The sequence below is a fragment of the Mesorhizobium sp. WSM4898 genome, from assembly GCF_029625845.1.
Classification (GTDB): domain Bacteria; phylum Pseudomonadota; class Alphaproteobacteria; order Rhizobiales; family Rhizobiaceae; genus Mesorhizobium.
Genome location: NZ_JARTVQ010000001.1, coordinates 388,645 through 842,884, shown reverse-complemented (window position 1 = coordinate 842,884; position 454,240 = coordinate 388,645). Strand labels below are relative to the sequence as shown.

Sequence of the window (454,240 nt, the reverse complement as noted above, 5' to 3'; positions counted from 1 at the left end):
TAAAGGCCGGGCTCGGGACGGTCGCCATACCAGGCGAGGCCAAAACCGTCGCCATTGGTCGGCGACTTGGCCTCCTGGGCGCAGTGGCTCTGGGCAATCAGCGAGTGGCAGGGCGCGGTGACGATGTCTTCGAGGAAGACCGCTTCACCGAGATAAGCCGCCCACCGGCACATCGCATTCCACCATTTATCAGGCGCGATCCATCAGAGCCTGAGGCTCCTTCACCGCGTGTGAGCCTCTGTTGTTCGTGCGCTCATAGAGCTCACGGACGATTCGGCTGGCGGTAGTCTCGAACAGAAATGGCAAGAAAGCGTGAACGAGGGCGGCGCCCGCGGCCATCGACAGGCGGGAGCAGAACCAGGCGGCGAAGGCCATGTGGCCGAAATAGGTTTCGCCAACCTTGGCCGGATGAGACGTAAAGAGCGCCGAAAACCGCGTCGTCATGGTGATCCCTCCTGCCGGGATGAGCCCCGATATTGAGTATCCTGCCACGAGTTGAAGGTTCATCGATCCCAAATTGTCCTTGTGTCTAGCCCTATTTTGGGACATTTATCCCAAGAATGGCATATGATATCGACGAAACTGATCGGAGATTGCTGGCCGAACTGCAGCGCGACGGCACGCTTTCCGTCGACCAGTTGTCGGAGCGCGTGGCCTTGTCCCGCAACGCCTGCTGGCGGCGCGTGAAGCGGCTGGAGGAGGAGGGCGTCATTACCGGGCGCGTGGCGCTGGTCGATGCCGACAAGCTTGGACTCGGGCTTTCGGTGTTCATCCTGATCCGCACGTCGAACCACGACCCGGACTGGCTGCAAAAGTTCCGGGCGGCGGTGACGGGCTTTGCCGAGATCACCGGCGTCTACCGCATGTCGGGCGACCTCGACTATGTGCTGAGAGCCCGCGTCGCCGACGTGAAAGCCTATGACAGGCTCTATCAGCGGCTGATCGCCAAGGTGCCGCTGTCGGACGTCTCCGCTTCCTTCGTCATGGAGGAGATCAAGGAGACGACCGTCGTTCCGGTGGAGTTGCGCTGACGCGGAACCGCATTGAAAGAAAGGCGTTGATAGCGTCGCGGCCGGGTTGACCGAATCGGCAGCCGCGCCGATAGGAATGGGCTCATGCGCACGGCTGTCTATCCTTCCTCCGTCATCGGCCCCACCGTCGGTTTCGTCAGGCTTCCGCATGGCGATGGCTTGCCGCTGCCGACCTATGAAAGCGCGGGCGCGGCCGGGATGGACGTGCGAGCCGCGGTGCCGGAAGACCGGCCGCTGCTTATCCTGCCCGGAAAACGCGCGCTGGTGCCGACCGGGCTGATCGTGGAAATCCCGGAAGGCATGGAAGGCCAGGTGCGGCCGCGCTCCGGCCTCGCCTTCAAACATGGGCTGACCGTGCTCAACACGCCCGGCACCATCGACAGCGATTACCGGGGCGAGGTGAAAGTGCTGCTCGTCAATCTTGGCGATGAGGACTTCGCGGTGACGCGCGGCATGCGGATCGCGCAGATCGTGTTTGCGGCAGTCACGCAGGTGGCCAGCGAAGAACGGGCGCTCGCCGGCGGCACGGCGCGCGGCGCCGGCGGTTTCGGATCGACCGGCACCGCATAAATGCACGTCCCAAAACTGGTCATCTTCGATTGCGACGGGGTTCTGGTCGACACCGAGAACCTTGCCAATCGGCGCCTCGCCGACTGGCTTTGTGAAGCGGGCTTTCAAACCACATTCGAATATTGCCGCAAGATCTTCTCGGGCCGCAGCATGGCCTCGGTGCAGAAAGAGATCGAAGAGGCGACCGAGGCCCGGCTCGGCGCCGACTTCGTCGAACGCTGGAACGCCGGCCTGCCGGATCTATTCGCGCATGGCGTCGAGGCGATCCCTCACGTGCGCGATTTCATCGAAAAGGTGCGCGCCGCCGGTATTGCCTATTGCGTCGCCTCGTCGGCGCGGGTTTCGAAGATGCATATCACGCTCGGGCAGACCGGCTTGTTGCCGCTGTTCGAGCACGCCATGTTTTCCTCGACCATGGTCGGGCGCGGCAAGCCGTTCCCGGACCTCTTCCTGCATGCGGCAAAGACGATGGGCTTCGCGCCGGTCGACTGCATCGTCATCGAGGACAGCGTCGCCGGCACCCAGGCCGGCATTGCCGCCGGCATGCGCGTGTTTTCCTATCACGCCGATCCATTCTCGGACCGCGACGGGCTGGCGGGCGCCGGCGGGATCCTGTTCGACGACATGCGGGACCTCGCAGGACTGGTGCCGATCCTTTGATCGGACACTGGAGCGGTTCCGCTTTCGTCGAATTGCCGACCCGCTCTATGATTTAGTTTACGCAATTCCGGACGGAAAACTGGTTCACATTCTTCCTGGAATTGCTCCGGGCTGTGCGGCGAAATCTTCCGTGCTAGCGTGCAGCCGTCAAACAGCCGGCGGCTCCCACCCCATGAAATTCACCCTGCTTCGCCTCGCCCTCGCTCTTGTGCTTCTGTTATGGTTTTGGGGCCCGGCGAGCGCGGAAAATGTCAGCTTTCCGGACTTTGCCAGCGCCATCCCGGGCCACAAGGACGTCACCTATCTCGATCTGGCCAGGATGGTCATCCCCGATCTGGCGTTGAACGCCGATGGCTTCTACCACGGCGGCTTGCCGATCGAAATGCGCCATGTCGCCGGTCCGGACAGCGGTGGCTCGCCGCCTGAGACATCAAGCCTGCCCAATGCTGCGGTGCTGGCCATCAAGGCCGGCGGCAAGGACCGGCTGACCATGTTGTTCGATCTCGGCGACTCTCCCGACAGCGCCGAGGGCTATGCGATGCTGGCGCTCTACGATCTGACCGGCGGCAAGCCGGCGCTGCTCGACGCGGTCAATGTCGCCGTCGATCGCAGCACCTATTTTCGCGAACCGAACAAACTGTCGGTCGGCGCCGGTGACGATATCCTCATCACCATGAGCACGCATTTCAATTCGAGCCAGGGCTATGTGATCACGCCGTTGATCATGGTGCGCAACGACAAGTTCGAACTGATCGACATGATCTACACGTTCGATGAAAGGCTATGCACCTACAGCCGCAAGCAGGACATCGCTTTTAAGGCCGTTGCCGACGGCCGGCCGCATGCAGCCGTCAAGGTGACGGTGACCGACGCCACGATACCAAGCGGCGAAAGCTGCGACGATGAGGCGCCCGAGGCGTCCTCGAAGGACATTTCAGCCATCTATCATTGGGATAAGAAAACGTCGCGCTACGTGGCGGGTTCAGACGCCCTCAAACGGTTGTCAGCAGAGAACGAGAAACGCTTCTGAGCCGAGCGCATTCGTTTGCCCGAGCGGGGCGACCGCGATAAATTCCCGGCACGACCCATGATTGAGGACCCGCCATGGACAAGGGCAAGATTTTTCGCGATCTGCACGCCTCGACCTTCGTCATGCCCAATCCCTGGGATGTCGGCACGACCAAGCTTTTGGCTTCCTTCGGCTTCAAGGCGCTGGCCACGACCAGCGCCGGCTTCGCCTTCTCGCGCGGCCTGCCCGACGGCGCCGTGACGTTCGAGGCCATGATCCACCATTGCCGCGAAGTGACGGCGGCAACCGACCTGCCGGTTTCGGCCGATCTCGAGCGCGGCAAGGGCGACAGCGCTGAGCAGGCCGCAGAAACCATCTTCGCGGCGGAAGCCGCGGGCCTTGCCGGCTGCTCGATCGAGGACCATACGGGCGATCTAGAGTATCCAATCTACGAGTTCTCGCATGCAGTCGAACGCGTCGCCGCGGCCGCCGAGGCGGCGCGCGCCTTGAAGCACGATTTCGTCTTCACCGCGCGAGCCGAGAATTTCCTTTGGGGCAAGACCGATCTCGACGACACGATCAAGCGTCTGCAGGCTTTCGAGAAAGCCGGCGCCGACGTGCTCTATGCGCCGGGCCTGAGCGACATCGACACGGTGCGGACGGTCTGCTCCGCGGTCAGCAAGCCGGTCAATGTCATGGCGCGGCCCGGCTTCACCGTGGCCGACCTTGCCGTGGCCGGCGTCAAACGCGTCTCGCTCGGGCCATGGCTGACGAATTTCGCCTTTGGCATGCTGGAAACCGCTGCGCGGGAAATCCAGCAGGACGGCACCTTCGGCTTCACCCGTTCGGCGATGCCGTTCGGCAAGCTGCAGGCGCTGTTCCGCGGGGGCGGTACCGAGCAAGATTAGGGCGTTCAGCGTTTCACGGAAACGCCGAACCGCTCTATCCCCTTGTTGCGCATTTCCGGACGGAAAACCGCTACGCACTTTTCCTGGAATTGCGCTGGACCGGGTCCCGCGCCGAAACCGCCTTGTGCAGATGCACCATCATGGCGGCGGCAAAGAGCGGGGTCAAAAGGTTGAGCAGCGGCACGGCAAGGTAGACCGCGATCAGCAGTCCGGCCAGGAATACCGTGCCCGCATACTTCCGGCGCAGCGCCTTGGCTTCGGCCTCGGGGCGGAAGCGCATGGCGGCGAACTCGAAGAATTCGCGGCCCAGCAAATAGCCGTTGACGATGAAGAAGGCGGCGAGGTTGATGCCCGGCACGAGGAGCAGCAGCAGGGCGACGATGTTGCCGAGGATCACGACGCCAAAGAATTTTATCGCCAGCGCCAGCGACTGCAGCACCGGCACGGCGCGGCCGGGCGGATCGCCGGGATAGTCGGTGCGCTCGACCACCTCGGCGATATCGTCGAGGAACAACCCGGCGACGATCGCCGTTACGGGTGCCACGAGCAGCGCCATGCCCATTGCCAACAGGATGCCGGCGATGATGCCGCTCAGCCATCCTGCCCAGGACGGCAGGCCGGGCACAAATGTCTGCAGCCACGGCCATGCCAGCCATTCGAGCAGGCTCTCGATGCCGAACCACAGCGCCACCAAGGCGAGCAGCGTCAGGCCCAGCGTCTTCAGGAAGACCGAGCGGAATTCAGGTGAGAACAGCCGGCTGGCGGCAGCGCGTGCGGCGTCGAGGATCACGGCAGGTCCAAGCCCTTACAGAGGAGCAACGATCCCGAGATAGGCGGGCTTGCTAAGCGGCGCAACTAAGCGCGTCGCGTCGACGCGCCTTAGGTTTGTCTCGATGCATGTCGTCCTCCCAAAACCGCCATGCACTTTTGGGCGACATGCATTATTGCGCAAGCCTGGCCAGTCTGGCCGGGATGGTCATGGCCGCGACGCCAACGACGACGAAGCCCATGCCGAACCAGGCGCTCGGCCCGAGGCTTTCGCCCAGAAAGACGGCGCCGATGCCGACGCCGATCGGCACGCGCAGATAGGCCTGCGAGGTAGTGCCGACAGAGCCCAGCGTGTGGATGAGCCGGAAGAAGATCGAAAAGGCGAGCGCGGTGGAGAAGACCGAAAGCCCGAAGAGCGCCAGAATCGACGCCGTCGACGGCGTCAACGTCCAGGGCCGGTCGAAGACGAGGCTCAAGGGAATCAGGATCACGGCGCCGCAGATCATCGAGCCGGCGGCCGGCACCATCGGGTCGAGCCCTCTGAAATTGCGGCCGAAAATGGCGGCGCCGGCATAGCAGACGGTGGCGGCGACGACCGCAAGCTGCGCCCAGAGCTGATGGCCGATGCCGCCCAGCGCCTCGGTGCCGACGATGAGGCAAATGCCGGCGATGCCGGCGCCGACGCCGACCAGCTTGCGCAATGTCACCGGCTCGTGGCGGGTGATCAGCGCCGTCAGCAGAAAGGTGAAGATCGGCGACGTCGCGTTGAGGATCGTGACAAGGCCGGCGTCGATCGAACGTTCGGCGGCGGCGATCAGCGTGAACGGGATGACGCTGTTGAGGCAGGCCTGGAACATGAAGCGGCGCCACATGACCACCTCCCGCGGCATGACAAGGCCGCGCCAGCGGATGAGGCCAAGCAGAATGCCGCCGGCGATCAGCGTGCGCCCGGCGATGAAGGTCACCGGCGGGATCGTCTCGACGCCGATCTTGATGAAGGTGTAGGAGGCACCCCACAACACCGCCAGCAGGCCAAGCAGCGCCAGCTCGGTCGTCATCTCGGTCTTATCGGACATGGGATTTCGCGCCTTCAGCCTGTTTCGACGGTCCGTTCTAGCTCACACCGCGGCTTAGATGTTTCGATGACGCTCCAACCATAGCCGCCGTCGCCTCTAACGATATGGTCCAGTTCGGCGCGACGGCTGCCGCAGCAACCGGCCGGAAGTCGGCGAAGCGGAAACCGGTGCCGATTTTCGGGGTAGGCAAAGCGGCTGCGAGCCGCTAGACCCGCGCGCGGCCGGCGTGGCACAAAGCCGGACAGTCGTTGGCGGAGACATTGATGCCGGAATATGACGTGCTTTGCATCGGCAATGCCATTGTCGACATCATCGCGCAATGCGACGAGGCCTTTCTGGAAACCAACGGCATCATCAAGGGCGCGATGAACCTCATCGACACCAGGCGCGCCGAGCTCCTCTACAGCCGCATGGGACCGGCGATCGAAGCTTCAGGCGGTAGCGCCGGCAACACGGCGGCGGGCGTGGCGAGCTTCGGCGGCCGCGCCGCCTTTTTCGGCAAGGTGTCGAACGATGCGCTCGGCGACATCTACAGCCATGATATCCGCGCCCAGGGCGTGGCCTTCGACACCAGGCCACTGCAAGGCGAGCCGCCGACGGCTCGCTCGATGATCTTCGTCACGCCGGACGGCGAGCGCTCGATGAACACCTATCTCGGCGCCTGCGTCGAGCTGGGGCCGGAGGACGTCGAGGCCGACAAGGCGGCCGGCGCCAAGGTCACCTATTTCGAGGGTTATCTGTGGGATCCGCCGCGCGCCAAGGAAGCGATCCGGCAGACCGCGAGGCTGGCGCATGCGGCGGGGCGCGAAGTGTCGATGACGCTGTCGGATTCTTTCTGCGTCGACCGCTACCGCGACGAGTTCCTCGATCTGATGCGCTCCGGCACGGTCGACATCGTCTTCGCCAACAGCCACGAGATCAAGTCGCTCTACCAGACCGCTTCCTTCGAGGACGCGCTGGCGGCGATACGCAAAGATTGCAAGATCGCCGCCGTTACTCGCTCGGAAAAGGGCTCGGTGATCGTGCGCGGCGACGAGACCGTCACTATTCATGCGACCACGATCAAGGAACTGGTCGACACGACCGGCGCGGGCGACCTTTATGCCGCCGGTTTCCTCTATGGATACACGACCGGACGCAGCCTCCAGGACTGCGGCGACCTCGGCTCACTGGCGGCCGGGCTGGTGATCCAGCAGATCGGCCCGCGACCGCGCCAGAATCTGCGCCGCGAAGCGGAACAGGCGGGCCTGCTTTAGTTCCGCCGCGTCATCCCGGTCGGGCGCCAAATGAACCCGGCTGTCGCGCCGCTGTCATAGATCGCTCCTAGAGGCACATTGGGCGTTCCGCGACTGACATTTCGGGCGCCCGCAGCAGTTGGGGTGTCAAAAATGCAAGACAGCAACCTTCACGGTCGCTGCGTCCGTCACCATTGCGATAGCCGCTTTCCGCTGTAGCCGTTCAACGACGGCCCAGTTTGGGAGAAGCGCGGCCCCGCAAGACAGATGCATGACCAGATTTCAGAATCCGCCTGAAGGAACTTCGCAAGACGCCTTGGCCGGAGTTGTGGCCGAGGCTGTGCGACAGGCTTTGATGCAGCATGGCGTCCTAAAGGACGCGGAGGCGCTGATCTGCGCCACCGCGATGGCCGGCGGTGTTGCCGCCGCCCTTCCGTTCCTGCCGCAGGCGCAGCGGCTTGCCATCACCTCCTTCAAGGGCAGCTGGACCGGGCTCGCCTCCGAATTCTTCCGCGCGATGGCGGAGAAGATCGCGCGCGCCGAGCCGCGCGACGCAGGCAGCAGGGACGAAAATCCGAAGATCGGGGCCGGCAAGCCCATCCCGCGGCCCTTTGCCGAGCGGGTCTCCGAGCTGCAGTCGATGCTGATCGAAGACTGGGCCGGCGAGGTCGCCGGGTCGACCTATCTGGAAGAGAAGTTCCGTATACCTCGCTCGACGCTGCACCGCTGGCAAAGGCGCGCTGAGGTCGTCGCGCTGCGCAAAGGCGGCCGCAAGCATGTCTTCCCGCTCGCCCAGTTCATCGACGGCAGGCCGGCCCCCGGCATAAGCGAGGTGTTGGCGGCCATCACCAATCCGAGATTGGCCTGGTTCTGGCTCGCTCATCCCTGCCCCGAACTGGATGGCCGCGTCCCCATCGAAATGCTGCGCGAGAGCTCGGCACGTTGAAGACCTACACCGAAACGCGCTTCAACTTCGGTGACAAGAACCTGGTCACCTCCAACGGTGAGGTTGACACCAACCCCGCTGCCAACAAGGCGCCCGACCTGCATTTCGCCTGGATCCAGCTCGGCGGCCTGCGCGTCGGTAAGGACGAAACGCCTTATGACCAGTTCATCGGTTACGCGGGCAATGTCATCCAGGACACGATCATTCCGTACGGCGTCAAGGACACCAACGTCGTCAGCTACTACTTCGATGTGGACGGCGGCTTCTCGGGCGTCATCTCGCTCGAAGGGGGCTCCGGCGTGACCGGCACGATCGACAGCTACGTTCCTCACGTCGTCGGCGGCTTGAAGTACAAGGGCGACTGGGGTGCGATCACCGGCGTCGTCGCCTATGACAGCAATTACGAGGAAGTCGCCGGCAAGGTTCGCTTGGACGTCAATGTCAGCAAGGAACTGACTTTGTTCGTCGTGGGCGGCTACGGCACCGACGACAACCTCAATGACAATGCCGGCAACGCCATCGATGCCAGCGGTCGCGGCTTCTACAAGCCGTGGGGCGGCAATTGGGCCGTCTGGGGCGGCGGCACCTACAAGTTCAACGACAAGACGGCGTTCAATCTCCAGGCTTCGGCCGACGACGACAAGAACTACGCTTTGGCGGCGAACGTCGCCTACACCATCGTGCCGGGCTACACGATCACGACCGAAGTCGACTGGAACCACTTCGGCCACTTCTACGACGGCACTCCGTTCGGCAACTGGACCAAGGCCGACAAGAAGGACAGCGTCGGCGGCATCGTCCGCTTCCAGCGCAATTTCTGATCGAAAGCTGCGACCCAAACAGAAAGGCCCGCGGCATCGCCACGGGCCTTTTTGCTTTTGAGTTCGGCAAAGGGCGGGGCGCGGCGGCCGCCCGTCAATTCCCCGCCGTATAGGCCGCGATCGCCGCCATGTTGACGATGTCTGAGTCCTTGGCGTTGAGCGAGACGATCTGCACCGGCTTGTTCAGACCGACCAGCAGCGGGCCGATGACGGTCGAGCCGCCGAGTTCCTGCAGCATCTTGGTCGAGATCGAGGCCGAGTGGAAGGCGGGCATGACCAGCACATTGGCCGAACCGGTCAGCCTGATGAACGGGTACTGCGCCATGGCGCGCGGGTTCAGCGCCACGTCGGCGGCCATCTCGCCGTCATATTCGAAGTCGACGCGGCGCTTGTCGAGGATGCGCACCGCCTCCTGCACCCGCTCGGAGCGCTCGCCCTGCGGATGACCGAAGGTGGAGTAGGCGAGCATCGCAATCCTCGGCTCGTAGCCCATGCGGCGGGCAAAGCCGGCCGCCTCCTCGGCGATGTCGGCGATCTGCTCGGCATTCGGCATGTCGTGCACGGCGGTGTCGGCAACCAGCACGGTGCGGCCCCTTGCCAGCACGATCGAAACGCCGATCACGCGGTGGCCCGGCTTGGCGTCGATGACGCGGCGCACGTCGTCGAGCGCGGTGGAATAGTTGCGGGTCACGCCGGTGACGATGCCGTCGGCGTCGCCCAGCGCCACCATGCAGGCGGCGAAATGGTTGCGGTCGTTGTTGATCAGGCGCTGACAGTCGCGGAAGAGGAAGCCCTTGCGCTGCATACGTTCGTAGAGATAGTCGGTGTAGATCCCATTGCGGCGCGACAGCCTGGCATTGATGATCTCGAGGCCTTGCTTGTTGAGCTCGATGCCGGCGTTGCGGGCATTCTCCTTGATGACGTCGTCGCGGCCGAGCAGGATCGCCGTGCCCAGCCTCTGGTTCACATAGGAGACGGCGGCGCGCATCACCTGCTCCTCCTCGCCTTCGGCGAAGACGATGCGCTTGGGCTGGCGGCGGACGCGGTCGTAGATGCGCTGCAAGGTCGAGGCGATCGGATCGCGGCGGGCGGAGAGCTCATGCGCGTAGCGGTCGAGATCGAGGATCGGCTTGCGGGCGACGCCGGACTCCATCGCGGCCTTGGCCACGGCAAGCGGGATCGCCGAGATCAGGCGCGGATCGAACGGCACCGGGATGATGTAGTTGGGGCCGAATTTCGGCCGGTTGCCCTGATAGGCGGCGGCGACGTCGTCGGGCACGTCCTGGCGCGCCAGCTCGGCCAGGGCGCGTGCGGCGGCGATCTTCATCTCGTCATTGATGGTGGTCGCCCTAACATCCAGCGCGCCGCGGAAGATGTAAGGGAAACCCAGCACATTGTTGACCTGGTTCGGGTAATCCGAGCGGCCGGTGGCCATGATGGCGTCGGTGCGAATCTCGCCCACTTCCTCGGGCGTGATCTCCGGATCCGGATTGGCCATCGCGAAGATGATCGGGTTCTTGGCCATCGACTGCACCATGGCGGGGGTCAGCGCGCCCTTGGCGGAGAGCCCGAGAAAGACGTCGCAGCCGTCCAGCGCCTCGGCGAGCGAGCGCGCCTCGGTCTTAACCGCATGCGCCGACTTCCACTGGTTCATGCCTTCGGTGCGGCCCTGGAAGACCACGCCCTTGGTATCGCACAGGATGATATTTTCCGGCGAGAAACCCATCGCCTTCATCAATTCGATACAGGCGATGCCCGCTGCGCCCGCGCCGTTGCAGACCATTTTCGTGGTCTTCATGTCTCGGCCGGTGATCTCCAGCGCGTTGATCAGCCCGGCGGCCGAGATGATGGCGGTGCCGTGCTGGTCGTCGTGGAAGACGGGGATGTCCATCAACTCGCGGAGCCGCTGCTCGATGATGAAGCATTCCGGCGCCTTGATGTCCTCGAGATTGATGCCGCCGAAGGAAGGTCCGAGGAAGCGCACGCAGTTGATGAATTCGTCGGCGTCCTCGGTGGCCACCTCGAGGTCGATCGAATCGACATCGGCGAAGCGCTTGAACAGCACCGACTTGCCTTCCATGACCGGCTTCGAAGCCAGGGCGCCGAGATTGCCAAGACCGAGGATTGCGGTGCCATTGGAGATGACGGCGACCATGTTGCCGCGCGTCGTATAGTCGAAGGCGCGGCTTGGATCCTCCGCGATTGCGCGCACAGGAACGGCGACGCCCGGCGAATAGGCGAGGCTCAGATCGCGTTGCGTCGCCATCGGCTTGGTGGCGACGATCTCCAGCTTGCCCGGCCGACCCATGGCGTGGAATTCGAGCGCCTCCTGCGCGCTGACGGAGGGCCCGCTGCTTTCGGTTTTCCTGGCCATGATGCTTTTGATTTCCTCGCCTGTGCGGCACCGCTTGGGACGGCTGCTTGCTTATGGTTCCCACCGATTAAGGCTACACGCGGCGACTGTAAACCGACAAGCCGGGCGAAGCTGCTTCAGCACAGAAGGCCGGCAATGCGGCGGACCGATTGACGGCGAGCTGGCAGCATGGCTCGCGCTTTCCCCTGCTTTTCGAGCCTCCGGCATTAAACCGCCCTGCCACATCTGCTAGCGTTCGGGCATGAACATGCACATGCCGACCGATACCGACGCCCAGGAAACGACGACGCCGGCGCCCACCATGGGCGGCGTCACGCCGATGATGGAGCAGTATATCGAGATCAAGGCGGCGAACCCGGATTCGCTTCTGTTCTACCGCATGGGCGATTTCTACGAGCTGTTCTTCGACGACGCCGAAAAGGCGAGCCAGGCGCTCGGCATCGTGCTCACCCGGCGCGGCAAGCACCAGGGCCACGACATCCCGATGTGCGGCGTGCCGGTGCATGCGGCGGACGATTATCTGCAGAAGCTGATCGCGCAGGGCTTCCGCGTTGCCGTGTGCGAGCAGATCGAGGACCCGGCGGAAGCCAAGAAGCGTGGCTCGAAATCGGTGGTGCGCCGCGACGTGGTGCGGCTGGTCACGCCGGGCACCATCACCGAGGACAAGCTGCTTGCACCCTCGGAGTCGAGCTTCCTGATGGCGCTGGGGCGAGTGAAGGGTGGCAATGCAGCCAGCCAAGGCAGTTTCGCGCTTGCCTGGATCGACATCTCGACGGGCGCGTTTCGGGTGGCTGAAACCTCGGCCGAACGGCTGCTTGCCGACATTTTCCGCGTCGATCCGCGCGAGCTGATCGTCGCCGAGCCGGTATTCCATGACGCGGAGCTGCGGCCGGTCTTCGACGTGCTCGGCCGGATCGCCAACCCGCAGCCGCCATCTTTGTTCGATTCGGCATCGGCCACGGGCCGCATAGCCCGCTTCTTCGAGGTGGCGACCCCGGACAGTTTCGGCACTTTTTCGCGTGCCGAGCTGTCGGCGATCTCGGGCGCCATCGCCTATGTCGAGAAGACGCAGAAGGCCGAACGGCCGCCGCTGTCGCGGCCCGAGCGCGAGGAGAACGGCTCGACGCTTTTCATCGACCCGGCGACGCGCGCCAATCTGGAACTCCTGCGCACGCTATCCGGCAGCCGCGAAGGCTCGCTGTTCAAGGCGATCGACCGAACCGTGACCGGGGGCGGGGCGAGACTGCTCGCCGACCGGCTGATGGCGCCGCTGACCGACCCGGCATTGATTTCCGCTAGGCTGGATTCGGTGTCGTTCTTTCGCGCCGAAGCGCGGCTTTGCCAAGGATTGCGAACGAGCCTGAAAAGTGTCGCCGACATGCCGAGGGCACTCTCCAGGCTGGCGCTCAACCGCGGCGGCCCGCGCGACCTTGGCGCGCTCAGCGCCGGCTTCGAGGCCGCGGGCGCGATCGCCGCACTGTTTGCGACGACGGCGCTCCCCGCCGAACTCGCCGCGGCGCTCTCGGCGATCCATGGCTTGCCTGAGGCGCTCGCCCGCCATCTCGGCGAGGCGCTCGACGACGAGTTGCCGCTCATCAGGCGCGACGGCGGCTTCGTGCGGTCAGGCTACAATGCCGAACTCGACGAGATGCGGGCGCTGCGCGATGAGTCGCGAAAGGTGATCGCCGGGCTGGAGCGCTCATTGATCGAAGAGACCGGCATCCGCTCGCTGAAGATCCGGCACAACAATGTGCTCGGCTACTATATCGAGGTGACGGCCAACCATCATGCGATCATGACCGGCAGCGACGCTGCGAAGGCGCGCTTCATGCATCGCCAGACCATGGCCAACGCCATGCGCTTCACCACGACGGAACTGGCGGAGCTGGAATCGAAGATCGCCAATGCCGCCGATAAGGCGCTGAGCATCGAGCTTGCCACCTTCGACCGGCTGACGGCGGAAGTGGTGAGAGAGGCCGACAGAATCCGCGCCGGGGCCGAGGCACTTGCAGTCCTCGACGTGTCGTCGGCCTTGGCGCTGCTGTCCGAAAGCGAGGGCTGGTGCCGGCCGGTCGTGGATTCCAGCCTCGCCTTCGAGATTGCCGGCGGCCGCCACCCGGTGGTCGAACAGGCGCTCAGGCGATCAGGCGAAGGCCCGTTCGTCGCCAATGACTGCAATCTTTCGCCTGAAAACGGAGCAAAGGCCGGCGCCATCTGGCTGCTCACCGGGCCCAACATGGGCGGCAAATCGACCTTCCTGAGGCAGAACGCGCTGATCGCCATCCTTGCCCAGACCGGCTCCTTCGTGCCGGCCGAAAGCGCCCATATCGGCGTCGTCGACCGGCTGTTCTCGCGCGTCGGCGCCTCGGACGATTTGGCGCGCGGCCGCTCGACCTTCATGGTCGAGATGGTCGAGACCGCGGCGATCCTGAACCAGGCCGGGGAGCGGGCGCTGGTCATCCTTGACGAGATCGGCCGCGGCACCGCGACCTTCGACGGTCTGTCGATCGCCTGGGCGGCGGTCGAATATCTGCATGAAAAAAACCGTTGTCGTGCGATCTTCGCCACACATTTCCACGAGATGACGGCGCTGGCCGGCAAGCTTTCGCGGCTCTCCAACGTCACCATGCGGGTTAAGGAATGGGAAGGCGACGTCGTGTTCCTGCACGAGGTCGGCAAGGGTGCCGCCGACCGTTCCTACGGCGTGCAAGTGGCACGGCTCGCCGGACTGCCGGAAGCGGTGGTGGCGCGCGCCAAGGAAGTGCTGCACCAGCTCGAGGAAGGCGAAGTTTCCGGCAAGACCAACCGGCTGGTCGACGATCTGCCGCTGTTTTCGGTGGCGGTGAAGCGCGAAGCGCCGAAGCCGGCGAAGAACGATGTCCTGGGCGAAGCACTGGGGGTGATCAATCCGGACGAGATGACGCCAAGGGAGGCGCTGGAGGCGCTCTACAGGCTGAAGGGGCTGGCGGCGAAATAAGGCTTTCCAGCGTCATTGCGAGCGCGCCTAGATCATCTCCAGCCCGCGCTTGCGCGTCGGTGGCGGGAAGGCGCGGTCAAGTTCGGCAAGGTCTTCCGCCGTCAGGACGACGTCGAGCGCCGCAGCATTCTGGCGGACGTGCTCCTGCCGGCTGGCCTTCGGGATGGCAACGACGCCTTTCTGCGTCATTACCCAGGCAAGCGCGATCTGCGCGGCGGTGGCGTTGTGGCGGGCGGCAACGGCGTCGAGTCTGGCGTTGCGCGCCAGCGCGCCCTGCTCGACCGGCGAATAGGCCATCAGCGGGATGCCGCGCTCAAGGCTCCAGGGCGCGAGGTCGAATTCCGGACCGCGCCGAGAGAGATTGTAGAGGACTTGGTTGGTCTGGACGTTGGCGCCGGAGGGTAGGCCGACCAATTCCTCCATCTCGTCGGTATCGAAATTGCTGACGCCCCAATGGCGGATCTTGCCGGCCGTCTTCAAGGCCTCGAAGGCTTCGATCGTTTCCGACAGCGGCACGCTGCCCGGCCAGTGCAGCAGATAGAGGTCGATGCGGTCGGTGGCGAGCCGTTTCAGACTGTTCTCGCAGGCCCGCTTGACGCCGGCGCGCGAGGCGTTGGACGGCAGCACCTTGGAAACCAGAAAAGTCTCGTCGCGGCGCCCGGCGATGGCTTCCGCCACCACCTCCTCGGCGCCGCCGCCGGCATACATTTCCGCCGTATCGATAAGGGTGATGCCGAGATCCAGCCCAAGCCTTAGCGCCGCGACCTCATCGGCGCGGCGCCGGCCGTCCTCACCCATCTTCCACGTGCCTTGACCCAGCACCGGAACGGCTTCGCCTGACGGCAGGAAAGTGGTTCTGATTTTAGAAGACATGGCCTGCTCCGCGTGAGGCTGGATCGCAGCACAAGCATGGCCGAAAATCCAGGCCGAAGTCCTCGCCTTCGTCCGGATTTCCGGCGCGGGAAACTAGTTCACCGGATGCTTGGCAAGCCAATCCTGCATTTTTTTGATCTCGGCTTCCTGCGCCTTGACGACGTTCTCGGCGAGCTTGCGGATTTCCGGGTCCTTGCCGTTGGCGATCACCACCTTGGCCATGTCTATGGCTCCCTGGTGATGCGGGATCATGCCGCGGAGGAAATCGACATCGGCATTGCCGGTGTAGTTGAGCATCATGTCCTTGTGCATCTTGTCCATGGCCGCCTTGTAGCCAGCGGTTGCGGGGCTGTCCGCGCCCATGGCCATCCCGGACATGTCGTGCTTCATTTCGTCCGATTGCGCGGGCACGCTTTCGAGGAACACCGCGATCAGCATTCCCGCCGCCATCAGCAGCAGCACAATCTTCTTGGCCAAGGTCATCCAATATCTCCTGTTGAATGGAATGTCGTATTTGGGGGCGTCGCTCAGAGTTTCAACGTTCTCAGCCGCAGCGCGTTGCCGATCACCGAGACCGACGACAGGCTCATCGCCGCCGCTGCGATCATCGGCGACAGAAGCATACCGGTGAGCGGGTAGAGCACTCCGGCGGCGACCGGCACGCCGAGCACGTTGTAGAGGAAGGCGAAGAACAGGTTCTGGCGAATGTTGCGGATCGTCGCCTGGGCCAGTGTGCGGGCTCTGACGATGCCGTTGAGATCGCCCTTGACCAGCGTGATGCCGGCACTTTCGACCGCGACGTCCGCGCCGGTGCCCATGGCGATGCCGACATCGGCTCCGGCAAGCGCCGGCGCATCGTTGACGCCGTCGCCGGCCATGGCGATGCCGGCGCCCCTGGCGCGCAGTTCGTCGACAAGTGCCGCCTTCTGATCCGGCAGCAGCCCGGCGCGGACCTCGTCGATGCCGAGCCTGCCCGCGATCGCTTTTGCCGTGCGCTCGTTGTCGCCGGTCGCCATGATGATCCTCAAGCCCTTGTCGTGCAGCGCCTTGATCGCCTCGGCCGTGGTTGCCTTGACCGGATCGGCGACGGCAACCAGGCCGGCAAGCTCGCCGCCGACGGCAACGAACATCGCCGTCTTGCCTTCGGCCTGCAGCGCCTCCGCGCTGGCGGAAACGGGCGCGGTGTCGACGCCGAGGTCGGCCATCATCGCCGCATTGCCGAGCGCAACCTTCCTGCCGGACACGTTACCGGCAACGCCCTTGCCGGTTATCGCCTCGAAGTCCTCGGCACCTGCAAGCTTGGCGCCGCGTTCGGCGGCACCCTCGACGATCGCCTCGGCGAGCGGGTGTTCCGAGCCCTTTTCGAGCGTCGCGGCGAGCGCCAGCAATTCATTCTCCGCAATGCCTTCGGCGGCGACGACATCGGTCAGCCGCGGCCGGCCCTCGGTCAAGGTGCCGGTCTTGTCGACGATCAGTGTGTCGACGGAGGCGAAGCGCTCCAACGCCGCCGCTTCCTTGATCAGCACGCCGGCATGCGCGCCGCGGCCGGTCGCGGTCATGATCGACATCGGCGTGGCCAAGCCGAGCGCGCAGGGACAGGCGATGATCAGCACCGACACCGCCGACACGATGGCGAAGGCCAGGCTGGGCTCGGGGCCGAAGAGCGACCATACAATGAAGGCGATGATCGCCACCAGCACGACAGCCGGCACGAAGTAAAAGGAAACTCGATCTGCCAGCCCCTGGATCGGCGCGCGCGAGCGCTGCGCCTTGGCGACCATTTCGACGATGCGCGAAAGCGTGGTCTCGGCGCCGACCTTTTCGGCACGCATGATGAGGGAGCCGTTCTTGTTGAGCGTCCCGCCGGTGAGCGAATCGCCCTCCGACTTCTCGATCGGCAGCGGCTCGCCGGTGATCATCGATTCGTCGATGGCCGAGCGCCCCTCGTGCACGATGCCGTCGACCGGCACGGCGTCACCAGGGCGGATACGGAGCCTGTCCCCGGTCTTGACGCTGTCGAGCGGCACGTCCTTTTCGGTCCCGTCAGCGCCGATCAGGCGCGCCGTCTTCGGCGCGAGGTCGAGCAAGGCGCGAATGGCCGAGCCCGTGCGCTCGCGGGCTCTGAGTTCCAGCACCTGGCCGAGGAACACCAGCGCGACGATGACCGCGGCCGCCTCGAAATAAACCGGCACGCTGCCGTCATGGCCGCGAAATTGGTGCGGGAAGACATCCGGGAACAGCGTCGCGACAAGGCTGAAGAGATAGGCAGCGCCGACGCCGAGCGAAATCAGCGTCCACATATTGGGACTGCGGTTGAGCAGCGATTCCCAGCCACGATGGAAGAACGGAAACGCCGCCCACAGCACCACCGGACTCGCCAGCGCCAGTTCTGCCCATGTCTTCGTGCGGCCGTCGACGAAACTTTCGAAGCTGACGCCGAGCATCGGCGCCATTGCGATGATCAGAAGCGGCAGCGAAAGCACGGCGCTGACCCGGAAGCGGCGGGTGAAATCGACAAGCTCCGGATTCGGGCCTTCGTCGCCGGAGGGCACGCCCATCGGCTCCAGCGCCATGCCGCAGATCGGGCAGGAGCCGGGCCTGTCGCGGATGATCTCGGGATGCATCGGACAGGTGTATTGCGTGCCCTTAGGCATCGGCTGCGGCGCAGGCCGGCCGGCAAGGTACTTTGCCGGCTCGGCTTCGAACTCGTCCTTGCATCCGGCCGAACAGAAATAGAAACCCTGCCCCTCGTGTCGGACAAAATGCCTGGCGCTCGCGCGGTCGACATTCATGCCGCAGACGGGATCGGTGGCCGTCAGATATTTGTCCGGCTCGGCCTGGAACTTCGTGCGGCAGCGCTCGCTGCAGAAATGAAAGGTCCTGCCGCCATGCTCGGCCGCCGGCTTGCCGGCCGCCGGATCGACCGCCATGCCGCAGACGGGGTCGCGAATCACCGCTTCGGTCGCAGGCCGAGCATTCTTCCCCGAACAGCAGGATGCGCCGTGCGCATGATGATGGTTATGGTCGGAATGGGTCATCAGCAAATGCCTCGGAACTCTCGGATTGAGGCGGAGGTAGTCCTTCCAGTAACTGGAAGGTCAAGGGTCAATTTCGATTTTTTAGTCTATAAAGTTGATCGGCTGAGCGTCGAACGCACCTTCCGCGTGATGGAATTCGGCCTGTCGCACGCCCCATACACAGCGCGAAGAAAACGCGCTATAGACGCCGCCGAATGGCCAAGATCTCCCTCAAACTCGACGAAATCATCGATGGCGACGCTTTGCGCCGCGACATGACGGCGCTGACGGCGCCGAGCGCAGGCGACGGCTCCGGCAAGGCTGCCCGCACAGCGGTTCTCCAACTGCTCAAGGGCAAGCTCGCGGAAGGGCGAACGATCGCCGAGGCGATGCTGAAGCAGGATGGCGGCGGCCATGCCTGCGCCGAGCGGCTGTCGCATCTGATGGACGAGCTGATCCGGGCGCTTTACGATTTCGCGGCCACCCACGTCTACCAGGTCAAGAACCGCTCCGCCGCCGAGCGCATGGCGGTCGTCGCGGTCGGCGGCTACGGCCGCGGCACGCTGGCGCCGGGCTCCGACATCGACCTGTTGTTCCTGCTCCCTTACAAGCAGACGCCGTGGGGCGAGCAGATCGTCGAATACATGCTCTACATGCTGTGGGACATGGGGCTGAAGGTCGGCCACGCCACCCGCAACATCGAAGAGTGTCTGAGGCTCTCGCGCACCGACATCACTATCCGCACCTCGATCCTGGAAGCGCGCTTCCTGTGGGGCGAACGCAAGCTCTACGACGAACTGCTCACCCGCTTCGACCACGAAGTGGTGCGCACCACCGGACCCGAATATGTGCAGGCCAAGCTCGCCGAACGCGACGAGCGCCACGCCAAGGCGGGCGAGAGCCGATACCTCGTCGAGCCCAATGTCAAGGACGGCAAGGGCGGCTTGCGCGATCTGCAGACGCTGTTCTGGATCGGCAAATACTTCTACCGCGTGCGTACCGGCCAGGAACTGGTCGAGAAAGGCGTCTTCACCGAAGCCGAGTATCGCGAGTTCCAGAAGGCCGAGGACTTCCTATGGGCGGTGCGCTGCCACATGCATTTCCTCACCGGCAAGGCGGAAGAGCGGCTGCATTTCGACATCCAGCGCGAGATCGCCGAGCGGCTGGGCTACACCACCCATCCCGGGCTGTCGGCGGTCGAGCGCTTCATGAAGCACTACTTCCTGGTCGCCAAGGATGTTGGGGATCTCACTCGCATCTTCTGCGCCGCGCTCGAGGAAGAGCAGGCCAAGCATGTGCCCGGCTTCAACCGCATCTTTCTCACCTTCTCGCGGCGCAAGCGCAAGCTTGCCGGCACGTCCGACTTCATTGTCGACAACCACCGCATCAACATTGCCGACGACAGCGTGTTCGAACGCGATCCGGTCAACCTGCTTCGGCTGTTCTGGTTCGCCGACAAGCACGGGCTGGAGTTCCACCCCGACGCGCTGAAGCTGCTGACCCGGTCGCTCGGCCTGGCCAACAAGTCGCTCAGGCGCGACGAGGAGGCCAACCGGTTGTTCCTCGATATCCTGACCTCGGACCGCAATGCCGAGCTCAACCTCAGGCGCATGAACGAGGCGGGGCTGCTCGGCAAGCTGATCCCCGACTTCGGCAAGATCGTCGCCATGATGCAGTTCTCGATGTACCACCATTATACGGTGGACGAGCATCTCATCCGCTGCATTGGCGTGCTGGCCGAGATCGAGCGCGGCGACGGCGCCAAGGTGCATCCGCTGTCGCACTCGCTGATGCCGGGGCTGAAGAAGAGCCGCGAGGCGCTCTATGTCGCGGTGCTCCTGCACGACATCGCCAAGGGCCGGCCGGAGGACCATTCGGAGGCCGGCGCCAGGATCGCGCGACGCATCTGCCCGCATATGGGGCTGTCGGCCGCCGACACGGAGACCGTCGCCTGGCTGGTCGAGAACCATCTCGTGATGTCGATGACCGCGCAGACGCGCGACCTCAACGACCGCAAGACGATCGAGGATTTTGCCTCGATCGTGCAATCGGTGGAGCGGCTGAAGCTGCTTCTGATCTTGACCGTCTGCGACATTCGGGGCGTTGGGCCCGGCGTGTGGAACGGCTGGAAGGGACAATTGCTGCGCACGCTCTATTTCGAGACCGAGCTGCTCTTGACCGGGGGCTTCTCCGAAGTGTCGCGGGCCGAACGCACCTCCGCCGCGCGCGAGCGGCTGGCCGAGGCGCTTTCCGCATGGCCGGCGAAGGAGCGCAAGCGCTATGTCGCCCAGCACTACGAAAACTATCTGCTGACAGTCGACCTGCCCGACCAGTTGCGCCACGCCGAATTCGTCCGCGAGGCGGATGTGGCCGGCAGAAAGCTCGCCACCATGGTGAAGACGCATGAGTTCGAAGCGGTAACCGAGATCACCGTGCTGGCGCCGGACCATCCGCGGCTGCTGTCGGTGATCGCCGGCGCCTGTGCCGCGGCCGGCGGCAACATCGTCGATGCGCAGATCTTCACCACCTCTGACGGGCGGGCGCTGGACACCATTTTGATCTCCAGAGAATTCGATCGCGACGAGGACGAGCGGCGGCGGGCCGAACGCGTCGGCAAGCTGATCGAGGACGTGCTGTCCGGCAAGAGCTGGCTGCCCGAGATGATCGAGAAGCGCGCCAAGCCGAAGCGCGGCGCCAAGGCCTTTCGCATTCCGCCGCGCGCCGAGATCCGCAACACGCTGTCGAACCGTTTTTCCGTGATCGAAATCGAGGGGCTGGACCGGCCCGGCCTGCTCTCAGAGGTCACCGGCGCGCTGTCGGACCTATCGCTCGATATCGCCTCGGCCCACATCACCACCTTCGGCGAAAAGGTCATCGACACCTTCTATGTCACCGACCTTACCGGCCAGAAGATCGACAGCCCGACGCGCACGGCCACGATCCACAAGCGGCTGATCGACACACTCGAAGGCAACGCGCCCGAACGCAACGGCAAGGCCAAGGCGGCGGCCGCCGAGTGATCATCACCATCCATTTGACGCAATTCCGCAGGCAGTCATCCTCCGCATGAGCCTTGTCAAAAAATTCGCCACCGTCGCCTCCGGCACGCTGATGAGCCGCGCGCTGGGTTTCGGCCGCGAGATGCTGATGGCGGCGGCCCTCGGCACCGGACCGGTCGCCGACGCCTTCAACGCCGCCTTCCAGTTTCCCAACACCTTCCGCCGGCTGTTCGCCGAAGGCGCCTTCAACGCCGCCTTCGTGCCGCTGTTCGCCAAGGAGATCGAAACGCACGGCACCGACGGCGCAAAGCGCTTCTCGGAGGAAGTGTTCGGCGTGCTGTTCTCGGCGCTTCTGGCGCTCACCATCGCCATGGAACTGGCGATGCCGCTGATCGTCCGCTACCTGGTGGCGCCGGGCTTTGCCGACATTCCGGGCAAGTTCGAGACGACCGTCCGGCTGGCGACGATCATGTTCCCCTATCTGATCTGCATGTCGCTCGGCGCCATGATGGCCGGCATGCTGAACTCGCTGCGCCGCTATTTCGCCGCAGCGATCGCCCCCGCTTTCCTCAACATCATCCTGATCAGCGTGCTCGCCTATGCCTGGTATCATGGGCTCGACGCGCATGATGTCGGCTTCGGCCTGTCCTGGGGCGTGCTGGCGGCGGGCATCGTGCAGCTCGCCATCGTCTGGGTAGCGGTGCGCCATGCCGGCATCTCGATCGGCTTCCGCCGGCCCAAGATGACGCCGAACGTCAAGCGGCTCCTGATCCTGGCGCTGCCGGCCGCTATTACCGGTGGCATCACCCAAATCAACCAGCTGATCGGCACGGCGATTGCCTCCGGGCAGAACAGCGCCGTGTCATCGCTCGCCTATGCCGATCGCATCTACCAGCTGCCGCTCGGCGTCGTCGGCGTCGCGGTGGCGATCGTGCTGCTGCCGGAGCTGTCGCGGGCTTTGAAATCGGGCAATCTGATCGAGGCGGCCAATTTGCAGAACCGCTCGGTCGAATTCACGCTGTTCATGACCTTGCCGGCGGCCGCGGCGCTTTGGGTGATGTCGGAGCCGATCGTGCGACTGGTCTATGAGCGCGGCGCCTTCGCCGCCAACCATTCGACGCCGATCGTCGCCTCGATCCTGGCGATCTTCGGCCTCGGCCTGCCGGCCTTCGTGCTGATCAAGGCCTTCACGCCCGGCTATTTCGCGCGCGAGGACACGCGCACGCCGATGATCTTCGCCGCCATCTCCGTCGGCGTGAACGTCGCCACCGCGCTGAGCTTGTTTCCTTCGATGGGCGCGCCGGGCATCGCCGTCGCCTCGGCCGTCGCCGGCTGGGTCAACGCGGCTTTGCTGCTCGGCATGTTGATAAAGCGCGGCCACTGGGGTCGTGACATACCGCTCTTGAAGCGCATTCCCCGGCTGGTGCTGTCGGCTGTTGTGATGGCGGTCGCGCTCTATTTCGCCGAGCACTATTTCGCGGCAAGGCTCGGACCCGGCTCGTCGCTGGTGATCAAGGCGACGACGCTGCTCGCGCTTGTCGGCGGGGGTGCGGCGCTCTACTTCATCACCGCCTTCGGCACCGGCGGGGCCGATTTCGGCATGATCCGTCGGAACGTGAAGCGCGGCACGGGGAAATCTGCGCCGCGGAAATCGAACACCGGCTTGGATGAATAACTCGAGCTGGCTTTCAGCAACAGCGGTCTTGATCCCGCATTCGCCTTCGTCCATAAGCCCGCCGTCGCAAGACTTTCGCCGCGCGCGGTTTCCAGCCGCATGATTGGCTCCAAAAAGTCTGCAACTTTTTGGAATCATGCGTATACGGCCCTCCACAAGCCATGAGGAAATCATGTCCGCCTTCAAGCCCCTCGTCTTCTCGGGCGTCCAGCCGACCGGCAATTTGCATCTCGGCAACTATCTCGGCGCCATCAAAAAATTCGTCGCCCTCCAGGAACAGTCCGACTGCATTTATTGCGTCGTCGACCTGCATTCGCTGACGGCGCAGCTCGTGCACCAGGACCTTGGCGACCAGACGCGCTCGATCACCGCCGCCTTCCTGGCATCGGGCATCGACCCCAAGAAGCACATCGTCTTCAACCAATCGCGAGTCATCCAGCACGCCGAGTTGGCCTGGATCTTCAACTGCGTGGCGCGCATCGGCTGGATGTACCGGATGACGCAGTTCAAGGACAAAGCCGGCAAGGACCGCGAGAACGCCTCGCTCGGCCTGCTCGCCTATCCGAGCCTGATGGCCGCCGACATCCTGCTCTACCGCGCCACCCATGTGCCCGTGGGCGAGGACCAGAAGCAGCATCTGGAATTGACCCGCGACATCGCGCAAAAATTCAACAACGACTTCTCGGAAAAGATCGCGGCGCTCGGCGTCGGCGTCGAGATGCAGGTCGGCGAAGAGACGGTGAACGGCTACTTCCCGATCACCGAACCGGTGATCGGCGGTCCTGCGGCGCGCATCATGAGCCTGCGCGACGGCTCGAAGAAGATGTCGAAGTCGGACCCGTCGGACCTGTCGCGCATCAACCTCACCGACGATGCCGACACAATCTCGAAGAAGATCCGCAAGGCCAAGACCGATCCGGAGGCCTTGCCGAGTGAAGTCGACGGGCTGGAAAGCCGGCCGGAAGCCGAAAACCTGGTCGGCATCTATGCCGGCCTCGCCGAAATTTCCAAAGCCGACGTGCTGAAGGAATATGGCGGCCAGCAGTTTTCCGTGTTCAAGCCGGCGCTGGCCGACCTTGCGGTCGAAAAGCTCGCGCCGATCGCCTCGGAGATGCGCCGCATCGAGGGCGACCGCGCCTATGTCGACGCCGTGCTCAAGGACGGCGGCGAGCGCGCCCGCGCGATCGCCGAAGGCACGATGAAGACGGTGCGCGACATCATCGGCCTGTTGCAGGACTGATCGGTCCTCGCTGGTTGACTGGGATCGCCATACCGGCCGGCGGCTTGCCGCCGGTCCGTGGCGGTGGCAGATTGCGGCCGAATTGATACCGAGCGGACAGACATGGTTTCCAAACGCCTCAGCCGTGAAGCCGGACATCGCCGCAAATTCCTGGCGATCATCGACGATACGCCGGAATGCGAGCGCGCGGTCGCCTACGCATCGACGCGCGCACAGAGCACCAGCGGCGTGCTGGTCCTGCTCTACGTGATCGAGCCGGACGATTTCCAGCATTGGCTGGGGGTTGAGAAGATCATGCGCGAGGAAGCCAACGCGACCGCGCGCGCGGCGCTCGACACCTATGCCAGCAAGGTGCGCCAGAAGGTCGGCATCGAGCCGGAACTGGTGGTGCGCGAAGGCAAGCCGACCGAGGAAATCCACAAGCTCATCGAGGAAGACCAGGACATCGCCATCCTGGTGCTGGCGGCCGGCGCCGGCAAGGAAGGTCCGGGGCCACTGGTGAGTGCGGTGGCCGGCCGGGGCGCCGCCTTCCCCATCCCGGTCACCGTGGTGCCGCAGAACCTCTCCGACGAGGAAATCGAGAGCCTGGCCTGAATTGGGAAGGCCCCTCCTGCCCGATTGGAACGTCGCCGATCCGCAGATACACATCGATGTTATCAACCAGCCCATAGCCCTTGGCCCGTGTCGGCGGCGCGCCATTTGGAATGGTCACGGAAACGCCATTCCAAAGGAGCGCCGGTGGACGAATCAACCCGGAAAGCAGGGCGTAGCGGCACGTCAAAGCCGCGAAACGCTGGGACTGGATCACCGGTGCAGCCGCGCTCGCAGGCAGCGCGATCACAGCAAAAAGCCCGGCAGACGCCTGATGCGCAGCAGGAGCGCAGGCACCGCGTGCTCGCCAAGGGGCACCCGGCCATGGTGGACAGCATCGCCGGCGCGATTACGGTCAAGAATCTCGATCTCTACTATATCCTCGCTCCCGACGCTCAGATACCGGTGAAAGGCGAGCACGGCTTCGGGCTCTATTTCCACGACTGCCGTTTCCTCGGCGGCTATGAGATGACGCTGGGCGGTTTGCCGCCGATCGTGTTGGCCTCGACCGCGCAAAGAGGTTACGCCGCGCTTTTCGAACTGGCCAATCCCGACCTGCATTGCGATGGGGGGCGACTGATCCCCAAGGACGAGCTCGGCATCCGCTGGGAGCGCATTCTCGATGCGGAGCAAACATGTGTGCGAGAGGTTCTGACCATCCAGAATTTCGGCAACGAGCCGCATGGCTTTCCGCTGGCCCTGCACTTCTGCGCCGGCTTCGAGGACATTTTCAATGTGCGCGGACTGGTGCCGAAGAACCTCGGCAGGTGCGAGCGGCCTGCCTGGCGCGACGGCAGCCTCCACTTTGTCTATCACGGCGCCGACCACGTTCGCAGAACGGCAACAATCGGTTTCTTGCCGGCACCCGATGCCATGCACAGAACCGCGGCCGAGTTCCAGTTCGATGTTTCGCCAGGAGAAAGGCGCACCATCGCCATCACCATAGAATTGAGGGAACTGTCGGAAGAGCCGGAGGCCGAGCAAATGAGCCAGCACCCGGCGTTTGCTCTCGAGGGCTTTGCCGGGACGGTTCAGGCGGATACTGAAAAATGGCTGGAGCAACACACGAAGTTCGACAGCGACAGCCTGCTGCTCAACAGCATCATGGACCGTTCGCTGCGCGATCTCGCGGTGCTCAGGTCGGATCTTGGCAACAGGGAGTATTTCGCAGCCGGCGTGCCGTGGTACGTCGCGCTGTTTGGACGCGACAGCCTGATCGTCGCGCTCGAGATGCTCGCCTTCCAGCCGGAGATCGCCGCCCAGACGCTGCGCCTTCTAGCCGGCTATCAGGGACGTCGAACGGATCGATGGCGAGAGGAGCAGCCCGGCAAGATACTGCATGAGCTGCGCGTCGGCGAGCTCGCTCGCGCGGGCAATGTCCCACATGCCAGATTCTACTGCACGGTGGACGCGACCCCGCTCTTCCTGCTGCTTCTCGGCCGCTATGCCGCGTGGACAGGCGACGTGGGGCTCTTCCGCGAACTGCGGGAGCCGGTGGAAAAGGCCTTGGGCTGGATCGCCAAGGCCGGAGACGGGCATGGCGAAGGCTATGTCAAATACCGGACCATCTCGGAAAGCGGTCTCGTCAACCAGGGGTGGAAGGATTCGGCCGACGCGATCGTCAGGACCGACGGCAGCATCGCCAGGCCGCCGATCGCGCTGGTCGAGGTGCAGGGCTATGTGTTTGCGGCCAAGCATGCCATCGCCGATCTCTACGAACGCATTGGCGAGCGCAACAGCGCCAGGCAGGTTCGCGGCGAGGCCGAAAAGCTTCGGACACGGTTCAACCGCGACTTCTGGTGCGAGGACCTGGACACTTTCGCGCTGGCGCTCGAGGCGCGCGGCCGCCCGGTCGCGGTCGTTTCCTCCAACCCGGGCCATGCGCTGTGGACCGGTATCGCGGATCGGGGCAAGGGCCGCCGAACCGTGCGGCGGCTGATGCAGGACGACATGTTCAACGGCTGGGGCGTGCGCACGCTCTCGAGCGCGGCGCGGCGCTACAATCCCGTCGGATATCATCTCGGCACCGTCTGGCCGCATGACAATGCGCTGCTGGCGGCCGGCTGCCGGCGGTATGGCGAGGACGGCGCGGCGCTGCGGATCTTCACCGCCATTGTCGAAGCGGCGATGCACTTCCGCCATTACCGGCTGCCGGAGGCGATGGCGGGCTTTCAGCGCAACGATTTCCAGGTGCCGGTGCACTATCCCGTGGCCTGCCACCCGCAGGCATGGGCAGCGGGCGCGGTGCCGTTCCTGGTGACCACCTGCCTCGGCCTGGAGCCCGACGCCTTCGCAAACAAGCTGCGGATCGTGCGGCCGCGACTGCCCGATTTCGTCAGCCGCATCGAGCTTCGCGGGCTGCGGGTCGGCGAGGCAAGCGCCGACCTCGCATTCATGCGCACGGCGGACGGCGCCGAGGTGAACATCCAGAAGACGAGTGGACAACTCAGCGTGGAAGTCGGAGGATAGGCTTGCCGTGGCGAAGCGCTCCGCCGGGGCAAAAACATTCCGCCAGCCAGCCGTTCGGGCGACGCGTTTCGCTTGAATGTCCAGCCGATAGAGCCTATTTAGAATTATTCCAAACTATCGGCCCGGAAGGGCCTGGAGATATCCATGTTCATCCAGACCGAATCGACGCCGAACCCGGCGACGCTGAAATTCCTGCCCGGCAAGGAAGTGCTGCGCGACGGCACCGCCGATTTCCGCGACGCCGAAGGCGCCGCACAGGCTTCGCCGCTGGCCGGCCGGCTGTTCGAGATCCCCGGCGTCACCGGCGTCTTCTTCGGCTACGACTTCATCACCGTGACCAAGGACGGTCCGGACTGGCAGCACCTGAAGCCGGCGATCCTCGGCGCCATCATGGAGCATTTCATGTCCGGGGCGCCGGTCATGGCTTCGGCTGCCCCGGCCAACGATGCCGGCCAGGCCGGCGAGTTCTACGACAAGGCGGATGAGGAGCTGGTGCTGACCATCAAGGAGCTGCTCGACACCCGGGTGCGCCCGGCGGTCGCGCAGGATGGTGGCGACATCACCTTCCGCGGCTTCGAGAACGGCACCGTGTTCCTGCATATGAAGGGTGCCTGTGCCGGTTGCCCGTCATCGACGGCGACGCTGAAGCACGGCATTCAGAACCTGCTTCGGCATTTTGTTCCGGAAGTGCAGCAGGTCGAGCAGGTCGCCTGATAATTCTGCTCCGCCGGCCGCCTGTTGCGGTTTCTGAGCTTCTCGGCGGAGTGAATTTTCTCCAACCGCAAAAACAAAAAACCGGGCCCCAACAGCCCGGTTTTCTGTCTTTGGACGTCTTGTTGTTGCCTAGACGGTCCGCGCACGCAAGCTTTTGTCCGCGGCCATCGTGATCACATCACGATGACCTTGGCGCCGACCGAAGTGCGGTCGTAGAGATCGATAATGTCCTGGTTCATCAGGCGGATGCAGCCCGACGACATCGCCTTGCCGATGGAGAACCACTCCGGGCTGCCATGCAGGCGGTAGCCCATGTCGCCGCCCTTGTTGAACAGATACATGGCGCGCGCGCCGAGCGGGTTCTTCAGGCCCGGCTCCATGCCGCCCGCGAATTTGGCGAGTTCGGGCTGGCGCTTGATCATCGGCGCCGGCGGCGTCCAGGTCGGCCATTCGCGCTTCAGCGCGATATGGGCGGTGCCGTGCCACTCGAAGCCCTCGCGGCCGACGCCGATGCCGTAGCGCATGGCCATGCCGTCACCCTCGACGAAGTAGAGGAACTTGTTCTGGGTGTCGACGATGATGGTGCCGGGCTTCTCGGGAGTGTCGTAGCGCACTTCCTGCCGGCGGAAGCGGGCCGGAACCTTCTCGATCGGGATGCGCGGCAGCTGATAGCCGGCATCGGTCATCGCGCCATAGTTGTTGGTGAAGATTTGCCCGCCAATGGTGCTGCACCCGCTGATCGCGGTCGACAGCGCAAGGACGGCGACGATTGCAAACGACTTCAAGCGCATGAATAGGTCCGACGCCCCGCCTTTTATCAGCGGCACAAGCCGGCCGCTTTCTCACCATCATTCATGCTGGCATTTCTTTTGCTTGCCAAGCGTGCACTGCCTATATGCATGACCTTCCCTGCTGGTAAGTGCCGAACTGCGGCATTTCGGCAACAGGGGTCCCAGGATTGTGAAGTAAAATCAACGGGGCAGCCGGAAAGGCTGCCGGAGACAGGAGAGCGCCATGAATGTCGGTGATGCCGCCGAGCGTTCCGGCCTGCCGGCCAAGACCATCCGCTACTATGAGGAGATCGGCCTGATCCTGCCGGCGCGGGCCGAAAACGGCTACCGCGACTACTCGCGCGACGACGTGCACCGGCTGGCCTTCTTGCGCCGCGCCCGCAACCTCGGCTTTTCAATCGACGATTGCAGGCAGCTGATGGCGCTTTATCAGGACCGCGACCGCGCCAGCCATGACGTGCGCGAAATCGCCAGCGCCCATGTCAGGGCGATCGAGGAAAAGGTGCGCGAACTGCAGTCGATGCGCGCGACGCTGCAGAAGCTGATCCACGCCTGCCACGGCGATGACCGGCCGGACTGCCCGATTTTGGATGACATGGCGGGGGCGGCGTGAAGTCGCCGACCGGAGCTAGACAAGTATCCAATCTCTATCTTAGCTCTTGAGCCAGAAACAAATCCTCGGCAGGAGTGCTCCACCCGTGAAGGGATACTGGCTCATCGTCGGCACCGAGATTTCGGATCAGGAAGCGCAAGCCGAATACGCCAGGCTTTGGAAGCCCATCGGCGAGAAGTATCAGGCGCGCAGCAATCCCTCGAAAGTGCCGCCCCTGCTGGTGGAGGCGCGCGATGCCGGTCGGGTGGTGGTCGTCGAATTCCCGTCATTGGAAGCTGCCAAGGCCTGCTATGACGACCCGGCTTACGAGGAAGCGAAGCGGTTTGCGCTGCAGGCGTCGAACCGCGTGCTGCTCATCTTCGAAGGGGATCTGGGGGAGGCTGGATGAGGCGCTCTACAATGAAGCGTCAATCATCGGCATTACTTGGGCGATCACCGATTGGCCTGTAACGCTGATTGCGTTCGGCTTAGGATTTTTTTGGGGTTCATACTGCGGATGCAGCAGGGTAGCAACACTCTCAAGTGTTGCGGTGGTCTGTGAAATATATAACCGCCCGCGCCTTTCGCCCTCGTTAGGTGGGCGACGGAGTTGCCCGGGTCCGTGTTATCTGGGCCGAAATAGCGCCATTTGATTTCGCCTGTGACGCCATATTTGGTCTTTATCCTGCGCACTTCGTCTGCAATGCCATGCCATTGGGCCTCATGCATGATAAGACCGGCTGTGACAAAATAGGGCCTATTGCCCACGCGGCAGGGTTTGGGCGGGCTACCACTCTCGTCAATAAGGCAAAGGTGCATTCTGCAATGTCAGGCAAACCCGCTGAAAAGAGTCAAGTTGAGAAGTTCCGCGAACTGGCGCGGGAGATTGAAACCGTCGATTCCGAAGAGCCGTTGAACGCGGCGATTAGGAAAGTGGCAAAGTCCCCGCCGCCGCCTAAGCACGACGAGAAAGCGGGAAAGAAGCCTCGCTAGCCCCTTGGTCGTCATCATAAGACTTCCACCAAGTGCCGCGCAGGATGCTGGCGATATCCCGATCCTGTGTGGGGTGACGCATCCGGTGAGGATCGAGCAACGGTTCGGTTTCTATGAGCCGCCGTCGTGAGCGTTCGATATACTCTCTCGATCTGGCGATTAGAATGCTGTCCTGATTGGAATAAAGCGCGCAATGGGGATTGTTGGGAGACATAGCGTGGCTCCGGTCTTATGCAGACGGGAGCGCTAGATCGCTGTCTCTCAGCCGCCGATGTCCGTTGGGTCGTTACCGGCGATAGTGGTCAACATACCGGAACCCAATTCGGTTCCCCAATTAATTGTGCGTCTGGGTCTGTCAAATATACAATCGCCCTTTAATATCGGGTTCAAACCGTGAACAAAATCTGGCATGGTGCTTGCCATGCCTATCGTTTCCGCGATTCCCCTTAACCCGCTGATCGACGGCCGCCAGTCGGAGCGCGCCATGCTGGTGCGGCGCGGCGTGCAGCGCCTGCTCACCCAAATGGGCGCGCATGTGCTGCCGGAGCTATCCCTGGCCACCGGCCGGCGGGCCGATCTTGTCGCGCTGACCCGGCAGGGCGACATCTGGATCATCGAGATCAAATCCTCGATCGAGGATTTTCGCGTCGATCGCAAATGGCCGGACTACCGGCTGCATGCCGACCGCTTCTTCTTCGCCACCCATCCCGGCGTGCCCGCGGAAATCTTTCCGGAAGAATGCGGCTTCATCCTCTCCGACGGCTATGGCGCGGAGATCTTGCGCGAGGCGCCGGAGCACCGCATCGCGGCCGCGACGCGCAAGGCATTGATGCTCAGGATCGCCCGCGCCGGCGCGGCGCGGCTGCTGGCGGCGGAGCTTGCCGGTGTTTCGGTGCCGGTGCTGGACGGCGAAAGCGAGTAGGACGCTATCTCGTCGTCGCTGGCCGCGGGCCGCGCAGCACCGGGCTGCACTGCGCCGGGACCCAAAGCGCAGCCCCTACTCGACATTGACGTCCACGACAATTTTGTACGCGTTCCCATCAAAAGTATGAACCGAGAAGGTCATCTGATCCTGCCCCTTGAACCCGGCAGCCGATTTGTAGACGCCTTTTATTCCGTCGACCTTTCGAGAATTGCATTTAAATCTCTGGTTGGTTTTCGCAAAAGATGTGTAAACCTTCCCTTCAACCAACCTAACTTCCCCATGACTCGGCCCGGAGATAATTTTTACATCGTCCTTGCCGGCAGAAGAGCAGTCCACGTTCAGGCTCGCTCCCTTAAAGACGAGAATCTCTTGGCCCGTCAGTGCCGTTTTTTCATAGCTCGACAGATGTGTGAACGCAGCCGCCGGAGAGAGCCCAAGGCCCAAAACCGCGACCGTTGCTATGACACTTGTTGTGCGGCATACCATTTTTGCTGGCCCCTTAACCGAGTGAATTGCCCCATCGCTGTCTGACGGCACGCTGAAGCACGCTAGCACTCCAGCGATAGCTTCAACTCATCAAATTCAAGTCATCGGAAAGTAGTGGTGCGCCTTACAACGCTTCCATTGATCGGCAAGACCGCGTTCCCCGCTGCCCTACTCCACTTCTTCTTCGGCGCCACCCCGCGCCGGCGCCATCAGCAGCACCGCCGCGCCGACCAGCGCGGCGATCAGCGAGCCGGCGAGGATGCCGACCTTCACCGCGTCCTGAAGGGCCGCGTCATTGGCGAAGGCGAGCAGGCCGATGAACAGGCTCATGGTGAAGCCGATGCCACACAGAAGCGAAATGCCGATCATATGCAGCCAGCCAGCATTGGCCGGCAGGTCGGCGAGGCCGAGCCGGATGGCGAGAACCGAGGCGCCGAAGACGCCGACCAGCTTGCCGACGACGAGGCCGGCGGCGACGCCGAGCGTCAGAGGCTCGACCAGCGCGGCAACGCTCAGGCCGCCGAGCGAGACGCCGGCATTGGCGAAGCCGAAGATCGGGATGACGATGAAGGGCACGAGCTTGTGCAGGCCATGTTCCAGCCGATGCAGCGGCGAGTGTTCGACGTCGTGACCGATGGCGGGCGAACGCTCGAGCGGGATGGTGAGCGCCAGCGCCACGCCGGCAAGCGTCGCATGCACGCCCGACTTCAGCACCAGCACCCAAAGCGCCGCGCCGAGTACGAGATAGGGCAAGAGGTTCATCACCCGCATGCGGTTGAGTACGATCAATACGGCGATGACCGCGAAGGCGGCGCCGAGATAGGCGAGCGACAGGCCGCTGGTGTAGAACAGCGCGATGATGATGACGGCGCCGAGATCGTCGATGATGGCCAAAGCGGTAAGAAACACTTTAAGCGAGGCCGGCACGCGGCTGCCGAGCAGCGACAGCACGCCGAGCGCGAAGGCGATGTCGGTGGCGGTGGGGATCGCCCAGCCGGAAAGCGCCGCCTGGTTGTCGCGGTTGATCAAGACATAGACCAGCGCCGGAAACACCATGCCGCCGGCCGCGGCGATGCCCGGCAGCACGCGGCGCGGCCAGGTTGAGAGCTGGCCGTCCAGCATCTCGCGCTTGATCTCCAGCCCGACCAGCAGGAAGAACACCGCCATAAGCCCGTCATTCACCCAGTGCGAGACGCTGAGCGGACCGAGATAGGCGTGGAGGGCGGCGAAATAGGTTTCGGCGAGCGGCGAGTTTGCGACGATGAGCGCAAGGGCGGCGGCCGCCATCAGGATGATACCGCCGGCCGCCTCGCCGTCGAGGAATTCGCGAAGCATCGATTTCGGCCGCTCGTCGCGCATGCCCCCTCCGTCACATGGCCCGCCGGCCGGTGTCCTTCGCGATGATGCTCAAACGCGCACGACGGGGCAAGCAATGGACCGGTCGGCCACCGTCGCCCCCCTTGCAAGCGCCGGCGCCGCCCCTCACCTGCCTGCCGGCATCCTCTCCCCGTATGACGGGGAGAGGGGCGCTCTCATCGCGGTTTTCGCCAATCGCCAGCGTTGCTAGGCGGCAGCCAGCGCTGCCTTCGACACTCGCCATCGGCAGCACCGTACGCGCGTTTAAGCAGGTTACCGCGGCGCCCGCTTTGCCAGAATCCGCTGCAGGGTGCGCCGGTGCATGTTGAGCCGGCGCGCGGTCTCGGAGACGTTGCGGTCGCACATTTCATAGACGCGCTGGATATGTTCCCAGCGCACGCGGTCGGCCGACATTGGGTTTTCCGGGGGTGCCGCCCGCTCGCCCGCGGTGCGGGTCAGCGCGGCGAAGACGTCGTCGGCATCGGCGGGCTTCGACAGGTAGTCGACAGCGCCGAGCTTCACCGCCGTCACCGCGGTGGCGATGTTGCCGTAGCCGGTCAGGATGATGGTGCGGGAATCGTCGCGCTTCTCGCGGATGGCGGCGACCACGTCGAGGCCGTTGCCGTCGCCGAGCCGCATGTCGACCACCGCATAGGCCGGCGGGCGGGCGCGCGCCTTGGCGACGGCCTCTTCCACGCTTTCCGCCGTCTCGACCGCGAAGCCCCTGGTTTCCATGGCGCGGGCAAGCCGGGTGAGAAATGGCTTGTCGTCGTCGACGATCAGCAGCGAGGTGTCCTCGCCTTCTACCATTGCGCCGGTGGGTTCTTCTGCGCTCATTTGCGTCAGCATCCTACTGCCTTACTTTTACGCAGATACAATTCTGCAACAGCAATGTCCAATTTTTACACCCGGCAACAAAGCTGCCATGCGCCAAATGCATAGGCTCACGCATTGTCGAATGCGGTGCCCGGGGCATGCTCGGGATTGAGGAAGACGCCGCGAGGCCAGGTGATCTGCACCACCGCCCCCTCGCCGAGCCCGCTCGAATTGCGAAAATCGATCGTCGCGCCCGAGCGCTCCAGCAACGTCTTGGCGATGAAAAGCCCGAGCCCGAGGCCGCCGCCGGCCTCTGTCCCCTGGCGCGTCGACATATAGGGCTCGCCGATGCGGTCGATGATTTCCGGCGGGAAGCCCGGCCCGTCGTCAATGATCGAGAAGGAGACCTCCTCACCGTCCCAGTTCCAGCTGACGGTGACCGTGTTCTTGGCGAAGTCGACGGCGTTCTCGACCAGATTGCCGAGCCCGTAGATGACGCCGGGGCTGCGCTGCCCGACCGGCTCCGGGCCGATGCGCTCGCCGGGGCGCAGCCGGATCGAGATGCCGAAGTCGCGGTGCGGCGCCGTCACTTCCTCGACCAGCGAGGTCAGCGGCAGGCGCGAAAGATGCGCCTCGCCTTCCGAGGACAGGCTGGTCAGCCGCTTCAAAATCTCGCGGCAACGCTCGCTTTGCGAGCGCAGCAGCTTCACGTCCTCGCTGAATTTCGGATCTTCTCCCAGCGCCTTTTCCATTTCCTTGGCGACGACGGTGATGGTGGCCAAAGGCGTGCCGAGCTCATGCGCGGCGGCCGCCGCGAGGCCGTCGAGCGCCGAAAGATGCTGCTCGCGCTGCAGCACCAGCTCGGTGGCGGCGAGCGCGTTGGCGAGCAGGCGTGCCTCGGCCGCGACGCGGAAGGCGTAAATCGCGGTGAAGGCGATCGAGGCGAACACCGCCATCCACATGCCGGCGACATAGATGAAGGGCATCGACAGCGGCGCGCCTTCGTACCAGGGCAGCGGCAGATGGAAGAACACAAGCAGCGTGGCCGCCGCGATGACCAGCGCGCCGAGCACCGCGGTGAGGCGCAGCGGCAGTGATGCGGCGGAAATGACGACGGGCACCGAGAGCAGGACCGAAAACGGGTTGGTCAGGCCGCCGGTCATATAGAGCAGGCCGGCGAGCTGCAGGCTGTCGATGGTGAGGATGACGAAGGCCGAGAGCGGGGTCAGCCGATGCGCCGCGGGATAGCGGAAGGTGAGCCAGAGGTTCATCCAGGCCGAGCAGGCGATGAGCGCGAAGCACAGCGAGACCGGAAGCGGGAATTTCAGCCCGTAGCCGACGACGAGCACCGCGATGCTCTGGCCGACAATGGCCAGCCAGCGCAGGCGGATCAGCGTGTTGAGCCGCAGCCGCTGGCTCTGCTGGGAATCGGGCGCGCGCAGAATATTGATCATCGACTTACGATTATAGCCGCAGGAGGGTGAGCGCTAGTAGCGCTGTGACGGCGACTTGACCGGTCAGCGGCCGTTGTTTCGGTTCACCATCATGAGCGCTTGATGATTGGCCTAGGCCCCTCGCGATTTCGTCATCCACCGGCGGAGCGACGCGAAGCGGAGCGCAGGCCCGAGGAGATCCATTCCGTGACTTCGAAGTTTTGCGATGGTTCAGAATTCTGTTCCGCTGCATTTTACGGTCAAGGTAACGGAATGGATCCTCGGGTCTACGCGCGTCGCTTCGCTCCTTGCTCCGCCCGTGGATGACGAAGTGATGCTTTTGCGCCAATCGCCAACGCACGTTGCCCACTAACGCGAATGGCCCGCCGAAAGCGGCACGAACCTATGTCCCGCGCGGCTTGGCGCGGCTGGTGGCGGCCGCCAGCAGCGGGTTTTCCGGCCAGACATGCTTAGGATAGCGACCGCGCATATCGGTGCGCACATCCGCCCACGAGCCGCGCCAGAAGCCGGGCAGATCGCGCGTCGTCTGGATCGGGCGATGCGCCGGCGACAACAGCTCCAGAGTCAGCGGCACCGTACCGCCCGCGACCGAAGGATGGCGATCGAGGCCGAACAGCTCCTGCACGCGGATCGCCAGCACCGGCCATTCGCCGTCATAGCGGATCGGCACATGGCTGCCCGAGGGCGCGTCGAAATGGGTCGGCGCCAGCGCGTCGACCTCGCGCTGCAGGTCGTGCGGGACCAGCGACATCAGCCCCGCCGCAAGCGCCGTCGGCCTGATCGCCGCGAAGGAGGCCTCGCCGGCAAGGAAAGGCAGCAACCAGTCGTCGAGACGGTCGAGAAGCGCCTGGTCCGAGACGTCGGGCCAGGGAGAACCGAGGCCGCGATAGAGCCAGCCGAGCCGCTGGCGCAGCGTTTCCGCCTCCTTGCCCCAGTCGAGCAGCGACAGGCGGTGCTCGCGCAGGGCGTCCAGCATGGCCCGATCGGCCTCGGCACCGGAAGGTGCGGGCAGCATGCGCTCGGAAAGGGTGATGGCGCCAAGGCGAGCGGTCTCGCGCACGCGCACGGCGCGGCGCTCGCGGTCGAAACTCGTCTCGCGCTTCGTCTCGATGCGGTCGGCAAGCGCGGTGCGGATAAGGGCCTCGTCGACGGGCGCGACGGCGGTGATACGGGCATTCTGCGCCTTGCCCTGCAGATCGGCGACGACCAGCCAGCTCTCGCCGGCAAGCGGATCGGCAGCATCGACCATCGCGCCGGAACCGTTGGCGAGCACGAAGCGGCCGCGCTCGCCGCGGGCTCTGGCGACACGATCCGGCCAGGCATGGATCAGCAAGGCGCCGGGCGCGGCTGGCGAGTCTGCCCTTGCCCCGCCTGCCTGCTTGGCCAGGCGTGCGGCAAGTTGCCGGGCGGCACCGGCGCGCGGCGATTTTTCGGCGCGGAAGCGGATCAGCCGCCGTTCCAAATCTGCGCTGTCGCCGCCAAGCCCGCGCTCCGTCAAAAGCACGGCAAGCATCGCCGCTTCCTGCGCCTGCCCGATCTCAGCCGCTTCGGCCACCATGTGCGCGAGCCGCACGGGCAGAGCGAGCTTGCGCATCGCCGCGCCCGCCTCCGTCAAGCGGCCGGCGTCATCGATTGCATGCAGCGCTTTGAGCAACACCCTCGCTTCGTTGAGCGCCGGCGCCGGCGGCGGGTCGAGGAAGGACAGGCTCGACGGATCGGCGACGCCGAAAGCGGCGCAGTCGAGCAACATGCCGGAAAGGTCAGCCTCGAGGATTTCCGGCGGTGTGAAGGCGGGCAGCGCCGCCGTCTGCTCGGCACGCCACAATCGGATGGCGACGCCCGGCTGCGTTCGTCCGGCCCGGCCGGCCCGCTGATCGGCGGAAGCCTTGCTGACGCGCACCGTTTCCAGCCGGGTCAGGCCGCTTGCCGGCTCGTAGCGCGGCAGGCGCGACAGGCCGCAATCGATGACGACGCGCACGCCGTCGATGGTGATCGAGGTCTCGGCGATCGAGGTCGCCAGCACCACTTTACGGCGGCCAGGCGACGCCGGCTTGATCGCGGCATCCTGCGCCCTGTTGTCCAACTGGCCATAGAGCGGAACGATGTCGGTATCGGCACCGAGGCGATCTTCTAGCCGCTCTGCGGTGCGCTCGATCTCGCGCTGTCCGGGCAGGAAAGCGAGCACGCTGCCCTGCTCGGCGGCCAGAGCCGAGCGAACCGCCTTGGCCATCGCGTCCTCGACCGCCATGCCGGCCGGCCGCTCGTCATAGCGGATGTCGACCGGGAAGGCGCGGCCCTCGCTTTCGACCACCGGCGCCCCGGCCAGTAGTTTTGCGACGCGCGCGCCGTCGAGCGTCGCCGACATCACCAGCAGGCGCAGATCCGGCCGCAGCGCGCCCTGAACATCGAGCGCCAGCGCGAGGCCGAAATCGCCGTCGAGCGAACGCTCGTGGAATTCATCGAAGATTACCGCCGCAACGCCGGGCAGTTCGGGATCGTCGAGGATCATGCGCGACAGCACGCCTTCGGTGACGACGAGGATCTTTGTCCGCGCTGAAGTGCGGTTCTCCATGCGCATCGCGTAGCCGACTGTACCACCCGGCTCCTCGCCGACAAGCTCGGCCATGCGACGGGCGGCGGCGCGGGCTGCCAGCCTGCGCGGCTCCAGCAGCACGATCCTGCCTTCGCCGAGCCAGGGCGCGTCGAGCAGCGCCAGCGGCACCAGCGTCGTCTTGCCGGCACCGGGCGGCGCCACCAGCACGGCGCTGTTGCGCCCGGCGAGCGCCTCGCCGAGCACCGGCAGCACGGCGGATACCGGGAGTTCCGGCAAAATTCCTCTGTTCATGGCGTCCGCATATCAGCGGCCACGGTGAGCGCGCAACCTGTCCCGGAATTGCCTAAAGCCTGGTGCGCGTGAACGGGTTCCAGCGCACGGTGCCCAGCCGTACCTCCTCGCGAACCATGGTCAGCAGGCCCGAGGCGCCGAGCACCGCAAGGCCGGCCAGCGTCAGCAGGTCGGGATTTTCCCGGAAGAACAACGAGCCCAGCACCACCGCCCAGACGATCTGTGAATAATGCGTCGGCGCGATCCGGTTGGCGGGCGCGTATTTGGCCGCGAGAAGCTGCAACAGCTGACCGCCGGCGGTGAAGGCGCCGGCCATGACCAGCCAGATCAGCTGATTGCCATCCGGCAAGGTGAACGACGTTGCCGCCACACCGAGGCCATTGAAGAGCAGGCCATAGCCGACAAGCACGCCGAGCATCGTCGTGCGCTTCTCCTGCTGCGCCAGCGACCGCATCAGGATGACGCTGGTGGCGGCAAGAAAGGCGATGGCAAAGGCCGCGAGGTGGCCGAGATGAAGTTCGCGGAAACCCGGCCTGACAACCAGCATGACGCCGGCAAAGCCGGCGACCACGGCGAGCCATCGCCACGGCCCAACCTTCTCCTTCAGGATGAGAGTGGAGAGGATGGTGACGAACAACGGCGCCAGGAAAATCAACGCGTAGACTTCCGCCAGCGGAATGGTGGTGAAGGCATAGACGCTGAGCACGCCCGATGCGATGCCTGCCCAGGCGCGGGCCTGCACGGCCCAGGGCCGGCTGGTGCGCCAGAAGTCGCGCCAGCGCTCATCGGCAGGCCTTGTGAAGAACAGGAAACAGCCGGCAAACAAGGTTACGAAGAAGCCGATCTCGAAGACGGTGAACTGCCCGCCCAGGCTCTTGATGACGGCATCGCTCCACGAATAGCTTGCATAGGCGACGAGGGCGAGCAGGATTCCGTTCGGCACGTTCCATATCCGGGAGAAAAGAAGTGAAGATACTGGCGCTGGGGGCTCATCCCGACGATATCGAGATATTCATGTTCGGTACGCTGGCCGCCTATGCCGCGCTAGGCGCAGAGCTGACTTTTGCGATAGCCACGGACGGAGCCAAGGGCGGCGAGGGCGATCCGAAGTCGCTTGTCAAAACGCGACGCGAGGAAGCGACCGAGGCGGCCGGCCTGCTCGGCGTCACACCGCGTTTCCTCGGTTTCCCCGACGGGGCGCTGGTTGCGGATGCCGCATTGATCGACACACTCAAGGCGCTGATCGGCGAGGTGCAACCGGACCTCGCGATCACGCATGCGCCGAACGACTATCACGGCGACCACCGCGCGCTGTCGGACGGCGTGCGCATCGCGGCGTCCTTCGAGGTACCGGTGCTGCATGCCGACACGCTGGGCGGCACAGGTTTTTCGCCGACGCATTACGTCGACATTTCCAGCCACTGGGACCTCAAGGGGCAGGCGATTCTCGCGCATCGCTCACAGGGGCCCGAGCATTATCTCAACGGTGCACGCATGCAGAACGCGTTCCGCGCCGGCCAATGCAACGGCGCGCCCGGCGCGCTGGCCGAGGCGTTTCGGTTCCAGCCCGTCTTCCCCTTTGCCGACATCCGCGAGCTGCTGCCTCCGGCGCCGCGGATCCGGCCGGTCACGGTGGGCCCGAAGACCGCCAAGTAGCCGGCTGACGCCGAGCCGCCGAGGCAGCCCACAGTTTTCCCAACGATTTCAAGCACCGCTTTCGTCATGCTGCGGCGCAGCAACGAATTCGCTTGCGTTGTTTAGTAAAAAGAGCATCACTAAACAAATTACTAAACATCGGCAGCGCGACGCGCGCCATGTTCAGGCCCTCGGAGGAGCGAGGTTGAGGCTTTTGAAACCGTCATCCGGACGCGTTTCGCAAATGGGAGGTAAGGCATGAAATCGACCTTGAAACTGGCGTTGGGACTGGCCTCGGCGGCACTCGCGTCGACCGCCGTCTCGAACGCGGCGCATACGGAAGATCTGACGCTTTGCTGGGCGGCCTGGGATCCGGCCAACGCGCTCGTGGAATTGTCCAAGGACTTCACCAAGGAAACCGGCATCGGCATGAAGTTCGAATTCGTGCCGTGGACCAACTATGCCGACCGCTTCCTCAATGAGCTCAACTCACACGGCAAGCTCTGCGACCTGATCATCGGCGACAGCCAGTGGATCGGCGGCGCGGCCGAGAACGGTCATTACGTCAAGCTGAACGACTTCTTCGACAAGGAGAAGATCAGCATGGACGACTTCGTGCCGGCGACCGTCGTCGGCTATTCCGAATGGCCGAAGAACACGCCGAACTACTGGGCGCTGCCGGCCATGGGCGACGTGGTCGGCTGGACCTATCGCAAGGACTGGTTCTCGCGGCCGGAACTGCAGAAGGAGTTCAAGGAGAAATATGGCTGGGACCTCGCCCCGCCGACGACCTTCGACCAGCTGAAGCAGATCGCCGAGTTCTTCCAGAAGCGGCAGATCGACGGCAAGACCGTCTATGGCGCCTCGATCTACACCGAGCGAGGCTCCGAAGGCATCACCATGGGCGCCATGGACGTGCTTTACAGCTACGGCTTCCAGTATGAGAACCCGAAGAAGCCCTATGAGATGGACGGCTTCGTCAATTCCGAGAAATCGGTGAAGGGGCTGGAATTCTACAAGGCGCTCTATGATTGCTGCACGCCGCCCGGCGCCTCCAACAGCTACATGGGCGAAGGCGTCGATGCCTTCAAATCCGGCCAGGTGGCAATGCACATGAACTTCGCCTTCACCTGGCCCGGCCTGCAGAAGGACGAGAATGTCGGCGGCGACAAGATCGGTTACTTCGCCAATCCGAAAGGTCCCGACGGCGACCAGTTCGCGCAGCTCGGCGGCCAGGGCATTTCGGTGGTTTCCTACTCCGACAAGCAGGAATCGGCGCTGAAATACATCAAGTGGTTCGCCAACAAGGACGTGCAGGCCAAGTGGTGGTCGCTCGGCGGCTATTCCTGCCTGAATTCCGTCGTCAAGGATCCGAAGTTCCCGTCCAGCCAGCCCTATGCGCAGGCCTTCCTCGACTCCATGGCGATCGTGAAGGACTTCTGGGCAGAGCCGAGCTACGCGCCGCTGCTGCAGGCCTCGCAGAAGCGCTTCCACGACTATGTCGTCGCCGGCCAGGGCTCGGCCAAGGATGCGCTCGACGGCCTCGTCAAGGACTGGACGCAGATCTTCCAGGACGACGGCAAGATGTAAGGCTCCTCCCGAGCAGGTGCGTCCCGTGCCGCCTTGGCACGGGACGCAGTTCAGATAAATTTCATCGCCGAGGCTGACCAGTGACCGATGCAGGACTAACCATGCTCAATCGGACTGCGGACAACGCTGCGCGGGCCACACCCGAGCCGTTGGCCAGGAAGATCCGGGGCATCAGCGACAAGGGCCTCGCCTGGCTGTTCATTTCGCCGACGATCCTTCTGCTTTTAGCCATCAACATCTTCCCGCTGTTCTGGGCGATTTACCTCTCCTTCACCAATTACCGCGCCAACCGCCCGAACGAAGTGGTCAAGAATCTCGGGCTTTCCAACTACAGGCGCATCCTCGGCGACCAGGATATCTGGATCGCAATGCAGACGACGGCGCATTTCGTCTTCTGGACCATCCTGCTGCAGACGGTGCTCGGCTTCACGCTCGCCTGGCTGATCGACCGGAAATTCCGCGGCCACGCCTTCTGGACCACGATCATCCTGGTGCCGATGATGCTGTCGCCGGCGGTGGTCGGCAATTTCTGGCGCTTCCTCTACGAGCCGCAGATCGGACTGTTCGCCTACGCCATCTCATTCCTCACCGGCATCCCGCCGACGAATGTCCAGATGCTGTCCAATGTCGAGCTGGCGCCATGGGCGATCATCATCGTCGACTCCTGGATGTGGACGCCTTACGTGATGCTGATTTGCCTCGCGGGTCTGCGCTCCATCCCAGAATACATTTATGAAGCGGCCGAGGTCGACCGCGCCTCCAACTGGCGGCAGTTCTGGTCGATCACCCTGCCGATGGCGCTGCCCTTCATCATGCTGGCCGTGCTGTTCCGCGGCATCGAGAACTTCAAGATGTTCGACATGGTCAACCTGCTCACCGGCGGCGGACCGGGCTCGACCACCGAGGTCGCCTCGATCACGCTGAAGCGGCAGGCCTTCGAAAGCTGGCGCACCGGCTATTCCTCGGCCTTCGCCATCATCCTGTTCGTCGCGGTGTTCGGCCTTGCCAACATCTACGTCAAGGCACTCAACAAGGTGAAGCAGAGATGAGCCTGACCACCGCCCATTCCGTCGTCGCACCTTCGACGAACTCGAAGCGGATCGCCGGCGTGCTCGTCGTCGGCTACGCGCTGATCTCGATCGTGCCGCTCTTGTGGATCTTCGCCACCAGCTTCAAGACGCCGCCGGATTCGATTGCCTATCCGCCGAAGATCGTCTTCCAGCCTAGCATCGAAGGCTACTGCAACCTGTTCACGACCCGCACCAGGCAGACGCCAGAATACATCAACGCGCTCGGACCGGCGACCGGCTTCTGCGACGAGACGGTGCGCAAGCGCAACATGGTGATCGCCGGCCCGTCGAACTTCCTGCCGCGCTTCGTCAACTCGCTGATCATCGCCTTCGGCTCGACCTTCTGCGCGGTGTTCCTCGGCACGCTCTCGGCCTACGGCTTCTCGCGCTTCAAGGTGCCTTTGGCAGACGACCTCCTGTTCTTCATCCTGTCGACGCGCATGATGCCGCCGATCGCCGTCGCGATCCCGATCTATCTGATGTACCGCGAGCTCGGCCTCTCCGACACCGCGCTCGGCATGATCCTGCTCTACACCGCGGTCAATGTCTCGCTGGCGGTCTGGCTGCTCAAGGGCTTCATCGACGAGATCCCGCGCGAATACGAAGAAGCGGCGATGATCGACGGCTATACGCGGCTGCAGGCCTTCTGGCGCACGGTGCTGCCGCAGGCGACCACCGGCATTGCCGCGACCGCCATCTTCTGCCTGATCTTTGCCTGGAACGAATATGCGTTCGCCGCGCTTCTGACCTCCGGCACGGCGCAGACGGCGCCGCCCTTCATCCCGACCATCATCGGCGAAGGCGGCCAGGACTGGCCGGCAGTGGCCGCCGGCACGACGATCTTCCTGGTCCCCATCCTGGTCTTCACCATCCTGCTCCGCAAGCAATTGCTGCGCGGCATTACCTTCGGCGCGGTGCGCAAATGAGCACGATCCAGCCTGCAAAACGCAAATCGCGTTGGCCCGTCTGGGCAAGACGCGGCCTGATGGAAAACATCGCCACGGCGATCATCGCCATCGGTTTCCTGATGCTGTTCCAGCCTTTCGCGCTGTCGCTCTACAGCTATTCCTTCGTCACCATGCTCGCCGGCACCGCCATGTTCATCGTCGTCTCGAAATTCCCGGAATAGAAATGGCCGAGATCCGTGTTCAGAACCTGAGGAAAGCCTTCGGCGAGTTCGTTGCCGTGCAGGATTCCAATTTCGTTGTCGAGGACGGCGAGTTCTTCGTGATGCTCGGGCCGTCGGGCTGCGGCAAGACGACGACGCTCCGCATGATCGCCGGCCTCGAACTGCCCACCGGCGGCAAGATCCTGCTCGGCGGCGAGGACGTCACCATGCGCCGGGCGCGCGAGCGTGACATCGCCTTCGTCTTCCAGCTCTTCGCGCTCTATCCGCATATGAATGTGCGCAAGAACATCGGCTTCCCGCTCTTGGCGCAAGGCATGGCGTCGGCCGAGATCCGCGCCCGCGTCGAGGAGACCGCGAAGCTGCTGCGCATCGACCACCTGCTCGACAAGTCGGTCTCCGGTCTTGCCGGCGGCGACCGTCAACGCGTCGCGCTCGGCCGCGCCATCGTCAGGCGACCGAAATGTTTCCTGATGGATGAGCCGCTTGGAACCCTCGACACCGAGTTCCGCGATTTGATGGTGCATGAGCTGCGCGAGCTGCACAACCGCATCCACGCCACCACCGTCTATGTCACGCACGACCAGATGGAAGCGATGTCGATGGCCGACAAGATAGCGGTGATGAACCACGGCGTCATCGAGCAGTTCGGCAGCCCGCGCGAGATTTACGACCGGCCGGCCACGATGTTCGTCGCCGATTTCATCGGCTCGCCGCCGATGAACTTCTTGCGCTTCGGCGGTGGGCTCGCGAAGGGTGCGAAGGAGATCGTCGTGCAGGGCGCCAGGGTGACGGTCCCGGAAGTGCGCGAGGATATTGCGCCGGCCGACATGGCGCTTGGCATCCGCCCCGAGCACATCCGCTTCGACGATGCCTCGAAGCTGCGCGGCGCGATCTACGGCACCGAATATCTCGGCACCACGCAGATCGTCGCGGTGGAGACGGCTGACGGCATCATCAAGGCCCGGGTGCCGGCCGGAATCCATCTAAATACGGGCGAACAGGTAGGGCTGGCATTGAGCAGCGCGCGGCTGTCGCTGTTCGAGAAAGGCACTGGACGCGCGGTGAAAACCGTCATGTACGATCAGGCAGTGGAGGCGCGCCATGGCTGACGTGCAGATTCAGGGTGTGACCAAAAGCTTCGGCGAGACAGTCGCGGTCAGCGATCTCGACCTGCAGATCAAGGACGGCGAGTTCGTCGTGCTGCTCGGGCCGACCGGCGCCGGGAAGACGACGACGCTCAGGCTGATCGCAGGGCTCGAGCGGCCGGACAGCGGCACGATCCAGATCGGCGGCCACGATGCGACGGGGCTGTCGCCGGCCGAGCGCGACACGGCCTTCGTCTTCCAGCAATATTCGCTCTACCCGCATCTTTCGGTCTTCGACAACCTCGCCTTCCCGCTGCGCTCGCCGGCGCGGCGTTTTCCGGAGGAAGCAATCCGCCGCCGCGTCGAGGAAGTCGCGCGGATGGTGCGCATCGACCACAAGCTCAACAACCGCTCAACCAGGCTTTCGGGCGGCGAGATGCAACGCGTCGCCATCGGCCGCGCGCTGGTGCGAAAGCCCTCGATCTATCTGATGGACGAGCCGCTGTCCTCGCTCGACGCCAAGCTGCGCGCCGATCTCAGGCTCGAGCTGAAGCGCATCCAGTCCGAGCTCGGCGCCACCATGCTCTACGTCACGCATGACCAGATCGAGGCGATGACCATGGCCGACCGCATCGGCATCCTCTCCGAGGGCGTGCTGGTGCAGATCGGCACGCCGCGTGCGATCTATTCTGAGCCGGCAAACCTTCATGTCGCGGCCCGCCTCGGCCAGCCGGCGATCAACCTTCTGCCGGCAGGGTTGCTGCCCGACGGCGCCGCGCCCACCGGCACGACGACGATCGGCGCGCGCACCGAACATCTCGCGATCGAAAAGGCGGCGAACGGCCATGCCGACGGCGTCGTCGACTGGGTCGAGCATCTCGGCGACCAGAACCATCTGCATGTCACGGTGGGCGCCAAGAAGCTGGTGACGCTGACCGATCCCGACACGCCGCTCGCAAAGGGGGACAGAGTGACGATCCGCTATCGCTCGCCGCTTTATTTTGGGTCGGACGGTCAAAGATTGATGTAGCCGGCGCATCCGCACTTTTTGATGACCCGCAGATACGGACTGGACGAAATCCATGAAGCACTTTTTCAACCGCAAGGACTCGATCGTTACCGAAGCGCTGGACGGTTATCTGGCCACTGCCGGCTCCGGGGCGCTGGCGCGGCTCGACGGCTATCCGGAGATCAAGGTGGTGTTGCGCGCCGACTGGGACAAGGCGAAGGTCAGCGTCGTTTCGGGCGGCGGCGCGGGGCACGAGCCGTCGCATGCGGGCTTCGTCGGCGCCGGCATGCTGACGGCGGCTGTCTCCGGCGAGATCTTTGCTTCGCCGAGCGTCGAGGCGGTGCTGGCGGCGATCCGCGCGACGACCGGGCGGGCCGGCTGCCTGCTGATCGTCAAGAACTACACCGGCGACCGCCTCAACTTCGGCCTCGCCGCAGAAAAGGCCCGCGCCGAGGGCTTCGCGGTCGACATGGTGATCGTCGGCGACGACATCGCGCTGCCCGACATCGCACAGCCGCGCGGCATCGCCGGCACGCTGTTCGTGCACAAGATCGCCGGACATCTTTCCGAATCCGGCCATGACCTAGCCTCGGTCGCGGCGGCAGCGCGGGCGGCGGCGAAGGACATCGTTTCGCTCGGCATCTCGCTCTCCTCCTGCTCGATCCCCGGCCAGACCCACGAGGACCGCTTCGGCGCCGGCGATGGCGAACTCGGTCTCGGCATCCATGGCGAGCCGGGCGTGGAGCGCATAACCCTGCAGAGCGCCAGTGCGCTCGTCGCCATCATGGCCGACCGCCTCGCGGCCCGGCTCGATGCCGGCAGCCGCTATGCCTTGCTGATCAACAATCTCGGATCGGTACCGCCGCTCGAAATGTCGTTGATCGCCAATGCCGTGCTGGCCTCGCCGCTGGCAAAAGCGGTGACGCTGACGATCGGTCCCGGACATCTGATGACCGCGCTCAACATGAACGGGTTTTCGCTGTCGCTGATCAGGCTCGAGGCGGAGCGCGAGGCGGCGCTGCTGGCGCCGGTCGGCCCGCATGCCTGGCTGCCGGCCAGGCCGGTTCGCCCGCCGGTCGTGGTGGCCACAGCCCAGCCGGCAGGTCGCGACATCGCCAAGGCGGCCAGCCGTGACGCCGGCGCCGAGCGGCTCATTGCTGCGGTCTGCGAGAAGCTGATCTCGCTCGAGGAGGCTCTGAATGGCCTCGACGCCGAAGCCGGCGACGGCGACACCGGATCGACGGTGGCGACCGGCGCACGCAGCGTGCTCGACCGCGTCGACACGCTGCCGCTTGCGGACAAGGCCGCAACGCTCGCCACAATCGGCGATACATTGGGAACTTCTATGGGCGGTTCCAGCGGCGTGCTTTTGTCGATCTTCTTCACGGCTGCCGCGCAGTCGCTCAACGGCGGCGCGCCGCTCAGCAAGGCGCTGCTCGCCGGCCTTGACCGCATGACCTTCTACGGCGGCGCGAAGCTCGGCGACCGCACAATGGTCGACGCCCTGGAGCCGGCTCTGAAGGCGCTCGACACGAACGGGCTGGAGGCGGCTGCTTCGGCCGCGCGGAGCGGCGCGCAGGCGACGGCGGCGATGCAGAAGGCGAAGGCCGGTCGCTCGGCCTATATCGGCCGCCAGCTTGACATAGCGGATCCGGGCGCGTTTGCAGTTGCCGAGGCGTTCGCGGCCGTGGTGGCCATGTTCGCCCCGGCGTGAAGGACAGGCGATGGCCGCATCCGATTTCTCACAATTGATCGCGGCAACTGCGGATACGATCGCGGCGCATGCCGACGAGCTGACCGCGCTCGACCAGGCGATCGGCGACGGCGACCATGGGCTGAACATGAAGCGGGGCTTCGAGGCGGTGCGCGCCGAAAAGGCCGCAATCGCGGCAAAACCGCTGCCGGACGCGCTGAAGGCGATCGGCACCAAGCTGGTGATGACCGTCGGTGGAGCCTCCGGGCCCTTGTTCGGTACTCTGTTCATGGCGCTCGGCAAGGAACTGTCCGGCACGCCCGACCGCGCCGCGCTGACAGCGGCGCTGGGTAAGGCGATCGAGGCGGTTTCGGCGCGCGGCAAATCGCAGCCGGGGCAAAAAACGATGCTCGACGTGCTGCAGCCGGTGTATGAGGCACTGGCGCAGGGCAAGACGGCTGGCGCAATCGCAGACGCCGCCGACAAGGCGGCCGAGGCCACCGTGCCGATGAAGGCCTTGCGTGGGCGCGCCTCTTTCCTGGGGGAGCGCTCGATCGGGCATATGGACGCCGGGGCGCGGTCGACCGCGCTCTTGGTGCGCGCAGTCGCTGAAGCAATCGAGGGTTCTTGATGAGCAATGTCGGTATCGTCATCGTCTCGCATTCGCCGCTTGTCGCCGAAGGCACGGCCGACATGGTGCGCCAGATGGTGGGCGACGAAGTGCCGCTTGCATGGTGCGGCGGAAACGGCCATGGCGGGCTCGGCACCAGCGTCGAGGCGATCATGGGCGCGATCGACAAGGCCTGGTCGGAAGCGGGCGTCGCCATCCTGGTCGATCTCGGCGGCGCCGAGACCAACAGCGAGATGGCGGTCGAAATGATCGGCGAGCCGCGATCCCGCAGAATAGTCGTCTGCAATGCGCCGATCGTCGAGGGTGCGGTGATGGCGGCGACGGAATCGTCCGGCGGCGCATCGCTCAAGGAAGTGGTGGCGACGGCGCATGAATTGTCGCCGTCGTGAGTGAACGGGAATCGACTGAATGTCCGCATCCGCCGAAGCCACGGTTCTGATCACCCACGAGGTGGGCCTGCACGCGCGCCCTTCGGTGAAGTTCACCAAGCTCGCCAAGTCGTTCACGGCCGAGGTGGAGGTGGCAGTCGCCGCCAACGGCCCCTGGTTCGATGCCAAGAGCATCGTCAAGGTCATGGCGGCCAAGGCGCCGAAAGGAACCGTGCTGCACATAAGGGCGCGAGGCGACGGCGCAAGCAACGCGGTCGAAGCGCTGGTCGGCCTGGTGCAGCGCGATTTCGACGAGGATGCGGATCATGCCCGCTCCGCTTGAGCCGGGTCTGCCGCCCTCTCAATCCGCAAGGAATGCGGGCCATGCGGATTGAGGGCATCCCTGCCTCTCCCGGCTACGCCGAAGGGCCGCTGTTCAACCTCGACCGTCCACCGGCTGCTTATGTGGCTAAGGCGAGCGAGGCGGAGGAGAAAGCAGCGCTGAAGGCGGCCATCGGCAAGGCGGTGAGCCGGCTGACCTCGCTTGTCGAGACGGCCGATGGCGATGCCGCCGGCATCCTCGAATTCCACATCGCCATGCTGGAGGACGTCGCGCTGAGCGCGCCCGCCTTCGCGGCGCTCGGCTCCGGAGAGCCGGCCGACGCTGCCTGGCGGCAAGCACTGGATGCCGAGATCGCCGGCTATGAGGCGTCCGACCAGGACTATTTCCGGGCACGCGCCTCGGACTTGCGCGACATCCGCGACCAGGTGCTGCGAGCGCTGAGCGAGGATAGCGAGACCGCGGCGCCCCTCGGCGCCATCCTCTATGGCCTGGACATCGCGCCGACGCGTTTCCTCGAAACCGACTGGAGCAGAGGCGGCGGCATTGCGCTCGAGGCCGGCAGCACCGCCAGCCATGTCGCCATGCTGGCACGCTCGCGCGGCGTGCCGATGGTGGTGGGGCTTGGTGCCTTTGCGGACGAGCCCACCGGAAACGCGCTGCTCGACGCCGAGCATGGCGGCATCGTGCTCTCGCCCTCGCCGAAGGAGATCGAGGCGTTCCGGCAATCATCCTCCTCCTTCGCGGCGCGACAAGGCCAGGCGCAGACTTTTCTCGCCCAGCCGGCGGCGACCAAGGCCGGCACGTCGGTGCGGGTGCAGGTAAACATTGCCTACCCTTCCGATGTCGACGGCATCGACATTGCGACCTGTGATGGCGTCGGGCTCATGCGCACCGAATTCCTGTTCGGCAAGGCCCTGCCGGACGAGGAGACACAGTACCAAGCCTACCGAAAGGTGCTGGAATGGGCCGGAGAAAAACCGGTGACCATCCGCACCATCGATGCCGGCGGCGACAAACCGATCCCCGACTTCACCGTCGAGGAGACCAACCCGTTTCTCGGCCTGCGCGGTATCAGGCTGTCGCTGGCGCGGAGCGACATCTTCCGGGTGCAAATCCGGGCATTGCTGCGCGCCGCCGTCCACGGCAATCTGAAGGTGATGTTTCCGATGATCGCCAGGGCCGAAGAGCACAGGCAGGCCGCCGCGTTGTTTGCGGAGGAGGAGGCCGCTCTCGCGTCGCGCGGTGTTGCGCACAAGCTGCCGCCGCTGGGCATCATGGTCGAGGTCCCTTCGGTGGCCATCGCGCCGGAGGCTTTTGCCGACGTTGCCTTCTTCTCGATCGGCTCCAACGACCTGACGCAATATGTGATGGCAGCCGCGCGTGACAACGCCGCCGTTGCACATCTCAACGCTGTCCGCCATCCGGCTGTGATGCGGCTGATCGCTTCGGTCGCGGCCTTCGGGCGCGAGAAAGGAATTCCGGTCAGCCTCTGTGGCGATGCGGGCGGCGATCCGGCCGCCATTCCGGCGCTGATTGAGGCCGGCCTGCGCGACCTATCGGTGTCTCCGGCGCAACTCGCCATGGCCAAGGCGGCCATAGCGGACGTCCCGGTGTAAGCACAGCATGGCCAGGCCAGCCAAGATACAAGAAGCCGGCGCGGAAGACGCGATCCGCGCGTATAAGACCATCCTGTCGCAAGTCATCGACCAGCGGCCTTCCGGCATGCGCCAGCGACTTGCCGATGCGCTCGGCAAGCATCGCAGTTTCGTCACGCAAATCTCCAGCCCGGCCTATTCGATCCCCATCCCGTCGAAGCATTTGCCGGCTATCTTTTCCGTCTGCCATTTCAGCCCGGCCGAGCGCGACCAGTTCCTGGCCGCCTACCACCAGGCGCATCCGGGCAAGCTGCCGGCGGCTTCGGGTCCGCGCAAGACGCGCCACGTCTCGCTCATCGTGCCGGATTTCGGCGACGACAAGCAGAACGCAGCGCTCGACCGAGCGATCAACGAATTCATCCAGAAGATCACCAGCATCGCCGGCAGGGGCAGCGGCTGAGCGATCTCTATTCGGGAGGACTGCCATGAAGAAGTTTCTGAATTCGGTGGACACGGTCCTCACCGAAAGCCTCGATGGCTTCGTCGCCGCGCATTCCGACATCCTCGCGATCGGCGACGAGCACAAATTCGTTCGCCGCAAGACGCTGAAACCGGGCAAGGTAGCGCTGATCTCGGGTGGCGGCTCCGGCCACGAGCCGCTGCATGGCGGGCTGGTTGGCCACGGCATGCTCGACGCCGCCTGCCCCGGCCAGGTCTTCACCTCGCCGACGCCCGACCAGATGCTCGCGGCCGCGCAAGCCGTCGACACCGGCGCCGGCTGCCTGTTTATCGTCAAAAACTATGAAGGCGACGTGATGAATTTCGACATGGCCGCCGAAATATCGGACGGCGTTCTGCAGGTGGTGACCAATGACGACGTCGCGGTCGAGAATTCGTCCTACACCACCGGTCGGCGCGGCGTGGCCGGCACGCTGGTGGTGGAGAAGATCGTCGGCGCCGCGGCCGAGCAAGGCATGCCACTGCCCGAGCTCAAGGCGCTGGGCGACCGCGTCAACGCCGCGACGCGCTCGATGGGCGTGGCGCTGACCAGTTGCACGGTGCCGGCTGCGGGCAGGCCGACCTTCGACATTGGCGACAACGAGATGGAATTCGGCGTCGGCATCCATGGCGAGCCCGGCCGGCGGCGCGATGATCTGAAGAGTGCCGACGCCATCGCCGAGGAGATCTGCACGGCAATCCTCGGCGATCTTGGTGACCGCGCCAGGGGACCGGCGCTTCTTTTCGTCAACGGCTTCGGCGGCACGCCGTCGATGGAGCTTTATTTGATGTACAACAGCGCGCGAAAAATCTTCGAGAAGAGAGGTGTGACGGTGACCCGCTCGCTGGTCGGCTCCTATGTCACCTCGCTCGACATGGCAGGCTGCTCGATCACGCTGACGGTGCTCGAGGATGAGACGACGGCGCTTTGGGACGCTCCGGTGCACACGGCGGCGCTGCGCTGGGGGATGTAGCGTCGCGCGGGCTTTTCTGCGACCATGGTCGCCTGTTGTTCGCGATATTGCCCGGTTGATGCTGCTCCCGCTTTCACCTGCCGAAGAAAAGCTGCTGCTCGAATTTGCCGATCCGGAGGCGCCGTCCGAGCGGGGCGGGGCCCTCTCGGCAAGCAGCCTCATGGCGCTGCTCGCCAATGCCGAGTTCCACGGCGTGCTGCCGATCATGCTGCGCAAGCTTCGGGAAATCGGCGAGGCCGATCTGCCGAACGATGCCGCCCTGCGGCAAAAACTCTCCGGGCTTCGCGATCAGGCTACACTGGCGACCGGGCAGTCGATGCTGCTGCAATATCACGGCGACCGCATCATGAAGGCCTTGGCCGCGAAAGGCGTTGCGGCTCGCATCGTCAAGGGCCCGGTGTTCGCGCGCAAGCTTTATCGCCATGCTGCCGATCGGCCGTTCACCGACATCGACATACTTGTCGATCCGGCCAGCATCGGCGAGGCCAACAACGTGATCGCCGAATGCGGCTTCACGCTTGCCAGTGGCGAGGCCGAATCGCATGAGTTGCAGGAGTTCAAGTGGCTGGAGAAGGAGAACTCCAGCCTGCTGATCGAGCTGCATGGCAATCTGGTGCATGACACCGGCATGCGGCGGCGCCTGTCGCTCGGCTTCCGCGAGTTGCAGATCATTGACGGCGGCGAGGCCGACACGCCGGCGTCGCTGCTCACCATCGCCATCGTTCATGCCGCCGGAGGCCACAAATTCCACCGGCTGCAGCTCTGTATCGACGTGCTGCAAGGTGTGCGCGCGCTGCAATCGCCGGAAGCCGAAGCGCGCCTTCTCGATGCCGCGCGTATGACCGGCATCGAGCTCGAGCTGGCGACCGTGCTCAATGTGACCGGGCGGCTGTTCGACGAGCCGCGCGCGATCGCCCTTGCCAACCGCATCAAGCCCGATCTGTCGATACGGCTCGCCAAATGGCTGATCACCGGCAACGTGCTGCTCAGGGTCAATTCGCGGGACAAGATGCGCTCGCGCCTTAGCCGCGACGCCTTCCGCTGGGTCCAGCGGCTTGCCCGGCCAAGGCCCTATCCGGCCTGAAAGCCCGTTTGGAGATCTACTCCTCCACCGCGCCGCGGATCAGCCCCGCTGCATCGGCCGGGCTTGAGCCGACTTCCAGGGTGAAAGTGGGGACGGCCCTGACCAGTGCCGCGATCGACGCCATCCGTCGTTGCTGCATCGGCAACAGGCCGGTCAGGCCGGTCCTGACATTGTCGGTGGCAAGCGCGACCATCGCATCGGTCCTGGCCAAGCGCGTGAGCCGGGTGTGGCGGTCGGTCGAGCGCGCCAGATGCAGCAGCGCCGAGACCGGCCTGGGACGGACGTCCTCGATGCGAATGATCTCGGCGAGACGCTCCAGCGAGACGGCCTGCTCGCCCTCGGCGTCCCATCTGTCGCCAAGGCAGGGCGAGAGGAATGGCAGCATCGCCGCGGTGTTGCGATGGATCTTCACCTTACGCGGCATGCCCCAGGCTAGGGTGCCTTCAGATGTTGCACCGAGGATCATCACATCGTCCGAGCATAGGCCGAAGCCCTGCGATGCCAGCGCCATTGAAGTTGTCGACTTGCCAGTGCCGCTCGGCGCATGGATTAGCACGAGCGCCCCGCTATCGGGCAGCGTCAGACCGGCGGTATGGAGCATGTACTGCCCGCCGGAATCGAGCGCGGCATCCAGCACCATCATCAGCAGCGTCCATTTGACCTTGCTGTCGGGATGAACGCGGATTTCGGCCGAGCCCTCGTCGGCACGGATCGAGGCCGTCTGGAGGCCGGGAAAGACCAGATGGACGACGTCGTCGGCGTCGATGATGCGGCAATGGCCGTCCAGCGGCACTTCGCCGTCGAAGGCGAGCTTCCCCTCCGGGTTTTCGGGCAGCGCCGACGTTTCGAGGATATCGATGCGAAAGCCGGGTTCGACCGCTTCATTGACGCGCAATGTGCCGAGCATCAGATCGAAGCTCGGCCAGAGCTCGGCGCGCTCTGCCGATATGCCGATGACCTGGCCGTTCAGGTCATAGCAAACGGTGGCTGCGGCGCCGGTCAAGCGGCGCGCGCCTTCACGCTGCCGCCGGGGTGGCGATAGATTTCAACCATGTCGGGAAGGCTGTCGCTGACCACCGGCTTGCCGTCGAGGCAAACCCAGCAATGCGCCGAAAGGCGCGGCTCATGCATCGATTTGGCATCGACACCGAAATGGAGGTCGGGATTGAAACCCGCCATCCGCAGGAAGCGGAAACCGAGCAGCCCTTCCCTCAGGCATCTGCGATCACGCATCACCCAGGGATGCCGAACCGTGCGGTTGACGCGGCTGACGACGTAGCTCCATGGCAGGCCACGATAGGGTGTGCGCAATTGCAGCGGCGCCAATTTCAGCACGCTTTCGAAGTCGCGCCGGACGACCAGTACCGGTATCAGCCGGGCGCTGAGCCACAGATGAGTGCGGAACAGGGCGCGCAGGAACGGTCCGCCGGCCATCACGCGCCCGGGTCGGCAAGGATGCCTTCGGCCACCAGCTCGGCGGCCAGCGCCGTCATGTCGTCGCCGAGCGTCGCCTTGTCGACCTCGAATTCTTCCGACAGCAGATCGACGATGTGGTCGAGGCTGCGGGCGCCGTCGACCTTGTCGAGGAACGCTTCGGTGGTGCCGTTGCAGGTGTAAAGCTGGCCGCTGCGCGCCAGAAGCACCACGGCGCCGTCGCCGACATGCTGCACGGAGGCGTCGTCCGCCATCCGCAGAACCGTTTCAAAGGCGATTTCAGCCATACGCCCCCTCCCTATGCCGAACTGCAATTAGCGCGGCATGCCGTCGCTGTCCATTGCCAAGCGGGCAACGCTGCGTGTCAGACGGCCGGGCCTATCGGGCCACTCGGGCCCGCAACGATGCTCGACAGCTTCCCGCGCCTGACCGGAACCGGTTTTTCGTAAGTTCTTTCCATCAAAACTTCCCCGGAAAGACTATCCAACTCGCGCGAGAATGATGGTGGGCTGGAACCACTATCAAGCCGCCGTTCGCGCCAGGGTTGCCATCTTTCCCATAAGTAAGCTAAGAGTCTGCCGGCTTTTTGGGGAGTGGACAGTATGCGTTACAACTGGGATCGCGCTCCGACGGCATTCGAACGCCATCGGAAGGCATTGGCCGCCGCCATTCTAATAGCCGGCGGTGTCGGGCTGATGCTGGCAGCACTGCCGCTCTAAGCCGAATTCACTTGCTGACGTCATAGCGCGCTCCGATCCGGGAGCGGCTGGATCCGTTTGCCGGCAACGCCGACCAAAATGCGAGGAGACATGGCCGGCCAAAGCGGCTTAGGCTATTGCCATACGACGGAATGTTCCTGGGGAGGAAAAGTCGATGGCCTCACGCTACCACGAAGTCTATGAGGGCTGGAAACGCGACCCCATAGCGTTCTGGGCCGAAGCGGCCAAAGCGATCGACTGGTATTCGCCAGCCGAAAAGGTCTTCGATCCGGCGGCGGGCGTCTATGGCCGCTGGTTCACAGGCGCCACCTGCAACACCTGCTTCAATGCCATCGACCGCCACGTGGCGGGGGGGCGCGCCGACCAGCTGGCGCTGATCCATGACAGCGCGATCACCGGCACGATCCGGAAATTCACCTATGCCGAACTGAAGCGCGAGGTGGTCGCGCTCGCCTCTGTCCTCAAGAACCGTGGCATCGGCAAGGGCGATCGGGTGATTATCTACATGCCGATGGTGGCGGAAGCGGCGATCGCCATGCTAGCCTCGGCCCGCATCGGCGCCGTGCATTCAGTGGTGTTCGGCGGCTTCGCCTCGCATGAGCTCGCGACCCGCATCGACGACGCCAGGCCGAAGCTGATCATCACCGCCTCCTGCGGCCTGGAGCCGGGACGCGTCGTCGCCTACAAGCCGCTGCTCGACAAGGCGATCGAGATGTCGAAGCACAAGCCCGATGCCTGCCTGATCCTTCAGCGCGAGCAATTGCGCTGCGAGATGAAGGACAATTACGACATCGACTATGCCGATGCGGTCGCCCGCGAGCGCGCCGCCGGCGCCAATGTCGACTGCGTGCCGGTCTTGGCCACCGACCCGCTCTACATCATCTACACCTCCGGCACGACCGGGCAGCCGAAGGGCATCGTGCGCGACAATGGCGGTCACATGGTCGCGCTGAAATGGACGATGGACAACGAGTTCGGCGTCAACCCCGGCGAGGTGTTCTGGGCGGCCTCCGACGTCGGCTGGGTGGTCGGCCATTCCTACATCGTCTACGGGCCGCTTCTGCATGGCTGCACCAGCGTGCTCTTCGAAGGCAAGCCGATCGGCACGCCGGACGCCGGCACCTACTGGCGGGTGATCTCGGAACACGGTGTGGTGGCGCTGTTCACGGCGCCGACCGCCTTTCGCGCCATCAAGGGGCAGGATCCGCGCGGCGAGTTCGTGCCGAAATACGATCTGTCGAAATTCCGCACGCTGTTCCTCGCCGGCGAGCGCGCCGACCCCGAGACCATCAAATGGGCAGAGCAGAAGCTCAACCGTCCGGTGATCGACCATTGGTGGCAGACCGAGACCGGCTCGCCAATGACCATCAACCCGGCCGGGCTCGGGCTTTTGCCGGTGAAATACGGCTCGCCGGGCGTGCCGATGCCGGGCTACGATATTCGTATTCTCGACGATGCCGGCCACGAGGTGCCGCGCGGCACGCTCGGCAATGTCGTGGTCAAGCTGCCGCTGCCGGCAGGCTGCCTGCCGACGCTCTGGAACGCCGACGCCCGCTTCCGCCAAGCCTATCTCGAGGAGTTCCCCGGTTTCTACAAGACGGCCGACGCCGGCATGATGGACGAGGACGGCTATCTCTACGTCATGGCCCGCACCGACGACATCATCAACGTCGCCGGGCACCGCCTCTCGACCGGCGCGATGGAGGAGGTGCTGGCCGCGCATCCGGACGTCGCCGAATGCGCCGTGATCGGCATCGCCGACGCGATGAAAGGTCAGGTGCCGCTCGGCTTCGTCGTGCTCAACGCCGGTGTGGCGCGCGACACCGGCGCCATCGAAAGCGAGGTGGTGGGCCTGGTGCGCGAGCGGATCGGCCCGGTCGCAGCCTTCAAGACGGTGGTGACGATCAAGCGGCTGCCGAAGACGCGCTCCGGCAAGATCCTGCGCGGCACGATGCAGAAGATCGCCGACAAGGAGGAATGGACGATGCCGGCGACCATCGACGATCCCGCGATCCTCGACGAGATCACGGCGGCGCTCAAGGGGCGCGGCATCGGGATCTAGCCGCTCGCGGGATCGCAACGCGAGGCAGCCTCACGAATGCATCCTGCGCTGCAATCGACTGTTGTGCAATGCAGCAGCACCCCCTAGAAGTCTGCCCGGGGGGCCGTTCCGAAGGCACGGCATGGCTCAGCACAAGACCACATTCGGCGGCGTCGACATTTTGCGTTTCTTCGCCGCCGTCATGGTGATGTTCTATCACTACGGCTTCTGGGTATGGGCGTTTCCCGACGGCGTGTCGGCGCGCTCGACCGGCGGCATCCCTGCCCATCCCGAAATGGCGTTTGTCGGCTCCGGCTGGGTCGGCGTTCAGGTGTTCTTCGTCATCAGCGGCTTCGTCATCGCATTCAGCGCCGAGAATTCGACCCCGCTGAAGTTCTTCGAAGCTCGTGTCAGACGGCTGGCGCCGGCGGTCTGGGTCTGCGCGCCCATCTCCGCGATCGTGCTGCTGATGGTCGGTCTTTCCTGGCCGACCGATGCCGTGGTGCGACTTGCCCGCACGGCGCTGTTCGTGCCGTTCGAGCCATGGGTCGACAGTGTCTACTGGACGCTCGGCATCGAGATCGCCTTCTACGCCATCGTCTGGACCCTGCTGCGGTTCGGCCGATTCGACCTGATGGAAGCTGTCGCCGTCATCATCGGCCTGCTCAGCACGGTGTTCTGGTGTCTCTATTTCGCCTTCGGCTGGACCGATCTCGCGGAGGCGCGCTGGCTGCAGCTCACCCTGGTGCATCACGGCGCGTTCTTCGCGGTCGGCGTGCTGATCTGGCTGATGCGCTTCAAGGCGGTGACAGCGGCACGGCTCTGCTTCTCGGCGCTGTTTCTCGCCGGAGGGGCGCTGCAGATCGTAAGCTCGGTCGACGTGCACAGCATCAAGGTGGAAGCGGCGATGCCCTATGCGCCGCCGATCATCATCTTCCTGGCCGCGGTAGCGCTGATGGCTTGGTCGCTGCGCCTCAACCTTTCCTGGGGCGGCTGGCGCCGGATCGGGCTGATGACCTATCCGCTCTACCTCATCCACGATGTCGTCGGCGCGGCGCTGCTCGGCGTCCTGATCCGCGCCGGCGTGCCATATCTGGTTTCGATCCCGATCGTCGGCATGGCCATGATCGCGGCAAGCTGGCTGGTGGCGGCCGAGGCCGAGCCGCGCGTCCGCATGCTGCTCGACCGCACGCTTTTCCGCTATCGGCTCAAAGCGGCCTAAAGCGCATCGCGCCGAAACGGTTCAGGCGACGCTTTTCGGGGTATTGACGCACGTCGTTTTGCCAAGACCGCTGCGCCTTTTTGGCGATGTGCATCGAGCAGCCCGGTGTGGAAATGTTTGCATTCGACATGATATCGAGGCTTGGTCCACGCTCCGTGGCATGACCCTAGTTTGAGTACCGAGCCTCAATCCGTGAGCCTGTTCCAACGATCGAGACGACCCCGGCCCTTGCCGCGCGAACGGCTGATGATGGATATGCGCGACACGGTGGTCTACGCGATCGGCGACGTGCATGGCTGCTACGACGAGCTGCGCACGCTGGAGCAGAAGATCGAGGCCGACGCGCTGCAGTTCCGCGGCCGCAAGATCATCATCATGCTGGGCGACTATGTCGACCGCGGGCCCAATTCGCGGCGCGTGGTCGAGCATTTGATGGCACCGCCGCCAGAAGGTTTCATGCGCGTGTGCCTTGCCGGGAACCACGAAGTGGCGATGCTCGCCTATCTCGACGGCCATCTGTCACTGGAGCCGTGGCTCCGCGTCGGCGGACGGGAAACGCTGTTCTCCTACGGTATCGATCCCGACCGCCTGGCCGATCTCTACGGATCGAGCGAAGAGGTAGTCGAGCGTATCCGGGAGGCCATTCCGGCCACCCACGTCGCCTTCATGCGCACGCTGCCGGTGATGATCTGTTCGGAGCGGTTCCTTTTCGTCCATGCCGGCATCCGGCCCGGCATCGCGCTCGAAGCGCAGGACGAGGCCGACCTGCTCAACATACGATCCGAGTTCCTGGCGGCGGCTCACCGCCTCGATCGCTGGGTCGTGCACGGACATACGATCGTGGACGTTCCGACGCTCGACGGGCGCCGGCTCGGCATCGACACCGGCGCCTTCCAGAGCGGCCGGCTGACCGCCCTCAGGATCGTCGGCAAATATGGGCGGCTGCTGTCGACCGGAGAATAACCGCCGCGGCTTTTCGTCGGATGAACTGCTTTAGGCGGCCTGCTTGGCGCGCGATTCCGACTTCTCGAGGTAGTAACTCGAATAGCGGTCGAAGAACTTTTCCGAACCGCCGAGAGAGCCGTATTTCGCCAGCTTCTTCAGCTCGACCTTGTTGAGCACCGCGCCGGTGATCTTTTCGGCGATGTAGGGTTCCGACTCCAGCATCGAGCGCACCATGGCGCGTGGCGTGCGTCCCCACTCGGTGACGAGCACGAAGCCGTCGACCAACGGCGCGAAGGCCTTGGCGTCGACCACCGGGCCGAGCGGCGGCAGGTCGACGATGATGTATTCGAACGTCTCCTTGGCGTTCTCGATGAAACGCCGCATGCCGGCGGAGCCGAGAAGCTCGCTGGTGTGCGAGAACTGGCCGCGCACCACGGCCGGGATGATCGCCAGCTTGGTCTGGCGGTCGACCTTGCCGACCGACTGCCAGGTCTGTCCATTGACCACCGCTTCCATCAGCCCGTGCTCCGACTCCATGCCGAGGCTGCGGCTGAGGCCCGGATTGCGCAGGTCGCCATCGATCAGCAAAGTCTTGGCGCCGTTGGCGGCGAGCAGACCGGCGAGGTTCGCCGCAACCGTCGACTTGCCTTCGCCGGGCAGGACGGAGATGACGCCGATCACTCGGCTGCCCTTGTCTTCCATCACCACGTCGAAAGCGATCTTGGCGTTGCGGAGCGTCTCGGCGAACATCGAGGCCGGCGCATCGAGGCTCACCCGCATGCGCGCCCGTTTCTCGGCGGCCGACAGGCTGGTGACCTTGCCGTCAGCCGGCAAGTCGTCCGGCTTCGACTCCTTGGCCTTGCCGCCACCGATCGTCGGCAGATAGCCGAGGAACTTCAGGCCGACACGGTCGCGAATGTCCTCGCCTGTCCGGAAGAAGCGCTCGTTGAATTCGTTCAGGCCTCCGCAGCCGGCGCCGAGCATGAGGCCAAGCACCAGCGAGAGCGCCAGCACACGCAAGGTGCGCGGAGCCGAGGCGGTGAGAGGCATCGACGCGTCGGAGATGATGCGGACCTTGCCGACCGGGAATGACTGCTGCTGCGACGCTTCCTCGTAACGGCTAAGGAAAGTCTGATAGAGCGTGGTCAGCGCCTGCGCCTGCTGATCGAGCTCCTTCAGCCTGACCTGCGACTGGTTGTCGATCGAGCTCTTGCCTGCCTGGGTGGCGATTTTCTCCCTAAGCGCGGTCTCGCGCGCCTGCGCCACCTGATAGTCGTTTCGGTAGCTTTCGGTGATCTGTTTCAGCTGTCCGAAGATCTGCGCCGAGACGTCGGCCTTCTCCTTGGCCAGCGCAACCGCCTGCGGGTGATCCTTGCCGAAGTTGTTCTCGACGTCCTGCAACCGCTTGGCGATCGCGAGATAGCGGGTTTTCAGCGCGATGATGACCGAGCTGCTCGGCTGATCGGCCGCTATCGCCGAATCGTTGAAGGCGCTTTCGGAGCCGCTGTCGACGATCGCCTTGTACTGCTGGTAGCGGGCGCTGGCGCGGGCTGTATCGGCCTGCGCGACGATGAGCTGGGCGTTCAGGTCGGCGAGTTGCTTGTCGCTGAGCAACTGGCCGTCGCTGTTTGCGGAAAGCCCGTGCTCGGCCCTGAACTTCTCGACCGCCAGCGCAGCTGCCTGCGAGCTTTCGCGCAGTTCGGTCAGCCGGCCCTGCAGCCAAACGGCCGCGCGCTCGGTGGCGTCGAAGCTGGCGTTGAGCTGGTCGGCAAGGTAGGCGTCCGCATAGGCCTTGGTGATGGCCGTGGCCAAAGCCGGATTGGTCGACTGATAGCCGATGCTGATGACATTGCTGCGGCCGTTGCGATCCGCCATCAATCCGGTTTGCAGCACGAGGACCGCGTAGTCATGGGTTGCCGCCTTCATCATGGCTTCGCGCGTTGCGGCATCGACATTCTCGATCCCGGGGATTTGGTTGGCGCCGCCGCTGCGGAAATAGCCGACGATGCCGCGCAAGAATCCGATTCCCTGGGCCAAAGCCGATTGCGGCGGGTTCATGAATTCCTGGTTCTGGTCCAGCTTCAGCTTGTCGACCACCTCCGATGCCAGCCGCGCCGAGTTGAGTATCTCGATCTGGCTGAGGATCGTCGCGTCCGTCTGCTGCGTGGCACTGACAGCCGAAATGTCGTCCACGACCTTGTTCAGGCCGTCGTCAATCAGCACGCTCGCAAGGGAGGTGTATTGCTTGGGCGTCGTCTGGAGATAAATCACACCCAGGAACAGACCGATGACGGCGCAGACCGCCACCACCTTGGCCTGCCGGGCGGCCATGCCAAGCAGACGCTCGATGTCGATGAAGTCTTCACCCTTTTCCGGTTCGGTGCTGGGCAATGGCATCCTCTTGTCGAGAGGAAAGTTGGCATAATTCATCGTCGGTCCAATTCCAGGTTGCAGGCGCTACCGGCCTTCGAAGAGTGTCGTCGTTACCAGAAAAGGCCACGCAACATTCGTGCCACGGAGCGCCCGGCCAAGAAGGCCAAGCGCTTGCGCGGCTGTCGCGCCATCGCGATTTCGCATATGCACCCAAAATTTGGGCATTATGCGGCTACTTCCCGGCGCTCGTGCGACCGGACGAATTGCTGCAGCATTTCGAAGACAGGTCCTTTCATGTCGTCGCGCGCCAGAGCAAAGGCGATGGTGGCCTCGATGAAGCCCTCCTTGGAGCCGCAGTCGAACATGCGGCCGTTGAAGGGCTGGGCATAGAAAGGCTGGCTTTCAGCCAGTCGAACCATGGCGTCGGTGAGTTGGATCTCGTTGCCGGCGCCGCGTTGCTGGGTGCCGAGCAGGGCGAAGATCTCCGGCTGCAGGATATAGCGGCCGTTGATGTAGAAGTTCGACGGCGCGTTGGCGGGGGCCGGCTTCTCGACCATGGCGGTTACTTCGAAGCCCGAGGCCACCTCGGCGCCGCGGCCGACGATGCCGTATTTGCTGGTTTCCGAAGGATCGCAGCGCTCGACGGCGATGACGTTGCCGCCGGTCCGCTGATAGAGGTCGACGGTTTCCGCCAGGCAGCCCGGCGCGCCGAAGGACACCATGTCGGGGAGCAGCAGCGCGAAGGGCTCGTTGCCGATCACGTCGCGTGCGCACCATACGGCATGGCCGAGACCGTGCGGCGACTGCTGGCGGATGAAGGAGGTGGCGCCGGCCACCGGCAGCAAGCTTTCCAGCGATTGGAGCTGCGCCTTCTTGCCAGTCTGCTCGAGGGTCCCGATCAGTTCAGGGTGCAGGTCGAAATAGTCTTCGATGACCGCCTTGTTGCGCCCGGTGACGAAGACGATGTGCTCGATGCCGGCCTCGAAGGCCTCGTCCACGGCATATTGCACGACAGGCTTGTCGACGACGGGCAGCATTTCCTTCGGCATCGACTTGGTCGCCGGCAGGAACCGCGTTCCGAGCCCCGCCACCGGTATGACTGCCTTCCTGACTTTCTGCATCGCTTATTCCTTCTGAGGATATCGCTTTTTTACCTATCGCTGGCTATGAAACCGCATTCCATGCGCCTGCATACTTCACCTCCCCGTGCCCACGGCAAACTGTGCCGCAACCCTTCTCAGCCGAGCCGCGATCGGCATCGACATATGCCGGACCGCGGCCGGATCGCTGAGCGCCGTGCGTATCGCCTTCAGCGGCGCACGCGCCTTGATGTGGTGCACCAATGACAGGAACGAGGCGGCCTTGCGCAGGCTGCGGCCGCGTCTGGCGAAAGCCGCCTTGGCGCCGTCGTCCATGAAATGCGCGGCCGCGAACGCGGCATCGGCCTCGGCCATCGCCTCGACATGATGCAACTCGAGCACGCGCGAGATCGAGCCGGTGCGGATATGGTAGACGTAGCCGACGGTCGGCTCGACCACGCAGCGGCCGCCTTTGGCCAGCGCGCTCGCCAGAAGAATGTAGTCTTCGCCGATGCGCAGCTTTTCGTCGTAGCGCAGTTGATTGTCGTCCAGGAAACGGCGCCGGAAGATCGGCTTCAGATATCCGAGGTTGAAGCGGGACTCGAAAACGATGTTGCCGGCGATATAGTCGGTCAGCGAGATTTCGCCGAGTTCTTCGAGATACCCGGTCGGGAACATCATGTCTTCGGGCGTGCCGTCCTCGCGCACGACTTGGACATTGTCGACCGCGATCTCGGCACCCGCCTTCTCCGCCCTAGCGATCATGGCCGCCAGCCTGCCGGGCAGGACGGCATCGTCGGAATCGAGCACGGCGACCCAGCGGCCGCGGGCCAGATCGAGCCCGGCATTCCTGGTGCCGCCAGGACCGCGGTTGGCGGGAAGCGCGACCACCGTGACGATGTCCTGAGGATAAGCGCGCGCGACATCGCGCGTGCGGTCGTTCGACCGGTCGTCGACGACGATGACTTCGATCGCGACATCGCGCTGGGCCATCGCGCTGGCGATCGCCCGGTCGAGAGTTGCCTCGGCGTTGTAAGCGGCGATGACGAAGCTGACGTCAGGCTGCACGCTTTTCCCCTTCCTGCTGAGTGATGCCGTACTGGCGGATTTCGCGGACTCCGACCAAACCGCTGACGACGCCGAGATGCATAATGCCGCGCAGCATGCTGCGGTTCCGTCGCACCGGGCTGACTGCGGCCAAAAGCGCCATACCGAAGCAGTAGCCCGCCTTCGCCGAGGCGAGACCGATCTGGCAGACGCGGCGCAGGCCGCCGATGTTGCGCCCGATGAGATGGCCGTGCGTCTGCCCGAAGCGGAAGCGGCGGCGGCGCAGCCAGTCGAAGGCGGCCCTCGAGCTCGGCACCACCTCGTCGACGAAGGCCTGGGAGGCAAAGGCGATGCGCCCGCCGGACTTGACCACTGAATCGAAGAATTCGGTGTCCTCGCCGCCGGTCTGGCCACGCGCCAGGCTGAAGCGCCGGTTGCGCAGGCTTTCCTCGGTCATCCTGAGCAGGACGTTGCAGGTGTAGCCGGTGCGGATCTCGCCGCGCACCCAGACGGGCAAGGTCGAGTGGAAATCGCCTTTGCGCATCCAGTCCGGCGCGTCCTGGCGATATATCGCGCGGACCGGCCCGAGCACGGCCGTCGCGCCCGTCGCCTCCGCGGTCGCCAGGAGTTCGACGAGCCAGCCCGGCGAAGCCGTCTCGTCGTCGTCGATGAAGGCGACGAGGCCCGAGACGCTGGCATCGAGGCAGGCGTTGCGAGCGATCGAGATGTTGCGCGCCGGCGCGTGGCGATAGCGGATCGGCAGCTTCAGTTCCTGCGCCAGCGCCTTCACCAGCGGCTGCGCGCTCGGCTCGTCGTCATTGTCGGCAACGACGATGCCGATCTCGAAACCGGCGGGGTTCTCCAGCGCGGCGATGGAGCGCAGCGTGTCGGCAAGCTCCGGCCTGCGGAAAGTGCAGATGCAGATGTCGATGCTGCCGCTCTTCTTCGGAGCCATCACGCCGCCTCACGCGACGGCTGCGGGCCGAAAAGTTGCAGCCAAAAGCCCATGGACCAGCCCAGATGCATGACCATCACCGACACGCCGGCCAACGCGATGGCGGGGTTGCGCTGGCTGATCGCGGTCCGGATGCCGTAACCGAGGCAGACACCCGCCCACACCAGAAACGGCACGGCCGCCAGCACAAAGATCGGAGACAAGAGCGCCATCAGGACCACCGGAAACACCAGCAGCGGGATCATTTGCCGCAACTTGGGCATCATGCGATGCTTGAGCACGTTCCTGGCGCGGCCGCGGCCATAGCCGAGATATTGGAAAAACAGGCTCTTCAAGGTGGAGCGCGGATAATAAACCATCTGCGTCTTGCCGCTCATCCAGATGCGGTAGCCGGCCAGACGGAGGCGGTGATCGAGCTCGGCGTCCTCGTTGTGGCTGAAGCTCTCGTCATAGCCACCCACCGCGCGGAACGCGGCAATGCGCATCAGCGCATGGTGGCCGTGATCGACCCACTCGCCGGCCGACATGTGGCGGTGCTTGGAGCCGCCGGTACCGAGCCTGGAATTCTGCGCCGCCGCCACGGCCTTCTGCACCGCGCCCGTGCCGCTGGTCAGCATCGAGACGACGACCGAATCCGCACCCGTGGCATGCGCTTCCTCGACCAGCCTGTCGCAATAATCGGCCGGATACCCGCCATGCGCATCAATGCGGATAAGATAGTCGGCGTCGTCGCCGAAGGTCGCCACAGCAAGGTTGATGGCCGCGCTCTGGATGCGCTTCGGATTGGCGATCAGGATGACGCGCGGATCCTCGGCAGCGAGTTCTTCGACGATGCCTTGTGTGCCATCGGTGCTGCCGCCGTCGGCCACGACGATGCGAGCGCCGAGCCGCGCCGCGGCCGGCCGCAACCGCTGGAGCAGCCCGCCGATATGAGCGGCCTCGTTGAGGCATGGGATGACGATCAGGCTCGATGCCGTCGTGCGCGTCATCGGGTTTTGTCCATTCTTAGCCATCCTATGCCAGCGCCTCGGTCGCAAAGCTCCCGCGACCGGCGGTCAGGCCGCGCAACTTGTCGACGAAAGCCAGGCAATCGCTGCGGTCGTAGCTCCAGGTCCGCGGATTGCGTGCCAGCACCCGCGACTTCAGCTTGCCGTAGTGTTCCTGACCCATTCGGCCGAGCGCGGTGTCGAGTCCTTCGGACGTCGCCTCGGACAGAAGCACACCGATGTCCTGCTGCTTGAGGAACCGGCCGGTTTCGGTGCTCGCCATCGAGATCGGCACGGCGCCGAAGCGGCAGCCTTCGTAGAGGCGGTTGGGAAGCAGCCATTCGGAATTCTGGCCCTGCTCGAAGAAATCGATCGCCCAGGAGAAATGCACCTCGCGGTAGATCGCCGCCATGTCCTCCGGATTACGATAGGGGCCGCCGAAGGAAAGCCAGGGCTCGGCTTCGACAAAGGCATGAAAATCCGGGAATTCGGAGAGCGCGGGACGCCCCCTGAGCACCACTTCAAAGCGTCCGTCTTGCCGGCGGGTGAACTCGGCCAGGAGTTCCAGCGAGCGCCGGCAGCGCAGCGCGCCGAACCAGCCGATGCGCCAAGGCGGCGCCGCCGGACTGTCGTCCTCGCGGCGATGATCCGCCGGCACGGGCATGGTGTCGAAATATTTGTTCTCGATCAGCTCGACCGGCGCCGCGATTTGCCCGAACGGCTTGAAATAATTGGCGACGAAGGCGGGAGAGCTGGTCACCAGAAGCTTGACGTCGCGGGCCAGATGGCGCTCGGCGCCACGCAGCGTCTTGCCGATCAGGTCGTTGCGCAACACCAGCCGATGGATGTCGAGGCACTCGTAGACGATCGGCACGCCGGCGCCGAAAGCGCGCCTGGCGCGGCTGGCAAGCGCCAGCATCTCGAGATTGCGCGCGATGATCAGGTCGGGTCGCGCCAGGCCCGCGAATTTGGCGCCGATCGACACGGCGGCCTTGGCAACTGCGCCGATGCGCTGGGCGAATCGGCCATCGCGCGTCGGTCCGAGGTCGACGGGCTTGATGCCTTCGATCTCGGCGATCGGATTGGAGGTGCGACGGAAGCCCGCCAGGGTTATCCCGGCGCCGCCTGCCCTGAGCATTTTTATCCTCCGGCGCACCGCCGGGTCGGATATGTCATGCACAAGGTACAAGACATGCAGCATGAAACTCGACCGCTTTTGGGCCCGCCACCCAAGAGGGGATGCTAGTACAGCTTTTGCTGCATCGCAACATTTTTGGTGCAGCGTAGCAATCGACGCACATTTTTTGTTGCGCTGCAAAAACCTCTTGCGGTAGTTTGTGCATGGCGGCGGGCGCCGGTCGCGATGATGACTGGCGCAAAATCAGGAATCCAGAATTTGGAAACCAGTGCATTCGATCCGCCCGAGGGCTCCCTGCGCAGATCGGTCGGGCGCGGCGCCGTCGTCACCGCGATGGCACAGGGCGTGCGGGTCGCCACCCAAATCGTGTCGGTCATCGTGCTGTCGCGGCTTTTGTCGCCGCAGGATTTCGGCGTCGTGGCGATGTGCGCGCCGGTGCTCGCCTTCATCGCGCTCCAGGATTTCGGCCTGACCCAGGCGACGATCCAGAAAACCGGCATCCGGCACGAGGAGGTCAACTACCTCTTCTGGATCAACACGGCGGTGAGCGCGATCCTGGCCTGCGTGCTTGCTGCGGCGGCTCCCCTGGTCGCCGCCTTCTACGGCGAGCCGCGCGTCACCGGGCTGGTTGCCGCCTTCGGCCTGCAGATCATGGCCTATGGTCTCGGCGCCCAGCATCTGGCGTTGCTGACGCGCCGCATGGAATTCAGCCGGCTCGCCGTCATCGACGTCGCCAGCGCCGTTACGGGCCTTGTGGTCTCGATCGGCTGGACCTTCATCGACCGCTCCTATTGGGCGCTTTTTGCCGGCACGCTGACCGGCGCCGTGTTGCCGACGCTTTGCTACTGGGTGTCATCGCGCTGGCGTCCGGGGCTGCCGCGCAAGGTCGAAGGCATCAGCCAGCTGATCAATTTCGGCGCCGGCATCACCGGCTTCAACTTCGCCAATTTCTTCGCCCGCAATCTCGACAATGTGCTGATCGGCAAATATTGGGGCGAGGCGCAGCTCGGCCTCTACGACCGCGCCTACAAGCTGCTGCTTTTCCCGCTCAGCCAGATCACCAACCCGCTGTCGAAGGTGATGGTGCCGGCACTTTCGCGGCTGAAGGACGAGCCGGACCGTTATCGCAGCGCCTATCTGCGCGTCATGCCGCTGATCCTCCTGGTGGCGTTGCCGGGCGTGGCCTTTGCCACCGCCATGTCGGATACGCTCATTCCTTTCGTGCTCGGCCCGCAATGGCGGGAGAGCGCCAACATTTTCCTCGCGCTGGGCTTCGCCGGCCTGCTGCAGCCGCTCAACAATCCGGCCGGATGGCTGTTCGTCAGCCAGGGCCGTTCGGGCGATTTCATGCGCTGGGGCATCATCACCGCCGTCACCTCGGTGCTGGCCTTCGCCATCGGCCTTCCTTATGGCGCGCTCGGCGTCGCGGTCGCCTATGCGGTCAGCGAATATTTGCGGACGCCTTTCCTCTGGCTCTATGTCGGCAAGGCCGGGCCGCTGCGGGCGAGCCATGTGCTGCACGCAGCCGCCCCCTTCGTGCTCGGCGCGCATCTGGCGCTGGCCCTGGTTTGGGTCGCCAAGCCGATGCTGCAGGCGCAGCCCATCATCGCTCTCGCAGGCGGCGCCGTGCTGTCCTATGTCGTCACCATCATCGTCGCGCTCGCCTTCGGCGCCGGCCGCGAGGCGCTTCGGGAGGCCCTGCGGCTGATCCCGGCGCGCGGGTTTTCGCCCGCGCCCAGCGAGGCGAAATGACCTTGCCGGCGCAAACCGCCAGGCATTCCGGCCGCGGCCGGACAGCCCAAAACTGCTGACTTTTGAGGGTTAGGCAACAGCATGAATTACCGATCGATCTCAGACATGAACGACGCGATCGCGCGGAACCTGCACCGGCTGCCGCGCGACATCGACCTGGTGGTCGGCGTGCCGCGAAGCGGCATCCTCGCCGCGACGCTGGTCAGCCTGACGGCGAATATCCCGATGACCGATCTCGACAGCTTTCTCGCCGGCAAGATCTACACCTCGGGGATCACCAAGCGGCGCGCGGCGCTCGATCGGCAGCATTCCGAAATGCGCAAGATCCTGGTGATCGACGACAGCGTTAGCGGCGGCAACGCCATGCGCGACGCGCGCAGCAAAATCGCGGCTGCCGGCATCCCGGGCGATTTCGTCTACGCGGCCGTGTTTGGCCTGCTTTCGCAGCACAACGAAACCGACATCGTCTTCGAGGTCGTGCCGCATCCCAGGATGTTCCAGTGGAACTTCATGCACCACGTCTTCCTCGAGCAATGCTGCGTCGACATAGACGGCGTGCTTTGCCTCGATCCGACGGCGGACGAGAATGACGACGGCCCAGCCTACGAGAAATTCCTCACCGAGGCGCGGCCGCTTCTCGGGCCGACGCGCAAGATCGGCTGGCTGGTGACCAGCCGGCTGGAAAAGTATCGCAAGCTGACTGAAGCCTGGCTGGCCAAGCACGAGATCAAATATGACCATCTCGTCATGCTCGACCTGCCGAGCAAGGCCGAGCGGCAGCGGCTTGGCGCGCATGGCAGCTTCAAGGCCGAGTTCTATCGCAAGTCGGACGCCATCCTGTTCATCGAGAGCGAGCACGAGCAGGCGCTCAAGATCGCCAAGCTATCGGGCAAGCCCGTGCTGTGCGTCGAAACCAACATCGTGAGCTTTCCCGACGCGTTTTCCCTGCCGGCGCTGGAGCAGGCGGCCCGCAACCTGCCGGCACGGCTCAGGCAGATCAATTCGCCCGAAGGGCGCAAGAAGGTCATCAAGACCGCCGCGCGCGCCCTGCTCGGTGAACGCGCCTATGAAATGCTGAAGAGCCGGGTCAAAAGGCCAGCGTAAGCAAAGCCTTACGCGGAACTAAGGTGCCTCGCGCCGAATCGAATTCAGTCGACGCGCTTTTCAGTCGCTGTTTCGATGCCTGTCGCGCCCAGAACCGCTGCATACTTCTGGGCGAAATGCATTAAGCAGCGCGCCGGGCGCGCTGCCGGGCAGCCCTGTCCAGCAAGGCGAAGAAGGTGGCGAATTGGCGCTCGGGATCGAGTTCCGGGCGCTGCGAGAACGTGAGCGCGGCTTCCGAGACCCGCTGATACTCCTCGCGATCGTTCCACAGCCGCCTGAGCGCCGCGACCCAGTCCTCAAGCGGCGCGTCATAGTCCAACACGACGCCGCCGGAGCCGATCGCTTCGGGCAGGCCGCCGCGCCGCGAGCCGACGACGGGAATACCGCTGCAATGGGCCTCCGAGGCAACGCGACCCCACGCCTCTTCCCATTTGCTCGGCGCCAGCAGGATCCTGGTGCGGCCGTAGAGAGTCTTCATGTCGTCGGTGCGGTTTTCGAGCTTGATATTGGAGAACGGCGCGATCGTTTCCGCGATGCGGGCGCGGTGATCGTCATCCAGCTTCCAGCTCTCGACGAACAGGAAAGGGATCTCCCTGCAGGCGGCCGCGATCCGCACCGCCAGCTCGAAACCCTTTTCCTCGTAGGGATTGATAAAGGTGACGTACGCGCCCGTCGTCGGCGTGCTGTAAGAGGCCGGATTGATCGTCGGCGGGATCACCGTGGAATCGATGCCAAACTCGCGCTTGTAAGTGCGCGCCGTGAAATCGGAATTGGCGATGTAAGACGCCGAGTTCAGCTCGCGCAGATCGCCCCCGAGTTCATGGAATTCAACATTCCTGAGATAGACCACCAGCGGGACGCCCTCGGCCTCCAGCGCCTTGCCGAGCGGAACCGATTTGTGACACTGCACCACCGCTACGTCCGGCTGCAGCTTCTTGACGGCAAAGGCGGCCGCTTCCCAGGGGAACCAGGCGCGCACCACCGGATAGCCGGGGAAATTGTCAATGACGGCGCGCTGACCGAGGAGCTTCATCTTGGCGCGCGCCTTGTATCCGAACATGCCCTGCCCGAACAAGGCCGCAAGCACCGATGCCTCATGACCGTGTTCGATCAATTGTTCCGCCAGATGATGGGTGCTCGACTGGACGCCGCCGCTGAATTGCGGCGGATAGCCGTTTCCGCCTGCGAAGAGAACTTTCATGGTTCGGCTCCTTGTCACATTTTTCTTGGCCAGTTTTCCTGGCTTGCCGGCAAATATGCCGGCGGGCAGTGTCAGGCAGTCTGCTGCTCGAGATTGGCGAACGGATTGGTGCATGGATGCCAGCCGGTGAAGCGGATCGGATCATGGGGCGAGCTGCGCCAGGCATAATCGGTCAGCATGTGGAACTCGGCGATGACCCAGCGCTCGAAATTCCCGACATCCTGCTGCTTGCGCCTGGGCAGCAATTCGCGCGCCCTGTCGAGCCTCACGGTCTCCAAAAGCGTCACCGCGTCCGCCAGCTTTTCGCTCGGGAATATCCACGGGTTGCGGTTGCGGAATTCGAGCACGAATTGCTGCAGGTGCTCGATGCGCATGTTGAGCGGGCCGAAGTATTTCTCGAGCGTGATGCGGACCAGATCCTCATCCGAGAAGGACGATACGGCCGCAGCGGCGATGCCGGTCGAAGCAATGCCGCCGGCAACAACGGCCAATGCGGTGCGTCGCGTGATCTTCATCGACCCCTCCTTCATGCCAGCCGGCTCGCCGCCCGCAGCGAAAGCGCCGCGGCGGTCAGGCTTGGGTTGGCGCAGGAACAGCTCGGATAGGTGCTGGTGCCGACGACGACGAGGTTCCGGAGCTGGTGGTGGATCATGTCGCGGTCGACCACCGAGTCGGCGGGGCCGGTGCCCATCCGCAAGGTGCCCTGCACATGCGATTCGGTCGGCCTTATGCCGCGATCGAATATCTGCTCGACCGGAAGAGGCTTGAGCAGCGCCGGCAGCCTCTCGAGCGCCTTGGCCATGCCCTTGGTTGCATAGTCGGAGGCTCCCTTGAAGCTGACGAAGGCGTTCTCGTTCTTGTCGAGGATCACCCGGTTTTCCGGGTCGAGCAGGTTTTCGGTGACAATGACCAGCGGCAGCGCCTGCCGCAGCCGCCCCTTCTCGGCTCGCATGCCGTGCTGCCAGCGGTTCTCGAAATAGACCAGCGCCGCCGCGTGCTCGGCGCGATGCGGGCCGTCATAGAGGCCGAAATTCAAGCCGGTGGTGATGGTGCTGCCGTCGAAATTGTCGACGCCGTCGAGATAGACCTCGTAGTTCCAGCCATAGGATTCGTGCAGGCCGAGCCCGACGAATTCGCCGCCGAGCCCCGAGCGCAACATGATTGCAGGGCTCTGGATGGCGTTGGCGCCAAGGATGACGAGTTCGCCGCTGACCGAATATTCCTTGCCGTCGCGCAGGAAGGCAACCGAACGCACCGAGCCGGCTGAATGGTCGAGCCGCCGCACTTCGGCGCCCAAGCAAACCGACACGTCCGCGTGCTGGAAGACGTGCATCAAACCATTGTTGGCGGTGAACTTGGCGTCGGCCGGACACAGCCAGCATCTGAGGTTGGCGCAGCATGAGTTGCGCTGCGCCGTCGCGACGCGGGCGCGGGCGGTCGGCATGACGAAATGCTGCTCCGGCTGCGCCGCCTTCATCATCCGGTCCGGCGTCGACATGCGGTGCGGCGGCTGCGGAAACGGCCGCGAACGCGGCAGCATCCGGGCCATGTCGGGGTCGCCGGAGATCGACATGACCTCCTCGGCGTCGCAGTAGAACGGCTCCAGCTCGTCATAGCTGATCGGCCAGTCGTTGCCGACGCCGTATGTGCTCTTCAGCCTGAAGTCGTTGGGATGGAAACGCGGCGTCTGCGCGAACCAGCAGTTGGTGCCACCGCCGAGGCCGATCGTGTAGTTCCACGGCTTGTCGGCATTGTCGGTCTTATAAGTGCTCTCGTCGTCTATGTCGGTGTTGGCGTTCTGGTCAAGCTGCCATTCATGCGTGTTGTGGCGGCCCCATTCCAGCACCAAGACCCGGGCTTTGCGCCGCTTCAGGAACTCATGCAGGAAAAAGGCTGAACCGAACCCGGAACCGATGACGACGAGGTCGAAATGCTCGTTGGCGATTTGTTCGGGCTGAACGTCCATCACCATCAGATCGAATCTCCCGAAACGCGCACGATCATTATCGACCCTCCATCATTGTCGGTCCCACTGTCGTTCGCCGGAGCCATGCGGCGGGAAGCTGGCGGCGGACACTGTCATGCCGCCATCCTGCCGATCGAGTGGTATTCGATGCCGTAGCGGGCGATGACCTTCGGGTCGTAGAGGTTGCGGCCGTCGAAGATGACCGGTGTCGTCAGCGCGTCCTTGAGCGCGTCGAAGGAGGGAGCCCTGAAGCTCTTCCATTCGGTACAGATGAGAAGCGCGTCGGCGCCGCGCAGGGCCGCTTCCTTGGTGCCGCACAAGAGAAGGTCCTCGCGCTGGCCGTAGATGGCCTGGCACTCCTGCATGGCCTCCGGATCGTAAGCCTGCACCTTGGCGCCGGCGGCCCAAAGCGCCTCCATCAGCGTGCGCGACGGAGCCTCGCGCATGTCGTCGGTGTTCGGCTTGAAGGCCAGGCCCCACAGCGCAAATGTCTTGCCCTTGAGGGCGCCCTGGAAATAGCGGTTGACCTTGTCGAACAGCACCGATTTCTGCGCGTTGTTGCGCTCTTCGACGGCGCGCAGCAGCTTGGCGTCGAACTTGACGCCCTCGGCGGTCTTGATCAGCGCGCGTACATCCTTGGGGAAGCAGGAGCCGCCATAGCCCAGGCCGGGATAGATGAAATGGTAGCCGATGCGCGGATCGCTGCCGATGCCCTTGCGCACCTCCTCTATGTCGGCGCCCAATTGCTCGGCGAGGTTCGCCATCTCGTTCATGAAGCTGATCTTGGTCGCCAGCATGCAGTTGGCCGCATACTTTGTGAACTCGGCGCTGCGGACATCCATCACAATCATCTTCTCGTGGTTGCGGTTGAACGGCGCGTAAAGCTCGCGCATCACCGCCTCGGTGTCCTCGCTCGACGTCCCGACGATGATGCGGTCCGGCTTCATGCAGTCGGCGACCGCCGAGCCTTCCTTGAGGAATTCCGGATTCGAAGCAACGTCGAAGGTCAGGTCCTCGCGGCCGCGCGCCTTCAGCGTCTGGGCGACCCTTTCCTTGATCTTCTCGCAGGTGCCGACCGGCACGGTGGACTTGCCGACGACAATCTTGGGCGCGTCCATCTCGCGGCCGATGGCCTCGGCGACGGCAAGCACGTATTTCAGGTCGGCCGAGCCATCCTCGCCAGGGGGCGTGCCGACCGCGATCATCTGGATCTGGCCATGCTTGACCGCCGCGGCCGCGTCGGTGGTGAAGCGGATGCGGCCGGCGGCGTGGTTCTCCTTGACGAGAGCTTCCAGTCCGGGCTCGAAAATCGGGATGAAGCCCTGGTTGAGCCGGTCCACCTTCGCTTCGTCGATGTCGACGCACACCACCTCGTGCCCGACTTCCGCAAGCACCGCGGCCTGGACGAGACCGACATAGCCAATTCCAAACACTGTCAAATTCATTTGGTTCTATTCCTGTTTAAGGCCGGGCCGCAAAGACGGCCCGGCCAGTTAAGATGTCCCCCAGGCCCTGTATGAGGCCTAGATATTCGGCATGATCCGCATCCCAAAACCAGTTCCTACTTTGGGGGACATGCCTAGTTGCTGTTGGTTATGGTGCATGCCAGCGACTCCGGGAACTGGCACGGCTGGCCGAGCGCCGTGAAAGCGATGCGCTTGACCTGCATGGTCACCTTGCGGCCGGGATCGGCAAAGGCGCCCATCCAGTTGGTCAGCTTGTCGCTGCCCCACAAGCTGAAGAATATTTTTTGCGGATTGGTCGGCAATTCGTCCGGGTTGGTCACCTCGTTGACCAGCTTGCCGTTGACATACCAGCGCAGCCGGTCCTTCTCCCAGACGAAGCCATAGTCGTTGAACCCCTTATTGGCGCCGCCTTCGACGTCGACCAGCTTGCCGTTCTTCGGCTTGCCTTGGATGTAGCTGTTCACCTGGACTTTGGTCGGATCCTTGGTGAGGACCTCGAAGTCGATCTCGTCCCAGGGCTTTTTGTCCTGCGGTCCGATATAGGTGAAAAAGGCGGCATTGAGGCCGGATCCGGTATCGGTCTTCATCCGCGCCTCATAGACGCCGTAGCCATAGCGCTGCTTGGTCTGGACCTCGGCGCAGGCGAAGTCGCGATCCTTCAGCTTGCGCTTTTCGAAGCTCAGCGACAGCACGCCGTCCGAAAGCCGGACAAGGTCCTTCGACCATGTGCAGTTCTGATGATTGCCGTTGCTCCAGCCGTCGGAGACGAACCAGCGCGAACGGTCGAAATTCGAAAAATTGTCGACGAAGGACGGCGCGCTCTGCATCTCCTCGGCATGCACCGAATGGGGTGGTGCCACAATAGCGGCCGCGGTCGCAAGCAATGCGCCGGCGAGCCAGAGCTTAAGCGTCTTCGACCTGTTCGAATTCGCGCGCGGCATGCTGCAAGCAGCCGCGGTGGAGGTGTCGTTCGGATATGCGTTCATGACAAACTTACCTTTGTGCTGTCCGCCCCAACCCAAAGTCATTCCTGGCCCGCCTCCAGAGAGCCGCTTCTGATCCTCCGCCTCTTACTCCTCTAATGTTTTGCAGCTATGACCGCGCCTGGACGTGCTGTCAGCCTCTGCCCGCAGACCTTGCCTGTGCGCCCTGCGAACCGGGTTGCCCGACACTTTCGTCGACAATCGCGTCGAGCGAATGACGCAGTTCCTTCATCAGACCTTTCTGGCGCGTGAGTTCGGCGATGCGCCGCTCGTAATTCAGGATCGCGCCGGTCATCGTGTTGACATCCGACGACTTGTCTGTCGACGCGGAGCCGTTCTCCATTGCCTCGACCAGGAAAGCGGCGTTGGTCGCCGTCGACCGATAGCGGTTCTCCAGCCCGGTCTTTTCCGCTTCGATCTCGGCAGAGATCTGGTCGAACAGCTTCGCCAGACGGTCGAGCCGCTGGAGATCGGTCTGCCGGTCACGAGCCGGATCCCTGGATCTGAAGCCAAAAATCGAAGCCATTCGATCGGCCTTTCGAAATTGCTGCACCGCAGCATAGCTTGCCATTCTCGGGGCAAGTAGGCAACCTCGTAGTTTCGGAAAGCGGATTTTTTTGGGAACGGCGCCCGCGCTGACCGCCTTTGTCGGATCATTCTGTTGCGGCACTTGTTGCCGGCAACAGGAAGCGCATCGGCGGCACCTGCTGCTTCGCAGCAATGCCGGCGCGGCGGAGCAAGGCGTCCAGCTTGTCGGCCGCCACGCCGCGAACGATCGGGATCAGATTGGACTGGCTGGCCAAGGCATAGGCGGCGGCCGATGCCAGGCCGCGCTCCGCCTTCACGTCAAGGAAATTCCGCAGCCGGTATTTGTCGCGCACATGGCGCTCGTGGCGCCGCAACGCGGCCTTCGAGCCCTCCGGCAGGTTGCCCAGCGCCAGCAAGGCCAGGTCGGCATCGGCAAGCCGCTTCAGATCCTGCGTCCTGTGACGGCCGCTCAGCGAATCGGCGCGAACGATCGCACCATAGCCGCAGGTCTTGATGATCTTGAAACGCGCGCCGCGGGCGACCGCGCGCGCATAGAGCTCGTAGTCCTCGCCGAGCCGCAGCTTTTCATCGTAGCTCAGCCCGTGACGATCGAGGAACGCCCGGCTGATCACCGGCTTGAGGAAGCCCAGTTCGCCGCGCAGCACGCGGCGACGGGAAATGTTGCCTTCGATGAAACGCTCGAAGTCGAGGAATTGCGGTTCTGGCGCGAAGGAGGGAGCCGCGACCTTGGTGGGGTCGGTCGCGGCATCGTCCCTGATCAGCATGATGTTGTCCGCCGCGAAATCCCAGTCGGGGCTGGCAAACAGCCGGCGGAAACGGCCTTCGAGGAAGAAATCGTCGGCGTCGAGGATGCTGATGAAAGGCGAAACGGAGGCTTTGATGGCGGCGTTGCGTGCAAAGGACGGCCCCCGGTTGACGTCGAGACGCATCACCTTGAGCCGGCTGCTGCCGTCATCGGCGGCGCGCGCCACATTCTGTGTGTCGTCGGTGGAGGCGTCGTCGACCACGACGACTTCCGCCACCTCCGGCTCGCGCAGAGCCGAAGCGATGGCGACCGGTATGGTCCGCGCCGCGTTGCGGGCAGCGATGATGACGCAGACCCTTGGGGTCGTCACGGCCATGATTCACCTTTCGATTGCGTGAGTGACAGCCCGCCTATGAATGCAAAACCGATCTTCATGCGTTGCCCCGCACCGGCGCGGCCGCGGCCGGCCGCTCGAAGATCCGCCGGCTGAGATCGGCGGAAGCCGCCCAGCCGGCCTCCGCCAGATAGCGCACCGGCTCGCGACCGCAGAGCTCCCACAGCACCGTCCGCCGCTGCGGCCAGCGCAACGAGGACAGCCAGGGCGCGATCACCATGTGGAAGAGGTCGGCATTGTCGATGCGCGCCAGGATCCGGGTGGCGCGGTCCGAAAGCAGCGTGCCGGTACCGCCAAGCAGAACATCGGCCGCGCGCAAAGCAAGTAGCAGCGTGTCGGCGAGGCCCTGCTCAGCGGCATGGTCGAGCAGTTTCTGCTGCTCGGCTTCGTTCAGCCGGCCGGCCGCGGCTCTGACGTCGCAGACATAGCCGGCGCAGGGCTCGCGGTTGAAGAAGGCTTTGGCGACGCTGATGCAGGACAAGAGCAACGTGTCGGACGCCGATATCAGGGGCATGGAGGCGCCCGCAACCTTGACCTCGCGCTTGCGGCGCAGGAAGCCGTCGATGTCGCGCGGGCTCGGCGAGCCCGGCTGCTGCAGCCGATAATGGAGATCGACCGTTGCGGCCCGCACGCCATCGTCGCGGACCATGTGCTGCTCGCCGAGGAAACGCACCCACCAGACCGACCGGGACTTGCCGGCGACCTCGTAGCCGGCCGAGCGAAGGGCTTCGCGGGCGGCAGCGAAGCCGGACGGGCAAACCAGAATATCGACGTCGCCGGACGGCTTCATGAAATGGTCGCCGTAGAGCAATTGCTGCTGGAGCGGTCCCTTCAGGAAGACGAAGTCGATCTGCCTGTCCTGCAACACCTGATGGATGGCGATCGAATCGCCGATGCAGGCGGCATTCATCGACATGGTACGCCGGCGATAACCATCGAGCCATGCGAGCAATTCGGGAGGCGTCGCGCCGGTGGCCCCATGCGAGAGAGCCTTGAGCATAAAGACGGCGACCTTGTTCAACCTCGCAATGTCGGCAATGTCGGCCACGCAGATTGCCGGAGCCGGCATACCGCCATGGTCGACCGCGCGCGCTGTCGGATTGAAGAACAGCCGCAGACAGGCCTGCACATAGGCGACTTCGTCGGCACTGCCGGTCGCACGCAGCCTGTCGTAAGAAGCATCCTGCACGGTCATGCCCGTTGTCGTCTCTCCGCAAAACCGCCCGCGGCGGCGTTTATACCGCAACTGCGAAGAAAAGCATCGCCAAAAAATCAGGAGCGCCATCCAGCGCCTTCCCAAGCCGCCTCGCGCCTGCAACCTGAGCGTTCATATTCGCTCATGGCCGATCACTTTTGAAGACAAATCCGGTGGCGGCGAGGCGAGCCGGCATTCGCTATTTTCTGAAGTATTTTCTTCGCGATTCCCACATAGCCACTTAAGCTTACGGACTTATCCCAATCAAATCATACGCTTACTTAGACGGCAAAAAGGCGATGTTGAACGTTCGAGCGGTGTTCGCCCGAGATGCAAAAGCCGGCGGCGTCATCACTGACGCGGGCCTGCGCAACCAAGAATTGATTACTGCCTGGTAAATCAGGCTTGACTCATAAATGTTGCCGTGCAGCAATTGCGATGCAGCATAGCAATATGCTGGCGGCATTCCGACGCCGCTTCCAGTCTTAATTGGAGAATAGAATGGAACAGAATGTTGAAAAGCAAGAGTACGAGACCCCAAGCCTGACGGTTCACGGTTCGATCGAAACGATCACGCAGGGTGCCTCCGGGACGACGGCGCTTGACGCGGCATTTCCCGCGCACACACCGGTCGGTGAGCTCACCTTCTCCTGAGCTTGTAGCGCCCGGAGTTGTCACAGTTGGGGCTCCGGGCGTTCCCTTCCTTCGAACACTGAGCCGGGGCCTCCTGCCCGGGCTACCTGGACTCCCTAAGGATCGCAGGCAACCGATCCCGCTCGAGGTCACGCAAGCGTTCAACAATGAGGTTTTAGGATGCACTGGAACCCATCGAACCATGACCGCGTGGTCGCGAGCGGCGATGCCGTGGCTTGTGAATTCGGCAACGGACTGGCGCTGCTCCATCTTAAATCCAACATCTACTACAGCCTGAACGGCGTCGGCGCCTACATTTGGGAGCTGATCCAGGAGCCACGACCGATCCCCGACATAACAAGCGCGGTGCTCGCCCGCTATGATGTCGATACAGAACGCTGCAAGGCCGATGTCGAGGGCTTGCTCAAGGGACTGATCGAAGCCGGGCTTGCGAGGGTCCACCATGAGGAACTGGCCTAGGGTCCTCTCGCTTAGCGGGCCGGAGGCGCTGTTTCTGGCGCGCTGCCTGGCAGTGGTCAGCCTCGTGCGGCTGGGGCTTACGCTTTCGTCCTATAATCGCATGCGCGCTCTGGTGACTCGACTGGAAGCGAGGAATGACGCTGCCATCGCCGATCTGCGGCGCGTTGCATGGGGCGTTGCCGCTGCTGCGCGATACGTGCCGGGCGCCAGCTGCCTTACCCAGGCGCTCGCCGGACAGTATCTGCTTGCCCGCCAGGGCAAGGCCTCCACGATCAGCATCGGCATCGCGCGCGACCCCGGCGCCGATCTCAAGGCGCATGCCTGGCTGATCAGCGGCGACCACATCGTGCTTGGCGGCTCCATCAACGGCTTTGCCCATCTTGTCGATCACGGACACTAGGCGATGAGCGGCGTCGCCGGAATTCTGCTCAGACAGGATGGCAGCCCAGCGGCGGCGGCCGACATCCAGCAGATGCTGGCGCGCATGCGCCACCGGGCGCGCGACGGCAGCTCATGGTGGACGGACAGACACGCAGCACTAGGCCATGCCTGGCTCAACACGACCGGCGAGCAGGGCCCTGGGCCGCTGACAATGGCCGGCGGCAAGCTCGCCATTACGGCCGATTGCCGGCTGGACAACCGCGAGGAGCTTCTGGCGCGGCTCGGTGTGCGCGACCGATCGGCCGCCGACGCCATACTGCTGATGCACGCCTATCTCAAATGGGGCGAGGCCTGTCCGACCTACCTGCAAGGCGATTTCGCCTTCGCGGTCTGGGACGCCGAGCGCCGGGCGCTGTTTTGCGCGCGCGACCATTTCGGCGTCAAACCTTTCTACTACCACTGCGCCGACAGGCGCTTTGCCTTCGCCTCGGAGATCGGCCCACTTCTGGCGCTGGACGGTGTCGGCAGGGCGCTCAGCGAGCATCAGATTTCCGGCTTCCTCGCCGGCCTGCCGGACGATCCGCAATCCACGCTCTATGCGGAGATCTTTCGCTTGCCCGCTCGGCACAGCATGACGGTGACCAACAATCAGGTCGTGCTGAGCCGCTACTGGGAGATTGAGCCGTCACAAAGGCCGCTGCGTTCGGATGCAGCGGACGAGTTCCTGCATCTTTTCGCGCGATCGGTTGAAAACCGGATGCGGGGCAATCCGTCCGTCGGTGCCATGCTGAGTGGTGGGCTCGATTCGTCCTCGATCGCCTGCATGGCCGGACTTCAAGCTGCGGCGACGCAGAAGCCGAAGCTCAAAACTTTCTCGCTGGTCTTCGAGAGGGGGTCTTCGATGGACGAGCGGCCCTTCATCGATGCAGTGCTGGAGCAATATGGGCTCGACGGCACGCTGATCGCGGTCGGCAACTATGCGCCCTTCGCCGAGTTTGATCGCATTCTGGAGGAACAGGAAGGGACCTTCCTGGCGCCCGGTCTGTCCTTGACCCGCAGCGTCTATCGCACCGCGAGCGCTAAGGGCGTCACAGTGCTTCTCGACGGCCACGGCGGTGACGAGGTCGTATCGCAAGGTCATGGGTATCTGCATGAGCTCGCCCATCGCGGCAGGTGGCTGGAGCTGTGGCGCGAGCTGCACAGTGCCGCCAACACCTATGGCGACGGGATGCTGCCTCTGTACTTCAAGTTCCTCGCCGCCTACGGGCCGGCCTGGCGGATTGCCAGGATGAGGGCGAAGGCCAGGCGCCTTCTCGGAAAACTGCGGCGCAGACCCTCCCATGCACCGCGCGCGGCGTGGGCAGGACTGGTCAATCCGGAGCTTGCCAGGCGTACCGATCTCGCCGAACGTTTCCATCGCGCGGCCTATATGCCCGCCAATGTCAGCACCAGCGAAGCGCTCACCCATCGCTGGCTTTTGTCCACCGGGCTGGTGCCCCATGCTTTCGAGGTTCTCGACAAGGCCGCCGCCAATTTCGGCGTCGAACCGCGCTATCCGTTCTGGGACAAGCCGCTGGTCGAATTCTGCCTGGCACTGCCGGGCGAGGAAAAGCTGCGCAACGGCTTCGGCCGCCATGTGCTGCGCCGGGCGATGGAAGGCGTGCTGCCGCCGGCGGTGCAGTGGCGGCGCGACAAGATCGATTTCACCGCCAGCCTGGTCAAAGGCATGATCGTCAACCATCGCGATCTGCTGGACCGGCTGCTGGTGTCGGACAACGACTTGATCGCCCCCTATGTCAATCTGCCCGAGGTGAACGCGGTCTATGCGCTCATGCTGCAGCGGCCCGAGCAGGCGACGCTGCCCGACGTCCAGCATATCTGGCGTTCGGCCTCACTGTCGCTATGGCTGTGGCAGGTCCAACAGCATGGAAGCCCTGCATGAACTCTCCAGCCGCTTCTCTTGCCGCGAGGCCCGGCTCCGCCATCGAAGCGGCCCCTCGAAACGGGCGTGCCCGTCGGTTCTACAAGGCGTACGGCCTGACGATCGGGTCGGAGGTGGCTTTGCCGGAACTGGAACCGACCGCGCCGGCAACATCGGACATCGAGATCGCTGTTGGGCCGATCGATTTTCCGGAGGCTGCATTGCCGAACGCCGCGGCCTTTCGCTTCGAGCCGACACGCCAGTACCTGTCCTGGCAAGCCGTCGGCACCTTCCTAATCAGCGATGCCTCCAGGATCGATGTCGATCCGGCGCCGGGCGTCGATGATCCGCTGCTTGCCTTTCCGCTCCTCGGTCCGGTGCTGGCGCTCACGCTGCATCAGCGCGGTCTGCTCGTCCTGCACGCCAGCGCGATCGCCGTTGGCGGGCAAAGCGTGATCTTCATGGGCGACAAGGGTGCCGGCAAGTCGACGACGGCGGGCGCGATGATCCGCGCCGGTCACCTTCTGCTTACCGACGATGTCGTGGCGCTGGACCTGTCCGCCCCCTCACGGCCGATGATCCTGCCCGGCTTTCCGCAGCTCAAGCTTGCAGCGGATGCCGCGAACGCCATCAGGATCGGCCGAGCGGAGGTGCGGCCGCAGGTACATCCGCAGATCGAGAAGGCGCAGCATCGCCTGCAGGAAGGGTTCTCCGGCGAGGCCGTGCCGGCGGCCCGGATCTATGTGCTGGAGCGCGACGGGCAGGCGGCGATCACGCCGCTAAAGGGCGCCGCCGCCCTGCCGGCGATCATCAAGTTCTCCTATGTCACGCGGTTCGGCCGGCAGGCGCTGGTCGGCGATTTCGCGGCCACCCATCTCCAGCAATGCGCGCAGCTTGCCGGCCGGATCGGCGTCAGCCGGCTCGAAGTGCCGGCAGGCCTGGAGTGGATCGACGAGGCCGTCGCCCTGATCGAGCGCGATCTGGCCCGGGCAAGGTGAGCAGCGGCATGGCCTGGTCCTCGAAACTTCGCCTGACACTTTTGCGGGACGTGGCCGGCTTCGGTGGTGTCATGGCGCATATCGGCGGGCAGCGCACGCTGACGGCGCTTGCTTTCCTGGTCCTCGGGAGTCTGACCGAGGGCCTTTCGATCCTGCTTTTGATCCCGCTCTTGCATCTGATCGGCAGTGCCGACCAGGATTTCGCCGTGCGCGTACCGGGCGCCTTGCGCTGGCTGGTGCCGGGCGGGACGCTCTCGCTGGCGACGGTGCTCTGCCTGCTCGTCGCGCTGGTGGCGCTGCAGGCGATGTTCAACCGCTTCAAGTCGCTCTACATGGCGCGGCTGCTCTACGACTTCGTCAACCGGGTGCGCATGAACCTGTTCGAGAGCATCGGCAAGGCGCGCTGGGGTGTCTTCACCCGCATGCGCAGCTCCGATCTCGACCACGCGCTGACCGGCGACATCGACCGCGTTCAGGCCGCAGCCTTCTCGCTGCTGATGCTCGCCCAGACGGCGCTGCTGCTTGCCGGCTATCTCGTGGTGTCGGTGTTCATCTCGCCGGTGATGACGTGCTTCGCCATCCTGATCGGCGTGCTCTTGTTCATCGCGCTGCAGCCCTTCCGTGCGCGCGCCACCGCCTACGGTCGCGTGCTGACCGGCAGCCGCCAGGACCAATACCGCACGGTCTCGGAGTTCCTCGGCGGCATCAAGGTGGCCAAGAGCCTGAATGTCGAGACGAGCTATTTCGCGCAGCTCCGCGCGACGCTGGACAAGATGAAGACGGACAATGTCGCCTATGTCCGCAACAGCACCATCGGCACCGCGCTGTTCCAGGTCGCGAGCGTGATCGGGCTCAGCCTGTTCATCTATATCGCGCTGGTCCGCTTCCATCTCTCCCTTGCGGAAATCGTCGTGTTGCTCCTGGTCTTCATGCGGGTCGCGCCCCGCTTCATGGACATTCAGGTGCAGGCGCAGCAGATGCTGATCAACCTGCCGGCCTACACCGCCATGCAGGCCCTGCAGGCGCGCTTCGATGCCGAGCGCGAGATGGAGCCCGGCGATGCCGCGCCGAACGCAAGGCTGTCGCTCGACAGGGGCCTGGATATCCGCGACGTCTCGTTCGCCTATGGCGACGGCGATGGAAGGCCGGTGGTGAGCGGCATTAGCTTCGGCCTTCCCGCTGGCGAGGTGACGGCGCTGATCGGCCCGTCCGGTTCGGGCAAGAGCACGATCGCCGACATGCTGCTTGGGCTGCTCGAGCCGAGCCAGGGCGGGATCCTGGCGGACGGTGTCGAGATCACCGCGCAAAACCGCAGGGCCTGGCGCGGCCAGGTGGCCTATGTGCCGCAGGACGTGTTTCTGCTGCACGACACAATCGGCGCCAATCTGCGCCTGGCGGCGCCGCAGGCCGGCGACGAGGAGCTTTGGGCTGCGCTGCGCAAGGCTCATGCGGCCGACTTCGTCGAGCGGCTCGACCGGAGGCTCGAAACGGTGGTGGGCGATCGCGGCGTCAGGCTTTCCGGCGGCGAACGTCAGCGCATCGCGCTGGCACGGGCGCTGCTGCGCGAACCCTCGCTGCTCATCCTCGACGAGGCGACGAGCGCGCTCGACTGGCAGAATCAGTCGCTGATCGCTCAATCGATCGAGGAACTGCGCGGCAAGATGACTATCCTCACCATCGCGCATCGGCCGTCGATGATCGCCTTTGCCGACTGGGTCGTGGCCATCGAGGGCGGCCGCATCGTCGAGGTCGGGCAATATCAGCGGCTGAAAGCAAAGTCGGGCAGCCGGCTGGCCAGGATGCTCTCCGGCGAACGGGCCGAACGGGAAACCGCAACATGGGCCGACAATGCGCCGCCCCCTGCGCCGGCTGAACGATCAGCGGAGGCTGCCGCGCCGCGCGGTTAGCTTTTCGCCATCGGGCACCTTGATGCCACGGTCGGCCTGCCGCGCCTTGTCGGCGGGTATCGGCCCGCTCCTGGCGATCATGGCGAACACCAGAACGAAGTACCCCACCTGAATGACGACAGCGCAAATCACGGCGCGCATGATGATGGTGCCAAGCGATTCGCCGTCGAGCCAGGACCAGCCGACTACAACAGCGAGCGTGAATATCATCCCGACGATGAACTTTGGCAAAGACATGCTCGTCGGCCCGTCAACCGGCACGCGCATGCAAAGGCTGTGGCTTACCCACCCGCGTAACTCCCCGTTCCGCCAGAGAGCTATTTCTGGCTGCCCAATCCGACCGGTTGCTTCCGGCCTTTCCGACCCATCCAGACTATGACAGCAACAGTTTGCCACTCTATTAAGGCGAGACCTTTGCGGCAAGGCCAAATGCACATCAAGTCAAGGGTTTCGCGGCATCGACTCTGCCATGCTGCGGCGCACACCCCTGCATCGCCACCTATTCACTATAGCGAAATCCTCGACAGTAGAACCCGAAACATTAACCAGTATTTAATGCGAAGAACTTACCTGCGCGAGTGATTCCTACGACGTGCAACCGTCGTTCGTCTGCAGCAAAGAATGCATTGCCCAAAATCAGCCTGAAAGCTGTACTACATCTCCCAAAAAACCTCTCACCTTGTCATAAACATGCCACAAAGGCAAAAATTTGGGCAGGGCAGGTTTATTATTTGATCAATTCATGACGGGAACATTTCACGCGAATGGGAAATTGTGTGTTGCGCTGCAGCATTTTTTTGGTATCGTGCCGTAAACCATCCGTTCAACGTATGGAGCTTTTGCATGAGGGACGTCGCCAAGCCGGCTAATGCGGGTTTTTCGCAGGCCGGCATTGATTTTCCACCCCCCATCGGCGGTCTGCTCAAACGCAGTTTCGATATCGTCGGTTCCCTGGCGGGTCTGGTCCTGCTCAGCCCGCTTTTCCTGATGGTCGCCCTGCTGGTCAAGCTTTCCGACCGCGGCCCGATCTTCTACGGCCACAAGCGGATCGGTCGCGGCGGAAGGATTTTTGCCTGCCTCAAATTCCGCACCATGGTGCAGGATGGCGAGAAGGTGCTCGCCGCGCACCTGGCCGCGAATCCGGATGCCGCCGCCGAATGGGCGGCGACGCGCAAGCTGAAGGACGATCCGCGCGTGACGCGTGTCGGCGCGGTGCTGCGGAAGCTCAGCCTCGACGAGCTGCCGCAAATCATCAACATCCTGCAGGGCGACATGAGCCTGGTCGGGCCCCGCCCTGTCGTACGCGACGAGCTCGAGATCTACGGCAGCGCCGCAGTCTATTATCTGAAGTCGCGCCCGGGCCTCACCGGGCTGTGGCAGGTGAGCGGGCGCAACGACGTGTCCTACGACACGCGCGTCGCCTTCGATCGCCACTATGTCGAGAACTGGTCGATGGTCGAGGACATTCGCATCATCGTCAAAACCGTGCCTGCCGTGTGGATGGCGCGCGGCAGCTATTGACCGCCAGGCCTGTCCCGCCAATCTCGGGACAGGCGTCCGGCAGTAATCTCATCGGGCGGATGGGGCTAACGCGGATCGGAAACGTTCATTGAAAAACCACCCCCTCGGACTCCTTTCCAAGGCGCCCAGCCGATTTGCGGCCGTGGCGCTTGCCCTGTCTCTTGCGATTCCCACCATGGCGGTGGCTGGAGACTATCGTCTCGGGCCGCAGGACAAGCTCAACATCCGCATTGCCGAGTGGCAGACGGTCGACGGCACGTTCCGCGACTGGTCATCCATCAACGGCGACTATTCGGTCGGCCCCGCCGGCACGCTCTCGGTACCGTTCGTCGGCGAGATGCAGGCGGCCGGCAAGACGACCTCGGAGATCGCTGCCGCGATCGGTCTCGCGCTGCAGCGCAAGCTGGCACTGCCCGACAAGCCTGAAGCCTCGGTCGAGATGGCGCAGTTCCGGCCATTCTACATTTCGGGCGAAGTGCAGAACCCTGGCCAGTTCCCCTACGTGCCGGACCTTACGGTACTGAAGGCGGTGAGCATCGCCGGCGGCATCCGGCGCAACGCCGATTACGGCCCTCAGCTCGGCAAGGACCTGGTCACCGCCAAGGGCAGTTTCGATATCTATGACGACCAGCGGCTGCGGCTGATCATAAAGCGTGCCCGCATCGACGCAGACCTTGCCGGCAAGACGAGCTTCGAGATTCCGAAGGAGGCTGCGGACGACCCGAGAACGCAGGCCATCGTTGCCGACGAGATGCAGATCCTCACGGCCGACCAGAAGGCGCTGAAGCTGAAGCTGGACGCGCTCGATGACCTGAAAGGCGTGCTCGAAGGCGAGATTGAATCGCTGCAGAAGAAAATCGCCAATCAGCAGCAGCAAGTGGATCTGGCGCAGCAGCAGCTCACCAGCATCGGTCCGCTGGCCCAGAAGGGCCTTGTCGCCAATGCGCGACTGCTCGATTCGAAACAGTCGGTGGCGGACCTGCAGGGCAAGATCCTGGATTATGAGACGGCCATCCTCACCGCCAAGCAGTCGATCAGCAAAGCTGATCAGGACGCCATCGATGCCCGCAACACGCTCAATTCCAACCTGGCCGCGAGCCGGCAGCAGGCCGAGGCCGACCTGAACGAGGCGACGCTGAGGACTGCCATGCAGAAGGGCCTGATCGCCGCGGCCTCGGATCCCGCAATGGCGGCTGCCATAACAGGCGGCCAGGAACCGGCCCTGCTGTATTCGCTGGTGCGTGTTGCCGACGGCAAGACCAGCGAGATCGACGCCAAGGAAGACACGCCGGTGCTGCCGGGCGACGTCATCAAGGTGAAGCTGGCGCCGAGTGCCGGCGGCCCACCCATGGCCAGCCAGTAGCCGGGCGCCCGGGCCTCGCTCAGCGCGGTCCGCGGGAGGAACAAGTCAGGCTCGTTCGCGCCAAGGTGCGGGCGAGCAATCTGTTTGGACCGCTTGAAGGCATAGAATGCAGCCTGCCGCTCCGCGTCACGTCTACCTGAACCTCGACGCCATCCGCGGCGTGGCGGCGATCAGCGTGATGCTCTATCACTTCTCGCCCTTTCTGGCCGACGGCAAAGTGCTGCCGTCGAGCTATCTTGCGGTAGACCTGTTCTTCCTGCTCAGCGGCTTCGTCATCGCCCACGCTTACGACCGCAAGATCGAGAACGGCATGGGCTTCGGCACCTTCCTGGCCATCCGCCTGATACGCCTCTACCCGCTCTACCTCGTCGGCACGTTGCTCGGCTGCTTCTATCTGCTGATCAAGAACAGGCTGATTGCGACGGAATACATGCCGTTGTCGGAGATCGGCACGCAGCTCACAACAGGCATGCTCTTCATTCCGCTGGTCGGCGATGCCTACCATACGATCTTTCCGCTCAATCCCGCTTCGTGGTCGCTGTTCTTCGAGCTGATCGTCAACATCGCCTATGCCGCCGTCTTCTTCCTGCTGTCGAAACGTGTGCTGACGGTGCTGGTGGCTGTCAGCCTGGTGCTGCTGATCGTCGCCTCGGCACTTGCCGGCACGCTCGATTTCGGCATGACCGGCAAGACCATCATCAGCGGGCTGCCGCGCGTCTGGTTCTCCTTCTTCCTCGGCGTGCTGCTCTGCCGGTCGATGGCGCGCTACCAGGATGGCCTCGGCTTTCTGCGGCGCGGCTGGTGGGTCGAGGCCGCGATCCTGCTTACGCTGATCGTCTTCGCCATCGCGCCTGCGGGTGCTGCCGGGCGTGTCGCTTACGACCTCGCCTCTATCGCCGTCGTTTTCCCGCTCATGGTGGTGACCGGCGCGGTGGCGCCGACCGCGCCGCGACTGGCTAGCTTCTATGGCTGGCTGGGGCGGGTCTCCTACCCGATCTACATCATCCACACGCCGCTGCTGATGATCATCGCCGGGGCCGGCAAGGCGGCGTCGGTCGACCCGTTCGCGCATCATCCCTGGTTCGGCATCGTCATGGCCGCTGCGGTTATCGTCATCGCCGACATTGCCACCCGCATCTATGACGAGCCGGTGCGCCGCTTCCTGCAGCGGCAAATGCAGCGCTCGCGAGCCGTGGCCTAAAGCGCGTCGCAATCTTTCAGATTTGCTCCGCGCTCTTTTAGGTTTTTGGTCTTACGCATGTCTTTGACCCGAAATCGGTTCTCGCTTTCGTGGGACATGCTTTACCTCCTCGACGCGACCGAGGCGAAAACCGCGATCAGACCGGCGCCGGCATGTGGCCGTTGGCCGGCTTTTCATCCTGGACAGGAATGGCAACCCGCCGTCGCCGGGCAACCGGCAGCGGGTTCAGCTTGAACAGGCCATAATAGACGATGAAGGAGGCCATGAAATAAGGGCCGAGGATCTCGACCTCGAAGAAGGAGCGGATCAGCATCAGCCCGACGGCGCCGGCGAGCACCACCGAATCGGCGCTCCAGACCCCGAACACCACCTTCGAGATATGGCCGTAGAAGGCGCGCAGGATGATCAGCGCCAGCATGGTGACGCCGACGAAGCCGATCTCGACCAGGGTCTCGATATAGGTGTTGTGGAAATGGAAGCCGGTGCGGGTCGTGATGTAGAACTCCGCCCACAACCGTTCCGGATCGGCGAACCCTTGCACCCAGTAGGCGGCATAGCCGTAGCCGAGCAGCGGGTGCAGCTGCGCCGCCTCCCAGCCCTGCTGCCAGAGATAGGTGCGGCCGGTCAGCGTCGAATCCTTGCCGAAGATGCCGAGCACGACGTCCAGCAGGCCAAGGTTCAGCGCGGCCACCACGCCGGCTACCAACGCGCCGCCGCCGACCACGAACAGCACGCGGCGGTAGCGCCGCGACAGGACCCTGCTCATGGTGAGCAAGATGACGATGCCGAGCACCGCCGGCAGCGAGGCGACGGATGTCGCCGAGTGGGAGATTGCCAGCATGTATGCCGACATCAGGATGATCGGCGCGGTCCAGAAGAAGCTCAGCCAGTTGCGCCGGTAAAACATCAGGAAGACGAAAGACAAAAAGATGCCGAACGACGAGAAGAACCCGACCTGGTTCTTGGAGGCGAAGGCGCCGACGAAATTGAAAGTGCCGTCCATTATGTCCAGCGCGTAAGCGTTGACTTTCAGCGAGTAGAGCAGGACGACGAATATCCCGATCAGCGATCCCAGGACCAGCGTCCGCACGCTGATGGTGCGGGCCGCGATATAGGCACAGACGATATGCGAGGAATATTGCACCGCCGCACGCGCGCTGATGCCGGCGGCCTGCGACCAGAAGACCGACAGGCAGACATAGGTCGCGAAGAGTATCGGCAGCCAAGCGTTTGAGAGCTTCCAGGTGAAACGCCGGTAGTCGACGAAGAACAGCGGCAGCCAGACCGCGTAATAGGCGAGGATCAGGACCTGACCGAAATTGCTGGAATAGGCAAAGGCAAGAACGGAAACCGCGACGGCAAAGGCGCCATAGGCCTTGTTTGCCTCCGGATCGAGCAGAATGGATTTTGGAATCTTCATGCCGGATTTTTCGTCCGTTCAGCCTTGGAGCAATTCCAGGAAAAGTGTGTGACTGTCTTTCGTCGGGAATTGCGTAAACACAGTTAGCGCGGTTCAGTGTCTGATAGCCGGCACGAGCCGACGTTCGGCCCTACCGGGTTCATTGTGCACTGCAGCATAATCTATCGCCCTATCGCCGGTGGCTCAACCGGAAATGTTGCCACGGGCAAAGAGGCGTTATCACAGGCATATTGCACAGCGAAAAGGCCGGAATGGGGCGGCCTGTTGCTCGTTGGGGGATGATCCTTTCCGAAAATCGATTTCGATTATCGGCTCATGCGAGAACAGGTCCCCGAGCACCACCGAGCGCGAGCTCTTCCTGCAGTTCTTCCAGAACCGCGCGGAGGTGTAGCTGGAGGCGCGCCATGGTAATGCGGTCGTTGCAATGAGATAGGACAACCGCCTACGCTGTGAGGAGTCTATTGCGCCGGAGAGAGACGAATGGCCAAACCGCGAATCTTCCTGGGCTCGTCAGGAAAACAGAAGAAGCTGTTGCAGGCGCTGCAGCGTGGCCTTGAAGATATTGCCAATGTCGAACCTTGGACGACATCCTTCAATCCCGGGACGACAACACTGGGGCGTCTCCTCGAGCTGACGCGCGAGGTCGACTTCGCCGCTTTCGTGTTCGCCCAGGACGACTGGACGAGCGCGAGCCAGCCGGAATCGACCACCACTGTTCCCGCCCAGGCTTCTCCGCGAGACAATGTGGTTTTCGAGGCCGGCCTGTTCGGCGGGGTTCTCGGCATGCGCCGGACCTTCATCCTGCATGCGAATGGTGCCAAGCTTCCCAGCGATCTGCTCGGCCTGACGTCGGTACGCTACGGCGAGGCAGCGACCGCCGCGGAGACCAGAGCGATCAATCAAAAACTGCGAAATGCCATCGAAAATGAGGGGCGAGTCGCCCGCATAGAGGGGTTTTGGTGGCAGTTCTCCCTGTCAGAGCGCACAGCAAGGGAGCCTTCCGCGGTCAGTCTGCTGAGGATCTCGCGGGACCGCAACGGCGCGCTGGAGCTGAACGGCCGCTCATGGCAAGAGAATGGCAGCCTGTCGGCCAGATACTGGAGCGAGGCGTCGAAGGAGAAAGGAGAGTCTTCGGGCATCTTCTACTATTGGAACGGGGAACGGCCGTTGGACGCCAACGCGCCGCAGCTGCACGGGACAGGCGAAATCCGGCTGGAATCCGCCGAGCGCGCGTCCGGATATTTCACGACACGTTCGGACACGAATCCGGAGGTGAATGCGCGAACGTCCGGCGTCTATCTGCGCGCCGATCCGCAGGACTTAACCATCCTGGACGGGAACGACAATCAGCGGCGCGTGGAGTTGATCGCAGAACGGCTAAGTCACTGGAAGTCGATCAAGAATGTCTGACGACAGTGCTGGCAGTCGCGGCGAAGGCGCCGGCGCTTGACGAACGGACCGTTCGGCTCAACAGATTGTCGGGAACGTCTCGATCCCGGAACATTGGCGGATGCAGGCTGGGGCACTGACCGATTATACCGTAAGGCTGTTCGAGCGCGGCTATATCTGCCTGCCGCTTCGTGCCGGCGGCAAGCATCTCGACCTCGCGGCCATGGAGTATGATCCGTTGCACCTGCGGACGCTGCGCAAGGACCTGAAGGAACTGGCGTTCACCTCCATCACCTTCCAACTGGCGCAGAAGCCGCCGGGCCGCAGCGACGTCGCGCGCTGGTTTGGCGACTTTGCCGGCAATGTCGGCATATTGGGCGGATTTGGGAACCTGATGATCCTCGATTTCGATGACGACGCCGGCTACCGTGCCTGGCGGTCCGGTCACAAGGCGATTGCGAACGGCACGCCGATAGCAAAATCGCCGAGCGGATTTCATGTCTATCTAAGAACGCGGGAACCGGTGATCTCTTCCAGCCTCCATTTCGGCTTGCGCCGGGTGGGTCACGCGAAGGCGCTGGGCGGTTATGTCGTGGGCTGCCCGTCGGTGCTGAAGGACGGCTCCTCCTACAGCTGGATCGAAGGCCAGTCGCCATTCGACATCGAACCTCAGTTGGTGGGCAATCTTGACAGTCTTTCGCTGCGCCCGGTGTCGATGCTCAAGCATTGCTATGACCGGCTGCTCAAGCGCGGCTTCTTCGAACAGCAATGAGCGGCTCACCTGTGGCGGCTGACATCACCGTGGTTATCCCGGCAAGAAACGCGACTGCAACCATCGTGGCGGCACTCGGCAGTCTGGCCTCCGACAGAGCGGTCATTCGCGAGATTCTCGTGATCGACGACGGGTCGAACGACCAGACAGCTGCGATGGCGAGGCAAAGCGCGCACCGTCACGGCTTGCCGCTGGAGGTGGTGAGCGTTCGACTGGGCCGAGCGGGCGCCGCGCGCAATGTCGGACTCGAGCGGGCAAGCGGCAGATTCATATTCTTTCTCGATGCCGACGACGAGGTGATGCCCGGCAGCCTGTCGCGGCTGAGCGCGGCGCTGGCAGGCCGGCCTTGCGCCGGCCTTGCCGTCGGGGCCAGCATACGGCGGACAAAAAGCCGGCCGGACAAGCTCAGGGCACCGCAAGGCTACGGCGCGGACCGGCGAGAGAATGTGCGGCGCTACCTTCGCAACGAAGTGTGGCCAATCGCGATGGGAAGCGCGTTGGTCGCCGACTGGGCGACCGCAAACCTCCGCTTTCCGGAAACGATCGGCCTCGATGAGGACACCTGCTACTGGACCGCCGTGCTGGCCCGTGCCGACGTGGTTACCGTCGAGACCCCGGTGCTGCTCTACCACCATGACGAGGAACGTATGGCGCGCCGCTTCATCACGGCACCGCGCAGGACCTTCCTTGCCATAGCGCTGGAACTGAACGGGCTGGCTGCCGCCGGCGTCGAACGGGAGGCGGTGCAGTGGCGCAAGGCCTGGATAGCTCAGCGGATCGCCCGACAGCTGATCAGGCACCGCAAGTTCGCCGATGCTGGCGGCATGATGCGCGCGGTCCGAGCGCATAAGGAGTTGGGCCGCAGTTGGAAGGCGATGCGATATCTGGCCAGGATCCGAATCGGGCGACTGACCGAGACTGAGGCTAGGATGTCGCCAATGCCCAATTCAGCGACGTCGCGCCGCACGCTGATCATATGCCACGACCCGCCGTTTCCGCCGAGGTCCGGCGCCGATCTCAGGAATTTCGGCAACGCGACGGCGGCAGCCGCGTTCGGCCCGGTCTGCCTGGCCTCGCTCCTGCCGCGAAGCAGCGACGTCCAACCTGCTGGGCCAGACATTCGCGTGACCGAGCTCATCAACAAGTCCGAACCGCGAGCGCCTTCGCTCGCCCGCTGGAGGGCCAAGGGCGAGAGCCGGATACCGCTCCCGGCGCTGGCGCGGCTCAAGGCGCTCGTGGCGGATTTTCGCCCGGATACTATTGTCGTCGAAGGCGTTGGTCTGTTCAGATTTCTCGCTCCGTTGCGGCCGATGGTCCGGCAACTCGTTCTGGACATGCACAATGTCGAATCGGATCTCGCCGGTCAGTTGCCGCGCAAGAAGCGTTGGCGGCCGTTTTCCTCAGACCTCAGGACGCTCGAGAGAAAGGCGGCAGCCATCGTCGACCGTATCTGGGTGTGCTCGCAACGGGACCGTAAGCGGCTGGAGGCGTTTGTCCGGCCGCAAGTCCCCGTCCACATCGTGCCAAACGGCATCCCGCGAGCGGACGATCTGCCGCGGCTACTGCCGCTGCAACGAGCCGTCTCGGATGCGTTTCCGCTCATCCTTTATGTTGGCCATCTGAGCTATCAGCCGAACGTCGACGCCGCCGAGCGGCTGGGACACACCATCTTGCCCCGCATTCGCCAGACGCTGCCGACCGCGAAGCTCGTTCTTGCCGGGCGTTCGCCCGAGTCGCGCGTTCGCGCCCTGGCAGGACTGGACGGGGTCAGTCTGGTCGAGGATCCGGACGATATCAGACCTCTGTTGTCCGTTGCCCATCTCAGCATCGTCCCGCTTGCCATGGGCGGAGGCACGCGCATCAAGCTCCTCGAAGCAATGGCCTGGGGGGTCCCGGTCATTGCAACGCCGCTGGCAGCCGAGGGTCTCGACCTGATCGAGGGCGACGAGGTGCTTCTGTCGGACACCGACGAGGGATTGGCCGACATGGCGGTCAGACTTTGTTCCGACGATGCGCGCATGGCCAGCCTTCGCGCCCGGGCCCACGACGCCGCATGGTCGCGGTTCGGGCCGCAAGCGATCCGCGAGGCCGTCGGTCAGGGCCTGGGCCTGGATGCCACCCGCGTCGACGCCGACTGTGACCAAGTTCAAGCCGTGAGCCGCGGATGATCCCGAAAATCCTGCACCAGACGTGGAAGACCGACATCGTCCCGGCCCGCTTCCAAGGCTATGTTGAGAGCTGGAAGCGGCATCATCCGGACTGGACGATGATGTTCTGGAACGATCGGACTTTGCTCGAGTTCGTGGCCGCACACTATCCCAGCTTCCTGCCGACCTTTTGCAGCTACGAGTATGGTATCCTGCGCGCCGACGCGGGCCGCTATCTGCTTCTCCACCATTTCGGCGGCGTCTATGCCGATATCGATTGCGAATGCGTGGCGCCGTTCGATCCGATCCTGGGCGAGGATCGGATCGTGTTCTGCACGGAGCCGGACGCCCACGCACGCCTCCAGGCCGACTTTCGCGGATTGCCTTACCTTCTGTTCAACGGGACCATGGCCAGCCCGCCGGGGCACCCGTTCTGGCTTCATTTGCTGTCGTTCCTGCCCGGGCTCGTCCGCGCAAAACAGGCGATCGACGCCACCGGGCCTTGCGTGCTTACCTCCGCGCAACTCGGCTATCCAGACCAGACGGCGTTTGCGATCCATCCGGCCGAGTTGTACTCGCCTCTCGATTCGTCGGGAAAGCGGGCGGGCAGCGGCGGCATGACGTTGTCGATCCACCACTGGGCGGGCACATGGTGGACGCCGGAGAAGCCCGCCCGGTTGCGGCATAGGCTGCGCAAGTTGATCTACCAGGCCCGGCACCGCCTGACGCGCGGGACTGTTTCCGATGAGCAAGCCGCCCGGCAAAGCGTCAGCCAAGCGGCCGTCGCGGCGCCGCCGCCATTGGGATCCAACCTCGCCGTGCTGGTGCCGCTGCGCGATGCGGCCCAACACATAGAGCCATTCCTCGCCGCGTTGCGGCAGCTCGACTTCCCAAAAGACAAGATGAAGCTCGTCTTTTGCGAAGGCGACAGTTCAGATGGCAGCTGGGAGCGGTTGCAAGGCGCCACTGCGGCCCTGGGCAAGGACTATCGCGATGTCGTGCTGCTGCGGAAAAAACTCGGCACCGAGCTTGACCGCGACAAGCGAGCGAACCGGCAGCTGCAACGCTTCAGGCGCAGCGGCATCGCCAAGGTGCGTAACCATCTGATCGATCATGGGCTGAGAGACGAGGACGACTGGGCGCTGTGGATCGACATCGATGTCTGGCGTTTTCCAGCGGACGTCGTGACCCGGCTGATTGCAAGGGGGCACCGCATCGTCGCGCCGCACTGCGTGAAAGTCCCAGGCGGCGACAGCTTCGACCTCAACAGTTTCGTCACGGTGCGGCACAACAGAGATCATAACTACTTCCGCCATGTTCACGACGGTCTCTATCAGCCTCCGCGGCACACCCATGCAAGGCTGCATATGAGCGATGTCCGCCACCTCGACAGCATCGGCCTGGACGGTGTCGGCGGCACCATGCTCTTGGTCGATGCCGCCTTGCATCGCGGCGGCCTTCGCTTTCCGGAGATCCCCTATCGCGACCTGATCGAGACCGAGGGTTTCGGTGCCCTGGCGAACGATCTCGGCATCAGGCCGATCGGACTGCCGCGGCTGGAGATACAGCACGTCCCTTGGTGAGGCCCGTCTTTCCCAGTTTCCTTCCAGAAACGGCCGGCCGCGGAGGGCAGCGTCGCAGGTGCGCGCGGGCAGCGCCGCGCCACCATCAATCGTGCAACTCTCTCGCGATTGGCGGGCCAACGCTGAAGCCCGAGAACATCACCTCGAAGCCTTCGCGCTGCGGCGAGCAGCACATCATGCCGACGTTGACGCTCCGCGAGACCGGGAAATGGGCCAGCCGCACCGGTTTCCAGCGGCCGTCCGCGGCTTCGAGGTACTGAACGCGAATGGCTTCGGCGTGGCGGGTCAGACGAATCCGTACGCCGTCGGGGTCGGTCGGAATGCTGACCAGCGACCAGTCGGAGGCGTCGTTGGTGACGACAACGGAAAAATAGGCGAGGCCGTCCGTGTATTCGATACCGGCCTTGATCCAGTGCGTTTCGCTGAGCCGCAGCATCAGGCCGGCCTGATCGTAGAGCGCCTTGTATTCGCCCTTGACGGTGACCTCGGCGCTGAAGTCGCCCGCCACGGGACGATAGAGGAAATGGCCATTGTCGCGGCGGAAGCCGTAGAAGGTCTCGCGCCAAAAATCCGTCTCCTTGCCGGTGCGGACATGAAGCGTCCCGTCGCCGAACACATGGTGCGGCGGCGGGTTGAGCCAGGCCATTCCGGCGAAGTCGGACGTCATGACGCCTGCCCGTCAGCCGGCGAACGTATAGGCCGTCTTGACAGTGGTGTAGAACTCCACGGCGTAGCGGCCCTGCTCGCGCGGGCCGTAGCTCGAGCCCTTGCGGCCGCCGAACGGCACATGGAAGTCGACGCCCGCCGTCGGCAGGTTGACCATTACCATGCCGGCTTCGGAGTTGCGCTTGAAATGCGTCGCGTGCTTCAGGCTTGTCGTGCAGATGCCGGAGGTCAAGCCGAACGGCGTGTCGTTGGCCACAGTCAGCGCCTCATCATAATCCTTGACGCGGATGACATTGGCGACCGGGCCGAAGATTTCTTCGCGCGAGATGCGCATGGCGTTGGTGGCGCCGGTAAACAGCGCCGGCCTGAGATAGAAGCCGGGAGTCTCGCGCTCCAGCCGCTCGCCGCCGAAGGCGAGCTCGGCGCCTTCCTGGCGGCCGATGGCGATATAGTCCTCATCCTGCTTGAGCTGGGTCTGGTCGACGACCGGGCCGATCTGGGTCTTGGCGTCCAGCGCGTCGCCGATGACCAGCTTGTCCAGGCGCTCCTTCATGGCGTCGACGAAGCGGTCGTGGATGCCTGCGGTGACGATGAGGCGCGAGGACGCGGTGCAACGCTGGCCGGTCGAGAAATAGGCGCCGCTGACGGCGCAATCGACGGCCACCGCAAGGTCCGCATCGTCGAGCACGACGAGCGGGTTCTTGCCGCCCATCTCGAGCTGGAACTTGCGCATATGCTCCACACTCGCCGCGGCGACACGCTTGCCTGTGCCGACCGAGCCGGTGAAGGAGATGGCGTTGACGTCCGGGCTGTCGAGCATTGCCTGGCCGACGACAGAGCCCTTGCCCATGACGAGGTTGAGCACGCCCTTGGGCAGCCCGGCACGATGCAGGATGTCGACGATGGTCCAGGCGCTTTCGGGAACCAGTTCCGCCGGCTTGAAGACGATGGTGTTGCCGTAGGCCAGCGCCGGCGCAATCTTCCAGGCGGGAATGGCGATCGGGAAGTTCCACGGCGTGATGATGCCGACGACGCCCACGCCTTCGCGGGTCATCTCGACGCCGACGCCGGGCCTGACGCTCGGCACCATCTCGCCCGACAGTCGCAGCGTCTCGCCGGCGAAGAAGTCGAAGATCTGCGCGGCGCGGATCGTTTCGCCGACGCCTTCGGCCAGGGTTTTGCCTTCTTCACGGGCGAGAGACCGGCCGATCTCGTCCTTGCGTGCCATGATCTCGTCGGAAGTCTTCTTCAGCACGGCATGGCGTGCCAGGGGGCCGGAGCGCGACCAGCCCGGGAAGGCCGCCTTGGCGGCCGCGATGGCCTGCTTGGCCTCCTCCGGCCCGGCCGAGGCGTATTCGCCGACCACATCGTTGGTGTTCGACGGGTTGATGTTGCGCGAGCCGGCCTCGCCCAGCCACTCGCCGTCGATCAGGTTCTTGCGGAGCACGGTCATCTTCATTCCTTCGAGATTGGCTTGTTTCTTCGAGATTGGCTGGCGTGGCAAAGCGCCGGTCATTTGTCAGACAAATGATATAGCCATGGTCTGCGGAAACGTCTACCCGAGAAGCTTTCGATAAAGGTAGGCGCGCGGCGGTGGAAGTCCACCGGCTTCGTCCGCGCCCCATGTCACGACAAAGGCCTGACGGCCTCCTTCAGACGGAGAACGACCAGAACAGGCAGGCGAGCGTGACCGCGGCGAAGATGACGAAGAACAGGCTTCTGAGCAGGATGTTGCGGCGAAGCTCATTCATGGCGAGATGCGCGCCGACGATCGCCGGGACGAACAGGAATCGCCAGTTGAGAAGGGTCCAAGGCACCTCACGCTGGCCGAGCGCCCATCGGGCGAGAAGCGAACCGACAATGGCGGCGAACAGCACGATCGTTGCCCAGAAGATCGCGTCGGCGGCATGCGTAAGCACAACCCCGGCGGCGCGGATGGGCAGGATCATCATCAACAGCGCGCTGAAGAAATAAATGGCGGCGATGGCCAGGAACGAACCCGCGTCGGCAATGCCGTCGAGGCGCTTAACGCCGAAGGCGCCTTGAGGGTAGCCGTGCTTGGCGACCGCCAGCGACAGCGCCATCAGCAAGGCGCTCAGAACCGTGACCAATGCGAATGCGCCGAGAGCCTTGCTCATGCCGTTCCCTGTCGAGACGAATCACGGGAGTCTAGCAGAGCGCGGCTGCCGAAAACCGCAATTCACCTCGCGGCAGTATCGAAGCGTCAGGGCTCTTGCGAGGCCGAGTGGAGTTCGGCCTTGCGCCGGGCGGTCTCCAGGCCGACGTCGATGAAGCGGCGCGCATGGCGGGCCAATTCCATGTTGTCGGTCCACAATTGCGCCAGATCGCCGTCTTCCTCAAGAGGTTCTCGCCGACGATCTCGGAGGAGAAGGATTCGCGTCGAGCACGACAGCGCAGGCGGGGCCGGTGCAGGCGTGGCGACGACGCTGGTCTTGTCCGGGATATTGGCCGATCTAGGCGACCTGACCGGCCCGATTACACATTGGACGCCTTCCGCCGGCGCTGACCTATCCGATGCGAGCGCCGCTTGCCGGATCGAACAGATGCAGCGCCGCTGGGTCGGCGGCGAGGCGGACCTCGTCGCCCGGTTTGACATTGCTGCGGCCCATGACGAAGACGCAGATCTGCTGGTTGGCCAGCCTGACATAGAATTGCGTCGACAGGCCGAGCGGCTCGACGACCTCGACCTGACCTTTCAGCGGGCCGTCGTCGGCCAGCCGGATGTGTTCCGGCCGCAGCCCGACGGTCAGCGCATCGCCATCCTTCAGCGGCAATCCGTCCGGCAGCCTCAGCTTCTGGCCGTCGGCCAGCACGGCATCGACCTTGCCGCCCTTGGCGACCTTTGCCGGCAAAAAATTCATGCCGGGCGAGCCGATGAACCCGGCGACGAAAGTGTTGGCGGGACGATCGTAGAGCTCCAGCGGATGACCGACCTGCTGCACATAGCCGTCATGCATGACGACGATGCGGTCGGCCATGGTCATCGCCTCGACCTGGTCGTGCGTGACATAGACCGAGGTCGTCTTCAGCTGCTGGTGCAGCGCCTTGATCTCGGCGCGCATGTGGACGCGCAGCTTGGCGTCGAGGTTCGACAGCGGCTCGTCGAACAGGAAGACTTTGGGATCGCGCACGATGGCGCGGCCCATGGCGACGCGCTGGCGCTGACCGCCGGAAAGCTGGCGCGGCAGGCGGCCGAGAAACGTCTCCAGACCGAGGCGCTTGGCGGCGGCGCCCACCCTGCCGTCGATCGTCGTCTTCTCGGCCTTCTTCAGCATCAGGCTGAAGCCCATGTTCGAGGAGACGTCCATATGCGGGTAGAGCGCATAGGACTGAAACACCATGGCGATATCGCGGTCCTTCGGCGCCACATCGTTGACCAGCCGCTCGCCAATGCGGATCTCGCCGCCGGTGACCTCCTCCAGGCCGGCAATCATGCGCAGCAGCGTTGACTTGCCACAGCCGGACGGGCCGACCAGCACGACGAACTCGCCGTCGGCGATCTCGAGATCGACGCCGTGCAGGATGCGCAGCGCTCCATAGTCCTTCTCGACATGTTGCAGCGTGACGGAAGCCATCGATTATCCTTTGACAGCGCCGGCGGTAAGGCCGGTGACGAGATAGCGTTGCAGGAAGGCGAAGAAGATGCAGACCGGGATCAGCGCCAGGATGGAGGCCGCCATCATCTGCCCCCAGTCGACGGCGAACTTGCCGATGAAGGTGAGCAAGCCGACGGCAAAGGTCTTCTGCTCATCGCTGGAGATCAGCATCAGCGCGAACAGCAATTCGCTCCAAGCGGCGGTGAAGACGAAGCCGAGCGTCGCCCCCATGCCGGGCAAGGTGAGCGGCACGATCACCCGGCGCATGGCCTGGGCGCGCGTGCAGCCGTCGATCATCGCCGCCTCCTCCAGATCCTTCGGAATGCTGTCGAAGAAGGACTGCATGAGGAAGGTGGCGAAGGCGGTGTTGAAGGCGGTGTAGATGATGATCAGCCCGGTCAGGCTGTTGGTCAGGCCGAGATCGCCCATGATGCGGTAGATCGGCGGGATGACCATGACCAGCGGGAAAGTCTGGGTCAGCAGAAGCAGGATCGCTAAAGTCGCTTTGCCGCGGAAGGTAAAGCGCGACATCGCATAGCCGGCAAGCGTGGCGATGACGGTGACCAGTGCGGCCGTCGACACCGAGACGATGACGCTGTTCAGAAAGTAGCGCGGGAAGTCGGAAGCCTCCAGCACGGTGTCGAAGTTCTTGAGCGTCATTTCCGATGGCCAGAACGTTATGCCTTCGGAATAGAGCAGCCGCTCCGGCGTCACAGAGATCTTCAGCGTCCAGAAGATCGGGAACAGCGCGAAGACGACATAGGCGGCGATCGCGGCGTAGAGGCCGATGCCGCCGGCGATGCGCGACGAGGTGGAGCGGCCGGCGATCATCAGACATGCCTCACAAGCGTGCGGCGGATGGCGATCAGGCCAACCGCATAGGCAATGAGCAGCACCAGCAGCAGAACCGCGACTGCGGACGCATAGCCTTTGTCCAGCGACTTGAAGGCGCTGACATAGATGTAGACCGGCACCGTGCTGGTCGAGCCTGCCGGTCCGCCCTCGGTCATGACGAAGATCAGGTCGGCGAAGGTCGCGATCCAGATGGTGCGCAGCATGACGGTGATGACGATGGTCGGCGCCAGGAACGGCAGCGTCACCTTGGTGAAGCGCTGCCAGGGCGAGGCGCCGTCGATGGCTGCCGCCTCATGCAGTTCCGACGGGATCGACTTCAACGCCGCAAGCAGAGTGATGGCGAAGAAGGGAATGCCGAACCAGATGTTGGCGACGATCGGCCCCCACATGGCTGTGGCCGGATCGGAAAGCACGTTGGTCGGCTCGGCCTTCAGGCCGAGCGCGAAAAGCCAGTGCGGCAGCGGGCCGATGATCGGGTTGAACAGCCAGGCCCAGGTAAGGCCGGAAAGAAAGGACGGCACCGCCCAGGGCAGGAACACCACGGCCTGCACGACCTTGCGGCCATAAAAGGGCTTGTCGAGCAGCAGCGCCAGACCAAGCCCGAGGAAGAACTGGAAGAACAGGCTGGCGGCCGTCCACCAAAGCGTGTTGACCAGCGCCTGGCCGAGCACCGCGTCGGAGAGCATCGCCTGGTACTGGCCGAGCCCGACATATTCCGATTTGAAGGCGGAGAATTTGCGGAAGGAATAGCTGATGCCGATGATCAGCGGCACCAGGAGCACGACGACCAGCAGGACGATAGCCGGCGAAAGATAGAGCCAGGGCTCGATCGCGGCCTTGCTCAGCCGCTTCTTGCGCGGCCGGCCGGTCGATCGGATTTCGGACACTGCGTAGGTCATTCGGTTTGGCTCTACGGGTGATGGTGAGGCCAGCGTGGCGACAGCGTCCTTCTCCCCATTCACGGGGAGAAGACGCCGGTTCACCCTCCGTAGCTGCAGCGCAGCTGCTGCGGAGGAGGGCAGGCAGATGAGGAGCGGAGCCGACTTTCAGGATTCGGCGCTGCCCCTCATCCGTCCCTTGTCCGTGAATGTCGTTCTCCCAAAACCGCTTCGCACTTTTGGGCGACATTCATCGGGTGACACCTTCTCCCCGCAAGCGGGGAGAAGGAAGAAAGGTCACTTCTTGTTCTTGGCCAGCCAGGCCTGCTGCTCCTTGGTCAGGAACGCCGCCCACTCGTCGGCCACCTGCTTGGCCGGCTTCTGGCCAAGCAGCACTTCCTGGAAGTTCTTGATCGCCACCTGGTCGACGAAGTTGCCGAGGTTTTCCAGATGGGTCGGCGGCGTCACCATTTCATATTTCGAGCTGTCGTTGAGCTCGGTGAACCAGCCCTTGAACTGCTCGGTCTTGAAGTGGGCGTCCTGATCGGCGCCGTTGTGGATCGGGACGACGCCGACTTCCTTGGCCCATTCCAGATTGTCCTTGGGCGACAGCAGCGTCGCCATCAGCTTCCAGGCTTCGTCCTTGTGCTGCGAATTGGCGAACATCGCCCAGCCGGCATAGCCCAGCGTCGGATAGGATTTGCCGCTCGGGCCGACCGGCAGCGGCGCGACCGCAAAGTCGTCGGCGCTCATCTTGTCGGCGATGCCGAGCAGCGCGTCCGGATCCTGGTTGAGCATGGCGCAGGTGCCGGAATAGAAGCCGGTCACCGTCTCGTTGAAGCCCCAGCTCACGGAATCCTTCGGCGCCAGGCCGTTCTTGTACATGTCGGCCAGCATCTGCAGCCCCTTGACCGAGCCCTCGTCATTGATGGTCGAGGTGCCGTCCTCGGTGAAGTAGCCCCCCTTGCCGGCGGCAATGTTCATGAACATGTGCATGCCGTTGAAGGCGCCGGGCCCGCCGCGCAGGCAGTAGCCATATTTGCCGGGGATGGCGGAGATCTTCTTGGAGAACTCGACGAACTCGTCGAGGTTTTCCGGCGGACGGTCAAGACCCGCTTCCTTGAACAGCTTCTTGTTCCAGAACAGCGCGTTCACATAGTAGCCGTAAGGGATCATGAACTGCGTGTTGTTGACTGTCGAGCCGAACTGCTTGGCGCGGTCGCCGAGCGTCTTGGCGTCGTCCCATTTGGCCATGTAGGGGCCGAGATCCTCGAGCTGCCCGTTGTTGGCATAGAGGCCCATCCAGCGCTCCGGCATCTCGACCACGTCGGGCGTGTCGCCGGCCTGAACCATGGTGAGAAACTTCTCGAACGCCTGACCCCAAGGCAGCGAGACGAGCTCGACCTTGATGCCGGGATTGGCCTGCTCGAATTCGGCGATCTGCTTCTTCAGGAATTCGGTGCGCGGCGGGCTGGTGATGACCTCGACCATCTTGATGGTGGTGTCGGCCAGCGCGGCCCCGGCGGAAATCGCGAGGCCGGCAGCGGCGGCAAGCAGGATTGTCAGTCTTTTCATGTTCGGAACTCCCATTTTGAACACCTTATTTTTTTGCCTTGTCGAAGGCCTGGGCGATGTCGGCCCAGAGGTCCTCGACATTCTCCAATCCGACATTGAAGCGGATGGTTCGGGGGCTGACGCCGAAGCGCGCCATCGAATTCAGACCCGGCGTCTGCTCGAGCGAGGCCTTGGCGGGCACGACCAGGCTTTCATGGCCGCCCCAGCTGACGCCGATGCGGAACAGCTTCAGCGCATCGACGAAAGCCGGAATGTCGACATCTTCCGCGACCTCGAAAGAGAACAGCCCGGCATAGCCGGCAAGCGTCTTCTTGCCGGGATGATTGGAGTAGGCGGGATGGTTGACCCGCTCGACCTTGCCATGCGCCTTCAGCCGCTCGGCGAGCGTGAGACCGCTCTTCATATGATGCGGCAACCGCAGCGGCAGCGTGCGCAGGCCGCGCAGCAGAAGCCAGCCCTCGAAAGGCGACAGCTTGCCGCCAAGCGACGAATAGGTCTGCTCGTTGATGTGCTTGATATGCGCGGCCGAGCCCGCCACCACGCCAGCGACGGTGTCGCTGTGGCCGCCGAGATATTTCGAGGCCGAGTGCAGCACCAGATCGACACCATGCGAAATCGGCTTCTGGAAGACGGGCGTCGCCCAGGAATTGTCGATGGTGGTGACGATGCCCTCACTTTTCGCCAGCCGGGTCAGGTGCTCAATGTCCTGCAGCTCGAACATCATCGAGGTGGGGCTTTCGAGGTAGAGCAGCTTGGCGCCCGGAAGCGCCGCCGCCACCGCATCGGGGTCCGAGCCGTCGACATAGTCGACCTTGATTTGCAAGCGCGGGAACAGGCGCTCGAACAGGCGGTAGGCGTCGCCATAGCAGTTACGTACGGCAACGATCCGCTCGCCGGCGCCGACGAAGGCAAGCACGGTGGCGCTGATAGCCGCCATGCCGCTGGAGAAGCCCCGCGCGGCTTCCGCGCCTTCCAAGGCCGCAACACGCGCCTCGAATTCCATCACCGTCGGGTTGTCGCCGCGCGAATAGATCGGCTGCCTTCTCCTGCCGGCAAAGGTGTCGGCCATTTCGGCGTAATTGTCGAAGGTGAAGAGCGATGTCTGGTAGATCGGCGGCACCACAGCGCCGCCGGGGAACGGATCGTCATGCGCGAGAAGAGTCGCCGCCTCGCCGAGATAGTCGCTGGCCAAAGAAGCCGGGTCGAACCCTGTGGGATGCTCGTTCATTTGCGGTCCAAAAGCTTGAGGTTGGCGGCGCCGCGCTTCAAGTCGTTTTCGACAGTAGCGATGAGCTTCAGCGCTTCGGCCCGGGCTCCCTCCGGGTCGTGCGCGGCGATGCAGTCGAAGATGGTGCGGTGATAGGGAAAGCTGGCATGGCCGAAATCGCGCACGCCGAGCGGATGCTCCCAGAAGCGGTGGAACAGCTCGTGCATGGCGCTGATGATCTGCTCGAACAGCGGATTGCCGGAGGCGCGGTAGACCGACTGGTGGAACTCCCAGTCTTCCTCCGACGACATGCCGGCGCGGCTGTGGAAGGCTTCTTCCATGATGTCGAGCTTGCGCTCGATCTCGGCGACCTCAGCCTTGCCGGCGCGGACGGCGCAAAGAGCGGCGGCCTCGGCCTCCAGCGCGCGGCGGATCTCCAGGGTGCGCATCAGGCCGGCAAAGTCGTTGCCGCCGGCAAGGGTCAGCGGCATGTGCAGCATGTCGGGCGAAACCGCCGCCTTGAGGTAAGTGCCGCTGCCCTGGCGCCGCTCTACGAGGCCCAGCCCCTCCCAGCGGGTGAGCGCCTCGCGAACCGTGTTGCGGCTGACCTTGAGGCGCTCGGCCAGGATGCGCTCGGTCGGCAGTTTTTCACCGGGACCCAGCGCCTCCTGCCGCACGAAGCCGGCCAACGCCTTCAGGACCGCATCATCGCGGGCCGTCGTCTGGATCGGCGGGAGAGGGTCGGTCACGCTGGTGAATCAATCCGAAAGTGGTTCAATGGTCCAACCAATTTCTGCATGAACGAAGAGGTGAGTCAACCAGGCCGTAGTGGATTCAGCGATTTCGATCGATTGCCGATGGGTGCGGTGGGCGGCGTCAGCCGGTCACGCGCCGAGCTTCGCTCCAAGCTGCTCGACTTGAAACGGAGCGACCTGCAGCGGTCCTTCGAGGACCCCTTGCGACAGCAAGGCAGCCTGCCCGAGTTCGGTCAGAGCGTAGATGCCGCGCTCGGCCCTGGCGAACCAGCCATAATAGTTGTGCAGCAGGATGCTGGCCGCGCGGGGCGCGACGAGTTTCAAATCGCGCGGCCGCTTCGGGCCGTCGGCCAGGGCGGCGGCGCAGGCAATTGCTTCCTGGCGGTATGCGGTCATGATCGGCTTTTGCCGCGTGCTGCCGCCGATGGAGGGATCGCCCTTGCGGCGGTGATGCTCCTCGACCAGCCGCGAGCGCCGCCTCGGGTCGCGCCGCGGCGGCACGGCGGCCGGGCTGAGCAGCAACTCGACCTTGCCTTTCCCGTCGACCGCGAGCAGGCCGAAGCCGAGCCGGCGGCAGAGGGCGCGAAAACGCCGATCGTGCTCGCGGCCCTTGCCGCGCGCCGACATCCGCGCGGCGAGCCAGACCTCGTCGCAGGCCGCCGCCCGATCGACGCCTTGCAGAACGAGCTCGAGATTGAACTGCAGCTTCAGCTCGCAGATGACGACCACGGGCGGCTCGCCTTCGCGCAACCCGACGATGTCGCAGCCGCCGACCTCGCCTTTGACGGTGAAGTCGAGGCTCTCGAGGAACCGCTTCACCGGTGCATAGAGGGACGTTTCCTGCATGGGAGAGGCATAGCCGATTCGAGCCCGGCCGACACGGCAGAAGGCGACGCGACCGCCCGCCGCTATTGCTTGGCGAACTGGCCCCTATAGGTCTGGCCGGCAAGCGTGTAGGTGCCGGCAAGCGTTCCGTCAGGCTGCATCGTAAACGTGATGTCTGCGCCGTTCGGCAGGCGTCCAAGCTTTAATGTGTTCCCGGCGATCCTGCCGGCGCCGTCGGCGATCCCCGGCTTGTTGTCGGCCATATCGCCCCACGCGTAGCTGACCGTCACCTGCCCGGCCGGTGAAACGGTCAGCACGGCCAGCTTGCCTTCAAAGGTGCCATCCAGCCGTCCCGCCCAAATGCCTGAAAACGCCGCATATCGGGCGGGGACACTCTTGCCCGGAGGCGTGATCGCCACGGTTTGGTCGAGCACCGCAGTGTCCGGGACAGCGGGAGCCGCGACAGCAGCCGGGGCAGGTTGAGGAGGAGGCGGGGCCTCGGATACCGATTCACAAGCGACAAGCGCCAATGCCGCGAAACCGAGCATCACAGAAAGACTGTTTGGTGGAGCCAATCGGAATCGAACCGACGACCTCTTGAATGCCATTCAAGCGCTCTCCCAACTGAGCTATGGCCCCACTCCCGGCAGTCAGCCGGCGCCGTTTCCGGCGAAGAGATCCGGCGCGGTTGGGCACCGCGCCGTCGTTTAGTGCTGGCGGCTTCTAGCGCCGCCTTCGGTCAAGATCAAGCCTTGAAAAGCCGCTTTTTCGTCACAGGTCAAAATGGCCGGCAAACAATCGCGCCGGGGCCGAAATCAGACCTCGTCCTCGTCGTCGCCGACGCCGATCATATCGGAAACGTCGTCGTCCTCTTCTTCCTCGTCGGCAAGGAAGGTGTCATCGTCATCGTCACCGAGATCGACATCATCCTCGTCGTCGCCGAGATCGGGCAGATCGTCGCCGCCGCCCTTGGTCTCCTCGTCCGCATCTTCGAGCGAGACGATTTCGGCGCCTTCTTCCTCCTCGGAGTCGACTTCCTTGTCGGCGACGTCCTCATCGTCCTCGATCGCGGAAATCTTGCCTTCCTCGAAATAGGAGCGCGGATAGCTCTTGCCGGTGTAGGGCGAGACGATCGGGTCCTTGTTCAGATCGTAGAATTTCCGCCCCGTTTCGGGGTCGACACGTTTTGTGCCAAGTTCAGGTTTTGCCACAGCAAGCCTCGTCAAAAAAAGAATGGTCCCCTTAACCGCAGTTTTCCGCGCTGTCAAAGCCAAAAGCCGGCATCGCAAAACCTTGCATTCGAAGGCCCGCGTGAGGGGATGACCATTGCGGCGCGCCGTGATACGAGACCGCCGCAACACGACGAATTGAGCCGGCCCGCCGGCACCCGCATTTGGAAAAGACAATGTCTCACGCTGCCGCCCCGAAGCCGGCTACGGCCCGCAAATCCCCTGCCCTTGCCGGCACGGCGCGGGTGCCGGGCGACAAGTCGATCTCGCACCGCTCCTTCATGTTCGGCGGCCTGGCTTCCGGCGAGACGCGCATCACCGGCCTGCTGGAAGGCGAAGACGTGATGCGCACGGGCGCCGCCATGAAGGCGATGGGCGCGCATATCGAAAAGACGGGCGCCGAATGGGTGATCCGCGGCACCGGCAACGGCGCGCTGCTCGAGCCGGAAGGCCCGCTCGATTTCGGCAATGCGGGCACCGGCTCGCGGCTTACCATGGGCCTGGTCGGCACCTACGACATGGAGACGACCTTTATCGGCGACGCCTCGCTCTCCGGCCGGCCGATGGGCCGGGTGCTGGAGCCGCTGCGCCAGATGGGCGTGCAGGTGCTGAGAGCGGCGCCCGGCGACCGCATGCCGATCACGCTACGCGGCCCCAAGCATGCCGCGCCGATAACCTATCGCGTGCCGATGGCCTCGGCACAGGTGAAGTCGGCGGTGCTGCTTGCCGGGCTCAACACGCCCGGCATCACCACCGTGATCGAGCCGGTGATGACGCGCGATCACACCGAAAAGATGCTGAAAGGCTTCGGCGCCAACCTGACCGTCGAGACCGACGAGCGCGGCGTGCGCCACATCTTCATCGAAGGCCAGGGCAAGCTGACGGGGCAGACCATCGCCGTGCCCGGCGACCCGTCCTCCGCCGGCTTCCCGCTGGTGGCAGCGCTCATCGTGCCGGGTTCCGATATCGTGATCGAGAACGTGCTGATGAACCCGACCCGCACCGGGCTGCTCCTCACATTGCAGGAGATGGGCGGCCGCATCGACATCCTCAACCCCCGCAATGCCGGCGGCGAGGACGTGGCGGACCTGCGCGTGCGCTCCTCCGACCTCAAAGGTGTCGTGGTGCCGCCGGAGCGGGCGCCGTCGATGATCGACGAATATCCGGTGCTGGCGGTTGCCGCTGTTTTCGCCGAAGGCGAGACGCTGATGCAGGGTCTGGAGGAATTGCGCGTCAAGGAATCCGACCGGTTGTCGGCGGTGGCCAACGGGCTGAAGCTCAACGGCGTCGACTGCAGCGAGGGCGAAGCCTCGCTCGCCGTGCGCGGCAAGCCCGGCGGCAAGGGCCTGGGCGCTCATCCCAACGGGCCGGACACGGCGGTGAAGACGCATCTCGACCACCGCATCGCCATGAGTTTCCTGGTGATGGGGCTGGCGACGGAAAAGCCGGTGACCATCGACGACGCCAACATGATCGCGACGAGCTTTCCGGAATTCATGGGGCTGATGAAGGGGCTCGGCGCCGAGATCGAGTGACGGGCGATGGGTTGGAGCCGAACCGAGATGCAGGCGGAACAGCACCCCGCTTTGTCCTGCCGGACATCTCCCCCGCAAGGGGGGAGATTGGCGGCTCCGGCGCTCCGCTCAATCCTGCAACATAGACAATTGGCGCAAGCCGCGATGACGGCTGATCTCCCCCCAAGCGGGGGAGATGTCCGGCAGGACAGAGGGGCGCGCGAAGGATCGCGGCGCTCATCTTGCTCATTGCGCCTATCGTTCGAGGCGAGCCAATGAGCACCCCCTTCACCATCGCAATCGACGGCCCCGCGGGCGCCGGCAAGGGCACACTCGCTCGCCGGCTCGCCGATCATTACCGCCTGAACCTGCTCGATACCGGCCTCACCTATCGCGCCGTCGCCCATAAGCTGCTCGAGCTCGGTCTGCCGCTCGACAATGTCTCGGCGGCGGAAACCGCGGCACGCCAAGTCGATCTTTCGAACCTCGACCGTACGGTGCTTTCGGCGCATGCGGTAGGCGAGGCCGCCTCAAAGGTCGCCGTCATTCCGTCGGTCCGGCGCATCCTGGTCGACAAGCAGCGCGAGTTCGCCAAGGCGCCGCCAGGCGCGGTGCTCGACGGACGCGACATCGGCACGGTCGTGTGTCCCGACGCCGATATCAAGCTCTATGTCACAGCGAGCGCGGAAGTGCGGGCAAGGCGCCGGCTGGCCGAGATCGAAAGCATGGGCGGCAGCGCCGATCTTGCCACGATCCTCGCCGACATCGAGCGCCGCGACGAGCGCGATATGGGCCGTGCCGACTCCCCGCTCAAGCCGGCGGCGGACGCGCACTTGCTCGACACCAGCGACATGGCAATCGAGGCCGCGTTTCTGGCAGCCATGGCAATCGTCGACCGCGCCATGGGTGCGAAAGACCTCGCCTGAGCTTGGCTATCACGACCGGATCGTGCCTTCGATCGCAGGTCTGCCTGACCTGCTCACGACGGCTACGAAAACCGCCGCGGTGACATAGGCAATCAAGGCGTAAAGCGCTGGCGGGATCGCCATTTCGGCATTGTTGAGCAGATATTCGCTAAGCGCCAGGGCTATGACGAACGCGGCGTTGTGGATGGCCGTTGCCATGGTGATGGCGACCGCCTGCCGCCTTTCCAGGCGCAGCAGCGACGGAACGGCGTAGCCGAGCGCCATGCTCACCACGTTGAACGCAAAGGCGGCAAAGCCGACAACAGGTCCCCAGGTCACGATGACCTGCCGCTGATCGACGACGGCAAAAATAACGACCGCCGCAAGAAAAAGCGTCGCCAGTAGCTTGACGGGCCCTTCCAGGCGCTCGGCCAAGGCCGTGTAGCGGTGCCGGACGGCAACTCCGATCGAGACCGGGACAAGCACAACGGCAAAGAACTGCAGGAATTTCTCGATCGGCAGCGGGATGACGTGCCCGGCGCCATAGAAATGCAGCAGCGAAAAATTGGTGATCAATGGCACCGACACCAGCGCCACCATTGAGCTGATCGCCGTCAGCGTCAGGCTGAGCGCCGTATCGCCCTTGGCAAGGTGGGTGAAGAGAACCGCGGACGGGGCGCCGGGACTGGCCGCGAGCAGCATCATGCCGACCGCCATGGCAGGCGGCAAAGCCGAAACCGACACGATGCCGAAGCAAAGGACGGGAAGAACCAGTATCTGCACGATAAGAGCCACCAGGAGGGCCTTCGGTCGCAGCACCACCTGCAAGAAGTCCTGGAGCTTGAGCGACAGGCCAAGCCCCAGCATGATGATGACGAGGGCAACCGGCAGGAAGATGTTGAAAGTGGCGCTTGACTGCATGGTGATGCTCCCCGTGACAATCCATGTCGGCAAAAAAGAACTGCAACCGCGAACGCGTAATCGCAAAAACATTCGGGCGGAGCACGCGCACCGCCGCGACGCGCACTTGCCTGACACCGGCGAAGTGTCTATAGAGACCGCGTTTCTGGCGGCCATGGCTAACCATCAAAGACTGCTGGCCAAGAGAAACAAGGCCTGATGCGGGTTTTCCTCGTGTTTTCCGTTGCCGGAGGCGATGAAAATACCCATATCGGGCACGAACCAGCCTGCCAGCATTCTCTATGCGCCGGACTTGCCGCTTAAGCGGCCGAGGGCTCTTCAGCCCGGAACGCCGGCAGGCTCACACACAACGCTAACCCACGGCGCCCGCTTCGCTTGTTGTGCGAAGCATTCCAGGAGAAACAATGTCAGCTGCAAATCCCACTCGCGATGATTTCGCGAGCATGCTCGAAGAATCATTCACCGCCGGCCATTCCGGCGAGGGCCAGGTTGTCCGGGGCACGATCACCGCGATCGAAAAGGACATGGCCATCATCGATGTCGGCCTCAAGGTCGAAGGCCGCGTGCCGCTGAAGGAATTCGGCGCCAAGGGCAAGGATTCCTCCCTCAAGGTCGGCGACACCGTCGAGGTCTATGTCGAGCGCATCGAGAACGCGCTTGGCGAGGCCATGCTGTCGCGCGAGAAGGCCCGCCGCGAGGAGAGCTGGGTGCGCCTCGAAGAGAAGTTCACCAAGGGTGAGCGCGTCGAAGGCGTCATCTTCAACCAGGTCAAGGGCGGCTTCACCGTCGATCTCGACGGCGCCGTGGCGTTCCTGCCGCGCAGCCAGGTCGACATCCGTCCGATCCGCGACGTCTCGCCGCTGATGCACAACCCGCAGCCCTTCGAGATCCTCAAGATGGATCGCCGCCGCGGCAACATCGTGGTGTCGCGCCGCACCGTGCTCGAGGAGAGCCGCGCCGAACAGCGTTCGGAAATCGTGCAGAACCTCGAGGAGGGCCAGGTTGTCGAGGGCGTGGTCAAGAACATCACCGACTACGGTGCTTTCGTCGACCTCGGCGGCATCGACGGCCTGCTGCATGTCACCGACATGGCATGGCGCCGCGTCAACCATCCGACCGAGATCCTCAACATCGGCCAGACGGTCAAGGTGCAGATCATCCGCATCAACCAGGAAACCCACCGCATCTCGCTCGGCATGAAGCAGCTCGAGAGCGATCCGTGGTCGGATATCGGCACCAAGTTCCCGATCGGCAAGAAGATCAAGGGCACCGTCACCAACATCACCGACTACGGCGCGTTCGTCGAGCTGGAGCCGGGCATCGAGGGCCTCATCCACGTTTCGGAAATGTCGTGGACGAAGAAGAACGTGCATCCCGGCAAGATCCTGTCGACGACGCAGGAAGTCGACGTGGTGGTGCTCGAGGTCGATCCGGCCAAGCGCCGCATCTCGCTCGGTCTCAAGCAAACGCTGGAGAACCCGTGGGAAGCCTTCGCGCGCAACCATCCGGTCGGCAGCCAGGTCGAGGGCGAGGTCAAGAACAAGACCGAGTTCGGCCTGTTCATCGGCCTGGAAGGCGACGTGGACGGCATGGTGCACCTCTCCGATCTCGACTGGACACGTCCGGGCGAGCAGGTGATCGAAGAGTACAATCGCGGCGACATGGTCAAGGCGCAGGTGCTCGACGTCGACATCGAGAAGGAGCGCATCTCGCTCGGCATCAAGCAGCTGGCCCGCGACACGGTCGGCGAGGCGGCGAGCAGCGGCGAGCTGCGCAAGAACGCCGTCGTCACCTGCGAGGTCACGGCGGTGAAGGATGGTGGTCTGGAAGTGCGGCTGGTCGACAGCGGCCTCGATACCTTCATCAAGCGTTCGGACCTTTCCCGTGACCGCGACGAGCAGCGCCCCGAGCGCTTCACCGTGGGCCAGAAGGTCGACGCCCGCGTCATCGCCTTCGACAAGAAGACTCGCAAGCTGCAGGTTTCGATCAAGGCGCTGGAGATCGCCGAGGAGAAGGAAGCGGTCGCCCAGTACGGCTCGACCGACTCCGGCGCCTCGCTGGGAGACATCCTGGGCGCGGCGCTGAAGAAGCAGGGCAACTAAGCTCCTTCCTCTACCGAAAGCAAAAACCCCGCCGGAGCGATCCGGCGGGGTTTTTCATTGCACTTTGATCTGTGAGCTCAGGCTCGCCCGTAGAGCGGCACCAGCGTGCCGCTCATCGCCTGATTGGCGGGCGAGGCGAGATAGGCGATCGCCTCGGCGGCGGCCTCGAGGCTGACCCATTTGGTGAAATCGGCGTCGGGCATGTCGGCGCGGGTGGCGGGCGTGTCGAGCGTCGAGGGCGCGACCGCATTGACCAGGATGCCCTTGTGCTTCAGCTCCTCGGCCATCGCCTGCGTCATCGCGGCGACCGCCGCCTTGCTCGCGGCGTAGGCGACCATTCCGGCGCCGCGCCTGGGATCAAGCCCGGCGCGCGCGCTGACGTTGACGATGCGCCCCGCGGTGCCCGACGTCAGCATCGAGCGCACCGCGGCGCGGCTGCAAAGGAAGGTGGTCCGCGCATTGGTGTCCATCATCTCGGCAAAGGATGCCGTCTCGATCTTTTCGACCGGCGCCATGGTGAAACCGCCGGCAAGATGGATCGAAGCCCAAAGCTCCGGAACCTGATGGTAGAAGGCCTCGACCTTGGCGGAGTCCGACAGGTCGACATTGTGTGCCAGATGGACGCTGGCGTGAGCCGCGTAGGGAAAATGCGGCGGAGCCGCGGCATGCGCATTGGGCACGTGGCAAATCGCGCCCTGCTCCAGCAACCTGCCGACAACCGCGCCGCCGAGCGCCCCGGTGCCGCCCGTCACCACGACATGCCTGCCGTTAAGCGTTTCCGTCATATTTCGACTGCTCCTGTCGTATTCTTATGGTTATGCCGCCCCAGCCTCGAACGTCGCGCCTTTCGCGTCGTCACTCAATTGAAATATCGACATGGCAGGCGTCCCGTCTTTGCATGCGTCGACACGCAGCCGCGTGACGTGACGCGGGCCGCGTCTCGGCCGGATGGGACGATCGCCAGGAGCCTCAATCGACGGTGATTTCTATAACCCGCGGCTTGCCGGCAGTTCGCGCGCGCTTCAGCGCACCGGCCAGGTCACCGACCCCTGTCAGCCGCTCGGCTTCGATGCCGTAGGCCTCGGCGAGCTTGCAGAAATCCGGCGGCGCCGGCGACACGCCGACCGGCTCGACGCCGACATCAAGCATCGAGGTCTCGATCTCGCGATAACCGCGATTGTTCCAGACGACGAAGATCACCGGCGCCTCGGCGTCGAGCGCCGCGCCGAGCTCCGGCAAGGTGAACTGGAAGCCGCCGTCGCCGGTGAGGCACACGACCGGCGCTTCGGGCACGGCAAGGGCGGCACCGATCGCCGCCGGGGGACCGTAGCCCAGCGCGCCGAAACCGGTCGCGGCATTGAACCAGCCAGCCGCACGGTCGTGGTCGTAATAGAGATTGGCGGCGTAGATCGGCTGCGTCGAGTCGCCGACGATGATGGCGCCGGGCAGCGCGCCGCGGATCGTCTCCACCGCGCGCAGTTGCGCCAGATAGTCTGGCCGCAGCTCCGCCAGCGCGGCCTCTCGCCCTGCGGCAGCGCGGGCTTCGCCGTCTTTCGCGGCGACATGAGCGGCGCCGAGTGCAGCCAGCAGGGCAGAAAGCGCCTCGGCACAATCGGCGTGGATGCCAACCGTCACCGGACGGCGCGCGAGCTGGTCGGCGCCGATATCGATGCGGATGAGGCTCGGCGGCAGCACGAAGCCGCCATCGCCGTAGCCGTCATAGTCGGTGGGGCCGAATTCGGTGCCGGCGGCGATCACCAGATCGGCATCCGCCATCAGCGCGCGCACCGCCTTGAGGCTTGGGCTTGCCGGCACCAAGAGCGGGTGCCGATGCAGCAGGCCGCGCGCGTTGGCGGTCTCGACCACCGGCGCGCCGAGCGCTTCGGCGAAGCGTGTCAGCGCCGCGTCCGCTTTCTTGGCACCGCCACCGGCAAGAATCAGCGGACGGCGAGCCGCCTTGATCAACCTCGCAGCCTCGGCAACAGCCGCCGCGTCCGGAGCGGGCGGCGCGGCGTTGCCGAGCACCGGCGCGAGCCCCTCGGCGGGCTTCACCATGACGTTTGTCGGGATCTCGATGTGAACCGGACCCGGCCGCGACGAGGAGAAGACGGCGAAGGCGCGGGCGAGCGCACCCGGCAGTTCCTCGGCCTCGGTGACACGCTCGGAAGACAGCGCCACCTTCTCCATCATGCCGCGCTGGTCCGGCAGTTCGTGCAGGAAGCCCAAACCCTTGCCGAGCGTATCGGTGGCATTGACACCGGAGATCACCAGCATCGGCACCGAATCGGCGCGCGCCTGGCCCATCGCGGTGATGGTGTTGGTGAGGCCGGGTCCGGTGATGACGAAAGTCACGCCCGGCCGGCCGCCGGCGCGGGCGTAGCCGTCGGCCATGAAGCCGGCGCCCTGCTCGTGGCGCGGCGTGATGTGGCGGATCTTCGAACGCGCCAGGCCGCGATAAAGCTCGACCGTATGCACGCCCGGAATGCCGAATACGGTGTCGACCCCATGCGCCTCGAGCAAGGTGATGAGCGCTTCGCCGAGCGTGGTCATTGGTTTTCTCCCTTTGGAGCGGATCACCGTTTAACGGAAACAGTGATTTGCTCTATCTCTTTGTTTGTTACGCAATCCCGGACGGGAAACCGCTTTTCACCTTTTCCTGGAATTGCTCTGGACCGTGATGGCGTTTCGTTGAATTGCCATCCCGATCTAACCTTTGTTGAGCATGATCTTTCTCCGAAAACCGGGTCCTACTTTTCGGGATCATGCTTCAGCGGTGCGAGGCCGAGTTCGGCCTCGACAGCCTTGATGCCAATCGCCGCCAACTCGCCTGGCGAGAACATCTCACCGGCCAGGCAGCCTTCGATCCAAAGCCCGTCGATGATCGCGTTGATGGCGATGGCATGACGGCGCAGCTGACTTGCGTCCGGTTCGCGCTGTTCGGCGGCGAGCACCTCGGCGACGACCGCTTCCACCTCGTTGCGAAAGCCAAGATAGCCTTCGCGGTGAGCGCGGGCGAGCGTCGGATCCGCGCTCGCACGGCCGATGAACGTCGCCCAGAGCGAAAACACCCGTTGGTCGATGATGGGCGCGCTGAGATTGGCGGTGACGAAAGCTGCAAGGCATTGACGAGGCGACGCCTCTTCCATGACCAATGCCGCTTTCGCCTGCTCGGTCATGCGGCCGACCAGCGCCGTATAGGCCCCCTGCAGCAATTCTTCCTTGCCGGGGAAATAGTGCCGGATCAGGCCGGCGGTGACGCCGGCACGCAATGCGATGGTGCGCAAAGTGGCGCCCTGCAGGCCATATTCCGCCACGCAGTCCAGAGTCGCTTCGATCAGATCCTGCCGCCGCCGCTCCTCGCCCTCGCGACGGAACTTGCGGCGCGCAGTCATCGGCGCAGGATCGGCCGTGTCAGGCATGTCGGCCCGCCTTCACAGGCGATACAGAGCGCGTCCGCCTCGAAAATCTCAACCGTGCAGCCGGCGGCCTCCATCGCGGCTTTGGTCTTGGGAAAGCCCGCAACGGCAATGACCTTGTGCGGGCTGGTCGGCAGCACGTTCAGGCTGAGGCCGTTGGAAGCGGCGAATTCTCCGGCGTCGCCTTCGACCAGCCTGATGCCGCGCGCCTTCAGCATCTGATAGAACGGGGCCGGCAAAAGCGGCGAATAGACCAGCGCGAGATCGTCGGCCAGCGGGCTGATCACCGACATCAGATGCAGGCACGCCTCTTCCCCCTGCCACAGCGGCAGATCAAAACCGTAGACGGAAATACCCAGCGGCGTCAGCAGGTTCGAAACCTGCTGGATGCCTTCCTGGTTGGAGCGGACCCCGCGCCCGATCGCCAGCGTGCGGGCATCCACCCATACGCAATCACCGCCTTCGACCTGGCCAGGAGCCTCGACGCGGCCGAGGATCGGAATACCCAGCGCTCTGTAGGTTTCCTCATGCAGGGAGGGCTCCCTGGCGCGCAATGGCTTGCCCATCGAGAGGATCAGCGCACCGTGCTCGGTCATCAGCGATGGGTCGTGCGTGAACACCGAATCCGAAAGGCCGTCCGCCTTGTCCTCGATCCATTCGATTTCGGCGCCGGAAGCGGCTACCAGTTCAGCAAGGGCCGCGTGCTGTGACGCTGCCTTCGCCGGGTTGAACCCCGGGCCATAGTGCCATTGAGCTCTGTCGGCGTTGCGCATGGCGTTCGCCGCCGACCGCATGAGCACGCGCCGCAGCGGCGCCGCCATGGATTGTGATCCGAAAGCGCTCATCAATGCCCTTTTAAGATGAAAAAAACCGAAAAAATTTCATGAAAGGCTATTTATACACTTGCGCAACAAGGTCGCAAGTGCCGTAATGAACGGGATTGACGGGCTCGCGCTGCCGGGTCCATGCTGAAGTGAGGAGCGGGACAGTACAGCGTATGTTGATGAGCCGGATGGACGTTCGACGAACTGCCGTCGCCCCTATTGAGGTTACCCGGTGAGCGCGGTGGAAGCCGCCGCAGTCCCAGCCGGCCAAGCGCAGAGCGGCGCCGCCGAAGCCATCCATGTCGAGAACCTGCACAAGAAGTTCGGCCAGTTGCATGTGCTGAAGGGCGTTTCGCTGTCGGCGCGCGACGGCGAGGTGATCGCCATCATCGGCGGCTCGGGCTCCGGCAAGTCAACGCTGCTGCGCTGCATCAACTGCCTGGAAAACCCGACCAGCGGCATCATCCGTGTCAATGGCGAGGAGATCAAGCTGAAGGCCGACAGCCACGGCCATACGGTTCCTGCCGACCGCAAGCAGATCGAGCGCATCCGCTCGAGACTCGGTATGGTGTTCCAAAACTTCAACCTGTGGAGCCACATGACGCTGATCGAGAACGTCATCGAGGTTCCGGTGCACGTGCTCGGCGTCAAGCGCGACGAGGCGATCGCCCAGGCCGAGAAGCTGCTCGCCCGGGTCGGGCTGGCGGAGAAGCGTGACGTCTACCCGGCATTCCTGTCGGGCGGCCAGCAGCAGCGCGCCGCGATCGCCAGGGCGCTGGCGATCAATCCGCGCGTCATGCTGTTCGACGAGCCGACCTCCGCGCTCGATCCGGAACTGGTCGGCGAGGTGCTGAAGGTGATCGGCGACCTGGCGCGCGAGGGGCGCACCATGGTGCTGGTGACGCATGAAATGAAATTCGCCCGCGAGGTCGCGACCCATGTCGTCTACCTCTACAACGGGCTGGTCGAGGAAGAAGGCCCGCCGGAACAGCTGTTCGGCGCGCCGAAATCCGAAAGGCTCAAGCAATTCCTCCGCAATGTCGGCTAGGGCCGGCGTCAAGCGGAGCGAAAACCGGGAACGACAACAAACTGGGAGTCCTGAAATGAAGACTGTTCTCAAGACCTTCGCCGCGGCGCTGCTGTTCGGCGTCGCCGCGATGGGCGTGGCCAAGGCCGATCAGGTCAAGATCGGCGTCGCCGCCGAGCCCTACCCGCCGTTCACCTCGCCGGATGCGACGGGCAAGTGGGTCGGCTGGGAGATCGATTTCATCGACGCCGTCTGCGCCGAGGAGAAGCTCGACTGCGTCATCACGCCCGTTGCCTGGGACGGCATCATTCCGGCGCTCACCACCAAGAAGATCGACCTCATCGTCTCCTCGATGTCGATCACCGACGAGCGCAAGAAGACGATCGACTTCTCGGATAAGTACTACAACACGCCGACAGCAATCATCGGACCGAAGGATCAGAAGTTCGGCGCCACGCCGGACGATCTTAAAGGCAAGGTGATCGGCGTTCAGGTGTCGACCGTGCATGCCGTCTACGCCAAGAAGCACTTCACCGGCGCGCAGGAGATCAAGGAATACCAGACGCAGGACGAGGCCAACAACGATCTCGCCGCCGGCCGTCTCGATGCGGTGCAGGCCGACTCCATCGCGCTCGGCGAATTCCTCAAGACGGACCAGGGCAAGGCCTGCTGCGATCTGAAGGGCATGGTCGCGCCGGACGACGAGGTGCTGGGACCGGGCGTGGGCGCCGGCGTGCGCAAGGAAGACATCGCGCTCAAGGAAAAGATCAACGCCGGCATCAAGGCCATCCGCGCCAACGGTAAGTACGATGAGATCTCGAAGAAATACTTCGACTTCGACATCTATGGCGGCGCCACGCAGTCGAACTGACGCCTCCTTTTGATGTTGGGGGCATGGCCAGCGCCATGCCCCTTGGCCCAAATCTTGCCACGCATGCCCGCCGCTGAACGCTGCGGTCGGCGGCTGCCAGCAATTCGGGGGCGAAGCTGATCAATGCCTTTCTTCCGGCCTCGGCGGCCGGCATCATCGAGCTCCTGTCGCCCGTGCCGCCCGGCTGGGGCGGCACCCTGCTGGTCGGATTGCTGCATTCGATCGAGATCGCCATCGGCGCCACCTGCCTTGGCCTTTTGATCGGCACCGGCGGCGCCTGGGGCAAGCTTTACGGCGGACCGGTGACGCGCGATCTGCTCGCCGTTTACACCACGGTGGTGCGCGCCGTGCCGGAACTGGTGCTGATCCTGCTGCTCTATTACGCCGGCACCGATCTCATCAATCAGCTGCTGACCGCGATCGGTTACCAGCGCGTCGACATCAGCGGGCTGGCCGCCGGCATTTTTGTCCTTGGGGTCGTGCAGGGCGCCTATTCGACGGAAGTCATCCGCGGCGCCATCCTGTCCATCCCACAAGGCCAGATCGAGGCCGCCCGCGCCTATGGCATGCCGCCCGGCCTGATGTTGAGGCGCATAACATTGCCGGCAATGCTGCCTTTCGCCATTCCCGGCCTTGCCAATCTCTGGCTGATCGCCACCAAGGACACCGCGTTGCTTGCCGTCGTCGGCTTCTTCGAACTGACGCTGGCGACGCGTCAGGCGGCCGGCGTCACCAAGGCCTATCTGGTCTTCTATCTTGCTGCCGGCGCGCTTTATCTGGCGCTGACGCTGTTTTCCAACGTGATCATCGGCCGCGTCGAGGCCTGGTCGCGGCGCGGCATGCCTTCCGTCAAGGAGGCGCGCTGATGTCGGCCGAAGCGACCGCGATCAACATGGCGGCGCGTGCCTCGCTCTGGCTGAAGCCGCACCGCATCGTGCTGATCCTAATCGCGCTGGGATTGGTCCTCTGCGCGGCCTTCTTCATGCGCTGGGACTGGCTGCCGCAATATTGGCAGATGGGGCTGCTCGGCATCTGGCGGTCGCTGTGGATCCTCGTCGTGACCTGCGCGCTGGGCTTTATACTGGCCGTACCGCTTGGGCTGGCGCAGGCCGGTGGGCCGTTCTGGCTCGCCGCACCGGCCAAGATCTTCTGCACCATCATTCGCGGCACGCCGCTGCTGCTGCAGCTCTGGCTGCTCTACTACGGGCTTGGATCGCTTTTTCCGCAATATCCATGGATTCGCGAGTCCTGGATGTGGCCCTATCTCAGGCAAGCCTGGCCCTACGGCGTGTTGGCGTTGACCTTGTCATTTGCCGGCTATGAAGGCGAGGTGATGCGCGGCGCCTTCGCCGGCGTGCCGAAAGGGCAGCTGGAAGCCGCGCGCGCCTTCGGCATGAGCCGCTTCAAGATCTTCCGCCGCATCTGGCTGCCGCAGGCCTTCTTCCGTGCGCTGCCGACACTGACCGGCGAAACCGTGCTGCAGCTCAAGTCGACGCCGCTGGTGGCGACGATCAGCGTCATCGATATCTTCGCCGTCTCGTCCAAGGTGCGGCAGGACACTTATCTCACCTACGAGCCCTTGCTGCTGCTGGCGCTGATCTACATGACCATCACCGGCATCCTGGTTCTCATCTTCAGCCGCATCGAGGCCCGGATTCCGGTCAAGATCGGTTAGTAGGGGAGTAGGGGAATAGGGGAATAGGGGAGTGTTCAGCCACGATCCGCGTTCACATTTCCATCCCCATTCGCTATTTGCTCCACAATCTCCCCCTACTGCCTTATTCCCTTACTCCCTACTTCCTCAGGACGGCTCCGATGCAACTCACTCTCGACCAGGCAACAGGGCTGTGCCGCATGGCGGCGCTCGGCGCCGGCGCCAATGAAGAAGTGACGCAGTCGCTGGTTGCCTCGATCATCGCCGCGCAAGCAGAAGGCCTGTCGGCGGTCGGCCTGTCGCATTTCATCGACTATCTGGAAGCCATCGAGGACGGCCGCATCGACGGCGATGCCGATCCGGTCGTCACCCGGCCGGCGCTGGCCGTCTACCTCTCCGACGCGCGCGGCGGGCTTGCCCATACCGGCTTCGACCGCACTATCGATGACCTCGTCAAGGCGGCGAGGCTGTTCGGCGTCGCCATCTTCTCGCAAAGGAACGCCTATACCTGCGGCGCGCTCGGCTATTTCACCGGACGGCTGGCAGCGCAGGGGCTGGTCTCGTTCGCCGCCACCAACGGACCGGCGGTGCTTGCAGGCTCGGGCTCGGTCAAGCCGGTCTACTGCACCAACCCGATGTCCTTTGCCGCCCCTGCCGCGGAAGGGCCGCCGTTGGTGATCGACCAATCGTCGAGCGCCACCGCCTTCGTCAACATCCGCAAGGCGGCGGAAGACGGAAGGAAGATCCCCGAGGGCTGGGCACTCGATGCCAGCGGCAACCCGACCACCGATCCGGCGGCGGCGATGAAGGGCGCGATGCTCGCCTTCGGCGGCCAGCGCGGCGCCAACATCGCGCTTATGATCGAGGTGCTGGCGGCGGGGATTTCCGGCGCCAACTGGTCGCTCGACGCACCCTGGTTCTCCGGCGGGCCGGACAGCCCCGGAACCGGGCTCTTCGTGCTCGCTATCGAGCCCAAATTGGTCGATCCGGATTTTGAGCAGCGCATGAAGGACCAGCTCGACCGGCTGCGGCGGCGCTACGGCGTGCACATCCCCGGCCGTGCCCGGGCAGAGGCCGCTGAAAAGGCGACGGCGCGCGGTGTCGATATCCCGAAGGCGGTCGTGCAGCGCATTTCCGAATTCGCCGAACGCTACTCGGCCTGATCGAGGCATCGCCCGGCAACAAGGCGCGCATTTGTTTCGCGCCGCTTTGAACCTTTCTTAGCCCGGCAGCGACCCATCAGCGGCACCCCACATCGCAAGCCGCAAAAGGGTGGCTTGGGTCGCGGCTTGCGATTGGCGGCCGTCGCGCCGGGCGTCCAGGGCCGGGGCGGGCGTGCTTGCTTCACGCCGCCTTGATACCGTCTCAGGTCAGGCCGCCTCGTTGGACCCTGTTTCGGTGCGCTCACTGCCCGGAAAACCCCGCCTCGGCGGGGTTTTCTGTTTCTCACTGCGGCAATAAAACATGCGAAAGTTCGTCAGGTTTATTCTATTTGACGGAGTGGACGCCTTTGCGTCCGTCAAATCAGCAAAAAGGAGACCGCATGTTCGCCAGCACCGACACGTCCAGACCAAGGCTTATCGTTCCGGCCCTAGGCGGACTCTATGCGACGCTGAACAATGCGGCCGAAACGCTGCTGCGCGCCGTTGCCGGGGCGTTCCTCGCCATTCATGGCTCGCAGAAGATCGTCAATCCGTTTGGCGCCACGGAAATGGTCGAAGGTCTGGGCTTCTATCCTGGCGTCTTCTGGTCGCCGCTGCTCGCCTGCACCGAATTCTTCGGCGGCATTTTGATTGCCATCGGCCTCGTCACCCGCCCGGCCGCTTTCGCCGGCCTGATCGTGCTTCTGGTCACAGTATGGTTCCACTGGGTCACCATGGGCCAGGGCTTTTCGGGCGCGGAAAAATCGCTGCTCTGGGCGGCAATCCTCGCCTTCTTCGTCATCCGCGGCGGCAACTGGCATTCGGTCGACGCGCGCATCGGCCGGGCGTTCTGAGCGGCTTTTACCCTGACGCAATTCGGCACGGAAAACCGCTCCACACTTTCCTGGAATTACTCAAAAACAAGGCGGCGGCGACCTCCGGTCGCTCTTTGCCTTTGACGCGAAACGGATTAAGAAGCGGCTCAGCCAAGCTTTTGCGCGCGGAGCCAGCCATGACCGAAATCCTGCAGACCCCCAAGCTCGTCGTCGTGTTCGGCGGCTCGGGATTCGTCGGCCGTCATGTCGTTCGCGCGCTCGCCAAGCGCGGCTATCGCATCCGGGTCGCCTGCCGGCGACCCGACCTTGCCGGCCATGTGCAGCCGCTCGGCAATGTCGGCCAGATCCAGCCGGTGCAGGCCAATGTGCGCGTGCGCTGGTCGGTCGACCGCGCCGTTCAGGGCGCCGACCACGTCGTCAACCTCGTCGCCATACTGCATGAGAGCGGCCGGCAGAAATTCGGCTCCGTGCACGAGTTCGGCGCGCGCGCCGTCGCCGAGGCCGCGCGATCGGTCGGCGCCGGCCTCACCCATATATCGGCGCTCGGCGCCGACCTCAACTCGCCGTCGGGATATGCCCGCACCAAGGCTCTCGGCGAGAAAGCAGTGTTCGAGACGGTGCCCGACGCCGTCGTCTTGCGGCCCTCGATCAATTTCGGACCCGAGGACGCCTTCTTCAACCGCTTCGCCAACATGGCGCGCTTCTCGCCCGTGCTGCCGCTGATCGGCGGCGGGGAGACGAAATTCCAGCCGATCTATGTCGGCGACGTTGCCGAGGCGGTGGCACGCTCGGTCGACGGCAAGGTCGAGCGTGGCCAGACCTATGAGCTCGGCGGCCCGCAGGTGTTGACCTTCAAGGAATGCATGCAGGAGCTGCTCGCCGTTATCGACCGCAGACGCCTCCTGGTGCCGGTGCCGTGGTGGGTGGCCAATATCCAAGCCTCGATCCTGCAGCTGTTGCCCAATCCGCTGCTGACCAAGGACCAGGTGCTGCAGCTGCGCGAGCACAACGTCGTCTCCGAAGCCGCCGCCAAGGCGAACAGAACGATCAATGGCCTCGGCATCCAGCCGCAGGCGATCGCCGCGATCCTGCCGAGCTATCTCTGGCGCTTCCGCGCCGCCGGCCAGTTCCAGCAGCGCCGGCCGATCGCCGACCGGTAGACTGTTCCCGATCGGGACCCGTTCCAATCAGGCGCGGCGGGAAATCTGCATCGGCAGGCCGCCCTGCGGCTGCGTGGTCAGCTTCTGCACCGGCCATGGCCGAGTTTGTGACGTTACGTCGAAACGGAAGCGCGACAACAGGATGGCCAAAGCAATGATCGCCTCCTGCATGGCGAAGCTGGCGCCGATGCAGACGCGCGGCCCGGCGCCGAAAGGCAGATACTGGAAGCGGTCGATCCGTTCGCGGTTCTCCGGATGGAAGCGCTCCGGCATGAAGGCGTCCGGCCTGTCCCATAGCTTGCGATGGCGATGCACCACCCAGGGCATCACCAGCACGGCGGCGTATCTCGGGATATAGAGGCCGTTCCAGGTCTCCGGCTCGATCGGCTCGCGATTGATCGAGGGCGCTGGCGGGTAAAGCCTCAGCGCTTCCTCGAAGGCGGCGCGGGTGAGCGGCATGGCGTCCAGCCATCTTGTCGGATCGGGCTCGCGCGCCAGTACCGCATCGATCTCCTGCTCGACCTTGTCGCGCTCCCAGGGCGCTTCGGCGAGACAGTAGATCGTCCAGCCGAGCGCGCGCGCCGTGGTCTCGTGCCCGGCGCCGATGAAGGTGATGATGTTGTCCTCGACTTCGGCGCGGGTCAGGCCGTCCGGCCCCTCGGCTTTCAGGAGAAGTGTCAGGAAATCCTGCGGCACGCCGTCGGGATCGCGCTTCAGCCGCTGCTCGCGCATTTTCACCGTGTTGGCAACGATGTTGCGGAAATAGGCCATGGTCTTGCGGCCGCGGATGCGCGTCAGCCGCGGCAGCCATTGTGGCGCGCGCAACAGGTCGAGCGGATCGACCCGGCCCATGGTCTCGAACAGGCGGTCGATCTCCTTGGCGAAGCTGCCGGGCTCGCCGGCGATCTCGCCCGAAAACAGCGTCTCGGCGAGGATGTCATAGGTGAGCATCGTCATGTCGCGGGCGACGTCGGTCGTACCGCCGGCCTCGTAGCGGGTGGCGAATTCCAGCGTGCGCTTCAGCATCGGCTCGGCGAAACCGAAGATGTGGCGCGGCGTGAACACCGGCGCCATCGCCTTGCGCGAGCGCTTCCACACCTCGCCCTCGGCGGTGAGCAAGCCGTCTCGCAGGATCGGGCGCAGGATCAGCTGGCGCACCGTCGCCATCTTGTAGTTCCTGGCGTTGTCGATCAGCACGTGGCGGATGAGGCCGGGATCGTTGGCGATGACCAGCGGCCCGCCGATACCGGTCACCGAGATCCAGGGCTCGTTGTAGGTATGCTCGCCCCACAGCTCGAGCGGGTTGCGGTAGACGATGCGCATCATCTCCAGCGTCGAGGGCGGCTGGGTGCGCGGCTTCGGCGCAGGCGGCACGAAGGGGGCGGGCTTTGTGTCCATCGGATGCTCCGCTACGGCGGCAAATGTAATGCGCGGCAAAGCGGGCGTCCATGTGACCGAACGGAAAGCCCATGGAGAGACCGCCTCGCCTGAATGTGAACGGCGCCCTTCGATGGCTGCTTGTTGACGGTGACCGGTTCCTTTAGTCGCCAACGGATACCGTCAATCGAGGAGCCACCCGTGAAGCACCAGTTGAGCATCATCATCGGCAGCACGCGACCGGGACGCGCCGGACCGATCTTCGCCGAGTGGCTGGAGGGGTTCGCGCGCGAGCACGGCAAGTTCGAGCCGGCGCTCGCCGACATTGCCGCCTTCAAGCTGCCGCTGCTCGACGAGCCGCATCATCCGCGCCTGCGCAAATACGAGAACGACCACACCAAGGCCTGGTCGACGGCGATGACGCCGCCGACGCCTTCGTCTTCGTGGCGCCGGAATACAATTATTTCGCCGCTCCGGCGATTGTTAACGCCGTCGACTATCTGCTCAAGGAGTGGCGCTACAAGCCCGCCGCCATCTTCAGCTATGGCGGGGTGTCCGGCGGCCTGCGCGCGGCACAGGCGCTGAAGCCGCTGCTGACCTCGGTCGGCGTCATGCCGATCCCGGAAGGCGTGGCGCTGCCTTCCTACAGGACCTTGCTCGACAAGGAGGGCGCGTATCATCCGAGCGAGCAGGTGCTGGGCGGCGCCAAGGCCATGCTGGACGAGTTGTTCCGCTGGAGCGAGGCGCTGAAGGCGCTGCGCGCCGGCCTCCGGGCGGAATAGCAGACGCCCCGATGTGACTGTTGCAAGGCCGCGCTCGGGCGCGGCTTTCGCGCCGGCATAGCCCGCTGCCCGCACCGCGCTTCCCGGTGTATCGCGCCCGGCCTGCCAACGGCCGCTCGCCAAGCCGGCAAAACGCCTGCAAACCTTGGAAAAACGGCCATTTGCGCCTATATCTAGGACATCAAAACGGCGCGATTCGGGACCATTTTTCCGCGCCGGATCAGCGACATCAATCAGACAGGTATTTATGAGCGATCAGACCGAAAGCGCCATTGGCGCGGAAGCCGAGTATGGCGCCGATTCCATCAAGGTTTTGAAGGGGTTGGACGCTGTCCGCAAGCGGCCGGGCATGTATATCGGCGACACCGACGACGGCTCGGGCCTGCATCACATGGTCTATGAGGTGGTGGACAACGCCATCGACGAGGCGCTGGCCGGGCATGCCGACCTCGTCTCGGTGACGCTCAACCCCGACGGCTCGGTGACCGTCATCGACAATGGCCGCGGGATTCCGACCGATATCCATCCCAGCGAGGGCGTCTCGGCGGCCGAAGTGATCATGACCCAGCTGCATGCCGGCGGCAAATTCGACCAGAACTCCTACAAGGTTTCGGGCGGCCTGCACGGCGTCGGCGTCTCGGTGGTCAACGCTCTTTCGGCATGGCTCAAGCTCAAGATCCGTCGCAACGGCGAAATCTTCGAGATGAGCTTCACGCACGGCAATGCCGACGCTCCGCTGAAGGTGACCGGCACCTACGAGCAGGACAAGCGACCGGGGACCTATGAAGGCCGCAGCGGCAGCGAGATCACCTTCTTCCCGTCAGCCGAAACCTTCACCATGGTCGAATTCGACTACAACACGCTCGAGCACCGGCTGCGCGAGCTCGCCTTCCTCAATTCCGGCGTGCGCATCGTGCTGACCGACGCGCGCCATGCCGACCTCGTGCGCCACGAATTGCATTATGACGGCGGCCTAGAGGAATTCGTCAAGTATCTCGACCGGGTGAAGAAGCCGCTGATCGAGAAGCCGATCGCCATTCGCGCCGAGCGCGACGGCATCACCGTCGAGGTGGCGATGTGGTGGAACGACAGCTACCACGAGAACGTGCTGGCCTTCACCAACAACATCCCGCAGCGCGACGGCGGCACGCATCTGGCCGGATTCCGCGCCGCGCTGACCAGGCAGATCACCGGCTATGGCGAGTCCTCCGGCCAGACCAAGAAGGAAAAGGTTTCGCTCACCGGCGACGACTGCCGCGAAGGCCTGACGGCCGTTCTGTCGGTCAAGGTTCCGGATCCGAAATTCTCCTCGCAGACCAAGGACAAGCTGGTCTCCTCGGAAGTCCGGCCGGTGGTGGAAAGCCTGGTCAACGAGGCGCTGGGCACCTGGCTGGAAGAGCATCCAAGCGAAGGCAAGGTGGTGGTGGAGAAGGTGATCCAGGCGGCCGCCGCGCGCGAAGCCGCGCGCAAGGCGCGCGACATAACCCGCAAGAGCACGCTCGGCGTCACCTCGCTGCCCGGCAAGCTTGCCGACTGCCAAGAGCGCGATCCCGCGAAATCGGAAATCTTCATCGTTGAGGGCGACTCGGCCGGCGGCTCGGCCAAGGGCGGGCGCTCGCGCCAGAACCAGGCGATCCTGCCGCTGCGGGGCAAGATCCTGAATGTCGAGCGGGCGCGCTTCGACCGTATGCTCAGCTCCGACATGATCGGCACGCTGATCACGGCGCTCGGCACCTCGATCGGCAAGGACGAGTTCAACGCCGACAAGCTGCGCTACCACAAGATCATCCTGATGACGGACGCCGACGTCGACGGCGCCCATATCCGCACGCTGCTGCTCACCTTCTTCTTTCGGCAGATGCCGGAGCTGATCGAGCGCGGCCATCTCTACATCGCCCAGCCGCCGCTTTACAAAGTGACGCGGGGCAAGAGCTCGCAATATCTCAAGGACGAAAGCGCCTATGAGGAATATCTGATCGAGTCCGGGCTGGAAGAGGCTTCACTGACGCTCGCCTCCGGCGAGGTGCGGACCGGACAGGACCTGCGCGGCGCGGTCGACGACGCCTTGGCGGTGCGGCACCTGATCAACGGGCTGCACACGCGCTACAACCGCAGTGTCGTCGAGCAGGCGGCGATCGCCGGCGCGCTCAACGCCGACGTGCTCGCCGATCTCGGCCGCGCCACCGCCATGGCCGAACACGTCGCCAGGCGGCTCGACATGATCGCCGAGGAGACCGAGCGCGGCTGGAGCGGACGGCTGTCGACCTCCAATGACGGGTCGGGCGGCTATGTCTTCGAACGCACCGTGCGCGGCGTCAAGGACGCGGTCCAGCTCGATGCCGGGCTGATCAATTCGGCCGATGCGCGCCAGCTGGACCGCTATGCAGCGCGCCTGGCGGAAGTCTATGGCGAGCAGCCGGCGCTGCGCCGCAAGGAGACTTCCGAGCTCCTTTCCGGGCCGCTGGCGCTGCTCAACGCGGTGTTCGCGGCTGGCCGCAAGGGACTGACCATGCAGCGCTACAAGGGCCTTGGCGAGATGAACGCCGAACAGCTCTGGGAAACCACGCTGGATCCGAATGTGCGCTCGCTGCTTCAGGTCAAGGTGGCCGACGCGACCGACGCCGACAGCCTGTTCTCAAGGCTGATGGGCGACGAGGTGGAGCCGCGGCGCGAGTTCATCCAGGACAATGCGCTGTCGGTGGCCAATCTGGATATTTGAGGACCGTGCCATCGGGCCTCTCAGCCTGCCGTCGGTCCGCCGTCCGTGGCGGATGAGGTGATCCGACCGGAACAGAAGGTCTCCTGAAACATTGTGACAGATCGATCACAACTTGTTTCAGGAGGTTTCGATGGGCCGCGGTATCTTGCTCTGGTTGCTCGGGGTTCCGATTCCGATCATCATTCTCATCATGCTTTTTGCCCGCTAGGAGGCTTCGATGCAGCCCACCCTATCGGCAACCGATGCTCCCGGTACGCTAGAATCCTCCGCCACCGCCGTCAGTTGGGGGCCGATCATCGCTGGCGCTTTCGCAGCCTCGGCTTTGACTCTCATCCTTACCTTGCTCGGCTCCGGACTCGGGCTGACGATGGTTTCGCCCTGGTCCGCGTCGAATCCTTCGGTCACCACCTTCGCGGCTACCACCGGCGCCTGGTTAATCGTCGTGCAATGGCTGTCGGCGGGCCTAGGCGGTTATCTTGCCGGGCGGTTGCGGACCAAATGGGTTGGCGTCCACACTGACGAGGTCTATTTCCGCGACACCACCCACGGCTTCCTTGCCTGGGCGCTGGCCACGTTGCTTGTCGCCGGTGTTCTCGGCTCGGTCCTGTCGGCTGCAGTTGGGACGGGCGTGCAGGCGGCATCCACTGTCGCGTCGGGCGCCGCGATGGGTGCCTCGGCAGGCGCGTCGGCAAACGCCAACGGCGCCTCGGTCGACAATGCGACATCGTATTTCGTCGACACGCTGTTCCGTCCGGCGGATGCGAGCAAGCTTGCAGCCGCCAATCCGCAAAACGACGCGGCGACCACGGCGCAAGCGTCTCGCATCCTGGTCGCAAGTGCCGCCTCCGGTGAGGTGTCGGCCGACGACAAGACCTACCTGGCGCAGCTTGTGACTGCCCGCACAGGCCTTCCGGAAGCCGACGCAAAGGCCCGTGTCGATGCGGTGCTTGCAAAGGTGGAGGAGGCTAAGACCAAGGCCAAGCAGGCGGCAGACACGGCCAGGAAGGCAACGGCCTCATTTGCCCTGATCGGCGCCTTGGCGTTGGTCATCGGCGCATTCATCGCCAGCGCTGCCGCAGCTCTCGGCGGCAAGCAGCGCGACGAAGACGAGGCGCTTTTCCTGTCCAAAGGCTAGACTGAACCATCCGGTGATTGAAAGACAAAGCCCGGCTCACGGCCGGGCTTTTCGGTCTTTGAGATGGCAAGCCGGATCAGTGATCGAAGGCCTTGACGATTTCCTCGGTCATCTTCTTGGCGTCGCCGAGCAGCATCATGGTGCCGTCCTTATAGAACAGCGTGTTGTCGATGCCGGCATAGCCCGAACCCAGCGAGCGCTTGACGAACAGGCAGGTGCGGGCCTTGTCGACGTCGAGGATCGGCATGCCGTAGATCGGGCTGCTCTTATCATCTCGCGCGGACGGGTTGGTGACGTCGTTGGCGCCGATGACATAGGCGACATCGGCCTGGGCGAATTCGGAGTTGATATCCTCCAACTCGAACACCTCGTCATAGGGCACATTGGCCTCGGCGAGCAGCACGTTCATGTGGCCAGGCATGCGGCCGGCAACCGGATGGATGGCGTATTTTACCTCGACGCCATTGGCCTTGAGCTTGTCGGCCATCTCGCGCAGCGCGTGCTGGGCCTGGGCCACCGCCATGCCATAGCCCGGCACGATGATGACCTTCTGCGCGTTCATCATCAGATAGGCGGCGTCGTCGGCCGAGCCCTGCTTGACGGTGCGCTCGATGCCGTCGTCGGCAGCCGCAGCCGTCTCGCCGCCGAAGCCGCCGAGAATGACGGAGATGAAGGAGCGGTTCATGCCCTTGCACATGATGTAGGACAGGATCGCACCGGAAGAACCGACCAGCGCACCGGTGATGATCAGCGCCAGATTGCCGAGCGTGAAGCCGAGCGCCGCTGCCGCCCAACCGGAATAGGAATTCAGCATCGACACCACGACCGGCATGTCGGCGCCGCCGATCGGGATGATCAGAAGCACGCCGAGCACCAGCGAAGCGGCGACGATCAGCCAGAAGATTAGCTTGGATTCGGTGGTGACGAGCAGCACGATCAGCACCACGAGGGCTACGCCGAGCGCGATGTTGATCAGGTGGCGGCCGCCGATCATGATCGGCTTGCCGGACATGCGGCCGTCGAGCTTGAGGAAGGCGATGACCGAGCCGGTGAAGGTGATGGCACCGATCGCGACGCCGAGGCTCATCTCGATGAGCGCCTGGGCATGGATGTCGCCGGCCGTGCCGATGCCGAAGCTTTCCGGCGCGTAGATGGCGGCCGCCGCCACCATGACGGCGGCGAAACCGACGAGCGAGTGGAAGGCGGCGACCAGCTGCGGCATCGAGGTCATGGCGATGCGGCGCGCCACATAGGCGCCGACGCCGCCGCCGATGGCAAGCCCGAGCACGATCAGGCCGAAGCGGCCAGCCGAGGGCAGCGCCAGCGCCAGCGTGGTGGCGATGGCAATGCCCATGCCGATCATGCCGTAGAGATTGCCCTGGCGGCTGGTGGTCGGATGCGACAGGCCGCGCAGCGCCAGGATGAACAGGATGCCGGAGACCAGATAGAGGAAGGAAGCGAGATTGACGGTCACGTCACTTTTCCTTCTTCTTGTACATGGCGAGCATGCGCTGGGTGACGAGGAAGCCGCCGAAGATGTTGACCGACACCAGCACCAGGGCGATGAAGCCGAAGCCCGCGGCAAGGCCGGAGGCCGCGATGCCGACGGCGAGCAGCGCGCCGACGACGATGACCGAGGAGATGGCGTTGGTGACGGCCATCAGCGGCGTGTGCAGCGCCGGCGTCACCGACCAGACGACATAATAGCCGACGAAGATCGCCAGCACGAAGATGGCGAAGCGGAAGACAAAGGGATCGATGGCGCCGCCCGAGAGCGCGTGCGCGGCGTTGCCGGCAGCCTCGGCGCCGGCGGGCGCATTGGCGAGATCCTGCACCGCGAGGCGTACGGCAGCCGTCGCCTGATCGAGCTGGTCGAGGGCTTTCTGCAGCTGTTCCATCACGCGGTCCCTTCTGGCTTAGGCGAGGGTGACTTGGCTGCGGCCCTCCTCCTGGGCGCCGGTTTCTTGTCGGCGGCATCCGCGACCAGGACCGTGGCCGGGATCGCAGCCGGCTCGGTGCGCGGCTGCCCGGCGGCCTTGGCGAAACTGGGGTGCACGACTTGGCCGGCATCGGTCAGCATCGTCGCCTTGACCAACTCGTCATCGCGCTTGATGGCAAGGGTCTTCGTCGCCTTGTCGACCATCGTCTCGAGGAAGGCGTAGAGGTTCTTGGCGTAGAGCAGCGAAGCGGATGCAGCGACACGACCGGGCACATTGAGATGGCCGACGATCTTGACGCCGTTTTCCGTCGTCACGACCCTGCCGGGTTGAGCGCCTTCGACATTGCCGCCGCGTTCGACCGCAAGGTCGACGATCACCGAGCCCGGCTTCATCGAGGCGACCATGGCGGCCGACACCAGCTTAGGCGCCGGACGTCCAGGGATCAGCGCCGTGGTGATGACGATATCCTGCTTGGCGATGTGCTCTGCGGTCAGGGCCGCCTGCTTGGCCTGATATTCCTTCGACATTTCCTTGGCGTAGCCGCCGGCGGTCTCCGCCGCCTTGAACTCCTCGTCCTCGACCGCCAGGAACTTTGCGCCGAGCGACTGCACCTGCTCCTTCACCGCCGGACGCACGTCGGTGGCGGTGACGACGGCGCCGAGACGGCGCGCTGTGGCGATCGCCTGCAGACCGGCGACGCCGACGCCCATGATGAAGGTTTTTGCTGCCGGCACCGTGCCCGCCGCCGTCATCATCATCGGCAGCGCGCGATCATATTCGGCCGCCGCATCGACCACCGCCTGGTAGCCGGCAAGATTGGCCTGCGAGGAAAGCACGTCCATCACCTGCGCGCGGGTGATGCGCGGCATGAACTCCATCGAGAAGGCGATGATGCCGGCACTGGCCATCGCGGCCAGCGCCGCATCGTTGCCGTAAGGATCCATGATGGCGATGACGGCCGCGCCCGATTTGTAGCCCTTGAGCTCGGCATCGGTCGGCCGGCGCACCTTCAGCACCACATCGGCGTTCTTGGCGTCCCCGGCAGTTCCAATCGTGCCGCCGGCGGCGGCAAATTCCTGATCGGTAATGCGCGAGCCGAGGCCGGCGCCCTTCTCGACGATCACCTCGAAGCCCAGGCCCGCCAGCCGTTTCACCGTCTCGGGCGAGGCCGCGACTCGCGGCTCGTTCGCGTCAAGCTCACGAGGGATGAATACCGTCTGCCCCACCGCATGATCCTTTCGGCTGGAACCTTGCTGCGCAAGGCGTCGGCCGGGACCTCCGGCGGAACGTCGAACGCAATGGCTTGGAGAGTCTACCGCAGAATGAAATAGCCGACGGCCATGATCACGATGAACAGGATGGTCGCCGAGAAGAAGCCGCCCGCGAAGAAGCCGAAGGCCATGGCCAGCAGAATGGCGGCGCAGACGAGCGAGCCGTATTTGGCGAGCGTGAGAAATGCGTTGTAGGTGCGATCGTGCTCGGCATAGTCCATCTGCGCGCCCAGTTCGACAGGACCGGTCGGCGTGTGATCAGCCATAGGAATACCCCTTCGAAAATGCCTTCGAGGCACATAGCGAAAAGCCCGAGCAAGAGCAATGGCGCTATTGCCGCACGGCCGGCGACAACAGCCTCAAACGAAAGTTGAAATGGGCGGAAGCTAAAATTGCGATGGGAGGCCCTCGCCGTGGCGAGGGGCGTCGTAGGCCTTTAAAGCGCGTCGCGCTGAATCGGATTCAGGCGAGACGCTTCAAAGCTCTTCTTGATGGGTGCCGTTGCCCAGAACCGCTGCACGGTTCCGGGCGAGATGCATTAGGCGGCGAGGTGCGGAAACAGGCCGAGCAGGCCGACCACGATCAGATAGAGCGCGACGATGTAGTTGAGCAGGCGCGGCATCACCAGGATCAATATGCCGGCGATCAGCGAGATCAGGGGCGTGAGCGCAAGCGAGTGGATGGTCATAATCGTACTCCTTCCCGTGAAAAACCCGATTTGAGCCGGCGACAAGCCTGGGGCAAGAATGCGGCGCCGTCGATGATCAGTGACGCCGGTACTCGTAACGCGGGAGCCGCGGGGAAGGTTCACGATGCGCGGAAGGACGCCCGTTCAGGCGGCATCGCGATAGTATTTGGCCGTCGGTACGATCGACAGAGGGGTGAGCCGGTTGATGGCCGGATTGGCGAACATCATCCGCTGCTCCACCGGCGTCGACTTGAAGAACGGGAAGCGGTCGAGCGTCTGGCGCAAGTTTTGACCGCAGGGGATCTCGAACAAGGCGATCGGCGCAAGGACACCCGGAAACACCTTGCCTTCTGTCCGCTGCACGGCATGGAAGATGCGGGCGTAGTAAGCGGAATGTTCGACCTTGACCGGCGTCAGCACGCCCGTCTGGCCAAAATAGCTGGAAGCCACCATGCCGAGCCTCAGCGTCAGGAAAGGCAGGACTCCGGGCGCGGGCGCGCTATCCGCGTCGGTTGCGAACCGGGTTCCGTCTATGAAGGTTTCTCCGCGGGCAAGCCGCTCGGCCAAGATTTCCGGATAGGCGTCGACAGAGGGCGAATAGGGGTGCTCGCGGGAAATGTAATGGAGCCGCAGCGTGCTGACCAAGTGGCCATCGAAATAGACGCCGAACCGGTAGGAATTCGGCAGGTTGTCCCAGCGATCCTCGAACATCCCGCTGGCGATCGGGCCGCACATGCCTGAGCGCAGGTAGGACTGATAGCGAAGGCGGTAGATCGCCTCCAGATCCTCGCCCCCCGTGATCAAACGATAATCGACATGCTCCAGCAATTGCATGATCGAACGATTCAGCGCCGAGCCAGCATTTGCGCCGGCGTCAGCCTGCGCATCGTTTCTTGCAGCATCCATCCTCAAGTCCTCGTATCCGCCTGTAAACAGGCTATTCGAGTCAAAATGAGACACAAGCCGAAAATTCGATACTGCTGGTTTACCTTCCGTTAACCTTAACAATGCGCCGGAAAGGGTTGCGCGGAAAAGTCGACCGCACACTCGGACCTTGGCACGCATCCGATGTCAAGGAGTTCAAAGATGCCAGATCTGAAAGGACTTGGCTGCCGCAGCTACCGGTAATATAGGGCATCAAGCCAAAATACTTTGCCGTATTGAATTGCTTAGAGAAAACAAATGTGAGCTTTTGAGCCTGAACAATCGGGTCAAAACCTTCCGATTGGACCTAAATTGCTGCGTAGCCAACGCAACGCGCATTCTTAATCCTGAATGATGAAATTCCCTATCTGGCCGACCGTCTGGGGGCGAGGCGCAGGTCCGCGGCGAATGGCCAGGTGACGTTCGACATCGTCTCGATGCCGGACGCGCTGAGCGCGGCGCCGAACAGGAAGCCTTGCACGAGGTCTGGCTTGACCGAACGCACCAATATCTTCAGCTGCTCGAAAGTCTCCACCCCTTCGATCGTGACGACCAGGCCCAGCGTCCGGGTCAAGCCGACGATACCCTTCAGAAGATCGAGCGACTGGGGGCTCTGGGTCACGTCGATGAGGAAGGAGCGGTCAATCTTGATCTTGTCGAGCGGCAGCTTGTGCAGGTAGCTGAGGCTGGAATAGCCGGTGCCGAAGTCGTCGAGCGCGATGCGGACGCCCAGCGCTTTCAGCTCTTCGATCAGCTCGCGGGTCAGTGATTTGTCGTCGAGCAGGGCAGTCTCCGTCACCTCGATCTCGAGCCGGTGCGGCGCAAGGCCCGACGCCGCCAGCGCATCACGCACCTTCTGCACGACGTCGCGGTTGCGGAAGTCCTTGGCCGACAGGTTGATCGAAACGCTGGTCTGGGCCGGCCATTTGGCGCATTCGGCGCAGGCCGCCTGCAGCACGAAAGAGCTGATCTCGGAGATGATGCCCATCTCCTCGGCCAGCGGAATGAAGACGCCCGGCGAAATCGGGCCGAGATCGGGATGATCCCAGCGGCAGAGCGCCTCGCAGCTGGCGATGCGCATGGTGCTCATCGACACGATCGGCTGGTAGACGACGCGTAACTCCTTGGCTTGCACGGCGCTGCGCAGATCGGCCTTCATCAGCTGGCGATTGCGGAAGGCGGCGTCCATCGATGCCTCGAACAGCCGCCAGCTGTTCTTGCCGAGCTCCTTGGCTTTGTAGAGCGCGAGGTCCGCCTTGACGATCATGCCGTCAACGTCGGTGTCCTTGACCACGGACAACACCGCGCCGCCGCTGGTCTGGATGCGCAGGCCGTGACCGGCGACGTCGACTTCGCCCTGCAGGCCGGCGAAGATCTCGTCGAGCAGGCCAGTGAGATGGCTCTCGTCCTCGATGCGGTCGAAATAGATCATGAATTCGTCGCCGCCGAAGCGGCTGACATTGATGCCCGGCCCGGCAACCGCTGCCAGCCGCTCGGCTACGGCGTAGATCAAACCGTCGCCGACCGGGTGGCCGAGCGTGTCGTTGACGCTCTTGAAATCATCAAGGTCGAGCACCGCCAAGCCGCAGAGCCGGTCGCGGTCGCCGGACGCCATGGCCTCGCCGACCAGCTCGTGGAAATAGGCACGGTTCGGCAGGCCGGTGAGGTTGTCGTAGCGCGCCATGAAACGGATCTTTTCCTCCGCCTCGACGCGGGCCGTGACGTCCTCGAAGGTGATGACGCCGAGTTCCTGGCTGCCTTCGCGCGCGGAGAACTCGTAGTGCTGGCCATTGGCGAGCGACACGAGCACCTTGCGGTCCCGGCCCTCGCGCAAGGCGCGCGTCAGCTGCGCCTCGATGTAGCGGCAATCCTTCGGTGCCAGCATGCCGCCGGCGACGCCGCGCATCAGAAGGCCGTGGATCGAGCGCCCGAGCAGCGCGTCGGCCGATTTCAGCGACATCAGATGGGCGGCCTCGGCATTGGCGACGGCGACGCGCCCGTCGGGGCCGAGCATGACCAGGCCGTGCGACATCGTGTTGAGCGCGCGGTCGAACCTGCGCGTCAGGTTTCTCGCCTGCTTGTGGCCGATAACCGCCGAGAACAGCACGTTGCGGACATGATCGGCGCCGGTGATGGTGATGAACGTCATCGGGATGATCATCAGGCCGAGGACGACGGAGGGCGCGTCCATGCGCAGCAGGAGCGCGAGAGCCGCCGGACCGATGAAGGTCACGGAAAAGATCCGCACCATGCGCGGCGACCCATAGTTGCGGGCGACAACGGTGACCAGGGTCGCCAGCGTGAGCGACATTGCCGCGAGCTCGGCGAACGGTTCGGGATATATGTAGATCGACACGAAACACAGCGCGCCCAATCCGAGACCCTGAAGGCAGCCCTTCAGGATGTAGCTGCGCTCCAACCGCTGCGCGTGTTCGACATCGGCAATCGCGCCGCCTGTCCTCAGGAAGCCGCGAATGCCGAAGTAACGGATAAGGCTGACGGAAAGCAGGGCAAAAGAAAACGCCAGGAACAGGGGATTGTGGGTGCGCAGATAGATCATGAATCCGAGGATCCAGTAGCACGCGCCACCGATCAACAACATGTGCGCGTTGTCGAACAACGACCGCACAAATTGGATATAAACATCCGCGGGGATGCTTTCGGTCTTTGTTTTGCCCATAGGGTCGGCCCAACGCTAAGCCTTGTCATGACACAACCGCCTTAAGAAAGGCTTAGAACAGAACCGCCTTGAGCAGCGGCTTCGGTCTGCCGGCCAAGGGCACAAAGGACCTAACGCATGTCGCCCACAAGTGCGCAGCGGTTTTGGGAGAACGACCTGCATCGAACAAAGGCCTAAAGCGCCTCGCCTGGATCCATTTCGACGCGAGGCACTTTAGGCCGACCGACGAAAACTTCGGGATTGGTCTGGCGCAATCACTCGGCAGCGCTGAGAACGGGCACCGGAGCGGCCTCGGTCAGCCGCTGCAGCAGCCTGGAGCGCTCTTCGGACACCTTGGCGGCGCTGGCCTGCCGGACATGGCCATAGCCGCGGATGAGCGCCGGAACGGAGGCCAGAGCGGCGGCGGCCTCGACCTTGCCCGGCGCAAGTGCTGCGGCGATCAGATCGAGATCGGCCTCGTATTGCGCAAGCAGTTGCCGCTCGGCGCGCCGTTCGGCGGTATGGCCGAACAGGTCGAACGCGGTGCCGCGCAGGCCTCTCATGACAGCAAGCAGGCGAAATGCCTTCATCATCCACGGGCCGAAACTCGACTTCCTCGGCTTGCCGTCATTGCCGCGCCGCCCGAGGATCGGCGGCGCGAGGTGAAATTCCAGCTTTTCGTAGCTTTGGAACTGCCTTGCGAGATCGGCGGCGAAGCTGCCGTCGGTGTAAAGCCGGGCCACCTCATACTCGTCCTTGATCGCCATCAGCTTGAAGAGGTTTTTCGCGGCCGCCTCGGTGACGGCCGTTGAGCCGGGAACCGCTGTCGCCTCGGCTGCGCGCAGCGCCGCGATCCTGTTGGCATAGCGCTTGCCATAGGCGGCGTTCTGGTAGGCGGTGAGGAAAGCCACCCGCCGGGCGACAATGTCGTCGAGCGTTTCCGGTGCCGACGCCGGCTTGCCGGTACGACCGACCAAGCCGCGCACGAAATCCGGCTGGTGCGCGGCGCGACGGCCCCAGCGGAAGGCGGCGATGTTCATCACCACCGCTTCGCCGTTCAATTCTATCGCTTTTTCAACGGCTTCGGCCGAGAGCGGTAGCCCGCCATGCTGGAAGGCGAAGCCGAGCATGAACATGTTGGCGCCGAGCGAATTGCCGAACAGCGCGGTCGCCGTGCGGGTGGCATCGAAGAAGTGGGCCTTGTCGTCGCCGGCGGCGGCACGGATCGCCTTCTTCAGCCGCTCGACCGGCAGCGAAAAATCGGCGGAACGGGTGAATTCGCCGGGCATGATCTCGGCGGTGTTGGCGAGGAACATGGTATGGCCCTCGCGCACCGCGGCGAGCACCTTTTTGGCGCCGGAGACGACGAGGTCGCAGCCAAGCACAAGATCGGCCTTGCCGGCGGAAACGCGGATGGCGTGGATGTCCTCGGGCGTCGGGGCGATGCGGACATGGGTGAAGACCGAGCCGCCCTTCTGGGCAAGGCCCGCCATGTCGATCATGCCGCAGCCCTTCCCCTCGATATGGGCAGCCATGCCCAGCACCGCGCCGATGGTGACGACGCCGGTGCCGCCGACACCGTCGATGATCGCCGCCCAGCCCTGAGATCCGAGTGGAAATTCGGCGGGTGACGGCACGCCTTCGAGCGGATCGCTCTTGCCGGCAATCCCCTCGGCCTTCCTGATCTTGCCGCCATGCACCGTCACGAAAGAGGGGCAGAAGCCGTTGAGGCAGGAAAAATCCTTGTTGCAGCTCGACTGGTCGATCCGGCGCTTGCGGCCGAATTCGGTCTCGACCGGCTGGATCGAGACGCAGTTCGACTGCACGCCGCAATCGCCGCAGCCTTCGCAGACCAGCTCGTTGATGAAGACGCGCTTGTCGGGATCGGGGAAGGTGCCGCGCTTGCGGCGCCGGCGCTTTTCCGCGGCGCAGGTCTGGTCATAGAGAAGCACCGACACCCCCTTGACCTCGCGCAGCTCGCGCTGCACGAGGTCGAGGTCGTCGCGGTGATGGATCGTGGCGCCGGGCGGGAAATCGGCCTTGCCGGCATATTTGGCCGGCTCGTCGGTGACGACGGCGATGCGCTCGACCCCCTCGGCGCGCACCTGTCTGGCGATCATATCGACGGTGAGGCCACCTTCGTGCGGCTGGCCGCCGGTCATGGCGACTGCATCGTTGTAGAGGATCTTGTAGGTGATGTTGGCGCCTGAGGAGAGCGCAAAGCGGATCGCCAGCGCGCCGGAGTGGTTGTAGGTGCCGTCGCCGAGATTCTGGAAGATATGGCCGCGCTTGGAGAACGGCGCCTGGCCGACCCATTGCGCGCCCTCGCCGCCCATGGCGGTGAAGCCGACCGTGTTCCGGTCCATCCACAGCGCCATGAAGTGGCAGCCGATGCCGGCGGCGGCAAGCGAGCCCTCCGGCACCTTGGTCGAGGAATTGTGCGGGCAGCCCGAGCAGAAGAACGGCGTGCGCGAACCGATGTCCGCGGTATCGGCGAGCATCGCCTGGAACTGGCGCAGCTTCGCCACCCGCGCCGCGATCTCCTCCGAGGGGCCGATGGTGCGCAGGATACGCTCGCCGAGCGCGATCGCGATCTCGTTCGGGTCGAGCGCGCCCTTGGCCGGAAACAGCCAGTCCCCGCGCTCGTCCTTCTTGCCGACGATGGCAGGCTGAATAGCGGAGCCGTAGAGGTTCTCGCGCAACTGCACCTCGATCAACGAGCGCTTCTCCTCGACGACGACGATGGTCTCGAGGCCGCGGGCGAAGTCGGCGACATGCTGATAGTCGAGCGGCCAGGGGCAGCCGACCTTGAACAGGCGGATGCCGAAGCGATTGGCGGCCTTTTCGTCGATGCCGATATCCTCCAGCGCCTGGCGGACGTCGAGATAGCTCTTGCCTATGGTGATGATACCGAGCTTCGGCTTGCGGCCGCCCGAATAGACGGTCCGATTGAGCCCGTTGGCCTGGATGAAGGCGGAGGCGGCGGCGCGCTTATGCTCATGCAGGCGCTCCTCCTGGCCGAGCATGTCGATCTCGTGGCGGATATTGAGGCCGCCCGGCGGCATGTCGAAATCAGGAATGACGATGTTCAGCCGCTCGATCGAGGCGTCGACCGAAGCGGTCGATTCGATGTTGTCCTTGACGCATTTGATCGCCGCCCAGGTGCCGGCGAAACGCGACATGGCGAAGCCAAAGAGACCGTAGTCGATGATCTCCTGGACGCCGGCGGGGTTGAGGATCGGCACCATGGTGTCGACGAAAAGGAATTCGGTGGCATGTGCGTTCGTCGAGGATTCGGCCATATGGTCGTCGCCCATCAGGGCGAGAACGCCGCCATTTTTCGACGAGCCGGCGAGATTGGCGTGGCGGAAAACGTCGCCGGAGCGGTCGACGCCCGGCCCCTTGCCGTACCAGACGGCAAAGACGCCGTCATGGGTGCCTTCGCCGAGCAGCTCGGTCTGCTGCGAGCCCCAGCAGGCGGTGGCGGCGAGCTCTTCGTTGAGGCCCGGCTGAAAGACGATGTCGGCCTGCGCAAGCTGCCGCTTCGCCTTCCACAGCTGCATGTCGAGGCCGCCGAGCGGTGAGCCGCGATAGCCGGAGACGAAGCCTGCGGTGTTGAGGCCGGCGCGGCGGTCGCGCTCGCGCTGCATCAAAAGCATGCGCACGACGGCTTGCGCCCCGGACAGGAAAACGCGCTCCTTGGCAAGGTCGAACTTGTCGTCGAGCGCGACGTCATGCAGCGTCATCAGGCATGTCCTCTGCGGAGGCGCGCCGCGGATCGGCGGCCAACGTCGGAGTGAGAGGCCGCAGTCTTTCTTCCCTTGCGGGACAGGTCAAACGAAATCGCAGCGGCCAGAGCGCACGCAACAAACGGTCCCGCTGGAAACGGCCGCCGCATTCAATCGCACGCTAAACGCTTCGCAGCGCACGAAAATTTCAACCAGCCCAGCGGGCCTCACGCCGCTTTCGAGCAATCCGGCTTGGGCGCATCCGGCAGCTTGCCGTCGGGATGGCCGGCAAGGTCCGGGTTGAGCTCGTATTTCGGCCCGATCACCAGCGGCCGGTCCGGCAGCATGGTCTGGTCCGCCGAGGAGGTCATCGTCGTCTCGAGGCTTTGAAGCAACGTGCCGCTCGAATCCTCGATGCGGATCGTGACGGAATAGGGCTTGTCCTTGACCACGCAGGTGAGCGGCGGGCTGGTCAAGGTGATATGCGGGAGCTTCGGCCAGATCTTCTGGTTGACGATGAGCGGGTCGCCGCCGGCCGGATTCTGGAAATTCACCACCGCAATCTGTCCCTCGCCCATCGGCCGCAGCGGTCTCAGCGTGATGACATAGGTGGCGATGCCAAGCCGGTAGTTGAACTCGAACAGCTTGCCGGAAATGGCGAAGAGCTGCTCCTTGCCGGTGTCGCGGCAGGCGCCGAGCGCCGTCGCGGCGATCAGGGCCGCGCCGAGAGCGATCGAACGGAATTTTCTAAGCATTGGTGGCCTCCCTGGCCGCCGTGCGGCGGCGATAATAGCGGTTCGCTTTCTGGCGGTTGCCGCAGACGGCCATGTCGCACCAGAGGCGGCTTGAGTTGCGGCTGCGGTCGACGAAGAGCCAACTGCAGTTCGGACAGATCCTGAGCCTGGCAACGGTGTCGTCGCGCAGCAGCGAAAGCGCCGAGACGGCCAAAGCCGCCTCGAACGCTATCGGCGTCGCCGGATCGCCAAAGGGCCTGCCCGGTGCGCCGATCTCGATGCTGCTGCCGGAGAGGCCGTTGGCGCAGGCGGTCAGGAAATCCGGCAGATGGCCGGCGGCGATCGCGCCTTTCGCTATGGCATGGCGGAACAGGCGGTCCGTCGCCTCGCGTATCGACAGCACGACCGCGGCGATGCCGCCCGGTTCAGGCGCCTCCAGCCGCCGGCCGCCAAGCTCGGCGGCGCGAAAGCCGCTCGCCGCCTCGGCGAAGCGGGCGATCTCGGCCGGATCAGCGAAACGGTCGAAGGTCTTTTCCGGATCGTTGCGCAGGACGACCGTGTTCGCCGTGTCGAGCGCGAGGATGCCGCCGGTGAAGCGGTGCGGGGTCCAGGATACCGTCATGCCGGAAATCTAACCGATAAAACGTATTTGACAAGTTAGATTTCGGATGCAACGCTCCAAACAGGGCCATTTCGCGCGGCCCTAGGGATGCTCCATGCTCTATTTCTATCAGCAGGTGCTGAACGGGCTGCATTCGGGCGCGCTCTATGCGCTGCTCGCCTTCGGCTACGTGCTGACCAACGGCATCCTGCACCGCACCAACCTTGCCTATGGCGCGCTGTTTGCCTTTTGCGGCCACACCATGATCCTGACCGCCGCCTTCGGCTATCAGGCGCTGTGGCTGACGCTGTTTGCCTCGGTCGCGCTAGGTATCGTTGCTGCCCTGCTCTATTCGGTGCTGATCAGCCAGGTGCTGTCGCGCAGCGTGTTCGAGAGGCTGGCGGACCGGTCGCCTAATGCGATCGTGGTGACGACGCTCGGCATCTTGCTGTTCCTGTCGGAAGCAAGCCGCATCGCCGCCGACACCCATGATCTCTGGCTGCCGCCGATGCTCGCCCAGCCCGTCGTCTTCGCGCAGGGTGCCGGCTTCAAGGTGACGCTGACCGTTATCCAGCTCTTGGATTGCGCGGCGGTGATGGCGATGGTGGCGGTGGCCGCGTGGCTGTTTTCGCATTCGCGCTTCGGACGCGCCTGGCGGGCCGTGTCCGACGACCCGAAGGCGGCCGCGATGTGCGGCATCGACGTCACCGCGGTGTTCCGCCGCGCGGTGCTCTATGGCGGCTTCTGCGCGGCTTTTGCCGGCATGCTCGCCGGCATCTACTACGGCAACATCAGCTTCGGCACGGGCCTCGTCTACGGGCTCAAGATCCTGTTCGTGACGGCGGTCGGCGGCTACATGTCGCCGCTCAAGGCTGCTCTCGGTGCCGCGGCCTTCGGCATGGCCGAATCGCTGTGGGCCGGTTATTTCCCGCTCGAATGGCGCGACGGCTGGATATACCTCTTCCTCGTCGCCATGCTGGTGCTGATCGGCGCCGGCCGCGACCAGGCCAAGGTCGCCTGAAATCCATCAGACTTTGGTTGCATGACGCGCCGTGAGGTGACCGGTTTTTACCGTTGCTCGCCGCGTGGATCGCCGGCACGTGCTTTGCCATGTTGACCATCCGGGCCACGCACTGCATACCGTTGGGCCAAGCGGCGCGACACCGGAGGGGGACTCGGGCGCGGCGCCAGCACTTTGAGTTAGGCATCGTGCTTTCCGAAATCGAACGCGATTCTCGGGGCCGGTGCGCGAGGGAGGAAATGCATGGCAGGGCTGCTCGCTCTATCCACGACGATCGACCGCATCAACGAGTTCATCGGCCGCTGGGTCTCGTGGCTGATCCTGCTTGCGATCCTGGTGAGCGCCGGCAACGCCGTCATCCGCAAGGTGTTCGACATCTCCTCCAACGCCTGGCTCGAACTGCAGTGGTATCTGTTCGGCGCCGCCTTCATGCTGGCTGCCGCCTATACGCTGAAACAGAACGACCATATCCGCATCGACATCGTCTACGGCATGTTCCCCCGCCGCGTGCAGCACTGGATCGACCTCCTCGGCCATCTCCTCTTCCTGATGCCGTTCGTGGTGCTGATGGTGATCTACTTCGTGCCTTACGTGTCGCTGTCCTTCCGCAGCGGCGAGATGTCGACCAATGCCGGCGGGCTGATCGTCTGGCCGGCCAAGGCCATCCTGCTCGTCGGCTTCTTGCTGCTGGCCATCCAGGGTGTCTCGGAGATCATCAAGAAGATCGCCATCATGCGCGGCGACATGGAGGATCCCACTCCCTATGTCTCGGCCCACGACCAGGCCAAGCTCGAGGCCGAAGCGCTTGCCGAAGAAGCCAAGGCGCTGTCCGACGAGGTGCGCTCATGATCGAGTTCATCGCGCAGAACATGGCGCCGATCATGTTCGCCTCGCTGATCATCTTCCTTTTGATCGGCTACCCCGTCGCCTTCTCGCTCGCTGCGAACGGCCTGTTGTTCTTCTTCATCGGCGTGCTCTTGTCGCCCTATTCCGGCGGCTCGATCAACCTCGCCTGGCCTCTGCTGCATGCGCTGCCGGATAATTTCTACGGCACAAGGGTGATGTCGAACGACACGCTGCTGGCCATTCCATTCTTCACTTTCATGGGAATCGTGCTGGAGCGATCCGGCATGGCCGAGGACCTGCTCGACACGGTCGGGCAGCTGTTCGGCCCGATCCGCGGCGGGCTTGCCTATGCGGTGATCTTCGTCGGCGCACTGCTTGCCGCAACGACCGGCGTGGTGGCGGCCTCCGTCATCGCCATGGGGCTGATCTCGCTGCCGATCATGCTGCGCTACGGCTACGACCGGCGCCTCGCCTCGGGCGTTATCGCGGCTTCCGGCACACTGGCCCAGATCATCCCCCCCTCGCTGGTGCTGATTGTGCTGGCCGACCAGCTTGGACGCTCGGTGGGCGACATGTATGCGGGCGCGCTGATCCCCGGCCTCGTTTTGACCGGCATCTACATGCTCTACATCCTGATCATGTCGATCGTCCGGCCGAACTCGATGCCGGCATTGCCGCTCGAGGCCCGCACGCTCGGCCACGGCGTGATTTCGCTGATCGTGGCGCTGCTGGTGACCGGCGCGATTTCCTATGCGGCCTATCGTTACCTCGCGCCGACTCATGGCGACAATGCGGACATCCTTGGCGCCACCGTCGGCGTGATCGTCATCTACATCGTGGCGATCGCCGACCAGCGCCTCCACATCAACATGATGTCCAAGCTGGCACAGCAGGTGGTGATCGTGCTGATCCCGCCGCTGGCGCTGATCTTCCTGGTGCTGGGCACCATCTTCCTCGGCATCGCCACCCCAACCGAGGGTGGCGCCATGGGCGCCGTCGGCGCGCTGATCATGGCGGGCTTCAAGGGGCGACTGACGATGGACGTCATCAAGCAGGCGCTGGCCTCGACGACGCGGCTCTCCGCCTTCGTGCTGTTCATCCTGATCGGCGCGCGCGTCTTCTCGCTCACCTTCTACGGCGTCAACGGCCATATCTGGGTCGAGCATCTCTTGACCTCGCTGCCGGGCGGCGAGACCGGCTTCCTGATCGGCGTCAACGTGCTGGTTTTCGTGCTCGCCTTCTTCCTCGACTTCTTCGAGCTCGCCTTCATCATCGTGCCGTTGCTGGCGCCCGCCGCCGACAAGCTCGGCATCGACCTGATCTGGTTCGGCGTGCTGCTTGGCGTGAACATGCAGACCAGCTTCATGCATCCGCCGTTCGGCTTCGCGCTGTTCTACCTGCGTTCGGTCGCGGCGCGCGTGCCCTATCTCGACCGCATCACCGGCAAGCAGATCGCGCCGGTCACCACCGGCCAGATCTACTGGGGCGCGGTGCCGTTCGTCTGTATCCAGGTGATCATGATCGGGCTTACCATCGCCTTCCCGCAAATGGTAATGCGCTACAAGGGCACCGCGGTCGAGCCGAGCACGATCGACCTCAAGCTGCCGGACATGCCGGGACTTGCGCCGCTCGGCACGCCGCCGGGCGACAATGGCGCGGCGCCCGCCAGTGGCGGCTCGGCGCCCGCCGCGCCTGGCACCCCGGACTTGTCACAGCCGCCGAATTTCGGCGATACGGCCCCCGCCAAGCCGGCGACGCCGGCACCCGATCTTTCCAAGCCGCCGAGTTTCAACTGAGGTGACCAAGTCATGAGAGCCGTACGGCTGGAAGCAATCGGCGGCATCGCCCTTCGTGCGGTCGACAAACCTGCGCCGGGGCCGGAGGATGTTCTGGTGCGGATCGAAGCCTGCGGCGTCTGCGGCACGGACCGCCACCTGTTCCATGGCGAATTCCCGTGCACGCCGCCGGTCACGCTTGGCCACGAATTCTGCGGCATCGTCGAGGCGGTCGGCGACGCGGTGTCCGGCATCGCCGTCGGCGATCGGGTCACGGGCGACCCCAACATCGCCTGCGGGCGCTGCAGCCAGTGCCGGGCCGGCCGCGTCAATTTGTGCAGCAATCTCAGGGCCATCGGCATCCACCGGGACGGCGGTTTCGCCGATTATGTCGTGATGCCGCAAGGCCAGGCCTTCCTCCTGCCCGGCAACCTCCAGCCGACGCATGGCGCCTTCTGCGAGCCGCTGGCCTGCTGCCTGCACGGCATCGACCTCGCCGGAATCAGGCCCGGCGACTCGGTGGTGGTGCTCGGCGGCGGCGTCATCGGCCTGCTCACCGTGCAATTGGCGAAGCTTGCCGGTGCCGCGACCATCATCCTATCGACCAGGCAGGCCTCGCGCCGCGCGCTGGCCGAAGAACTCGGCGCGACCGCTACGGTCGATCCAAGCGCCGTCGATCCCATCGAGGCCATCGCCGGAAAAGCCGGGCTTGTGCCGGGCGGCGTCGACGTGGTGCTGGAATGCGCCGGGGTTCGCGACACGGTCGAGCAGTCGATGCGAATTGCCAAGGCCGGAGGCACGGTGGTGATCGTCGGCGTGATGCCGCAGGGGCAGAAGGTGGCTTTCGAGCCTTTCGACGTGCTGTTCCGGGAGTTGAAGGTCCTCGGGTCCTTCATCAATCCCTTCACGCATCGACGCGCCGCGGACCTCATCGCGTCCGGCGCGATCGAGATCGACAAGCTGATTTCCAGGCAGGTGCCACTCGAAGAGGCGCCGCAGGTGATCTCGAACCCAGCCGCCCCCGGCGAGGTCAAGGTGCTGGTCGTGCCGGGCCGGACCTGAAGTCCTGCAACGTTGGCGATTGGCGAAACCGGCGGTGACAGCGCCCTCTCCCCGTCACCATAGGGGAGAGGGCTAATCCCCGGCTACAGCTTGCCGTTACGCTGCTGCACCATCATGAAGGTATCGTAGTTGTATTCGGCGACCTGGGCCCAGAGATAGTGCTCCTTGCGGAAGCCTTTGATGGATTCCCAGATCTTCTTGAACGGCGCGTTGTTGGCCTCCATTTCGGCATAGACTTCGTTGGCCTTTTCGAAGCAGGCAGCCATGATTTCCTGGCTGAAGGGGGCCAGCTTGGCGCCGCTGGCGACCAGCCGCTTCACCGCCGCCGGATTGAGGTAGTCGTATTTCTGCAGCATGTTGGCGTCGGCGGCTTGCGCGGCCGTGTGCACCAGCGACTTGTAGGCGGGCGACAATTCCTCGTATTTGGCCTTGTTGAACATCAGATGCACGGTCGGGCCGCCTTCCCACCAGCCGGGATAGTAGTAGTAGGGCGCGACCTTGTAGAAGCCGAGCTTCTCGTCGTCATAAGGGCCGACCCATTCGGCGGCGTCGATCGTGCCCTTTTCCAGCGCCGGGTAGATGTCGCCGCCGGCGATCTGCTGCGGCACGACGCCGAGCTTCTGCACCACTTTGCCGGCAAAGCCGCCGATGCGCATCTTGAGGCCGGAAAGATCGGCGACCGTGTTGATCTGCTTGCGGAACCAGCCGCCCATCTGCACGCCGGTGTTGCCGCCCGGCAGGCCGAATAGGCCTTGCGTTGCAAGGAATTCGTTGAAGAGGTCAATGCCGCCGCCATGATAGTGCCAAGCGTTCATGCCGCGCGCGTTAAGCGAGAACGGCACTGCGGCACCCAGCGCCCAGGTTGGGTCCTTGCCCCAATAGTAATATGCCACCGTGTGGCATGCCTCGACGGTGCCTGCGGCGGTGGCGTCGGCCGCCTGCAGGCCGGGAACGAGCTCGCCCGAGGCGAAGACCTGAACCTGGAAATTGCCGTCGGTCGCTTCCGACAGCATTTTTGAGAACACTTCCGCACCGCCATAGATCGTGTCGAGCGATTTCGGGAAGGACGATGCCAGCCGCCAGGTCACTTTCGGATTGGACTGGGCTATCGCCGGCGTGGCAAGCGCGGCGGCCGCTGCCGCGACACCAACACCGGATGCACCGGCCTTACGGATGAACGAACGACGATCCATGCATTTTCCTCCCGTTTAGAACCAACAGACCGATATTCGGACATCCGCGGTGCCCTGATCGGCTGCGCGAAACAATACACGGGCAAGATGTCGAGTCCAGCACCGCGGGCAACGTGCAACTATAGTCTAACGTCGACCGTCCTGGCCCATTCGGAGAACCGAAACTTGCCATGGCAAAGTGCCGACTGATCGCCTATTTTGTAGGCAGAATAATTCGTTAGCCCTCGATGGAACCCGTATCCAAAATGCAGCAGCCGCTCGTTGCCGTCTCAACCGATGTCCGCCAGTTCGACAACTACACATGGCATGCCGCGCCCCAGCAATATATCGAGGCGGCGATCGCCGGCGCCGGCGTGTTCCCGCTCCTGGTGCCGTCCTTCGGCGACCGGCTCGATTTCGACGAGCTGCTGTCCTCGGTCGACGGCGTCATGGTGACGGGTTCGAAATCCAATGTGCATCCCTCGCTCTATGGCGGCGATCCCAGCGAGGCCAACGGCCCCTACGACCCGGCGCGCGACTCCACCACGCTGCCGCTGATCCGCAAGGCGATCGAGCGCGGCGTGCCGCTGCTCGCCATCTGCCGCGGCATCCAGGAGCTCAACGTGGCGCTGGGCGGGACGCTCGGCACCGAGATCCAGGAGCGCGAAGGCTCGCTCGATCACCGCGCGCCGGTGAGCGACAATCAGGACGAGCGCTTCGGCATCCACCAGACGATTTCGATCAAGCCTGGAACCTGCCTCGCCGGCGTGTTCGGCGCCGGCGACATCAAGGTCAACTCGCTGCATCGCCAAGCGATCGACCGGCTCGGATCGAAACTGCAGGTCGAGGCTTTGGCGACCGACGGCACGATCGAGGCCGTCTCGGTCAAGGAGGCCCGCGCCTTCGCCGTCGGCGTCCAGTGGCACCCCGAATATTGGGTGAAGTCGGACAGCAACTCGGCAAAGATCTTCCGCGCCTTCGGCGATGCCGTGCGCCTGCATGCGGCGGCGAAGGCCGGTGCACGCGCGGCGGCGGAATAGCCGAACCCGAGCAGCTCAGTCGCTGGTCGTCGCGTTCAGCGCCAAAAGCGGGGCGGCCGGTGCATAGGATTCGTAGCCGTCGCCATCAGCAACACCGAAGGTGACGATCGGATCGATGCCGTTCTCGCTGAACGCGACCGAGCCGTCGGCCTGCTCGCGCCAGAATTTCACACGCTCGATGCCGGGCATCAGCTTGCTGCAGTTCGGAGCAATTGTCAGCAGCGACAGGCCGTCCGAGACCGCGGCGCCGCGCTTGATTGCGCAGGCCGCTTCGTCGCCATTGGCTGTCAGCCGATAGCTGTTGGAGAGGCCGGCTTGCTCGACCGCGCTTTGGCCGTTGCCGTCGAGCAGGGACTGAACGCCCCCGTATAAGGCGACTGACGCAATCAACCCGGCTAACAGCTTCACTCCGCCTCTCCACATCCTGGCTTGCCGTGCCATGCCGGTCTCCAAACCACGCGCCGATTTGGACAACATGCATAACGAAGTATGCAGAATGATGATTAAGCAGGCGTTAATAAATGTGGCCGGCCTTCCGCTCAGGCGCGTGGCTTGACGTTGATCGTCTCCGGCACCGGGGTCAGCGGCCGGTGCTCGCCGAACCAGGAGATGAGATTGTCGACGCACAGATCCGCCATGGCCCGGCGGGTGTGGTCGGACGCAGATCCGACATGCGGCAGAAGGGAGGTGTTGGGCGCATCGAGCAGCGCTTTGGGCACATTCGGTTCGTCGGCAAAGACATCGAGCCCGGCGGCAGCGATGGTGCCATTGGAGAGTGCTGCAGCCAGAGCCGCCTCATCAACCGTGCTGCCGCGGCCGATATTGACGAAGACGCCGTCGGGACCGAGCGCCGCCAGGACCGCCGCGTTGATGGCTTTCTCCGTCGCGGCCCCGCCCGGCGCGATACAAATCAGCGTGTCGACCGCTTCGGCCAGACCCTTAAGCGTCGCATGGTACTCGTAGGACAGGCCATCGACCTGGCGGCGGTTGTGATAGGCGATCGGCAGGCCGAAAGCCTCGAGGCGACGGGCGACGGCGAGGCCGATGCGGCCCATGCCGAAGATGCCGACGCGGCGGCCGCGCAAGGTGAGCCGGCTCAGGCGATAGTCACCCTTCTTCACCCAGTCGCCGTCGCGCAGCCATTTCTCGGCGGCGTACATTTCGCGCACCGTGTTGATCAACAGGCCGATGGTGGTGTCGGCGACCTCCTCGGTCAGCACGTCGGGCGTGTTGGTGACCATGACGCCGCGGGTGGCCGCGTGACGAGCGTCGACGGAGTCATAGCCGACGCCGAAATTGGCGATGATCTCGAGATTGGGCAGCGCGTCGATCATGGCCGCGCTGATGCCGCCGAAGGAGGCGATGCCGCGCACGCTCTCGCGCATCTCGCCGGTGACGAGCGACGGATCGGCGCGCTCGATCCGCACGCGCTTGAACGCTTTGTCGATCCGGCCGATGGCATGGTCGTTGAAACGGCCCGGCACCAGGATGGCGACCGGCGACTTCGCTTCTGTCTGTGTCATTGACGCTCCACCGGCTTGCCGGTGGACTGGCGTACGTGCAGCTCCGGCTTGATCAATTCCTGCGACGGCCGCACGGCCTGCCCGTTCAGCTTGTCGAGCAGCGCGCTGGCGGCGCGGCGGCCGACCTCGCGCTGGCCATTCCAGACCGTGGTCAAGGCCGGCGTTGCTATCGCAGCCTCCTCCAGGTCGTCGTAACCGGTGACGGAGATATCGACGCCCGGCACCAGACCGGCGCGCGCGATGCCGTTCATAAGTCCGATCGCAACCAGATCATTCCAGCAGCAGGCGGCGGTCGGCTTGTCCTTCAGCGCCAAGAACTGTCCTGCAGCCTCGAAACCGGCCTGCTTGGTGCGCGGTCCAGGAATGCGCCAGGACGGCTTCACCTCCAGCCCGGCCGCTTCCATGGCGTTGACGTAGCCCTGGTAGCGGTCGCGGCCGGTCGAGGTCTGGTCCGTGCCGCCGATCATGGCGATGCGTTTGTGGCCGAGCGAGATGAGATGGTTGGTCGCGAGTGCCGTGCCATAGGCATCGTCGCCGCGGAAGACCGGCACGTCGGCGCCGGTAACGGTGCGCGCGATCAGCACCGCCGGGAGGCCGTTTTCCTCGGCCATGATGATGTCCTCGGCCGGCGTGCCTATGGCCGGCGACATGATGACGCCGTCGGCGCCGAGCTGCAGCAGCGTGTCGATGAAGGTGCGCTGCTTTTCCAGCTGGTCATAATGGTTGGACAGGATGAAGGTCTGGCGGCTGCGGTCGAGCTCGCTTTCTATCGAGCGCAGAATCTCGGCGAAGAACGGGTTCATGATGTCGTGCACGACGACGCCGACAATGCCGGAGCGCGAGGTGCGGAGCGACGCGGCCCGTCGGTTGTAGATATAGCCGATGGCGCGCGCGTGCTCCTTGATACGCTCGCGCGTCGAGCCCGCGACCAGCGGGCTGTCGCGCAGCGCCAGCGACACCGTTGCCGTGGATACGCCAAGCGCATCCGCGATCGTCGAAAGCTTGATCTTCTGTGCCAGCCTTGGTCCCCGAGGCCTTTAAACTGTTTAAATGGGCTTATGCCATCGATTGAGGGCAAATCAAAGTTTTTTTGCCAAGCCCTCGGCTTCCGTGTCCAAGGAAGCGGAATTGCGCAGGCGAAGCCTGTGCTCGCGGTGGATGATGTAGAGGCCGCTGGCGACGATGATGGCCGCCCCGAGCAGGGTCCAGCGGTCGGGAAACTGGTGGAAGATCAGCCAGCCGGAGATGATCATCCAAATCATCTGCGAATAAGGGTAAGGCGCGAGCGCCGTCGTCGTCGCCAGGCGATAGGCCTGGACCAGGAGCCAATGGCCGCCGGCGCCGAAGACGCCGAGCATCAAAAGGATCACCCAGTGCCAGCCGTCCTGCGGCAGGGACAATGAGAAGGGCAGCATGGGCAGGAGCAGCACCGCCGGCGCCAGCGCCGAGAACAGGATCAGGCTCTCGGATGTCTCCGTCGACGACATGCGCCGGGTCATGATGACGTAAAAAGAGTTCGACAGCATCGAGCCCAGCGCGAAGAGATGGTCCATGCCGAACACGCCGACGCCGGGCCGGGTGATGATGAGGACGCCGACGAAGCCGGTGAGGATCGCCAGCCAGCGCCGCCAGCCCGCCCATTCGCCGAGCAGCGGGCCGGCCAATGCGGTGATCACCATCGGGCCGAAGAAATAGATCGAGGTGGTCTCGGCGAGCTGCAGCGTCCTGAGCGCCAGGATGTTGAACATGGTCGAGCCGAAAAGCAGGCATCCGCGCAGGATGTGCGCCGGCAGGTTGTTGGCGCGGAAGCGCGACGGCTCGCGCCAGCCGCGCAGGAAAACGCCGACAAGCAGGACATGCACGATGAAGCGGGCCCAGGCGACGATCAGCGCCGAGACGCCGGCGAGCACCAGATATTTGCTTGAGGTGTCGAGAAAGGTGAAGCAGACATAGACGCAGAGCATTAACAGCATCGCCGCGGGCGGCGTCGCGCTGTCGTCGTGATTTTTGGGAACGCTCAAAATCGGGCCGGAGGAGAGGTAGACGCCGTCCTTTTGCGGCAATCGCCGCCGGCCGGCAAGCCAAAAGCGACTGGCCCAACAAGACGTGCCGACAGGCTTAGAGCGCAGTGCCTTGGCGATCAGCAGAACGTTCCTGGTTCGTCATCCCGAGCGGAGCAAGGAGCGACGCGACGCGCGCAGACCCCAGGCTGACGAAGCAGGGAGGTCGCGGCCAATCTCGAACGTGCGCGACGTCGTCCGGACGAATGGTCAATCAGCCACCAAGAGCATCCTCCCCGCCACTCAAGCATGCATGCGGGCGCCCTTGGTAATCTTGTCGACCAGCTTCTTTTCGGCGCGCAGCGCGATGCCGACGATCTTGGCGTCGTCCGGCGCGAATTCGGCGAAGACGGCGCGGTTGGCCAGGTCATGGCCGGTGGAGAACATCTCCTCGACATAGGCCGATATCGTCACGCCGCGCTCCAGGGCCCGGCGGTGGATCGCGGCAAGCGTCGGCTCGTCCGCCGACAGCACGATAACGGGCTGGATCGAGAGCGGATTGAAGAGATTGCCGGCGCGGTCGCGATAGGGCTCGCCGATGATTTGAGGAGCTTGCGCGACGATGCCGCTGGTCAGGAAAGCGGTAACGTTGAGCTTCTGCCAGACGGCGAGGTCTTCCTTGAGCACGATTGCAAATTTCGTATCGAACACCAAAATGTTTCTCCGAGATGTGGATCAGGGACCATGGCGCACGATCTAGGCAATGAGGCGCTGGGAGGTCTTGAACGTTCGTGCGCTGAGGACGACCGGATCGTTTCGGCGCCCGGTGCTTCGGGCCTCGAGCGCATCGAGGCGCGTTTCCACGGCAATGCCTTCGAATTGCACCGCCACGACACCTACGCCATCGGCGTGACGCTGGACGGCGTGCAGCGCTTCCACTATCGCGGCGCGCTTCGGCACAGCGTGCCCGGCCAGGTGATCGTGCTGCATCCCGACGAACTGCATGACGGCGGCGCCGGCACCGAGCACGGCCTACGATACAGGATTCTCTATCTCGAGCCGTCGCTGCTGCTCGACTGCCTTCACGGTTCGCCGCTCCCTTTCGTTAAGGATGCTGTGGTGAGCGACCCTCAGTTGCGCGGCACGCTGCTGTCGGCGCTAACACCGCTCACCGAGGAGCTCGACGACCTGTTCGTGGCGGATTTCATCGCGCAGCTGGCGCAGCAATTGAAACGCCATGCCGGACAGCCGGCAAAATCAGCGGGAAAAATCGCGTGGCGGGCTGCCGCGCTGGCCCGCGACTATCTCGAAGAAAACGCTGAACGGCCGGTGCGCTCCGACGAGCTGGAGGCGGTTACCGGCCTCGACCGCTACGCGCTGTCGCGCCATTTCCGCGCGACCTATTCGACAAGCCCGCATCGCTTCCTGTTGATGCGTCGGCTGCAGCGGGCGCGGCGCATGATCGAAGCGGGAGAGCCGCTTGCCGAAACCGCTGTTGCGGCCGGCTTCAGCGATCAGAGCCATTTCAACCGGCATTTCAAGAAGGCGTTCGGGCTGACGCCGGGACGCTGGGCGACGCTGGTGCGCGACGCGTAGCGTCGTCGCCCTTTCCGCTGAGCTGCCGATGCTTGGGTGGTGCCTGAAGCGACGATGCTGTGCATCGCGCTTGGGTCGATCGAGACGACGCTGCGCGCCGCTCGTTAATCATCCAGCTCGGCGTCGTCGTCGATGAGGATCACGTCCTCGTTCGACAGGTTGGCCTCGATGCGGGCGAGCAGCTTGAACAGCGCCTTCTGGTCTTTCTTGTCGAGACCCCTCAGCGCCTGCTTCTCGGTCTTCTTGACCGATTTCTCGATGGCGCGGATGGTTTCGCGGCCGGAGCCGGTGAGGAAAATATGGGCCTGGCGGGCATCGGCGTTGGAGGCGCGCTTTTCGAGAAAACCCTGCGCCTGCAGCCTGTTGATGGTTTTTGTGATCGTCGGCGGACGTACGCCGAGCTTGTCGGCGAGATTGCCGGGTGTCTGGCCGTCTTCGCGGTCGAGCGCCAGCATGATCTGGTCCTGGCCAGCGTAGAAGCCATGTGCCAGAAGGCGCGCAGCAAGCGCCGTGCGCGCCAGCCGCGCTGCCGAATGCAGCCGGCTCATAGTCGCCGTTCTGTCCGCCTTGGCCATGGTCATTCCCTCTTCGGCCGAACCGGCGCGGGCAGCATAGAGGCTGTCCGGCGGCTGGCAAATGACGATTTAACGAGTCCGGCCTGCAAACACTTTGCCGGCAAGCATTGCGTTGCCCGCGCAGGTGATGCCAGATGTTTATTTCAGTTAGATGACAAACGACTTTTGGCCCGCCGGCATTCACAGCGGAACATCCCGGAGGGGCTCTGATGCCGTGCGGCTGCCCTGTTACTTTAACCCACTGCGGCTGCCCCGATCGGGACCGGCTGGCCCATCGGTTTGGCGCGTGCAAAAGCGCGGCTCACATCCTATATGAGGGCCGACAAATCCTTCGAGCACAGATTTTTCGAGGCAGGCCATGAGCGATGCACAGACGCAGATCCCCGTAACCGTTCTCACCGGCTATCTCGGCGCGGGCAAGACGACGCTGCTCAACCGCATCCTGTCGGAGAACCACGGCAAGCGTTACGCGGTCATCGTCAACGAGTTCGGCGAGATCGGCATCGACAACGATCTGATCGTCGAATCCGACGAGGAAATCTATGAGATGAACAATGGCTGCGTGTGCTGCACGGTGCGCGGCGACCTGATCCGCGTCGTCGAGGGCCTGATGCGGCGGCCCGGCCGTTTCGATGCCATCGTGGTCGAGACCACTGGCCTGGCCGACCCGGTGCCGGTGGCGCAGACCTTCTTCATGGACGACGATGTGCGCTCCAAAACCAAGCTCGACGCGGTGGTGGCGCTGGTTGACGCCAAGCACCTGCCGCTGCGCCTGAAGGACTCGAAGGAGGCCGAGGACCAGATCGCCTTCGCCGATGTGGTGGTGCTGAACAAGACCGATCTCGTCACTCCCGAAGAGCTCGAAAAGGTCGAGGCGACGATCCGCGCCATCAACCCGGCGGCCAGGATCCATCGCACCCAGCGCGCCGGTGTGGCGCTCGGCGAAGTGCTCGACCGCGGCGCCTTCGACCTGTCACGCGCGCTGGAGAACGATCCGCATTTCCTCGAGGCGCACGACCACGATCACGACCATGAATGCGGTCCGGATTGCGATCACGACCACCACCATCATCACGACGGGCACGATCACCATCATCACGACCATCCTTCCGCCATCCACGATGTCACGGTGAAGTCGGTCTCGCTGCGCGGCGGCGAGATGGATCCGAAGAAGTTCTTCCCATGGATCGAGAAGGTGACCCAGATGGAAGGGCCGAACATCCTCAGGCTTAAGGGCATCATCGCGCTGAAGGGCGACGAGGACCGCTATGTGCTGCAAGGCGTGCACATGATCCTCGAAGGCGACCACCAGCGCGCCTGGAAGGACGGCGAGAAGCATGAAAGCCGGCTGGTCTTCATCGGCCGCGATCTCGACGCCGAGCGCCTCAGGAAGAGTTTTGAAGCTTGCCAGGCGGCTTAATTTGGCCGCCCTGACCTTCTCCCCTTGTGGGAGAAGGTGGATCGGCGCGCAGCGCCGAGACGGATGAGGGGTATTGGACGGATCGCCGTCTTTGCCAAGCTGGAACACCCCTCATCCGACCGAGCTTCGCTCGGCCACCTTCTCCCACAGGGGGAGAAGGGAGAGCCGCAACGCTGGCGCCATTCCTCGTTTGCGACGAAGCGGGTTGAGACCCGTAGCTCAACCCCTTAAGGGATGGGCGGAAATCGAATGGATCATCCCCATGCCGACAGTCGCCCCGCTTGATCTCGAAGGCCATTGCGTCGCCGCCGTCTTCCTCGGCGACGTGCCGCATTTCGCTTTGGCCGACGGCGCGATCCATCGGCTCGACAATGGGCACAAGACCGTACAGGCGAATGACGGGCTGCTCGCCGCCTTCCACGATGCGGCGAACGACCGGCTAGTTACCGGCGGCGAAGACGGCAAGGTGTTTGCGGTCAAGGCCGGCGGCGAGGCGAGCGAACTTGCCAGTGCCGGCAGAAAATGGATCACCAGCGTTGCGGCGGGCCCTCAGGGCGCAATCGCCTATGCCTCTGGCAAGACGGCGTTCGTCCGTTTCGCCGACGGCAAGATCAAGGAATTCGCGCATCCGCGCTCGGTGGAAGGGCTCGCCTTCTCGCCCAAGGGCATGCGCTTCGGCGTTGCCCGCTACAATGGCGCGACGCTGCATTTCCCGGCGGCGGAGGGCAAGCCGGTCGATCTGGAATGGGCCGGCGCCCATACCGGGATCAGCTTTTCGCCGGACGGCGCTTTCCTGATTACCACCATGCAGGAAAACGCGTTGCATGGCTGGAAGCTGGCGGACGGCAAGCACATGCGCATGAGCGGCTATCCGGGCAAGGTCAAAAGCCTGTCCTGGAGCGCGAAGGGCAAATGGCTGGCGAGCTCCGGCGCGCCGGCGGCGATCGTGTGGCCTTTCGCCAGCAAGGACGGGCCGATGGGCAAGGCGCCGCTGGAGCTCGGCACGCGCGGCAACACCATGGTGACCTGCGTTGCCTGCCATCCCAGCCAGGAGGTCACCGCGATCGGCTATGAGGACGGCATGGTGATCGCGGCCCGCTTCGCCGACGCCAAGGAAGTGCTCCTGCGTCGTCCCGGCAAAGGCGCCATCACCTCGATGATGTGGGACAAGGAAGAGCGCCGCATCGTCTTCGGCAGCGCGGCCGGCGATTGCGGCGTGATCGACATTACTGCGTAAGGGATTAGGGGAATAGGGCGGCAAGGGAATAGGGAAGGAGAGCCTTCCTCCGCTGTCTTCCCAATGCCCTACTCCCCTACTTCCTTAATCCCTTAATCCCTACTGTCTGAGCCAACGCCCGCCCCCTGCGCGGCCAATTGCGGTTTTGCCGACCGGTTGGCAGAGTGCCGCGCGAGAAAGAGGGGCTTCATGCATTCAATCGACCGGACTTCCATCGGCGGCATCGCCGCCGCCCGCATAGCCGAGCTGCGCGAGGCCGAGGCGGCCGCCTTCCGCAAGGCGCGGCCGAAGTCCGAGGCCAAGGTTGGCAACGGCATGGCCGGCTTCCTCGGCGGCGTGCCGATGCATTGGATGACCGACTGGCCGACACCATTTGCGATCCTGGTCGACAGCGCCAAGGGTGCCACGATTACCGATGTCGACGGCAACAAGCTCGACGATTTCTGCCTGGGCGACACCGGCTCGATGCTCGGCCATTCGCCGCCGCCGGTCGCCCGCGCCATCCGCCGGCAGGCAGCACGTGGCCTGACCTATATGCTGCCCAGCGAGGATGCGCTGGCGATCGGTCCGCTCTTGCAGCAGCGCTTCGGCCTGCCCTATTGGCAGATCGCCACCACCGCCACCGATGCCAACCGCTTCGCCTTGCGGGTCGCCCGCGCGGTGACGGGGCGCGAAAAGATCCTGGTGTTCAACGGCTGCTATCACGGCTCGGTCGACGAGACGATGGTGCGACTGATCGACGGCAAGCCGGTCAACCGGCCTGGGCTGGCAGGCGAGTTCCGCGATCTCACACGGGCAACCAAGGTTATCGAATTCAACGATATTGCAGCATTGGAAGCGGCACTTGGCGACCGCGATATCGCCTGCGTGATCACCGAACCGGTGCTGACCAATTCCTGCATGGTGCTGCCGGAACCCGGCTTCCACGACGCGCTGCGGCGCCTCACCCGCGCCGCCGGCACGCTGCTTTTGATCGACGAGACGCACACCATTTCAACCGGGCCCGGCGGTTACACGCGAACGCACGGGCTGGAGCCGGACCTGTTTGTGCTCGGCAAGCCGGTGGCCGGAGGCGTGCCGGCCAGCATCTGGGGCATGAGCGAGGAGGTCGCGACGCGCTACGGCACCTACAATCGCAGCAAGGAGCCCGGCTATTCCGGCATGGGCACCACGCTGTCGGCCAACCCGCTGCAATTCGCGGCGATGCGGGCGACGCTGGAAGAGGTAATGACGGAGGAGGCCTATGCGCATATGGACCGGCTGGCGCGCCGCCTCGACGCGGGGCTCTCCGCCGTCATCGAGCGACACAAGCTGCCTTGGCATGTCGCGCGCGTCGGCGCCCGCGTCGAGTTCATCTGCGCGCCCGGCCCGCTCAAGAACGGCGGCGAGGCGGAGAAGGCACATACGCCGGAACTCGAAGCCGCCGTCCATGTCGCGCTGGTCAATCGCGGCGTGCTGATCGCACCGTTCCACAATATGATGCTGATCTCGCCGGCGACGACCGCGGAGCAGGTAAGCCGCCTGATCGCGGCTTTCGCCGCGGTTGCCGCCAGGCTTACGGCATGAGACAAGCAGCTATGGACAATCCGAGCACAGTTGCGACCTCCCCTTCGGGCTCGACGCCGGCCGAGGCGAAAGCGTTTCTCGCCGCCCATCCCGACATCGAGGCCTTCGACATCGTGCTCACCGACGCCAACGGCATCGGCCGCGGCAAGATCGTGCGCCGGCACGAGCTGATGAGCATTTTCGAGGGCGGAAGGCATATGCCGATCTCGATCCTCGGCCTCGACATCACCGGTGAGGATGTTCACGAGACCGGGCTGATCTGGGACACCGGCGACGGCGACCTCAGGGCATGGCCGGTTCCAGGCACGCTGGTGCCGCTGCACGGCACCAAGCCGCCGCGCGGCCAGGTGCTGATGGCGATGTATCATCTCGACGGCCAGCCGATGACTTCCGATCCGCGGCTGGTGCTGGCAAGGCAAGTCGAGCTCCTGGCGGCGCGCGGCCTGCATCCGGCCGGCGCCTTCGAGCTGGAATTTTTTCTGCTTGCCAATGAGCGCGACGCCGACGGCAAGGTGCAGGCGGCGCGCGCGGTGCTCGACGGCCGCCGCTCGGGCAAAACGGAAGTCTATTCAGTCGACCACCTGCACGGCATGGAGCCGCTGTTTTCCGACATCTACGCCGCCGCCAGGGCGCAAGGCATTCCGGCCGAGACGGTGATTTCCGAATATGCGCCCGGACAGTACGAGCTGACGCTCAACTACCGCAAGGACGTGATGCGGGCGGCCGACGACCTGGTCATGCTGAAGCGGCTGGTGAGGGCGCAGGCGCGCCGGCACGGCGTCACCGCCTGCTTCATGGCCAAGCCGATCGAGGCCTATGCCGGTTCGGGCATGCATTTCCACGTCTCGCTGCAGGACGATGCCGGCCGCAACGTCTTCACCGAAGCTGCCGGCGAGAAATGGTCGCCAAGCCTGCTCAACTCGCTTGGCGGCCTGATCCACACCATGGCGGAATCCATGCTGGTGTTTGCGCCGCATGCCAATTCATGGCGGCGTTTCGTGGCGCAATCCTATGCGCCGGTGGCGCCGACCTGGGGCGTCAACAACCGCTCCGTGGCGTTGCGCGTGCCGGCGGGCGATGCGATGAACCGGCGTATCGAGCACCGGCCGTCCGGCGTCGACGCCAACCCTTATCTTGTGGCGGCGACGGTGCTGGCGGGCATCGTCAAGGGCCTCGACGAGGCCCTTGACCCCGGACCGGAAACGACCGGCAACGGTTACGAGCAGACAACGGAAGCCTCCACCATGCCGACCGATTGGCGCGCCGCGATCGAGGCCGCACGTGGCTCCGAATTCCTGAAATCGGCGCTCGGTCCCGACCTGCACCGGACCTTCGTGGCGATCAAGCAGGCGGAATATCTGCGCGTCGCACGCACCGTCAGCGAACTCGACTACCACCTCTACCTGCACGAGGTCTGAGGACTTGGCCTCGCAGACGGAGTGATCACGTTTCGCCGCGACACTCAAAAGTTATAGCCAGGCGACTTTCTGGAACATATCATGAACGCATGGCTGTGCTTTCCGTCCGCGAGAAACTGGCGATCCTGTCCGACGCCGCTAAATACGACGCCTCCTGCGCATCGTCCGGTTCGGCGAAACGCGATTCGCTGAAAACAGGCGGCATCGGTTCGACCGAGGGCTCGGGCATCTGCCATTCCTATGCGCCGGACGGGCGCTGCATTTCGCTGCTGAAGATCCTGCTCACCAATTTCTGCATTTACGACTGCAGCTATTGCATCAACCGGTCCTCCTCCAATGTGCGGCGAGCCCGCTTCAGCGTCGACGAGGTGGTGCGGCTCACCATGGATTTTTATCGCCGCAACTACATCGAGGGTCTGTTCCTGTCTTCCGGCGTCATCCGCTCGCCGGACAAGACGATGGGCGAGATGGTCGAGGTGGCGCGACGGCTCAGGATCGAGGAGAAATTCGGCGGCTATATTCACCTCAAGACCATTCCCGAAGCGTCAGCCGAACTGATCGAAAAAGCAGGCCGTTATGCCGATCGCCTGTCGATCAATGTCGAGCTGCCGACCGACGAAGGGGTGAAGAAGCTGGCCCCGGAAAAGAAGCCGGAAACGATCCGGCTTTCCATGGCCAAGCTGCGCTGCAAGATCGAAGAGAAGGCCGAACCAACGTTGCAGAGCCGCAAACGCGAGCGCTTTGCGCCGGGCGGCCAGTCGACGCAGATGATTGTCGGCGCCGACAAAACGTCCGACGACGGCATCCTGCGCGCCAGCGCCCGGCTTTATGGCAGCTATCATCTGCGCCGCATCTATTATTCCGCCTTCAGTCCGATCCCGGATTCGTCTGCGGCGCTGCCGTTGCAGAAGCCGCCCTTGATGCGCGAGCACCGGCTTTACCAGGCGGACTGGCTGATGCGCTTCTACGGCTTCTCGCAGCCTGAAATCCTGGCCGGCAGCAATGACGGCATGCTCGACCTTGCCATCGATCCCAAACTTGCCTGGGCGCTGCGCAACCGCGGCCGGTTCCCGGTCGACGTCAATCGCGCCGATCGGGAGGCGCTGCTGCGTGTGCCGGGGTTGGGCACCAAGGTGGTCGACAGGATTCTGCAGACGCGCCGCCATCGCCGGCTGCGTCTCGAAGATGTCGGACGGCTCTGCCATTTCTTCGCCAAGGTACGCCCCTTCATCACTGCGGAAGGCTGGTCACCAGGCGCGCTCACCGACAAGTCGGGCTTGCGCGAGATCATCACCCGATCTTGCGAGCAGCTTTCGCTGTTTTGACCATGGCACGGACCCAGCTCAGCCTCGCATCTCATCTCGCCCGTCTCGAGAGCGAGACCGATTTCGACGGTTGGCGCGATGCGGCGCGCCGGCTGGCCACGAATGATATTCCGCCGGAAGAGGTGGCTTGGCAGGTTGGCCACGACGATGATGATCGCGGCAACGATTTGCCGGCTTGCCGACAGGATGCGCGCCTTGTCGTCCCGCGCGAGTTCATCGAACGTGCAGAGACGGTCATCTGTCATTCGGACCCCGAGCGTTTCAACTTCCTCTATCGGTTGCTCTGGCGGTTGCGCGTCGAACCGAAGCTGCCCCGTAAGCTCGAGTCCATGGAAAAGGCGGTTTGGCGCGACATTCACAAGATGCGGGCCTTCGTGCGCTTCCGGAAGATCGGCGACGGCGCGGAAGAACGTTATGTCGCCTGGTTCGAACCCGACCATTTCATCGTCGAGCGCAATGCCGATTTCTTTGTGCGCCGCTTCGCCGGCATGCGCTGGACGATTCTCACGCCGCACGCCTCGGCCGAATGGGACGGCAAGCGGCTGGCGATCGGCCCAGGCGCCAGCAAGCGCGACGCGCCGGCGGAAGACGACGCCGAGACGCTGTGGCGGACCTATTTCGAGAATATCTTCAACCCGGCCCGCCTCAAGGTGAAGGCGATGCAGAAGGAGATGCCGAAGAAATATTGGCGGAACCTTCCCGAGGCCTCGCTCATTCCAGACCTGATAGCAGGAGCGGACAGAGCCGCGACAGCCATGATCGCCCGGATGCCAACCTCCCCAGCGCCGCGCCACGCCAAAGTGAAGGCAAAACACTGGCCTTCGCCGGAGCCGGCGGATGTGGTGGAGCCCGAAAGTACGGATATTCCGGCATTGCGCGAAGAGGCGAGCGGTTGCCGGCGTTGCCCGCTCTGGCGCGATGCCACGCAAACCGTGTTCGGCGAGGGACCGGAGAATGCCGACGTGGTGTTTGTCGGAGAGCAGCCCGGCGACCAAGAGGACCTTGCCGGCAAGCCGTTCGTCGGGCCCGCGGGCAAGGTGTTCGACAGCATTTTGGACCAGGCCGAGATCGACCGCCGCAAGGTCTATGTGACCAATGCGGTGAAGCATTTCAAGTTCGAGCCGCGCGGCAAGAGGCGGATCCATTCAAAGCCCAATGCCGGCGAAATTCGTGCCTGCCGCTGGTGGCTCGACAAGGAACTCGACATCATCAAGCCAAATCTTGCGGTGGCGCTCGGCGCGACAGCAGCGCAGTCGCTGCTCGGCAAGGCGGTGCCGATCACTAGGATGCGCGGCGACGTCATCCAGCGCGAGGACGGCTTGCGCGTCTTTGTCACCATCCATCCGTCCTTCATCCTGCGCATCCGCGAGCATGAGGACAAGGAGGCCGAGAGGGAGCGGTTTCTCACCGATATGAGGAAGGTGAAGCAGTTGATGGCTGCTTGACCGATCTGCGAGCCTGAACGGGACCTTGCGCGGACGGATGCTGTTGTACGAGTCGTGCGACTTGGGAGAATTGGGCGAGATGCCCGTCGCCTCGTCATCCACGGGCGAAGCAAGGAGCGGAGCGACGCGCGCAGACCTGAGGATCATTCCGTTACCTGCAGGCGTCGCAACGATGCACAATTCTGCTCCGCTGCATTCCATGCCCGAGGTCACGGAATGGATTCCAGGGTCTCCGCGACGGAGCTTCGCTCCTGCTTCGCCCTGGAATGACGACTTCGGCGTTTATTGCGCTACCGGACGAGTATCGCCCTTAGATCATTGACGTTGGTCCCGGTCGGACCGGGCACGAACAGATCGCCGACCGCGTTGAAGGCGGTCCAGGCATTGTTGCCGGCAAGCATAGCCTTAGCATCGACGCCTGCGGCACGCATGCGCGCCACGGTCGTGCCGTCGGCGAAGGCGCCGGCATTGTCCTCGGAGCCGTCGATGCCGTCGGTGTCAGCGGCTAAAGCATGGATGCCGCTGACCCCATCGATACCGATGGCGAAGGCAAGCAGGAATTCGGAATTCCGGCCGCCCTTGCCCTTCGCCCGCAGCGTTACCGTCGTCTCGCCGCCGGAGAGGATCAGCATCGGCTTCTCGAAAGGCCGGTTACGGGTCGCCACCTCGCGGGCAATCGCGGCATGCACGCCGCCGACCTCGCGCGCCTCGCCCTCGATCGAATCCGACAGGATGACGGCCTCGATGCCTTGCCGCTTCGCTGCGGCGGCCGCGGCTTCCAGCGAGACGCCGGCCGAGGCGATGAGATGCACTTGATTGCCGGCAAAGCGCGGATCGTCGGAGCGTGGCGCATCGGCTGCGGCAGACTGGATATGCGCCATGACCGCATCCGGCAGGCTCATGCCGTAGGCGGCGATCGACGCCAGCGCATCCGCGCGGCTGCCGGTGTCGGGGACGGTCGGCCCCGAGGCCACCAGCGCCGGATTGTCGCCGGGAATGTCGGAGACGACCAGCGATACGACCCGGGCCGGATGAGCGGCGCCGGCCAGCCGGCCGCCCTTTATGGTCGAGATGTGCTTGCGGATGGTGTTCATCGCCGCGATCGGCGCGCCGGAAGCGAGCAGCGCCTCGTTGACGGCGATCTCGTCGGCAAGAGTCAGGCCGGGAGCGGGCGACGGCAGCAGCGCCGAGCCGCCGCCCGAAATCAGCGCCACGACCAGATCGTCCGCGCTCAGTCCCCGCACCTTCTCCAACAGCCGACGCGAGGCTTCGAGGCCGGCGGCGTCCGGCACCGGGTGCGCCGCCTCGATGATCTCGATGCGCTCGCATCTGGCGCCATAGCCGTAGCGGGTCACGATCAGCCCATCGATCGGACCATCCCAGACCTTCTCGAAGGCCGCCGCCATCTGCGCCGAGCCCTTGCCGGCGCCGATAACGATGGTGCGGCCCTTCGGCTTTGCCGGCAAATGATTGCGGATCGTCTTTTCCGGATCGGCAGCGGCGACGGCGGCGTTGAAGATCGACGTAAGGAAAGTTTTTGGATCGGTCATTGCTCTTCCGGCGGCAACTTGAGCTTGCTCGCATCGACTCCGAGATGGGCGCAGAGCGCATCGACAACGACACCGTGGTCTTCTCGTTCGGGCAGACCGGAGACGGCGATGACGCCGATCACGCCTGCGCCCTTCACCGCGACGGGAAAGCCGCCGCCGGCCAGCACATAGTCGGCAATGTCGAGTGCTTCGCCGACCTTGAAGGTGCGGTCGGGTCGCTGCTGCTCCAGCACCATGCGATAGGTGCTTCTGAGATAGCGCTTGACGACATTGATCTTGCGCCGCGCCCAGTCGGGGTTGGAGGCGTTGGAGCCCGGCATAGCGGCATAGAATAGGGGACGGTCGAAGGTCCTAATATCGACGATAATCGGCAGGTTTTCGTTGAGCGCCCGCTCCCTGATCGCCGCGCCTATCTGGAAGGCCACGGCCTCGTCGAAGGCCGGAAAGACCAGCATGGCTTCTTGTTTCTTGATCAGAGCGATGTCGTCGGCGGCAGCCATGGCGTTTCCCCTGTCAATGTCGACGCACGCTTTGGCCGATGGCTGACGCGGGGTCAAGCGACGAGCACGTTTAATCTATGCGACAATCGCGCTCTTGGCCGGCCGACCCGCCACATAGACCTCGCTCACGGCGCGGTCGTCGCCCAGCGTCTGCAGCAGGAAGAGCTCCTCCGCCAGGGTCTCCGCCGTCTCCATCCTCAGCCGCATCGCCGGCGTGGCGTTGGCGTCGAGCACGACAATGTCGGCATCCGTGCCTTCTTCCAGCGTGCCGATTTTTTCGGCGACAGCCAGCGCCTCGGCATTGCCGCGTGTCAGCTGCCAGAAGGACTGGAAGGGGTTGAGCTTCTCGCCATTCAGTGCGATGACTTTGTAGCCCTCATCCATGGTCCGCAGCATCGAATAGTTGGTGCCGCCGCCGACATCGCTGGCGGCAGCGATGCTGAGCGGCTTTTCGCGGCGGCGGTAGCGCTGGTAGTCGAACAGGCCGGAGCCAAGGAAGAGATTGGAGGTCGGGCAGAACACCGCAATCGAACCCGATTGCGACAGCGCATCGGCTTCGCGCTCGGATAGATGGATGCAGTGGCCGAACAGGCTCTTTTTGCCCAGCAGGCCGTAATGCTCATAGACGTCAGTGTAGTCGCGCGACCAGGGGTAGAGCTCCTGGGTGAAGGCGATCTCGGCGTGGTTTTCCGACAGATGCGTCTGCATGTGGAGATCGGGATGCTCACGGCAGAGCGCGCCGGCCATCTCCATCTGCTCGGGCGAGGAGGTGATGGCGAAGCGCGGGGTGATGGCATAGAGCTGGCGGCCCTTGCCGTGCCATTCGGCAATCAGCGCCTTGCTGTCGTCATAGCCGGTCTGCGGTGTGTCCAGCACGCCCTCCGGCGCATTGCGGTCCATCATCACCTTGCCGGCGATGTTGAGCATATTGCGGTCGTGCGATTCGGCGAAGAAGGCTTCGGCCGACGATTTGTGCACCGAGCAATAGGCGACGACCGTCGTCGTGCCCTGGCGCAGCATCTCGTCGAGGAAGAGCCTGGCGATGCGGCGGCCATGCTGCGCGTTCGCGAATTTCGACTCCTCCGGAAAGGTGTATTTGTTCAGCCAGTCGAGCAGCTCGGCGCCGTAGGACGCGATGATCTGCATCTGCGGAACATGCACATGCGCATCAATGAAGCCCGGCAGGATGAGATGCGGGCGATGATCGATCGTCTCGACGCCGGCGCCGGCGCGCTTGGCGATCTCGGCATACGGACCGGCGGCAATGATCTTGCCGTCGTCGATCAGCAGCCCGCCATCCTCCTCGTAGCGCCAGGCGGAATGGTCGTCGATTGCTTCGGGCCAGCGCAGGAAGGAGAGCGTGCGGCCGCGCAGGAGTTTCGAGGTCATGCTTACTTTCCGGCGCCTTCGAACCAGGCCACCAAAAGGGCCCGTTCCTGGTCGGTTATCTGAGTGACGTTGGCGGGCGGCATGGCATGCGCGCGGCCGGCCTGGAGGTAGATCTCCCGGGCATGATCGGCGATGCGCGCGTCGGTGTCGAGCAACACGCCCTTCGGCGCATGGTAGATTCCTTCATAGGCCGGCTCTTCGGTATGGCACATCGAGCAACGGCCGAGCACGGTGTCGCGCACGGCCGGAAAATGCGCCGAGGCAATGTAGACCTGGGCAGCGGCGGATGCGGCGGAGGTCTTGGGCTCCGCTGTCAGCACCTTGGGCACGGTCGACAGCCAGATGACGATCATGAACAGCACGGCGGCACCCAGCCAGGTCCAGGTCGGGTTCCCCTTCCTCGCGTGCACGGTGTTGAAATAGTGCCGGATCAGCACGCCGATGATGAAGACCAGCGAGGCGATGACCCAGTTGAACTGCGTGCCGAAGGCCAGCGGGTAGTGGTTCGACAGCATCAGAAACAGCACCGGCAAGGTCAGGTAGTTGTTGTGCAGCGAGCGCTGCTTGGCAATCTTGCCGTATTTCGGGTCCGGCTTGCGGCCGGCGATCAGGTCGGCGACGACGATCTTCTGGTTGGGGATGATGACCATGAAGACATTGGCCGACATGATCGTGGCGGTGATGGCGCCGAGATGCAGGAAGGCGGCACGGCCGGTGAAGAGGTGGGTCAGCCCCCAGGCGATGAAGACCAGCACGCAGTAGAGTACCAGCATCAGGCCGGTATCGCTTTTGCCGAGCGGCGAGCGGCAGAGCAGGTCGTAGACGATCCAGCCGACGCCGATCGTTGCCAGCGACAAGAGGATGCCGACGGGCACCGAGATGTTGAGCACGTTGGGGTCGATCAGGAAGAGGTCGGCGCCGGCATAGTAGACCACGCAAAGCATGGCGAAGCCCGACAGCCAGGTGGCGTAGGATTCCCATTTGAACCAGGTCAGGTGCTCCGGCATCTCCGCCGGCGCCACCAGATATTTCTGGATGTGGTAGAAGCCGCCGCCATGCACCTGCCACTCCTCGCCGAAGGCGCCGGCGGGCAGGCCGGGACGCTGGCGCAGCCCGAGATCGAGGGCGACGAAATAGAAGGACGAGCCGATCCAGGCGATGCCGGTGATGACATGCAGCCAGCGGACGGCGAAGCTCAGCCAATCCCAGAAAATCGCAAAATCCATCATCGAGTCGCCCCTGGGAAATCGTCCCTGCCGATCAGGCGACTTTACGGTCTGGAGCGCAAACGAAAAGAGGCGGGGCGCGCGATGACTTTCAAAAAAAAATGGAAAATACTAGGGTCGTCCCACGCAGCCATTTGAGAGCCACGACCGTCGCATGGCCTATCTCGACAACATCGCCGTCTTCGTCCGCGTCGTCGAGCTCGGCAATCTGTCGGCAGCCGGGCGCGACATGCGCATCTCACCGGCGGTCGCCTCCAACCGCATCAAGGAGTTGGAGAAGCACCTCGGCGTGCGGCTGTTCAACCGCACCACAAGGCAGCTGATGCCGACCGAGCACGGCACGGTGTTCTACACCGGCGCCAAGCAGGTGCTGGACGCGATCACCGAGGCGGAGGCCGCGGTCGCAGCACTTTCCGGCCAGCCGCGCGGCACGATCAAGGTGACGGCGCCGCTCGGCCTCGGCCGGCGGCTGATCGCCTCGGGCATTCCGGATTTCCACGATAAATACCCCGATATCGAGGTGCGGCTGAGACTCTCCGACCACAATGTCGACATCATGAAGGAAGGCATCGACGTCGCCTTCCGGCTTGGCATCATCGAGGATTCCAGCCTTCGGATGCGCGGCATCATGGAATGCGAGCGCGTGCTGGTGGCGGCGCCGAAATACCTCGAGGCGCGCGGCGAGCCGGTCGAGCCGCAGGAGCTGATCGGCAAGAAGCATGATTGCCTGATGCTGCGCTATTCCGGCACGCGCGAATATGTCTGGACGCTGCAGACGCCGAACGGTCCGCAGAAATTCGAGGTGCATGGACCCTACGATACGGACGATGGCGATGTGCTGACAGGCTGGGCGCTGTCGGGTCGCGGCATCATCAACAAGCCGCGTTTCGAGGTCGAGCCGTTCATCCGCGACCAGCGGCTGAGAGTGATCCTGGCAAAGACGCCGCCGACGCCGGTCCAGTTCGCCGCCGTCTATCCGCACAAGAAGCTGCAGGATCCGAAGGTCCGCCTGCTGCTCGACTTCATGGCCGATCGCTGCCAGCGGCTGATCAAGGACATTCTTGCCGGCAAGTAGGCTGGCGGGCACGCGCCTTCGCGTGGGTGACCACACTCAGTCTTCGTCCATCAGGCGGGCCGTGCCGGATACCCGGATCGAGGTGCCGGGCGTGGGCGGAACATCGGCATGCAGCCGCGAGCGCATGCCCATATCCTCGCCCTGAACAATGTCGATCGCGCCGCCATGCGGCCAGCCAATGTCGCGCAGATAGCCGGCAAAGGCGGCGGCGGCAGCGCCGGTCGCCGGATCCTCATAGACGCCGCCGGAAGCGAAGGGATTGCGCGTGTGGAAGAGACGCGGCGTTTCGGCATAGGCGAGCAGGATCGTCACCAGTTCCTCGCGCCGCATCAGGGCCTGGCCCTGTTTCAGGTCATAGGCCATGGCGGCGAGCGCCCTGCGCGACTTCAGGGCCAGCACCAGATGGTCGGCGCCGCCATGGATCAGCGCGGGCGGAATGGCGGGATCGAGATCGCCCGGCTGATAACCGAACATGGCCAGGGTCTCGCCGGCCAGCTCCGACGGGGCCGGCCGGCTGCGCGTCGGCGGCGACTGCAGGGCGGCGGCAAAGTTGGCGCCGTCGCGAAACCCTTCGACGGTGATGGCGGCCTGGTTCAGGAGCAGCTTGAAAATTCCGTCGCCGAACCTTCTGACCAACGCCGCGCCCAGCGCGATGGTGGCATGGCCGCAGAACGGCACTTCCGATTCGGGCGAAAAGTAGCGGACACGCCAGCCGTCGCCTTCACGTGCGGCAAAGGCGGTCTCGGAAAAGCCGACCTCTGCAGCGACGCGCTGCATGTCTGCGGCGTCGGGCAGAACCTCGCCAATCACCACGCCGGCCGGGTTGCCGCCGCTGTTGCCGTCCGAAAATGCCGCTATGCGCAAGACATCCATGTCGCTCGTCCCGTGTTCGTCATTCGTGTTCGCCAGGCGTGCAGAAAACACGGTTCAATCCGGTTTGGGAAACGAAGAAAGCGACGAGCAGCTGTGAGCATCAGTCATACCTTCGCCAGCTGTGCGCCCCTCGATCCGACGCGGAACGAAACCCGCTCCGTCGCCGTTCTGGCGATTGGCGACTGCACGGCCGCCCTTCGAGACCAGTCCCCAGCTTTCACAGCGACCCAGCGCCACAGGAGCCGACCATGGACGCCATTGTCACCAAGAAGGACCTCAAATCCGACGCCAAGAAGGAATCGATCGATCTTCTCAATGCCAGGCTTGCCGATGCCATCGACCTGGCGCTGGTCACCAAGCAGGCGCACTGGAACGTCAAGGGCCCGCAGTTCATCGCCATCCATGAGATGCTCGACGAGTTCCGCGAGGAGATCGACGGCCATGTCGACATCATCGCAGAACGCGCCGTGCAGCTTGGCGGCACCGCGCACGGCACCTCGCAGGACGTGTCGAGGGCAACGAAGCTCCAGCCCTATCCGACCGACATCCACAAGACCAAGGATCATCTGGCGGCGCTGATCGACCGCTATGCCACCGCTGCCAGGCTGGCGCGTGAGGCGATCGACGAGGCGGACGACGCCGGCGATGCCGACACCGCCGACATTTTTACCGCCTACTCGCGTTCGCTCGACAAATTGCTGTGGTTCCTCGAAGCGCATACGCAGGAAAAGGAATAGCCGGCTAGGCTCCTCCCATGGCCGGCTGAATCAGCCGGCCATCGCCTTGGGCGCGGCCGAGGCCTGGACCGCATGCGACACCAGCGCCGTCATGATCTCGGCGGCGGCGAGCGCGGCGATCACCGGCGGGCGCTTGTCCTTCACGGCATTGCCGCCGATCGGCGAGACGAGACGGTTGAACTGGGCCTCGCTGCCCTCGTCGGACTTCAGGAACCAGTTCTTGAACGTCGCCTTCTTGGTCTTCGAGCCGATCATGCCGACATAGGCGGCGTCGTCGCGCTTCAGCGCCTCGGCGACGATCAGGAAATCCAGCGCATGGTCATGGGTGAGGATGGCGAAGGCCGATCCCGCACGGGCTTCGCGCACCACCGCTTCGGGCATCGGCGTCAGCCGCGTCTCAACCGTTTCCGGCATGCCTTCCAGCGCATCGGCCCGCGTCTCGACGACCTCCACATGAATGGGCAGCAGCGCCAACGACGCGGCCAGCGCCTGGCCGACATGGCCGCCGCCAAAGACATAGACATGCGGCAGATGCGCCTCCTCGGCCTCGGCTTTGGCGATCAGTTCCTGTTCGATCCTAGCGTCAACCAAGCGGATCAGCACCTCGACGCGGCCGCCGCAGCATTGGCCGATTTCAGGACCCAATGGAACATCCAGGGTCGCGCAGGTTTCGTCGACCTCGATGCGGGCTTCCCTCCCCCTCGAGGGTAGGGTGGCGGCGGAGCCGCCAGGTTGGGTCACCGGCGCAGTGCTCGGCGCTGTCGTGGTGCCTTCTGAGCGCACCCCCTCTGGCCGCTTCGCGGCCATCGCCCCCTCAAAGGAGGAGAAAAGCATCTGCCGCGCCTTGTCGATCGCCATGAATTCAAGCTGGCCCCCGCCGATGGTGCCGAAAATCGCCGATGACGAGACGAGCATGAAGGCGCCGGTCTCACGCGGGGTCGACCCCTTTGTGGCCGCGACCTCGACGAGCGCGACCCGGCCGGTCTGGCCGAGAAACGCCTTCAGGCTTTGCACTTTCGAGTTCATCGTCTGCATTTCCACCCAGGAAATATAGCGTTTCGCGCCTCGAATTGCACGTTTTGGCCGGTTCAGGCCGGCTTTGCGGCTTCCCGCTTCAGCCTTTCGATCGCCATCAGCACCCGTTCCGGCGTCGCCGGGGCATCGAGGCGCGGGCAGATCCTGTGATCGGCGACACTCGCCACCGCGTCGGAGAGCGCATGCAGCACCGACATGCCGTGCGGCAGCGGCGGCTCGCCGACCGCCTTGGAGCGATGGATGGTCGGCTCGTAGGCCGACGACCAGTCGGTCAGCTTGACGTTGAAGATTTTTGGCCGGTCGGAAGCGAGCGGGATCTTGTAGGTCGACGGCGCATGCGTGCGCAGCCGGCCGCCGTTGTCCCACCAAAGCTCTTCCGTCGTCAGCCAGCCCATGCCCTGGATGAAGCCGCCCTCGACCTGGCCGAGGTCGATCGCGCTGTTCAGCGAGCGGCCGGCATCGTGCAGGATGTCGGTGCGCTCGACGACATATTCGCCCGTCAGCGTATCGACCGAGACTTCCGAGCAGGCCGCGCCATAGGCGTAGTAGTAGAAGGCATGGCCGCGGCCCTTGCTGCGGTCCCAATGGATCTTCGGCGTTTTGTAGAAGCCAGCCGCCGAGAGCTGGACGCGGTTCATGTAGGCTTGCTTGACCAGATCGTTGAAGGCGATTTCCTGGTTGCCGATGCGCACCCGGTTGGGCAAGAACACGACCTGGTCGAGCGGCACCTGGTATCTTTCGGCCGCGAAATCCGTCAGCCGCTTGCGGATCTGCCGAGCGGCATCCTGCGCCGCCATGCCGTTGAGGTCGGCGCCGGAAGATGCCGCCGTCGGCGAGGTGTTCGGCACCTTGGCTGTGGTGGTGGCGGTGATCTTGACCCGGTCGAGATCGATCTGGAATTCCTCGGCGACGACCTGCGCCACCTTGAGATGCAGGCCCTGGCCCATTTCGGTGCCGCCATGGTTCATATGCACCGAGCCGTCTGCATAGACATGCACCAGGGCGCCGGCCTGGTTGGCCTCGGTCTTTGTGAAGGAAATGCCGAACTTGACCGGCGTCAGCGCCAGGCCGCGCTTGATGAAGCGGCTGTTGTTGTTGAAGGCGCTGATCTCGCGCCGCCGCCGCGCGTAATTGGCGCTTTCCTCCAGCTCAGCGACGATGCGGTGGATGATGTTGTCCTCGACCTTCTGCTGATAGGGCGTGAGGCAGCGTTCGCCGATCGCATCCATCGGGTCATAGAAATTGAGCTTGCGGATTTCGAGCGGATCCTTGCCGACCGCGAAGGCCACTTCGTCGATGACGCGCTCCGCGCCGACCATGCCTTGCGGGCCGCCAAAGCCGCGGAAGGCGGTGTTCGAGACCGTGTTGGTGAAAAGCGGCGCCGATTTCGCGTGCACCGCCGGATAGAAATAGGCGTTGTCGCAATGGAAGAGCGCCCGGTCGCCGACGGGACCGGACAGGTCGGCGGAGAAGCCGCAGCGCAGGGCATAGGTGAAATCGACGCCGAGGATATTGCCCTCGTCGTCGAAGCCGACCTCGTAGTCGATGGCGAAATCATGCCGCTTGCCTGTGGCGGTCATGTCCTCGTCGCGGTCGAGCCTGATCTTCACCGCGCGGTTCAGCTTCTTGGTCGCGATGGCGGCTATGGCCGCGCATTGGTTGGCCTGCGTCTCCTTGCCGCCGAAGCCGCCGCCCATGCGGCGCACCTCCACCGTCACCGCATGGCTCGGCACGCCGAGCGCATGCGCAATCAGATGCTGCGTCTCGCTCGGCCCCTGCGTGGAGCAATAGACGATCACCTCGTCGTCCTCACCGGGGATCGCCAGCGAGACCTGGCCCTCGAGGTAGAAATGGTCCTGGCCGCCAAGCCACATGCGGTTCTTGATGCGGCGGGGCGCCGCCGCAATCGCGGCAGCCGCATCTCCGCGCTTCAGGATCAGCGGCGTGGTGACCTGCTTGTCCCTGACCGGGTCGAGGTCCCAGATGTCGATCACGGCCGGAAGCTCGTCATATTCGATCCTAGCCAGGCGTGCCGCACGGCGCGCCGCCTCGCGTGTCTCAGCTACCACGGCGAAGATCGGCTGGCCGTAGAAGTGCACCTTGTGCTCGGCGAGCACCGGATCGTCATGCATGTTGCTCGGCGAGACGTCGTTGTCGCCGGGCACGTCGGCACAGGTCAGCACATCGACGACGCCTGGCGCTGCGCGCACCGCCGACAGATCAATGCTCTTCAGCGTGCCGTGCGCGACCTTGGCGAGGCCAAGGCCGACATGCAGCGTGCCGGCAGGCTCAGGCATGTCGTCGATATAGACGGCGGCGCCGCTGACATGCTTGTGCGCGGAATCGTGCCGCTGCTCGGTGGCGACGCCGCCGACGATTTTTTCGGCCTTGAGGTTGGGAGTGGCGTGCTTGTCCATCAGGCCGCCTCGTTGCGGGTCACTTGGAACGGCGCCCTGGTGCCGGTGGTTTCGACATAAAAGCGCAGCAAAAGATTCTTCGCCGCCAGCGCCCGATACTCGGCGGTTGCACGCATATCGGTAATTGGCGTGAAGTCGCTGGCGTATTCGGCCATCGCGGACTCGACACTCGCTTCGCTCCAGACTTTGCCGATAAGGGCGGTTTCAACCGCAGTCGCCCGCTTCGGCGTCGGCGCCATGCCGCCATAGGCGATACGGATATCCGCCACGGTGCCGTTCTTGGCCTCGGTCAGATAGAAGGCGCCGAGGGTAGCGGTAATGTCCTCGTCGCGGCGCTTGGTGACCTTGTAGACGGCAAATTTCGTGCCCTCTGCCGGCACGGGCACATGGACGGCCTCGACGAATTCGCCGGGCTGCCGATCCTGCTTGCCATAGGCAATGAAGAAGGTTTCGAGCGGGATCGTGCGTCGGGCATTGCCCTTGCGGAGCATGAGCCGCGCGCCGAGCGCGATCAGCGGCGGCGGCGTGTCGCCGATCGGAGAGCCGTTGGCGATGTTGCCGCCGATGGTGCCCATGTTGCGCACCTGCTCGCCGCCGATGCGGTCGACCAGCGGTCCCAAGGCCGGGATACGCCGGGAAAGCGTTGCGAAGGCTTCGCTGTAAGTCACGCCGGCGCCGATCGTAATCACGCCATCGGTCTCCGAGATCATGCGCAAGCCGTCGAGGCCGCCGATGAAGATAGCCGGCGAGATGTCGCGCATATGCTTGGTGACCCACAGCCCGACATCGGTCGAGCCGGCAACGATGGTGGCGCCAGGCTCCTTCTCGAGCACCATGGCGAAATCGTCGACGTCAGCCGGCACGATCAGCCGCTGCGTACCCGAACCGACCTCGACCCTGGCGCCGTCGCGCAGCGCTCCCAGCCGTGCAGTGATATCCTTGCGCTCCACTGCCAGCGGGTCCTTCGCCGCCTTGCCGTAGCTTGATATGGCGCGCGCGGCGCGCATGATCGCCTCGTAGCCGGTACAGCGGCAGAGATTGCCCTGCAGCGCCTTTTCGATCGCCGCGTCGGACGGATTGGGCGTCTTCATCCAGAGCGCATAGAGTGACATGACGAAACCGGGCGTGCAGAAGCCGCATTGCGAGCCATGGAAATCGACCATCGCCTGCTGCACGGGGTGAAGCTGTTCGCCATTGCCGCGCAGGTGCTCAACGGTGACGACATGCGTGCCGTCGAGCGAGCCCATGAAGCGGATGCAAGCATTGACGCTTTCATAGACCAGGCCCTCGACCGACAGCTTGCCGACCAGCACCGTGCAGGCGCCGCAATCGCCCTCGGCGCAGCCTTCCTTGGTGCCGCGCAGCGAGCGGTTCAACCGCAGCCAGTCGAGCAGGGTCGCGTCGGGGGCGATGTCGTTCAGCGCGACATCGGCGCCGTTCAGGATGAAACGTATCTGGTTGCGGGTCTTGTCGGCCATGTCTCAGCTCCCGCGATAGGTCGAGTAGCCGTAGGGCGAGATCAAGAGCGGCACATGATAATGCCGCTCCTCCGCCATGCCGAAGCGGATCGGCACGGTGTCGAGGAAAGCCGGCTGCGGCAGGCTGGCGCCCTGCCCGCGCAGATAATCGCCGGCAGCGAAGACCAGTTCGTACTCGCCGGTGCGGAAGTCGGCGCCGGCAAGCAGCGGCGCGTCGCAGCGGCCGTCGTCGTTGGTGGTGACGGTCTTCAAATGCGTGCGGGCCTGGCCTTCGAGGCGGAAAAGCCCGATCGAAAGGCCCTTTGCCGGCCTGCCGGTCGCGGTATCGAGGACATGGGTCGTCAGACGCCCGCCATCGGCTTTCGAAGTTTCTGCCACTGGCCGCCTCCCATCCCAAGTAGTCGAACGTTTTCAGGTCAATTGTGCGCCAATTAAAGGCGATGCATAAGCCCCGGTCGAGCGGAGTGCGGCAAAAAGCACTTTCAAAAATTTTCGGGGGAATGCACGAGCACTCCTTTCGATATCTTCATCTCAACATTCGGGCAGGAGCGATCATGCGTTACGAACGGGACATGCGCGGTTACGGAGCCAATCCGCCGGACCCGAAATGGCCCGGCGACGCCTATGTCGCGGTGCAGTTCGTCGTCAATTACGAGGAAGGCGGCGAGAACTGCGTGCTGCACGGCGACAAGGCTTCCGAAGCCTTCCTATCCGAGATTGTCGGCGCCGCCCCCTGGCTCGGCCAGCGCCATTGGAACATGGAATCGATCTATGAATACGGCGCCCGCGCCGGCTTCTGGCGGCTATACCGGCTGTTCACGCAAGCTGAGGTGCCGGTGACCTGCTACGGCGTCGCCACGGCGCTGGCACGCTCCCCCGATCAGGTCGCTGCGATGCAGGAGGCCGGCTGGGAGATCGCCTCGCACGGGCTGAAATGGATCGACTACCGCGACCATAGCGCGGAGGACGAGCGACGCGACCTCGAAGAGACGATCCGTCTGCATTACGAAGTGACTGGCGCGCGGCCGACCGGCTGGTACACCGGCCGCACTTCGGTCAACACGGTGCGACTCGTCGCCGAGGAAGGCGGCTTCGATTACGTCTCCGACACCTATGACGACGAATTGCCCTACTGGTTCGACCGGGATGGTTTGGAGAAGCCGCAGCTCATCATCCCCTATACGCTCGACGCCAACGACATGCGCTTCGCCACGCCGCAGGGCTTCAATTCGGGCGACCAGTTCTTCGCCTATCTGAAGGACAGTTTCGACACGCTCTATGCGGAGGGCAAGGCGGGGCGGCCGCGCATGATGAACATCGGCCTGCATTGCCGGCTGGTTGGCCGTCCGGGCCGCGTGGCGGCGCTGAAGCGCTTCGTCGACTATGTGAAGTCGCATGACAGGGTGTGGCTGACCCGGCGCATCGATATCGCAAAACACTGGCGCGAGACGCACCCCTACCAGGCGCCGGCGCTGCGCCCGTCTCGGATGGAATTCGAGGAATTCGTGCATGCTTTCGGCGGGGTGTTCGAGCATTCGCCGTGGATCGCCGAGCGGGCCTACGAACTGGAGCTCGGCCCGGCCCATGACAGCGCCGGCGGCCTGCACAACGCGCTCTGCCGCGTCTTCCGCGCGGCGACCGAGGCCGAGCGGCTTTCTGTGCTCAACGCCCATCCCGACCTTGCCGGCAAGCTGGCGGCGGCCAAGCGGCTGACGCCGGAATCAGCCAAAGAACAGGCCTCCGCCGGGCTCGACGCGCTGACCGACAAGGAGCGCGAGCTGTTTTCGAAGCTCAACGCCGCCTATGTCACGACCTTCGGCTTTCCCTTCATCATCGCGGTCAAGGGCAAGACGAAGGACCAGATCCTGGCGGAGTTCGAGGCTCGCATCGGCAACAGCCGCAGCAATGAATTCGACACCGCGTGCAAACAAGTCGAGCGCATCGCGCTGCTTCGGCTCAAAGACATGCTTCCAAAATAGGCTTCAACACATGGACAGGATGAACATGGCCGAGCGAACCTATTACGCGCCGCATGGCGGCCATCCCGGTCAGCACGAGCTGTTGACCGGCCGCGCCGTCTTCACCGAAGCCTATGCGGTGATCCCCAAGGGCGTGATGCAGGACATCGTCACCAGCCCGCTGCCGTTCTGGGACAAGACAAGGGCCTGGATCATCGCAAGACCGCTTTCGGGCTTCGCCGAGACCTTTTCGCAGTACATCGTCGAGGTCCTGCCCGGCGGCGGCAGCGACCGGCCTGAGCTCGACCCCGAAGCCGAGGGCGTGCTGTTCGTGGTCGAGGGCGAGCTTACGGTCTCGCTTGCCGGCAAGAACCATGTGCTTCGCCCAGGCGGCTTCGCCTTCCTGCCGCCGGGCAGCGGCTGGACGGTGCGCAATGAGAGCAGCGGTGCGGTCCGCTTCCACTGGGTCCGCAAGGCCTATGAGGCGGTCGACGGCCTCGACGTTCCGGAAGCCTTCTTCAGCAGCGACAAGGAGGTCGAGCCGAGCCCGATGCCCGGCACGGGAGGCCACTGGGCGACGACGCGCTTCGTCGACCCGGCCGACATGCGCCACGATATGCATGTCACCATCGTCACGCTCAAACCCGGCGCGGTCATCCCCTTCGCCGAGACCCATGTCATGGAGCATGGGCTCTATGTGCTCGAAGGCAAGGCAGTCTATCGCCTCAATCAGGACTGGGTCGAGGTCGAGGCCGGCGACTTCATGTGGCTGCGCGCCTTTTGCCCGCAGGCCTGCTACGCCGGCGGTCCCGGGAATTTCCGCTACCTGCTATACAAGGACGTCAACCGGCACGCCAAGCTTGGCGGCGCCCTTGGGGCTCGCGCGCGGTGACCCAAATCGTGGCCCAGCCGCTGACACGCGAAAACTTCGCGCCGTTTGGCGACGTGATCGATATGGGCGGCGAGAACCGCTACCCGATCAATGGCGGCAAGGCGATGCGCTACCACGATCTCGCCACTGCCGAGGCCACCGGGCCGAATGCCAAGGTGCTGATCTCGATGGTGCGCGGCACCCCCTACGAGATGCCTCTGAAACTGACCATGGTCGAGCGCCATCCGCTCGGCAGCCAGGCCTTCATTCCGTTGTCGCCGCGGCCATTCCTGGTTGTCGTCTGCCATGACACTCAGGACGGCCCAGGCGAGCCGCACGCCTTCATCACCGCGCCCGGGCAGGGCATCAACTACCGGCGCAACCTCTGGCACGGCGTGCTGACGCCGATCGGCGAGGAACAGGACTTCCTCATCGTCGACCGCGGCGGCGACGGCGCCAACCTCGAAGAGTGCCATTTCTCGCACCCTTACGAGATCCATCTTCCCTGAAAGCTGCCAGTTTTCCCCGATGACAGACATTTCGCTGATCGACCGCCTGCTCGACGTTATCGAGCACGATATCGTGCCGAAGACCGCTGAAGGCGTTGCCCATGGCAACAAACTCTTCGGCGCCGCCATCCTGCGGAAAGACGACCGCTCGCTGGTGATTGCCGAAACCAACAACGAGATCGAAAATCCGCTCTGGCATGGCGAAATGCACTGCCTGAAGCGATTTTACGAAATGCCAAAAGCCGAGCGCGTCGACACCAGGGATGCACTGTTCCTGGCCACGCACGAGCCCTGCTCGCTGTGCCTGTCGGCGATCACCTGGACCGGCTTCGACAATTTCTACTACCTCTTCAGCCACGAGGACTCGCGCGACAGCTTCGCCATCCCGCATGACCTGAAGATCCTGAAGGAGGTCTTCACACTCGATCCCGGCGGCTACAACGCCGAGAACGCCTATTGGAAGAGCTTTTCCATACGCCGGCTGGTGCGCGCTTTGCCCGAGGCGGAACGCAGGCGGCTGGAGGCGCGCATTGCCAAGATCTCCGCACGCTATGACGCGCTGTCCGGCACATACCAGGCGAGCAAGGCCGACAACGACATTCCGCTGAACTGACGCTTTGAACTGACGCTTATTGACCAGCCGATTTCGCCGGCTGGCCCACGACGCCTCGGCGACGGTTCCATCATGTGCCTTGCATGAAAACCGTCACAGAATTCCCTCGCAAGGTCGTCGAATTTCCCGATATGGGCATCGTCATGCCGGATGGCTGCCGGCTGTCGGCGCGCATATGGATGCCTGAGGATGCCGGCGACAACCCGGTGCCGGCGGTCCTCGAGCATTTGCCCTACCGCAAGCGCGACGGCACCATCTTCCGCGATCAGCTGACGCATCCCTATTTCGCCGGACACGGCTATGCCTCGATCCGCGTCGACATGCGCGGCAACGGTGATTCCGAAGGGCTGATGGACGACGAATATTCCGAGCAGGAATTGCAGGACGCCTGCGACGTCATCGCCTGGGTGGCCGCGCAGCCCTGGTGCAACGGCAATGTCGGCATGATGGGCATATCCTGGGGCGGCTTCAACTGCCTGCAGGTCGCGGCAAAGCAGCCGCCGGCGCTGAAGGCGGTGATCAGCCTGTGCTCGACCGTCGACCGCTATGCCGACGACATTCACTACAAGGGCGGCTGCCTGCTGCTCGAGAATTTCGGCTGGGCCTCGACGATGCTCTCCTACTCGTCGCGGCCGCCGGATCCGGAAATCGCCGGCGGCAACCGCTGGCGCGATCTGTGGCTGAGCCGTCTGGAGAACCAGCCTTTTCTCGCGCCGCTATGGCTCAGCCACCAGCATCGCGATGCCTACTGGAAACGCGGCTCGATCTGCGAGCACTTTTCGGCCGTTAAGGCGGCAGTGCTGTCGATCGGCGGTTGGCATGACGGCTACCGCAACACGATCTCCAATCTCGTCACCAACATCCAGGCGCCGGTGAAGGGCATCGTCGGCCCCTGGATCCACAAATATCCGCATTACGCGGCACCCAATCCGGCCATCGGTTTCCTGCAGGAGGCGCTGCGCTGGTGGGACCGCTGGCTGAAGGGCGCGGCGACCGGCGTCGAGGCCGACCCGGACTACCGCGCCTATGTGATGGATAGCGTGCGTCCGGCCCGCTGGCATCCCGAACGGCCAGGCCGCTGGATTGCGGAACAGCAATGGCCCTCGCCCAACATCAAGATCAAGGCAACCGGGCTCATTCCCGAGGGCGTCGGGCCGGCAATCGTCGCCTCGCCGCAAAGTTGCGGGCTTGCCGGCGGCGAGTATTTTCCCTTCACCTTCGGTCCGGAACTGCCGGGCGACCAGCGCTCCGACGACGCGCTTTCGGTATGCTTCGACCAGGTCGAACTCGAGGAGGCGATCGACATCGTCGGCGCGCCTGAAGTCGAAGTACGGGTTGCCTCGGACCGCCGCCAGGCCAACCTCGCGGTGCGTCTCTGCGACGTGCATCCGGACGGCGCCTCGGAGCTGATCTCCTATGGCGTGCTCAACCTCACCCACCGCAACTCGCACGAGTTCCCGGAAGCGCTGGTGCCAGGCGAGACGGTCTCGGCACGCGTCGTGCTCGACCAGTGCGCCTATCGGGTGGCGGCCGGCCACCGGCTGCGGGTCGCCGTCTCGACCGCCTACTGGCCGATGATCTGGCCGTCGCCGGAGCCGGCGACGCTCGAACTGTCGGCCGCGACGCTCAAGCTGCCGCTGCGCCCGCCGGCGACGGCCGACGAGGTGTCGTTCCTCGAACCGGAAGGGGCTACGCCCTGGGCGACCGAGACGATCAGGCCGACCAATTCCGAGCGGCATATCCACCGCAACGAAAAGACCGGCGTCGTCACGCTTGCCGTAACGGACGATTTCGGCGAGGTGCGCGACCTGGAGCACGGGCTGGTCCACGGCAGCATGGTCCGGGAGACATGGGCGATCCAACCCGACGATCCGCTGTCGGCGACGGGCAGCACGCATTGGACGCAGACATTGTCGCGAAATGAATGGTCGGTGCGGACCGAGACCTTCGCTGAGATGCGCTCGGACGCGCAAGACTTCATCCTCAGCGCCAGAATCGAGGCCTATGAGGGCGAAAAGCTGGTGTTTGAACGCGATTTCAAACAGACGATTCCCCGCGCTCTCGTGTGAGCGCTTACAAGATTGGTCCAAATGCGACGCGCCATTTACGCCACGGCATGTCGCATTCGGTCTTGCTTACAGCTTTCCGTTGCGCTCATTATCCCTCACAAGAACAAGAACCGACCACATGGTCGTACCATCAGAGTGAGGAACCCATAATGACAAACGAACTCGACTATCTCAGCCGGCGCGTCGCTGCCGGAAAGCTCAGCCGCCGCGACTTCCTTGGCCGCGCCGCCGCGCTCGGCGTCACCGCGCCCTTCGCCAACTCGCTGCTTTCGAGCGCTGCCCGGGCTGCCGGCCCCGTCAAGGGCGGCACGTTGAAGGCCGGCCTGGTCGGCGGTGAATCCACCAACAGCCTCGACCCGGCGCTGATGATGACCCAGGTGCCCTTCGCCTTCGGCAAGTGCTGGGGCGAAATGATCGTCGAACTGTCGCCCGACGGCAAGCTCGAGAACCGCATCGCCGAGGAAATCGGCTCTTCCGACGACGCCAAGGTCTGGACGCTCAAGATCCGCGACGGCATCGAATTCCACAACGGCAAGACGGTGACCGCCCAGGACGTGGCCGCCACGCTGGAGCGCCATTCGGACGAGAAGTCGAAGTCCGGCGCGCTCGGCTACATGAAGGGCATCGAGACCATCAAGGTCAACGGCAAGGAAGTGGTGCTGACCCTCAAGGAAGCCAACGCCGACCTTCCCTATCTGCTCAGCGACTATCACCTGATCGTCCAGCCGAATGGCGGCAAGGACAAACCCGACGCCGGCATCAGCGCCGGCCCTTACAAGGTCAAGGTCAACGAGCCCGGCGTGCGCCATGTCGGCGAACGCTTCGCCAACTACTGGCAGGGCGACAAGATGGGCCATGCCGACCAGGTCGAAGTCGTCGTCATCAACGACGCGACGGCGCGCACGGCGGCCCTGCAGGGCGGTCAGGTCAACATGATCAACCGCGTCGAGCCGAAGATCGTCGACCTGATCAAGCGCGTGCGGGGCGTCACCATCCGCAACCACTCCGGTCCCGGCCACTACGTGTTCATCATGCATTGCAACACGGCGCCGTTCGACAACAACGACCTCAGGATGGCGCTGAAGCTGGCGATCAACCGCGAAGAGATGCTGAACAAGGTGCTGCGCGGCTACGGCTCGCTCGGCAACGACTTCCCGATCAACGCCTCCTACCCGCTGTTCACAGAGATCGAGCAGCGCAAATACGATCCCGACAAGGCCAAGTTCCACTACAAGAAGTCGGGTCACGACGGCGCCGTGCTGCTCAGGACGTCGGACGTCGCCTTCCCCGGCGCGGTCGATGCCGCGCAGCTCTATCAGCAGAGCGCGGCCAAGGCCGGCATCAAGCTGGAAATCAAGCGCGAGCCCGGCGACGGCTACTGGAACGAAGTCTGGAACAAGCAGCCCTTCTGCGCTTCCTATTGGGGCGGCCGCTCGACGCAGGACCAAATGTACTCGACCGCCTACCTGTCGAGCGCCGACTGGAACGACACGCGGTTCAAGCGGCCGGACTTCGACAAGATGGTGCTGGCGGCGCGCGCCGAGCTCGACGAGGCCAAGCGCAAGCAGATGTACCATGACATGGCTGTGATGGTGCGTGACGAGGGCGGCTTGATCCTGCCGATGTTCAACCAGTTCATCGACGCAACTGGTCCCAAGGTCGGTGGCTGGGTGGACGATCCGCATCAGGAGCTGATGAACGGCTACGCCTTGGCGAAGTGCTGGATGGAAGCCTAAGGTCCGGCCTTGCGGAGATGTCCTCACCCGTCGTGAAACTGGTGGCCCAGCGCGTTGCGCTGGGCATCCTCCTTCTGCTGGCCGTTTCGGTCCTGATCTTCGCCGGCACGCAGATCCTGCCCGGCGACGTCGCCCAAGCCATCCTCGGACAATCGGCGACGCCGGAGTCGCTCGCCAATCTGCGCGAACAGCTCGGACTCAATCAGCCTGCCTATATCCGCTACTTCCACTGGCTGGGCGGCGTGCTCACCGGCGATCTCGGCACGGCGATGTCGAGCGGCCAGGACATCGCGACATCGATCAAGGAACGGCTGTGGAACACCTTGTTCCTGGCCTTCTGGGCGGCAATCGTGGCCATTCCGCTGGCGATCACGCTTGGCCTGATCGCGGTGCGCTACCGCAATGGCTGGGTCGACAAGATGATCTCCGGCGTGGCGCTCGCCTCGACCTCGTTCCCCGAATTCTTCATCGGCTACCTCCTGGTCTTCTACTTCGCGGTCGAGCATCAATGGTTCCCAGCCATCTCGACCGTCTATGACGGAATGTCGTTAGGCGAGCGGTTGCAGGCGATCGCGCTGCCGGCGGCGGCGCTGACGCTGGTGGTGCTGGCCCACATGATGCGCATGACGCGAGCGGCGATCCTCAACGTCATGCAATCGGCCTATGTCGAGACGGCGGAGCTCAAGGGACTCTCGGCTTTCGCGGTCATCCGCAAGCATGCCTTCCCGAACGCGATCGCGCCGATCATCAATGTCGTCATGCTGAACCTCGCCTATCTCGTGGTCGGCGTCGTCGTGGTCGAGGTGATTTTCGTCTATCCGGGCATGGGGCAATATCTCGTCGACCACGTCACCAAGCGCGACGTTCCCGTCGTCCAGGCGGTCGGCCTGATCTTTGCGGCCGTCTATATCGCCCTCAACATCATCGCGGACATTGCGGCGATCGTCGCCAATCCGCGGCTCAGGCATCCGAAGTAGGGGGCGCCGGTATGCTCGATATCAGACGCACTCCTGTCGCGGCGCTGATCGGCATTGTGCTGACGACGCTGTTCGTGCTGGCGGCGGTCTTGGCGCCATGGATCGCCCCGCACGGCAATGCCGAGATCGTCAGCGACGTCCCTTGGGAACCGATGTCATCGGTGCACCTGTTGGGCACCGACAATCTTGGCCGCGATCTCTTGTCCCGCATGATCTATGGCGCCCGCATCACGCTGTTCATCGCCGTGCTGGCCACCGCGCTGTCCTTTTCGCTCGGCGCCATTCTGGGCTTCTCGGCGGCGGTGTTCGGCGGCTGGTTCGACACGATGCTGTCGCGCCTCGTCGACCTGCTGATGTCGATCCCGACGCTGATCATGGGCCTGGTCGTCCTGTCGGTGCTGCCGTCCAACCTGGTGACGCTGATCCTGGTGATGGGCATCCTCGATTCGACTCGTGTCTACCGCTTGTCGCGCGCGGTGGCAGTCGACATCAACGTCATGGACTATGTCGAGGCCGCGAAACTGCGCGGCGAAGGCAGCGGCTGGATCATTTTCCGCGAGATTCTGCCGAACGCGCTGTCGCCCCTGGTCTCGGAACTCGGCCTGCGCTTCATCTATGCGGTGCTTTTCCTGTCGACGCTCTCCTTCCTCGGCCTCGGCGTGCAGCCGCCGGACGCCGACTGGGGCGGCATGGTGAAGGAGAACAAGGACGGCATCGTCTTCGGCATCCCGGCGGCGCTCATCCCGGCGGCGGCGATCGCGGCTCTGGCGATCTCGGTCAACCTTGTCGCCGACTGGGTGCTCAACCGCACGACCAGCCTGAAGGGAGGGCGCGGGTGATGGCTGACAGCAAAGCAAACTCCGGCCGACTCCTCGACATCCGCAATCTGCGCATCGAGGCGACCGTCTACCCGCCCGGCGAGGCGCCGAAGACCATCACCCTTGTCCATGATGTCTCGCTGACGCTGGAGAAGGGCAAGGTGCTCGGCTTGATCGGCGAATCCGGCGCCGGCAAGTCGACGATCGGCCTGTCCTCCATGGGTTATGGCCGGGGCGGCGTGCGCATTACGGGCGGCGAGGTGATCCTCAACGGCCGCGATATACTGAAGGGCGGCAAGGAGGGCTTGCGCAAGCTGCGCGGCCGCGAAGTGTGCTATGTCGCCCAGTCGGCGGCGGCGGCCTTCAATCCGGCGCACCGGCTGATGGACCAGGTGGTGGAGGCGACGCTTCTGCACGGCACGGCAACCCGGGCCGAGGCCGAAAAGCGAGCCGTCGCGCTGTTCAAGAAGCTCAGCCTGCCCAATCCGGAAACGATCGGTGAGCGCTTCCCGCACCAAGTCTCCGGCGGCCAGTTGCAGCGCGTCATGACGGCGATGGCGCTTTGCTCCGAGCCTGACCTGATCGTCTTCGACGAGCCGACCACGGCGCTCGACGTGACGACGCAGATCGATGTGCTGGCGGCGATCAAGGACGCCATCCGCGATACCCATGTGGCGGCTTTATACATCACCCACGACCTCGCCGTGGTGGCGCAGGTAGCGGACGAGATCATGGTGCTGCGCCATGGCCGGCTGGTCGAATGGGGCGGTACCCGCCAGATCATCAAGGAGCCGCGCCAGGAATACACCAACGCGCTGGTCTCGGTGCATGAGATCGAGCACAACGAACAGCAGCCCGGCACCACACCGATGCTGTCGGTGAAGAACGTGACGGCCGCCTATGGCGGCGGTCTCGTCAAGGTGCTGAAGAACGTCTCGGTCGACATCTACCCGGGCCAGACGCTGGCCGTCGTCGGCGAGAGCGGTTCCGGCAAATCGACGCTGGCGCGCGCCATCACCGGCCTCCTGCCGCCCGAGCAGGGCAGCGTCTTCTTCGACGGCCGCACGCTTGGCAACAGGCTCTCCGATAGGCCGAAGGAGGATCTGCGCCAGTTGCAGATGATCTACCAGATGGCCGATGTCGCGATGAACCCGCGCCAGACCGTGGGAACGATCATCGGCCGGCCGCTCGAGTTCTATTTCGGCATAAGAGGCCGCGAGCGCGACAAGCGCGTCGCCGAGCTGCTCGACCAGATCGAGATGGGAAAGGGCTTCATCGACCGCTATCCGGCCGAGCTTTCGGGCGGCCAGAAGCAGCGCGTCTGCATCGCCCGTTCGCTGGCCGCCAAGCCGAAGCTGATCATCTGCGACGAGGTGACCTCGGCGCTCGATCCGCTGGTCGCCCACGGCATCCTCAAGCTGCTGCTCAACCTGCAGCAGATCGAGAAAGTGGCTTATCTCTTCATCACCCACGACCTCGCGACAGTGAAGTCGATCGCCGATTCGATCGCGGTCATGTATCGCGGCGAGGTCGTCCGCTACGGCTCCAAGAGCAAGGTGCTGGCGCCGCCCTTCGATGCCTATACCGACCTTCTCTTGTCCTCCGTCCCCGAAATGGAGATCGGCTGGCTGGAGAAGGCGATTGCCGGCCGGCGCATGGAAAGCGCCGGCAACTAAGCTGGCTAGCTCTTCGCTGCACTTCTCGGACTTGGCCGGACCGGTCAAGCCCGCCGATCTCTCCCGCCAGACCGCATGGAATTGCCCGTGGCGCTTAAATCCAAATTGCTGCTCATCATCCTTGACGGCGTGCCCTACCGGAACTGGCGCCGGCTCATGGGCAATCTCGAAGGCTGGGTACAGTCTGGTGAGGCGCAAGTGTGGAGAATGCGCTCCGTGCTGCCGTCAACATCGGCCTGCTGCTACGCCTCGATCCATACCGGGGTCACGCCGCAGGTTCATGGCATCCTCTCCAACGAGAACCGGTTCCGGGTCAGGCAGCCCGATATCTTCTCGGAGGTCAGCAAGGCCGGCGGCAGGACCGGGGCGGTGACGCATTCCTACTGGTCGGAATTCTTCCGCTCCTATCCATTCGATCTCGTCGAGGACATGGAATTCGACGAGCCTGGCGGGCCGATCACGCATGGCCGCTTCCACACCATGACCGGCTACAATCTCAAGAACCAGATGACGCCGAGCGATGTCGACCTGTTCGCGACATTGACCATGCTCACCCGCCGCCACGGCATCGACTACGGCGTCCTGCACAGCTGCACGCTGGACTCGATGGGCCATCGCTTCGGCCACGACTGCCACGAGATGGATCATGCCTGCTACGCGATGGACGGTATGCTCGCCGCCTTCCTGCCCGGCTGGCGCGAAGCCGGCTATGAAGTCATCGTCGCCGCCGATCACGGCCAGACGGACCGCGGCCATCACGGCGGGCATGACGACGAGATGCAGGATTTCGCGCTCTACTATTTCGGGCCGGCGAAGGGTCCAGAAGCCGACGCGCTGCTCGACCAGCTGCAGCTCGCGCCGACGGTGCTGAGCCGGCTCGGCGTGGAGGTGCCGGCGACGATGAAGGGGAAGGTGTTTTTGATTTAGCTTCCCCTTCTCCCCTTGTGGGAGAAGGTGTCGCCAAAGGCGACGAATGAGGGGTGTTTCAGTGAACGCCAACGTCTCACTCCGCTGGAACACCCCTCAACCCGTCTCGGCGCTCCGCGCCGATCTACTTTCTCCCACAAGGGGAGAAGGGGGCGCCACCTCTGGCAACGCTCATCTTCTTCGGTTAGCTTCCGAAAATTCCCTGGCGGAGGATGAACCTTTTTGGACCGACCAGCGACAGAGCCACGAGGAGCCAGGCGGCTCGACCGGCCATGAACGCGGCGACCGAAACCGATCGCGCGCTTGTAGACCGGGTCGCGAAGGGCGACCGGGCCGCCGTGCGGCTCCTGTTCATGCGTCACCACGCGCGGATCTACCGTTTCGTGGCGCGCCAGACGGGATCGGAAATGATGGCCGACGATATCACCAACGAGGTCTTTCTCGAGCTGTGGCGCCAAGCGCCGAGCTTCGAAGGCCGCTCCGAAGTCTCGACCTGGCTGCTCGGCATCGCCCGCTTCAAGGCACTGTCCTTGCTGCGCAAGAAGAAGGAAGACTGGATCGACGACGATGACGCGGCGCAGGTTCCCGACAGCGCCGACACGCCGGAAGTGGTCACCATGAAGGAAGACAAGGCCGCCGCCTTGCGCCGCTTTGTCGATGCCTTGCCGGAGGAACACCGCACGGTGATCGACCTTGCCTATTACCATGGCCAGTCGGTGACCGAGATCGGCGAGGTGCTCAACATCCCGGTTGCCACTGTCAAGACCAGGATGTTCTACGCCCGCAAGAAACTCGGTGAGGCCCTCAAGGCGGCCGGTTACGACAGGGGGTGGCCATGAGCGCCGCTGAAAAGATGTCGCGCCGCGACGAGATGGAGACGTTGCTGCCGTTTTACCTCAACGGTTCGCTGGAAGGCGCAGAACTCGAAGCCGTCGAGGAATGGCTGGCCTCCGATCCTGCGGCGATGGCCGCGCTCGGCGAGGCGGAAGCCGAATTCTCCGGCACCGCCGCCGCCAACGAGGCGATCCGACCGCCGGCCGACGCGCTCTCCCGCTTTGCAAGGGCGCTCGACGCCGAGGCCGGTCCGGCGCGCACGCCCCCCGGCCAGTCATGGCTGGCGAAGGTCTTCGGCCGGGTCACGGCAATCCCGTCGGGTGTCGCTTGGGCGGCGGCCGCGGCGCTGCTTGCACTGGTCGTCGCGCAGTCTTTCGAGCGGCCGGGCGGCAAGCGCAACGACTTTGAAATCGCCGGCGCTCAGGATGATCTAGCAAACCTGCCCTTCGCCCTGGTCAAGTTCAAATCGGATGCCAGGATGTCGGATATCGCCGCCTTCCTTGGGCAGAACGGGCTGAAGATCGCCGGCGGGCCGACCGCCGACGATGTGTTTCACGTGACAATCCCGGCCAGCACGGCGGCCGACTACGACAAGCTCGTCGGCCTTATTGCCGCCCAGCCTTTCGCGGAAGCTGTGGTGCAGGGAAGGAAACCGGTCGATGGCGGCTAAGGCGGTCGTTCTTCATGCGGCAATCCTCGCGGCGACATTTGTAGGCGCTCCCGCCGTGGCGCAGACCAACGATCCGAACCTCTCGCAAAAGCAGATCGACTGCCTCAACCGGACGACGGCGGCCGGCGCTGACTGCGACGAGGACGGCGTCAGGAATGGCGGCGGGAAATCCGGCGCGGGCAATGCCGCCGTTGGCGCTGTGTTCCTGCCGGCGCTGATCGTCGACCTGTTCCCGAATCCGCCGGCACGGCCGACGCCTGCGCCAACGCAGCCGGCGCCTCCAAAGAGTCCAACAAGCACAGCGGCGCCCGCTCCGCCGCCAAGCGGCCCCATCACATCGCCTACCGGGCTCAATGTCGTCGCGCCGCCGCGTGCGGTCAGTGGCGAGTTCGTGCCCGACGAGGTGCTGGTGACGGTCGCCGGCGATGCCGGCGCGGTGCAGCAGATCGCCACCACCTTCGGCCTTCAGGTGCGCTCGCAGCGCCAGTCGCGGCTGCTCGGCACAACGCTGGTGCGCTACGGCATTCCGGACGGACGGCCGGTCGGCGTCGTGCTGGCGCAGCTTGCCGCCGACGGGCGCACGCAGCGGCGTGAGCCCAACCACATCTATTCGCTGCAGCAGGCAGCCGGCATCGTGAACTATGCCTTCGAGCGCATCGCGCTCGATTCGAAACAGGCGAGCGGCGAGAACGTGCGCGTCGCCGTCATCGACACCGGCATCGACGATACCAACCCAGCGCTAAAAGGCGTGATCGCCGACCAGTTCGACGCCATGCCGAACGTGCCGATCAAGAGGCGCGACCACGGCACCTCCGTCGACGGGCTGATCGCCGGCGTCGGCGCGCTGGAAGGCATCGCGCCGGGCGCCAGGATCTATCACGCACGAGCCTTCGAAGGCGGCAAGTCGAGTATGGACGTCATCCTGTCGGCGCTCGACTGGGCGGCGGAACAGGACGTGCGCATCATCAATATGAGCTTCGTCGGGCCGAAGAACGACCTGCTCGGCACGGCTTGCCGCAATGCGCGCGCGCTCGGCATGGTGCTGGTCGCAGCGGCCGGCAACAACGGGCCGAAGGCGCCTTACGGCTATCCGGCAGCCTTCGACGGCGTCATCGCGGTCACCGCGACCGACGCCAAGGACGGGCTGATGCCGCAAGCCAATCGCGGCGCCTATGTCTTCCTCTCGGCGCCGGGCGTTGAGATGGTTGCGCCGAGCGGCACCGGCTCGGACGTGGTGACCGGCACCTCCTTCGCCGCCGCGATCGTCTCAGGCGCGATCGCCAACCTGATCCATGCCGCGCCCGACCGCTCGGCCGACGAGATCGAGAAGGCGCTGGCGGCCACGGCCAAGGATCTCGGCCCGAAGGGGCGGGACAATGACTTCGGCTATGGGCTGTTGGATATAAAAGCAGCTGGGGCTGCGAAGAAATAGGCTCCCGAAAATCTGTGGCGCCGGCGGGACAGCACCCCCCTCTGGCCTGCCGGCCATCTCCCCCGCAAGGGGGGAGATCAGCAGTTTCAGCGCCGACCCCGCTCCTCAAAGTCGAGTATTGGCGAATACGGCTGCGACGTCCAATCTCCCCCCTTGCGGGGGAGATGTCCGGCAGGACAGAGGGGGGTGCGACGGAACTCAACGCGTCTCGTCTGTCGGAACACGATCCCTACACCGGCGCGCCGGCCACCGATCCCCGCACGACCAGATCGACCGGCCAGACCTCGCCGCGCGCGCCCTCTTCCAGCCCTGATATGCGCGCCGCCAGCCGCTCGGCAACACGCGCGCCGGCAAGGCGGATCGAGGAGCGGGTGGTCGAGAGCGGCACCGGGAAATTCTCCGGCCGCAGCCAGGGAAAGACGTCGTCATGGGCGACCAGCGACAGATCGCCCGGAATGGTCAGGCCGAGATCGCGCACGGCGCGGACGACACCGAGCGCCATGATGAGACTGGAGCAGACGATCGCCGTCGGGGCTCCGCTTTCTTCGAGCAGGCGGCGGGCGGCGCGATAGCCGTTTTCCTCGGTCATGGTCGTGGAACAGATGTGGCGCTCGCCCAGCGTCAGTCCGCTGGCCGCAAGCGCCCGGCGCACGCCGCGCTCGCGATGGATAGCGAAGGTCTCGCGGTCGTCGCCGTTGATCAGAGCCAGCCGCTTGTGGCCGAGCTGGACGAGAAGCCTGGCCGCTTCGTGGAAGGCGCCCTCGTTGTCGATATCGAGATAGGGATAGTCGAACTCAAAACCCTCGCTGCGGCCATGGACGATGAAGGGGATGCCCAGCGTGTTGACCAGCGCCAGCCGCCGGTCGGCCGGGCGTGGCGAGGAAATGTAGACGGCGTCGACCTGGCGGTTGGCGACGATGCGCCGATAGGTCGTCTCCTGGTCGTCGGCATCGGCCGGCGAGAGCACCAGATCGAGCTCGTGCGAGCGGGCATAGTCGCCGAGACCCGAAAGAAACTCGACGAAATGCGGATCGATGTCGACGGCGTTGCCCGTCGGCAGCACATAGCCGATCATTCCCGATTTGCCGGTGGCCAGCCGCCGCGCGCTGGGGTTCGGCCGGTAGCCGTGGCGCTTAGCGGCATCCATCACGCGACGCCGCGTCTCCTCGCTGACCTCCGGGTAGCCGTTCAGCGCCCGGCTTACCGTCGTCTGCGAAAGCGACAGCATGTGCGAGAGTTGCTTCAGGTTCATCGAGGCCTCCAGCCTCAAAGCGCTTTCAATTTGAAATTCGATGATAGGCACTATCGCCCGGCGTTATGACCTTAGGGGCGGCCACAGGCAGTTTGAAGCCGAAATTGCTGCTGCAGCGCCAAAAAAGCTTGCTGCATTGCACTTTTCCTCTCTCGCGACCCGGATCCTAAATCGATTAGCACGGCCAACCTCTTGACTTCCGCATGATTCAATGGCGAGATCAGATTAGCCAAAGCGCTTTGGAAGACTCTTCGAAAGGTTGCGGTTGCCTTCTCGCTGAGTCACAGTTCCGTGGGCGTCGGCGGACGAGATGGAGGTTTCGTCCGAACTGTCTCAACACTGGGAGGACTGCCATGAAGAAAATGCTTCTCTTGGGTGCTGCGTTCGCTGCGCTCACCCTTGGCCTGCCGGCACATGCCGAACTGAAATTCAAGCCGGGCGAGGATTCGAAGTTTCATTGGGCGAATTACGACGATCTCAAAAAGGTCGACCTCAAGGGCGAAACGCTGACCATCTTCGGTCCGTGGCGCGGCGAGGACGAGACGCTCGTGCGTTCGGTGCTCGACTATTTCTCCGAGGCGACGGGAGCGGAGGTCAAATACTCCTCGTCGGAGAATTATGAGCAGCAGATCGTCATCGACACACAGGCCGGCAGCCCGCCCAACATCGCCATCCTGCCACAGCCGGGACTGATCCAGGATCTCGCTTCCAAGGGTGTGCTGACCCCGCTGGGCGACGACGTCGCCGCCTGGATCAAGGAAAATTATGCCGCCGGCGACTCCTGGGCCAAGCTCGGCACCTATACGGGCAAGGACGGCAAGCCGGGCTTCTATGCCTTTCCCTACAAGATCGACGTGAAAGGTCTGGTCTGGTACTCGCCAGATAATTTCGAGGAGGCCGGCTACAAAGTTCCGAAGACCCAGGAGGAACTGGCCGATCTCGAAAAGAAGATCATTGCCGACGGCGGCAAGCCCTGGTGCATCGGGCTGGGTTCGGGCGGCGCCACCGGCTGGCCGGCAACCGACTGGGTCGAGGACATCATGCTGCGCACCCAGCCGCCGGAAGTCTACGACAAATGGGTGAAGAACGAGATTCCCTTCACCGATCCGGCCGTGGTCAACGCCCTCGACATCTTCGGCAAGATCGCAACCGACGACAAGATGGTCGACGGCGGTGCCAAGGCAGTCGCGGCAACCGACTTCCGCGACAGCCCGAAGGGCCTCTTTACGGTGCCGCCGAAGTGCTACATGCACCATCAGGCATCGTTCATTCCTTCCTTCTTCCCGGAGAATGTGAAGCTCGGCCAGGATGCGGACTTCTTCCCGTACCCGCCCTACGCCTCGAAGCCGGAACTGGGCACGCCGCTGGAAGTGGCCGGAACGCTGGTGATGATCACCAAGGATTCCAAGGCTTCGCGTGAGTTCATCAAGTTCCTCGAGATGCCGCTCGCGCATGAATTGTGGATGGCGCAGAAGAGCTTCGTCACGCCCTTCAAGGGAGCCAACAAGGACGCCTATGGCAGCGACGCGCTGAAGAAGCAGGGCGAGATCCTGGTCGGGGCCACCACGGTGCGTTTCGACGGCTCGGACCTGATGCCCGGCAAGGTCGGCGCAGGCTCCTTCTGGACCGGCATGATCGACCTGGTCGGCGGCAAGTCCGCCCAGGACGTCGCCGCCGATATCCAGAAGAGCTGGGATGCCATCAAGTAGGCCGCCGCGCGCGACCCGAGACTTTTCTCATCCTCCTACTGGATCCGGGCTACGGCCCGGGTCCGACCGGCAGCCCACGCCGGAAGCCTTCGCGTTCCGAATAACTGAAAGTCGGCGCATGCGGCTGCCAGCCTTGGCCGGCCGGTCATGCCCAGGGAGAGGGACCCATGGCGGCTCAGATTTTCTCGGCCATATTCGTCATCATCATCGGCGTCGGCGGCTGTGTCGCGTATTTCTGGGGCGCCAACAAGCTGCTCGATCTCATCTTTCCGTCGCGCGGCGTCTCCGGCAGCGCCGCCGTCGACAATCTGCGCCGGCAAGGGCTGGTGCGGCCATGGCTGTTCGTCGGGCCGGCGATGATCATCCTGACCATCTATCTGATCTATCCAGTGATCGAGACGCTGCGGCTCTCTTTTCTCGACCGCGGCGGCGAGCATTTCGTCGGCCTCGCCAACTACCAATGGGCGTTCAGCGACCAGGATTTCCGCAACTCGATCTTCAACAACATCCTATGGCTGGCGGTGGTGCCGGCGGCCTGCACCTTCCTCGGCCTGATCATCGCCGTGCTCACCGACAAGATCTGGTGGGGGACGATCGCCAAGAGCCTAATCTTCCTGCCGCTGGCGATTTCTTTCGTCGGCGCCAGCGTGATCTGGAAATTCATTTACGAGTATCGCGGCGAGGGCCAGGTGCAGATCGGCCTGCTCAACGCCATCATCCAGTATTTCGGCGGCCAGCCGCAGGTCTGGATATCGCTGCCGTTCTGGAACAATTTCTTCCTGATGGTGATCCTGATCTGGATCCAGACAGGGTTCGCCATGGTGATCCTGTCGTCGGCCTTGCGCGGCATTCCGGAAGAGACGCTGGAGGCGGCCGTCATCGACGGCGCCAACCCGTTCCAGATCTTCTGGAAGATCATGGTGCCGCAGATCTGGGGGACGATCGCAGTTGTCTGGACCACCATCACCATCCTGGTGCTGAAAGTGTTCGACATCGTGCTGACCATGACCAACGGCCAATGGAACAGCCAGGTGCTCGCCAATCTGATGTTCGACTGGATGTTCCGCGGCGGCGGCGATTTCGGCCGCGGTGCCACGATCGCCATCATCATCATGATCGCGGTCATCCCGATCATGGTCTGGAACATTCGCCAGGCCAACAAAGAGACGGGAGGACACTGAGATGGCTGCGACCCGCGGAAAGTCCTTCGTCGGCCGATTCGGCGTTCATCTCGCCGTGCTGGTCTTCGTCGTCATCTGGACCATCCCGACACTCGGCATCCTCGTGTCGTCGCTGCGCGACAAGGACCAGATCATCGCGTCGGGTTGGTGGAACTCCTTCTCAAGCTCCAGCCAGACCGAGGCTGGGCGTCTGCCGGCTGCGTCCGCACAAACCCAGAAGGACGGCAAATACGTCATCGAAGGCAACGTCTTCGGCGACGGCGCCAAGCGTGCGATCAGCGCCTTCGGCACCAAGGCGGCGGCGCCGACACAATACAAGGCCGGCACGGCTGCCGATCTCGGCGATGGGGTGTCGCTGCAGGTCAACGCCGACGGCACGTTCGTGCTGTCTTCGCCGAAGCCCTTCGAAGGCGATCGCGGCCAGCGTGTCTATTATGCCTCCTCGGCGCCGCCGAAATTCACCACGGAAAACTACGAGAACGTGCTTCTGTCGCAAGGTATCGGCCGCTCCTTCATGAACTCGCTGACCGTGACCATTCCGGCGACGGTGATCCCGATCCTGATCGCGGCCTTCGCCGCCTATGCGTTGGCCTGGATGCGCTTTCCCGGAAGGGCGCTGCTGATTGCGGTGATCATCGGCCTGCTCGTGGTGCCGCTGCAGATGTCGCTGATCCCGCTGCTCAAGCTCTACAACGGCGTCGGGACCTTCTTCGGTGTGCCGTCGAAAACCTATCTCGGCATCTGGCTGGCGCATACCGGCTTCGGCCTGCCCTTCGCCATCTACCTGCTTAGAAGCTATATCGCCGGCCTGCCGCGCGAGATCATGGAATCGGCACGGATCGACGGCGCCAGCGATTTCGAGATCTTCGTCAAGATCGTGCTGCCGCTGTCATTCCCTGTGCTTGCCTCCTTCGCCATCTTTCAATTCCTGTGGGTGTGGAACGATCTGTTGGTGGCGATGGTTTTCCTCGGCACGGCGCCCGACCAGATCGTGCTGACGGCGCAACTCAACGCGCTGCTCGGCTCGAGAGGCGGCAATTGGGAAATCCTCACGACATCGGCCTTCATCACCATCATCGTGCCGCTGATCGTGTTCTTCTCACTGCAGCGCTATTTCGTCCGCGGGCTGCTTGCCGGCTCGGTGAAAGGAGGTTGAGACAATGCAATCGGCTTTGAAGACGAGTTCGAGACCGGACCCCGCCGTCGACCGCGACTGGTGGCGGGGCGCGGTGATCTACCAGATCTATCCGCGCTCTTATCAGGACTCGAACGGCGACGGCATCGGCGACCTGCAAGGCATTGTCCGGCGGCTGCCCTACATCGCCTCGCTCGGCGTCGACGCCATCTGGATCTCGCCCTTCTTCAAATCCCCGATGAAGGATTTCGGCTACGACGTGTCGGATTATTGCGACGTCGATCCGATGTTCGGCACGCTGGCCGACTTCGACGCGCTGGTGGCGGAAGCCCATCGTCTGGGCCTTAAGGTGATGATCGACGAGGTGCTGTCGCACACCGCCGACATCCACCCCTGGTTCAATGAAAGCCGCTCCAGCCGGACCAATCCGAAAGCCGACTGGTATGTGTGGGCGGACGCCAAGCCCGACGGCACGCCGCCCAACAACTGGCTGTCGATCTTCGGCGGCTCGGCCTGGCAATGGGATACAAGCCGCCAGCAATATTACATGCATAATTTCCTGGCCGAGCAGCCCGATCTCAACTTCCACAACGCCGAGGTCCAGGACGCGCTACTCAACATCACCCGCTTCTGGCTGGAGCGCGGCGTCGACGGCTTTCGGCTCGACACCATCAATTTCTACTTCCACAGCCTGGGGCTGGAGGACAACCCGCCGCTGCCGCCGGAAGAGCGCAACGACCAGACGGCGCCGGCCGTGAACCCCTACAATTACCAGGACCATATCTACGACAAGAGCCGGCCGGAGAATCTCGGTTTCCTTGAGCGCTTCCGCGCGCTGCTCGACGAATATCCGGCGCAAGCCGCCGTCGGCGAGGTCGGGGATTCGCAGCGCGGGCTGGAGGTGGTGGCCGCCTACACCGCCGACGGCAAGCGCGTTCACATGTGCTATTCCTTCGACTTCCTGGCACCGGAAAAGATCAGCGCCGCCAAGGTGCGGGCGGTACTGGAGGCCTTCGGCCGGGTCGCCAGCGACGGCTGGTCGTGCTGGGCCTTCTCCAATCATGACGTGATGCGCGTGGCCTCGCGCTGGGCCGCCAACGAAGCCGATCCGAGCGCCTATCTCAAGGTGATCTCGGCGCTTTTGATGTCGCTGCGCGGCTCGGTCTGCATCTATCAGGGCGAAGAGCTCGGCCTCGGCGAGGCGGAACTGAAATTCGAGGACCTGCAAGACCCCTACGGCATCCGTTTCTGGCCGGAATTCAAGGGCCGCGACGGCTGCCGCACGCCGATGGTGTGGGATGCAGCGGCCAAGAATGGCGGCTTCTCGACCGCCAAGCCATGGCTGCCGGTGCCGGGCAAGCATCTGGCGCAAGCCGTGAATGTGCAGCAGGGCGATCCGGGCTCGCTGCTCGAGCACTACCGGCGCTTTCTCGCCTTCCGGCGTCAGCATCCGGCGCTGGGCAAGGGCGAAATCGACTTTATCGAAAGCGATGGCGACACCGTCGCCTTCACGCGCCGCGAAGGCAACGAGCGCATCGCCTGCGTCTTCAACCTCGGCAGCAAGCCGGCCGAAGTTGATCTCGGCAAGGGCTCGCTGCAGCCCTTGCCGGGACACGGCTTTTCGGGACAAGGTGGCACCGGGCCCATCCGCCTTGGCGGCTATGGTGCCTGGTTCGGGCGGATCGACTGAGTTGAGAACAGACAATCACTGGAGAGGAAACCATGGCCGATGTCACGCTGAACCAGGTGAAGAAATCATACGGCAACCTCAACATTCTCCACGGCATCGACCTCGACATCAAATCGGGCGAGTTCATCGTGTTCGTCGGGCCGTCGGGCTGCGGCAAGTCGACCTTGCTGAGGTCGATTGCCGGTCTCGAGGAAATCACCTCCGGCGTGCTCCAGATCGACGGCGAAGTTGTGAACGACGTGCCGCCTTCGAAGCGGGGCATCGCCATGGTGTTCCAGTCCTATGCGCTCTATCCGCATATGACCGTTTACGACAACATGGCCTTCTCGATGAAGATCGGTAAGGAAAGCAAGGCCGAGATCGACAAGCGCGTGCGCCAGGCGGCCGAGATCCTGCAGCTCACCAAGTATCTCGACCGCCTGCCCAAGGCGATGTCGGGCGGCCAGCGCCAGCGCGTCGCCATCGGCCGTGCCATTGTGCGCAATCCGAAGGTGTTCCTCTTCGACGAGCCGCTGTCGAATCTCGATGCGGCACTGCGCGTCGCCACCCGCATCGAGATCGCCAAGCTGAAAGAATCGATGCCGAACACGACGATGATCTACGTCACGCACGACCAGGTCGAGGCGATGACGCTGGCGGACCGCATCGTGGTGCTGAAGGAAGGCGTCGTCGAGCAGGTCGGCACGCCGATGGAGCTCTACAAGCGGCCGGGCAATCTCTTCGTCGCGCAGTTCATCGGATCGCCGGCCATGAACATATTGCCGGCGAAGATCGAGAAGGCCGGCAATCCGACCGTGGTCAGCCATGTCGGCGACCGCAAGGCGACGGTGCCGATCACAACGCCCGCTTCGGCGAACGGCGCGGCGGTGAGCTTCGGCGTGCGGCCCGAGGATCTCGCGATCGCGACCGGGACGGATTACCTGTTCGAAGGCAAGGTCGATTATATCGAGCAGCTCGGCGAGGTTCAGCTCGTCTATGTCGACATCGGCCGCGCCGATCTGCCGCTGGTGGCCAAACTGCCGGGAAATGTCGAGGTCAAGCGCGGCGAGACGCTGCGGCTCAATGCCGGCGCCGGGGATCTGCACATCTTCGACGCGGAGGGGCATTCCTTCACGCTGCATCGCGACGAGGCGAAGGCGGCCTGACGCTCGGTGCTGCCGTTTCGGCCATGAGGCACGAGTCGGTCCGGATAAAGAAAGAGCGGCGAGGTTTGGCCTCGCCGCTCCTTTTTCGTCAACTGCTTGCGGCTGTTAGCGGCCGAACAGATTGCGGTCGCTGCCCTGCGGGGCCGACTTGTGCACGTCATTCGACGAGTTCAGCAGCTTATAGACCGGCGAGTCGGTGCCCACCGACGAAGTGCGGGTCGTGTCGACGGCAGGGGCCTGCTGGCTGGCGCCAGCCGAGCCGTAATTGTCGCTGCCTGCGAAAGCTGCGCCGGAGAGGGCCAGAACGGCCGTTGCGGCAAGAACGATCTTCTTCATTTCAATACTCCTGAATTCTTAACCTGATGTCGTTTCCAAAACTGGGGTACACTTTTGGGCGACATGCCTTGGGACGCGGCGGGTGAACCCAGCGTCTGTCTCCTGTCGGCCATGGCCCCTCATGGATCATTGCCAGGTTCGGCAGTTTAGTTGTTGCCGAAGAGGTTGTGGTCCGCGCCCTGGGTGACGGGCTTCTGAGCGGCCGCTTCCGACCTGTGGGTCGAGGCCGTGCGAGAAGTGTCGACCGCGGCGGCCGGCTGATTGGCGGCGTTGGAACCGTAGTTGTCGCTACCAGCGAAGGCGCTGCCGGAAATGGCCAGAAGGGCGGCGGCAGTGAGAACAATCTTTTTCATTTTTGGTACTCCAGTATGTTTTTTTCGTCCGTCTAGCGGCGTGTCTTGGGAGTGAAAATCGCGTCGTTCGGACAGCCCCGATGTGGGTGAGCCGGCTGCCGGATTCCAATCACGAAGTTGTTTCGGCTGGCCCATGAATCCCCATCTTGAAATTGTACCAATCGCCCGCCACGATCGGTTTTTACACTGTTGAATCAGTTGGTTATCGCATTTATCCATTTGGCTCACCAAGTGTATACGCGCGCCGAGTGTTCACCCCGTCCTGCACGCACCGTCAACAGAAACGAACTGTTCGGTTCGATTTTAGAATCTCCTAATAGTCACTTTCCGATACCGCTTAACCATCTTGGACCTGCCGGGTCGATTCGGAAGCCTTGGCGTCCACGGGGTCAAAGGCGTCGGCAACTCTGGGCGCAGCGTCGTCTGAAGACCTTCTCTCCGATCTGGAAGGATCGCGCCGGCCGGGCGCCGAGCCTGCTCGCGCGTCAGCGTCAGCACCAGATCGAAGCCGTCGCGACGATCGTCCGGTTCAATCAACTCGTCGCGGAAGTCGACCTCGTTTGCGGGCAACCGAAATCTTGTCGGCGGAACCTGCCGAAGAGGCCGGCAGGCTCCTTGGAAGTTTTCTCAGCCGGCGGCGAAAGGCACGGCGACGAATATCTGCGCGTCGCCGCGATCGACCAGCAGCAGCACCGACTTCCTGCCGGACTTGCCGGCCTCGGCGATCGCCTGGTTCGCTTGCCTTGCGTTTTTCACCGGCGTGCGGTCGACGGCGACGATGACATCGCCGGGTTCAATGCCGGCCGCGGAGGCCGCCTTGTCCGGGTTGACGCGCTCGACCACGGCGCCGCGCTGGTTGTCGGCCAGGTTGAGCTGCTCCCGGATGTCCGGCGTGAGGTCCGTAAGGCCAAGGCCGAGCGAGGGCACGCGCAGGCCCTGTTCGGCCGATGGCTTGCCTCCTTCGCCGTTCGAGGCGGTCTTCTGGTCTTCGGCATTGCGGCCGACATCGGCCGAGATCTGCATCGCCTTGCCGTTGCGCCAGACATTCAGCGTTTCCTTGCTGCCGGGCGAGACGTCGGCGACGGCGCGCGACAGATCCTTGGGGTCCTTGATCTCCTGGCCGGCGAAGCCGGTGATGACGTCGCCGGTCTCGATGCCGGCCTTGGCCGCCGGCGAGCCCTCGGTGACCGCCGCGACCAGCGCGCCGCCCGGATGGTCGAGGCCGATGGCGCTGGCGACGTCCTGCGTGACCGGCTGGATCTGCACGCCAAGATAGCCGTATTCGATGTCACCGCCCTTCATAAGCTTGTCGACCACTTTTTGCGCCTGGTCCGAAGGAATGGCGAAGCCGACGCCGACGCTGCCGCCATTGGGCGAATAGATCGCCGTGTTGATGCCGACCACATCGCCCTTCACGTCGACAAGCGGGCCGCCGGAATTGCCGTGGTTGATCGGCGCGTCGATCTGGATGAAATCGTCGAACGGCCCGCTGTGCAGGTCGCGGCCGCGCGCCGAGACGATGCCGGCGGTGACCGTGGTGCCGATGCCGAACGGATTGCCGATCGCCAGCACCTGGTCGCCGGTCATCAGCTTGTCGGAATCGCCCCATTTGACGGTCGGCAGCGGCTTGCTCGCCTTGACCTTGAGCACCGCCAGATCGTTCTTTGCGTCGTGGCCGACGAGCTTGGCGGGAAGCTCGGTGCCGTCGTCGAGCGTCACCTTGATCGAGGTCGCGCCGTCGATGACGTGGTTGTTGGTGACGATGGTGCCATCGGACCCGACGATGAAGCCGGAGCCCAAAGCCTCCTGCCGCGGCGCCTGCTGCGGCGGCGTCTTGGGCATCGGGATGCCCTGGTCGCCGAAGAACTGCTGGAAATACTGGTCGAAGGGCGAATTGCCGTCGAAAGGCGAGCCGTCGTCCGTCGCGCCGGGCTGGGCTTTCATCACGGTCGTCACGGTCACGACTGCCGGCTTGGTGGTGGCGACAACCGGCGCGAACGAGCCGTTCGGGGCGGTAATGCCGGCGACCGGCGTCTGTGTCGTCGCGACCACGTTGCTCAGGCCGGCATTGCCGGGATTTTGCGCAAAGGAAACAACGACGGGGGAGATGATCAGCGCAGCGCCCAGCAGGGCCGCGACGCGATGTCTGCGAAGAATGCTAAATGGTGACATGGTCGTTTCTGTCCGGGCGAGAGTTGATCCGGCGCCGTGGACGGCTCTCTCCAAGGACGCGCCCGTCGGCGTGTCGACGGCCGGGATTACCCGTCTCGCCATGCATGGCAGCCGGCCGGATCGACAGCCACGCATTTAGGGCGTGGAATGGTCCGAATTAGGGTTTTGGCGCGACCTTACAAAGATTTAATTCAGACAGCGCTCACGAAGCGCTCTCGGCGGCGTAGGTAGGAAGACGCGATCTCTCCCATCCTCGCGCGGCCGAAACTCGGGCCATGGCCGCCATGGCCGATGCGTATCGGCAGTTCGAGCAACCGCTGCATGGTGCGGCAATAGGCGGCGCGGTCCGAATCCGGCAGGTCGTCGATCAGCATGCCGTCATAGATGGCGTCGCCGGCGAAGAACAGGCCGTCGGCCTCATCGAACAGCGCGATCGAATCCGGCGAATGTCCGGGCAGATGCAGCACGCGGAACTTCCGGTCGCCGAGGTCGACGATGTCGCCCTCGTCGAGCATTCGCGTCAACGGTGCGGAAGGGATGCGATAGTCAGCCGCCTTCCAGCCGGGCGCCGGCAATTTGGATACCGCATCGTCGAGATTGTGGAACATGTTGGCGTAGGTGACGGCATCATCCATGCCATCGAACTCCCCCGCGCTGACCTTCGGCCCCATCCTCAGCGGGAATTCGTGCAGCGAGCCGACATGGTCGAGATGAATGTGGGTGGCGACGACGATCAGCGGCTTGCCGGCCGGGGTGTCGATCTCGGGCGCCAGCGGGCAGATGCCCATGCCGGTGTCGACCAGCAGGTCGGCGTCCCGGCCCTTGAAATGCCAAATATTGGCGCGCACGAAATCGTGCACGAATGGCTCGGTCAGCATCGTCGTTCTGGCATCGACAACGGATTTGCCGAACCAGTCGCCCACCACAAGGTCGCCCATCAGACGAACGGCTTTCCGACCTTGTATTTTTCCGGCACCAGCCGCTTCAGATAGGCCATGCCGGCCTCGGACAACTGGTTGACGTCCGGCTTCATGAAATTGTCCGGCATGTGGCGGGTCTTGCCGGCCACAGCCTCGAGCGGCACCTTCTTCAGCACGGTCTTGGTACCGTCATATTGCAGCGCCACCGAGCCGCCACCCTCCCCGGCGACGGCGACCGCGAACGCGCCGGCTTCGAAGGCTTCCTTGGCGTCCACGGGGCTGATCGCGCCGACATAGCCGCGCGGCATATAGCCCAGGGCATCGACGCGCGCCCGCTTGCCCGGCAGGCCTTCCGCCAAAGCGCGTTCGAGCGCCGCCGGCAGATCGCTGCCCGACAATTTGACGTTGCCGTGCTGGTCGCGCTCGAGCTTTTCCGGAGGCACTAGGCTCTCGACCAACGCCTTGCCGTCGGCGGTGCTGACGCCTTCCGAGACGGCGACGATGCAGCGCTTGTGGCGGTCGAGCGTCCTGCGGACATCATCGATGAAACGTTCGGCGGAGAAGGCGCGCTCCGGTACATAGACCAGATGCGGACCGCTATCCGGATCGAGCTGCCAGGCGGCGGCCGCGGCAGTCAGGAAGCCGGCGTGCCGGCCCATGACGATGCCGACATAAATGCCGGGCAACGCGCGGAAATCCAAATCGACCGACAGGAAAGCGCCGGCGACGAATTCGGCCGCCGAGATGAAGCCCGGCGTATGGTCGTTCTCCTCGAGATCGTTGTCGATGGTTTTCGGCGCATGCGCGAAGGCCATCGCGCCGCCGGCGGCGTCGGTCAGGATCTGCTGGGTGCCCGAAGTGTCGTTGCCGCCGATATAGATGAAGGCATCGGCGCCGGCCTTCTTGAGGCCGTTGAGGATGACCTCGCAATACGCCGCGTCTGGCTTGTCCCGGGTCGAGCCAAGGGCGGCGCTCGGGGTGCCTGCGATCAGCCGCAGCCGATCTTCGGGGATGGCTGAGAGGTCGACATAGTTGCCGTCGCGGATGCCGCGCACGCCATGGATCGAGCCGAGCACCTTGGCGCCGGGATGCCGCTTGCGGATCTCCAGCGTGGCGCCGACGACCGTCTGATTGATGACGGCGGTCGGGCCGCCGCCCTGCGCGATGACAAAGGTTCCGGCCATGATCGTTCTCTCCCGAGGCGAAGCTTTTCAGAGCACCTTCGCCTGTCTTGCGGCATCACGCAACGGGAGAAAGGAGGAGCATGATCCCGAAAAAATAGCGGCCGTGCTGACCGCCGAAAAAATCAGACGACGACGACCGGGTTCTTCTTCGATACCCTGTTGTAGAGGTCGATGATGTCTTGGTTGATCAGCCGCACGCAGCCCGACGACATCGCCTGGCCGATGGTCCACCATTCGGGCGAGCCGTGGATGCGGTAACCGGTGTCCTTGCCGTTCTGGTAGATGTAAAGCGCGCGGGCGCCCAGCGGATTGGTCAGGCCGCCGGGCTGGCCGCCCTGCCATTTCACCAGTTCCGGCTTGCGCTTGACCATCTCCGGCGGCGGCGTCCAGACCGGCCATTCCTTGCCGTACTGGATGTTGGCGCGGCCCGACCAGCGGAAGCCGTCCTTACCGATGCCGACGCCGTAGCGGATGGCGTCGCCGCCGGGCTGGACGAGATAAAGCATGCGCTCCTGCAAATGCACGACGATGGTGCCGGGCGCTTCGCCGGTCTTGTCGACGACGATTTGGCGACGGAACTCCGGCTTAACCTTCCGGTAGGGCACCGCCGGGACCTGGAAGCCGTTGTCGGTCAAGGCAGCATACATCACGTCGGGACCGGTGATGTTCTTGTCGACGCTGATCGCCGGTCGGATCGGCACCGATCCGGTGGTGGTGTCGTCGATCTGCAATTGCGGCAGGTCGAGCATGTCGGTGGTGCTGCAGCCGGCCATGCCGAGCAGCGCCATGGCGCCCATGCCTGAAAGCACGGCGCGGCGGGAAAGCGGAACTTCGGTTTCGACGGTTTCGCCGCTCGAAGGCGGCGTCAGACTTTGCGGCAACTCGCGCATACACCAAACCCTACGCTGTCGGCGGGAAGCACGGTCCGGCCGAATGGCTGCAATTTTCGTCAGTCATGGTTGAAAAAGGGTGAAAGAACTTTGCCCGCACTTAACCCTGACAGGGCGTTGTCCGGGCCAGGTGCCAGGGCAGGCCGGCGCCGAAGATTTTCTCCAACGCCTCTTTACAATCTCGCGTACCCCAGGATTTATCCTGTTCTTTGCGCTCAAGGAGTAGGGAAATGTCCTTCGAAAACTGGGCTGCCTTTGCCGCTGCCTCCGCCATCCTCCTCGTCATCCCGGGCCCGACGATCCTCTTGGTCGTCTCCTATGCGCTCGGCCAGGGCTGGCGTACGGCGCTGCCGATGGCAGTCGGCGTCGCGCTCGGCGATTTCACCGCCATGACGCTTTCGATGCTCGGCATCGGCGCGCTGCTTGCGGCTTCGGCCACTGTGTTCACCGTGCTCAAGGTGATCGGCGCCGGCTACCTCATCTATCTCGGCATAAAACTGTTCCGCGCCGGCGGCGCGCTGAAGGCCGAACCGCGCACCGACGCCGTGTCGGCGGCAAGGATGATGGCGCATGCCTGGCTGGTCACGGCGCTCAACCCGAAGAGCATCACGTTCTTCGTCGCCTTCCTGCCGCAGTTTCTCGACCGGCATGCCGATTTCTGGACGCAGATGCTGATCTTCGAAGCGACCTTCCTGGCGCTCGCATTCAGCAATGCCTTCGGCTATGCGCTGATTGCTTCGCGAGCGCGCGCCATCGTGCGCAACCCAAGGGCGATCCGTATCTTCAACCGCACCGGCGGGACATTGCTTGTCGGCGCCGGCATCGCCACGGTGGCGATGCGTTCGGGGAATTGAGGAGAAGTCCGGTTCGACACAGTCGAAGCCCTCGCCGGTTGGCGGGCCGACGGTCGATGTTCTAGGATCGCATCGGTTCGACCGGACGAATAGGCATTAAAGGACGCGGCATGGCGCTGAAGGACGCATTCGGCCTGACGCATTCAGGCGCGACCGAAGCCGGGCTTTCGTCCTACGCCAGAGCCGTCCGCGAGCTGCAGTGCTTCATCGGCGACCCGGTCGGCTCCATCGATAGCGCGATCGCCGATGAGCCCAGCTTCGTGATGGCGCATGTGTTCAAAGGCTACCTGTTCGGCCTCGCCACCGAGCGGGAGGCGACGGCGGTTGCGCAAACCTGTCATGCGGCGGCGCTGCCGCTCGCCGGCACCGCGCGCGAGCGCGCGCATGTCGCGGCGCTCGGCCATCTTGCCAGCGGCCGCTGGCATGACGCCGCCCGCATCCTCGAGGACGTCGCCATCGACAACCCGCTCGATGCGGTGGCGCTGCAGGTTGGCCACCAGATCGACTTCTTCATCGGCAATGCGCGCATGCTGCGCGATCGCATCGGTCGGGCGTTGCCGGCTTGGGAGAAGGACATGCCGGGCTACCATGCCGTTCTCGGCATGCAGGCTTTCGGGCTGGAGGAAATGGGCGACTATACGCGCGCCGAAGCCTTCGGCCGGCAGGCCATCGAGATCGAGCCGCGCGACGGCTGGGCGCAGCACGCGGTCGCGCATGTCATGGAAATGCAAAGCCGGCAAAGGGAGGGCATCGCCTGGATGCGCGCCAATCCGGAGGCGTGGACGAAGGACAGCTTCCTCAAGATCCATAATTGGTGGCATCTGGCGCTGTTCCACTACGATCTCGGCGAGACAAACGAGGTGCTCCAGCTCTATGACGGGCCGATCTACGGCGACCGCTCGACGCTGGCGCTCAACATGGTCGACGCCTCGGCGATCCTGTGGCGACTTTATCTCCACGGCGTCGATGTCGGCGACCGCTGGGCGGCGCTTGCGGCGAACTGGGCGCCAAAGGCGGCCGCCGGCAATTACGCCTTCAACGATGCGCATGCGATGATGGCCTTTGTCGGCGCCGGGCTGCACGCGCCGGCCCAGACCCTGCTCGAAGCGCAGCGCGAAGCAATGCGCGGCGATGACGATAACGCCGCATTCACGCGCGACGTCGGCCACCCTCTAACCTTGGCGATCAAAGCATTCGGCGAGGGCAACTACGGAGAAGTGGTGCGCCTGATCCGGCCAATCCGCTGGATCGCGCACCGCTTCGGCGGCAGCCATGCACAACGCGACGTGATCGACCTGATGCTGATCGAGGCGGCGCTGCGTGCCGGTGACAGCGCGCTGGCACGGGCGTTGACCGCCGAGCGTCAGCTGGCGCGGCCGGACAGCCCGCTGTCGGCGCTGTTCTCGCGCCGCGCGGCCGATTTGTCAGAGAATTGACCGGAGGCGGATCTTGGCTTAAGAACTGGCCAAGCCAGATTTTTTCGAGACCCGAAAAAATTAAGGCATCGGGAGGAAATCATGTATCTCGGCCTCGACCTGGGCACCTCGGGCGTCAAGGCGCTCCTGATCGATGATCGCCAGACGGTCGTCGGGTCCGGCCACGGCTCGCTGGACGTCTCGCGGCCGCATGCCGGCTGGTCCGAACAGAATCCGGCGCACTGGATCGAAGCCTGCCAGACAGCGATTGCCGAGCTCAAGACTTCCCATCCCAAGGAGCTTGCAGCGGTCAAGGGTATCGGCCTCTCCGGCCAGATGCATGGCGCGACCCTGCTCGACGCCTCGGACAAGGTGCTGCGTCCCTGCATCCTTTGGAACGACACCCGCAGCCATGTCGAGGCAGCGGCGCTCGACGCCGACCCGCGTTTCCGCAAGCTCACCGGCAACATCGTCTTCCCGGGCTTCACGGCGCCGAAGCTGGTGTGGGTGAAGGACAACGAGCCCAGTGTTTTTGCCGCTGTCGCCAAGGTGCTCCTGCCCAAGGACTATCTGCGGCTCTGGCTGACCGGCGAGCATATTTCGGAGATGTCGGATTCGGCGGGCACATCCTGGCTCGACGTCGGCAAGCGGCAGTGGTCCTCTGAACTGCTCGCCGCGACAACGCTCGACGAGAAGCATATGCCGTCGCTGGTCGAAGGCACGGCGAAGGCCGGCGGCTTGCGCGGCGAGCTTGCCTCGAAATGGGGTATTGCTTCAGGCATTCCGGTCGCCGGCGGCGCCGGCGACAATGCGGCCTCGGCCTGCGGCATGGGCACCGTGGGCGCCGGCCACGCCTTCGTGTCGCTCGGCACGTCGGGGGTGCTGTTTGCCGCCAACGCCTCCTATCTGCCCAATCCGGAAAGCGCGGTGCACACCTTCTGCCACGCGCTGCCCAACACCTGGCACCAGATGGGGGTCATCCTGTCGGCCACCGATTCGCTCAACTGGCTGTCGGAGATCACCGGCAAAGGCGCCGGCGACCTGACCGGCGAGCTCGGCGACAAACTCAAGGCGCCGACAGGCATCGCTTTCCTGCCTTATCTCTCCGGCGAGCGCACGCCGCATAATGATGCGGCCATTCGTGGTTCCTTCACCGGCCTCGCGCATCAATCGAGCCGCGCCGTGCTGACCCAGGCCGTGCTCGAAGGCGTGGCATTTGCCTTCCGCGACAGCCTCGAGGCGCTGAAAACGGCGGGCACGACCCTGACCAGGGTGACGGCGATCGGCGGCGGCTCTCGCTCGCGCTACTGGCTGAAGGCGATCGCCACCGCGTTGCAGCTGCCGGTCGACATCCCGGCCGACGGCGATTTCGGCGCCGCCTTCGGCGCGGCGCGTCTCGGGCTGATCGCCGCGACCGGCGCCGATCCGCTTGCCGTTTGCATCGCGCCGGCGACCGATGCGACGATCGAACCGGATGCCGGGCTTGGTGGGGCGTATGCAGATGCTTATCAACGCTATCGTGCGCTCTATCCGGCGATCAGGGCGGTAACCGCGTGAGTATGCGCGAGGCACCCCCCTCTGCCCTGCCGGGCATCTCCCCCTCAAGGGGGGAGATTGGCAGCTTGGGCGCCTCGCTCCCTTTTGCAGCGTTGGAGATTGGCGAAATCCTAGATGAAAGCCGATCTCCCCGCTTGCGGGGGAGATGGCCGGCAGGCCACAGGGGGGTGCCTCGCGCCTCCCTTACCCAGTTAGCGTCACTGCGCCGGCACCTTGTCGAGGAAGCCGGTGACGCTCTTCAGGCGGCCGTTCTCGATGACGCAAATATCGGTGCCTTCGATGACGGATTCAGCGCCTTCGGGGCCCAAATTCCACGAGAAGCGCATGCGGTCGGCAAAACCGTCCGGCTCACCCTTCAGCGAGAAGCGGAAGCCGGCGAACTGCTGCTGCACGCCGTCGATCAGCGCGGCGAGGCCGTCGTGGCCGTCGCCTTGCATGATCGGGTCGCGATAGCTGACGTCGCTGGTGAAGACGGCCTCGAGCAGGGCCTTGCGGCGCGCCGCATCGCTCTCGTTCCAGGCGGTGATGTAGTTGCGGGCGATTGTGTTGAGGTCGGTCATGGTCTTCATCCTTCATTGGATCGTTCGACATGACCCTTTTGGACCCACGGAAGCGCCAAACCAATTACGCCTGAGGTAATCGGCGAAAGCACTTGGAGAGGAAGGAAACCATGAGCAGCGGATTTTTCGGCAACATCAAGACCATCAAGTATGAAGGGCCGGATTCGACCAATCCACTGGCCTACCGATATTACAACCCGGACGAGGTGGTGGGTGGAAAGCGGCTGGAGGACCATCTGCGCTTCGCCGTCGCCTATTGGCATTCCTTCGCCTGGCAGGGCGGCGACCCGTTCGGCGGCCAGACCTTCGACCGACCCTGGTTCGCCAAGCCCGGCGGCATCGACACGATGGAACTCGCGAAACTGAAGGCCGACGTCGCCTTCGAGATGTTCTCGCTGCTCGGCGTGCCCTATTTCTGCTTCCACGACGCCGACGTTCGCCCGGAAGGCAAGGATTTCTCCGAAAGCGCGGCGCGCCTCGACGAAATCGCCGATTATTTTTCGGCCAAGATGAACCAGACCGGCGTCAAGCTGCTCTGGGGCACGGCGAATCTTTTCTCGCATCGGCGCTTCATGGCGGGCGCCGCCACCAATCCCGATCCGGACGTGTTCGCCTATGCGGCGGCGACGGTGAAGAAATGCATCGACGTGACCAAGAAGCTGAAGGGCGAGAACTATGTGCTGTGGGGCGGGCGCGAAGGCTATGAGACGCTGCTCAACACCGATCTCGCGCGAGAGCAGGAGCAGGCCGGCCGCTTCCTCAACCTCGTCGTGGACTACAAACACAAAATAGGTTTCGAGGGCACGATCCTGATCGAGCCGAAACCGCAGGAGCCGACCAAGCACCAATACGACTACGATGTCGCCACCGTCTACGGCTTCCTGAAGCGCTTCGGGCTGGAGAAGGAGGTGAAGGTCAACATCGAGCAGGGCCATGCGATCCTTGCCGGCCACTCCTTCGAGCATGAGCTGGCCTTGGCCAACGCGCTCGGCATCTTCGGTTCGATCGACATGAACCGCAACGACTATCAGTCCGGCTGGGACACCGACCAGTTCCCCAACAATGTGCCGGAGATGGCTTTGGCCTATTACCAGATCCTGCAGGGCGGCGGCTTCAAGACCGGCGGCACCAATTTCGACGCCAAGCTGCGCCGCCAGTCGCTCGACCCGGAGGATCTGCTGATCGGCCATATCGGCGGCATGGACGCCTGCGCGCGCGGGCTCAAGGCGGCGGCCAGGATGATCGGAGACAAGGCGCTGTCGGGCCCGCTCAACGAACGCTATGCCGGCTGGAACACGGCCGAAGGCAAGGCGATGCTTTCCGGCAAGCGTACGCTGGAGGAGATCGCCGAACGCGTGGTGACGGAAAAGATCGAGCCGCAGCCGCACTCCGGCCGGCAGGAGCTGCTCGAAAACATCGTCAACCGCTACGTCTGACGCTTTTCCTGCGGTCGCCCGAATCGAGCGCCGCAGAACTGAAATTGCATCCCACGCGGGGTGAACCTACACGACAAGGTTTTGCCCCGCGCTGCCCCTCAATCGCCGTGCTCTTGCCTTCAAACAGCCGTCACGAATCGCCTATATTGTCGACATGCGGCGGGAAGGAAAGAAGGAGGCGAAACGTATGCAGCACGAACGCGAAATCGACGCCCTGCTCTCTTCCGGCGAGGCTGGTTCGATCATCGATCGGCTGATGGCGCTGCCGCATCCGAAGGATGGTGCCGGCGAAGCAAATGAATGGGATCGCGCGGTCGCCGCGCGGTTGGAAACGGCGCTGGCCAAGAGCATGCGCTCGCGCATTGTGCGCGAAGGCCGCGACGCCGCCTGATTCTTCGGCCCCTGTGTCCGTGGGCCTATTTTCGGCAGTTTGACGAACGGAGACTGTTTCTCCATCCTGCACCGATGATACGCGCGGTGCTGCTCGATCTCGCGGGTGTCGTCTATGATGGCGACACCCCGATCGCAGGCGCTGTGACTGGGGTCGAGCGTTTACGCAAGTCCGGGCTGCCGCTCCGCTTCGTCAGCAACACGACACGTTCGCCGCGCCACAGAATCATCGCGCAGCTCGCCGCAATGGGTGTCGAGGTGAGGGATGAAGAATTGGTGACGCCGGCGCGCGCTGCGCTCGAATGGCTGCGAGGGCATGACCGGCAGCCTCACCTGCTCGTCCATCCCAACCTCGAAGCAGAGTTTACCGGCCTGGAAGGCGGCAAGAGCCGCGCTGTCGTCGTCGGCGACGCCGGCGAGGCCTTCGACTATGCCGGCCTAAACCGAGCGTTCCGCGAACTGGTTGCCGGCGCCGATTTTCTCGCTTTGGCCACCAACCGCACCTTCAAGGACGCAGACGGCCAGCTCAGCCTCGACGCCGGCGCCTTCGTGGCAGCGCTCGAATTCGCCTGCGGGCGAAGCCCTGTCGTGCTCGGCAAGCCGTCGCCCGATTTCTTCCTCTCGGCGCTTGCCGGCTTGAATTGCCCGCAGACCGACGCGGTGATGGTCGGCGACGACGCGGAAAGCGATGTCGCCGGCGCGCTCAGCGCCGGGCTTGGCGCGGGGCTGCTGGTGCGGACCGGCAAGTACTGCCCAGGCGATGAAACGCGCTTCGATCCGCCTCCCACGGCGCTGGTCGACGACCTTGCGGCCGCTACCGACTGGATCCTCAAAGCGCGCCGCACAGAAGCGGATTCAGGCGACGCGCTTTGAATCCCTTGTTTTGATCTATGCCGCTTCCCAAAACCGCTGCGCGCTTTTGGCCGATCTGCATCAGCCGCGCCGCAGCCTGACCGGCGCTTCGCCGAACGCGCGGGAAAACGCCCTGGAAAACGCCGCGGCTGATGAAAAACCCGTACGCCCGGCAATGTCGGCCATGGCGATGCGCGTGTCGACCACCAGACGTCGGGCGGCGGCGAGCCGCAGCCGCAGATAATAGGCACCCGGCGTCTCGCCGATGGACTTGCGGAAGATGCTCTCGAGTGTTCGCGCCGTGACGCCGGCGCGCTTGGCCACGGCATCGATGGTCAGCGGCTCATCGACATGCGCTTCCATCAGCCGGATCGCCTGCGCCAGGCGCGGATCGTAGCCGTCGAGCCGGCCGAGCGAAACCAGCGGCTGAGCGTCGGTCGCCGCGCGCGTCTGATCGTAGATGAAGACGCTCGCCACATCGAGCGCGGCCGCCATGCCGAGCCGGGTGCGGACCAGATGCAGCATCAGGTCGAAGGTGGGCGAGGCACCGCCCGAGGTGAAGACCGGCCCGTCGATGACATAGCGGTCGGGGCGCACATCGACGCCCGGAAAGGCGGCGGAGAAATCCTCCATGTCTTCCCAATGCGTGGTGGCGCTGCGGCCTTCGAGCAGGCCGGCGCGCGCCACCAGCCAGGTGCCGGCCTCGACGCCGCCGCAGGCGCGGGCCGCACGCGCCGCGCGGCGCAACCCGGCAAGCAACGCCGACGTCGCATAGTTCTGCGTGCCGAAGCCGGCGACGACGACCAGCATGTCGGTCGCTTCGGCGGCATCGAAGCAGCCGCCGACGGCGACCGGCAAGCCGCAGGTCGTCACCGGCGCCTCTCCGGTGAGCGAGACCAGCTTGAAGTCGAACAAAGTCTCGCCGGAAATGCGGTTGGCGGCGCGCAGCGGGTCGACCGCCGAGGCCACGCACATGATCGACGAGCCCGAGAACACCAGAAACGTCACCTTGAGGGTTTCCCGCTCGGCCCGAAAGATCGTCGGCTTTTCGCTTTTAGTCATGGCGCCTTCGTAAAACGCAAAACAGTTTCCGGCAAGTCGGTCATGCTTGGCCAGCTTCGGCGCAGGTCGTCATAGCAAAGCCGGTTTCCGGCCTCATCAATGGCTGATCGAATTTGGGAGGAAAGACGATGCCGCTCGCGATGAACCGTGAGGTTTTCATTACCTGTGCCGTGACCGGTTCCGGCGGGACGCAGGACCGCAGCCCGAACGTGCCGCGCTCGCCCAAGCAGATCGCCGATTCGGCGATCGAGGCCGCCAAGGCGGGTGCTGCGATCGTCCATTGCCATGTGCGCGACCCCGAGACCGGCAAGCCGAGGCGCGACGTCCATCTCTACCGCGAGGTCACCGAGCGCATCCGCGAGGCGAACGTGGATGTGGTGCTGAACCTCACCGCCGGCATGGGCGGCGACATGGTGTTCGGCTCGCCGGAAGCGCCGCTGCCGCTCAACGAGAAGGGCACCGACATGGGCGGCGCCACCAACCGCATGGAGCATGTGCGCCAGTGCCTGCCGGAGATCTGCACGCTTGATTGCGGCACGATGAACTTCGCCGAAGCCGACTATGTGATGACCAACACGCCCGGCATGCTGCGCGCCATGGGCGGCATGATGACGGCGCTCGGCGTGAAGCCCGAGATCGAGGCTTTCGATACCGGGCATCTGTGGTTCGCCAAGCAGCTGGTCGAGGAACAGGTGCTGAAGCCGGATGCGCTGGTGCAGCTGTGCATGGGTGTGCCTTGGGGCGCACCGGACGACCTCAACACCTTCATGGCGATGGTCAACAACGTGCCGTCGACCTGGAACTGGTCGGCCTTCTCGATCGGCCGCAACCAAATGGCCTATGTCGCGGCGGCGGTGCTGGCCGGCGGCAATGTCCGTGTCGGGCTGGAAGACAATCTGTGGCTGGACAAGGGCGTGCTGGCGACCAATGCGCAGCTCGTCGAGCGCGCGGTGAGCATCGTCTCCAATCTCGGTGCGCGCGTGCTCGGACCGGAGGAAGTGCGCAAGAAGCTCAACCTCACCAAGCGGGCTCCGATCGCGGCATGAGCATGACCCCGAAAAGTGGGGAACCGGTTTTTGCTTCGCTGACCTGCGGTTCGGAAAAGATCATGCTCAAACAACATTGAAAAGCGGGAGGTCGAGATGGCTATCGTCAAATTCACCGCGATGAAGGACGGCGACAAGGAAGACTATGAATTCCTGACCGCCCACGAGATCGACTATGCCGCCAGGACGGGGGATCGGCTGCTTTCCGCGCTGGTGCAGCTGGACGAAGGTTTGTCCGGCTACAAGATCACCCGGCTCGGCCATTCGCTGCAGGCGGCGACGCGCGCCTGGCGCGACGGCGCCGACACTGACTGGATCATCTCCGCGCTGCTGCACGACATCGGCGACATATACGCGCCCTACAATCATGACGAATATGCCGCCACCATCCTGAAGCCGTTCGTGCGCGAGCAATGCACCTGGGTTGTCGAAAAGCACGGCGACTTCCAGCGCCTCTATTACGCGCATCATTTGGGCGGCAACCAGTATGCCCGCGACCGCTTCGCCGGCCATCTCTATTTCGACGATTGCGACCGGTTCTGCGAGCGCTGGGACCAGTCGAGCTTCGATCCCGACTACGAGACGCTGCCGATCGAGTTCTTCCGGCCCCTCGTGCTCGAAGTCTTCGCGCGCAAAGCTTACGACCCGGCCGTGATCCGCGCCGGCGAGCGCGTGCCGCTTTCCGATCCCGAAACAGCCAAGACCAGAACCGGAGCCTGACCATGAGCATCATCAACAAGGCGGCCGCCATCGGCGGCGGCGTCATCGGCGCCGGCTGGGTGGCGCGCCTGCTCTTGAACGGCATCGATGTTTCGATCTTCGATCCCGATCCCGAGGCGTCGCGCAAAGTCGGCGAGGTGATGAAGGGCGCACGCCGCGCCTACAAGCAGATGCTGCCCGGCGGCCTGCCCAAAGAAGGCAAGCTCACCTTCGCCAAGACGATCGGCGACGCAGTGGCGGATGCCGACTTCATCCAGGAGAGCGTGCCGGAGCGGCTCGACCTCAAGCACAAAGTGCTGGCCGAGATCGACGCCCATGCGCCGGCCAACTCCATAATCGGCTCCTCGACCTCCGGCATCAAGCCGACCGATATGCAGGTGGCGATGAAGAAGCACCCGGAGCGGCTGGTCGTCGGGCACCCGTTCAACCCGGTCTATCTTCTGCCTCTGGTCGAGATCGTCGGCGGCCAGCAGACTTTTCCCGAGGCGATCGAGGTCGCCAAGGAGATCTACGCCTCGATCGGCATGAAGCCGGTGGTGGTGCGCAAGGAAATCGAGGCCTTCGTCGGCGATCGCCTCCTGGAGGCCGCGTGGCGCGAGGCGCTGTGGCTGGTCAAGGACGGCATCTGCACCGTCGAGGAACTCGACGATATCATGCGCTATTCCTTCGGCCTGCGCTGGGCTCAAATGGGCATGTTCCAGGTCTACCGCGTCGCCGGCGGCGAAGCCGGCATGCGCCACTTCATGGCGCAGTTCGGACCTTGCCTGAAATGGCCGTGGACCAAGCTGATGGACGTGCCGGAGTTCAACGACGAGCTGGTCGACCTGATCGCCACGCAGTCGGACGAGCAGGCAAACGGCCTCTCGATCCGCGAGCTTGAAAAGATCCGCGACGACAATCTGGTCGCCATCATGGATGCGCTGTCGAAGCAGAACAAGGGCAAGGGCTGGGGCGCCGGCGCGCTTCACAAGGACTATACCAGGCAGTTGGCCAAGCTGGCGGCGAAGCCGGCCGCCAAGGCAGGCGACAAAGCAAAAGCCGCCAAGCCGGCGAAGAAGATGGCGAAGCCCGCAAAGGCCGAGAAGCCCACGAAGGCCGACAAGGCGAAAACAAGCAAGAAGAAGGGCTGAGGCGATGCATTTCGGTCTTTCGGAAGAACAAAAACTGATCGTCGAGACGACGCGTGCCTTTGTCGAGCACGAGCTTTACCCGCATGAGCGCGAGGTGGAACGCACCGGCGAACTGCGCCGCGAGCTGATCGACGAATTGAAGGCGAAGGCGATCGCGGCCGGGCTCTACGCCGCCAACATGCCGGCCGATGTCGGCGGCGCCGGCCTCGATACGGTGAGCTGGCTGCTCTACGAGAAGGAGCTTGGCCGCGCCAATTACGCGCTGCACTGGACCTGCGTGGCGCGCCCGTCCAACATCCTGCTCGCCGGCACGCCGGAGCAGCGTGAAAAATATCTCTTCCCCTGCATCCGCGGCGAAAAGTGGGACTGCCTGGCGATGACCGAGCCGGGCGCCGGCTCCGACCTGCGCGGCATGAAGGCGACCGCGGTCCAGGACGGCTCGGACTGGGTGCTCAACGGCACCAAGCACTTCATCAGCCACGCCGACATCGCCGACTTTGCCATCGTATTCATGGCTTCGGGCGAAGAGGATTCGCCGCGCGGCAAGCGCAAGAAGATCACCGCCTTCTTCGTCGACAAGGGCACCAAGGGTTTCACGGTGCGCGACGGCTACCGCAACGTCTCGCATCGCGGCTACACCAACTCGATCCTCGAATTCGACGACTGCCGGCTGCCGGCTTCCCAGGTGCTCGGCGAAGTGCACAAGGGCTTCGAGGTGGCGAATTCATGGCTCGGCGCCACGCGCCTGCAGGTCGGCGCCACCTGCCTCGGCCGCGCAGAGCGCGCGCTTTCGCATGCCATCGAATATGCCGCGCAGCGCCAGCAGTTCGGCCAGCAGATCGGCAAGTTCCAGGGTGTGTCGTTCAAGCTCGCCGATATGGCGACGGAGTTGAAGGCCGCTGACCTGATGGTGTTCGAAGCCGGCTGGAAGTACGATCAGGGCACCGTCACCGATCAGGACATGGCGATGGCCAAGCTGAAGGCTACCGAGATGCTGGCTTTCGTCGCCGACGAGGCGATCCAGATCCATGGCGGCATGGGGCTGATGGACGATCTGCCGCTGGAGCGCATCTGGCGCGACGCGCGCGTCGAGCGCATCTGGGAAGGCACTTCGGAGATTCAGCGACATATTATTTCGCGGGCGTTGCTGCGCCCGTTCGGGGCTTAGAGCATGATCCGCCAAAACCGGGATCCGGTTTTGGCAACGATCGTGCTCAAATGAAAAGATGACCATGCATAAACTCGAACGTCTCCTGCGCCCGAAATCGATCGCCGTGTTCGGCGGGGCGCAGGCCGCCGCCGTCGTCGCGCAATCAATCAAGATGGGCTTTGCCGGCGAAATCTGGCCGGTGCACCCGACTAAAGACGAGGTCGCAGGCCGCAAGGCCTACCGTTCCGTCGCCGACTTGCCCGGCGCGCCGGACGCCGCCTTTGTTGGGGTCAACCGGCATCTCACCATCGAAGTGGTCAAGGCATTGGCCGAGCGCGGCGCCGGCGGCGCCGTCTGCTTTGCCGCCGGCTTCCTCGAGACCGAGGCCTATGACGAGGACGGCGAGCGGCTGCAGGCCGAGCTGGTCGCCGCCGCGGGTGAGATGCCGATCATCGGCCCGAACTGCTATGGCCTGATCAACTATGCCGACGGCGCGCTTTTGTGGCCCGATCAGCATGGCGGGATCAGACTGGCCGAGGGCGGCAAGGGCGTCGCCATCATCACTCAATCGTCCAACATCGCCATCAACATGACGATGCAGAAGCGCGGTCTGCCGATCGCGTTCCTGATGACGGCCGGCAACCAGGCGCAGACCGGCCTTTCCGAAATGGCGCTCGGTCTGATCGAGGACGAGCGCGTCACGTCGCTTGGCCTGCATATCGAGGCCTTCGATTCCGTGGCCGGCTTCGAGCGATTGGCGGCGAGAGCCCGCGAGCTGAAGAAGCCGATCATCGCCATGAAGGTCGGCCGCTCGGAACAGGCGCGGCAGGCGACGGTTTCCCATACCGCGTCGCTTGCCGGTTCGGATGCCGCCTCGGGCGCGTTGCTGAAGCGGCTGGGCATCGCGCGCGTCGATTCCATACCGGCCTTCATCGAGGCGTTGAAGCTCTTGCACATCACCGGGCCGCTGCCCGGCTACAGACTGTCGTCGATGAGCTGCTCGGGCGGCGAAGCCTCCGTGATGGCCGACAGCGCGGAAGGACGCTGGGTGCATTTCCCGACGCTAAGCGCCGAGCATCGCGCGCATGTCAAATCGACGCTCGGGCCGCTGGTCGCGGTCGCCAATCCGCTCGACTACCACACCTTCATCTGGAACAACGAGCCGGCGATGACGGCCACCTTCACTGCCATGGTGTCGGGCGGCTTCGACCTCAACATGCTGGTGCTCGACTTCCCGCGCCCCGACCGCTGCTCGGACACCGACTGGTGGGCGACGCTGCGTGCCTTCGAGGCGGCGCTGAAGACCAACAGGGCGCAGGGCGCGATCGTCTCCTCGCTGCCGGAAAACCTGCCGGAGGAATATACCGCCGGGCTGATGGCGCGCGGCATGGTGCCCTTGTTCGGCATTTCGGAAGCGATGGACGCCGCCCAGGCCGCCGCCTTCATCGGCTGGGCCTGGCGCGAGCCGCAGGCGCAGCCGGTCGACACCACGGCGGCGGGCGCTTCCGACGGCGACCACGTCACGCCGGACGAAGCCGAGGCCAAAGCGCGTCTGATCGAGGCCGGGCTGCCGGTGCCGAAGGGCGAGCGAGCCTCGAACGCGGTCGAGGCGGTGATTGCGTCCATGGCGCTTGGTTTCCCGGTGGCGCTGAAGACGCTCGGCGTGACGCACAAGTCGGAGGTCGGCGCCGTGCGGCTGAACCTCAAGGACGCCGAATCCGTCAGCAATGCCGCGCATGACCTGTTGCCGCTTGGCACCGGGCTCTATGCCGAGCGCATGGTGCGCGACGGCGTCGCCGAACTGATCGTCGGCTTCACCCGCGATCCGATGTTCGGCGCGGTGATGACGCTCGGCACCGGCGGCGTGTTGGTCGAGCTGCTGCGCGACAGCGTGACCCTGATGCTGCCAGCGACGCGCGACGACATCGAGGCGGCGCTGCGTGGCCTGAAGCTCTATCCGTTGCTGGAGGGCTATCGCGGCCGGCCCAAGGCCGACGTCCAGGCCGCCATCGACGCCATCGCCGGCATTGCCGACTTCGTGCAGAAGAATGAAGGCGAAATCGAAGAGCTCGACATCAACCCGCTGATCGTCTGCGCCGAAGGCAAGGGCGCCTGGATCGCCGACGCACTGCTGGTGCTTGGAGAAAAGAAGAATGGCTGACGTCATCACCACTCGCCGCGAAGGCACGATCCTGGAAGTCACGCTCGACCGGCCCAAGGCCAATGCCATCGACCTCAAGACCTCACGGCTGATGGGCGAGACGTTCAAGGCGTTCCGCGACGATCCCGGCTTGCGCGTCGCCATCGTCAAGACGGCCGGAGACAAGTTCTTCTGCGCCGGCTGGGACCTGAAGGCGGCTGCGGCCGGCGACGCGGTCGACGGCGACTACGGCGTCGGCGGCTTTGCCGGGCTGCAGGAACTGCGCGACTTGAACAAGCCGGTGATAGCTTGCGTCAACGGCATGGCGGTGGGCGGCGGCTTCGAGCTGGCGCTGTCCTGCGACCTGATCTACGCCTCTGACCATTCTTCCTTCGCGCTGCCCGAGATCCGCGCCGGCACGCTGGCCGACGCCGCGACGATCAAGCTGCCGAAACGCATTCCCTACCATATCGCCATGGACCTTCTCCTCACCGGCCGTTGGATGGATGTGGCGGAAGCGCATCGCTGGGGCGTGGTCAACGAGGTGCTGCCCAAGGAGAAGCTGGAGGACCGCGTCTGGGAAATCGCGCGGCTTTTGGCCAGCGGCCCGCCGCTGGTCTTCGCCGCGATCAAGGAGACGGCGCGCGTGGCCGAGGCGCTGACCTTCCAGGAGGCCATGAACAAGGTGACGCGCAGGCAACTGCCGACGGTCGATATCCTCTACGGCTCGGAGGACAATATGGAAGGCTTCCGCGCCTTTGCGGAGAAGCGCGATCCGGTGTGGAAGGGTAGATAGGCCGCAGACGATGGCGTTCCGTCACACCCCCCTCTGCCCTGCCGGGCATCTCCCCCGCAAGGGGGGAGATCGGATGTCACGGTCGCTTTCGCCAATTGCCAGCGTCGCAGGTGGATCGCCGGCGCCCAAGCTGCCAATCTCTCCCCCTGCGGGGGAGATGTCCGGCAGGACAGAGGGGGGTGCTCAGGCTCGACCTTCGCGATCGGCCCAAGCGCTATGACCGACTACAAGACCCTCATCGACGTCGAGACCTGGGCTTTCATCGAGAAGACCAATTCCTACTACCCGCCCGACACGATCGACTACACGATCGCAGAGCAGCGGGCGATCTACGACCGGATGTGCCGCGAGTTCTTCGCCGGCTATCCGCAAGGCGTGACGGTCGAAACGTCCGCCATCGCCACGCCGACCGCCAGCATCCCGATCCGCATCTATAGCAACGCGGAATCGAACAGCGCCGCAATGGTGCTCTATGTTCATGGCGGCGGATTCATCCTCGGCGGGCTGGACAGCCATGACGATGTCTGCGCCGAGCTGTGCGCCCGCACCGGCTACGAGGTGGTCTCGGTCGATTACCGGCTGGCGCCGGAACATCTGCATCCGGCCGCCTTCGACGACGTGCTAAGCGCCTTTGAATGGGCCGCCAAGACCTATGATTGCCCTGTCCTGCTTTGCGGCGACAGCGCCGGCGGAAACCTCTGCGCCGCCGTTGCCCACGCAACGCGCGGTCACATCAAGAAGCCGGCCGGCCAGGTGCTGATCTATCCCAGCCTCGGGGGCGACCGCTCGCGCGGCTCCTATGTGGCGCATGCTGACGCGCCGATGCTGACCCTGCGCGATATCGAATTCTACCTGAACATTCGCACCGGCGGCGTGGACCGGACCGGCGACATCACGCTGTCGCCGCTCGCCGACGCCGATTTCGCCTATCTCCCGGCGACGGTGCTGATCACTGCCCAATGCGACCCGCTGTCCTCAGACGGCGAGGCCTATCGCGACCGCGTCGTCGCGGCCGGCGGGTATGCCTACTGGTTCGAAGAACAGGGGTTAGTGCACAGCTATTTGAGAGCCCGGCATACGGTCGGTCGTGCTCGCGCGAGCTTCACCCGCATCGTCGAGGCGGTCTCCGTGCTCGGCAGAGGCGAGTGGATCTGGTGATTTTGCCAAAGCGCGTGGCGTCGAGATTCAAGCGCCGCGCTTCGGGGCTGATGCCAAAATCGCTGCTCTCTTTTCGGCGACTTGCATGAGACGGGCAAAGACAGCTCTACCAGCCGGACGCCTAGAGCATTTCACCGTTTCACGGAAACGACGAAATGCTCGGGCTTGTTTGTTCTGACGCAATTCCGGACGGAAAACCGCTCACACTTTTTCTCGAATTGCTCTAGACCGGATTGAACCTTTCCGACTCAGCCTGCGACTGACGGCCAGGCGCCGCATGGCGCGGGCCGGAAAGGGAGCCCGTATGATCAGAAATCCAGAGCCGCGGTGGTCCGAGGAAGCAACAGGAGCTCGGCGCGATCATCGGCTTCGGGATGGAGACGACGCGCTCGGCTTTCGGCTGATTCCGTTGACCCTGCCAGGCACCCGGCGTATCGTGAACAGGCGGAAAACAGACAATTCTATCAGGGACGAACGAGCCGGAACGCTGCGACTTACCTTGTTTTGCGCGGCGAAATCGGAGGGTTCTTCCGACGACTTCGGGGGGAGCTCAATGTCTCGCGACCGCGGCTCGTTCGTGGCTTTTCGCGGCGGCGGTTTGCGCCGCGCGATCGTGACCACCAGCGGAATTCTTGCCCTGGCACTGGCCGCCGGCTTTTGCCTCGGCGGTGCGGCAAAGGCTCAGGAAGCCCAGATCATCTATCCGGGCTCGATGGCGGTGACCGGCTTCCCCGGCACGATCATCCCGGATCTCGGCTCTCCCGATTCCGAAAAGGGCGGCCTGCCGCCCGGCGTCGACCCGGTCGACGAAACCTTCATCGACACTTCGCAGGCCTCGTTGCGCATTTTCAACGTCTCGCAACTCGGCGGCCCAGCTTCGGGCCAGCTCGTCTACACGCCGCCGCCCTTCGAGGTGACAGCCGGCCAGATCGGCGAGGTCTTCGGCCTCACTTATGACGACGGCGTGCGCGATGGCGTGCCGTCGGGCATTCCGAACCTCTATACGGCGGCGACCTCGCTGCACGGCATCGAGATCGTCACGCCGGACGCCGACGAGGACGGGCGGCCTGAGCGACAGCGCCGCGGCGCCGCCGGCGCTGTCTTCATGAACGGCCAGTTCGGCATCGAAAATGGCGGCGGACCGGGCACCATCTGGAAGATCGACGGTATCTCGGGCGCCGTCTCGAAATTCGCCGACGTCGACACCAACAGCGGGCCCGGCATCGGCAACCTCGCCTTCGATCCGACCCATCGTGAGTTCTTCGCTTCGGATCTCGATACCGGGCTCATCCACCGCATCGATATCGAGGGCAATCTGATCGACAGCTTCGACCATGGCGTTGCCGGGCGTCCCGCGCATGGGCTGGCCCCGGTCGCCGACGACGGCGCCGTGATGGACATCCACGATACTGCCTTCGATTCGGAAGACCCCCGAACCTGGGGCTATACGCAGGATGCGCGCCGCGTCTGGGCCGTCGCCTACCATGGCGGGCGGCTCTACTATTCCGTAGGCGAGAAAGCCGAAATCTGGTCGGTCGGCATTGCAAGCGACGGGGGTTTTGGCCGCGATCCGCGCTGGGAACTGACGGTCAAGGCCGACCAAGATTATGCCGTCACCGATATCGCCTTCGACAATCAGGGTTTCATGTATCTTGCCCAGCGCGGCCCGGTCGAGAACCGCTACGATTACAGCCGCTTCGCCGATACCGGCAAAGGCGAGGTGATCCGCTACCAGCGCGAGGATCCGGACGATCCGGCAACGGAATCGGTCTGGGCCGAGGTGCCGCAGGAATATGCGGTCGGCTTCCCGCAGGGCAACCGGCAGTCGGCAGGCGGCGTCGACCTGCAATACCGCTACGACCCCGAAGGCAATCTTGACACCTCGGTCTGCACCGACACGGTCGTGAACACCGGCGACCAATTGCGCGACAATCCGGAGCTTGCCGAGCGCCTCGCCGCCGGCGGGCCGCTTGCCGTGCATGGCGTCCAGCTCACGCCAAGCAAGCTGGTCAAGCCGGTAAACGTGCCGCCCTTCGGCTCCTGGTTCGTCGACTTCGACGGCTATTTCGAAGACCCGGACGTCCAGGGCCATGTCGGCGACGTCCGGGTCTGGCGCCCCTGCGAGGGCCGCGCCGGCTATTATGAGGAAATCCCCGGCGGCTTCCTGCCTCCCGTCTATCCGCCGGACTTCCCGCCGCCCGGCAACCTGCCGCCATGCCTTGATGTCGAGGACGTGCAGTATTTCTGCACGCCCCGCGGCCTCCGGGCCGACCTCTATCTCGATGACCACGCCGGCTTTGGCGGCGATTCGATCAAGGCTTTGTCCAAGACACCGGGCGTCGGGGTGACCTCACCCATGTCGCATGCGCCGGGCAAGCCCTACACGATCGGCATCATCGGCCATAATCCGGGCGACACCGTCAATGTCGGGCTCTGCTTCTACCGGAAGTCCGACCGGGACAAAGGCGGCTACTATCCTTGCTGCAAGGTGACGCTGCCGTTGAGGACGCCGGCCGTCGAGTGCGAAGCGCCGAGGAGGGACAGATGAGCGGTCTCGTCCTTTCCCGCCCTGCCCCGCGCAAAGCCGTCATGGGCACGATCATGAAACCCCTGTCATACGCCAGGCGCGGCGCGCGCTGGCTGATGGCGGCCGGTGTCGCGGTCGCCATGATGCCGGCAGTGCCGGCGCTTGCGCAGGACAAGGCACCGGCCGGCCAGATCGCCAACCCGGAAATCACGGCTGGATCGCGCGGCATCAATCCGGAGCTCGGGCGGATCATACCCTTCTTCACCAAGAAGGGTGGCCTAAGGGGCTGCGATAGTGTCGAATACGTCTTGAGCTTCGGCATCCATGGCGACCCGCAGGACTTCGACCGGCCAAGCGTGGCGGCCCTTCTGAAGGCGACAAGGCTCGACTTCAAGGACCAGTTGCCGCACGGCTTGCAGATCGTGAGCGTCGACCTCGTCGGCGACGGCACGGGCGCTTCCGGCGGACCGCTGCCCGCTGCTTCGATCAGCACATCGGCCGGCCCAAATGATACGGCAAGCGTTTCCAATTTCCGGATCAGCGCTTCGAACCTCGACGGCGTCGGCGCTGCCGACGAACGCGTGATCACTTTCCGGATCACGGCCAAGATAGACCATGCCGCCTTCGCCGCGCCGGCAACGGTCGATAACCAGGGTGAGATGAAGGTGGCCTTCAGGGGCGGCCCGGCAACCACGATCCCCTCGCAGGATCCGGACAAGCCCGACGACGCCGATTTCCTCACCGGCGTGAAGACCTCGATCACGATCGACCTGAGCAAGTGCAACCCGCCGCCTCCGCCTCCCAGCAAGGAATGCCTCAAGGTCGAACGCGGCACGGTCGACTGCGTGCCCGGCGGCGGCGCCTTCATCTATCACATGCCGGTCGGTCCGGAGATGGCCGGCAAATGGGTGCAGCTGTCGACGACGACACCCGGCATCACCATCGCCACCGACACCCAGCAGGTACCTGCCGGCGGCGGCGTGTTGAACTGGAAGATCATCGGCGCCTCGTCGGGCGAGGCCATCCATCTCGTCGTCACCGGCATCGACACCTATGCCGGGCCGAAGGAAGGCTGGGGACTTTGCTGCACGCAGGAGATCGACATCGACATTCCGCGTGATCTCAGGTGCCCGCCCCAAAAGCAGCCCGACCTCAAGGTGGAGAAGTGGGCAGAGGTGCCGCGCTGCACGATGTCCGGCGGCTGCGACTTCACCATCACGGTCACCAATGTCGGCGATGCGCCCTATAACGGCAAGATCGTGCTCGACGAGGTGACATTGCCGGCCGGGTCGGCGCTGTCGTCGGGACCGAACCCACCCTGGGTCTGCGCGCCCGGGACGACGCCGATGACCTGCACCCATCCGGCAACCACGCTCAACCCGGGCGCCTCCGCCGTCCTCAAGCTCGGCTTCAAGCCGGCCGGCGGCTGGCAGGGCAGCGTGCTGCGCAATTGCGCCGCCTATGACTACCAGGCGAGCGGCAAGCCGCTGTTCGGCAGCCAGCAGAACGATCGCGGCTGCGCCTCGATCCCGGTCTGCCGCCGTGGCGATCGCGATCCGCAATGCCAGCCTGCGGTCGAGAAGAAGGTCGACCTGCTGCTGAAGAAGCGCGCCCGCATGCCGGTCTGCACGCCGGACGGCATCTGCAGCTTCGTGATCGATATCATCAACAACGGCACCAGCACCTATCACGGGCCGCTGACCGTGATCGACACCTATCCGGGCGACGCGCCGACCTCCTCGGCCTTCGGGCCCAGCCCGCCATGGACCTGCTTGCCGAACGGCCCCGGCCAGTTCCGCTGCGACAATGCCGGCATCTCGCTGCCGCCGGGCGCCTCGACGCCCATCGTGGTCAAGGCGGTCATGCCGGCAAACTACCGGCCGGACACGGTCGAGAACTGCGCCGAGGTGAAGGCCATTGCCGGCGAGGTCGACCTCGCGAACAACAAGGCGTGCGCGACCGAGCGCATCCGCCGTCCGAATGGCGCCAAGCCCGGCCTGCGCATCACCAAGGCGTGCGAGAGCTCGCTGGCCGGTGCGTCTTCGGTATCCTGCCGCATCACCGTGACCAATGCCGGCACTGCTGCCCCCACCGGTCCGGTGCGGGTCAACGATGCCGCCACGCTGGTGTCGGGCGGCGCGCCGGTCGCTGTCCGGACCCTGACCCCGGACGGCGCCGACTGGAACTGCGGGCCAGTGCCCGCCAACATGCTGTCTTGCCAGATTGCCGGCGCCGTCATGACGCCCGGAACCAGCCGGCACTTCGACGTGACGGTCGGCGGCAATGACGCGTTCGAGAACTGCGCGCGCGGCTCTTTTGGGCCGGCGCCCCGCGACGACATCGTCTATCCGATCGGCCAGGCTTGCGCGAAGGGCGGTGGGGCCTCCATGATCCGCGTCGAGAAGACCGGCGACAGCGAATGCCAGCCAGGCGCGCCCTGCTCGTTCGAGATCACCATCACGAATGGGGGGCCGAATGCCTTCTCCGGTCCGGTCCGCATCGGCGATGCGGTCGGCATCGACGGTCTCGGCAGGCTGGAGGGTGTCAAGATCACCGCGATCGACCCGCCTTTCGGCTGCTCGCCGGAGCCGGCGACGCTGCCGGCGTCCTGCATCGCCAATCTGACGCTGGGCGCCGGCGAAAGCCATACGCATCATGTCACAGTGGTCCTTCCCGACGACGCGCGCCTTGCCACTCTGCGGGGTACGGTCAGCGGACAGAACTGCGTTGGGGTGCTCTCGCCAAACACGCCGGTGCAGGGCGGCGGCGATGTGCTGTCGCGCGCCCCAGCCAACGCGCAAGGCGACCGCGGCAGGGCCTATGCATGCCACCCCTTCACAATCAAGCGTGAGGTCAAGAACCAGTGTTCGGGCGGCATGGTGCTCAACTCGGCCGGCCGCTGCGCCTGCCCGGACGGCACCACATTCCGCAACGGTCAGTGCTCGTCCGGCGGCACCAAGCTTCTGCCGCTGCCAGTGCCGCAGCGCTGCGTCCTACTCAAGGGCCAGATCCGGACCGAGGACGGGCGCTGCGTCTGCCCGCGAGGCGCCGAGCTGGAAAACGGCAGATGCGTTCAGAGCGAGCAGCCGCAGGAGCCGCAGTGCACGCTGCGTCCCGGCCAGTACCGCGACCAGGACGGCAATTGCGTATGCCGGCGCGGCGAGCTGGTGAACGGCGTCTGCCGCGTCGCTCCGCCGAAATGCACTATCCGCGGCGCCGTGCCGACACCGGATGGCTGCGCCTGTCCGAAGGACACGCATGTCGACCGCGCCGCCAAGGCTTGCGTGCCCGACAGGCAGCAGCCGCCCAGCCAGTGCCGCATTCGTGGCCAGGTGCGCAATGCCGATGGCGATTGCGTCTGCCCGAGGGGGACGGCGTTGAAGGGCAAAGCCTGCGTGCCGGTCAGGAAGCCGCAAGCATGCTCCATCCGCGGCCAGTTCCTCAACAAACGCGGCGTCTGCGTGTGTCCACGCGGCACCGAAGTGATCGAAGGTAGATGCGGCAGGTTCGAAGACGCTGTATGCGCGCCGGGCTCGGAGATGATCGATGGCATGTGCCAGCCGATCATCAGGCGGCGCTGCCCGGTCGGAACGGCCGGCCGGTATCCGGATTGCTTCCCGATCCGCAGGCGGCCAGGCGTGGAGATCGATCCGGACCTGCTGCTCAATCCGAATATCCTGCAGCAGTTGGTGCCAAGAAGCCAACCAAGGCTGCAGCGGAACCCGGCGACTGACAACCTTCAGTAAGGCAGCCCATCACTACCGCGCCCGCGAACCCGCCGGAAAAATCCAGCGGGTTCTCTCCTTCCCGCATCGCAGCTCGCGTTTTGCGTGCCCGTCGAGCGAAGCGGAAAACACGCTTCCCCTTGGCCGGACGATGGTCTAGGCAGACCCGCGTGCCAGCGCGCAGCACAGAGCGCCGATGAGGATGCCGGGAGAAGCCTTTCATGAGCAAGAAGACCCTGATCGCACCATCGGTGCTGGCGTCGGACTTTTCGAAGCTCGGCGATGAGGTCGAAGCGGTCGCGGCGGCCGGAGCCGATTGGATCCATCTCGACGTGATGGACGGCCATTTCGTGCCCAACATCACTTTCGGCCCACCGGTGATCAAGGCGATCCGCAACCGGACAAAAACCTTCTTCGACTGCCATCTCATGATCGCGCCTGCCGACCCCTACCTGGCGGCCTTTGCCGAGGCCGGCTGCGACGGCATAACGGTCCATGCCGAGGCCGGCCCGCATCTCGACCGTTCGCTGCAAACCATCAAAGGTCTCGGCAAGAAGGCCGGTGTCTCGCTCAACCCGGCGACGCCGGAAACGGCGATCGAATATGTGCTCGACCGGCTCGACCTCATCCTGATCATGACCGTCAATCCCGGCTTCGGCGGCCAGGCTTTCATCCCGGCGATCGTCGACAAGGTGCGAAAGGTCAAGGCGCTGATCGGCGAGCGCCCGATCCGCATCGAGGTCGACGGCGGCATCTCGCCAGAAACGGCGCCGCTGGTGACGGCCGCCGGCGCCGGCGTGCTGGTGGCCGGCGCGGCCATTTTCAAAGGCGGCACAGTGGAAACCTATCGGGCAAATATCGAAGCGATCCGCTCAGCCGCCGACAAGGCCGTTAAAGACGTCGACAGTGCGTTCCTAGCAAAGCCGCCTCGCTAACTAAGGGCTGTTCAGTATACCGAGTTATGTCAAGTCTCCCACTGACGTCAGCCTTTTTTCAAGTGGATTTTACTTTATTCGATAATTGACCCCGCCTTGTCTTAAAGTACGAATATCGCCATCATACGTTTTTAGGCGGCAGTGCTCGGCTGTAAGATACATCGTATGAAATTGCTTGGCCGAGGGACCCTGCAAAACAGGGGCCGGCAACAGGAGTCAAATTGCCATACGGGAACGCCGATACGGGCGAAGGCAAGGGTGCCAAGAGCACGCTGGCCAGTTCGGTCTACCATCAGCTCCGCGAGGACTTGCTGCGGGGAGCTTTGGAAGCCGAGGGCAAGCTGCGCGTCGAATGGGTCGTTTCCCGGTATGGCGCCGGCGCTTCGCCGGTGCGCGAGGCGCTGAACCGTCTGGCCGCCGAGGGATTGCTCGGCCGCCACGACCAGCGCGGCTTCTTCGTGATGCCGGTCAACGCGGCCGAGCTGGAGGAGCTCACCCGCACGCGGTGCTGGCTGGAAGAACGCGCATTACGCGAATCCATTGCGCACCGAACGGCGGAATGGGAAGAACAGCTGGTGCTCGCCCTGCACCGCCTGGCGCGCGCCGAACGCCGCCGGCCCGATGACCCGGCAACCAACAATCCGGAATGGGAGAAGCTGCACCGCGCCTTTCATCGCGCGCTGATCTGCGCCTGCCGCTCGCATTGGCTGATCGGCTTTTGCGACCAGCTTTCCGACCAGGCCTCCCGCTACCGGCTGATCTCGCAGCGCGGCCCCGGCTCCGAACGCGACGACTTCGGCGAGCACCGGACGATTGCCGAGCGGACCATGGACGGCGACGCCGACGGCGCGGTCGAGGCCTTGCTCAGTCACTACCGCCTGACGGCGGAGATGTGCATGGCGCAGCTCAGCCCAGGCGACGGTCCGCGGGCTCGCGCAGGCAAGGCCGCGCGCGGTCGCAAATAGCTGCCCATCGCTGACAAATCTGATATTCGCTCTGGCCGAGCTTTCGACGCCAGGGGACGACATGACCAATCACCTGTTCGACGCGTTTCGCGCCAGCATGCCGGCGCCTGGCCAAGTGCTGATGGAGACGGGTGACGGGCGTTCGATTTCCTATGCCGACATGCTGGCGTGGTCCGCGCGGTTTGCGCACGCGCTGGTCGCCGCTGGTGTGCTGCCCGGCGATCGCGTCGCGGTGCAGGTGGAGAAGACCCCTGAAGCTTTGCTCCTCTATCTCGCCTGTCTGCGCGCCGGCGCCGTCTTCCTGCCGCTCAACACCGCCTATACGCTGCCGGAGCTCGACTATTTCTTCCGCGACGCGGAGCCGCGGCTGGTCGTGTGCGATCCGGAAAAGGTGAAGGATGTGCAACCGCTTGCCGCATCGGCGGCGGCGGCAACGCTGACGCTAGGCCGCGACGGACAGGGCACGCTTGCGGACCGTGCGGCGCTGCAGCCGGCGGATTTTGCGGATCTGGAGCGCGGCCCCGACGATCTTGCCGCCATCCTTTACACGTCTGGCACGACGGGCCGCTCCAAGGGCGCCATGCTCAGCCACGAGAACCTCGCCTCCAACGCGCGCGTGCTGGTGGATTACTGGCGCTTCAGCGGCGATGATGTGCTCATCCACGCGCTGCCGATCTTCCACACGCACGGCCTGTTCGTCGCGACCAACGTCATCCTGATGGCCGGCGCAAAAATGCTGTTCGAGCGGAAGTTCGACCCGGCCCGTGTGATTTCGCTTCTGCCGCGCGCGACCGCGCTGATGGGCGTGCCGACCTTCTATGTGCGGCTCCTGCAGCAGCAGGGCCTGACGAAGGATGCGGCCAGCCGCATGCGGCTGTTCATCTCTGGTTCGGCGCCGTTGCTTAGCGAGACGCATAATGCCTGGCGCGAGCGCACCGGCCACGCCATCCTCGAACGCTACGGCATGACCGAAACCAACATGAACACCTCCAACCCCTATGACGGCGAACGGCGCGCGGGCACGGTCGGCTTTCCGCTGCCGGGTGTCTCGCTGCGTGTCGCCGACCCCGAAAGCGGCAAGCCGCTAGCCCAGGGCGAGATCGGCATGATCGAGGTGAAGGGCCCGAACGTCTTTGCCGGCTATTGGCGGATGCCAGAGAAAACCAAGGCCGAATTCCGCGACGACGGCTTCTTCATCACCGGCGACCTCGGCCTGATCGATACCGGCGGCTATGTCCACATCGTCGGCCGCGGCAAGGACCTGATCATCTCGGGCGGCTACAACGTCTATCCCAAGGAAATCGAGAGCGAGATCGACGCGCTTGCCGGCGTTGCCGAAAGCGCGGTGATCGGGGTTGCGCATCCCGACTTCGGCGAAGGCGTCACGGCCGTCGTGGTGCGCAAGCCGGGCTCGGCAATCAGCGCAGCCGATATCGCCGACGCCATCGCCGGGCGGCTGGCCAAATACAAGCATCCAAAGCAGGTGATCTTCGTCGACGAATTGCCGCGCAACACGATGGGCAAGGTGCAGAAGAACGTTTTGCGCGAGGCGTTTAAGGATATCTACCAATCCAGGCCGCAGAGCTAGGACCAGTGCAAACGCCCGGTAGCTTCGCCATTTTGGGGCGGAGCAAGGAGCGAAGCGACGCGGGAAGACCCTAGGATCCATGCCTTAACGCCCAACGTTGCAACAATTACAGAATTCTGCACCGTTGCGCCCCACGGCAGAGGTCACGACAAGGATCCTCGGGTCAAGGCCGAGGATGACGAAGGAAGAGGCCTACGCCGCAAACACCTTCTCGCCGCCGATCCAGACATTCTTGACGTCCAGGTCTTCCGACAGCCCGACAATGTCCGCTGCGGTGCCGTTGGCGAAGCGGCCGAGGCGATGCGCCTGGCCGATCGCTTCGGCGGGATAGAGCGAGGCCATGCGGAGCGCCTCGTCGAGATCGAGCCCGACCACGCGATGGACAAAGCGCACGGCGGAAATCATGTCTAGATCGGCGCCGGCCAGCGTGCCGTCGGCAAGCCTGAGACTCCCGTCCTTGCGGTAGATGGTACGGCCGTTGAGGGTGAAGGATGTCATGTCGGTGCCGATCGTCGCCATGGCGTCGGTGACCAAAAGGATCTTGCCCGGGCCTTTCTTGGCATTGAGTGCAAGCGTCATGGTGCCGGGATGGACATGGATACCGTCCGCGATGATGCCAGCGTAGAAGCTGCCGGTGTCGATCGCCGCTCCGGCCAGTCCCGGCTCGCGATTGCCGATCTGGCTCATGGCATTGAAGAGATGGGTGACGACCGTGGCGCCGGCCTCGGCGAAGGCCGTTGCCGTGGCATAGCCGGTGTCGGAGTGGCCGAGGCTGACAACGATGCCGGCCGCGGCCAGCGCCGTGACCCGGGCCGGCTGGACCGATTCCGGTGCGACCGTGGTGAGCAGCACCGGCAAGCCCTGACGCGCCGCGACCAGCGCAGCCTGGTCAGCGTCCGTCATTGGCCGGATAAGAGCCGGATCATGCGCGCCCTTGCGCGCGACGGACAGATGCGGGCCTTCGAGATGCAGCCCAAGAAAAGCCGGCACCTTCTTCCGGGCGGCCTCGGCGCCGGCGTCGACCGCCGCGGCGGTGATCGCCGGCGTGTCGGTGATCAGCGTCGGCAGGAGCGCCGTGGTGCCGAAGGGCGCGTGCGCCCGGCAGATGGTCTCGATCGAGGCGACATCGGGATGGTCGTTGAGCATAACGCCTCCACCGCCATTGACCTGGATGTCGACGAAGCCGGGAACCAAGAGGCCGCCACCGGTCTCGACATGGGAGACGCCTGACGGCACGGCGCCGGCGGGCAGAATGGCCTCGACCACGCCGTCCTTGACGACAAGGGCCGTATCGTCGTGCCAGTCGGCCCCGTCGAAGATACGGGCGCCGGTGAGGGCGAAACGGTCGCTCATACGGTTTCCGTCACCTTGCGCAGATTGCGTGGCGCATCCGGATCGAGACCGCGATGGCGAGCGAAGGCCTCGACGAAGCCATAGAAGGACACGATCAGCGGCAGCGGATCGGTTAACGGATGGCCGGTTGCGACATACGACAGCAGCCCGGCTGCCTTCGCATTATCGGAGGTGACGAAAGCGGCCGCGCCTTTGGCCGTCAAGCTATCGGCGGCCTCGGTCACCGAAGGCTCCGACGCGTCCCGGGCAGCAAGCGCCAGGACCGGGAAGCCCGGCCCGACCAGCGCCAGCGGCCCATGCATGACCTCGGCGGCGCTATAGGCCTCGGCATGCATGGCGCAAGTTTCCTTGAATTTTAGCGCCGCCTCGCTGGCGATCGCGAAGGATGGGCCGCGGCCGAGGATGAACAGCGAGCGCGGCGTCTCGAGCGCCGTGGCGAGCGCCATCCAGTCGCAGGCGATCGCCTTGTCGAAATGCTCCGGCAGGCGGGCGAGCGCAGCAAGCAGCGCCTCATCGCCAGTGCTGTGCGCCATCAGCGCCAGGGCCGCGACGGCCGAATTGACGAAGGTCTTGGTGGCCGCGACGCTGCGCTCCGGGCCGGCGAGAATGTCGATGGCGTAATCCGAGGCGCGCGCCAGTGGCGAGTCGGCGGTGTTGGTGATGGCGACGGTGAGCGCGCCGCCGGTTCTCGCGGTTTCGGCCATAGCGACGATGTCGGGACTCTTGCCCGACTGCGAGATCGCCAGGCAAGCCGAGCCGCGCAGCCTCAGCTTCGCGCCATAGATGGAAGCGATCGACGGGCCGACGGAAGCGACGGCGAGGCCGGCCGTCAGCTCCACGGCATATTTCATGAAGGTGGCGGCATGGTCGGACGAGCCGCGCGCCACGGTGACGACGAAATGCGGATCGCGCTCGCGAAGGCCGCGGCCGGCCTCGGCCAGCACCTTGGCTGAGCCGTCCAGCAGGCGGGCGGTGGCCTGCGGGATCTCCTCGATCTCGCGCCGCATGTGGGTGGCGGTTGCGCTCATGGCCGGCTCTCCTCTCCCGGCCCGGTCAGCCGGAGTTCCGCGACGAAGTCATAGGCGTCGCCCCTGTAGATCGAGCGCGTGAACTCGATCACCTTGCCGCTCGCCAGATAGGAAATACGTTCGATGTGCAGGCCGGCAACCCCCGGCGGCACTTCGAGAAGGCGCGCGTCGCCGTCGCCGAGATTGGCGGCCGAAATGCGCTGCACGGCCCGCATCGGGCGGTTGCCGGTCAGTTCCAGCGCCGCGTAGAGCGAGGAGCCGATCGCTTCGGGCTCGGGAAGCACGCTCGCCGAAATCGCGGCGCGCTCGATCGCCAGCGGCGTGTCGTTGGCGATGCGCAGGCGCGCCACGCGCGCCACCAGCTCGCTCGACGACAGGCCGAGCACCATCATCTCGTCCGGCGAGGGCGCATAGAGGCCGCGGTCGAGCCAGGCCGAGCGCACGACCATGCCGCGGCGCGCCATATCCTCGGTGAAGGAGGTGAGCCGCGACAGCGACTGCTCGACACGTTCCATGCGCGGGGCGACAAAGGTGCCGGAGCCATGGCGCTGGACGAGGATGCCGCCCTTGACGAGATCCTGCACGGCCTTGCGCACAGTGACGCGCGAAATGTCGGCCTTGCTGGCTATATCGCGCTCTGAAGGCAGCGCGTCACCCGGCCCGATCAGGCCGCGATTGACCGCTTCCTCGATGCTTTTTCTCAGCTGCAGGTAAAGCGGCGCTCCGCTTTGCGAGGATTCTTTCAGCATAGCGAAGATCTGGTCGGCGGCGCTCATCGCGGCGCCTCCGGCAGCATGGCGAAGATCCGGTCGACGGCGCTCATCGGGCGCCTCCGGACTTGCCCGCGAAGATGCGCGCGGCCATCTGCACCGCGCCGCCGAGCGCGTCGTCAAGCGGGGCCTTCAGCAGCGCCTGATAGCGCCCCGACAGCCGCGGCGCGTAGAGCGGCGCCAGGCCGCCGAGCAGGCATAGCGGAGCATCGTCGGCGAGTTCGAGCGCGCCCAGCGAAGCCTCGACATCGGCAACCGCCTTATCGAGGATCCAATTGGCGACGAGATCGCCCTTTTCGGCATGCTCGAAGACTTTTGGGGCGAAACCGCCGAAGTCGCCGGGCTTGGCGTTGGTGGTGAACTCGACCACGTCCTCGGGATTGTTGCGGAAGACGGCAAGCATGGCATCCGTCAGCGGCGAGCCGGGGCGGATGCCGTCATAGGCAAGGAGCGTCTGCTCGAGCAGGTCGCGGCCGATACGGGCGCCGCTGCCCTGGTCGCCGACCTGGAAACCCCAGCCGCCGATGGCGCGCGACTTGCCCGCTTTGCGCGCCATATAGGCGGTGCCGGTGCCCAGGATCGCCATGGCGCCGTCGCCGGAGCCGACGGCGCCTTCGAGCGCGATCTCGGCATCGGTCTCGACGCGGCTTTTGCTGAACGGCAGGATCGCTTCCAGCTGCTGCCTGTAGGTGCCGACATTGGCTCCGGCGAGGCCGAGAATGGCAGGCGTCTCGGGGATCAGCTCCGGATCTTCACCGGCGGCCACGAAAGCCTGCCTTGCCGCCTCGACGATGTTTGCGCGCGCACCGGTAAGGTCGGTGCGGATATTGGCCGCGCCGCTCTTGGCGCGGCCAACGACAGCGCCGTCGGCGGTCGCAAGGGCCGCCCTGCAGCTTGTGCCGCCGCCATCGATGCCAAGCACGAATTTCACGCGATTTTCTCCTCGTCGCGGATAATACCAATAAAATTCCAACAGCCAAGCGTTAATTTCGGGCTCAAAAAAGATTAAGGCGTACTTGATTGAAAGGACATGGAAATTTGTTCCCGACGCGCTCCGGAGCATGAAAACGCAATGAGAGATGTGGACAAGTGGTATTTTTTTGGTATTGTTCGATCAGTTGGAGGAAAGCGGATGGCCGAGACGCGCACGGAAGCGCTTCATCAGAACGCCGCGGGGCTGGATGTCCAGGCCCCGGACGCCATCCTTTCGTCCCTCGCCAATGCGCAAATCGAGGCCGCCAGGGCCGTGCACGGCGCCATTCCGGCCATTGCCGAGGCCGCCGAGCTTGTCGCCAGACAATTGAAGGGTGGAGGCAGGCTCGCCTACGCGGCAGCCGGCAGTTCCGGCCTCATGGCTGTCGCCGATGCGCTGGAACTTCCCGGCACATTCGGTATAGCGCGGGACCGCATCGCCATCCTGATCGCCGGCGGCGACGAGGCGTTCCGCACGCTTGCCGGCGGACCGGAAGACGATACCGAGGAAGCCGCGGCAGCCGTCGCGAATGCCAATATCGGCAAGGGCGACTGCCTGATCGCCATCTCGGCCAGTGGCTCGACGCCCTATGCCGTCCAGGCGATCGGCGATGCCCGGCGCCGGGGCGCGGCGACGATCGCGATCGCCAACAACAAGGGCGCGACGCTGTTCGGCGAGGCCGACGTCGCCATCCTGCTCGAGACGCCGCCGGAGCTGATCGCCGGCTCGACGCGCATGGGCGCGGGAACAGCACAGAAGATCGCGCTCAACATGCTCTCGACGCTCGCTGCCGTCCATCTCGGCCATGTGCATGACGGCTACATGGTCAACCTTGCCGCCGACAACATCAAGCTGCGTGACCGCGCGGTGCGCATGGTGGCCGCCATCAGCGGACGCAGCCGCGAAGACGCGGCGCGCCTGCTCGAAGAGAGCGGTGGCGGCGTCAAGACTGCCATTCTGCTCGCCGCGGGTGCTGCCAATGCCGATGCGGCCGAGAAGATACTGGAAAAAACCGGCCAGAAGCTCAGGCCGGCGCTTTCCGCGATCGAGGGGAGCAAGGCGCGCTAGCCGCTGTTCTCATCAAAACCGAACCTGAAAAAGGTCAACAGGGAGACTGGACATGACGACCAAACTACTGACGGCACTTCTCATCGGCACGAGCATTCTCGGCACCACCGGGATGGCCCTCGCCGAAGACGTCACGCTCAATATCGAGAGCTGGCGCGGCGACGACCTGACCATCTGGAAGGACAAGCTGATCCCGGCCTTCGAAGCCAAGAACCCCGGCATCAAGGTGGTGTTCGCGCCCTCGGCGCCGACCGAGTATGACGCGGCACTCGGCGCCAAGCTCTCTGCCGGCTCGGCGGGCGACCTGATCACCTGCCGCCCCTTCGACAAGTCGCTTGAGCTGTTCAAGAAGGGCAACCTCGCCGACCTCTCGTCGCTGCCCGGCATGGACAACTTCTCTCCGGTCGCCAAGGCCGCCTGGCAGACCGACGACGGAAAGTCGAGCTTCTGCGTGCCGATGGCTTCGGTCATCCACGGCTTCATCTACAACAAGGACGCCTTCGACAAGCTCGGCCTCAAGGTGCCGACGACGAATGAAGAGTTCTACGCCGTGCTGGACAAGATCAAGGCGGACGGCACCTATATCCCGATGGCGATGGGCACGAAGGACCTCTGGGAAGCCGCGACCATGGGCTACCAGAACATCGGCCCGAACTACTGGAAGGGCGAGGAAGGGCGTCAGGCGCTGATCAAGGGCGAGCAGAAGCTGACCGATCCGCAGTGGGTTGAACCCTACAAGGAACTGGCCAAGTGGAAGCCCTATCTCGGCGACGGTTTCGAGGCGCAGACCTATCCGGACAGCCAGAACCTGTTCACGCTCGGCCGCGCCGCCATCTACCCGGCTGGCTCCTGGGAGATCGGCCTGTTCAACACCCAGGCGCAGTTCAAGATGGGCGCCTTCCCGCCGCCCGTGCAGAAGGCCGGTGACACCTGCTACATCTCCGACCACACCGATATCGGCATGGGCCTGAACGCAGCCTCGAAGCACCCGGAAGAAGCCAAGAAGTTCCTGTCCTGGGTCGCTTCGCCGGACTTCGCCAACATCTACGCCAATGCGTTGCCGGGCTTCTTCAGCCTGAACAACACCCCGGTGAAGATGGAGGACCCGCTGGCACAGGAATTCGTCTCCTGGCGCGGCAAGTGCAAGTCGACGATCCGCTCGACCTACCAGATCCTGTCGCGCGGCACGCCAAACCTCGAGAACGAGACCTGGGTCGAATCGGCCAACGTGATCAACGGCACCGACACGCCGGAAGCCGCGGCCAAGAAGCTGCAGGACGGCCTCGACAGCTGGTACAAGCCGGCGAAGTAAGACTTTAGCCATTCGAACCGGCCGGGCAGCTGCCCGGCCGGCCTTCGGACAGATCTAGATAGCGATTGTCGGCGCCGCCTCTCGGTCTTACCCTCACCCTTGCGGGAAGACGAAGCCGCACTGTCGCTGGCCTTGTCCCTCGCATCATGGGGACAGTCAGGCCGCCGTGCATCGAGGCATCAGCCAAGCACCATCGACCTGGAACCGAGAGACGGCGGGGACCGAACTCATGGCCGCACAAACACGACCCAAGAAACCGATCCGCTGGCATATCGGCGTCTTCCTGGCGCCGGCGGTGCTGGTCTACACGGCAGTCATGATCCTGCCGCTGTTCGGCACCCTGCAGCTTTCTCTGTTCCGCAACATCAACCAGGCGCAAGTGTTCGTCGGGTTCGACAATTTCCACAAGCTGTTCGGCGATCCCAACTGGTCGGTGAATTTCTGGAATGCGCTCAGGAACAATGTCTGGTTCTTCATCATCCACATGCTGGTGCAGAATCCGATCGGCATCCTCTTGGCGGCGCTGCTGTCCAGCCCGAGACTGCGGTTTGCCGCCTTCTATCGCACCGCGATCTTCGTGCCGACGATCCTGTCCTTCGTCATCGTCGGCTTCGCCTGGAAGCTGATCCTGTCGCCGATCTGGGGCGTGGCGCCGCACCTGCTCGACTTCGTTGGGCTGAAGAGCCTGTTCACGCCGTGGCTCGGCAAAGAGCAATATGCGCTCACCGCGCTCAGCCTCGTCTCGGTCTGGCAGTTCGTCGGCATCCCGATGATGCTGATCTATGCAGCACTTCTGTCGATCCCGGACGAGGTGATCGAGGCCGCCGAATGCGACGGCGTCACCGGTATGGCGCAGTTCTGGAAGATCAAGCTGCCGCTGATCCTGCCTTCGATCGGCATCATCTCGATCCTGACCTTCGTGGGCAATTTCAACGCTTTCGACCTGATCTACACCGCGCAAGGGGCGCTCGCCGGTCCGAATTATTCGACCGACATTCTCGGCACCTTCCTCTACCGCGCCTTCTTCGGTTTTCAGCTGCAGGTCGGCGATCCCAACATGGGTGCCGCGATCGCCACGATCATGTTCCTGATCATCCTCGCCGGCGTCTGCGTCTACCTGTTCCTCGTCCAGACGCGCCTGCGTCGCTATCAGTTCTGAGGCGCGCCATGAGCACCGCAACACATTCGCTTCCCCGCACCATCGGCGCCCATGCGGTCCTTTTGACCTACACGGTGATCGCGCTGTTCCCGGTGATCCTGGTCATCATGAACTCGTTCAAGTCGCGCGCCGGCATTTTTGGCGCGCCGCTGACGCCGCCAACGCCGAAAACCTTCGACCTGATCGGCTACACCACCGTGTTCGGCCAGGGCGACTTTCTGCATTATTTCCAGAACAGCCTCGTCGTCACGGTCGCCTCGCTGTTCTTCGTGCTTCTGTTCGGCGCCATGGCCGCTTTCGCACTGTCGGAATACCGCTTCCGCGGCAACACGATGATGGGGCTCTATCTCGCGCTCGGCATCATGATTCCGATCCGCCTCGGCACCGTCGCCATCCTGCAGCTGATGGTGGCGAGCGGGCTGGTCAACACGCTGACGGCGCTGATCCTGGTCTACACGGCGCAAGGCCTGCCGCTCGCCATCTTTATCCTGTCGGAGTTCATGAAGCAGGTGTCCGACGACCTGAAGAACGCCGGCAGGATCGACGGGCTGTCGGAGTACACGATCTTCTTCCGGCTGGTGCTGCCGCTGGTGCGCCCGTCGATGGCGACGGTCGCCGTCTTCACCATGATCCCGATCTGGAACGACCTGTGGTTCCCGCTGATCCTGGCGCCGTCGGAAGAGACCAAGACGGTGACGCTCGGCGCGCAGCTCTTCCTGGGCCAGTTCGTCACCAACTGGAACGCGATCCTGGCGGCGCTCTCGCTGGCGATCCTGCCGGTGCTGATCCTCTACGTCATCTTCTCGCGGCAGCTGATCCGCGGCATCACGTCAGGAGCCGTCAAGTGAGTGCAGAACAGCCTCTTCGCGTCGTCGTCGCCGGCCTTGGCAATATGGGCCGCAGCCATGCGCTGGCCTATCACACCAATCCGGGCTTCGAGATCGCCGCGCTCGTCAACCGTTCCGAGGTGCCGCTGCCGGATGGGCTCGCGGGCTATCGCATCAGGCGCTCCTTCGAGGATGTGCTGCGCGACGAGAAACCGGACGTCGCCGCCATCGCTACTTATTCCGACAGCCACGCCGACTATGCGGTGCGGGCGTTCGAGGCCGGCTGCCATGTCTTCGTCGAGAAGCCGCTGGCGACCACGGTGGCGGACGCCAGGCGCGTCGTCGATGCCGCCAAAGCCAACGGCAGGAAGCTGGTGATCGGCTATATCCTGCGCCACCATCCGTCCTGGATGCGGCTGATCGCCGAGGCGCGCAAGCTCGGCGGGCCATACGTATTCCGCATGAACCTCAACCAGCAGTCCTCCGGCCACAGCTGGGAAACGCACAAGCAGTTGATGCAGACCACCTCGCCGATCGTCGATTGCGGCGTGCATTATCTCGACGTGATGCTGCAGATCACCGACGCCAGACCGGTCGAGGTGCGCGGCATGGGCGTGCGGCTCAGCGATGAAGTGGCGCCCTCGATGTATAATTACGGTCACCTGCAGGTGCTGTTCGAAGACGGCTCGGTCGGCTGGTACGAGGCCGGCTGGGGACCGATGGTTTCGGAGACCGCCTTCTTCGTGAAGGACGTGATGTCGCCCAAAGGCTCTGTGTCGATCGTCATGAAGGAGGGCGTGAAGTCCGACGACATCGACACGCACACCAAGACCTCGACCATCCGCCTGCACAGCGCCGCGACCGGGCCGGACGGAAAGTTCATCAAAGAGGACGAACTGCTGTCGATGGAAGGCGAGCCGGGGCACCAGGAACTCTGCGACCTCGAACAGGCCTTCCTGCTCAAGGCCATCCGCGAGGACATCGACCTGACCCGCCACATGGAGGACGCAGTGAAGTCGCTCGCCGTCTGCCTCGCCGCCGACCAGAGCGTGCGCACCGGCGCGCCAATCAAACTCTAGAACAAGGACGAAGCCGTGGGCTCGCTGAACATCGAGAACGTGAAGAAGGCATTCGGGCCGGTCGAGGTGCTGAAGGGCATCGACCTCGAGGTCAATGACGGCGAATTCGTCGTCTTCGTCGGCCCGTCCGGCTGCGGAAAGTCGACGCTGCTGCGCGTGATCGCAGGGCTAGAGGATTCGACCTCCGGGCGCGTGGTGATCGACGGCGACGACGTCTCCGTCACGCCGCCCGCAAAACGCGGCATCGCCATGGTGTTCCAGACCTACGCGCTCTATCCGCATCTGACGGTGAAGAACAATATGGGGCTCGGCCTGAAACAGGCCGGCACGCCTTCGGCCGAGATCGAGCGCCGCATCAAGATCGCTTCCGCGATGCTGTCGCTCGAGCCCTATCTCGAGCGGCGGCCGGCGGAGCTGTCGGGCGGGCAGCGCCAGCGCGTCGCGATCGGCCGCGCCGTGGTGCGCGAACCGAAACTGTTTCTGTTCGACGAGCCGCTGTCCAATCTCGACGCGGCGCTTCGCGTCAACACCAGGCTGGAGATCGCGCAGCTGCACCGGCGGCTAAAGGCAACGATGATCTACGTCACGCACGACCAGGTCGAAGCGATGACGCTGGCCGACAAGATCGTCGTGCTCAATGCCGGCCGCATCGAGCAGATCGGCAGCCCGATGGAGCTCTACAATGCGCCGGCCAATGAATTCGTCGCCGGCTTCATCGGCTCGCCGAAGATGAATTTCATCGACGGCGCCAAGCTTGGCGAGACGGCGAAGACCGTCGGCGTGCGCCCGGAACATCTGACCGTCGATGCAAAATCCGGCGCCTGGAAAGGCACGGTGGTGCATGCCGAGCATCTCGGCGCCGACACCAATCTCTATCTCGACTGCGAGAAGGCCGGGCTGCTCACCGTGCGGATCTTCGGCGTCTACAATGCCGAACCGGGCGCGACGCTCTATGCAACGCCGGATCCGGCGAAGACGTATCGGTTCGGGGCAGATGGAAGGGTGTTGAAGTAGCGCCGGCCTCCCCTTCTCCCCTTGCGGGAGAAGGTGGATCGGGGCGCAGCGCCGAGACGGATGAGGGGTGCTCCAGCGGAGTGCGACGCTTACTTCTGCAACGCAGAGATCGTTCCAACACCCCTCATCCGGCCGCTTCGCGGCCACCTTCTCCCACAAGGGGAGAAGGCGAGGTCTGCGCTTACTCGTCCGCCTTGAAGGTCTGCTTCTGCTGGCCCATGCCCTCGATGCCGAGCTCGACGACGTCGCCGGCCTTCAGGAACACCGGCGGCTTCATGCCCAGCCCGACGCCGGGCGGCGTTCCGGTGGAGATGATGTCGCCGGGATGCAGCGACATGAACTGGCTGAGATAGGAAACCAGATACTTCACGCCGTAAACCATCGTCTTGGTCGAGCCGTTCTGCATGGTCTTGCCGTTGACCGTCAGCCACATTTTGAGGTTCTGCGGGTCGGCGATCTCGTCCGTGGTCACCAGCCAGGGGCCGATCGGGCCAAAAGTGTCGCAGGACTTGCCCTTGGTCCACTGGCCTTGGCGCTCGGCCTGGAAGGCTCGCTCGGAAACGTCGTGCGCGACGCAATAGCCGGCAACATAATCCAGCGCGTCGTCCTCGCTGACATACTTCGCCGTCTTGCCGATGACGACGCCGAGCTCGACCTCCCAGTCGGTCTTGACCGAGCCGCGCGGGATGAGCACGTCGTCATCCGGCCCGACGATAGCCGAACTCGCCTTCATGAAGATGATCGGCTCCGGCGGCACGGTGGCGCCGGTCTCGGCAGCGTGGTCGGAATAGTTGAGGCCGATGCAGATGAATTTCCCCGTGCCGGCCACGCAGGCTCCGATGCGTGGGCTACCGGAAACAGCCGGCAGCGATTTCGGATCGAGCTTCGACAGCATCTCCAGCGAAGCCGGATGCAGCGCCGTGCCGGCGATGTCGGCGACATAGGCCGAAAGGTCGCGGATCGTGCCATCCTGATCGAGCAGGCCGGGACGCTCGCTTCCCATCTCGCCATAGCGCAGCAACTTCATCTTTTCTCTCCACCTTGCGGCCAAAGACCGATTTGCAAAACTTTCCGCCACGACCTCATGCGAAAATCGGGCGGACCCTAGCCATCAGCCTGGTACCCCGCAAGCGCGGACTCCACGCAGTAGGTCGGCAGGCTGGATTTTTCAGACTTTTCGATGCTTCCGATGAACGCGTAGCCCCGATCCGATCTTCCTGTTCGCCCACTAGCACTGCGAACCGCCCCCAATTTTCGAAACGGGCGTCAGATCGACCAGCCGCCATCAATATTGTAGGCCTGCCCCGAAGTGTAGGTGGCGCCCGCCAGATAGACGGCGAGATCGGCGATTTCTTCCGGCGTGCCCAGCCTTCCCATCGGCTGGCGGGCGATGAAGGCGGCGCGCGCCGCCTCATAATCGCCCTGCGCATGCATGCGGTCCTGCAGCGACGGGCTCTCGACCGTGCCCGGACAGATGGCGTTGCAGCGGATGCCCTTAGCCACATAGTCGGCGGCGACCGCCTTGGTCAGGCCGACGACCGCGGCCTTGGTCAGACCGTAGACGAAACGGTTCGGCACGCCCTTCTGCGAACTCGCCAGCGATGCCATGTTGATGATCGAGCCGTCGCCGCGCTCCAGCATGCCGGGCAGCACGGCGCGGATGGTGCGGATCATAGAGCGGACATTGAGATTCAGGGCGAAGTCGAGATCGACATCCGTCATTTCGAGGATCGAGCCCGAATGGACGAAGCCGGCGCAATTGAACAGAACATCGACCGGGCCGATCTCGGCGAAGGCCGATGTCACGGCTGCGTCATCGAGCACGTCGAGTTTGCGGGTTTTTATGCCGGAAGTCTTGCCGAGTTGGGCCAAAAGCTGCTCGTTGATGTCGGTGGCATGAACGGTGGCGCCGGCCTTGGTGAAAGCCAGCGCGCTCGCCCGCCCAATGCCTTGCGCCGCCGCGGTGATGACGACCACTTTGCCTGCCAGATCCGCCATGCTTCCCTCCGGTGTCGCAAGCTTTCTTAGTGGCGGCAAGACGGGATGCAATGTACCAGGCGAGCCTGACCGCTATTCCGCAGGCCAATTGTTTTTTCTGGTTAAAGAACACATGCCGATGCGTCAAGCCTGGAAGCCTGCGGCAAACGCGCCGAATTTGCGGCGCGAGTGTCGTCAAACCAGACCCGGTCTGGAACGCGCTTAGTCGCCGTAAGGCACCCAGACGTTCTTGACCTCGATGGCGCGGCGCAGGACGGCCTCGCCAGCCGCCTCGCTCGATGTCCAGTCGAGGCTGCGGCCATTGCCGGTCCAGACGCGCTTGAGGTTGCCGATGGAATCGGCCTCCGCCTTGGCGCAGGTGTCGGCATCGGCAAACACCCAGAGCCCATCGACGTCGTCGTGCTTGGCCAGAACGCCGCAGAGCTCGGCGCTGCGGCCGGTGACGATATTGATGGCGCCGGCCGGAATGTCGGAATATTCGATGATCTGGTAGAGATCCGTGGCTAAAAGCGGGTGACGCTCGGACGGCACGGCCACCACGGCGTTGCCCATGGCGAGCGCCGGCGCCACCAGCGAGACGAAGTTGAGGAGCGGCTGATTGTCCGGCGCAACGATGCCGACGACGCCGACAGGCTCGTGCAGCGCAAGCGTCACGGCGCGGGCCGGCGGCTGGTGGACGCGGCCCTCGAACTTGTCGGTGAGGCCGGCATAGAGGAACAGCCGCTCGATGGACTGCTCTACCTCCTCGCGCGCTGCCTTCGCCGTCACGCCGGTGAGTTGGACAAGGCGTGCAGCGAACTCATCGGCACGGCCCGGAAAGGTTTTCCGCGAAGTAGTAGAGCACCTGGCTGCGGTTGAAGGCCGTCGCGTCCGGCCAGGCCTTGCAGGCGCGCGCGGCGGCGACCGCGTCGCGGATATCCTTGCGGTTGCCAAGGCCGACTTCGCCGGCAAGCTTGCCCTTGGCGGTGGCGACGGTCAGCGAGTAGTTGCCGTCCGGACGCACCTGCTTGCCACCGATGAACAGCTTTGCCGTGCGGTCGATGGCCATACCGTCAGCCTGCTCGACGACCTGCGCCGAGCCGACTGCGGCCGGCTTGATGGCGGGGCCGACCGGCAGCTTGGCGGCAAGATATTCGAACATCCCTTCCCGTCCGCCTTCGCGACCGAAGCCGCTTTCGCGATAGCCGCCGAAGCCGCAGGCCGCATCGAACATGTTGGTGCCGTTGACCCAGACGACGCCCGCCTTCAATTGCGGCGCGACATGCAAAGCGAGATTGACGTTCTCGCTCCACACCGAAGCGGCAAGACCGTAACGCGTGTTGTTGGCTAGCTCGATCGCCTCCTCGGTGTTACGGAAGCTCATCGTCGCCAGCACCGGCCCGAACACCTCCTCCTGCGCCAGGATATTAGCCGGCGAAACAGAGGTGGCGAGCGTCGGCAAGTGATAGTAGCCCGTCGTCGGCAAGGCAGCGTCCGGCTGCCAGCAAGCGGCGCCCTGCCTGGCGCCCTCGGCGATCAGGCCCTTGACGCGGTCGAGCTGCGTGCGGTCGACCAGCGGCCCGATGTCGGTGTTCTTGTCGAGCGGGCTGCCGACGCGCAGGCGGCTCATCCTGACCTTGACCTTGGCGATGAAAGCCTCCGCGATGCCTTCCTGCACCAGGAGCCGCGAGCCGGCGCAGCAGACCTGGCCCTGGTTGAACCAAATGCCGTCGACCAGTCCCTCGACGGCGCTGTCGAGGTCGGCATCCTCGAAAACGACGAAGGCCGATTTGCCGCCGAGCTCCAGCGACAGCTTCTTGCCCGATCCGGCGGTTGCCTTGCGGATGATCTTGCCGACCTCGGAGGAACCGGTGAAGGCGATCTTCTGCACGCCCGGATGGTTGACGATGGCGGCACCCGCCTCCGGTCCGCCCTGAACGATGTTGACGACGCCTTTCGGCACGCCGGCGCGCTCGCAGATCTCGGCGAACAGTATGGCGGTGAGCGGCGTGAATTCGGCCGGCTTCAGCACCACCGTACAGCCGGCCGCGAGCGCGGGCGCGATCTTCCAGGCCAGCATCAGCAGCGGGAAGTTCCACGGAATGACCTGGCCGACGACGCCGACCGGCTTGTGGCCGGGAAAATCCTTCTCGAGCGTCTGCGCCCAGCCGGCATGATGGATGAAGTGGCGGATCGCCAGCGGCACGTCGATGTCGCGGCTCTCGCGGATCGGCTTGCCGTTGTCGATCGATTCCAACACCGCGAACAGGCGCTGATGGCGCTGCATGGCGCGGCCGATGGCATAGAGCACTTTGGCTCTGGCGTAGCCCGAGGATGCCGACCATTTCGGCAGCGCCTTTGCGGCCGCCGCAACCGCGGCGTCGATGTCGCCGGCGCCGGCATCCGAGATCTTCGCCAGCAGCTTGCCGGAGGACGGCTCGCTGGTATCGAAAGTCTTGCCGCTTGCCGCCGCCTTCCAGGCGCCGTCGATGAACAGCGCCCTGGAAAAATCGCGGCCGGCGAGCCAGGCGTCGGCCTCGTTGCGGGCTTCCGGCGCCGGGCCGTACTCCATGGCGCGATAACGTTCTAGGATGTTCATGGGGTCGCTCCTTTACCCTTCCCCGTGTGGGGAGGGTCGATCGGCGAAGCCGATCGGGGTGGGGGTAAATGGCTAATGGTTTGGTGCATGGATCAGGCAGATTTGTTTTTCGACCCCCACCCCGCCGCTTCGCGGCGACCCTCCCCGCAAGGGGGAGGGGGGTGGCTCACGCCATCGCGTGGCGATGGTTGGCCGAATAGTGGCCGGTCAAATGATGTTCGAGCTGGCGCTCGATGTCGGTGAGCAGGCTGGAGGCGCCGAAGCGGAACAGCTGCGGCTCGAGCCAGGGCCGGCCAAGCTCTTCCTTCATCAGCACCAGCCAGTCGAGCGAGACCTTCGCGGTGGAAATGCCGCCCGCCGGCTTGAAGCCGATCAGATAGCCGGTCTCCTCGAAATAGGCGCGGATGGCGCGCACCATGGCAAGCCCGACGGGAAGCGTGGCGTTGACGCTTTCCTTGCCGGTCGAGGTTTTTATGAAATCGGCGCCCGCCATCATCGCCACCATCGAGGCCAGCATGACGTTGCGCAGGGTGGCGAGATCGCCCGTGCCTAGGATGACCTTGAGATGGGCTTCGCCGCAGGCGGCGCGCATGGCGACGATCTCGTTGAACAGTTCGCGCCATTTGGCGCCGTAGACCAGCCCGCGCGGGATGACGACGTCGATCTCGTCGGCCCCGTCCTTCACCGAGGCCTCGATCTCCTGCAGGCGGGTCGAGAGCGGCGCAAGGCCGTGCGGGAACGCTGTGGAGACGGCCGCGACATGGATGCCTGTGCCACGCACCGCATCCACGGCCGTGGCCACGAAGGGATGGTAAACACAAACCGCCGCGGGGCGGATCGTTTCGTCGGCGATGCCGAGGCCCTCGACGATGTCCCGGCGCAGCGGATTGATCGCTTTGGCGCAGAGCCGGCGCACACGCTCGTCGGTGTCGTTGGAATTCAGCGTGGTCAGGTCCATGCAGGCGATCGCGCGCAGCAGCCAGGCGGCCTGGTTGTCGGCCTTGATCGAGCGCCGCTTGGTGAGGGTCGCGACGCGGCGCTCCAGCGCCGAGCGGTTGACGCTGCGCACGGATTCGAGGAAGCCGAGGTCCAGCTTCATGCCAGGATTGCGAGCAATGCCGTGCTCCAGCGGCATCGGCGTGTTGGCGGCGGCACGCGCCGGCAGCGGCATGATCTTGGACGCGCCTGCGCCGGCCTCGCGGATGGTGCTGCTCATCTCCTGCCCTTTCATTCAGCGACGTGCACTGAAGATAGCCCGCGAAGTTGTCCTTCACGAGTCCTTCAGTGGCTCATAGCGGAAAAAGGCGGCAAAAGCAGTAGGTTTTTGACCGCATGGTCAAAACACTAGGAGATGCCTCAGCCGACGAAGGCGCGCTCGACGACGAAGCTGGCGGGATGGCTGAGCGAGCCCTCCTCGAAGCCGAGGCTTTCGGCGAGCTCCTTGACGTCCTTCAGCATGTGCATCGAGCCGCAGATCATGATGCGGTCGGTCTCCGGATTGAGTTTGTCGATGCCGAGGTCGGAGTAAAACTTGCCCGAGCCGATCAGAGCCGTGATCCGGCCCATGCGCGCCGACTCCTCGCGGGTCGTCGAATTGTAGAGCGTGACACGCCCGCCGGTCAGCTCGCCGATCAGCGGATCGGTCTCGAGCGCAGCCACCAGTTCCTGGCCGTAGGTGAGCTCGGCGTTGTCGCGGCAGGTGTGGGTGAGGATCACCTGATCGAACTTCTCATAGGTGTCGGGGTCGCGCAGCAGGCTGGCGAAAGGCGCGATGCCGGTGCCGGTCGAGATCATGAACACGCGCTTTGCAGGCGTCAGCGCGTCGAGCACCAGCGTGCCGGTCGACTTCTGGCGCATGATGACGGTATCGCCGACCTCAATCTTCTGCAGCTCGGAGGTCAGAGGACCGTCCGGGACCTTGATCGAGAAGAATTCCAGCTCGTCGTCCCAGCCGGGGCTGGCAACGGAATAGGCGCGGAAGATCGGCTTCTCGGCATTGGGCAGACCGATCATGACGAACTCGCCGGAGCGGAAGCGCAGCGACTGCGGGCGGGTGATGCGGAACGAGAACAGGCGGTCGGTGTAATGCTTCACCGATACCACGGTCTCGGCATAGACATTGGCCGGGATCGGGAACTGCAGCGGCTTTGCGCCGGCAAGGTTCAACGCGGATGTCGTGTTCATCAACCCAACTTTCCGGCGCGGACGCGAGGCGCTGGCGCCAAACTTTCTCGTGCGCGCCCGAACGGTCAGGTTCCGACGTGCTCTCTGCACACTGCCAAGCGGTAAGCTCTTGTGTCCGGAATTTATTAGTATACAAATGATCTTCAGGTCAAGATGGCAGCGTAAAACGGCTTTCCAAACCGAGGCATATCCGTAGTCCTGGCATTTCGGGTTTCGGCAATGAATGAGAAATTTTCGGCGTCGGCGGGAAGCGTGGTTGCCGGCATCGATGTTGGGGGAACCTTCACCGATCTGCTTCTGATCGACGGCAAGGCCGGCGGCAAGGTGCACATCGCCAAGACCCCGACGACGGTGGAAAATCAGGCCTTCGGCGTGGTCGCCGCACTTGGCGCGACCGGCTTTCCGGTCGAGGGCATCGACCTCATCGTGCACGGCACGACGACCACCACAAATGCCGTGCTGGAGCGCCGGCTGGCCAGGACCGGCATGATCACGACGCGCGGCTTCCGCGACGTGATCGAGCTTGGACGGCGCACGCGGCCGCAAGCCTATGGCATGACGGGCACCTTCGTGCCGGTCATTCCGCGCGATCTGCGGCTCGAAGTTTCGGAGCGCGTCGAGGCGTCCGGCGCGGTTCGCCTGCCGCTCGACGCGGCCGAAATGCGCGATGCCGTGAAAAAGCTGCTCGACGCCGGCTGCGAGTCGCTCGTCATCCATTTCCTGCATTCCTACGCCAACCCCTCGCACGAGCGGCGCGCGGCCGAAATCGCGGCGGAGCTCTGGCCGAACGGCCACATCACGACCGGCCATGCGCTGCTTTCGGAGGCGCGCGAATTCGAACGCGGCGTGACGGCGGCGGTCAACGCCTCGGTGCAGCCGATCCTGGAGCGCTATGTCGAGCGGCTGCGCAAGGAGCTCGCGGCGAAAGGCTATGCGCGCGACTTCCTGATCATGAACGGCAATGGCGGCATGATCTCGGCCCGCTTCGTCACGCAGGAATCGGCAAAGACCGTCATGTCCGGTCCGGCTTCCGGCGTCATCGCCGCCGCTTACACGGGAAAGCGTGCCGGCTTCGCCAACTTGGTGACCTACGATATGGGCGGCACCTCGACCGACGTGGCGCTGATCCGCAACGCCGAGCCCGCGGTCTCGAACGAGATCGAGATCGAATATGCGATGCCGATCCATGTGCCGATGGTGGCGGTGCACACCGTCGGCGCCGGCGGCGGCTCGATCGCGCGCGTCGACGCCGCCGGCCTGATCCAGATCGGTCCGGAAAGCGCCGGTGCCAATCCCGGCCCGATCTGCTACGGGCGCGGCGGCACGGAACCCACCATCACGGATGCCAATCTGGTGCTCGGGCGGCTGGCGCCGAAGAAGCTGCTTGCGGTCGACAATCCGGTCACTGTCGAGCGCGTCACCGCAATCTTCGAAGACAGAATCGGCAGGCACACGGGCCTTTCCGGCGTCGAGGCGGCCGGTGCCATCTTGAGGCTCGGCAACATGAAGATGGCGGGCGCCATCCGCATGGTTTCGGTGTCGCGCGGTCACGACCCGCGCGATTTCGCGCTGTTCGCCTTCGGCGGCGCCGGCCCACTGCACGCGACGGCGCTGGCCCGAGAACTCGGCCTGCCGAAGGTAGTGGTGCCGGCACGCCCCGGCATTACCAACGCGCTCGGCTGCGTCGTCGCCGACCTCAGGCACGACTTCGTCAATACGGTCAACCAGCCGGTAGCGAGCCTCGACGAAGCAAAGCTTCGCGAGTTGTTGGAACGGCACCGAAACGAAGGCGAGGCGCTGATCGGCAAGGAAGCGGTGAAGCCCGATGCAATCCGCGTCACCCACTCCGCCGACATGCAATTCGTCGGCCAGACGCACATCATCAACGTGCCGCTGCCCTCATCCTCGGTTTCACGGGCGACGCTGCAGCAGCTGTTCGAAAAAGCCTATTTCGCGCGTTTCAAGGTCGAACTGCCGGAGATCCGCGCCAATCTCGTCAACCTCAACACCTCGGTGACGGGCGTGCGGCCGCAGATCGACCTGTCTCAGCTGATCGACCCGGCAGGACGCGCGGCGACGCTGGAGGAGGCGCGGCGCGAGATCCGGCCGGTCTGGTACAGCGGGCGCTGGCACGACACGCCGGTCTATGCGCGCGAAAGGCTGCCGCTCGACGCAGCAATCGAAGGGCCGGCGATCCTCGAGCAGATGGACGCCACCACCGTGCTTGAGCCCGGCGATCATGCGCGTTCGGACGCCGACGGCAACATCATCATCGACATCGGCGAGGCCTGACAATGGCAGTCGAAGGTGCAAAGCTCGACACGATCACGCTTTCGGTGCTGCAGGCCGCCTTGCAGCAAGTTTGCGACGAGATGGATTTGACGTTTTCCCGCGCCGCTTTCTCGCCGGTGATCGCCGAGGCCAATGACCGCTCCGACGGCATCTATTCCGCCGCCGACGGCTCGCTCATCGCGCAAGGCGGCCAGGGCCTGCCGGTATTCGTCGGCGTCATGCAGTATTCGACCAAGACGGTGATCGAGATGATCGCCGACGGGCGCTGCCTGGCCCCCGAGCCCGGCGACATCTACATCGTCAACGACCCCTATCTCGGCGGCACGCATCTGATGGACGTGCGCTTCGTCATGCCGGTCTACCGCGACGGCAAAATCTTCTGCTGGCTGTCCAACACCGGCCATTGGCCGGATATCGGCGGCGCGGTGCCTGGCGGCTTCTCGGCCTCGGCCACCGCCGTCGAACAGGAAGGTCTGCGGCTACCGCCGGTGAAGCTGTTCAAGAAAGGCCTGCTCGATCCCGAGATCTACGCCATCATCTGCTCCAACATCCGCGTCGCCGACCAGCGCATCGGCGACATCCGTGCGCAGGCTGCGGCACTGCTGATCGGCCAGGACAGGCTCAATGAAATCCTCGATCGTTACGGCGACGAAACCGTTATTGAGGCCATCGCCGAACTGCGCCGCCGCGCCGCCGAACAGATGCGCGCCTCGATCGCCGTCATCCCCGACGGCGTCTACCGCTCACAGGCTTTTGTCGATTCCGACGGCGTGGTGAACGAGCCGCTGACCATCAATCTCGCCGTCGAGAAGAAGGGCGACAGCCTGACCTTCGATTTCGCCGGCTCGTCAAAGCCCTGCGCGGGCCCGATGAACAGCGTGCTGGCGACGACGCTGTCGTCAGTCTACCTCGCCATGCGCCATATCTTCCCCGAAGTGCCGATCAGCGCCGGCGCGTTCGAGCCGCTCAATGTCAAGCGGCCGGAAGATACCTTCCTCGACGCCAAATATCCGCGGCCGGTCTCGGGCTGCGCGGCGGAGGTTTCGCAGCGCATCGCCGAGGCCGTGTTCGCGGCGATGGTGCAGGCCTTGCCGGAGAAGGTCACGGCGGCGCCCGCCGGTTCCAGCGGCAATTTCGCGCTCGGCGGCAACGACCCGGCGCGCGGCCGCGACTATGTCATGTACCAGATTTCGGGCGGCGGCTATGGCGGCAATGCGGGCCATGACGGCTTGAGCAATGGATGCTCGACCATCGGCATTTCGAAATCGCCGCCGGTCGAAATCATGGAGCAGGCGTTCCCGGTGCTCTACCGCCATTACGCGCTGCGCGAAGGCTCCGGCGGCGCCGGCAAACATCGCGGCGGCTTCGGGCTCGCCTACGAGGTCGAGATCCTGCGCGGTGAAGCCCGCGCGTCCTTCGTCATGGACCATGGCCGTTTCGGGCCGCAGGGCGCGCTTGGCGGCAGGGATGGCGCGCCAAACAGCGTGACCGTGTTCCGGGGCGGCGAAGCGCATGTGCCGCCGCATCTGTCGAAAGAGCAGGATATCGCGCTCAAGGCCGGCGACCGCGTGCGTGTCGGCACGCCCGGCGGCGGCGGCTATGGCGATCCGCGCGAGCGCGATCCGAAGCAGGTCGCCGAAGATGTCCGGCTCGGCTACTACACGGCCGAGCAGGCGCGGGAGATGTTCGGGGCCGATCCGGAGGTTTGATCAGGCCAACTTTGCCAGCAGCCGCAAGAAGGTCGCAGCCTCCTTGGCCGTGAGCGGCGCCAGCGTTTCCTCGGTGATGGTGCGCGCAAGCGGGATCAGCCGCTCGATCGCCTCGCGGCCTTCAGCCGTCAGATTGACCAGCAGCCGCCTCTTGTCCACCTCGTGCTTGGAAAGCTCGACCAGCCCGCGCGCCTTCAGCCGGTCGATGACGCCCTTTACGGTCGCGGCATCCATGGCGATCAGCGTGCCGAGCTGGTTCTGCGAGGTCTCGCCGATGTCGTAGAGCTTGGCGAGAGCGGCGAATTGCGGCGGCGTCAGATCGCCAATGTGGGAGGCGAAGATCGCCACATGGCGCTGATGCGCCTTGCGCAGGATGAAGCCGACCTGGTCCTGCAGATGGTAGTTGTTCTCGTCCAGCTCTTCGGCCTCGACCAGCCGCAGCAGATTGTCCTCGCCGCTCATCTCAAGCCGTCCCAAGCCTTGATGTCTCCGGCCGCAAGGCCGCCCATGCGGTTGTGGACGCGCGGGCCGCAGGTCATGGCGAGGCAGAACAAGATCTCGTCGAGACGCGGGCCGTCGCTGATGCCGACTTCCATCGCGTCGAAATGGCTGCGCACATAGGCAGCGTTGATGTGGCCGAGCGGAACATCGAGCCGTGCGCCGACGGCGCCGACCTTCTTCGCCGACGGCACGATCGCCTTGGCGTCGCCGAGCCGCTCGCGCATGGCGTAGCCGCCGGGCACGTGCCAGAGCGCGCCGTGCTCCAGTTCGCCGGCACTGCCGACGATGGCGCCCTTGCCGTAACCGTCGATCTTTTTCACATCGCCGCCAAGCGCGGCGATCAGCCTGTCGGAAAGCAACAGCCCGAGCGGCTTCAGGTCCTCCATCGCGCCCTGCAGGTCCTCGACATAGCGACCGGCAAACGGGTTCTTGACCACGGCGAGAGCCGCGGCGCGCAGGCGCGGCTCCTTCGCCGCTGGGCCGCCGTCGTGGAAGATCTCTTCGGTCAGCACCGCGACCTTGCGGATCGGGAATTCAGGCATGGGCAGTTTCCTTCGCTTTATGCTTGTTGGGCGCAGCGAGCGCCACGGAGCCACTGATGCGGGTTTGGCCGGCAAGGAACAGCGCCGACGCGGCGATCAGGCCGCGCCGACGAAAATCTTCGGCGACGGCAAGGCCGTTATCCAGCGCCCGGGCCGCCTCGCCGGGCGCTAGCCCGCCGACGTCCTGCGTCACCAGCCGTTCGCCGAGATCGCTGTCGGGCGAAAGGTCCCGCGCGGGCACGCGATGAACCGCTGGATGCCCAGGCAGGTCGACCGCGTTGGCAATCAGCGTCGCCGCGGCATCCGCCTCGGCGCCGGTCCGCGCCAGCACGGTTACCGCGTCGGCGATGCCCAGCGAAAAGGAGCGGCCGCGCCAGCCACTGGTGGCGACACCGCGCACGCCGTCTTCGGCGCGGATCGTGATGCGGTCGGCCATGCCGTGCCCGGTGCCGGCGATCGCCAGCGTTATCGTGCCGCCCTTGCCGAGATGAATGGCGCTGTCGCCGCCATTGTTGACGTAGGCGCGCTCGAGCCGGCGTCCGGCGAGAAGCGCGGCCAGAACTTCGTCGGCTACCGAACCGGCAACGGCGGCCATCGGCGTGATGAAGCTTTCCGCGAGCGGTGCGACCGCGGCCTCCATGCGCCGCGCGGTCGGACCTGCAAAAACGCTCGGCGTCAAAGACGCCGGACGGCGCAATTCGGGAAGCTCCTCGACCAGTTCGGTCAGGATTGTCTGGAAGCGCGCGACGGCCTGCGCGCAGGCGGCGCGGCGTTCAGCTGCATCGCCAAAGGCCTCGACGATGAGGTCGATCGGCCCGTGATTGAGATGAAGCCGCCTGCCGTCGGCGAGCCAATGCGCCTGCGGACCGTTCATCAGTCGGCCCCATTGGCCGGGGTGCGGCGCAATTGCGCCAACGGCGGCCAGGGATTGCCGGCCGGCGCGCCGGCATTGCTGCGCGGATTAAGGTACTCGCCGCCTTTGGCGAGGATATCCTCGACGCTGCGGATTTCGTTCTCATAACCGCCGAGCCGGACGTAGTCGTCGCGGCGCATGGTGAATTCGATCGGCGCGACCAGCGCCGGCGTCGGCACATAGCCGAATGCGCCTTCCGGCACGCGGGTGACATCGACCATCAGGGTGATGCCGCCGCCCGGCCAGACATAGACCGGCGCGCCGCCGACCGTGACATAGGTCTTCAGGCCCTGAACCGAGCGGGTGAGATTGACCGGGTTTTCGGTGACGCCGGCGCGCAGCGAGCCGCCGGCGCCGCCGATGAAGAGCACGGTGCACAGGGCCGGCTCGCAATTGTCCTCGATCAGGCCGACGGATTTCTGCAGCCGCTCCGGGAACGGTTTTTCGACCGGTTTCAACTGATCGTCCAGTTCGTAGTAAGCGAACTGTTCGCCCGTGGTCGAGACCATCAGCAGCGACAGGCCGGGGCGAGCACCCTTCTTGGCGTTCCAATCGCCCAGGATCGACAGCGGATCGGAGATCGTCGTGCCGCCCCAGCCGAGACCGGGCTCCGAAACCTTGAAGTAGCGGCCGGGCGTCGAGCGGCGGCCGATGATCTTTATCCCGGTATCCTCCCAGCCCAATACCTTGCCGGCCTGATGTTCCGACACGACGCCGGTGATATGGTCGTCAACCACCACAACCTCGTCGACGAGCCCGCGCCATTGCGTGGCGAACATGCCGATGGTGGCCGAACCGCAGCCGACGCGCATGCGATGCTCGATCTTGCCGTCGATGACCGGCGCCTTGCCAGCCTCGACAATGACCGTCGCACCGCCGTCGATGGTGAGCTCGACCGGCTTCCTGTTGCAGAGGTTGAGAAGCGCGTGGCAAGTCGCGCGGCCTTCAGCCTTGGAGCCGCCGGTCAAGTGATGCACGCCGCCAAGCGACAGCATCTGCGAGCCATATTCGCCAGTGGTGACGTGGCCGATCGCCTCGCCTTCCGAGCGCACAGTCGCCGTCTCGTCGCCGATGTGGCGGTCCGTATCGATCTTCACCTTGACGCCGCAATAGGAGAAGATGCCCTCGGTGACGACGGTGACGAGATCGACGCCCTCGACCTCCTGGCTGACGATGAAAGGTGCGGGCTTGTAATCCGGGTAGGTGGTGCCGGCGCCGATCGCGGTGACAAAGCGGCGGCCGGTGTTGACCAGCTCGCCACCCCACTCCTCGCCCTCGGCGACGAATGGCACGACCGCGCCGCCGGTCTCGGCCGCGTGGTCGAGGATGGTCAGGGGATCCATGCGCACGATGCGCCCGCCGACATTGCCGTAGCGGTCGCAGGCGCCGGTGCGGCCGTCGGCGATGTAGCACATCACCGGACAGGCATCGCAGCGGATCTTCTCCGCCACCTGCTTCTCACCGGGATCGTGGGTTTCGAAACGTTCGGCAAGCTCGCTCATCGGCGCGCCTCCTTTTCGCGGATCGCCGCCAGGATGCGGCTCGGCGTCGCCGGGACTTTAGTGACCAGCACGCCGGTGGCATGTCGGATGGCGTTGAGGATCGCCGGCGCGGTCGGGATCAGCACATGTTCCCCCAAACCCTTGGCGCCGAAAGGTCCTTCCGGGTCCGGAACTTCCACCAATATGTGCTCAACCGGCGGCACGTCGCCGATGGTCGGGATGAGGTAGTCGTGCAGGTTCTCGGTGCGGCCGGGGATATATTCCTCCATCAGCGCCATGCCGATGCCTTGCGCGATGCCGCCCTCGATCTGCCCCTCGACCAGTACCGGGTTGATGGCCTTGCCGACATCATGCGCGGCGGTGATCTTGAGCAGCTTCACCGTGCCCAGCTTGAGATCGACCTCAAGCTCGGCGATCTGGGCGCCATAACCATAGACGGCGTAGGGCTTGCCCTGGCCCTTGGCGTCGAGCGGCAGCGTGGGCGGATCGTAGGTCTCTTCCGCGACGAACACCAAGCCATCGGCATCGATCTTCAGTGTACGCAGATCGATGCGTCGCGTCGCATCCCCCTCGCGGATGGAGATGCTTGCGCCGTCGAGCGCGATCGTTGCTTGATCGGACACATTGGCGAAACGCAGGATCTTTTCGCGCAGCGCGCGGCCCGCCTTCTCCGCCGCCTTGCCGGTGACAAAAGTCTGGCGCGAGGCGGATGTCTTGCCGGCGTCGGGCGTGATGGCGGTGTCGGCGCTCTTCAGCCTGAACTTGTCCAGCGGCAGGCCGAGCGCATCGGCACAGATCTGGGTGATTACCGTGTTCGAGCCTTGGCCGATGTCGACGGCGCCCTGGTGGAGCACGACATCTCCGGAGGCAGAGATGCCGACCTTGATCGTCGAAGGATTGGGCAGCGAAGTGTTGCCGCAGCCATACCAGCAAGAGGCGACACCGACGCCGCGCTTGCTTGCGGTGTTGACGGCGTTGAAGGCTTCCGCCTCGCCAAGCGCGCGCGCCCAATGCGGTTGAAGCAACTCCAGGCATTCACCGATGCCCACGCCCGATTCCAGGCGCTGGCCAGTGACCGTTTCGCACCCGTTCCGAAGGCAGTTCTTTAGCCGGAAATCGAGCCGATCCATGCCAAGCTTGCCGGCGAGCTCGTCGTAGAGGGTTTCCTGCATGATGGTCGCTTGCGGCACGCCGAAGCCGCGGAAGGCGCCGGCGATCGGGCCGTTGGTGTGGATGGCCCTGCCCGTCGCCCGGTAGTGTGGCGTCTGATAGGGGCCGGAGGCATGCACCGGCACGCGGTTTGCAACCGTCGGGCCCCAGCTTGCATAGGCGCCGGTGTTGAAGTCACCCTCAAAGATCATGCCGGTGACGCGGCACTCGGAATCGGCACCGATGGTCGCCTCCATCTCGGCCGGATGACGCTTGGTGGTCGACATCATGGATTCGTTGCGCGTGTAGGCGAGTGCCGCCGGCCTGCCGGTCTTCATCGCCACAAGGCCGATCAGAGGCTGCAGCGAGACATCGAGCTTGGAGCCGAAGCCGCCGCCAGTGGCGGTCGGCACGATGCGCACCTTTTCGACCGGGAGGCCGAGCACCTTGGCCGTGTCGTCGCGATCCATGTAAGGCGCCTGCGTGCAGGCAACGACAACGAGCGTGTCGCCATCCATGTAAGCGAAGCCGGCTTCCGGCTCGATGTAGGCATGCTCGACGAAGGAAGTCTCGATGGCGCCGGAGACGGTGACAGCAGCGGCGGCAAGGGCACCGTCGGGATCGCCACGCTCGACATAGCCGGAGGTGAGCAGGTTCGCCGGGCGATGCCGGTGGATCAGCGCCGCGCCGTCGGCTTTCGCCTCGCGGGGCTGCAGCACATGCGGCAGCTCCGTCCAGGCGATCGGAAAATCCGTCAGGTCGAGGTCGAGGATGGCTTCGCGCTCGCCCGCCACCAGCGCGATCGCCTCGCCGCGAAGGCGCGCGAAACCTTCGGCAAGGGCCGGCTGATCAGCAAAGGGGCCGATGACCCCGAAGCAGTTCTTGCCCGGAATGTCGGCGGCGGTGAAGACGCCGGCAATGCCGGGATGCTCTTTGGCCCAGGCGTCGATATCTCCGAAGCTGAAACCGGCGTGATAGTAGGGCGAGCGGACGACCAGCACCGACAGCGCGTCGTCCGGAAAGGAATCGCCGCCGAATTTTTCGTCGCCGGTAACCTTTGGCACGCCGTCGAGCCGGATCGGCGAGGCGCCGACGGCGCGGCCGACCTCCGGCAGGCGACGGTCGAAACCATCCATATGCTGCGAGGCATGCATCACCGCCGCGACGATTTTCCGGTACCCCGTGCAGCGGCAGAGCACGCCGCCGAGCGCATCCTGCGTCTCGGCCTCACTCGGCGTTGGGTTGCGCTCCAGCAGCGCGGTAGCCGCCACCAGCAGCCCCGGCGTGCAGATGCCGCATTGCGCGGCGCCGTGTTCGAGAAATGAGGCCTGCAAGGCCGACAACCTGCCGTTGGCGAGGCCCTCGACCGTGATGACGGACGCGCCGGAGACCGAGGCCGTCGGCACAAGGCAGGCGCAGACGGGATTGCCGTCGACCAGCACGGTGCAGGCGCCGCAATCGCCGGCGTCGCAGCCGACCTTGGTGCCGGTCAGCCGCAACTCGTCGCGCAGAACCTGCGAGAGCCGCCGCACCGGCGGCACCGACACGCTGACAGCCGCGTCGTTGACCTCGAAGGCAATGTCGGTGCGCTCCATTGTCATGCGGCCACCTTGCCTTCGCCCAGGCTGGTCGCAGCGCACACTGCGCGGACAACGATCTCGCGCGCCGCATGCTCCCGGTATTCGGCGCTGCCGCGCACATCGGCGATTGGCGACAGTTCGTCGATCGGCGCGGACAGCACCGCATCGGCGAGCGCGGCGGTAACCGGCTGGCCGCGCAGGGCCGCCTCGACGCCGGCAAGACGACGGGCGACGGCGGAGCAGGCGCCGACAGCGATAGCAGCATCGGCGACCACGCCATCTTCGATCACGAGACGCGCCGCCGCCATGGCGATCGAGATCACGAGATAGCGCCGCGCGCCAAGCTTGACGAAGGCGGACGAGCCGACAGCCGAACGTTTCGGCACACGAATGGCGGTAACCATCTCGTCTGGCTGCAGCGCCGTGCGGCGATTGCCGAGAATGAACCCGCCAAGCGGCAGGTAGCGCGTGGCTTTCGCCGACCGCAATTCGACTTCGGCATCGACCACCTGCAGCGCCGGCACGCCGTCGGCGGCGGGCGATGCGTTGCAGAGATTACCGGCGACCGACGCGACGTTCTGGATCTGGACCGAGCCGACTTCGCACGCGGCCGCCTTCAGCGCATCGAACGCCCTGGGCAGCTTGTGGCGCACGACGTCGGTCCAGGTGGTGCGGGCGCCGATCCGCCAATAGTCGTCCGTCTCGGCGATGCCGCGCAGCGCGGCGAGACCATTGATGTCGAGAATGTTGTCGCGGAATGGTTTCGCGCCCTGCGCCGGATAGAAATCGGTGCCGCCGGCCAGAATGCGCCAGCGGTCCTCGCCAAGCAGAGCGAGCGCCTCGTCGACCGTGGTGGGTTTCGCGTAACGGATCACGCTTTGCCTTCCCAGAAAGGGGCCTTTCCGAGGGAATCTGCCGCCGTCCAGCCGGGCAAATTCATTCGTATGCAAATGATATCAACTTCGCCGCGATTGTCAAAGCGAAGTGGTCGGCCACGGCTTTGTTATACCGGTGGAGGTTGACGCAGCCGGCCATCTGGTCAAGGTTCCGTGTCCGGTCGAGTCAACTGGAGCCCAAGCCGAGGAAGAAGGGAGGCCGCATGGCCGACGAAGCGCTCATCGTCATCGACCTGCAGAACGACTTTTGCCCCGGCGGCGCGCTGGCCGTGGCCGGGGGCGACGAGATCGTGCCGCTGGTCAACGACCTGATCCGGCGGACCGATCACGTGATCCTGACGCAGGACTGGCATCCGGCCGGCCATTCGAGCTTCGCTTCCAGCCATCCAGGCAAGCAGCCCTTCGAAGCGATCGAGATGCCCTACGGGCCGCAGACGCTTTGGCCGGATCACTGCATCCAGGGCAGCCTTGGGTCCGATTTCCATTCCGGGCTCGCCTGGACCAAAGCGGAACTGGTCATCCGCAAGGGTTTCCGCACCGCGATCGACTCCTATTCGGCTTTCTTCGAGAACGACCACACGACCCCAACCGGCCTTGCCGGCTATCTCAAGGAGCGCGGCATCGACACCATCACCTTGGTCGGCCTGGCCACCGATTTCTGCGTCGCCTTCTCGGCACTCGATGCCGCCAAACAAGGTTTCAAGACGACGGTGCGGCTGGATGCCTGCCGCGGCATCGATCTCAACGGCTCGGTCGGCACGATGCTGAAACGGATGCGCGAGGCCGGGGTGGTGCTCGAAGATCACCTTTCGGACTGACCGCGCCGTGAGGCATCGAGGGGGCTTTGCGACATTGGCGAAGGTGTTGGCGGCAACCATGACGGCCGCACTCCTTCTCGCCTTTCCACAAGCGGTTTTCGCAGCCGAGGCGCATGAGCTGCCCGGCGCGGCGATGTCGCTCTGGTGGGCGCTGCCCTTTGCCGGCCTGTTGCTGTCGATCGCGACCGGGCCGCTGCTGTTCCATCATGTCTGGGAGCATCATTACGGCAAGATCGCCGCCGCGTGGGCGGCACTTGCCGTGGTCCCGCTGGCGATCGCTTTCGGCATGCCGGCGGCAAGCGAGGCGGTGCTGCACACGCTGCTCACAGAATATCTTTCCTTCATCATCCTTTTGTTCGCGCTGTTCACCATTTCGGGCGGCATCCTGGTCGCCGGCAACATCCACGGCACGCCGCTGGTCAATTCCGGCTTGCTGCTGATCGGCGCAATCCTCGCCTCGGTCATCGGCACGACGGGCGCCTCGATGATCCTGATCCGGCCGGTGCTGCGCGCCAATGACAACCGCCCGTTCAACGCGCATGTGGTGATCTTCTTCATCTTCCTGGTTTCGAACATCGGCGGCTCGCTGACCCCGCTCGGCGACCCGCCGCTCTTCGTCGGCTTCCTGCGGGGGGTCGACTTCTTCTGGACGACCGCGAACCTCTGGCGCGAGACGCTGTTCACCGGCGGGCTGGTGCTGATCATCTTCCTGGCGCTCGACATCGTGCTGCATCGCCGCGAGGGCGGCTTGCCGAAGATCAAGGACCCGACACCGGACACGAAGGTGCGCCTGCGCGGCCTCGCCAACCTGCCGCTGCTGGCCGGCGTGATCGGTGCGATCCTGCTTTCCGCCAGCTGGAAGCCGGGCATCAGCATCCCGATCCTCGGCATCGGCCTTGAACTGCAGAACCTGGTCCGCGACGCGATCATCCTGGCGCTGGCCTTTCTGTCGCTCAAAGTCTCGTACAAAAACCACAGGGAAGCGAACGGCTTCAGTTGGGGGCCCATCGCCGAGGTGGCGAAACTGTTTGCCGGCATCTTCATCTGCATCGTGCCGGTTATCGCCATCCTGAGAGCCGGGCACGATGGCGCGCTGGCGCCGCTGGTTTCGCTGGTCACCTCGGCGGACGGCCAGCCCGACGATCTCGCCTATTTCTGGCTGACCGGAGCGCTGTCGTCCTTCCTCGACAACGCGCCGACCTATCTGGTGTTCTTCGAGCTTGCCGGCGGCGACGCCAGGCACCTGATGACGGAGGCGGCCTCCACGCTCGCCGCGATCTCGGCCGGCGCCGTGTTCATGGGCGCCAACACTTATATCGGCAATGCGCCGAACTTCATGGTCTTTGCTATCGCCAGACATCGCGGCTTCAAGGTGCCGGGCTTCTTCGGCTACATGGCGTGGTCCGGCCTGGTGCTGATCCCGACGTTTTTGATCGCGGGGTTTTTGTTTTTTAGGTGAAGCGGTGCAGAGCTTTACCTCCCCTTGTGGGGAGGTCGGGCCAGGTCCGGGTGGGGCTCGGCGCCAGCTCCCGCTGCTTCGCAGTGACCTTCAACCCACGCCCACATAGCGCCGAACCGCGGAGGGGTCGGCGCGCAGTTCCTCGACATCGACGGTCTCGCGGTTGCGGCCGTTCTCGATGAATGAGATGCGGTCGGCGACCGACAGCACGGCGTCGACGCGCTGCTCGACCAGGATCGTCGAGACGCCCAGATCGCGCAGCTTCGCCACCGTCTCGCGGATCTTGGCGATCATCGACGGCATCAGCCCTTCGGTGGGTTCGTCGAGAAGAAGCACCTGCGGCTCGAGGCAGAGCGCACGCGCCATGGCAAGCATTTGCTGCTCGCCTCCGGAAAGGGTGCCGGAGCGTTGCTTCAAGCGCTCTCGCAACAGCGGGAAAAGGTCGAGGACGCGTTCCCGCGTCGCCTTGCCCTTGCCGCGGGCCATCAGGCCGATCTCGACGTTTTCCGCCACCGTCATGTCGGCGAATAATCGCCGGCCCTGCGGCACATAAGCGACGCCCGTCTTCGGCACGTCATGCGCGGCAAGCCCGGTCAGCTCCTTGCCGGCCAGTCTGATCGAACCGGCAGCGGCCGGAACCAGCCCCATGATCGCCTTCAGCGTCGTCGTCTTGCCGGCGCCGTTGCGGCCGAACAGGCAAAGCACTTCGCCCTTGTTGAGGACAAGGTCGAGCCCGTAGAGCACCTGCACCTCGCCGTAAAAACAGTCGAGGCCGGAAATGGCGAGCAGCCCGCTCTCGGTGCCGGGGAGATCAGCCATGGGTCGCTCCGAGATAGGCATCCTGCACCTCGGCATTGGCGCGGATCTGCTCGGGCGTGCCCTCAGCGAGAATCTTTCCCGAATTGAAGACGGTGATGCGGTCGGCAAGCTGCATGACCACCGGCATGTTGTGCTCGATGAGCAGCACGGTGGCATGCTTGGCGATCTCGCGCACCAGTAGGACGAAATTGTCGATCTCGCTGTCGGCCAGCCCTTGCGTCGGCTCGTCAAGGATCAACAGGCGCGGCCTCAGCGCCAGGCCCATTGCCACCTCCAGCAGGCGCTGGTGGCCGTAGGAAAGCTGGCCGGCCGGCGTGCCGGCGCGGTCGGCGAGGCCGGTGCGTTCCAGCGCCGCCATGACGCCGCTCCTCACCTGCCCCTTCGAGCGGCCGTCGGTCAGCGTGCGCTGCACCGGCAACGCGACATTGTCGTAGGCCGTGAGATTGGCGAAGACGCTGGTGATCTGGAAGGTGTAGGCAACGCCGAGGCGAACCCTTTTGTAAGCCGGCATGGTCGTGATGTCGGCGCCGTCGAAGACGATCATGCCGGAGGACGGCTGGATGCGGCCGCTGAGCAGACTGACGAAAGTTGTCTTACCGGCGCCATTGGGGCCGATGATGGCGCGGATTTCGCCCGGCATCAGCGCGAAATCGACGCCCTCGACGGCGCGCAGGCCGCCGAAACGGCGCGAAAGACCCTTGGTGGTGAGCAGCGGCATCACGGCAGCCATCCGAGCCAACGCTGGCGGACGCTGCCCAGAACGCCCTTCGGAAAGAAGAGCACCAGCAGGATGAGCGCCACGCCGACGATCAAAAGATAGGCGGAGGTGAAGCCGCTGGTGATGTCGGTGACATAATACATGAACAGCGTGCCGATGAGCGGCCCGAGAATGGTAGCGGCGCCGCCGAGCAGCACCCAGAGCAGTGGCAGGATCGAATACTGCACCGACGCGAAGCTCGATCCAATATAGCCGAACAGCAGCGCATAAGCCGCACCGGACGCGGCGCAGATGGCGCCCGAGGCAATGACGGCGGCGAGCTTGTTGGCGACGGTGTCGTAGCCCAGCATCTTCGTGCGCTCCTCATTCTCGCGAATGGCGACCAGCACGCGGCCGAAGCGGGAGCGAACGACGGCAAGCGTGATGAGCAGCACGACCGAGAACAGCGCCAGAGCGCTCATGTAGCGCACAGTCGGATTGGTCAGGTCGAGCGATGCGCCGCCGATCGCGATTATTCTCGACGGCTGCTGGATGACCAAGCCCTGGTCACCGCCGGTCCAGGCGGCGAAATAAAGGATGAGCAGATAGAACACCTGCGCGAACATCATGGTGACGATCATGAAGGCCACACCCGATGTGCGCAGCGCGAGCAGGCCGATGACCAAGGCAAGCAGGGCGCCGCAGGCAACCCCGGCGACGAAGGCTTCCGGCACGCCCCAGCCCAATTGATATACAGCCAGCCCGGCACCATAGAGGCCGGCCGAGAAGAACATGGCGTGACCGAGGCTGAGCAGGCCGACATAGCCGAAGAGCAGGTTGTAGCCCATGGCGAAGACCGCAAGCGCCATGATGCGCGCGAACAGGCCCTGATGATAATCGGGCAGGACGAAATTCAGCGCGAACAGGAGCGCGATGACGCCGATATGCAGCGCGTAGATCTTGGCCGGCGAAGCATCCTTCATCGCGCCGCCGTCCCGAACAGGCCTTGCGGCCGGAACACCAGCACCATGGCGACCACCAGCGTGGCGATGATCTTGGCCAAGGTCGGCGAGAAGAACACCGAGACGATGCCGTCGGAGAGGCCGATCAGGATGGCGGCGACCACGGTGCCGCGCAATGAGCCGAGGCCGCCGATGATAACGACGATGAAGGACAACAGCAGCGGGTCCTGCCCCATCAGGTAATGCGCCTGGCTGATCGGCACGATCAGCACCGCCGCGATTGCCGCCAGCATGGCGCCGATGGCGAACACGCCGGCATAGACGCGCTCGACCGGGATGCCGAAGGCCTGCGCCGTCTCGCGGTCATACTGGGTGGCGCGCATGATCAGGCCGATTTTCGTCCGTGTCAGCACCAGCCAGGTGATCACCAGCAGAACCGCGGAGGCGGCAATGACCGAGAGCTTGTAGCCTGAATAGCCGAACCACGGCAGCAGGATGCGGTAGTTGAAGGGCGGCTCGACCGGGCGCGCTTCCGGTCCGTAGAAGGTCAGCGCCAGCTGCTGGATGATGTAGAGCATGCCGATGGTGGCGACGATGGTGCCTTCGGGATTGTAGTTCAGCCGGCGCAGCACCAGCCATTCGGCAAGAAACGCGACCAGCCCGACCAGCAGGGGCGCGATCACCAGCGCGGCGACGAAGCCGATAGCGGGATGGCCGGAAATCGCCGTCGAGATCGCCCAGGCAAGCACGGCGCCCAGCATGAAGAACTCGCCATGCGCGACATTGACGATGCGCATGACGCCGAACACCAGCGACAGGCCAAGCGCCGTCAGCGCCAGCACGGCGGACGTGACGAGGCCTTCCAGGGCGGCGAGCAGGAGGTGGGGTCCGAAGTGCATGGGCTAGATACCGGCGGATGCGCGAGGCACCCCCCACTGCCCTGCCGGACTGTCCGGCAGGACAGAGGGGGGTGGCTTGGCGCTCACGCTCGGTGAAACGTCGAAGCTCACAGCGCTTGCGTCGTGTAATCCCCTTCCGGCTCGTAGAGGCCGTCCTCGATCTTGGTCTTGTGGACGACCTTCAGCTTGCCGCCTTCGACCTTGGAGATGTTCTGGATGCCGAAGCATTGGTGGATCTTGCCGTTAAAGGTTTTCGGACCCTGCGGATGCTCTGGCCCTTCGGCGAATTCCTTCAGCGCTTCGGTTGCCTCGACCAGCTTGGCGCGGTCTTCCGGCCCCTTGTAGGCGGCATCCTCCATCGCCTTCTTGACGACATAGAGCGTCTCCCAGCAGCCGAACATGTGGGCAGCGGTGGAGACGTCCTTGGGGTCGCCGACGGCGGCGCCATTGTCGTCGATGCCGACGGCGGCGCGATAGGCTTTCTGCGCGGCCGAGTCATCGGGCTGCGCGTAGCGCGGCGAGCCTTCCCAGAAATGGCTGCCGTCGAGGAATTCGAGGCCGGGGCTGTTGATGTCGACGGCCTCGAGGGAGTCGATGAAGCCGAAGAGCTGCGGCCTTTGCGAGCCGTAGAACTCGCCGAGTTCCTTGACGAAGGTGAGCACGGCCGGACCGACCATGACGTGGTAGATCACCTCGGTCTCGGCCGGGATCTGCGGGAAGTATTTGGTGAAGGACGACTCCGTCGGGGGGATGGCGATCTGCGCGATCACGTCGGCGCCTTGCGCCTTCAACGCCGGCGGCAGGTAGTCGCGATGGTCGTAGCCGAAGGCGAAGTCGGGGAAGATCTGCGTCACCTTCTTGCCGGCATTCGCCGCGATCCACGGCGCCATCGACTGGATCTGGCTCTTCACGTCGGTGATGCCGGGCTGGAAGACGTAGCGGTTGAGCTTGGTCGAGGCGACGTGGTGGCCTTCGCTGACCACGAAATAGGGGATCTTGTTTTCGCCGGCGGCGGGCGCCGAGCCGATCACCACATGCGAGAACAGCGTGCCGAAAACGATGTCGGTCTTATGCTGCGTGGCGAACTTGCCGACCACCTCGGCGCCGCGGGCAGGATCGGTGCCATCATCTTCGATCACCAGCTCGACCTTGCGGCCGCTGATACCGCCGGCATCGTTGATCGCCTTGACGGCGGCAGCGCTCGTCTTCTCGTACCAGCGGCCGTAGGCGGCGCCGATGCCGGTGCGGTGCGACTGGAAGCCGATCTTGATCGGCGCCGAACTCTGCGCCTGGCTGTAGCGAACGAAGCCGGGCGCGAGCGCCAGGCCGGCGCCGGCGGCGATGCCTTTCAGCGCTGTGCGGCGGGAAAGCGTGCTTTTGGAGAGGTCGAAAAATCCGTTCTTGTCAGCCATGTCCGTTCCCCTGTTTTCAGTTTTTTGACCAGCAATAAGGCGGCTCGATCCTCCGCGCTCGGAGGACGCGAAAATTGCATGTGTACAAACTAAATCACCAAAGCCGTGACGTGGCAAGCGAGCTTCCACTCCAGCGCCGCCGCGCGTCCTCTAGGGGACGCGCAAAGGACGCTGGAGCACTTTCATTTTGCGCATGATCCTTTCCGAAAATCGAACCCGATTTTCGGGGTCATGCGCGCGTCATGACGGGCCCTTGTCTCATCCCGCCGTCGGCGTAGCAAGCAGCCATAGGCCGAATATGGTGTAGGCGATCATCAGAAGCGTCAGCGGCAGCTGGCTGAGCGCCGCGCGCGACGGCTGCGGGTGGAGTCGCCAGGCTAGGCCGTGTGCGATCAAGACCGCCAGCACATGGCCGACGATGATGACGCCGGCCTGCAGGTTCCAGAGCCACCAGGCCGACTCGGCGCCGGCGACAACGCCCGCCTCGACCATCCTGTCGGCGGTGCCGAACAGGTTCCAGCCGAGCGCGAACGGGTCGGACAAAGCGACCAGCGCGTATTGGCCGTCGACGAGCAGCGCCGTGAGGTAGTGGGCGATGTGGTAGGCGAGCGCGATCGGCACGATCGACCAAACCAGGAGGCCGGCGGCTTTCTCGAACGGTTGCCCGTCGCCGGCAAAACGCTGGCCGAGTGAAACGGCAAGCGCGAACACGGCCGCCAACAAGATGAATGTCAGCACCAAGCCAAAGCTGCCGATGCCGATCAACGCGGTGCGGCCGGGAAATTCCAGCGGATTGACGCCGAACAGGCCGAGCCAGAAGAAGGTTTTGGAAAGACCGTCGAAGGATACGGACGAGAGCGCCAGCAGCAGGAACGCCGTGCCGCTTGCCGGCAGCGACGAGGCGGAAAGCAGCTTCGCACCGGGCCAGCCGAGGTGGAGCCGGCCTTTCTCGCGCTGCAAAGGCGCGAAGCGGGCGACCATGGAGAAAAAGACGGTGAGGAATTCGCCGCGCCGACTCCAGTCTCCGTAGCCGAAGACGCATATGGCGGCGAAGCTGAGCAGCCAGTAGATGCCGGCGGCGAAGGCCAGGCGCGACGGATCGTCGGGCGCGGGATCGATGAGCTCGAACCAGGCGAAGCCGAAGAACAGGACGAACGCCGGCCAGTAGCCGAGCCATTTGGGAAGGCGCGATGGCTCGGCTTCGTCAGTGCGAAGGTTGAAGACGCGAGATGCAACGCGCCAGGGGCCGTACCACGGGTTGAGCCAGGACCAGAGATCGCCGAATACCCCCTGCAGCAGCGTGAAACCGGCCCAGAGCAGCGTCCAGATCACCAGAGGCAAGGGGTTGGAGAGTGGATCACGGCTGCCGAACAGGCCGGTGGCGATGAGAAGCACGAAGCCGGCAAAGGAAAGCAAGCTGAGGACGGTGCGCGGGTGGTCGCTGACAGTGAACAAAGAGAGGCGTCGGCGCCAGAAGCGGTCAAGAGCGGCGGGCGGCAGCAGCGCCAGCGTCAGAAAGCTGACAGCCACCGCAAGCGCGCCACCAGCGATGTAGTAGCCCGTGGGAAGAAGCAGGACATGGCCGCGGTCAGAGGCGTGGGCGAAGGCGGGGGTGGGGAGGAGAGGTATGAATGAGGCCGCCATTGCGAAGGACGTATTTCGAAGCCGTCGATTTCCACCGACGTGCTCCTTCGCACCCCCCTCTGTCCTGCCGGACATCTCCCCCGCAAGGGGGGAGATCGGATGTCGCGCGCGATTTCGCCAATTTTGACCGCCGCAGAAAGAGGCAGATTGCGCGAAACTGCCAATCTCCCCCCTTGCGGGGGAGATGTCCGGCAGGACAGAGGGGGGTGGGCGGGAACTCAAGTTATCCGGTTATCCGAAATTCTATTCGAGCAGTCCTCACACCTTGACCAGCTGCTCCACCCGCCCCTTCTCGCCGAAGATGCGCAAATAGCGCTTGATCTCCTTCTCATCGCCGGTCGACTTGGCGGGGTTGTCGGAGAGCTTGACCGCCGGCCGGCCATTGGCTTCGCTGACCTTGCAGACCAGCGAGATGGCGTCGAGGCTGTTGGTCTCGGTCGGCGCGCAGCCTTCGAAATCATTGGTGAGGTTGGTGCCCCAGCCGAAGGACATGCGCACCTTGCCGCGGAAATGCTTGTAGGTCTCCTCGATTGTCTCGACCTCGAGCCCGTCGGAGAAGATGAGCAGCTTCTGTTTCGGATCCTTGCCCTTCTCGCGCCACCAGGCGAGGATCTTCTCGCCGCCTTCGATGGGCGGCGCGCTGTCGGGGCGGAAGCCGGTCCAGTCGGCGATCCAGTCCGGCGCGTCGCGCAGGAAAGCGACGGTGCCGAACGTGTCGGGCAGCACGATCAGCAGATTGCCGCCATAATAGCGTTGCCAGTCCTGCAGCACCTTGTAGGGCGCCTGCCTCAGCTCCTCAACGGAGTTGGCGAGTGCCGCAAACACCATAGGCAGTTCGTGCGCATTGGTGCCGAGCGCCTCGAGGTCGTTGTCCATGGCCAGAAGCACGTTCGACGTGCCGGTGAAAGCCTCGCCGATGCCTTCCTTCAGCGCCTCGACGCACCAGCGCTGCCACAGGAAGGAGTGGCGGCGGCGGGTGCCGAAATCGGAAATGCGGATGCCGGGCAGTGCCTTCAGCCGCTCGGTCTTGGCCCACATCTTGGCCTTGGCGCGGGCGTAGAGCACGTCGAGCGCAAACTGGCCGAAGGAGCGCATGGCGGCGCGCGAGCGCAGCTCGTTGATGATGGCGAGCGCCGGTATCTCCCACAGCGTGGTGTACATCCAGGGACCGGGGAAGGACAGTTCGTACTGGCCGTCGCGCTTGGTGAGTTCATAGTCGGGAAGGCGGAAATCCTCCAGCCAGGCGAGGAATTCCGGCTCGAAGATCTGCTTACGGCCATAGAAGGTGTTGCCGCCGAGCCAGATCATCTCCTTCTTGGTGAAGCGCAAGGTGCGAGCGTGGTCGAGCTGCTCGCGCAGTTCGCCTTCGTCGATCTCGTCGGCGAGCCGCACCGAGGTCGTGCGATTGATCAGCGTGAAGGTGGCGTCGACCTTGGGGTACATGCCCCAGATCATCTGCAGCATCAGCAGCTTGTAGAAATCGGTGTCCAGCAGGCTGCGGACGATGGGGTCCAGCTTCCAGGTGTGGTTGTAGACGCGCCGCGCTATATCGGTTCGTGCCATATCTGCTCACCCAAAAAGCGCGTCGCGCTTGCGTGATTCCAAGCGCGGCGCCTCAAGTCCCTGTTATGAAGCACTCCGGACGGAAAACCGCCGCGCAGCTCCCAGAATTGTTAACCAGCTGCGGTCTTAGCATTGTATTTTTGAAAGCGCTTCCTGCTTTGCAAGCTGGCCCGACAAAAACGAGCTATGCAAGTCCAGCGATCATGACGCTGCGCCAGAGCATTCCACCGTTGCACGGCAACCGCGAAATGCTCTTGGCTTTTTTTGACGGGAATTTCCGGACGGAAAACCGCTCACACTTTTCCTGGAATCGCTCTAGCCCCGATCACCTTGAGCGCCGGGCGCTTCCTGCGGCTCGGCACACGGCCGGCGACCGGCGCATCGGCGCGGCCCTCGTCCTGCTCCTTTTCGGCAAAGAGCCAGTCGATGAAAAGCTGGACGATCGGCGCCGAGCGCATCTCGTTGCGGCAGACGACATAGAAGTCATCGACCGCCGGCACCGACAAAGCGAAGGGCGCGACGAGCATGCCCCTGGCGAGCAGGGCGCGCGCGGTCACGGAATCGCCGAGCGCCACGCCGTGGCCGTGGACAGCGGCCTCCACCGCTATGCGCGCGTCGCCGAGGTGATGGCGGCGGCCGCGCTCCAGGTCGAGCGCGTCGGCGGCGGCCAGCCAGGTGTGCCACTCGCGGCCGTCGTCGCCATGAAGGAAAACGTGGTCAGCAAGGTCGCGCACGCTGCGGATCGGGCGGTTGTTGATCAGCGTCGGGCTGACGACCGGAAACAGCTCGAGGCCCGACCATTTGCGTATCCAGCAGTCGCTCCAGCTGCCATCGCCATAGTGCACGCAGACGTCGATGTGCGGCGCGCGGATGTCCCTGGCGTCGTTGGAGGGGATCAGCGTCAGCTGGATGTCGGGATACTGCGCGGTGAAGGAGCCGAGCCGCGGAGTCATCCACAACAAGAGCAGCGCCGGCACGCAGGACACCGACAGCACACCGGTGCTTGCGGGGCGTGTCATGCGCTGCGTCGCGGCGGCGATGCCGTCGAAGGCCGCCGAAACCGCCGGCAGGAACTCAGCGCCGTGCGGCGTCAGCTTCACGCGCTGACCCGCGCGCTGGAAAAGCTTTACGCCGAGCGATTGCTCGAGCGCCTTGATCTGGTGGCTGACCGCGCCATGCGTGACATTGAGCTCGCCCGCCGCCTTGGTCAGCGAGGCATGTCGCGCCGTCGCCTCGAAAGCGCGCAGCGGGTTCAACGGCGGCAAGCGCTTGGCCAAGGACAGCTCCCGACTTTGTGAGATTTTCTCACAGCAAAGACCCTAACAATATCAATTGATTTTTCAATACAGTTGCCCGACACTTTTGCCCGGAACAGCTCAACAGACGTAGATTTCGCAGGCGCCGGCGGGCAACGATCAGCCGGATGACTGCTGGCTTGGCAGCCGTCGGTGCAGCCGCCGCGCTGCAAGCAGTCACGGAGGAGGACCGGACATGGGTTACGATCGCGGCAAGCTCGAAGCGTTGCGCCGCAAATATGGCGAGAGCCATGGCGGCGAGATGTTCGATCCGAAATTCCGCAAGGTCGCCGACAAGATCTTCAGCAAAAGCGGCACCCGGCTAGCGCCCTATTCCGGCATCCCGACCTTCCTTGCCGCGCCGTACCGGCAGGTGGCGGCCGACAATCCGGATTTCGGCGACTTGCAAGTGGCGATGATCGGCGTGCCGATGGACCTTGGCGTCACCAACCGGCCGGGCTCACGCTTCGGGCCGCGGGCGCTGCGCGCCATCGAGCGCATCGGCCCCTACAATCACGTGCTGGAATGCGCGCCGACGCATGAGCTGCGCGTCGCCGACATCGGCGACACGCCGTTCCGCAGCCGTTACCGGCTGGAGATCAGCCACGAGGACATCGAAAAGCGCACCAACCAGATCGTCGACGCCGGTGTGCTGCCGCTTTCGGTCGGCGGCGACCACTCGATCAGCCATCCGATCCTGAAGGCGGTCGGTAAGCAGGCTCCGGTCGGCATGATCCATATCGACGCCCATTGCGACACCAGCGGGCTGTTCGACATGACCAAGTTCCACCACGGCGGACCGTTCCGCAACGCGGTCCTGGACGGCGTGCTCGATCCCACCCGCACGATCCAGATCGGCATTCGCGGCTCGGCCGAGTATCTGTGGGAGTTCACCTATGAATCCGGCATGACGGTGGTCCACGCCGAGGAGGTGACCGGCCTCGGCATACCCGCCATCATCGAGAAGGCGCGGAAGATCGTCGGCGACGGCCCGACCTACATCTCCTTCGACGTCGACAGCATCGATCCGGCCTTCGCCCCGGGCACCGGCACGCCTGAGGTCGGCGGACTGACGACGCGGGAGGTGCTCGAGCTGCTGCGCGGCCTGAAGGGCCTCAACATCGTCGGCGGCGACGTCGTCGAGGTGGCGCCGCAATATGACGCGACCACCAATACCGCCCATGTCGGCGCGCAGGTCCTGTTCGAGATCCTGAGCCTCATGGTGTTCAGCCCGGCAATCAAGAAGGGCTGACGCGAGAGCGTTTCACCGCTTCATGGAAACGGGGAACCGCTTTGTTTTTACGCAATTCCGGACGGAAGCTATGGCGAAGTCGCCAAGCGTAGACCGCTTCCCGCTTTTCCTGGAATTGCTAACCAGTACGGCCGTCGCGCTGGAGCCGGCGGCCGGTTTTCAACAACAAGCTTCCAGCAGGGGAACTAAAATGATTGTTCGCAACACACTGAAATCCGCACTTGCGGCACTCATCATGCTCGGCGCCGCCGGTCTTGCCTCGCAGGCCAAGGCCGACGCCATCGACGACATCGCCAGGGCCGGCGCCATCAATGTCGGCATCTTCTCCGACTTCCCGCCTTTTTCCTCGGCCAGCGCCGACATGAGCATCAAGGGCTATGACATCGACGTCGCGCAGGCGATCGCCGATTCCTTGAAGGTGAAGCTGAACCTCGTCAGCGTCACCGGCCAGAATCGCATCCCGTATCTCACCGACAAGCGCGTCGATATCCTGATGAGCGTCGGCTATTCGAAGGAACGCGAGCAGGTGATCGATTTCGCCGCCGCCTACGCGCCCTACTACATCGCCGTCATCGGCCCGGCCGAGCTTGCCGTCAAAGGCAAGGACGACCTTGCCGACAAGTCGATCGCCGTCAATCGCGGCACGCTGGAGGACACCTCGCTCACCCAGGCGGCGCCCGCCTCGGCCGACATCCGCCGCTTCGACAACTACAATTCCGTGATCCAGGCCTTCATCTCCGGACAGACGCAGCTGATGGTGGTCGGCAACGATGTCGGCGCGCAGGTGCTGGCCAAGCAGGTTGCATTGAAGCCCGAGCAGAAGTTCCAGCTGCTGACCTCGCCCTCGCATATCGGCCTCAACAAGAACGAGGACAGGCTGAAGAAGGCGGTGAACGATGCGGTCGCCAAGATGCTGGCGGAGGGCAAGCTGGACGAGAGCTCGAAGGCCTGGCTGAAGACGCCGCTCAATCCCGACAACCTCAAGGATTGATCTCGCTCGGCGGTTCAGCGCGCATGAAGCGCTGAACCGCTCCCGTACTTGTTTCTTGCGCTACACGCTTTCCAACAGGGCCAATCGCGATGGGCTACAGCCTGGACTTCGGCTGGCTTGCGGGTGCAGCGGGTGTGATCGCGCGCGGCGCGGCGATGACGCTGCTTCTGATCGTCGTCACCACGCTGGCCGGCACTTTCCTCAGCATCCTGGGCGCCGCCGGACGCCGGAACGGCCCGAGGCCGCTCAAGCTGGCGATCGGCTGGTATGTCGAGGTGATGCGCAACACTCCGTTCCTGGTGCAGCTGTTCTTCATCTTCTTCGGACTGCCCAGCCTCGGCATCCGACTCGATCCGATCCTGGCCGCCATGCTGGCGATGACGCTCAACATGGCGGCCTACACGATCGAGATCGTCGGCGCGGGTCTGGACGCGGTGCCGCGCGGGCAGACGGAGGCAGCACTTGCGCTCGGGCTCAGGCCCAGGCAGGTGTTCATCAAGATCGTGCTGCCGCAGGCGCTGAAAGTGATCTATCCGGCGCTGACCAGCCAGATCGTCATCATGATGCTGGAATCGGCCGTGGTGTCGCAGATCGCGGTGCGTGAACTGACCTACGAGGCCGACATGCTGCAGGCGCGCACCTTCCGCGCCTTCGAAACCTATCTGGTGGTGACCATGGTCTATCTCGGCCTGTCGATGGGGCTGCGCCGGCTGCTGGTCAGCGGCGGACGCCGCGCACTCGGAGCCGGCGTGTCATGATCGAATTCACCCTCTGGGACATATTGCGCAACCTTCTGCTCGCCGCGCGGTGGACGGTGCTGTTGTCGCTTGCCGCCTTCGTCGGCGGCGCGCTGGTCGGGCTGGTCGTGCTGTTATTCCGTATCGCCAAGAACAAATGGATCAAGCGGATCGCTTCCGGCTACATCGCGCTGTTTCAGGGCACGCCGCTCCTGATGCAGCTTTTCCTGATGTTCTTCGGCCTGCCAATGTTGGGACTGCGCATCGAGCCATGGACCGCCGCGGCGCTCGGTCTCACTTTCTTCGCCAGCGCATATCTCGCCGAGATCTGGCGCAGCGGTGTCGATGCGCTGCCGCGCGGCCAGTGGGACGCCGGCGCCAGTCTCGGACTGCACTATCTGCAAGAACTCAGGCTGATCATCCTGCCGCAGGCATTCGCCATCACGCGCGCCCCGACCGTCGGCTTCCTGGTTCAGCTGATCAAATCGACGGCCCTGACCTCGATCATCGGTTTCGAGGAGTTGGTCAGGACCTCCAACGCCATCAACAACGCGACCTTCGAACCCTTCACCGTCTACGGGCTGGTGGCGCTGATCTTCTTCGTCATGTGTTTCCCGCTGACGCAATATGCGCGGCGGCTTGAGCGTGTCGCCGCACACTGAAGGTCGACGAGGGCCGCCGCCTGACCGGCGGCCGCTCTTCTCAATGGCCGAACGACAGCGCCGGCGCGATGCGATCGCGCCGCAGCCAACGGACGAGCAGGAGCACCGCCACCACCGCCAGGCCTGACGAAAGGCCGATCCAGATGCCGACGCCGTTGAAGCCGAAATGGAAGGCGAGCAGCACGCCGAGCGGAAGGCCGACCCCCCAATAGCCGATCGCGGCATAGATCATCGGCACCTTGGTATCGTGCAGGCCGCGCAGCATGCCGGCGGCCACCGCCTGCGCGCCGTCGAAGATCTGGAACAGCGCGGCAAACACCAGAAAGGACACGGCAAGCGTGATCACCCTGGCATTGGCCGGATCGGCGAGATCGATGAAGGCGCTGATCAAAAGATGCGGCCATAGGATCATCACCAGCCCCATCAGCGCCATGAAGGAGACGCCGATGACAAAGCTGGTCCAGCCGGCGCGCGAGACGCCCTCGGGATTGCCGGCGCCATGTGCCAGGCCGACGCGCACGGTGACCGCCTGGTTGAGGCCGAGCGGCACCATGAAGGAGATCGAGGCGATCTGGATGGCAATCGCGTGGGCTGCCAGCGAATCCGCGTCGATCAGACCCATCAGCAGGGCTGCCGCATTGAAGATCGTCACCTCGAAGGCGAGGATGCCGGCGATCGGCAGGCCGAGCCTCAGCAGGCCGCGGAAGCGCGGCCAGTCGGAGCGCCAGAAGCGGCCGAAGAGGTGATAGCGGCGGAATTTTTTCTCCAGCACCACCACGGCCGCCAAGCCGACGAACATCAGCATGCTGGAAAGCGAGGTGGCGAGGCCCGAGCCGGCGATGCCCATCGGGCGGACGCCGAGATTGCCGAACATGAAGACCCAGTTGAAGAAGGCGTTGCACGCCACCGCGACGAACACGATGATCAGCGCCCAGCCTGGCCGCTCCAGCGCCGAGATGAATGAGCGCAGCACGATATAACCGTAAAAAGGCAGCACCGCCCATTGCAGCCAGTGCAGGTAGATGCCTGCCTGATGCGCGAGGTCCGGCTTCTGCCCCATGGCCAAAAGCACTTCTTCGCCATGCCAGAGGAACAGCCAGATCGGGATCGAGACGAGGACCGCCAGCCAGAGTCCTTGGCGCACGGTGCGGCGCAGGTCGCGCACCGAATGGCGGCGGCGGCCGAGCTCGGTCGCCATCATCGGCGAGGTGGCGAGCATCAGGCCAAGCCCGAAGATCAGCGGCATGAAATAGAGGTTGGAGCCGAGCGCGCCGGCGGCCAGCGTGTCGGGTCCCAAACGGCCCATCATCATGACGTCGGTCGCGGTCATGGCGGTCTGGCCGAGATTGGTGAGTACCATCGGCCAGGCAAGCGACAATGTTGCCCTGATTTCCTGACGCCAAAAATTTTCCGGCGCGCGAGCGCCGGCTTCGATCGCAGACATTTTCCGCTCTTCAGACCACGGCGCGTCGGGACTCGCCCGGAAGCCGCACGCAAACGGCGCAAAATGGCGCCGTTTGCGCCGTCTTGTGAACGAAATGCGACATATTGGCAAGGAGGAGGAGCGGCGACCTATTGAGCCAGCGGGAAGCGCAAGAGCCGGGCCTTCTATTGGATGGTGTCGAGCGCCTGCCGCTGGCGGTGCATTTCCAGGAAGATGCGATAGTCGCGGTCGAAGCGAGCGCCGGCGGCCGGATTCGGGGGCCGCGTCCTGCCGCCCTGCTGCATGGCCACGCAAGCGGCGTTCAGGTCGGGGTAAAGCCCAGCGGCGGTCGCAGCGACCATGCCGGTGCCGAGCAGCACCGCCTCGTCGGCCAGCGGCTCGATGACGGTGCAGCCGGTGGCATCGGCATAGAGTTCCATCAAGAGCGGGTTCTTGGTGTGGCCGCCGGTGACGTGCAGCGTGTCGATCAAATAGCCGTTCTCGTTCAGCGCCTCGAGCACATGGCGCACGCCGAGCGCGATGCCGACGGCGGTGCGCCAGTAGAGCTTGCACAGGCTGTCGAAGGAAGAATCGAGTGTCAGCCCGCTGACGACGCCAACCGCGTGCGGGTCGGCGAGCGGCGAGCGATTGCCGTGGAAATCCGGCAGCACATGCAGCCGCGCCGCCAGCGCATCGCCCTCGGCGGCGCGCAGTTCGGCGACGCGCTTGGCGATCCTGGCATGCATTGCCGCATCCGGCTCGCCGCCGGCGCCGTGCCAGCGGATGATGTGGTCGAGCAGAGCGCCGGTCGCCGACTGACCGCCTTCCGACAGCCAGAGCTTTGGCAACGCCGCGCCATAATACGGGCCCCAGACGCCGGCGAAAGGCTGCGGATCCTGCGACATCGCCATGACGCAGGACGAGGTGCCGGCAATCAGCGCCAGGTGCCGGCTGATGTCCTTCTCGTCGCCGGCGAAGCCGCCGAGCACACCGAGCGCGCCGGCATAGGCGTCGATCACCCCGGCGCCGACCCGGCATTTTTCCGTGAGGCCGAGAGCTGCCGCCGCATCGGCCGTGAGTTGCCCGATATCGGTGCCGACGGGGCTCGCCTTGTCCGGAAGATTGCCATGTTCGAAGAGATCGCCGATGCCGACGAGCTTGAAGAAATCGCGCCGCCAGCCCGTCTCCTCATGCGCGAGATACGTCCATTTGGCCGTCAGCGTGCATTGCGAGCGGGCGAGAGATCCGGTCGCTTTCCAGGTCAGGAAATCGGCGAGATCGAACAGATAGCCGGCTTCATTCCAGGTGGCGGGCAGGTTGCGCTTCAGCCACATCAGCTTCGGCGTTTCCATTTCCGGCGACATCACCCCGCCGATATAGTCGAGCACCGCATGGCCGCTTCTGGTGCATTCGTCAGCTTCGGCGATGGCGCGATGGTCGAGCCAGACAATGGTATCCCAGCGCTTCTCGCCGGTGACCGAGACGCTCAGCTGATCGCCCCGCCTGCCGCGCACCACCAGCGAGCAGGTGGCGTCAAAGGAGATGCCGACAATATCCGATGCGGCGACGTTCGTCTTCTCGCGCGCGGCCCGCACGGCGGCGCAGACTGCCGACCAGATATTTTCCGAATCGTGCTCCGCGTGATCGGGCTTAGGCTGGTGCATGGCGATCGGCCGCTCGGCGCGGCCGAGCAGGTTGCCATGCGAGTCGAGAATGCCCGCGCGAGCGCTCCCGGTGCCGACATCGACCGCGCAAACAAAACTCGTCAAGATGCTTTTACTCTCGCTCCCAGGTCTGCAATCAGGTCGTGCAATTGCAGCATGTCAGCGAATATAAAGTCCGGTTCGGTCGACGCAAGCCGCGCCTTGAGCGCAGGGTTGTTTGCATGCGATCCGCCGGTGAAGGCAAAGACACGCATCCCCGCCGCTCGCGCCGCGGCGATGCCGGCCGGGCTGTCCTCGATGACAAGGCATTTGCCCGGATCAGCGCGCATCGCGGCGGCGGCATGGAGGAACAGGTCCGGCGCCGGCTTGCCGCGCTTGACCATGGCGGCGCTGAAGAGGTGCGGCTCCAGCAGGCCCAGCAGGCCGGTGACCTCGAGCGCGTAGCGGATGCGCTCCAGCGTGCCGGAAGAGGCGACGCAATGGGGCAGGCCAAGCTTCGGCAGGATCTCTTTGATGCCGGGGATCGGCTTCAGCTCCTCGCGGAACTTGCGCATCAGCTCGACGCGCATGGCGGTGAGATGCTGGTCGCTGATCTCCAGGCCGAAATCGCTGCCGAGAATCTCGCGCACGCTCTTCATGCTCTTGCCGAGGAAATGCTCGTAGGCCGCGTCCTCCGATACCGTGCCGCCGGCGAGCTCGATCATGCCCAGCAACGCGGAAACCGAAAGCGCCTCGCTGTCGACCAGCACGCCGTCACAGTCGAAGATGACCAGCTCGGGCGTCATTGCGGCTGCGTCCAAAGAGCTTCAGAGCTTATCGGCGAGATAGCGCGTCAAGGTTTCGCGCGCGCCGTTCGCCCACAATTCGTTCAGCGCATGGGCGAAGGCTTCGGCAAAGACAGCGGAGCGGCCGACATCGCCATAGATGTCGTCCATCGCCAGCCAGGCCTCGGGCGAGTTCTTCGCCGCTTTGGCGGCCGCCTGCATCCGGTCCCAGTTCGGATCGTTCGGCTCGATGACGGCGCCGCTGTCGGTGGTGCCGAAGCAGTAGCGGCACCAGAGCGCGGACTCCAGAGCCAGGCCGGCAACACCTTTCCCCGCCTTCAGTCGGTCCGCGGCGGTCGGAATTATGAATTTCGGCTGGCGGTTGGAACCGTCGAGGCAAAGCCTTCGGATGGTGTCGCCGATCTTGGGGTTGGAGAAGCGGCGCTCGATGAGTTGGTAGTAATCCTCGAGCACCGTGTCCGGCACCGGCGGAACGGTGGGGATGATCTCGTCGCGCTCCAGCTTGGCGAGGAAGCCGCGCACCAGCGGCTCCTGCATCGCCTCATGCACGAAATGGATGTCCATCAGGCCCGCCGGATAGGCGATGGCTGCGTGGCCGCCGTTCAAGATGCGGATCTTCATCAGCTCGTAAGGCGAGACATCCTTGACGAATTGGACGCCGGCCCGTTCCAGCGGCGGCCGACCGGCGGTGAAACGATCTTCCAGCACCCATTGTTTGAACGGTTCGCAGAAGACCGGCCAATTGTCCTCCAGCCCGAAATTATTGGCCAGAATGCTACGCTCGCGATCGGTGGTGGCCGGCGTGATGCGGTCGACCATGCCGTTCGGGAAAGCGACGTTGTCCCTCACCCAGTTGGCCAGAGCCTCGTCGATCAGCCGGGCAAGGCCGATGACGCCGTCGGAGGTGACGTGGCCATTGTGGGGGATGTTGTCGCAGGACATGACCGTGAACGGCACGATGCCGTCGGCGCGCCGGCGCACCAGTCCGGCAAGGATGATGCCGAAGACCGTCTTCGGTGCCGCACCCGGCTGAGCATCGGCGACAATATCGGGATGGGCCGGATTGAACTTTCCGGAGGCCGGATCGATGAAATAGCCGCCCTCGGTGATGGTCAGCGACACAATCTTGATCGCAGGGTCGGCGAGCTGCTCGACGATCGCCTCAGCATCGCCCGGCATCAGGAAATCGACCATGGCGCCGGTGACGCGGGCGCTCATATGGCCCTGGTCCTGCTCGACCACGGTGGTCAGCCAGTCCTGCTCCTGCAGCCTGGCGCGGCCGGCCTTCTCGCCCTCGAACACGCCGGCGCCGATCAGCGCCCAGTCATGGCCGAGGCCGGAATTGAACAGGTCGTCGAGATAGACAGCCTGGTGCGAGCGGTGGAAGTTGCCGACGCCGAAATGCACGATGCCGGCCTTCAGCGCGGCGCGATCGTATTTCGGACCGGAAACCTTCGACGGAAGCTTGGCGAGGTTCGAGGAAGAGAGTTTCACGGTCATCTTATTTACCCTTTGGCCGAGTGCAGCCCGACAATCCAACCCCCAAGTCACCCGCTTGGGGCGAGCGGTGAGGGGGAGCATCCGTTTGCCGGTATGCGCCCCTCAGCTGCCCCGCGACGCGTCCTCCCCGGAGGAAGAGAGGCGCGCTTCCCCCTCAACTCATCCATTGACCGCCATCGACGTTGTAGGTCTGGGCGACAATGTATTCGGCCTCGTCACTGGCGAGGAAAACCGCCATGCCAGTCAGATCTTCGGCTCGACCCATGCGGCCATAGGGCACGCTTTCGCCGACGAGCCTCTTCTTCTCGCCCTTCGGCCGGTTCTCATATTTGGCGAACAGCGAATCGACGTGATCCCAATGCTCGCCGTCGACGACGCCCGGTGCGATGGCGTTGACGTTGATGCGGTGCTTGATCAGGTCGAGTCCGGCCGACTGGGTAAGCGAGATGACGGCGGCCTTGGTGGCGCAATAGACCGCGACCAGCGGCTCGCCGCGGCGCCCGGCTTGGCTCGCCATGTTGATGATCTTGCCGCCCCGGCCAGCAGCGATCATCGAGCGGGCCGCCGCCTGCAGCATGAACAGCGTGCCGGCGACATTGACGGAGAAGAGCTTGTCGTAGCTCGCGCGGCTGATCTCGACGATGGGCGCAAGGTCGAACAAGGCGGCATTGTTGATCAGGATGTCGAGGCCGCCGGCGTTCGCTTCGACGGCTTTCACGCCGGCCTCGATCGAGGACTGGTCGGTGACGTCGAGCCGGATCGCGTAAGCGGCAGAGCCGATATCCTTTGCCGTCGCTTCCGCCGCTTCGAGATTGATGTCGGCAATCGCCACCCTGGCGCCTTCGCGAACATAGGCTTCGGCGAAGGCCCTGCCGATGCCGCGCGCCGATCCGGTGATCAGCGCCGATTTGCCTTTGAGCCTCACTGCGCCAGCGCCTTGCCGTCGGCGCCGAAGCGATGGAGCTTGGCCTTGTCGGGCGTCAGGTAGACGGTGTCGCCGTGCTTGACGGCAACCTCGCCGTCGGCGCGCACATTGATCGTGCCGATGCCATCGGTCTGGACATGCAGGAAGGTGTCGGAGCCGAGATGCTCGGCAACGCCGACCGTCGCCTTCCAGTCGCCGGCCGTGGTCGAGATGTTGATGTGCTCGGGCCGGATGCCGATGGTCTTGGCGCCATATTTGTCGGCCGGCGCGCCTTCGATCAAGTTCATCTTCGGCGAGCCGATGAAGCCGGCGACGAACAGGTTCTTCGGCGTTTTGTAGAGTTCCATCGGCGAGCCGACCTGCTCGATGTTGCCGGCATTGAGCACGACGATCTTGTCGGCCATGGTCATGGCCTCGACCTGGTCGTGGGTGACATAGATCATCGTCGTCTTCAGCTGATGATGCAGTTCGCTGATCTCCAGCCGCATGGTGCCGCGAAGGGCTGCGTCGAGGTTGGACAGCGGCTCGTCGAACAGGAAGGCCGATGGCTGGCGCACGATGGCGCGGCCGATGGCGACGCGCTGGCGCTGGCCGCCGGAGAGCTGGCCCGGGCGCCGCTCGAGATAGTTGGTGAGGTTCAAGACGCGCGCCGCGTCCTTGACCTTCTTGTCGATGGTCGCCTGGTCCTCGCCGGCCATCTTCAGCGGGAAGGCGATGTTCTTGGCGACCGTCATATGCGGGTAGAGCGCGTAGGATTGGAAGACCATGGCAAGCTTGCGCTTGGCCGGCGCCTCGCGGGTGACGTCGCGGCCATCGATGCTGATGGTGCCGCCGCTGGTGTCCTCCAGCCCGGCGATCAGCCTGAGCAGCGTTGACTTGCCGCAACCCGAGGGGCCGACGAACACGACGAACTCGCCGTCCTCGATGGCGAGGTCGATGTTCGGAATGATCGTCGTCGACCCGAAGGACTTGGAGACGTTCTTGAGCGTGATGTTTCCCATGGTTTCCTCCCCGGATTTCGCCCGCCGCTTACGGTTTACTTCACGGCGCCAAAGGTCAGGCCGCGCACCAGCTGCTTCTGGCTGAACCAGCCCATGATCAGAATCGGCGCGATCGCCAATGTCGAGGCGGCCGAGAGCTTGGCCCAGAACAGGCCCTGCGGACTGGAGAAGGAGCTGATGAAGGCGGTGAGCGGTGCGGCCTCGGTGGTGGTCAGGCGGATCGTCCAGAACGCCTCGTTCCAGGCCAGGATGATGTTCAAGAGCATGGTCGAGGCAATGCCGGGAACGGCCATGGGCGTCAGCACATAGATGATCTCGTTCCACAGGGAGGCGCCGTCCATGCGCGCCGCTTCGAGGATCTCGCCCGGGATCTCGCGGAAATAGGTGTAGAGCATCCAGACCACGATCGGCAGGTTGATCAGCATCAGCATGATGGTGAGGCCGATGCGGCTGTCGAGCAGGCCGGTGTCGCGGAAGATCAGATAGATCGGGAACAGCACGGCGACGGCCGGCATCATCTTGGTGGAGAGCATCCACATCAGGATGTCCTTGGTCCGCTTGGTCGGCGAGAAGGCCATCGACCAGGCCGCCGGCACGGCGACGATGAGCGCAAGGACGGTCGAGCCGACCGACAGGATCACCGAATTGAGGAAGAACTTGAAATAGCCGCTCTGCGCCTGCACCTCGGAGTAGCTTTCGGTGGTGCCCGACGGGATCAGGGCGAAGCCCTGGATCGCCTCCTGCTCCGACTTGAAGGATGTGATGATCGTATAAAGGATCGGGAAGAAGATCAGCAGGGCGACGACCCAGGCCGCGACTGTTGCGATCGTCTTGTGCTGGCTGGTGACTGCGCGTGCCATGTCAGGTCCTCCCGTATCGGCGATGTTGGCGGCAGGGTCGACGACCCCCACTCCGGTTTGCTGCGCAAACCACCTCTCCCCCGATCGACGGGGTAGAGGAAGCGCGGGGCTTCGATGCAGGCGTTTCCTCTCCCCCGGGCTGGGGGAGAGGTGTCCCGCGCAGCGGGACGGAGTGGGGGTGGTTCAGCGCAAGTGGCATCGTCTTGCCCCTACTTGTCCAGGTTCCTGCCGACCGCGCGCATGACGAAGAAGGCGACGATGTTGGCGAGAATGACCGCGATGACGCCGCCTGCCGACGCCTGGCCGATTTTGAATTCCAAGAGCGCCTTCTGGTAGACGAGGAACGGCAGGTTGGTGGAGGCGTAGCCGGGACCGCCATTGGTGGTGACCAGGATCTCGGCATAGACCGAGAGCAGGAAGATGGTCTGGATCAGGATGACGACGGTGATGGCGCGCGACATGTGCGGCAGCGTCAGATACCAGAAGCGGCTGAGGAAGCCGGCGCCATCCATCTCGGCCGCCTCTTTCTGCTCACCGTCAAGCGATTGGAGCGAGGTGAGCAGGATCAGCGTCGCGAAGGGCAGCCATTGCCAGGCGACGATCAGGATGACGGCGGTCAGCGGGTGCTGACCGAACCAGTCGATCGGGTTGGCGCCGAAGAAGCGGGCAATATCGGCAAAGACGCCGTATTGCGGGTGCATGATCATGTTCTTCCAGACAAGCGCCGCCACCGGCGGCATGACGAAGAACGGCGAGATGACCAGGATGCGCACGAAGCCCTGACCCCAGATCGGCTGGTCGAGCAGCAGCGCCAAAAGGATGCCGCCAATCACGGTGATGGCCAGGACACTGACGACGATGGTCAGTGTATTGATGATCGACTGCAGGAAGGCGGGGTTGGAGTAGAAGAGCTTGTAATTGGCGAACCAGACGAACCCATCGCGGATCGGATTGAGCGGGTTGTACTGGAGGAACGAGAACCACAGCGTAAAGACCAGTGGCACGATCATCCAGACGAACAACAGGATCACCGACGGCGCCATCATGAAACGGGCAAGCGAACGGGTTTGCTGAGTAGCCATGACGGTCACCCTCCCAAGGTCAGCCGGATTTAGACTTGTGCCAGAATTCCTGATTGCAAAGGTGGCCGCCCGAACTGGGTTTCGGGCGGCCTATGCCGGTCATGATCCGCTACCGGCGTTCGGCACCGGGAGGAGCCTTACTTGAGGTAGCCGCCTTCGGTCATCGCGGCAGTCGCCGCGTCCTGGGCCTGCTTCAGCGCATCATCGACGCTCGACTGGCCGGCAAGGGCGGCGGAGAAGAGCTGGCCGACGGTGGTGCCGAGGCCCTGGAATTCCGGAATGGCCACGAACTGCACGCCGACATAGGGCACCGGCTTGACGGTCGGATGCGTCGGGTCGGCGGCATTGATGGAGTCCAGCGTCATCTTCGCGAAGGGCGCTGCCTTCTGGTACTCCGGATTGTTGTAGAGCGAGGTCCGCGTTCCGGGCGGAACGTTGGCCCAGCCTTCCTTCGAAGCCACCAGTTCGAGGTAGTGTTTCGAGGTCGCCCAGGAGACGAACTTCTCGGCGGCGTCCGCCTTCTTGGTGCCGGCGGGGATAGCGAGAGACCATGCCCACAGCCAGTTGCCGCGCTTGCCGAGACCCTTGTCGGGCGCCAGCGCATAGCCGACCTTGTCGGCGACCTGCGAGGCCTTCGGGTCGGAGACGAAGGACGCGGCGACGGTGGCATCGATCCACATGCCGCACTTGCCCTGCTGGAAGAGCGCAAGATTCTCGTTGAAGCCGTTGGAGGACGCGCCCTCAGGACCGTCTGCCTTCATCAGGTCGACATAGAACTGCAGCGTGTTCTTCCATTCCGGCTGGTCGAATTGCGGCTTCCAGTTCTCATCGAACCAGCGGGCGCCGAAGGAGTTCGACACGGCGGTCAGGAAGGCCATGTTCTCGCCCCAGCCGGCCTTGCCGCGCAGGCAGATGCCGTTCACGCCATTGGCCCGATCGGTCATCTTGTCGGCGGCCTCCTTGATGAAGTCCCAGGTCGGCGCGTCGGGCATTTTGAGCCCCGCCTTCTCCATCAGGTCCTTGCGGTACATGACGAAGGAGCTCTCGCCGTAGAAGGGCGCGGCATAGAGCTTGCCGTCGACCGAAAGGCCGCCGGCAATGGCCGGGATGATGTCCTTGACGTCGTAGTCGTCGCCGAGCTTCTCGAGCGGCAAGAGCCAGCTCTGCTTGGCCCAGATCGGAACCTCGTAAGTGCCGATGGTCAAGACGTCGTACTGGCCACCCTTGGTGGCGATGTCGGTGGTGACGCGCTCGCGCAGCACGTTCTCTTCGAGCGTGACCCAGTTGAGCTGGATGTCGGGATTGGCCTTCGTGAAGTCGTCCGTCAGCTTCTGCATGCGGACCATGTCGCCATTGTTGACGGTGGCGATGGTGATGGATTCGGCATGCGCGGCGAATGCAAGGGCGCTGGCCGACAACAGGCCCAGGGTGAGCGTGCGAAGTTTCATCAATTCCTCCCTAAAACCAAGATGAGCATTTGCTTTGGCTGTGGGCAATTACTCACTAAGTGTGAATTATGTCAAGCCGGAATCGATGCTGCAGCGCAGCACAAATCGATGTCGCGCCCGTCTGGGCGATGCGTAGCGGAGACGGCAGGCTGTGATGTCGGGCTACTGGCAGGCGATCTCGGAGAGAATCCAATCGCGGAAGGCGCGGATCTTCGGCACGTTGCGCCGGGCCGTGGGATAGACCAGCCAGTAGGCGTGGCCGTCGTCGCCGACGAGATCGAAGGGCTGGATCAGCCGGCCGTCGGCAAGCTCGTTCTTGAACAGGGCGCTGGTGACGATCGCAACACCTTGCCCGGCCATCGCGGCATTGGCCTCATAGGCCTGCGCGCCCATGCTGGTGCCGGGACGGCTGGCGAGTTCCTCCGCGGGCAGGCCGGCGAGCGCGAACCATTCCTGCCACCAGATGTCGCCGGGATCGAGGATGGGGAGCTTGAGCAGGTCGGCGGGCTCCTTGACGCCGCCGATGCTCGCCGCAAGCCTGGGGCTGAGCACCGGGGTGAAGTCGGCCCTGAACAGCTTATGCGTTTCCACGCCGGGCCATTTGCCGCCGCCGGAGCGGATGGCGATGTCGACGTCCTCACGCGCGAAATCGACGACTCGGTTCGAGGTGTCGACACGCACGGCAAGCGAGGGGTGCGCGACCTGAAAGGATCCCAGATGCTGCGCCAGCCAGTTCGAGGCGAAGGTGAGCAGGGTGGAAACGCAAAGCACGCCGTCGGCGCCGGCTCGGGCGGCCGCATAGGCGCCGCTCAGCAGCGCGAATGCCTCGCTGACAGCCGGCGCAAGACGCTGGCCGGGTTCGGTCAGCTCGATCTGCCGTGGACGGCGCAGGAACAGCGGCGCGCCGATGCGCTCTTCCAGAAGCTTGATCTGATAGCTCGCGGCGGCCTGGGTCATGCCGAGCTCCTCGGCAGCCTTGGTGAAGGAGAGGTGTCTGGCCACGGCCTCGAACACCCGAATCGCCTGCAGGGGCGGGAGCTGGACATTCTGCCGGGAGCTCAGATCGGGCATAAGGCCTCTTTATGGGTCATGATCGACGTTTGATTGGAGGCACGTGCCGATCAGCCCGATATTTGGGGTCGACGATCACTCCAGTTCAAGCATAGCGAAGGCTGACGATCATGACCCCGATGCAGGAAAAATTCGATTCGACCCCAATACATGGATGGATTTCGCTGCTGGCGCGGGAATTCTCGTGGTTCGCCAGCCACAGGCGCGGCTATGTCGATGTGCGAGAACTGTCGGAGCACCTGCAGCGGGACATGGGCTTCCTCGATGGCAACGATCCGCATGGACGCTACAAATAGCCGGGTTTCTTTTTATCGCCAACGGCTCGTCGCGTCAGATTCGGCCCGAGCCCAGGATCACGATCACGCGCCGCCGAGCAGGGCGGTGGCTGTCCGTTCGTCGGTGATGAGGCCGTTGACCAAACGCCGGTTCACGGCGGCGAGGATGCCCGGCAGCTTGCGCTCGCCCATGGCAAGCGCGATGACCAAGGACTTCTCGCGTGACGGCAAGGCGGCGGACGAAACGCGGTCGTTGGTGATGCCTTCGATCATGCGGCCTTCGCGGTCGAAAACCCAGCCGACAATCTCGGCGACGCCGCCGGCTTTCTGCAGCGCCTTCAGTTCCCCTTCCGAGATGAAGCCGTCCTCGTAGAGCGGCGCCTTCGGGCCGAGATCGCCGATGCCGACGAAGGTGACGTCGGCTTCCGCGGCCAGCGCCAGCGTCGGCTGGATCATTGGCTGGCTGAGCAGCATGTCGCGCTCTTCCGGCGAGGAGGCGATGACCGGCAGCGGCATCGGGAAGGAGCGCGCCTTGACCCGATCGGCCATGGTGAAGATGACGTTGTAGAAGGCGGCCGAGCCGTCGGGCGAGATGTTGCCGGTCAAGGACACCACCTTGTGCTGCGGGCACTCCATCGGCGGCAACAGCTCGATCGCCGCCTTCAGGGTGCGCCCGGTGCCGATGGCCATGACGATGGGGGCGGCGGAGCGCAGCCGCCGCTCGATTTCGGCAGCCGCCGCCTCGGCGACACCGATCGTCGTCGAGGACGAGGTCGGATCGCTCGGCACCACCTCGACGAGATCGAGCGCGAAACGCGACTTCAGCCGCGCGGCAAGGTCGAGACAATTGGCGATCGGATGATCGACGCGGACCTTGATCAGCCCTTCCGACATCGCCAGCGAGACGAGCCGCTGCGCCGTCTGCCTGGAAATACCGAGCTTGGCGGCGATCTGATCCTGGGTATTGCCGGCAACATAGTAGAGCCAGCCGGCGCGCGCGGCGTCGTCCAACCTGGTGCTGCCGGTTTCCTGTCGCGCGTTCACATTCTGCCTCCCCAAGCCCGACAATAGCGGCCCTCTAGATTACAGCGAAAGCGGCCCTGCGCAATTGTCAATTGAAAGAGCAATTGCTTGCGCCCCTGCCGACCAAGGATGGCACCATTCGCGCTCGCCTCAACCATTTGCCGGGAGAGCGGTTTATCTCTGACCGGAAACCCATTAAGGGATCGGCAAAAGGAGCCTTGCATGACGCCGAAAGCGGTTTTCTGGGACATGGACGGCACGCTGGTCGACAGCGAGCCGCTGCACGAGGCAGCACTTGTGGCGGCTTTGCGCAGCGTCGGCATCACGCCGCCGACCGACCTGCACGAACGGGTGCTGGGCGTCGCGGCATGGCCGGTCTACGAAATGCTGCGCGACCAGTTCGGCCTCGACCTGCACTTCGATGACTGGATCGTGCGCAAATACGACCACTATCTGCCGATGGCCGAGACGCTCAAGCCGCGGCCCGGCGCGATCGAGGTGTTCAACGAATTGCGCGCGCTAGGCGTCGAGCAGGCGGTGGTGTCCAATTCGGACCGGCTGATCGTCGACGCCAATCTCGGCGCGGTCGGTCTCGTCTATCCCGGCATGTACACGGTGAGCCGAAACGACGTACGCCAAGGCAAGCCGCATGCGGAACCCTTCCTGCGCGCGGCTTATCTCGCCGGCATCGATCCGGCCGACGCGGTCGCGGTCGACGACAGCCGCACCGGCGCGATGGCCGGCCTGGCTGCCGGCATGAAGACGATTTTCTGGCCGGAAGCGCCGATGGAAGGGCCGCCCGGCGCAATCGTCATCAACAGCGCCGAGGAACTGCGGGCGCAATTGGGTCTCTGAATAGACTTTCCAGGCCTCGACGCTGCCCCTCATCCGCCTGCCGGCACCTTCTCCCGGTGACTACGGGGAGAAGGGACACGCTCCGACGCTGCGATTTCCCTCTCTCCGTGCTTCACGGGGAGAGTGTGAGGGGCAGCGCCCGGCTTCGAAAATAAGCGAAAGCCAAGCCTCCAGCGTCACCCACAACCGCGGAGCTCAGTTCCTGTAGACCGGCTCTTCCTCGTCGAGGATTGCCTTCAGTTCGGCAAGGTGGCGCTCGGCCTGCCCGGGATAGTCGTCCATCTCGCTCGCCGTCTTTTCCGCGATCTCGTCGGAGAGCGTGCGCAGCGGCCGACCGGTCCACAGCGCCTTGATGTAGGTCTCGGCGGCACGCTCGAAATAGAACATGCGATTGAAGGTGTCGGCGACAGAATCCCCGATGACCATCACGCCGTGATTGCCCATGACCATCACCTTGACCTTGGGATCGACGAGCAGTCTTGAGCAGCGCTCGCCCTCCTCTTCGAAGGCCAGCCCGCCATAATGAGGGTCCACGACATGACGATTGAAGAACATGGCCGAGTTCTGGTCGATCGGCGGCAAGGTGGAGTCGGCCAGCGAGGCAAGCACCGTGGTGTGGATCGAATGCACATGCATGGCGCAGCGCGCATGCGGCACGTTGCGGTGGATGGCGCCGTGCAGGCCCCAAGCCGTCGGGTCGGGCGCGTTGGGGCCGGAGAGCGTTTCGGGATCGTTGGCGTCGATCAAAAGCAGATCGCTCGCCTTGATACGCGAGAAATGCACCTGGTTCGGGTTCATCAGGAACTTCGTGCCGTCCTCGTTGACCGACAGCGAGAAATGATTGGCGACCGCCTCATGCATGTTGAGCCGCGCCGTCCAGCGGAAGGCGGCGGCGAGATCGACCCGCTCCTGGTAATAAGGCAGGTTGGTCAGCGTTTCCTTCTGCAGACGGGCAAGGCTCATCGAAAATCCTCCGGTTTGGCCGAGCATGCCGTGCATGGCGGCTGCCAGCAACCGCAAACTGATGGGTCAGGCGGCAGGCCGTGCCGATTGCAGCCCGCCCAGCTCGACGATGAACTCGATCACCTCCTGCAGACCCTTGCCGCGCGACAGATCGGTGAAGCCGAATGGCCGCTTGCCGCGCATGCGGGCGGCGTCCGCCTGCATGACGTCCAGGTTGACGTTCACATAGGGCGCCAGATCGCTCTTGTTGATGACGAGGAAGTCTGAGCGGGTGATGGCCGGGCCGCCCTTGCGCGGTATCTCCTCGCCCTGGCAAACGGAAATGACATAGAGGGTCAGATCGGCAAGGTCCGGCGAGAAGGTGGCGGCGAGATTGTCGCCGCCGGATTCGATGAAGACGATGTCGAGGTCGGGGAATTTGCGGTGCAGCTCGGCGATCGCCCGCAAATTGATCGAGGCGTCCTCGCGGATGGCCGTGTGCGGACAGCCGCCGGTCTCCACGCCGACGATGCGCTCCTCCGGCAGCGCCTGCAGGCGCGCCAGCATCATGGCGTCTTCCTTGGTGTAGATGTCGTTGGTGACGACGGCGATCGAGAACCTGTCGCGCAGCGCCTTGCAGAGCTTTTCGGTGAGCGTCGTCTTGCCGGAACCGACGGGACCGCCGATACCGATGCGCAGGGGACCATTGGCTTGGCTCATGCCGGAAACTCCGTGATGGCGAGGATTGCGAAGCCCAGCCCGATCAACAGGCAGAGCGGCGAGTAGAGGCGCTGGTCGAGCCGTGCGAAAGGCTGCTCCGGCGTCAGCCCGCGCCACCAGGGGGTGAAGCCGGCTATGCCTCGCCCGAAGAAGACGATGCCGAAGAGCAGCGCGGTAGCGGCAAGGCCCTGCCTGGGAAAGGGCGAGGCGAAGACGCCTTCAAGGGCCAGCGGCCATAGCGTCGCGAGCGCCAGGCACGCGGCGACGGCAAAGCTCGCGACGGGCGAGGGCATGTCATCCACGCCGCGAAAGCCGACGACGGCGCGGGCGCAGGATTTCGCGTCCTTTCCCGGCCAGATGCCGCCTATGCCCCAATAGACATGCAGCGTGGTGATCAGCAGCAGGATGAGGGAGAGGACAAAGGCAAGTATGATCATGAGCGGAACAGACGCGAATATTGGGTTTCGTGCTTCATCGCCGCAATGTCGGATATCAAGGCCGAGCCGCCGAGGTCATCGAGCGTGGAGTTCGCGGCGCGAGCAGCTGTCGCGAGCGCCAACGGTTCGAAGCCGGCTAACAAAGCGGTGGCATCGACCTGTCCTACAACGCCGAGCCGGATAGCGGCCTGCACGAGGTTGGAGAAGAAGGCCTGCAGGAAGGCCGACAGCGCGTCCGCCAAGGCGATGCCATCGCTGCCAGCGATCGCGCCGACAGCGACGCAATAGGGGCACTCCGCAGGCAGCCGCTCGAGCGCATGACAAGGCCAGGCAGAGGCGGCTTTTTGGAAGGCGGCGCCTTGGAGCATGGTTTCCACGTGACGCTCCTGCGATCCGGCAAGCGCCTCGGCAAGCGCGGCAACTTCGGCGATATCGCCGCCGTCACGCGCACGCCGCCAGCTTTCGGCAAACAGCACCGCATCGTTCCAGCCCGAGCCCATCTCGACCAGCGTCCCCAGCCACTCGGCGAGATCCCGGCGATCGGCGACTAGTCCGTCATGCACGGCGCGCTCGATACCGTGACTGTAGGAGAAGCCGCCGACCGGAAAGGACGGCGACAGCCAGGCCATCAGCCGCAGCAGTGCGGTACCGGACGGCTGGTCAGTCATGATGATGATGGTGATCGTGGTCGTGGTCATGATGGCCATGCGCGTGATCATGATCGTGATGGTCGTGGCCGTGATGATCATGCGCATGGCCATGGTCGTGGCCATGTCCGGAATAGGCGCCGCGCACGGGACTGAACGGTTCCAGCACCTCGCGGACCCTGGCGCCGAGCCCCTCCAGCATCGCTTTGATGACATGGTCGCGCAGGATGAGGATACGGTCCGCCTCGATTGCCGCCGCGAGGTGGCGGTTGCCGATATGCCAGGCAAGCTCGGTGAGATGCACGGTGTCGCGGGCGCGGATGTCGTAGACCTCTTCGGGCGCGGCGACGATCTCGAGCTGGCGGCCGTCCTCCAGCACCAGCCGGTCGCCATTGCCGAGCGCCACCGGCTCGGGCAGATCGACCAACACCCTGTCGCCGCCGGCGGTTTCGATGGCGCGGCGGCGCAGATGCCGCTCGTCATGCGTCAAGATAGCCTTGTCGAAAGGTGTCGCCGCTCCGCCCTCGCCGGCCGGGAGCACCGAGACGGCGCGCGGAAATTTGGTGAAATCGGTGTTGATGTTGAGCTTCATTTCATGGCTCCGCCATTGGCTTGCGCCCGCGCCCGGGCGGGTCGCGACAGCACGCGATCGAAATAGGCGTTGACGCGATCTGAGTCGACCGGGAACCGGCCGGCGCGCGCCCAACCACCCATATCGCCGAGCAGAACGTCGACGGCGGAAAAGCGGTCGCCGAGCGCAAAAGGCTTGTCGCCGAGCCGGCGGTCTAGTGCCTTGACTTCCGAAGCGAAATCATGGGCGGCGGCAGGGCCGACATCGACGCGCAGCTCCTTGGGCAGGATGAAGCGGTGGCGCAATTTGTTCCACAGCGGCGCTTCGAACTCGCTCTGCGCGAAATGCATCCAAGAATCCAACTCGGCGCGGCCGGCGAGCCCGGGATCGGCGCCCATTCCCTTATCGGCATGCTTGTGCGCCAGATAGACGCAGATCGCCGCCGAATCAGTGATCGTCAGCTCGCCGTCGATCAGGATCGGCACCTTGCCGGAAGGGTTCAGCGCATAGGTCTCGGGCGAGCGCAGCTTCACCTCTACGAACTCATAGGATTGCCCGAGCTCCTCGAGCATCCAGAGCACGCGGCTGACCCGGGAACCTCGTGATCCGACGGCCTTGTACATGGTTCGAATCCTGCCTTTTCCCGGAGCCTAGACCATCCAAGCCATCAGCCCAATGGCGATCAGGCGATGAGGTCGAAGAGCCGCAGGACGAATGAAATGCGGTAGCGCTAAAACAGAAAATACCGTTGCGCCATCGGCAGCACGGTCGCCGGCGCGCAGGTCAAGTGCTCGCCGTCGGCGCGCACCTCATAGGTTTCCGGGTCGACCTCGACGTGCGGCGTGGCGTCGTTGAGCACCATCGAATGCTTGCCGATGCCGCCGCGCGTGTTCTCGACCGCGACCATCGCCTTCTCTACGCCAAGCCTGCCCTGCAAGCCGGCATCAAAAGCCGCCTTGGAGACGAAGGTGACCGCGGAGTTGGTCAGCGCCTTGCCGTAGGCGCCGAACATCGGCCGGTAGTGCATCGGCTGCGGCGTCGGGATCGATGCGTTGGGATCGCCCATCGGGGCGGCGGCGATTGTGCCGCCTACCAGCACCATCTCCGGCTTCACGCCGAAGAAGGCCGGGTTCCACAGCACGAGATCAGCGCGTTTCCCGGCCGTCACGGAGCCGATCTCCTTCGACAGGCCATGCGCGATCGCCGGGTTGATGGTGTATTTGGCGATATAGCGGCGGACCCGGAAATTGTCGTTGTCGCCCGTCTCCTCAGCCAGCGCACCGCGCTGGCGCTTCATCTTGTCGGCGGTCTGCCAGCAGCGGATGGCCACCTCGCCGACGCGGCCCATGGCCTGGCTGTCGGAGGAGATGATCGAGAAGGCGCCGATGTCGTGCAGGATGTCCTCGGCCGCGATCGTCTCCTTGCGGATGCGGCTTTCGGCAAAGGCGATGTCCTCGGGAATCGACGGCGACAAATGATGGCAAACCATCAGCATGTCGAGATGTTCGGCCAGGGTGTTGACCGTGTAAGGCCGCGTCGGGTTGGTCGATGACGGGATGACGTTGGGCAGGCCGCAGACCTTGATGATATCGGGCGCATGGCCGCCGCCGGCGCCCTCGGTATGGAAGGCGTGGATGGTGCGGCCCTTGATCGCGGCAACCGTGTTCTCGACAAACCCGGACTCGTTCAGCGTGTCAGTGTGGATCATCACCTGCACGTCATAGTCGTCGGCGACCGAAAGGCAGCAGTCGATCGCGGCCGGCGTCGTGCCCCAATCCTCATGCAGCTTCAGCGAGCAGGCGCCGGCGAGCACCATTTCCTCCAGCGCTGCCGGCTTTGAGGCATTGCCCTTGCCGGACAGCCCGATATTCATCGGGAAAGCGTCGAAAGACTGGATCATGCGCGCCATGTGCCAGGGGCCGGGAGTGCAGGTGGTGGCCAAGGTGCCGTGCGCCGGACCGGTGCCGCCGCCGAGCATCGTGGTGATGCCGCTCATCAGCGCTTCCTCGATCTGCTGCGGGCAGATGAAGTGGATATGCGCGTCGAAGCCGCCGGCCGTCAGGATCTTGCCTTCGCCGGCGATGATCTCGGTGCCCGGACCGATGATGATGGTGACGCCCTCCTGGGTGTCCGGATTGCCTGCCTTGCCGATCGCAGCGATGCGACCGTCCTTCAGGCCGATATCGGCCTTGACGACCCCGGCGAGCGCGTCGACGACCAGGGCGTTGGTGATGACGGTATCGACGGCACCGCCCGCCCTGGATACCTGGCTCTGGCCCATGCCGTCGCGGATGACCTTGCCGCCGCCGAATTTCACTTCCTCGCCACGGACGGTGAAATCCTTCTCGACCTCGATGAAGAGCTCGGTGTCGGCAAGCCGCACCTTGTCGCCGACCGTGGGGCCGTACATCTGCGCATAGGCGGGACGGGAAATTCTTGCCATCAGCGATTGCTCCCAAAAGCGAGTTTGTGTGGGCGCGGAGCGCACATTGTCGCCATCCAATGGTCATGCAATGACCCGCTCGACGACACCTTCCGATCCCATTTGGCGGTTGAGGTGACCGAGTCAGCCCAAAACGACCGTTTTCCAAACCGAGGGAAGGAATATCCATGCGAAAGACGATACTTTTCGCGGCCGCCGCCAGCTTGATGATGGCGGGTGCGGCCGGCGCGCAGCAGCAGCCCGCGCCGCAGCCGAGCCCGGCGCCTGCGGCACCTGCTGCCGCCGCGCCCAAGCCGCCAACGATCGAGAGCGTCAGCATCGTCGATATTACGGAACTGCCAAAGGACACGCAGACGCAGGTCAATCAGATCGTGGCGCAACGCGGCGACGCCGGCCTGCAGACCTTGCGCAAATCGATCGACGCGACACCCAAGGTGAAGTCCGCGCTCGAAGCCAAGGGGATGAGCTCGGCGCAGGTGATCGCCGCCAGCCTGCAACCCAACGGCGCGCTGACGCTGATCACCAAGAAGGCGAGCTGACGACCAATGCTGGCGGGCCGGTTGCAGGCCCGTCAGCATCATCGCAAACGGAACCTCCCGCCGACAGGACTCGTTTCGCCTTTTTCGCCCCGCCACAAGTTCAACCAGGAGCGAGCGATGGCGAGCGCCCCGTGCCCCGGAACAGGATTTCCAGCCCTTGTCTTTCCAGCCCTTGTGGTGGCCATGCTTCTCGTGGTCGCCGCCCCAGCGTTTCCCGCGCAGCCTGCGGACGGCAAGCCGCCACTGGATAGCACCAAGCCGGGCGCGACGATCGTCGATTCCGACGTGCGGCAGGAGGAGGCGTTGTCGAAGACGGAGACCGGCAAGGTCATCACCGCCATCGACCGCACGCGCGACAATATCGGCACCGTGCGCAAGACGACCAAGCTGGATACCGTCGATATCGTTTTCCTGACGGATGCCGCGCGCAGCGAAGGCGGGCCGCCGCCTGCGATCGAGAACAAGGTGAGGCAGCATCAGGAAGACGTCGCGGAGCTGCGGCAGGAGATCGAAGCGAACGCCCTGGTCTTCAACGCCATCGATTCGCGGCGCGTGCAGGCCGAGGACGTGCTTGCCGTCGAGTTCGACAATCCCGGGAAGGTCGTCATCTACGCGGCCGCCAAGCCGCCGAAGTGATTTGAGCGCGCCGCCACGCCTCACAGCTTGCCCATCACCTTCTGCTGAAATCCATAGACCTCGCGCTTGCCGCCGAGCGGCACCAGCGTGACGTCACGTTCCTGGCCCGGCTCGAAGCGCATGGCCGTGCCGGCAGCGATGTCGAGCCGCATGCCGCGGGCGCGTTCGCGGTCGAATTTCAGCCCCTCATTGGTCTCGAAGAAATGATAGTGGCTGCCGACCTGAATCGGACGGTCGCCGCTGTTGGCGACCTTGAGCGTCACCGTCGGCAGGCCCTTGTTCAACTCGATGTCGCCCTTTGCCGTAATGATTTCGCCGGGGATCATCGCGGCCTCACAGCACGCCGAAGGCAAGGCCGGCGCCGACCGTCGCGCAGGCGGCGCCGGCAAGACGCGCCAGGGCGCGGAAGCGGAGCCCAAGACCGAGTGCGGCCGCGATGCCGATGCCATGAAGAAGCGCCGTCGCCACGGCGAAACCCGCCATATATTCGAGGCCGCCGGCATTCTCCGGCACTTCAGTGCCATGCGCATGGCCGTGGAACAGGGCGAACAGGCCGATCATGGCCACACCCGCCGAGACCGGCAGGTCGACCGCCAGCGCCACCAGCAACCCGAGGGCCACGACCGAAGCGAGAATACCAAGCTCGACGAAAGGCACCGGAACCTGCAGCATGCCGACTGCTGCGCCCGCCACCATCACGCCGACGAAGGCGAGCGGCCATGCCCACACCGCCCTGCTGCCTTTCATCGCCGCCCACAGGCCGACCGCGATCATGACGGTCATATGGTCGAGGCCCGACAGCGGGTGCATGAAGCCCGCCGTGAAGGACGAGGTCGTGCCAACGCCGACATGGGCGTAAGCCGGCATCGCCGCCGCCAGGAAGAGGATCGCGGCAAGCGCGGTGCGTTTCGTCGAAGCGGAAATCATGGGCGGGCCCTCTTCAAATTGCCGACTCATGCGGCCTTGCGGGGGCCGCAGCCCCCGGCCTTGAGCACGCGCTTGGTCGAGGCCGGGTATTTTTTCAACTTTGCCGCCGGCCGAATCGGCCGCGGCGCGAAATTGCCGCCGCAGTTCGGGCAGACACCGCCGAGAACATTTTGCGCACAATCGGCGCAGAAGGTGCATTCGAAGGTGCAGATCAGCGCATCCGCCGCCTCCGGCGGCAGATCCTTGTCGCAGCATTCGCAATTGGGTCTGAGTTCCAGCATTGGATCCTTCTCACCGGATCGGTTCGTGCACGGTCACCAGCTTGGTGCCGTCGGGAAATGTCGCCTCGACCTGGACGTCGTGGATCATCTCGGCAATGCCGTCCATGACCTGGGCGCGCGTGACGACATGGGCGCCGGCTTCCATCAGCTCGGCCACCGAGCGGCCGTCGCGGGCGCCCTCAACGACGAAATCGGTGATCAGCGCGATCGCCTCGGGGTGGTTGAGCTTGACGCCGCGTTCCATTCGCTTGCGCGCCACGATCGCCGCCATGGCGATCAGCAGCTTGTCCTTTTCACGCGGCGTCAGGTTCATGCGTCTTCTCGGTACTCAAGATCAAAGTATTCGAAGGTCAAAGTGACCATAATTTGGGCAGGCCAGCCCGTCCGTTGAGCAGCTCGACGAGCGGAACCAGCCGCTTGCGGAGCTGGTAGCCGTCGCCGGCGGTGAGCCTCGCAAGAAGCTTGCCAGATTGCCCGACGCTCCAGAAACTGGCGCCACCCCGATCACCGATAATCGCGCGGGCAGGCTCCAGCATGGTTTCCGCACGCGGGGAGACGAGAAGCATCGTTGCAATTGCAAGCGCGCCACCGGCCACGGCCTGGCGCTGGAGCCCGGCCGCGATATCCGGGCCGATACGAAAGTCCTCGGCGTGGATGAGCCTGCCACCCTGGCGAACCCGCCAGCGGTCATGGAAATTGCCCAGGACCGTCCGTTCGCCCATCGCAAGCCGGCCGAACAGCGTCGCCTCCAGGAGCAGCGCCTCGGCCTCGACCGCCAGCTCGACATGCAGCGCGCGGGCAAAGACCGCGCGGTTGAAAACGATGGTTTCCTGCGGCAGCCAGGCAATGCTGCCGCCGGCGCCAACCGTGAGGCTGACCTTCGTCTCGGCCCGGTCGGATGCGGCGCGATAGATCTTCTCGCAGGCCTGGGTGGTGATCGATGCCGAGGCGCCCTCGCCGACCTCGATCTCCCAGCCAAGCCGGTCGCCGCCGGTCAGCCCACCGGCCGTGTTGATCAGCACGGCCTCGAGCGGGTCGCCTTGCACCGCCGGCATGCGAATCTTCGCCGATCCGTCCTGATAGAGACGTTGAAGGCGGGTCCTGCCGCCGCTCTTGCCGCAGAAAAGCCTGCCTCGCCCGGCAACACGTTGCGCGGCAGGCAGCGAAATCAGGATATCGTCGATCGTGTCCACGGCGCCAACGTTAAGCACTCCACCGGCTTTGTCGATATATAGCTTGTTGCTTGACATCGTTTCGGTTTCTATAGAGGGAGCCACCTTGGAGCGGTCACACGGATTCCTGGCGAGGTAAGGGGCGACGACGTTTGTGAATCCGGGGACACAGGGGCGCTGATCAGTTGGCGTCGGAAAACGACAGGGGAAGGAACCGAATGGCTGACCAGCTGACGACCGAAATCATCGAAAAGATCAAAGCGCATGCCGAACCTGGCGGCGAAGAAATCACGCCGAGCACGGATCTCAACACGCTGGGGATCCATTCGCTGGAATTGACCGAGATCATCTTCGATCTCGAGGAGAAGTACGGCATCGAGATCGAGATGAACACGGTCGACGCCTGGAGCAACCTCAAGAACGTCGGCGACATGGTCGAGGCGGTTCGCGAACTGATCGCGAAAAAAGCCTGACTGCATGCTCAAGCGCGTCGTCATCACCGGCATTGGCGGAATATGCGGGCTCGGCACCGATGTGCCGGCGATCTGGGACGCCATGCGCGCCGGCCGCTCGGCAATCGGCCCGATCGACAATCCTTCGCTGCATGACCTGAAGGTCAAGGTCGGCTCCGAAATCAAGGCGTTGCCCGATCACGGCATCGACCGCAAGCAGGTGGTGTCGATGGACCGCTTCAGCCTGCTGGCGGTGATCGCGGCGCGCGAAGCGATGCGGCAGTCCGGACTGGTCGCGCATACCGACAACACCTATCGGATGGGTGCCGTTGTCGGCGTTGGCGTCGCCGGCTTCGAAACGATCGAGGAGAATTACCGCGCGATCCTGATCGAGGGGCGCAACCGCGCTGCTATCTTCACCGTGCCGAAGGTTATGCCAGGCGCGGCCGCCGGCCAGGTCAGCATGAGTCTCGGCCTGCGCGGACCCGTGTTCGGCGTCACTTCGGCCTGCGCGTCGGCCAATCATGCCATCGCCTCGGCCGTCGACCAGATCCGGCTCGGCCGCGCCGACGTCATGGTCGCCGGCGGCACCGAGGCGCCGCTGGTCTGGGGCGTGCTCAAGGGCTGGGAGGCGCTGCGCGTGCTCTCGCCCGACACCTGCCGGCCGTTCTCTGCCGACCGCCAGGGCCTGTCGCTCGGCGAAGGCGCCGGCATGGCGGTGCTGGAAAGCTACGACCACGCAATGGCGCGCGGCGCCACTATCCTTGCCGAGATCGCCGGCGCGGGCCTCTCGGCCGATGCCTCCGACATCGTCGCGCCGACCGTCGAGGGACCGGAAGCGGCGATGCGCTTCTGCCTGGTGGATGCAGGGCTCAATCCCGAGGACGTCGACTATCTCAATGCGCATGGCACCGGCACCAAGGCCAACGACCAGATCGAGACCGCGGCGATCAAACGCGTCTTCGGCGAGCATGTGAGCGCACTCTCGGTCTCCTCGACCAAGTCGATGCATGCGCATTGCCTTGGCGCCTCGGGCGGGCTGGAGATGATCGCCTGCGTCATGGCGATCCGCGACGCCATCGTGCCGCCGACTGCAAATTTCCGCGAGCCGGACCCCGAATGCGATCTCGACGTGACGCCGAATGTGGCGCGCGAGCGCAAGGTGCGCGCAGCACTGAGCAACAGTTTTGCCTTCGGCGGCACCAATGCCGTGCTGGCCTTCAAGGCGATCTGAGACGGGCGATCTGAGATGGGCGACCCGACGCGGGCGCTCGCCGGCGCCGGACGCGTTCCCATCCTTGCGGGTGCCGGTTGACTGACCGTCCATGGGGGGCGATTGCCGGCCATATTGATCCCAGAGGGCCGGGGTCCTAAGTCTTGCCCACCCTCCACGCGCGCCGCCACGCGCCCATCCGCATCCGGAGCCCCGATGACCGACCTGTCCGCCTTTCCGATCGCCAAGCGCTGGCCGGCCAAGCATCCCGATCGCCTGCAGCTCTATTCATGGCCGACGCCCAACGGCGTGAAGATTTCGATCGCGCTGGAGGAGATCGGCCTGCCCTATGAACCGCATCCGGTCGACATCGGCAAGAACGAGAGCTGGACGCCGGAGTTCCTGTCGCTCAACCCGAACGGCAAGATACCGGCGATCATCGATCCGAACGGGCCCGGCGGCAAGCCGATCGGGCTGTTCGAATCCGGCGCCATCCTGCTCTACCTCAGCGACAAGACCGGCAAGCTGATCCCGGCCGATCCCATCCGGCGCTACGAGACGATCCAGTGGGTGTTCTTCCAGATGGCCGCGATCGGCCCGATCTTCGGACAGGTCGGCTTCTTCAACAAATTCGCCGGGCGCGAGATCGCCGACAAGCGCCCGCTGGAGCGGTATCGCGACGAGTCGCGGCGCCTCATCGGCGTCCTGGAAACGCGGCTCAAGGGCCGGCAATGGATCATGGATGACGAGTTCACCATCGCCGACGTCGCGACGCTGGGCTGGGTGCGCAATCTGATCGGCTTCTACGAAGCGCGCGATCTGGTCGGCTTCGACGATTTCCCCGGTGTCGCGGCATGGCTGGAGCGCGGCCTCGCACGGCCCGGCGTGCAGAGGGGCCTGACTATCCCGGTCAGGAGCTGAGTCGCTCTATTTGGGCTTGGCCTTGGCGCCGCCTCGGCCGAGCACGGATGCGGCAAGCCGCGCGGTGGCCACCACCGCGCCGGTCGCCACGCTTGCCACAGTGCGGATCGGCCCCGAGCTTGCCGCCGGCTTATGCGGCTTCGCGGCCTTCGCGGGGGCCTTGTGCGCGGTGCCGGGCACGACTTTCTTGGGCGCGGCCTTGCCGAAGCTCGGCTTGGCGTCCTTGGAGCGCTCGGCCGTTGCGGTAGCTGCACCAGCTCTGGATTGATTGGCTCTGCTTCTTGCAGGCGCGGGTTTTCTGGTCTTGGTTGCCATAAGACGGTTCCCTGTTATCGCGCAATTCCGGAAGCCGTTACACACTTTCTTTCCTGGAATCGCGTCAGTGCCGGACAATTCGGGTCATGGAGATAACGACCTGTAAATCTTAAGGTTCCCGCCCGAAAATGGTGAAAATTGAGCAGGTTAACCAATCACCAGATCGGCCTCTCGGCGACGCGCCAGCACGCGCTCGATATTGGGCATGTCATTGGAGGCGATCCAGGCGCGGGCGTCCTCGTCGGACTTGCCATGGCCGCGCCAGCGCTCCATCAGCCGGCGCTCGAGCTCGTCGCGCGGGACATCGACGAAAATGGTGAAATCGAACAGCTCTGCCAGCCGCGACCACGGCTCCTCGTCGAGCAGCAGATAGTTGCCCTCGACCAGGATGAACTTGGTGTCGGCGGAAATGATCTCGGCGGCGGCGCGCGAGAGTTCGATGCTGCGGTCGAAGACCGGAATGGCAATGTCCGGCTCGCCGGAGCGGATCCGCTTCAAAAGCGTCTCGAAGCCGGCAAAATCGAAGGTTTCCGGCGCCCCTTTTCGCGCGCGCAGGCCGCGCCGGTTGAGCACGATGTCGTCATAGTGGAAGCCGTCCATCGGCACGACTTCGGACGTGCCCTCCGGCAGCAATTCATGCAGCCTGCCCGATATGGTCGACTTGCCGGCTCCCGGCGGGCCGGCAATGGCAACGACGAAACGCCTGGCCTTGCCGGCGCGCTTGAAGATGGCGGCAGTGATATGGGCTAAGTCGGACATCAGCGCCTCTTCGCTAGCGACTCCGGCCGCATCTTGGCGGCACTGGGGAGAAATTTCAAACGGTTATAAAGCCGCTGCCGCACGCCCTTGAGATCGGTCGTCATCCTATGGCGGAGCAAGGGCCTCAGGCGGGCACGGAACGGCCGATGCGCAGGAATTCGCCGTCGAACGGTATCTCCTTCGCTGAACCATTCTGGGCAAGGATGCGCAGTCGATCGGTCGCTTGTTCCAGGCCGCTTGGCGGTTCGACGTCGGCTGCCGGAACCGCGCCGATGACATGGCGGAAGGAGACGCTGCGCCCTTCGGCAAGCGCGAAGGCCGTCGCCACGCCTTCATGCTTCAGCCAGTTGTCGCCGAGCGAGGCGGTGTGGCCGACCGCGGCGCGGCCGTCCTCGATGCCAAGCACGCCGACATGGCGGCCGCTCCAGGGCGCGTAGTCGCGCCCGCCATTGCTGAACCACAGCATGGTGACCGGCAGCTCGGCCGGATTCTTCAGCACCAGCACGAGATCCTGCTCGGCGCGGCGGGCGAGCGCCGTCCAGCCCGGCCCGCCATGATCGGCCTCGACCAGGGTGATGAAATCCTCGCGCCGGTCTTCCATGCGGTAGTCGGCGAGATCGGCGGTGCCGCCGGCCGCGAGCGGGAAACGGGTGAGGTCGGTGGTGCGGGCGGGATAGGCCAGACGAAACCGGCCGCGCGCCGGATCGGGCTCCAGAGGGGTCTCAGGCGTGACCGCCAGACGTTTCGGCGAGAAGGCGAGCCAGCCGCCGTCCTGCATCGCCGTCATCGGATGGTGGGCGACGGAAATGGCGCCGGAACCGCCGGAGAAGATGTGTTCCTGGTAGAGGAAGGGATGGTTGTCGCGCAGCGTGAAGACCTTGTCGACGGAAGCACCCATCACCTTGCGGCGCAAGCGGAAGACGGCGCGCCAGCCGCCGGCGATGGCACTGCTTTCGACGACATCCCACTCGCTGTTGGCCGTCCAGCCGTGGAGGGGAGCCTCTTCGACATCGCTGGTGGAGAACGGCGCGCAGAGGAAGTCGCCGGACAGGCGCACCGTGCCTTCGGCGAGGTTTTGCGGCAACGTCGCGCGCGGCGAGCCGACCCAGGGCGCACGGTGCAGCGGCTTCAAGCGGCGGCCATCGGCCTCGATTTCCAGGGCGGCGATGTGGCCGACGGCGAGATCGAGGGAGACCGAGATGCCTTTTGCGTTGATGCTGAGGGTGTCCATTGCCAAACCTCGAATCGTCGGTGACAACAAAGCCTTACCGGCGGCAGCGGCGCAAGCAGGGCGATAGGCATTTTGCATCAGGCCAATGCCACCAGTTGTTGAACTCGGCGCTGCCGACCTCGAAGGCAATGCAACCTCCTGCAAACCGCCAAAAGCTGGGCAAATGCCTCATTCTCGCCGTTAACCAGTTGGACGGAGCGGATGCGGTACGCTAGCTTCGCCGCATCTCAGCAACCGTTTTTGAACAATCTTGTCCACTCCGCTTTCGCTCCTCCAGAAATTGATGACCGCGCTGGTGCTACTGCTCCTCATTGCCGGCTGCACCACCGCCGCGCCGCCGGAAACCGTGCTGACCGTGCCGGCGCAGCCGCAGAAATATGCCGCGATCGTGGTCGACGCTTCGACCGGCAAGACGCTGTTCGAGGTCAATTCGACGGCGCAACGCTATCCGGCGTCGTTGACCAAGATGATGACGCTCTACATGCTGTTCGAGGCGCTGGAGAGCGGCCGGGTGAGCAAGGAGACGCAGATCCCGGTATCCAACCACGCCGCCGCGCAGCCGCCGACGAAGCTGCGCTTCAGGCACGGCGAGACGATCGACGTCGATTCCGCCATCCGCGCCATGGTGGTGAAGTCGGCGAACGACGTGGCGGTGGCGGTGGGCGAATATCTCGGCGGCGGCAGCCAGGAGCAGTTCGCCGCCATGATGACCGCCAAGGCGCGCCAGCTCGGCATGACCAGCACCAATTTCCGCAACGCCTGCGGCCTGCCCGACGACGGCCAGGTGACCACGGCGCGCGACATGGCGGTGCTGGGCATCGCGCTCCAGCGCCGCTTCCCGCAGCATTTCCACTATTTCTCCGAAAGCGATTTCATGTTCCGCGGCCGGCTGGTGCGCGGCCATAACGACATGCTGGGACGGGTGCGTGGCGTCGATGGCATCAAGACCGGCTATATCCGCGCCTCCGGCTACAACATCGTCACCTCCTACAATGCCGACGGCAGGCATCTGATCGTGGTGGTGATGGGCGCCCAAAGCGCGCGCCAGCGCAACGACCATGTCGAGGCGCTGATCCAGCGCAGCTTGGCGCCGATGAGCGCCGATGCCCAGACGCGGCTGATGTACGCCGGGCAGCAGCCGGCCGGTTCTGCGCTTCCGGGTTTGCCGGCGCCGGGAGTGCCGGCGCCCAGTTTGCCGGCGCAAGGGTCGTCGCTGCCGGGTTTGCTGGCGCAGTAGCGAAGCCCGGGTGGCGGCGGCCTGCTCAAGCGACCGGCCAGAGAGCCCGCCGGCGGTGACCATGGCTCCAGCGAGGCAGGACCGATGCGTTCGGCGGTGGCGCTGCCCCTCACCTGCCTGCCGGCATCCTCTCCCCGTAAGTGACGGGGAGAAGGGCGCTCTCATCGCCGGTTTCGCCAATAGCCAGCGGTGCAGAGGAAGGCGCCGAGCCTGCGCCCAGCCTCCTTCTCCCCGTCTATACAGGGAGAAGGTGCCGGCAGGCGGATGAGGGGCGGCGCTGCCCCGAGAGATTTGTTGTTGCTCAGTAAGCCCTTTCAACCGAATCTTCCCAGAATTGGATCTATGTCTTTGCGCGCCGAAAGCAGATCCATCCATCACAACAACTTGTTCGGTCACACCAGCTTCACAGTCGCGATGGATATGCCGCGCCGGCTCGGCGTATCGTATCGAAGCCCGAGAAGAGGAGCACTGAGCATGGCCGGCGACCCAAAGGCATCCGCGCAGACAATAGCCGACAACGAAAACGACTCGGGCGGCGAATATCTCGAGGCGGCCACCGTGCCGGAAGACCAGCATGAGGCGGCGGACGAGATCCTCGAAGCGCCGGAGGTGCCGGATTCCGAGCCGCACCTGCCCGGCACGGCGCGTGCAAAGCCCAAGAAAAAACCGTCGGCGATCAGCGGCCGGAAGTTCCGCAAGCGCGACCTGGTGCGCGTCGACGACCTCAGGCCGAGCCTCGCCGACCGCATCCGCTCCGACCATCCCGACCTGCCGCGCGGCGCCCGCATCAGCCGCGAGGAACTCGCCCGCTACCGCATGCGCTACATGGAGGAATTGCTGCAGCAGGAGCATGGCGAATTCTCCGAGCTCGACCGCCAAGTGGTGGAATCGATCGCCAGACAGGACACGATCTCGGAAAACTCGGAAGAAGAGTTCGAGGAGCGCCGCTCCTTCGCCGACCGCGTCTCGGACGACATGGCGGCCTTCGGCGGCAGCTGGTGGTTCCTGATCTCGTTCGCGGCGGTGCTTCTGATCTGGATCGGCCTCAACCTCTTCGAGGGCGCGGCCGGCGCCTTCGATCCCTACCCGTTCATCCTGCTCAACCTCTTGCTCTCCTGCATCGCCGCCATCCAGGCGCCGGTGATCATGATGAGCCAGAAGCGGCAGGAGGCGAAGGACCGGCTGCGCTCCTTCAACGACTACCGGGTGAACCTCAAGGCCGAACTCGAAGTGCGGCACCTGCACGAAAAGCTCGACTACCTGATTTCGCGTCAATGGCAGCGCCTGGCCGAGATGCAGCAGATGCAGCTTGATGCCATGCACGAGCTGACCGCCAAGAAGCAGAAGCGGGCGACACGCGGGGTGCAGCGGAGGGTGGCGAAGAGCGAGGTGGAGGGGTGAGGGCTGGCGAGAGCTTGCGCCTGAACAACGCTCGGAAGTCGCGATGCATTGCCGAAGTGGGGCCGCCGGCCTCCGAGCCTACATCAGTTGGGACCGCTCGCTCTCGACTCCAGCACCTCCACCGGACGAATGCGAGCCTGCCCGCTACGGCGAATATCCCGCCAAGCCAATTGCCCGTTGAAGCTAGCACGCGCTTCCGCTAAGAAGCCGTGGCTGGCCGGCTCACCGGCTGGTTCGTTTTCCGGTTTCCCGGGAAGCACCCGTAGCTCAGCTGGATAGAGCGCTGCCCTCCGAAGGCAGAGGTCACAAGTTCGAATCTTGTCGGGTGCGCCAACTATTGGCACCGCTGGCTGCCGGCACTGGCCGGCTAGGCGACCGCAGTTTCCGCGACGCCGTCCGCGCGCAGCTCAGATAGCGCTAAAAGTCAGCGCACGATGCCGCGGCAGGCCCAGGCGACGCTGGCGAAAGACCTCGGCCCATCGGCACGACCGGCCTCATAGGCATCGCGTACTGCAGCCTCCGTGCGGGTCCGCTCGGCTGCGTCGAGCGTGGTCATATATTTGCCGAGCGGGCCTTCGCCGGCGGCAATCGGCGCCCAGTAGTCGTCGAAATTCTGGTAATCCATGCGGATCATCAGCTCGGTTTCGGTGACGTCGGTCAGGCCCTGTTCGACAAAGGTCCGCTTCATTTCGCCGGGCTGCATCATCGGCTGGAAACAGTAGCGATTGCGCATCTGGCGGCCGCTTTCGCTGAGCGCGGCAACGGTGTCGATCATCATGCGCATGGCCGGCATGCCGCCAAGATGGTCCCACACAACGGCGGCGACCACGCCGCCCGGCCGCGTCACGCGGCGCATCTCGGCCACCGCCTTGCCGGTCTCCGGCACGAAGTGAAGGACCAGCAGCGCCAGCGCACGGTCGAACACATTGTCCTCGAAAGGCAGCGCCGTGGCGTCCGCCTGCTCAATAGTGATGCGCGGATCGGTGTTCCTCTCCTTGGCCGCCGCGACGAAGACGGCTGAGAAGTCGATGGCCTGGATTTCGGCGAGATCGCGCGACTTCGCCAGTTCGAAGGTCAGGCTGCCGGTGCCGCAGCCGACGTCGAGGATCTTCTCGCCGCCGGCCAGGCCGACGAAGTCGATGAACTTGGGCGCGAGCCTGCGGCTCCAGCGGCCCATCAGCTGCTCATAGCCGGATGCCGCGTGAACGGTGAAGCTTGATGTCATCCCGCCCTCCCTTGCTGGTTTCAGCCTAGACCTACGCGGGGACCATGCCAAGCAACGAAACCAGCCGATCGTCCCGAGATCGCACAGGTGGCGTTGGCAGGAGCATACGATGCCGAGACCGAGCGCCAGGTCGGTCTATCGCAACCAGATTGCCGCCGAGCGAGCCCGGATCGCCGAGATGAACGCGCTGGTGAGGGCCTTCCTGTTCCGCCGCCGAATCCAGTCATGGCCCGGCTTTTCGCCGCCGCAAGCGAGGATGCCGCCGTGTTCCGCGGCGTGATCGGATCGCCATGTGCGTTTCGCAGCCGCAGATTACCCAGACCGCATATCGCGGCAAAACTGGCCGAGCTGGGCGGTCGCCCCTTGCCGCCGAATGCCGGCATCATCGATCGCGCGGATGGCATGCCTGCCTGCCGGCCGATCTTGTCGCAGTCCGGATTGGGACTTTGTCCGGGACGTCAACGAGCGGAGACTTCGCTCAAGCGGGCATCGTTTTGCCGGTCGAAAGCGCTTCGAACACCTCGCCGGTTTCGGCCACGAGCGTCTGCATCAATTCGCCCGCAGGAAGCTCCCGGTTCAAGGCGGCCGCCTGCCCATAGAGATGGAAGGCGAAATCTCCTTTTGCACCGGCCTCGCCGAGCGGAGCGCTGAGCGCAACCATTTGCGGGAAGTCGGGGAGACGCGCCCGGTTCACCTCCATCTCCAAGGCGAAGCGGGTGCGTCTCGCCCGCGCCGCGCGGCCGGTGAAGGCATCGGTGACCATCGTGTCCATGTCCGTGGCGGCGCGGATCAGGGCTCGGCGCGGTCCGTCGGTGCCGGCCTCGTCGCAAGACAGGAAGCCGGTGCCGATCTGCACGCCGCTGGCGCCAAGCGCGAAGGCGGCCGCTATGCCGCGGCCGTCGGCTATGCCTCCGGCGGCAATGACCGGCAGCTTGACGGCATCCACGACCTGGGGAACCAGCGCCAACGTTCCCACGCCGTCACCGGGACGGTTGGGGGCGTGCGATCCCCTGTGGCCACCTGCCTCCCAGCCCTGAGCTATGACCGCGTCGGCTCCGCCGTCGGCGAGTTGGCGCGCCTCCGCGACATTCGTCGCGGTGCTGAGAACCACGATCCCCGCCTGCTTCAACTTGGCGACCGCGGCCGCGTCCGGAATGCCGAAATGGAAGCTGACGACCGGTGGGCGGATCTCGAGCAGCAGTTCAAGCTTTTCTTCGTCGAAACCCGGTCCGATCGGCGGAAGCCTCCGCGAGGGTTCGTCGAGCGACAGCTCCTCGTAGTAGGGCCGCAACGTGTCGATGACCTGGGTCAGTACGGCGTCGCTGGTGTCCGGTCTGGGAAAAACAAAGAAATTGAGGTTGAAGGGACGCTCGGTCGAGGCGCGCAGCTGGCGCGCAGCGGTGCGCAAGCCGTCCGGCAGCATCGATGCGCAGCCGAGCGATCCCAGCCCGCCGGCGTTGCTCACCGCGGCGGCGAGTTCCGGAGTCGCCGAGCCGGCCATCGGAGCCTGGATGATCGGGTGCTCGATCTTTAAGAGATCGCATAAACGACGGTTCGGCCACACGAGCGTTTTTCCTGTGTCGGGAAGGAACACGCGCAATCTATCATAGGCCTGGATCAAGACGGGGTCACCGGAATTGTGCGAGGCACGCTCCCACGCTCTCCCGCTCCACCAGCGGGCATTCAAGCTTGGTGATGGGATAGCGGCCGCGGCCGGGCGTCGGCGGTGCCTCCAATTGCTCGATCGCCCATTGGCCCATCGCCAGATGCGGCAGGATCGATGTGGTCAGCGGCGGGAAGAGGTGGCGGGCGATCTCCTCGTCGTCATAGCCGATCACGGAAATGTCGCCGGGGATATGCAGGCCGGCCTCCTTCAGCGCTTCGTAACAGCCGATCGCCGTGCGGTCGTTCTGGCAGAAGATGGCGGTCGGGCGGTCCTTCAGCGCAAGCAGCTTCACCGTCGCGGCATAACCGGCGCTGGCCGACCAGTCGCCCTCCACCACCAGGTCCGGATCGAAGGGGATGTCGGCGGTGGCCAAAGCGCGGCGATAGCCCTTCAGCCGATCCTGCGCCGCCTGCATCCACGGTTCGCCGGTGATGGTGGCGATGCGGCGGTGGCCGCGGCTGATCAGATGCCGCGTGGAGCTCTGGCCGCCGGCGATCTCGGAAGGCACCACGGCCGGGAAGGCATAGTCGGCGGTGTAACAGTTGAGCAGGATGACCGGAATGTCGAGGCTGTAGAGGAACTCGGGCGCGGTGATCTCGCGGGTGAAGATGGTCATGTAGATCAGCGCCGAGAGGCCGCGCCGGGTGAGCGCCTGGATGGCACGCGGCTCCATGACGGTGTCACCCATGGTCTGCGCCACCAAGAGCACGTTGCCGGCATTCCAGGAGGCCTGCCGCGCGCCCTCGATGGCCACAACCGCCTCGGGGCTGGTGGCGAGCTGATCGACGGCAAAGCCGATGACGCCATCCAGCCCTTCGAAGGGCGTGACGGGCGGACGCAAAGCTGAAAAGACCGGCGGCGAATAGCCCAGCGCTCTGGCTGCCTCGATCACACGGTCGCGCGTCTGCTGCGACAGCCTGATGCCCGGCGAATTGTTGAGCACGAAAGAGACCGTCGCCTGCGAACAGCCGGCGGCCCTCGCTATATCGGTCATGGTGACCCGGCCCTTGGGCTTGGCCGAGGCCTTGCGGCGTCTGGACGTTTCCCGTGGATCGCGCAGTTGCGTCGGTTCGCTCATGGTCTTTTCCCAAACCTGCCGGGCTGTTCCGCAAAGCCCGCCACCGAGCGGGTATGCTTATAACTATTATCACTAACAAGGGCGTTGGCACCAGCCACGGCACGCGGCGGCAAAATGGCCAAAAGGTCAGCAAAGCTGTCAGCTTTCCCGAGTTTTGCCGACCCGACCAGCGCAAATCCTGCTTCCGCCGGCGCCCACCGCGGCACCCGGTTCGCCGTGGCTGGGGCGCCGGTCCGATCCCGCGACTAATACTATTTACTAATATCGGTAAGCGATCTACTGTCAACGCGTCGCCGGGCGAGCTGCGGCGACGGCATCTGGGAGGAGCGCAGGTTCGCTGCCCGGCAATTTGCCGGAAGAGGGCTGCCCTCATCCTCACGAAAATGTCAGACAAATCGGACTATTTACGAACGTCAAATCTGTGTCTAGTGTTTCGGTCGCGGCTGGATCGGCCCCGGACTTAGGTGCCAGACCCTTGAGGAGGAGGGCGTCCAGGCCGCAGCCGAGACAGCAGCGATGAGTTTCAAAAGGGAGGTTGAAGCATGAAATCCATGATACGCAACGCGTCCGTCGCCGCGGCGGCCTTGGCTATTGGCCTGACGGCCAGCGCAGCCGTGCGCGCCGACGACAAGCCGACGCTGGCCTTTGTCGTCAACGGCGCGTCAGACTTCTGGAAGGCGGCGGAAGCCGGCGTGAAGAAGGCGCAGGGCGAACTGCCCGACTACAATCTCGAGCTGAAATATCCCGAGCAGTCGTCGGTCGCCATCCAGCAGCGCCTGATGGACGACCTTGTGACGGCCGGCGTGAAGGGCATCATGGTGTCGGCGGTCGACCCCAAGACCTCGACCGACGGGCTGAACAAGATCGCGTCGCAGACGGCTCTGTTCACCACCGACAGCGACGCCCCGCAGACCAAGCGCGTCGCCTATATCGGCTCGTCCAACGTCGATGCCGGCAAGCAGGCGGCCGAGATCGCCAAGAAGGCGATGCCGAACGGCGGCAAGTGCCTGGGCTTCGTCGGCCTGCTCGGCGCCGACAATGCCAAGGAGCGCATCGAGGGCATGAAGGAGGGGCTTGCCGGCAGCAAGATCGAGCTGGTGGACGTGCGCGGCGACGACATCGACCAGGCACGGGCCAAGAAGAATGTCGAGGACGCGCTGGTCGCCAGCCCCGACATCACCTGCATGGTCGGCTTCTACTCCTACAATACGCCGCGCATCTATGAGGCGCTTCGCGACGCCGGCAAGCTCGGCCAGATCACCGTCGTCGGCTTCGACGACGATCCGATCACGCTGGGGGGCGTCAAGGAAGGCACGGTTGCCGCGACCGTGGTGCAGCAGCCCTTCGAATGGGCCTATCAGGGCATGAAGCTGATGGCCGCCTACCTCAAGGGCGACAAGTCGGGCATTCCGGCCAACGGCTTGATCATCGTGCCGACCAAGATCATCGGCAAGGACGATGTCGACGCCTATGCCGCCAACCTGAAGGCGATGGCCGGCAAGTAATCGATGCACAGTTGCGCCGGCTCAAGCTTCGCCTTGAGCCGGCGTCCGTATTGACGGGCCGCATGCGGCCCGTCAGTCTGCAGCCCACCGGCTGCCGATAAGCGCGATGAACAATGGCGTGATGAATTATTCCGACCCATCCATCGTCCAATCCGCTCCGTTCCTGAGCCTCGAGGCCGTGCGCAAGACCTATCCCGGCGTCGTGGCGTTGGACGGGTTCTCGATGGAGGTCAGGCCGGGCGAGGTGATCGGGCTGGTCGGCGAGAACGGCGCCGGCAAATCGACATTGATGAAGATCCTCGGCGGCGTGACGCGGCCGGACAGCGGCTCCGTCACCGTCGACGGCGTCGCGCATGACGGCTTGACCGTGGAAGCCAGCATCGGCTCCGGCATCGCCTTCGTGCATCAGGAGCTCAACCTGTTCGAAAACCTCGACGTCGCCGCCAACATCTTCTTCGGCCGCGAGCCGCTCAAGGCCGGGCCGCTGAAGCTGGTCGACCGCGCCAAGCTGCGCGAGATGGTGGCGCCGCTCCTGAAACGCGTCGGCGCCAATTTCTCGGCCGACGCGCCGGTCGCCTCGCTGTCGCTGGCGCAGCAGCAGATGGTCGAGATCGCCAAGGCGCTGTCGATCAAGGCGCGGCTGGTGATCCTCGACGAGCCGACCTCCAGCCTGCCGATCGCCGAGACCGAAAAGCTGCTCGACGTGATCAAGGGACTGCGGGCGGAAGGCATCAGCGTCATCTTCATCTCGCACCGCCTGCACGAGGTCGAGCGCGTCGCCGACCGCGTCGTGGTGCTGCGCGACGGCATGCTGGCCGGCACGCTGCCGAAGAGCGACATCAATCACGACCAGATGGTCAAGCTGATGATCGGGCGCATGCTGAAGGAGCGCGAGAAAGCCGCGGAGGCGGGTCGCGCGCCGGGCGGCGTCGCACTCTCGGCGACAGCGGTGCGCACCAGCGCCTATCCCGACCACCCGGTCGACCTGGAGCTTCGGCGCGGCGAAATCCTCGGCCTTGCCGGGCTGGTCGGCTCCGGCCGCACGGAGCTCGCGCGCGTCCTGTTCGGCATCGACGAGCGGCTCGGCGGCAGTGTCGCGCTGGACGGCAAGGCGCTCAATGTCGGATCGGCCGCCGATGCGGTGGCGAGCGGCATCTTCCTGGTACCCGAAGACCGCAAGCTGACCGGCATCCTGCTCGACCTCTCGATCGCGCAAAACATTTCGCTGCCCAATATGCCGGCGCATGCGAAGCGCTCGCTGGTGTCGACCAGCGCGGAGCTCGCCACCGCCGAGAAGCAGAAGAAGGATCTCGGCATCAAGGCGCCATCGGTCCTGACCCGCACCGGCACGCTGTCCGGCGGCAACCAGCAGAAGGTGGTTCTGGCCAAATGGCTGGCGATGAACCCCAAGGTGATGATCCTCGACGAGCCGACGCGCGGCATCGATATCGGCGCCAAGGCCGAGATCTACGCGCTGATGCGGGCGCTGGCCGATGCCGGCGTCGCGGTGCTGATGATCTCCAGCGACATGGAAGAGGTGATCGGCGTCTCGGACCGCATCGCGGTCATGCATGAGGGGCAGATCTCCGGCATCCTCGACCGGGACGATTTCAGCCAGGAGAACGTGCTGTTGCTGGCGGTGGGCAAGAAGCCGAAGCTGGCGCAAGCCGCGGGAGGAGCGCAATGAGCAAGAAAGACCTCGGCCTGCTGGTCCTGATCCTGGTGGTCGGCGCGGTGGTCACGGCTATAAATCCGCGCTTCCTGTCGACGATCAATCTCGCGAACACCTCCAACCTGGTCGCGCTGTTCGGCATCCTTTCGATCGGCCAGGCCTTCGTCATCATCACCGGCGGCATCGAGCTTTCGGTCGGTTCGCTGATCGCGCTGCTCGGCACGCTGTTCATCGACTTCATCGCCGTGCGCGAGATGGACTGGCCGTTGGCCTTCGTGCTGATCATCGTGCTCGGCGCCATCATCGGCTTCGTGCATGGCTGGCTGATCACGCGGCTCAAGATGCAGCCCTTCGTGGTGACGCTTTGCGGCCTGCTGATCTACCGCGGCGTCGCCCGTTTCTACACCGCCGACGGCACGGCGGGCTTCGCTTTCGGCCAGAATTTCCCGGATCTCGAATTCCTGACCGCCGGCCGCTCCGGCGGGTTGCCGAATTCCTTCATCGCGCTGATCGTGATCGCCATCGTCATGTGGGTGGTGCTGCACCGCTCGGTGTTCGGGCGCTATCTCTATGCCATCGGCAAGAATGAGGAAGCGGCGAAGTATTCGGGCATCCGCACCGGACGCGTGGTGATCGCGGCATACGTGATCTGCGGTGTGCTGACGGCGCTGTCGGCGATCTACTTCGCCATGTACACGCGCTCGATCTCGCCGGCGAGCCACGGCCAGTTCTATGAGCTCTACGCCATCGCCGCGGCGGTGCTCGGCGGCTTCTCGCTGCGCGGGGGCGAGGGCTCGCTCGTAGGCGTCATCCTCGGCACCGTGCTGCTGCAGGAACTGCAAAACCTCGTCAATCTGCTCGGCATCCCGTCCTCCCTGAACTTCGCGGTGATGGGCGGCGTGATCCTGATCGGCGTGCTGGTCGACCAGCAGTGGGGTGTGTTCCGCGCCCGGCGCCGGATGATGGAGGCGTCGCGCCGGAACGTCGCCGGCGCGCCGGCGGAGTAGCTTCCCTCGTCCGATCTCGGCAGGCAGCGGGGCAGATTTCAACTTCGCGTGCTGCACACATTTTTTGGACGTTGGCGCCGACATCAACAAGTCTCGGCCCAACCTCCCACTCGCAAGCCGGCATCACCTGAATCAATACACCTCAGATCATGTCCGAAAGGTCCGAAAACGCCATCGCCTTGCGCAGCACCTCGGCGAAACGGTCGCCGGCGATCTCTCTGGCGCCGCTGTTGTCGATGGAGGTGACATCCAGCCCGGAAAGCGTCACGCTGGTGCTGCGCGCCAGACGCGCCAGCACCTCGCCGCGCGATTCACGGCCGCGCGCCGCCAGCCGCTCGGCGAGGATCTCCGGCGCAGCGGTGATCTCGACCACCGCCAGGTTGGCATAGCGCTCACGCAGCAACGGGATGACGGCACGGGAGACGTTGGCAACGGCAACATGACCATTGGCGATCGCCCAATCGACATCGGCCGGCAGGCCATAGCGCAGGCCGTGCGCGTCCCAGCAGATGGCGAAGGCGCCGTCCGCTTCCGCCTCGGCGAAGGCGGCGTCGGCCAGCGTATCGTGGTCCTCACTGGCGGAGTCGCTCGGACGGGTGATGACGCGGCGGACGAACTCCAGCCGCGTCTCGCCGGCAAAATGCGCCTTGGCGTAGCCGATCACCGTGTCCTTGCCGGCGCCGCTCGGCCCGACCACCGCGACGAACACGCCGTTGCGGATCGGAGGCGTTTCGGTGAGTTCGCGTTCGATCAGCGAAGAACCCATCATGCGACGCACCTGCCCTGACGCCAGACGTTGCGCACGACCGGCACATGCTGGTCGACGCGCACGCGCACGAGGTCGGCGCGCCGGCCGGGCTCGATGACACCGCGATCGCTAAGGCCGACCGCTTCCGCCGGGTTCTTCGAGACCATGGCGACCGCCTGCGGCAGCGAAATGCCTTCCACGACATCGCCGAGGAAGAAGGCGGACTGAATCAGGCTGAAGGGGATATAGTCCGACGACAGGATGTCGAGCAAACCGTCGCCGGCAAGCGAGCGCGCCGACACATTGCCCGAATGCGAGGAGCCGCGCATGACGTTGGGCGCGCCCATCAGCACGCCGAGCCCTGCCGCCTTCGAGGCTCTCGCTGCTTCCTCGGTGGTCGGGAATTCGGCAACGCGCACGCCCTGCTCCACCGCCTCGTCGACATGGCCGGCTGTCGCATCGTCGTGGCTGGCAAGCACGATGCCGCGCTCGCGGCAGGCGGCGGAAATGAAGACGCGGTTCGGCCCGGAATTCTTGGCCGATTCGGCCATACGCTTCGCGCAGAATTTCTCGAAGTCGCGGTCGGTCAGCTTCAGTTTGCGCTGGTAGTAATAGGCGTAGGTCTCGAGATCGACGAACTGGCGCTGGCCCGGCGCGTGGTCCATCAGCGAGGCGAGCTTCACCCTGTCGTCGGTCTCGAAATTGGCGAAGGCCTCGAGGCAGTCCGGCGCCGAGACCTCGCAGCGCAGATGGATGAAGTGGTCGGCCCTGAGCCGATCCTGGCGTACGCTGTCCTCGATCGCATCGGCGAGCTTGCGCACGTCGTCGGACTTCAGGTCGGCATCCTCGTCCATGCCGACGCGCAAGGCGTCGAGCACCGTGGTGATGCCGGCGGTCGCCACCTGCGCATCGTGGGCGAGCACGGCGGCGATCGGGTTCCAGCGCACTTTCGGACGCGGCGCGTAATGGCCTTCGAGGTGATCGGTGTGCAGTTCTACGAGACCTGGGATGATATAGTCGCCGCCCATGTCCTCGCCGGTGCGGGCCGCACCCAGCTCGATCGCGGCGATCAGCCCATCGCGCAGCAGCAGCGAGCCCGCGACGATCTCGTCGGGCAGCACGATGCGGGCATTGTTCAAAACGGTCTCGGCGGTCATTTCAGCAGTCCTATCTCAGGCGGGCGGACATCAGGCGGTTTTTCTGGCCGGGCCGCGTCCAAGCACGTGGTGCGAGAGCACCATGAAGGGCGCGCCCGGTTCGGTTTCGACGAACAGCGTCAGCGCATCCACCGGCACCGGACGCTGCAGCACATCCGCGAACAGGCTGTCGATTGCAGCGCGAAGGCGCGGGCTTTCCTGTGGCCCGACCCGTCCGGAGAGCGTCATGTGGAAGCGGAACGTCTCGAAGACGTAGGGATAACCCCACTGGCAGAGGTTGCGGAACTCATCCGGCTTCAGCGAGTCTGGGCTGCGGCGCTCGATCTCGGCCTCGGTCAGCGGCGCACGGAAGCGGTCGAAAGCGCGCACGACCTCGCCGGCGAAACTGTTGAGCGGCTCGAAAGGACTTCCCGGCACGAGCGCGAAAAAGCCGTCGATCTGGCCGACGACCAGACGCGGGACGACGACTGGTGCCGTGGCCTCGGCGAAATCGTCGAGCGCCGCCCGCAGCGAGGCTTCCGTTTCGCTGGGCGCCAGCCGGAACGGCGCCTTCAGCGTCGCGTGGAACCCATAGCGCCGTGCCGAGGCGGTGTGGAAGGCAACTTCCGCCGCCGACAGGTCACCCACACCCTCGACCGGCCGCGTCGGCGCGCCGAACGGGTCGCGCCCCAGCCAGTTAGCGGCAATCCGCGCCAGCGGCTCATCCTGCCTCGGGGTAAAGTAAATGGCATAGCGCATCGAAAATCCTCGTCAGACCGCTGCCATAGGTGATTTCCATGACGGATTGACGAAGCTTTCATGGGTTTTCGAAGGCAACCCAGGCTCCGGCGGTCCTTAGCCGACGATTTTCCCGAACTGGACCAACAGGTTGAGGGCTATGAAAAATCTCACGCCTTCATCAGCCACTCATGCTCGGCGGCGTTGTGGAATTTCCATGTCCGCTTCGGGCCGGCCATGACATTGAGATAATAGAGATCATAGCCGTGGCAGGCCGCACACGGGTGGTAGCCCTTCGGCACCAGCACGACATCGCCGTCCTCGATCGCCATCGCCTCGTCCAGATCGCGCACGCCATTTCTGTCGGCGTCGGTGTAGACGCGCTGGAAGGCGAAACCCTGCGGCGGGTTGAGGCGGTGATAATAGGCCTCCTCGAGATAGGACTCGGCCGGCAGATTGTCCTGGTCGTGTTTGTGCGGCGGATAGCTGGAGGTATGGCCGCCGGGCGTGATGACCTCGACCACCAGCAGCGAGTCGGCCGGCTTGCCCTCGGGCAGGATGTTGGTGACGTAGCGGGTGTTGGTGCCCTTGCCGCGCACTTCCTGACCGAGATCGTCGGGCGCAATGACGCGGGCGGGCAGGCTGCCGCCAAGACCGGGCGCCGAGCAGACGGCAAGCTCCAGCTCGGTGTCGGCGGTCACTGCCCAGTCGGAGCCTTGCGGCACATAGACCGACCAGGGCTTGCCTTCGAAGGGCGACATGCGCTCGCCGAGCAGGCCGAGATCCTTGCCGGCGGCCGCAGCCTTGCCCTTGCCGGTGACGAACACCAGGCAGACCTCGCGCTCGCCCGTCTCGCCGGCGGCCGTCTCGCCCGGCCGCAAGCGGTGGAGATCGAAACCCACGTAAGTCCAGCCCGCGCTTTGCGGGGTGACGTGGGCGACGTGGCCGTGGCCCTTGTCGGCCTTGACGAGCAGTTTCGACATTTTTGTCTCCTGGGTCATTCCTTCGGCTCGGCCGGAGGCTTGGGCTCCTCGGCCGGCTTGTAGAGGTAGAAGAACTGCCACACCGCGTAACCGGCGAAGCCGAGCGCGATTACCCCCCAGAACGGCGTGCCGGAGGCGAATTCGATCACCGACCAGATTAGGCAGACGGCGACGACGGCAATGCGCCGCCACAGCGGTCGGAAGAAGGGGTGTTCATAGTCTTTCATCGCGCCAATCCGGGACTTGTCCAAACGCATCAGATAGAGCGAGCGGCCGGACGAATCCACCGCTTACGCCGGGAAGCCCTGCGTCTCGACCGTATAACCGGCGGCCGTCATCACCCGCATCAGCTCCTTGTGGCCGACCTCAGCCATCCTCAGCGGCGGGTTCTTTTTCGGATCCTGCTCGGCCTCGACCACGAACCAGCCTTCATAGCCGTAGTCGGCGAAGCGCTGGACGATCGCGCCGAAATCGAGCGAGCCGTCGCCGGGCACGGTGAAGGCGCCGAGCGCGACGGCATCGAGGAAGGACTGTTTCGTGCGGTCGAGCCCGTCGATCACGTTCATGCGCACGTCCTTCACATGGACGTGGTTGATGCGCTTGTGGTGGTTGTCGATGGCGCGCAGCACATCGCCGCCGGCGAAGGCGAGATGGCCGGCATCGAGCAGCAGCGGGATGCCTTCGCCGGAATGATGCATGAAGGAATCGAGTTCCGGCTCGGTCTCGACCACGGCCGCCATGTGATGATGGTAAGAAAGCGGCATACCCTGGTCGGCGCACCATTCGCCGAATTCGGTGACGCGGCGGCCATAGGCCTTCATCTCGTCGGCCGGAAGCTTTGGCTTGGTGGCAAGAGGCTTGGAGCGGTCGCCCTGGATGGAGCGGCCGACCTCGCCATAGACGATGCAGGGCGCGTTGACCGCCTTGAACAGCTCGATCATCGGCTGGATGCGATCCTTGTTCTTCGACATGTCCTCATCGACCAGCGTGCCGGAGAACCAGCCGCCGCAGAGCGTGACGTCGGCCTCTTTCAGGATCGGCAGCATCACCTTCGGGTCGTGGGGGAAGCGGCGGCCCATCTCCATGCCGGTGAAGCCGGCCGAGCGCGACTGGCGCAAACACTCCTCCAGCGACACATCATCGCTCAATTCCACGAGATCGTCGTTCCACCACGCGATGGGAGACATGCCCAGTTTGGCTTTCAAGTCGTCACTCCAGGTTCGGATCGTTCAACTTTCGCTCGTCGGCGCTGCCCTCATCCGCCTACCGGCACCTTCTCCCCGTGAATGACGGGGAGAAGGGACAGGCTTCGGCGCTGGCGGCCCCCTCTCCCCGTTCTTCACGGGGAGAGGGCAAGGGTGAGGGGCAGCGCCAGCTTCAATCACCTAAGCTCCGCATGAGCTTTTTCTCGTCATACGCCTTGCGCGCCGCGTTCACCTGCGGCCGCGACGAGACTTCCGGCACGGCAACATCCCACCAGTGGCCGCCGGCCTCGGTCGACACCAGCGGATCGGTGTCGATGACCAGCACGGTGGTCTTGTCGTTGCCCTTCGCCTTGGCGAGCGCCGTCTCGAGTTCAGCAATCGAGGCCACCTTCTCGGCGACGGCGCCGAGGCTGGCCGCATGGGCGGCGAAGTCGACGTCGGGCATCACCTCGTGGCGAGCGTCCTTCAAGAGATTGTTGAAGTTGGCGCCGCCGGTCGCCATCTGCAGCCGGTTGATGCAGCCATAGCCGCGATTGTCGAGCAACACGATGGTGAGCTTCAGGCCGAGCATCACCGACGTCGCGATCTCGGAATTGAGCATCAGATAGGAGCCGTCGCCGACCATGACGACGACTTCCTGGTCGGGTTTCGCCATCTTGACGCCGAGCCCGCCGGCGATCTCGTAGCCCATGGTCGAGAAGCCGTATTCGGCGTGATAGGAACCGGGCGCGCCCGCTTGCCAGAGCTTGTGCAATTCGCCGGGCAGCCCGCCGGCGGCATGCAAAAGCGTGACGCCCGAGCCCTTCGCGCGCTGCACGGCGCCGATCACCTGCGCGTCGGAGGGATAGGCGGCGTTGGTCGAGGCCGTCACCTTGGCGGCGGCAGCCTGCCATTCCGTCTTGCCCTTCAGCGCATTGTCGGTCCAGGCGGTCGGCGCCTTCCAGCCCTTCAGCGCGGCGGACAGCTCGGCGAGCCCTTCGGTGGCGTCGGCAACCAGCGGCAGCGCCCAGTGCTTTCCGGCATCGAAGACCTGGGTATTGAGCCCGACAATGGTGCGGCCGGCATTCTTGAACAGCGCCCAGGAGCCGGTGGTGAAGTCCTGCAGCCTGGTGCCGACGGCAAGAACCACATCGGCCTCTTCCGCCAGCCGGTTGGCCGCTGATGTGCCGGTGACGCCGACGGCCGCCATGTTGAGCGGATGATCGTCGGGCAGCGAGGATTTGCCGCCTTGCGTCTCGCAAACCGGAATGCCGGCGCCCTGCACCAGCTTGGCCAGCTCTCCGGAAGCCTGCGAATAGAGAACGCCGCCGCCGGCGATCACCAGCGGCTTCTTGGCGTTCTTCAGCGCCGCGACGGCGACGGCCAGCTCGTTGCGATCCGGGCGCAGCCGGCGCGGCGTCCAGACGCGCTCGGCAAACAGGCTTTCCGGATAATCATAGGCCTCCGCCTGCACGTCCTGGCAGAGCGAAAGCGTGACCGGGCCGCATTCGGCCGGATCGGTCAGCACCAGCATGGCGCGGTTCAGCGCCGGGATGATCTGCTCCGGCCGCGTGATGCGGTCGAAATAGCGCGAGACGGGGCGGAAACAGTCGTTGACGCTCGCCGTGCCGTCGGAGAAATCTTCGGCCTGCTGCAGCACCGGGTCGGGCAAGCGGTTGGCGAAGATATCGCCGGGAAGCAGCAGCACCGGTAAGCGATTGACGTGGGCGAGCGCCGCAGCCGTCACCATGTTGAGCGCGCCGGGGCCGATCGAGGTGGTCGCGGCCATGAAGCGGCGGCGGAAATTCGCCTTGCCGTAAGCAATCGCCGCATGCGCCATCGCCTGCTCGTTATGGGCGCGGAAGGTCGGCAGCTCGTCGCGGACCTGGTAGAGCGCCTCGCCGATGCCGGCGACATTGCCGTGGCCGAAGATCGCCCAGACGCCGCCGAAGATCGGCACCTTCTTGCCGTCGATCTCGGTCATCTGGCGGCTGAGAAAGCGGGTCAGCGCCTGCGCCATCGTCAGGCGAACGGTCTTGGTCATTGTCGTTTCCTCCGGCTTTCCCTGTGCCGCCTAATATGCTGCCTGTTCTTCTTATGCTGCTTTGCGGCCGCGCGCTGCAAGCCATGCCTCGGTCAATTGCTCGAAGCGCGAGGCCATGTCGGCGACAGCCTCGTCATTCGAGATCTTGCCGGCCAGCCATTGTTCGGCGGCATTGACAAAGATGGTGCGACCGACGGCAAATCCCTTGACGATGGGCGCATTGGCGGTGGCGGCAAAGGCGGCGACCAGCTCATCCTGCGGCGCCTCCAGACCGAGCAGCACGACGCCGCGGCACCACGGATCATTCTTGACGATCACCTGCTCTATCCTGGCCCAGGCGCCTGCCGAGGCCTGCGGCTCGAGCTTCCACCAGTCGGGCTTGATGCCCAGCGCATAGAGTTCTTCAAGGGCGCGCGGAATGGTGGTGTGGTCGAGCGTGCCGTGCTTGCCGGCGATGATCTCGACGAGCAGTTCCCTGCCGACTTTCCGCGCCGCCTCGAACAGGGCTCGCAGTTTTTGCTGCTGCTCTGTCTTCAGCGCCTCCGGATCATCCGGATGATAGAAGCAGAGGCACTTGATGCAATGGTCGACCGGCCATTCGGTGAGCTGCGAGCCGACGTCCTGCGAGAATTCGAAGCGCAGCGGCCGCGATCCGGGCAATTCGACCGGCCGACCGAGCCAGGCAAAGGGATGGCGGGCGAACTCGAACATGGCATCGCGGCCGTATTTCTCATCGATCAGCATGCCGTAGCCGTCGCGACCGGCGGCGACCTTGGCCGCCGCCTTGACGGTGAGCACCTTGAAGTCGGGGATGCGCGAGACATCTGCACCGACCCTGGCGGCGACATCTTCCAGCTGGACGCGGTGGTCGCAAGCGAGCGCCATCAGCGAAGGGATGTCGCGCCGCCGCGTCGTCGCCCAATGGATGTGGTTGATTGCCTCGTCCTTGCGCAGCGCCAGATGCTTGCTGCCGTGCTTCAGAAAAAACTGCAGCTCCTCGAAGGTCGGATATTCCGGCGCGCATAGCAGGCGCGACACGGCGAAGGCGCCGCAGGCATTGGCCCAGGTCGCCGCCGTGGCAAAGCTTTCGCCGCCGAGCCAGCCGCGCAGGAAGCCCGACATGAAGGCGTCGCCGGCGCCAAGCACGTTGTAGATCTCGATCGGGAAGCCCTCGCCGACGATACCGTCCTCGAGGTCGTCGCTGATCGGCCCGTCATAGACGATGCAGCCTTTGGCACCGCGCTTGAGCACGATGGTAGCGGCCGACAGCGTGCGGATCGTCTTAAGCGCGCTCAGACAATCGTCGGCGCCGGAGGCGATCATGATTTCCTCCTCGGTGCCGACGATGAGGTCGCAATCGGGCAGCACCGTCTTCAGCTGCGCCGAGACCCGGTCCGACTTGACGTAGCGCTCGAAGCCCTCGGCATGGCCGGCGAGCCCCCAGAGGTTCGGGCGGTAGTCGATGTCGAACACGACCTTGCCGCCCTTGGCCTTCATCAAACGGATCGCCTTGCGCTGTGCGGCATCCGAGTTGGGACGCGAGAAATGGGTGCCGGTGACGACCACGGCGCGCGCCGAGGCGATGAAAGCCTCGTCGATGTCCTCTTCGGCGAGCGCCATATCGGCGCAATCCGAACGATAAAAAATCATCGGCGAGACGCCTTCGTCCTCGACGGAAAGCAGCACCAGCGCCGTCAGCCGTTCCTTGTCGGTCTTCAGGCCGTCGACCGAGACGCCCTCACGCCTGAGCTGCTCGCGGATGAAACGGCCCATCTGCTCGTCGCCGACGCGAGTGAGCAGCGCCGAGCGCAGGCCGAGCCTTGCCGTGCCGACGGAGATATTGGCCGGGCAGCCGCCGACCGACTTGGCGAAGGAGGTTATGTCCTCCAGACGCGAGCCGATCTGCTGGCCGTAGAGATCGACAGAGGCGCGGCCGATCGTGATGACGTCGAGCGGCGGATATTTCGCTTCCACGGCTTCGCCCATTCGAACCTCCCATCGGCTTTGTTGTGCAGAGCAGCGTCGTTTTGGGCAGCACGCGCGAACGGCGGCGTGACACCGTCAATATGAAATAATAATTCCAATCCATAGTCAATATGGAATGAGTGTTCCCTGATGGAAAAACGCCCGTTCGGGGCCGCTCAGGCCTTGCGCTTACGGCCGGCGTCGCGCCGCTTTTCGCCGACGGCAACGGTCAGCGCCATGGCAAGCGCCATCGTCGCCGACAAAGAGCGGAAGCCGCCGAAATCGGATTCGGCCACCTCGAACCAGACCTTGGCGAATTGGGCGAGCGGCGAGAACGAGCTGTCGGTGATGGCGACGATGGGCACGCCCTGCTCGGCGATCGAGCGCGTCTCCTCGATGGTCGCAGGCGCGTAAGGCGAGAAGCTGATGGCGATGACGGCGTCGCGCGGCGTGGCGAAGCCGATCATCTCGGCATTCAAGCCCGCGGCCGACTCGATCAGTTGGTTGCGGATCTTGAGCTTGCCAAGCGCGTAGGCGATGTAGGAGGCGACCGGATAGGAGCGGCGCTTGGCCAGCACATAGATTGTCTCGGCCTTTGCCAGCAGCGTGATCGCCTGTTCGAAATGCGCATCGTTCAGCGCGCGCGAAATGTCGCTGAGCGAGGTGCTGGCGGCAGCCACGAAGCCGTCGAAGATCGCCCGGTGTCCGGCGCCTTCCTCGGCCTTGGCGCGCAGCGCCGCCAGCCGCTCGTCATAAGACGAATTGCGTTCGCGCAGCCGCTCGCGAAACACCTGCTGCAGGCTGGTGAAACCGTCGAAGCCGAGCTGCTGGGCGAAGCGGATCAGCGTCGAGGGCTGGACGCCGGCGGAAGCCGCGATACTCGCCGCCGTGCCGAAGGCGATGTCGTCGGGATTGTCCAGCGCATAGGCGGCGATCTGCGCGATGCGCTTGGGCAGACTGGTGCGCCGCTCCAGGATCGTCGTGCGCAAGGTCTCGAAATCGCGAGGCACCCGTCCGTCCATCGTCGCTCCGCCCACGGCCATGCTGGTGTTCCCTCTCCTGCCTCATCATAGCGGTTTCGCGCAAGAACACCATAAAAAATGATTTGGACGTTCCATTCTCGACTGAAATGGATTAATTCATCCATGCGAATTCTTCCCCTTCAGCGGAGACAATCGACATGGTCGGAGTGGGCCTCATCGGCACGGGCTTCATGGGCAAGTGCCACGCCATTGCCTGGAACGCGGTCGGCACCGTCTTTCCCGATGTCGACAAGGCGAGGCTGGTGCATCTGGGTGAGGTCAACGACGAGCTTGCAAAGCGCAAAGCGGCCGAGTTCGGCTTCACTCGAGGCTCGGCCGACTGGCGTGCCGTCGTCAACGATCCGGAGGTCGATGTCGTGTCGCTGACCACGCCCAACCAGTTCCATCCGGAAATGGCGATCGCCATCCTCGAAGCCGGCAAGCACCTGTGGTGCGAGAAGCCGATGGCACCGAGTTTTGCCGAGGCCGAGGCGATGGCGAAGGCAGCGACCAAATCCGGCAAGGCTGCCGTGCTCGGCTACAACTACATTCAGAACCCGGCCATCCGCCACATCGGCGCGCTGCTTGAGGAAAAGATCATCGGCGATGTCAATCTCGTGCGCATCGAGATGGACGAGGATTTCATGGCCGATCCCGAGGCGCTGTTCTTCTGGAAGCATGAGGCGGCTTCCGGTTATGGCGCGCTCGACGATTTCGCGGTGCATCCGCTGTCGCTGATCAAAGTGCTGTTCGGCCGCGTCGCTCGCGTCATGTGCGACATGGCGAAACCCTATGCCGACCGGCGCGTCGCCTCCGGCGGCCGCCGTGCGGTCGAGACCTACGATATCGCCAGTGTTCTGATGCATCTGGAGAACGGTGTCGCCGGTACGCTGCTGGTCAACCGCTCGGCCTGGGGCCGCAAGGGCCGTATCGCCCTCCAGATCTTCGGCTCGAAAGGCTCGATCCTCTACGACCAGGAGCGAATGAACGAGTTCCAACTTTATCTGACCGCCGACCGGCCGACCGAGCAGGGCTACCGCACGATCCTGCTGGCGCCGCACCACAAGCCCTACGATTCCTTCGTGCCGGCGCCCGGCCACGGCCTCGGCTTCAACGACCTTAAGATCATCGAATGCCGCGAGCTTTTGATGCGGATCGCCGGCAAGCCGGCGCGGACCATCGACTTCGACGAGGGGCTGGAGATCGAGCGGACCGTGCATGCGATGGCGCGTTCGTTCCAGGAACAGCGCTGGGTGGATGTGAGGTGAGCTGGCTCCCCTTCAGGTGCCGGCGGCGGCTGCTGCATTGATCTCCCAGCCGTCCACCCAAACCTGCCGCAGTTGATCGCCTTCGCCTTTGAACCATAGGCCGGTCGGCTGGCAATCCTCGATGCGGTCGCTGCGGAAATTGCGGATGGCCTGGCGCAGCTCGCACCAAGCGACGATGTTGGCGGTCTCGGCGTAGTAGATCAGCGCGATCGGGCGGACGATACGCTGTGTGTCGCGGCCGGCTTCGTCGCGGTAGGCGAGGTCGAGCTTCTCCTCGTCGCGGATGGCGCGGCGCACCAGCGCCAGATCGACCGCCGCGGCCGCAGGCGAAAAACCCCAGGCATGAAGAGCGTTGGCGTCGAGCGTCTGGCGCAAGGGCGGTGGCACGGCGCCGGCGATCTTGGCGCCAACGCGCTTTGCCGCCTGCTTGAGCTCGTCATCGCCGGTGCGTTCCAGCAGCGCCAGCGACAGCACGATCGCCTCCATCTCCTCGATCGAAAACATCAGCGGCGGCAGGTCGAAGCCGGGGCGCAGGATATAGCCTATGCCGCGCCCGCCCTCGATCGGCACCCGCATCGCCTGCAGCGCTGCGATATCGCGATAGACCGAGCGCACCGTCACTTCCAGTTGCTCGGCGATCGTCGCCGCGGTCACCGGCTTCTTGGCCAGCCGCAGGATCTGGATGATTTCGAACAGGCGCGAGGCCTTGCGCATTTTTCCACTCGATCGAAACGCAACTGACACACCCCCGTCAGTTGGGATGACCTATAGGGCCGCGCATCAGTTTGAAAATCAACAGATTCCTCAGCGTCCTTGGCGGGCCGCGACAGGCAACTGACATGAGTTACACGGAAAATCTCTGGCTGTTCTTCATCCTGCTGTTCGGCATCATCGCCGTGCCGGGCATGGACATGCTGTTCGTGCTGGCCAATGCGCTGACCGGGGGGCGCGACAGGGGGCTGGCGGCGACCGGCGGCATTATGCTCGGCGGCGTAGTGCATACGTTGAACGGGGCGATCGGCGTCGGGCTGCTGATTCATTTCGTGCCGGTCCTGTTCAAACCGCTGCTGATCGCCGGCGCCGCTTATATGGCCTATATCGGAATTTCGCTGATGCGCAGCTCGATCACCATCAGCGATGACGGGCCCGCCGGCAGCCGCTCCGCCTGGAAAGCCTTTCGCCAGGGATTGGTCACCTGCCTGATCAACCCCAAGGCCTATCTGTTTATCCTTGCCGTCTATCCGCAGTTCCTGAAGCCGGTTTACGGTCCGATCTGGATGCAGGCGACCATCATGGGACTGCTGACTGTCGTCACACAAGCAGGAATCTACGGCGGCCTCGCCATCACCGCCGGGCGCAGCCGGGCGCTTCTGGTCGGCAATCCGCGGGCAACGGTCATTGCCGGCCGTGCGGCCGGGCTGCTTCTATTCGCGGTCTCGGTATTCACCGCATGGGAAGGGCTGAGGGCGGCGTGAACGCCGCCCTCGCCAGGGTTGTCAGGCGGCGCCCTGACGGGTGGCGAGCAGTTCGCGCTTCACCGACCGGCGCCACTCGACGGCGCCGGCAAGTCCGTGCAGCACCGTTTCGGTGGTCGCCCAATCGATGCAGCCGTCGGTGATGCTCTGGCCGTAGGTGAGCTGCTTGCTGGGCACGACGTCCTGACGGCCGGCGACGAGATTGCTCTCGATCATGACTCCGATGATGCGCTCGTCGCCCGCTGCGACCTGGCCCGCCACGTCGTGCGCGACTTTCGGCTGGTTCTCCGGCTTCTTGCCGCTGTTGGCGTGGCTGACATCGATCATCAGGCGCGGCGCGATGCCGATGCGGCCGAGCTCCGCGGCGGCCGCGTCGACGCTTGCCGCGTCGTAGTTCGGCGCTACGCCGCCACGCAGAATGACATGGCAGTCTTCGTTGCCGGTCGTCGCCGCGATCGCGCTGCGGCCGCCCTTGGTCACCGCCATGAAATGATGCGGCTGCGCAGCGGACTTCACCGCCTCGCCGGCGATTCTCAGATTGCCGTCGGTGCCGTTCTTGAAGCCGACCGGGCAAGAGAGGCCCGACGCCAGCTCGCGGTGGATCTGGCTTTCGGTCGTGCGCGCGCCGATGGCGCCCCAGGCGACGAGGTCGGCGATGTATTGCGGCGTCGTCATGTCGAGGAATTCGGTCGCCGCCGGCAGGCCGAGATTGTTGACGGCGGAAAGCACGTTGCGCGCCATCCGCAAGCCTTTGTCGATGTTGAAGCTGCCGTCGAGGTCGGGATCGTTGATCAGGCCCTTCCAGCCAACCGTGGTGCGCGGCTTCTCGAAATAGACGCGCATGACGATCTCGAGCCGGTCGGCCAGGGCCTCGCGCAGCGCCGCCAGACGGCTGGCGTAGTCCACGGCGGCGACCGGATCGTGGATGGAACAAGGGCCGACGATGACGACCAGTCGATCGTCGGCCCCGGTCAGGATGGAATGGATGGCGTTGCGTGACGCAGCAACGGTGCGCGTCGCCGTGAGCGAGCGCGGTATCTCGCGCAGCACGTCGTCCGGCGTGCTCAGGACTTTGAGTTCCTTGACCCGTAGGTCGTCTGTGGTGGTCAACACGGCTTTCTGCTCCTGGTTAGGAGACCTGCCGGCTGAAACGAAAAAGCCGCCAGGTCTGGCGGCTTTTCGGATTAGATGCTGCAATCTTCAGATCGAGCGCAATCCTCCCGCCGCCAGCGAGCTACCGTAGCTAAAGTACCAAAACGAGGCGGTCAGGTGGATCATGCGGCTCATATAGTCGATGCCGAGGCGCTTGTCACGTCCTCATGAAGCTAAGCATTTGCTTGGTTTGCGCCGTGCTCCGTGGCCTCGGGAAAAATAGAGCATCATGCAGCGGTTCACGGTTCATGCAGACCATGGATCGAAAAGTTCGATTGCAAAGCCTTCGAAATCCTTCGAATTACGCGTTGCCAAGGTGAGCTGCTTCGCAATCGCGGTGGCGGCGATCAGACCGTCCATCGACGACAGACCGCGACCGCGGCGCTTGGCAATGCCCATCAGGTCGCCCCAGGCCAAGGCAACGGCTTCGTCCACCGGCAAAACCCTTTGCTCGAAGCGCTGCGGCAAATCTCGAGCGAGCCATTCGGCCAGTGCCTCTCGTTTGCGGCCCTCATCCGTGAGGGAAACGCCGCGCCGGATCTCGGCGATCGACACGACGCTGATGAATGATCGATCCTCATCAAGCCCGTCCAGCCACTTTAGAACGCCTACATCCGGCGCCGGCCTCGTCACCTCTGACAGGACATTGGTATCGAGCAGAAGCCTCAAAGCGGCTGATCACGCGGTTCGTCGGGTTGACGCTCAAGGTCGAGATCGGCGCCGCGCAGCGGCGACTCCAGGAGGAACTCCGCAAGCGTTCCTTTGCGGGCGGTCTTCCGCCGCCATTCCTCTGCGGACACGACGACAACGCTTGGTTTGCCGTTACGGGTGATCGTCTGAGGCGAAGATTGCGCCCGATCTATTACCTCCGAGAGCCGGGCCTTTGCCCCAGCGACCGTCCAGCTCGTATCTTCTTTCGGTCCGGGCAGCATCTCAATCTCATGACTACTCTGACCATCTTGACTATACCGGAATAGCGATGCTGCGGCAACAGGGGCTCTCAGGGGCCGCGTACCTTTGGGCGCACGAGGCTGATCACATCTCCACCCATAGCTGGCCGGCTTCTGGCGTAAGGCTGCTCGTTGTCACTACTCCCCGATCACGCCAGCTATGTTTTGATCATAATCGACCAGCGAGCCGGTCATGACGCCGGCCTGCGGGCTGAGCATATAGGTGATCAGCCGGGCAAGCTGCGCCGGCTTGACCAACTGGCCCATCGGCTGCGCGGCCTCGGCCTTTTCCAGCCAGTCGTCCGGCGCATCGTGCCACTTCTTCTGCACGATCGCCTCGCCCTCGGTATCCATCCAGCCGGGCAGCACCGCGTTGCAGCGGATGCGGTTTTTCCGGTAGGAGCTGGCGACATTCTTGGTCAGCGTCATCAGCGCGCCCTTGCTGGTCGAATAGGGCGTCAGGAAGGACTGGCCGGCATGCGCCGACATCGACAGCACGTTGACGATCGAGCCCGGCGCCCTGCGCTCCAGGAGATGCGCGACGAGGCCTTGCATCAGGAAAAAGGGGCCGCGCACATTGGTGTCGAAGATCTGGTCGAAAAGCTCTTCCGATGTCTCGACCAACGAGCCGCGGGCCGAAGTGGCGGCCGCGTTGACCAGCGCGTTCAAAGTGCCGAAATGCGCGAGCGCCGTTGCGACGGCGCGCTTGCAGTCGGCGACCTTGGCGACATCGGCGCTGATGAAGATGGCATCGACACCGTTCTTCTTGAGCGCTGCGACCGCCTTGTCACCTTTGTCCTGCGAGCGGCCGACCAGCGCCAGCGCGCGGCAACCCTCGTCGGCCAAGGCTTCCGCGACGGCGAAGCCGATGCCCTGCGCGCCGCCGGTGACGATGGCGCGCGTTTCTGAATTGCGACCGGCTAGACCGTTCATCGCTCTGCTCCTGTATCGATTTCAAAACCTTCAGGCGACGCGGACGGTCTTGCCCGTCTTGGCAGACTCCAAGGCGGCATCAGCCAGCTTCAAGGCGACCAGCCCGTCCTTGCCGCTCGGCGCCGCCTTCTTGCCGGTAGTCGCGGCGGCGATGAAGGAAGCGATCTCGTTGGCGTAGGCTTCGATGTAGCGGGTCATGAAGAAATCGTGCAGCGGCGGGCGGGTGTAGCCCTTGTCATTGGCGAGCTCGATCGACACCGGCCGCTGATTCTCGGCCGCAACCATGCCCTTCGAGCCGTGCGCCTCGATGCGCTGGTCGTAGCCATAGGTGGCGCGGCGCGAGTTGGAGATGACGGCCTGCTTGCCGGACGCCGTTTCCAGAATGACGCTGACGGAATCGAAATCGCCCGCTTCGCCGATCTTCTTGTCGACCAGCACCGAGGCGTGCGCGCTGACCGCCACCGGCTCTTCGCCGAGCAGGAAGCGCGCCATGTCGAAATCATGGATGGTCATATCGCGAAAAATGCCGCCGGATCGCGCGATGTAGTCGAGCGGCGGCGCGCCCGGATCGCGCGAGGTGATGGTGACCATCTCGACATCGCCGATGGCGCCGTCGTCGATCGCCTTGCGGACGGCGGCGAAATGCGGGTCGAAGCGGCGGTTGAAGCCGACCATCAGCGTAGCGCCGGCCTTGTCGACCACGGCCAGGCACTGCTCGACGCGCTTGACGTCGAGGTCGATCGGCTTCTCGCAGAAGATCGCCTTGCCGGCCCTGGCGAAGCGCTCGATGAGGTCGGCGTGAGTGTCGGTCGGCGTGCAGATGATGACGGCGTCGATGTCCTTGGCCTGCTCGATGGCGTCGATGCTGCGCACCTCGGCCCCATAGGCGGAGGCAAGCTCCGTCGCCGCTTTCTCGAAGGCGTCGGCCACGGCCACCAGCTTGGCCTGCGGGTTTGAGGCTACGGCGCGGGCATGCACCTTGCCGATACGGCCGGCGCCGAGAAGAGCGAAGCGGAGAGTCATGGAATGTCCTTTGAGGGTGGCTCTAAAACGTGTCCGCGCCGGCCGGCGCGGACGATTTGGTCTGGTCCCGTCGTGGCGCCTGGTCAGGCGGCCTGAAGCTCCGCCTGCCCGGTCTTGGCGCCGGTGATGTAAGCGACGATGTCGTTGCCGTCGGTGTCCTGCTTGCGCAAATTGGCGACGATGCGGCCGCGCCGGAAGACGACGATGCGGTCGACCAGGTCGAAGACCTGGCGCATGTTGTGGCTGATCAGGATCAGCGGCTCGCCGTTCTCCTTCAGCGTGCGGATGATGTTTTCGACCTGCGCCGTTTCCTGCACGCCGAGCGCTGCGGTCGGCTCGTCCATGATGATCAGCTTGGAGGCGAAGGTTGCGGTCCTGGCGATCGCCACGCATTGGCGCTGGCCGCCCGACATGTGGCGGATGGTGCTGGAGAGGTTCGGGATCTTCACCGCGGTGCGGATCAGCGCCGCCTCGGTCGCCCTGCGCATCGCCTTGCGGTCGAGGATCGAGAAGGGGCCGAGGTTGAAAAGCACCTTCTCCCGGCCGAGGAAGAGGTTCGACGGCACGTCGAGGTCGTCGGCCAGAGCCAGGTTCTGGAACACGGTCTCGATGCCGGCCTCGCGCGCCTCGATCGGGCCGGCGAAGTTCACTTCCTTGCCGTCGAACCAGATCTTGCCGTCGGTGCGCTGCTCGACGCCGGTGATCTGGCGCACGAAGGTCGACTTACCGGCGCCGTTGTCGCCCATGATGGCGACATGCTCGCCCTTGCGCAGCTCGAAATTCGCCTCCTGCAGCGCGTGAACGCCGCCATAATGCTTGGTGAGGTTTTCGGTCTTCAGAACGATATCGGACATGGTCAAGCTCCTATCGCCCGGCGGCGCTGGCGCCATTGATCAAGAACGACTGCGCCGACAATGATCACGCCCTTGACCATCTCCTGGTAGTAGGCGTCGAGGCGCAGGAAGGTGAAGCCGGAAATGATAACGCCGAAGATCAGCGAGCCGATCACCGTGCCTATGATAGACCCGCGGCCGCCCGAGAGCGAGACGCCGCCGATGACCGCCATGGCGATGGCGTCGAGCTCGTACATCACGCCCATGCCGGCCTGGGCGGTGAGGTTCTTGGAGGAGAGCACCACCGCGGCGATCGAGGCGAGGATGCCGGCAATCACATAGACCAGCACCTTGTGGTTGGCGATCTTGATGCCGGACATGCGCGCGGCATCCTCGTTGGAGCCGATGGCGTAACAATGCTTGCCGTATCGGGTGTAGCTCAGGATGAGCTGGAACAGGATCGCCAGTGAAATGAAGATGATGACCGGCATCAGCCCCTTGCCGATGGCCGCGAAGCTGTCGGTCGGGAACGAGATCGGCTGGCCCTTCGACCACCATTTTGCGATGCCGCGCGCCGTGACCATCATGCCGAGCGTGGCGATGAACGGCGGAATGCGGGTGTAGGCGATCAGGGCACCGTTGATCAGGCCGGCAATCAGCCCGCAGCCGATCGCGACCAGCAGCGGCACGATGACCGGCAGGTCGGTCCAGCCATAGGCGATGAACATCGCCTTCGGGTTGGGATTGCCGTTGACGGTCGCAACCTGCGCGAAACTCATGGCGATCATGGCGGTGGCGCCGACGATCGAGCCCGAGGACAGGTCGATGCCGCCGCAGATGATGACCTGCGTGACGCCGATGGCGATGATGCCGACGATCGACACCTGCAGGATGATGATCTGCAGCCGCTGCTCGTTGAAGATAGCATCGACGTTATCGCGGGTGTTGAAGAGGAAGCTGTCGCCGAGGAAGACGCGGCCGATCAGCTCGAATGCGCCGACCAGGATGACCAGCGCCAGGAACACGTTGAATTCGGCAGGCCAGGGGCGCTTCTTGGCGTCATAGCTCAGCCCGCCAATGCCATGCGATGTCTGTGACACGTCTTCTTCCTCCGAATGACCGCGCCCGCTCTCCCGCCCGGTCGGGCGGGAGAAGGAAGGGAGCGACGCTGCTCTGTCTGCAGCCGATTTCAGCCAACTCGATGCGTCGGAGCGCCGCTCCAGGGTTTGTCCTCACGCAAGTCCGTACGGAAAACTTCCTGGAATTGCGTTGGCGCGGCGTCAGTTCTTCTTCAGGAACTTGTCGATGTTCGCCGGCGTCACGAGCTGGAAGGGGATGTAGACCTTGCGCTCCACCTTCTCGCCCTTGGAGAGCTTCAGCGCCGCATCGAGCGCGCCCGCGCCTTGGCCAGCCGCATCCTGGAAGACCGTGACGTCGAGATCGCCCGCCTGCATCGCGGCCAGCGCGTCCTGGGTTGCGTCGACGCCGCCGACCACGACCGACTTCATGTCGATATTGGCGGCCTTCATCGCCTGGATGGCGCCGATGGCGCTTTCGTCATTGTTGGCGATGACGCCGTCGAACGGCTTGCCGGACGACAGCCAGTTGGTCATCAGGTTCTGCGCTTCGTCACGCTTCCAGTTCGAGGTCTGCTTGTCGATGATCTTGATGAAGTTGCAGTCCGGCGTGGCAATCACTTCATCGATATCCTTGGTGCGCTGCACCGCCGCCTGATTGGAAAGCTCGCCCATGATCACATAGACATTGGCTTCCTTCTTGCCGGCTTCCTTGAACAGGCGGCAGATTTCCTTGGTCTCGAGCGTGCCGGACTCGGCCTCATTGGACGCGACGAAAGCCTGGCTGTCGGGCAGCTTGTCGACATTGACCGGCTCGCGGTTGACATAGACCAGCGGGATCTTGGCCGCGGCCGCCGCATCCGACATCGCCTGGGTGGCCGAAGTGTCGACCGGGTTGACGATGATCGCGTCGACGCCCGAAGCGGCGAAGTTCTTGATCTGGTCGAGCTGCTTGGCCACGTCGTTCTGCGCGTCCTCGACCTGCAGTTCGACGCCGTCCATGCCCTTGGCCTGGGCGATCATGCCGTTGCGCAGCACGGTCAGGAAATTGTCGTCGAAAAGAGCCATCGAGACGCCGATCTTGGCGGCGAAGGCGGACGAACACATCAGCGCCGAAAGCGCGACGCCCAAAAGCAGTTTCTTCATTTTAGTTTCTCCTCCACTTGGTGTCCGGCTGCACCGATTGAACCGGAATCCCCGATGTTACCGGGGAATCTCTCCCATGGCCCTTCCGGCGGCGTTTTCCTCGCATAATGGAACGCCTGGTCCTCTGCTTGAAACAGATGTTCCGGAACGAAAGAACCAAAATACCCAGTTGGTGAAATATTTATTCCATTTCGCTTGCAGCCGTCAAGGGAGATTCGAAATGGACGTGCCGGTTTTTCGATGGAGGCAAGCGTGCAGCGCCCTCGCGGCCGGCATGCAAACGTTCTGCGGCGGACTTCCGGGCAATTTCACGGCGCGAAAGAATTCCATCAGCCTGATGGATCCCATCATTCCGACGGGAGGCGGCTTAGATGTTTTCCGGCAGATAGATGTCGAAGGGGAGAAAAGTCTGGCCGGGCGCATTGGCGGCGCCGGTCTCGATGGCATGCGCCATCAGCCCGACAAGCTCGCGGCAGAGCGCCGCCAGCGGGGTCGAGATCACCATGGTCAGGATGTTGTCGGCAAGTGCCGCGCGCGCCTCCGCATTGATCTCGTTGCAGACGACCACCGGCATATGCGCCGGCTTCGCCGCCCTCAACGCCGCGACCGCGCCCTCCATGCCGCCGCCGGCGACGTAGCAGCCGGCAAGGTCGGGATGCCGAGCCAGAAGCTCGAGCATCGCATCATGCGTCACCTGGTTGGCCTCCAGGTTGACCAGCGTCTCCATCACAGTGAAATCCGGCGCATGCTCGCGAAAATAGGAGCGGAAGCCGATCTCGCGCAGCTCGTGACCATGAAAACGGTGGCTGCCGACGAAAAGCGCGACCTTGCCTGGCTTGCTGGCGGCCTTGGCGATCATCCAGGCCGCGGTGCGTCCGACCTTGCGGTTGTCGAGCCCGACATAGCCTTCACGGATGCCGGCGGCGAAGTCGGAGAGCAGCGAAAAGACCGGCTGCCCTCGCGCCTTCAGCGCCTCGACCACCGCCGTCAGCGTCGGATGATCCGGACCGACCACGGCGATGGCCCTGGATTTCGCCGCCAGCTTGCGCATCTGGGCGGCGAACTCATCGGGCGCCAGCGAAGCGGCGAAGTCGATCGTCGCAGTGCCCCGGAAACGTTGCGATTGCGAGACCGCAAGCTCCAGCTCGCGCGCGAAATCGCCGTAGAAAACGTCATTGCCGCGCAGCAGCAGGAAGCCGAGACGATATTCGGGCAACTCCTGGCGCATGCGCTGCCTGATCAGGCCAGCGGCGTGATAGCCGATGTCGGTCGCCGCCTCGTAGACGCGACGCGCCGTCTCCTCGCGCACCGGCAGGCGATTGTTCAACACCCGGTCGACCGTGGCGACGCTGAAGCCTGAAACGCGCGCGAGATCGGTGATTGTCGGCCGCTTTGCCATGAGTGCTCCATCGCTTGCCCGACTCAGATTAGCCCAATCTGATAGAAAATGATAGAATCTATCTTTGTGACATTGAGGCTATCATGACTTGGCGCTATGGTGAAGTCGAAGCCAGCCATGGGCGAGGCGCGGCATTGCCGAGGGCCATTCGCCAGGTGCTGATGGAGGACCCCGCAATGACGGCAATCACGTCTCCGGCGCCGTCCGGACGCGACTACAGCCTGACCGGCCGCGACGCCAAGCGCGCGGTCGAGAACGGTCTTTCGGCGGCCCAGTGGTACCACACCGAGATCCCGCGCAAGCAGATGAAGGAGCTGATGCAGCGCTCCGACCAGCCCGCTATCCGAGACACCATCATCTGGCTAGGTGCGCTGTTCCTCAGTGGCGCGGGCGGCGCTTGGTTCTGGGGCAGCTGGTGGTGCGTGCCGTTCTTCTTTGTCTATGGCACGCTCTACGGTTCCTCGACCGACTCCCGCTGGCACGAATGCGGTCACGGCACGGCCTTCCGCACCCAATGGATGAACGATGCGGTCTACCAGCTCGCCTGCTTCATGATCATGCGCAATCCGGTGACCTGGCGCTGGAGCCATACACGCCACCACACCGACACCATCATCGTCGGCCGCGACCCGGAGATCGCCGTCATGCGACCGCCGGACCTTTTGCGCGTTGTGCTGAATTTTTTCGGCGTGCTCGATGCCTGGCATGCGATGACCGACATGGTGCGCAATGCCGCCGGCGTCATCAGCGCCGCAGAAAAGACCTTCATCCCGGAACAGGAGCAGCCCAAGGCCATCCGCATCGCCCGTATTTGGCTCGCCATCTATGTCGCGACCATCGCGCTGGCGCTCTATCTGCATTCATGGCTGCCGCTGATGCTCGTCGGCCTGCCCCGCCTCTACGGCGCCTGGCATCACGTCATGACCGGGCTGCTGCAGCATGGCGGGCTGGCCGACAATGTCATCGACCATCGGCTGAACAGCCGCACCGTCTACATGAACCCGATCAGCCGGTTCATCTATTGGAACATGAACTACCATGTGGAGCACCACATGTTCCCGATGGTGCCCTACCACGCGCTGCCCAAGCTGCATGAGCTGATCAAGCACGATTTGCCGGCGCCGACGCCGTCGATCCTGGCCGGCTACCGCGAGATGATCCCGGCCTTCCTGCGCCAGCTGCGCAACGAGGACTACTTCCTCAAGCGCGAGCTGCCGCCGACGGCAAAGCCCTACCGGGAAGAGCTGCACAACGACAATCCGGTAGCGGCCGCGGCCGAGTGACCGGATCCGACACAACCGACAACGAAGAATTTCGCCGGAGGACGACATGAGCGACTGGGTCGAGGCCTGCGCGGCCGGAGACATCGACGAGGAGGACGTAATGCGGTTCGATCATGCCGGCCGCACCTACGCCATCTATCGCAGCCCGGAGGACGAGTATTACGCGACCGACGGCCTGTGCTCGCATGAGAAAGTGCATCTGGCCGATGGGCTGGTGATGGACGACATCATCGAGTGTCCAAAACACAATGGCCGCTTCAACTACAAGACCGGCGACGCGCGCGGGGCGCCGGTCTGCGTCAATCTCAAGACCTATCCGGTCAAGGTCGACGCCGGCAAAGTCCTCATTCAGCTTGGGTGACGGCATGGCGGGAGGAATGGTCATCATCGGCGCCGGCGAGTGCGGCGGTCGTGCCGCGCTTACCCTGCGCGACCTTGGTCATGAAGGGCCGGTGACGCTGGTCGGCGACGAGCCGCATCTGCCCTATGAACGGCCGCCGCTGTCGAAGGAGGCGATGACCAGCGAGGCGCCCCTCATCAAGGCGATCGCCAGCGACGAGCTTTTGGCCGAACACTCGATCCGCCACATCCATTCCGTTCGGGCCGTCGCTATCGACCGCGCCGCGCATCTCGTGCGCCTCTCCGACGGCTCTTCGCTTGGCTATGGCAAGCTGCTGCTCGCGACCGGGTCCGTGCCGCGCAAGCTGCCGATGCCTGGTCTGGGCGGCCGCTGCGTTTATCTCAGGACCTTCAACGACGCGCTCGCGATCCGCGCCCATCTTAAGCCGGAGAACCGCGTCGCCATCATCGGCGGCGGTTTCATCGGCCTCGAGCTTGCCGCTTCGGCGCGCAAGCTAGGCGCCACGGTCACGGTGCTGGAGGCGCAGCCGCGCATCCTGATGCGCGGCGTGCCGGCCGAGGTCGCGGAAATCATTCACAAGGCGCATCAGGCCGAAGGCGTCAAGGTGCTTACCGGCCAAGGCATCACGGCGATTGCCGACGACGGCACGCAAGTTCGCATCACGCTTGCCGACGGGCAGGAAATCGTCGCCGATCTTGCCGTGATCGGCATCGGCGCCGTGCCGGTGACGGCGCTCGCCGCCGAAGCAGGACTTGCGATCGACAATGGTATCGCCGTCGATGAGAACCTTTGCACCGCGGATCCGGATGTTTTTGCCGCCGGCGACTGCTGCTCGTTCCCGCTCGCCGTCTATGGCGGCCGGCGCGTGCGGCTGGAAGCCTGGCGCAACGCGCAGGAGCAGGGCGCGCTCGCCGCGAAGAACATGCTGGGCGCCAACGAGGCGCATGCCGCGGTGCCGTGGTTCTGGTCGGATCAATATGGGCTCACGCTGCAGATCGCCGGGCTTTCGGACGAAGGCCGCTCGACCGTACGGCGCGACCTCTACGACGGCGCCTTCATTCTGTTCCACCTGGCCGAGGACGGCAGGCTGGTCGCCGCCAGCGGCATCGGGCCCGGCAATGCGGTGGCGCGCGACATACGGCTGGCCGAGATGCTGATCGCGAAGCGGGCGACGCCCGCGCCTGAGGCGCTCGGCACGCAATCGGTCAAGCTGAAGTCGCTGCTGGCGGCATAGGCCCGAGTAATCGCTGGAAACGAGGGGATCCACGGACATGGCACGCAACAGACCGACCGTCGCCGATTTGCAATTGCTGAAGGGCAAGCGCCAGCTTTCGAAGCTGCGCGTTTTCTCGCTGGAGGAGGCCGAGGCCGCCGAGCGTGCCGGCATCGACATCATCTCGGTCCCCTATGATCTTATCTTCGATCCGCGTTTTCGCGACGCCGCGCCCACCTGCTTTGCCATTCCCGGCGACGAACGCATCAAGCTGGGCGCAACCACCGACGAGATCCTGCGCATGGCGGTGAAGCTGCGCGCGGCCAGCGCCGACGCCATGTATTGCGCGGCCAGCCTGCAGACCATCCGCCGGCTGCGCGACGAGCATATTCCGGTCTGCGGTCACGTCGGGCTGATCCCGGCGCATGCGACCTGGACGGGCGGCTTCAAGGCGGTCGGCAAGACGGCCGAAAGTGCTGCCTTCGTCTGGAAGCAGGTCAAGGACCTTGAAGCCGCCGGCGCCTTCGCCGCCGAGATCGAAGTTGTGCCGGCCCCGGTTGCAAGCGCGATCTCGCGGCGTACATCGCTGATCATGATCTCGATGGGCGCCGGCGCCGGCTGCGATGCGCAATATCTGTTCTCCGAAGACGTGCTCGGCAGCAATCGCGGCCATTATCCGCGCCATGCCAAGCGCTACCGCGACTTCGCGGCGGAGTTCGACCGCCTGCAGAGCGAGCGCATCGCGGCCTTCCGCGAATATGCAGACGATATCCAGGCGGGCGCCTATCCAGAGCCGCGGCACATGGTCGAGGCGGATGCCGACGAAATGCGCAAGTTCGAGGCGTTTCTCGCCTCGGAAGGCTACTGAGCCACCCGGGTCAGCCGGCTAGAACAGCGTCTTCAGCTCGTCCAGCTTGTCGTTGACCAGCCAGCCGTAATAATTCTCCTCGGGCAGCTTTTCCGGTTCCCCGGCGGCGCGACGCTTCTCGTTCTCCTCCTCCAACGCATAGGCGCGCTGCTCGGGGTTGCCGACATTGTAGAGCGTGGCGGTCAGGCCCGGATTATGCGAGATGTCGAAGCCGGCGATGCTGTTGTAGGCGTCGATCGACTTCCTGATGGTCGCAGCGACGTAAGGCAGCGTGAGGTCGGGATCCATGATGGTCTTGTAGACCGTGTTCGGATCATTGACGTCGAGCTCGGGCAGGCCGGAGACCTTGTGCACGAGATCGCTCATCTGCAGCGCCGTCAGCGGGTTGAGCTGGCCTAGTCCGAAAGTCTGGCCGGCATAGTAGGGTTGGAAGAAAGTGGCTCCGAAGCGGTCGTTGGGGAAGCTGGTCCCACCGACGGTCTTGCCGCGGAAGGAATGGTTCCACACCTGCTCGCGGCATTCCCAGAGATCGTAGCTGTCGGTTATGCCGGCGCATTTCTGGAATTGCGGCCGCTCAACGAAATCGCTGACGTCCTCCCCTTCATAAGCAAAGGTGAGCTTGCTCGACAGGTAGGACATTGCCTTGACGTAATAGGTCTGCAGCCGATCATAGGCGTCGACATTGTAGGTGTGCTCGCCGACGATGGCGCCGACGATGTGCATCGGATCGATGTCGTAGGCGGCCGCCACTTTCCTGATCTTGGCGCGCAGCTCGGCATCGTTCTGCAAGAGCGCGTAGACCTTGCGATACTTGGCCTGGAAGGTGGTGTTGGTGGCCTGGGTGCGCCGGCTGGAAGCGCCGGGAATATCCGGCTGCACGCTGTTGCGATTGCCCGGCGGCACCATGGTCGCCGCGTCCGCCGTTGCCACCGCCGCGGCCAATGCCAGCCCAACAAAAAGAAGTATGCGTTTCTTCATCCACCGCCGCCTTCAAGTCGGCGGCAAACTAGGTAAAGCGCGTAGGAGAGTCGAGACGAGGCAAGCTTCCGACGGGACGAAAGGTGGCCAGATGGTACCATCTGGCCACACATCGCCGGGCTTCGCCCGTTAGAGGATGAACCGCGACAGGTCGGTGTTGCGCGAGAGATCGCCGACATGCTTCTGCACGTAGTCGGCATCGATGGTGACCGCCGTGCCGTGGCGGTCCGGCGCGTCGTAGGAAATCTCGTCCAGCACCCGTTCCATCACCGTCTGCAGGCGTCTGGCGCCGATGTTCTCGACATTGGCGTTGAGGTCGACGGCAATGCCGGCGAGCGAATCGATGGCGTCGTCGGTGAAGGCCAACTCGACGCCTTCGGTCTTCATCAGCGCAATATACTGCTTGATGAGGCTGGCCTCCGTTTCGGTGAGGATGCGGACGAAATCCTGCTTCTCCAGGGCACGCAATTCGACCCGGATCGGCAAGCGGCCCTGCAGCTCCGGAAGCAGGTCCGAAGGCTTGGAGACGTGGAACGCGCCCGAGGCGATGAAAAGAATATGGTCCGTCTTGATCGGCCCGTATTTCGTCGCAACGGTGGTGCCTTCAACCAGCGGCAGCAGATCGCGCTGAACGCCTTCACGCGAGGGACCGCCCGAAATGTCGCTCCTGGCCGCGATCTTGTCGATCTCGTCGAGGAACACGATGCCGTCATTCTCCGTCGATTCCAGCGCCTGGCGAACCACCTCGTCCTGGTCGAGCAGCTTGTCGGACTCGTCATTGATCAGTAGCGCGTAGGATTCCTTCACCGTCGTCTTGCGGGTCTTGGTCTTCCTGCCGCCCATCGCCTTCGACAGCATGTCGTTGATGTTGAGCACGCCGATATTGGCGCCCGGCATGCCGGGGATCTCGAAGCCCGGCATACCGCCGGTGCCGGTGTCCGCCACCTCGATCTCGATCTCCTTGTCGTCGAGCTCACCGTCGCGCAGCCGCTTGCGGAAGCTGTCGCGCGTGGCCGGGCTCGCGGTCTTGCCGACCAAAGCTTCGAGCACGCGCTCTTCGGCATTGATGTGAGCGCGCGCCTTGACGTCCTCACGCATCTTCTCGCGCGTCAGCCCGATGGCGACCTCGACGAGATCGCGCACGATCTGCTCGACGTCGCGGCCGACATAGCCGACCTCGGTGAACTTGGTGGCCTCGACCTTGACGAAAGGCGCGCCGGCCAGCCGCGCCAGCCGGCGCGAGATCTCGGTCTTGCCGACGCCGGTCGGGCCGATCATCAGGATGTTCTTGGGCATCACCTCTTCGCGCATCTGGCCCTCCAGCTGCTGGCGGCGCCAGCGGTTGCGCAAGGCGATCGCCACGGCGCGCTTGGCGTCTTTCTGGCCGATGATGAAGCGGTCGAGTTCCGAAACGATTTCGCGGGGAGAAAAGGTGCTCATATTACTCAAATTCCACTTTGCCACTGCCTGATGGACTCGAACGGATGCAGCAGCATGATCACGTTGAGCGTCAGATTGTCCCGGATGATGTAGCCCGTGCCGAATTCGAAAATGAGCGCCAGGGCCACGATCACCCATATAGGGAGCTTTCGCGCCATCACAAATCCGAGCGCCATGAACAGCGTGTCGGACACCGAATTGATGATGCTGTCGCCGTAATAGTTGAGGGAGATAGTGCCGGCGCGGTAGCGGTCGATGATGAAGGGGCTGTTCTCCAGGAGTTCCCAGCCGCCCTCGATGAGGACGGCGAAAGCCAGCCTCAGCCCGACGGGCGAGCGCGGGAACAGAGCCCAGGCCAGCGCATAGAACAGGAAGCCGTGGATGATGTGCGAGAAGGTGTACCAGTCGGCGATGTGCTGGGAATTCTCCGAGCTGTTCACCACACCGTGCCAGAGCTTGACGTAGCCGCAGGTGCAGATCGGCGGATGGCCCATGCCGTAGAGAATGCCGGCCTGGAAAACGACGAGAGCCAGCACCAGCAGCAGCCCCATGCGCCAGCTGTCTTCATAGGCCGACAGCGTCTTGTCTCCCCCGGATGCGGTCATTGTGATCAGTCCCCCTCTTGTTGGTCGATTTCGGCCGCATCGACGGCCATCAGCACGACGTCCCCGTATTCCGAATGCCTGCGGCCGATCGGCCTGAAGCCGGCCTTTTCATAGGCGCGGATGGCGCGGCCATTGCGGGGATGCGGATCGATGACGACACGCGGCGCGCCTTCCTCGAACAGTTCCGCGACGAACTGGCGGACGATGGCCGAGCCGTGGCCGATGCCGACCAGGTCCGGCGGCCCGATCGACAGATCGATACCCAGCGTGCCGAATGGCTGGTCGGCGTAAGGATGGTTGTCCTCGAGATGCGGATCGTAGCTCTGCAGATAGGCGATCGGCTTGCCGCCCAATTCGACGATCAGCGGCTCCACCGAAACCGACCCGATATGCTCGCGTATCTCGGCGATCTCCTTTTCCGGATCGCCCCACCATTCGGCGATATGCGGCTCGGCAAGCCAGCGGGCGATCATCGGCAGATCCTTTTGGGTGACCGGCCGAAAATCGTAGCTGTCTTCCTGTTCGACCATGATCTGTTCCAGAAGCCGATTCCCATTTTTCGGGATCATGGCCGGCCGCCTAGGCGGCATCGAGCGTTTCGACGACGAAGCTGCTGTTGGTGTAGACGCAGATATCGGCGGCGATCTGCATCGCCCTGCGGGCGATCTCCTCGGCGTCCTTGTCGGTGTCCATCAGCGCGCGGGCGGCGGCGAGCGCGTAGTTGCCGCCGGAGCCGATGGCCATGACGCCATGTTCTGGCTCGAGCACGTCACCGGTGCCGGTCAGCGCGAGCGAGACCGACTTGTCGGCGACCAGCATCATCGCTTCCAGGCGGCGCAGATAGCGGTCGGTGCGCCAGTCCTTGGCGAGCTCGACGCAGGCGCGGGTCAGTTGGTCAGGATATTGTTCGAGCTTGGCTTCGAGGCGTTCGAGGAGGGTGAAGGCGTCGGCGGTAGCGCCGGCAAAACCGGCAATGACACTGCCGCCCTTGCCGATGCGGCGCACCTTGCGGGCGTTGCCCTTCATGATGGTCTGGCCAAGACTGACCTGGCCGTCGCCGGCGATGACAACCTTGCTGCCCTTGCGCACGGTGACGATGGTCGTGGCGTGCATGGTCAGTTCATTCGACATTTCCTGCTCCGAGTCGCGCTATCCCTCAAAGGCGATTGGCGCGGTACGAGTGACTTTGATCGGCCATATGTATGCATAGGGCGAGTGATTGCAAACCGTCCGCGGCAAGGCCGATACAGTCCGGAATGGCAACTGGCAATCGCCGGATCATGCTGATAGAAGGCTCTCGTTTTCAAGCCCGCGCCTCTGAACAGGACAGACTGATGCCGCCCCGTTCCGCAGAAATCAGCCGCAAGACCAAGGAAACCGAGATTTCCGTATCGGTCCATGTCGACGGCACGGGTAAATCCGACATTTCGACGGGTGTCGGCTTCTTCGACCACATGCTCGATCAGCTGTCGCGCCATTCGCTGATCGACATGACGATCGAGGCCAAAGGCGATCTTCACATCGACGACCATCACACGGTCGAGGATACCGGCATTGCCATCGGCCAGGCGCTGAGCAAGGCTTTGGGGGAGCGGCGCGGCATCATGCGCTATGCCTCGATCGAGCTCGCTATGGACGAGACGCTGACCCGGGCGGCGATCGACGTTTCCGGCAGGCCGTTCCTGGTCTGGAACGTTTCCTTCTCGTCGCCGAAGATCGGCACATTCGACACCGAGCTGGTGCGCGAATTCTTCCAGGCGCTGGCGCAGAATGCCGGCATAACGCTGCATGTGACCAACCACTACGGCGCCAATAACCATCATATTGCGGAAACCTGCTTCAAGGCCGTGGCCAGGGCGCTGCGCGTGGCGCTGGAGCCTGACCCGCGCCAGCCCGATGCGGTGCCGTCCACCAAGGGATCCCTGAAAGGATAACCCTATGGCCATCTATGTCGTGATGGAGCCGCCTGCGGGGGGCAACGAGGAGGACGCCGCCCTGGTGCGCGACAGCTTCACCTGGCTCGGCTTCCTGTTCTCGCCGATCTGGCTCGCCTGGCACCGCCTCTGGATCGAGGCCCTGCTCACCTTCGCGGCCATGGCCGCGTTGTCCATGCTCGGCGAGAAACTAAGGCTTGAATGGGCTGGATCGGCGCTCTCGCTGCTGGTGTCGCTCTATATCGGCTTCGAAGGCCAAGCCCTGCGGATCGCGGCGCTCCGCCGCCGCGGCTGGCGGGAATGGGGCGTCGTCGAGGCCGGCAGGCTCGGCGATGCCGAGGTCCGTCACGCGCTCGAAGCCAGCGAGCGCACGCAGGAACAGGCGCCGATGCCGCACATCGTGCCCGACACCAACCTGGCGCGGCCTGCGCAGACAGGCATGGCGCTGGGGCTGACCCATACGCCGGGAAGGCCCTGACATGCGGGTAGCGATCATCGACTATGGGTCGGGCAATCTGCGCTCGGCCACCAAGGCCTTCGAGCGCGCCGCGCATGAGGCGGGCATCGCCGCGACCATCGATCTCACGGCCGACGCCGAGCGGGTGCGCAGCGCCGACCGCATCGTCCTGCCGGGCGTCGGCGCCTATGCAGACTGCGCGGCCGGCCTGCATGCCGTCACCGGCATGTGGGAAGCGGTGGAAGAGGCGGCGCTTCGCAAAGGGCGACCGTTCCTCGGCATCTGCGTCGGCATGCAATTGATGTCGGAACGCGGGCTGGAAAAGACCGTCACCGAGGGTTTTGGCTGGATTGCCGGCGACGTCAAGGAAATCACGCCGAAGGATCCGGCACTGAAGATCCCGCAGATCGGCTGGAACACGATCGAGCTCGCGCGCAAGCATCCGCTGTTTTCGGGCATCGAGACCGGTCCGAAAGGGCTGCACGCCTATTTCGTCCATTCCTACCACCTGGAGGCGAGGAACCCGGCCGAGGTGCTGGCGACGGCCGACTATGGCGGGCCGGTGACGGCGGCCGTTGCCCGCGACAACTTTGCCGGCACGCAGTTCCATCCCGAGAAAAGCCAGGCGCTCGGCCTGGCGCTGATCACCAATTTCCTGAATTGGAGGCCCTGAATGACCAAGAAGGGCTACTGGATCGCCATGATCGATGTCCGCGACCCGGACACCTACAAGAAATACATCGAGGCCAACGCGAAGGCCTTCGCCAAATTTGGCGCGAAGTTTGCTGTTCGGGCCGGCCGCCATACCGACCCGGAGGGAGCAACGGGAAACCGCCATGTCGTGGTGGAGTTCGATTCTTACGACAGGGCGCTCGCCTGCTATCAGTCGCCCGAGTACCAGGAAGCCTTGAAATTCCGGCTGGCGGCATCGACCGGCCACTTCGCCATCGTCGAGGGCGCCTGGTCGTGATCCTGTTTCCGGCAATAGACCTCAAGGACGGCAAATGCGTGCGCCTGAAGCACGGCGACATGGCGACCGCCACCATCTACAACGATGACCCGGCGGCCCAGGCACGAGCCTTCGAAGAGCAAGGCTTCGAATGGCTGCACGTCGTCGACCTCAACGGCGCCTTCAAGGGCCAGATCGTCAATTCCGCCGCGGTCGGCGCCATCCTCGAGGCGACGAAGAACCCGGTGCAGCTCGGCGGGGGCATCCGCACGCTGGCGCAGATCGAGGACTGGCTGGACCGCGGGCTGGCGCGAGTCATCCTCGGGACCGTGGCGGTGCGGGAGCCCGAACTGGTGAAGGAGGCATGCAGGACCTTTCCCGGCAAGGTAGCAGTCGGCATCGACGCCAAGGGCGGCAAGGTGGCGGTCGAGGGCTGGGCCGAAGCCTCGGAACTCGGCGTCATCGAATTGGCGAGGAAGTTCGAAGGTGCGGGCGTGGCCGCCATCATTTACACCGACATCGACCGCGACGGCGTGCTCTCCGGCATCAACTGGGATGCCACCATCGACCTTGCCGAGGCGGTGTCGATCCCGGTGATCGCTTCCGGCGGATTGGCCTCCATCGCCGACATCGTGCGCATGACCATGCCCGATGCGAAGCGCCTGGAGGGTGCGATCTCCGGTCGCGCGCTCTATGACGGGCGCATCGACCCGGCGGAGGCGCTCGCCATCCTGCGCGGCAACAACGCGGAGGCACGAGCGTGAACATCTCGATCATCCTGGCGTCCTATGACAGCGGCCACTTTCACGGCCGCTGTGGCCAAGGCCCCGATGCGCTGATCTCCGGCGGGCTGGCCGAGGCGCTGAAGCTTGCCGGTCACGACGTCGAGGTGCGCGACATCGGCAAGGTCGTCGAGGACGAGCAGGAGCGCGAGATCGGCACGGGATTTGCCGTCTGCAACGTCGTTTCGGGCGAGGTCCGCATCGCGCTGGACAACGGCCGCTTTCCCATCGTTCTGGCCGGCAACTGCCTAACCAGCGCGGGCGCGGTGGCCGGTGAAGGCGCGGACGCCATCATCTGGGCCGACCAGCATGGCGACCTCAACACTCCGGAAACCTCCACCTCCGGCTTTCTCGACGGCATGGCGCTGGCAACGGCGCTTGGATTGTGTTGGCGGCGCATGGCGGCGCAGATTCCCGGCTTCAAGCCGATCGAGCCGGCCCGCTGTGTCCTGGTCAACGCACGCGACCTCGATACGGCCGAGAAAGAGCTTTTGGAGAAGCTGCCTATCATCCGCACCGAGTGTCCGGACTGGGCAGTGGCCGCGGCGAAGCTGAAGGCCACGGGTGCCGAGCGCATTCACATGCATGTCGACCTCGACGTGCATGATCCGGAAACGCTGCAGGCCAATCGTTACGCAACGCTCGGCGGCCCGGCGCCGGAGCAGGTCCGCACCGCGATGTGCGGCTTTGCCGGCCCGCTCAGCATCGCCGGACTTACCATTTCCGCCTACGATCCGGCGTTCGACCCGAAGGGCGAGGTGCCGCCGCAGGTCGGCGAGCTGGTGGTCGACCTTTTGTCGACCATGGAGGGGCGCTGATGCTGAAAGCCCGCGTCATTCCCTGTCTCGACGTCAAGAACGGCCGCGTGGTTAAGGGCGTCAATTTCGTCGACCTGGTCGATGCCGGCGATCCGGTCGAGGCGGCGAAGGCCTATGACGAGGCGGGCGCCGACGAGCTCTGCTTCCTCGACATCACCGCATCGTCCGACAATCGCGAGACGATCTTCGACGTGGTCGCCCGCACGGCCGAACAATGTTTCATGCCGCTCACCGTCGGCGGCGGCGTGCGCCAGGTGGCCGACATCCGAAGGCTGCTTCTGGCCGGCGCCGACAAGGTATCGATCAACACGGCGGCGGTGAAGAACCCGGATTTCGTCGCGGAGGCTGCCGACAAGTTCGGCAACCAGTGCATCGTCGTCGCCATCGACGCCAAGAAAGTATCGGCTGCCGGCGAGGCCGACCGCTGGGAGATCTTCACGCATGGCGGGCGCGAGAAGACCGGCATCGACGCGGTCGAGTTCGCCAAGAAGATGGTCGATCGCGGCGCCGGCGAGATCCTGCTGACCTCGATGGACCGCGACGGCACCAAGGCCGGCTACGATATCGCGCTGACCCGCTCGATCGCCGATGCCGTGCGTGTGCCGGTCATCGCTTCGGGCGGCGTCGGCACGCTTGATCACATGGTGGAAGGCATCCGCGATGGTCATGCCGCCGCCGTGCTTGCCGCCTCGATCTTTCATTTCGGCACCTACACCATCGCCGAGGCCAAGGCGCATATGGCGGGCGCCGGCCTGCCGATGCGGCTGGACTCGACCGTTCATCGGACTTAAACCACTGCTATGGCTCAATTTTCACTCGCCGAGCTGGAAACGATAATTCATCAGCGCGCCCATTCCGGTGATCCGGAGTCATGGACTGCGAAATTGTTCGCCAAGGGCATGGACAAGGCGGCGCAGAAGCTCGGCGAGGAAGCGGTCGAGGCGGTGATCGCCGCCATTCGCGGCGACAGGCAGGCCCTCGTTTCGGAAAGCGCCGATCTTCTATATCATTGGCTGGTCGTCCTCGCGATCGCGGGCATTCCGCTGCAGGACGTGCTGAAGGAGCTCGAGGGTCGCACCGGCCGCTCGGGCGTCGCTGAAAAGGCGTCCCGGCCCCGGGGCTGACCGCTAAAGACGGATAGAGCATGATGTCGTCCGAAAACCGCTCCACACTTTTCGGCATCATGCTCTAGGAGGGCAGGAGACTCGATGGACCAGCTTGCTCCGACCGAGAAATACTCCCCCTTTCGTTTCTTCTCGGCCGAGCAATGGTCGCAGTTCCGCGCCGACACGCCGCTCACGCTGACCGAGGACGAGATCGACCGGCTGCGTTCGCTCAATGACCCGGTCGACCTCGAAGAGGTCAAGCGCATCTACCTCTCGCTTTCCCGTCTGCTTTCGGCGCATGTCGAGGCGAGCCAGCTGCTGTTCAGGCAGCGCCAGGCCTTCTTCAACGCGCAGGACGTCGTCAAGACGCCGTTCATCATCGGCATCGCCGGCTCGGTCGCCGTCGGCAAATCGACCACCGCTCGCGTGCTTAAGGAATTGCTGGCGCGCTGGCCGTCGAGCCCGAAGGTCGATCTCATCACCACCGACGGCTTCCTCTTGCCGAACGAGATCCTGCGCCGCAACAATCTGATGGAGCGCAAGGGCTTTCCAGAAAGCTACGACGTCGGCGCCCTGCTCCGCTTCCTTTCCGGCATCAAGTCGGCGCAGCGCGACGTCCGGGCCCCGGTCTACTCGCACCTGACCTACGACGTCATTCCGGGCGAGTTCGTCACCATCGACAGGCCGGACATTTTGATCTTCGAAGGCATCAATGTTTTGCAGCCGGGCAAGCTGCCGAAGGACGGCAAGATCGTGCCGTTCCTGTCGGATTTCTTCGACTTCGCCATCTATATCGATGCCGACGAGAAGCTGATTCACCAGTGGTACACCCAGCGCTTCATGCGACTGCGCGAGACTGCCTTCCGCAACCCGGACTCCTTCTTCCACCGCTATTCGCAGCTGTCGGAGGATGCCGCCCGCGCCATCGCCGAGGGCCTGTGGAGCAACATCAACCTGAAGAATTTGCGCGAGAACATCCTGCCGACCAGGGCGCGCGCCGACCTCATCCTGCGCAAAGGCGCCAACCACCTGGTCGAAGAGGTGGCATTGCGGAAACTCTGATAGAATCCGGCGGACCGGCGCCTAAAGCGCATGGCCCTGGCGTCGATTCAGGCGACGCGCTTTCAAATTAGTCTTTGTTCTTAGTCGGCGGCAGCTTCGATAAGGAGCCGGGTCTCAGCAGACCGTAGCGGCCGCCACGGGACGGTTGACGGTTCCGATCGGCATGTTCGGCACGAGGCGACGGTCCGCGGGGATTAGCTTGCGAGCGACGATGTAAATCACAGACACGACGATGACGGCGACATAGCTGTCTATTGCATAGTGCCATGCCAGATAGACCGAGCTGACAGCAACAAAGGCCACGTAGAGCAGAGCGAAGGCGCCGAGGAGGCGGCTGTATTCGCGCACGAACAATGCATTGAGCATTGCAAGGCCGACGTGAACGCTGGGAAACGCCGAGATACCCGTGGCAAAACCGGTCTGCTTGGCCTCATACAGCGACCATAGATACTGCTGGTAGGCGGCCGCGGAGTTGCTTGACCCAGCCCCGCGGGCCAGGAATGCAAGCTGTTCACCAAATCGCGCCGTGTCTCCCGTGACCGCGCCGTAAAATGCCGGACCCGCCGAGAGGAACAGCGCCGCCAGGATGTTCCCGACCAGGATCCAGACTGCCATAAAGCAGGCGAGATAGCGCGTTCGGACCGATGCAACCATGGGCGATGTCGCGACGAAGAACAAGCCGACGAAATTCAGCAGAAACCAGAAGACGTTGTAGTTCCATTCTATTATGGCGCGCACCAGATCACTTTCGGCCACGGAGTAGAGCCAGCGCCACGGATCGGCGCCCAAATGGAGGAAAGCGTCGATGTCCGCGTGCAGGACATCGAATTGAAAACCGCCTTGCCAGGCCGACATTCCGTTTTTCACGGAAGTGAAATTGCCCTGAAAGATCATGAGCGCCATCAGAAGGCACAATCCCGATAGCGAATATGCCAACCGCCCGGTCGAAAACACTCTTTTCGCAACCAAACGTCGCCGGGAATTGAAGCGATGCATAATGAGAATTGCGTCGGCAAGGATTGCTGTTGTGGGCAGTGCGAAGCCGTTGAGGGAAATCCAGGACCCGAAATATATCGAGAACGCGAGGCGGTCGGCCGCGCCAATCGCGTTCAGAAAGATCAGCCCGGCCAAAACATAAATGACGATGGCCAGATAGAGGCCCGAATCCCTCCGAACGAGTTGGGCTGCCTCCGTGACGATTGCCCACAGGCCGCGGAGGACCGAATAGCTTTCCGTCATTGCCGAGCCCCAAGCTGCAATAGCTGCCCGTCTTTATGAGGAAAACTTCTAGATTTCGTTAGCTTGCGGGCACCGTTACCCGCCGCAGCGTCAGATTGATACGGCCGCCACTCCTCAACAGCGCCGAGGTCGCTGGGTAGATGCGGTCAACGCCGTGGAAACAGAGGCGTCCCTCCCCGCCAAGCACGACGACATCGCCGCTCTTCAGTCTGAACGACTTGGTGCCGCCTTCGCGCGTGGTGTGACCGACCCGAAACAGGCAGTCGTCGCCGAGCGACACCGAAACGACGGGTGCTGCGAAATCCTGCTCGTCGCGGTCCTGGTGCAGACCCATCTTGGCCTCGCTCGAATAGAAATTGACGAGGCAGGCTTCCGGCGCGTGCGAATAGGCCGACACCTCGCGCCACACTTTTATCAGGGCTTCGGGGATCGGCGGCCAGGGCTCGCCTGTCACCGGGTGCATCGGCTGGTAGCGATAGCCGCGCTCGCGGTCGGTCACCCAACCAAGCGTCCCGCAATTGGTCATGCGCACGCTCATTTCCTTGCCGGTGCGCGGCATGGCCGGCACGTAAAGCGGCGCCGCCCGCACGACGCGCCTGATCTCCTCGACCAGCGCTTCCTGCTCCGTGCGCGACAGATAGCCCGGCATATGGCGAACGCCCTTGGGCAGAACGAGCATGGGATTCGATCCGATCAGTCCGTCCGAGCATGCCACCGGCAGAACGGCTTCGCGACCCGAAAGCGGCCGTCGTCGGATCTCGGCCCCTAGTCGCTTTCGACCCGGCCGCGCAGCTTCTTCACCGTCGAGCGCCCGGCCTTGGTCTTGAGGCGCCGCTCGACGGCGCCCTTCGAAGGCTTCGTCTTCTTGCGCGGCGGCGGCGGCGGCTCGGCCGCCTTGGCGACCAGTGCCGTCAACCTGGCTCGCGCGTCGGCGCGATTCTGTTCCTGAGTGCGGAAGCGCCCGGCCTCGATGACGATGACGCCATCCTTGGTTGCGCGCTGGCCGGCGAGCTTGATGGCGCGCTCCCGCACCCGCTCCGACAGGCCCGGCGCATTGGCGGCGTCGAAGCGCAGCTGGACGGCGGTCGCCACCTTGTTGACGTTCTGGCCGCCCGGGCCGGAAGAGCGGATGAAATCCTCGTGCAGGTCGTCCGGATGGATGACCGCGTCACTGGCGATGATGATGCTGTCGTCGGCATTCATGCGCACAGTCATGGCGCGGCGGCGGGAAAAAGAAAAGGCCCGGCCCAAGCCGGGCCCTGGAGGAAGATGTTCGGAGCGGCAGCTATTCCGCCGCCTCCTGCAGGCGCGGTGCCGCGCCGCGGATGGCCGCGTCGACATGTGTTTCGAATTTCTCGAAGTTGGCGGCGAACATGTTGACCAGCTTGGAGGCCTGCCTGTCATAGGCCGCCTTGTCGGCCCAGGTCGAGCGCGGATCGAGAATGGCGCCGTCGACGCCCGGCACCGCCACCGGCACCTCGAAGCCGAAATTGGCATCGGTGCGGAATTCGGCGGCATTGAGCGAGCCGTCGAGCGCCGCGCCGAGCAGGGCGCGCGTCACCTTGATCGGCATGCGACGGCCGGTGCCATAGGCGCCGCCGGTCCAGCCGGTGTTGACCAGCCAGCAATCGACGCCATGGCCGGCGATCAGCTCGCGCAGCAGATTGCCGTATTCTGACGGATGGCGCGGCATGAAGGGCGCGCCGAAGCAGGTCGAGAAGGTCGCCTCGGGCTCAGTTATGCCCTTTTCGGTTCCGGCGACCTTGGCGGTATAGCCGGAGAGGAAGTGATACATCGCCTGCGCCGGCGTCAGCCGGGCGATCGGCGGCATGACGCCGAAGGCGTCGGCCGTCAGCATGATGATGTTCTTCGGATGGCCGGCGCGGCCGGTCCTCGAGGCATTGGGAATGTAATCCAGCGGATAGGCGCAGCGCGTGTTCTCCGTCAGGCGGCCGTCGTCGAAATCCGGCGCGCGCGCAGCGTCGAGAATCACATTCTCCAGCACCGTGCCGAAGCGCTGCGTGGTGGCGAATATCTCGGGCTCCGCCTCGGCCGAAAGCCTGATCGTCTTGGCGTAGCAGCCACCTTCGAAGTTGAAGATGCCGTGCGGCCCCCAGCCGTGCTCGTCGTCGCCGATCAGCGTGCGCGATGGATCGGCCGACAGTGTCGTCTTGCCTGTGCCGGAAAGGCCGAAGAAGACGGCCGCGTCGCCGGCGGGTCCTTCGTTGGCCGAGCAATGCATCGGCATGACGCCTTTTTGCGGCAGCAGGTAGTTCAGCACGGTGAACACCGATTTCTTCATCTCGCCGGCATAGGACGTGCCGCCGATCAGCACGATCTTGCGGGTGAGGTCGACCGCGATAACCGTCGCCGCGCGGGTGCCGTGGCGGGCCGGGTCGGCGCGGAAGGACGGCAGGTCGATGATCGTCATCTGCGGCACGAAGCGGTCGAGCTCGGCGGCTTGCGGGCGGATCAGGAGATTGCGGATGAACAGCGAGTGCCAGGCGAATTCCGTCACGACGCGAACCGGCAGCTGGAACTCGGCGTCGGCGCCGCCGACGAGATCCTGCACATAGAGGTCCTTGGCCGCAGCATGGGCGCGGAAATCGGCGAGGAGCGTCTCGAACTGCGCCGGCGAGATCGCCTTATTGTTTTCCCACCAGACATGCGGGGCGGTGCTGTCGTCACGCACGACGAACTTGTCCTTCGGCGAGCGTCCGGTGTGCTGGCCGGTCTCGGCAACCAGCGCGCCCTGCGCCGTCAATTTCGCCTCGCCGCGGCGGATCGCTTCCTCATAGAGCTCGGCAGCGCCGAAATTATATCGCACCGTGCCCGTGGTCCTCAGGCCGATCGCGTCAATGGCGCAGTCGGGGTTGCGTTTGCCGGCTTCCGACATCAAATTTCCTCTCCGGATTTTGGCCGCGTCTGACCGGTCATTGCCGGAACGCGCAAGGGACTAGTTAGGGTCAGAACCAGAAAAGGCGAATGATATCAAATCATTAATCGATTTAAAAATTTTGAAAGTTGTTTAAATCGTTTATATGTGCAAAAAATCACAGAGGTTGCCCAAAGGATTGGCAGGCTTCGTTCGTCCAATCCGGTTATGGGTGCGATCGTGTGTAGCGGCAGGCCGCCCGTGACTTCGGACAAGGCCCGTGCCACATTTTGTACCCAATTTGTCCTGCAAAAGCCCTTTCTCGACGACAGAAGGGACAGCTCATGAGGGAGCCGCTTGAAATGGCAACAATCGCGCTTGTCGACGACGACCGAAATATTTTGACTTCGGTGTCGATCGCGCTCGAATCCGAGGGCTACCGCGTCGAAACCTACACTGACGGCGCGTCGGCACTCGAAGGCCTGGCGGCGCGGCCGCCCAACCTCGCCATCCTCGACATCAAGATGCCGCGCATGGACGGCATGGAGCTGTTGCGCCGGATGCGGCAAAAATCCGACTTGCCGGTGATCTTCCTGACCTCGAAGGACGACGAGATCGACGAATTGTTCGGCCTCAAGATGGGGGCCGACGACTTCATCCGCAAACCGTTCTCGCAGCGCTTGCTCGTCGAGCGGGTGCGCGCGGTGCTGCGCCGCACCAGCGCCCGCGAGGCGGCCGCCAAGGCGCCCAGCCAGCAGGCGCGCTCGCTCGAGCGCGGCCAACTGGTGATGGACCAGGAGCGGCACACCTGCACCTGGAAGGGCGAGCCGGTGACGCTGACGGTAACCGAGTTCCTGATCCTGCATTCGCTTGCGCAGCGCCCCGGCGTGGTAAAAAGCCGTGATGCGCTGATGGACTCGGCCTATGATGAGCAGGTCTATGTCGACGACCGAACCATCGACAGCCACATCAAGCGGCTGCGCAAGAAGTTCAAGGCCGTCGATGACGACTTCGAGATGATCGAAACCCTTTACGGAGTCGGGTACCGGTTTCGGGAAGCTTGATATAGTGAATAGTCAATGGTGAATGGTGGATGGTGCGAGCGGCCCACTGGGCTCTATCTAAGCGCCCCATTTTTCCATTCGCCATGCACCATTCACCGGACAGGGACTGCTAGTTGATGGCAGTGGACGCAGAGCGAGGCAGGCGGGCGGGCGCGGCGAAGCGCCCGTCGCGTATCGTGCCTGCATTCCTGTCGAAGATCACGGTGCCGATGCGCCGCTTCCTCGGCCACCACATCTTCTCCAGCCTGACGCGGCGCATCCTGTTTCTCAACCTGGCCGGCCTTGCCGTGCTGGTCACGGGCATCCTCTACCTCAACACCTTCCGCGACGGGCTGATCGACGCCCGCGTCGAAAGCCTGATGACGCAAGGCGAGATCATCGCTGGCGCCATCGCGGCCTCGGCGACGGTCGAGACCGACTCGATCAGCATCGATCCGGAAAAGCTGCTCGAGCTGCAGGCCGGCGAAAGCCTGGGGCCAGGCTCGGACCAGCTCGACAATCTCGACTTCCCGATCAATCCCGAGCGCGTGGCGCCGGTGCTGCGGCGGCTGATCTCGCCGACCCGCACGCGCGCCCGCATCTACGACCGCGACGCGAACCTGCTGCTCGATTCACGGCATCTCTATTCGCGCGGCCAGATCCTGCGCTACGACCTGCCGCCTGTCGACGACGAGCAGCCCGACCTATTGGAGCGCGTCGAGAAATTCGTCTTCGACTTCTTCCGCAACAAGGACCTGCCCGTCTATCACGAACAGCCCGGCGGCAATGGCGCGGCCTTCCCCGAAGTGGTCAAGGCGCTGACCGGCAGTCCCTCGACCATCGTGCGGGTAAGCGAGCAGGGCGAGCAGATCGTCTCGGTGGCGGTGCCGATCCAGCGCTTTCGCGCCGTGCTCGGGGTCTTGATGCTGTCTACCGAAGGCGGCGACATCGACAAGATCGTCGCGGCCGAACGCAAGGCCATCCTGCGCGTGTTCGGCATCGCGGCGCTCGTCACGGCCATCCTCTCGCTGCTGCTGGCCTCCACCATCGCCAATCCGCTGCGGCGGCTGTCGGCTGCCGCCGTACGGGTGCGGCGCGGCGTCAAGAACCGCGAGGAGATCCCGGACTTCTCCGACCGTCAAGACGAGATCGGCAATCTGTCGATCGCGGTGCGCGACATGACAAACGCGCTCTATGCGCGCATCGAGGCGATCGAAAGCTTCGCGGCCGATGTCTCGCACGAGCTCAAGAATCCGCTGACCTCGCTGCGCAGCGCGGTCGAAACGCTGCCGCTGGCCAAGAACGACACCTCACGCGCGCGCCTGATGGAAATCATCCAGCACGACGTGAAGCGGCTCGACCGACTGATCACCGATATTTCCGATGCGTCGCGGCTCGACGCCGAATTGGCGCGCGAGGATGCCTCGACGGTCGATCTGAAGAAGTTCATCACCGATCTTGTCGCGGTCTCGCGCGAGACGACGCGCAACAAGAAGTCGGTCGAGATCGAGCTCAAGGTCGCCAAGCTGCCGCAGGGCGTCAAAGGCTATGTCGTCGTCGGCCATGATCTGAGGATCGGCCAGGTCATCACCAACCTGATCGAGAACGCGCGTTCCTTCGTTCCCGAGGAACACGGCCATATCACCATCTCGCTGGCGCGCGCCGGCAAGTTCAACATCGTCACCGTCGACGACAACGGTCCGGGCATCAGAGCCGAAAAGATCGATCGCATCTTCGAGCGCTTCTATACCGACCGGCCCGCCGGTGAGGCCTTCGGCCAGAACTCCGGCCTGGGCCTGTCGATCAGCCGCCAGATCGTCGAAGCGCATGGCGGCACGCTGACGGCGGAAAACATCCCCGGCACCAAGCCGGGCGAGATCAAGGGCGCGCGCTTCGTGGTGACCCTGCCGGCCGAAGGCTGATCTCCGTTCCCAGACAGAAACGATCATGTCCGATCCTGCCGTGAAGCCCGAAAATATCCACGCAACGGCGATCCTGATCGGCGATCGCGGCGTCCTCATCACCGGGCCGTCCGGCGCCGGCAAGACGACGCTGGCGCTGACGCTCATCGATCATTGCCGGGTGCGCGGGCTGTTTTCGCGACTGATCGGCGACGACAGGCTGCTTGCCGCCCCGCGTCACGGGCGGCTGGTCTGCCGGGCGCCGGCCACCATCGCCGGTCTCGCCGAAGTGCCCGGCTTCATTCCGAGCCCGCTGCCGTTCGAGCCGGGCGGCGTGATCGACCTGCACGTCCGGCTGGTGCCGAAAGAGGAAATGGCCCGCTTCCAGGAAGAAATCAGCGAGCCGGTCGCGGGCTGCCTGGTGCCGCGCATCGATCTTGCCGAGCACAATGTTGTCACAGGCGTGCCGGCCGTGATGGCGCGGCTGTCGATAGCGCCTTTTTCATGATCCGGGTCCGGATTTTTTGCTGCAATGCGTCAAAATGGACCGGGCCGTCGCAATTTTGGGCTTGTCAACCGGCCGTGCGTCGACAAGATAGCGCTCCCGCCGCCTGGAATGGTTGGCGAACATAAAATACGCCAGTAAAGCGGCGATGACGGGAGCCACCAAAGAATGATCGGACTCGTGCTCGTGACGCACGGTCAACTCGCCACCGAGTTCCGGCATGCCGTCGAACACGTGGTGGGGCCACAGGACAATTTCGAAACGGTCGCGATCGGCGCCGACGACGACATGGAGAAACGCCGGGCCGACATCGTCGACGCGGTGGCACGCGTCGACACCGGGGCCGGCGTCATCGTGCTCACCGACATGTTCGGCGGCACGCCTTCCAACCTCGCCATCTCGGTGATGGAATCGGGCCGCACCGAGGTCATCGCCGGCATGAACCTGCCGATGCTGATCAAGCTCTCGTCGGTCCGCAAGGGCGACAACATGGCCGCCGCGCTCGACGAGGCGCAGGCCGCAGGGCGCAAGTACATCAACGTCGCCAGCCAGCTTCTGAGCAGCAAATGAACGCCCATGCGCCGGAAAAAGACGAGGTTGTGCGTGAGTTCCCGATCGTCAACCAGCGCGGCCTGCATGCCCGCGCCTCGGCCAAGTTCGTCCAGGTCGCCAGCGGCTTCGACGCAACCATCCATGTCGAGAAGGACGGCGTGAAGGTCGGCGGCACCTCGATCATGGGCCTGATGATGCTGGCGGCAAGCCCCGGCTACTCGATCCGCGTCACCGCCACCGGTCCGCAAGCCGGTCCGGCCATGGACGCGCTGGAGCAATTGGTCGCCTCGCGCTTCGGCGAGGAAATCTGAAGGCCGCCGATCGCTGCTCGCATTGTCTCGAAAGACATGCACGAATAAAGATTTCTTTATATCCCATTGTCGTTTGGCAGCCGATCTGCTAGTCAGGCCGGCAATCCGCGCCCTCCATGCGCCGTCCCGGCGCCGGCGCGCTTTTGAAGACAATCACACCGGAGCACTGCCATGACGGGTAGCAAGGACTATGTGGTCGCCGACATTTCGCTTGCCGGCTGGGGCCGCAAGGAGATCGAGATCGCCGAAACCGAGATGCCGGGCCTGATGGCCTGCCGCGAGGAATTCGGCGACAAGAAGCCGCTCAAGGGCGCGCGCATCACCGGCTCGCTGCATATGACGATCCAGACCGCGGTGCTGATCGAGACGCTGAGAGCGCTGGGCGCCGATATACGCTGGGCCTCCTGCAACATCTTCTCCACCCAGGATCACGCCGCCGCGGCGATCGCCGAGGCCGGCATTCCGGTCTTCGCCATCAAGGGCGAGTCGCTGGAGGACTACTGGGATTACACCGACCGGATCTTCCAGTGGGCCGACGGCGGCACGTCCAACATGATCCTCGACGACGGCGGCGACGCCACCATGTACATCCTGCTCGGCGCGCGCGCCGAGGCGGGTGAGGACGTGCTGTCCAGTCCCGGCAGCGAAGAGGAAGAGATCCTGTTCGCCCAGATCAAGAAGCGCATCAAGGCTTCGCCGGGCTTCTTCGCCAAGCAGAAGGAAGCGATCCGCGGCGTCACCGAGGAGACGACCACCGGCGTCAACCGCCTCTACCAGCTGCAGAAGAAAGGCCTGCTGCCCTTCCCGGCGATCAACGTCAACGACTCCGTCACCAAGTCGAAGTTCGACAATAAATACGGCTGCAAGGAATCGCTGGTCGACGGCATCCGCCGCGGCACCGACACGATGATGGCCGGCAAGGTCGCGGTCGTCTGCGGCTATGGCGACGTCGGCAAGGGCTCGTCGGCCTCGCTGCGCGGCGCCGGCGCTCGCGTCAAGGTGACCGAGGTAGACCCGATCTGCGCGCTGCAGGCGGCGATGGACGGCTACGAAGTGGTCACGCTGGAAGACGCAGCCCCCACCGCCGACATCGTCATCACCACCACCGGCAACAAGGACGTCGTCACGCTCGACCATATGCGGGCGATGAAGGACATGGTGATCGTCGGCAACATCGGCCACTTCGACAACGAGATCCAGGTGGCGTCTCTGCGCAACCTGAAATGGACCAACGTCAAGCCGCAGGTGGACATGATCACCTTCCCGGACGGCAAGCGGATGATCCTTCTGTCCGAAGGCCGCCTGCTCAACCTGGGCAACGCCACGGGCCATCCGAGCTTCGTCATGTCGGCTTCGTTCACCAACCAGGTGCTGGCTCAGATCGAGCTCTTCACCAAGCACGGCCAGTACCAGAACCAGGTCTATGTGCTGCCAAAGCACCTCGATGAGAAGGTGGCGCGGCTGCATCTCGACAAGCTTGGCGCGCGCCTCACCGAGCTCTCTTCCGAGCAGGCGGCCTATATCGGCGTGACGCCGCAGGGCCCGTTCAAGCCTGAGCACTACCGCTATTAACCAAAACGAAAATATCTACAACATATTGAAGCCGGGTGTTGACTTTCCGCCCGGCTTCATTTTTTGCACCTGTGATTCTTCACGCCGATTCCGGCAGGCGTTATTGTTGTGATTCGCGGTCCGGGGACAGTTGGGCCGGGGACGCATTCAGGGCGGTCTTGCATTCAAGCGGCGAAGAGGACCAAGACATGCCGGGGGATAACCCGCCACGCGCGGGAAAGGCCGTTTCCGGCGGCCACGAGGATTCGATCTCGACCGGCTCCGCCGCGGCGGGCGGAGCTCTCTCATGGCGTGCCGGCGCCCGTCTCGGCACGCTCCTTGCCACCGCCATGTCTGCCGCCCCATTGCTTAGCATTGCGGCGCATGCCGATACCGGCGTGGCCGCGGCGGTCAGCACGGTCGAGGTGATGCAACTTGCGATGTTTGCCGGCGTCATGGGGGCAGCCCTTGTCTCGGCCATCTTCCTGATCCGCGAGCGGGCACGGACGGCGTCGCAAAATGTCCAGCTCAGGGCGCGAATCGCCGACGTCAACGCGGCCCTGCAGCGCTCCGAGGCGCTGCTCAATTTGCGCGACCAGCGCGTCGTCGTGTGGAGTTCCGAGATCAAGAAACCGGAGCTGATCGGCAGCCTGCCGCTCGAAAGCGGCGCACCGGACGAGCGGTCCGCCTTCCTCGCTTTCGGCCGCTGGCTGATGCCGCGCTCCGCCGCGGCGCTCGAGAACGCCATAGCGGCGCTGCGCGACCAAGCGAAAACTTTCGATCTCGTCATCGAAACGCAAGCGGGCATGCCGCTGGAGGTGCATGGCCGCAAGAGCGCCGCGCATGTCTTGGTCCGCTTCATATCGCTGTCGGAAACGCTGCGCAGCCAGGCCCGGCTGAAGGTCGAGAATCAGCGGCTCAGCGCCGACTACGATACCATGCTGGGCCTGCTCGACGCGCTGAAGATGCCGACATGGCTGCGGGCGGCCGACGGGCGGCTGAAATGGGTCAACCGCGCCTATGCCGAGGCGGTCGAAGCGGAAAGCGCGGAGGCCGCCGTGCGCGAAGCCAAGGAGTTCCTCGGCGGACAGGCGCGCGAGCAGATTGCCGAACAGCACAAGTCGCGCCCCGTCTTCGAGCAGACATTGTCGACGGTCATCGAGGGTGATCGCCACATGTTTTCGGTCACCGACTTTGCGAGCGCCGACGGCTCGGCGGGGCTCGCCTGCGACATCAGCGCCATCGAGACGATCCGCGCCGAATATGAGCGCACCGTGCGCAGCCATGCCGACACGCTCGACCAGCTCAACACGGCGGTGGCGATCTTCGATACGGATGAAAACCTGCGCTTTTTCAACCAGGCATTCCAGAAACTGTGGGGCCTGGACGGCGGCTTCCTGCACAGTGCCCCCTCCAACGCGCTGCTGCTCGACCGGCTGCGCAGCGAAGGCAAGATCGCCGAACAGCCGGAATGGCGGCGCTGGAAGGAGAACCTGCTCGGCGCCTATCGCGCCGTCGAATCGCAGGAGCATTGGTGGCACCTGCCGGACGGCAAGACGATCCGCGTGGTGGCCAACCCGCAGCCCAAGGGCGGCGTCACCTGGGTGTTCGAGAATCTGACCGAGAAGATGGACCTCGAAAGCCGCTACCAGACCGCCGTGCGTGTGCAGGGCGAGACGCTGGACAATCTGGCGGAGGGCGTGGCGGTGTTCGGCCCGGACGGACGGCTACGCCTGTCCAACCCCGCCTTTATCGCGCTGTGGGGGCTGGCGCCGGACGCGATCAAGGCTAACGTGCATGTCTCGGCGATCCGCGACCTTTGCGACCAGCGCGCGGCCGACAGTCCGTGGGGCGGCTTCGTCGCCGCCATCACCGGCTTCGACGACGAACGCCGCGACCGCCACGGCCAGGCGGAACTCGTCAACGGCACGGTGCTGAGCTATGCCGTGATCCACCTTCCCAACGGGCAAGTGATGATGACCTTTGTCGACGTCACCGACACCGTCAATGTCGAGCGGGCGCTGAAGGACAGGAACGAGGCGCTGGAGAAGTCAGACCAGTTGAAGAACGAGTTCGTGCAGCACGTCTCCTACGAACTGCGCTCGCCGCTGACCAACATCATCGGCTTCACCGAACTGCTGTCGCTGCCGACGACGGGACCGCTGACGCCGAAGCAGCGCGAATATGTCGAGCATGTCGGCTCGTCGTCCTCGGTCCTGCTCACCATCGTCAACGACATACTGGATCTTGCGACGGTCGATGCCGGCATCATGCAGCTCGACATTTCCGAGATGAGTATCGACAGGACGATCGCCGCGGCCGCCGAGCTGGTCGCGGACCGGCTGGAGGAGCATCAGATCAAGCTCAAGGTCGACGCTGCATCGGCGCCGAAGAGCTTCCACGGCGACGAGATCCGGGTCCGCCAGATCCTCTACAATCTCTTGAGCAATGCCGCAAATTATGCGCCAGCGGCGAGCACGATCACGCTCGCTTGCCGTCAAATGGCAGACGGCGTCGAATTCTCGGTGCATGACGACGGGCCGGGCATGCCGCCGGACGTGCTGGAATCGGTCTTCCGACGCTTCGAGCCGCGCGCCAATGGCGGCCGCCGACGCGGCGCCGGGTTGGGACTGTCGATCGTCAAGAGCTTCGTCGAATTGCACGGCGGAACGGTGCGTATAGAGACCGGAGCGGACAAGGGCACGACCGTGATCTGCACCTTCCCGGAGACGCCCTCCGGCGGCATCCGCGAAGCGGCCGAGTAACGCGCTTTGGCAGAAACGGTGTTGGAACGATTTCTCGCCGACGAGGCGGCGACCGCAAGGCTTGGCGAAGACCTTGCCATGGCGCTGCGGGCTGGCGACGCAATTGCGCTGAAAGGCGATCTCGGCGCCGGCAAGTCGACGATCGCCCGCGCGCTCATCCGGGCGCTTGCCGACGACGCCGGCCTCGAAGTGCCGAGCCCGACCTTCACGCTGGTGCAGAGCTACGAGACGCGGATACCCGTGCACCATTTCGACCTCTACCGCCTGTCCTCGCCGGACGAGCTCGACGAGCTCGGCCTCGACGACGCGCTGGCGCAGGGCGCGGCACTGATCGAATGGCCGGATCGAGCCGGCGACCAGCTGCCGGCAAATGCGCTCCAGGTCGAGCTTATCGAGCAGGGCGCGGGCCGATCGGCAAGGATTTCCGGACAGGGAGCCGCCTTCGAGTGCGCGGCGCGCTCGCTGGCGATGCGTGATTTCCTGGCCTCGGCCGGCTGGGGCGAAGCGAGCCGCCGTCATTTCGTCGGCGACGCGTCCGCCCGTTCCTACGAGATCGCCTCGCTTCCCGGCCGGGCGCCGCGGGTGCTGATGAACTCGCCGCGCCTGGTGCTCGGACCGCCGGTGCGCGACGGCAAGCCTTACGCCGTGATCGCTCACACCGCACAATCGGTCGCCGCCTTCGTCGCCATCGACCGGGCGCTTCTCGCCGCCGGCGTCAGCGTGCCGCTTATCCATGCGCAGGACCTCGATCAGGGCTTTCTGTTGCTCGAACATCTCGGCTCGGAAGGTTTTTTGGGCGGCGACGGCCAGCCGATCGTCGAGCGCTATGAGGCAGCGGCGGAGCTGCTCGCCATGATGCATGGCAAGGCCTGGCCCGACCGCATGGAGGCCGCGCCGGGCGTGTACCACGACGTTCCGCCCTTTGACCGCGAGGCGATGCTGATCGAAGCCGACCTTCTGGTCGATTGGTATGTGCCGATGGTCACCGGCGAGCCGGCAAGCGATGCATTGCGGGCAGGCTACCACAAGGCATGGAACGCGGTGCTCGACCGGCTCGAGGGCCAGGAATACACGCTGATGCTGCGCGACTTCCATTCGCCCAACATCATCTGGCGGGCAGAGCGTTCCGGCCTCGATCGGCTCGGCATCATCGACGTGCAGGACGCGCTGATCGGCCCGGCGGCTTACGACGTCGCCTCTTTAGCCATGGATGCGCGTGTCACCGTCTCGACCGAGATCGAGCGGCGGACGGTCGAAGCCTATGTCGCGGCGCGGCGTTCGGCCGGCGCCTTCGACGAAGCCGGCTTCGCGGAGGCCTATGCGATCATGGCGGCGCAGCGCAATTCGAAGATCCTGGGCATCTTCGTGCGGCTCGAAAAGCGCGACGGCAAGCCCTACTATCTGAAGCACCTGCCGCGCATCCGCGACTATCTGAGGCGGGCGCTGGCGCACCCGGCGCTTGCCGGCCTGAAGGAATTTTACATGGCCCACGGCCTGCTCGAGGAGCGCTCGCCATGAAGCCGAAGACCGCGATGGTGCTTGCGGCCGGTCTCGGCAAGCGCATGCGGCCGATCACCGACACGATGCCGAAGCCGCTGGTGAAGATCGCCGGCAAGGCCTTGCTCGACTGGGGGTTGGACAGCCTGGAAGCCGCCGGCGTCGCCAGCGCCGTCGTCAACGTTCACTACCTGCCGGAGCAGATCATCGCCCATGTCGCTGGCCGCCGGGCGCCGAAGATCGACATTTCCGACGAGCGCGCGGGCCTGCTGGACTCGGCCGGCGGCATCGTCAAGGCGCTGCCGCTCCTGGGGAGCGAGCCCTTCTACATCATCAATGCCGATACGTTCTGGATCGACAGCGGCGAGCCCAGCCTCGAGCGCCTTGCCCTTGCATGGGACGCCGCCAGAATGGATATTCTGCTGATGCTCACCGATCTCGACTCAGCGATCGGACACTGCGTCGGCACCGATTTCCTCGTGGCGCCGAACGGCGCGCTGCGCCGTTCCAAAGGCGACCCTGCCGGCTTGATCTATGCCGGTGCCGCGATCATCGATCCGCGCATCTTCAAGGATGCGCCCGAAGGCCCGCATTCGATCAACGCCTATTTCGACAAGGCAATCGCCGCCGGCCGCCTGTTCGGCATGAAGATGAGAGGCCGCTGGATCACCGTCGGGACGCCGGACGCCATTCCGGCGGCCGAAGCGGCGGTCACCGGCGCGCCCGCGACCGCATCGGCCCAAAAATCGGGTCCGATTTTTGGAAAGCACGATGCGTAGACTCAAAGAGTTAGATCTTCGTTTGTGCGCCCAAACGGGCGCACAAAGATCTAATGCGGTATGAGCGGCTCGCGCCGCGTCTTTTCCATCCCGTCCGGAGCGCCGTTCCTGCCGACGCTGGCGGAGGCGTTGCTCGAAGGCCGCCTGATCCCAACCTTCCGCTTCGACGGCGAGCCGCTGGCGCTGGCTGACGCGACCATCTATGTGCCGACGCGGCGCGCGGCGCGCGCCCTGCGCGGCGCCTTCGTCGACATGCTCGGCAGACGCTCGGCCATCTTGCCGACGGTGCGGCCGCTCGGCGAGTTCGACGAGGACGAGGCCGCCTTTGACGCCGAGGCGGCACCAGCAATAGACCTCGCACCGCCGATCGCCGCGCAGGAAAGGCTGCTGTTGCTGGCGCCGCTGGTGCGTGCCTGGAAGGAAAGCCTGCCGGCGCACGTCCGGGCGCGCTTCAACGAGGAGTTCGTTGTGCCGACCTCGGCCGCCGACGCCATCTGGCTTTCGCGCGACCTTGCCCGGCTGATGGACGAGATCGAGACCGAGGGGACGGATTGGGCGAAGCTCGCCACGCTGGTCACCGGCAACCTTGCGGGCTGGTGGCAGGTGACGCTCGATTTCCTCGGCATCGTCACCGACAACTGGCCGGAGTTGCTCAAAGAGCGTGACCGCTCCAATCCGGCCGCGCACCGCAGCGCGCTGATCCGGCTGGAAGCGGCGCGGCTGAAGCGCAGTCCGCCGACCGGACCGGTGATCGCCGCCGGTTCGACCGGCTCCATTCCAGCCACGGCCGAGCTGCTTGCCGTGATCGCCGGCTTGCCGAACGGCGCCGTCGTGCTGCCCGGGCTCGACCGCGAGCTCGACGACGCGTCCTTCGCGGCGATAACCGCGCCCGGCGCGCGGCCGGCAACACTTGGTCACCCACAATACGGCCTCGCCAAGCTGATCGGCAGCATTGGCATTGAGCGCCGCGATGTCGAGGAGATCGGCGCTGCGTCAAGACCGCTTGCATTACGCGCCGCCCTTGTCGGCGAGGCGCTGCGGCCGGCCGAGACCACCGAGCTTTGGACGGAGTCGCGGCCGCGTTTCCCGGTCAGCGATGTCGAGCAGGCGCTGGCCGGCCTGACGCTGGTCGAGGCTGCCAATGAGCGCGACGAGGCGGCAGCGATTGCCATTGCGCTTAAGCGCGCAGTGGAAATGCCGGGCAAGCGCGCGGCACTCGTCACCGGCGACCGCGCCCTGGCGCGACGCGTCTCGGCCGAGCTGCTACGCTTCGGCGTCGTCGCTGACGATTCCGGCGGCACGCCGCTAGCCAACACGCCGGCCGCCAGCCTGCTCAGGTTGGCGCTAGGCGCAGCATTCCGGCCAGGCGATCCGGTGGGTCTATTGTCGCTGCTCAAGCATCCGCTGCTTGGCCTCGGTCTCGAACGCCAGAGCGTGCGCAAGGCTGCCGAGCTGATCGAGCTGGTGGCGCTGCGCGGCGGCACCGGCCGGCCGGACGTCGCTTCCCTCGACGCGCTTTTCGAGACGCGGCTCGCGGGCCTTGGCGGCGACAGCCGTCAGCCCTTCTGGTTCCAGCGCCTCACGGTACGCGGTATCGAAGAGGCGCGGGCAGTGCTCAATCGCCTCACCGATGCGCTATCCCCGCTCACGGCGATGCGCGGCGAGAAGGATGCCGATATCGCGACATTGACGCGGGCGAGCGTCGTGGCGTTAGAAGGTCTCGGCCGCGCGGCCGATGACAGCCTGACCAGCCTCTATGCCGGCGACGCCGGCGAGAAGCTAGCCGAGCTTCTGCGCGGGCTGGTTGCCGTGTCATCGCCGTTTATGATCGGTGCGGGCGAATGGCCCGACGTGATGGAGGCGCTGATCGCGCCGGAAACGGTCAAGCCGGCGCACGGCACCGACCGCAACATCGCCATCTGGGGAGCGCTGGAAGCTCGCCTGCAAAGCGTCGACACGCTGGTCATCGGCGGCCTCAATGAAGGGGTCTGGCCGCGCAAGCCCGAGAGCGACCGGTTCATGTCGCGGCTGATGAAGACCGGCATCGATCTCGAGCCGCCGGAGCGGCGCATCGGCCTTGCCGCGCATGATTTCCAGATTGCGATGGGTACTGAAACGGTGGTGCTGACGCGCTCGGCCCGATCCGGCGACGCGCCGGCGGTGCCGTCGCGCTGGCTGCAGCGCATCGTCACCTTCATCGGCAAGGACCAGGCGACGGCAGTTCGCCGGCGCGGCGACGCGCTGCTTGCCTGGGCGCGCGCGCTCGATGCCGGCGACAGGAAGGATTTCGCGTCTCGCCCACAGCCGAAACCGCCGCTGCACCTGCGGCCACAGCATTTCTCGGTCACCGAGATCGAGACGCTGCGCCGCGACCCCTATGCGATCTATGCCAGGCGGATTCTCAGCCTGATGCCACTCGACCCGGTGATCCGCGACCCCGGCGCTGCCGAACGCGGCACGCTGTTCCACGAAATCCTGCATTTGTTCTCGCGAAGGATGGAGGATCCGAGGGCGCCGGGCGCGCTGGCAGCCCTCATCGAGGCCGGTCGCGCGTGCTTTGCCGACGCGGCACTTCCGCCCGATATCGAGGCGGTGTGGTGGCCGCGCTTCGAAAAGCTCGCGGAAAACATCATCGAATGGGAGCATACCCGCGCCGACGCCGTCGCCCGGCGCTATGCGGAGGAACGCGCCGAAAAGACCGTTATCGGCCGCACCGGCATCACGCTTTCGGGCTATGCCGACCGGGTCGACCTTCTCGCCGGCGGCATGGCCGACATCCTCGACTACAAGACCGGTTCCTCGCCTTCGAAGGCGCAGGCGCATACGCTTCTGTCGCCGCAGCTGGCACTCGAGGGCGCGCTGCTTCGGCGGGGCGCCTTCAAGGAGCTCGGCATCTGCGAGCCCTCGCAGCTTGCCTTCGTGCGGCTGAAGCCGAACGGTGAGGTGTTCGAGGAATCGATCCTCGAATACAACCGCAAGCCGAAGACCGCCAACGAGCTTGCCGAGGAAGCGTGGGCGCGGCTGGAAAGGCTGCTGTTCCACTATGCTGACCCGACCACCGGCTATCTGTCACGCGCGCTGCCGTTCCGCGAAGGCGAGGCCGATGGCGACTACGACCATCTGGCGCGCGTGCTGGAATGGTCGGCCGGCGGCGCAAGCGAGGACGAGGCGGAAGGATGAGATATCCGATCCCCTCCGACACCGCCGCCAGCCAGGCGCGCGCTTCCGATCCGCAAAATTCCGCCTGGGTCTCGGCCAATGCCGGCTCGGGCAAGACCCATGTGCTGGCGCAACGCGTCATCCGGCTTCTGCTCAACGGCACCGATCCGTCGAAGATCCTGTGCCTGACCTACACGCGCGCCGCCGCCGCCAACATGTCGAACCGCGTGTTCTCGACGCTGTCGGAATGGACGGCGCTTCCCGACGCCGAGCTCGCGACACGGATAGCCGCGCTCGACGGGCGGTCGGCCGATCGCGATACGATGCGGCGCGCGCGCCGATTGTTTGCCGAGGCGCTGGAAACGCCGGGCGGCCTGAAAATTCAGACCATCCACGCCTTCTGCGAATCGGTGCTGCATCAGTTCCCGCTGGAAGCCAACATCCCGGCGCATTTCGAGATGCTCGACCCGCAGATGGAGGCCTCGCTTTTCGCTGATGCGCGACGCGACATGATCTCGGGTGCCGGCACCGGTGTCGAAGGCCTGGCGGAAGCCTTTGCCACGGTGCTGGAGCGCGGCGGCGAGTTCGGGCTCGACATGCTGCTCTCCGAGATCGTCGGCAAGCGCGACGAACTGCGCGCCTTTATCGAAAAGCTGGGCAAGGACCGGGACTTCCGGCTGCTGTTCGCCGAATTCGGCTTCAACCCCGGCCAGACGGCAGCCGGCATTGCCGCTTCGGTCTGGCCGCTGCCGGGCTTTGCGCCGAGCCAGTTCGCTGAATTCGGGCGCGCCGCCGAAGCCGCCGACGCGCGGCAGGTGCTGAACAACGTGCTGCCCTATGCGCAGACCGCTTTTGCCGAAGCCGATCCGATCAGGCGACTGCGACTGCTCGCCAAGGCATTTCTGCGCTCCGATGGCGACCCTTACGATCCACCGAAGATCTTCAAGAAAGCGCTGGTCGACAGGCTGCCCGACCTGCCCGAGCGCTATCTCGCGGCGGCCAAGGCGATCCTCGATGTATCGGACCGGCTGGGGCTGTTCCGCATGCTCGAAGGCACGGCCGCTGCGCTCACCGTCGCCGGCTGGCTGATCGCCCGCTACGAGCAGCTGAAGCGAAGCCGCGGTTTCCTCGACTTCAACGATTTGATCACCCGCACGGTCAGCCTGCTGTCGCGGCCCGATGCCGGGCCGTGGGTGCAGTTCAAGCTCGACCAGGGCATCGACCATATCCTGCTCGACGAGGCGCAGGACACCAGTCCCGACCAGTGGGAAGTGGTGAAGAAGCTGACGGAAGAATTCTTCGCCGGGCTCGGCCAGCGCGAGACGGTGCGGCGCACGGTGTTCGCCGTCGGCGACGAGAAACAGTCGATCTACTCCTTCCAAGGCGCGGCGCCCGATTCCTTTGCCGAAAGCCGGCTTTTGTTTGCCGGGCGGGTGCGCGACGCGCAGGCTTCGTTTGCCGACCTGAAGCTCACCTGGTCCTTCCGCTCGAGCGACGACGTGCTCGCCGCCGTCGACCGCGTCTTCGCCGAGCCAGGCGTGCGACGCGGCATCAGCCACGATCCCGATCCGCTCAGCCACAAGGCGATCCGCACCGATGCGCCGGGCTATGTCGAGGTGTGGCCTTCGATCGGCGCCGAAATGGTCGAGGAGCCCGATGACTGGACCTTGCCGGTCAACCACGCCAGCGCGCCCGCCGTGCGCGTGGCCGAACATGTGGCAACGACGATCCAGAACTGGCTGCGCAACGGCGAGGCCATCGAAGGCAAAGGCCGCAAGCTGACCGCCGGCGACATCCTGGTGCTGGTGCGCAAGCGCGATCGCTTCGTGCACGCGCTGTCGCGCAGCCTCAAGAACCGGCAGATCCCGGTTGCCGGCGCGGACAGGCTGAGCCTTCCCGGCCATATCGCCGTGCAGGACCTGATCGCGCTCGGCCATTTTTTGATTCAGCCGGAGGACGACTTGTCCCTGGCCGCCGTGCTGCGCAGCCCGATCTTCGAGGTTTCCGAGGAGACGTTGCTCACGCTCGCTGGCGAGCGGCCAAAGGGCCAGTCGCTGATCGCCTCGCTCCGGCAGCATGCCGGAGACGAGGTCTTGGCCGCCGTTGTTAGCCGGCTCGATGGCTGGGCGACTGAGGTGGCGTTCAAGCCGGTGTTTGAATTCTATGCCGCCGCGCTTTCGCGTGACGGCCTGCGCCGCAAGATGACGGCCCGGCTCGGGCCGGAAGCCGGCGACATCCTCGACGAGTTCCTGAGTTTCTGCCTGGCTGAGGAACGTACCGGCCTGCCGGGGCTGGAATCCTTCCTCTCGACGCTGGAAAACAGCGGGCCGGAGATCAAGCGCGAGATGGACCAGACCCGCAACGAGGTGCGCGTCATGACCGTGCACGCCGCCAAGGGCCTGGAGGCGCCGGTCGTCTTCCTGGTCGACGGCGGCTCGGCGCCGTTCAGCGACCAGCACCTGCCGCGGCTGATGGCCTTCGAAAGCTCGGGCGCTGATTGGAAGGGCAAGGGCTATCTCTGGCGCTCGGCGAGTGACGTCGCCAACGGCGTTTCGAAAGCAGCCTCGGCGCGGGCGCGCGCGCTTGCCGACGACGAATACCGGCGGCTGCTCTATGTCGGCATGACGCGCGCCGAGGACCGGCTGATCGTCTGCGGCTATCACGGCAAGCGCGCGCCGAACACCGGCACCTGGCATTCGATTGTCAGCCGGGCACTGCTGGGTGCGCCGGAAAGCGCTGAGCGGCGGCATCCGGCGACACCCGACGTGGCGGTGCATCGCTTCCATATGACCAAGCTGCCGCCGATGGCGCCCAATCAGGCTGAGGAGACGATACCGTTCGATCATGCCGCGCCGCTGGCGGACGACCTGTTCCGGCCGCTCCCGCCCTATGAGGACTTGCCGCGGCCGCTCTCTCCTTCAGGCGCCTCGGCGCTGATCGACGAAGCGACGGAAAACTTGCCCGACTCGCGCTCGCCGGTGCTCGATGCGGAAACCGAACCAGGCTTTGCGGTGATGCGCGGGCTGGCACTGCACAAATTGCTGCAGATGCTGCCCGGCATCGCCGAGGACGAGAGGCGGAGCGCGGCCGAGCGCTATCTGGCGCGCGCCGGCGCCGACTGGCCGGCCGAAGAGCGCGACACGGCGCTGGAAGCCGTGCTTTCCATCCTGTCCGACAGAAGCTTCGGGGCGCTGTTCTCGCCGTCCTCGCGGGCGGAAGTCGCCGTCATGGGCGGCCTGGAGGTAAAGGGCAGGCTGCGCTCGATCTCCGGCAAGATCGATCGGCTGGCCGTCACCGCGGAAACGGTCTCGATCGTCGACTACAAGACCAACCGGCCGGCGCCGGCCAGCCTGGCCGAAGTGCCGCCGGCCTATGTCCTGCAGCTTGCGCTCTACCGCGCGCTGCTTCAGCCGCTCTATCCGGGCCGCACGGTGACGGCCGCGCTGCTGTTCACCGGGGCGCCGCGCCTGATCGAGCTGCCGGCAGCGGCCATGGACGGTGCCCTTGCCCGACTCACGGGAGCGTGACACAAGAACTGCTTGAACATCGCCACCACAGCCACCACATTTGGTGCAACCCGACTTTTCGAAAGGATTTCAGCATGGCCACCGTCAAGGTCGACAAGGGCAATTTCCAGGCCGATGTGCTCAATGCCAAGGAGCCGGTCGTGGTGGATTTCTGGGCCGAGTGGTGCGGTCCGTGCAAGATGATCGCCCCGGCTTTGGAAGACATCGCCAAGGAGCTCGGCTCGAAGGTGAAGGTCGCCAAGCTCAACATCGACGAGAATCCCGAGTTGGCCGCCCAGTACGGCGTGCGCTCGATCCCGACGCTGATGATCTTCAAGGGCGGCGAAGTGGCCGACATGAAGGTGGGTGCGGCGCCGAAGACGGCGCTGTCGCACTGGATCAATGGCAGCCTCGCCTGAGCCAATCCGAATATCAGAAAGATCGAGCCCGGCCATCGCGCCGGGCTTTTTCCTTGGCGCCATCGCTGACGGCGCTCTGGCCCTGACGCTTCGGGCAGCCATCTCCTTTCCTTAAGAAAAGGAGAGTCCCATGACCGGAACAGCCAAGGCCACAGTTCACGTCGACAATGAGCGCGTGATCGTCACCGAATACCGCTTCGCCCCGGGCGCCAACACCGGCTGGCACCGCCATGGCCACGACTATGTCATCGTGCCGCTGATGGACGGCAAGGTGAAGCTGGTGACCAAGGACGGCGAATCCTTCGCGGAGATGAAGCAAGGCGCGCCCTATTTCCGCCGGGAAGGCGTCGAGCACGATGTCATCAACGCCAATGACGGCGAATACGCCTTTATCGAGATCGAGCTGAAATAACCTTCGAGGCAGGCGCCGCTACCAATCGGCGACGCGATCGCCGCCGATGAATTGCGCGCTTTTGTCCGTGTATTCGAACAGCTCGATCTTCACGCCGTTGGGGTCTTTGATCCAGGCCTGCCAGGTGCCGTCGCAAGCGAGCTTCTTCGCCGTGACCTCGACCTCTTGCGACCGGATATGGGTGATCGCGGCGTCCATGTCTTCCACCTCCAGGCAGAAGTGGTTGATCTGGTTCGCCTCGCTGTAGCGGGCTTCGGCCTTCTCGAACACCTCGACATGGCTGCGGCCGCCGCAATCGAGATAGAAACCGAAGATCTTGCCGTCGCGCAGGAAGTTGAACCGCGTGTCCATGCCGAGCACATCCCGGTAGAAGCCGCGCGTCGCCTCAAGGTCATGCGCGAAGATGCAGACGTGGGCCAGCTGGTTCACCTTGATCACGATTGCTCCTCGCGACTGCCTCGGCGCTATCAGGTCGGCGGCGTGCCGTTCTCGTCCAGCACGGCGCCGGCGAAATATAGCGAGCCGCCGATGAGGATGCGCGGCGCCGGACCGTCCCAGCTGTCGCGCAACAGCATAAGCGCATCGGCGACGGAGTTGACCGGCTCGGCCGACAGGCCGGCCTCGGTGGCGCGCAGCGCGAGCTCGTCATTGGGCACGCCGGCATCGCTCTTGCTCACCGGCACCGTGTAGACATGGCGGGCAAGCCCCTTGAAGGCGCTGAAATAGCCGGTCTGGTCCTTGGTGTTGATCATGCCGGCGATGAGGATCAGCGGGCGCGGGTTCTTTTCCTCCTGCTCGGCCAGCGCTTCGGCGATGACGACGCCGGCGCCCGGATTGTGGCCGCCGTCGAGCCAGATCTCGGCGCCCTTTGGGGCAAGCTCAACCAGCCTGCCCTGCGTTAGCTTTTGCATCCGGGCCGGCCACGCGGTGCTGGTCATCGCTTTTTCGGCAGCCCGATGGCTTATCTCGAAGCCGGCGGCCTTGACCGCGGCGATCGCCGCGGCGGCATTGGCGAACTGATGCCGACCGGGCAGGCGCGGCAGCGGCAGGTCCATCAGACCGTCCTCGTCCTGATAGACCATGCGGCCGTTCTCCTCGAAGGCCAGGAAATCCTGACCGTAGACAACGGTCGGGCAATCCAGCCGCTCGGCGGTCTCGATCAGCACCTCCAGCGCGGTCTCGCTTTCCTGCGCGCCGATCACCACCGGGCAGCCGCGCTTCATGATGCCGGCCTTTTCGGCCGCGATCAGCTCAACGCGGTCGCCGAGATAGGCTTCGTGATCCATCGACACCGGCATGATCACCGAGACGGCAGGCCGCGAAATGACATTGGTGGCATCGAAGCGGCCGCCGAGCCCGACCTCGATGATCGCCGCCTCGGCCGGATGCTCGGAAAACAGGATGAAGGTGACGGCGGTGAGGATCTCGAAAACGGTGATCTTCTGGCCTTGATTGGCCTTGGCGACGCGCGCGATGGCCTCGGCAAAGACATCGTCGTCGACCAGCTTGCCGCCGCCCTCGGCGGCCAGCCGGTAGCGCTCGTGCCAGTTTACCAGGTGCGGCGAGGTGTGCACGTGGACGAGATGACCGGCCGCCTCCAGCAGCGCCCGCGAGAAGGCGGCGCAGGAGCCCTTGCCGTTGGTGCCGGCGATGTGGATGACCGGCGGCAGCCGGTCCTGCGGGTTGCCGAGACGCTCGAGCAGGCGGGCGATGCGGTCCAGCGAAAGGTCGAAACCTTTCGGATGAAGCGTCATCAGATGTTCGATTTCACGATCGGCGGCGAGCGTTGTCATGGCGGAATCCTAGAGCATTTGCGGCGAAAGAACAGGATCGCCTTCAATGCCTTTCGTTCGTGTGCAATTCCGGACGCAAAACCGCTACGCACTCTTGCTGGAATTGCTCTGGCGCATGAGCCCGAACCGGGATCGGTTTTGGAAAGGGATCATGCGCAAACAGCTACTGCGCAGCGCAGCTGGCGCAATCGCGGTGGGCGGCAAACGGTGTCGCGTCAGGCCTGCGGCCGGGCTTCGGCGTTGACGACCGCCGGCGGCAGGATCTCAGGCTCCAATGGCTTCTCGGCCACTGGGGTCTTGAGCAGCATCTTCAACAATCGTGCGATGGTCGGGCGCATCTCCAGACGCGAGACCACCATGTCGACCATGCCGTGTTCCATCAGATATTCGGCGCGCTGGAAGCCGTCGGGGAGCTTCTCGCGGATCGTCTGCTCGATGACGCGCGGGCCGGCGAAGCCGATCAGCGCGCCGGGCTCGGCGATGTGAACGTCGCCCAGCATGGCATAGGACGCGGTCACGCCGCCGGTGGTGGGGTTGGTCAGCACCACGATATAGGGCAGGCCGGCTTCCTTCAGCCGGTCGACGCCGACCGTGGTGCGCGGCAATTGCATCAGCGAGAGGATGCCCTCCTGCATGCGGGCGCCGCCCGAGGCGGCGAACAGGATCAGCGGCCGCCTGCGCTGCAAAGCGACCTCGAAGGCATGGACGATGGCCTCGCCCGCGGCCATGCCGAGCGAGCCGCCCATGAAGGCGAAGTCCTGCACGGTAACCACCACCGGCAGACCTTCGATGGTGCCGACTGCGTTAAGAATCGCGTCCTCGAGACTTGTCTTGGCTTTCGCCTCTTTCAGCCGATCGGTGTAGCGCTTCTCATCGCGGAACTTCAGCGGATCCTGCATGACCTTGGGGTTTTCCAGGGTCTCGTATCTGCCGTCGTCGAAGAAGTATTTCAGCCGCTCCTTGGCCGAGATCTTCATATGGTGGCCGGAAGACGGGATGACGAACTGGTTGGATTCGAGGTCCTTGTGGAAGATCATCTCGCCGGTCTCGGGATCCTTGATCCAGAGATTTTCCGGCATGTCGGTGCGCCGGCCGAGCATCGAATTGATCTTCGGTCGAACGTAGTTGGTGATCCAGTTCATCGCTTCGGCTCCTGTCCCGACGAAGAGACGTCCAGCAATTCCAGGAAAAGTGTGTGGCGGTTTTCCGTCCGGAATTGCGTAAAAACAGATAGTCAGACTATTCGGCGGCAGCAAGGCGGGCCGAGCGGACGCCCTGGGCAAGCCCGCTGACCAGCGTGGCGACCGCTTCGGCCGGATCGGCGGTCTTCTCGCCCTTGGGCCCGAGCACATTGGCGACCGCGTTGACAATCGCCGTGCCGACGACGACGCCGTCGGCGGAGGCGCCGATGGTACGCGCCTGCTCGGCGGTCTTGACGCCGAAGCCGACGCAGACCGGCAGCGCGGTGTGACCCTTGATGCGTTTGACCGCCGCCGACACCTTGGCAGTGTCGGCCAAGGCCGAGCCGGTGATGCCCGTCATCGACACGTAGTAGACGAAGCCGGAGGTGTTCTCGAGCACCTTCGGCAGGCGCTTGTCGTCGGTGGTCGGCGTCGCCAGGCGGATGAAATTGATGCCCGCCTTCAGCGCCGGAACGCAGAGCTCCTCGTCCATTTCCGGCGGCAGGTCGACAACGATCAGGCCGTCGATGCCGCTCGCCTTGGCGTCGGCCAGGAAACGATCGACGCCGTAAATGTAGATCGGGTTGTAGTAGCCCATCAGCACGATCGGCGTTTCGTCGTCGCCGGCGCGGAATTCGGACGCCATCTTCAGCGTCTTGACCAGCGTCTGGCCGCCTTTCAGCGCCCTGAGACCCGCCGCCTGAATGGCCGGGCCGTCAGCCATCGGATCGGAGAACGGCATGCCGAGCTCGATGACATCGCTGCCGGCCCCGGGAAGCGCCTTCATGATAGCCAAAGATGTCTCGTAGTCGGGATCGCCGCCCATGAAATAGGTGACCAAAGCCGGACGGCCCTCGGATTTGAGCTTCGCCATGCGGCGGTCGATGCGGGTCGTCATTGTCAGATCTCCATGCCCAGCATCTTGGCCACCGTGTGCACGTCCTTGTCGCCGCGGCCGGACAGGTTGACGATGACGATCTGGTCCTTGTCCATTTTCGGCACGATCTTCATCGCATGCGCGATGGCGTGCGCCGATTCCAGCGCCGGGATGATGCCTTCGACCCGGGTCGTCAGTTGGAAGGCCTCCAGCGCCTCGTCGTCGAGGATCGGCTCATATTCGACGCGGCCCGAATCGCGCAGCCAGGCATGCTCGGGCCCGACGCCCGGATAATCGAGACCGGCCGAGATCGAATGGCCGTCGAGAATCTGGCCGTCCGCATTCTGCAAGAGATAGGTGCGATTGCCGTGCAGCACGCCCGGCGCGCCGGCATTCATCGAGGCGCAGTGCTCGACGCCGTCGAGGCCGCGACCGCCGGCCTCGATGCCGATGATGCGCACATCCTTGTCGTCGAGGAACGGGTGGAACAGGCCAATGGCGTTGGAGCCGCCGCCGACGGCGGCGATGATGACGTCGGGCAGCCGGCCTTCCTGCTCCAGCATCTGGGCGCGCGCTTCCGTGCCGATCACCGACTGGAAGTCGCGCACCAGCTCCGGATAGGGATGCGGGCCGGCGGCGGTGCCGATCAGGTAATAGGTGTCCTCGACATTGGTGACCCAGTCACGCAGCGCTTCGTTCATGGCGTCCTTCAGCGTGCCGTGGCCGGCGGTGACCGGGCGCACCTCGGCGCCGAGCAGCTTCATGCGAAAGACGTTCGGGCTCTGGCGGGCGACGTCGGTGGCACCCATGTAAACCACGCAAGGATAGCCGAAGCGCGCAGCGACCGTGGCGGAAGCGACGCCATGCTGGCCGGCACCGGTCTCGGCGATGATGCGCTTCTTGCCCATGCGCTTGGCGAGCAGGATCTGGCCGAGGCAATTGTTGATCTTGTGCGAGCCGGTGTGGTTCAGGTCCTCGCGCTTGAAATAGACCTTGGCGCCGCCCCCGAGGCCCTTCGCCGAGGAAACCTCCCGAAGATGCCTTGTCAGGCCTTCGGCGAAATAGAGCTTGGACGGTCTACCGGCATAATGGGTCGAAAGGTTCTCCAGCTCCGCCTTGAACTCCGGATCATTCTTGGCCTTGTTCCACTGCTCTTCGAGATCGAGGATCAGCGGCATCAGCGTCTCGGCGACGAAGCGGCCGCCGAAAATGCCGAACATGCCCTGCTCGTCGGGCCCGGTGCGGAAGGAATTGGGCATAGCCGGCCTGTTCATCGCCGATCTCCTGAGTCTTTGCTTCTGAGCACGTCCTTATCGGAAAACCGGTTCCCACTTTTCCGGGACATGCTCGGGTTTGAAAACTTCCTCAGGCGGCGCGGTCGTCGCGCGCGGCCCTGACGGCCCGGAAAAACTGCTCGATCAGCGCCGGTTCCTTGACGCCCGGAGCGCTCTCCACGCCGGAGGAGATGTCTATCCCGGGCGGATTGGCCAGTCTGAGGGCATCGCCGACATTGGCGGCGTTGAGTCCTCCGGAAAGCATGTAATCGAGGCCGGCGTCAAGGCCGGCAAGGATGCGCCAGTCGAAGGCGACGCCATTGCCGCCCGGCAATTGCGATCCCTTGGGCGGCTTGGCGTCGAACATCAAGCGGTCGGCGACGCCGACATAGGGCTTTATCCGCTCGAGATCCGCGGCTTCGCTGACCGACAGCACCTTCATCACCGGCAGGCCGTAGCGGGTCTTGAGCTCGGCCACCTGCACCGGCGTTTCGGAACCATGCAGTTGCAGCATATCCGGCTGCATCCTCGCGACAATATCGTCGAGAAAGTCATCATCCGCATCCACGGTGACGGCAACCGCCTTGGCCTTGCCGATGGCCGCCTGGCGCAGACGGCCAGCCTCGGCCGGATCGACGAAGCGCGGGCTTTTGGCAAAGAAGATGAAGCCGACATGGCTGGCCCCGCCGGCGAGCGCGGCGGCCATCGCGGCGTCGGTCTTCAATCCGCAGATCTTGATGTCGAGCGTCATGGCGCGGGATTGGCACGAAAAGCCGCAAGAGTCGAGAAAAAGCATGCCGTTGCCGGGCCGACGGAAAGCGCTACCTTTCGAGTAGGGACACAGGCGGGAGCAGGAAGATCATGACCGACAAGACCGTCGCCGAACTCCGACAGAAGATCGCGCAGGCGCGCGAGGTGATCGCGCATCTCATGGACAAGTCCGCTTTCAACGGCGCCGAGGCGCACCGGGCGCTCGACTATTTCGGCAGCGACGCGTTCGACCGGAATTTTTTGCCGTGGCCGCATGCGAGTGAGGAAGGGCTGCGGCCGGAGGAACTCAACGCGGCGAATGACGATTGAGCGGCTGCGGTGGGCCGCCAGCTATACGGTTGCCAGGGCGACGCCTACTCAAACACGATCGCCTGCAGCGCGCCGCCGTTGCGCTTCAGCCAGTCCTTGCAGCGATCGGTGTCGGGGCAGAGCTTTTCGCACAGCTTCCAGAATTTCGGGCCGTGGTTCATCTCTTTCAGATGCGCGACCTCATGCGCCACCAGGTAATTGATGACCGGCGGCGGCGCCATCATGATGCGCCACGAGAAGGACAGATTGCCCTCCGAGGTGCATGACCCCCAGCGGCTGGAGGTATCCTTGTAGCGGATCGCCTTGGCGCGCTTGCCGATCGCCTCGGTGTGCTTGACCACCAGCTTCTCGATCTCGCGCTTGGCCTCGCGTTTCAGATAATCGGCGATGCGGCGCGGCAGGTGGACACGCTCGCCATGGATGATGAGCAGCGGGCCGCGCTCGTCGCGCGCGATGGTGACGGTGCCGCGTTTCGCCGGCTCATGGACGATGCGGTGCGGCACGCCGCGGATCGGGATCTTGATGCCGGGCCGCACCTGCGGGCGCATCGGCACCTTGGCCAGGCGCTGCTCCAGCCAGTCCTGATGGCGGTCGAGGAACTTCTCCACCTCGCCGCGGCGCAAGCCGGGCGGCACGGTTATGCGCAGCCCCTGGCCGCCGGAATCGATACGCAGCGTCAACCGCCGGGCCCTCGCGCTCTCGACGATTTTGAGCGGCAGGGTGCGGCCGGCGACGCAATGCTCGCGCTCCACGACGGGCTTGGGTTCTGGCTTGGTCAGATTGCGAAAGAAGCCGAGGGTCATGGCCGGACGATACGCGATTCGAGAAAAACGACCAGTAGAGTGAGGCTACATGGAGAACAAAAAAGAAACGGCGCCGCTCGCGCGACGCCGCATGTCGGCCGAGCCTTATGATTGAGCCTCAGTCGTCAAGGAGGTTCGACCCCTTGCCGCGCTTCGGCCCCGTCGCTCCGGTTGGACCACTCGTCGTGGTCGGCGCGGTCCGCTTGTTACGCTCGGCCATGAAGCGGTCGAACTCTTCCTGGTCCTTGGCACGGCGCAACTCGCGGGCATACTCGTCGAACTCGTTCAGCATCTCGTCGAGCTTGCGGCGCTCCTCGGCGAGGCGCTCAAGTTCCTTCTCGCGCCAGTCGTCGAAAGCGACGTTGCCGGTGCGGGACGAGCCATGGCCCCAGCGGGCGGCCTTTTCCGAGCCGCGGCGGCAGCCGGCGAAGATGCCGTCGGTGGCGCGGTTGACATCGCGCTTGAAGCCTTCGAGCCGGTCGCCCCAGATGATGTAGGCGAGCATGGCGAAGCCGAGCGGCCAGAACACCATGAAGCCGATCACCATCAGCGCGATGGTCGCCGGCGTCCAGGCCGGACGGATCAATGCACTTGTGTTCATTTTCTCCCAATCCTTCCGTTGGAGACAGCCAAACCGGCTGCGTGGAATCGAAATGGGAAGGCGAAATCGGCGATTCAAGGCAAGTCCGGCCAAAACCGGCGAAAGACCTGAAATGATTATCGCTTTTTGAATTTCTCGAGGAAAAGCACTGCCATTCCGGCGACCAGCCCCCAAAAAGCCGCGCCGACGCCGAACAAGGTGAGCCCCGAGGCCGTCACCGCAAAGGTGAGCGTGGCCGGCATGCGCTCGCCCGCATCATGGAGCGCGATCGAGAGCGCGTTGGCCAAAGGCGCCATCAGCGCCAGGCCGGCGACCAGCACAATCAGGCTCTGCGGCAGGACGGCGAAGATCGCCACCAGCGAAGCGCCGAAGATGGCGAAGACCAGATAGGCAAGCGCATAGAACGGCCCCGTCTTCCAGCGCTCGGCGGGATCCGGATGGACATCCGGGCCGGTGCAGATCGCCGCGGAGATCGCCGCCAGATTGGTCGTCGAGGCGCCGAACGGCGCCGAAAGCAGCGAGAACAGCCCGGTGACGCCGATCAGCGGGCCAGGTTCCGGGTGGTAGCCGGCGGCTTTCAGCACCGCGAGACCGGAGAGGTTCTGGGAGGCCATGGTGACGAGGTAGAGCGGCAAGGCCAGGCCAATGATCGCCGAAACGGTGAACTGCGGAGCGATCAGCGTCAGTGTCGACAATTCCGGCGCCGGCAGGCCGCCGACGCGGCCGGTGAGGAAGGCGGCAAGGCCGCCGCCGATCAGCACGACAAGGACCGAAACCGCCGGGTTGAACAGCCGGATGACGAAGAAGGCGGCGATCAGCGGCAGGATCAGCCACGGATCGGCGGGAATGGCCTTGACCGCACTGATGGCGAAGCCGACCAGGATGCCGGCCAGCATGCCGGACGCCACCGAGGCCGGAATCTGCGCGATCAGCCGGGTCAGCGGCTTGAACAGGCCGGTGGCGATCAAGAGGATGCCGGTGACGATGAAAGCGCCGACGGCTTGCGCCATGGTGAAGCCGCTGGAGGCCGCGATCAGCGCCAGGCCCGGGGTCGACCAGGCGGTGATGACCGGCATTTTCGTGCGCCAGGACAGCCACAGGCATTCTAGGGCCATGGCCAGGCAGATCGCCGTCACCCCGCTCGCGGTCTCGATCTGAGTGGCGCCGATCGCCTTGGCGGCGGCAATGACGATGGCTAAAGTGCCGCCAAAGCCGACGATGGCCGCAACGAAGGCGGATATCGGGATTGAAATGCGCATGCTCATGAAACCCGCTGGACCAGGTCGCCGACGGCGCGGTTGAGCATGTCGAGATCCTCCGGGCGGGAGAGGCGATGATCGCCGTCGGGGATAAGCGACAGCGTGACGTCATCGGCCGGCAGCAGTGCGGCGAGCTTCAGCGCATGGCCGGAAGGCACGTCGGGATCGGCGAGACCCTGCAGGATATGCACCGGGCAATGAGTGTCGATCGGCCTGGTCATCACCCGGTTCGCGCGGCCGTCCTCGATCAGCGCGCGCGTGTAGATATAAGGCTCGGCGGAATAGTCGGACGGTTCCTCGAAAAATCCCTTTTTCGAAAGGTCGCGCTTCTGCGCCCTGGTCAGCACCGGCTCGATCAGCTCGACGGTAAAGTCGGGCGCCGGCGCAAGCAGCACCAGGCCGGCGATGCGGTCGTCGCCGGCCTTGCGCAATTCCTGCACCATGCGCAGCGCAATCCACGCCCCCATTGAGGAGCCGACCAGGATCTGCTTGCCCTTGCTGAAGCGGCGAAAGACGGCGAGGCTCTCGGCCAGCCATTTCGAGATCGTGCCCTCGGCGAATTCGCCGCCCGATTCGCCGTGGCCGGAATAGTCGTGGCGCAGATAGGCGCGGCCTTCGCGGCTCGCCCAGGCCGACAGCGCCTCGGCCTTGGTGCCCAGCATGTCGGACTTGTAGCCGCCCAGCCAGACGATGCCCGGCGCTGAGCCCGGCCCCTGCCTGACAGCGATCTGCGTTCCGTTCACGTCGATGAAAACTGGTGCGCTGGCGTCCATGACCTCGTCCTTCCGGCCGGTCTTTTGGCACATCCGGCGGTTCGCGGAAAAGTGCTCGCACCTTTTCTTTGCTTGGTGCAGGCAATGGCAAGCTTTGAGGTGATTTCCTGGCGAGGCTGTGCTATTGACTCCGGCCGCGCGCTCACCACATAGGCGCGTCCAAGCGATTGAACTCAAAGAAACCCTGAACGAAACGGCCGAGGAGACCACGACCATTCGCAGACCTTTCAAAGCAGCGGCCCCGACCAAGGACGGTCCGCGCTCCAACCGAGACATCCGGGTGCCCCGGGTCCAGCTCATCGACGCAGAAGGCCACAACCGTGGCGAAGTTTCCATCAACGACGCTCTGCTGCTGGCCGAAGAGGCCGGGCTGGATCTCGTCGAGATATCGCCCAATGCGCAGCCGCCTGTCGTCAAGATCCTCGATCTCGGCAAGCTGAAATACGCCAACCAGAAGAAGGCGGCCGAGGCGCGCAAGAACCAGAAGGTCATCGAGATCAAGGAGATCAAGATGCGCCCGAACATCGACAGCCATGACTACGAGACCAAGATGAAGGCCGTGCGGCGCTTCTTCGAGGACGGCGACAAGGTCAAGCTGACGCTGCGTTTCCGCGGCCGCGAAATGGCGCATATGGAACTCGGCATGCAGCTCCTGAACAAGGTGCGCGAGGAAGTCGCGCCGATCGCCAAGGTCGAGGCCGAGCCGAAGCTCGAAGGCCGACAGATGATGATGGTGCTGGCGCCCCGCTGACGGTGCGCCTCACGTTTCCTTTCCGTCCTGGAGCCATTCCGGCGCGATCGCCGCAAACTGTCGCGCCGATCACGGTTTCGCGAAGGAGAATTGACCGGCCGGCGCTGCTTGGTGCTCCAAAATCCGCCTGAATTGCCGCGCAGGGCGACCCGACGATCGGCGGGGCGCCTGTTTTTCTATCCGATCGCCGGCTTCTCGACGATCGAGCTCCTCGATCGCGAGCAAATCGACGATCGGATTTTCCCGATCGCGACCAAATCGACGATCGGATTTTCCCGATCGCGATCAAAACACGACGATCGGATTGGCCATGGTCGATGAAACAAAGATCCCGACCGACAACCAGATAGAAGGGTTGGGCGGCTACCAGTATATGCGCCGCATCGTGCTGGCGGTGCTCATCGTGGTGCTGTTTGCGGCACTCCTGTTCGGCCAGTCGACGTTCCCTCCCGAGACGCCCGTGCACGAGACGATCGAGATGTTCGGCGTGCTCCTGATCTTCCTGGGCATCGTCGGGCGCTTGTGGTCGACGCTCTACATCGGCGGCCGCAAATCCTCCGAAGTGGTCACCGGCGGGCCCTATTCGATCACCCGCAACCCGCTCTATCTGTTCTCGACCGTGGCGGCAGCCGGCGTTGGCGCGCAGATCGGCTCGTTTTCCGGCATCATCCTCTTCGCGGTCCTTTGCGCCGGCGCGTTCCACATCGTCATCCTGCGCGAGGAGCGCTATCTCAAGGAAGTCCTCGGCGCTCCCTACAAAGCCTATCTGGCGCGCGTGCCGCGCTTCTTTCCGAAGCTTTCGCTCTACCAGGAAGGCGACACCGGCAGCTTCAAGCCGCGCCTGCTGTTGAACACGCTGCTCGACGGGCTGGTATTCCTGGTGGCGCTGCCGGCCTTCGAACTGATCGACGGCGCGCAGCAGTCGGGGGTGCTGCCGGTGTGGTTCACGCTGCCCTGAACGGGACAGCGCGCCGCAGGGCGTGAGGTGTTGCGCACGAGCCCTGTTTGATCTATAGGACCGCCGTTCTGCGTATCGGGCCGGAAATCATCTCTGATTTACGGAAAGCACGATACGCAGAGCAAAAACAAAAACCGCCCGGCAGGGCATGCCGTGGCGGTTTCATTTGCTTTTCGGGCTCTGGTCGGCCCGAAGCGAGAAAAGAAGCGCGATGGTGCGCCACATTACGGAGTAGCAAAATGCCCAAGATGAAGACCAAATCGGCCGCCAAGAAGCGGTTCAAGATTACCGCCACCGGCAAGGTGCTGTCGGCTGCCGCCGGCAAGCGCCACGGCATGATCAAACGTTCCAACAAGTTCATTCGCGATGCCCGCGGCACGATGGTTCTGGCTGAACCGGACGGCAAGAAGGTCATCAAGAATTTTCTGCCGAACGGCCTTTAAGCATTCGGTCCGGAACAGCGTTTTAAGGAGATCATGACATGGCACGCGTAAAGAGAGGCGTCACCGCCCACGCCAAGCACAAGAAGGTCCTGAAAGCCGCCAAGGGCTTCTACGGCCGTCGCAAGAACACCATCCGCATCGCCAAGCAGGCGGTGGAAAAGTCGCTGCAGTACGCCTATCGCGACCGCAAGAACCGCAAGCGCTCGTTCCGCGCGCTGTGGATCCAGCGCATCAATGCAGCGGTGCACGAGCACGGCCTGACCTATGGCCGCTTCATCGACGGCCTCAACAAGGCCGGCATCGAGATCGACCGCAAGGTTCTTTCGGACATGGCCATCCACGAGCCGCAGGCTTTCGCAGCCCTTGTGGCCAAGGCCAAGGTGGCGCTCGAATATCTGAAGAACACCACGCCGAATGCTTTTGAGAGCGCTGTCGCCTAAGCCAGCGCTTCCCAAGCATTCGCTATTCTGATTTGGGGAACCCGCGCTGGCACGGCTGGCGCGGGTTTTTCTTATGCCTGATGCAACCAAATTGGTGACGCGCCGAACCCCGGTGGTTGCCCGATCGAGAGAGTTTCGCCGTGAACGCCACCGCTGGAAATCTTGAAACCCTTGAAGCTTCTTTGATGGCCGACATCGCGGCCGCGGCCGACGAGCAGGCGATCGAGGCTGTGCGCGTCTCGGCGCTGGGCAAGAAGGGCTCGGTCTCCGAGATGCTGAAAACGCTCGGCGCGATGAGCACCGAGGAGCGGCAGGTCAAGGGCCCGGCGATCAATGGGCTGAAGAACCGCGTCACCGAGGCGCTGACGGCGCGCAAGTCGGAGCTGAAGGACGTAGCGATCGCAGCGCGGCTCGCCGCCGAGACGGTCGACGTCACGCTGCCGGTGCGCCAGTCGCCGGCCGAGCGCGGCCGCATCCATCCGATCAGCCAGGTGATCGACGAGATCGCCGCGATCTTCGGCGACCTCGGCTTCGCGATCGCGGAAGGTCCGGACATCGAGACCGACTACTACAATTTCACCGCGCTCAATTTTCCCGAGGGGCATCCGGCGCGCGAGATGCACGACACCTTCTTCTTCCAGCCGGACGAGAAGGGCGAGCGCAAGCTTTTGCGCACGCACACCTCGCCCGTGCAGATCCGCACAATGGAGCAGCAGAAGCCGCCGATCCGCATCGTCATCCCCGGCAAGACCTACCGGCAGGATTCGGACGCAACGCACTCGCCGATGTTCCATCAGGTCGAGGGGCTGGTGATCGACAAGACCGCCAACATCGCCAACATGAAGTGGGTGCTGGAGGAATTCTGCAAGGCCTTCTTCGAAGTGCCGAGCGTCAAGATGCGCTTCCGGCCGTCCTTCTTTCCGTTCACCGAGCCCAGCCTCGAGGTCGACATCCAATGCGACCGCTCGCGGCCGGGCGAAGTGCGCTTCGGCGAAGGCTCCGACTGGATGGAGATCCTGGGCTGCGGCATGGTGCATCCCAACGTATTGCGTTACGGCGGGCTCGATCCCGACGAATACCAGGGCTTTGCCTGGGGCATGGGCATCGACCGCATCGCCATGCTGAAATACGGCATGCCGGACCTGCGCGCCTTCTTCGACGCCGACGTGCGCTGGCTCACGCATTACGGCTTCCGGCCGCTCGACATGCCGACGCTGTTCGGGGGCCTTTCCACATGACTGCTCCCCACACCGGGGGCTGCCGCTGCGGTGCGGTGCGGTTCGAGGCCTCGGCCGAGCCGCACCACATCAGCTATTGCCATTGCGGCGATTGCCGGCGCGCCAGCGGCGCGCCAGTGTCGGCCTTTATCGGCTTCGCGGCCGACCAGATCGCGCTCGAAGGCGAGTCGCTGAAGAGCTACCGGAACGGCCCGGCGGCGCGCTCGTTCTGCGGCATTTGCGGCTCGCCGATCGCCTATAGCGACGAGCGGCTCGCCGGCCATATTTACTTCACGCTCGGCGCCATGGACATGCCTGCCTATTTCAGGCCGACGCTGCATGCGCATGTGCGCGAGCAGCTGCCCTTCCTGCATATGCCCGATTCACTGCCGCGGCACCTCAAGACGAGCGTGGCTAGACCTGACGCGCAAAGCCATTCCTACGGAACACAGTCATGAAATTCACCCTCTCCTGGCTCAAGGACCATCTCGAGACCGACGCTTCGCTTGCCGAAATCGTCGAGCGGCTGACGGCTATCGGCCTCGAAGTCGAACATGTCGACGACAAGGCGGGCCTAAAACCCTTTGTCATAGCCAAAGTGCTGACTGCCGTGCAGCATCCCGACGCCGACCGGCTGCGGGTGCTTACGGTCGATACCGGCGACGGCAAGCCGCCGGTGCAGGTGGTGTGCGGGGCGCCCAACGCCCGCGCCGGCCTGGTCGGCGCTTTTGCTGCGCCCGGCACCTATATTCCCGGCATCGACGTCACGCTTTCGGTCGGCAAGATCCGCGGCGTCGAGAGCCATGGCATGATGTGCTCCGAACGCGAGCTGCAGCTTTCGGACGAGGATACCGGCATCATCGACCTGCCCGAAGACGCACCGGTCGGCACCAGCTTCGCCGCCTACGCCCATCTCGACGATCCGGTGATCGAGATCAACCTGACGCCGAACCGCCCCGATGCCACCAGCGTCTACGGCATCGCCCGCGATCTCGCGGCGAGCGGCCTCGGCCGGCTGACCGGCGGCGCGATCATGCCGCATGCCGGCGACGGCATGTGCCCGGTCAAGGTCAAGATCGAGGCACCGGAACTCTGCCCCGGCTTCGCGCTGACTCTGGTGAAGGGCGTGAAGAACGGCCCGTCGCCGAAATGGCTGCAGCAGCGGCTGATCGCGATCGGGCTTCGGCCGATCAGCGCGCTGGTCGACATCACCAACTACGTCACCTTCGACCGCGGCCGGCCGCTGCATGTGTTCGACGCGAAGAAGGTCACCGGCAACCTTGTGGTGCGCCGCGCCAGGGACGGTGAAAACGTGCTGGCGCTCGACGGACGCGAATACTCGCTGACGCCCGAGATGTGCGTGATCGCCGACGACAACGGCATCGAATCGATTGCCGGCATCATGGGCGGCGAGCATTCGGGCTGCGACGAGAACACCACCGACGTGCTGATCGAATCGGCGCTCTGGGACCCGATCACGACGGCCCGCACCGGTCGCACGCTCGGCATCATCAGCGATGCGCGCTACCGCTTCGAGCGCGGCGTCGACCCTGAGTTCATGGTGCCCGGCGTCGAGCTCGCGACCAAGCTGGTGCTGGAATTGTGCGGCGGCACGCCGACGGAAATCGAGGTGGCGGGCTATGCCGGCCACAAGCCGAAGATCATTTCCTTCCCGCTGTCGGAAGTGAAGCGGCTGACCGGCATCGAGGTGCCGAGAGAAGAAGCGCTCACTATACTGACCCGTCTCGGCTTCGAGCCGCGCAGCTCAGGTGACGCCGTCGAGGTGAAGGTCCCCTCCTGGCGTCCGGATGTCGACGGCAAGGCCGATCTCGTCGAGGAAGTGATGCGCATCCACGGCGTCGACAACATAGCGCCGCAGCCGCTCACCTCGCATGACGCGGTCAACGGCAGGATCCTGACCATACTGCAGGTGCGCACCCGGGCCGCCAAGCGCGCGCTCGCCGTGCGCGGCATGATGGAGGCGGTCACCTGGTCGTTCATTCCGGCGAAACACGCCGAGCTGTTCGGCGGCGGCCAGAACCGGCTGAAGCTCGCCAACCCGATCGCCGCCGACATGTCCGACATGCGGCCGTCGCTGCTGCCCGGGCTGATCAGCGCCGCCCAGCGCAATGCCGATCGGGGCATCGGCGACGTGGCGCTGTTCGAGGTCTCCGGCACCTATGAAGGCGACTTGGCCGATCAGCAGCGGCGCGTCGCCGCCGGCGTGCGGCGGGGCACCGCCAAGCTCGACGGCTCGGGCCGCAGCTGGGCCGGCAATGCCGGGCCGGTCGGGGTGTTCGACGCCAAGGCCGATGCGATCGCGGCGCTCGAAGCCTGCGGCGCGCCGGTCGACAGGCTGCAGATCGAGCCCGGCGGCCCGGCCTGGTACCATCCCGGACGCTCAGGCACGATCAAGCTCGGGCCGAAGACCGTGCTCGGCACTTTCGGCGAGTTCCATCCAAAGACGCTCGAAGTGCTCGACGCCTCCGGGCCGCTCTGCGGCTTCGAGGTCTTTGTCGATGCCGTGCCGGAGCCGAAGGCCAAGCCGACGCGCACCAAGCCGAAGCTGGAGCTTTCACCCTTCCAGGCGGTGAAGCGCGATTTTGCTTTCGTCGTCGACCGGACGGTCGAGGCCGGCACGCTGGTGCGGGCAGCTTTGGCCGCCGACAAGAAGCTCGTCACCGGCGTTTCGGTGTTCGACGTCTTCGAGGGCGCTGCGCTCGGCGCCGCCAAGAAGTCGATCGCCATCGAAGTCTCGATCCAGCCGGTCGAAAAGACGCTGACCGACGAGGATTTCGAGGCGCTGGCCAAGCGCATCGTCGAGAACGTCAACAAGCAGACGGGCGGCGTGCTGAGAGCATAAAGGATTGCCGGAAGGTGGCGAATCGCCCTCCATTGGGCGATGCACCATCTCCGCTATTCCGGCCTGCCTTTCGAGGAGCAACGCGCGGCGTTCCTCGAAATCGTGGTGGCGGACCCGCTGCTGGCCAAAACGCTGGCGCGAGTGCGTGAATTGGCGTTGCCGGACTGGCTGGTGGTTTCCGGCGCGCTCTACAACAGCATCTGGAACCATCTCACCGGCAGGCCCTCAGGCTACGGCATCAAGGATGTCGATCTGTTCTATTTCGACGGCACCGATCTCTCCTACGAGGCCGAGGACGCGGTGATCCGCCGGGCGGCGCAGCATTTCGAAGGACTGACGCTGCCGGTGGAGGTGCGCAACCAGGCACGCGTGCATCTGTGGTATCCGGCCAAGTTCGGGCAGGCATGCCCGCGCTACACGAGCGCGAGTGAATCGGTCGGCTATTTCGCGTCGAAGACGCATGCGGTTGGGGTGCGGTACGATGCCGAGGGGTGCCTAGATTTGGTGGCGCCGTTCGGGCTCGACGATGTTTTTTCGTTTCGCATCACGCCGAACCGGGCGCTGGACAACCAGCGGACACATGAGGCGAAGGGGAAGAGGGCGCGAGAGAACTGGCCGGAGATCAGCGTGGTGCCTTGGTAGGCGCCGATCCCGGTGCACAAAGGGACAAATAGCCCTATGTCGGCGGGACAGCACCGGACATCTCCCCCGCAAGGGGGGAGATCAGCAGTTTTGGCGCTACGCCCTTCCTTCAACATTGGTAACTGGCGAAAGCAGGGATGACAGCCAATCTCCCCCTTGTGGGGAGATGTCCGGCAGGACAGAGGGGGGCGCTGTCCCGCCAGCGTCTCAAAGCAAGCTGAAATGTCTAACCATTCACCAGCGCCAGCAGCTCTTCGGTGTAGCGCTTGCCGACGACCTTCTCGGGCGACAGCGCGTCGCCGATGGCCGCGACCTCGGCGGCGCTCAGCTTGATCCCGGCGGCTGCCGAGTTCTGCTCCAAATGGCGGATTTTGCGCGCGCCGGGGATCGGCACGATGAAATCGCCCTGGTGCAGCACCCAGGCGAGCGCCAGTTGCGCCGATGTCACGCCCTTCTCCGCCGCCATCTTCTCCAGCACAGCGATGACGGCGTTGTTGGCTTCCATCGCCTCGGCCTGGAAGCGCGGCAGGGTGAGGCGCCAGTCGCCGGCGCCGAGCGCGTCGGGCTTGGCGATGGTGCCGGTGAGCAGGCCGCGGCCGAGCGGGCTGTAGGGCACGAAGCCGATGCCGAGCTCGCGGCAGACCGCAAAGACCTCGTCCTCGGGGTCGCGGCTCCACAGCGAATACTCGCTCTGCACGGCGGCGATCGGGTGCACGGCATGCGCCCGGCGCAGCGTCGCGCCGCTCACTTCCGACAGGCCGAGCGCCCGCACCTTACCCTCGCGCACCAGCTCGGCCATGGCGCCGACCGTGTCCTCGATCGGCACGTTCGGGTCAACGCGATGCTGGTAGTAGAGGTCGATGACGTCGGTATCGAGCCGCTTCAGCGAGGCCTCCGCCACCGCCTTGACGTGCTCAGGGCGGCTGTCGACGCCGATCATGCGGTCGATACCCGAACCGTGCTCGGATATCTTGAAGCCGAATTTGGTGGCGATGGTGACCTTCTCGCGTACCGGCTTCAGCGCCTTGCCGAGCAGGATCTCGTTCTCGTAAGGGCCATAGACTTCGGCGGTATCGAAGAAGGTGACACCGATCTCGATGGCGCGGCACAGCGTGGCGATGGCTTCCGCCTCCGGCTGTCCGCCATAGACAAAGCTCATGCCCATGCAGCCGAGGCCGACGGGGAAGACTTCGAGTTCAGTTCCTAATTTGCGGGTTTGCATGGCGCATCTCCTTGTTGCGATGGAGATGAAATAGCGCCTAGGCATCCGTTCGATAATCATGTCTCTTTCGCACAGCTCGCTCTATAAGATAGATCAATGAACCGGACGAACCTTTCCCAGCTGGCCGTTCTCGCCGCGGTCGCGCAATGGGCCAGCTTCCGCGGCGCGGCCCGCGAGCTCGGCATCGCGCCGTCGGCGGTCAGCCATGCGGTGGCGAGCCTGGAGGCGCAGCTCGGCGTGCGGCTGCTGGCGCGCAGCACGCGCAGTGTCGCCCCGACCGAGGAAGGCGCGCGGCTGTTGGAGCGCCTGCGGCCGGCGCTGTCCGAGATCGACCTGGCGCTGGAAACGGCGGTCGAGGCGCGCGACCGCCCGGCCGGCAATCTCAGGCTCAGCGTGCCGCGCACCGCCGCGCATCTGGTGCTGACGCCGCGGCTCGCTGCCTTCACGGCCGCCTATCCCGAGATCGTGCTGGAGGTCGTCATCGAGGACCGCTTCACGGATGTGGTGGAGGGCGGGTTCGACGCCGGTGTCAGGCTGGGCGAAAGCCTGCAGCGCGACATGATCGCGGCGCGCATAGGGCCGAACATCCGCGGCGCGGTGGTCGGCGCGCCCTCCTACTTCGCGACCATGCCCAAACCACGTCATCCGCGCGATCTCGCCGATCACCGCTGCATCCGCTTCCGCTTCTCCAGCGGCATCCTCTACCGCTGGGAGTTAGAGAAGGACGGCGAGGAAATCGAGATCGCAGCACAAGGGCCGCTGATCCTCGACGAGGACCATCTGATCGCCCAGGCCGCGATCGACGGCGCCGGGCTCGCCTTCGTCTTCGAGGACTATGTGAAGGCGCCGCTCGCCGATGGCCGGCTGATCCGCGTGCTGGAGGACTGGTGCCCCGCTTTCGACGGCTTCTTCGTCTACTACCCAAGCCGCCGCCAGATGCGGCCGGCGTTGCGGGCCTTCGTCGATTTCTTCAAGGTGAGCCCGTAGGGCTCCTCCGTTCCGCTTGTGGGGAGGGCTGGAAGAAAGGTGATTTCAGCGACGTTTTTCGACCATGCAATCGTCCATCACCAACACCGCCACCCGCTATGGCTGGGCGATGATCATCCTTCACTGGCTGATCGGCATCATCTTCATCGGCCAGTTCGTGCTCGGCTTCGTGATGATGCGCATCGATAGCCAGCGGACGTCCTTCGAGCTGATCCAGCTGCATAAGTCCGTCGGCTTCCTGCTGCTTGGGCTGGTCATCCTGCGCATCGCCTGGCGTGTCGGCAATGCGGCGCCAGCACTCCCGCCTTCGGTCGGAACATTGGAGCGCAAGGCAGCGCCGCTGGCGCATTTGGCGCTTTACGCCTTCCAGGTTGCGCTGCCGCTCTCCGGCTGGGCGCTGGTCTCGGTCTCGACGCTGGAAATCCCGACGATGCCGTTCAACCAGTTCGTCATGCCCGACCTGCCGCTCGCCGAATCCGACGCCGCGGAAAGCTTCTGGTCGGCCGCGCATTGGTATCTTGCCTATGCCGGCATCGCGCTGGTCGCGTTGCATATCCTTGCAGCGATGCGCCACCATTTCCTGCTGCGCGACAGCGTGCTCACGCGCATAATCACGCCTTCGTCTGCCCGGGAATAGAGCGGGCCGCCCGTTCGTTGGTGGCGGGAAGACAGCAATGCGCTGGTTCAGGATAGGAAAGATGTCGATGCATGCGCGCATCCTCGGATTGGCGGCCTTTGCCGCTTGCCTTGCCGCGCCGGTTTGCGCCGCGGTGGCGCTCAGTGACGCCGCCGGCAGCTACACGATCAGCCCGGCGGGCTCCTCGATCCGCTTCACCATCGGCAAGGCCGGCGGTGGCGGCTTCGGCGGCGCCTTCGGCCGCTTCAAGGGCACGATTCGCATCGACAATGCCGATGTCGGGCGCTCGAAGGTCAACCTCACCATCTTTCCGGAAAGCGTCGGCACCGGCCAGGGCCGCATCGATGCTTTCCTGCGTTCCGACGCCGTCTTCGACAGCGCCAACAATCCGGAGATCCAATTCCGCTCGACAAACGTGACCCGCACCGGCGAGACCACCGCCGTGGTCACCGGCCGGCTGACGGCGCGCGGCAAGACGTTTTCGGAAAGTTCACGGCCGAGCTCGATGGGCTGAAGTCAGGAACCATCAAGTTCCATGTCACCGGCAAGGTGCTCAGATCGCGCTACGGCATGGATGTCGGCACGCCGATCTATTCCAACGTCGTCGACTTCGACATGACCCTGACGGGGAGAAGGGGTTAGCTCTGGTCGCGCATCCTCGGGTTCGTCATCCTAGGGCGGAGCAAGGAGCGAAGCGACGCGCGCAGACCCTAGGATCCATGCCGTGAGGCTAAGGCGTTGCAACGGTTACAGAACTCTGCATCCCTGCACTTTACGTCATAGGTCACGGAATGGATCCTCGGGTCAAGCCCGAGGATGACGAAGGCGCTTTGTGGCCGGCGTCTGCGATTGGCTTTTCTCCGGAATTGGGGCACACCTCCATCGACGTAACCGACATGGAGAAGCATGATGTTCCGATGGGGTGTTCTGTCGACGGCCAAGATCGGCCGCGAGCAGCTTTTGCCGGCGATCGTGGATTCGGAGAATGGCGTGCTGTCGGCGATCGCCAGCCGCGATCTGGCGAAGGCTCGCGCCCTGGGCGAGCGTTTCGGCGCGCCGCATGCCTTCGGCTCCTATGAGGAACTGCTCGCTTCCAAGGAGGTCGATGGCGTCTATATCCCGCTGCCGACCTCGCAGCATGTCGAATGGACGGCAAAGGCAATCGAGGCGGGAAAACATGTCCTGGTCGAGAAGCCTCTTGCGCTCGACGCCAAGGACATCCCGCCGCTGATCAAGTTGCGCGACGAGAAGAAGGTGCTGGTCTGCGAGGCCTTCATGGTCGTCTACCACCCGCAGTGGATCAAGGTGCGCGACCTCATCGCCAGCGGCGCGATCGGCCGGCTGCGCCACGTCCAGGGCGCGTTTTCCTATTACAATGTCGATCCCAGCAACATGCGCAACCAGCTGGATCTTGGCGGCGGCGCGCTGCCCGACATCGGCGTCTATCCGACCGTGTCGACGCGCTTCTCGACCGGCAAGGAACCGGTCCGCGTGCAAGCCACCATCGAGCGCGACAAGACCTTCGGCACCGACATCTATTCCTCGATCCGCGCCGATTTCGGCGACTTTGAACTGTCCTTCTACCTGTCGACGCAGATGGCGGCGCGGCAGGTGATGGTGTTCCACGGCGAGAAGGGTTTCATCGAGGTCTTTGGCCCGTTCAATGCCGGGCTCTACGACCACCACCGCATCGAATTGCACAATCAGAACCACACCGAAGCGCAGGTGTTCCGCTTCCCGGGCACCCAGCAGTACCGGCTGGAATGCGAGGCCTTCGTACGCGCGGCCCAGGGCGGCAAGGACCGTGTCTTCACGCTGGAGGAATCGGTCCTCAACCAGAAGGTCATCGACGCCATCTTCCGCGCCGGCGGCAAGAACGGCTGGGAGCCCGTCTGACAGGCCGTCGGAAGGCGCTGGGGGGAACGAAGATGGCTGACGACGCGGATGTCATCATTGTCGGCGCGGGGCTGGCAGGCCTCGTCGCCGCGGCAGAACTTGCCGATGCCGGCAAGAAAATCATCATCGTCGACCAGGAGCCCCAGCAATCGCTGGGCGGCCAGGCCTTCTGGTCGTTCGGCGGGCTTTTCCTGGTCGACTCGCCCGAGCAACGGCGCATGCGCATCCGCGATTCCCACGACCTCGCGCTCGCAGACTGGATGGGCACCGCCGCCTTCGACCGCCCTGAGGATTTTTGGCCGCGAAAATGGGCTGAAGCCTATCTCGGCTTCGCCGCCGGCGAGAAGCGCTCCTGGCTGATCGAGCGCGGGTTGAAATTCTTCCCCGTCGTCGGCTGGGCCGAGCGCGGCGGCGGCAATGCCAGCGGCCACGGCAATTCGGTGCCGCGCTTCCACATCACCTGGGGCACCGGGCCCGGCGTGCTGGAGCCCTTCGTGCTGCGCGTGCGCGAGGCGCAGAAGCGTGGGCTCGTCGAGTTCAAGTTCCGCTACCGGATCAACGAAATCACGCGGACCGGGAAGACGGTGACCGGGGTGCGCGGCGACGTGCTGGAGCCAAGCACGGTCGAGCGTGGACGCAAGAGCTCGCGCAACGTGGCCGGGGATTTCGAGCTCCACGCCCAGGTCGTGATCGTCGCCTCCGGCGGCATCGGCGGCAACCACCAGCTGGTGCGCAGGAACTGGCCGCAGCGTCTCGGCGCGCCGCCGAAGCGCATGATCACCGGCGTGCCGGACCATGTCGACGGCCGCATGCTGGCAATTGCCGAAGCAGCGGGCGGGAGGGTCATCAACCGCGACCGCATGTGGCACTATGTCGAGGGCATCAAGAATTGGGCGCCGGTCTGGACCGATCACGCCATACGTATCCTGCCGGGTCCCTCTTCGCTATGGCTCGACGCGCGCGGCAGACGGCTGCCGGTGCCGCTTTTCCCAGGCTTCGACACTTTAGCCACGCTCAGCCATATCATGAGCACCGGCTTCGATTATTCGTGGTTCATCCTGACGAAGAAGATCATCCAGAAGGAGTTCGCGCTGTCGGGCTCGGAGCAGAATCCGGACCTCACCGGCAAGAGCTGGCGGCAGGTGCTTGGCCGCGCCACGTCGGGCATTCCCGGCCCGGTGAAAGCCTTCATGGAAAAGGGCGAGGATTTCATCGTCGAGGCCAACCTTTCGAAGCTGGTGGCGCGGATGAACGGGCTGGCCGGCGAGCCGCTGCTCGATGTGGCGCAGGTCGAACGCGAGATCCGCGCCCGCGACATGCAGCTCGGCAACCCGTTCTCCAAGGATGCGCAGGTCACCGCGCTGCGCGGCGCGCGCGCTTATCTCGGCGACAGGCTGATCCGCACCGCAAAGCCGCACAAGATGCTCGATCCGGCGAACGGCCCGTTGATTGCGGTCCGCCTCAACATCCTCACCCGCAAGACGCTGGGCGGCCTGCAGACCGATCTCGACAGCCGCGTGCTCGACGCGGAGGGCGAGCCGGTGCCTGGTCTCTATGCGGCGGGCGAGGTCGCCGGCTTCGGCGGCGGCGGCGTGCACGGCTATGCGGCTCTCGAAGGCACCTTCCTCGGCGGCTGCATCTTTTCCGGACGCAGCGCCGGAAGGGCGGCGACGAAGGCGGTCGGCTGAGCGATCGAACGGTGTTGCCAAAAGCTCGTGAGCTCGGCCCACCTTGTATGCTGCGGCCTCATTCGGGGGTTTGATGTTGCTTGAAGTCGATGCCGGAAAGGGCGTTGACGATGCACGGAGACCTCATACCAAGCGGCCTCCGGCAAGTTTGGCCTCTTCCCCAAGCAAGATGGCCCTTACAACGGGTACCCACGCGCTTTAACGGATGCTAATATTCTCCGTTACTCGGGAAGGTCGCAATGTCCAAGGTTTGTTTGTTGTGCGCGTGCCTTCTTTTGCTGGCCGGCTTGTCGACACCGGCCTCCTCTGAGACCCAGATCGGTCAACGCAGCCATAGATATGCGCTCGTAATCGGTAACTCGGCCTACCGTTTTGCGTCATCGCTTCCCAACGGGGTAAATGATGCGAATGCCATCTCCCGAGTTTTGCAAGAGACGGGCTTCGACGTCACCCTTGGATTGGATACCGACGCATCAACGTTCAGGGAACTCATCGGAAAATTCAGGCGAAACTTGCGGCCGGGTGACGTCTCGCTTTTTTACTTCGCCGGACACGGGCTCCAAGCGAACGGGGAGAACTACCTATTGCCGGTTGACGCCGCCCTTCAACGTCCGGCCGACTTGGCTCTGGAGGCTGAGCGCCTGCAAGACATCATCGCCGCCATGACGGCCGAGGAAAATATCGCAATCGTCCTTCTCGATGCCTGTCGGGACAATCCTTTCGTTAAGCAATTGAGTGGACCGGGTCAAAGTCGCGGCCTTGCCATAGGAAAGGGGCTGGGAGCCTTAGATGCTGGCAGGGGAGTCTTTATCGGCTTTGCAACACAACCCGGCAACGTGGCTCTCGATGGAGCCGTCAATCATAGTCCGTTTGCAGACTCTCTTGTGAAGCGGATAAAGACTCCTTCGATCGACATTGAAATTCTCATGCGTCGCGTCCGGTTGGACGTCATGAACGCGACTTCTGGGAAGCAGGTTCCCTGGAGCAACTCGTCCCTGGTGGAGCCGGGATTCTCATTCAACCCGGATGCCGCGTCTAGTCCGTCTTCGGCAGACGCCTATCAGCCAGACATCAACGCGGCGGCAGAGCTCGAATTCTGGAAATCAATCAAGGATACATCCGATGTCTCGATGTATCGTGCTTATCTAGCGGCATTTCCGAATGGTGCATTCGTCGAAATTGCAAAGAGCCGAATTGCCAAGTTCCAAGCACCTACGCTGCCACGCAAAAAGATCCTGCCAAAGAAAGTCAGTCGCAAGCCGCAAGTGTCGTTGCCTGTCGATGAACCTTCCAATCGTTCGGCAAAAACGAGCGCACCAGCTAAACCAGAATCCGTGGGGCGATGCAGGGATGGCAACAAGGAGAGGTGTCGCCAGAGATGCCGTGAAGGCGCAAGGCGTGCCTGTCGCAAGCTGCAACAGCTAGGGGGTTAGTAACGCCGATGACTGCCTTGCGCGCGGTGGGACTTAGGCCGCGCCGCCGACTGCGGCTGGAGACGAGCAAGGGTGCATGAAAAAAAGCTGAACTCAAGAACGCTCGGGTATCACTGCCGACCCGATCGGGATCGTGGATTAATACGCCACGTGAACCTCGCCGCGTGAGCGTAGGCAGCCAGCGACTGCTTCGGCCGGCGAGGCAAATGCGCGGGAGTTCGGTTTGATTAATTGGCGCGCCCGAAGAGATTCGAACTCCTGACCCCCAGATTCGTAGTCTGGTGCTCTATCCAGCTGAGCTACGGGCGCGCATCAGGCCGTGTGAGACACAAGCCCCGCGATCCGGTCGAGACGCCGGCCGCGATGTGGAGTGTTCCCTAACGACTGAATTTCGGAAAAGCAAGCCGGCCCGGCAAAAGTTTTGTCGCAGGCGTTTACAGGATCACATTCCGACCGGGGTCTTTGCTTCGCGGAACTCCGAAGCGGGAACGTCTTCCCTGGCCTGCCACGGTCAAGCCGGGCGGCGCAGGCCGTTGCGGGCCTGATCGAGCCGCACCGGCTGGTCGGGGATGGTGACGGCGAAGACCGTGCGGCCGCCGATCGATTCGACCAGCTCCACCGTGCCGCCATGGGCGCGGATCAGCTCATGGGCGATCGCCAGGCCAAGGCCGGTGCCGCCGCTGCGCGCCGAGCCGCGGAAGGCGGCGAACAGGTTCTCGCGCGCCTTGGGCGGGAGGCCGGGGCCGGTGTCGCTGACGGTGATGCGGCTGACGCTGCCCAAGCGCTCGGCCGAGACGGCTAGCCGACGCACCACCGCGCTCTCCGTGTCGGCCGCCATTGCCTGCACCGAGTTGCGGCACAGATTGGTGAGCACGCGGAAGAGCTGGTCGGAATCGGCGTCGACTTCGAAGGTGAGCTCGACGGCATTGATGAATTCGATGCCCTCCTCGATATCGAGCAGGCCGTGCACGTCGTCGACCAGCTGGCGCAGCCGCAAGCGGCGGCGCGACGGCGCCGGCTCCTGTGTGCGGCCATAGGCAAGCACGCCCTCCGAATAGGCGACGGCGCGGTCGAGCGCGCGCAACAGCTTCGGCGCGAAGGACTGGACGGTCGGATCCTTCACCTGGCGCAACCGGTCCGACATAAGCTGCGCGGAAGCCAGGATGTTGCGCATGTCGTGGTTGATCTTGGACACGGCAAGCCCGAGATTGGCGAGGTGCTTCTGCTCGGCGAGCATTTTTTGCAGCCGATCCTGCATCTGCGACAACTCGCGCTCGGCGACGCCGATCTCGTCGGCACGCTCCGTCGGGCAAATTATGCGGCCGGGATCGTCCGGCGCCTCGGAGAAGGACAGGATCGAGCGCGTCATGGTGCGGATCGGGCCGATCATGATCAGATCGATCGCCGCATAGACAAGCATGGCGGTGAACAGCGAGATCAGCAGCGAGACGACGGCGACGTTACGCGAATATCTGAGCATGGCGTTGCGCAGACTGTAGTCCGGCATGATCAGCTCGAATTCCTTGTCGCTGTCGCCGACCGGGCCGAAGACGCGCAGCATCCGGTTTCCGCCGGCGAACAGCGTTTCCAGCGCGCCGGTCATGCCGTTGACCAGGCCGACATTGGCAATGTCGATATGCTCGTCGACCTTCGGCGGCATGTCGGCCACGACCAGCAGCCGCGAGACGCCGCCGTCGCGCACCGCGATCGCCTTGGCGCCGATCGCCATCAGCACGTCGTTCTGGGCGGTGTGCGACAGGGAGTTGGGCTCGCCCTGCAGCAACACGATCGACACGGCGGCGGAGGTGCTCAGCCGCTCCTTCAGCCAGTTCACCCGGTAGCTGGCGATCCAGGGCAGGAAGATCAGGATTTCGGCGAGCAGCACGAAGACGATGGTGAGAAGCAGAAGCTTGGTCGACAGACCGCGCGACAGCGGCACCCGGCGCGGCGAGCTTGCCGCCGCGGGGCGTGGCTTTTCATCCGTTGACAGGACTTCACTTGTCATGACGCGGTTTTCACGAAGGCTTGATCGAGCAAGATTATGCGATTTGCGGCTTTTTTGCCAATTTCGCCGCCAGCCAGTGAAAAAATGCCTTTGGGCGGGCTGGATTGACTTCCAAAATCCTTCTTCCTATAAGCCCGCTCACGCTCGGGCCTTCCGTCCCGGCGCGGTTTCGATCGCGCCTATAACCGGCCCGGCAAAGCTCCTGTTACAGTGTGACAGAATCAAGAAGGGCCGCACGCCGCGGTATTAAAACAAATGAAGCGTACCTACCAACCGTCCAAACTCGTCCGCAAGCGCCGGCACGGTTTCCGTGCCCGTATGGCCACCAAGGGTGGCCGCGGCGTCGTCGCAGCCCGCCGCAACCGCGGCCGCAAGCGGCTCAGCGCCTGAACGAAAGACGAGATCGTTGCCCGCAACCGGCAAGCCAAAGGGGAAAACTCCCGGGCGGCTTCTGAAACGCGCGGATTTCATGGCTGTGCGCGGCGGCGAGAAGCGCCGCGGGCGGCTTTTTCTCGTCGAGGTTCTCGACCGGGGCGACGATTGTGCGCCACGCGTCGGCTACACCGTGACCAAGAAGGTCGGCAACGCCGTGGTGCGCAACCGCGTCCGGCGGCGGCTGAGAGAAGCCGTGCGAACGCATGCCGCCGATGACATGGCGCCCGGCAGTGACTATGTCATCGTCGGGCGCGAAGACGTGCTTGCCATTCCGTTCGGCCAGTTGAAGGCCGAGCTTTCCCGCCGGCTGCGCGGAACACGATAGGCCAAGGGCTTTCGATGGAAAACAACCGCAATTTCTTCATCACCATCGCGCTGTCGGTGCTGATCCTGACGCTCTGGCAGGTGTTCTACATGAACCCCAAGATGGAGCAGCAACGCGAGCAGGCCCGCATCGAGCAGCAGCGCGTCGAGGCGCAGAAGAAGGAAGCGCAGGGGACCAATCCGGGCGCGGCCGGGACGCCGGCGCCGGCTCCGGGCGCCATCCCGACCGCACCTGGCGGCGAGACAGTCACTGTCGAGAGCCGTGACCAGGCTGTTGCCGCGACCAAGCGCATCAAGATCGACACGCCGAGCCTCGAGGGCTCGATCAATCTCACCGGCGCTCGCCTGGACGACCTCAAGCTCAAGCACTACACCGAGACGGTCGACAAGAATTCGCCCGAGATCCAACTCCTCAATCCGCAGGCGCTACCGACCGGCTATTTCGCCGAGATCGGGTTCGTCGGCACCGACAAGACCGGCGCGGTGCCGAGTTCCGACACGGTGTGGAGCGTTGAGGGCAATCCGACGCTGACCCCGTCGACGCCGGTGACGCTGACCTACACCAACGACAAGGGCCTGACCTTCAAGCGCACCATCTCGGTCGACAACGATTATATGTTCACCGTTTCGGACACTGTGCAGAATTCGGGAAGCGCTGCCGTCAGCCTGTTCAACTACGGTCGCGTCACGCGCTACGACAAGCCGGCGGTCGCCAGCACTTATGTGCTGCATGAAGGCCTGATCGGCGTTACTGGCACCGAGGGGCTGACGGAATACAAATACGCCGCCATCGAGAAGGACAAGGAAGTCAAGCCAGGCAAGTCGACCGACGGCTGGCTCGGCATCACCGACAAGTACTGGGCCGTCACCATGGTGCCGACCGAAAAGCAGCCCTTCCAGCCACGCTACGGCTATTTCGAGGACGGGCGCCATCGCTACCAATCCGACTTCCTCACTGATCCGATCAACATCGAGGCCGGCCAGTCCGCAACCATCGAAACCGAAGTGTTCGCCGGCGCCAAGGAAGTCGCCAAGATCAACGCCTATGAGGCTGACCGCCATATTCGCCAGTTCAATCTGCTGATCGACTGGGGCTGGTTCTATTTCATCACCAAGCCGATGTTCTGGCTGATCGACACGCTGTACAAATTCTTCGGCAATTTCGGCCTAGCGATCCTGGCCACGACCGTCATCGTCAAGGCCATCTTCTTCCCGCTGGCCAACAAGTCCTACGCGTCGATGGCGAACATGAAGAAGGTGCAGCCGAAGATGCTGGAAATCCGCGAGAAATACGCGGACGACAAGATGAAGCAGCAGCAGGCGATGATGGAGCTCTACAAGACGGAAAAGATCAATCCGTTGGCCGGCTGCTGGCCGGTGGCGCTGCAGATCCCGGTCTTCTTCTCGCTCTACAAGGTGCTCTACATCACCATCGAGATGCGGCACGCGCCGTTCTTCGGCTGGATCCACGACCTCGCGGCGCCCGATCCGACGTCGGTGTTCAACCTGTTCGGCCTGCTGCCCTTCGCGCCGCCGGCCTTCCTCCCGCATATGGGCGCCTGGGCGGTCGTGATGGGCATCACCATGTTCCTGCAGATGCGCATGAACCCGACGCCGCCGGACCCGACGCAGGCCGCGGTGTTCACCTGGATGCCGGTCCTCTTCACCTTCATGATGGGTTCCTTCCCGGCCGGCCTCGTCATCTACTGGGCCTGGAACAACCTGCTCTCGATCCTGCAGCAGGGCGTGATCATGAAGCGCCAGGGCGCCAAGATCGAGTTGTGGGACAATCTGGCGGCGATGTTCCGCAAGAAACCATCGCCGGCGGAATAGATGGCACCCCGGCCCTAACACCAAAAACCCCGGCGTGACCGGGGTTTTTTCGTTGGCGGCTTGCCCTATGGCGCTCCGGACAGAACTTCGCGCAGCCGTCTTTCGGAATTTGGCCTGCCCCCGCGAAACTGCGGCATGGCCTGCCTCGTAGCTTCCCCGGTCCTCCCCAAAAGCCGCGACGGCTTCCGGCGCAGCGACGCCGGTGTTGGGAAGGCCGTCCGGCAGGCCGGGGTCCCGCGGGGGGACCCCGGTTTTTCCTCCTAAAGCGCAACGCGCTTTAGGGACTTTGTTTTAATGCAGTGTCGTTTTCCCAAAACCGCTCCACGCTTTTGGGCGACATGCACCAGCTCACTCCATGACGGCGCTGTGGTCGACCTTGGCCGGTGTGCCAGGCTTGCGCAGCAGAAGCACAAGCGGGATGGCGGCGAGCGAGAGCAACATCATCAGCTCGAAGTCGTCGACATAGCTGATGATCGTTGCCTGCAGCGTGACCAGCCCGTCGAGCGCGGCGCGGCCGGCGGCGGTGTAAGGGCTCAGCGCCTGCGCGATCGCCGGATCGCCGAACGCCGGATTAAAGGGCGTCACATAGTCGGCGATGTTGGCATGGTTGATCTGCTGGTTCTGCGTCAGAAGCGCGGTGACGACCGAGATGCCGACGCTGGAGCCGATGTTGCGCGACAGATTGTAGAGGCCCGTCCCTTCAGCGCGGCGTTCCGGCGCCAGCGTGGCGAAGGTGATGGTGGTGAGCGGCACGAACAGGAAGCCTAAGCCGGCGCCCTGGATGAAGCCGGTGCGGATGATCGTCCATTGCGAAACGTCCGGGGTCCAGCCGGTCATGTCGTACATCGCCCAGGCGGTGACCGCGAGCCCCGTGAACAGCAGCCAGCGCGTGTCGACCTTGCCGACCAGCCGGCCGACAAGGAACATGCAGGCCATGGTGCCTAGGCCGCGCGGCCCCATGACGATGCCGGCGGTCACCACGGGATAGCCCATCAGCGTTTGCAGGTAGGGCGTCATCAGCGCCAGCGAGGCGAGATAGGTGATGCCTATGATGAAGATGAACACCATGCCGACCGCGAAGTTCCGGTCGAGGAACAGCCGCGGGTTCACGAAGGTGTCGCGGGCGGTGAAGGTGTGGACGATGAAGATATAGAAGGCCGACGCGCAGACCAGCGCCTCGACGATGATCTCGGACGAGGAGAACCAGTTGAGCTGCTCGCCGCGGTCGAGGAACATCTGCAGCGAAGCGATGGCGAGGCTGAGCATGCCGAAACCCAACCAGTCGAGCCGTGCCTTGAGGTCGAGCTTGGTCTCCTGCACGAACATCGAGACGCCGGCGAAAGCCAGCACGCCGATCGGCACGTTGATGTAGAAGACCCAGCGCCAGGAAACATTCTCGGTCAGCCAGCCGCCGATGACGGGCCCAAGCACCGGGCCGACCATCACCGAGACGCCGAACAGCGCCATGGCCGAACCGCGCTCCTCGACGCTGTAGATGTCCAGCAGGATACTCTGGGACAGCGGTACAAGGGCGGCGCCGAACAGGCCTTGAAGCAGCCGAAAGCCGACGATCTGCGGCAGCGACTGGGCAAAGCCGCACAGCACCGAGGCGACGACGAAGCCGGTGATGGCGACCAGCAGGATGCGCTTGCGGCCGAAGCGGTTGGCAAGATAGCCCGAAGGCGGCGTCATCACCGCAGCGGCGACGATATAGGAAGTGAGCACCCAGTTGATCTGGTCGGCGCTCGCCGACACGCTGCCCTGGATATAGGGCAGCGCCACATTGGCAATGGTGGTGTCCAGCGCCTGCATGATGACCGCCAGGATGACGCAGGCGGTGATGGCTCCGCGATTGGCGACCGCAGGCGTGCCCGTGGCGACGGTGCTCATGACTTTTGCTCAAACCGCTTGAAGAGGTCGGTCACGAAATCGGGCAGGCCGCGGGCATGGCCGGTGTCTATGCTGACGACCGCGCTCATGCCCCCGCGCAGCGGCGGCTTGCCTTGCGGGTCGTCGATCGTCACCCGCATCGGAATGCGCTGCACGACCTTGACCCAGTTGCCGCTGGTGTTCTGCGCCGGAAGCAGCGAGAAGCTCGAGGACGAGGCCGGGCTGATGCTGCCGACCTCGCCATGCCAGACCTCGCCCGGATAGCCATCGATGCTGATCGTCGCCTTTTGCCCCGGCCGGACATAAGTGAGCTCGGTTTCCTTCGGCTCGGCGGCGATCCAGATGTCGGTCGACGAGACCAGGCTGAAGGCCGGCTGCGAGGCGGGCAGGTACTTGCCGACCTGCAGCGCATCGACATTGGTAACGACGCCGTCGAACGGCGCCTTGACGACGGAATCGCCGAGATTGCGCTGGGCATCATCCAGCGCCGATTGGGCCTGCAGGTAGAAGGGGTTCTTCTCGACCGGCTGGTCGGCGTCGCCGCCGAGCTGGGCGAGCGTTGCCTGCGCCTGCGCCTTGGCGACAATGACTTTCTGCCGGGCGGCGATGAGATCGTGCTGGGCGCTGTCGAAAGTCGCCTTCGAGGCGGTTGAGGTCTTGAGCAGATCCTGCTGACGCTGGAAGGCCGACTCGTAATAGGGGATGTCGGCCTCGGCCTGGGCGATCTGCGCCAGCGACTGCTGGTAGCTCGCCTGCAAGGTCAGCACCTGGTTGCGCACCGTGCCGAGTTGCGCCTGAGCGCCGGCCAGCGCCGTCTCGAACGAGGCCGGCCGCAAGCGGAAGAGCACCTGGCCCTTCTTAACCGCCTCGTTGTCATGCACGTCGATCTCCTGCACGGTGCCGGAAACATCGGTGGAGACGCCGAGCGACTGCGCCTGGATATAGGCATTGTCGGTGGTCATGACCTGACCGCCGACGAAGTAGTAATAGCCGCCGACCGCCAGCGCCACCGGAAGCAGCGCAAACAGGACAGACCGGGTTAAGCTGCGCCGCGGCTTGGCCCGGGCCGGCGAAGCTATCGTGACGGCGGCCGGCTTCGGCTGGGCCGAGGGTGCTTCGAGCGCAGCAGGTTCCGGCGCGACAGGGGCTTCCAGCTCATCGTTTTCGATCCCCGGATTGGCGGCACGCCTTTGCTCGCGCTGGCTGTCCAGGCGAATGACCTGGTCGCTGCTTCTGTCGCCGGCATTGTCGCCGTCGGCGGGTTTGCGTGGTGAGGCTGGTTCAGACATGGACTTTCTCCCGGTCGACAGCCGGCTGGGCGCAGGCCTCGAGCAGATTGGATTTGATCAAACAAAGTGTTTGCAGCTCCTGCCGCGCGTCCGCGGAAAGGTGAATGCCTTGCTGTCGAGACAGCCGCACCTCCCAATGCCCGCGAGTCAGGCTCGAGCGGCGCGAGCGCTGCTCGAAGCGTTTTCCGGGCAGGCGCGCGACGTCGTGCAGGACGAAGCTGCTGGTGAGCGAGGAAGGCATGGGAGGAACTTCGGAGTCGGCAGACAAGCTTTCGTGAGCATGCTTATTATCATCATGCACATAATCCTGCTGGACGCGGTGTGCAAGACCGGCTAAGCCGCCTGGAGCAAATGTCGCGCCGACGTGGCGCAACTGAAGGCCGGCAGAGGCACGCACGAAAAATGAAGATGAACCGGCTCAGGATCGCGACCGTGGCTGCCCTCCTGACATGCGCGTTTCCGGCCGCCGCCAAGGAAGCGGTGAGCTGCGGCGGCGCGGCAATGCTCGGCGGCGCGCAGCTCAACTGCAGCCACGTGCAACCCAAGGCTCCGCCGCAGTTCTGCACCTATAGCTGGGCCCTGCACACCTCGGCCGGCGACCAGAAAGTCGTCGACGGCAGTTTCACGCTGCCGCCCGGCGCCTCCAACGTCCAGGTCTATCAGGGCAGCGGTTTCGACAGCGCGCTTTCCAACCCGATCGTGATCTGTCGCGGCAGCCGCTGAGCGCGGGTTGGTGCTGCAGCCTGATCACGGTAGTTTGATCGGGAGACAGCGTCGCCAGGGCGCCGCCTCGTGACTGCCAACTACGGACTGACCGCGATGACCGGACCCAACCCCAACATCAAGCATCCCATTGCGATGCATCCGCGCGTCGGCTTCCTGAAGCCGCTGGTCAATGCGCCGAACATCGAGATCGGCGACTTCACCTATTACGACGATCCCGACGGCCCGGACGAATTCGCCGAGAGGTGCGTGCTGCACCACTATCCCTTCATCGGCGACAGGCTGATCATCGGCAAGTTCTGCGCCATCGCCGAGGGTGCCCGCTTCATCATGAACGGCGCCAATCACGCCATGTCCGGCTTCTCCACCTATCCGTTCAACATTTTTGGCCATGGCTGGGAGGAAGGTTTTGACCCCGAGACCTGGTCGAAAGAGATCCGCGGCGACACGATCGTCGGCAATGACGTGTGGATCGGCATGGATGCGGTGATCATGCCGGGCGTCGAGATCGGCCATGGCGCGATCGTCGCAGCGAAATCGGTTGTCACGCACGACGTGCCGCCCTATGCGATCGTCGCCGGCAATGCGGCCAAGGTGGTGAAGATGCGCTTCGACGAGTTCACGGTGCGACGGCTTTTGAAAGCGGCCTGGTGGAACTGGCCGGTCGACAAGGTCAGCCGCAACCTCAACGCCATTCGTGGCGCCGACATTTCTAAGCTGGAGGCCGCCGTTTGAACGCGCCGGATAAAACCAAGAGCGAAACTGCCATAAGTCCGGAGCTGTTCACCCGCGCGTGGATCTTCATCCGCGGCGTGCCGTCGATGAAATTCCTGCCGCCGGAAGGGCCGCCGGAGATCGCCTTTGCCGGCCGCTCCAATGTCGGCAAGTCGTCGCTGATCAACGCGCTGGTCGGCCAGAAGGGGCTGGCGCGCACCTCCAACACGCCGGGACGTACGCAGGAGCTGAACTATTTCGTGCCGGACGGCTTCTCCGGCGAAGGCGCCGACCTGCCGCCGATGGCGCTGGTCGACATGCCGGGCTACGGCTACGCCAGCGCGCCGAAGGACAAGGTCGATGCCTGGACGAAGCTGATCTTCGAATATCTGCAGGGCCGCGTCACGCTGAAGCGCGTCTATGTGCTGATCGACGCCCGGCACGGCATCAAGGCCAAGGACGAGGAGGTGCTGTCGCTGCTCGACAAGGCGGCGGTGTCCTACCAGATCGTGCTGACCAAGACCGACAAGATCAAGGCGGCCGGCGTGCCGAAGCTGATCGAGGAGACGCTTGCCAAGATCAAGAAACGGCCAGCGGCGTTCCCGGCGGTGCTCGCGACTTCGTCGGAAAAGGCCTCAGGGCTCGACGATCTGCGCGCGGCAATCGCCTTGGTGGCGAACGGCGGCTGAAGCATTTTCGCCTTGGAGCAAGGCAGCCGCGCATGGTGCTGCCCCTCACCCAGCCTCCGCTTCGCCCCGGCTGACCTTTCCCCGAGGGGAGAGGAGATTGCCGGCGCTGGCGCTAGTCTTTTCTCCCTCAACGGGAGAAGTGTAGCCGCGAAGCGGCCCGGATGAGTGGGCTGGCGCCGTATGTGCGGATTGCCCCTGCCCAGATCGAACAAGGAAGGGCAGGACCAGCCGTGATCGGCCGAGCTGACTGCGCCTCCCGACGCCCCGCTCAATCCGTCTCGTCGCGCTCCAGCGCATGGTCGCGCCGGCCGGCAAGGATCTCGCGCTTACCGACATGGTTGGGCGCGCCGACCAGGCCTTCCTTCTCCATGCGTTCGACCAGCGAGGCGGCGCGGTTATAGCCGATGCCGAGGCGGCGCTGGATGTAGGAGGTCGAGCATTTCTTGTCGCGCTTGACCACTTTGATCGCCTCCTCATAAAGGGCGTCGCCATCCTCGGCGTCGATCGAGCCCTTGTCGAAGACTGGACCCGTGTCGGCCGGATCTTCTTCCTCTTCCTCGCCGGCGGTGACCGTATCGAGATATTCCGGGCGGCCTTGCGCCTTCAAATGCGCCACGACGTGCTCGACCTCGAGATCGGAGACGAAAGGACCGTGCACGCGCACGATGCGCCCGCCGCCGGCCATGTGCAGCATGTCGCCCTGGCCGAGCAGCTGCTCGGCGCCCTGCTCGCCAAGGATGGTGCGGCTGTCGATCTTGGACGTCACCTGGAAGGAGATACGGGTGGGGAAATTGGCCTTGATGGTGCCGGTGATGACGTCGACCGACGGGCGCTGTGTGGCCATGATCAAATGGATGCCGGCGGCGCGCGCCATCTGCGCCAGCCGCTGGATGGCGCCTTCGATCTCCTTGCCGGCCACCATCATCAGGTCGGCCATCTCGTCGACGATGACGACGATGTAGGGCATCGGCGCGAGGTCGATCTCCTGCTCCTCGAACAGCGGCTCGCCCGTGCCCTTCTCGAAGCCGACTTGCACCTGCATCACCACGACCTCACCCTTGTCGCGGGCGGCCGCGGCGCGCTGGTTGTAGCCGTCGATGTTGCGCACGCCGAGGCGCGCCATCTTGCGGTAACGCTCCTCCATCTCGCGGACCGCCCATTTGAGCGCGGTGACCGCTTTCTTGGAATCGGTGACGACCGGCGTGAGCAGATGCGGGATGCCGTCATAGACGGACAATTCGAGCATCTTGGGATCGACCATGATGAGGCGGCACTCCGCCGGCTTCATCCGGTAGAGCAGCGATAGGATCATGGTGTTGATGGCGACCGACTTGCCCGAGCCGGTGGTGCCGGCGACCAGCAGATGCGGCATCTTGGCGAGGTCGGCGATGACCGGCTCGCCGCCGATGGTCTTGCCCAGCCCCAGCGCCAACTTGCACGATGTGTTGCGGAAGCCGGCCGATTCGATCAGCTCGCGGAAATAGACCGTCTCGCGCGTTTCGTTGGGCAGCTCGATGCCGATGACATTGCGGCCCGGCACCACGGCGACGCGCGCCGAGATGGCCGACATGGAGCGGGCGATGTCGTCGGCCAGGCCGATGACGCGGCTGGACTTCACGCCCGGCGCCGGCTCGAACTCGTAGAGCGTGACGACCGGACCCGGCCGGACATGGATGATTTCGCCCTTGACGCCGAAATCCTCCAGCACGCTTTCGAGCAGGTCCGCGTTCTGTTCCATCCGCTCCTGCGACATGTAGAAGCCCTGGCTTTCCGGCGGCATCTGCAGCAATTCCTCGGACGGAAGCTCGTAGCCGGCCGAAGCGGGCTGCGGCGCGACCTTGCCGGCGACGGGCAGGGGCGGCGCGGGTCTGGCGGCTTTGGCGCTCTTTGCGATGGGACGCGGCGCGACGGACTCAGGCGCGGGCGCGCGCGATTCGATTTCCCCAGGAGCGGACCGGAGAGCGGGCAGATCGACCGGCGCCGTCAGCGGGGCCAGACTTGCGGCCGGCCCGTGCGAGCGCCATTCGATGACGCGGTAGAACGAGGTCGCCTCGCCGATCGCGGCGGGGCGGAACGGGCTCGGTTGCGCCGCAGGACTCATCCGCGCGGGAGCCGCGGGCGTCTGCAAAGGATCGTTCAGCCGTGCCCGCGCCAGGCGCTCGGCGAGCAAGGGCAGGCTGAACTCGAAAAACGCATCGTCGGAAAGATAGGACCAACGAAATTTCGGCGGCTGCGGCTTTTGTGCCGGAGTGGCTACGGCCCGTGGCGGCGGCGCGGCGCTGGCCTGCTGCGGCTTGACGATGGCCTGCGGCGGCTTGGCCGGGGCGGTGGCGGCCGCGCCGGGGACTGCCCGGCCCGGATTGGTCGGCTGGGGCGCCAGCGGCGCCGGACGAATGGGAAGCCCGCGGGAAGCCACCGCCTTGGCCGGCGCTTCATCAACTGGCTCCGGTGCGGGCCGTTTGTCGGAATCCGGCGTGCGAGTGAAGCGCACATTGGGCGCGAGGAAGAAATATTGCTGCCAGGCCTGGCCGCCGAACTCGTCGCCGCCAGCCGAATCGGCGGCGTTCGATTCGCCGTCAGCGGCGGCTCGCAGCGTGACGACCTGCCCTGTTTGCCGCTGCGGCGGCACGGCAGCGCCATGGTGCCGCGCGTCTTCCGAGCTGCTGTCGTCGTTGTCGCCGTAAGCGGAAGCACCGGAAGGATTGGCACGGGTAAAACGCATGGATGTCACACTCGAGATTCGTCGAACAAACGTGTCCCGAGACATAGGAACCGATGGTTAACAAGCTCTTCCGGAAGGGTCCGGGAAAAGTGCCGGTCGACGGCTCGAGTTGGGCTGGAAGAAGGAGGTGACCGGTGGCATCGAAGTCGGCTGCCGCGGCGCCGTAGCGTCGTCAAAGCGCCTCGCGTTCCTTCGCAATCGCTGCGCGCCGCAGGTTCACGCCGAGAGCGACGCCTGCTCCTCGGCCGCGAGCTTCTCGGTGCCGTAGGCCTTCAGAAAGACGTTCACGCCGGAGCGAACGACATGCTCGATCTCGGCCTGGCTCGGCGCCTTGGTGCGGTAGGAAAAAATGCACTGGCGGAAGAGGCCGGCGAGGCAGAGCTCGGTGAACTGATAGGCGGCGAGATCGACATCGTCGATCTTCAGCAGGCCGCGTTCGACGGCTTCGTTGAGGAAGATCATCACCTTGTCGTGGCCACGCTTGGGACCGCGCTCGTAGAAGCGGGCGCCAAGCTCGGGAATCCTGTCGCAAGCGCCGACCACGGTGCGCTGCGCCTGGATGACCTTGGCCGAGGTGATCTTGGCGGAGAGCACCATGCCGAACTTCACCAGCGTCTTGCGCAGGTCGTCGAAATGGTCGAGCACCTCATACATATTCTTGAAGATGGTGCCACGCTCTTCCTCGATGAGAGCCTCGAACAGCTCTTCCTTGTTGGCGAAATAGACGTAGATCGTGCCCTTGGAGACGCCGGCCTCGCGCGTGATGTCGTTCATCGACGCGGCTTCGAAGCCCTTGTCGATGAAGACGCGGCGCGCGCCTTCGATGATCTGGGCCCGTTTGATCGGATCCTGCCCGGCCGCGGGACGGCCTTTGCGCAGGTCGAGCAGATCGCTATCGGCTGTCGTTTCGACCATCGGAGTCAAACCTCACGAAATATTTCGAACCAACCGGTTCGATTTGCTCTTGATATGGGCCTCTTTCCGCGCTATGTCAATCACCAATTCGAACCGAACGGTTCAGTCTGACTGACTTGTCCCAGAGAGATTATCATGTCCTCGAACGCGCCCGCTACCGCCGAAGTCCGCAATTTCCCCAACGCCAAGGTCCAGCCGTCGACCGAAGCTCCGGAAGCGCCTGTACTGCCCGCTCCTCCCGCGCCTGCCGAAGCGCCGGCCAAGAAGAAGCGCTCTGTCCGCTCGCTGTTGCTGCCGATCATCGGGCTGGGCCTCCTCGGCGCCGGCTCCTGGTACGGCTACGATTACTGGACCGACGGCCGGTTCATGATCTCCACCGACGACGCCTATGTCCAGGCCGACATGTCGTTCGTGTCGCCGAAAATCTCCGGCTATGTGGACAAGGTGCTGGTGAGCGAGAACCAGAGGGTCAAGGCCGGCGATCCGCTGTTCGTCATCGATGACGGCGACTACAAAATCGCGGTCGGCCAGGCGGAGGCGCAGATCGCCACGCTGGCGAAGACGCTCGACCGCATCGATGCGCAAACCAAGGCGGCGCAGGCCTCGCTGGCGCAAGCACAGGCGCAGAAGATCGCCGACCAGGCGGCGGCCGACAATGCGGCACGCGCACAGGCCCGCGCGGCGCAGCTGCTCAAGACGCATGTCGGCACGCAGGCACAACTCGACGACGCCCAGACGGCGCTCGACCAGGCCAAGGCAGCCCTCGCCGGCGCCGACGCGCAGACCACCGCCGCGCAGGCCAATATCGGCGTGCTCGAAGCCCAGCGTGCGGAATCCGCCAGCACGCTCGCCTTGCTGCAGCTCACCCGCGACAAGGCGCAGCGTGACCTTTCCTTCACCGTGCTCAAGGCGCCCTATGACGGCGTCGTCGGCAACCGCTCGGTCGAACAGGGCGACCTCGTCACGCCCGGCCAGAAGCTCGCCGTCGTCGTGCCGATGGACAAGCTCTACATCGTCGGCAACTTCAAGGAGACGCAGCTTGGCCGGCTGGTGCCTGGCGAGAAGGTCCGCATCACGGTCGATGCCATCGACGGCCAGACCTTCGAGGGCACGGTTTCGTCGCTGGCGCCGGCTTCGGGCGCGGTGTTCTCGCTGCTACCGCCGGAAAACGCCACCGGCAACTTCACCAAGGTCGTGCAGCGCGTGCCGGTCCGCATCGACGTGCCGGCCGACGTGCTGAAGACCGGCAAGCTGCGCGCCGGCCTGAGCGTCATCGTCGCCGCCGACAGCCGCACCGCGCCGGCCGCGACGACCAACTGAGCAGTTTGGGGGGCGGCCCGGTGGCCAATTGAGCGCCGAGCCGCCCAGCCTGTTTTGACGCAGTTCCGGGCGGAAAACGCCGCGCACTTTTGGAGCTGCCGCAGGGAGGCCATGAGATGGCAACCGCAACCATTACCGCAGGAGCAGCGCCGGCACGTCCGGCAGCCGCCGCCCCCGCCGACCACATGCCGGCGCGCCGCGTCATCGCCTTCCTGGCGATGGTGTTCGGCATGTTCATGGCGATCCTCGATATCCAGATCGTCTCGGCATCGCTGGCCGAGATCCAGGCCGGCCTCAGCGCCAGCTCCGACGAGATCCCGTGGGTTCAGACCGCCTATCTGATCGCGGAAGTGGTGATGATCCCGCTGTCGGGCTTCCTCAGCCGCATGCTGTCGACCCGCGTGCTGTTCACGACCGCGGCCGCCGGCTTCACAGCAGCAAGCGCGCTGGCCGCGACCGCCACCAACATCGACCAGATGATCGTCTACCGCGCCATCCAGGGCTTTATCGGCGGCGGCATGATTCCGAGCGTGTTCGCTGCCGCCTTCACCATCTTCCCGCCGTCGCGCCGCGCCGTCGTCTCGCCGATGATCGGCCTCGTGGCGACGCTGGCGCCGACCATCGGCCCGACGGTCGGCGGCTATATCAGCCATGCCATGTCCTGGCACTGGCTGTTCCTGATCAATGTCGTGCCGGGCATACTGGTGGCGACGGCTGCCTGGTCGCTGATCGATTTCGACAAGCCGAACCTCAAGCTGTTTTCCAAGTTCGACTGGTGGGGCCTGATCGGCATGGCCGCCTTCCTCGGCTGCATGGAATACGTGCTGGAGGAAGGCCCGAACCATGACTGGCTGCAGGAGCCGGCCGTCTTTGCCTGCGCCATCATCATGACCATAGGCGGTCTCATCTTCTTCTGGCGCGTCTTCACCGCCGAGGAGCCGATCGTCGATCTGCGGGCCTTCAACAATGTCAATTTCGCCTTCGGCTCGCTGTTCTCCTTCGTGGTCGGCATCGGCCTTTACGGGTTGACCTACCTCTATCCGGTGTTCCTCGGCCGGATCCGCGGTTACGATTCGATGATGATCGGCGAGGCGCTGTTTGTCAGCGGCCTGGCGATGTTCTTCACCGCGCCCGTTGCCGGCATCCTGTCGAACAAGATCGATCTCAGGCTGATGATGATGGTCGGCTTCATCGGCTTCGCCACCGGCACATGGTGGATGACGCATCTCACCGCCGACTGGGATTTTTATGAGCTCTTGATCCCGCAGATCCTGCGCGGCTGCTCGATGATGCTGTGCATGGTGCCGATCAACAACATCGCGCTCGGCACGCTGCCGCCGGAGCGGCTGAAGAATGCGTCGGGCCTGTTCAACCTGACCCGCAATCTCGGCGGTGCCGTCGGCCTGGCAGTCATCAACACGGTGCTGATCGACCGCAATGCCTTCCACTATGCAAGGCTTTCGGAGCATGTGCAGTGGGGCAGCGAGGCCGCGCAGACCAAGCTGCAGAACATGACGCTGACCTTCCAGCAAAACGCCGGCCTCGACGCCACGACCGCCGCCATTTCAAAGCTGTCCGGCATGGTGCAGCAGCAGGCGGCGCTGCTGTCGTTCATGGATGTGTTCATGATGCTGACCGTGCTGTTCGCCTCGCTCGGATTTTTCGTGCTGTTCATCAACAAGCCGGCGCAGCAAGGCGGCGGTGGCGGCGGAGGCCATTGAGGAGCCGGAACCCCCGCCTGGCGTCCTCAACGCGTGACCCCGGAAATCGTCGCCGATTTCCGGGGTCATTTCTTTGGACAGATCGCAGTCCGCTCAGGCCGCGGCGGGCTTGAAGGTCAGCGCCACGCCGTTGATGCAGTGGCGCAGGCCGGTGGGCGGCGGGCCGTCGTCGAAGACATGGCCAAGATGACCGCCGCAACGGCGGCAATGCACCTCGGTGCGCGTCATGCCGAGCGAACGGTCTTCGGTCTTGCCGATGGCATTGGGTATCTCCTGCCAGAAGCTCGGCCATCCGGTGCCGGAATCGAACTTCGTTTCCGACGGATAGACCGGCAGGTCGCATCCGGCGCAGGCGAAGATGCCCTTGCGGTGTTCGTTGAGCAGCGGGCTGGTGCCCGGATATTCGGTGCCCTCCCTGCGCAGCACGTCGAAGGCGGCATCCGAAAGGATGGCGCGCCATTCGGCGTCGGTCTTGGTGATCTCGAAGGTCTCGGCGGCCAGAGCCGGCTTCGCGCCGCCCATGTGCAACGCCGCTCCGGCTCCGATTGTGAGGGCAGTGGCGGCGGCACCGCTCCAGAGAAAGTCGCGACGGTTCATGGCCTTTCCTCCTGACGTGATCTTACAAACTAGGACGCCACCGGAAAAGCAAAAGCCGGTGACGGTTCGCGCGCCACCCCGCGTCGACCCAAGCCCTGGCGATGCGGAGCGGCGCTTGACGGCAGCACGGATCGTGGGAGGGAGATCGTGCGGCCGGCGCGGACATACGCCACTTCGCCGGCCGCACGCGCTTTGTTACATCTTCGGCAGAAGAACCTTGTCGATGACGTGGATGACGCCGTTCGACTGGCGCACGTCGGCGATCGTGACATGGGCGACGTTGCCGTTCTCGTCGGTCGCCGTGACCTTGCCCTTTTCCGACTTCAGCGTCAGGGCGCAGCCGCCGACGGTCTTGACCTCATGCGCACCGCCATCGGCCTTGGCCATCTTGGCGACGTCGGCGGCCAGCGCCTTGGCGGCAATGACATGGCAGGTGAGGATCTTGGTCAGCTTGTCCTTGTTCTCGGGCTTGAGCAGCGTCTCGACGGTGCCGGCCGGAAGTGCAGCGAAGGCCTCGTTGGTCGGGGCAAAGACGGTGAAAGGACCGGGGGTCTGCAGCGTGTCGACCAAGCCGGCGGCCTTGACGGCGGCGAGCAGCGTGGTGTGGTCCTTCGAATTGACGGCATTCTCGATGATGTTCTTCTTGGCATACATCGGGGCGCCGCCGACCATCGGATTGGCGGCATAGGCAACGGCGCCAAGCGCGGAAAGGCCGATTGCAGAGGCAAGCAGAAGGGTGGCGAGTTTGCGCATTGTATAAGTCTCCTCGGGTTGTTTTCCCCATCCTCGGGAACGCGAGGAGATACGAGGCGTCAAAAACTTAGTTTCGCGAACTTCGAAGATTTTTTATTCGCCGGCCCGGATGCAAACGTACCGCGTCTAAGCGCACGAAAGCGCTGCTGCCGACACATGTCGGGTGGATAGACTTCGGCTAGTCTCCAATTCTTTTCCGAAATGTCGTCAGATGCCCTTCAGATCGCCGGCGGCGACGACGGGGCCGGTCGGCTGGCTGGTCGGCGAACCGCCGGCCGGCTCGAGACTGACGGCGAGCACGGCGCCTTGCGCCAGCTTCTCCTGCACGGCCGGCGTGACGGCCATGCGCGCGGTCTGGCCGGCCGGGATGACGCCCATCGAGACCGGCGCAGTCTTGCCCTCGATCATCCACAGCTCGAAATCCTTGCCGGCGCCGCGTTCGCCGGAAACATGCGAGAGGCCGACCTCCTGGCGCGCAGCGTCATAGACAGCGAGGTATTTGACGTTGCTGTTGTCGGCGGCGAGCGAGGCGACCAGCCTGGTTTCGGGCTGCGGCAACGGCGGATTGACGAGAGGCAGGGCGATAAAGACGGCCAAAGCGGCAAGCGCGGCCGCGGCAAGCCCGCGCCAGAAGGCGAGGCTCCCCAGCAGGCCGGTGCTGGGCGCGGCGGGGGTGGTCACTGATGAGGCAAACAGCCGCCGGTCGATCGCCGCCTTGACCGAAGCCGGCGCCTCGACCGCAGCGTAGGCGGCTGCCATCGGCGCGAAATGGGCTTCCCAGGCATCGACCAGGCGGGCAAAACCCGCCTCGGTATCGATGCGGCGGGAGGCGATCTGGCGTTCGTCGGCTGCCAGAACGCCGAGAACGTATTCGGCGGCGAGCAGGTCGTCGCCTCCGCGTTCCGGTCCGTTGTCTTCCGCCAGCGTCATCTTTCCAGGCATTCTCTCAGTTTGAGCAAGCTTCGCCGCAGCCAAGTCCGCATCGTGTTCAGCGGGACCTTGTGGCGCTCCGCCAGCTCGGCATAGCTTTCGCCGTTGAGATAGGCGCCCCGGACCGCCGCCGCCCGGTCTTTCTCCAATTCGTCGAGGCAATGGTAGATGCGGTCGGTCTCGCCGCCCGCGACAGCCATGGCCTCAGGCCCCGGCGCCGGATCGGCGACCTCGAGCGCTGCATCGATATTGGCGGAAGGACCGCGCCGGGCCCTGATGCGGTCGATCGCATGATTGCGCGCAATGGCCACCAGCCAGGAAATCGGGCTGAGATCGGAAACCGCGAAACGATCGGCCTTGGTCCAGATCTTGACGAAGACCTCCTGCAGCGCTTCTTCCGCCTCACTCTTGTCCCTCAGTACACGAAGGCAGACGCCGAAAAGTTTCCCGCTGGTCTGCTTGTAGAGCAGATCGAACGCAGCCCGGTCCTTCATCGAAGTCCGGACGATCAGCTTGCTGATGTCCTGAGGCCCCATGCAGGCAAATTAGAAGATTGCGATCTATTTGCAACGGCACCGGCGGTGTTGTCCACCCAAGGCTGCCGCATCGCCAGTACGTGAAGTCATCTTCCGCAATTCGAGATGAACAACGCAAATCCGGATTTCGATTTGCGGCTTCATGCGATAGCCTTCGCCAAAACAGGGAGCGGCAATGTCAATTGAACGCGTGCTTTGGGAACAGGATGCGACCGGACTTGCCGAGCTCGTCCACAAGGGGGAAATCTCTCCGCAGGAGCTGGTCGACGCCGCGATCGCCCGCGCCGAGGCGACAAGAACCAACATCAACGCCATAGCGACGTCGCTCTATGACGCCGCCAGGGCGCGGGCGAAGGCGATCGACCGCAAGCAGCCGCTCGCCGGCGTGCCCTTCGCGCTGAAGGATCTCGGCATCGGCATCAAGGGCGTGCCGATCCATGGCGGCAGCCGCATCCCGGCCTTCACGGCCGATTTCAACTCGGTGATGGTCGAGCGCTATCTGGCCGCGGGCCTGATCCCGATCGCTACCAGCACCTCGCCCGAGCATGGGCTGCGGCTGATGACCGAATCGGCCCGCTTCGGCATCACCCGCAACCCCTGGAACACCGGCCACACCTCCGGCGGCTCGTCCGGCGGATCGGCGGCGCTGGTGGCGGCCGGCGTGGTGCCGGCGGCGCACGCTTCCGACGGCGGCGGCTCGATTCGGGTGCCTTCGGCCTGCAGCGGCTTGGTCGGGCTCAAGACCTCGCGCGGCCGGGTGCCGCTGACGCCGCTCACCAGCGAGAGCTGGTACGGCATGGTCGTCGACCATGCGGTAAGCCGCTCGGTGCGCGACACAGCCCTCCTGCTCGACCTGACGCACGGCGCCGATCCGCTGTCGCCTTATGCGGCGCGGGAGCCGAAAGGCTCCTTTGCTGCTGCCGCGGCCCGCGATCCAGGCCGGCTCAGCCTCGCCGTCTACCGCAAATCGCCGCTCGGCCTGCCGATCTCGGCTGAGACGATCGAAGCGCTGGACACCGCGGTGGCGCTGGCGCGCGAGGGCGGGCACACGGTGGAAGAGATCGACCTGCCCTATATCGGCCGCGACTTCATCGCCGATTTCTGCAAGAGCGTCGCCTCGGCCGTCGCAGGCATGATGCGTGCCGAGGCGAAGCGCGTCGGCCGCCCGGTGTCCGGCGAGGTCGAACGTGCGACGCGCGTGCTCGGCCGCCTCGGCGAAATGCTGTCCGCCGGCGAGGTCTATGACGCCGTGCAGCGGCTCAACGCCACCGCGCGACAGATGATCGAAGACACGGCGCGCTTCGATGCCGTGCTGATGCCGATCATTGCGCACCCGCCGCTCGCCTGCGGCGCGATGGATCCGAAAGGCGCCGACGAGCTCGTCGAGAACCTCCTCGACAAATTGCATCTTACCGGGCTGCTCAGGATCAAATCGTTTTTCGGCCAGCTGATGGACAAGAGCCTGTGGTTCACTCCCTGGCCGGCGATCCACAATGTCAGCGGCCAGCCCTCGATCGCGCTGCCGGTGCATGTCACCTCGGCTGGCCTGCCGCTCGGCATCCAGGCCGCGGGACGGCCAGGCGACGAGGAGACGCTTTTGTCGCTCGCCGCGCAAATGGAGAAGATTTCAGGATGGCTGAAACGCCGCGCACCGCTCAAGGTGCCCGGCTAGATCTGTCGATAATCAGGTGATGCCGGCCTGCGAATGGCGGTTTTCTGCGCTTCCGTACTTGCGTACCAGAAATACGCTCCGTTCCGGTTCTCGAAATCCGCCATTCTCGACCGGCCTGACCTGAATCTCGACAGACCTTGAAACCCGCCGATTTCGTCATTGTGAGCGCAAAGCCGTTTGCGACCTGCGGCAATTCCCGCTAAGACGCCCGCCATCCTTGCCACCTAGGGAAAAGCACCGATGACGGACATCGCCGCCAACGCCGAAATGCAGGCCGCGCTGCTTTCCAGAGCGCTGCCTTATATGCAGCGCTACGAGAACAAGACGGTGGTGGTGAAGTATGGCGGCCATGCCATGGGCGACAATGAGCTCGGCAAGGCCTTTGCCCGCGACATCGCGCTGCTCAAACAGTCCGGCGTCAACCCGATCGTCGTTCACGGCGGCGGGCCGCAGATTGGCGCCATGCTCAACAAGATGGGCATCGAATCCAAGTTCGAGGGCGGGTTGCGCGTCACCGACCAGAAGACGGTCGAGATCGTCGAGATGGTGCTGGCCGGCTCGATCAACAAGGAAATCGTGGCGCTGATCAACGCCGAAGGCGAATGGGCGATCGGTCTCTGCGGCAAGGACGGCAACATGGTCTTCGCCGAAAAGGCGCGCAAGACCATGATCGACCCGGATTCCAACATCGAGCGGGTGCTGGATCTCGGTTTCGTCGGCGAACCGGTCGAGGTCGACCGCACGCTGCTCGACCTGCTGGCCCGTTCCGAGATGATCCCGGTGCTGGCGCCGGTGGCGCCCGGCCGCGACGGCCATACCTACAACATCAACGCCGATACCTTTGCCGGCGCCATCGCCGGCGCCTGCCGCGCCTCGCGCCTGCTTTTCCTGACCGACGTGCCCGGCGTGCTCGACAAGAACAAGAAGCTGATCGACGAGCTGACGGTCGGCGAGGCCAAGGCGCTGATCAAGGACGGCACGATATCGGGCGGCATGATCCCGAAGGTCGAGACCTGCATCGAGGCGATCGAGCGCGGCGTCGAGGGCGTCGTCATCCTCAACGGCAAGACGCCGCATTCGGTGCTGCTCGAGCTGTTCACCGAGCACGGGGCCGGCACGCTGATCGTGCCGTAGCGATTATTTAGCCGGCTAGCCTTCTGCTTTCCGCGACCCGCTTATCTTCCGCGACGGGCAGGGCCGGCTTTCGCGCCGGGCGCTGAAAGACCATCGATTCCTCGTCGGCGTCCTGCGGCGCGCCCCAGAATTCGGCAAGCGTCGGGCCCGCGGCCACGCGGCGGTCGCGGACCAGAAAACCCCAAACCTCGCGGAACCACACGCGGCGGCCCATCTTGGTGTACCAACGCATCGAATGCCGCTGCTCTGGGTCCGGATGGAAAAGGACGCGCGCCAGCGCTTTCGGTCGTGACTGCACGGCAAGCTCGATCAGCTTGACGGCGAAGAACAGCATCCACGGCTTCAGCCGGGTCATATGCAGCACCTGGTGCTTGTAGTCCCAGAGCCGGATGTCCTTCTGGATCACCCTGCGATCCTTGGCGATGCGGAAGAACGGCGTCCAGCGATGCGGCGTCACATAGAGCGCCTGGATCTGGTCGGGATCATAGGCGATGAGCTGGCGAAAGCCGCGCCAGAGATCGCGAAAACCCTCATCCTCGAAGCCAGCGACCCAGGTCGCCATGGACAATATGCCGTGCCGGCGAAGCAGCCGGATCGCTTCGCGATCGGACTTGGTGCTGCCGCCCTTGCGGATCAGCGACAGTGTGGCCTCGTCGGTGTTCTCCATGCCGAGCAGCCAGCGGATGACGCCGGCCTTGCGATAAAGGTGCAGGATATCGGCATCGCGCACGATATCGTCGGCGCGCGTCGAGCCGACGATCAGCACCGGCACGTTCTCGGCGATCATCGCATCGAGAAAGGCGCGCCAAGCCTTCTTCGAGGAGGTCGGGTTCTCGTCGGCCAGATTGACCAGCTCGACGCCATACTCGCGGTGCAGCCAGGCGATCTCCTTGGCGAAGCTGGCCGGGTCGCGATGTCGCCAGCGGGTCCAGAAGCCGCGCTGGCCGCAATAGTTGCACAGATGCGGACAGCCGCGCGAGAACTGCATGACCACGGCGCGCTTGCCGCCCCAATAGCTGTAGCGGCCATGGTCGATCAGCTCCCAGCCGATGCGGCAGGGGTCGAGATCGGCAATTGTCATCGCAGGTGGCGCCGCAAAGGGTCGGCCGCAATCGTCGCGATAGGCGATGCCGGCGACACCCTACACCGGCCGGCGCCTTTCCAGCGCCTCGACCAGCGCCAGCGCGGTCGCCTCACCCTCGCCGCGCACGATGAAGTCGAAGACGTCCGTTGCGGCGAGCACGTCGCGCCAGTGATAGGTCGGGAAGACGCCGCCATAGAGGATGACGACCCCTAGCGCGCGGGCCTTGATCATTTCCGCGATCCGCAGCGCGGTCGGATGCGCCGAAGTCGAGCCGGAATGGCCGATCAGGACGAAATCCGGATTATCGCTCAGGGCCTCATCGACGAGCGTGGAAAGCGGCATCGGCCCGAACTCCGCATCGACCAGGCGCACCCGATGGCCGGCATCGAGCAGCGGACCGCCGATCGCCAGCAGACCCAAAGGCGGCAGGTGATCGTCGGGCACGCGGCTGCCGATGGCCGTATGCGGCGGGTTGATCAGCACGATGTTCATGGCGGACCTCCGTTGTGTCGGTCCGCCGGTCGTATTTGGCGATGTCGAAGCCGCCTGGGCGCGGTTCAGCAGTTTCGATGCAGCTTTCCCACAGATTTGATGGGCACACCCGAAACGTCGCGCAGAGCGGGAGACGGCGTTAGCCCAGTGCATAACAAAAGGTTAAGGACATGCGCGTTCCGCAGCTCGATCGAGCTCTGGTTTTCGGCGCTTCAAACCTTCGGCAAGGAGAGTATTAGCATCAACTAATGCAGTTGACCCTAAACTTTTATTAAAACTCTAGGCATTTATAATTGTCGGTGGGGGACCACAAGGAAATGCCCATATGGCGCTGAATCCCGATCTGAAAATCGATGAGGCGAGCCTCATCACATCGACGTTGATCAAGAAGCACAAGGCGGCGTCCGCGGAGGCGGTCGACGCCGCCGAGCTCAAGGCGCGGGCGGCCCAGCTCGCCCTGGTGCTGGACCTCGCTCATCAGGCTTTCGCGCGCCAGGAGCCCGCAGGGCAAATCGTCGAGCGCCTGGCGGGTCGACTGCATGAACTGCGCCGGGAGGTCGCTCCGGCTCTTTGGCAGGAACTGATCCCGCTCGCTCAGCAGCACCGCGTGGCGGCCTACCTGAAGCAGGATCCGTTCACGCGCTGGTCCTTCGAAAAGCCGCGCGGCTATTCGGGCGACGCGACGCTGCTGGACATCTACTACAAGCACCCGAGCGCCGACGAGATCGTGGCATCGTCGAGCGAACTCGGCCGCGAGATCTTTGCCTATACGAGCGAAGCGGCAAGCTCGGTGGCGGGGCGCGAGCGCCGCGAGATACTGGCCAAAACGGTCGACGAAACGGCTGCCCGGGTAGAAAACGCCGAGGTGCTGGCAATCGCCTGCGGCCATTTGCGGGAAGCCGAACTCTCAAAGGCGCTCGCCGAGAGAAGGTTAAAGCGCTGGATCGGTCTCGACCAGGATCCGGTGAGCGTCGGCACGGTCAACCGCGACCTCACCGGTACGGCAGTGGAAGCCGTGGACGGATCGGTGCGCGGTCTTTTGCGGCGCGCCTACCCGCTTGGCACATTCGATCTCGTCTATGCTTCCGGGCTGTATGACTACCTGCCGCTTCCGGTCGGCGCACGGCTGCTGCAGCGCGCGATGGAACTGGTCAAGCCGGACGGCGAATTCCTCTTCGCCAATTTCAGCGACGAGATCACGACCGACGGGTACATGGAAACGTTCATGGACTGGCCGCTCATCCTGCGATCGGCCGGCGACATGTGGGACATCATCAATGCCGCGGTGGATAAGAACCGCGTCGAAGCCGAGGTCTATTACGGATCGAATAGGAACATCGTCTACGGCAAGATCCGCAAACGCGTGGATTTCGCGGCGCCCGCCATGGAGCGGTAGCCGAGCCGCTTCACATCCGGATTTTCAAGTCGGGCCGTGCAGCGGCCCGGCTTTCTGATGCATCGCGCGGCGTCCTCGTTTCGCCGACATAGCGCCGCCTGTCCTCCTGCCGGACTGCTTAAGCTAAGCGACGAGGTCCTGCCTGGCCTGCATGATCTCTTCGATCGGGACGGGACGTCCGGTCAGGAAGCCCTGGATCGACTGAATGCCCATGTGCTGCAGCAAATTCTGCTGCTCTTTCGTCTCGACACCCTCGACAAGGACCGTATGGCCCAGATTGCGCAGCAGTCTGACCATGTCCTGCAACAGGCTCAGGCCTCGAACCGTCTGGCAATCGTGCAAGAAACTGCGATCGATCTTGACGACGTCGAACTTGAAACGACGGAGCCAGGCCAGACCCGCAAATCCGGTTCCGAAATCATCGAGCCAGATCTGAACACCCAGGTTTCGAAGCTGCTCGATACTTCTGGCGGCCTGTGCCTCCAGAGATATATCGCTGCCTTCAGTGACCTCGAGCGCCAGCCTCTGGGGCGCCATGCCATGCCGACCAAGGATCTCGGTGACGTGAAGCGGGAAATTCGGAGCCTTGAGCTGGACGACCGAGACGTTCACGGACACGACCGATCCCAATCCGTGCTCGACCATGTCCCCGCAAGCCCGATCGATCACCCACATCCCGAGTTCCTCGATCCCGCCGGTCTGCTCGGCGACAGGTATGAACACGGACGGGCTGATCACGCTGCCGTCGAAGTCGCGCAGCCGCATCAACGACTCATGGCCAAGCACCTTGCCGGATATCGCATCGCAGATCGGCTGATAGACCACGGAGACCAGTCCCTCCGAAACGGCTTGCTTGAGCAGTTCCGAAAGATTCTGGCTGGCGCGCTTCTGATCGATGGCCTGCGCATCATAGATGGTGAAGGTCGCGCGACCGGAAAACTTGGAGGCGTAAAGCGCGCGATCGGCCTCCTGCAACAAGATCCGAAGCTCTATGCTTTGATCGGCGCGCGTCAACGAGGCGCCAGCGCTGATGGTGACGATGTTGAGTTTATCGTCCCGATCGGGATGGGAGATGTTCAAGTCCTCGACGGCCCGGCAGAATTGATGGGTCACCTCGCGCAGGTGATCCGGTCCGGCGACCTTGCAGAGCACGACGAATTCTTCGCCGCCGTACCGTCCCGCGATGGCGTGATTGGACGCCGCCGTCTCGTCGAAGGCTCGGGCAAGCTCGATCAGGCAGTCGTCGCCGGCCTGATGGCCGAGCCGGTCGTTGAACCGCTTGAAGTAGTCCACGTCCATGAGAATGACGCCTATTTCGTCATTGTCCCTGGCCCATTCCTTGCACAACTCCGCGAATTCTCGGGTGATCGCCCTGCGGTTCTTAAGCCCGGTAAGCGGGTCGGTGTCTGCGATCTCGATGAGCTTTTGACCATTTTCGATGGCGACCTGCTCCTGGATCTGCGCCTGAAGGGCATGCAGGAAGGTTTGGTAGCGCTCCATGCTGAGGCGCCATGACAGATAAAGCGACAAAACAAGGCAATTCACGAAATAGGTTGCAAGCACCAGACGGGTGCCAAGATCGGCTTGAAGCAAGAACAGCGTGGCGCCGAGGAATGCTATTGTCACGGTTGCGGACGACAGCGCCGAGAGCCATAGCCGGAAGTTGAAGAAAAGGTTGGCACCGAGAATGAAAACCGTGCCGAAGATGATGAAATGGGACAGCGCCTCCTGATGCGTCGTTCCGAGGGCCGACAGCAGCCATCCGATCGCGCCCGCCACGATCGCCAGAGCAGCAACGTAGTGCAGAGTGGTGACGGCAAAATCGCGTCGAGCAACAAGTTCGACAAGCACCAGGAAGGTCAATCCCAACGTCAGGCGCGTCAGAATCACACGGTCGGCAATGTCCGGGAAAAGGAACCAGTCGAAGGCCCCGTAGCATATGTAGCTCAACACGGCCGCCGCTATGCCCCAGCGCACGACCTTGCGATTCTGATCCGCGTTCTTCTGCAGCAGCATCGCAAAAAGCGTCGGATCGGCGGATTTCCACGGCGGGCGTGAAATCGCTTCAGTGACCCTCTGAGCCACGTCCTCCGTCAGTCGCATGCAATGCTCCTTTGCGATCATCCTCCGCATGAACGGGTTCGAGCAAGCGAAGTCCGTCAAGTCCTTACGGAAGGACGAAGGCAAGCCTGGTTCATTATAAGACACTAATGTTGCTAACCGCCGGTAAACGGATCATGCGATTGCACCGGCACAGCGACCCGCTAAGGATTCCATGCAACAATCGTGAGTTACCGAATAATGCATGGTCACACTTTCTCCAGATCGCAAGAGACGACGCACGAAACATTGCGTAAATTTCCGAGCGCGTCTTTTGTTAAGGTTCGTGTAACCTTAATTTCAGTTGATATCGGGGAAATCGTCCCGAAGTAGATTCGCTCCGACCACATTGTCGGGCCGTTCTTTGCGGAGAACCGTTTCGGGTACGATTACCGCCGCAGATGGCTGAGCGGCACGTGGCCTGGCCCCTTGATGTTCTGCAGCACAAGCTGGGTATGGACGTCGCGGACGCCGGGCAGCCGCATCAGTCGGTGCATGACGAAAGCATTGAGATCGTCCACCGACGGCACCATCACATGCAGCAGGAAATCGTGGTCGCCGGTCATCGTCCAGCAGGACGAGACCTCGTCCATGCGCTGCACGGCGGCGATGAAGCTTTCCGGCGAGCCGTCGCTGTGGCTCACCAGGCGGACCTGGATGAACACCTCGACCGTCAGCCCCAGCGCGCGTCGGCTGAGCACGGCGGCAAAGCCCTTGATGATGCCGGCGCCTTGCAGCGCCTCGAAGCGCCGAGCGCAGGGCGTGGTCGACAGGCCGATCTCCTGCGCGAGTTCCGACACGGCCTTGCGCCCGTCGCGCTGCAGGGTGTCCAGCATTCTTATTTCGAACTCGTCCAACTGAGGCATTTTCCCTCCTAAACGTTTAAATTTGAGCGGAGTTTACCTCAAAATCCCTCGCGTGGCTACAAAGAAGGCTGATTTGCCTCACGAACCGCGGCTACGATGACGCCACCATCCGGGAACCGACGATTTTTCAGGAGGAAGAAATGACGATCAGCGTTGCCGACTATGCCCGCGAATGCGCGGCGCAAGGCCTTCGCGGCGACTATTCGGTGTGCCGCGCCGACTTCACAGTGGCTCAGCATTACGACTATTCCGCCGACGAGCAGGCAGTGTGGCGCGCGCTCTGCGATCGCCAGACGAAGCTGACGCAGAGGCTGGCGCACCGTTCCTATCTCGACGGCGTCGCGACGCTCGGGCTGCTCGACAAGATTCCGGATTTCGACGCCATCAGCGAGAAATTGCGCAAGCTCACGGGCTGGGAAATCGTGGCGGTGCCCGGGCTGATCCCCGCCGGCCCCTTCTTCGACCATCTCGCAAACCGCCGTTTCCCGGTCACCAACTGGCTGCGGACCAGGCAGGAACTCGACTACATCGTCGAGCCGGACATGTTCCATGACTTCTTCGGGCATGTGCCGATCCTGACGCAGCCGGTGTTCGCCGATTTCATGCAGATGTATGGTGAGAAGGCCGAGGACATGATCGCGCTGGGGGGCGACGAGATGATCACCCGGCTCTACTGGTACAGCGCCGAATACGGCCTCATCCAGGAAGCCGGCCAGCCGGTAAAGGCTTTCGGCGCAGGACTGATGTCGTCTTTCACCGAGCTGCAATTCGCGGTCGAAAGCAAGGACGCCCATCATGTGCCGTTCGACCTGGAGACGGTGATGCGCACCGGCTACGAGATCGACAAGTTCCAGCGCGCCTACTTCGTGCTGCCGTCCTTCGACGCATTGCGCGATGCATTCGCCGGCGACGACCTCGCCGGGATCGTCACGCGGTTCAAGGGTCAGCCGGCGCTCGACCCCGCCACGGTCTAGGCATTGAACCAAAATGCGCGAGCCCGAAATCGTTCGGTGCGGCGCGCTTCGGGGTCCGGCTTTCGCCCAGCCGGCCGTCAGAGCGGTTCGGTGGCTAAAAGGCGACTGAGCCGCTCTGGGTTTGCGGAAGCAAGCCGCCAGTGTCCGGTCCCTCGGGCATCAGCCGGCCGAAGCCGGCTCGGCCTTGAGCCTCGCCAACTGCTCGCTTTGCAGCTCCAGCGCGGCGTCGATGAAGCGCAGCACGGTCGCCAACTCGGCGTCGCTGAAAGCCGCCATCACTTTCTCGCCCTCGCGCGCGATGGCGCCATAGTAGCGCTCCGAAAGTTCTCTGGTCAGGTCGGTCGCCTCGATCACCACCTTGCGCCTGTCTTCCAGGCTGCGGGTTCGGGTAACGAGCCCACGCGCCTCAAGGCGGTCGATCAAGGCCGTCACCGCTGCCGGCGTCAGCCCCGTAGCCGCCGCCACGGCGCCGGCCGATTGCGGCCCCGCGTAGAGCAAGCCCAGACAATAGCGCTCGGCTGCGATCAGCCCAAGCCGCTCCCCGACCGCCTCGTCATAGGCTTGCGTCGCGTCCTGCCAGCGCATGACGGCACGGCTGACGGCCGCCGTCATCTCAGCACGATTGATGCTTGACGAATTTAGTTCGATCATCTAACTATCAAGTTGTCTAACATTCAGACTATCGTATCAATATGCGATGCCACCCTTTGCGAAGCAAGGGCAAAGTCGCCGACAGGAGTGAACAATGAGCTTGATTCAACAGCGCCCCCCTCTCTCGCATGAGGAGGAGTACAGATACGCCAAGCTGGCCATGGAATGGTATGGCTGGGGCTCGCCCATCGGCCTCGGCATCCTGTTGGTGGCACTTGCCGCCGCGGCCGTGCTGGTGCGGGTCGCCGTTTACGGACTGTAAATCCGACCCCCAAAGGCGCGCCAGGGCGGCGCCGATTCCACTTCCGGCGCCGCCTGCCTTTTCGGGGTTCAGACTGTGATCACCTGGCCGAGGTGATCGCCCAGCCGGCAGGCGAGCGCCCGCCGTCTCCTCATTAGTCGGATAATCGCCACCATTGCCGATCCAGTCGGCGATGCGCACGCGGCCGAGATTCTTCCGCGCCATGGTCGTGCCGAAGAGCCGCAAGCCCTCAGGCGGCTTCCGAAAGATCGCGATCGAGAACGGACAGGTTGCGGCCGCGATGCTTGGCCTCGTAGAGCCTGCGGTCAGCGGCGCGCATCAGCTCCGACACGGTGGCGCTCTCGCCACAGGTGATGCCGCCGATCGAGACCGTCAAAGGCACGGTCCGCTCGTCGACAGGGCGAAAGCGGATCAGTTCGACCTCGCGACGGATGCGCTCGGCCACGCGCCTTGCTTCCGGTTCGGTGGCGCCAACCAGGAAGGCGGCGAACTCCTCGCCGCCGATTCGGCCGAGCACATCGCCGCTGCGCACGCCGCGCTCGATGGCGCCGGCGATCAGAAGCAGTGCATCGTCGCCGGTCAGGTGACCGTAATTGTCGTTGATCGTCTTGAAGTGGTCGGCATCGATGATCAGCAGGGCGCCGCGATCGGCCTTGCGCCGGGAACCGTCGAGCGCGGCGAAGAAGGTCTCGCGGTTGAGCATGCCGGTCATGTCGTCGCGGCTTGCCTTCTCCGACAGGCGTCTGTGGGCCGCGGCGAGCTGGGCATGCGCGCGGGCAAGCTCGCGATGCGCATTTTTCAGCCGGTCGCTTTGCCAGAAGGTGCCGACGCTGGCAATCCAGGCGAGAATCAAAGGGCAAACCGTGGCCGTAAGCCAGACGGTGCGGCTGATCGGAAAGCCCATGGCCGGGACCACAACCAGCGTCAACAAGAGCGAGACAGCGACCGAAGCGAACGCGACGACTGCGGACTTCAAGATTATGCGACTCATCGCTGTCTCCCAACGGACTGCCTCTGTGCCAGCAAGCGCTGAAGGTGACCTTTCCGGGACGATTAAAATTTGAAGCGAGGCGCCATTTTCACGACGCAAGACGCGCGGAAGTTGTGGATAAACTCCGCGTCCGCATGCCATAAGGAGGCCATGACGACGACACCCGAGCCCGCCCGTTTTGCCCATGTCACGGATTGGGTATTCGACCTCGACAACACGCTCTATCCGCATCACTCGAACCTGTTCGCGCAGATCGACGTGAAGATGACTGCCTATGTCGGCGAGCTGCTGACGCTCTCGCGCGAGGAGGCGCGCAAGCTGCAGAAAGAGCTCTACCTGGAGTACGGCACGACGCTGAACGGGCTGATGGCGCGCCACGGCATCGACCCCGACGACTTCCTCGAGAAGGTGCACGACATCGACTATTCCTGGCTGGTGCCCGATCCGGTGCTCGGTGCCGCGATCCGCCAATTGCCGGGCCGCAAGTTCATTTTCACCAATGGGGACCGCAAGCATGCCGAGCGCGCCGCGCGCCAGCTCGGCGTATTGGATCATTTCGACGACATCTTCGACATCGTCGCGGCGGGTCTCAACCCCAAGCCGGCCCGCCAGACCTATGAGCGGTTCGCCGAGCTGCATTCCGTGACCGGCCACAACGCGGTGATGTTCGAGGACCTGGCGCGCAACCTCTCTGTGCCGAAATCGCTCGGCATGACGACGGTGCTGGTCGTGCCGCGCAATTTCGAGCCGACTTTCTCCGAGATCTGGGAGCGCGACCCGGCGAATGAGGACGACGTGGATTTCGTCACCGACGACCTCGCCGGCTTCCTGACGGCAATCGTCGAGGTTCCGGGCTGACCCAACTCCAGATTGCCGGCGCCGTCGTCAGAACTCGCTGGTCATTGCGGTAACGACGAGCGCGCACTCAGAGGCTGTAGAAGCGGCGAACGATGTCCCAGGCTTCGTCGGCGGTGTCGACGAAATCGATGATGTCCTGGTCGCCGGGCGAGATCGTGCCTTGCTCGGCAAGGAAGTCGAGGTCGATCGCCCGTTGCCAGAACGCCTTGCCGAACAGGATCACCGGCACGCGCTCCATGCGCCCGGTCTGGATCAGCGTCAGCGTCTCGAAGAATTCGTCCATCGTGCCGAAGCCGCCCGGAAACACGGCGACCGCCTTGGCGCGCATGACGAAATGCATCTTGCGGATTGCGAAATAGTGGAAGTTGAAGCAGAGCTCGGGCGTCACATAGGCGTTCGGCGCCTGCTCGTGCGGCAGCACGATGTTCAAGCCGATCGACGGCGCGCCAACATCGTCGGCGCCGCGATTGCCCGCCTCCATGACTCCCGGTCCGCCGCCGGTGACGACGACGAATTCGCGATAGTAGGACGTGGCCGACTGCTGCGAGCACAGCCGGGCGAACTTGCGCGCCTCTTCGTAATATTTGCTGTTCAGCTCGAGGTTCTTTTTCTGCGTCTCGTTCTTGGCGGCCCAGGCGGCGCCGCCCGGCTCGGGAAGCCGCGCCCCGCCGAACAGGATGACGGTCGAGCGGATGCCGCGCTCGGCAAGGATCATCTCCGGCTTCAAGAGCTCGAGCTGCAGGCGCACCGGACGCAATTCGCGCCGCGTCATGAAGTCGGGATCGTTCCAGGCCAGGCGATAGGTTTCGGCCCGCGTCTGCGGCGTGTCCGGCACGCTTTTCGACCGCTCGAGATCCTCGTCCGAATGGGGCAGCGGCGTCCAGCCCGCCTTTTCCATGGGTGTCATCGAATCCACCGTCCTAATTCCTTTACTTGCGCCGTCCCGTGACGCAGTCGCGATTGACCCCCATTAAGGCTTCACATAGGGTCCGCGCGATTTCAAAACAGGTTAAGGCGCAGGCCTTAACAGCTTTGTAATGGAGCAAATTCATGTCGAAGCCCGATCTGGCGAGCCTCGAAAAGACCATCGAAAAGGCCTTCGAGGAGCGCGATACGATTTCGACCGCGACCCGCGGCGAAACGCGCGACGCCATCCAGTCGGCGCTCGACTTGCTCGACCGCGGCGTGGTTCGCGTCGCCGAGCGGCAGGACGACGGCAAGTGGCTGGTCAACCAGTGGCTGAAGAAGGCGGTGCTGCTCTCCTTCCGGCTGAACCCGATGGAGATCATCAAGGGCGGCCCGGGCCACTCGGTATGGTGGGACAAGGTGCCGTCGAAGTTCGAGGGCTGGGGCGCGGTCGATTTCGAGAAGGCCGGCTTCCGCGCCGTGCCGTCCTCGGTCGTGCGCCGCTCGGCCTATGTTGCCCCGGGCGCGGTGCTGATGCCGTCCTTCGTCAATGTCGGCGCCTATGTCGATACAGGCACCATGGTCGACACCTGGGCCTCGGTCGGCTCTTGCGCCCAGATCGGCAAGAACGTGCATCTCTCCGGCGGCGTCGGCATTGGCGGCGTGCTGGAGCCGATGCAGGCCGGTCCGACCATCATCGAGGACAATTGCTTCATCGGCGCGCGCTCCGAGGTGGTCGAAGGCTGCATCGTGCGCGAAGGCTCGGTGCTCGGCATGGGCGTGTTCATCGGCCAGTCGACCAAGATCGTCGACCGCGCCACCGGCGAGGTCTTCTACGGTGAAGTGCCGGCAAATTCGGTGGTCGTCGCCGGCTCGCTGCCGGGCAAGCCGCTGCCAAATGGCGAGCCGGGCCCGAGCCTCTACTGCGCCGTCATCGTCAAGCGCGTCGACGCCAGGACCCGTTCCAAGACGTCGATCAACGAATTGCTGCGCGATTGATCTTTCCCGCGAACAGACGCACCCTCCGCCGGCGCGACATTCCGTCGCGCTGGTTCAACGGAGGGGCGTCATGGACTGGAAGTATCTGCTGACGAGTTTCGACGGCCGCATCAACCGGGCCAAGTTCTGGGCCGGCATCGGCATATTCATCGTCATCGCCATCATTGCGTTCATTCTCGACTCGATCCTCGGCACACGTTTCACCACCGCCGGCGGCGACCAGATCGGCATCCTCGGCATCCTGGTCGCGCTGGCATCGATCTATTTCGCGATTGCTCTCTATGCCAAACGCTGGCACGACCGTAACAAGTCGGGCTGGTGGACACTGATCGGCCTTATACCCATCATCGGCGGCATCTGGCTGCTCATCGAACTGGGCATGCTCGAAGGCACCAGGGGCGCCAATCAATACGGACCGGACCCGCTTGCCTGAAAAAGCAGACTTCATCTGGCTCTTCTTCAAAACCTCGGGCCGCGTCAGCCGCGCGGCTTATTTTCTCGGCGGATTGCTGGTTGCTATCGTCCAGGCCTTTCCGCTTTATCGCTTCACGCTGGTGCCGGAAGGTTCGGCCGAGAGCAACATGTGGTCGTTCGTCTTCTTCCTCACGTTCCTCGCCTCGTTGTGGTCGAACGTCGTGCTGGCAGTGAAGCGGCTGCACGACCTCGACAAGCCGGGCATCGCGGCGCTGGTGCTGTTCGTTCCCGTCGTGTCGATCGTTGCCTTCCTGGTGCTCTGCCTGTTTCCGGGACAGCCCGGATCCAATCGCTACGGCAGCCGCACGAATGCGCCGGCCGATCGCTAGCGCCGGATGATTTTTAGGTCGTTTCGACCTCAAATCTGATCCGGCTCTAAATCACAGAGATAACGCGTGATGTAATCGGTCGACGATGTCGCCATCCTTGGCGTCAACGAGACCGAGAATTTGAGCTCGAACCTGTCGCGCAAATATCACGCTGATCGAGGACCGCGGCTGACCTCGTCGGGCGTCAATCCGGGCGGACCGCGCCTGTCCGCTTCCGCCTGACGCACCAGCGCCATGATGCGCTTCGTCACAGGCGCCGGCACGCCGGTCTTTTGCGCGAGCCGCAGTATCGCTCCCTGCAATTCGTCGACCTCGGTCGGCCGACGACGATGGAGATCGTCCCACATCGAGGAGCGCGCCTTGGGGTCGATCGCCAGCAGCCGCCGGGCCAGGATTCCGAACAGCCAGTCCGGAAGCCGCAGCACTTTCGGCAGCAGCCATGGGGGCGGCCCAGCGATGCGCGCCGGCTCGATACGACAAGCTTTCATTGCGGCCAGCGCCTCGTCGATCTGGTCCGCCAGAATGACGCGCCAGCCGCGGTCCGCCAATTCGGTCGCCAGCGGCAGATCGGAGAGCGCGACCAGCGCATTGTTGAGGTTCATCAGCAGTTTGCTCCACTGCACCGCCCTCATGTCGGCATGGGTTTCGACCCCAAGTCCTTCGACATTGAGCAGTGCTGAAAGGCCGGGCTCAGTATTCTCGATGATGACCATGCCGTCGCTGGCGCGGCGGACGCTGAACGGCGTCTCGCCATCCGGCGATTGCACGACGTTGAACGCAACCATACCGGCAAGCACGCGATGCGCGGGAAGCGCTCCACGCAGTTTGTCCGGATTGTCGACGCCATTCTGCAGGCTGATCACAATGGCATCGGGGCGGGCATGAGCCGCAACAAGCGCCGCCATCTCCTCGGTCGCGCCGCTCTTTACGGTGACCAGAACGATATCCGCGTTGCGCAGCGCCAGCGCCGGATCGTCGCTGACCGCCAGCGTCTCAGGCCCGATGCGTCTGTCGCGGCCGTCAAGATCGCTGATCCGCAGCCCGTCCTTGCGCAACGCCTCCACAATGCGGCCGCGGCCAAGGAAGACGACCTTACGCCCGGCGAGCGCTAGGCAGCCGCCGACATAGCAGCCGATGCTGCCGGCGCCGGCTATCGAGATCGTCTTTCCTTCTTTGGCCATGCGATCATCCCGTCCTGGCCCGCGCGACTATACGACACGACAACCATATTGTCGGCGGCTTGCTCGGCGAACATCTGCCACCGTGACAGGCCTGCCGCTTTCGACTATCGCTTTGCCCATGAAATTGCCGACCGACCCTGCCCAGAACCTTGCCGCCCTGATCCGCTGCCCTTCCGTGACGCCCGCCGAAGGCGGCGCGCTGCAGACCTTGGAAGACATGCTGAAGCCACTCGGCTTCGCCGTAGAGCGGCCGATATTCTCGGAAGATGGCACGCCGAACATCGAAAATCTCTATGCGCGCCGCTCCGGCAACGGCCCACATCTGATGTTTGCCGGCCATACCGACGTGGTGCCGGTCGGCGACGAGGCGGCGTGGACGCATCCGCCCTTTGCCGCCGAGATCGCCAATGGCGAGATGTATGGCCGCGGCGCCGTCGACATGAAAGGCGGCATCGCCTGCTTCATCGCCGCGGTGGCGCGCCACATCGAGAACAATGGCGGCCCGAAAGGCTCGGTCTCGCTGCTGATCACCGGCGACGAGGAAGGGCCGGCCATCAACGGCACGGTGAAGCTGCTCGACTGGGCTGCCGCCAAGGGCGAGAAATGGGACGCCTCGATCGTCGGCGAGCCGACCAATCCGGATGCGCTTGGCGATATGATCAAGATCGGCCGGCGCGGCTCGCTCTCCGGCAGCGTCATCGTCAATGGCCGTCAGGGCCACGCCGCCTATCCGCAACTTGCCGACAACCCGGTGCGCGGGCTTATGAGCCTTGTCGACGCGCTGCTCCATCCGGTGTTCGACAGGGGAACAAAGGATTTCCAGCCGACCAATCTGGAAGTGACGTCGATCGACGTCGGCAACCCGGCGACCAATGTCATCCCGGCCAAGGCCACCGCCACGTTCAACATCCGCTTCAACGACACTTGGGATGCCGAGACCGTCCAGGCCGAGATCCACAACCGGCTCGACCAGGCGGCGGGCCGCAAGAAATATCGGCCGGGCAAGAAGACCGCCGTCGACTACGAGCTTGTCTGGCGCGACCGGCCGAGCCATGTCTTCCTTACCCGCGACGAAAAGCTGATCGACACGCTGAGCGGTTCCGTGGCCGCGGTGGTCGGCAAGAGGCCTTCGCTCTCCACCTCCGGCGGCACTTCGGATGCGCGTTTCATCAAGGATTTTTGCCCGGTGGTCGAGTTCGGGCTGGTCGGCAAGACCATGCACATGGTCGACGAGCGCGTGGCGGTCGCCGACCTCGAGACGCTGACACGGATATACGAGCGCTTTATCGAGGACTGGTTCGGACAAGGTCTGACGTGACCATGCTCTCAACGGACGAAACCTTTGCTTCGCTGGCCGGCGCCTGGCGGCTGATGCTCGGCAGGGCCGACGGCCTGCGCATGCTCGATCTGTCTGCGGACGGTTTTTGGAATTCCTTCTTCGCCATCGTCGTGGCGGCGCCGGCGCTGATCGTCGGCTGGGTCGGCATCGCCAATGAGATAGGCGATCCGAATGCGTTCGCCGGGCGGCTCGGCATGCTGCTCCGGCTGGCAACCGTCGACATCGGTTCCTGGGTGCTGCCGCTGGTGGCGCTTGCGCTGGTCGCGCCGCGCGCCGGCATCGGCGGCCGCTTCGTCCACTACGTCGTCGCCTCCAACTGGGCCTCCGCGATCATCGCCTGGCTGATGCTGCCGTCGGCGCTGCTGAGGCTGTTCCTGCCCTCGACCGACGAGGTCAGCGGCCTGGTCTCGCTGCTTCTGTTCGCGCTGTCGATGGTGCTGACCTGGCGCATGACCAACGCGACGATCGGCAAGGGCGCGGCTGCCGGCACCGCGGTGTTTGTCGGCATGTTCGTCGCCTCGCTGCTCGTCTTGTTCGGGCTGCAGGCGCTGCTCGGCATCGACATTCCGGACGGCGCGAGGGGCTGATCTTGGCCGGCTGACGGAGTCTTTTCTTGAGACAGGGGGGTATGATAGTTTCACACCACTGTCCTCCCGGAGCGCTAGCCATGTCCGCTACCGAAAAACGCACCTTCAGCCTGCCGGCCGAGCAAGCGGCCTTCATTGATCAGCTCGTCCGCTCGGGCACGTATGCGACCAGCAGCGAAGTCATCCGCGCCGGGCTTCGCGCCCTTCAGGAGCGCGACGCCGCGGTGGAGCGTTGGCTGCGCGAGGAGGTCGCTCCGGCCTATGATGCGTGGAAGGCAAACCCCGGCAAAGGCATTTCGCCGGAGGAAATGGCCGAACGGGCGCGCAAGCGTCACGAGCGCTATTCGCAAAAGAACCGTGAAGCGTCGGACCGTCGTCTATACGCTTGATGCCGACGACGATCTCGATCGCATTTACCCCTTCATTGCTCAACCCAGCAGTCCCATCCTTGCAGACCGCTACGACGCTTGCATCCGGGCGTTCTGCGAGCGCCTCAAGCATGGCTCTGAACGCGGCACGCGCCGTGATGAGTGCGGCCGGACCTTCGCGTCGTCGGATTTGAGCGCCGGATAACTTTCGCTTTCGTTGTGGAGCCTGAGCGCGTCGTGATTCTGCGCCTCTTCTATGGCGGCGCGAATTGGTCGGACGAACTCGCCGGGGACGACGCCGGCTGATCGACGCCGCCCTCAGACGTCTTCTGGATAGTCCACCCCGACCAAGAACAGGCCGTCGGGCGGCGCTACCTGTCCGCAGGCTGCCCGGTTGCGCGCTTCGAGCGCTGCCTTGATATCGGCGGCGCTCCAGGAGCCGTCGCCGACCCTGCGCAGTGAGCCGACCATCGAGCGCACCTGGTTGTGCAGGAAGGAACGCGCCGAGGTTCGCACCTCAATGAGATCTCCGGCGCGGGTGACATCGAGACGGTCAAGCGTGCGCACCGGGCTTTCGGCCTGGCACTGGGTGGAGCGGAAGGTGGTGAAATCGTGCCGCCCGAGCAGCACCTTCGCCGCCTCGTGCATGGCCTCGGCATCGAGCCGTTTCGGTACCCACCAGACCTTGCCCTTTTCAAGCGCCGACGGGGCGCGGCGGTTGAGGATGCGATAGAGATAATGGCGGCCGGTGGCCGAAAACCGCGCATCGAAATCGTTGGCGACGACGGCAGCCTTGAGGATGGCGATGCGCGCGCCGGCTGCCTGCAGATGGGCGTTGACGGCGTCGCGCACCTTGTCGCCCGCCCAGTCCCTGGCCAGATCCACATGGGCCACCTGGGCGGTCGCGTGCACGCCGGCATCGGTGCGGCCGGCGGCACGTATTCGCACCTCTTCGCCGCAGAACTTTTCGATCGCCTGCTCGATCGCCTGCTGCACCGAAAGCTGGTCCGCCTGATGCTGCCAGCCGGCGAATTGGCTGCCGTCATATTCGATATCGAGTCGAAAACGCGGCATGCCAGCTCTGCGTTCGCGCTCGCCTAGGCGGCCAGCGCGGTGAAGGCCGAAGCGTATAGCAGTCTGCCGGCCTCGGGCGCGTCGCCCCAGGCCAGCGCCTGCAGCGCCTCGCCCTGGTATTCGCTCTCGAATTTCTCGGCGCGGGCGTGGGTGTAGCCGAAGCGGCCGTAATAGGCCGGATCGCCGAGCACCACCGCCAAAGCCTCGCCGGCTTCCTTCAGGCGGACATGCGCCTCGCGGATCAGCGCGCCGCCGATGCCGGTGCCGTGGAAGGACGGCTCGACGGCCAGCGGCGCCAGCGCCACGGCCGCGAAGCGCTTGCCGCCGTTCTGCACAAAAAGCCTGGAAAACAGGATGTGGCCGACGACCTGGCCATCTTCTTCCGCAACCAGCTCGACGACGGCGTCGCCGCCGGTGACCAGCGCATCGACCAGGCCGGCCTCCGCCTGCTGGCCGAAGGCATGCTCTTCGACGAGGCGGATCGCCTCGCGATCCCGCGGCGTCGCCGCACGTATCGACATCATGCTCATTGGAGTTTCGTTCCTTTTTCGATCTTGGCCCCGCGCAAAAACTCCTGCGCGGCGGCGGGCCTTCCACCCGCCCGTTGAACTTCGACCAGCCGCACCGCGCCTGACCCGCAGGCGACCGTCAGCCGATCATCGAGAATACCTCCCGACTCGCCGACGCCGTTGGAAAGCGTCGAGCGAAGCAGTTTCAGCCGCTCCACGCGGCCACCAATTTCGACCTCGCACCACGCGCCCGGAAAGGGCGAGAGGCCGCGAATGTGATTGTGGACTTCGCCGGCAGGCCGCGTCCAGTCTACGCGTGTCTCCGATTTATCGATTTTTCGGGCGTAGGTCACGCCCTCTGTCGCCTGGGGGGCAAATGTCAGACAATTTATCCCCAACTGTGCGAGCGCATCCACCATCAGCGAGGCGCCTCGAGCCATGAGGAGGTCATGCAATTCCCCGGCGGTCATATCGGGACCAATGGCGCATTTTTCAACCAATGCCACCGGGCCGGTGTCCAGCCCCTCTTCCATGCGCATCACCATCATGCCGGTTTCGACATCGCCGGCCATGATGGCGCGCTGTATGGGAGCAGCACCGCGCCAACGCGGCAAAAGTGAGGCATGGCCGTTGAGGCAACCGAGCCTGGTGGCCTCAAGAACGGGTTTCGGCAGAAGCAGGCCATAGGCGACGACCACGGCGACATCGGCCCGCAAACCGGCAAAGGCCTGCTGCTCGGTCTCTGCCTTGAGCGATGTCGGCGTGCTCACCTCGAGCCCGAGCCGTTCCGCCTCGCGCTGCACGGGCGAGGGCGTCAATTCCAACCCGCGCCGGCCGGCGGCGCGCGGCGGCTGCGTATAGACGGCGGCAATCTCGTGGCCGGCCTCGGCGATGGCGCTGAGCGTCGGCACGGAAAACTCCGGCGTGCCCATGAAGATGACGCGAAGGGGCATGCCCTTCTAGCCCGCCATCTTGCCCGGCGCCTTGTCCTTGGCGAGCTTCTTGAATTTCCTGACCACCATGTCGCGCTTCAGCTTCGAGATGTGGTCGATGAACAGCACGCCGTTAAGATGGTCGATCTCGTGCTGCAGGCAGGTCGCCATCAGGCCTTCGGCCTGCATCTCCTGCAGCTTGCCCTCGCGGTCGAGATATTTCACCCGCACCGCCGCGGGACGCTCGACCTCGGCATAGTAGTCAGGGATCGACAGGCAGCCTTCCTCATAGACCGAGCGCTCGTCGGAGCTTTCGAGGATTTCCGGATTGATGAAGACATGCGGCGCCGGCGGCTCGCCTTCCTTGGCGAGGTCGATGACCAGCAAACGCCGCGGCTCGCCGACCTGGATCGCCGCCAGCCCGATTCCCGGCGCGTCATACATGGTTTCCAGCATGTCGTCGGTGAGCTTGCGCAAGTCACCGTCGACGCGCTCGACCGGTTTGGAAACCTGGCGCAGGATTGGATCGGGAAGGATGATGAGCGGCTTGATCGACATGGCGTCTCACCTAAGACGTCGATGGAAAAGCGTCAACCGGGGCGGCTTTGACTTGTTCACGTTTTGATCTGTGCCAGCAGAGCGAATCGGTTATGCTGCCCAAATGAACGACATGACCTCGATCCTTTCGCAGCCCGTCGCGCGGCTCGGCGCCACGACGATCAGGCTCGGCGAGGCGCTTGGCTTCGGAGCGCTGCTGCTGCTGACGCTGTTCCTGGTGCTCGTCATCGCGTTGTGGCGCGCGGGAAAGGCGCGCGCGGCGGCGGCGGCGGAAGCGGCCGACCATGCCCGCGACACCGAGGCCAGGATGGCGGACATTCTTCAGGCGCAGGCCGAGATGCAGGGTCGCATGGGCGCGATCGCCGAAGTGTTCGGCGCCAGGCAGGCCGAGCTCACCCAATCGCTCGGACAGCGGCTCGACGCGATGACCGGCCGTCTTGGCCAGACCATGGCCGAGCAGACCAAGTCGACGCATGAGAGCCTGGCCAAACTACAGGAGCGGCTGGCGGTGATCGACACGGCGCAGGGCAACATCCAGTCTTTAGCCGGACAGGTCGTGCAGCTGCAGGCGATCCTCTCCAACAAGCAGACTCGCGGCGCCTTCGGCCAGTCGCGCATGGAGGCGATCATTGCCGACGGCCTGCCGCACGGCGCCTACGAGTTCCAGGCGAGCCTTTCCAACGGCAGCCGGCCCGACTGCCTGGTGCGGATGCCGAACGGCGCGCCGATGCTCGCCATCGACGCCAAGTTTCCGCTGGAGGCCTGGAATGCCATTCGTGCCGCCGAAGCCGCCGACTTGCAGAAGGCGGCGGCGCAGGCGTTCCGGCGCGACATCGAGGTGCATATCCGCGATATCGCGGAAAAATACCTGATCCAGGGCGAGACGCAGGACACCGCCTTCATGTTCGTGCCCTCGGAATCGGTATTCGCCGAGATTCACGAGAATTTCGAGGCCGTGGTGCAGAAGGCGCACCGCGCCCGCGTCGTCATCGTCTCGCCGTCCTTGCTGATGCTGTCGATCCAGGTCATCCAGGCGATCCTGAAGGACGCGCGCATGCGCGAGCAGGCGCATCTGATCCGGGGCGAGGTCATCCGCCTGATGGAGGACGTGGCGCGAGTCGACGAGCGCGTGCGCCGGCTGCAGACGCATTTCGGCCAGGCGGCCAGGGATATCGACGACATCCTCGTCTCGACGACGAAGGTCACCAAACGCGGCCAGAGAATCGAGGCGCTGGAGTTCGCCGAGGGCGAGCCCGAACCGCCACGCGGTCCTGCCAAGGTGGAGGCGGGCGCGCGCGTGGCCGATTCCAAGACGGGTCAGCTCAGGCTGCGCGTCGTCGAAGGCGACGACTGATCTGTCGTAGCGCCGCTACTGCTCCTCGATGGTCGTGATGCCTTCGATTTCCGGCAGCCAGTGCAACGCCGAGCGGTGCCAGACCTGCCTTCTCGGCACCAGCTGGTCGCGCTGGCGCGCCGTGCCCACCCGAATGCCGTAGATTTTCGGTCCATCGCCAACCGACGTCGCATAGAGATGCGATCCGCATTCGCCGCAAAACCCCTGCGCGCGCTTGGCGCCGCTGGATCCGGTCTTGATGTAGACCTTCGGCGTGCCCTTGGTAATCCGGTAATCCTCCTCTGGCGCGCCCACCGTCACGCGAAAGGCCGTTCCCGTCAGTTGCTGGCAATCGGTGCAATGGCAGATCGAGGTCTTTTCGGGATCGACCTCCGCTTCGTAGGTGATGGCGCCGCAATGACACCCGCCGTCGATTCTCATTCGGCTTGCTCCCAAAAGATTGCTTCGCTCAAATCTAATCCTCTTCGGAGGTCCCGGCGATAGCCTTACGCCTGCGCTCCCATGTGCCAGTCGCCTGCGGCTTGACGAACAGCCTGGTGATTTCGGGCATGTCCTTTTTCAGTCGCGCCTCCAGGCGTTCAACGCAGGCTTCGATCTCGGGCGCCGTGAGATGATCCTCGAATTCGATGCTTAGGCCTGCGACGATCTCCTGCGGGCCGATATGGACGCTCAGTATGCCGTTCGCCCGCTGCACGGCCGGGTCGTGGTCGGCGATCACCAGAACCTTGCGTTCCACCTCGGGCGAAGCAGGCTCGCCGAGCAGCAGACCCTTGCTCTCGCGCGCCAAGAAGATGGCGGTGGCGCCCAGGATGACGGCGATGCCGATCGAGCCGGCGCCGTCGAGCTCGGGGATCGCCAGAAGTTCAGACGTAAGGATGCCCGCGAAGGCGACGACGAGGCCGAGCAGCGCCGCGCTGTCCTCGAACAGCACGGTGTAGACGCTGGGGTCCTTGCTGCGGCGCACCGCCTGAAACCAGCCCTGCTTGCCCTTTTGCTGGCGGAACTCCTTCAGCGCCACCAGCCAGGAACTGCCTTCGAACAGAAAAGAAAGACCAAGCACGATGTAGTTGACCTTGGCGTTGACGACCGGTTCCGGCGCCATGATGTGGACGACGCCCTCGTAGAAGGAAACGCCGGCGCCAAGCGCGAACACCAGCAGGGCGACAATGAAGCTCCAGAAATAGAGTTCGCGTCCGTGTCCGAGCGGATGCGTGAGGTCGGGCGGGCGCGCGGCACGGCGCATGCCGTAAAGCAGAAGCGCGCCATTGCCCGTGTCGACCAGCGAATGCACCCCCTCCGACAGCATGGCTGAAGAGCCTGTGAAGAATGCTGCGGCGAATTTAGTCAGCGCGATCGCAATATTGCCGGCGAGCGCGGCGTAGATCACTCTTTTCGAGCCGCTATGCCCTGCCATGCGCTTCCGATCCTCTTCCAAGTGGGAGCTTAGCGGCCGCCGCCCAAAGCTCCACCGACAATGCGCCAGCCGCTCCGAGGTTCAGATGCCGCTATGCATTTCTGTTGCCTGATCGATCCCGAGGTCGCGGGATGAAGGGAAAACGGTTGACATAGCGCAAGCCGGCTTTCGAAGCTGCAAGCGGCCTCTTGCGGTCGGGCGCTTCTCTTGTTTCACTTGTGCTGCCCACAAATCGGAGGAGCGAATCATGGCGAAAGGTGCGATGAAGGCGGGCAAGGAACCCCGCAAGCCGAAAAAGGACGCCAAGAAACCGGCCGCGGCCCCGGCTCCGAAGGCGCCGCCGGTCAAGGCGATGCGCATCAAGGAGAAGTAGGCCGTCAGCGCGGCCGATCCGTCTCGATGCGGATTTGAACCGGCGGCATGCCGAATGCTGCCGGTGTTTTGTTGATCGGGGTACAGAACTCACTATATCGGTACCGCGAGGACGACCTCGCTTCCCCGAAACCCGGCCGGGACGACCCGCCACGTCAAACGTCGAGCATTCGATGCTCGATCGATGGAGCGTTCGCGATGTCCTGGATCTTCCTTTTCTTCGCCGGCCTGTTCGAGATCGGCTGGGCGATCGGCCTCAAATATACCGATGGTTTCTCGAAGCCGCTGCCGACCGTGCTCACGATCGTCTCGATGATCGTCAGCCTTGGCCTGCTCGGGCTTGCGTTGAAGACATTGCCCGTCGGCACGGCCTATGCGGTATGGACCGGCATCGGCACTGTCGGCACGGCCTTGCTCGGCATCTGGCTGCTCGGCGAGCCGGCGACCGCAGTGCGGCTTGCCTGCATCGGCCTGATCGTCTGCGGCATCGTCGGGCTGAAGCTCGTCGGCTGATGTAGCACGAACGCGTTCAGGGCCGCTCCTGGCGACCCTGACTCATTTTCGAAACGAACTCGAACCTAGCGGGCCGAGAAGCCCGGAGGCGTGCGACCGACGCGCGCCTTGCGGGCGGCGTAGCGCGCATCGCGCTTGGCCTTGCGTTCGGCCTCCTCGGCGAGCAGGCGGGCGATGCGTTCGGTTTCCTCGGCTTCGCGGATCTTGGCCTCGGCAGCCGCTGCCTCTTCGGCAGCAATACGGGCCGCTTCGGCCACTGCCTCGCGTTCAGCCTTCTCGGCCGCTTCGCGCGCCAGCTTTTCCTGCTTCAACCGGGCCTTCTCGGCCTCGCGGATAGCACGGGCCTCGAGGATCGCCTTGCGTTCCGCCTGACGCGCCAGAACCGCTGGGTCGTCCGCCGCCGGCTTTGACTTGAAGCGCTCCAGGAGCGCCTTCTTTGCCTCGTTCGCGGCGTTGCGCCGCTCGAATATGTCTTTTTCCCTGTAAATAGCCAAGTCCACTTCCCTGAAGTCAATTCGCGACGCTTACATACGCGCGAAAGCGGTGAGTTCAAGCGCCAAAACGGTATGCCAGCCATGAAAATCTGGGCTGTTGCCGTCGGGATACGTCGTCGCGGCGCGATGCACTGTTCACAAATCGCGCCTCTGGCGGCTCTGGGGGCCGGTCGCTACCTCTAGCGCCAACAATCAACGCCAAGCGGCGCATCAGGATGCATGAAAATGGAACTTGGCCTCTACACTTTCGCGGATGTCAGCCCGGAGCCGGGCCCCGGCGCCATCGGCCCGCACGAACGGCTGCGCAACCTGATCGAGGAGGTCGAGCTGGCCGACCAGGTCGGTCTCGACGTGTTCGGCCTCGGCGAACACCATCGCCCCGACTATGCGGCCTCGGCGCCGGTCGTGGCGCTGGCCGCGGCCGCGGAGCGGACGAAGCGGATCAAGCTCACCAGCGCGGTCACGGTGCTTTCTTCCGACGATCCGGTGCGGGTCTTCCAGCAGTTCGCGACGCTCGACCTTCTGTCCGGGGGCCGCGCCGAGATCATGGCCGGGCGCGGCTCCTTCATCGAATCGTTTCCGCTGTTCGGTTACAATCTCGAGGACTATGACGAGCTCTTCGCCGAGAAGCTCGATCTCCTGCTTGCCATCCGCGACCAGGTGAAGGTGACGTGGCAGGGCAAGCTGCGCGCGCCGATCAACGGCCGCGGCGTCTATCCCCGACCTTTCCGGGACAAGCTGCCGATCTGGATCGCTATTGGCGGGACGCCGCAGTCCGCCGCCCGCGCCGGCGTGCTCGGCCTGCCGCTGGCGCTTGCCATCATCGGCGGCGAGCCGGCCCGCTTCGCGCCGCTGTTCGAGATCTATCGCGAGGCGGCAAGGCGCGCCGGCAACGATCCCGCCTCGCTCGCGACCAGCTTGAACGTGCATGGCTTCGTCGGCGAGACGACCGAGAAGGCGGCCGACGATTTCTACGCACCGCAAGCCGAGGTGATGAACCGCATCGGCCGTGAGCGCGGCTGGGGGCCGACCTCGCGGGCGCATTTCGATCAGGCGCGCGGGCCGAACGGCGCGCTGTTCGTCGGCGATCCCGAACAGGTGGCGGAAAAGATCGTCGCCCAGCACAAGATCTTCGGCAACGACCGCTTCCTGTTGCAGATGGCGATCGGCACCATGCCGCATGCCAAGGTCATGAAGGCGATCGAGCTCTACGGCACCAAGGTGGCGCCGGTCGTGCGCAAGGAAACGGTGAAGGCCGCGCCGGCGCCCGTCGCCTGAGCACGCCTGCCCAGCAAGATGCGCCCTCACCGCCGGCTAAGGAACCTTGGCGGCGGCGCGTACGTTTTCCTCGGCGATCGCGAGGGAACGGATGAAGGTCGAAACGAGCGCTTCGGGTTCGAACGTTGCCGAAAGCCCGGACGAGCGCGCCAGCGCCCGCGCCGAATTGCGCCTGATTCGATTGCTGCTGATCGGCATCTTCGTGCTGATAACGATCGCCGCGCTTTATTTCGCCCGCGCCTTCTTCATGCCGGTGATCCTCGCCTTCCTGCTGGCGCTGACGCTGACCCCGATCGTGCGCTTCCTGCGCAAGCGCGGCATCCCCGAGGTCGCCTCCGCGACACTGCTGGTGTTGCTGTCCCTCTTCGTCTTCGCCAGCGCCGGTTACCTGCTCAGCGGCCCGGTCATCGACCTCATCAACAACAGCTACTCGATCGGCGAGCAACTCACCGAGCGGCTGGCGCCTTTCAAGCGTCCGCTCGAGAGGGTCATGGATCTCTCGCGTCAACTGCAGGCCCTGACCGAGACATCGCAGGAACCGGGTGTGCAGAAGGTCGCGCTGGCGCCGTCCGGCATCCTGTCGACGGCGGCCAGCAACATTCTGGGAGCCGGCACGAGCATCACCCTCGTCTTCGTGCTGTCGCTGTTCCTGCTCGCCTCCGGCACCTTGTTCTACGAGAAGATCGTCCAGTCCTTCGCCCACCTCAGCGACAAGAAGCGCGCGCTGCGCATCGTCTATGACGTCGAGCACGAGATTTCCCATTACCTGCTTACCGTGGCGGCCATCAACGCCGGCCTCGGCACGGTGATCGGACTTGGCCTTTGGGGACTTGGGATGCCGAACCCGCAGGTCTGGGGCGCGGCCGCGGCGCTGCTCAACTTCCTGCCCTATGTCGGCGGGCTGATCACCTTGCTGCTGGTCACGATCATCGCGCTGATCAGCTTCGATACGATCCCCTACGCCCTGCTGGCACCCGCCTTCGTTTTGTTGTGCGACATCGTCGAGGGCCAGTTCGTGACCCCGACGGTGGTCGGCCGGCGGCTCGAGATAAACGCGGTGGCGATCTTCATCGCCATCGCCTTCTGGTCCTGGCTCTGGGGTTTCGTCGGCGCGCTGATGGCGGTGCCGCTGCTGGTGGTCATCAAGGTGTTCTGCGACCATTTCGATGGCCTCAGCCATGTCGGCAATTTCCTCGCAGCGCAGCAAACCATGGCGATCGACGACGAGGCCGGCGATAACAACCACAAATCCGGCGCGTGAGGCCTGGCCCAATCTGCATGTCCGGCCGGCTGTTTGCGGCGCCCATGGCGAGTGCCTATATCGGTCCGGTCTAACCGGACCCGCCTGCATGAATGACTTCGATCTCGCGCTGCGCAACAACCGCCTGTCTATCCATCATCTCGGCGGCCGCAGCGAGCAGCGGGAAATCGCCTCGGCGACCGAACTCGCCGACGTGCTGGAAGGCCAGTTCGCCATCGTCATTCCCGACCGCGCCGAATTCGAGGCCCGGTTGCGGCAGAAGCAAATCGTGGAGACCTGACCAATGACGGCCCTTTCGGTTCTCGACCTGTCGCCGATCACGCAAGGCAGCGATGCCTCGCGGTCGCTGGCCAATTCGCTCGACCTTGCCCGCCATGCCGAGCGGCTTGGCTACAAGCGCTACTGGCTCGCCGAGCACCACAACATGCCGGGCATTGCCAGTGCCGCGACGTCGGTTGTCATCGCCCATGTCGCCGGCGGCACCAAGACTATCCGCGTCGGCGCCGGCGGCATCATGCTGCCCAACCATGCGCCGCTGATGATTGCCGAGCAGTTCGGCACGCTGGCAGCACTTTTCCCCGGCCGCATCGATCTCGGCCTCGGTCGCGCGCCAGGCACCGATATGATGACGGCGCGGGCGCTTCGCCGCAACCTGGAGGCCAGCGACAACTTCCCCCAGGACGTGGTCGAGCTGATGGGCTATTTCCAGCCGGCCGAGGAAGGTCAGCGCATCCGCGCGGTGCCGGGCGAAGGCCAGGACGTGCCGGTCTGGATCCTTGGCTCCAGCCTCTATGGCGCGCAGCTCGCGGCGCTGCTTGGGCTGCCCTATGCTTTCGCCTCGCATTTCGCGCCGGCCGAACTCGACCACGCGCTGGAGGTCTATCGCACTCGCTTCCAGCCGTCGGCGCAGCTCGACAAGCCTTATGTGATGCTCGGCCTCAATGTCTTTGCGGCACCCACCAATGCCGAGGCGAAGCTTTTGTTCACCTCGCTGCAGCAGGCCTTCGTCAACCTGCGCAGCGGCCGGCCCGGCCAGCTGCCGCCGCCGGTCGAAAACTACGACCGCGACCTTGATCCCGTCGCCAGATCCATGCTGGCCCAGGCGCTGTCCTGTGCCGTCGTCGGCGCGCCGGAGACGGTCCGCCAGGGCATCGACGCCTTCGTGCGCCGCACCGGCGCCGACGAATTGATGGTGACGGCGCAGATGTTCGACCACACCGCGCGGGTGCGCTCCTTCGAGATCCTCGCGGACGTGCGCAGATCGATGTCGCAAGCCGCCTGACCGCTGGCCGCCTGTCGACCGGGGGGCGCAAGCGATCGCGGAAAACACATCTTTCTGAAGCTCCGCGCAACTCCGTTCGCAGGCATTCACGCCCCGATCATGGCGACTGCGACGTTTTTGCCCGCGCCGGATTTACCTCGGTCCGGGCGTATCGGGCGGCAAATCGGCCGCAAAATTGGCGATTTAGCACCGTTCCTGACAGGCGATCGGCTTGGTGGATGCGTTGCGCAGGATGCTTGCGCCTCGTGCCGCCTGTTCTTATATACGCGCCAACCGCCCGGCCTTGAAAACCCGGGGACCGTGGCGGAATTTCTTGTGAACAGGGGCTTTCGTCGGAACGCCTTATCAGGGTCCTGAGAGCCTGCTTAGAGGAGAGACTAGAACAATGGCAAAAGTAATCGGTATCGACCTCGGAACCACCAACTCCTGCATCGCCATCATGGACGGCAAGGAGCCAAAGGTTATCGAGAATGCGGAAGGCGCGCGCACGACCCCTTCCATCGTCGCCATCAACAGCGATGGCGAACGCCTCGTTGGCCAGCCGGCCAAGCGCCAGGCGGTCACCAATCCTGAAAACACCATCTTCGCGGTCAAGCGCCTGATCGGCCGCCGCTATGACGATCCGGTGACGGAGAAGGACAAGAAGCTTGTCCCCTACAAGATCGTCAAGGGCGACAATGGCGATGCCTGGGTCGAGGCAGGCGGCAAGAAGCTTTCGCCCAGCCAGATCTCGGCCATGATCCTGCAGAAGATGAAGGAAACGGCGGAAGCCTATCTCGGCGAGAAGGTCGAGAAAGCGGTCATCACCGTTCCGGCCTATTTCAATGATGCCCAGCGCCAGGCGACCAAGGACGCCGGCAAGATCGCCGGCCTCGAAGTGCTGCGCATCATCAACGAGCCGACGGCTGCCGCACTTGCCTATGGTCTGGAGAAGAAGGACGGCAAGACCATTGCCGTCTATGACCTTGGCGGCGGCACGTTCGACATTTCGGTGCTCGAGATCGGCGACGGCGTCTTCGAGGTGAAGTCGACCAACGGCGACACCTTCCTCGGCGGCGAGGACTTCGACATGCGCCTGGTCGAGTACCTGGCGGCCGAGTTCAAGAAGGAGCAAGGCATCGACCTCAAGGCCGACAAGCTCGCCCTGCAGCGCCTGAAGGAAGCGGCCGAGAAGGCCAAGATCGAGCTGTCGTCGACGACGCAGACCGAGATCAACCTGCCCTTCATCACTGCCGACGCCAGCGGGCCGAAGCACCTGACGATGAAGCTCACCCGGGCGAAGTTCGAGAGCCTGGTCGAGGACCTCGTGCAGCGCACCATCGACCCCTGCAAGGCGGCGCTCAAGGATGCCGGCCTGAAGGCGGGCGAGATCGACGAAGTGGTGCTGGTCGGCGGCATGACCCGCATGCCCAAGATCCAGGAGATCGTGAAGCAGTTCTTCGGCAAGGAGCCGCACAAGGGCGTCAACCCGGATGAGGTGGTCGCGCTCGGCGCCGCCATCCAGGCCGGCGTGCTGCAGGGCGACGTGAAGGACGTGCTGTTGCTCGACGTGACGCCGCTGTCGCTCGGCATCGAGACGCTGGGCGGCGTTTTCACCAGGCTGATCGAACGCAACACCACGATCCCGACTAAGAAGAGCCAGGTGTTCTCGACGGCCGAGGATTCGCAGTCGGCGGTGACCATCCGCGTCTTCCAGGGCGAGCGCGAGATGGCGGCCGACAACAAGCTGCTCGGCCAGTTCGATCTGGTCGGCATTCCGCCGGCTCCGCGCGGCGTGCCGCAGATCGAGGTCACCTTCGACATCGACGCCAACGGCATCGTCAACGTCTCGGCCAAGGACAAGGGCACCGGCAAGGAGCACCAGATCCGCATCCAGGCTTCGGGTGGTCTGTCCGACGCCGACATCGAGAAGATGGTGAAGGACGCCGAGGCCAATGCCGAGGCCGACAAGAAGCGCCGCGCCCTCGTCGAGGCGCGCAACCAGGCCGAATCGCTGGTGCATTCGTCCGAGAAGTCGCTGAAGGACTATGGCGACAAGGTCTCGGAGGCCGACCGCACCGCGATCGCCGACGCGATTGCGGCGCTGAAGTCCGCAGCCGAAGGCGATGACGTGGCCGATATCGAGGCCAAGTCGCAGTCGCTCGCCGAAGCTTCGATGAAGCTTGGCCAGGCCATGTACGAGGCCTCGCAGAAGGAAGCGGCCGAAGCCGACGCCAAGGCGGACGCCGCCAAGGATTCGGACGTGGTCGACGCCGACTTCGAGGAAATCGACGAAGACGACGACAAGAAGAAGTCGGCCTGAGCCGGCTGACGGCCAAATAATGCGAAAAGCCCGGCGCAAGGCCGGGCTTTTTTGCAACCTTCACCGAAAAAGTGCGGACCTGGCCCAAAAATTGACGGAAAAACACCGGTGAGCCCGGCTCGGCTCTGGCATCCGGGCAACATCGCTCCTAAATCGAACAACGTGCCGGCGACGACGCGACAATGCTTGAAGACATTGAGCATCCGGACAGCGGGATAAAATGAAAGCTGATTTCTACGAAACGCTGGGCGTGCAAAAAGGCGCCGACGACAAGGAGCTGAAGAGCGCTTTCCGCAAGCTCGCCATGCAGTTCCATCCCGACCGCAACCCCGGCGACCATGCCTGCGAGCACAAGTTCAAGGAAATCAACGAAGCCTACGAGACGCTGAAGGACCCGCAGAAGCGCGCGGCCTATGACCGTTTCGGCCACGCCGCCTTCGAGCAGGGCGGCATGAACGGCGCGGCGCACGGCTTCGGCGCCGGCGGCTTCGCCGACATCTTCGAAGACATTTTCGGCGATATGATGGGTGGCCGCCAGCGCCGCTCGTCGGGCGGCCGCGAGCGCGGGGCCGACCTGCGCTACAACATGGAAATCTCGCTGGAAGAGGCGTTTTTGGGCAAGACGGCGCAGATCCGCGTGCCGGCATCGATTTCCTGTTCGGAATGCTCCGGCAGCGGCGCCAAGCCCGGCACGCAGCCGGTCACCTGCGCGATGTGCCACGGCCATGGCAAGGTGCGGGCAACGCAAGGCTTCTTCTCGATCGAGCGCACCTGCCCGCAATGCCAGGGGCGCGGCCAGACGATCAAGGACCCCTGCCCGAAATGCGCCGGCCAGGGCCGCGTCACCGAGGAGCGTTCGCTGTCGGTCAACATCCCGGCCGGCATCGAGGACGGAACCCGCATCCGGCTTGCCAATGAGGGCGAGGCCGGCCTGCGCGGCGGCCCCTCGGGCGACCTCTACATCTTCCTTGCCGTCAAGCCGCACGAATTCTTCCAGCGCGACGGCGCCGACCTCTACTGCAAGGTGCCGATCTCGATGACGACCGCCGCCCTCGGCGGCTCGTTCGAGGTCACCACGCTCGACGGCACGCAGACCAAGGTGAAAGTGCCGGAAGGCACCCAGAACGGCCGCCAGTTCCGGCTGAAGGGCAAGGGCATGCCGGTGCTGCGGCAGCCCAATGTCGGCGATCTCTACATCCAGACCGCGGTCGAGACGCCGCAGAACCTGTCGCGGCGCCAGCGCGAGCTCCTGGAAGAGTTCGAGCAGCTCTCCTCGAAGGACAATTCGCCCCAGTCGAGCGGCTTCTTCGCCCGCATGAAGGACTTTTTCGAATCCTTCGGCGAGCCCTGAGTGGGGTGCGACAGGGTTGACGCGCTGCCTCATCGTCATCAACATCTTATGCCAGATCTTGCCTTGCCTTGTTCCACCTAGCTGCTAAGTAGCGAGTCGGGGAGCGTTGAGGAGAGCTCGCATGGCACGTGGTCCCGGGTTGCGCAAAGCGCTGACGGAAAAATTCGACGACGAGCTGAAGTTCTTCAAAGGCTGGATCGACAAGCCGAAAGCTGTCGGCTCGATCGTTCCCACCAGTTCCGTCACCGCCCGCAAGATGGCCTCGATCGTCAACCCGAAATCGGGCCTGCCGGTGCTGGAGGTCGGCCCCGGCACCGGCGTCATCACCCGTGCCATTCTCGCCCAGGGCGTGAAGCCGGAGAACCTCTACGCGATCGAATACTCGACCGACTTCGTGCGCCATCTGCGCCGGCTCTACCCGCGCGTCAACGTCATCGAGGGCGACGCCTTCAACCTCGCCGCAACACTCGGCGACAAGCGCGACTTGGTGTTCGATTCGGTCGTCTCCGGCGTGCCGCTGCTCAATTTCCCGGTCGCCCAGCGCATCGCCTACATCGAAAGCCTGCTCGACCGCATTCCCGTCGGCCGGCCGATCGTGCAGCTGACCTACGGCCCGCTGTCGCCGATCCCGCCCGGCCGCGGCGACTACACGGTCAAGCATTTCGATTTCATCATCCGCAACATTCCGCCGACGCAGCTGTGGATCTACCGACGCGAGGCATGTTGACCGAAAGCGCTTGGCCATCGAAAGCGCTTGGGGATTGATCGCTCTTCGGCCTATACGTCTCTCGACAGGTGGCCGATGGCAGTAATCTCAAGAATCCTCGTCTTTGCAGGCTCGATCCGCACCGGCGCTTTCAGCGGCCGGACGGCCGATGTGGCGCAAAAGGAACTCGCCATGCAGGGTGCGGAGGTGACCCGCATCTCGCTCGGCGACTATCCGCTGCCGATCATGGACGAGGATCTTGAGAAGGACAAAGGCATTCCCGAGAATGCCGTGAAGCTCGGCCATCAGATTTCCGCCCATGACGGGCTGCTGATCGCGACGCCTGAATATAACGGCTCGATCCCGCCGCTCTTGAAGAATTCCATCGACTGGGTGAGCCGGCTCCGGCGCGACGGCAGCCGCTCGTTCAGGCCGCTTTACGGCAAGCCCGTCGCGCTCTGCTCCTCCTCCGAGGGCAAGTTTGCCGGCATACGCTGCATCAACCATCTGCGCGCGGTGCTGGTGCGCTGCCAGATGGAAGTGATCACGCCGGAATGCTCGGTTTCCGGCGCCGATGAAGCCTTCGCCGAGGACGGACAATTCCGCGACGCCAGACTGCACCAATCGATGGAGCGCCTATGCCGTACACTGATCGAAACCTCGCGCATGCTGTCCGTGAGGATCGAGGTCTGATGCATCCGGTCGAGACCATGCGCGACAGGCTGATCGTCGGCCTCGACGTGCCGACGCTGAAGGAAGCCGAACAGACGGTGCGCGCGCTCGAAGGCAGCGTCTCTTTCTTTAAGATCGGCTATCAGCTCGCCTTTGCCGGCGGGCTCGATTTCGCGCGCGAGCTCGCCAGCGGCGGCACCAAGGTCTTCCTCGACATGAAGCTGCTCGATATCGACAACACGGTGGCCAAGGGGGTCGAGAATATCGCCAGGATGGGGGTCTCGATGCTGACGCTGCATGCCTATCCCAAGGCGATGCAGGCGGCGGTGGAAGCAGCCAAAGGCAGCGATCTCTGCCTGCTCGCGGTGACCGTGCTGACTTCGATGGACGAGCAGGACATGATCGATGCCGGCTATGAACACGATCCGCACACGCTGGTGCTGAGGCGCGCCGAACAGGCGCTGCATGCCGGCATGGGCGGCATCGTCTGCTCGGCCGAGGAGGCCGAAGCCGTGCGCCGGATCGTCGGTCCCGACATGGCCGTGGTCACGCCGGGTATACGGCCGAGCGGCAGCGACCATGGCGACCAGAAGCGTGTGGTGACGCCGGCGCAGGCGATCCGCAACGGCTCCAGCCACCTTGTCGTCGGCAGGCCGATCGTCAAGGCGCCGGATCGGCGGGCGGCGGCCGAGGCTATCTTGGCCGAAATGTGCTCGGCATAAAGCCGATCCCGTTTGCGAACCGAAACAGGAGAAATGATGCCAAAGGGATATTGGGTTGCCCGCGTCGATGTGCGCGACCCGGAAGGCTACAAGGACTATGTCGCCGCCGCCAAACCGGCTTTCGAGCGCTTCGGCGCGAAATTCCTGGCGCGCGGCGGCGAGCATGAGAAGGCCGAGGGGCCCGGCCGCGCGCGCAACGTGATCATCGAGTTCGAATCGCTTGCCGCCGCGCATGACTGCTACCACTCGCCGGAATATCAGCGCGCCGTCGCCATTCGCCAGAAAGTGGCCGATGGCGAGATCGTGCTGGTCGAGGGCGTTTAGTTCGTCTGAATCGTTCTGCCTTGACATGATCAAGGAAGGCGGTGGCGCAGAATAGAGATTTGCAGCGATCCTTCGCCGGCGTCTCAAAGCCGCTCCGCAGCCGCAGGCCGGTCCAATCCCTAAGCTTATGCCCTCAGCCGGCTGGTCGCCGTCTCCGCCATCGCATCCGCCAGGCTCATGCTCCATTGCCTGCGGCAATAGTCGCGGAAATCGAAGCAGGGCAGGCCGGGACAGACTTCGAACTCGATGAGATGGACGGTGTCGTCGGCTTCGACCCTGAAGTCGACCGAGAAGACGTCCTTCAGGCCAAGCCCGGCGATCAGCTCCTGCGCGATGGCGCGGATAGCGCGATCGGCCGCCGGCTGGCGGGCGGCGACCTGCTCGAGCTCCGGCTCGGCATAGGTGCCTGCGTCCCTGGCGGCCTGGCCGCTATCGCCGTAGAGCGCCATGGAGTCGGCCATGGTCTGAAAGTCGCCGCCGGACTCGACGAAGGCGATGCCGAGCGCCTCGACGCCGGTATCCGGCCTCATACCGAGGAAGCTTGCCCGCACATTGCGGCCGGCGACATAAGGCTGGACGACGACATCGTCGCGATAATGGTCAAAGACACGCCGGCTGAGCTCCTGTGCATGACCAAGTTCGCGACAGCGCGAATCCGGCCAGATGCCGATCTTGGCGCCGAGCCGGTTGGGTTTGACGAACCAGCCGGCGGGCGAGGACGGCGGGTCGACCAGCCATTTCCCATTGCGGGCCAGCCCGGCCGGCGGCACCGGCAGGCCAAGCGCGCCGAGCACGGCGCCGGAGCGGAACTTGTCCTGGCAGAGCGCGAACAGCGAATCGTCGGCGCCGATCGTCTTCAGTCCGTTCAGCCTTGCCAGCGCAGGCGAAGCGCCGCCGCGGAAATAGGCGATGCCGTCGGTCAGCGTCCAGACCAGGGTTTTGGCGGGATCGGCGTTCGCCAAGACGGTCGCGGCGTCGTCCAGCTCGACGGCCATCAAGGTGAGGCCGCGCGTTTCGCAAGCGGCGGCGAGCTGGCCGAATTCGGGCGCGAGGTCGGTCGACTGCGCCAGATAGGACGATATCTCGGTTGCGCGTTCCGTCGGGTAGCCGTCGGCGACCAGCCGGTCGAAGCAAGCCTTCTCCGGCTCGTGGACAAGGATCAGCGTCGGGCCGTTGCTCGGCATGGAAGCTCCCAGAAAAGTCTGGTGCTACCATCGCATGGCGGTTGCAATCGGCTTTCAGGAAACCGACCTGAGCGAGCGATAATGCGCAAGCCGCTCAGGCGATCAGCACGCGCGGCTCGAAGCGGCCCCGGACCGGAATGTCGAGCAGGAAGGTCATGCCGGCCTGAGGATCGAGCTTGCGCTGCTTGTCGTCCTTGCCTTTCCAGGCCGATGTCACCGCAAGGCGGTCGGCGTTCGGCCCGACAAAGGCGGGGCAGGAAGGCTGCGTTACCGGCATCGGGATTTCACGCAGCAGCGTGCCGTCCGGCGAATAGGCCTTCACCGCCTTGCCGCCCCAGACGGCGTTCCACAGCACGCCGTCGCGGTCGACGACCGAGCCGTCGACGTAGCCTCTTTGCGAACGATGATCGACGAAGACGTTCGGCTCGCCCGTCGGCAGGCCGGTCGCCGGATCGCAAGCGACGCGCATCAGAAGCCCGGTCGCGGTGTCGGTGTAATAGGCGATCGTCCCGTCGTCGGAAAAGCAGATCGAGTTGGACACGGTAATGTCGGAGAACAGTCGGCGAAGCTCGCCCTTGAAGAACCAGTAGATCGCGCCGGCGCCCTTGCCCTCGTCCTTGCCCATCGTGCCGGTCCACAACGCGCCGCAGGGATGGACGCGGGAATCGTTGGAGCGGGTCAGCGGATTGTCGGCTTCGATCGGCGTGTGCAGCGTCAGCCTGCCGGTCGCAACATCGCGGACCTGCAGGCCGATCTCGGTGGCGATCAGCTGGCGGGCATCGTCGATGATGGCGATGGCGCTGGCCATCACGCCGAGATCATGGATTTTCAGCGCGCCGGCGAGCGGCTTTTCCAGAAGCTTGCCATTGACGATGTCGAACCAGAACAGTGTCTCGGTGCCAGGATCGTAGCTCGGTCCCTCCCCCAACTGGCAAATGTGATCGCTGAAGACCGAAACGCTGTCCATCAAATCCCTCCGAAGGCTTCGTCCCAGGCCGCGACCGCGGCACGGGCGCGCTCAGCCACTTCATCGACGCTGGCGCCCGGCTTATAAAGGCTCGACCCCAAGCCGAAGACGCTGACGCCGACGGCTTTGTAGCCGGCAAAATCCTTGTCCGAAACGCCGCCGACTGCGCCGATCAGCGCCGTTGCCGGCAGCACGGCGCGGATCGCCGAAATGCCGCCGGCGCCGAGCACGCTTGCCGGGAAGAATTTAAGCGCCGAAGCACCGAGCCTGATCGCCTGGAAGGCCTCGGTGGGCGTGAACACGCCCGGCATCGTCACCATGCCATACTTCATGGCGCGGCCCATGACATCGGCATCGATGTTGGGGCTGACCAGCAGCCGGCCGCCGGCCTTATGCAAGGCATTGACATCGGCCGCCGTCAGCACCGTGCCGGCGCCGACCAGTGCGGTTTCGGGGAGGACTTCCGCGATCCTGGTGATCGACGAAAACGGTTCCGGCGAATTGAGCGGCACCTCGATCGCCTCGATGCCAGCGTCGAAGACCGCCTGGCCTATTGAGATCGCCTCGGTCGGCTTGAGGCCACGCAGGATGGCGACCAGCCCGCGTTTCAATTTCGGAAAGGGTGCTGTCTGCGTCACGCGTCGCCTCCGATCATGCGGTTCTCGCGCGCGGCTTCGACAAGACCGGCGCGCACCGCTTCATCCGCATCGACGATCCGAAAAGCAAGACCGGCGAAGCCAAGAGCGGCGCCATAGAGCGAAGCCAGCGCGCCGGAAGCGATCAGCACGACGGGCGCTCCACTGATGCCGTAGCGCCGCTTCGCCGAAGCGATCTCGCCGCCGATCAACAGCCCGGACAGGCACGCCGCCGCCTCGTCGGATTTCAAATCTTGCAGCAGCCCGGCGGCGCGGATCGCAAACAGCTTTGAGGTAACGTCGCCGCCTTCGCCCAGCGCCCGCTCGCACCACTGACGGAAGAACGGACCATCCGCCGTGACTGGTGCCGGATGTTCGCCCAGCGAATGTTTCAGGATCGAATGCGCGGCCAATACCGAAAACAACTCGCCGGTCGGCCAGGTGCCGAAGCCGGCGACCGCGCCGTCCTCGGCCACGACCCATTTGGAATGGGTGCCCGGCATGCAGACGATGTGGCGCCCCGTTGGCGGCAGATTCGCGCCGGCAAGCTGCGTTTCCTCGCCGCGCATGACATCCGGCGCGTCGGCGAGGCGCTGGGCGAGGCCGGGCACGATACGGATGTCGCGGCGCTCGCCTTCGATG

Annotated in this window: 422 protein-coding genes, 3 tRNA genes and 7 pseudogenes (2 of these 432 running past the window's edge); 222 read left to right on the top strand and 210 right to left on the bottom strand. The window is 64.4% G+C overall.

What is annotated here, in order from left to right:
- Window positions 1–173, bottom strand: the start of a protein-coding gene (locus tag P9228_RS04115) for a class II glutamine amidotransferase (RefSeq protein WP_278052474.1). It extends 628 nt beyond the left edge of the window; the window shows 173 of its 801 coding nt (coding positions 1–173); the start codon lies at window positions 171–173; the stop codon falls past the left edge of the window.
- A gap of 16 nt (window positions 174–189) precedes the next feature.
- Complete coding sequence (locus P9228_RS04110; protein ID WP_067003741.1) at window positions 190–444, bottom strand: DUF6356 family protein; 255 nt, start codon at window positions 442–444, stop codon at window positions 190–192.
- Window positions 445–560: 116 nt separating this feature from the next.
- Here P9228_RS04110 and P9228_RS04105 point away from each other — a divergent pair, with 116 nt between their 5' ends.
- The 5 genes from P9228_RS04105 (at window position 561) to P9228_RS04085 (ending at window position 4,178) form a co-directional block, all read left to right on the top strand.
- Window positions 561–1,031 carry an Lrp/AsnC family transcriptional regulator gene (locus tag P9228_RS04105; RefSeq protein ID WP_067003562.1) on the top strand — a complete coding sequence of 157 codons (471 nt, stop codon included), beginning with the start codon at window positions 561–563 and terminating at the stop codon, window positions 1,029–1,031.
- A gap of 84 nt (window positions 1,032–1,115) precedes the next feature.
- On the top strand, window positions 1,116–1,601 hold the full coding sequence (dut, locus tag P9228_RS04100) for a dUTP diphosphatase (RefSeq protein ID WP_278052472.1): 486 nt from the start codon (window positions 1,116–1,118) through the stop codon (window positions 1,599–1,601).
- Window positions 1,602–2,261 carry an HAD family phosphatase gene (locus tag P9228_RS04095; protein WP_095824298.1) on the top strand — a complete coding sequence of 220 codons (660 nt, stop codon included), beginning with the start codon at window positions 1,602–1,604 and terminating at the stop codon, window positions 2,259–2,261.
- A gap of 172 nt (window positions 2,262–2,433) precedes the next feature.
- Entirely contained in the window at window positions 2,434–3,291 is an 858-nt protein-coding gene (locus P9228_RS04090) for a hypothetical protein (RefSeq protein ID WP_127240229.1), read from the top strand.
- 74 nt (window positions 3,292–3,365) lie between these two features.
- Complete coding sequence (locus P9228_RS04085) at window positions 3,366–4,178, top strand: oxaloacetate decarboxylase (protein WP_278052471.1); 813 nt, start codon at window positions 3,366–3,368, stop codon at window positions 4,176–4,178.
- A gap of 70 nt (window positions 4,179–4,248) precedes the next feature.
- On the opposite strand, the gene P9228_RS04080 is transcribed toward P9228_RS04085, so the two are convergent.
- Window positions 4,249–4,968 (bottom strand): sulfate transporter family protein, encoded by a 720-nt coding sequence (locus P9228_RS04080; RefSeq protein ID WP_278052470.1) that lies wholly within the window; start codon window positions 4,966–4,968, stop codon window positions 4,249–4,251.
- Window positions 4,969–5,119: 151 nt separating this feature from the next.
- The gene (locus P9228_RS04075) at window positions 5,120–6,022 is read right to left on the bottom strand and encodes an EamA family transporter (RefSeq protein WP_095799248.1); all 903 of its coding nucleotides are present in this window, start codon (window positions 6,020–6,022) and stop codon (window positions 5,120–5,122) included.
- A 263-nt stretch (window positions 6,023–6,285) separates the two neighbouring features.
- On the opposite strand from P9228_RS04075, the gene P9228_RS04070 reads away from it, so the two are divergent.
- The 3 genes and pseudogenes from P9228_RS04070 to P9228_RS04060 all read left to right on the top strand — a co-directional run.
- On the top strand, window positions 6,286–7,278 hold the full coding sequence (locus tag P9228_RS04070; RefSeq protein ID WP_095799247.1) for an adenosine kinase: 993 nt from the start codon (window positions 6,286–6,288) through the stop codon (window positions 7,276–7,278).
- A gap of 334 nt (window positions 7,279–7,612) precedes the next feature.
- Window positions 7,613–8,203, top strand: coding sequence for a hypothetical protein (locus P9228_RS04065; RefSeq protein ID WP_347404254.1), 591 nt, complete (start codon window positions 7,613–7,615; stop codon window positions 8,201–8,203).
- Window positions 8,188–9,024, top strand: a pseudogene (locus P9228_RS04060) (porin); the annotation flags it as partial. The gene P9228_RS04065 and the pseudogene P9228_RS04060, both read left to right, overlap by 16 nt.
- Before the next feature lie 94 nt (window positions 9,025–9,118).
- Here P9228_RS04060 and P9228_RS04055 read toward each other — a convergent pair.
- Complete coding sequence (locus tag P9228_RS04055) at window positions 9,119–11,398, bottom strand: NADP-dependent malic enzyme (protein ID WP_278052468.1); 2,280 nt, start codon at window positions 11,396–11,398, stop codon at window positions 9,119–9,121.
- A gap of 253 nt (window positions 11,399–11,651) precedes the next feature.
- On the opposite strand from P9228_RS04055, the gene mutS reads away from it, so the two are divergent.
- The gene (gene mutS, locus P9228_RS04050; protein ID WP_278052467.1) at window positions 11,652–14,375 is read left to right on the top strand and encodes a DNA mismatch repair protein MutS; all 2,724 of its coding nucleotides are present in this window, start codon (window positions 11,652–11,654) and stop codon (window positions 14,373–14,375) included.
- Between the two features lie 27 nt (window positions 14,376–14,402).
- On the opposite strand, the gene P9228_RS04045 is transcribed toward mutS, so the two are convergent.
- From P9228_RS04045 to P9228_RS04035, 3 genes are all read right to left on the bottom strand, one after another.
- Window positions 14,403–15,248 carry an aldo/keto reductase gene (locus P9228_RS04045; protein ID WP_278052466.1) on the bottom strand — a complete coding sequence of 282 codons (846 nt, stop codon included), beginning with the start codon at window positions 15,246–15,248 and terminating at the stop codon, window positions 14,403–14,405.
- Window positions 15,249–15,341: 93 nt separating this feature from the next.
- Window positions 15,342–15,731: a DUF305 domain-containing protein gene (locus tag P9228_RS04040; RefSeq protein WP_278052465.1), complete on the bottom strand. Its 390-nt coding sequence runs from the start codon at window positions 15,729–15,731 to the stop codon at window positions 15,342–15,344.
- A 44-nt stretch (window positions 15,732–15,775) separates the two neighbouring features.
- Window positions 15,776–18,286, bottom strand: coding sequence for a heavy metal translocating P-type ATPase (locus P9228_RS04035; RefSeq protein ID WP_278052464.1), 2,511 nt, complete (start codon window positions 18,284–18,286; stop codon window positions 15,776–15,778).
- A 194-nt stretch (window positions 18,287–18,480) separates the two neighbouring features.
- On the opposite strand from P9228_RS04035, the gene P9228_RS04030 reads away from it, so the two are divergent.
- The 6 genes from P9228_RS04030 (at window position 18,481) to P9228_RS04005 (ending at window position 27,953) form a co-directional block, all read left to right on the top strand.
- Complete coding sequence (locus tag P9228_RS04030; RefSeq protein ID WP_095782308.1) at window positions 18,481–21,285, top strand: [protein-PII] uridylyltransferase; 2,805 nt, start codon at window positions 18,481–18,483, stop codon at window positions 21,283–21,285.
- A gap of 46 nt (window positions 21,286–21,331) precedes the next feature.
- Complete coding sequence (gene murJ / locus P9228_RS04025; protein WP_278052463.1) at window positions 21,332–22,939, top strand: murein biosynthesis integral membrane protein MurJ; 1,608 nt, start codon at window positions 21,332–21,334, stop codon at window positions 22,937–22,939.
- Window positions 22,940–23,111: 172 nt separating this feature from the next.
- Entirely contained in the window at window positions 23,112–24,179 is a 1,068-nt protein-coding gene (gene trpS, locus P9228_RS04020; protein ID WP_067003531.1) for a tryptophan--tRNA ligase, read from the top strand.
- 102 nt (window positions 24,180–24,281) lie between these two features.
- The gene (locus tag P9228_RS04015; RefSeq protein WP_067003529.1) at window positions 24,282–24,773 is read left to right on the top strand and encodes a universal stress protein; all 492 of its coding nucleotides are present in this window, start codon (window positions 24,282–24,284) and stop codon (window positions 24,771–24,773) included.
- Window positions 24,774–24,989: 216 nt separating this feature from the next.
- Entirely contained in the window at window positions 24,990–27,239 is a 2,250-nt protein-coding gene (locus P9228_RS04010) for a glycogen debranching N-terminal domain-containing protein (protein WP_278052462.1), read from the top strand.
- 144 nt (window positions 27,240–27,383) lie between these two features.
- Window positions 27,384–27,953 (top strand): NifU family protein, encoded by a 570-nt coding sequence (locus P9228_RS04005; protein ID WP_067003527.1) that lies wholly within the window; start codon window positions 27,384–27,386, stop codon window positions 27,951–27,953.
- A gap of 173 nt (window positions 27,954–28,126) precedes the next feature.
- On the opposite strand, the gene P9228_RS04000 is transcribed toward P9228_RS04005, so the two are convergent.
- Window positions 28,127–28,744 carry a L,D-transpeptidase gene (locus P9228_RS04000; protein ID WP_278052461.1) on the bottom strand — a complete coding sequence of 206 codons (618 nt, stop codon included), beginning with the start codon at window positions 28,742–28,744 and terminating at the stop codon, window positions 28,127–28,129.
- A 223-nt stretch (window positions 28,745–28,967) separates the two neighbouring features.
- Here P9228_RS04000 and cueR point away from each other — a divergent pair, with 223 nt between their 5' ends.
- The 4 genes from cueR (at window position 28,968) to P9228_RS03980 (ending at window position 31,251) form a co-directional block, all read left to right on the top strand.
- A complete protein-coding gene (gene cueR, locus P9228_RS03995; RefSeq protein ID WP_067003523.1) occupies window positions 28,968–29,357 on the top strand; it encodes a Cu(I)-responsive transcriptional regulator in 390 nt (129 codons plus the stop codon).
- A gap of 85 nt (window positions 29,358–29,442) precedes the next feature.
- On the top strand, window positions 29,443–29,745 hold the full coding sequence (locus P9228_RS03990; RefSeq protein WP_278052460.1) for a DUF1330 domain-containing protein: 303 nt from the start codon (window positions 29,443–29,445) through the stop codon (window positions 29,743–29,745).
- Window positions 29,746–30,161: 416 nt separating this feature from the next.
- Window positions 30,162–30,329 (top strand): hypothetical protein, encoded by a 168-nt coding sequence (locus P9228_RS03985; RefSeq protein WP_278052459.1) that lies wholly within the window; start codon window positions 30,162–30,164, stop codon window positions 30,327–30,329.
- Between the two features lie 421 nt (window positions 30,330–30,750).
- Entirely contained in the window at window positions 30,751–31,251 is a 501-nt protein-coding gene (locus P9228_RS03980; protein WP_278052458.1) for an MmcB family DNA repair protein, read from the top strand.
- A gap of 75 nt (window positions 31,252–31,326) precedes the next feature.
- Here P9228_RS03980 and P9228_RS03975 read toward each other — a convergent pair whose 3' ends face one another.
- The 6 genes from P9228_RS03975 to P9228_RS03950 all read right to left on the bottom strand — a co-directional run bounded on the left by P9228_RS03975 (window position 31,327) and on the right by P9228_RS03950 (window position 39,154).
- Window positions 31,327–31,791, bottom strand: a complete 465-nt coding sequence (locus P9228_RS03975) for a hypothetical protein (RefSeq protein ID WP_245435028.1) — start codon at window positions 31,789–31,791, stop codon at window positions 31,327–31,329.
- A 117-nt stretch (window positions 31,792–31,908) separates the two neighbouring features.
- Window positions 31,909–33,099, bottom strand: coding sequence for a Na+/H+ antiporter NhaA (gene nhaA, locus P9228_RS03970; RefSeq protein WP_127215884.1), 1,191 nt, complete (start codon window positions 33,097–33,099; stop codon window positions 31,909–31,911).
- A 270-nt stretch (window positions 33,100–33,369) separates the two neighbouring features.
- Window positions 33,370–33,933, bottom strand: a complete 564-nt coding sequence (locus tag P9228_RS03965; protein WP_040974834.1) for an ActR/PrrA/RegA family redox response regulator transcription factor — start codon at window positions 33,931–33,933, stop codon at window positions 33,370–33,372.
- 107 nt (window positions 33,934–34,040) lie between these two features.
- Complete coding sequence (locus P9228_RS03960; RefSeq protein ID WP_095799233.1) at window positions 34,041–35,366, bottom strand: ActS/PrrB/RegB family redox-sensitive histidine kinase; 1,326 nt, start codon at window positions 35,364–35,366, stop codon at window positions 34,041–34,043.
- A 382-nt stretch (window positions 35,367–35,748) separates the two neighbouring features.
- Entirely contained in the window at window positions 35,749–38,211 is a 2,463-nt protein-coding gene (gene hrpB, locus P9228_RS03955; RefSeq protein ID WP_278052457.1) for an ATP-dependent helicase HrpB, read from the bottom strand.
- Window positions 38,212–38,263: 52 nt separating this feature from the next.
- Window positions 38,264–39,154, bottom strand: a complete 891-nt coding sequence (locus P9228_RS03950) for a DMT family transporter (RefSeq protein ID WP_278052456.1) — start codon at window positions 39,152–39,154, stop codon at window positions 38,264–38,266.
- A 23-nt stretch (window positions 39,155–39,177) separates the two neighbouring features.
- On the opposite strand from P9228_RS03950, the gene P9228_RS03945 reads away from it, so the two are divergent.
- The 15 genes from P9228_RS03945 to P9228_RS03875 all read left to right on the top strand — a co-directional run bounded on the left by P9228_RS03945 (window position 39,178) and on the right by P9228_RS03875 (window position 52,915).
- Complete coding sequence (locus P9228_RS03945) at window positions 39,178–39,867, top strand: PIG-L deacetylase family protein (protein WP_278052455.1); 690 nt, start codon at window positions 39,178–39,180, stop codon at window positions 39,865–39,867.
- Window positions 39,868–40,104: 237 nt separating this feature from the next.
- Window positions 40,105–41,436 (top strand): extracellular solute-binding protein, encoded by a 1,332-nt coding sequence (locus tag P9228_RS03940; RefSeq protein ID WP_278052454.1) that lies wholly within the window; start codon window positions 40,105–40,107, stop codon window positions 41,434–41,436.
- 101 nt (window positions 41,437–41,537) lie between these two features.
- Window positions 41,538–42,485 (top strand): sugar ABC transporter permease, encoded by a 948-nt coding sequence (locus tag P9228_RS03935; protein ID WP_067324282.1) that lies wholly within the window; start codon window positions 41,538–41,540, stop codon window positions 42,483–42,485.
- Window positions 42,482–43,432, top strand: coding sequence for a carbohydrate ABC transporter permease (locus P9228_RS03930; RefSeq protein WP_067324280.1), 951 nt, complete (start codon window positions 42,482–42,484; stop codon window positions 43,430–43,432). The genes P9228_RS03935 and P9228_RS03930 overlap by 4 nt, the downstream gene beginning before the upstream one ends.
- The gene (locus P9228_RS03925) at window positions 43,429–43,635 is read left to right on the top strand and encodes a hypothetical protein (RefSeq protein ID WP_095777044.1); all 207 of its coding nucleotides are present in this window, start codon (window positions 43,429–43,431) and stop codon (window positions 43,633–43,635) included. The genes P9228_RS03930 and P9228_RS03925 overlap by 4 nt, the downstream gene beginning before the upstream one ends.
- Before the next feature lie 2 nt (window positions 43,636–43,637).
- A complete protein-coding gene (locus tag P9228_RS03920; RefSeq protein ID WP_095824311.1) occupies window positions 43,638–44,744 on the top strand; it encodes an ABC transporter ATP-binding protein in 1,107 nt (368 codons plus the stop codon).
- Window positions 44,737–45,750 carry an ABC transporter ATP-binding protein gene (locus P9228_RS03915; protein ID WP_278052453.1) on the top strand — a complete coding sequence of 338 codons (1,014 nt, stop codon included), beginning with the start codon at window positions 44,737–44,739 and terminating at the stop codon, window positions 45,748–45,750. Before P9228_RS03920 ends, P9228_RS03915 begins: the two co-directional genes overlap by 8 nt.
- Before the next feature lie 52 nt (window positions 45,751–45,802).
- Complete coding sequence (locus P9228_RS03910) at window positions 45,803–47,443, top strand: dihydroxyacetone kinase subunit DhaK (RefSeq protein ID WP_278052452.1); 1,641 nt, start codon at window positions 45,803–45,805, stop codon at window positions 47,441–47,443.
- 10 nt (window positions 47,444–47,453) lie between these two features.
- Window positions 47,454–48,053 (top strand): dihydroxyacetone kinase subunit DhaL, encoded by a 600-nt coding sequence (gene dhaL, locus P9228_RS03905; protein WP_127325360.1) that lies wholly within the window; start codon window positions 47,454–47,456, stop codon window positions 48,051–48,053.
- Entirely contained in the window at window positions 48,053–48,442 is a 390-nt protein-coding gene (gene dhaM, locus P9228_RS03900) for a dihydroxyacetone kinase phosphoryl donor subunit DhaM (protein WP_067324268.1), read from the top strand. The genes dhaL and dhaM overlap by 1 nt, the downstream gene beginning before the upstream one ends.
- A gap of 19 nt (window positions 48,443–48,461) precedes the next feature.
- Window positions 48,462–48,764, top strand: a complete 303-nt coding sequence (locus P9228_RS03895; protein WP_067324266.1) for an HPr family phosphocarrier protein — start codon at window positions 48,462–48,464, stop codon at window positions 48,762–48,764.
- A gap of 41 nt (window positions 48,765–48,805) precedes the next feature.
- Complete coding sequence (gene ptsP / locus P9228_RS03890; RefSeq protein WP_164750600.1) at window positions 48,806–50,380, top strand: phosphoenolpyruvate--protein phosphotransferase; 1,575 nt, start codon at window positions 48,806–48,808, stop codon at window positions 50,378–50,380.
- 7 nt (window positions 50,381–50,387) lie between these two features.
- The gene (locus P9228_RS03885; protein ID WP_067324262.1) at window positions 50,388–50,819 is read left to right on the top strand and encodes a hypothetical protein; all 432 of its coding nucleotides are present in this window, start codon (window positions 50,388–50,390) and stop codon (window positions 50,817–50,819) included.
- Between the two features lie 25 nt (window positions 50,820–50,844).
- The gene (gene dhaK, locus P9228_RS03880; RefSeq protein WP_278052451.1) at window positions 50,845–51,831 is read left to right on the top strand and encodes a dihydroxyacetone kinase subunit DhaK; all 987 of its coding nucleotides are present in this window, start codon (window positions 50,845–50,847) and stop codon (window positions 51,829–51,831) included.
- A gap of 58 nt (window positions 51,832–51,889) precedes the next feature.
- A complete protein-coding gene (locus tag P9228_RS03875; RefSeq protein WP_127239910.1) occupies window positions 51,890–52,915 on the top strand; it encodes a nucleotidyltransferase family protein in 1,026 nt (341 codons plus the stop codon).
- 16 nt (window positions 52,916–52,931) lie between these two features.
- Here the strand turns inward: P9228_RS03875 and P9228_RS03870 are convergent, their stop codons facing one another.
- From P9228_RS03870 to P9228_RS03860, 3 genes are read right to left on the bottom strand one after another with little or no spacing between them, the layout of a single operon-like run.
- The gene (locus P9228_RS03870; protein WP_278052450.1) at window positions 52,932–53,918 is read right to left on the bottom strand and encodes a serine kinase; all 987 of its coding nucleotides are present in this window, start codon (window positions 53,916–53,918) and stop codon (window positions 52,932–52,934) included.
- Entirely contained in the window at window positions 53,915–54,349 is a 435-nt protein-coding gene (locus tag P9228_RS03865; protein ID WP_067324255.1) for a lasso peptide biosynthesis B2 protein, read from the bottom strand. The genes P9228_RS03870 and P9228_RS03865 overlap by 4 nt, the downstream gene beginning before the upstream one ends.
- Window positions 54,349–54,636: a PqqD family protein gene (locus P9228_RS03860; RefSeq protein WP_067324253.1), complete on the bottom strand. Its 288-nt coding sequence runs from the start codon at window positions 54,634–54,636 to the stop codon at window positions 54,349–54,351. Before P9228_RS03860 ends, P9228_RS03865 begins: the two co-directional genes overlap by 1 nt.
- Window positions 54,637–55,222: 586 nt before the next feature.
- On the opposite strand from P9228_RS03860, the gene P9228_RS03855 reads away from it, so the two are divergent.
- The 3 genes from P9228_RS03855 to P9228_RS03845 all read left to right on the top strand — a co-directional run bounded on the left by P9228_RS03855 (window position 55,223) and on the right by P9228_RS03845 (window position 59,294).
- On the top strand, window positions 55,223–57,130 hold the full coding sequence (locus P9228_RS03855) for a propionyl-CoA synthetase (RefSeq protein ID WP_067324251.1): 1,908 nt from the start codon (window positions 55,223–55,225) through the stop codon (window positions 57,128–57,130).
- Window positions 57,131–57,251: 121 nt separating this feature from the next.
- Window positions 57,252–58,331 carry an acyltransferase gene (locus P9228_RS03850; RefSeq protein ID WP_067324249.1) on the top strand — a complete coding sequence of 360 codons (1,080 nt, stop codon included), beginning with the start codon at window positions 57,252–57,254 and terminating at the stop codon, window positions 58,329–58,331.
- Between the two features lie 246 nt (window positions 58,332–58,577).
- Window positions 58,578–59,294, top strand: coding sequence for a metallophosphoesterase family protein (locus P9228_RS03845; protein WP_164749204.1), 717 nt, complete (start codon window positions 58,578–58,580; stop codon window positions 59,292–59,294).
- 30 nt (window positions 59,295–59,324) lie between these two features.
- On the opposite strand, the gene P9228_RS03840 is transcribed toward P9228_RS03845, so the two are convergent.
- The 6 genes from P9228_RS03840 to P9228_RS03815 all read right to left on the bottom strand — a co-directional run bounded on the left by P9228_RS03840 (window position 59,325) and on the right by P9228_RS03815 (window position 66,917).
- Window positions 59,325–61,706, bottom strand: coding sequence for a polysaccharide biosynthesis tyrosine autokinase (locus P9228_RS03840; RefSeq protein WP_095824323.1), 2,382 nt, complete (start codon window positions 61,704–61,706; stop codon window positions 59,325–59,327).
- A gap of 167 nt (window positions 61,707–61,873) precedes the next feature.
- The gene (galU, locus tag P9228_RS03835; RefSeq protein WP_095799217.1) at window positions 61,874–62,770 is read right to left on the bottom strand and encodes a UTP--glucose-1-phosphate uridylyltransferase GalU; all 897 of its coding nucleotides are present in this window, start codon (window positions 62,768–62,770) and stop codon (window positions 61,874–61,876) included.
- A 75-nt stretch (window positions 62,771–62,845) separates the two neighbouring features.
- Window positions 62,846–63,796 (bottom strand): glycosyltransferase family 2 protein, encoded by a 951-nt coding sequence (locus P9228_RS03830; protein WP_127335200.1) that lies wholly within the window; start codon window positions 63,794–63,796, stop codon window positions 62,846–62,848.
- Complete coding sequence (locus tag P9228_RS03825) at window positions 63,786–64,730, bottom strand: glycosyltransferase (RefSeq protein WP_278052449.1); 945 nt, start codon at window positions 64,728–64,730, stop codon at window positions 63,786–63,788. Before P9228_RS03825 ends, P9228_RS03830 begins: the two co-directional genes overlap by 11 nt.
- Window positions 64,730–65,719, bottom strand: a complete 990-nt coding sequence (locus P9228_RS03820) for a glycosyltransferase family 2 protein (protein ID WP_278052448.1) — start codon at window positions 65,717–65,719, stop codon at window positions 64,730–64,732. The genes P9228_RS03825 and P9228_RS03820 overlap by 1 nt, the downstream gene beginning before the upstream one ends.
- A gap of 25 nt (window positions 65,720–65,744) precedes the next feature.
- Window positions 65,745–66,917, bottom strand: coding sequence for a glycosyl transferase family 1 (locus P9228_RS03815; RefSeq protein WP_278052447.1), 1,173 nt, complete (start codon window positions 66,915–66,917; stop codon window positions 65,745–65,747).
- Window positions 66,918–67,112: 195 nt separating this feature from the next.
- Between P9228_RS03815 and P9228_RS03810 the strand changes: the two genes are divergently transcribed.
- Window positions 67,113–68,606: a lipopolysaccharide biosynthesis protein gene (locus P9228_RS03810; protein ID WP_278052446.1), complete on the top strand. Its 1,494-nt coding sequence runs from the start codon at window positions 67,113–67,115 to the stop codon at window positions 68,604–68,606.
- An 81-nt stretch (window positions 68,607–68,687) separates the two neighbouring features.
- A complete protein-coding gene (locus P9228_RS03805; RefSeq protein WP_127216693.1) occupies window positions 68,688–69,710 on the top strand; it encodes a phosphoribosyltransferase in 1,023 nt (340 codons plus the stop codon).
- A 121-nt stretch (window positions 69,711–69,831) separates the two neighbouring features.
- Here P9228_RS03805 and P9228_RS03800 read toward each other — a convergent pair whose 3' ends face one another.
- From P9228_RS03800 to P9228_RS03765, 8 genes are all read right to left on the bottom strand, one after another.
- Window positions 69,832–70,911 (bottom strand): glycosyltransferase, encoded by a 1,080-nt coding sequence (locus P9228_RS03800; protein WP_127216692.1) that lies wholly within the window; start codon window positions 70,909–70,911, stop codon window positions 69,832–69,834.
- A gap of 71 nt (window positions 70,912–70,982) precedes the next feature.
- A complete protein-coding gene (locus P9228_RS03795; RefSeq protein WP_095777108.1) occupies window positions 70,983–71,426 on the bottom strand; it encodes a hypothetical protein in 444 nt (147 codons plus the stop codon).
- Between the two features lie 11 nt (window positions 71,427–71,437).
- Entirely contained in the window at window positions 71,438–72,883 is a 1,446-nt protein-coding gene (locus P9228_RS03790; RefSeq protein WP_278052445.1) for a GMC family oxidoreductase, read from the bottom strand.
- A 107-nt stretch (window positions 72,884–72,990) separates the two neighbouring features.
- Entirely contained in the window at window positions 72,991–74,322 is a 1,332-nt protein-coding gene (locus tag P9228_RS03785; protein WP_095799210.1) for a UDP-glucose/GDP-mannose dehydrogenase family protein, read from the bottom strand.
- A 134-nt stretch (window positions 74,323–74,456) separates the two neighbouring features.
- Window positions 74,457–75,329 (bottom strand): glycoside hydrolase family 16 protein, encoded by an 873-nt coding sequence (locus tag P9228_RS03780; RefSeq protein ID WP_278052444.1) that lies wholly within the window; start codon window positions 75,327–75,329, stop codon window positions 74,457–74,459.
- Window positions 75,330–75,459: 130 nt separating this feature from the next.
- Entirely contained in the window at window positions 75,460–75,852 is a 393-nt protein-coding gene (locus P9228_RS03775; RefSeq protein ID WP_067003728.1) for a hypothetical protein, read from the bottom strand.
- 127 nt (window positions 75,853–75,979) lie between these two features.
- On the bottom strand, window positions 75,980–76,996 hold the full coding sequence (locus tag P9228_RS03770; RefSeq protein ID WP_278052443.1) for a glycosyltransferase: 1,017 nt from the start codon (window positions 76,994–76,996) through the stop codon (window positions 75,980–75,982).
- 55 nt (window positions 76,997–77,051) lie between these two features.
- Entirely contained in the window at window positions 77,052–78,209 is a 1,158-nt protein-coding gene (locus tag P9228_RS03765) for a nucleotidyltransferase family protein (RefSeq protein WP_278052442.1), read from the bottom strand.
- A gap of 501 nt (window positions 78,210–78,710) precedes the next feature.
- Here P9228_RS03765 and P9228_RS03760 point away from each other — a divergent pair.
- The 6 genes from P9228_RS03760 (at window position 78,711) to P9228_RS03735 (ending at window position 84,529) form a co-directional block, all read left to right on the top strand.
- A complete protein-coding gene (locus tag P9228_RS03760) occupies window positions 78,711–78,863 on the top strand; it encodes a lasso peptide (RefSeq protein ID WP_082953851.1) in 153 nt (50 codons plus the stop codon).
- Window positions 78,864–79,022: 159 nt separating this feature from the next.
- Entirely contained in the window at window positions 79,023–79,322 is a 300-nt protein-coding gene (locus tag P9228_RS03755) for a PqqD family protein (RefSeq protein ID WP_278052441.1), read from the top strand.
- Window positions 79,306–79,722 (top strand): lasso peptide biosynthesis B2 protein, encoded by a 417-nt coding sequence (locus P9228_RS03750; RefSeq protein ID WP_067003435.1) that lies wholly within the window; start codon window positions 79,306–79,308, stop codon window positions 79,720–79,722. Before P9228_RS03755 ends, P9228_RS03750 begins: the two co-directional genes overlap by 17 nt.
- Window positions 79,723–79,725: 3 nt before the next feature.
- Window positions 79,726–81,645 (top strand): lasso peptide isopeptide bond-forming cyclase, encoded by a 1,920-nt coding sequence (locus P9228_RS03745; protein WP_278052440.1) that lies wholly within the window; start codon window positions 79,726–79,728, stop codon window positions 81,643–81,645.
- Complete coding sequence (locus tag P9228_RS03740; protein WP_278052439.1) at window positions 81,642–82,622, top strand: serine kinase; 981 nt, start codon at window positions 81,642–81,644, stop codon at window positions 82,620–82,622. Before P9228_RS03745 ends, P9228_RS03740 begins: the two co-directional genes overlap by 4 nt.
- 8 nt (window positions 82,623–82,630) lie before the next feature.
- Window positions 82,631–84,529: an ABC transporter ATP-binding protein gene (locus P9228_RS03735; protein WP_278052438.1), complete on the top strand. Its 1,899-nt coding sequence runs from the start codon at window positions 82,631–82,633 to the stop codon at window positions 84,527–84,529.
- Here the strand turns inward: P9228_RS03735 and P9228_RS03730 are convergent.
- Entirely contained in the window at window positions 84,500–84,766 is a 267-nt protein-coding gene (locus P9228_RS03730; RefSeq protein WP_067003432.1) for an exopolysaccharide production repressor exox, read from the bottom strand. The two genes, P9228_RS03735 and P9228_RS03730, sit on opposite strands and share 30 nt — an antisense overlap.
- 606 nt (window positions 84,767–85,372) lie before the next feature.
- Here P9228_RS03730 and P9228_RS03725 point away from each other — a divergent pair.
- From P9228_RS03725 to P9228_RS03715, 3 genes are all read left to right on the top strand, one after another.
- Window positions 85,373–86,050 (top strand): sugar transferase, encoded by a 678-nt coding sequence (locus P9228_RS03725; RefSeq protein ID WP_067003431.1) that lies wholly within the window; start codon window positions 85,373–85,375, stop codon window positions 86,048–86,050.
- A 175-nt stretch (window positions 86,051–86,225) separates the two neighbouring features.
- Window positions 86,226–87,413: a polysaccharide biosynthesis/export family protein gene (locus tag P9228_RS03720; RefSeq protein WP_095777021.1), complete on the top strand. Its 1,188-nt coding sequence runs from the start codon at window positions 86,226–86,228 to the stop codon at window positions 87,411–87,413.
- A gap of 106 nt (window positions 87,414–87,519) precedes the next feature.
- Complete coding sequence (locus P9228_RS03715; protein ID WP_095799199.1) at window positions 87,520–88,614, top strand: acyltransferase; 1,095 nt, start codon at window positions 87,520–87,522, stop codon at window positions 88,612–88,614.
- Between the two features lie 136 nt (window positions 88,615–88,750).
- Here the strand turns inward: P9228_RS03715 and P9228_RS03710 are convergent, their stop codons facing one another.
- Complete coding sequence (locus P9228_RS03710) at window positions 88,751–90,034, bottom strand: O-antigen ligase (protein WP_095777019.1); 1,284 nt, start codon at window positions 90,032–90,034, stop codon at window positions 88,751–88,753.
- A gap of 480 nt (window positions 90,035–90,514) precedes the next feature.
- Between P9228_RS03710 and P9228_RS03705 the strand changes: the two genes are divergently transcribed.
- The 4 genes from P9228_RS03705 to P9228_RS03690 all read left to right on the top strand — a co-directional run bounded on the left by P9228_RS03705 (window position 90,515) and on the right by P9228_RS03690 (window position 95,925).
- On the top strand, window positions 90,515–91,444 hold the full coding sequence (locus P9228_RS03705) for a TIR domain-containing protein (RefSeq protein WP_067324214.1): 930 nt from the start codon (window positions 90,515–90,517) through the stop codon (window positions 91,442–91,444).
- Window positions 91,445–91,544: 100 nt separating this feature from the next.
- Entirely contained in the window at window positions 91,545–92,195 is a 651-nt protein-coding gene (locus P9228_RS03700; protein WP_278052437.1) for a bifunctional DNA primase/polymerase, read from the top strand.
- Window positions 92,192–94,363: a glycosyltransferase gene (locus P9228_RS03695; protein WP_278052436.1), complete on the top strand. Its 2,172-nt coding sequence runs from the start codon at window positions 92,192–92,194 to the stop codon at window positions 94,361–94,363. Before P9228_RS03700 ends, P9228_RS03695 begins: the two co-directional genes overlap by 4 nt.
- Window positions 94,360–95,925, top strand: coding sequence for a glycosyltransferase (locus P9228_RS03690; RefSeq protein WP_278052435.1), 1,566 nt, complete (start codon window positions 94,360–94,362; stop codon window positions 95,923–95,925). Before P9228_RS03695 ends, P9228_RS03690 begins: the two co-directional genes overlap by 4 nt.
- Before the next feature lie 85 nt (window positions 95,926–96,010).
- On the opposite strand, the gene P9228_RS03685 is transcribed toward P9228_RS03690, so the two are convergent.
- The 14 genes and pseudogenes from P9228_RS03685 to P9228_RS03620 all read right to left on the bottom strand — a co-directional run bounded on the left by P9228_RS03685 (window position 96,011) and on the right by P9228_RS03620 (window position 107,514).
- Entirely contained in the window at window positions 96,011–96,592 is a 582-nt protein-coding gene (locus P9228_RS03685; RefSeq protein WP_127239459.1) for a DUF1349 domain-containing protein, read from the bottom strand.
- A gap of 12 nt (window positions 96,593–96,604) precedes the next feature.
- Window positions 96,605–98,044, bottom strand: coding sequence for an aldehyde dehydrogenase family protein (locus P9228_RS03680; protein ID WP_278052434.1), 1,440 nt, complete (start codon window positions 98,042–98,044; stop codon window positions 96,605–96,607).
- A 199-nt stretch (window positions 98,045–98,243) separates the two neighbouring features.
- A complete protein-coding gene (locus P9228_RS03675) occupies window positions 98,244–98,729 on the bottom strand; it encodes a hypothetical protein (protein ID WP_095799194.1) in 486 nt (161 codons plus the stop codon).
- 86 nt (window positions 98,730–98,815) lie between these two features.
- A pseudogene (locus P9228_RS03670) lies at window positions 98,816–98,988 on the bottom strand (sugar phosphate isomerase/epimerase); the annotation flags it as partial.
- 131 nt (window positions 98,989–99,119) lie between these two features.
- Complete coding sequence (gene ugpC, locus P9228_RS03665) at window positions 99,120–100,187, bottom strand: sn-glycerol-3-phosphate ABC transporter ATP-binding protein UgpC (RefSeq protein ID WP_278052433.1); 1,068 nt, start codon at window positions 100,185–100,187, stop codon at window positions 99,120–99,122.
- A 3-nt stretch (window positions 100,188–100,190) separates the two neighbouring features.
- Window positions 100,191–101,039, bottom strand: coding sequence for a carbohydrate ABC transporter permease (locus P9228_RS03660; protein ID WP_067324203.1), 849 nt, complete (start codon window positions 101,037–101,039; stop codon window positions 100,191–100,193).
- Window positions 101,039–101,962 carry a sugar ABC transporter permease gene (locus tag P9228_RS03655; RefSeq protein ID WP_095777012.1) on the bottom strand — a complete coding sequence of 308 codons (924 nt, stop codon included), beginning with the start codon at window positions 101,960–101,962 and terminating at the stop codon, window positions 101,039–101,041. Before P9228_RS03655 ends, P9228_RS03660 begins: the two co-directional genes overlap by 1 nt.
- A gap of 276 nt (window positions 101,963–102,238) precedes the next feature.
- The gene (locus P9228_RS03650) at window positions 102,239–103,516 is read right to left on the bottom strand and encodes a sugar ABC transporter substrate-binding protein (RefSeq protein ID WP_067003717.1); all 1,278 of its coding nucleotides are present in this window, start codon (window positions 103,514–103,516) and stop codon (window positions 102,239–102,241) included.
- A gap of 25 nt (window positions 103,517–103,541) precedes the next feature.
- Window positions 103,542–104,744 (bottom strand): PLP-dependent transferase, encoded by a 1,203-nt coding sequence (locus P9228_RS03645; protein WP_067003412.1) that lies wholly within the window; start codon window positions 104,742–104,744, stop codon window positions 103,542–103,544.
- Entirely contained in the window at window positions 104,741–105,472 is a 732-nt protein-coding gene (locus P9228_RS03640) for a FadR/GntR family transcriptional regulator (protein ID WP_278052432.1), read from the bottom strand. Before P9228_RS03640 ends, P9228_RS03645 begins: the two co-directional genes overlap by 4 nt.
- Window positions 105,473–105,607: 135 nt before the next feature.
- Window positions 105,608–106,324 carry a DUF2161 family putative PD-(D/E)XK-type phosphodiesterase gene (locus tag P9228_RS03635; protein ID WP_127217015.1) on the bottom strand — a complete coding sequence of 239 codons (717 nt, stop codon included), beginning with the start codon at window positions 106,322–106,324 and terminating at the stop codon, window positions 105,608–105,610.
- A gap of 62 nt (window positions 106,325–106,386) precedes the next feature.
- Window positions 106,387–106,737 (bottom strand): hypothetical protein, encoded by a 351-nt coding sequence (locus P9228_RS03630; protein WP_245299804.1) that lies wholly within the window; start codon window positions 106,735–106,737, stop codon window positions 106,387–106,389.
- Window positions 106,738–106,866: 129 nt separating this feature from the next.
- Window positions 106,867–106,942, bottom strand: a tRNA-Ala gene (locus P9228_RS03625).
- Between the two features lie 176 nt (window positions 106,943–107,118).
- On the bottom strand, window positions 107,119–107,514 hold the full coding sequence (locus P9228_RS03620; protein ID WP_067003406.1) for a TIGR02300 family protein: 396 nt from the start codon (window positions 107,512–107,514) through the stop codon (window positions 107,119–107,121).
- A 194-nt stretch (window positions 107,515–107,708) separates the two neighbouring features.
- Between P9228_RS03620 and aroA the strand changes: the two genes are divergently transcribed.
- Both aroA and cmk read left to right on the top strand, forming a co-directional pair.
- Window positions 107,709–109,067 carry a 3-phosphoshikimate 1-carboxyvinyltransferase gene (gene aroA / locus P9228_RS03615; RefSeq protein ID WP_278052431.1) on the top strand — a complete coding sequence of 453 codons (1,359 nt, stop codon included), beginning with the start codon at window positions 107,709–107,711 and terminating at the stop codon, window positions 109,065–109,067.
- A gap of 254 nt (window positions 109,068–109,321) precedes the next feature.
- Entirely contained in the window at window positions 109,322–109,972 is a 651-nt protein-coding gene (cmk, locus tag P9228_RS03610; RefSeq protein WP_127216881.1) for a (d)CMP kinase, read from the top strand.
- Window positions 109,973–109,981: 9 nt separating this feature from the next.
- Here cmk and P9228_RS03605 read toward each other — a convergent pair whose 3' ends face one another.
- Window positions 109,982–110,872: a bile acid:sodium symporter family protein gene (locus tag P9228_RS03605; protein ID WP_095828140.1), complete on the bottom strand. Its 891-nt coding sequence runs from the start codon at window positions 110,870–110,872 to the stop codon at window positions 109,982–109,984.
- On the opposite strand from P9228_RS03605, the gene P9228_RS03600 reads away from it, so the two are divergent.
- Window positions 110,871–111,071: a hypothetical protein gene (locus P9228_RS03600; protein WP_067003398.1), complete on the top strand. Its 201-nt coding sequence runs from the start codon at window positions 110,871–110,873 to the stop codon at window positions 111,069–111,071. The genes P9228_RS03605 and P9228_RS03600 overlap by 2 nt on opposite strands.
- Window positions 111,072–111,276: 205 nt before the next feature.
- Window positions 111,277–112,974: a 30S ribosomal protein S1 gene (gene rpsA, locus P9228_RS03595; RefSeq protein ID WP_067003396.1), complete on the top strand. Its 1,698-nt coding sequence runs from the start codon at window positions 111,277–111,279 to the stop codon at window positions 112,972–112,974.
- Between the two features lie 77 nt (window positions 112,975–113,051).
- Here rpsA and P9228_RS03590 read toward each other — a convergent pair whose 3' ends face one another.
- The 4 genes from P9228_RS03590 to P9228_RS03575 all read right to left on the bottom strand — a co-directional run bounded on the left by P9228_RS03590 (window position 113,052) and on the right by P9228_RS03575 (window position 117,235).
- Window positions 113,052–113,759, bottom strand: coding sequence for an SDR family NAD(P)-dependent oxidoreductase (locus P9228_RS03590; RefSeq protein ID WP_067003394.1), 708 nt, complete (start codon window positions 113,757–113,759; stop codon window positions 113,052–113,054).
- Between the two features lie 184 nt (window positions 113,760–113,943).
- Complete coding sequence (locus P9228_RS03585; protein WP_278052430.1) at window positions 113,944–115,524, bottom strand: 5-guanidino-2-oxopentanoate decarboxylase; 1,581 nt, start codon at window positions 115,522–115,524, stop codon at window positions 113,944–113,946.
- A 197-nt stretch (window positions 115,525–115,721) separates the two neighbouring features.
- Window positions 115,722–116,393, bottom strand: a complete 672-nt coding sequence (locus P9228_RS03580) for a TetR family transcriptional regulator C-terminal domain-containing protein (protein ID WP_278052429.1) — start codon at window positions 116,391–116,393, stop codon at window positions 115,722–115,724.
- Window positions 116,363–117,235, bottom strand: coding sequence for a dimethylarginine dimethylaminohydrolase family protein (locus tag P9228_RS03575; RefSeq protein WP_278052428.1), 873 nt, complete (start codon window positions 117,233–117,235; stop codon window positions 116,363–116,365). Before P9228_RS03575 ends, P9228_RS03580 begins: the two co-directional genes overlap by 31 nt.
- A 211-nt stretch (window positions 117,236–117,446) precedes the next feature.
- On the opposite strand from P9228_RS03575, the gene P9228_RS03570 reads away from it, so the two are divergent.
- The 7 genes from P9228_RS03570 (at window position 117,447) to P9228_RS03540 (ending at window position 123,904) form a co-directional block, all read left to right on the top strand.
- Window positions 117,447–118,262 carry an ABC transporter ATP-binding protein gene (locus P9228_RS03570; protein WP_067003385.1) on the top strand — a complete coding sequence of 272 codons (816 nt, stop codon included), beginning with the start codon at window positions 117,447–117,449 and terminating at the stop codon, window positions 118,260–118,262.
- A gap of 55 nt (window positions 118,263–118,317) precedes the next feature.
- On the top strand, window positions 118,318–119,112 hold the full coding sequence (locus P9228_RS03565; protein ID WP_278052427.1) for a transporter substrate-binding domain-containing protein: 795 nt from the start codon (window positions 118,318–118,320) through the stop codon (window positions 119,110–119,112).
- Window positions 119,113–119,312: 200 nt separating this feature from the next.
- Window positions 119,313–119,978, top strand: coding sequence for an ABC transporter permease subunit (locus P9228_RS03560; RefSeq protein ID WP_067324705.1), 666 nt, complete (start codon window positions 119,313–119,315; stop codon window positions 119,976–119,978).
- Window positions 119,978–120,787, top strand: a complete 810-nt coding sequence (locus P9228_RS03555; RefSeq protein WP_067003383.1) for an ABC transporter permease — start codon at window positions 119,978–119,980, stop codon at window positions 120,785–120,787. Before P9228_RS03560 ends, P9228_RS03555 begins: the two co-directional genes overlap by 1 nt.
- Before the next feature lie 140 nt (window positions 120,788–120,927).
- Window positions 120,928–121,929: an Ldh family oxidoreductase gene (locus P9228_RS03550; RefSeq protein WP_278052426.1), complete on the top strand. Its 1,002-nt coding sequence runs from the start codon at window positions 120,928–120,930 to the stop codon at window positions 121,927–121,929.
- Between the two features lie 380 nt (window positions 121,930–122,309).
- On the top strand, window positions 122,310–122,762 hold the full coding sequence (locus P9228_RS03545) for a DoxX family protein (protein ID WP_278052425.1): 453 nt from the start codon (window positions 122,310–122,312) through the stop codon (window positions 122,760–122,762).
- Between the two features lie 158 nt (window positions 122,763–122,920).
- Complete coding sequence (locus P9228_RS03540) at window positions 122,921–123,904, top strand: complex I NDUFA9 subunit family protein (RefSeq protein ID WP_095777001.1); 984 nt, start codon at window positions 122,921–122,923, stop codon at window positions 123,902–123,904.
- A 27-nt stretch (window positions 123,905–123,931) separates the two neighbouring features.
- On the opposite strand, the gene P9228_RS03535 is transcribed toward P9228_RS03540, so the two are convergent.
- Window positions 123,932–125,302, bottom strand: a complete 1,371-nt coding sequence (locus P9228_RS03535; protein WP_127240543.1) for a cytochrome P450 — start codon at window positions 125,300–125,302, stop codon at window positions 123,932–123,934.
- A 180-nt stretch (window positions 125,303–125,482) separates the two neighbouring features.
- Here P9228_RS03535 and P9228_RS03530 point away from each other — a divergent pair.
- The 3 genes and pseudogenes from P9228_RS03530 (at window position 125,483) to P9228_RS03520 (ending at window position 129,917) form a co-directional block, all read left to right on the top strand.
- Window positions 125,483–126,063: pseudogene (locus P9228_RS03530) on the top strand (NADPH-dependent FMN reductase).
- 247 nt (window positions 126,064–126,310) lie between these two features.
- Window positions 126,311–128,782, top strand: coding sequence for a DNA topoisomerase (ATP-hydrolyzing) subunit B (gene gyrB / locus P9228_RS03525; RefSeq protein ID WP_067324174.1), 2,472 nt, complete (start codon window positions 126,311–126,313; stop codon window positions 128,780–128,782).
- A gap of 217 nt (window positions 128,783–128,999) precedes the next feature.
- Window positions 129,000–129,917 (top strand): hypothetical protein, encoded by a 918-nt coding sequence (locus tag P9228_RS03520; protein WP_095776998.1) that lies wholly within the window; start codon window positions 129,000–129,002, stop codon window positions 129,915–129,917.
- 76 nt (window positions 129,918–129,993) lie between these two features.
- Here the strand turns inward: P9228_RS03520 and P9228_RS03515 are convergent, their stop codons facing one another.
- The 10 genes from P9228_RS03515 to P9228_RS03470 form a co-directional block, all read right to left on the bottom strand.
- A complete protein-coding gene (locus tag P9228_RS03515) occupies window positions 129,994–131,391 on the bottom strand; it encodes an NAD(P)(+) transhydrogenase (Re/Si-specific) subunit beta (protein ID WP_067324170.1) in 1,398 nt (465 codons plus the stop codon).
- Between the two features lies 1 nt (window position 131,392).
- Complete coding sequence (locus P9228_RS03510) at window positions 131,393–131,815, bottom strand: proton-translocating transhydrogenase family protein (protein WP_067003367.1); 423 nt, start codon at window positions 131,813–131,815, stop codon at window positions 131,393–131,395.
- Window positions 131,815–133,083 carry a Re/Si-specific NAD(P)(+) transhydrogenase subunit alpha gene (locus tag P9228_RS03505; protein WP_278052424.1) on the bottom strand — a complete coding sequence of 423 codons (1,269 nt, stop codon included), beginning with the start codon at window positions 133,081–133,083 and terminating at the stop codon, window positions 131,815–131,817. The genes P9228_RS03510 and P9228_RS03505 overlap by 1 nt, the downstream gene beginning before the upstream one ends.
- A gap of 86 nt (window positions 133,084–133,169) precedes the next feature.
- Window positions 133,170–133,394: an aa3-type cytochrome c oxidase subunit IV gene (locus P9228_RS03500; RefSeq protein WP_067003362.1), complete on the bottom strand. Its 225-nt coding sequence runs from the start codon at window positions 133,392–133,394 to the stop codon at window positions 133,170–133,172.
- 272 nt (window positions 133,395–133,666) lie between these two features.
- On the bottom strand, window positions 133,667–133,816 hold the full coding sequence (locus P9228_RS03495; protein ID WP_067003359.1) for a DUF3096 domain-containing protein: 150 nt from the start codon (window positions 133,814–133,816) through the stop codon (window positions 133,667–133,669).
- Between the two features lie 144 nt (window positions 133,817–133,960).
- The gene (locus P9228_RS03490; RefSeq protein ID WP_278052423.1) at window positions 133,961–134,881 is read right to left on the bottom strand and encodes a hypothetical protein; all 921 of its coding nucleotides are present in this window, start codon (window positions 134,879–134,881) and stop codon (window positions 133,961–133,963) included.
- A gap of 223 nt (window positions 134,882–135,104) precedes the next feature.
- Complete coding sequence (locus P9228_RS03485; RefSeq protein WP_278052422.1) at window positions 135,105–137,420, bottom strand: EAL domain-containing protein; 2,316 nt, start codon at window positions 137,418–137,420, stop codon at window positions 135,105–135,107.
- Window positions 137,421–137,674: 254 nt separating this feature from the next.
- Complete coding sequence (locus P9228_RS03480; protein ID WP_278052882.1) at window positions 137,675–141,178, bottom strand: indolepyruvate ferredoxin oxidoreductase family protein; 3,504 nt, start codon at window positions 141,176–141,178, stop codon at window positions 137,675–137,677.
- 176 nt (window positions 141,179–141,354) lie between these two features.
- Entirely contained in the window at window positions 141,355–141,882 is a 528-nt protein-coding gene (locus tag P9228_RS03475) for a hypothetical protein (protein WP_067324162.1), read from the bottom strand.
- The gene (locus P9228_RS03470; RefSeq protein WP_067324160.1) at window positions 141,875–142,483 is read right to left on the bottom strand and encodes a CGNR zinc finger domain-containing protein; all 609 of its coding nucleotides are present in this window, start codon (window positions 142,481–142,483) and stop codon (window positions 141,875–141,877) included. The genes P9228_RS03475 and P9228_RS03470 overlap by 8 nt, the downstream gene beginning before the upstream one ends.
- 94 nt (window positions 142,484–142,577) lie before the next feature.
- Between P9228_RS03470 and P9228_RS03465 the strand changes: the two genes are divergently transcribed.
- From P9228_RS03465 to P9228_RS03450, 4 genes are all read left to right on the top strand, one after another.
- Complete coding sequence (locus tag P9228_RS03465) at window positions 142,578–143,483, top strand: branched-chain amino acid ABC transporter permease (RefSeq protein WP_095776991.1); 906 nt, start codon at window positions 142,578–142,580, stop codon at window positions 143,481–143,483.
- Window positions 143,484–143,726: 243 nt separating this feature from the next.
- On the top strand, window positions 143,727–144,332 hold the full coding sequence (locus P9228_RS03460) for a TRAP transporter small permease subunit (RefSeq protein ID WP_067324156.1): 606 nt from the start codon (window positions 143,727–143,729) through the stop codon (window positions 144,330–144,332).
- Window positions 144,329–146,125, top strand: coding sequence for a TRAP transporter large permease subunit (locus P9228_RS03455; RefSeq protein ID WP_164748276.1), 1,797 nt, complete (start codon window positions 144,329–144,331; stop codon window positions 146,123–146,125). Before P9228_RS03460 ends, P9228_RS03455 begins: the two co-directional genes overlap by 4 nt.
- A 12-nt stretch (window positions 146,126–146,137) precedes the next feature.
- Complete coding sequence (locus tag P9228_RS03450) at window positions 146,138–147,166, top strand: zinc-dependent alcohol dehydrogenase family protein (RefSeq protein WP_067324152.1); 1,029 nt, start codon at window positions 146,138–146,140, stop codon at window positions 147,164–147,166.
- 83 nt (window positions 147,167–147,249) lie between these two features.
- Here the strand turns inward: P9228_RS03450 and P9228_RS03445 are convergent, their stop codons facing one another.
- Window positions 147,250–148,359 carry a TRAP transporter substrate-binding protein gene (locus P9228_RS03445; protein WP_067003340.1) on the bottom strand — a complete coding sequence of 370 codons (1,110 nt, stop codon included), beginning with the start codon at window positions 148,357–148,359 and terminating at the stop codon, window positions 147,250–147,252.
- A 245-nt stretch (window positions 148,360–148,604) separates the two neighbouring features.
- Between P9228_RS03445 and P9228_RS03440 the strand changes: the two genes are divergently transcribed.
- Window positions 148,605–149,378, top strand: a complete 774-nt coding sequence (locus tag P9228_RS03440; protein ID WP_067324150.1) for a gamma-glutamyl-gamma-aminobutyrate hydrolase family protein — start codon at window positions 148,605–148,607, stop codon at window positions 149,376–149,378.
- 15 nt (window positions 149,379–149,393) lie between these two features.
- Here P9228_RS03440 and P9228_RS03435 read toward each other — a convergent pair whose 3' ends face one another.
- The 5 genes from P9228_RS03435 to P9228_RS03415 form a co-directional block, all read right to left on the bottom strand.
- Entirely contained in the window at window positions 149,394–149,786 is a 393-nt protein-coding gene (locus P9228_RS03435) for a hypothetical protein (protein WP_278052421.1), read from the bottom strand.
- Window positions 149,787–149,917: 131 nt separating this feature from the next.
- A complete protein-coding gene (locus P9228_RS03430; RefSeq protein ID WP_278052420.1) occupies window positions 149,918–150,901 on the bottom strand; it encodes a 2-hydroxyacid dehydrogenase in 984 nt (327 codons plus the stop codon).
- Complete coding sequence (locus P9228_RS03425; RefSeq protein WP_067324144.1) at window positions 150,898–151,920, bottom strand: LacI family DNA-binding transcriptional regulator; 1,023 nt, start codon at window positions 151,918–151,920, stop codon at window positions 150,898–150,900. The genes P9228_RS03430 and P9228_RS03425 overlap by 4 nt, the downstream gene beginning before the upstream one ends.
- A 60-nt stretch (window positions 151,921–151,980) precedes the next feature.
- Window positions 151,981–152,865 carry a DMT family transporter gene (locus P9228_RS03420; protein ID WP_278052881.1) on the bottom strand — a complete coding sequence of 295 codons (885 nt, stop codon included), beginning with the start codon at window positions 152,863–152,865 and terminating at the stop codon, window positions 151,981–151,983.
- Between the two features lie 339 nt (window positions 152,866–153,204).
- Window positions 153,205–153,612, bottom strand: a complete 408-nt coding sequence (locus P9228_RS03415; RefSeq protein ID WP_127404299.1) for a DUF2000 family protein — start codon at window positions 153,610–153,612, stop codon at window positions 153,205–153,207.
- A 33-nt stretch (window positions 153,613–153,645) separates the two neighbouring features.
- Between P9228_RS03415 and P9228_RS03410 the strand changes: the two genes are divergently transcribed.
- Window positions 153,646–154,497 carry an AraC family transcriptional regulator gene (locus P9228_RS03410; RefSeq protein ID WP_278052418.1) on the top strand — a complete coding sequence of 284 codons (852 nt, stop codon included), beginning with the start codon at window positions 153,646–153,648 and terminating at the stop codon, window positions 154,495–154,497.
- A gap of 104 nt (window positions 154,498–154,601) precedes the next feature.
- On the opposite strand, the gene P9228_RS03405 is transcribed toward P9228_RS03410, so the two are convergent.
- Window positions 154,602–155,072, bottom strand: coding sequence for a MarR family transcriptional regulator (locus P9228_RS03405; RefSeq protein ID WP_278052416.1), 471 nt, complete (start codon window positions 155,070–155,072; stop codon window positions 154,602–154,604).
- A gap of 358 nt (window positions 155,073–155,430) precedes the next feature.
- On the opposite strand from P9228_RS03405, the gene P9228_RS03400 reads away from it, so the two are divergent.
- The 6 genes from P9228_RS03400 (at window position 155,431) to P9228_RS03375 (ending at window position 163,483) form a co-directional block, all read left to right on the top strand.
- Entirely contained in the window at window positions 155,431–156,492 is a 1,062-nt protein-coding gene (locus P9228_RS03400) for a GTP-binding protein (RefSeq protein WP_278052414.1), read from the top strand.
- 262 nt (window positions 156,493–156,754) lie between these two features.
- Window positions 156,755–157,729, top strand: a complete 975-nt coding sequence (locus tag P9228_RS03395; RefSeq protein WP_278052412.1) for a WD40 repeat domain-containing protein — start codon at window positions 156,755–156,757, stop codon at window positions 157,727–157,729.
- A 189-nt stretch (window positions 157,730–157,918) separates the two neighbouring features.
- On the top strand, window positions 157,919–159,295 hold the full coding sequence (locus P9228_RS03390; RefSeq protein ID WP_278052409.1) for an aspartate aminotransferase family protein: 1,377 nt from the start codon (window positions 157,919–157,921) through the stop codon (window positions 159,293–159,295).
- Window positions 159,296–159,306: 11 nt separating this feature from the next.
- Window positions 159,307–160,713 carry a glutamine synthetase family protein gene (locus P9228_RS03385; RefSeq protein WP_278052880.1) on the top strand — a complete coding sequence of 469 codons (1,407 nt, stop codon included), beginning with the start codon at window positions 159,307–159,309 and terminating at the stop codon, window positions 160,711–160,713.
- Window positions 160,714–160,802: 89 nt separating this feature from the next.
- Entirely contained in the window at window positions 160,803–162,038 is a 1,236-nt protein-coding gene (locus P9228_RS03380; RefSeq protein ID WP_278052407.1) for a putative DNA modification/repair radical SAM protein, read from the top strand.
- Between the two features lie 2 nt (window positions 162,039–162,040).
- Window positions 162,041–163,483 carry a UdgX family uracil-DNA binding protein gene (locus P9228_RS03375; protein WP_278052405.1) on the top strand — a complete coding sequence of 481 codons (1,443 nt, stop codon included), beginning with the start codon at window positions 162,041–162,043 and terminating at the stop codon, window positions 163,481–163,483.
- A 290-nt stretch (window positions 163,484–163,773) separates the two neighbouring features.
- On the opposite strand, the gene P9228_RS03370 is transcribed toward P9228_RS03375, so the two are convergent.
- From P9228_RS03370 to P9228_RS03355, 4 genes are all read right to left on the bottom strand, one after another.
- Window positions 163,774–165,033 carry a glycerate kinase gene (locus P9228_RS03370; RefSeq protein ID WP_127403607.1) on the bottom strand — a complete coding sequence of 420 codons (1,260 nt, stop codon included), beginning with the start codon at window positions 165,031–165,033 and terminating at the stop codon, window positions 163,774–163,776.
- The gene (locus tag P9228_RS03365) at window positions 165,030–165,533 is read right to left on the bottom strand and encodes a heme-degrading domain-containing protein (RefSeq protein WP_278052403.1); all 504 of its coding nucleotides are present in this window, start codon (window positions 165,531–165,533) and stop codon (window positions 165,030–165,032) included. Before P9228_RS03365 ends, P9228_RS03370 begins: the two co-directional genes overlap by 4 nt.
- Window positions 165,534–165,608: 75 nt before the next feature.
- Window positions 165,609–166,922, bottom strand: a complete 1,314-nt coding sequence (gene guaD / locus P9228_RS03360; protein WP_278052402.1) for a guanine deaminase — start codon at window positions 166,920–166,922, stop codon at window positions 165,609–165,611.
- Between the two features lie 2 nt (window positions 166,923–166,924).
- Window positions 166,925–168,151, bottom strand: a complete 1,227-nt coding sequence (locus P9228_RS03355) for a urate hydroxylase PuuD (RefSeq protein ID WP_067324124.1) — start codon at window positions 168,149–168,151, stop codon at window positions 166,925–166,927.
- A 151-nt stretch (window positions 168,152–168,302) separates the two neighbouring features.
- Here P9228_RS03355 and P9228_RS03350 point away from each other — a divergent pair, with 151 nt between their 5' ends.
- Complete coding sequence (locus tag P9228_RS03350; protein ID WP_066995946.1) at window positions 168,303–169,223, top strand: LysR family transcriptional regulator; 921 nt, start codon at window positions 168,303–168,305, stop codon at window positions 169,221–169,223.
- Between the two features lie 36 nt (window positions 169,224–169,259).
- On the opposite strand, the gene P9228_RS03345 is transcribed toward P9228_RS03350, so the two are convergent.
- Entirely contained in the window at window positions 169,260–170,096 is an 837-nt protein-coding gene (locus tag P9228_RS03345) for a PhzF family phenazine biosynthesis protein (protein WP_278052398.1), read from the bottom strand.
- A gap of 248 nt (window positions 170,097–170,344) precedes the next feature.
- Between P9228_RS03345 and dps the strand changes: the two genes are divergently transcribed.
- Window positions 170,345–170,833 carry a DNA starvation/stationary phase protection protein Dps gene (gene dps, locus P9228_RS03340; protein ID WP_278052396.1) on the top strand — a complete coding sequence of 163 codons (489 nt, stop codon included), beginning with the start codon at window positions 170,345–170,347 and terminating at the stop codon, window positions 170,831–170,833.
- Window positions 170,834–170,863: 30 nt separating this feature from the next.
- On the opposite strand, the gene xdhC is transcribed toward dps, so the two are convergent.
- From xdhC to uraH, 4 genes are all read right to left on the bottom strand, one after another.
- On the bottom strand, window positions 170,864–171,859 hold the full coding sequence (gene xdhC / locus P9228_RS03335) for a xanthine dehydrogenase accessory protein XdhC (RefSeq protein ID WP_095824425.1): 996 nt from the start codon (window positions 171,857–171,859) through the stop codon (window positions 170,864–170,866).
- Between the two features lie 62 nt (window positions 171,860–171,921).
- On the bottom strand, window positions 171,922–174,285 hold the full coding sequence (xdhB, locus tag P9228_RS03330) for a xanthine dehydrogenase molybdopterin binding subunit (protein WP_278052395.1): 2,364 nt from the start codon (window positions 174,283–174,285) through the stop codon (window positions 171,922–171,924).
- Complete coding sequence (gene xdhA / locus P9228_RS03325; protein ID WP_278052393.1) at window positions 174,285–175,763, bottom strand: xanthine dehydrogenase small subunit; 1,479 nt, start codon at window positions 175,761–175,763, stop codon at window positions 174,285–174,287. The genes xdhB and xdhA overlap by 1 nt, the downstream gene beginning before the upstream one ends.
- Window positions 175,764–175,766: 3 nt before the next feature.
- Window positions 175,767–176,141 carry a hydroxyisourate hydrolase gene (uraH, locus tag P9228_RS03320; RefSeq protein ID WP_095799152.1) on the bottom strand — a complete coding sequence of 125 codons (375 nt, stop codon included), beginning with the start codon at window positions 176,139–176,141 and terminating at the stop codon, window positions 175,767–175,769.
- A gap of 176 nt (window positions 176,142–176,317) precedes the next feature.
- Between uraH and puuE the strand changes: the two genes are divergently transcribed.
- From puuE to P9228_RS03255, 13 genes are all read left to right on the top strand, one after another.
- The gene (puuE, locus tag P9228_RS03315) at window positions 176,318–177,742 is read left to right on the top strand and encodes an allantoinase PuuE (RefSeq protein ID WP_095799151.1); all 1,425 of its coding nucleotides are present in this window, start codon (window positions 176,318–176,320) and stop codon (window positions 177,740–177,742) included.
- Between the two features lie 10 nt (window positions 177,743–177,752).
- Window positions 177,753–178,613, top strand: coding sequence for a bifunctional allantoicase/(S)-ureidoglycine aminohydrolase (locus P9228_RS03310; protein ID WP_067324113.1), 861 nt, complete (start codon window positions 177,753–177,755; stop codon window positions 178,611–178,613).
- Window positions 178,610–179,101 (top strand): ureidoglycolate lyase, encoded by a 492-nt coding sequence (locus P9228_RS03305; RefSeq protein ID WP_067324111.1) that lies wholly within the window; start codon window positions 178,610–178,612, stop codon window positions 179,099–179,101. Before P9228_RS03310 ends, P9228_RS03305 begins: the two co-directional genes overlap by 4 nt.
- Window positions 179,102–179,120: 19 nt before the next feature.
- Window positions 179,121–179,714 (top strand): nucleoside deaminase, encoded by a 594-nt coding sequence (locus P9228_RS03300; RefSeq protein ID WP_127239732.1) that lies wholly within the window; start codon window positions 179,121–179,123, stop codon window positions 179,712–179,714.
- Between the two features lie 83 nt (window positions 179,715–179,797).
- Window positions 179,798–181,783 carry a CocE/NonD family hydrolase gene (locus tag P9228_RS03295; RefSeq protein ID WP_278052388.1) on the top strand — a complete coding sequence of 662 codons (1,986 nt, stop codon included), beginning with the start codon at window positions 179,798–179,800 and terminating at the stop codon, window positions 181,781–181,783.
- A 149-nt stretch (window positions 181,784–181,932) separates the two neighbouring features.
- Entirely contained in the window at window positions 181,933–183,519 is a 1,587-nt protein-coding gene (locus P9228_RS03290; RefSeq protein WP_067324106.1) for an ABC transporter substrate-binding protein, read from the top strand.
- 17 nt (window positions 183,520–183,536) lie between these two features.
- Window positions 183,537–184,496 (top strand): ABC transporter permease, encoded by a 960-nt coding sequence (locus P9228_RS03285; RefSeq protein WP_067324105.1) that lies wholly within the window; start codon window positions 183,537–183,539, stop codon window positions 184,494–184,496.
- An 11-nt stretch (window positions 184,497–184,507) separates the two neighbouring features.
- Window positions 184,508–185,335: an ABC transporter permease gene (locus tag P9228_RS03280; protein ID WP_066995982.1), complete on the top strand. Its 828-nt coding sequence runs from the start codon at window positions 184,508–184,510 to the stop codon at window positions 185,333–185,335.
- Window positions 185,335–186,990, top strand: coding sequence for an ABC transporter ATP-binding protein (locus tag P9228_RS03275; RefSeq protein ID WP_066995985.1), 1,656 nt, complete (start codon window positions 185,335–185,337; stop codon window positions 186,988–186,990). The genes P9228_RS03280 and P9228_RS03275 overlap by 1 nt, the downstream gene beginning before the upstream one ends.
- A gap of 87 nt (window positions 186,991–187,077) precedes the next feature.
- On the top strand, window positions 187,078–187,917 hold the full coding sequence (locus P9228_RS03270) for an alkaline phosphatase family protein (protein ID WP_278052381.1): 840 nt from the start codon (window positions 187,078–187,080) through the stop codon (window positions 187,915–187,917).
- Between the two features lie 272 nt (window positions 187,918–188,189).
- Window positions 188,190–188,756, top strand: coding sequence for a sigma-70 family RNA polymerase sigma factor (locus P9228_RS03265; protein ID WP_067324697.1), 567 nt, complete (start codon window positions 188,190–188,192; stop codon window positions 188,754–188,756).
- Window positions 188,753–189,421 carry an anti-sigma factor gene (locus P9228_RS03260; RefSeq protein ID WP_278052378.1) on the top strand — a complete coding sequence of 223 codons (669 nt, stop codon included), beginning with the start codon at window positions 188,753–188,755 and terminating at the stop codon, window positions 189,419–189,421. The genes P9228_RS03265 and P9228_RS03260 overlap by 4 nt, the downstream gene beginning before the upstream one ends.
- Entirely contained in the window at window positions 189,411–190,853 is a 1,443-nt protein-coding gene (locus P9228_RS03255; protein WP_278052376.1) for a S8 family serine peptidase, read from the top strand. Before P9228_RS03260 ends, P9228_RS03255 begins: the two co-directional genes overlap by 11 nt.
- Window positions 190,854–191,082: 229 nt before the next feature.
- Here the strand turns inward: P9228_RS03255 and P9228_RS03250 are convergent, their stop codons facing one another.
- Window positions 191,083–192,105 carry a substrate-binding domain-containing protein gene (locus tag P9228_RS03250; RefSeq protein ID WP_067324096.1) on the bottom strand — a complete coding sequence of 341 codons (1,023 nt, stop codon included), beginning with the start codon at window positions 192,103–192,105 and terminating at the stop codon, window positions 191,083–191,085.
- A gap of 353 nt (window positions 192,106–192,458) precedes the next feature.
- Here P9228_RS03250 and P9228_RS03245 point away from each other — a divergent pair, with 353 nt between their 5' ends.
- From P9228_RS03245 to ugpC (P9228_RS03225), 5 genes are all read left to right on the top strand, one after another.
- Window positions 192,459–193,814, top strand: a complete 1,356-nt coding sequence (locus tag P9228_RS03245) for an ABC transporter substrate-binding protein (protein WP_066996009.1) — start codon at window positions 192,459–192,461, stop codon at window positions 193,812–193,814.
- A gap of 167 nt (window positions 193,815–193,981) precedes the next feature.
- Window positions 193,982–194,995 (top strand): sugar ABC transporter permease, encoded by a 1,014-nt coding sequence (locus P9228_RS03240; RefSeq protein WP_066996012.1) that lies wholly within the window; start codon window positions 193,982–193,984, stop codon window positions 194,993–194,995.
- 1 nt (window position 194,996) lies between these two features.
- On the top strand, window positions 194,997–196,151 hold the full coding sequence (locus P9228_RS03235; RefSeq protein WP_067324093.1) for a carbohydrate ABC transporter permease: 1,155 nt from the start codon (window positions 194,997–194,999) through the stop codon (window positions 196,149–196,151).
- Between the two features lie 4 nt (window positions 196,152–196,155).
- Window positions 196,156–197,820 carry an alpha-glucosidase gene (locus tag P9228_RS03230; protein ID WP_278052373.1) on the top strand — a complete coding sequence of 555 codons (1,665 nt, stop codon included), beginning with the start codon at window positions 196,156–196,158 and terminating at the stop codon, window positions 197,818–197,820.
- Between the two features lie 32 nt (window positions 197,821–197,852).
- Window positions 197,853–198,965 (top strand): sn-glycerol-3-phosphate ABC transporter ATP-binding protein UgpC, encoded by a 1,113-nt coding sequence (gene ugpC / locus P9228_RS03225; protein WP_066996021.1) that lies wholly within the window; start codon window positions 197,853–197,855, stop codon window positions 198,963–198,965.
- A gap of 105 nt (window positions 198,966–199,070) precedes the next feature.
- Here ugpC (P9228_RS03225) and P9228_RS03220 read toward each other — a convergent pair whose 3' ends face one another.
- From P9228_RS03220 to P9228_RS03195, 6 genes are all read right to left on the bottom strand, one after another.
- Window positions 199,071–199,301: a DUF680 domain-containing protein gene (locus P9228_RS03220; RefSeq protein WP_066996024.1), complete on the bottom strand. Its 231-nt coding sequence runs from the start codon at window positions 199,299–199,301 to the stop codon at window positions 199,071–199,073.
- Window positions 199,302–199,447: 146 nt separating this feature from the next.
- A complete protein-coding gene (locus P9228_RS03215; RefSeq protein ID WP_066996029.1) occupies window positions 199,448–199,654 on the bottom strand; it encodes a DUF680 domain-containing protein in 207 nt (68 codons plus the stop codon).
- Window positions 199,655–200,281: 627 nt separating this feature from the next.
- Window positions 200,282–201,826 carry a DegQ family serine endoprotease gene (locus P9228_RS03210; RefSeq protein ID WP_095824378.1) on the bottom strand — a complete coding sequence of 515 codons (1,545 nt, stop codon included), beginning with the start codon at window positions 201,824–201,826 and terminating at the stop codon, window positions 200,282–200,284.
- Between the two features lie 191 nt (window positions 201,827–202,017).
- Window positions 202,018–202,764 (bottom strand): MBL fold metallo-hydrolase, encoded by a 747-nt coding sequence (locus P9228_RS03205; RefSeq protein ID WP_164763803.1) that lies wholly within the window; start codon window positions 202,762–202,764, stop codon window positions 202,018–202,020.
- Entirely contained in the window at window positions 202,764–203,930 is a 1,167-nt protein-coding gene (locus P9228_RS03200; protein ID WP_278052362.1) for a diphosphate--fructose-6-phosphate 1-phosphotransferase, read from the bottom strand. The genes P9228_RS03205 and P9228_RS03200 overlap by 1 nt, the downstream gene beginning before the upstream one ends.
- 122 nt (window positions 203,931–204,052) lie before the next feature.
- Window positions 204,053–204,820, bottom strand: a complete 768-nt coding sequence (locus P9228_RS03195) for a L,D-transpeptidase (RefSeq protein WP_278052360.1) — start codon at window positions 204,818–204,820, stop codon at window positions 204,053–204,055.
- Window positions 204,821–205,050: 230 nt separating this feature from the next.
- On the opposite strand from P9228_RS03195, the gene P9228_RS03190 reads away from it, so the two are divergent.
- From P9228_RS03190 to xylB, 3 genes are all read left to right on the top strand, one after another.
- The gene (locus tag P9228_RS03190; RefSeq protein WP_066996047.1) at window positions 205,051–205,674 is read left to right on the top strand and encodes a LysE family translocator; all 624 of its coding nucleotides are present in this window, start codon (window positions 205,051–205,053) and stop codon (window positions 205,672–205,674) included.
- Window positions 205,675–205,784: 110 nt separating this feature from the next.
- Complete coding sequence (locus P9228_RS03185; protein ID WP_278052357.1) at window positions 205,785–207,110, top strand: tetratricopeptide repeat protein; 1,326 nt, start codon at window positions 205,785–205,787, stop codon at window positions 207,108–207,110.
- A gap of 81 nt (window positions 207,111–207,191) precedes the next feature.
- Window positions 207,192–208,646, top strand: a complete 1,455-nt coding sequence (xylB, locus tag P9228_RS03180) for a xylulokinase (protein WP_278052356.1) — start codon at window positions 207,192–207,194, stop codon at window positions 208,644–208,646.
- Between the two features lie 197 nt (window positions 208,647–208,843).
- Here xylB and P9228_RS03175 read toward each other — a convergent pair whose 3' ends face one another.
- On the bottom strand, window positions 208,844–209,206 hold the full coding sequence (locus P9228_RS03175) for a nuclear transport factor 2 family protein (RefSeq protein ID WP_278052355.1): 363 nt from the start codon (window positions 209,204–209,206) through the stop codon (window positions 208,844–208,846).
- Window positions 209,207–209,316: 110 nt separating this feature from the next.
- Between P9228_RS03175 and xylA the strand changes: the two genes are divergently transcribed.
- The 3 genes from xylA (at window position 209,317) to P9228_RS03160 (ending at window position 211,905) form a co-directional block, all read left to right on the top strand.
- Window positions 209,317–210,642: a xylose isomerase gene (gene xylA / locus P9228_RS03170; protein ID WP_278052354.1), complete on the top strand. Its 1,326-nt coding sequence runs from the start codon at window positions 209,317–209,319 to the stop codon at window positions 210,640–210,642.
- A gap of 187 nt (window positions 210,643–210,829) precedes the next feature.
- Window positions 210,830–211,033, top strand: a complete 204-nt coding sequence (locus P9228_RS03165; RefSeq protein ID WP_066996194.1) for a hypothetical protein — start codon at window positions 210,830–210,832, stop codon at window positions 211,031–211,033.
- Between the two features lie 86 nt (window positions 211,034–211,119).
- Complete coding sequence (locus P9228_RS03160) at window positions 211,120–211,905, top strand: TIGR01458 family HAD-type hydrolase (RefSeq protein WP_347404249.1); 786 nt, start codon at window positions 211,120–211,122, stop codon at window positions 211,903–211,905.
- Window positions 211,906–211,965: 60 nt separating this feature from the next.
- Here P9228_RS03160 and P9228_RS03155 read toward each other — a convergent pair whose 3' ends face one another.
- Window positions 211,966–212,946, bottom strand: coding sequence for a GlxA family transcriptional regulator (locus P9228_RS03155; RefSeq protein ID WP_067324067.1), 981 nt, complete (start codon window positions 212,944–212,946; stop codon window positions 211,966–211,968).
- Window positions 212,947–213,074: 128 nt separating this feature from the next.
- Between P9228_RS03155 and P9228_RS03150 the strand changes: the two genes are divergently transcribed.
- The 12 genes from P9228_RS03150 to P9228_RS03095 all read left to right on the top strand — a co-directional run bounded on the left by P9228_RS03150 (window position 213,075) and on the right by P9228_RS03095 (window position 230,826).
- A complete protein-coding gene (locus tag P9228_RS03150) occupies window positions 213,075–213,992 on the top strand; it encodes a 3-keto-5-aminohexanoate cleavage protein (RefSeq protein ID WP_066996067.1) in 918 nt (305 codons plus the stop codon).
- A 96-nt stretch (window positions 213,993–214,088) separates the two neighbouring features.
- Window positions 214,089–214,712, top strand: a complete 624-nt coding sequence (locus tag P9228_RS03145) for an HD domain-containing protein (RefSeq protein ID WP_278052352.1) — start codon at window positions 214,089–214,091, stop codon at window positions 214,710–214,712.
- A gap of 2 nt (window positions 214,713–214,714) precedes the next feature.
- Window positions 214,715–215,842: a carnitine 3-dehydrogenase gene (locus P9228_RS03140; RefSeq protein ID WP_278052351.1), complete on the top strand. Its 1,128-nt coding sequence runs from the start codon at window positions 214,715–214,717 to the stop codon at window positions 215,840–215,842.
- A gap of 4 nt (window positions 215,843–215,846) precedes the next feature.
- Window positions 215,847–217,010, top strand: coding sequence for an acyl-CoA dehydrogenase (locus tag P9228_RS03135; RefSeq protein WP_278052350.1), 1,164 nt, complete (start codon window positions 215,847–215,849; stop codon window positions 217,008–217,010).
- A gap of 64 nt (window positions 217,011–217,074) precedes the next feature.
- Window positions 217,075–219,153: an acetate--CoA ligase family protein gene (locus P9228_RS03130; RefSeq protein WP_278052349.1), complete on the top strand. Its 2,079-nt coding sequence runs from the start codon at window positions 217,075–217,077 to the stop codon at window positions 219,151–219,153.
- The gene (locus P9228_RS03125; RefSeq protein WP_278052348.1) at window positions 219,146–219,928 is read left to right on the top strand and encodes a carnitinyl-CoA dehydratase; all 783 of its coding nucleotides are present in this window, start codon (window positions 219,146–219,148) and stop codon (window positions 219,926–219,928) included. Before P9228_RS03130 ends, P9228_RS03125 begins: the two co-directional genes overlap by 8 nt.
- A gap of 216 nt (window positions 219,929–220,144) precedes the next feature.
- Window positions 220,145–221,086: an alpha/beta hydrolase gene (locus P9228_RS03120; protein WP_095824388.1), complete on the top strand. Its 942-nt coding sequence runs from the start codon at window positions 220,145–220,147 to the stop codon at window positions 221,084–221,086.
- A gap of 553 nt (window positions 221,087–221,639) precedes the next feature.
- On the top strand, window positions 221,640–223,634 hold the full coding sequence (locus P9228_RS03115) for a hypothetical protein (RefSeq protein ID WP_278052347.1): 1,995 nt from the start codon (window positions 221,640–221,642) through the stop codon (window positions 223,632–223,634).
- Window positions 223,631–227,359: a hypothetical protein gene (locus P9228_RS03110; RefSeq protein ID WP_278052346.1), complete on the top strand. Its 3,729-nt coding sequence runs from the start codon at window positions 223,631–223,633 to the stop codon at window positions 227,357–227,359. Before P9228_RS03115 ends, P9228_RS03110 begins: the two co-directional genes overlap by 4 nt.
- A gap of 200 nt (window positions 227,360–227,559) precedes the next feature.
- Entirely contained in the window at window positions 227,560–228,273 is a 714-nt protein-coding gene (gene rpe / locus P9228_RS03105; protein ID WP_067324053.1) for a ribulose-phosphate 3-epimerase, read from the top strand.
- A gap of 221 nt (window positions 228,274–228,494) precedes the next feature.
- Window positions 228,495–229,238: a GntR family transcriptional regulator gene (locus tag P9228_RS03100; protein ID WP_067324052.1), complete on the top strand. Its 744-nt coding sequence runs from the start codon at window positions 228,495–228,497 to the stop codon at window positions 229,236–229,238.
- 61 nt (window positions 229,239–229,299) lie between these two features.
- On the top strand, window positions 229,300–230,826 hold the full coding sequence (locus P9228_RS03095) for a malonyl-CoA synthase (RefSeq protein ID WP_278052345.1): 1,527 nt from the start codon (window positions 229,300–229,302) through the stop codon (window positions 230,824–230,826).
- Window positions 230,827–231,018: 192 nt separating this feature from the next.
- Here P9228_RS03095 and nagA read toward each other — a convergent pair whose 3' ends face one another.
- The 4 genes from nagA to P9228_RS03075 are packed head-to-tail and all read right to left on the bottom strand — an operon-like array spanning window position 231,019 to window position 234,908.
- A complete protein-coding gene (gene nagA, locus P9228_RS03090; protein WP_278052344.1) occupies window positions 231,019–232,179 on the bottom strand; it encodes an N-acetylglucosamine-6-phosphate deacetylase in 1,161 nt (386 codons plus the stop codon).
- Window positions 232,176–233,207: an SIS domain-containing protein gene (locus P9228_RS03085; RefSeq protein ID WP_278052343.1), complete on the bottom strand. Its 1,032-nt coding sequence runs from the start codon at window positions 233,205–233,207 to the stop codon at window positions 232,176–232,178. Before P9228_RS03085 ends, nagA begins: the two co-directional genes overlap by 4 nt.
- Complete coding sequence (locus P9228_RS03080) at window positions 233,204–233,983, bottom strand: GntR family transcriptional regulator (protein WP_278052342.1); 780 nt, start codon at window positions 233,981–233,983, stop codon at window positions 233,204–233,206. Before P9228_RS03080 ends, P9228_RS03085 begins: the two co-directional genes overlap by 4 nt.
- 43 nt (window positions 233,984–234,026) lie before the next feature.
- Window positions 234,027–234,908, bottom strand: a complete 882-nt coding sequence (locus tag P9228_RS03075; RefSeq protein ID WP_095799127.1) for an N-acetylglucosamine kinase — start codon at window positions 234,906–234,908, stop codon at window positions 234,027–234,029.
- Window positions 234,909–235,109: 201 nt separating this feature from the next.
- Here P9228_RS03075 and P9228_RS03070 point away from each other — a divergent pair, with 201 nt between their 5' ends.
- The 6 genes from P9228_RS03070 (at window position 235,110) to P9228_RS03045 (ending at window position 241,409) form a co-directional block, all read left to right on the top strand.
- Window positions 235,110–236,018, top strand: a complete 909-nt coding sequence (locus P9228_RS03070) for an N-acetylmuramic acid 6-phosphate etherase (protein WP_278052341.1) — start codon at window positions 235,110–235,112, stop codon at window positions 236,016–236,018.
- 52 nt (window positions 236,019–236,070) lie between these two features.
- Window positions 236,071–237,330 (top strand): ABC transporter substrate-binding protein, encoded by a 1,260-nt coding sequence (locus P9228_RS03065; protein ID WP_067324040.1) that lies wholly within the window; start codon window positions 236,071–236,073, stop codon window positions 237,328–237,330.
- 229 nt (window positions 237,331–237,559) lie between these two features.
- Window positions 237,560–238,489, top strand: coding sequence for a sugar ABC transporter permease (locus P9228_RS03060; protein ID WP_095799125.1), 930 nt, complete (start codon window positions 237,560–237,562; stop codon window positions 238,487–238,489).
- A gap of 8 nt (window positions 238,490–238,497) precedes the next feature.
- Complete coding sequence (locus P9228_RS03055) at window positions 238,498–239,337, top strand: carbohydrate ABC transporter permease (protein ID WP_066996124.1); 840 nt, start codon at window positions 238,498–238,500, stop codon at window positions 239,335–239,337.
- The gene (locus P9228_RS03050) at window positions 239,334–240,395 is read left to right on the top strand and encodes a Gfo/Idh/MocA family oxidoreductase (protein WP_278052340.1); all 1,062 of its coding nucleotides are present in this window, start codon (window positions 239,334–239,336) and stop codon (window positions 240,393–240,395) included. Before P9228_RS03055 ends, P9228_RS03050 begins: the two co-directional genes overlap by 4 nt.
- A gap of 15 nt (window positions 240,396–240,410) precedes the next feature.
- Complete coding sequence (locus P9228_RS03045; protein ID WP_066996130.1) at window positions 240,411–241,409, top strand: ABC transporter ATP-binding protein; 999 nt, start codon at window positions 240,411–240,413, stop codon at window positions 241,407–241,409.
- 181 nt (window positions 241,410–241,590) lie between these two features.
- On the opposite strand, the gene P9228_RS03040 is transcribed toward P9228_RS03045, so the two are convergent.
- The 5 genes and pseudogenes from P9228_RS03040 to P9228_RS03020 all read right to left on the bottom strand — a co-directional run bounded on the left by P9228_RS03040 (window position 241,591) and on the right by P9228_RS03020 (window position 248,169).
- Window positions 241,591–242,436, bottom strand: a complete 846-nt coding sequence (locus P9228_RS03040) for a fumarylacetoacetate hydrolase family protein (protein ID WP_095799123.1) — start codon at window positions 242,434–242,436, stop codon at window positions 241,591–241,593.
- Window positions 242,437–242,675: 239 nt separating this feature from the next.
- Window positions 242,676–243,407 carry an SDR family oxidoreductase gene (locus P9228_RS03035; RefSeq protein WP_127240432.1) on the bottom strand — a complete coding sequence of 244 codons (732 nt, stop codon included), beginning with the start codon at window positions 243,405–243,407 and terminating at the stop codon, window positions 242,676–242,678.
- A gap of 201 nt (window positions 243,408–243,608) precedes the next feature.
- Window positions 243,609–245,985, bottom strand: a pseudogene (locus P9228_RS03030) (aldehyde dehydrogenase family protein).
- A gap of 166 nt (window positions 245,986–246,151) precedes the next feature.
- On the bottom strand, window positions 246,152–247,201 hold the full coding sequence (gene deoC / locus P9228_RS03025; protein ID WP_095782195.1) for a deoxyribose-phosphate aldolase: 1,050 nt from the start codon (window positions 247,199–247,201) through the stop codon (window positions 246,152–246,154).
- Between the two features lie 140 nt (window positions 247,202–247,341).
- Window positions 247,342–248,169, bottom strand: coding sequence for a ferredoxin--NADP reductase (locus P9228_RS03020; RefSeq protein ID WP_278052335.1), 828 nt, complete (start codon window positions 248,167–248,169; stop codon window positions 247,342–247,344).
- 219 nt (window positions 248,170–248,388) lie between these two features.
- Here P9228_RS03020 and P9228_RS03015 point away from each other — a divergent pair, with 219 nt between their 5' ends.
- Window positions 248,389–250,461 carry a hydantoinase/oxoprolinase family protein gene (locus P9228_RS03015; protein WP_278052333.1) on the top strand — a complete coding sequence of 691 codons (2,073 nt, stop codon included), beginning with the start codon at window positions 248,389–248,391 and terminating at the stop codon, window positions 250,459–250,461.
- 2 nt (window positions 250,462–250,463) lie between these two features.
- Window positions 250,464–252,170 carry a hydantoinase B/oxoprolinase family protein gene (locus P9228_RS03010; protein ID WP_278052331.1) on the top strand — a complete coding sequence of 569 codons (1,707 nt, stop codon included), beginning with the start codon at window positions 250,464–250,466 and terminating at the stop codon, window positions 252,168–252,170.
- On the opposite strand, the gene P9228_RS03005 is transcribed toward P9228_RS03010, so the two are convergent.
- From P9228_RS03005 to P9228_RS02980, 6 genes are read right to left on the bottom strand one after another with little or no spacing between them, the layout of a single operon-like run.
- Window positions 252,171–252,632, bottom strand: coding sequence for a MarR family transcriptional regulator (locus P9228_RS03005; protein ID WP_095825566.1), 462 nt, complete (start codon window positions 252,630–252,632; stop codon window positions 252,171–252,173). It abuts the gene before it with no gap.
- Complete coding sequence (locus P9228_RS03000) at window positions 252,629–253,213, bottom strand: amino acid synthesis family protein (protein WP_278052329.1); 585 nt, start codon at window positions 253,211–253,213, stop codon at window positions 252,629–252,631. The genes P9228_RS03005 and P9228_RS03000 overlap by 4 nt, the downstream gene beginning before the upstream one ends.
- Window positions 253,206–254,087: a UPF0280 family protein gene (locus P9228_RS02995; protein ID WP_278052328.1), complete on the bottom strand. Its 882-nt coding sequence runs from the start codon at window positions 254,085–254,087 to the stop codon at window positions 253,206–253,208. The genes P9228_RS03000 and P9228_RS02995 overlap by 8 nt, the downstream gene beginning before the upstream one ends.
- Window positions 254,087–255,628, bottom strand: coding sequence for a 6-hydroxynicotinate reductase (locus P9228_RS02990; protein ID WP_278052327.1), 1,542 nt, complete (start codon window positions 255,626–255,628; stop codon window positions 254,087–254,089). Before P9228_RS02990 ends, P9228_RS02995 begins: the two co-directional genes overlap by 1 nt.
- Window positions 255,625–258,378 (bottom strand): molybdopterin-dependent oxidoreductase, encoded by a 2,754-nt coding sequence (locus tag P9228_RS02985; protein ID WP_278052326.1) that lies wholly within the window; start codon window positions 258,376–258,378, stop codon window positions 255,625–255,627. The genes P9228_RS02990 and P9228_RS02985 overlap by 4 nt, the downstream gene beginning before the upstream one ends.
- Window positions 258,375–259,232 carry a xanthine dehydrogenase family protein subunit M gene (locus P9228_RS02980; RefSeq protein WP_127403795.1) on the bottom strand — a complete coding sequence of 286 codons (858 nt, stop codon included), beginning with the start codon at window positions 259,230–259,232 and terminating at the stop codon, window positions 258,375–258,377. The genes P9228_RS02985 and P9228_RS02980 overlap by 4 nt, the downstream gene beginning before the upstream one ends.
- A gap of 224 nt (window positions 259,233–259,456) precedes the next feature.
- On the opposite strand from P9228_RS02980, the gene pncA reads away from it, so the two are divergent.
- Together pncA and P9228_RS02970 are read left to right on the top strand one after the other, a co-directional pair.
- Window positions 259,457–260,071, top strand: coding sequence for a bifunctional nicotinamidase/pyrazinamidase (gene pncA, locus P9228_RS02975; protein WP_095776932.1), 615 nt, complete (start codon window positions 259,457–259,459; stop codon window positions 260,069–260,071).
- 58 nt (window positions 260,072–260,129) lie between these two features.
- The gene (locus P9228_RS02970) at window positions 260,130–261,530 is read left to right on the top strand and encodes a sodium:proton antiporter (RefSeq protein WP_066996202.1); all 1,401 of its coding nucleotides are present in this window, start codon (window positions 260,130–260,132) and stop codon (window positions 261,528–261,530) included.
- 90 nt (window positions 261,531–261,620) lie between these two features.
- On the opposite strand, the gene P9228_RS02965 is transcribed toward P9228_RS02970, so the two are convergent.
- The 8 genes from P9228_RS02965 to gcvA (P9228_RS02930) form a co-directional block, all read right to left on the bottom strand.
- Window positions 261,621–262,349, bottom strand: a complete 729-nt coding sequence (locus P9228_RS02965; RefSeq protein ID WP_095782184.1) for an ABC transporter ATP-binding protein — start codon at window positions 262,347–262,349, stop codon at window positions 261,621–261,623.
- Window positions 262,342–263,070 carry an ABC transporter ATP-binding protein gene (locus tag P9228_RS02960; RefSeq protein WP_278052324.1) on the bottom strand — a complete coding sequence of 243 codons (729 nt, stop codon included), beginning with the start codon at window positions 263,068–263,070 and terminating at the stop codon, window positions 262,342–262,344. The genes P9228_RS02965 and P9228_RS02960 overlap by 8 nt, the downstream gene beginning before the upstream one ends.
- Window positions 263,067–264,029: a branched-chain amino acid ABC transporter permease gene (locus P9228_RS02955; protein ID WP_278052323.1), complete on the bottom strand. Its 963-nt coding sequence runs from the start codon at window positions 264,027–264,029 to the stop codon at window positions 263,067–263,069. Before P9228_RS02955 ends, P9228_RS02960 begins: the two co-directional genes overlap by 4 nt.
- Window positions 264,026–264,907, bottom strand: a complete 882-nt coding sequence (locus P9228_RS02950) for a branched-chain amino acid ABC transporter permease (protein ID WP_095799109.1) — start codon at window positions 264,905–264,907, stop codon at window positions 264,026–264,028. The genes P9228_RS02955 and P9228_RS02950 overlap by 4 nt, the downstream gene beginning before the upstream one ends.
- A gap of 107 nt (window positions 264,908–265,014) precedes the next feature.
- Window positions 265,015–266,319 (bottom strand): ABC transporter substrate-binding protein, encoded by a 1,305-nt coding sequence (locus P9228_RS02945; protein WP_278052319.1) that lies wholly within the window; start codon window positions 266,317–266,319, stop codon window positions 265,015–265,017.
- Window positions 266,320–266,577: 258 nt separating this feature from the next.
- A complete protein-coding gene (locus P9228_RS02940) occupies window positions 266,578–268,038 on the bottom strand; it encodes a hypothetical protein (protein ID WP_278052317.1) in 1,461 nt (486 codons plus the stop codon).
- 183 nt (window positions 268,039–268,221) lie between these two features.
- Window positions 268,222–269,526, bottom strand: a complete 1,305-nt coding sequence (gene pncB / locus P9228_RS02935; protein ID WP_278052315.1) for a nicotinate phosphoribosyltransferase — start codon at window positions 269,524–269,526, stop codon at window positions 268,222–268,224.
- Window positions 269,527–269,819: 293 nt separating this feature from the next.
- Window positions 269,820–270,803 (bottom strand): transcriptional regulator GcvA, encoded by a 984-nt coding sequence (gcvA, locus tag P9228_RS02930; RefSeq protein ID WP_095776924.1) that lies wholly within the window; start codon window positions 270,801–270,803, stop codon window positions 269,820–269,822.
- A gap of 214 nt (window positions 270,804–271,017) precedes the next feature.
- On the opposite strand from gcvA (P9228_RS02930), the gene speB reads away from it, so the two are divergent.
- The 4 genes from speB to P9228_RS02910 all read left to right on the top strand — a co-directional run bounded on the left by speB (window position 271,018) and on the right by P9228_RS02910 (window position 274,463).
- A complete protein-coding gene (gene speB, locus P9228_RS02925) occupies window positions 271,018–272,073 on the top strand; it encodes an agmatinase (protein ID WP_095782179.1) in 1,056 nt (351 codons plus the stop codon).
- 190 nt (window positions 272,074–272,263) lie between these two features.
- Window positions 272,264–273,064, top strand: a complete 801-nt coding sequence (locus P9228_RS02920) for a transporter substrate-binding domain-containing protein (RefSeq protein WP_278052312.1) — start codon at window positions 272,264–272,266, stop codon at window positions 273,062–273,064.
- Between the two features lie 89 nt (window positions 273,065–273,153).
- The gene (locus P9228_RS02915) at window positions 273,154–273,822 is read left to right on the top strand and encodes an amino acid ABC transporter permease (protein WP_095799104.1); all 669 of its coding nucleotides are present in this window, start codon (window positions 273,154–273,156) and stop codon (window positions 273,820–273,822) included.
- Complete coding sequence (locus tag P9228_RS02910; RefSeq protein WP_278052311.1) at window positions 273,819–274,463, top strand: amino acid ABC transporter permease; 645 nt, start codon at window positions 273,819–273,821, stop codon at window positions 274,461–274,463. Before P9228_RS02915 ends, P9228_RS02910 begins: the two co-directional genes overlap by 4 nt.
- Before the next feature lie 40 nt (window positions 274,464–274,503).
- Here the strand turns inward: P9228_RS02910 and P9228_RS02905 are convergent, their stop codons facing one another.
- The 10 genes from P9228_RS02905 to gcvA (P9228_RS02860) form a co-directional block, all read right to left on the bottom strand.
- On the bottom strand, window positions 274,504–275,907 hold the full coding sequence (locus P9228_RS02905; RefSeq protein WP_278052310.1) for an MATE family efflux transporter: 1,404 nt from the start codon (window positions 275,905–275,907) through the stop codon (window positions 274,504–274,506).
- A 164-nt stretch (window positions 275,908–276,071) separates the two neighbouring features.
- Window positions 276,072–277,658, bottom strand: coding sequence for an FGGY-family carbohydrate kinase (locus P9228_RS02900; protein WP_278052879.1), 1,587 nt, complete (start codon window positions 277,656–277,658; stop codon window positions 276,072–276,074).
- On the bottom strand, window positions 277,652–278,335 hold the full coding sequence (locus tag P9228_RS02895) for an HAD family hydrolase (RefSeq protein WP_278052309.1): 684 nt from the start codon (window positions 278,333–278,335) through the stop codon (window positions 277,652–277,654). The genes P9228_RS02900 and P9228_RS02895 overlap by 7 nt, the downstream gene beginning before the upstream one ends.
- A 21-nt stretch (window positions 278,336–278,356) precedes the next feature.
- Complete coding sequence (locus P9228_RS02890; RefSeq protein WP_278052308.1) at window positions 278,357–279,835, bottom strand: mannitol dehydrogenase family protein; 1,479 nt, start codon at window positions 279,833–279,835, stop codon at window positions 278,357–278,359.
- Window positions 279,836–279,989: 154 nt separating this feature from the next.
- Window positions 279,990–280,760 (bottom strand): L-iditol 2-dehydrogenase, encoded by a 771-nt coding sequence (locus tag P9228_RS02885; protein ID WP_067323986.1) that lies wholly within the window; start codon window positions 280,758–280,760, stop codon window positions 279,990–279,992.
- Complete coding sequence (locus P9228_RS02880) at window positions 280,757–281,761, bottom strand: ABC transporter ATP-binding protein (protein WP_066999175.1); 1,005 nt, start codon at window positions 281,759–281,761, stop codon at window positions 280,757–280,759. Before P9228_RS02880 ends, P9228_RS02885 begins: the two co-directional genes overlap by 4 nt.
- Before the next feature lie 35 nt (window positions 281,762–281,796).
- Window positions 281,797–282,621, bottom strand: coding sequence for a carbohydrate ABC transporter permease (locus P9228_RS02875; protein WP_278052307.1), 825 nt, complete (start codon window positions 282,619–282,621; stop codon window positions 281,797–281,799).
- 209 nt (window positions 282,622–282,830) lie between these two features.
- A complete protein-coding gene (locus P9228_RS02870) occupies window positions 282,831–283,703 on the bottom strand; it encodes a sugar ABC transporter permease (RefSeq protein WP_067324684.1) in 873 nt (290 codons plus the stop codon).
- 137 nt (window positions 283,704–283,840) lie between these two features.
- Complete coding sequence (locus tag P9228_RS02865; protein WP_278052306.1) at window positions 283,841–285,151, bottom strand: sugar ABC transporter substrate-binding protein; 1,311 nt, start codon at window positions 285,149–285,151, stop codon at window positions 283,841–283,843.
- A gap of 162 nt (window positions 285,152–285,313) precedes the next feature.
- Window positions 285,314–286,222, bottom strand: coding sequence for a transcriptional regulator GcvA (gcvA, locus tag P9228_RS02860; protein WP_278052305.1), 909 nt, complete (start codon window positions 286,220–286,222; stop codon window positions 285,314–285,316).
- Window positions 286,223–286,332: 110 nt separating this feature from the next.
- Here gcvA (P9228_RS02860) and P9228_RS02855 point away from each other — a divergent pair, with 110 nt between their 5' ends.
- On the top strand, window positions 286,333–286,518 hold the full coding sequence (locus P9228_RS02855; protein ID WP_278052304.1) for a hypothetical protein: 186 nt from the start codon (window positions 286,333–286,335) through the stop codon (window positions 286,516–286,518).
- Window positions 286,519–286,581: 63 nt separating this feature from the next.
- Here P9228_RS02855 and P9228_RS02850 read toward each other — a convergent pair whose 3' ends face one another.
- The gene (locus tag P9228_RS02850; RefSeq protein ID WP_066999158.1) at window positions 286,582–287,541 is read right to left on the bottom strand and encodes a sugar-binding transcriptional regulator; all 960 of its coding nucleotides are present in this window, start codon (window positions 287,539–287,541) and stop codon (window positions 286,582–286,584) included.
- 201 nt (window positions 287,542–287,742) lie between these two features.
- Between P9228_RS02850 and P9228_RS02845 the strand changes: the two genes are divergently transcribed.
- Window positions 287,743–288,375, top strand: coding sequence for an HAD family phosphatase (locus P9228_RS02845; protein WP_278052301.1), 633 nt, complete (start codon window positions 287,743–287,745; stop codon window positions 288,373–288,375).
- Window positions 288,376–288,570: 195 nt separating this feature from the next.
- Here P9228_RS02845 and P9228_RS02840 read toward each other — a convergent pair whose 3' ends face one another.
- The 7 genes from P9228_RS02840 to ureC all read right to left on the bottom strand — a co-directional run bounded on the left by P9228_RS02840 (window position 288,571) and on the right by ureC (window position 294,138).
- Window positions 288,571–289,338, bottom strand: coding sequence for a class II aldolase and adducin N-terminal domain-containing protein (locus P9228_RS02840; protein ID WP_278052299.1), 768 nt, complete (start codon window positions 289,336–289,338; stop codon window positions 288,571–288,573).
- A 66-nt stretch (window positions 289,339–289,404) separates the two neighbouring features.
- Window positions 289,405–290,037, bottom strand: a complete 633-nt coding sequence (gene ureG, locus P9228_RS02835; RefSeq protein ID WP_066999151.1) for an urease accessory protein UreG — start codon at window positions 290,035–290,037, stop codon at window positions 289,405–289,407.
- Complete coding sequence (locus tag P9228_RS02830) at window positions 290,034–290,474, bottom strand: DUF3995 domain-containing protein (RefSeq protein WP_127247898.1); 441 nt, start codon at window positions 290,472–290,474, stop codon at window positions 290,034–290,036. Before P9228_RS02830 ends, ureG begins: the two co-directional genes overlap by 4 nt.
- Entirely contained in the window at window positions 290,471–291,193 is a 723-nt protein-coding gene (locus P9228_RS02825; protein ID WP_278052878.1) for an urease accessory protein UreF, read from the bottom strand. Before P9228_RS02825 ends, P9228_RS02830 begins: the two co-directional genes overlap by 4 nt.
- On the bottom strand, window positions 291,135–291,713 hold the full coding sequence (gene ureE / locus P9228_RS02820) for an urease accessory protein UreE (RefSeq protein WP_067323973.1): 579 nt from the start codon (window positions 291,711–291,713) through the stop codon (window positions 291,135–291,137). Before ureE ends, P9228_RS02825 begins: the two co-directional genes overlap by 59 nt.
- Complete coding sequence (locus tag P9228_RS02815) at window positions 291,710–292,315, bottom strand: glutathione S-transferase family protein (protein WP_278052293.1); 606 nt, start codon at window positions 292,313–292,315, stop codon at window positions 291,710–291,712. The genes ureE and P9228_RS02815 overlap by 4 nt, the downstream gene beginning before the upstream one ends.
- Window positions 292,316–292,422: 107 nt before the next feature.
- Entirely contained in the window at window positions 292,423–294,138 is a 1,716-nt protein-coding gene (ureC, locus tag P9228_RS02810) for an urease subunit alpha (RefSeq protein WP_278052877.1), read from the bottom strand.
- Window positions 294,139–294,302: 164 nt separating this feature from the next.
- Between ureC and P9228_RS02805 the strand changes: the two genes are divergently transcribed.
- Window positions 294,303–294,674: a hypothetical protein gene (locus tag P9228_RS02805; protein WP_278052291.1), complete on the top strand. Its 372-nt coding sequence runs from the start codon at window positions 294,303–294,305 to the stop codon at window positions 294,672–294,674.
- A gap of 117 nt (window positions 294,675–294,791) precedes the next feature.
- A complete protein-coding gene (locus P9228_RS02800; RefSeq protein WP_278052290.1) occupies window positions 294,792–295,310 on the top strand; it encodes a hypothetical protein in 519 nt (172 codons plus the stop codon).
- Between the two features lie 20 nt (window positions 295,311–295,330).
- On the opposite strand, the gene P9228_RS02795 is transcribed toward P9228_RS02800, so the two are convergent.
- The 5 genes from P9228_RS02795 to P9228_RS02775 are packed head-to-tail and all read right to left on the bottom strand — an operon-like array spanning window position 295,331 to window position 297,711.
- Window positions 295,331–295,636, bottom strand: a complete 306-nt coding sequence (locus tag P9228_RS02795) for an urease subunit beta (protein WP_095825540.1) — start codon at window positions 295,634–295,636, stop codon at window positions 295,331–295,333.
- A gap of 7 nt (window positions 295,637–295,643) precedes the next feature.
- Window positions 295,644–296,237, bottom strand: a complete 594-nt coding sequence (locus P9228_RS02790; protein WP_278052288.1) for a HupE/UreJ family protein — start codon at window positions 296,235–296,237, stop codon at window positions 295,644–295,646.
- Window positions 296,238–296,263: 26 nt separating this feature from the next.
- Window positions 296,264–296,518, bottom strand: coding sequence for a DUF1272 domain-containing protein (locus tag P9228_RS02785; RefSeq protein WP_067323959.1), 255 nt, complete (start codon window positions 296,516–296,518; stop codon window positions 296,264–296,266).
- Window positions 296,519–296,528: 10 nt separating this feature from the next.
- On the bottom strand, window positions 296,529–296,831 hold the full coding sequence (locus P9228_RS02780) for an urease subunit gamma (protein WP_066999125.1): 303 nt from the start codon (window positions 296,829–296,831) through the stop codon (window positions 296,529–296,531).
- A gap of 37 nt (window positions 296,832–296,868) precedes the next feature.
- The gene (locus tag P9228_RS02775; RefSeq protein ID WP_278052876.1) at window positions 296,869–297,711 is read right to left on the bottom strand and encodes an urease accessory protein UreD; all 843 of its coding nucleotides are present in this window, start codon (window positions 297,709–297,711) and stop codon (window positions 296,869–296,871) included.
- Window positions 297,712–297,908: 197 nt separating this feature from the next.
- Between P9228_RS02775 and P9228_RS02770 the strand changes: the two genes are divergently transcribed.
- The 3 genes from P9228_RS02770 (at window position 297,909) to P9228_RS02760 (ending at window position 300,276) form a co-directional block, all read left to right on the top strand.
- Complete coding sequence (locus tag P9228_RS02770; protein ID WP_040975089.1) at window positions 297,909–298,163, top strand: acyl carrier protein; 255 nt, start codon at window positions 297,909–297,911, stop codon at window positions 298,161–298,163.
- A gap of 4 nt (window positions 298,164–298,167) precedes the next feature.
- A complete protein-coding gene (locus tag P9228_RS02765; RefSeq protein ID WP_067323955.1) occupies window positions 298,168–299,376 on the top strand; it encodes a beta-ketoacyl-[acyl-carrier-protein] synthase family protein in 1,209 nt (402 codons plus the stop codon).
- Between the two features lie 195 nt (window positions 299,377–299,571).
- On the top strand, window positions 299,572–300,276 hold the full coding sequence (locus tag P9228_RS02760; RefSeq protein WP_278052279.1) for a glutathione S-transferase N-terminal domain-containing protein: 705 nt from the start codon (window positions 299,572–299,574) through the stop codon (window positions 300,274–300,276).
- 6 nt (window positions 300,277–300,282) lie between these two features.
- Here the strand turns inward: P9228_RS02760 and P9228_RS02755 are convergent, their stop codons facing one another.
- From P9228_RS02755 to P9228_RS02745, 3 genes are all read right to left on the bottom strand, one after another.
- On the bottom strand, window positions 300,283–300,591 hold the full coding sequence (locus P9228_RS02755) for a hypothetical protein (protein WP_066999117.1): 309 nt from the start codon (window positions 300,589–300,591) through the stop codon (window positions 300,283–300,285).
- Window positions 300,592–300,738: 147 nt separating this feature from the next.
- Window positions 300,739–301,350, bottom strand: coding sequence for a nucleoside triphosphate hydrolase (locus P9228_RS02750; RefSeq protein WP_127216826.1), 612 nt, complete (start codon window positions 301,348–301,350; stop codon window positions 300,739–300,741).
- A 124-nt stretch (window positions 301,351–301,474) separates the two neighbouring features.
- A complete protein-coding gene (locus P9228_RS02745) occupies window positions 301,475–302,581 on the bottom strand; it encodes a hypothetical protein (RefSeq protein ID WP_278052270.1) in 1,107 nt (368 codons plus the stop codon).
- 283 nt (window positions 302,582–302,864) lie between these two features.
- Here P9228_RS02745 and P9228_RS02740 point away from each other — a divergent pair, with 283 nt between their 5' ends.
- The 3 genes from P9228_RS02740 (at window position 302,865) to P9228_RS02730 (ending at window position 305,552) form a co-directional block, all read left to right on the top strand.
- Complete coding sequence (locus P9228_RS02740; protein ID WP_278052268.1) at window positions 302,865–303,818, top strand: D-alanyl-D-alanine carboxypeptidase family protein; 954 nt, start codon at window positions 302,865–302,867, stop codon at window positions 303,816–303,818.
- 474 nt (window positions 303,819–304,292) lie between these two features.
- Complete coding sequence (locus P9228_RS02735) at window positions 304,293–305,219, top strand: DUF1003 domain-containing protein (protein ID WP_278052266.1); 927 nt, start codon at window positions 304,293–304,295, stop codon at window positions 305,217–305,219.
- Window positions 305,220–305,475: 256 nt separating this feature from the next.
- A tRNA-Arg gene (locus tag P9228_RS02730) sits at window positions 305,476–305,552 on the top strand.
- 91 nt (window positions 305,553–305,643) lie between these two features.
- On the opposite strand, the gene P9228_RS02725 is transcribed toward P9228_RS02730, so the two are convergent.
- Window positions 305,644–306,444, bottom strand: a complete 801-nt coding sequence (locus tag P9228_RS02725; RefSeq protein WP_278052264.1) for a class I SAM-dependent methyltransferase — start codon at window positions 306,442–306,444, stop codon at window positions 305,644–305,646.
- A gap of 109 nt (window positions 306,445–306,553) precedes the next feature.
- Here P9228_RS02725 and P9228_RS02720 point away from each other — a divergent pair, with 109 nt between their 5' ends.
- Entirely contained in the window at window positions 306,554–306,724 is a 171-nt protein-coding gene (locus tag P9228_RS02720) for a hypothetical protein (protein WP_278052262.1), read from the top strand.
- A gap of 198 nt (window positions 306,725–306,922) precedes the next feature.
- On the opposite strand, the gene P9228_RS02715 is transcribed toward P9228_RS02720, so the two are convergent.
- Together P9228_RS02715 and P9228_RS02710 are read right to left on the bottom strand one after the other, a co-directional pair.
- Window positions 306,923–308,008, bottom strand: a complete 1,086-nt coding sequence (locus P9228_RS02715; RefSeq protein ID WP_278052260.1) for a nitronate monooxygenase — start codon at window positions 308,006–308,008, stop codon at window positions 306,923–306,925.
- A 64-nt stretch (window positions 308,009–308,072) separates the two neighbouring features.
- On the bottom strand, window positions 308,073–309,188 hold the full coding sequence (locus tag P9228_RS02710) for a LacI family DNA-binding transcriptional regulator (RefSeq protein WP_278052258.1): 1,116 nt from the start codon (window positions 309,186–309,188) through the stop codon (window positions 308,073–308,075).
- A 542-nt stretch (window positions 309,189–309,730) separates the two neighbouring features.
- Between P9228_RS02710 and P9228_RS02705 the strand changes: the two genes are divergently transcribed.
- The 3 genes from P9228_RS02705 (at window position 309,731) to P9228_RS02695 (ending at window position 313,372) form a co-directional block, all read left to right on the top strand.
- Complete coding sequence (locus P9228_RS02705) at window positions 309,731–310,693, top strand: sugar-binding protein (RefSeq protein WP_067323936.1); 963 nt, start codon at window positions 309,731–309,733, stop codon at window positions 310,691–310,693.
- A 121-nt stretch (window positions 310,694–310,814) separates the two neighbouring features.
- On the top strand, window positions 310,815–312,380 hold the full coding sequence (locus P9228_RS02700) for a sugar ABC transporter ATP-binding protein (RefSeq protein WP_095825589.1): 1,566 nt from the start codon (window positions 310,815–310,817) through the stop codon (window positions 312,378–312,380).
- Window positions 312,377–313,372, top strand: coding sequence for an ABC transporter permease (locus P9228_RS02695; RefSeq protein ID WP_067323934.1), 996 nt, complete (start codon window positions 312,377–312,379; stop codon window positions 313,370–313,372). The genes P9228_RS02700 and P9228_RS02695 overlap by 4 nt, the downstream gene beginning before the upstream one ends.
- A gap of 142 nt (window positions 313,373–313,514) precedes the next feature.
- Here the strand turns inward: P9228_RS02695 and phnN are convergent, their stop codons facing one another.
- The 9 genes from phnN to P9228_RS02650 form a co-directional block, all read right to left on the bottom strand.
- A complete protein-coding gene (gene phnN, locus P9228_RS02690; protein WP_278052253.1) occupies window positions 313,515–314,141 on the bottom strand; it encodes a phosphonate metabolism protein/1,5-bisphosphokinase (PRPP-forming) PhnN in 627 nt (208 codons plus the stop codon).
- Entirely contained in the window at window positions 314,138–315,277 is a 1,140-nt protein-coding gene (locus tag P9228_RS02685; RefSeq protein ID WP_278052251.1) for an alpha-D-ribose 1-methylphosphonate 5-triphosphate diphosphatase, read from the bottom strand. Before P9228_RS02685 ends, phnN begins: the two co-directional genes overlap by 4 nt.
- A 30-nt stretch (window positions 315,278–315,307) precedes the next feature.
- A complete protein-coding gene (locus P9228_RS02680; protein WP_095799078.1) occupies window positions 315,308–316,015 on the bottom strand; it encodes a DUF1045 domain-containing protein in 708 nt (235 codons plus the stop codon).
- Window positions 316,016–316,164: 149 nt separating this feature from the next.
- Window positions 316,165–316,977, bottom strand: coding sequence for a 5-deoxy-glucuronate isomerase (gene iolB / locus P9228_RS02675; RefSeq protein ID WP_278052248.1), 813 nt, complete (start codon window positions 316,975–316,977; stop codon window positions 316,165–316,167).
- A gap of 14 nt (window positions 316,978–316,991) precedes the next feature.
- On the bottom strand, window positions 316,992–317,204 hold the full coding sequence (locus P9228_RS02670) for a hypothetical protein (RefSeq protein ID WP_067003268.1): 213 nt from the start codon (window positions 317,202–317,204) through the stop codon (window positions 316,992–316,994).
- 63 nt (window positions 317,205–317,267) lie between these two features.
- A complete protein-coding gene (gene iolE / locus P9228_RS02665; RefSeq protein WP_067323926.1) occupies window positions 317,268–318,182 on the bottom strand; it encodes a myo-inosose-2 dehydratase in 915 nt (304 codons plus the stop codon).
- Between the two features lie 172 nt (window positions 318,183–318,354).
- Window positions 318,355–320,205, bottom strand: coding sequence for a 3D-(3,5/4)-trihydroxycyclohexane-1,2-dione acylhydrolase (decyclizing) (gene iolD, locus P9228_RS02660; RefSeq protein WP_278052242.1), 1,851 nt, complete (start codon window positions 320,203–320,205; stop codon window positions 318,355–318,357).
- A 51-nt stretch (window positions 320,206–320,256) separates the two neighbouring features.
- Window positions 320,257–322,191, bottom strand: a complete 1,935-nt coding sequence (gene iolC, locus P9228_RS02655; protein WP_278052240.1) for a 5-dehydro-2-deoxygluconokinase — start codon at window positions 322,189–322,191, stop codon at window positions 320,257–320,259.
- 155 nt (window positions 322,192–322,346) lie between these two features.
- Complete coding sequence (locus P9228_RS02650) at window positions 322,347–323,192, bottom strand: MurR/RpiR family transcriptional regulator (RefSeq protein ID WP_067323921.1); 846 nt, start codon at window positions 323,190–323,192, stop codon at window positions 322,347–322,349.
- A 158-nt stretch (window positions 323,193–323,350) separates the two neighbouring features.
- Here P9228_RS02650 and P9228_RS02645 point away from each other — a divergent pair, with 158 nt between their 5' ends.
- Window positions 323,351–324,460, top strand: coding sequence for a Gfo/Idh/MocA family oxidoreductase (locus P9228_RS02645; protein ID WP_278052238.1), 1,110 nt, complete (start codon window positions 323,351–323,353; stop codon window positions 324,458–324,460).
- A 12-nt stretch (window positions 324,461–324,472) separates the two neighbouring features.
- Here the strand turns inward: P9228_RS02645 and P9228_RS02640 are convergent, their stop codons facing one another.
- The gene (locus P9228_RS02640; protein ID WP_095782142.1) at window positions 324,473–325,174 is read right to left on the bottom strand and encodes a YafY family protein; all 702 of its coding nucleotides are present in this window, start codon (window positions 325,172–325,174) and stop codon (window positions 324,473–324,475) included.
- A gap of 125 nt (window positions 325,175–325,299) precedes the next feature.
- Between P9228_RS02640 and P9228_RS02635 the strand changes: the two genes are divergently transcribed.
- Complete coding sequence (locus P9228_RS02635) at window positions 325,300–325,935, top strand: LysE family translocator (RefSeq protein WP_127247516.1); 636 nt, start codon at window positions 325,300–325,302, stop codon at window positions 325,933–325,935.
- A 21-nt stretch (window positions 325,936–325,956) separates the two neighbouring features.
- Here the strand turns inward: P9228_RS02635 and P9228_RS02630 are convergent, their stop codons facing one another.
- The 9 genes from P9228_RS02630 to P9228_RS02590 all read right to left on the bottom strand — a co-directional run bounded on the left by P9228_RS02630 (window position 325,957) and on the right by P9228_RS02590 (window position 334,447).
- Complete coding sequence (locus P9228_RS02630) at window positions 325,957–327,048, bottom strand: 3-deoxy-7-phosphoheptulonate synthase (protein ID WP_095799071.1); 1,092 nt, start codon at window positions 327,046–327,048, stop codon at window positions 325,957–325,959.
- Between the two features lie 285 nt (window positions 327,049–327,333).
- Entirely contained in the window at window positions 327,334–327,756 is a 423-nt protein-coding gene (locus P9228_RS02625) for a type II toxin-antitoxin system VapC family toxin (protein ID WP_278052233.1), read from the bottom strand.
- Window positions 327,753–328,019 (bottom strand): type II toxin-antitoxin system Phd/YefM family antitoxin, encoded by a 267-nt coding sequence (locus tag P9228_RS02620; RefSeq protein WP_067323907.1) that lies wholly within the window; start codon window positions 328,017–328,019, stop codon window positions 327,753–327,755. The genes P9228_RS02625 and P9228_RS02620 overlap by 4 nt, the downstream gene beginning before the upstream one ends.
- A 156-nt stretch (window positions 328,020–328,175) precedes the next feature.
- Window positions 328,176–328,970 (bottom strand): SDR family oxidoreductase, encoded by a 795-nt coding sequence (locus tag P9228_RS02615; RefSeq protein WP_095825527.1) that lies wholly within the window; start codon window positions 328,968–328,970, stop codon window positions 328,176–328,178.
- Between the two features lie 30 nt (window positions 328,971–329,000).
- Window positions 329,001–329,993, bottom strand: coding sequence for an inositol 2-dehydrogenase (gene iolG / locus P9228_RS02610; RefSeq protein WP_278052228.1), 993 nt, complete (start codon window positions 329,991–329,993; stop codon window positions 329,001–329,003).
- A gap of 83 nt (window positions 329,994–330,076) precedes the next feature.
- Window positions 330,077–330,847 carry an ATP-binding cassette domain-containing protein gene (locus P9228_RS02605; RefSeq protein ID WP_067003269.1) on the bottom strand — a complete coding sequence of 257 codons (771 nt, stop codon included), beginning with the start codon at window positions 330,845–330,847 and terminating at the stop codon, window positions 330,077–330,079.
- A 2-nt stretch (window positions 330,848–330,849) separates the two neighbouring features.
- Window positions 330,850–331,926, bottom strand: coding sequence for an ABC transporter permease (locus P9228_RS02600; protein ID WP_095799067.1), 1,077 nt, complete (start codon window positions 331,924–331,926; stop codon window positions 330,850–330,852).
- A gap of 180 nt (window positions 331,927–332,106) precedes the next feature.
- Window positions 332,107–333,048, bottom strand: coding sequence for a sugar ABC transporter substrate-binding protein (locus tag P9228_RS02595; RefSeq protein ID WP_278052221.1), 942 nt, complete (start codon window positions 333,046–333,048; stop codon window positions 332,107–332,109).
- A 367-nt stretch (window positions 333,049–333,415) separates the two neighbouring features.
- Window positions 333,416–334,447 carry a LacI family DNA-binding transcriptional regulator gene (locus P9228_RS02590; protein WP_278052219.1) on the bottom strand — a complete coding sequence of 344 codons (1,032 nt, stop codon included), beginning with the start codon at window positions 334,445–334,447 and terminating at the stop codon, window positions 333,416–333,418.
- Window positions 334,448–334,623: 176 nt separating this feature from the next.
- Between P9228_RS02590 and P9228_RS02585 the strand changes: the two genes are divergently transcribed.
- The 4 genes from P9228_RS02585 to P9228_RS02570 are packed head-to-tail and all read left to right on the top strand — an operon-like array spanning window position 334,624 to window position 338,172.
- Window positions 334,624–335,730, top strand: a complete 1,107-nt coding sequence (locus P9228_RS02585; RefSeq protein ID WP_278052875.1) for a fatty acid desaturase family protein — start codon at window positions 334,624–334,626, stop codon at window positions 335,728–335,730.
- Between the two features lie 46 nt (window positions 335,731–335,776).
- Window positions 335,777–336,091, top strand: a complete 315-nt coding sequence (locus P9228_RS02580) for a MocE family 2Fe-2S type ferredoxin (RefSeq protein ID WP_067002880.1) — start codon at window positions 335,777–335,779, stop codon at window positions 336,089–336,091.
- A 16-nt stretch (window positions 336,092–336,107) separates the two neighbouring features.
- Window positions 336,108–337,325: an FAD-dependent oxidoreductase gene (locus tag P9228_RS02575; protein ID WP_278052216.1), complete on the top strand. Its 1,218-nt coding sequence runs from the start codon at window positions 336,108–336,110 to the stop codon at window positions 337,323–337,325.
- A gap of 37 nt (window positions 337,326–337,362) precedes the next feature.
- Complete coding sequence (locus P9228_RS02570; protein WP_067323895.1) at window positions 337,363–338,172, top strand: 3-methyl-2-oxobutanoate hydroxymethyltransferase; 810 nt, start codon at window positions 337,363–337,365, stop codon at window positions 338,170–338,172.
- Window positions 338,173–338,190: 18 nt separating this feature from the next.
- Here P9228_RS02570 and P9228_RS02565 read toward each other — a convergent pair whose 3' ends face one another.
- The 5 genes from P9228_RS02565 to hslV all read right to left on the bottom strand — a co-directional run bounded on the left by P9228_RS02565 (window position 338,191) and on the right by hslV (window position 342,326).
- Window positions 338,191–339,150 (bottom strand): DUF1402 family protein, encoded by a 960-nt coding sequence (locus P9228_RS02565; RefSeq protein WP_278052213.1) that lies wholly within the window; start codon window positions 339,148–339,150, stop codon window positions 338,191–338,193.
- Between the two features lie 129 nt (window positions 339,151–339,279).
- Entirely contained in the window at window positions 339,280–340,590 is a 1,311-nt protein-coding gene (gene hslU, locus P9228_RS02560) for an ATP-dependent protease ATPase subunit HslU (protein ID WP_067323891.1), read from the bottom strand.
- Window positions 340,591–340,595: 5 nt separating this feature from the next.
- The gene (locus P9228_RS02555) at window positions 340,596–341,195 is read right to left on the bottom strand and encodes a DUF2585 domain-containing protein (protein ID WP_067002893.1); all 600 of its coding nucleotides are present in this window, start codon (window positions 341,193–341,195) and stop codon (window positions 340,596–340,598) included.
- A 5-nt stretch (window positions 341,196–341,200) separates the two neighbouring features.
- Window positions 341,201–341,725, bottom strand: a complete 525-nt coding sequence (locus tag P9228_RS02550) for a GNAT family N-acetyltransferase (protein WP_278052208.1) — start codon at window positions 341,723–341,725, stop codon at window positions 341,201–341,203.
- 49 nt (window positions 341,726–341,774) lie between these two features.
- Window positions 341,775–342,326, bottom strand: coding sequence for an ATP-dependent protease subunit HslV (hslV, locus tag P9228_RS02545; RefSeq protein ID WP_067002895.1), 552 nt, complete (start codon window positions 342,324–342,326; stop codon window positions 341,775–341,777).
- 203 nt (window positions 342,327–342,529) lie between these two features.
- On the opposite strand from hslV, the gene hisB reads away from it, so the two are divergent.
- From hisB to coaA, 9 genes are all read left to right on the top strand, one after another.
- Complete coding sequence (gene hisB / locus P9228_RS02540) at window positions 342,530–343,129, top strand: imidazoleglycerol-phosphate dehydratase HisB (RefSeq protein ID WP_095825521.1); 600 nt, start codon at window positions 342,530–342,532, stop codon at window positions 343,127–343,129.
- 4 nt (window positions 343,130–343,133) lie between these two features.
- On the top strand, window positions 343,134–343,607 hold the full coding sequence (locus P9228_RS02535; protein ID WP_127216636.1) for a DUF2628 domain-containing protein: 474 nt from the start codon (window positions 343,134–343,136) through the stop codon (window positions 343,605–343,607).
- A gap of 1 nt (window position 343,608) precedes the next feature.
- The gene (hisH, locus tag P9228_RS02530; RefSeq protein WP_095827266.1) at window positions 343,609–344,259 is read left to right on the top strand and encodes an imidazole glycerol phosphate synthase subunit HisH; all 651 of its coding nucleotides are present in this window, start codon (window positions 343,609–343,611) and stop codon (window positions 344,257–344,259) included.
- Window positions 344,260–344,556 (top strand): DUF1330 domain-containing protein, encoded by a 297-nt coding sequence (locus tag P9228_RS02525; RefSeq protein WP_067323883.1) that lies wholly within the window; start codon window positions 344,260–344,262, stop codon window positions 344,554–344,556.
- On the top strand, window positions 344,553–345,299 hold the full coding sequence (hisA, locus tag P9228_RS02520; protein ID WP_278052200.1) for a 1-(5-phosphoribosyl)-5-[(5-phosphoribosylamino)methylideneamino]imidazole-4-carboxamide isomerase: 747 nt from the start codon (window positions 344,553–344,555) through the stop codon (window positions 345,297–345,299). The genes P9228_RS02525 and hisA overlap by 4 nt, the downstream gene beginning before the upstream one ends.
- Window positions 345,296–346,135 (top strand): arginase family protein, encoded by an 840-nt coding sequence (locus tag P9228_RS02515; protein ID WP_067002904.1) that lies wholly within the window; start codon window positions 345,296–345,298, stop codon window positions 346,133–346,135. Before hisA ends, P9228_RS02515 begins: the two co-directional genes overlap by 4 nt.
- Window positions 346,132–346,926, top strand: a complete 795-nt coding sequence (gene hisF / locus P9228_RS02510; protein ID WP_278052874.1) for an imidazole glycerol phosphate synthase subunit HisF — start codon at window positions 346,132–346,134, stop codon at window positions 346,924–346,926. Before P9228_RS02515 ends, hisF begins: the two co-directional genes overlap by 4 nt.
- A 9-nt stretch (window positions 346,927–346,935) precedes the next feature.
- Window positions 346,936–347,259 (top strand): phosphoribosyl-ATP diphosphatase, encoded by a 324-nt coding sequence (locus tag P9228_RS02505; RefSeq protein WP_278052198.1) that lies wholly within the window; start codon window positions 346,936–346,938, stop codon window positions 347,257–347,259.
- A gap of 84 nt (window positions 347,260–347,343) precedes the next feature.
- Window positions 347,344–348,303, top strand: a complete 960-nt coding sequence (coaA, locus tag P9228_RS02500; protein ID WP_067002907.1) for a type I pantothenate kinase — start codon at window positions 347,344–347,346, stop codon at window positions 348,301–348,303.
- Window positions 348,304–348,417: 114 nt separating this feature from the next.
- Here coaA and P9228_RS02495 read toward each other — a convergent pair whose 3' ends face one another.
- From P9228_RS02495 to P9228_RS02480, 4 genes are all read right to left on the bottom strand, one after another.
- Window positions 348,418–349,542, bottom strand: coding sequence for a phosphatase PAP2 family protein (locus P9228_RS02495; protein WP_278052193.1), 1,125 nt, complete (start codon window positions 349,540–349,542; stop codon window positions 348,418–348,420).
- 58 nt (window positions 349,543–349,600) lie between these two features.
- Window positions 349,601–350,221 carry an alpha-ketoglutarate-dependent dioxygenase AlkB gene (locus P9228_RS02490; RefSeq protein WP_278052191.1) on the bottom strand — a complete coding sequence of 207 codons (621 nt, stop codon included), beginning with the start codon at window positions 350,219–350,221 and terminating at the stop codon, window positions 349,601–349,603.
- 86 nt (window positions 350,222–350,307) lie between these two features.
- Complete coding sequence (gene arfB / locus P9228_RS02485) at window positions 350,308–350,745, bottom strand: alternative ribosome rescue aminoacyl-tRNA hydrolase ArfB (protein ID WP_095782128.1); 438 nt, start codon at window positions 350,743–350,745, stop codon at window positions 350,308–350,310.
- Between the two features lie 82 nt (window positions 350,746–350,827).
- The gene (locus P9228_RS02480) at window positions 350,828–352,438 is read right to left on the bottom strand and encodes a phosphoenolpyruvate carboxykinase (protein WP_278052187.1); all 1,611 of its coding nucleotides are present in this window, start codon (window positions 352,436–352,438) and stop codon (window positions 350,828–350,830) included.
- A 341-nt stretch (window positions 352,439–352,779) separates the two neighbouring features.
- Between P9228_RS02480 and P9228_RS02475 the strand changes: the two genes are divergently transcribed.
- The 13 genes from P9228_RS02475 to P9228_RS02415 all read left to right on the top strand — a co-directional run bounded on the left by P9228_RS02475 (window position 352,780) and on the right by P9228_RS02415 (window position 370,817).
- Window positions 352,780–353,481 (top strand): response regulator transcription factor, encoded by a 702-nt coding sequence (locus P9228_RS02475; RefSeq protein ID WP_006201274.1) that lies wholly within the window; start codon window positions 352,780–352,782, stop codon window positions 353,479–353,481.
- A gap of 116 nt (window positions 353,482–353,597) precedes the next feature.
- Window positions 353,598–355,382, top strand: a complete 1,785-nt coding sequence (locus tag P9228_RS02470; protein WP_278052186.1) for a sensor histidine kinase — start codon at window positions 353,598–353,600, stop codon at window positions 355,380–355,382.
- 25 nt (window positions 355,383–355,407) lie between these two features.
- Window positions 355,408–355,869, top strand: coding sequence for an HPr kinase/phosphorylase (locus P9228_RS02465; RefSeq protein ID WP_278052185.1), 462 nt, complete (start codon window positions 355,408–355,410; stop codon window positions 355,867–355,869).
- Window positions 355,870–356,034: 165 nt separating this feature from the next.
- Window positions 356,035–356,436 (top strand): PTS sugar transporter subunit IIA, encoded by a 402-nt coding sequence (locus tag P9228_RS02460; protein ID WP_067002921.1) that lies wholly within the window; start codon window positions 356,035–356,037, stop codon window positions 356,434–356,436.
- Window positions 356,433–356,729, top strand: a complete 297-nt coding sequence (locus P9228_RS02455) for an HPr family phosphocarrier protein (protein ID WP_067323867.1) — start codon at window positions 356,433–356,435, stop codon at window positions 356,727–356,729. Before P9228_RS02460 ends, P9228_RS02455 begins: the two co-directional genes overlap by 4 nt.
- A gap of 171 nt (window positions 356,730–356,900) precedes the next feature.
- A complete protein-coding gene (gene ahcY / locus P9228_RS02450; RefSeq protein ID WP_278052180.1) occupies window positions 356,901–358,301 on the top strand; it encodes an adenosylhomocysteinase in 1,401 nt (466 codons plus the stop codon).
- A 188-nt stretch (window positions 358,302–358,489) separates the two neighbouring features.
- Window positions 358,490–361,045, top strand: coding sequence for a PAS domain-containing sensor histidine kinase (locus tag P9228_RS02445; RefSeq protein WP_278052178.1), 2,556 nt, complete (start codon window positions 358,490–358,492; stop codon window positions 361,043–361,045).
- A 6-nt stretch (window positions 361,046–361,051) separates the two neighbouring features.
- Complete coding sequence (gene tsaE, locus P9228_RS02440) at window positions 361,052–362,563, top strand: tRNA (adenosine(37)-N6)-threonylcarbamoyltransferase complex ATPase subunit type 1 TsaE (protein WP_278052176.1); 1,512 nt, start codon at window positions 361,052–361,054, stop codon at window positions 362,561–362,563.
- Window positions 362,560–363,321 carry a nucleotidyltransferase family protein gene (locus tag P9228_RS02435; protein ID WP_278052174.1) on the top strand — a complete coding sequence of 254 codons (762 nt, stop codon included), beginning with the start codon at window positions 362,560–362,562 and terminating at the stop codon, window positions 363,319–363,321. The genes tsaE and P9228_RS02435 overlap by 4 nt, the downstream gene beginning before the upstream one ends.
- Window positions 363,322–363,381: 60 nt before the next feature.
- A complete protein-coding gene (gene addB, locus P9228_RS02430) occupies window positions 363,382–366,501 on the top strand; it encodes a double-strand break repair protein AddB (RefSeq protein WP_278052172.1) in 3,120 nt (1,039 codons plus the stop codon).
- Entirely contained in the window at window positions 366,498–370,007 is a 3,510-nt protein-coding gene (gene addA, locus P9228_RS02425) for a double-strand break repair helicase AddA (RefSeq protein WP_278052170.1), read from the top strand. Before addB ends, addA begins: the two co-directional genes overlap by 4 nt.
- Before the next feature lie 74 nt (window positions 370,008–370,081).
- Window positions 370,082–370,405, top strand: a complete 324-nt coding sequence (gene trxA / locus P9228_RS02420; protein ID WP_041000044.1) for a thioredoxin — start codon at window positions 370,082–370,084, stop codon at window positions 370,403–370,405.
- A 130-nt stretch (window positions 370,406–370,535) separates the two neighbouring features.
- Complete coding sequence (locus tag P9228_RS02415) at window positions 370,536–370,817, top strand: cupin domain-containing protein (RefSeq protein ID WP_067002933.1); 282 nt, start codon at window positions 370,536–370,538, stop codon at window positions 370,815–370,817.
- A gap of 18 nt (window positions 370,818–370,835) precedes the next feature.
- On the opposite strand, the gene P9228_RS02410 is transcribed toward P9228_RS02415, so the two are convergent.
- From P9228_RS02410 to P9228_RS02385, 6 genes are all read right to left on the bottom strand, one after another.
- Window positions 370,836–371,255, bottom strand: coding sequence for a VOC family protein (locus tag P9228_RS02410; RefSeq protein ID WP_095827279.1), 420 nt, complete (start codon window positions 371,253–371,255; stop codon window positions 370,836–370,838).
- Window positions 371,256–371,284: 29 nt separating this feature from the next.
- Window positions 371,285–372,610: a folylpolyglutamate synthase/dihydrofolate synthase family protein gene (locus P9228_RS02405; protein ID WP_095827280.1), complete on the bottom strand. Its 1,326-nt coding sequence runs from the start codon at window positions 372,608–372,610 to the stop codon at window positions 371,285–371,287.
- Between the two features lie 215 nt (window positions 372,611–372,825).
- Window positions 372,826–373,752: an acetyl-CoA carboxylase, carboxyltransferase subunit beta gene (gene accD, locus P9228_RS02400; protein ID WP_095799044.1), complete on the bottom strand. Its 927-nt coding sequence runs from the start codon at window positions 373,750–373,752 to the stop codon at window positions 372,826–372,828.
- A 97-nt stretch (window positions 373,753–373,849) separates the two neighbouring features.
- On the bottom strand, window positions 373,850–374,689 hold the full coding sequence (gene trpA, locus P9228_RS02395) for a tryptophan synthase subunit alpha (protein WP_067002941.1): 840 nt from the start codon (window positions 374,687–374,689) through the stop codon (window positions 373,850–373,852).
- Between the two features lie 2 nt (window positions 374,690–374,691).
- Window positions 374,692–375,942 (bottom strand): tryptophan synthase subunit beta, encoded by a 1,251-nt coding sequence (gene trpB, locus P9228_RS02390; RefSeq protein WP_095831871.1) that lies wholly within the window; start codon window positions 375,940–375,942, stop codon window positions 374,692–374,694.
- Window positions 375,943–376,033: 91 nt separating this feature from the next.
- Complete coding sequence (locus tag P9228_RS02385; protein ID WP_278052873.1) at window positions 376,034–376,693, bottom strand: phosphoribosylanthranilate isomerase; 660 nt, start codon at window positions 376,691–376,693, stop codon at window positions 376,034–376,036.
- 110 nt (window positions 376,694–376,803) lie between these two features.
- Between P9228_RS02385 and P9228_RS02380 the strand changes: the two genes are divergently transcribed.
- Window positions 376,804–377,022, top strand: coding sequence for a hypothetical protein (locus tag P9228_RS02380; RefSeq protein WP_067002948.1), 219 nt, complete (start codon window positions 376,804–376,806; stop codon window positions 377,020–377,022).
- Window positions 377,023–377,066: 44 nt separating this feature from the next.
- On the opposite strand, the gene P9228_RS02375 is transcribed toward P9228_RS02380, so the two are convergent.
- From P9228_RS02375 to P9228_RS02360, 4 genes are all read right to left on the bottom strand, one after another.
- A complete protein-coding gene (locus P9228_RS02375; RefSeq protein ID WP_067002950.1) occupies window positions 377,067–377,825 on the bottom strand; it encodes a M48 family metallopeptidase in 759 nt (252 codons plus the stop codon).
- Window positions 377,826–377,943: 118 nt separating this feature from the next.
- Window positions 377,944–378,426, bottom strand: a complete 483-nt coding sequence (locus P9228_RS02370; RefSeq protein ID WP_067002952.1) for a DUF2852 domain-containing protein — start codon at window positions 378,424–378,426, stop codon at window positions 377,944–377,946.
- Between the two features lie 116 nt (window positions 378,427–378,542).
- Complete coding sequence (locus tag P9228_RS02365; RefSeq protein WP_278052872.1) at window positions 378,543–379,685, bottom strand: benzoate/H(+) symporter BenE family transporter; 1,143 nt, start codon at window positions 379,683–379,685, stop codon at window positions 378,543–378,545.
- Between the two features lie 2 nt (window positions 379,686–379,687).
- Window positions 379,688–380,458 (bottom strand): alpha/beta hydrolase, encoded by a 771-nt coding sequence (locus tag P9228_RS02360; protein WP_095825580.1) that lies wholly within the window; start codon window positions 380,456–380,458, stop codon window positions 379,688–379,690.
- A gap of 214 nt (window positions 380,459–380,672) precedes the next feature.
- Between P9228_RS02360 and infC the strand changes: the two genes are divergently transcribed.
- The 9 genes from infC (at window position 380,673) to P9228_RS02315 (ending at window position 387,772) form a co-directional block, all read left to right on the top strand.
- A complete protein-coding gene (gene infC / locus P9228_RS02355) occupies window positions 380,673–381,209 on the top strand; it encodes a translation initiation factor IF-3 (protein WP_067003282.1) in 537 nt (178 codons plus the stop codon).
- 90 nt (window positions 381,210–381,299) lie between these two features.
- Window positions 381,300–381,530, top strand: coding sequence for a hypothetical protein (locus tag P9228_RS02350; protein ID WP_278052157.1), 231 nt, complete (start codon window positions 381,300–381,302; stop codon window positions 381,528–381,530).
- Window positions 381,520–382,167 carry an isoprenylcysteine carboxylmethyltransferase family protein gene (locus tag P9228_RS02345; RefSeq protein ID WP_067324658.1) on the top strand — a complete coding sequence of 216 codons (648 nt, stop codon included), beginning with the start codon at window positions 381,520–381,522 and terminating at the stop codon, window positions 382,165–382,167. Before P9228_RS02350 ends, P9228_RS02345 begins: the two co-directional genes overlap by 11 nt.
- A 239-nt stretch (window positions 382,168–382,406) precedes the next feature.
- Complete coding sequence (gene rpmI, locus P9228_RS02340) at window positions 382,407–382,610, top strand: 50S ribosomal protein L35 (protein ID WP_027166935.1); 204 nt, start codon at window positions 382,407–382,409, stop codon at window positions 382,608–382,610.
- Window positions 382,611–382,648: 38 nt separating this feature from the next.
- The gene (rplT, locus tag P9228_RS02335) at window positions 382,649–383,050 is read left to right on the top strand and encodes a 50S ribosomal protein L20 (protein WP_040968947.1); all 402 of its coding nucleotides are present in this window, start codon (window positions 382,649–382,651) and stop codon (window positions 383,048–383,050) included.
- A gap of 185 nt (window positions 383,051–383,235) precedes the next feature.
- The gene (pheS, locus tag P9228_RS02330; protein ID WP_067002958.1) at window positions 383,236–384,288 is read left to right on the top strand and encodes a phenylalanine--tRNA ligase subunit alpha; all 1,053 of its coding nucleotides are present in this window, start codon (window positions 383,236–383,238) and stop codon (window positions 384,286–384,288) included.
- Window positions 384,285–384,725: a GFA family protein gene (locus P9228_RS02325; protein WP_278052150.1), complete on the top strand. Its 441-nt coding sequence runs from the start codon at window positions 384,285–384,287 to the stop codon at window positions 384,723–384,725. The genes pheS and P9228_RS02325 overlap by 4 nt, the downstream gene beginning before the upstream one ends.
- Window positions 384,722–387,130 (top strand): phenylalanine--tRNA ligase subunit beta, encoded by a 2,409-nt coding sequence (gene pheT, locus P9228_RS02320; RefSeq protein ID WP_278052147.1) that lies wholly within the window; start codon window positions 384,722–384,724, stop codon window positions 387,128–387,130. The genes P9228_RS02325 and pheT overlap by 4 nt, the downstream gene beginning before the upstream one ends.
- Before the next feature lie 39 nt (window positions 387,131–387,169).
- Window positions 387,170–387,772 carry a nucleotidyltransferase family protein gene (locus P9228_RS02315; protein WP_278052146.1) on the top strand — a complete coding sequence of 201 codons (603 nt, stop codon included), beginning with the start codon at window positions 387,170–387,172 and terminating at the stop codon, window positions 387,770–387,772.
- A gap of 226 nt (window positions 387,773–387,998) precedes the next feature.
- Here P9228_RS02315 and P9228_RS02310 read toward each other — a convergent pair whose 3' ends face one another.
- Window positions 387,999–388,994 carry an aldo/keto reductase gene (locus P9228_RS02310; protein WP_278052144.1) on the bottom strand — a complete coding sequence of 332 codons (996 nt, stop codon included), beginning with the start codon at window positions 388,992–388,994 and terminating at the stop codon, window positions 387,999–388,001.
- A gap of 96 nt (window positions 388,995–389,090) precedes the next feature.
- Here P9228_RS02310 and P9228_RS02305 point away from each other — a divergent pair, with 96 nt between their 5' ends.
- From P9228_RS02305 to P9228_RS02280, 6 genes and pseudogenes are all read left to right on the top strand, one after another.
- Window positions 389,091–389,981, top strand: a complete 891-nt coding sequence (locus tag P9228_RS02305) for a LysR family transcriptional regulator (RefSeq protein WP_127215307.1) — start codon at window positions 389,091–389,093, stop codon at window positions 389,979–389,981.
- A 64-nt stretch (window positions 389,982–390,045) separates the two neighbouring features.
- Window positions 390,046–390,618, top strand: coding sequence for a cytochrome b (locus tag P9228_RS02300; protein WP_095799035.1), 573 nt, complete (start codon window positions 390,046–390,048; stop codon window positions 390,616–390,618).
- 67 nt (window positions 390,619–390,685) lie between these two features.
- Window positions 390,686–391,260 (top strand): annotated as a pseudogene (locus P9228_RS02295) (YceI family protein).
- A gap of 267 nt (window positions 391,261–391,527) precedes the next feature.
- Window positions 391,528–392,514 carry a Gfo/Idh/MocA family oxidoreductase gene (locus P9228_RS02290; RefSeq protein ID WP_278052138.1) on the top strand — a complete coding sequence of 329 codons (987 nt, stop codon included), beginning with the start codon at window positions 391,528–391,530 and terminating at the stop codon, window positions 392,512–392,514.
- A 32-nt stretch (window positions 392,515–392,546) separates the two neighbouring features.
- On the top strand, window positions 392,547–394,202 hold the full coding sequence (locus tag P9228_RS02285) for an FAD-binding dehydrogenase (protein ID WP_278052136.1): 1,656 nt from the start codon (window positions 392,547–392,549) through the stop codon (window positions 394,200–394,202).
- 239 nt (window positions 394,203–394,441) lie between these two features.
- Window positions 394,442–395,635: a caspase domain-containing protein gene (locus P9228_RS02280; RefSeq protein ID WP_278052134.1), complete on the top strand. Its 1,194-nt coding sequence runs from the start codon at window positions 394,442–394,444 to the stop codon at window positions 395,633–395,635.
- 232 nt (window positions 395,636–395,867) lie between these two features.
- On the opposite strand, the gene P9228_RS02275 is transcribed toward P9228_RS02280, so the two are convergent.
- Both P9228_RS02275 and P9228_RS02270 read right to left on the bottom strand, forming a co-directional pair.
- Window positions 395,868–395,944 (bottom strand) — tRNA-Arg (locus tag P9228_RS02275).
- A gap of 202 nt (window positions 395,945–396,146) precedes the next feature.
- Window positions 396,147–397,640 (bottom strand): HAMP domain-containing sensor histidine kinase, encoded by a 1,494-nt coding sequence (locus P9228_RS02270; protein ID WP_067002984.1) that lies wholly within the window; start codon window positions 397,638–397,640, stop codon window positions 396,147–396,149.
- Between the two features lie 255 nt (window positions 397,641–397,895).
- On the opposite strand from P9228_RS02270, the gene rpmH reads away from it, so the two are divergent.
- Genes rpmH through yidC form a run of 3 tightly spaced genes read left to right on the top strand, consistent with a single transcriptional unit; the run spans window position 397,896 to window position 400,232 of the window.
- On the top strand, window positions 397,896–398,030 hold the full coding sequence (gene rpmH, locus P9228_RS02265) for a 50S ribosomal protein L34 (RefSeq protein WP_008833937.1): 135 nt from the start codon (window positions 397,896–397,898) through the stop codon (window positions 398,028–398,030).
- Between the two features lie 16 nt (window positions 398,031–398,046).
- Window positions 398,047–398,400 carry a ribonuclease P protein component gene (gene rnpA, locus P9228_RS02260; RefSeq protein WP_067323826.1) on the top strand — a complete coding sequence of 118 codons (354 nt, stop codon included), beginning with the start codon at window positions 398,047–398,049 and terminating at the stop codon, window positions 398,398–398,400.
- A 14-nt stretch (window positions 398,401–398,414) separates the two neighbouring features.
- Window positions 398,415–400,232, top strand: a complete 1,818-nt coding sequence (yidC, locus tag P9228_RS02255; protein WP_067002989.1) for a membrane protein insertase YidC — start codon at window positions 398,415–398,417, stop codon at window positions 400,230–400,232.
- Window positions 400,233–400,580: 348 nt separating this feature from the next.
- On the opposite strand, the gene P9228_RS02250 is transcribed toward yidC, so the two are convergent.
- The 3 genes from P9228_RS02250 to P9228_RS02240 are packed head-to-tail and all read right to left on the bottom strand — an operon-like array spanning window position 400,581 to window position 403,652.
- Window positions 400,581–402,122, bottom strand: a complete 1,542-nt coding sequence (locus P9228_RS02250) for a DHA2 family efflux MFS transporter permease subunit (protein ID WP_127215311.1) — start codon at window positions 402,120–402,122, stop codon at window positions 400,581–400,583.
- Window positions 402,119–403,411 carry an HlyD family secretion protein gene (locus P9228_RS02245; RefSeq protein ID WP_278052125.1) on the bottom strand — a complete coding sequence of 431 codons (1,293 nt, stop codon included), beginning with the start codon at window positions 403,409–403,411 and terminating at the stop codon, window positions 402,119–402,121. Before P9228_RS02245 ends, P9228_RS02250 begins: the two co-directional genes overlap by 4 nt.
- On the bottom strand, window positions 403,404–403,652 hold the full coding sequence (locus tag P9228_RS02240) for a hypothetical protein (RefSeq protein ID WP_278052124.1): 249 nt from the start codon (window positions 403,650–403,652) through the stop codon (window positions 403,404–403,406). The genes P9228_RS02245 and P9228_RS02240 overlap by 8 nt, the downstream gene beginning before the upstream one ends.
- A gap of 167 nt (window positions 403,653–403,819) precedes the next feature.
- Here P9228_RS02240 and P9228_RS02235 point away from each other — a divergent pair, with 167 nt between their 5' ends.
- The 3 genes from P9228_RS02235 (at window position 403,820) to yihA (ending at window position 405,537) form a co-directional block, all read left to right on the top strand.
- Entirely contained in the window at window positions 403,820–404,134 is a 315-nt protein-coding gene (locus tag P9228_RS02235; protein ID WP_095825578.1) for a hypothetical protein, read from the top strand.
- Between the two features lie 96 nt (window positions 404,135–404,230).
- Window positions 404,231–404,869: a CatB-related O-acetyltransferase gene (locus P9228_RS02230; RefSeq protein ID WP_278052871.1), complete on the top strand. Its 639-nt coding sequence runs from the start codon at window positions 404,231–404,233 to the stop codon at window positions 404,867–404,869.
- A gap of 32 nt (window positions 404,870–404,901) precedes the next feature.
- Window positions 404,902–405,537, top strand: a complete 636-nt coding sequence (yihA, locus tag P9228_RS02225) for a ribosome biogenesis GTP-binding protein YihA/YsxC (RefSeq protein WP_278052870.1) — start codon at window positions 404,902–404,904, stop codon at window positions 405,535–405,537.
- Window positions 405,538–405,805: 268 nt separating this feature from the next.
- Here yihA and P9228_RS02220 read toward each other — a convergent pair whose 3' ends face one another.
- Together P9228_RS02220 and P9228_RS02215 are read right to left on the bottom strand one after the other, a co-directional pair.
- Window positions 405,806–408,259: a DNA translocase FtsK gene (locus tag P9228_RS02220; protein WP_278052123.1), complete on the bottom strand. Its 2,454-nt coding sequence runs from the start codon at window positions 408,257–408,259 to the stop codon at window positions 405,806–405,808.
- Window positions 408,260–408,475: 216 nt separating this feature from the next.
- Window positions 408,476–409,174 (bottom strand): TetR/AcrR family transcriptional regulator, encoded by a 699-nt coding sequence (locus P9228_RS02215; RefSeq protein WP_278052122.1) that lies wholly within the window; start codon window positions 409,172–409,174, stop codon window positions 408,476–408,478.
- 135 nt (window positions 409,175–409,309) lie between these two features.
- Between P9228_RS02215 and P9228_RS02210 the strand changes: the two genes are divergently transcribed.
- Both P9228_RS02210 and P9228_RS02205 read left to right on the top strand, forming a co-directional pair.
- Entirely contained in the window at window positions 409,310–410,494 is a 1,185-nt protein-coding gene (locus P9228_RS02210) for an HlyD family secretion protein (protein WP_278052121.1), read from the top strand.
- A gap of 116 nt (window positions 410,495–410,610) precedes the next feature.
- The gene (locus P9228_RS02205) at window positions 410,611–412,215 is read left to right on the top strand and encodes a DHA2 family efflux MFS transporter permease subunit (protein ID WP_067003293.1); all 1,605 of its coding nucleotides are present in this window, start codon (window positions 410,611–410,613) and stop codon (window positions 412,213–412,215) included.
- Window positions 412,216–412,308: 93 nt separating this feature from the next.
- Here the strand turns inward: P9228_RS02205 and msrB are convergent, their stop codons facing one another.
- The 4 genes from msrB to P9228_RS02185 all read right to left on the bottom strand — a co-directional run bounded on the left by msrB (window position 412,309) and on the right by P9228_RS02185 (window position 415,031).
- Window positions 412,309–412,812 carry a peptide-methionine (R)-S-oxide reductase MsrB gene (gene msrB / locus P9228_RS02200; RefSeq protein WP_067323811.1) on the bottom strand — a complete coding sequence of 168 codons (504 nt, stop codon included), beginning with the start codon at window positions 412,810–412,812 and terminating at the stop codon, window positions 412,309–412,311.
- 195 nt (window positions 412,813–413,007) lie between these two features.
- Window positions 413,008–413,565 (bottom strand): fasciclin domain-containing protein, encoded by a 558-nt coding sequence (locus P9228_RS02195; RefSeq protein ID WP_278052120.1) that lies wholly within the window; start codon window positions 413,563–413,565, stop codon window positions 413,008–413,010.
- A 207-nt stretch (window positions 413,566–413,772) separates the two neighbouring features.
- Window positions 413,773–414,495, bottom strand: a complete 723-nt coding sequence (locus P9228_RS02190; protein WP_278052869.1) for an anti-sigma factor — start codon at window positions 414,493–414,495, stop codon at window positions 413,773–413,775.
- The gene (locus P9228_RS02185; protein WP_067003014.1) at window positions 414,492–415,031 is read right to left on the bottom strand and encodes a sigma-70 family RNA polymerase sigma factor; all 540 of its coding nucleotides are present in this window, start codon (window positions 415,029–415,031) and stop codon (window positions 414,492–414,494) included. Before P9228_RS02185 ends, P9228_RS02190 begins: the two co-directional genes overlap by 4 nt.
- Window positions 415,032–415,206: 175 nt before the next feature.
- Here P9228_RS02185 and P9228_RS02180 point away from each other — a divergent pair, with 175 nt between their 5' ends.
- Complete coding sequence (locus P9228_RS02180; RefSeq protein ID WP_278052119.1) at window positions 415,207–416,703, top strand: amidase; 1,497 nt, start codon at window positions 415,207–415,209, stop codon at window positions 416,701–416,703.
- A gap of 240 nt (window positions 416,704–416,943) precedes the next feature.
- On the top strand, window positions 416,944–417,837 hold the full coding sequence (argB, locus tag P9228_RS02175) for an acetylglutamate kinase (protein ID WP_067003018.1): 894 nt from the start codon (window positions 416,944–416,946) through the stop codon (window positions 417,835–417,837).
- 7 nt (window positions 417,838–417,844) lie between these two features.
- On the opposite strand, the pseudogene bchE reads toward argB, so the two are convergent.
- Window positions 417,845–419,413: pseudogene (gene bchE / locus P9228_RS02170) on the bottom strand (magnesium-protoporphyrin IX monomethyl ester anaerobic oxidative cyclase).
- A gap of 325 nt (window positions 419,414–419,738) precedes the next feature.
- Between bchE and P9228_RS02165 the strand changes: the two are divergent.
- Window positions 419,739–420,809 carry a class I SAM-dependent methyltransferase gene (locus P9228_RS02165; RefSeq protein WP_067323801.1) on the top strand — a complete coding sequence of 357 codons (1,071 nt, stop codon included), beginning with the start codon at window positions 419,739–419,741 and terminating at the stop codon, window positions 420,807–420,809.
- Between the two features lie 123 nt (window positions 420,810–420,932).
- Here the strand turns inward: P9228_RS02165 and P9228_RS02160 are convergent, their stop codons facing one another.
- Together P9228_RS02160 and P9228_RS02155 are read right to left on the bottom strand one after the other, a co-directional pair.
- Window positions 420,933–422,912, bottom strand: a complete 1,980-nt coding sequence (locus P9228_RS02160) for a GGDEF and EAL domain-containing protein (protein ID WP_278052118.1) — start codon at window positions 422,910–422,912, stop codon at window positions 420,933–420,935.
- A 386-nt stretch (window positions 422,913–423,298) separates the two neighbouring features.
- Complete coding sequence (locus P9228_RS02155) at window positions 423,299–423,775, bottom strand: Lrp/AsnC family transcriptional regulator (protein ID WP_067003023.1); 477 nt, start codon at window positions 423,773–423,775, stop codon at window positions 423,299–423,301.
- Between the two features lie 140 nt (window positions 423,776–423,915).
- On the opposite strand from P9228_RS02155, the gene phhA reads away from it, so the two are divergent.
- Entirely contained in the window at window positions 423,916–424,749 is an 834-nt protein-coding gene (gene phhA, locus P9228_RS02150; protein ID WP_127324884.1) for a phenylalanine 4-monooxygenase, read from the top strand.
- Between the two features lie 159 nt (window positions 424,750–424,908).
- Here the strand turns inward: phhA and P9228_RS02145 are convergent, their stop codons facing one another.
- The gene (locus P9228_RS02145) at window positions 424,909–425,400 is read right to left on the bottom strand and encodes a MarR family transcriptional regulator (RefSeq protein ID WP_278052117.1); all 492 of its coding nucleotides are present in this window, start codon (window positions 425,398–425,400) and stop codon (window positions 424,909–424,911) included.
- Window positions 425,401–425,494: 94 nt separating this feature from the next.
- Here P9228_RS02145 and P9228_RS02140 point away from each other — a divergent pair, with 94 nt between their 5' ends.
- Window positions 425,495–425,662: a hypothetical protein gene (locus P9228_RS02140; RefSeq protein WP_164747443.1), complete on the top strand. Its 168-nt coding sequence runs from the start codon at window positions 425,495–425,497 to the stop codon at window positions 425,660–425,662.
- Between the two features lie 68 nt (window positions 425,663–425,730).
- Here the strand turns inward: P9228_RS02140 and P9228_RS30960 are convergent.
- Window positions 425,731–425,893, bottom strand: a pseudogene (locus P9228_RS30960) (GMC family oxidoreductase); the annotation flags it as partial.
- Window positions 425,892–426,653 carry a GGDEF domain-containing protein gene (locus P9228_RS02135; protein ID WP_067323795.1) on the bottom strand — a complete coding sequence of 254 codons (762 nt, stop codon included), beginning with the start codon at window positions 426,651–426,653 and terminating at the stop codon, window positions 425,892–425,894. The gene P9228_RS02135 and the pseudogene P9228_RS30960, both read right to left, overlap by 2 nt.
- A 150-nt stretch (window positions 426,654–426,803) precedes the next feature.
- Between P9228_RS02135 and P9228_RS02130 the strand changes: the two genes are divergently transcribed.
- Window positions 426,804–427,511 (top strand): pyrimidine 5'-nucleotidase, encoded by a 708-nt coding sequence (locus tag P9228_RS02130; protein ID WP_067003034.1) that lies wholly within the window; start codon window positions 426,804–426,806, stop codon window positions 427,509–427,511.
- A gap of 67 nt (window positions 427,512–427,578) precedes the next feature.
- Here the strand turns inward: P9228_RS02130 and P9228_RS02125 are convergent, their stop codons facing one another.
- A complete protein-coding gene (locus P9228_RS02125; RefSeq protein WP_082953833.1) occupies window positions 427,579–428,418 on the bottom strand; it encodes an LOG family protein in 840 nt (279 codons plus the stop codon).
- 143 nt (window positions 428,419–428,561) lie between these two features.
- Between P9228_RS02125 and dapD the strand changes: the two genes are divergently transcribed.
- The 3 genes from dapD to P9228_RS02110 all read left to right on the top strand — a co-directional run bounded on the left by dapD (window position 428,562) and on the right by P9228_RS02110 (window position 430,219).
- Window positions 428,562–429,416, top strand: a complete 855-nt coding sequence (gene dapD, locus P9228_RS02120) for a 2,3,4,5-tetrahydropyridine-2,6-dicarboxylate N-succinyltransferase (RefSeq protein ID WP_067323788.1) — start codon at window positions 428,562–428,564, stop codon at window positions 429,414–429,416.
- A gap of 70 nt (window positions 429,417–429,486) precedes the next feature.
- The gene (locus tag P9228_RS02115; RefSeq protein ID WP_067323786.1) at window positions 429,487–429,849 is read left to right on the top strand and encodes a DUF805 domain-containing protein; all 363 of its coding nucleotides are present in this window, start codon (window positions 429,487–429,489) and stop codon (window positions 429,847–429,849) included.
- Window positions 429,842–430,219: a DUF805 domain-containing protein gene (locus tag P9228_RS02110; protein ID WP_067003040.1), complete on the top strand. Its 378-nt coding sequence runs from the start codon at window positions 429,842–429,844 to the stop codon at window positions 430,217–430,219. The genes P9228_RS02115 and P9228_RS02110 overlap by 8 nt, the downstream gene beginning before the upstream one ends.
- A 146-nt stretch (window positions 430,220–430,365) precedes the next feature.
- On the opposite strand, the gene P9228_RS02105 is transcribed toward P9228_RS02110, so the two are convergent.
- Window positions 430,366–431,400 carry a 2-dehydropantoate 2-reductase gene (locus tag P9228_RS02105; RefSeq protein WP_278052116.1) on the bottom strand — a complete coding sequence of 345 codons (1,035 nt, stop codon included), beginning with the start codon at window positions 431,398–431,400 and terminating at the stop codon, window positions 430,366–430,368.
- A 118-nt stretch (window positions 431,401–431,518) separates the two neighbouring features.
- Between P9228_RS02105 and dapE the strand changes: the two genes are divergently transcribed.
- The 4 genes from dapE to P9228_RS02085 all read left to right on the top strand — a co-directional run bounded on the left by dapE (window position 431,519) and on the right by P9228_RS02085 (window position 433,899).
- Window positions 431,519–432,718: a succinyl-diaminopimelate desuccinylase gene (gene dapE / locus P9228_RS02100; RefSeq protein WP_278052115.1), complete on the top strand. Its 1,200-nt coding sequence runs from the start codon at window positions 431,519–431,521 to the stop codon at window positions 432,716–432,718.
- 2 nt (window positions 432,719–432,720) lie between these two features.
- On the top strand, window positions 432,721–433,326 hold the full coding sequence (locus P9228_RS02095) for a transporter (RefSeq protein WP_067323778.1): 606 nt from the start codon (window positions 432,721–432,723) through the stop codon (window positions 433,324–433,326).
- A gap of 80 nt (window positions 433,327–433,406) precedes the next feature.
- Window positions 433,407–433,715, top strand: coding sequence for a type II toxin-antitoxin system ParD family antitoxin (locus P9228_RS02090; RefSeq protein ID WP_278052114.1), 309 nt, complete (start codon window positions 433,407–433,409; stop codon window positions 433,713–433,715).
- Entirely contained in the window at window positions 433,684–433,899 is a 216-nt protein-coding gene (locus P9228_RS02085; RefSeq protein WP_278052113.1) for a type II toxin-antitoxin system RelE/ParE family toxin, read from the top strand. Before P9228_RS02090 ends, P9228_RS02085 begins: the two co-directional genes overlap by 32 nt.
- Before the next feature lie 113 nt (window positions 433,900–434,012).
- Here P9228_RS02085 and truA read toward each other — a convergent pair whose 3' ends face one another.
- The 4 genes from truA to def are packed head-to-tail and all read right to left on the bottom strand — an operon-like array spanning window position 434,013 to window position 436,767.
- Window positions 434,013–434,768, bottom strand: a complete 756-nt coding sequence (truA, locus tag P9228_RS02080; RefSeq protein WP_278052112.1) for a tRNA pseudouridine(38-40) synthase TruA — start codon at window positions 434,766–434,768, stop codon at window positions 434,013–434,015.
- Between the two features lie 23 nt (window positions 434,769–434,791).
- Window positions 434,792–435,298 (bottom strand): N-acetyltransferase, encoded by a 507-nt coding sequence (locus tag P9228_RS02075; RefSeq protein WP_067323775.1) that lies wholly within the window; start codon window positions 435,296–435,298, stop codon window positions 434,792–434,794.
- The gene (gene fmt, locus P9228_RS02070) at window positions 435,295–436,230 is read right to left on the bottom strand and encodes a methionyl-tRNA formyltransferase (RefSeq protein WP_095799012.1); all 936 of its coding nucleotides are present in this window, start codon (window positions 436,228–436,230) and stop codon (window positions 435,295–435,297) included. Before fmt ends, P9228_RS02075 begins: the two co-directional genes overlap by 4 nt.
- A 6-nt stretch (window positions 436,231–436,236) precedes the next feature.
- A complete protein-coding gene (def, locus tag P9228_RS02065; protein WP_067323765.1) occupies window positions 436,237–436,767 on the bottom strand; it encodes a peptide deformylase in 531 nt (176 codons plus the stop codon).
- A gap of 103 nt (window positions 436,768–436,870) precedes the next feature.
- Here def and P9228_RS02060 point away from each other — a divergent pair, with 103 nt between their 5' ends.
- Complete coding sequence (locus P9228_RS02060; protein WP_278052111.1) at window positions 436,871–438,121, top strand: DNA recombination protein RmuC; 1,251 nt, start codon at window positions 436,871–436,873, stop codon at window positions 438,119–438,121.
- A gap of 15 nt (window positions 438,122–438,136) precedes the next feature.
- Here P9228_RS02060 and P9228_RS02055 read toward each other — a convergent pair whose 3' ends face one another.
- Window positions 438,137–438,541 (bottom strand): GFA family protein, encoded by a 405-nt coding sequence (locus P9228_RS02055; protein ID WP_067323761.1) that lies wholly within the window; start codon window positions 438,539–438,541, stop codon window positions 438,137–438,139.
- 34 nt (window positions 438,542–438,575) lie between these two features.
- On the bottom strand, window positions 438,576–439,535 hold the full coding sequence (locus tag P9228_RS02050) for a cation diffusion facilitator family transporter (protein ID WP_278052110.1): 960 nt from the start codon (window positions 439,533–439,535) through the stop codon (window positions 438,576–438,578).
- Between the two features lie 247 nt (window positions 439,536–439,782).
- Here P9228_RS02050 and P9228_RS02045 point away from each other — a divergent pair, with 247 nt between their 5' ends.
- Both P9228_RS02045 and sugE read left to right on the top strand, forming a co-directional pair.
- Window positions 439,783–439,908, top strand: a complete 126-nt coding sequence (locus P9228_RS02045; RefSeq protein ID WP_082953831.1) for a hypothetical protein — start codon at window positions 439,783–439,785, stop codon at window positions 439,906–439,908.
- A gap of 197 nt (window positions 439,909–440,105) precedes the next feature.
- On the top strand, window positions 440,106–440,420 hold the full coding sequence (gene sugE / locus P9228_RS02040; protein WP_095825476.1) for a quaternary ammonium compound efflux SMR transporter SugE: 315 nt from the start codon (window positions 440,106–440,108) through the stop codon (window positions 440,418–440,420).
- Between the two features lie 65 nt (window positions 440,421–440,485).
- Here the strand turns inward: sugE and P9228_RS02035 are convergent, their stop codons facing one another.
- Entirely contained in the window at window positions 440,486–440,914 is a 429-nt protein-coding gene (locus P9228_RS02035; protein WP_095776825.1) for a DUF6481 family protein, read from the bottom strand.
- 225 nt (window positions 440,915–441,139) lie between these two features.
- Here P9228_RS02035 and P9228_RS02030 point away from each other — a divergent pair, with 225 nt between their 5' ends.
- From P9228_RS02030 to P9228_RS01985, 10 genes are all read left to right on the top strand, one after another.
- A complete protein-coding gene (locus tag P9228_RS02030; RefSeq protein ID WP_095799007.1) occupies window positions 441,140–442,192 on the top strand; it encodes an LLM class flavin-dependent oxidoreductase in 1,053 nt (350 codons plus the stop codon).
- A gap of 91 nt (window positions 442,193–442,283) precedes the next feature.
- Entirely contained in the window at window positions 442,284–443,453 is a 1,170-nt protein-coding gene (locus P9228_RS02025; RefSeq protein WP_067003075.1) for an AI-2E family transporter, read from the top strand.
- Between the two features lie 88 nt (window positions 443,454–443,541).
- A complete protein-coding gene (locus tag P9228_RS02020) occupies window positions 443,542–443,733 on the top strand; it encodes a hypothetical protein (RefSeq protein WP_245459223.1) in 192 nt (63 codons plus the stop codon).
- Window positions 443,734–443,736: 3 nt separating this feature from the next.
- On the top strand, window positions 443,737–444,735 hold the full coding sequence (locus P9228_RS02015; RefSeq protein WP_278052109.1) for an LLM class flavin-dependent oxidoreductase: 999 nt from the start codon (window positions 443,737–443,739) through the stop codon (window positions 444,733–444,735).
- Between the two features lie 385 nt (window positions 444,736–445,120).
- Window positions 445,121–447,037: a molecular chaperone DnaK gene (gene dnaK, locus P9228_RS02010; protein WP_095782077.1), complete on the top strand. Its 1,917-nt coding sequence runs from the start codon at window positions 445,121–445,123 to the stop codon at window positions 447,035–447,037.
- A 220-nt stretch (window positions 447,038–447,257) separates the two neighbouring features.
- A complete protein-coding gene (gene dnaJ, locus P9228_RS02005; RefSeq protein WP_067003083.1) occupies window positions 447,258–448,388 on the top strand; it encodes a molecular chaperone DnaJ in 1,131 nt (376 codons plus the stop codon).
- A gap of 121 nt (window positions 448,389–448,509) precedes the next feature.
- Entirely contained in the window at window positions 448,510–449,115 is a 606-nt protein-coding gene (pmtA, locus tag P9228_RS02000) for a phospholipid N-methyltransferase PmtA (protein ID WP_278052108.1), read from the top strand.
- Between the two features lie 75 nt (window positions 449,116–449,190).
- Window positions 449,191–449,787 carry an NADPH-dependent FMN reductase gene (locus tag P9228_RS01995; protein ID WP_278052107.1) on the top strand — a complete coding sequence of 199 codons (597 nt, stop codon included), beginning with the start codon at window positions 449,191–449,193 and terminating at the stop codon, window positions 449,785–449,787.
- Window positions 449,787–450,488 (top strand): orotidine-5'-phosphate decarboxylase, encoded by a 702-nt coding sequence (pyrF, locus tag P9228_RS01990; protein ID WP_278052106.1) that lies wholly within the window; start codon window positions 449,787–449,789, stop codon window positions 450,486–450,488. Before P9228_RS01995 ends, pyrF begins: the two co-directional genes overlap by 1 nt.
- Before the next feature lie 36 nt (window positions 450,489–450,524).
- Complete coding sequence (locus tag P9228_RS01985) at window positions 450,525–450,812, top strand: DUF1330 domain-containing protein (RefSeq protein ID WP_127213857.1); 288 nt, start codon at window positions 450,525–450,527, stop codon at window positions 450,810–450,812.
- Between the two features lie 125 nt (window positions 450,813–450,937).
- On the opposite strand, the gene P9228_RS01980 is transcribed toward P9228_RS01985, so the two are convergent.
- The 4 genes from P9228_RS01980 to P9228_RS01965 all read right to left on the bottom strand — a co-directional run.
- Window positions 450,938–451,996 carry a D-alanine:D-lactate ligase-like protein gene (locus tag P9228_RS01980; RefSeq protein WP_278052105.1) on the bottom strand — a complete coding sequence of 353 codons (1,059 nt, stop codon included), beginning with the start codon at window positions 451,994–451,996 and terminating at the stop codon, window positions 450,938–450,940.
- A 94-nt stretch (window positions 451,997–452,090) separates the two neighbouring features.
- A complete protein-coding gene (locus P9228_RS01975; RefSeq protein WP_278052104.1) occupies window positions 452,091–452,963 on the bottom strand; it encodes an SMP-30/gluconolactonase/LRE family protein in 873 nt (290 codons plus the stop codon).
- Window positions 452,963–453,601, bottom strand: a complete 639-nt coding sequence (locus tag P9228_RS01970; protein ID WP_095799000.1) for a 2-dehydro-3-deoxy-6-phosphogalactonate aldolase — start codon at window positions 453,599–453,601, stop codon at window positions 452,963–452,965. Before P9228_RS01970 ends, P9228_RS01975 begins: the two co-directional genes overlap by 1 nt.
- A protein-coding gene (locus tag P9228_RS01965) for a 2-dehydro-3-deoxygalactonokinase (RefSeq protein ID WP_278052103.1) crosses the window boundary here: on the bottom strand, window positions 453,598–454,240 show its 3' portion. The gene runs 293 nt beyond the window's last position; 643 of the gene's 936 nt are visible here — the last part of the coding sequence; the start codon falls outside the window, past its right edge; it ends in the stop codon at window positions 453,598–453,600. Before P9228_RS01965 ends, P9228_RS01970 begins: the two co-directional genes overlap by 4 nt.

Coding starts and splice junctions, on each gene's coding strand:
- P9228_RS04110 (WP_067003741.1), bottom strand. CDS start 444: ATGACGACGCGGTTTTCGGCGCTCTTTACGTCTCATCCGGCCAAGGTT.
- P9228_RS04105 (WP_067003562.1), top strand. CDS start 561: ATGGCATATGATATCGACGAAACTGATCGGAGATTGCTGGCCGAACTG.
- dut (WP_278052472.1), top strand. CDS start 1,116: ATGCGCACGGCTGTCTATCCTTCCTCCGTCATCGGCCCCACCGTCGGT.
- P9228_RS04095 (WP_095824298.1), top strand. CDS start 1,602: ATGCACGTCCCAAAACTGGTCATCTTCGATTGCGACGGGGTTCTGGTC.
- P9228_RS04090 (WP_127240229.1), top strand. CDS start 2,434: ATGAAATTCACCCTGCTTCGCCTCGCCCTCGCTCTTGTGCTTCTGTTA.
- P9228_RS04085 (WP_278052471.1), top strand. CDS start 3,366: ATGGACAAGGGCAAGATTTTTCGCGATCTGCACGCCTCGACCTTCGTC.
- P9228_RS04075 (WP_095799248.1), bottom strand. CDS start 6,022: ATGTCCGATAAGACCGAGATGACGACCGAGCTGGCGCTGCTTGGCCTG.
- P9228_RS04070 (WP_095799247.1), top strand. CDS start 6,286: ATGCCGGAATATGACGTGCTTTGCATCGGCAATGCCATTGTCGACATC.
- P9228_RS04065 (WP_347404254.1), top strand. CDS start 7,613: ATGCAGCATGGCGTCCTAAAGGACGCGGAGGCGCTGATCTGCGCCACC.
- P9228_RS04055 (WP_278052468.1), bottom strand. CDS start 11,398: ATGGCCAGGAAAACCGAAAGCAGCGGGCCCTCCGTCAGCGCGCAGGAG.
- mutS (WP_278052467.1), top strand. CDS start 11,652: ATGCCGACCGATACCGACGCCCAGGAAACGACGACGCCGGCGCCCACC.
- P9228_RS04045 (WP_278052466.1), bottom strand. CDS start 15,248: ATGTCTTCTAAAATCAGAACCACTTTCCTGCCGTCAGGCGAAGCCGTT.
- P9228_RS04040 (WP_278052465.1), bottom strand. CDS start 15,731: ATGACCTTGGCCAAGAAGATTGTGCTGCTGCTGATGGCGGCGGGAATG.
- P9228_RS04035 (WP_278052464.1), bottom strand. CDS start 18,286: ATGACCCATTCCGACCATAACCATCATCATGCGCACGGCGCATCCTGC.
- P9228_RS04030 (WP_095782308.1), top strand. CDS start 18,481: ATGGCCAAGATCTCCCTCAAACTCGACGAAATCATCGATGGCGACGCT.
- murJ (WP_278052463.1), top strand. CDS start 21,332: ATGAGCCTTGTCAAAAAATTCGCCACCGTCGCCTCCGGCACGCTGATG.
- trpS (WP_067003531.1), top strand. CDS start 23,112: ATGTCCGCCTTCAAGCCCCTCGTCTTCTCGGGCGTCCAGCCGACCGGC.
- P9228_RS04015 (WP_067003529.1), top strand. CDS start 24,282: ATGGTTTCCAAACGCCTCAGCCGTGAAGCCGGACATCGCCGCAAATTC.
- P9228_RS04005 (WP_067003527.1), top strand. CDS start 27,384: ATGTTCATCCAGACCGAATCGACGCCGAACCCGGCGACGCTGAAATTC.
- P9228_RS04000 (WP_278052461.1), bottom strand. CDS start 28,744: ATGCGCTTGAAGTCGTTTGCAATCGTCGCCGTCCTTGCGCTGTCGACC.
- cueR (WP_067003523.1), top strand. CDS start 28,968: ATGAATGTCGGTGATGCCGCCGAGCGTTCCGGCCTGCCGGCCAAGACC.
- P9228_RS03985 (WP_278052459.1), top strand. CDS start 30,162: ATGTCAGGCAAACCCGCTGAAAAGAGTCAAGTTGAGAAGTTCCGCGAA.
- P9228_RS03980 (WP_278052458.1), top strand. CDS start 30,751: ATGCCTATCGTTTCCGCGATTCCCCTTAACCCGCTGATCGACGGCCGC.
- nhaA (WP_127215884.1), bottom strand. CDS start 33,099: ATGCGCGACGAGCGGCCGAAATCGATGCTTCGCGAATTCCTCGACGGC.
- P9228_RS03965 (WP_040974834.1), bottom strand. CDS start 33,933: ATGAGCGCAGAAGAACCCACCGGCGCAATGGTAGAAGGCGAGGACACC.
- P9228_RS03960 (WP_095799233.1), bottom strand. CDS start 35,366: ATGATCAATATTCTGCGCGCGCCCGATTCCCAGCAGAGCCAGCGGCTG.
- hrpB (WP_278052457.1), bottom strand. CDS start 38,211: ATGAACAGAGGAATTTTGCCGGAACTCCCGGTATCCGCCGTGCTGCCG.
- P9228_RS03940 (WP_278052454.1), top strand. CDS start 40,105: ATGAAATCGACCTTGAAACTGGCGTTGGGACTGGCCTCGGCGGCACTC.
- P9228_RS03935 (WP_067324282.1), top strand. CDS start 41,538: ATGCTCAATCGGACTGCGGACAACGCTGCGCGGGCCACACCCGAGCCG.
- P9228_RS03930 (WP_067324280.1), top strand. CDS start 42,482: ATGAGCCTGACCACCGCCCATTCCGTCGTCGCACCTTCGACGAACTCG.
- P9228_RS03925 (WP_095777044.1), top strand. CDS start 43,429: ATGAGCACGATCCAGCCTGCAAAACGCAAATCGCGTTGGCCCGTCTGG.
- P9228_RS03920 (WP_095824311.1), top strand. CDS start 43,638: ATGGCCGAGATCCGTGTTCAGAACCTGAGGAAAGCCTTCGGCGAGTTC.
- P9228_RS03915 (WP_278052453.1), top strand. CDS start 44,737: ATGGCTGACGTGCAGATTCAGGGTGTGACCAAAAGCTTCGGCGAGACA.
- P9228_RS03910 (WP_278052452.1), top strand. CDS start 45,803: ATGAAGCACTTTTTCAACCGCAAGGACTCGATCGTTACCGAAGCGCTG.
- dhaL (WP_127325360.1), top strand. CDS start 47,454: ATGGCCGCATCCGATTTCTCACAATTGATCGCGGCAACTGCGGATACG.
- dhaM (WP_067324268.1), top strand. CDS start 48,053: ATGAGCAATGTCGGTATCGTCATCGTCTCGCATTCGCCGCTTGTCGCC.
- P9228_RS03895 (WP_067324266.1), top strand. CDS start 48,462: ATGTCCGCATCCGCCGAAGCCACGGTTCTGATCACCCACGAGGTGGGC.
- ptsP (WP_164750600.1), top strand. CDS start 48,806: ATGCGGATTGAGGGCATCCCTGCCTCTCCCGGCTACGCCGAAGGGCCG.
- P9228_RS03885 (WP_067324262.1), top strand. CDS start 50,388: ATGGCCAGGCCAGCCAAGATACAAGAAGCCGGCGCGGAAGACGCGATC.
- dhaK (WP_278052451.1), top strand. CDS start 50,845: ATGAAGAAGTTTCTGAATTCGGTGGACACGGTCCTCACCGAAAGCCTC.
- P9228_RS03875 (WP_127239910.1), top strand. CDS start 51,890: ATGCTGCTCCCGCTTTCACCTGCCGAAGAAAAGCTGCTGCTCGAATTT.
- P9228_RS03865 (WP_067324255.1), bottom strand. CDS start 54,349: ATGGCCGGCGGACCGTTCCTGCGCGCCCTGTTCCGCACTCATCTGTGG.
- P9228_RS03860 (WP_067324253.1), bottom strand. CDS start 54,636: ATGGCTGAAATCGCCTTTGAAACGGTTCTGCGGATGGCGGACGACGCC.
- P9228_RS03855 (WP_067324251.1), top strand. CDS start 55,223: ATGGCCTCACGCTACCACGAAGTCTATGAGGGCTGGAAACGCGACCCC.
- P9228_RS03850 (WP_067324249.1), top strand. CDS start 57,252: ATGGCTCAGCACAAGACCACATTCGGCGGCGTCGACATTTTGCGTTTC.
- P9228_RS03845 (WP_164749204.1), top strand. CDS start 58,578: ATGATGGATATGCGCGACACGGTGGTCTACGCGATCGGCGACGTGCAT.
- P9228_RS03840 (WP_095824323.1), bottom strand. CDS start 61,706: ATGAATTATGCCAACTTTCCTCTCGACAAGAGGATGCCATTGCCCAGC.
- galU (WP_095799217.1), bottom strand. CDS start 62,770: ATGCAGAAAGTCAGGAAGGCAGTCATACCGGTGGCGGGGCTCGGAACG.
- P9228_RS03825 (WP_278052449.1), bottom strand. CDS start 64,730: ATGGCTCCGAAGAAGAGCGGCAGCATCGACATCTGCATCTGCACTTTC.
- P9228_RS03820 (WP_278052448.1), bottom strand. CDS start 65,719: ATGACGCGCACGACGGCATCGAGCCTGATCGTCATCCCATGCCTCAAC.
- P9228_RS03815 (WP_278052447.1), bottom strand. CDS start 66,917: ATGCTGCATGTCTTGTACCTTGTGCATGACATATCCGACCCGGCGGTG.
- P9228_RS03805 (WP_127216693.1), top strand. CDS start 68,688: ATGAATTACCGATCGATCTCAGACATGAACGACGCGATCGCGCGGAAC.
- P9228_RS03800 (WP_127216692.1), bottom strand. CDS start 70,911: ATGAAAGTTCTCTTCGCAGGCGGAAACGGCTATCCGCCGCAATTCAGC.
- P9228_RS03795 (WP_095777108.1), bottom strand. CDS start 71,426: ATGAAGATCACGCGACGCACCGCATTGGCCGTTGTTGCCGGCGGCATT.
- P9228_RS03790 (WP_278052445.1), bottom strand. CDS start 72,883: ATGGTGATGGACGTTCAGCCCGAACAAATCGCCAACGAGCATTTCGAC.
- P9228_RS03785 (WP_095799210.1), bottom strand. CDS start 74,322: ATGAATTTGACAGTGTTTGGAATTGGCTATGTCGGTCTCGTCCAGGCC.
- P9228_RS03780 (WP_278052444.1), bottom strand. CDS start 75,329: ATGAACGCATATCCGAACGACACCTCCACCGCGGCTGCTTGCAGCATG.
- P9228_RS03775 (WP_067003728.1), bottom strand. CDS start 75,852: ATGGCTTCGATTTTTGGCTTCAGATCCAGGGATCCGGCTCGTGACCGG.
- P9228_RS03770 (WP_278052443.1), bottom strand. CDS start 76,996: ATGGCCGTGACGACCCCAAGGGTCTGCGTCATCATCGCTGCCCGCAAC.
- P9228_RS03765 (WP_278052442.1), bottom strand. CDS start 78,209: ATGACCGTGCAGGATGCTTCTTACGACAGGCTGCGTGCGACCGGCAGT.
- P9228_RS03760 (WP_082953851.1), top strand. CDS start 78,711: ATGGAACAGAATGTTGAAAAGCAAGAGTACGAGACCCCAAGCCTGACG.
- P9228_RS03755 (WP_278052441.1), top strand. CDS start 79,023: ATGCACTGGAACCCATCGAACCATGACCGCGTGGTCGCGAGCGGCGAT.
- P9228_RS03750 (WP_067003435.1), top strand. CDS start 79,306: ATGAGGAACTGGCCTAGGGTCCTCTCGCTTAGCGGGCCGGAGGCGCTG.
- P9228_RS03745 (WP_278052440.1), top strand. CDS start 79,726: ATGAGCGGCGTCGCCGGAATTCTGCTCAGACAGGATGGCAGCCCAGCG.
- P9228_RS03740 (WP_278052439.1), top strand. CDS start 81,642: ATGAACTCTCCAGCCGCTTCTCTTGCCGCGAGGCCCGGCTCCGCCATC.
- P9228_RS03735 (WP_278052438.1), top strand. CDS start 82,631: ATGGCCTGGTCCTCGAAACTTCGCCTGACACTTTTGCGGGACGTGGCC.
- P9228_RS03730 (WP_067003432.1), bottom strand. CDS start 84,766: ATGTCTTTGCCAAAGTTCATCGTCGGGATGATATTCACGCTCGCTGTT.
- P9228_RS03725 (WP_067003431.1), top strand. CDS start 85,373: ATGAGGGACGTCGCCAAGCCGGCTAATGCGGGTTTTTCGCAGGCCGGC.
- P9228_RS03720 (WP_095777021.1), top strand. CDS start 86,226: ATGGCGGTGGCTGGAGACTATCGTCTCGGGCCGCAGGACAAGCTCAAC.
- P9228_RS03715 (WP_095799199.1), top strand. CDS start 87,520: ATGCAGCCTGCCGCTCCGCGTCACGTCTACCTGAACCTCGACGCCATC.
- P9228_RS03710 (WP_095777019.1), bottom strand. CDS start 90,034: ATGAAGATTCCAAAATCCATTCTGCTCGATCCGGAGGCAAACAAGGCC.
- P9228_RS03705 (WP_067324214.1), top strand. CDS start 90,515: ATGGCCAAACCGCGAATCTTCCTGGGCTCGTCAGGAAAACAGAAGAAG.
- P9228_RS03700 (WP_278052437.1), top strand. CDS start 91,545: ATGCAGGCTGGGGCACTGACCGATTATACCGTAAGGCTGTTCGAGCGC.
- P9228_RS03695 (WP_278052436.1), top strand. CDS start 92,192: ATGAGCGGCTCACCTGTGGCGGCTGACATCACCGTGGTTATCCCGGCA.
- P9228_RS03690 (WP_278052435.1), top strand. CDS start 94,360: ATGATCCCGAAAATCCTGCACCAGACGTGGAAGACCGACATCGTCCCG.
- P9228_RS03685 (WP_127239459.1), bottom strand. CDS start 96,592: ATGACGTCCGACTTCGCCGGAATGGCCTGGCTCAACCCGCCGCCGCAC.
- P9228_RS03680 (WP_278052434.1), bottom strand. CDS start 98,044: ATGACCGTGCTCCGCAAGAACCTGATCGACGGCGAGTGGCTGGGCGAG.
- P9228_RS03675 (WP_095799194.1), bottom strand. CDS start 98,729: ATGAGCAAGGCTCTCGGCGCATTCGCATTGGTCACGGTTCTGAGCGCC.
- ugpC (WP_278052433.1), bottom strand. CDS start 100,187: ATGGCTTCCGTCACGCTGCAACATGTCGAGAAGGACTATGGAGCGCTG.
- P9228_RS03660 (WP_067324203.1), bottom strand. CDS start 101,039: ATGATCGCCGGCCGCTCCACCTCGTCGCGCATCGCCGGCGGCATCGGC.
- P9228_RS03655 (WP_095777012.1), bottom strand. CDS start 101,962: ATGACCTACGCAGTGTCCGAAATCCGATCGACCGGCCGGCCGCGCAAG.
- P9228_RS03650 (WP_067003717.1), bottom strand. CDS start 103,516: ATGAAAAGACTGACAATCCTGCTTGCCGCCGCTGCCGGCCTCGCGATT.
- P9228_RS03645 (WP_067003412.1), bottom strand. CDS start 104,744: ATGAACGAGCATCCCACAGGGTTCGACCCGGCTTCTTTGGCCAGCGAC.
- P9228_RS03635 (WP_127217015.1), bottom strand. CDS start 106,324: ATGCAGGAAACGTCCCTCTATGCACCGGTGAAGCGGTTCCTCGAGAGC.
- aroA (WP_278052431.1), top strand. CDS start 107,709: ATGTCTCACGCTGCCGCCCCGAAGCCGGCTACGGCCCGCAAATCCCCT.
- cmk (WP_127216881.1), top strand. CDS start 109,322: ATGAGCACCCCCTTCACCATCGCAATCGACGGCCCCGCGGGCGCCGGC.
- P9228_RS03600 (WP_067003398.1), top strand. CDS start 110,871: ATGGTGATGCTCCCCGTGACAATCCATGTCGGCAAAAAAGAACTGCAA.
- P9228_RS03605 (WP_095828140.1), bottom strand. CDS start 110,872: ATGCAGTCAAGCGCCACTTTCAACATCTTCCTGCCGGTTGCCCTCGTC.
- rpsA (WP_067003396.1), top strand. CDS start 111,277: ATGTCAGCTGCAAATCCCACTCGCGATGATTTCGCGAGCATGCTCGAA.
- P9228_RS03590 (WP_067003394.1), bottom strand. CDS start 113,759: ATGACGGAAACGCTTAACGGCAGGCATGTCGTGGTGACGGGCGGCACC.
- P9228_RS03585 (WP_278052430.1), bottom strand. CDS start 115,524: ATGACCACGCTCGGCGAAGCGCTCATCACCTTGCTCGAGGCGCATGGG.
- P9228_RS03580 (WP_278052429.1), bottom strand. CDS start 116,393: ATGCCTGACACGGCCGATCCTGCGCCGATGACTGCGCGCCGCAAGTTC.
- P9228_RS03575 (WP_278052428.1), bottom strand. CDS start 117,235: ATGAGCGCTTTCGGATCACAATCCATGGCGGCGCCGCTGCGGCGCGTG.
- P9228_RS03565 (WP_278052427.1), top strand. CDS start 118,318: ATGAAGACTGTTCTCAAGACCTTCGCCGCGGCGCTGCTGTTCGGCGTC.
- P9228_RS03555 (WP_067003383.1), top strand. CDS start 119,978: ATGTCGGCCGAAGCGACCGCGATCAACATGGCGGCGCGTGCCTCGCTC.
- P9228_RS03550 (WP_278052426.1), top strand. CDS start 120,928: ATGCAACTCACTCTCGACCAGGCAACAGGGCTGTGCCGCATGGCGGCG.
- P9228_RS03545 (WP_278052425.1), top strand. CDS start 122,310: ATGTTCGCCAGCACCGACACGTCCAGACCAAGGCTTATCGTTCCGGCC.
- P9228_RS03540 (WP_095777001.1), top strand. CDS start 122,921: ATGACCGAAATCCTGCAGACCCCCAAGCTCGTCGTCGTGTTCGGCGGC.
- P9228_RS03535 (WP_127240543.1), bottom strand. CDS start 125,302: ATGGACACAAAGCCCGCCCCCTTCGTGCCGCCTGCGCCGAAGCCGCGC.
- gyrB (WP_067324174.1), top strand. CDS start 126,311: ATGAGCGATCAGACCGAAAGCGCCATTGGCGCGGAAGCCGAGTATGGC.
- P9228_RS03520 (WP_095776998.1), top strand. CDS start 129,000: ATGCAGCCCACCCTATCGGCAACCGATGCTCCCGGTACGCTAGAATCC.
- P9228_RS03510 (WP_067003367.1), bottom strand. CDS start 131,815: ATGGAACAGCTGCAGAAAGCCCTCGACCAGCTCGATCAGGCGACGGCT.
- P9228_RS03500 (WP_067003362.1), bottom strand. CDS start 133,394: ATGGCTGATCACACGCCGACCGGTCCTGTCGAACTGGGCGCGCAGATG.
- P9228_RS03495 (WP_067003359.1), bottom strand. CDS start 133,816: ATGACCATCCACTCGCTTGCGCTCACGCCCCTGATCTCGCTGATCGCC.
- P9228_RS03490 (WP_278052423.1), bottom strand. CDS start 134,881: ATGCGTGCCAAGGTCCGAGTGTGCGGTCGACTTTTCCGCGCAACCCTT.
- P9228_RS03485 (WP_278052422.1), bottom strand. CDS start 137,420: ATGGGCAAAACAAAGACCGAAAGCATCCCCGCGGATGTTTATATCCAA.
- P9228_RS03475 (WP_067324162.1), bottom strand. CDS start 141,882: ATGCTTAGAAAATTCCGTTCGATCGCTCTCGGCGCGGCCCTGATCGCC.
- P9228_RS03470 (WP_067324160.1), bottom strand. CDS start 142,483: ATGACGGTATCCTGGACCCCGCACCGCTTCACCGGCGGCATCCTCGCG.
- P9228_RS03465 (WP_095776991.1), top strand. CDS start 142,578: ATGCTCTATTTCTATCAGCAGGTGCTGAACGGGCTGCATTCGGGCGCG.
- P9228_RS03460 (WP_067324156.1), top strand. CDS start 143,727: ATGGCAGGGCTGCTCGCTCTATCCACGACGATCGACCGCATCAACGAG.
- P9228_RS03455 (WP_164748276.1), top strand. CDS start 144,329: ATGATCGAGTTCATCGCGCAGAACATGGCGCCGATCATGTTCGCCTCG.
- P9228_RS03450 (WP_067324152.1), top strand. CDS start 146,138: ATGAGAGCCGTACGGCTGGAAGCAATCGGCGGCATCGCCCTTCGTGCG.
- P9228_RS03445 (WP_067003340.1), bottom strand. CDS start 148,359: ATGGATCGTCGTTCGTTCATCCGTAAGGCCGGTGCATCCGGTGTTGGT.
- P9228_RS03440 (WP_067324150.1), top strand. CDS start 148,605: ATGCAGCAGCCGCTCGTTGCCGTCTCAACCGATGTCCGCCAGTTCGAC.
- P9228_RS03430 (WP_278052420.1), bottom strand. CDS start 150,901: ATGACACAGACAGAAGCGAAGTCGCCGGTCGCCATCCTGGTGCCGGGC.
- P9228_RS03420 (WP_278052881.1), bottom strand. CDS start 152,865: ATGCTCTGCGTCTATGTCTGCTTCACCTTTCTCGACACCTCAAGCAAA.
- P9228_RS03410 (WP_278052418.1), top strand. CDS start 153,646: ATGGCGCACGATCTAGGCAATGAGGCGCTGGGAGGTCTTGAACGTTCG.
- P9228_RS03405 (WP_278052416.1), bottom strand. CDS start 155,072: ATGGCCAAGGCGGACAGAACGGCGACTATGAGCCGGCTGCATTCGGCA.
- P9228_RS03400 (WP_278052414.1), top strand. CDS start 155,431: ATGAGCGATGCACAGACGCAGATCCCCGTAACCGTTCTCACCGGCTAT.
- P9228_RS03395 (WP_278052412.1), top strand. CDS start 156,755: ATGCCGACAGTCGCCCCGCTTGATCTCGAAGGCCATTGCGTCGCCGCC.
- P9228_RS03390 (WP_278052409.1), top strand. CDS start 157,919: ATGCATTCAATCGACCGGACTTCCATCGGCGGCATCGCCGCCGCCCGC.
- P9228_RS03385 (WP_278052880.1), top strand. CDS start 159,307: ATGGACAATCCGAGCACAGTTGCGACCTCCCCTTCGGGCTCGACGCCG.
- P9228_RS03380 (WP_278052407.1), top strand. CDS start 160,803: ATGGCTGTGCTTTCCGTCCGCGAGAAACTGGCGATCCTGTCCGACGCC.
- P9228_RS03375 (WP_278052405.1), top strand. CDS start 162,041: ATGGCACGGACCCAGCTCAGCCTCGCATCTCATCTCGCCCGTCTCGAG.
- P9228_RS03370 (WP_127403607.1), bottom strand. CDS start 165,033: ATGACCGATCCAAAAACTTTCCTTACGTCGATCTTCAACGCCGCCGTC.
- P9228_RS03365 (WP_278052403.1), bottom strand. CDS start 165,533: ATGGCTGCCGCCGACGACATCGCTCTGATCAAGAAACAAGAAGCCATG.
- guaD (WP_278052402.1), bottom strand. CDS start 166,922: ATGACCTCGAAACTCCTGCGCGGCCGCACGCTCTCCTTCCTGCGCTGG.
- P9228_RS03355 (WP_067324124.1), bottom strand. CDS start 168,151: ATGATGGATTTTGCGATTTTCTGGGATTGGCTGAGCTTCGCCGTCCGC.
- P9228_RS03350 (WP_066995946.1), top strand. CDS start 168,303: ATGGCCTATCTCGACAACATCGCCGTCTTCGTCCGCGTCGTCGAGCTC.
- P9228_RS03345 (WP_278052398.1), bottom strand. CDS start 170,096: ATGGATGTCTTGCGCATAGCGGCATTTTCGGACGGCAACAGCGGCGGC.
- dps (WP_278052396.1), top strand. CDS start 170,345: ATGGACGCCATTGTCACCAAGAAGGACCTCAAATCCGACGCCAAGAAG.
- xdhC (WP_095824425.1), bottom strand. CDS start 171,859: ATGAACTCGAAAGTGCAAAGCCTGAAGGCGTTTCTCGGCCAGACCGGC.
- xdhB (WP_278052395.1), bottom strand. CDS start 174,285: ATGGACAAGCACGCCACTCCCAACCTCAAGGCCGAAAAAATCGTCGGC.
- xdhA (WP_278052393.1), bottom strand. CDS start 175,763: ATGGCCGACAAGACCCGCAACCAGATACGTTTCATCCTGAACGGCGCC.
- puuE (WP_095799151.1), top strand. CDS start 176,318: ATGCGTTACGAACGGGACATGCGCGGTTACGGAGCCAATCCGCCGGAC.
- P9228_RS03310 (WP_067324113.1), top strand. CDS start 177,753: ATGGACAGGATGAACATGGCCGAGCGAACCTATTACGCGCCGCATGGC.
- P9228_RS03300 (WP_127239732.1), top strand. CDS start 179,121: ATGACAGACATTTCGCTGATCGACCGCCTGCTCGACGTTATCGAGCAC.
- P9228_RS03295 (WP_278052388.1), top strand. CDS start 179,798: ATGAAAACCGTCACAGAATTCCCTCGCAAGGTCGTCGAATTTCCCGAT.
- P9228_RS03290 (WP_067324106.1), top strand. CDS start 181,933: ATGACAAACGAACTCGACTATCTCAGCCGGCGCGTCGCTGCCGGAAAG.
- P9228_RS03285 (WP_067324105.1), top strand. CDS start 183,537: ATGTCCTCACCCGTCGTGAAACTGGTGGCCCAGCGCGTTGCGCTGGGC.
- P9228_RS03280 (WP_066995982.1), top strand. CDS start 184,508: ATGCTCGATATCAGACGCACTCCTGTCGCGGCGCTGATCGGCATTGTG.
- P9228_RS03275 (WP_066995985.1), top strand. CDS start 185,335: ATGGCTGACAGCAAAGCAAACTCCGGCCGACTCCTCGACATCCGCAAT.
- P9228_RS03265 (WP_067324697.1), top strand. CDS start 188,190: ATGAACGCGGCGACCGAAACCGATCGCGCGCTTGTAGACCGGGTCGCG.
- P9228_RS03260 (WP_278052378.1), top strand. CDS start 188,753: ATGAGCGCCGCTGAAAAGATGTCGCGCCGCGACGAGATGGAGACGTTG.
- P9228_RS03255 (WP_278052376.1), top strand. CDS start 189,411: ATGGCGGCTAAGGCGGTCGTTCTTCATGCGGCAATCCTCGCGGCGACA.
- P9228_RS03250 (WP_067324096.1), bottom strand. CDS start 192,105: ATGAACCTGAAGCAACTCTCGCACATGCTGTCGCTTTCGCAGACGACG.
- P9228_RS03245 (WP_066996009.1), top strand. CDS start 192,459: ATGAAGAAAATGCTTCTCTTGGGTGCTGCGTTCGCTGCGCTCACCCTT.
- P9228_RS03240 (WP_066996012.1), top strand. CDS start 193,982: ATGGCGGCTCAGATTTTCTCGGCCATATTCGTCATCATCATCGGCGTC.
- P9228_RS03235 (WP_067324093.1), top strand. CDS start 194,997: ATGGCTGCGACCCGCGGAAAGTCCTTCGTCGGCCGATTCGGCGTTCAT.
- P9228_RS03230 (WP_278052373.1), top strand. CDS start 196,156: ATGCAATCGGCTTTGAAGACGAGTTCGAGACCGGACCCCGCCGTCGAC.
- ugpC (WP_066996021.1), top strand. CDS start 197,853: ATGGCCGATGTCACGCTGAACCAGGTGAAGAAATCATACGGCAACCTC.
- P9228_RS03220 (WP_066996024.1), bottom strand. CDS start 199,301: ATGAAGAAGATCGTTCTTGCCGCAACGGCCGTTCTGGCCCTCTCCGGC.
- P9228_RS03215 (WP_066996029.1), bottom strand. CDS start 199,654: ATGAAAAAGATTGTTCTCACTGCCGCCGCCCTTCTGGCCATTTCCGGC.
- P9228_RS03210 (WP_095824378.1), bottom strand. CDS start 201,826: ATGTCACCATTTAGCATTCTTCGCAGACATCGCGTCGCGGCCCTGCTG.
- P9228_RS03205 (WP_164763803.1), bottom strand. CDS start 202,764: ATGGGCGACCTTGTGGTGGGCGACTGGTTCGGCAAATCCGTTGTCGAT.
- P9228_RS03200 (WP_278052362.1), bottom strand. CDS start 203,930: ATGGCCGGAACCTTTGTCATCGCGCAGGGCGGCGGCCCGACCGCCGTC.
- P9228_RS03195 (WP_278052360.1), bottom strand. CDS start 204,820: ATGCGCGAGTTGCCGCAAAGTCTGACGCCGCCTTCGAGCGGCGAAACC.
- P9228_RS03190 (WP_066996047.1), top strand. CDS start 205,051: ATGTCCTTCGAAAACTGGGCTGCCTTTGCCGCTGCCTCCGCCATCCTC.
- P9228_RS03185 (WP_278052357.1), top strand. CDS start 205,785: ATGGCGCTGAAGGACGCATTCGGCCTGACGCATTCAGGCGCGACCGAA.
- xylB (WP_278052356.1), top strand. CDS start 207,192: ATGTATCTCGGCCTCGACCTGGGCACCTCGGGCGTCAAGGCGCTCCTG.
- P9228_RS03175 (WP_278052355.1), bottom strand. CDS start 209,206: ATGACCGACCTCAACACAATCGCCCGCAACTACATCACCGCCTGGAAC.
- xylA (WP_278052354.1), top strand. CDS start 209,317: ATGAGCAGCGGATTTTTCGGCAACATCAAGACCATCAAGTATGAAGGG.
- P9228_RS03165 (WP_066996194.1), top strand. CDS start 210,830: ATGCAGCACGAACGCGAAATCGACGCCCTGCTCTCTTCCGGCGAGGCT.
- P9228_RS03155 (WP_067324067.1), bottom strand. CDS start 212,946: ATGACTAAAAGCGAAAAGCCGACGATCTTTCGGGCCGAGCGGGAAACC.
- P9228_RS03150 (WP_066996067.1), top strand. CDS start 213,075: ATGCCGCTCGCGATGAACCGTGAGGTTTTCATTACCTGTGCCGTGACC.
- P9228_RS03145 (WP_278052352.1), top strand. CDS start 214,089: ATGGCTATCGTCAAATTCACCGCGATGAAGGACGGCGACAAGGAAGAC.
- P9228_RS03140 (WP_278052351.1), top strand. CDS start 214,715: ATGAGCATCATCAACAAGGCGGCCGCCATCGGCGGCGGCGTCATCGGC.
- P9228_RS03135 (WP_278052350.1), top strand. CDS start 215,847: ATGCATTTCGGTCTTTCGGAAGAACAAAAACTGATCGTCGAGACGACG.
- P9228_RS03130 (WP_278052349.1), top strand. CDS start 217,075: ATGCATAAACTCGAACGTCTCCTGCGCCCGAAATCGATCGCCGTGTTC.
- P9228_RS03125 (WP_278052348.1), top strand. CDS start 219,146: ATGGCTGACGTCATCACCACTCGCCGCGAAGGCACGATCCTGGAAGTC.
- P9228_RS03120 (WP_095824388.1), top strand. CDS start 220,145: ATGACCGACTACAAGACCCTCATCGACGTCGAGACCTGGGCTTTCATC.
- P9228_RS03115 (WP_278052347.1), top strand. CDS start 221,640: ATGTCTCGCGACCGCGGCTCGTTCGTGGCTTTTCGCGGCGGCGGTTTG.
- P9228_RS03110 (WP_278052346.1), top strand. CDS start 223,631: ATGAGCGGTCTCGTCCTTTCCCGCCCTGCCCCGCGCAAAGCCGTCATG.
- rpe (WP_067324053.1), top strand. CDS start 227,560: ATGAGCAAGAAGACCCTGATCGCACCATCGGTGCTGGCGTCGGACTTT.
- P9228_RS03095 (WP_278052345.1), top strand. CDS start 229,300: ATGACCAATCACCTGTTCGACGCGTTTCGCGCCAGCATGCCGGCGCCT.
- nagA (WP_278052344.1), bottom strand. CDS start 232,179: ATGAGCGACCGTTTCGCCCTCACCGGCGCCCGTATCTTCGACGGGGCC.
- P9228_RS03085 (WP_278052343.1), bottom strand. CDS start 233,207: ATGAGCGCAACCGCCACCCACATGCGGCGCGAGATCGAGGAGATCCCG.
- P9228_RS03080 (WP_278052342.1), bottom strand. CDS start 233,983: ATGAGCGCCGCCGACCAGATCTTCGCTATGCTGAAAGAATCCTCGCAA.
- P9228_RS03070 (WP_278052341.1), top strand. CDS start 235,110: ATGGCCGAGACGCGCACGGAAGCGCTTCATCAGAACGCCGCGGGGCTG.
- P9228_RS03065 (WP_067324040.1), top strand. CDS start 236,071: ATGACGACCAAACTACTGACGGCACTTCTCATCGGCACGAGCATTCTC.
- P9228_RS03060 (WP_095799125.1), top strand. CDS start 237,560: ATGGCCGCACAAACACGACCCAAGAAACCGATCCGCTGGCATATCGGC.
- P9228_RS03055 (WP_066996124.1), top strand. CDS start 238,498: ATGAGCACCGCAACACATTCGCTTCCCCGCACCATCGGCGCCCATGCG.
- P9228_RS03040 (WP_095799123.1), bottom strand. CDS start 242,436: ATGAAGTTGCTGCGCTATGGCGAGATGGGAAGCGAGCGTCCCGGCCTG.
- P9228_RS03035 (WP_127240432.1), bottom strand. CDS start 243,407: ATGGCGGATCTGGCAGGCAAAGTGGTCGTCATCACCGCGGCGGCGCAA.
- deoC (WP_095782195.1), bottom strand. CDS start 247,201: ATGAGCAGCACCATCCGCGAGGCCGGCGCAGGCGCGTCCAAGATCATG.
- P9228_RS03020 (WP_278052335.1), bottom strand. CDS start 248,169: ATGAACACGACATCCGCGTTGAACCTTGCCGGCGCAAAGCCGCTGCAG.
- P9228_RS03015 (WP_278052333.1), top strand. CDS start 248,389: ATGAATGAGAAATTTTCGGCGTCGGCGGGAAGCGTGGTTGCCGGCATC.
- P9228_RS03010 (WP_278052331.1), top strand. CDS start 250,464: ATGGCAGTCGAAGGTGCAAAGCTCGACACGATCACGCTTTCGGTGCTG.
- P9228_RS03005 (WP_095825566.1), bottom strand. CDS start 252,632: ATGAGCGGCGAGGACAATCTGCTGCGGCTGGTCGAGGCCGAAGAGCTG.
- P9228_RS03000 (WP_278052329.1), bottom strand. CDS start 253,213: ATGCCTGAATTCCCGATCCGCAAGGTCGCGGTGCTGACCGAAGAGATC.
- P9228_RS02995 (WP_278052328.1), bottom strand. CDS start 254,087: ATGAACGGTCCGCAGGCGCATTGGCTCGCCGACGGCAGGCGGCTTCAT.
- P9228_RS02990 (WP_278052327.1), bottom strand. CDS start 255,628: ATGAGCGAGCTTGCCGAACGTTTCGAAACCCACGATCCCGGTGAGAAG.
- P9228_RS02985 (WP_278052326.1), bottom strand. CDS start 258,378: ATGACAATGGAGCGCACCGACATTGCCTTCGAGGTCAACGACGCGGCT.
- pncA (WP_095776932.1), top strand. CDS start 259,457: ATGGCCGACGAAGCGCTCATCGTCATCGACCTGCAGAACGACTTTTGC.
- P9228_RS02970 (WP_066996202.1), top strand. CDS start 260,130: ATGACGGCCGCACTCCTTCTCGCCTTTCCACAAGCGGTTTTCGCAGCC.
- P9228_RS02965 (WP_095782184.1), bottom strand. CDS start 262,349: ATGGCTGATCTCCCCGGCACCGAGAGCGGGCTGCTCGCCATTTCCGGC.
- P9228_RS02955 (WP_278052323.1), bottom strand. CDS start 264,029: ATGAAGGATGCTTCGCCGGCCAAGATCTACGCGCTGCATATCGGCGTC.
- P9228_RS02950 (WP_095799109.1), bottom strand. CDS start 264,907: ATGCACTTCGGACCCCACCTCCTGCTCGCCGCCCTGGAAGGCCTCGTC.
- P9228_RS02945 (WP_278052319.1), bottom strand. CDS start 266,319: ATGGCTGACAAGAACGGATTTTTCGACCTCTCCAAAAGCACGCTTTCC.
- P9228_RS02940 (WP_278052317.1), bottom strand. CDS start 268,038: ATGTCCGGCAGGACAGAGGGGGGTGCGAAGGAGCACGTCGGTGGAAAT.
- pncB (WP_278052315.1), bottom strand. CDS start 269,526: ATGGCACGAACCGATATAGCGCGGCGCGTCTACAACCACACCTGGAAG.
- speB (WP_095782179.1), top strand. CDS start 271,018: ATGGGTTACGATCGCGGCAAGCTCGAAGCGTTGCGCCGCAAATATGGC.
- P9228_RS02920 (WP_278052312.1), top strand. CDS start 272,264: ATGATTGTTCGCAACACACTGAAATCCGCACTTGCGGCACTCATCATG.
- P9228_RS02915 (WP_095799104.1), top strand. CDS start 273,154: ATGGGCTACAGCCTGGACTTCGGCTGGCTTGCGGGTGCAGCGGGTGTG.
- P9228_RS02910 (WP_278052311.1), top strand. CDS start 273,819: ATGATCGAATTCACCCTCTGGGACATATTGCGCAACCTTCTGCTCGCC.
- P9228_RS02905 (WP_278052310.1), bottom strand. CDS start 275,907: ATGTCTGCGATCGAAGCCGGCGCTCGCGCGCCGGAAAATTTTTGGCGT.
- P9228_RS02895 (WP_278052309.1), bottom strand. CDS start 278,335: ATGACGCCCGAGCTGGTCATCTTCGACTGTGACGGCGTGCTGGTCGAC.
- P9228_RS02890 (WP_278052308.1), bottom strand. CDS start 279,835: ATGACCGTGAAACTCTCTTCCTCGAACCTCGCCAAGCTTCCGTCGAAG.
- P9228_RS02880 (WP_066999175.1), bottom strand. CDS start 281,761: ATGGGAAACATCACGCTCAAGAACGTCTCCAAGTCCTTCGGGTCGACG.
- P9228_RS02875 (WP_278052307.1), bottom strand. CDS start 282,621: ATGGCACGCGCAGTCACCAGCCAGCACAAGACGATCGCAACAGTCGCG.
- P9228_RS02870 (WP_067324684.1), bottom strand. CDS start 283,703: ATGGCTACTCAGCAAACCCGTTCGCTTGCCCGTTTCATGATGGCGCCG.
- P9228_RS02865 (WP_278052306.1), bottom strand. CDS start 285,151: ATGAAACTTCGCACGCTCACCCTGGGCCTGTTGTCGGCCAGCGCCCTT.
- gcvA (WP_278052305.1), bottom strand. CDS start 286,222: ATGCCCGATCTGAGCTCCCGGCAGAATGTCCAGCTCCCGCCCCTGCAG.
- P9228_RS02855 (WP_278052304.1), top strand. CDS start 286,333: ATGACCCCGATGCAGGAAAAATTCGATTCGACCCCAATACATGGATGG.
- P9228_RS02845 (WP_278052301.1), top strand. CDS start 287,743: ATGACGCCGAAAGCGGTTTTCTGGGACATGGACGGCACGCTGGTCGAC.
- P9228_RS02840 (WP_278052299.1), bottom strand. CDS start 289,338: ATGAGCCTTGCCCGTCTGCAGAAGGAAACGCTGACCAACCTGCCTTAT.
- ureG (WP_066999151.1), bottom strand. CDS start 290,037: ATGAGCCAAGCCAATGGTCCCCTGCGCATCGGTATCGGCGGTCCCGTC.
- P9228_RS02830 (WP_127247898.1), bottom strand. CDS start 290,474: ATGATCATACTTGCCTTTGTCCTCTCCCTCATCCTGCTGCTGATCACC.
- P9228_RS02825 (WP_278052878.1), bottom strand. CDS start 291,193: ATGATCACGCGCATGGCCATCATGACCACGACCACGATCACCATCATC.
- ureE (WP_067323973.1), bottom strand. CDS start 291,713: ATGAAGCTCAACATCAACACCGATTTCACCAAATTTCCGCGCGCCGTC.
- P9228_RS02815 (WP_278052293.1), bottom strand. CDS start 292,315: ATGTACAAGGCCGTCGGATCACGAGGTTCCCGGGTCAGCCGCGTGCTC.
- P9228_RS02805 (WP_278052291.1), top strand. CDS start 294,303: ATGCGAAAGACGATACTTTTCGCGGCCGCCGCCAGCTTGATGATGGCG.
- P9228_RS02800 (WP_278052290.1), top strand. CDS start 294,792: ATGGCGAGCGCCCCGTGCCCCGGAACAGGATTTCCAGCCCTTGTCTTT.
- P9228_RS02795 (WP_095825540.1), bottom strand. CDS start 295,636: ATGATCCCCGGCGAAATCATTACGGCAAAGGGCGACATCGAGTTGAAC.
- P9228_RS02790 (WP_278052288.1), bottom strand. CDS start 296,237: ATGATTTCCGCTTCGACGAAACGCACCGCGCTTGCCGCGATCCTCTTC.
- P9228_RS02785 (WP_067323959.1), bottom strand. CDS start 296,518: ATGCTGGAACTCAGACCCAATTGCGAATGCTGCGACAAGGATCTGCCG.
- P9228_RS02780 (WP_066999125.1), bottom strand. CDS start 296,831: ATGAACCTGACGCCGCGTGAAAAGGACAAGCTGCTGATCGCCATGGCG.
- P9228_RS02770 (WP_040975089.1), top strand. CDS start 297,909: ATGGCTGACCAGCTGACGACCGAAATCATCGAAAAGATCAAAGCGCAT.
- P9228_RS02765 (WP_067323955.1), top strand. CDS start 298,168: ATGCTCAAGCGCGTCGTCATCACCGGCATTGGCGGAATATGCGGGCTC.
- P9228_RS02760 (WP_278052279.1), top strand. CDS start 299,572: ATGACCGACCTGTCCGCCTTTCCGATCGCCAAGCGCTGGCCGGCCAAG.
- P9228_RS02755 (WP_066999117.1), bottom strand. CDS start 300,591: ATGGCAACCAAGACCAGAAAACCCGCGCCTGCAAGAAGCAGAGCCAAT.
- P9228_RS02750 (WP_127216826.1), bottom strand. CDS start 301,350: ATGTCCGACTTAGCCCATATCACTGCCGCCATCTTCAAGCGCGCCGGC.
- P9228_RS02745 (WP_278052270.1), bottom strand. CDS start 302,581: ATGGACACCCTCAGCATCAACGCAAAAGGCATCTCGGTCTCCCTCGAT.
- P9228_RS02740 (WP_278052268.1), top strand. CDS start 302,865: ATGACCGCGCTGGTGCTACTGCTCCTCATTGCCGGCTGCACCACCGCC.
- P9228_RS02735 (WP_278052266.1), top strand. CDS start 304,293: ATGGCCGGCGACCCAAAGGCATCCGCGCAGACAATAGCCGACAACGAA.
- P9228_RS02725 (WP_278052264.1), bottom strand. CDS start 306,444: ATGACATCAAGCTTCACCGTTCACGCGGCATCCGGCTATGAGCAGCTG.
- P9228_RS02720 (WP_278052262.1), top strand. CDS start 306,554: ATGCCGAGACCGAGCGCCAGGTCGGTCTATCGCAACCAGATTGCCGCC.
- P9228_RS02710 (WP_278052258.1), bottom strand. CDS start 309,188: ATGAGCGAACCGACGCAACTGCGCGATCCACGGGAAACGTCCAGACGC.
- P9228_RS02705 (WP_067323936.1), top strand. CDS start 309,731: ATGAAATCCATGATACGCAACGCGTCCGTCGCCGCGGCGGCCTTGGCT.
- P9228_RS02700 (WP_095825589.1), top strand. CDS start 310,815: ATGAATTATTCCGACCCATCCATCGTCCAATCCGCTCCGTTCCTGAGC.
- P9228_RS02695 (WP_067323934.1), top strand. CDS start 312,377: ATGAGCAAGAAAGACCTCGGCCTGCTGGTCCTGATCCTGGTGGTCGGC.
- phnN (WP_278052253.1), bottom strand. CDS start 314,141: ATGATGGGTTCTTCGCTGATCGAACGCGAACTCACCGAAACGCCTCCG.
- P9228_RS02685 (WP_278052251.1), bottom strand. CDS start 315,277: ATGACCGCCGAGACCGTTTTGAACAATGCCCGCATCGTGCTGCCCGAC.
- P9228_RS02680 (WP_095799078.1), bottom strand. CDS start 316,015: ATGCGCTATGCCATTTACTTTACCCCGAGGCAGGATGAGCCGCTGGCG.
- iolB (WP_278052248.1), bottom strand. CDS start 316,977: ATGTCGAAACTGCTCGTCAAGGCCGACAAGGGCCACGGCCACGTCGCC.
- P9228_RS02670 (WP_067003268.1), bottom strand. CDS start 317,204: ATGAAAGACTATGAACACCCCTTCTTCCGACCGCTGTGGCGGCGCATT.
- iolD (WP_278052242.1), bottom strand. CDS start 320,205: ATGACCAAGACCGTTCGCCTGACGATGGCGCAGGCGCTGACCCGCTTT.
- iolC (WP_278052240.1), bottom strand. CDS start 322,191: ATGGGCGAAGCCGTGGAAGCGAAATATCCGCCGCTCGACGTCATCACG.
- P9228_RS02650 (WP_067323921.1), bottom strand. CDS start 323,192: ATGGACGGACGGGTGCCTCGCGATTTCGAGACCTTGCGCACGACGATC.
- P9228_RS02645 (WP_278052238.1), top strand. CDS start 323,351: ATGGTCGGAGTGGGCCTCATCGGCACGGGCTTCATGGGCAAGTGCCAC.
- P9228_RS02640 (WP_095782142.1), bottom strand. CDS start 325,174: ATGCGCAAGGCCTCGCGCCTGTTCGAAATCATCCAGATCCTGCGGCTG.
- P9228_RS02635 (WP_127247516.1), top strand. CDS start 325,300: ATGAGTTACACGGAAAATCTCTGGCTGTTCTTCATCCTGCTGTTCGGC.
- P9228_RS02620 (WP_067323907.1), bottom strand. CDS start 328,019: ATGCTGCCCGGACCGAAAGAAGATACGAGCTGGACGGTCGCTGGGGCA.
- P9228_RS02615 (WP_095825527.1), bottom strand. CDS start 328,970: ATGAACGGTCTAGCCGGTCGCAATTCAGAAACGCGCGCCATCGTCACC.
- iolG (WP_278052228.1), bottom strand. CDS start 329,993: ATGACTCTCCGCTTCGCTCTTCTCGGCGCCGGCCGTATCGGCAAGGTG.
- P9228_RS02605 (WP_067003269.1), bottom strand. CDS start 330,847: ATGTCCGATATCGTTCTGAAGACCGAAAACCTCACCAAGCATTATGGC.
- P9228_RS02595 (WP_278052221.1), bottom strand. CDS start 333,048: ATGAAGAAACTGCTTTTGGGCGTCGCGCTTTCGGCGCTGATGTGTTCG.
- P9228_RS02590 (WP_278052219.1), bottom strand. CDS start 334,447: ATGGCAAAGCGGCCGACAATCACCGATCTCGCGCGCGTTTCAGGCTTC.
- P9228_RS02585 (WP_278052875.1), top strand. CDS start 334,624: ATGACGGCAATCACGTCTCCGGCGCCGTCCGGACGCGACTACAGCCTG.
- P9228_RS02580 (WP_067002880.1), top strand. CDS start 335,777: ATGAGCGACTGGGTCGAGGCCTGCGCGGCCGGAGACATCGACGAGGAG.
- P9228_RS02575 (WP_278052216.1), top strand. CDS start 336,108: ATGGTCATCATCGGCGCCGGCGAGTGCGGCGGTCGTGCCGCGCTTACC.
- P9228_RS02570 (WP_067323895.1), top strand. CDS start 337,363: ATGGCACGCAACAGACCGACCGTCGCCGATTTGCAATTGCTGAAGGGC.
- P9228_RS02565 (WP_278052213.1), bottom strand. CDS start 339,150: ATGAAGAAACGCATACTTCTTTTTGTTGGGCTGGCATTGGCCGCGGCG.
- hslU (WP_067323891.1), bottom strand. CDS start 340,590: ATGAGCACCTTTTCTCCCCGCGAAATCGTTTCGGAACTCGACCGCTTC.
- P9228_RS02555 (WP_067002893.1), bottom strand. CDS start 341,195: ATGACCGCATCCGGGGGAGACAAGACGCTGTCGGCCTATGAAGACAGC.
- P9228_RS02550 (WP_278052208.1), bottom strand. CDS start 341,725: ATGGTCGAACAGGAAGACAGCTACGATTTTCGGCCGGTCACCCAAAAG.
- hslV (WP_067002895.1), bottom strand. CDS start 342,326: ATGTCGAATGAACTGACCATGCACGCCACGACCATCGTCACCGTGCGC.
- hisB (WP_095825521.1), top strand. CDS start 342,530: ATGCCGCCCCGTTCCGCAGAAATCAGCCGCAAGACCAAGGAAACCGAG.
- P9228_RS02535 (WP_127216636.1), top strand. CDS start 343,134: ATGGCCATCTATGTCGTGATGGAGCCGCCTGCGGGGGGCAACGAGGAG.
- hisH (WP_095827266.1), top strand. CDS start 343,609: ATGCGGGTAGCGATCATCGACTATGGGTCGGGCAATCTGCGCTCGGCC.
- P9228_RS02525 (WP_067323883.1), top strand. CDS start 344,260: ATGACCAAGAAGGGCTACTGGATCGCCATGATCGATGTCCGCGACCCG.
- P9228_RS02505 (WP_278052198.1), top strand. CDS start 346,936: ATGGCTCAATTTTCACTCGCCGAGCTGGAAACGATAATTCATCAGCGC.
- coaA (WP_067002907.1), top strand. CDS start 347,344: ATGGACCAGCTTGCTCCGACCGAGAAATACTCCCCCTTTCGTTTCTTC.
- P9228_RS02495 (WP_278052193.1), bottom strand. CDS start 349,542: ATGACGGAAAGCTATTCGGTCCTCCGCGGCCTGTGGGCAATCGTCACG.
- P9228_RS02490 (WP_278052191.1), bottom strand. CDS start 350,221: ATGCTCGTTCTGCCCAAGGGCGTTCGCCATATGCCGGGCTATCTGTCG.
- arfB (WP_095782128.1), bottom strand. CDS start 350,745: ATGAATGCCGACGACAGCATCATCATCGCCAGTGACGCGGTCATCCAT.
- P9228_RS02480 (WP_278052187.1), bottom strand. CDS start 352,438: ATGTCGGAAGCCGGCAAACGCAACCCCGACTGCGCCATTGACGCGATC.
- P9228_RS02475 (WP_006201274.1), top strand. CDS start 352,780: ATGGCAACAATCGCGCTTGTCGACGACGACCGAAATATTTTGACTTCG.
- P9228_RS02470 (WP_278052186.1), top strand. CDS start 353,598: ATGGCAGTGGACGCAGAGCGAGGCAGGCGGGCGGGCGCGGCGAAGCGC.
- P9228_RS02465 (WP_278052185.1), top strand. CDS start 355,408: ATGTCCGATCCTGCCGTGAAGCCCGAAAATATCCACGCAACGGCGATC.
- P9228_RS02460 (WP_067002921.1), top strand. CDS start 356,035: ATGATCGGACTCGTGCTCGTGACGCACGGTCAACTCGCCACCGAGTTC.
- P9228_RS02455 (WP_067323867.1), top strand. CDS start 356,433: ATGAACGCCCATGCGCCGGAAAAAGACGAGGTTGTGCGTGAGTTCCCG.
- ahcY (WP_278052180.1), top strand. CDS start 356,901: ATGACGGGTAGCAAGGACTATGTGGTCGCCGACATTTCGCTTGCCGGC.
- P9228_RS02445 (WP_278052178.1), top strand. CDS start 358,490: ATGCCGGGGGATAACCCGCCACGCGCGGGAAAGGCCGTTTCCGGCGGC.
- P9228_RS02435 (WP_278052174.1), top strand. CDS start 362,560: ATGAAGCCGAAGACCGCGATGGTGCTTGCGGCCGGTCTCGGCAAGCGC.
- addB (WP_278052172.1), top strand. CDS start 363,382: ATGAGCGGCTCGCGCCGCGTCTTTTCCATCCCGTCCGGAGCGCCGTTC.
- addA (WP_278052170.1), top strand. CDS start 366,498: ATGAGATATCCGATCCCCTCCGACACCGCCGCCAGCCAGGCGCGCGCT.
- trxA (WP_041000044.1), top strand. CDS start 370,082: ATGGCCACCGTCAAGGTCGACAAGGGCAATTTCCAGGCCGATGTGCTC.
- P9228_RS02415 (WP_067002933.1), top strand. CDS start 370,536: ATGACCGGAACAGCCAAGGCCACAGTTCACGTCGACAATGAGCGCGTG.
- P9228_RS02405 (WP_095827280.1), bottom strand. CDS start 372,610: ATGACAACGCTCGCCGCCGATCGTGAAATCGAACATCTGATGACGCTT.
- accD (WP_095799044.1), bottom strand. CDS start 373,752: ATGAACTGGATCACCAACTACGTTCGACCGAAGATCAATTCGATGCTC.
- trpA (WP_067002941.1), bottom strand. CDS start 374,689: ATGACGACCCGCATCGACCGCCGCATGGCGAAGCTCAAATCCGAGGGC.
- trpB (WP_095831871.1), bottom strand. CDS start 375,942: ATGAACAGGCCGGCTATGCCCAATTCCTTCCGCACCGGGCCCGACGAG.
- P9228_RS02385 (WP_278052873.1), bottom strand. CDS start 376,693: ATGACGCTCGACATCAAGATCTGCGGATTGAAGACCGACGCCGCGATG.
- P9228_RS02380 (WP_067002948.1), top strand. CDS start 376,804: ATGACCGACAAGACCGTCGCCGAACTCCGACAGAAGATCGCGCAGGCG.
- P9228_RS02375 (WP_067002950.1), bottom strand. CDS start 377,825: ATGACCCTCGGCTTCTTTCGCAATCTGACCAAGCCAGAACCCAAGCCC.
- P9228_RS02370 (WP_067002952.1), bottom strand. CDS start 378,426: ATGAACACAAGTGCATTGATCCGTCCGGCCTGGACGCCGGCGACCATC.
- P9228_RS02365 (WP_278052872.1), bottom strand. CDS start 379,685: ATGCGCATTTCAATCCCGATATCCGCCTTCGTTGCGGCCATCGTCGGC.
- P9228_RS02360 (WP_095825580.1), bottom strand. CDS start 380,458: ATGGACGCCAGCGCACCAGTTTTCATCGACGTGAACGGAACGCAGATC.
- P9228_RS02345 (WP_067324658.1), top strand. CDS start 381,520: ATGGTCGATGAAACAAAGATCCCGACCGACAACCAGATAGAAGGGTTG.
- rpmI (WP_027166935.1), top strand. CDS start 382,407: ATGCCCAAGATGAAGACCAAATCGGCCGCCAAGAAGCGGTTCAAGATT.
- rplT (WP_040968947.1), top strand. CDS start 382,649: ATGGCACGCGTAAAGAGAGGCGTCACCGCCCACGCCAAGCACAAGAAG.
- pheS (WP_067002958.1), top strand. CDS start 383,236: ATGGCCGACATCGCGGCCGCGGCCGACGAGCAGGCGATCGAGGCTGTG.
- P9228_RS02325 (WP_278052150.1), top strand. CDS start 384,285: ATGACTGCTCCCCACACCGGGGGCTGCCGCTGCGGTGCGGTGCGGTTC.
- pheT (WP_278052147.1), top strand. CDS start 384,722: ATGAAATTCACCCTCTCCTGGCTCAAGGACCATCTCGAGACCGACGCT.
- P9228_RS02315 (WP_278052146.1), top strand. CDS start 387,170: ATGCACCATCTCCGCTATTCCGGCCTGCCTTTCGAGGAGCAACGCGCG.
- P9228_RS02310 (WP_278052144.1), bottom strand. CDS start 388,994: ATGCAAACCCGCAAATTAGGAACTGAACTCGAAGTCTTCCCCGTCGGC.
- P9228_RS02305 (WP_127215307.1), top strand. CDS start 389,091: ATGAACCGGACGAACCTTTCCCAGCTGGCCGTTCTCGCCGCGGTCGCG.
- P9228_RS02300 (WP_095799035.1), top strand. CDS start 390,046: ATGCAATCGTCCATCACCAACACCGCCACCCGCTATGGCTGGGCGATG.
- P9228_RS02290 (WP_278052138.1), top strand. CDS start 391,528: ATGTTCCGATGGGGTGTTCTGTCGACGGCCAAGATCGGCCGCGAGCAG.
- P9228_RS02285 (WP_278052136.1), top strand. CDS start 392,547: ATGGCTGACGACGCGGATGTCATCATTGTCGGCGCGGGGCTGGCAGGC.
- P9228_RS02280 (WP_278052134.1), top strand. CDS start 394,442: ATGTCCAAGGTTTGTTTGTTGTGCGCGTGCCTTCTTTTGCTGGCCGGC.
- P9228_RS02270 (WP_067002984.1), bottom strand. CDS start 397,640: ATGACAAGTGAAGTCCTGTCAACGGATGAAAAGCCACGCCCCGCGGCG.
- rpmH (WP_008833937.1), top strand. CDS start 397,896: ATGAAGCGTACCTACCAACCGTCCAAACTCGTCCGCAAGCGCCGGCAC.
- yidC (WP_067002989.1), top strand. CDS start 398,415: ATGGAAAACAACCGCAATTTCTTCATCACCATCGCGCTGTCGGTGCTG.
- P9228_RS02250 (WP_127215311.1), bottom strand. CDS start 402,122: ATGAGCACCGTCGCCACGGGCACGCCTGCGGTCGCCAATCGCGGAGCC.
- P9228_RS02245 (WP_278052125.1), bottom strand. CDS start 403,411: ATGTCTGAACCAGCCTCACCACGCAAACCCGCCGACGGCGACAATGCC.
- P9228_RS02240 (WP_278052124.1), bottom strand. CDS start 403,652: ATGCCTTCCTCGCTCACCAGCAGCTTCGTCCTGCACGACGTCGCGCGC.
- P9228_RS02235 (WP_095825578.1), top strand. CDS start 403,820: ATGAACCGGCTCAGGATCGCGACCGTGGCTGCCCTCCTGACATGCGCG.
- P9228_RS02230 (WP_278052871.1), top strand. CDS start 404,231: ATGACCGGACCCAACCCCAACATCAAGCATCCCATTGCGATGCATCCG.
- P9228_RS02220 (WP_278052123.1), bottom strand. CDS start 408,259: ATGCGTTTTACCCGTGCCAATCCTTCCGGTGCTTCCGCTTACGGCGAC.
- P9228_RS02215 (WP_278052122.1), bottom strand. CDS start 409,174: ATGGTCGAAACGACAGCCGATAGCGATCTGCTCGACCTGCGCAAAGGC.
- P9228_RS02210 (WP_278052121.1), top strand. CDS start 409,310: ATGTCCTCGAACGCGCCCGCTACCGCCGAAGTCCGCAATTTCCCCAAC.
- P9228_RS02205 (WP_067003293.1), top strand. CDS start 410,611: ATGGCAACCGCAACCATTACCGCAGGAGCAGCGCCGGCACGTCCGGCA.
- msrB (WP_067323811.1), bottom strand. CDS start 412,812: ATGAACCGTCGCGACTTTCTCTGGAGCGGTGCCGCCGCCACTGCCCTC.
- P9228_RS02195 (WP_278052120.1), bottom strand. CDS start 413,565: ATGCGCAAACTCGCCACCCTTCTGCTTGCCTCTGCAATCGGCCTTTCC.
- P9228_RS02190 (WP_278052869.1), bottom strand. CDS start 414,495: ATGACGCTGGCGGAAGACAACGGACCGGAACGCGGAGGCGACGACCTG.
- P9228_RS02185 (WP_067003014.1), bottom strand. CDS start 415,031: ATGGGGCCTCAGGACATCAGCAAGCTGATCGTCCGGACTTCGATGAAG.
- P9228_RS02180 (WP_278052119.1), top strand. CDS start 415,207: ATGTCAATTGAACGCGTGCTTTGGGAACAGGATGCGACCGGACTTGCC.
- argB (WP_067003018.1), top strand. CDS start 416,944: ATGACGGACATCGCCGCCAACGCCGAAATGCAGGCCGCGCTGCTTTCC.
- P9228_RS02165 (WP_067323801.1), top strand. CDS start 419,739: ATGGCGCTGAATCCCGATCTGAAAATCGATGAGGCGAGCCTCATCACA.
- P9228_RS02160 (WP_278052118.1), bottom strand. CDS start 422,912: ATGCGACTGACGGAGGACGTGGCTCAGAGGGTCACTGAAGCGATTTCA.
- P9228_RS02155 (WP_067003023.1), bottom strand. CDS start 423,775: ATGCCTCAGTTGGACGAGTTCGAAATAAGAATGCTGGACACCCTGCAG.
- phhA (WP_127324884.1), top strand. CDS start 423,916: ATGACGATCAGCGTTGCCGACTATGCCCGCGAATGCGCGGCGCAAGGC.
- P9228_RS02145 (WP_278052117.1), bottom strand. CDS start 425,400: ATGATCGAACTAAATTCGTCAAGCATCAATCGTGCTGAGATGACGGCG.
- P9228_RS02140 (WP_164747443.1), top strand. CDS start 425,495: ATGAGCTTGATTCAACAGCGCCCCCCTCTCTCGCATGAGGAGGAGTAC.
- P9228_RS02135 (WP_067323795.1), bottom strand. CDS start 426,653: ATGAGTCGCATAATCTTGAAGTCCGCAGTCGTCGCGTTCGCTTCGGTC.
- P9228_RS02130 (WP_067003034.1), top strand. CDS start 426,804: ATGACGACGACACCCGAGCCCGCCCGTTTTGCCCATGTCACGGATTGG.
- P9228_RS02125 (WP_082953833.1), bottom strand. CDS start 428,418: ATGACACCCATGGAAAAGGCGGGCTGGACGCCGCTGCCCCATTCGGAC.
- dapD (WP_067323788.1), top strand. CDS start 428,562: ATGTCGAAGCCCGATCTGGCGAGCCTCGAAAAGACCATCGAAAAGGCC.
- P9228_RS02115 (WP_067323786.1), top strand. CDS start 429,487: ATGGACTGGAAGTATCTGCTGACGAGTTTCGACGGCCGCATCAACCGG.
- P9228_RS02105 (WP_278052116.1), bottom strand. CDS start 431,400: ATGGCCAAAGAAGGAAAGACGATCTCGATAGCCGGCGCCGGCAGCATC.
- dapE (WP_278052115.1), top strand. CDS start 431,519: ATGAAATTGCCGACCGACCCTGCCCAGAACCTTGCCGCCCTGATCCGC.
- P9228_RS02095 (WP_067323778.1), top strand. CDS start 432,721: ATGCTCTCAACGGACGAAACCTTTGCTTCGCTGGCCGGCGCCTGGCGG.
- P9228_RS02090 (WP_278052114.1), top strand. CDS start 433,407: ATGTCCGCTACCGAAAAACGCACCTTCAGCCTGCCGGCCGAGCAAGCG.
- truA (WP_278052112.1), bottom strand. CDS start 434,768: ATGCCGCGTTTTCGACTCGATATCGAATATGACGGCAGCCAATTCGCC.
- P9228_RS02075 (WP_067323775.1), bottom strand. CDS start 435,298: ATGAGCATGATGTCGATACGTGCGGCGACGCCGCGGGATCGCGAGGCG.
- fmt (WP_095799012.1), bottom strand. CDS start 436,230: ATGCCCCTTCGCGTCATCTTCATGGGCACGCCGGAGTTTTCCGTGCCG.
- def (WP_067323765.1), bottom strand. CDS start 436,767: ATGTCGATCAAGCCGCTCATCATCCTTCCCGATCCAATCCTGCGCCAG.
- P9228_RS02060 (WP_278052111.1), top strand. CDS start 436,871: ATGAACGACATGACCTCGATCCTTTCGCAGCCCGTCGCGCGGCTCGGC.
- P9228_RS02055 (WP_067323761.1), bottom strand. CDS start 438,541: ATGAGAATCGACGGCGGGTGTCATTGCGGCGCCATCACCTACGAAGCG.
- P9228_RS02050 (WP_278052110.1), bottom strand. CDS start 439,535: ATGGCAGGGCATAGCGGCTCGAAAAGAGTGATCTACGCCGCGCTCGCC.
- P9228_RS02045 (WP_082953831.1), top strand. CDS start 439,783: ATGGCGAAAGGTGCGATGAAGGCGGGCAAGGAACCCCGCAAGCCGAAA.
- sugE (WP_095825476.1), top strand. CDS start 440,106: ATGTCCTGGATCTTCCTTTTCTTCGCCGGCCTGTTCGAGATCGGCTGG.
- P9228_RS02030 (WP_095799007.1), top strand. CDS start 441,140: ATGGAACTTGGCCTCTACACTTTCGCGGATGTCAGCCCGGAGCCGGGC.
- P9228_RS02025 (WP_067003075.1), top strand. CDS start 442,284: ATGAAGGTCGAAACGAGCGCTTCGGGTTCGAACGTTGCCGAAAGCCCG.
- P9228_RS02020 (WP_245459223.1), top strand. CDS start 443,542: ATGAATGACTTCGATCTCGCGCTGCGCAACAACCGCCTGTCTATCCAT.
- P9228_RS02015 (WP_278052109.1), top strand. CDS start 443,737: ATGACGGCCCTTTCGGTTCTCGACCTGTCGCCGATCACGCAAGGCAGC.
- dnaK (WP_095782077.1), top strand. CDS start 445,121: ATGGCAAAAGTAATCGGTATCGACCTCGGAACCACCAACTCCTGCATC.
- dnaJ (WP_067003083.1), top strand. CDS start 447,258: ATGAAAGCTGATTTCTACGAAACGCTGGGCGTGCAAAAAGGCGCCGAC.
- pmtA (WP_278052108.1), top strand. CDS start 448,510: ATGGCACGTGGTCCCGGGTTGCGCAAAGCGCTGACGGAAAAATTCGAC.
- P9228_RS01995 (WP_278052107.1), top strand. CDS start 449,191: ATGGCAGTAATCTCAAGAATCCTCGTCTTTGCAGGCTCGATCCGCACC.
- pyrF (WP_278052106.1), top strand. CDS start 449,787: ATGCATCCGGTCGAGACCATGCGCGACAGGCTGATCGTCGGCCTCGAC.
- P9228_RS01985 (WP_127213857.1), top strand. CDS start 450,525: ATGCCAAAGGGATATTGGGTTGCCCGCGTCGATGTGCGCGACCCGGAA.
- P9228_RS01980 (WP_278052105.1), bottom strand. CDS start 451,996: ATGCCGAGCAACGGCCCGACGCTGATCCTTGTCCACGAGCCGGAGAAG.
- P9228_RS01975 (WP_278052104.1), bottom strand. CDS start 452,963: ATGGACAGCGTTTCGGTCTTCAGCGATCACATTTGCCAGTTGGGGGAG.